Source organism: Streptomyces sp. SX-6 (assembly GCF_059089585.1).
On sequence record NZ_JBTHHU010000004.1, the window covers coordinates 1 to 346,026 of the forward strand.

Below are 346,026 nucleotides of genomic sequence, written 5' to 3' on the forward strand. Positions count from 1 at the left end.
TCGGATTCTTCGCGAGCATCTCCGCCACAGGCATCGTGCTCGGCACAATCTCGCTGTACACCCGGGCCTCACGGACCCGACGAGCAATGAGCTGCGCATACTGCGCACCGAAATCGACAACGAGGACCGGTTCGGGGGGAACTGCTGGCACGGGGCGGCCTTCCGGAAGTGAAGTGCGGTGCTGGAAAGGGGAGTTTACGGCCGCAGCGGTCAACGCGTGCCGCTGCGGCCGGGGCTGTCAGGCGTTGCCCTGGTCCCAGGAGTTGAGGTAGGCGACCTGCTCATCGGTCAGAGTGTCGATGTCGACGCCCAGCGTCTGGAGTTTCAGGTGCGCCACCTGGTCGTCGATGTCGGCCGGCAGGGTGTGGACGCGGCGGTCCATGTCCGCGGCGTTCTTGACGAGGTACTCGCAGCCCAGGACCTGGTTGGTGAAGGACATGTCCATCAGGGTGGCAGGGTTGCCCTCGGCCGCGGCGAGGTTCACGACTTCACCCGCCGCGAGCAGGTTGACGCGGCGACCGTTGGCGAGGGTGTACTGGTCGACGCCGGGGCGGGGTTGGGTGTGCTTGAGTGCCGCGGCGCGCAGTGCCGGGACGTCGATCTCCACGTCGAAGTGACCGGAGTTGCAGACGATGGCGCCGTCGGGCATGCGGGCGAAGTGCTCCGCCGTGAGGACGTTCTTGTTGCTGGTGACGGTGACGAAGATGTTGCCGAGCTCTGCAGCGCGGTCCATCTCCATGACCCGGTACCCGTCCATGACGGCTTCCAGGGCACGGACGTGGTCGACCTCGGTCACCAGGACGTCGGCGCCCATGCCGCGGGCCCGTGCCGCGACACCCTTTCCGCACATGCCGTAACCGGCCACGACCACGCGTGAGCCCGCGACCAGGGTGTTGGTCAGCCGGAGGATGGCATCCATGGTGCTCTGACCGGTGCCGTAGCGATTGTCGAACATGTGCTTGGTGCGCGCCTCGTTGACGGCTATGACGGGGAACCGCAGCAGCCCGTCGGTCTCGAGGCTGCGGAGGCGTTGGATGCCTGCCGTGGTCTCCTCCAGACCGGCGATGACATCGGACGCGGCATCCGTGCGCGGGCCGTGCAGCAGGCCGGTCAGGTCGGCGCCGTCGTCGATGACCAGGTGGGGGCGGGCGTCGAGGACGTGGTGGCAGTGCTTGGTGTAGGTCTCGCGGTCCTCGCCCTGGATGCCGTAGACGTACACGCCCTGTTGGGCCGCGTACGCGGCGACCGCGTCGTTCGTCGTCCTCACATTGGACGCGCACAGGAAGACCTCGGCGCCGCCGGCCTGGAGGGTCAGGGCGAGGTTGGCGGTCTCGGTGGTGATGTGGACGGCGATGGCGATGCGCTTGCCCTGGAAGGGCTTCTCGACGGCGTAGCGCTCGCGGATCCGCGCCAGGATGGGCATGGACTGGGACGACCAGTCGCACAGTCCCGCGCCGTGGCTCGCGAGGCTGGCGTCGGCGACGTCGCTTGCGTGGAAGGTGGGCGTCATGGTGTTGCTCCTGGGGCTCGTGCGGGGCTAGGGGGTGTAGACGGGGAGGTGCAGCAGTGCCTCCACGTCGGGTCTGCGCTCTCCCTCCGTGGCCACGGTCAGTACCTGCCGCACCGTTCCGCCGGCCGCGGCGACGAGCTCGCGGAGTGCCTTGAGGGTGCCGCCGCTGCTGATGACCTCGTCGACGATGGCTACTTGGCGGCCCTCGATGAGTTCGACATCGTCCTCGCCGAGGAAGAGTTCCTGCTGTCCCGGAGTGCCGATGCTCTGGACCGGAACGCGAAGAGGCTTGGTCATGTTGGGACGCAGCTTCTTGCGGGCGATCACGTAGGGGCACCCGGAGTGCTCGGCGAGCTCGTGCGCGAGCAGGATGCCTCCGGTCTCCGGACCCACGATGACATCGACGTCGTCGGGTATCCGCTGGGCAAGTTCGCGGGCGCAGGCGACGGTGAGTTCCACGTCGCCATACAGCTTGAGGAAGGCGATACCGACTCCGTCTGCCACTTGAACGACCGGCAGCTCGCGACGGACGTCGCCGATGGTGATGGTGTGCGTAAGCGTCATGACACAGTCCTGGATTCAGACGGAGGGGAGAGCGGTGAGGGCGAGTGCCAGATCGTCCAGGCGGTTGCCTTCGGGGCCGCGCAGCGGAAAGACCGTGCTGCCCAGCACGAGTTGGTCCGCTCCGGCGGCCACCAGGCGCGGGGCCGTGGCGGGTCCGACCGCCCCGTCGGCCTCGACCCGCCGCACCACTCCGCGCTCGCGCAGCTCGGCGGCCTCGGCGAGAGTGAGCAGGGCCTCGTCGCGGAACGGCCTTCCCACGCCGCCCGGTTCGACGCTCATCACGGTCAGCTGGGCGGGTGCCAGCCGCTCGACCAGGTCGCGGTTCAGCTGCTCTCCCGGATCGACGACCAGGCCCACCTCGGTGGACCCGGTGGCGGTCAGGCGCTGCAAGCTGGCCAGGACCTGTGGGGTGACGGTCCGCTGGTGGACGCAGACGGTCGAGGCGCCGCGCTCCGCGGCCTGCTCCAGCAGGTCGCCGGGGTGCTCCAGCATGGCGTGCACGTCGATCGGCAGGCCGCAGCCGGCCGCCAGGTCGCTGATGGTCTCCAGGGGCAGTCCGACGTTCTGCGCGAAGGCCGGGTCGATGAGGTCGACGTGCAGCCGGCTGATCCCCAACGCGCTCACGCGCTCGATGTGTTCGCCGAGTCGGGTCAGGTCGAGGCAGACCACGGACATCGACAGCGTCGGCAGCCGCCCGGCCGTGGGGGTGAGGGCGGGGGCGAGCAGCTCAGTGGGAGCCTGCATGTGCGGCGAGCCTTTCCTCTGACGGGGACGGGTTCGGGGACGGGGACGGGGAGGGGGAGGGGGAGGGGGAGATCTGTTCGGCTACGGCGTCGGCGATCAGGGGGAGGACGGGGGTGACATCGACGCCGGGGATACGGGGCCGGTGGCCCGCCGAATCGGTGGTGAGGACGCGGCGCAGCGTCCCGTCGTCCAGGGCATCGGCCAGTCGCTGTTCGCCGGTTGCCGTGGGGCGCAGGTGGGTTGCCGCACAGAGCACCTGGCATCCCTCGAACTCCGTCTGCATCAGCCGGGCCACCGCGAGCATGGTTCCCGCGCTGGTGATCAGGTCGTCGACGACGATGGCGCGGTCGAACGGGCCGAGTGCGGTGGCGGCGAGGGTCGCGGTGACGGAGTCGGGCCCGGTGCGGGTCTTCGTGGCGGTGGCGACTGGCAAGCCCAACCGGTCGGCCAGGCGGCGGACTTGGCCGGCTGCCCCCGCGTCCGGTGCCACGAGTACCGTACGGCCGGGCACGACCCAGGGTCGGACCAGGTACGTCAGCGCGTTGTCCGGGGGAAGTTGCACCAGGTCGACCGGCTCGCTGAGCGGTCCGAGACGGTCCTGGGCGCCCGAGGCCAGGGTGACGATCCGGTCGATACCGGCTGTCGCGGCGAGCTGGGCCAGCAACCCTGCCATGACCGGGCGGCGTTCACCGGCTACGTGCCGGTCGTGGCGCGCGTAGGCGAGGTGCGGGACGACGGCGGTGACGGTGCGGGCCCCGTGCTCACGGTAGGCGCGGGCCACGGCCAGCAGGGCCATCGTGGACTGGTCGACCTGCTCGGCGGGCCCCGTCAGGGACTGGTGGATGACCACATGCGCGCCGGTGGGGTCGCCGGGCAGGTCGACGCACAACTCGCCGTCGGGGAACCGTCCGTCGACCAGCTCGTGCTTCTCGGCGGCCAGGCCGCGTCGGTCCAGGGCGTCGTGCAGGGCGCTGAGCCCGTCGGGGAAGTCGTCGGCGAAGGACCGGCATGCGACGGTGATGGTGCCGGTGCCGGCGCTCATGAGACCAGCTCCTCTGCTGCCGGGCAGACCAGGCGCAGTGCCGTGCGCAGGTCGTCGCCCCGGTAACCGTGCGCGGCCAGCGCGGTGAGGGCGGGGGAGGCGTTGACGGCGACCGTCCGCCGGAGGGTGCGGAAGAGCGGGAGGTCGGAGGTCGAGTCGCCGAAGGCTATGACGTCATCGGCCGTCGCGATGCCGAGTTCGGCCCGTAATTTCTCCACTACCAGCGGCTTGTCCTCGGGGTTGAGGATGGCGTCGGGGTAGTCGGACGCGAAGACGTGGTCGAAGCCGTCGAGGCACTCGGCGAACTCCCTGTGCGACATCGTGACCAGGACGGTCGTCGTCCCGCATTCGCGCAGCCACGCCAGACTCTCCCGCATGCCACCGATGAAGCGTGCGGTGTCGAAGGCCTGGCGGTAGACGGCCGGGCCGCCTGTACTCCAGCATTCCAGAGCGCTGACCGCGAAGGCGCGGCTGTCGATCTCACCTCGGTCGTATGCCGCTTCCAGCTCGTGGATGTCCGCCTGGGCGCCGACCACTCGGGCGATCTCCCGGCATGAGGTCGTCTCCGGAAGCAAGGTCCCGTCGAGATCGAACACGGCAAGGGCGGGGACGTCAGCAGTGGGGAAGGTCATGCTTCCGCCACCTCCGCGAACAGGTGCGGCAGCGCGCGGTGATGCGCGAGGCGGGAGAGGAGGACGTGGGGGTCGTCCTCGACGATCACGTTGTCGAGGTAGCGCCGGTGCACGAAGCCTTCGTCGGCCGCGTGTTCCAGGAACCTCAGGAGGGGGGTGTAGTAGCCATTGGTGTTCAGCAGGGCGCACGGCTTGCTGTGCAGTCCGAGCTGGGCCCATGTCAGGACCTCGAACAGCTCCTCCGCGGTGCCGAATCCGCCTGGCATTGCAACGAAGGCGTCGCCCAACTCGGCCATCAATGCCTTGCGTTCATGCATGGTCTGTACGACGCGTAAGTCGGTCAGGGCGGTGTGGGCGACTTCGTGTTGGACGATGCTCTGTGGAATCACTCCGGTGACATGGCTGCCGCCCTGAAGTGCCGCGTCCGCCACACATCCCATCAGGCCGGTGGACGCTCCGCCGTAGACCAGGTCCATACCTTCCCGGGCCAGTGCCTGCCCTAATCGGCGTGCCGCGTCGATATAGCCGGGATGCCCGCCGGATGAGGCCCCGCAATACACGGTAACGGCCGCTGTCATGAGGTCTCCAAGTGCTGAACTTCGATGACTTTACCTCTGGTTGGGCAACCACATCATACGTATGATGTCCTGCGCAAGGAGTACCGGAAGCTGAACCTCCACCGCGCAGGGAAGAGTTGGGGAAACCGTTGTCTGAATGGCTCCACGGGACGGAGAGCTCCCCGGCCGACGCACCTCACATGACGGGAAAGGACCTGGCCTTCAGGCTCGGTGTGTCCCAGAGCACCGTCTCACTGGTGATGTCGGGCAAGTGGCACGGCCGCGTCTCGGCCAGAACGGCGCAGAAAGTACTGGATGGCGCTGTCGACTTGGGGTACAAACCCAATCTCGCGGCGCGCAGCCTGCGATTGGGGCGGACCGGCACGGTGCTGCTGGTCGTGCCGTCCATGACGAACCCCTATTTCGCCGACGTGCACAGCGGAGCGGCCCACAGCGGAGCCGGCCGGGGGACCGGCGTGATCGTGTACCCCCTCGACGGCGAGGACGGACAAGGCCCGTTCCCTTCCCCGCGACAAGCCATCGACGGGGTCCTCGCGTGCGCCGTGTCCACCGGCAGCATCGACGCCCTGCGGGACGGTGTTGCCGCGGTCGCCCTCGACAGCGATCCGGACGACGCCGACATTTCCTCGATCACCATGGACGTCGGCGCCGGAATGCGGTCCGCCGTGGACTGCCTGGTCGATTTGGGACACCGGAATCTCCTCCACGTACGCGCGGAACGTGACGCCTGGACGTTCAGGCAGCGCGCCGAGGCATTCCGCAGTCGGCTCGCCGTCCACGGTGATGTGCAAGGCCGAAGCCTGGTCGTCCCGTTCGACGGCGTACGGGCGCGAGAGATCATCGTGGCCGCGCTGCGCCGCGACACCGCGGTGACCGGAATCATCTGCGACGACGACAACATGGCCGTCAGCGCCTACTCCGCCGCGCAGAGCCTGGGCCTGTCCATCCCGCGTGACCTGTCCGTCATCGGGTTCGACGACCTGCCCATCGCCTCCTTGCTGGTACCCGCCCTCACCACGGTGCGCCTTCCCGCCCGTGAACTCGGCCGCCTGGGAATGGAGCAACTCCTGCGCAACGACGCCGAGAAGACCAGGACCGTCCTGCCGGTCGAGTTCGTCCAGCGGGACTCTGCGGGACCGCCGCCTCGAAGTTGAAATCGAAGTCGAAGAAGTCGAAGAAGTTGAAGTCGAAGGAGTCTCTTCATTCATGCCCCTGGCAATCCTCGCACTGGCCGTCAGCGCTTTCGCGGTCGGTACGACCGAGTTCGTCATCATGGGATTACTCTCGGACGTGGCCGCCGACCTGTCCGTCTCCGTACCCGTGGCCGGCTATCTGGTGTCCGGCTACGCCCTCGGCGTCGTGGTCGGTGCCCTGCCCCTGGCGGCCTTGACCACTCGTTTCCCCCGCCGGGCGATTCTCGTACTGCTCATGGCCGTCTTCGTCGTGGGCAACTTCCTGGCGAGCGTCGCACCCGGATACACCCTGCTGCTGTCCGCACGCGTACTGGTGTCACTCGCCCACGGTGCGTTCTTCGGTGTCGCCTCGGTCGCCGCCGCTGATCTTGTCCCCCCGCACCGCCGGGCGACCGCCATCTCGCTGATGTTCAGCGGCATGACCGTCTCGACGATTCTCGGCGTGCCCCTGGGAACCTTCATCGGCCAGCATTTCGGCTGGCGGGCAACCTTCTTGGGTGTGGCACTGATCGGTGCTGTCGGACTTCTCAGCATCCTTGTGCTCCTGCCCGCACAACCCCGCCCTGAAGGCGGCGGACTCCGCACCGAATTGGGTGCGTTCCGCCGGAAACAAGTGTGGATCACCCTCCTCGTCACCACGCTGGTTTCCGCGGCGATATTCGCCTCCTTCACCTACATCGAGCCCATGCTCGTGAAGGTGAGCGGCTTCGCGCCGGCCGCGGTCACGATGATTCTCATGCTCTACGGAATCGGGATGTCCATAGGCAACCTTCTCGGCGGACACCTTGCCGGGAAATTCCCGGTCGCCACACTGCACGGCACGCTCGTCGCGTTGGCGGTGCTGCTCGCGGCGTTCGCCTGGACCGTCCACTTCAAGACACCTGCCGTGATCACCCTGACGGTGCTGGGGCTGTGCGGGACCGCCGCGATTCCCACCTTGCAGCACCGCATCATGCACGTGGCCTCCGAGGCACGCACTCTCGCCTCGGCCGCCAATGTCGCGGCGCTCAACGTCGGCAACGCGCTTGCCGCCTGGCTCGGCGGCGTGGTCATCGACGCGGGCTATGGCTACGCCTCGCCCAATGTGGTCGGCGCGCTGCTTGCCGTGGCCGCCACTTTCATCGCGATCGTGACCGACCTCAACCGCCGTGGGCGGCGCGCACTGTCAGCCTGAGTGGCCGAAGCGGTAGCCGTACACGGTGCGCGGATGGATGCGCAGGAGCGAGTCGTGGGGGCCGTGGGTCCAGCCGGGCAGGGTGCGGCGGTAGTGGGCGGCCTCGTCCGGGTCGGTGACGCTCTCCACCGGACCGGTGGCCGTCACCGCCCAACCCGTCCCGGTGGTGGGGTTGATGAGGTCCGAGTGATAGGTGACGGTGACCTGGCCGGTGAGGGCGGGGGCGGGGGTGCGGACGATGAGGCGGCCGTACTCCAGGACGTGTGAGGCCGGCCGCACCGCGACGGCATCGCGCTGCCCGTACACCAACCGACCCTGGTCGGCGCCGCCGAGCAGGTAGAGGGCCTCCTCCCCGGAGACGTCGACCATGCGGCGCGGCGCGGGAGTTGCGGTCATCGGGCGGGCTCCTCTTGCAGGTGGGTGCGTGCGGCGGCGATGGCTTCCGGTGTGGTGGCGTACTCCTTGCCGTCCGGCCGTATCAGGTCCAGTACGCCGAGGGATTCGAGGACTTGACGCTGGCCGGGGCGTACGCCGGAGGCCAGGACGGTGATGCCGCGGCGGCGGAGTCCGGTCACGGCGTCCTTGAGCACGAGGGCGCCGGTGGCGTCGATGGTGGACACCCGGGACATGCGCAGTATGACGACGCGTACGTCCGTCACCTCGGACAGCTCGAGCAGGAAGCGGTGCGCGGCGGCGAAGAACAGCGGCCCGTCGAGCCGGTACGCCACGATGTGCCCGTCCGGCAGGGCATGTTCGCCGGTGGTGTCGGTCGTGAGAGGCGTCCGGTCGAGGCTGGCCTGCCGGGCCACCGCGCGCAGCGCCAGCGCACCGGCGACGGCCAGGCCGATGAGGACCGCGTAGACCAGGTCGAGCGTCACGGTCGCCACGGCGGTGAGGACGAGGACGAGGCCGTCGGAGCGGGTGGCACGGGCCATGGCCCGGAGCGAGCCGGCCTCGACCATGCGGATCGCGGTGGCGATCAGCACGCCGGCGAGGGCGGCGAGCGGGATACGGGAGACGAGCGGGGCCGCGGCGAAGACGACGACCGCGAGCACGGCGGCGTGGGTGAGGGCGGCCAGCCGTGACGTGGCACCGGTACGGACATTGACCGCCGTACGCGCTATCGCACCGGTCGCCGGGACGCCGCCGAAGAGCGGAGCGGCGATGTTGGCCAGGCCCTGGCCGAACAACTCGCGGTCGGGGTCGTGTCGTTGTCCGGTGGTCATCCCGTCGGCGACGGATGCGGACAGCAGGGACTCGAGGGCCGCCAGGGCCGCCACCGCGACAGCGGGCGTCAGCAGCGAGCCCAGGGCGTCCGGGTGGAGGAAGGCGAGGGAGGGGGCGGGCAGTCCGGCGGGCAGGTCCCCGATCGGACGGGCCGCGTCCAGGTGGCACGCCTGGGCCACGACCGTCGCACCGGTCACCGCCACGATCGAGAACGGGATCGTCGGCCGCCACCGCGCACCGGCCAGCATGACCACGGCCACGGCGGCGGCGAGGGCAATGGCCGTCCAGTTGGGGGTCCTGGTGAACGTCTCGATCGCCCGCCAGGCCACTACCAGGACTTTGTCGCCCTCCGGTTTGGGCACCCCCAGGGCGTTCGGCACCTGCTGCAGGCCGATCACGCAGGCGATGCCGAGCGTGAAGCCCTCCACGACCGGAGCCGGGACGTACCGCATGCAGCGCCCGGCGCGGGCGAGCGCGAGGGCGATGAGCAGTACGCCTGCCAGCAGCCCGACGGCCAGGACGCCGCCGGGGCCGTACTGGGCGACGATCGGGACGAGGACGACCGTCATCGCGCCGGTGGGGCCGGAGACCTGGAGGTTCGAGCCGCCGAAGATCGCCGCCAGCGCGCCGGCGACCACGGCCGTGGCCAGCCCGGCCTCGGCGCCGAGGCCCGAGGAGACGCCGAAGCCCAGCGCGAGCGGCAGGGCCACTATCGCCACGGTCAGTCCCGCCAGCAGGTCGCGCCCGGGATCGCGGCGCGCGGCGGCGAGGTCGTCGCGGCCGGGCAGGAGGGAGCGCACCCGGGCCAGGGCGGCCCGGACGGTGATCGTGCTCACTCGGCCCCGCCCCCGGTTTCCCGCAGCTCCCGCAGGAGCGCGTTCTGGCCATTGATCATCTGCGTGAGGATCCGCCGGGCGGCGCGCATCAGCTCGGCCACGTCCCCGCCCGCGAGTTCGTAGACGACCGTGGAGCCGGTGCGGGTGGACATGACGATCCCCGAGCGGCGCAGCACCGCCAGCTGCTGGGAGAGCGCGGCCGGTTCCACCTCCATCGCGGCCAGCAGGTCGCGCACAGGGGTGGGCCCGTCCTGGAGCAGCTCCAGCACCCGGATGCGGACAGGGTGCCCCAGCATCCGGAAGAACTCGGCTTTCGCCTGGTACAGCGGGACTGACACCAAAAACCCTCGATCGCTTGCGGGGACGGTCAATGCATCATGTAGGGAATTGCAGAAGTTTGCAATTCCCTGTCGCGGGGCCGCCCCGCCGGCCGGGAGCCGGGTGTCACAAGTCGTTGCCCGCGTACGAGAGGTTGAAGCTCTTGTTGGTCAGCGGGAAGTCCGGGACGATCGTGTCGGCCAGGGCGACGGGCAGCGCGGGCCAGTTGAAGAAGGACGGGTCGACGGGCTTGACCCGGCTCAGGGTGTGATCGGGTGCGAGCTCGACGCGGGTGGTGATGGTGCCGCGCCAGCCCTCGACGATCCCCACTCCCGATCGCGGGCTGTCGCCGCGGGCCGGGGGGACGTGGGCCAGGGGAACGCGGACGGTCCCCGGCCGCAGGCCCTCGGCGAGGCGGGCGATCAGGGCGAGCGAGGCGTCGGTCTCGTCGGCGCGGACGAGGAAGCGGGCCAGGACGTCGCCGGTGAGGTGAACGGGCACGGTCAGGGCGCCGCCCAGGTCATGGAAGGGGTGCGACAGCCGGGCATCCGTCTCCAGGCCGCTGGCCCGGGCCACGTACCCGAGGCAGCCGAGGTCCCGGGCGGCGGTGGGGGAGAGCCGGGCCGTGGTGGTCAAACGGTCGCGGATCGTGCTGTGGCCGAGGGCGAGGCCGGTGATCTCACGGATGTCCGCGCCGATCGCCGCCATCCGCCGCGCGCCAGGCAGGGCACGCAGCGCCGCACCGCCGGGGAGCACGCCGCCGCGCAACAGGCGGTGCCCGGTGATCTCGTCGTTGAGGCGCAGGAGCTGTTCGCGGATCCGCAGGGCGTGGGCGTTGAGGATGCCGTGACCCACGTCGTTGCAGAGCGCTCCGATGTCGGTGATGTGGTTGTACAGGCGCTCGAGCTCGAGCAGCAACGCACGGGCGCGCTGTGCCTGTTCGGGTACGACCGTGCCGGTGGCCTCTTCCGTGGCGAGGCAGTAGGCGAGGGCGTGGCCGACGGCGGTGTCACCGCTGATGCGTTCGGCCAGCGGGAGGCCGCGCTCGACGGTACGGCCCTGGAAGAGCTTCTCGATGCCCTTGTGGACGAACCACAGCCGCGCCTTGAGCTTGATGATGGTCTCGCCGACGACCGAGAACCGGAAGTGGCCGGGTTCGATCAGTCCGGCGTGGACGGGGCCGACGGGGATCTCGTAGACGCTGTCCCCCTCGACCTCGTGGAAGGGGTAGGGGCCCTCGGGTTCGGAGAACGACGGCGGAGGCCCCGCGTCCGGGCGCATGGGGTACCAGCCGCGCGGCCAGTGGTAGTGGCGTACCAGGCGCCGGGGCAGCGGGTGGTCCAAGGGGACGACGCCGTGCAGGTCGCGCATCTCGCGTTCGAACCGGCCCGCGGCGAAGGAGAGATGGGCCACGGTGGGCACCTCGGGTGCGGCCGGGTCGAGCCGCACATGGAGTTCGGTACGGGTGTCGGGCGGGCCGGAGACGAACAGGTACACCACGCGAAGGGCCGTCTCGTCGTGGTGGGCGGCGATCAGCGCCGGCCGGTGGCCCTGGCCGATCAACTCGCCGACGCGGGCCACGACCTGGTCCGGGCCGGCCTCCTCGATGGTGCGGTGGTGCATGGGTCAGCGCCCTCCGATGATCGCGGCGGCATCGTGCAGCAGACCGGTCAGCGGGCCGGTGGTCGTACCGAGGACGGCACAGGCCAGCAGCCCGGCCACGAGTGGGGCAGCGGCGGCGGCCCCGATCCGTACTACGGCGGCCGGCGTGCCGGGGGCCGCGGGCGCGGGTCCGAGGGTCATCCGCGCGGTGCGCAGTGCGAGCGCCGCGAACGCGGCGAGGACCAGCAGCAGGGCCACGCCGACGGGCCACCCCATCCCGGCGGCGAACCCGGCCCGGACGATGCCCAGTTCGGAGGCGAACAGGCTGAACGGCGGCATGCCCAGCAGGGCCAGCACCGCCAGCCCGAAGACCGCGCCCAGCAGCGGCGCGCGGGCCAGCAGACCGCGCACCCGCCCGATGGCACTGGTGCGGCGCAACCGGAGGATGTGCCCGGCCGAGCAGAACGCGACGGCCTTGACCAGGCCGTGCCCGGCGATGTGCAGCAGCACGGCGGCGATCGCCAGGGGGCTGCCCACGGCACTGCCCAGGGCGATCAGGGCCATGTGCTCCATGCTCGAATAGGCCAGCATGCGCTTGTAGTCGCGCTGCCCCAGCAGGATCCCCGCCGCGAGCGCGAGGGTCGCCAACGCGGTCACGGCGAGCAGGAGACGGGCGTAACCGGAGCCCAGGGCCGCATCGGCGACGACTTTGTAGCGCAGGATCGCGGTGAAGGCGACCGAGAGCAGCACTCCGGACATCAACGCCGAGACGGGCGCGGGTGCTTGGCTGTGGGCGTCCGGCAGCCAGGCGTGCAGCGGCACCAGGCCCGCTTTCGCCCCGAAGCCGAGCACGACCAGTCCGGTGCCGAGGCGGGTGACGTCCGGGTCGAGCCCGTGGGCATGGGCGGCCAGGGCGGGCCAGTCCAGTGCCGCCGCTTCGGAGAGCCCGGCCCGGCGGGCCGCGTAGTAGATCAGCACGGTGCCGAGGAAGGCCAGCGCGATGCCCGCCGAGCAGATCACCACGTACTTCCAGGCGGCTTCGACGGAGGTGCGGGTGTTGCGGTGGCCGACGAGGAACGCGGTCACGACGGTGGTGGCCTCGATGGCGACCCACAGCACGCCGAGGTTCTCGGCGAGCACGGCGGCGGCCATCGCGGCGAGGAAGACGTGCACCAGGACGCAGTAGCGGCGGGCGGCCTGCCCGTCGTCGTGCTCGCCCTGTTCGTCCCGTTCATCCTGTTCGCCCGCGAGGTACGCGGGAGTCGCGGCGCAGGCCAGGGCGGCGACGGCGCCGATGACCAGCAGCATCCACACGCTCAGCGCGTCGGCGCGCAGCAGATGGCCGTAGGCGGCGACGGGACGGTTGTGGTGGCCCACGGCCAGGGCGGCACCGGCGGCGAGGATGGCGGCGGGCGAGATCAGGCCGGCCCAGCCGCTGACCGTCCGCTTCACCGGCAGCAGATATGCGCCGGCGGTCGCCAGCGGCACGGCGACGGGCAGGGCGAGCAGCAGGCCGGTGGTGGCCCCACTGGAAGTGTTCGGCATCAGTCGTGGAGCCCCCGCAGGTCGTCGATGTCCGTACCGCCGAAGGCGGCCCGCATCCGGGCGGTGAGCAGGTGCAGCACCAGGACGGCGAGCAACAGGTCGAAGGAGACGCCGAGTTCGACGATCAGCGGCACCCCCGAGGTGGCCAGGAACGCGGTCGCCGTGATCCCGTTGTCCAGGCTCAGGAAGCCGACCATCTGGGCCAGCGCCCGGCGCCGGGTGGCGAGAACGAGGAAGCCGATCAGCACGACGGCCAGGCCCACCGGCAGCGCGCGGGTCGCGGGCGAGGGCGCGAGCTCGACCAGCGGACGGGCCGCGGTGTAGGCGAGCAGCGTCAGCACCGCAGCCGTCAGCAGCGAGGCCGCCACGTTGGCCAGGGGCTGGGTCTCCCGGGTCTGCCCGCTCCTCACCAGGGCCCGCCGCATCAGGTACGGCAGCACCCCGGCCCGCAGCACCCCCACGCCGACGGCGACGCCGACCAGGTCCCAGCGGGCCTCATGCGCGCCCAGCAGCGCGCCGATCGCGGCCAGCGCGACGCCCTGCAGGGCGAAGACCCGGACGACCGCGGACAGTTCGCGGTACCACAGCACCAGGACGGCGGCCAGCATGAAGGCACCGCAGGCCAGGTCGAGGAGCTGGGTGTACGTACCGGCGCTCACCGTCGGCTCACTCTCCTCACTCTCCCGTCAGGAAGTACGAGGCGGTCACCGCGAGCAGCGCCAGCAGGAAGGACCCGGCGAGCAGTTCGGGCACCCGGAACAGGCGCAGCTTGGCCCAGAACACCTCGACCGCCGCCAGCGCCGCGCCCAGCAGCGTCACCTTGGCGGCGAACAGCACGAGGCCGACGACGACCGCGGCCGGCGCGGTGCCGGTGGCCGTCCCCCACGGTGCGGCCAGGGAGGCCAGCAGTCCGAGGAGGACGGCGAGCCGCATCTGGGCGCCGAGTTCGACCAGGGCGAGATCGGGACCGGCGTACTCCAGGACCATCGCCTCGTGGATCATGGTCAGTTCCAGATGGGTGGACGGGTTGTCCACGGGCAGCCGTCCGGTCTCGGCGAGGGTCACCACGGCCAGCGCCAGGACGGCCAGCAGACCGGAAGGAGAAGCCAGGCGCGCGGGCTCGTGGATGCGGTCGGTGACGATGTGCGCGAGGTTGGTGGAACCGGACGGTATCGACAGGGCGAGGGCCGCCAGCAGGATCGTCGGCTCGACCAGCGCGGCCACCGTCATCTCCCGCGACGCCCCCATGCCGCCGAACGCCGTGCCGGTGTCCAGCCCGGCGAGCGCCAGCGCGGCGGTGCCCAGGGCGAGCAGCGCCACCACCACGATCAGGTCGGCGCTCGCGCTGACCGGCGTCGCGGTGGACGCGAGCGGAACCAGCGCGGCGATGACGGCGGCGGTGACGACCAGCAGCAGGGGCGCCGTACGGAAGGCGGGCCCGGTGCCGGAAGGGGAGACGGGCTCCTTGCGCAGCAACTTGCGCATGTCCCGCCACGGCTGGGTGATCCCCGCCCCGGCGCGGCCCTCCAGACCCGCCCGTACCTGCCGCATCAGACCGGTCAGCAGTGGCGCCCCGCCGGTCACGAGGACGACCTGGGCGGCCACCGCCGCCGCGCCCGCACCGTTCACCGGGCCACCGCCAGGATCACCAGGAGGGCCACCAGGCCGGAGAAGCCGTAGCCCAGGTACAGATGGAGGCTGCCGTTCGCGAACCGGCGGGCGAAGACGCCCGCACCGGACAGCGCGGCCAACACCGGCCGGTACAGGCGGTGTTCGACCCGATCGGGCACCCGGCTCTGATACCGCACCTTCTCCACCAGGTAGGCCGACTCCTGCGCGTGGGTGACGTCGACGTCCCGCTCCGGGGCGAGGACGTCGTCGAAGACCCGTTGCAGCGGTTCGGCGAACGAGGTCGCCGTGTACGCCATGCGCGGTGTCGGCGCACCGCCGCCGCAGTCCCACAGCCTGACGCCCACGCGGCGTCGGCGGCGGCCGGCCAGCCGCACCAGGGCGCCCACGGTCAGCACACCGGCGACCAGGGCGACCGCCACCCACAACGGCGAGAACATCGCGGGGAAACGGGCCAGACGCAGCCGCAGCAGACCGCTGTCCAACGGCTGCCCACCGGTCAGTCCGGCCGCGGCGACCGCCCGTGACAGCCCGCCGGCCAGCATCTGGGGCACCAGGGCGAGGGCGGCGCAGAAGGCGGCCAGCAGCCCCATGCCGACGAGCATCACCGGCCCGCTCTCCCGCGCCCCGGCGGCCCCCGCGCTGCGCGGCCGGGCGAAGAACCCGATCCCGAGCGCCTTGACGAAGACGGCGGCCGCCAGCCCCGCGGACAACGCGATGGCGGCGACGGCCACCGGCAGCATCACCGCCGTGGTCGCCCCCGGTACCGCGAGACCGTGGATGAGCGCCTGGAACAGCAGCCACTCGCTGACGAAGCCGTTGCCCGGAGGGAGCGCCACCGCACCGAGCGCGGCCACGGCGAACAGCCCGGCGGTCGCCGGCATCCGCGCCCGCAGCCCGCCCAGCAGGTCCAGGTTGCGCTCCCCGGTGGCCTTCAGTACGGACCCGGCCCCGCAGAACAACAGCGCCTTGAACGCGGAGTGGTTGACCACGTGCAGCAGTGCCGCCGCCAGCGCGAGCACCGCCCGCGCCTGGTAGCCCGAGGTGGCGAACAGCCCCGCCGCGCCCACCCCGGTCAGTACCAGCCCCAGGTTCTCGCTGGTCGAATAGGCCAGCAGCCGCTTGAGGTCCTTGGCCATCGCCGCCTGCAGGATCCCGTACATCGCCGACAGCGTGCCCAGCACCAGGACGAGCAGCCACCACCAGTGCGGGCCGCCGCCCAGCAGGTCGAACCCGACGCGCACGATCCCGTACACGCCCAGGTTGACCATGGCCGCGCTCATCAACGCCGAGACATGGCTGGGGGCTTCGGGATGCGCGCGCGGCAGCCAGGCGTGCAGCGGCATCATGCCCGCCTTGGACGCGAAGGCCGCCAGCGCCAGCACGAAGACCGTTCCCCGCGCGGCCGGTGACAGCCCCGCCGCCCCCGCGCGAAGGGCGGCGAACGTCTCGCCGCCCGCGCGGGCCGCGAACAACGCGAAGGCGGCCAGCAGCAGTACGAAGCCCAGGTGGGTCATCACCGCGTACCAGAGCCCGGCCTGTCGCACCTCGGCCCGCTGCCGGTGCTCCGCGACCACCAGCAGCAGCGAGGCCAGCGCCATCACTTCCCACAGCAGCAGGAAGGAGGAGACGGCGGACGCCGCCGGGACGAACACCAGGGCGCCCGCGAAGACGGGCAGCGCGGCCTGCACCCAGCGGGCCTCGTAGCCGTGCCCGGCGTACCCGATCCCGTAGACCGCGACCGCCACGGTCACCGCACCGGCGACCGCCATGAACAGCCCGGACAAGGCGTCCACTTCGAGACGGACCCCGGCGAGCGGCAGCAGTCCGGGCAGCGACGCCGACCAGTGCGCGCCGCGCAGCGCGGCGGCACCGGCGACCGCACCGGCGGCGCCGACCCCGGCCGTGCACACCCCGGCCGCCACGACCCGGGCCCGTACGGGCAGGAGCGCACCGGCCGACGCGCCGGCCCCGGCCAGCCCCGCGCCGAGGGCCAGGGCGGAGCCGACGGCGTTCACCGGCCGGTCACGGTGCGCAGCGCCGCCACGATCGCCTCCGGCCTCGGCGGGCACCCCGGCACCTGCACGTCCACGGGTACGACATCGGCGACCGCGCCCTCGACCCCGTAACCCCCGGCGAACTCGCCGCAGTTCATCGCGCAGTCGCCGACCGCGACGACCAGCCGGGGCTCGGACATCGCCTCCACCGTGCGCCGCAGCGCGGTGGCCATGTTGCGGGTGACCGGACCGGTCACCAGTGCCGCGTCGGCGTGCCGCGGCGATGCCACCAGCCGGGCCCCGTACCGCTCCGCGTCGTACACCGGCCCGAAGGCGTTGCCGATCTCGATCTCGCATCCGTTGCACGATCCGGCGTCCACGCACCGGACCTGCACCGATCCGGCCAACTCCCGGGCTTTCGGCGGCGCTTGGCCGTCGGGTTTCGGCGGTGCGGGCTCGGCCACGCGCCCGGTCCGACGGATGGTGCGCAACAGGGTCACGACGACAGCCCTATAGCAACTGCCGACATCAGGACAAGTTCCGTCGGCACGCTGGGCTCCCACCAGCCTCAGGGACACCTCCAGCCGCATATGTATCGCATGGTTGTTGGTGTTTCGCACTACTCCCCGTGGCCTGTCCGACTGTCCTGTTCCGCTCGGTCACGTGCCGCAGAACTCGGCGTTGACGACCTGCTGCTCATGCACGTTCCAATCGCCGTTGAAATTGATCGTCAGCGCGTGCCCGCCGTCCGCGGTCGTTATGGTTTCCGATATGGAACCCTGGATGCCGCCATTGTGGCCCCACACGTCGACGCCACAGGACAGTTTCAGTTTCATGAGGCCGAGGCCGTAGGAGGCGGTCGCCAGTTGACCGATCGGCACGGTGGTGGTCATCTCCTTCAGCTGGCGAGGCTTGAGGAGCCTTCCGGAAAGCAGGGCGCGGTAAAACCGGTTGAGATCGGAGGAGTTGGAGATGATTTCGCCGGCCGAGCCTGCGAGGGACGGGTTGAGCTCGGTGACGTCGTACGTCACGCTCCCCGGCGTTCCGGGGCCCGCGAGCTCTCCGGTCAGCTTCGAGTAGGCCCGGCCGCTGGGCCCCGGTATGCGGGCCCGGGTGCCCGGCAGTGTGGTGGAGTTCAAGTGCAGGGGGCGCAGGATACGCCGCTCGATTTCATGGGCGTACGCATGGCCGGTGACCTTCTCGATCACCATTCCGGCGATGATGTAGTTGGTGTCGGAGTAACGCCACTCGCTGCCGGGTGCGAAGTCCGGTTGATGGGTCATGGCAAGCCGGACGATTTGCCTCGGCGTCCAGGTGTCGTAGCGGTGCCGGAGGAAGTCGGTGCCGAACTCCTTCCGTTTGAAATCCTCGTCTTCGGTGTAGCTGTAGACCCCGCTGGTGTGGTTGAGGATTTGCCGCACCGTGATCCGGCGGCCGTCGTGCCCGCTGCCTCGGACCAGGCCCGGCAGCCAGTGGTCCACGGTGTCGTCCAGGCTCAGCTTCCCCTCGGCCTCCAGCTGGAGTATCACCGTGGCCACGAATGTCTTGGTGATCGAGCCCACCCGGAACCGGTTATTGGCCTGTGGCTTTCTGCCGGTTGCCAGATCGGCGGTGCCTGCGCGGCCGACCCAGGTGTCGTGCCCCTGTTCGGCGACCGCGATACCTCCGGGCGGTCCATTCCTGACCACCCCGTCAATGGCTGCCTGGGTGGGCCGATGGCCGCCCCGCGCGTCCGACGCCGAAGCGGGCGTCGTGAAGCCGGTAGCCAGCACCGCCGTTGCGATTGCGCTGACAGCGCCTGCCCGCAATCTCCGTGCCGTACGCACCGCCGCTCCGTCTGCTGCATGCACATGCCCGTACATGAAAGGGCTCCTGTGAGTCGGTGGGTGCCAACTGGCCTGTGGGACTGAGTATGTGCGGATAAGTCCCGCGTCGGGGATCCCGCTACCCACCTGCTCTCGGGTGGGGTTAACCCCCTGCACCGCGCGTCCGGATGGTGAATGGCGAACCGGGTACCGGTTTCCTCACGTCTGAGGGCCGTTTTCGTGAGGAAACCGGTACCCGACTCCGCCGGATCCACCCTTTGCCGATAATCGACGGGTGAGCACCAACGAACGCCCCATGCCGCCCTTGAACGCCGACGAGCGCACCACGCTCGAGACTTGGCTCGACTTCCACCGCACCACCCTCGCCATGAAATGCGAGGGCCTGGACGACGAGCAGGCCGCCACCGCGTCCGTGCCGCCGTCCGGCTTTACGCTGGCCGGTCTCGTCCAGCACATGGCGGAGGTGGAACGGAACTGGTTCCGGCGCGTGTTCGCCGGGGAACAGGCCCCGCCCATCTACGACCCGCAGGCCGATCCGAATGCCCCCGACGGCGGCTTCGAACTGGCTGAGGGCGCCACCCTGCGCGACGCCCTTGCCACCTGGCGCGCGGAGATCGACCGCGCCCGCGAGCTCTGCGCCGACCGTGCGCTGACCGACACCGGTCGCTTCATGGAGCAGGACGTCAGTCTCCGCTGGATCTACGTCCACATGATCGAGGAGTACGCCCGCCACAACGGCCATGCCGACCTGCTCCGGGAGCGTATCGACGGCACCACGGGCGTGTAGCCGGCCCGAAGTCCTACTGCTTCTTCGCCCGTTCGCCTGCGGCGGTCGCTGTGGCGCGCTTGCCGTCCTGGACCTGCTGCAGGCGCTTGAGCGTAGTGGCGAGCATGTCCTGGACGCCGGTCGTATCGCCGGCGGCACCGTCGAGCTTGACCCGGATGTTGACGTTGCCCGAGAGGCTGTAGCCCTCGGCCAACTTCTCGCTCAGCCCGGGGTTGATGACGAAGACGGACTCGTCGCCCACCTTCTCGTCCTTCTTGGGCGCCTGTTCCTTGTTCGCCTCGGTGCCCTTCCACGCGGTGTACGCGCTCTTGGCGTTCTCCGGTGTGTCGTACTGGCAGATGTCGATGTCCATCATGTTGTCGGTCGAGCCGTTGTAGATGAACGTGGCGCTGCCACCGCGCACCCACCCCTTGGGCGGGGTGTCCTCGTCCTTGCCGTCCTTCAACGGCGCGCAGGAGTCACCTTGCTTCATCGTCCCCTTGCCCCTGTAAGGGTCCCAGCCCGGAAGCGCTTCGCCGGTGCCCGGCAGTGCCTGCGTGATGTCGCCTTGGCCGAGAGCCTTGGTGATGGGCTTTCCGGAGTCGTCTCCCGAGCCGCTGGAGCAGGAGGTCAGGGCGGTAATAGCAAGGAGGACAGTGAGAACGGTGGTGCGTGTGCGTGGCATGTACACAACCCTATGCAACAGGGCAGGCAGGCTTTGAACTGGCCCGCCTGGCGGAGCGCCTTGGGCGAGCCTTGGAAAGGTGCTTCAGGCCGCGGTGGAATTCCTGTGCCACCGGTCGCTGATGACGAGGAGGACGATGGTCACCAGGCCGATGGAAGCGGCGACGATGACGGCCCACAGCCAGAGGCTGATCCGGTCATTGGGCGCAGTTGACGTGGAAGAGCCGGGAGGCGGAGGCGGCGGGTCTTCGGCTTTCGCGGAGACGGCCAGGTTCTGGGTGACGCTGTGTCGTCCTCCGTGCGAGGACACGGTCACGGGATAGACGCCCACTTGCTCCGACGGCTGACCGACCAGGCGTTTATCCACTGTTGACCGAACGGGTCTGCACTGTCCGGCGAACCGGGAGTACCCGGCACGACGGACCAGTGGAGGACCCATGCACAGACCGATCGCCTTGCGCCGTGCGCTGACCGGCGCCGCTCTGGGCCTGTGGCTGGTGGCGGCCGCCCAGCCGGGGACGGCCACCGCTTCGGTACGGCATGAAGTGCCCAAGAATGAGACCGAGTTCGCCAAGAAGAGCGCCCCGCGCCACGGCCTGACCGCAGGGCGCGCGCTGCCGGACGACGTCTCTGTACCGCCGTCCTGCGACGGTGACGGCACCAGCGGCAAGCGGGTGCAGATCATGTACGTCCGGGGCGATCGCACGGGCAGCCGCTTCGGGCAGTTGCAGAGCAACCTGCAGGCTCACGCCGTGCACCTCAACGGCAGGTTCGTGCAGAGCTCGGAGGCACTGGGCGGCCATCGTGAGGTCCGCTTCCTCCAGGATCCGTCGAACTGCGCACCGGTCCTCAAGGAGGAAGTGGTGCCGCAGAGCGTGGTCGACCAGGGGCCGATCAAGATCGGGGACGCTCTGGAGCAGCGCGGCTACCGGGACGGCAACCGCAAGTACCTCACTTACTGATTGTTTCGGAATGGGGCTGGCGGTTGACGGCCCGTCTGGGCAAGGTCTGAGTGGTGTGCGCTGATCTGGTTCCCGATGACCTGTGGGAGCGCATAGCCCCCTTGCTCCCACCTCACCCGCCACGAAGGCACCGGCACCCCGGGCGGCTTCCGGTGCCGGACCGGGTCGCGCTCGCCGGCATCGTCTATGTCCTGCGCAAGGGCGTGTCCTGGCGTGACGTCCCGAAACAGGTTGTGGGCTGCTCGGGAGTCACCAGCTGGCGCCGGTTGAGGGACTGGACCGAGGCCGGGGTCTGGTCCCGGCTGCACGAGAAGCTGCTCGCTGAGCTGCGGAAGGCGGGCTTGCTGGAGATGGACGACTGCGCGATCGACGGCTCCCACGTCAGAGCGCTAAAAGAGGGGGATCACGTCGGGCCCTCGCCCGTCGATCGAGCTCGCCCCGGCTCCAAGCACCACGTGATCGTCGACCGGCACGGCACGCCGCTGACCGTCTCCCTGACCGGCGGTAACCGGCACGATGTCACCCAGCTGATCCCGTTGCTGGACGCGATTCCCCGGATCCGGGGACTGAGCGGACGGCCCCGCAGCAGACCCAAGCGCCTGCTCGCCGACCGCGGCTACGACTTCGACAAGTACCGCCGCCTGCTCTGGAAGCGCGGCATCAAGCCCCTCATCGCCAGACGCGGCGTCGCCCACGGCTCTGGCCTCGGGCGCACCAGGTGGGTAGTCGAGCGCACCTTGTGCGCCACGAGGCGCTCTGTTTGTACCCCCGGCTCAACCGGGAGGAACTTGGAAGGAGGTTTCTGGGCCGAATGACTTACCTGGAGTCGAAAGGCGAAGGGGACAACAGCATGTCAGGAAACCGGTGACCAGGCCCAGTTGTCAGGACCGGTGCGCCGGGCGGCCCGCGCGATATGGCGAAGACTGGATTGTTTGAAGCCCAATCTCCAGAGGATGCAAGTTCCCATCCGCCGGAAAGACAACTGAAACCGGCGCCGACTCTGCCTCGGCATCGATTCGTGGGCCGATGCAACTTCCAGAGTACGGAGCGATGTCCAGCGAGGACATTCAAGGAGATGAGTGGGACGCCTACGTCGCGCTAGAACGTACAGACAGGGACGAACGTGGGATCGCCTACGGGATGCGAGTCCTATGGCGACGGAGGCCCCGTAGTAGTCGCCGGAGTCACGACCGGCCAGGGAGGACGGGAAAGCCGTCCACATCGGGCGAAGGGGGCCAGGTGATTCGGACACCCAAGACTCGGGAGGTATGCGAAATGCAGAGCGCCGAAACGGTGCTGGGTGTCCTGCGTGAACGCGGCAGGCGTAGCTTGCCGTGCAACGAGCTGTATCGACAGTTGTTCAACCCGCAGTTGTATCTGCTGGCCTACGGACGCATCTACGCCAACCATGGCGCGATGACGCCCGGGGTCACTCCGGAAACCGTGGACGGCATGTCCCAGCGGAAGATCAGCCGGATCATCGAGGCAATGCGCCACGAGCGATACCGCTTCCGTCCGGTCCGGCGCGTCCATATCCCGAAACCGAATGGGAAGACGCGCCCTTTGGGGCTGCCAACGTGGTCGGACAAGCTCGTCGGCGAGGTCGTCCGTCTCCTGCTGGAGGCGTATTACGAGCCGACGTTCTCCGACCGTTCCCATGGATTCCGTCCCCGGAGGGGCTGCCACACCGCACTGCGGGAGGTGGCCCACACCTGGACCGGGACGTCCTGGTTCATCGAAGGGGACATCGCCGACTGCTTCGGCAGCTTGGACCACCAGGTCCTGCTGTCGATCCTCGGCGAGAAGATCCATGACCAGCGGTTTCTGCGGCTGGTGCGCAACATGCTGACAGCTGGATACCTGGAGGACTGGAAGTGGGGAGCCACGCTCTCCGGCGCTCCGCAGGGTGGAGTGGCCTCCCCGGTCCTGTCCAACATCTACCTGCACAAGCTGGACGAGTTCGTCGAAACAGTTCTGATCCCGGAATACACCCGAGGAGGCCGCCGGGCCCGCAACCCGGGCTATCTGGAGTTGCAGAATCTCCTGGCGAAAGCCCGTCGGCGCGGCGATCGGGCCCAGGCCCGGGAACTGCGTCAGCGGATGACCAGCCTGCCGAGCTCGGATCCAAATGACCCGGGCTTCCGGAGACTGCGCTACATCCGCTACGCCGACGATCACCTCCTCGGATTCACCGGACCGAAAGCCGAGGCCGAGCAGATCAAACGGCGCCTGGCAGAGTTCCTGCGTGACGAACTCAAGCTGGAACTGTCCCAGGACAAGACGCTGATCACTCATGCCCGAACCCGGGCTGCAAAGTTTCTCGGCTACGAGATCACAACCCAGCACAACGACACGAAGAAGACCGGCCGTTATCGGTGCGTGAACGGTCAGATCGCTCTTCGAGTCCCGCTGGACGTGATCAAGGCCAAATGCGCCCCCTATCTGTTCCGCGGAAAACCCGCGAGGAGGAACGCTCTGGTCAACAGCAGCGACCATGCGATCGTTGCGACCTATGGAGCCGTGTTCCGGGGCATCACCCAGTACTACCTGCTCGCCGGAGATGTCTTCCGGCTGCATCGGCTGCGATGGGTCATGGAGACGTCCATGCTCAAGACCCTCGCGTCCAAGCACCGCTCGTCGGCATCGAAGATGGCAGCCAAGCACAAAGCCAGAATCGACACGTCCAACGGGCCTCGGGTCTGCTTCGAGGCCCGCATCGAGCGGAAGAACAGGAAGCCGCTGGTGGCAAGGTTCGGTGGAATTCCGCTCCAACAGCAGCGGTCGGCGAAAGTAGTCGACCGTCGGCCTGTCTGGGTGGACTATCCGCAAAAGGAGCTGATCACAAGGCTCCTGGCGGACACCTGCGAAATCTGCGGCAGCAACGGTGATGTCGAAGTTCATCACATCCGTGCTCTCGCCGATCTCGCGCGTTCCGGGTGGCCGCCGTCCGACTGGGGGCGCGTGATGCTCGACCGGCGCCGCAAGACCGTTGTGGCCTGCGTCAGTTGCCACGACCACATCCATGTCGCACGAACGGCTGAATCAATCACGCGGTAGTCACTGGAGAGCCGGATGACAGGGAAACCGTCATGTCCGGTTCGGCGGGAGGCCGCGCGGAAAAGGGCTCGCCGCGGTGGGTACCTCGCCGCGCGGCCGACCCAACCGCCTGGCTCCACCAGTTCAAGCGCCTGCGCATCCGCTACGAGCACCGCGCCGGCCTTCACCATGGCCTGCTGGAGCTGGCGTGCAGCATCATCTGCCTCCGCCGACTCCGCAAGTCGTTCTGAACCGACCAGCCCTTCGGAATGTGATCTGTCAGTTGTCGGAAGCGGGCATGAGATCTACTTCACGCGACAGAGGGGCGGAACGATGTCACGATCCGGCGCGCTCTCTGGTCCTCATGCCGAGGGGCACGCGCGGAGCCTCGTGAGAGTGGAACGGGAGCATCGACATGGGACAGAAACAGCACGTCGTGGTGGTGGGTGCCGGATATGCGGGAGTGACCGCGGCCCTCCGCGTCAGCCGCCGCCACCGGGTGACCCTCGTCGACCCCAAGGAATGCTTCACCGAGCGGATCCGGCTGCACGAAATGGCCGCTGGCCGCGCCAGCACACCCGTCGTCCTGCGTGAGCTCGTTGCCGGCAGGGACATCAACACAGTCAAGGCCAAGGCCACGTCGATCGATCCGGATGCCCGTACAGTCCTTCTGGACAGCGGCACCACGCTGACCTATGACCGACTTGTCTACGCCCTCGGCAGCAGCACCGACACCACCCGCGTTCCCGGCATCGACGAGCACGCCTACACACTGGAGCAGGCTCAGGACCTCAGTGATCGACTGTCTCGTGGATCCGGCACTGTCACCGTCGTCGGCGGCGGAGCGACCGGCATCGAACTGGCCGCAGAGCTCGCCGAGTCGGCCATCACGTGGCAGGTACGTCTGGTCACCGGAAGCGAGCCCGGGAACGGGCTTTCAGTAGCCGGCCGGACCCATGTGCGCAACTCCCTGGAACGTCTGGGCGTCCATCTGCACCCACACACCCGGGTCCAAGCCGTCCACCGCGGTGGACTGTCAACCAACCACGGTGAGCTGGCCGGGGACGTGGTTGTCTGGGCTGCCGCGTTCACCGTTCCGTCGCTGGCCGCCGAGGCCGGGCTTCGCGTGGACGAGCGAGGCCGCGCGCTGGTGGACACAGCCATGCGCTCGCTCTCCCACCCCGACGTGTTCATCGTGGGCGACGCGGCACGCGTCACAGTGCCCGGCACGGGCGAACTCCGCATGGCGTGCGCGACGGCGATGCCCACCGGAGCGCACGCCGCCGAGGCCATCGACGCACTCAACCATGGCCGCGAGCCCAAGCCGCTCAGGTTCCGTTACCTAGCGCAGTCCATCAGCCTCGGTCGCCGCGACGGCGTCATTCAGCCGGTTCGCACCGATGACTCGGCGCACAGCCTGGTGATCACCGGCCGGCCGGCCGCCAGGATCAACGAGTGGATCAACCGATACACCCTCGCATCCCTGCGAGCGGAGCGCCGGCGCCCCGGCACCTACCGCTGGGCCAAGCCGCTGCGCCCGGCCAAGACAGCCGCAGTGCCTGCTTCTGCTGCCCAAGCACAGTGATCGTGCGGCGGGTGACGGTGTGTCCGAGAACGGTGAAGACACTTCCAGCCGCGGCAACGGTCCAACCCCGAGAGCGTCGCCCGCTCCACGGTACTTTTCAAGGCTCGCACCCCCAGAACCTGATGTCGGCGTACTCCTGACTGAAAGTGCGCGCCTGGGTACGGATGAACGTGCTCAGGCCCAGACGGTTCAGCGGAACGCGTTGGCGTTCTCCGAGGCCCACTGCTGGAACGGGCGGGCCGGCGTTCCGGTGACCTGTGAAACCGTGTCGCGCACCATCAGCAGCTCGTCGTTCACGTCTCCGCCCGTGACGTCGAGCACCGCGTCCGCGGCCTCGGCCCCGAAGACCGCGGCCATCTGTGTGTGGGCTTGTTGGCGGCTGATTTCGGCGAAGGACACCTCACGGCCCAGTGCTGCCCCGATGGCCTGCACCTGCTGTCGGGCGGTCACCAACTCCGGACCGGTCAAGGCATACGTGCGCCCCTGGTGGCCGGGCTCGGTCAGCGCCACCCGACCCACCGACGCGATGTCCGCGGGGTGGATGGTCGGCAACGCGGTCTCGGCATACGGCGCGCGGACGGTCTCGTGACCTCGGATGGAAGCCGCCCACATCAGGGCGTTCGAGGCGAACTGCGTCGGCCGCAGGATCGTCCAGGCCATGCCGCTCGCCTTGAGCAGTTCCTCCACCGCCAGGTTCTCGCCGGCGGGACCGAGGTGCGGGTGGGTCTGGACGGTGATGGACGACACCAGCACGACGTGCTGCACACCCGCCTGCCGGGCGGCTTCGAGGATGTCTGCGTCCGGGCCGAGACGCGACACGAGAAACAGTGAGCGCACCCCCTCCAGCGCGGGCTTCAACGACGCCGGCTCCGCGAAGTCGCCCTCCACGGCATCGACCCCTTCGGGGAAGACGGCCCGTGCAGCATCACGAGTGAGTCCTCTCAGCGGCCCGGCACCGCGTGAGTGCAGTTCCTTGAGCAGTGCACTGCCTATGTTTCCGGTGGCTCCGGTCACGAGGATCATGGGCGTGTCTTCCCGTCGTCAGATGATCAAGTAGGCGACACGCTAGAACCTCAATCGTGCTTCAGGTCAAGAAGACCTCCAGGCGCCCTTCCTGCGGCTGGGTACGTACACCCGTACCCGACTGGGCACGTTCACGTGTACGCCGACACCCGATTCTGAAACGATCAGTTATGCCGGGATCCCCAACGCCCAGACGCTGTGCGGACTTTCCTGGGGCGGCCGGTGGGCGATGGTCGGTCTGAACCAGTGCTTCTTCGACAGCAAGGACGCCGACGTCCATGAGCTGCTGCACACCTTCGGCGCGGTGCAGAGCACGGCGCCGTATGCGACCAGCAATGGTCACTGCTACCTCAACGGCGACCTGATGTGCTACGACGACGGTGGCATACCCAGGACGCCGGGCCGGATGATCGACCTCGACCCGGACTGCCACCCGGGCGGCGGCTGGATCGACTGCACCCCTGACTCGTACTTCAACCCCAACCCCCGGCCGGGCGGCTATCTGGCGAGCCATCTCAACGTCGCCGACAGCGAGTTCCTGATCCGGGACCGGGGTACGAACCTCCCGACCGCCAATGCCCTGTTCACCAACGTGCGCAATGGCTGGGCGATGGACGTGGACATGGCCTGGACCGCCGACGGCACCAAGGTGAAGTCGGAGATGCGCAACGCCGGTGATGCCGCCGAGCGCTGGAACCTCCAGCGGCTGGACGATGGCCGTTACCTCATCCGGCCGGTGATCGACACCGGCAAGGTGTTGGACGCCAACAATGACCGTGCTCGCTCCGTCGACGGCACCAGTTACTTCGCCCAGATCTGGGGTTATGGCGGCGGCGAGAACCAGAAGTGGACACTGCGGCCAGTCGGTTCGGATCGGTACGAGGTGGTGGCGCAGGACGGTGGTTGCCTGACCGGCGAGCGGCTGGGATCGGCGCTCGGGGTGTGGAAGTGCACGGGCGACGACAATCAGCGCTGGAAGATCACTACAGGCTGAGTCCGGGCGGACTTCGGGCGGGTGCATCGCAGCGCTTGCGATCCACCCGCCCGAAGTCGCGGAGTGCCGTGGGTGTGGCCTGGGGGCTCCGCACCAGCCCTTGGCGGGTCAGCCCGTCGAGGGGACGAGGGTGTGTTCGGTGCCGAGGCCTTCGGCGGTGGTGTCCTCGTAGAGGGAGGTCTCGCCGTCGGACCAGCGGATGACGAGGTCGTCGGTGCGGCCGTTGCCTGTGAAATTACCGGTGGTCATCACGGTGCTGTGGGTCCAGGTGCTGAAGTTGCCGCCGTGGACGGTGTGCGTGGCGCCCAGGCTGCTGGTGGTGGTGCCCACGTAGGTGTTGATCGAGCCGTCCTTCCATCGCACCAGCAGGTCCCAATTGGTGTTGCCGCTGTACTCGCCAGCGGTCAGCAAAGTCGCGTCTTCCCAGGCCTTGTTGGGGTCCTTGAGCTTGTGCTCCTCCGAGAACTTCTTCTCGGCACCGACGTTCGTGTAGAGGGTGAGCTCGCCGTCGGACCAGCGCACCATCAGGTCGGTGACATACTTGGTGGCGTTGAAGCGGCCCGCAGTGATCTGGGTGGCGTGCTTCCAGGTCTCGGCCTTCTTCTTGTCCTTGTTCTTGTCGACCATCGTGATGCCGTCCCCCTTCAGGCCGTTGGAGCCGACGTCGCCGTAGAGCGAGACCTCGCCGTCGGACCAGCGCACGATCAGGTCGAACTGGTTGGAGCCGGTGAAGTCACCGGCGGTGATCCCTTCCGCGTGCGTCCATATGCTGTCCTGGCCCACGAGTTGCCGCTCGCCGTTGAAACCGCCACGGCCGTCGCTGTTGTAGAGGGTGACCTCACCGTCGGTCCACACCACGATCAGGTCGCTGCGCCCGCGGCCGTTGAAGTCGCCGGCGGCCATCAGCTTGGCGTGCTTCCACGTGCTGGCGCCGCCCATGGTGTAACCAGGGACGCTGGGCTGTTGGTAGTTGCCGTAGTTGGGGTGACGGCCGTACTGGGCGTCGTCGTAGAGACGGAAGAAGTAGTCCTGGTGCATCGGGCTGTAAGTGATGCGGTCGTACATGCGGGGGTACCGCGGGTCGGTTTTGGTTATGCCGCCCCCGTAGAAACCACCGACGTTGCCGATGATTTCACCGGTTCCGTCGTCGTGAAGCTTGGAGAACCAGGGACCTCCCGAGACGCCGCCCCACATGCCGGCGCAGTCGATCTGCATTTGGTTGTACCCCGGCAGCGGCTTCGTCGTGGTGGAACACTTCACCGGCATGTCATTCGGGTTGTGACTGCCGTTATCGGGGTAGCCGACGATCGTGACGTTGTTGTAGAAGCTCTTGGTTCGCGCAAGGGTGTTGCCGCCCACCACGTCCTGCACGTTCTTGCCTTTGACTGACTTCAGGCTGGCGAACGAAAAATCCAGGTCAGAGACGATAGTTGTATCGTTATGCACGTACTGCGAATAGATGAACCAATCTTTCACTGGCCAGATTCCGTACGGTATGGCGTGCGTGTCATAGCCATTGTACTTGGGTACGAATCCCACTTTTTTCGTGAGTTTGACTTTGCAGTGACCTGCGGTCAGGATGAGATTGTGCCCTAGGCTTTGCACCACACTGGCTGAGCAGTAATGCTTCTTGTCCTTCTCATCGAGACCGAAGAGCGCGCCGACGGACTTCATGCCGCCGAAGTGATCCACCTTGTCGCCCGCAGCTGCGCCTGTCCCCGCATCGCTCGGGGTCGGATTCTCGGTCGGCGGCGCAGCTGACCGTTCGGAGGGGGTGGTGGCGGAGGCCATGCGCTCCGGCGTCCAGAACCGGATCAGCTCCTCCGCTTCCCTATCGCCGTCCGTGCCATCCTGCCCCGGACCTGTCGAGGCAGGAGAGGAATCTTGTTTTGGGGGGACAGGCGTTGAGGAATTCGGGGTGGGGGTTGCCTCCGTGCTGGGGGCGGTACCGGAAGGGTTTGGCGTGGGTATGTCTGCGGCTGCTGCCGGGCCGACGGCCAAGACAAGGAGGCTTGCCGCGGCCATGACGCCACGCCGAAGCCGTGCTCCGTGCAACGACATTGCGTTTCACTTTCATTCTGATTACGGCCTCCCTGTTTTCAGGGAAGGCTTTTAAGGCGAGCGCCGACAACGAATGGGGGCTCGCCGAAGAGACCTCCGGCCCAGAGGGAATCCGGTTCCGGAAGGTTCGTGGAAGGGGGGCTTCAGGCCGCGGTGGAGTTCCGGCGCAGCCGGTCCACGATGCGGACGATGATGACCACCAGGCCGACGGAAGCGACTGTGATGGCGACCCACAGCCAGAGGCTGAGCTGACCGCCGGGCGTAGTTGATGCGGAAGAGCCGGGAGGCGGAGGCGGCGGATCTCCGGCTTTTGCGGAGACGATCAGGTTCTGGGTCACGCTCTGCCGTCCTCCGTGCGAGGACACCGTCACCGGATAGACGCCCTCGGGAAGATTCGGCCGCAATTGGATATGTCCCGCATACACATAGGGTCCGTTCTCCGCGTCCTGCCGGAGATCCGGGTCATCGCTGGTGTGCATGCGCAGGGCCAACGGGTGCTCGAAGGCTGGTGACTTTGCCTGAAGGGTTCCGGGCTCGTCGTCGTCGACAGCGAGGGAGACGGCTGCCTGAGTACCGGGACGTACCCAATGCGCTTGCTCTGCCGGGGCGACGGGGTCACGCGCGTAGCGGGGGTAGACGTCGAAGCGGCGAACGTAGCTGGAATATGGTCCGCCCTCCACCGTCACCTCAGTGCTGGCGATCTCCCGTCCCTGATAGGTGGCAGTGACCACATACCGGGCCGGAGAGTCAGTCGTGTAATGACCGTATTCGTCTGCGCTCTCCGTCGCTTGGCTGTCGCGCGGCGAGACGTCATAGCGCCAGAAATATGACAGGTGGTCATTCGGGTCGGCAGGCCGGGCCTCGATAGTGGCTTTGTCCCAGCCGCGCGGCATCCCACTGAGGTGGACAGCGGCAATACCGCCGGCCCGCACCGGCGTGTGCCCGTGGGGTCCCAGGCCAAAGACTTCAAGCCGCGCCTGTGCGGCGGCAGTCGGCGAAGCCGGTCCCGTGGCGGGCAGTCCCTGCGCGGCGACAGAAACTGAGGTGGCCTGGAGACCTGCTAGCACCGTCATCAGGCCAATAACGGCTGTACGCAAAGTTCGTGCCCTGAAAGGCGAGGCCTTGCGCTTCCTGCTTACGTTCACAGTCGTTCCCCCCGACTCCCCTGGCCCTAGCGCCGAATTGCGCTGCGTCAAACCACCCCTGAGGCCGCGGCGAGTCGAAGTGATCATGGCATGCTCGCGCCTGCTCGTACACCCCTCTTCACGGACCGTATACGCCCTGGATTTGCTTGAACCGTGTACTGGTGCCGCCTACTCCCCTTCTCGGGGTGGGTCATTCGCCGTCGAGCTCCTCGTCGTACGCGATGCCCAGCTCGGCTCCGAGTGCTTCGGTAGTGGTGGGCCCGGCCACGACGATGTCGCCACTACTGAGCCTCACGTGTTCCTCGGATGTTGGATTGCGTCCGCGAGGGCAAGGCTGTCAACTCCGTTGGCAGGCTCGCTTCGTGCAGAGGTTTGGAGGCCTCGGACATCTCAGGCACCGACCGCCACGCACGTGCTGCGACCTCTTCGGGCAGTCAGAGGACCTGATGTCCTGCCACCACGGCTTTCGCGGCGACGGTTGCGCCCATGGTGCCTGGGTGCAGGGCAGTCGCGGTCACAGGGATTTCTCCTGGAGGCCAGTTCGGTTCGGCTGCGCCCCTGGTGGGCGGCGATCGTCATTCCTGAGTCGATGTTGCAAGGGACTGCGATCGTCACTGAGAGTTGACCAGAGGGGATTGGCTTGAATGTCGGACAGGAACGAGGACCAGGCTGAGTGCGGTACCGCGATGGGTATACGTGCCTTGTCCTTGGAGTCGCGGACAGCGGTCCGGGTGCTGAGGTTCGCGACTTCCACGCAGTTGTTGCCTGCGTTGCTGTACGAGGACTTGAGCCAGGCGCTTTCGTCGACGTGATGCAGGGTATCGGGGGTGTGGGTGTCAGACATCTCTGATCTCTCGCGATAGTTGTTGCAGGAACCCAGGGGTTTTCTCGGGCGGCATGGACGCTGCTTGGAGGGCGGTGAACTTCCTGGAGAATCGGCCGACTTCGCGCGGCTTGTCCGACATGGACATCCCGCCCCACGCGTTGTCGACGTGAACCGCGGACGGCATGCGTTCGCCCAGGTCCAGGACCGTGAAGTCGCCGGCGAACCGGTAGCCGACCTCATTGGTTTGCAAGATCTGGACCGTGACGTTGTCGAGCTCGGTCAGCTGGATGATTTCCTCGTACTGCTTGCTCATCACGTCGGGGTCGCCGACGACGTGGCGCAGTGCCGCTTCGCCGAGGATCGCCCAGAACCGTACTGGGTTCTCCGTGCGGGTCAGCAGGTCCTTGCGCAGCATCCGCAGGCGGACGCCCTGATCGATGAACTCGCTCGTCGACTCGTCGGTGTGCTTCTCCATCTCGAACAGTGCACGGGCGTAGCTTTCGGTCTGGAGCAGGCCCAGCACGAGGGTTGGGTGCCACGCCCTGATCGAGCGTGCCACGGACTCGACACCGACGAAGTTGCGCACGGTGGCAGGAACTGTGCTGCCGAAGGCCGTCCACCAGTCCTGGCTGCCCGACTCGCGGTGCAGTTCCAGGAGCCTCTTGATGTGCTCCTCGTCGTCGATGCCGTATCGCTCGAGGAGTTTCTTTATGTCCGCCGCCTGCTTGAGAGGTGCGTGCCCGGTCTCGAGGCGCTGGAGCTTGGTGTCGCTGAACCCGAGGTCGGCAACCGCTTCCTGGAGCGTGAGGCTCGCCTCCTTCCGTAGACGACGCAGTTCCAGGCCCAGCTCGATCCGTCGAGCAGTCGGGCCGATCCGTGCTGCCACTCGCCTTGCCCTCCCTGTTCGTTTGGCCGCCTTGCCGGGCTGAGTCTGGCAGTCCGTAAGCCACGCACGCACTTCCGCGTTGGCGTCGTGTGAACTGCCGTCGCCGTCCTGAACGGTCCAGCTTCCGTCATGCGCACTCATGCCCACGTCGCGCAAGCCCCTGTCCTCGTCTTGGCATGTGCCACTTTCGTGCTGCGCGCAGATTCAGCGCAGATTCTCTTGCACATTAACTGGGCGTGCAGCCAAGGTGGTTGCGCCTCGGCGGACGCACCGCTGAGCTCGTCCGCCGTCTCACGGCTCAGCAGTGGCGTGCCATCCCCACAGGACGCCCACCGAAGGAGCAGCGCTTATGTCTGCATGGCCCCGTGCCGGTAACCCGACGGCACACGGCGATCCGGTGCCGACATGGCTGAAGCCGTGGGTTCAGGCGTTCGACACCGTGTGCCGCAAAGTCGGGGTGGTGACCGGCATCGGCAAGCCGTACGGCATGGACGGGCACCCCACCGTGATCTATCTGCGGCCGGTGAGTGGTGGCACCGAGTGGCAGTGCGACATCGCTGATTTGCAGCCCGCCCCAGATGCCTAGCGCCAGAGCTGACAGCTCAGTAGGGCAACTCCTTCTACCGAAAGTAGTCGCATGACCTACTCGCCCATTACCGCAGCCCTCACATCGCTCGGATCTGCGGCCTGGCTTGTGTCACGAGAACGACGTCCGAGCGACGCCTACGAAGCGTGGGTGCGAGGGACGACCGCCACTCTCCGAGTGGGCATCCACTTCGACGTCGTCCGCCTGTCCACCACTCTTGTGGAGGGCGGCATCCAAGGCATCAAGGACAGGGCTGCAATCGAGCGCCGTTTCCGCGCGGCCGGCATCACCAGTGCCGTTGTCGTCTCGCGCGCACAGGACCGGTACAGCGTCCTCGTACCGCCTGGCACGGCCCTGGACTGGACCGAGCCCGGGACGGAGTGCATCGGTAGCAACCATCCCATCAACTACCTTGCGGTTCCCATGCCCACACGCAAGGATCCGCCGGGTGCCTACTGGCTTCTCTCGGCGCCGGACAACGGTGGCAGGCTGGCTCGGCCCGAGAGCGTTCGGGCGCTGCTCGTCAACTGGCCGCCCGGTGCCAGAAGGGCGAGCTGGTGAATGTGACTTCGGGCGCGTGGATCGCAGCGTTTGCGTTCCATCCACCCGAAGTCGCGTTCCCGCGCGGCGCGTTCAGCCCGTGACCGCAGGCCCCGAGGTGTCGACGGCCAGGGTTATGGCCAGTGTGCCGAGGACCGCTCCCATCATGTAGCGCTGCGCCCGCAGCCAGGACGGGCGGCGGTTGAGGAAGACGGCTATGGTGCCCGCCGCCAGGACGATGGTGAGGTTGACGGCGATGCTCACGACGATCTGGATGGAGCCGAGCAGGATGCCCTGGAACAGGACGTGGCCTGCCTTGAGGTTGATGAACTGGGGGATGAGGGAGACGTACATGATGGCGATCTTCGGGTTGAGGAGGTTCGTCATCAGGCCCATCGTGAACAGCTTGTGCGGGGAGTCGTGTGGGACGTCCTGGGGGGAGAAGACGTTGACGCCGCCCGGTTTGAGGGCGTTCCAGGCGAGGTAGGCGAGGTAGGCCGCGCCGGCGAGCTTGATGCCGACGTACAGTTCGGGGACGGCCATGAAGATGGCCGACAGGCCCAGGTTGGCGGCCAGCAGGTAGATCATGAAGCCGATGGCGACGCCGCCCAGGGAGATGATTCCGGCGCGTCGTCCCTGGGTGATGCTGCGGGAGACGAGATAGATCATGTTCGGGCCCGGGGTGAGCACCATTCCCAGGGACACCATCGCGACGCCGAGGATTCCGCTCAATGTGATCATGACAGCTTCTCGCTCTCGCATGTTCTGTGGTTCGACCCCCGTGACACCTCGTAGAGGTCGTGCACGATGTCGTGGAGGAAATAGCGGGTGAAGAAGTCGACGGTCAGCTGCGCGTCGAGGAGGTCCCGTTGCGGTGGCCGAACGGGCGGGAGGTGAACTCGCACCGGTTGCACCGAGGCAGGCTGGTGCGTGCTGTGGTGTTCACCGGGGCGGGGTCCTCTCTCGCTGTGTCGGCCAGAGCAATTGCGAGTGTAGGTCGGGGTATTGGGTCAGGGCAATATCGATATTGCCCTCGGTGCAATTCTGTGCTTGGATGCCGAGGGGACGAGCAGGATGTAGGAGGGGAGCCGGGGAACACCGTGAAGGACTACCAGCGCGTTGCCGACACCGTGGCGGGGGAGATCAGGGCGGGCCGCCTCAGGCCCGGCGACCGGCTGCCTCCGCAGCGGGAGTTCGCCCGCCGGCACGGCATCGCCAACTCCACCGCCACCCGCGTCTACCAGGAGCTCGCCCGGCGCGGCCTCACGGTCGGTGAGGTGGGGCGCGGGACCTTTGTGCGTGCCGTGCCCCGCGCGTCCACCTCCGTGACCGTGCTCACCGAACCCGCAGACAGTCGGGTCGACTTGGAGCTCAACTACCCGGTGGTGCCCGAGCAGGCCGAGCTGCTGGCCGGTGGGCTGGGCGGGCTGCTGCGCCCCGATGTGCTGGAGTCCGTACTGGCGCCGGTCGGTGCATTCGGTACGGCCGACGCGCGCAATAGCGCGGCCGATCTGCTGGCACGCGGCGGCTGGCGCCCCGACCCGGGGCAGGTGCTGTTCGCCGGGAACGGGCGGCAGGCGATCTCGGCCGTCATCACCGCGCTGGTGCCGCAGGGCGCCCGGCTGGGTGTCGAGGAGCTGACCTACCCCGTGCTCAAGGCGATTGCCGCCCGGCTCGGGGTCACGCTGGTGCCGCTCGCCATGGACGAGGCCGGGCTGATCCCCGAGGCTGTTGAAGAGGCCCACCGTGATGGTCCGTTGCACGCCGTCTATGTCCAGCCGGTCCTGCACAATCCGCTGTCGCTGACCATGCCGAAGCAGCGGGTGGAGCATTTGGCCGAGGTGCTGCGGCGGTTGGGGATTCACGCGGTCGAGGACGCCGTGTGGGCCTTCCTTCGTGATGATCTGCCCCCGCTCGCCGCGCTGGCTCCCGAACGGACCGTCCTCGTCGACAGCTTGTCCAAGAGGATCGCCCCCGGTCTGACCCTCGGGTTCGTGGTGGCGCCCGGTGCCGTCGTCGGCAGTGTCGCCACCGCGTTGCGCTCGGGCGGCTGGACGCCCATGAGGTTTGCCCTGGAGGCCGCGTCCCACTGGCAGGCGGACGGCACTGTGCAGGCGCTGGTGCGGGCCAAGCAGCGGGAGGCCGCCGCGCGGCAGGAGATCGCCCGGCGGCATCTGGGCGCCTTCACGGTGCAGGGCGACCCGCGCTCGTTCTACTGCTGGTGGGAACTGCCGCGCCCCTGGCGCGCGGACACCTTCGTCGCCGCCGCGGCGCGGCACGGCATCGGGGTGGCGCCGGCCGCGGCATTCACCGTGGGCCGTCACCGCACTCCCAGCGCGATCCGGCTGGGCCTGGCCTCGCCCACGGCCGACGCCCTGTCGCAGGCGCTCGCCACGCTCGCCGAACTCGCCCGGTCCGCCCCCGACGACCAGGTCACCGACTGAGCCGCCGCGCGGAGTTCGGCTGCCTCATCTCACAGCAGGGGCTCCTCGAGTCGCAGGAGGCCCTGGTCTGATCCGGCGGCGTGCATGCCCTCGACGAGCCGGGCCCATGCCTCTCGGAGGCGTACCCGTCGTATGAAGGACGCGTCGCGTCCGTGAGGCGGGAGGTAGGCGGACAGCAGGGCGTCGCCTGCCGCCTCGCCCAAGGTGCTGCCGACGCCTGCCAGATCGATCGCCGGGTCGTCCAGGCGGATGTCGCTCCAGTCGATCAGCCCCGCGAGGGCCGAGCCGTCCTCGGTCACCAGGATGTGGTTCGGGGTGAGATCGGCGTGCACGACGGCGGGACGGAACCGCCACAGGTGCTCGTCCTCGAGGCCGTCCGCCAGGACGTTCACGTCCGGTGACCGCAGGCCGCGGCACCGTGCCTCTTCGAGGACGGCGGCCGCACGGGAACGCTGATCGGTGGCCACCACGCCGGGGATCCCGGTCAGTCCGTGCAACGTCCGCAGTGCACGGGCCAGTTCGGCGGCGACCAGAGGGACGTCCGCTTCCCGCAGCGGACGTCCCTCCAGCCACGGTCCGGCGGTGACCCCGGGCATGAGTTCAGTCGGCGCCGGCACCGGCACGTCCAGCGCCGTACGGATGACCGCCAGCGCCTCGGCCTCGCGGGCCATGGCCGCCACCACCTCCTGCCTGCGGGCGACGCGCAGGCACAACGTGCCGACGCGGAACACCCGGAAGTCCCATCCGCTGTCGTCGGCCGAGACCCGCAGCTCGTCGTCCATCATTTCTCCTCGCCGCTCACCGGCAAACAGAACTTTCCGCCGAGTGAAATGTCAACTGCCCTTTCCTGGCGGCTCCTTGCAGCTGTCGGTGGTGTGCGGTTCGCTTGCGGACAGTATGCGAAAGACCGTACCGGCCCAGTGATGCTTCTTACCCATGGATGAGGTGAAGATGTCGGACATCGTCGTCGTAGGCAATGGCGTGCTCGGATTGACAGTCGGCGTGGAATTGGCCCGTTCCCAGCCCGATGCCCGGGTGGTGCTTCTGGGAAAGCCCGATCGGAAATACGGGGCCACCCCCGCGGCGGGCGCCATGCTCGGCGTCTTCGGCGAAGTGACCGCCCACCTGCTCGCCTCGGAGCATGGCAGGAAGAAGCACGCGCTCGCCGTCCAGGCGCAGCGCCTGTGGCCGGAGTGGATCGAGAGCCTGGAGGCCACCGGCTCCGCGGAGGACGGAAGGATCCGGACCTCGGACGACACGGTGGTACTGCTCAACACCGTGGGGCATTCCGCTCTGGACGACGCCAACTTCGCCGCCGTGCAGCGGGCGCTCAAGGAGGCGAACGCGCCGCACGCGGAAATCGATGTGGAATCGGTCGAGTGGATCGACCCGGACCCCAATTCCCGTCCGCTGCGCGCCCTGCACATCGAGGGCGAGGGCTCGGTCGATTCCGGAATTCTGCTGAGCTCGCTCGAGCGCGCGTTCCGGCAGGCGGGCGGTGAGATCCGGCACGAGGACGTGACCGAACTCCGCGCCGGGAACGGGCGTATCGAGGGCGTGGTCACGGAGTCCGGGGAATTCCTCGCGGCCGGACACGTGGTGGTGGCCGCCGGAGCGCGCAGCCAGCGGCTGACGTCGACGCTGCCGGGGCTCGAGCACCGCATCCCCCGGGTCTACGACGGCGTGGGCGTCTCGGCGGTGATCGACACCTGGGACGGCTCAGGCCCCTCCACGGTGCTGCGCACCTCGAACCGTGCCTTCGCCTGCGGCCTGCACTGCGTGCCCCGGGCCGGCGGGTCCGTCTACATCGGCGCCACGAACGCCGTCTGCCTGGAGCCGCGCGGCGCGGCCAGCATCGACGAGGCGGTCTTCCTCTTCAACTGTGCGACGCACCAGCTGAACCGGGGGCTGAACGGCTCGGAGATACGCAAGATCCAGGCGGGCAGCCGGCCGGCCTCGATCGACGGCTTCCCGCTCATCGGCGGCACCTCGGTCGACGGCCTGTGGATGGTGTCGGGTACGTACCGCGACGGGCTGCACATGTCCCCGCTCATCGGCCGGCACATCGCCTCGCTCGTGGGCGGCGGTACGGGCGTCGCCGAACTGGCCGAGTTCCGGCCCGAACGCGAGCCGCTCTCCGCGTGGAGCCGGGAGGAGGTCCTGGAGGACGTCGTCCGCCACACCATGGCGACGGGGTACGAGTTCCCGTGGACCCTGCCGCTGGAGTGGCCGCACCTGATGGAGACCTTCCTGCGGGGGCCCTTCGCCGAACTCGCGGACCGGCTGAGCGACACGTACACCCCGCCGGCCGACCTGATGACCGCGATCATGTTCGCGGAGCGCGAGGAGCAGGACGAGCTCGTCGCGTACTACAAGAACGTCCACCGCGAATGGCACTGACCGCTGGGCGGTGAACGGGCAAGAGGGCCACGCGCGGAGGCATCCCCTCCGCGCGTGGCCTCCGTGTGTGATCCGTGTGTGAGAGGCGAGACCTATGCGTCAACTGCACTACGAGCGGCGGGGGGAGGGGCCGCCGGTCCTGCTCCTCGGCAAAGGTGCCTGGCATCATCAGGCGGCGGCCCTGGTCGCCGCCGGGCACGAGGTGGTCATGTGCGACCCGGGACCGGCCGACGACGTCGTGGAACTCATGGCAGGCCTGGGCCTGTCGCCCTCCCGGTTCGTGGGATTCTCGGCGGGAGCCCGGGCCGTCCAGGAGATCCTCATCCGTCGGCCGGAGGTCTGTACGCAGGCCGTGGTGATGGCGACACGGGGCCGCAGTGATCCGCTCGGCGACGCGATGCTCGCCGCGGAGCGCGCGTTCCGTGCGCACGGCGTCGTTCTGCCGCCGCAGTACGAGGCGTACGTCCAGGCGGCCGTGCATCTGGCGCCCGCCACCTGGCAGCAGCAGGACGCCATCCTGGACTGGCTCGATCTCTTCGAGGCCGCGGCACGCTCCGGGGCCACCGACCCGGCGCCGCCGGACGACGGGACCGCGGATCAACTGGACGCCCTGGCCGGGGTGTCCGTGCCCGTACTGGTCCTCGGGTTCCGGCACGACATCGTCGCCCGGCCCGAGCTCGGCCGCGAGGTGGCGGCGGCCCTGCCGCACGGGCGGTACGAGGAGATCCCGGACTGCGGGCACTACGGCCACCTGGAACGGCCCGACGCGGTGAACGACGCCATCCTGCGATTCTTCGGTACCGCGGAGCGGTGAACAGGAGGAGGGCGCCCGCCGGAACGGACGCCCTCCTCCTGTCGGCACGTCGTCAGACGCGTACCGCCGCGGACCACGAGGACCACAGCCGGGCGTACGCCCCGTTCGCCGCGAGCAGTTCGCGGTGGCTGCCGATCTCGACGATGCGGCCGGCGTCCATCACCGCGATGCGGTCGGCGTCCTGGATGGAGTCGAGCCGGTGCACGATCGAGATCACCGACCGGCCCTCGAGCAGGGCGGCCATCGACTGCTCCACCTGGCGCGACGCCGAGGTGTCCATGAGCGCCGTGGCCTCGTCCAGGACCAGCGTGTGCGGATCCGCCAACAGCAGCCGGGCCAGGGCGAGTTGCTGGGCCGCCGCGGCGGACACCTCGACGCCGCCCGTCGCGATCTCGGTGTCGAGGCCCTCGGGCAGTGCGCGTACCCAGTCCTCCAGGCCCACGCTCCGCAGGGCGTCCCACAGCTCGTCGTCGCTCCAGGAGCCGTCGGTGCCGGTGCCGGTGTTGGCGTCGGCGTCGGCGTCTTTCTTCTCCGGCAGGGTCAGATTGCCGCGGACGGTGCCCGAGAACACGTGGTTCTCCTGGGTGACCAGGGCGACTTCGCGCCGCAGGGTCTCGATGGACATGGCGTTCACCGCCGCGCCCCCGATCTCGAGCGTGCCCGAGGTCGGATGGTGCACCCCGGCCAGCAGCTTGCCGAGCGTGGACTTGCCCGCGCCCGAGGTGCCGACGACGGCGATGCGTTCGCCGGGCGCGATGTCCAGGTCGATGGAGTGGAGGACCTCCCGCTCACCTTCGTAGCTGAAGCGCACGTCGCGCAGCCGGATCCGCCGTCCGTCCGGCACCGCGCCGGTGTCCGCCTGCTCCACGGGCAGGCGCTCCACTCCGAGGATGCGGCGCAGCGCGGCGTTGCCCACCTGCAACTCGTCCGTCCAGGACAGCAGTTCCACGAGCGGGCCGTTGAGGCCCTGGACGTACAGCAGCATCGCGGTGATGTCGGCCAGGCTCGCCCAGCCCTGGCGGTAGGCGGCCCCGCCCGCCAGCAGGGTCAGCGCCAGGGGGAGCATGGTGGCCAGGTCGAGGCTGGGGAACCAGATCGTCTGCAGCCAGGTGATCCGGCTGCGGTGACGGACCACCCGCCCCACGGCGTCGCCGTGGTGGGCCGTCCTGCGCCGCGCCAGGCCCAGCGTCTCGACCGCGGTGGCGCCGCGGACCGTCTCGTGCGTGCTGGCCAGTACGTCGGCCTCGTCGATCAGCAGGTCCTCGTAGCCCTGGGTGGCGCGCGGGCGGTACCAGCGGGTGGAGAACACCGCGAACGGCACGCCGGCGAGAAGAACGAGCGCGAGCAGCGGCGAGGTCAGCAGCATCGCGGCCACGGTGAAGACGAGGGTGACGGCCGCGAGCAGGATCCTCGGCAGTGCCAGCCGGATCCCCTCGTTGAGCCGGTCGACGTCGGACGTGGCACGGCTGAGGAGATCGCCGGAGCCGACGGACTCCACTGTGCCGAGCGGCAGCCGCATCACGCGCCGGACGAAGTTCTCCCGGGTCTCGGCGAGCACCTTCTCGCCGAGCAGCGTGGTCTGCACCTGGGCGAAGCGGGTGAACACCGCCTGCGCGGCGAGCACGCCCACGAAGGCCAGGGCGACCATGTCGACGTGCCCTGTCGTGGTGCCCTTCTGCACGGACTCGACGAGGTGTCCCAGCAGCCGGGGGCCGACCAGGCCTGCGCACAGGGCGAGCCCGAAGAAGAGCAGCATGGCGCAGATCCGGCCGGAGTTGCGGCGCGCGAATGACCAGAACCAGTGCTTGACCTCCTGCTGCCGGGCCAGTGGCAGACGGGCCTGCTCGGGAGTCCCGAGGACTTCCGCCGGAGCGGTGTCCTCGGCGGTGTCCTCAGTGGTCTGGATCGTCATGAGGCGGTTCGCTCCCCTTCGTGTGCTCGCACGACCGTCTGTGCCGCGTTCATCCACAGGGGGCTGCCGCTGAAGACGATCGTGGTCCTGCCCGCCCGGTAGGACGCCACACGCTGGGCGATCAGGGCTTCGGTCGACGCGTCCACCGCCGAGGTCGGATCGTCGAGGACCAGGACGTCGGCGCCGGTCAGCAGGGCCCGGGCGAGGACGAGGCGCTGCCGCTGCCCGCCCGACAGGGACCGGCCGCCCTCGACGAGGACGCTGTCCAGCCCGTGCGGCAGGGCCTCGACGACATCGGTGGCCGCGGCGGCGTACAGCGCGTCCTCCAACTCGCCGTCGGTGTGGTCGCGTTCGCCCGACAGTTCCGCCCTGAGCGGGCCGCTGAACAGGATGTCGGAGTGGCCGGACAGCACCACGCGCCGCCTCAGCTCGGTGAGATCGGCGCGGTCCATCGGCACGTCCGCCAGCCGTACGTCCGTCAACTGCGCAGCCGCCGCGGGGTCGTCGAAGGGCCCGTAGCGCGTGATGCGTGCGGCGGCCCCGGTGCCCTGCTCGCCGGAGGCGGCAACGGCCGTCATCTGTGCGGCGGGTGCGTGGATGCCGGTGCCGGGGTCCGTCAGCGACAGCGGGCCGGCCGGCAGCGGAAGCGGGTCGGCGGGGGGCGCGGGTTCCGGCTCGAGCGCGAGGAGGCGGCAGATCCGCCCGGCGGCCACGTGCGCCAGGCTGATCGACTCCACGGCCTCGGTCGCGGTGCTCACCGGGATCACGAGGAAGACCGCGGCGCCGTAGAACGCGACCAGTTCACCGGGGGTGATGACGTCGGAGAGCACGAGCCGGGCGCCCAGCCAGGCGACGCCGATGGTCACCAGGCCGGGGAGGAACACCCCGGCCGCCCCGAGCCAGGCCTCCAGGCGTCCCGCCGACACCCCGGCGCGGCGCACCTCCTGGCTGATGCCGACGAAGCGCTCCGTGAACTTCCGCTCGCCGCCGATGCCGCGCAGGATGCGCAACCCGGAGCAGATGTCCCCGGCCTGGGACGTCGCGGTGCCGAGGCGGTCACGCTGCTCCTCGTTGCGCCGCTGCAGGGGCCGCAGCAGCGGGCCGATGCCCAGCATCGCCGCGGGCACGCCGATCAGCACGACCACGCCGAGGACGGGCGAGGTGAAGGTCAGGGCGATCGCGATCACGAGGAAGGACACGACGGCGCCCGTGGACCTGCCCACCACCTCGAAGGCGCGGCCGATGTTGGGCACGTCGCCCGCCGCGACGGCCACCACGTCGCCGGAGCCGGTCCGGTAGCGCAGGGAGGCGCCGAGCCGGGCGGCCTGGCGCACGAGCACGCGGTGGCTGAAGGAGACCGCGTGCATCTGCCCGGCCATCGCCACCTGGACCAGCCCGGCTCCCGCGCCGGTCTGGACCACGGCCAGTACGCCGACGGCGGCCACCCATTGCCACAGCGAGGTGGCCGACTCCCCCCGGATGCCGTCGTCGATGGCGTATCCGACGAACAGCGGGATGAGCGCGAGCGGAAGCATCCACAGCGCGCCCATGACCGTACTGAGAATCAGCGGCCACGGGCGTACGCGGACCAGCCACCACAGATAACGCCAGGCGGTGCGGTGGTCGGCTTCGGGAACGGCCGCCGGGGACTCGGCGGGCCTGAACAGACCGACGGGCAAGGGATTTTCTCCAAGAACTATCGCGGAGCGCGATGCACAGGATGGATTCGGCGATCCTCCACGGCACCGAAAGCGCATGTCAACAAGATCCCACTACACGGAATTCTCCACCCGAAAAGCATGCGCCACCGCCGAAGTGGCCGATCCTGGACGGTGTTCTGCGTCCCCTGCGTAAGGATCACGTGTGCGCGTCACAGTGGAACACGAGGTGAGGGTCCCGATGGGAGACGGCACCGTATTGCGTGCCGACCTCTACCGGCCGGATACACGTGACCGGTTGCCGACCATCATCCGGCGCACCCCGTACGGCCGCGGCGGCCCGCCCGCGGGAGCGTCGGCCGATGCTTTCCGCTTGGTGCGTGCCGGCTACAACCTGCTCGTTCAGGATGTGCGGGGACGCGGTGCGTCCGAGGGGGAATTCGAGCCTTTCTGGAGTGAAGGCGCGGACGGCGCCGACACCGTCGACTGGGCCGCGGCACAGCCGTATTGCGACGGTACGGTCGGCATGCTGGGCCGCTCCTACGACGGCACGGCGGCCCTGCTGGCGGCCGGCGAGGCGCCCGCCGCTCTCGGCGCGGTCGTCCCGCATGTGGCCGGTTCCGAGTTCCACGAGGGGTGGTGCTACCAAGGGGGCGTCTTCCAGCTCGGGTTCTGTCTGCACTGGACCCTGATCGACCTCGTCCTGCCCGCCCTGCTCGAAGCCGGCGCGGACGCCGGGCACGTGATCGACGCGCTCGACGGCATCGAGGACCTCCAGCGGACGCCCTGGCGCGCACTGGAGTTGCTGGACCGGCACGCCCCCTACTACCGCGGCTGGCTGGAACACCCGCGGCGGGACGGCTATTGGGAACGGGCTGCCCCCAACCGCCGCTACGCCGCGATGCGCGCGCCGGGTCTGCACATCGGCGGCTGGCACGACATCTTCCTGAACGGAACGCTCGAGAACTACACGGGAATGCGCTCCCAGGGCGCCTCGACGGCGGCCCGGGAGCTGTCCGCACTGGTCGTGGGGCCCTGGTCGCACATGGTGACCGGAGGGATCTTCCCGCAGCGCCGCTACGGCACCCGGGCGGACGAACAGTTCGCGGACGTGACCGCGATGCACATCGCCCACTTCGACCGCACCCTCAAGGGCATCGGGGACGGCGTCCGGGAACGGGCGCGGCTCTTCCTGACCGGGGCGGACCGCTGGGAGAGCTTCCCGGACTGGCCGGTCCCCGGCACCCGGGCCATGGCCTGGCACCTCACCAGCGGGGCCCGGCACGCCAACACCGCGGCCGGCGACGGACGTCTGCTGCCCGGCGGGCCCACGGCGCCCGGCAGCGACGACTTCCGCCACGACCCCGCCGACCCGGTGCCCACCACCGGCGGCGCCACCCTGATGACCGGCCAGTACGTGGGCGGCGACTGCGGGCCGCTGGACCAGCGCGAGGTGGAACGGCGCCCGGACGTGCTCTGCTACACCAGCGAGCCGCTGGACGACGAACTGACGGTGATCGGCGAGGTGTTGCTGACCGCCCACCTCTCCTCCACCGGGCCGGACACCGACCTCGCGGCCAAGCTGGCCGACGTGGCCCCGGACGGCCGCGCGGAGATCCTCTGCGACGGCATCGTCCGCGCCCGGTACCACGTCGGCGGGTCGCTGACACCGGGGAGCGTCGTCGAACTCACCGTGCGGCTCGGGGCCGTCGGGCATGTCTTCGCCCCGGGGCACCGGATCAGGCTGGACGTGGCCGGCAGCAACTTCCCCCGCTTCGACGTCAACCCCGGTACCGGAGGCGAAGCCCTCGCGCTCGCCCGGCAGCCGTACCGGACGCTCGTCAACACCCTGCACCACGGCACACGCCGGCCCTCCCGGCTGCTGCTGCCGGTGCTCAGCCGCACCCGCACGTGACAACGGCCCCGGCTCACCGTGTGAGCCGGGGCCGTTGTCAGGGGAAGGGCCAGTTGGTCAGGTCACAAGGGCCGGTTGGTCAGGTCACGTCGCAGTCCTGCCCGTGGACCACGAGCGTGCTGCGGGTCCGCCCGGCGTCGTCCAGGACGGCCCGCAGCGCCCACTCGCGGAACGGGCTGCCCTGCGACCACAGCACCTCGGCCGACCGCAGGACCCGCCCGGCGGCGGCCTGTTCGCCGTACCAGCGCCGGAACGCGGGCGTGTGCCACAGGGCGAGCGGGATCCAGCGCTCGCCGCCCGAGCGGTGGGCGGGCTCCTCGAGCCGTTCCAGGGCCGCCCGTACGGCGCCCTCGAGGGAGCCGGCCACCGGAACCGACAGCTCGCGGGCGAAGTGCAGCAGGTATTCGTTGCGTTCGGCCTGCGCCGGGGAGCCCAGCACGACCCGGCCGGAGCGGTGCCACACCCCCCACTTGATGTTCGTCACCAGGCCCGGGAGGGAGGGCATGGTGCGGGGCACGTGGAAGAGGATGACGTCGCTCATGCGCATCGCGTCCTCCTCCCAGGCGATCTGGTCCTCGTACGCGAGGGATTCGCCCGTGCCCGGCTCTGGGAGGAAGACGGTCAACTTGCCCTGGTCCCGCCAGAGTTCCGTGAGCAGGCGTACCGCCTCGGCGCGCCACGAGGGCGTGGCGGGGTCGGTGGGGGTGGGGCCGCAGAGGTAGACGGAGGCGGACCAGGCGTCGGGGAGAGGGTGCCCGGCCAGGGCGACGGTGATGTCAGCGGGCATGGCAGACCGCTCCCAGGGGTGCGGGGTGGGTGTCGGACAGGGCGGGCGCGGGGGACGGGCCGCCCAGACCGTCGGCCGTTCTCATGACCTCGACGGCCTCGCGCTTGCGGGCGAGGGGCGATTCCGTGGGCCGGACGAGCAGGCTGACCGCGGCCACGCAGGTGGCGCCGTACCGCACGGGAGCGGAGACGAGGTCCCAGCCGGCCAGTGCCGAGTGGGACCGCGCGTGCCCGAGGACGCGGATGCGCTCCAGCGTCGGATCGCCGGGCGGGGCGCCGGGGAGGTGTGCGAGGAGTACGAGCCCGGCCGCGTCCGCGTGCAGGGGAGCACGGAACAGCAGGCCCGAGCGGCTGTTGTCGGCCAGCGCCTCCTCGGCCTCCCCGCCCGGTTCGTGGCTGCAGATCAGGCTGACGCGCAGTGGGGGCCGGAGCATGACGGGAACGTGGAGGAGCGCCGCGTGCCCCACCCGCTCGCGCAGCTCGGCGAGATGGAGGCGTACATGGGACAGGGAGAGGGGCAGGTTGGGGAAGGGGCCGGCCGGGGGTGTGGCCGAAGGCTGGGCGAGCCTGTACCGTCCGTATCCGCTCTGCAGCACCGCGCCCTCGCGCACGGCGGACTGGAGGATGCGGTGAGCGGTGGAGCGGGCGAGGCCGGTCAGCCGGGTGAGGGTGTCGAGGGAGTGTGCACCGGGGCCGAGCGTATCCAGTGTCCTGAGTATGCGAAATGCCCGATCAGCAGCGGTCTTCGGGGTGTCTTCCGGCATTCTTGGTACATCCTTCACACTGTTTCTCCAGTGGACCAGCGCGCGGGGAGGGGTGAGGAGCGCGCTGTGCGTTTCATCTTTGGCGCCGCCTGTCGGCTTCCGCAATGAAGGGAGCGTTCCGGTAGTCGGTGTTCCGGAACAGGTGCGAGGTGGCGGTGCTCACCAGGTGGGGGCGGCCGGTGCGCAGGCCCAGCAGGGCGACGTGGACCCACAGGAAGGTGCCGCGGGCGGCGATGTGGTCGCGCATCCCGTCGCGTACCCGTCCGCCGTGCTCACGGTAGGCGTGCAGCAGGGCGTCGAGGACGGCCGGGCCACCGGCATAGTACATGTCGACGAAATCCAGGGCGGGGTCGTCGATACGGGCGTTGGTCCAGTCGAGCAGGCCGGTGAGCCGTCCGCCGCCGTCCGGTGTGCCGGCGACGAGGGTGTGGCCGGGGTGGACGTCGCCGTGGACGAGCACGGTGTCGTCGGGCCACGCGTCGTCGTCCGCCAGCCACAGGCTCCAGTGCCGGTACCGCTCGTCCGGTAGGCCGAACACCTTGTGTGCCTCGTGGAGTTGGCGTGCGACGCGCTCGCGTGACTGGTCCGCGGTGACCTCCCGCACGCCGGCGCCGGTGGCGCCGCGGCGTGGCACGGAGTGCAGCGCGACCAGGACGCGGGCGAGCGAGCCCAGGTAGTCCGCCGTGGGGGCGAACGGGTCGATCGACCATCGGTAGCGAAGTGTTGCGGGGTCCTCGGTTCCGGCGGGGGAACCCGGAAGTCTGGGGTAGGCGATCAACTCCCTTTGCTGTACGTGCCAGTGGGGCAGCTGTACGGGCAGCCGGTCGCGCAGCAGGCGCAGCAGCTTGCCCTCCGTCTCGGCGTGGGCCGTGACGTCCGCGCGCCGGGGGGTGCGCAGAATCCATTCCCGGCCCTCCTCGTCCGCGCAGTGCACGACGCGGAAATCCCAGCCCGACTCGTCCGGGACGGCCGAGCCGGGACGCACCGGGATGCCGTGGCCGATGGCGGCGTCCAAGAGCCGCGGAACGCTGAGCGGTATCCCGTCCATGGCGGCCACACTGCCCGCCTCCCGGAGTGTTGTAACCAAGTTTCCGTCCCGTGAAATGTGAACTCGCGTTATCGGTCCGATCCTTGCGGATCTTTGCGGGGCTGAGGTTCGCTGCCTGTGGTCCCACCACCTGCTTGCAACCCCCACCCATCAATCCTGGAGTCGATTTGTCGCGCGTACTCAACGTCGATGCAGCGGGCAGTCCGCCGGGGCCGCCGATACTCGAGGAGTGGTACCGGCGGCATCTTGACAGGGCCGAATTCGATATCAGCTCGAGCGGTGTACAGCCCTATTCCTTTTCGGAGTTGCGCCGTATCGCCGGCATCGCTCCCGAGGATCTCGACGGCATCGTCATGGACGACAGCACCTCCCAGGGATCCCTCGGGCTGCGGCAGGCGCTCGCCGACCGGTACGCGGCGGGGCGGGCCGACCACGTCATGGTGACCCACGGCTCGAGCGAGGCCATCGCGCTCACGCTGGGCACCGTGCTGGCGCCCGGCGACCGCGTGGTCCTGCCCGACTCCGTCTACCATTCGCTGGGCCACTTCGCGCGGGAAAAGGGCTGCGAGATCAGCACCCTGCCGCTGGGCCGGCTGGCCGGCGGCGCGTTCCCGAAAACCGTGCTGGACGAGGTGATCGCACCCGGCACCCGGGCCGTCGTGGTGAATTTCCCGCACAATCCCACGGGTTGCACGCTGTCCCGTGCGGGATACGAGGAATTCATCGACCGGGTCGCCGAGGTCGGCGCCCTGCTGGTATGGGACGCGGCGACCGCCGAAATCACCCACGGCGGCGAGGTGTTGCCCGAGCCGGGGTTGCGCTATCCGCGCACCGTCTCCTACGGGACGTTTTCCAAGGTATTCGGTCTGCCCGGTCTGCGCTTCGGCTGGTGCGTCGCGGACCCGGGGCTGATCGAGGAGACCTTCGCGCTGCGCGACCGCACGACGCTGTTCCTCTCCCCGCTGGTCGAGCGCATCGCCCTGCACACCGTGCGCGCCGCCGACCGGCTGATCGGGCCACGGGCCCGGCAGGCGCGGCGCAACCTGGAGTTGGTCGACGCGTGGGTGGCCCGGCACGAGGGAGCCGTCGCCTGGCAGCGCCCGCAGGGCGGTGTGTGCGGCCTGCTCGAGTTGCCCGGTGTCGAGGACACCGAGGCGTTCTGCCTGGAGCTGCTCGACCGGTACGCCACGCTGCTGGTGCCCGGCACCGCCTTCGACCGCCCGGGCGGCGTGCGCCTCGGATTCGGTGGTGCGGAGAAGGAGTTGGGCGAGGGCCTGGAGCGGCTCTCCGCGTTCCTCGGCAGCCGGGGGAGCGGGCGATGAACGACGCACGGGCGGACTTCCTCGGCCGGTGGGACCACCACGTACACGGGCGCCCCGAGGCGGTCGCCCTGGCGGAGGGCGACACGGGGTGGACCTACCGGCAGGCGGACGCCCGTGCCGAAGAGCTCGCCGCGCGCCTTCACGCGGCGGGCGCAGGCCCGGGGAGCGTCGTCGGTCTCGCCCTCGACCGGCCCCGGGACGCCGTCCTCGGCATGCTGGCCGCGCTCAAGGCGGGAGCGGCGTTCACCGTGCTGGACGCGGGCCTGCCCGAAGGGCCGCGTGCGGATCTCGTCCGCGCGGCCGGTGCGAAGGTCTGGCTGTGCGATGGTGCCGAGCCGCTGCCCGCCGGCACCCCCTGCCTGGACATCGATGCGCCAGCGGCCGGCGCACCGCCTGCCTCCCACAGCCACGACGGCTCGCGGCTCGCCTACATCCTCTTCACCTCCGGATCCACCGGCCGCCCCAAGGGCGTGATGATCGAGCGGGGTTCGCTGGCCGGCTTCGCCGACGCGGTCCGCGAGCGTCTCGCGCTGACCCCCGACGACCGCTGGCTCCAGGTCGCCTCCCTCGGCTTCGACGTGGTGATCGAGGAGGTCTTCCCCGTGCTCGCCGCCGGCGGCACGGTCGTGTGCCGGCCCGACTCCCGCCCCCTGGAACCGCGCGACCTGCACCGGCTGTTGCGGGACAGTGGATCCACCGTGGTCGAACTGTCCACCCAGTACTGGCGCGAGTACGCCCGCTGGCTGCGGGCGGCCGGGGAGAGCACCCCCGGCTCCCTGCGGGCGGTGCTGGTCGGCGGCGAGCGGATGGACCCGGGGGCCTACCGCGACTGGCAGCAGCGGCATCCGGCCGCGCTGGTGCACGTGTACGGGCTGACCGAGTGCACGGTGACCTCCACCATGTACACCGGCCTGCTGCCCGGGGACGCCGGCGAAGTCCCCATCGGCACACCGCTGTCCAACGCCACGGTCACCGTGCGCCGCGACGGACACGTCCTGCCCGCCGGGGAGGTGGGTGAGATCCACATCGCCGGCCCCTTGCTCGCCCGCGGCTACCTCCACGACGAGCGGCGCACCGCCGAGCGGTTCCGCGCGGACCCGTCCGGCGAGCGGACGTACGCGACCGGCGACCTCGGCCGCCAACTGCCCGACGGGGCGATCGAGTTCCTCGGCCGGAAGGACGCGCAGCTCAAGGTGCGCGGCCACCGTCTCGAGGCGACGGCCGTGGAGCGCGCGCTGGAGGGCGACGCGGCGGTGGCCCAGGCCGCCGTCCTGCTCGACCCCTGTGACAGCAGCTCGCTGATGGCCTGCCTCGTACCGGCCGACCCCGCGCTGCGGCCCGCGGCGGGCACCGTCGCACGCCTCACCGGCGAGCAGCGCGACCGGGCCGTCGGCCCGCTGGCAACCGCCCTGCCGGGCTGGGCCGTTCCCACGCGCCTGTACTGGGCCGGGGAACTCCCCAAGAACCCGCACGGAAAGATCGACACGGCGGCACTCGCCGCGGCCGTGGCCGAGGAGGCCGCCCGATGGGCGCCCCCGCCCGCCGCGCCCTTCGCCCAGGACCCCGTCCTGGTGGCCGTGGTCGAGCGCTTCCGGACCGTCCTCCAGGCGCCTTCGCTGGGACCGGACGAGGACTTCTTCGCCCACGGCGGCCAGTCGATCCTGGCCATGCGCCTGGTGAGCGAACTGCGCTCGGACCTCCCGGCGGCCGGCGCCCTGCGCGTCACCGCGCTCTTCGACTGTCCCACCCCGCGGCGCCTGGCCGAACGCATCGCCGGCCGCCGCTGAGCAGAACCCGGAACCGTCCCCTCACGAATCAGGAACCGGAATCTTGAAAACCGCCACGCGCAACATCCTCGACCTGACCGAACAGGAGGCCGCGCAGTCCGCCGACCTCGCCGTGGAGCTGGCCCGGAGCTACGCCTCGCCCGAGGACCCGCATCTCCTGTTCGACCTGCCGGTCCTCGCGGCCGGACTGCCCGAACGCACCCGCAAGTTCCTGCGCGACTTCACGCTGGGCGAGCGGCACGGCCACTGTGTGGTGCGCGGCCACCGCATCGACACCGAGCGCATCGGCCCCACGCCCGACCACTGGCGGGGCCGCACCCGCCCCGGCCCGGAGTTCCCCGAGGAGATCCTCCTCCTGCTCTACGGCGCCGTCCTCGGCGAGCCCTTCGGCTGGGCCACCCAGCAGGACGGCCGGCTCGTCCACGACGTCTTCCCCATCAAGGGCCACGACAGCGAGCAACTCGGCACCGGAAGCGCCGAGTTGCTCACCTGGCACATCGAGGACGCCTTCCACCCGCACCGGGGCGACTACCTGCTGCTGTCCGCCCTGCGCAACCCGGACGACGTGGCCACCACGATCGGCGAGCTCGACCTGGGCGCACTCGCGCCCGAGCACGTCGAGACCCTCTTCGAGCCGCGCTTCCACATCGCCCCCGACGAGTCCCACCTGCCCAAGAACAACTCGGCGTCGGACGACGAGGAGGCGAGGCTCCGCTTCGCGAGCATCGAGCGCCTCGTCACCGACCGCAAGCCGGTCGCGGTGCTGTACGGATCGCGCACTTCCCCGTACATCCGGCTCGACCCCTACTTCATGGAGACCCCCGAGGACCCCGCGGCCCGTGCCGCGCTGGAGGCCGTCACCGAGGTCCTGGACCGGGCGATGGGCGAGGTCGCCCTGCTCCAGGGGGACGTCCTGTGCGTCAACAACCACCTGGCCGTGCACGGGCGTCTGCCGTTCACCGCGCGCTTCGACGGCACCGACCGCTGGCTCAAGCGGGTCAACGTGACCAGCGACCTGCGCAAGTCCCGTGAGATGCGGGCCTCGGCCGACTCCCGGCTGATCGGCTAGGCCGGCCATGCCGACGGGCACCGACACCCCGCACCCGACGGTCACCACGCTGGCGCGGACACCCGGGCTGCGGGACGCGGTGGACACGCTGGTCACCGGGAACATGCCGGTCTACATGACGTGGGAGTCCCCCGGGAACTGGCGCTGGCACCATCTCCACGAACGGTTCGCCGCCCACCAGATGTGCGTGACCGACGAGCGGGGCACCCTCATCGCGGCGGCGAACGGCCTGCCGGTGCGGTGGGACGGTACCGTCGGCGGCCTGCCCGGGGGCGCCGACGACGTCCTGGTACGCGCCGTCGACGACGACCTGGCCGAACGGCCCACCGCACTGTGCCTGTTGTCGGTGTCGGTGGCCGCCGGGCACCGCCGCAGCGGACTGCCCCGCCTGCTGCTGGAACGGGCCCGGGCGGTCGCGGCCGGGGCGGGATGGCGCGGCGTCGTCATCCCGGTCCGGCCCACGGGCAAGTCCGCGTACCCGGTCATCCCGATGAGCGCGTACGCGGACTGGCGGACCCCGCAGGGCGAGCCGTTCGATCCCTGGCTGCGCACCCACGCACGGCTGGGCGCCGAGCAACTCGCCGTCGCCGAACGGTCGCTGGTGATCCGGCAGCCGGTCGGACGCTGGGAGCGCGAGACCGGCCTCGCCATGCCCGGCCCGGGCGACTACATCGTCCCCGGCGCCCTCGCCCCGGTCCGTGCCGACGAGGACGGCACGGCCACCTACACCGAGCCCAACGTCTGGGTCTTCCACAGGGCTTGACGACCTTCACGACACCCCATCCGAACGGAGTGCTCATGTCTTCACTACGCCTGGCCGTGATCGGCTGTGGCGCCGCGGCCCGGGCCTGCCACCTGCCCGCGCTGCCGAGGGTCCCCGGAGCCCGGCTCACCGCCCTGGTGGACGCCGACCTCGCCCACGCCGAGAGCGCCCTCGCGGCGTACCGCGAGTTCGGCGGCGAGGGTTCCCCGCAGCTGGCCACCTCCTGGAAGGAGGCGCTCGGCTCCTTCGACGCCGCGGTGGTGGCGGTGCCGCACACCGCCCACGCCCAACTGGCCGTCGACCTGCTGGAGAACGGCAAGCACGTGCTCATGGAGAAGCCCATGACCACGACCCCAGCGGACGCCGACCGCCTGCTCAAGACGGCCGCCGCCCATCCGGACACCCTGCTCGCCATGGCCCACCCCCGCCGTCTGTTCCCGGCCTACGCCTGGGTGCGGCGGCTGATCCGCAGCGGGGCGCTCGGCACCGTCGAGCGCGTCCACTGGAACGAGGGCCACCCCTACAGCTGGGAGCCGCTCACCTGGTCCATGTTCGACCGGCGGCTCGCCCACGGCGGTGTCCTCACCGACACCGGGTCGCACGTCTTCGACACCCTCTTCTGGTGGCTCGGCGAGGACATGACCCTGCTCCACCACCAGGACAACTCGCTCGGCGGCGTCGACAGCGACACCCGCACCTGGCTGCGCTTCGGGTCGGTCGACGTGATCGTCGAACTGAGCCGGCTGCGCGCACTGGGCACCTCCTGCGTGATCACCGGCAGCGAGGCCGAGGTGAGCATCGGCACGGACTTCCCCGCCGGCGAGTGCACCCTGACGACCAAGAGCGGCGAGGTCCTCCACCGCGGCGACGTCGCCGCGGTCGCCCCGGCCCAGGACGAGTGGGAGGCCCTGTTCGTCGAGCAGCTGGCCAACTTCGCGACGGCGTGCGGCAAGCAGGGCGTCGAACCGTACTCGACGGCCGAGGACGGCAAGCGCGTCGTCGACCTCATCGACGCCTGCTACGGCGGCCAGGCCCGTCACAGCATGCCCCAGCCGTGGACCACCAACAGGACCGATACCCAGGAGCCTGCCGGCACCCGGATCGCGGTCACCGGCGCGAGCGGCTTCATCGGCGGACGCGTGGTCGAACGTCTCGCCCTGGGCACCGATGCCCGAGTGCGGCCCGTGGTCCGCGGCTTCGGCCGCGCCGCGCGCCTGTCCGCGCTGCCCCAGGAGCAGCTGGACTTCCGGGCGGCGGACCTCGCCGACGAGGCCGCGCTCCGGCGGGCGTTCGAGGGCTGCGACGTGGTCGTGCACTGCGCGTTCGGCAGCACCGGCGAGGTGGAGGAGCGCTGGGCGGCGACCGTGGACGGCACCGCGCGCGTCCTCGCCGCGGCCCGCGCGGCCGGGGTGCGCCGCGTCGTGCACCTCAGCACCGTCGACGTGTACGCCCCGGCCGACGGGGAGTTCGACGAGAGCGCCCCCGCCCGCCCCGCCGACCCCGGCGACCGCGAGTACGAGCAGCAGAAGCTCGCCGCCGAGGAACTGGCCCTCCGCGCGAACGGCGACGGGCTCGAGGTCGTCGCCCTCCAGCCGGGCGTGGTCTACGGGCCGTGGGGCGAGCAGTGGACCACCGCCCAACTCCGCCGCCCCGCGGACGACTTCGCGGTGCTGCCCTCCGGCGCGGACGGCGGCGCGTGCAACGCCGTCTACGTCGACGACGTCGTGGACACGGTGCTCGCCGCCTGTCACCGCCCCGGCATCGCGGGCGAGCGCATCCTCGTCGCGGGCCGGCAGCACATCACCTGGGGGCAGTTCTTCGACTGCTTCCGCGACCTGCGGGCCCTGGACCCGGCCGCCGTCGACGCGTCCTCGGCGGACGTCCCGGACTGGGAGGCCGAGCTCTACCGCTCCACCGCGCGCGTCGCCTCCACCGGTGCGTCCCGGCTGCTGGGAGCGGACCGCGCCACCACGCTGGTGGAGGGCATGACCCTGACCGGCGCCTGGGCGAAGTGGGCCGGGCTCGCCGGGGGCACCGCATGACCAACGTGCTGGTCGTCGCCCCGCACCCGGACGACGACGTCATCGGCTGCGGCGCCTCGATGGCCAAACACGCCGCCGAGGGCGCCGAGGTGACCCTGGCCGTCGTCATCGGCCGGGAACGCAGCCTCCACGACACGCACCGCACCGACGCCGACTTCGCGGACGAGACGAGCAAGGCGTGCGCCGCGCTCGGCGTGCGCCGCTGGGTCATGCTCGACGAGCCGTCACGGGACTTCCAGTTGTCCCGCAAGGTGCACCTGGATCTCGTCCGCCTGATCCGGGAGGTGCGGCCCGACATCATGTACGTGCCGCACCGCGGGGACGGCGACGTGGAGCACCGCATGGTCCACCAACTGGCCACCGAGGCCCTGTGGATGGCCACCTCGGCGTTCTTCGGGGAGACCGGGGAGCCCGTGCCCGCGCCCCGGCTCGTCCTCGGCTACGAGGTCTGGGCCCCGCTGCCGGAGTTCCAGTACGCCGAGGACGTCAGCGGGTTCATCGACCGCAAGGTCGAGGCGATGCGGGCGTACGAGTCCCAGCTGCGGTTCGCCGCGTGGGACCAGGCCGTGCGCGGCCTGGCGCAGTACCGCGGCGCGGTCGCCACCGGCACCCCGTACGCCGAGGTCTTCGAGGTGATCAGTCTGGGCGGCCGGGGAACGCCATGAACGAGCGGCTTGTCGTGTGCGGCATCGGCTCCGGCATGGACCGGTCCCTGGTGTCCCTCAAGGACATGGGCCTGGACCTGGTCGTGGTGACCGACCGCCCCACCCACCGTGTCCGCCATGCCGCGGACACGGTGCTGGTGGCCGACCCGGGGGACGGCGCCGCCGTCGAACGGGCCGTCCGTGACGCCGGGCTCGCCCGGGCCGACGGCGTCCTCTCGCTCGGCTTCGACAACCCTCCGGTGGTCTCCCGCCTCGCCCGCCGCTTCGGCTGCCCGGGCGTCGCGGAGGAGGTCGCCCTGGACTGCACCCTCAAGGACCGCCGGCTCGCCGTCCTGGGCGGCGCGGGCCTGCACGTCCCGCGGCACCGCTCCGCCGGTGACATGGACGGCGCGCTCGCCGCCCTCGCGGAGACCGGGCTGCCCGCGGTGGTCAAGCCGCGCGATCTGACCGGCTCCGCAGGGGTGTTCAAGCTGGACTCGCCGCGGACGGCGCCCGAGCTGATCCGTACGGCACTGCGCCTGAGCACCTCGGGCCGGGTGCTGGTGGAGGAGTTCCTGGAGGGGACCGAGCACACCGTCGCCGGTCTGGTGACGACGGGCATCTTCCATGTCACGGGATTCGCCGACCGCGAGTACGGGCGCAAGGAGGAGTTCGCCCCGCACTTCTTCGAGGGCGGCGACACCCTGCCCACCGTGCTCGACGCGGGGCAGGCCGAGGAGGTCGTGGCCGTGGTGCGGGCGGGCGTCCGCGCCCTCGGGCTGGACGAGTGCGTCGTCAACACCGACATCCTGCGCACGCATGACGGCCGGGTCTTCCTGCTGGAGATCACCTGCCGGCTGACCGGGGCACGGATCGCCACCGAGATCATGCCGCTGGCCAACGGCATCAACCCGCTGCCCAACGCCGTACGCCTCGCCCTCGGCCGGCCCGTGGTGACGGAGGAACTGACGCCCACGGCCGGGCGGGCCGTGGTGCAGCGCTATCTGCCCCTGGACGGCGGCACCGTCGAATGGGTCGGCGACCTCCGGGACGTCGCCACGCCGCCCGAGGTCCACGACCTGTTCTGGGGAACGGAGTTGACGCCCGGCATGACGCTCCCGCCCTTCAGCGGCGGCGCGGAACCGCTGGCCGGGGTGATCGTCACCGGTGACGACGCCGCGGCGGCCGAGGCAGTGGCGTACGAGGTCCTGGCCCGGCTCCCGCTGAAGCTCGACCACTCGCACACACCTTTTAGAACCCCGGAAGGGAACCGATGACGATCGCATACGCCCAATGGGCCGACACCTACGAGCTGTTCGAGGGCGAGACCGCACAGGACACCTGGCGGCAGGGGATCGGCGCGGACCTGGCGAAGCTGGCCACCGGGCCTGCCCGGGTGCTCGACCTCGGCGCGGGCACCGGCATGGGCGCCCGGGTGCTCGCCGGGCTCCTCCCGGACCTCGAGGTGACCTCCCTGGACCGTTCGCAGGAGATGCTGGATCGGGGCAAGGTCCCCAGGAACCGCCAGATCGTGGCCGACATGGCCGACTTCCGGGTGGACAAGGGCTACGACTTCGTCGTCTCCGGCTTCGACGCGCTCAACTACCTTCCCCCGCAGGCCCTGGCGAGCTGCCTGGCGTGCGCGGCCGACGCCCTGCGCCCCGGCGGGCACATGGTCTTCGATTACTCCTCGCGCAAGGTGCTCTCGTCGGACTGGGCCAGCCTCGAGTACGAGCAGGAGAAGGACGGTTACGCCCTGCACCGCCGTCACTGCTTCGAGCGGGCCTTCGACCGCAGCCGCACGGTGCTGACCCTGCGCCGGGAGGGGCGGACGCTCTGGCGCGAGACGCACGTCCAGTACGTCGTCGACCCGTTCACGCTCGAGGAGGTCGCGCGGGGCCACGGCCTGCAGACCCTGTCCGTGCGGAACATCGACGGCGACGGGTACTCCCCGCAGCACACCACGCACGTCTACGTCCTGCGCAAGGGCTGACCGAGGAGGAAGCATGACAGTCACCGAGGAAGAGCTCAAGGAGGGCTTCGCCCGGACCAGCGTCGTCATCGCGCTCAAGGACGACGTGCGGATCGTCGACTGCATCGCGTCGGTGGACGAGGACGTGGAGATCGTCCTGGCGCTCAACGGCGCCTCCGACGAGATCCGGCGCATCATCGCCGAGCACCCGCGCCCGCTGGTGGTCACCGAGATCCCCGACGCGGGGAATCTCGGCGGTGCCTACAACGCCGGCGCGGAGGCGGCGAGCGGACAGTACCTGCTGTACATGGACTCCGACTGCGTCTTCGAACCCGGCACCCTGCGGATGATGGTCGCGGCCGTGCTCGAACACCCCGTGGTCAAGGGCCAGGTGGTGTACGGGGAATCGGACGGCGTGCTCAGTCAACTCACCGCGCGGGTACGGGAGTACGACGAGGGCGACTACATCAGCGCCCTCTCCCCGCCGCTCATCTACGACCGCCGCGTCGCCGACCACATCGGGGGCTACCACTACGACCCGCTGGTCCACTGGTGCGAGGACCGGGAGTTCGACTTCCGGCTGCAGCTGGCCGAGATCCCCGTGGTGCACCTGCCGGACGCCGTGATCCACCACGACGCCCAGCACGGTCTGCAGAACCTGCGCAGCTACTGGCGCTACGGCATCGGCGAGGGCATCGGGCAGCAGCTCGGCGTCTTCACCACGCCCGCGATCCCCGTGCTGTGGCGGGTGTACGACTCCGCGAGGACGCTCGTCGGCTGTGCGCGGGACAAGGGCCCGGCCGCGGCGGCCTTCTACGGGCTGATGCAGGCCACCTTCCACACCGCCACGGTCTACCACCTGCTGCGGGACCCCTTCGAGGTCCGCGGGCGGATGCCGGCCAACGCGGGGCGGGTCCGCATGCTCCGGTCCATACCGGAGCACTGCCCGAAGCTGACGCCGGAGCAGCGCGAGCGGCTGCGCCGGTCGCACCGGGCGCGGGGGCGGATCATCGAACCGGTCGAGGACCTGTCCGTCTTCCGCACCCCCGCCCCGGCCCGCGAACCCTCCCTCGCCCAGGGGCAGTAGGCCCAGGGGCGGGGCGGCAGGCTCAGCGGCGGCAGGCTCAGCGGCAGTAGGTGGGATAGGCGAACCCGGTGCCCCCGAAACCGAGTTTGAACCGGTTGATCAGCCGGGTCTTCTCGCTCGTCTCGCCGGTGTCGATCCCGCTCAGGTCGAAATACTGCCTACCGTGCTCGGCGGCCCATTTCATCGTCTGGAAGTGAACGAAGTTGAGCGGTGCCTCGGCCCGGTGGGCGGGATTGGTGGCGACATACCGGGCCTCGACCGAGGAACCGTTCACCAGGCACACCGAACCCGCCGCCATCTCCGATCCGTCCATGGCTCCGAAGAGGTGCACCCGCGGGAGTTCGAGCAACTCCCGCAGGTATTCCTCCGATGCGAAGTCGGGGGAATTCGCATTGCGCATCCCGTCGGTGTAGAAGGGGTGGAAGCGGCCGAGCAGGGCGGGGTCGTCGGTGAAGGCGAACCCGGCCCGCAGGGACCGCCGGACCCGGCTCCTGGTGCTGGGGCGCATCCTGGCGAGCATGTCCTCGTCGGTTCCGCCGGTGTCGACGAGCAGGGTGCCGAAGGCCTCGGCCGGCCGGAACCCCGCGGCGGCCAGCACCTCGGGCATGTCCCACTCGGGCTGCAGCACCAGGGTGACCCGCTTCAACCCGGCACAGGAGGAGAGCAGTCCGCGCAGTGTCCCGGGGTCGGGGGTCCCGGTGGGCCCCTTCCACATGAACCACGCGCCGTCGCTCTCCTCCAGCAGCATCGAGGCGTCCCGCACGGCGGGCCGGCGTACGCCGACTCCCTGCCGGCGCAGGAAGCGCATGCGTTCCGTGTCCTGGTGGAAATCATCCGCCGGGCTTTCCGTGTGCAACATCCGAAAGACCTCCGAAGCCTATTGACGGGAGACCGTCGCCCGAATCAGAGTTGAGGTAATCCAATTCCCGGAGAAATCACAGGAATTGGAGGAGAGGCCCTCCGAGGGATTTCCGATCCCCAATCGGAGGCGCTTTCCCCAGTGTTGGCACGAGGGGTGGCAGCTGTCAATGACTGCGCCCACGGATATCGATTCTCAGGGGAGAACCATGCGCATTCTCGGTGTGAACGGATGGCCGGGCGCAAGTCACGACGCATCGGCCTGCCTGCTCGTCGACGGCGAGGTCGTGGCCTTCGCCGAGGAGGAGCGGTTCACTCGCGACAAGCATTCCTACGGCCAGGCCCCGCACCACGCCGTCGCCTACTGCCTCGCCGAGGCGGGCCTGGGCATCGAGGACATCGACTTCGTGGCCCACGGCTGGGAGATGCCCGAACTGCTCACGCAGCGCGGCCTGGAGTGGTTCCCGACCACGGCGGACGCCCTGGAGTTCCTCCTGCCGCGCAGCCTGTTCCCGCGGCGCCGTGATCCCCAACTGCTGTTCGTCGAGCACCACATGGCCCATGCCGCGAGTGCCTACTACTTCTCGGGGCGCGAGAGCGGCGCGGTGCTGATCCTCGACGGGCAGGGCGAGACCGAGAGCGCCACGCTGGCGCTGGGCATCGGCGGCAACCTCAAGGTGCTGCGCACGGTGTCGCCGGGCTGGTCCCTGGGCTACTTCTACGCCGCGGTGTGCCAGTACGCCGGTCTGGGTGCCGACGCCGCGGGCAAGCTGATGGGACTGGCCCCGTACGGGACGGTGGGGGACACCACCTTCGGCGGTGCGCTGCGCGTGCACGGGGACGGCTACACGGTGGACGCCGTGCCCGAGAACCTGCTCTCGCACGGCACCACGGACGAGGAGCAGGACACCATCCGGCTGTGGATGAACCGGCTCGAGAAGACCCTGCGCACCCCGCCCAACGGCGTCTCGCGCCAGTACGACCCGGCGCTGGGCCGCTACAAGCGCCGCACCGAGCGGGATCCGTTCGACTACCGCGACCTGGCGGCGACCGCGCAGGACGCGCTGGAGCAGTGTGTGGTGGCCATGGTGCGCGGACTGCTGCGCGACACCGGCGAGTCGACGCTGCTGGTGGCCGGCGGAGTGGGGTTCAACGCCACGCTCAACGGGAAGCTGATGCGGCTCCCGGAGGTGTCGGACCTGTTCGTGCAGCCGCTGGCCGGCGACCAGGGCGTGAGCCTGGGCGCGGCGGGATGGGTGGCCGCACAGGCCGGGGAGACCATCCGGCCCATGCGGGGAACGGTCGCGTGGGGGCCCCGGTGGGACGCGGAGTCGATCCGGCACGTCCTCCACAAGACCGGTACGTCCTACACCGAGCCCGCCGACATCGCGGCGCAGACGGCGCAGTTGCTGTCGGAGGGGGCGATCGTGGGCTGGCACCAGGGGCGGGGCGAGGGCGGGCCGCGGGCCCTGGGCCACCGCAGCATCCTCGCGACGCCGAACCCGGCCGCGCAGCAGGACCGGATCAACCTGACCATCAAGGACCGTGAGCGGTGGCGCCCGTTCGCGCCGAGCCTGCGGGAGGAGTCCGCCCCCGAACTCCTCGATCTGCACCAGTCGTTGCCCTACATGATCGTGACGATGCCGGTTCCCGAGCGCAACCGGCAGCTGATGGCCGCCGCGACGCACGTGGACGGCACCACGCGCCCGCAGACCGTCTCGGCGGACGCCAACCCCCTGTACCACCGCCTGCTGGGGGAGGTGGAGGAGCGCACAGGACACGCCGTACTTCTCAACACCTCGTTCAACGGCAACGCGGAACCTGTCGTCAGCTCGCCGCTCGATGCCCTGGCGACCTTCGCCAGGTCGCCGCTCGACGCGCTCGCCCTCGGCCCGTTCCTCGTCCGCAGGTGAACCGTCGGTGACCGGTTAGGCGTTCAGCGGTCCGTCAGGCCGATGCCGACACGACAGGTCCTCGCCTGGGGGAGCGCGCCGGTCGTGTCGGCACCGGGCGGGCGCACCACGGCCGGTTCGGCGGTCATCAGGGTCACGAAGCGCAGGTGCTGGGCGTGCATGAGGTTCGCGGCGAGGATCGTGAAGCCGACCCGGCCCCGCCAGGGGTGGTCGATGGCGCGGGTGGCGCCGTCGGGGTGCGTGTGGATCGTGCCGGCTTCGCGGTGCCAGATGTCCCTGACCGCGGGGTCGGCGAGGACGCCGCGCAGGAGCGCCGTGAGCTCCGGGCAGCCGGGCGCGGCGGCGAGCGCGGCCCGCAGCTCGCCGAGCATCGGTACGGCCCAACTCTCCTTCCAGGACACCAGGCTGGGCAGATGGGGGGCCCGGTGCAGCAGCACGCGGCGCAGGACGTTGCGGTCGGCGAGCCCTTTCACGCCGCCTTGGGCGTCTCCGTACAGCAGGTCCAGGTAGTCGGCGTTGGCGGCGACCAGTTCCCAGGTCCGTGTGTAGATGCACGCGGGCTGGAGCTGCATGTGCACCAGGGTGTCCCAGTCCGGATGCGGCTGGGCGGTGGACCTGTGTTCCGGAGGGGGGAGCTGACCGGTCGCGTAGATGAACAGGGCTTGTCGTTCATGGCCGTTCATGCGCAGCGCGTCGGCCACCTTTTCCAGGAAGTCCCGGGACGGGTTCTCCATGCGCCCGGACTCCAGCGTGGCGTACCACCGTGTCGAACAGCCCAGCAGGGCGGCGGTGCTCTCCTGGGAGATGCCCCGCCTGCGCCGTACTGTCCTGCCGTGCGCGCGGTCGTCCGGTGTCCGCCGCGCGCGGCACTGTCTCAGGAGGTCGCGGAGATGCTTCTTGGCATCCGGGTTGCCTGGGTGCGGTGAAGACAAGGACCCCCCTCTGGTGCAGAGATCGATTCTGACTCGGCCCTTCGTGAATCATCCGCGCATGGAAAAATAAGTGTCAAGGTTGGCTAATTTCCGGACTGTTGTTGGCCGGAAGTGCACTCATCCCGAAATCACCCGCGATGGGCCCGGTTCACCGCCGAGACGATCGCCTTCAGCGCCGCCGTGGTGGAGCTGGGGTCGATGCCGATGCCCCACAGCGCCTCGCCGCCGACCACGCACTCCGCGTACGAGGCGGCCTCGGCACCGGCGCCGCTGCCACGGATGTGCCGGGTGTGGTCCAGGACGCGGATGTCGAGCCCGGCCGAGGCCAGCGCCTCGCAGAACGCGGAGACCGGGCCGTTGCCGGTGCCGTGCAGCACGGTGGCGGTGCCGTCCACGACGGCCTCCACGGTCAGTTCGCCGGCCGTGGCGGTCCGTACGGTGCGCAGGCCGACGCGGCCCCCGGGGCGGAGGTACTCGTCGTGGAAGACCGACCAGATCTCCTGCGGCGTGACCTCGCCGCCCTCCGCGTCGGTTCTGGCCTGGATGATGCGGGAGAACTCGATTTGCATGCGGCGCGGCAGGTCGAGCTTGTGGTTGTTCTTGAGGACGTACGCGATGCCGCCCTTGCCGGACTGGGAGTTGACGCGGATGACGGCCTCGTAGGAACGGCCGACGTCCTTCGGGTCAATCGGCAGGTACGGCACCGCCCACTCGGTGCCGGTGCCCGCCTCCATGGCCTCGAAGCCCTTTTTGATGGCGTCCTGGTGGGAGCCGGAGAAGGAGGTGTAGACGAGATCGCCCGCATACGGATGGCGCGGGTGGACCTCCATCTGCGTGCAGTGCTCCACCGTGCGGCGTATCTCGTCGATCTGCGAGAAGTCGATCTGCGGGTCGACGCCTTGCGAGAACAGGTTCATGCCCAGCGTCACCAGGTCGACATTGCCCGTGCGCTCGCCCTGCCCGAACAGACAGCCCTCGATCCGGTCCGCCCCGGCCATCACCGCCAGTTCCGCCGCCGCGACCGCCGTGCCCCGGTCGTTGTGCGGATGCGTCGACAGACACACCCACTGCCTGCGCGACAGATGCCGCGACATCCACTCGAACCGGTCGGCGTGCGTGCTCGGCGTCGAACGCTCCACCGTGGCAGGCAGGTTGAGGATGATCTCGCGGCCGGGTTCCGGCTGCCAGACGTCCATCACGCCCTCGCAGACCTCGAGGGCGAAGTCCAGCTCGGTGTCGGTGAAGATCTCCGGGCTGTACTGATAGCCGAAGACGGTCCGGTCACCGAGGATCTTGTCCGCGTACTCCATCACCAGCCGCGTGCCGTCCACCGCGATCTGCTTCACCTGCTCCCGCGACCCACGGAAGACCACCCGCCTAAAGACCGGCGCCGTCGCGTTGTACAGATGCACCGTCGCCCGGTGCGCACCGCGCAGGGACTCCACCGTCCGCTCGATCAGCTCCTCACGCGCCTGCGTCAGGACGGAGATCGTCACATCCTCGGGGATCGCACCCTCTTCGATGATCGACCGCACGAAGTCGAAATCCGTCGCACCCGACGACGGAAAACCGACCTCGATCTCCTTGTAACCCATGCGCACCAGCAGATCGAACATCTCCCGCTTACGCGCCGGAGACATCGGATCGATCAGCGCCTGGTTACCGTCCCGCAGATCGGTCGACAGCCAACGCGGCGCAACCGTGATCCGCTGCTCCGGCCACGTACGGTCCGGCAGGTCCACGGCCTCGTACGGGCGGTACTTGTGCACCGGCATCCCCGACGGTCGTTGCGTCATGACCGCTGCCCGCTGTTCCCGGCGGCCGCGGAGACAGGCCGGCCGGCCGGCGCGGACGGAGCGGTGCTGCCGCGCCGTATGGACAGACAGGCGAGGGCACCGAGGAGGATCACCCCGATCGGCAGGGCCATCGTGGTCTGCATCGCGCTGCCCGCGCTGCCCGTCGCCGCCTGCCGGCCCTGGACGAGCGCGCCGACGCCCGCGCTGCAGATCACCGAGCCCAACTGCCGCATGGTGTTGAGGGTTCCGGACGCCGCGCCCACGAGCGCGGGATCGACACCCCGCATCGCGACGGCCGCCAGCGGGGCGTTGACGAAGCCGTTGCCCGTGCCGACGAGCAGCATCGGCGCCATGAACACGGGCCAGGAGGCCGAGCCCGACATCAGCAGCGACGCCCACAGCATCCCGGCCGCGGTCAGCAGCATCCCGGTCAGCAGGATGTACTTCCCCTCGATCCGGTCGGCCAGCCGCCCGGCGAACGGGGCGAGCAGGACGGACATCACCGACGCGGGCACCAGGATCATGCCCGCCTTGAGCGCGCTGAAGTGGAGGACGGACTGGCAGTACAGGGACAGCAGCAGCGTCAGCCCGAAGATGCCGCCCGTCGTCGACGCGGAAACACCGTTGAGCAACGAGAAGTTGCGACTGCGGAACATCTCGAACGGCACCAGTGGGTCCCGCCCCTGGCGGCGGCGCTGCTGGAGGAAGAAGACGACGCCGAGCACCACGGCGGCCGAGAGCGTCAGCCAGATCGTGGCGTTCCAGTGGAAGTCCTGCCCGTTGATGAGGGCGAAGGCGAGACAGACCAGGGCCGTTGAGGCGATGACGACACCCAGGACGTCCAGCCGCCGCGACTGCCCCGTGCGCAGGTCCGGGATGATCAGCGCGGTGCTCACGAGGATCAGCACGCCGATGGGGAGGTTCATGTAGAAGATCCAGCGCCAGCCCACCGTGCTGATCAGCAGGCCGCCGAGGGTCGGGCCGACCACCGAGGCCACACCGGTGATCGCACCCCACACGCCGAGGGCGGCGCCGCGCCGTTCGGCGGGGAAGGAGCTGACGATCAGGGTCATGGTCTGCGGCAGCAGCAGCGCCGCGCCCACGCCCTGCAGCACGCGCGCCGCGACGAGTTCGCCGGGGCTCTGTGCCATCCCGCACAGCAGGCTCGCGACGGTGAACACCCCGACGCCCAGGGCGAACAGCTGGCGCGGGCCGCGCATGTCGCCGAGCCGGCCCGCCGTGATCAGCAGTGCGGTGAGCGCGATGACGTAGCTGTTCACCGCCCACAGCACCTGCGGCAGGTCGGCGTGCAGGGTCTTGGAGATGCTGGGAATGGCGATGTTGACGATCGTCAGGTCCAGCAGCGTGAGGAAGAACCCTAAGGACAGCACCACCAGGGTGGCCCAGGGATTGCCACGGAGCTTCGTCACGCGGCCCTCCCCGGGAGGTCGCGCCATACGGCGGCCGGGGTCTTGTTGGTACGGGCGATGCGCCGCAGCTGGTCGACGCGGTGGGCCGAAACGGCGCCCGGATGCTGGGAGTCGAGGGTGGCGATCCGGTAGAAGCCGTTCAGCAGCGTGCGCTGCACCGAGTGCGGGTCGGCGGTGCCGGTGAACTCGACCGTGAGGGCCTGGGCGGCCTTGGGGGAGTCGGCGCTGCGGGTCAGGACGAGCTGCGCGTCGACGACCCCGGGAGCCTTGCGGACGGCGTCGAGGATCTCGCGGACGTTGAACAGGATGCCGAAGAAATTGAACGCGTCGTCGGCGCGGCCCAGGATGCGCAGGGCGTCGTCCCGGCCGCACCGGCACTCGACGGCCTCCACCCGGTCGCCGAGCCGGTAGCGCACGACGGGCACCGTCCAGCCGTCGCCCGCGCGGGTCAGCAGGGCGCCCGCGTGGTCCGGCTCGATGATCTGGCCGGGGAGCAGATGCAGCGTCGACTCGTCGCAGCCCGGCCGGGTGGTGGCCATCACCCAGGTCTCGACCGAGCCGTAGTTGCCCCACAACTCGGCCTCGGGGAAGGCCTCGCGGACGAGCTCGCGCTTGTGCCCGGTCCACGGGTCGCCCATCCAGATGATGGTCGAGATAGGCAGCTTGACGCCGGTGGCGAGGACGCCCTCGGCGAAGTCGGCGAGTCCGGTCGGGGTCGCGGCGAGCGCGTCGACGCCCACGTCACGGAACATCGGCAGCCACGTCCCGAGCTCTTCGGGGGAGTACGGGCCCGACGGGATGACCGTGCATCCGCTGACCTCGGCCAGCTTCTGCATGTAGTAGTGCGTGCCCCACATGCGGCCCGGGTTGTACAGGTTGAGCAGCACGTTGCCCGGCCGCAGCGGGCGCCACTCCTTCAACAGGCGCTCGAGGGCCATGTCGTGGGGGACGTACGTCAGCTTCGGTGTGCCCGTGGTGCCGCCGCTGGACATGAGGACGCTGCCGTGCCGCTCGGCGGCGGCCCGCGTCATCGCCGTGATCTCGGCGGGCCCGGAGACCTCCAGGTCCGTCAGGTCGCGAGCAGCCGGGTCAACCGGCTTCCCGCCGTGGTGCTCGGCGAGCCGCCTGGCGTGCGCCAGAAGGGTGTCCCGGTCGATTCTTCCGATCACTGCTTCCTCATTCCTGGATGCACTCATTCCTGGATGAACTCGCGGAGCCGGGAGACGAACTTCTCCGGCTCCTCGACGAAGGGGACGTGGCCGCTGTCCGTGAAGAGCTCCAGCCGTGCGCCGGGCACCGCGTCCAGCAGCCACTTCCCCAACTCGGTGGGGAACACCTGGCTCCTGGAGCCGTGGACGAAGAGCGTGGGGAGCGTCAGGGCGCGCAGCCAAGGGCGCCAGTCCCGCCCCGCCACGTCCGTCCACAGGGCCAGCAGGGCGAGCGGCGAGGTGTGCGAGGACTCCGCCAGGAGCGGTCCCGTGACCTCGGGGCCGGGCTCGCTCCCGGCGGCGAAGCACGCCGAGACGAGGGCCTCGAGATACGCCCCGGGGTCGGTCCACTGCTGGTGTGCCGCGCCCAGGGCCCCGGCCGCGTCGAGGCCGCCGAACGCCGCGTGTTCCCAGCCCTCTTCCGCGAGGAGGCGCGGGGACATCTCGACGGACACCAGCTTGGCGACCCGGCCGGTGCCGTAGGTGTCGAGATAGGCGTAGGCGACGGCCGCGCCCAGCGACCAGCCGACGAGCACGACCTCGCGGAGGCCGAGCCGTTCGATCACCCGGTGCAGGTCCTCGGCGGCGCCCTCGAGGGCCCAGCCCGCCGGGGGTTCGGGCGCGGTGCCGTGGCCCCTCAGGTCGACCGTGACGACGTCGTGGTCGCCTTCGCCGCGCAGCCCGTTGACGACCGGCTCGAAGTACCGGGACGTCATGCCCAGGCCCGGGACGAGCACCACGGTGGGGCCCTTGCCCGTGTACCGGGTGCAGTGGACGGGGGTCAGCCACTGCTCGCGCAGCAGGGACTTGTGCGGTTTGCCGACGGCGGTGCGCGCGATGGACGAGACCGGGTGGACCTCGCCGGTCAGACCGTGCCGTTCCAGCACCCGGCGCACCGCGTGCGTCGCGGAGGCGTCGGCGGCTCCGGGCGCCGGCCGGACGATCACGGACACGGCGTTGCCGCGCGTGCCCGGGTCGGCGGCCAGGGTGACGGACTCGAGGACGGCGGGGTCCCGCTGGATCTCCTCGTCCAGCGCGGGGGCGAGCACCGGTCCGCCGGTGGCGTCCAGCAGTTCGTTCTCGCGGCCGAGGACGCGGTAGGTGTCCTCGGCGGTGCGCCGGGCGATGTCGCCGGTCCAGTACTCGCCGTCGCGGAACGTACGGGCGTGGGCCTCCGGGTTGTTGAGGTAGCCCTCGCTGGTGCAGCCGGAGCGCAGTACCAGCTCGCCGACGTCGGGGTCGCCGGGTGACAGCGGCACCAGGCGGGCCCCGACGCCGCCGACGAGGCGGACGTCGGCATCGGTCTGCACGGTGTCCGTCAGGTTCACCGCGGCCAGCCCGAATTCGGTCGAGCCGTACAACTGCCGGATGCGCAGGCCCAGTACCTCGTCGCAGTCGCGGATCACCTGGGGGCTCACGTAGGTGCCGCCGCACAGGGGCAGGCGCATCCGGCCGAGGTCGATGCCGCCGTTCTCGCGGGCCGTGCGCACCAGTTCCTCGTAGTGGCCGGGCAGGGCGCTCATCACGGTGGCGTCGCTCGCCGCGAGCTGCCGTGCCATGTCGGCGGGTTCGGCCCGGGAGTCGGCGAGCACGCATTGCGCCCCGGCGAGCAGCGCGGAGAACAGGTGCAGGTCGGTGGCGTGGGCGACGTCCAGGGGATGGCGGCAGAAGAAGACGTCGGTGTCGGTGATGCCGATGTGCCGGTTCCAGCGCAGCCGTTCGGTGACGAACGCGTCCTGCCGCCAGGCGATCATCTTCGGCAGGCCCGTCGAGCCCGAGCTCCACAGCATCCGGAACCGGCCGGTGGACGGCTCGTCCGTGCGCGGCGGCAGCGGGTCGCCGGCGGAGAGCTCGGACAGGGTGACGGTGCGCGTGCCGCCGGCGGGCAGGGGCGGCCGGCTGCCGTCGGTGACGACGAGGGAGGGCCGGGTGAGTTCCAGGGCGGCCGTGATGTCCTGCGGGCGGAACTCGCGGATCATCGGGACGTACGCGGCCCCGAGCCGTGCGGCGGCCAGGATCAGTGCCACGTAGCCGGTGCTGTTGTCCAGGGAGCAGGCCACGGTCCGCCCCGCCCGGACCCCGGCGCGGTGCAGTCCCGCGGTGGTCCGGTCGACGGCCGCCAGCAGCCCGCCGTAGGTCAGTTGGCCGCCCTGAGGGGTGCGGAGTGCCGGCGCATCGGGCCGGGTGCCGGCGATGTCGCGGAGTCTCTCGTACAACATGGGTGGTGGTTCCCTTTCCGGATGCCCCCGTGATGCCGATGCGCCGGTGGTACGCCGGGTGGGATCAGGCCGGGTTCCAGCCCGCGTACGTCGCGAACCGCCAGTCCTTGGCGAGGCAGTCGACGTGGGCGAAGCCCGCGTCGCGCAGCCAGCCGAGCTGGGTCTCGAGGTCGACGCAGATGTCGTGCTTCATGCGCTCGCGGCCCGCCGCCCACTCCTCCTCCGGCGTGCCGGAGGCGTGGACGTGACCCTCGTGCCGGCGGTCGTACATGGCCTCGAGGCCGGTGGCCGGGGCCAGCACCTGCTCGACGTTCACAAAAATTCCACCGGGCCGCAATGCCTTGCGAATTCGCTGGAAAAGGTCCTGCTTGTTCTCGTGCGTGAGGTGGTGGATGGAAAGCGCGGACACCACCGCGTCAAAGGGCTCCGCGGGCAGCGGATCCATGTGGTCGGCCACGCGGATGGCCACCTGGTCGTCCGCGGAAAAGCGTTGCCTGGCCTGGCCGAGCATCAATTCCGAGCGGTCCTGGAGGAGCAGTCCGGCCTGCGGCAGCCGGTGCCGCAGGGCGGCGCTGAGCAGGCCGGTCCCGGCGCCGAGGTCCAGGATGCGCGGCCGGTCGGGGACGCTCATGGCGACGACGTCGACGGCGCTGTCGTAGAGCAGGTCGAAGGAGGGGATGAGCTGTCGGCGCAGCGCGTCGTAGGTCTCCGGATTCCACAGGTCGGTCGCGGAGGCAGGGGGCTGGGACACGTCCAACACCTTTCATGGGGCATCGTCCCGAATTCCTTGTGGGCGGGCCTCAAATGGCTTCTTTATTCCGGGAGATGCGATTTGGTTCAGACCGCATGAGTCTATGAGGCGGCTCTCGAATAATCCAACAACTGTTCGCTATCGTCCGGATAAGGAGCGCTGTTCACCCGGCCCTCCAAGAGGGGGTACGTGTCCCACGAAACCGGTTTGATCCGGACGTTTCGCCGGACGGTCCCGTGATGCATCCGTGCGGGAGTAAGTGCCCGTGAACGGGAGCAAAATCAAAGTGATCTGCGAACGGGGGCGACAAGAACATGGACAAAGATGCCGATGTATCGCAACCTCGACATGAACCAACTCCGCACGCTCAGCACCATCGTGGAGACCGGCGGCTTCCGGCGGGCGGCCGCCGCCCTTTCCCTGACCCAGTCCGCGGTGAGCCAGCACATACGCCAGCTCGAGGTGATTCTCGACGGCCCGGTCTTCACCAGTACCCGCCGTCCGCTCAGGCTCAGCGCCGCGGGAGAGGAACTCCTCGGCTACGCCCGCCGGATCATCAATCTGAACGACGAGGCCCTTGCCCGGCTGACGATTCCGCAGGACGAGTTCCGGCTCGCGATCGGCGTCTCGGAGCAGTTGGGGGAGGCACTGCCCGAACTGCTCGGCGAACTCACCCGGTTGCTCCCACGGGTCCGGCCGACAGTACGCACCGGAATGAGTGAACCCATCGCCGCCCGCGTGGCCGACCAGGAAATCGACGTGGCGGTGGTCACCCGGCCGGTCCGCGAGGCCCGCGGCCGCTCCCTCGGCTCGGTGCGGCTGGCCTGGTTCGGCCCGGACGCCGGCTGCCCGTCCGTCCCCGCTTCGCTCCCCGTGGTGCTGTCCACCGAGCCGTGCACGATGCGTTCGCACGTCAGGGCCGCGCTGGACGCCTGCGGTGTGCCGTGGCACATCGCCTACGAGGGGCCGGACCTGGCCGGGATGCGGGCGGCCACCCGGGCCGGTCTCGGATTCGGCTGTTTCCTCGCCAACGGCGACGAACTATGGCAACTCCGGCCCGTTCCCCCGGGGATGCTGCCGCCCCCGCCCGGGCCGGTGCCGGTCTCCTTCGTCGCGGCCCCGGGCACCCCCGCCTTCGTGTCCGAGGCCGTCTTCCGTGCGGCCCGCAAGGCGCTGAGGCGCTTTCCCCTCGTCGATGTCCCGGCGGTGCCGGCCGTGAATTCGGCTGCAGCGTTATCGTCTACAGCACTGTCGTCGGAGAGGGGAACGGTGGCCGCAATGCATGGAATTCATCAAGAAGTCACGATCTGTGCGGCACGCCAGGGGCGGTAAAGACCGGGCCATTTCCCTCTGATGGTATTCATATGGGGCGACCGTCCGAACAGTCGCGCGACGGCGTACCCAGGGGGACAGGGGCAATGGCATGACCGACGACATAGTGCGCTTCGCCGTGCTCGGTCGGCTGCGGGTCTGGCGCGGCGGCACCGAGGTGGATCCGGGCTCCCGGCAGCAACGCACGCTGCTCACCCTGCTGTTGCTGCGGCAGGGCGAGCCCGTACCGGTCGGCACGCTGGTGGCCGCGGTGTGGGGCGAGGATCCCCCCGCGCGGGCGGTGGGCACGCTGCGCACCTATGTGTCGCGGCTGCGCAAACTCCTGGAACCCGGGCACGCCGCGGGACAGGCCCCGCGGATCCTGGTGTCGGTGTGCGACGGATACGCCGTGCGCCTGCCTCCGGACGCGCTCGACCTCGGGGAGTTCGAGAGCTACGTCACCGCCGCGGAACGCGCCCGGGCGGCGGACCGTCCGGCCGAGGCGCGCGACCTGCTGCGCTCGGCCCTCGCCCTGTGGGGCGAGGAGCCGCTGCGGGGGCTGGCCGGACCGGGCATCGAGGCCCAGCGGGCACAACTCGCCGAGCGGCGGCTCGCGGTGCTGGAGACCAGGCTCGCCCTCGACCTGGAACTGGGCGAGCACGCCGAGGCGACTGGCGAGCTCTCGGCGCTCGCGGAGCGGCACCCATTACGGGAGCGGCTGTGCGGTCTGCTGATGCAGGCCCTGGTACGCGGCCGCCGGCCGGACGAGGCCCTGGCGGCCTACGAGCGCACCCGCCGTGCCCTGGCCGCCGAGTTCGGCCTCGACCCGGGGCACGAACTGGCCGCGCTGGCCCGGGGCATCACGGCGGACGACACCCCCGCCGTGCTCCCCGCGCCTGCCCTCACGGTGTTGCGCGAGGACGGTTCCGCCTCCGCGCCCGCCCAGCTTCCCGGCGACATCGCCGACTTCACCGGCCGCGAGCGGACCGTACGGGACCTGTGCGGCCTGCTCGCCCGGGAGTGCGGCAGCGGTGCCGGCGTCGTGGCCGTGTCCGGCCTGGGCGGCGTGGGCAAGAGCGCGCTCGCCGTGCACGCGGCCCACCGGGTGCGGGACGGCTTCCGGCACGGCCAGCTCTACGCCGACCTGCGCAGCCCCTGCGGATGCCCCGTCGACCCCGCGACGGTGCTCGGCTCGTTCCTGCGCGCGCTGGGCGTGTCCGACGCTGACGTCCCCGACGGGCTCGACGACCGCGGCCGCCTCTTCCGGGCCCGGGTGGCCGGGCGGCGCATGATGGTCGTGCTGGACAACGCCGACGACGCCGGACAGGCCCGGCCCTTCCTCCCCGACACCTCCACGTGCTCCGTGCTGATCACCAGCGGCGCCAAGCTCGCCGGGCTGCCCGGCACCCGGTTCGTCCACCTCGACGTCATGCCCCCCGACGAGGCGCTCGCCCTGCTGGGACGGGTGATCGGCCCCGAGCGCGTGGCCGCCGAACCCGAGGCGTGCGCCCGGCTCGTCGAGGCCTGCGGCCATCTGCCGCTGGCCGTGCGCATCATGGCCATCCGCCTGGCCATCCGCCCCGCGTGGACCGCCGCGTCCCTCGTCGAACGGATGGCGGAGAGCGAGGACCGGCTGGCCGAACTGAGGGTGGCCGACCTGGCGGTGGAGAGCGTCTTCCGCCGCGAGTACGGCCGGCTGCCCGAACCCCTCCAGCGCGCCTTCCGCCTGCTGCCCCCGACCGGTCGGCCGGACGCCGACTTCCGGGCCGGTGACGCCGCCGCGGCCCTCGGCGGCCTGGCGCACGGCGCGGAGGAACTGTGCGAGTCGCTGGTCGACGCGAGCCTGCTCGAGTCCCCGGCACCCGGCCGGTACCGCTTCCACGGGCTCCTCGGCGAGTTCGCCCGCTCCTGCGCGGCAGCCGAGCCCCCGGCCCCGTACGCACAGGACTGTCCGCGCTGCCAGGGCGAACAGCGGACGCCCGTCCGCTGCCCGTCCTGCGCCGCCGTCACCGCTGCCTGACCCGAACGACCCCAGCACACCGGAGAGTTGACCTTGCCGTCCGACACCCCCGAACCGTCCTTCCGCGTCCTCGGCCCCCTCCAGGTCGTCGTCGGCGGAACCGAGACGGCCGTCCGGCCACCCCTGTGCGCGGCACTGCTCTGCGCCCTGCTGCTGCGCCAGGGGCGGCGCGGCTCCACCGCCTCCCTCGTCGAGGCGGTGTGGGGGGACGCCGCCCCGCCCCACGCGCTCGGCGCGCTGCGCACCCACGCGTCCCGGCTGCGCGGGCTGCTGGAACCCGGGCGCCCGCCCCGCGCCCCGTCCCGCGTCCTCGTCTCCCGTGACGACGGCTACGCCCTGCGGCTCGCCCCGGACGCCCTGGACCTCACGGTGTTCGAGCGGCTCACGGGCGCCGCGGAGCGCGCCCGCCGCGACGGGCGCCCGGAAGAGGCGCGGCGGCTGCTGGACTCGGCGCTCGGGCTGTGGCGCGGCGAGCCGCTGGCCGGCGTGCCCGGCCCGTACGCCGCCGCCCGGCGGACCGCGCTGGCCGGGCGGCGGCTGGCGGCGCAGGAGGACCGCTGGGAGACGGAGCTCGAACTGGGCGGCCACGCACGGGCGATCGGCCCGCTGCGGGCCCTCGCGGACGCGAACCCCCTGCGGGAGCGGACGCACGAACTGCTGATGGCCGCGCTGCACGCCGCGGGCCGCCAGGCCGAGGCCCTGGAGGTCCACGCCCGTATCGGCCGTGCCCTGCGGAGTGGCCCCGGCGTGACGCCCGGCCCCGGCCTGGAGCGCGCCCAGCGGCGCATCCTCGACGGAGGGACGCCCCCGCCCGGTCCGGGCGCCGCGGCCGCCTCGCTGCGACTGCCGCCCGGCACGGCCGACTTCACCGGCCGCGAGGAGGTCGCCGGCCGGCTGCGCGCGGCCCTCGACCACGGGCGGGTGGTGGCCGTCAGCGCGGTCAGCGGCATGGGCGGCGTGGGCAAGACGGCCCTCGCCGTGCATGTGGCGCACGGCATGAGCGAGCGGTTCCCGGACGGGCAGCTGTTCGTGGACCTGCGCGGCACCGACCCCGTGCCCGCCGAACCGGCCCGGGTGCTCGGCGACTTCCTGCGTGCCCTGGGCGTCGGCCCCGGCCATCTCCCGGCCCTGCCGGCCGACCGTGCGGCCCTGTACCGCTCGCTGATGGCGGACCGGCGCGTGTTCGTCGTCCTGGACAACGCCCGGGACCTCGCCCAGGTCCGCGACCTGCTGCCGGGCGGTCCCGGCTGCGGCGTCCTGGTCACCAGCCGCACCCGGCTGGCCGGGCTGCCCGGCGCCACCCTGGTCGACCTGCGCGAGCTGACCGAGCACGAGGCGATGACCCTGCTCGCACGGCTCATCGGCGAACGCCGGGTCCGGGCCGAGGAGGAGACCGCCCGGCAGTTGCTCGCCGACTGCGGCCGGCTGCCGCTGGCGATCCGGATCGTCGCGGCCCGCCTGGCGGCCCGGCCCGCGAGCCCCGTCGCCGAGACGGCGCGGGCGCTGGCCGACGAACGCCGGCGGCTGGCCGAGCTGTCCGGCGACACCGACGCCGTCGAGACGACCTTCCGGCTCGGCATCGACCTGCTCGACGCCGAACAGCTGCGAGCCTTCCGGCTGCTGGCCCTGCCCGACCTCCCGGAGGTCACGCTCGCCGGGGCGGCGGCCCTGCTGGAGAGGCCCCGGCGACAGGCCGAGGAGCTGTGCGAAGGACTGGTCGACCTGAGCCTGCTGGAGTCCGTCTCGCCCGGCCGCTACCGCTATCACGACCTGCTGCGGCTGTTCGCCCGCAAGACCGCCGCCGAGGAGATACCCGGCGAGGAGCGGGACGCCGCCCTCCTGCGGCTCCTCGAGACGTACCTGGCCCGCGGCCGCGACGCCTACCGGGTCGCCACGGCGGGCGACGTCTTCCCCACGGACGACGCGCACGACCCGGACGCGGAACCGCACTTCGCCACCCAGGAGGAGGCCGCCGGCTGGCTGCTCGACGAACAGTCCGCCCTGCTCGCCCTCGTCGAGCAGGGCGCGCGCCGGCCCCGCATCCCCCCGTCCGCCTGCGCCGGACTGCTGCTGGCCAGCGACCCGCTGGGCCGGTTCGGCTTCGCGTCGCACGGCATGGAGTCGGCGGCACGGGCCCTGCGCGAGGCGGCCGCCCGGTCCGGCGACCCGGTCACCGACGCGGTCGCGCACTACATGATGGGCGGCGCGTACGCCCTGCGCTTCGAACTCGCCACCGCCGTGGGGCACTTCCGCACCACGGTCGACATCTGCCGCCGCGAGGGACTGCGCACGCTCCTCGCGCTCTCGCTCAACGTCCTCGGCGGATCCTCCCTGGGCCTGCGCGACTTCGCGACCGCACACGAGACGCTGTCCGAGGCGCTGCCGCTCGCCGTCGAGGTCGGCAGCCCCAGCTGCGAGGCGTACACCCGCGGCTACCTCGGCTTCACGCTGCTGGTGCAGGGACGGCCGGACGCCGCCCTGGAGTCGGCCCGCGCCGCCGTCGCGCTCACCGAGGCCACCGGCGACCGCGCCGGATTCGCCAGCGCCCTGCGGGACCTGGGCCAGATCTGCCTGTGGACCGGGCGCCAGGACGAGGCGCTGGAATGCTTCGAGCGCAGCCTGGAGCTGTGGCGCGCGACCGGGTCCCTCTTCCGCGAGTCCCTGACGCTCGGCGTGCTCGCCGAGGCCCACAACATGATGGGGCAGCACGACCGGGCCGCCGCCTACGCGGAGGAGGCCCGGGAGGTCGCCACCCGGCACGGCGACGGCTACTTCCTCGGCCGCGCCCTCGCCCAGCTCGGCCACGCGAGCGCCGGGCGCGGACACCAGAGCCAGGCAGTCTTCTACTTCCGGCATGCGCACGCCCTGTTCGCCCGGCTCGGCATGCCCGAGGCCGAGGACATGGCCCGGCTGACGGGGTAGCCCGTCCCGCTGACCGGCGGCGCCCACCGATTCCCGACGGATCGGTGGGCGCCTTTTTGTCTGTTCCTGTTTGTCTGTTCCTGCGTGGTTATCGTCCGTTGATGGGGCGTTGATGCTTCGTTGACCGACCGCAGATTCGCTGATGTGACGCTCTCTTCCGGAACGAACGGAACGAACAGCCGATCTGCCGAGGTGCTCCACTTGGAACCCCAGACTCTCCTCTTCTCCATGTTCACACCGGAAGGACGGGAGAACCCCTTCCCCGCTCTCGAGGCGCTGCGCGAGATCGCTCCGGTCTACTACGACAAGGATCTCGACACCTACTTCCTGACGACCTACGCCGACTGCCAGGCCGTCCTCACCGACGCGAGCTTCCGCACCCCGGACCTGAGCTGGTGCGAGGACCACCTGCCGGACTGGCGCGAACACCCGGCGGCCGACTTCTTCTACGCGTCGATGCTGCGGGCGAACGGCACCGACCACCTCCGGCTGCGCCGGCTGGTCAGCAGTGGCTTCACCGCGCGCAAGGTGGCGGCGCTCGAGGCCGCCATCGAGAAGATCACCGACGGTCTGCTCGACGACCTCGCCGACGCCACGTCGGACGGCGGCACGGCCAACTTCCAGGACCTCGTGGGCTACCCGCTGCCCGTGGCCGTGGTCGGCGAGCTGATCGGCGTGCCGGAGGCGGACCGCATCCGGTTCCGCAAGCTCGGCAGCGACGCCAGCCGTCTGCTGGAGCCCGTGCGCACCCCGGAGGACTGGGAGCGGGCGGACCGGGCCGTCGTCGAACTCCGCGCGTACTTCGAGGAGTTGGCCGACCGGCGCAGCCGTGAGCCCGCCGAGGACCTGACCACCACGCTGCTGCGGGCCCACGAGGGCGACGAGCGGCTGACCCGGGGCGAGCTGATCGACACCCTGCTGCTGACCTTCGTGGCGGGCTTCGAGACCACCACCGGCCTGCTGGGTCTGACCGCCCACGCCCTGCTGCGCCACCCCGACCAGCTGGCCCTGGTCGCCGCGGACGACGCCCTCGCGCCGGGAGCCGTCGAGGAGTCGCTGCGCTGGGACACGCCGGTCCAGATGACCGAGCGCATCGCCGGCCAGGAGACGGAGATCGGCGGCATCCTCGTCCCGGCGGGCGCCAACGTCACCACCGTGCTGGCCGCCGCCAACCGCGACCCCGCGCAGCACCCCGACCCGCACCGCTTCGACGTACGGCGCACCGGCACCAAGGTGCTCAGCTTCAGCGCCGGCCCGCACTACTGCCTGGGCGCCGCCCTGGCCCGCATGGAGGGAGCGGTGGCCGTACGCCGGCTGCTCACCCGCTTCCCCGGCCTGGAGCTCGCGGGGGACCCGGTGCGCCGGGAGTCCTTCAGCCTCCGGGTCTACGAGGACCTGCCCGTCACCATCAGCCCGATCAACGCGAAGGCCCGTTCATGAGTTTCCTCGACACCGACCGCGAAGTCCTCGACCGGCTGCTGCCCGGCCTCGACGCCGCGCTGGCCCGCCACCCGCTGGCCGAGCTGGAACGGCCCGGCAGCCCGGCGATCGCCCTGTTCCGCGAGGCCGGAGGCGCGGGGCTGCTGGTGCCCGGACAGAACACCGGCATCGGCGCGAGCCCCCTCGAGGCCGTCCGGCTGCAGCGGGCCGTCGGCGCCCGCTGCCCCTCCCTGGCCGTGGCCACCACCATGCACCACTTCTCCGTGGCCAGCCTCGTCGAGACCGCCAAGCACGGGGCCGGCTTCGAGTGGATGCTGCTGGAGGCCATCGTCGGCGACCGCATGCTGCTGGCGTCCGGCTTCGCCGAGGGCCGCACCGGGCAGTCCATCCTCCGCCCGGCCATCACCGCCGAGCGCCGCGGCGACGTCGTCGTCCTCAACGGCAGCAAGAAGCCCTGCAGCCTGGCCCATTCCATGGACCTGCTCACCGCCTCCGTGGTGATGACCGACGACAACGGCACCGAGCGCCTCGCCGTGGCCATCGTCCCGGCCAGCGCCGACGGCGTCTCCGTACGGCCGTTCTGGCGCAGCTCCGTGCTGGCCGGCGCCGAGAGCGAGGAGGTCGTCCTCACCGACGTCGAGCTGGACCCGCAGATGGTCGTGCTCACCGACGTCACCGCCGACTCCGTGCTGGACTCGCTGCACGTCGCGGGCTTCCTCTGGTTCGAACTGCTCATGTCCGCCGGCTACCTGGGCACCGCCGGCGCCCTGGTCGAGCGCGTGCTGCGGCACGGCGGGGGATCGGCCGCCGACCGGGCCGGCCTGGTCACGGACCTGGACGCGGCGATGCTGTCCGTCGAGGCCGTGGCCCGTGCGATGGAGGACGAGCACTGGGACGAGAAGCTGCTGGTCTCCGCCCTCACGGCACGCTACGCCGCGCAGGACGCGATCGCCCGCACGACCCAGGCCGGGCTCGCCGCCCTCGGCGGGATGTCCTTCATCGGCTCCGACGAGGGCACGTACCTCGCCTCGGCTGCCGCCGGGCTCAACTTCCACCCGCCGTCCCGGGGCCGGATGGCCGAGGCGCTGTGCGCGGCCCTGGACGGCGAGCCGCTGCGCGTCGGGTGATGTGATGACCTACACCGTCGAGGTGCTCCCCGGCGTCGACGCCGTCCCGGCCGACGTGTGGGACGAACTCGCCCCGCCCGACGACCCGATGTGGTCACGGGAGGTGTTCGCGGCGATGGAGCGCGGCTCCATCGGCCCCGACTCCTACGCGTACGCCGTGGTGCGCGAGGACGGCCGTACCGTCGCGGTCCTGCCGCTGAGCGCCTTCCGCGGCCTGCGGCTGGACCGGATCGTCGGGCCGAGCGAACGCCGTCTGCTGGAGCCGGTGGGCAAGGTGTTCCCCAAACTGCTGCGCGTACCCATGCTGTTCTGCGGCAACTTCCTCGGCCAGGGGCACGTGCTGTGCCGGGGACCGCTCCCGGCCCCGGTCGCCGAGCTGCTGGTGAGCGCCGTCCTCGACCACGCCCGGCGCCACCGGCTCGGCACGGTCGTCTTCAAGGACTTCGCGCCCGGCGAGATGGCGGCCCTGCGCCCGGCACTGGAGGGGAAGGGCTTCTTCCCCGTGCCGAGCATGCCCGACACCGAACTCCCGCTCGGACACGCCACGTTCGAGGACTACCTCGCCACGCTCCCGGGCAAGGCGCGCCGCAACGCCCGCAGCAAGCTGCGCAAGTTCCGGGCGCGGGAGGACCTGCGGATCGAGGTGCTGGAGGAGTTCGCGGACCACGTGCCCGCCATGCTCGCCCTGTACCACCAGGTGATGGAGCGCGCCGACCAGACGCTGGACGTCCTCGACGAGGGCTTCCTGCGCGCGCTCCAGGAACCCGGCGGCCCGGACCAGCGGCTGGTGGCCTGCTTCGAGGGCGAGAAGCTCGTCGCCTTCCTGCACGTCCTCTTCCGCGGCGAGGGCGCGATCGGCGCACGGATCGGACTGGATTACCGGCTGGCCCACGAGGCCCGGCTGTACCACAACGTCCATTACGCCGCCATCGAGCTGGCCATCGCCCGCAAGTGCCGGCACATCAGATTCGCGCAGACCGCCTACGAGCCCAAGCGCGAACTGGGCTGTGAGCTGGTCGAGCAGTCCTACGCCATCACCCACGTCCGCGCCCTGCCGCGGGCCGTGCTGCGCCGAACGCTGCCGCGGGCCCTGAAGGCCGCGCTGGCCGAGACGCTGGCGCCCCGGTCCTGACGTACCGGGACCTGAACCAACACCCCACAGATACAAGGAGATCCCCATGCCTCGAGTCGAGGTCGAACTGCACATCGCCGCCCCGCCCGCCGAGAGCTGGCAGGCCGTCGTCGACGTGGAGAGCTACTCCGACTGCATGGACAGCGTGCAGTCCGTCCGGATCACGGAGCAGACAGGCCCGGACGAGCGCACCACCGCCTGGTCCGTCCACCTGAAGGGCTCGGTGCTCGAGTGGGTCGAGGCCGAGCGGCTCGACCACGAGGCCCGCCGCTTCGACTTCCACCAGCTCAGCGGGGATCTCGCCCACTTCGTCGGCCACTGGGCCGTCCGCCCCGCCGACGACGGCGGCAGCCTGGTGTCGCTGGACGTCGAGTTCGACATCGGCATCCCGCTGCTCGCCGAGATGCTCAACCCCGTCGCCTCCACCGCGCTGCGCGAGAACGCCCAGCAGATGCTCTCCGCCCTCGAGCGCCGCCTGACCGGCGCCCGGTGACACACGTTTACTGAAACCCAGGAGATCACGCATGCAGACCCAACTGACCGCGTCCGGCGAGGTGTTCGAACGGCTGCGCCGGCACCAGTCGCCCAAGCTCGCCCTCACCGGCAAGTTCGCCGGCAAGGGAGCCGTGGAGGCGGCCGCCGAGGGCTCGCGGGTGACCCTGTCCGACGGCCGCTCGGTCCTCGACTTCGGCTCGTACGCCGTCGCCCTGCTCGGCCACCGGCACCCCGGCGTGGTCGACGCCGTCCGGCGGCAGCTCGAGGTGATGCCCACCTCCACCCGCAGCCTGGCCAACCCGGTGATGGCCGAGGCCGCCGCACAGCTCGCCGCCTACCTCGGCGGCGCCCTGCCGAAGGTCTACTTCGGCCTGAACGGGGCCGACGCGGTCGAGGTCTCCGTCAAGCTCGCCCGGCTCGCCTCGGGCCGCGACCGGGTGCTCGCGGTACAGGGCGGCTACCACGGCAAGTCGCTGGGCGCGCTGGCGCTCACGCACAACCCGATGTTCCGGACCGGGCTGCGCGGTGCCGCGGTGGACGTCGTGCACATCGACCCCGAGGACCCGGACGCGGTCCGCAGGGAAACCGAGCGCGGCGCGGTGGCGGCGCTCGTCTTCGAGCCCGTCCAGGGCGAGAACGGCGCGGTGCCGCTGCACCTCGACATCCTGCACCGGTGGGCACAGGACGCCCGCAAGCACGGCGCGTTCGTGATCGCCGACGAGATCCAGTGCGGACTGCGGCGCTGCGGCGAGCGCTCGGTCGCCCTCGCCGAGGGGCTCCCCGTCGACGCCGTGCTCGTCGGCAAGCCGCTCGGCGGCGGCGTCGTGCCGCTGTCCGCCGTGGTCTGCTCGGAGGAGCTCTACCAGCCGCTCGCCGCCGACCCGTTCCTGCACTCGGCCACCTTCGGCGGGCACCCGCTCAGCTGCGCCGCGCTCCCGGCGGCCCTGGCCGCCGTGGAGGAACTCGCCGACCACGGCCGGGTGCTGTCGGCCGGCCTGGAGGCCGGGCTGCGCTCGCTGCAGGCGCGTCACCCGCAGGTGATGAGCACCTTCCGCGGCCGGGGCCTGCTGTGGGGCATCGACTTCACCTCACCGCAGGCAGCCGGCGAGGTGGTGGTCGGGCTGGCGAACGCGGGCCTCCTCGTCTCGCCGTGCCTGAGCCGCCCGACGACCGTACGGCTCCTGCCCCCGCTGACCACGACGGCCGCCGAACTCGACCAGGCCCTGGACATCCTCGACTCCGCGCTCGCCGGCGCCGGCCGCGCCGTCGCCGCAGGCTGATCAACCCCCGCACAGGAGAACCGACATGACCGAAACCACCACCGAAACCACCGATACCGATCTGGCGGCCACCGTCCGCGCCACCATCGCCGAGGTCCTCGGCACCACGCCCGACGCCATCGAGGACAGCACCCATCTGCAGAACGACCACGGCATCGACAGCCTGGAGCTGATGGCCATCGGCGCCCAGCTCGAGCGCGAACTGGGCCTGCGGATCGAGACCGAGGACCTGGTGACGGCCGAGAACGTCGGGCACGCCATCGCCCTCCTCACCGCCCGGAAGGCAGCCCAGCAGTGAGCCGCACCGAGCGCCCCCGCGTCGTCGTCACCGGCATAGGCGTCAAGTCCCCGGCGGGCCACACCCTCGACGAGGTCGTCACCACCATCATGGCGGCCAAGTCCACCGCGACCCTCGTGGACGAACTCGTCGAACAGGACGCGCCGGTGCGCTTCGGCTGCCTCGTGCCGCCCTTCGATGTGAGCCCGTACATCACGCGCCGCGAGCTCCGGCAGATCGACCGCCCGACCGAACTGGCGCTGTGCGCCGCCGTCGACGCCGTCGAGGAAGCCGGCCTGTCCGGACTGCTGCCGCAGGACCGCGTAGGCGTCCATCTCGGCACCGGCATCGGCGGGCTGCCCACGATGGACGCCACCACCCGCAACCACGGCGCCGACCCGATGGCCATGCCGGTGCACACGGTGCCCAGGACGATGTCCAACTCGGCCGCCGCCCGCATCGCCATGCGCTACGGGTTCCAGGGCTCCTGCACCACCTACGCCACCGCCTGCGCGAGCGGCACCACCGCTCTCGGCGAGGCCGCCCGCAAGATCCAGTACGGCGAGCTGGACGCCGCCGTCGCGGGCGGGTTCGACGCCGCCGTCACCACCATGCTGCTCAGCGGCTTCGCCCGGATGCGGGCACTGTCCGACCGCAACGACGACCCGGAGCACGCCGGGCGCCCGTTCGACGCGGAGCGCAACGGCTTCGTCATGGGCGAGGGCGCCGCCGTCCTGGTCCTCGAACGGTACGAGAACGCGCTCGCCCGCGGCGCGCGGATCTACGGCGAGATCGCGGGCTACGCGACCAACGCGGACGCGTTCCACATCGTCGCGCCCCAGCCGGACGGTGCCGCGGCCGCCGCGTGCATGGCCGGTGCCGTCGCCGACGCGGGGCTGCTCCTCTCCGACATCGGCCACATCAACGCCCACGGCACCTCGACCCAGTTGAACGACAGCGCCGAGGCCACCGCCATCCACCGCTGCTTCGGCGGCCAGGCACCCCCGGTGACCGCCAACAAGGGCGTGACCGGCCATCTCATCGGCGGCTCGGGCGCGTTGGAGGCCGCCGTCTCCCTGATCTGCGCCGCGCGCGGAACGGTGCCGCCGGTGGCCAACCTGACGGTGCCGTCGGAGGCCGACCGCGTCGACGTGGTCGCCGGCACCCCGCGGACGATCGAGCCGGGACGGCCCGTGCTCTCCAACTCCTTCGGTTTCGGCGGACAGAACGCCTGCCTCGTCCTCGCGCCCGTGCAGTGACGCCCGAGGCCCCTCCCACACCAGGAACAACACCCATGCGCATACTCATCACCGGAGCGACCGGTGTCGTCGGCACCGAGGTCGCCGGCCGGCTGAACACCGCCCCCGCCGCCCCGCACGTCGTCCGCACCGCCCGCCGGGACGCCCAGGTCCCGCTCACCCGCTGGGACATCGGCCGCGAACCGGCCCCGGCGGAACTCGCCGGCCCCTGGGACGCCATCGTCCACACGGCCGCCTCCACCCGCTGGACCCTGAGCCGCGACGAGGCCACCGACGCCAACGTCCGTACCCTGCGGGCCGTCCTGGCCCTGGCCGGGCCCGAGACCCACTTCGTCCACGTCTCCACCGCCTACGTCGGCGGGGTGCGCAACCCCGAGGACCTCAGGGGCGAGGAGTTCGAGGGCTACCGCAACGGCTACGAGTGGTCCAAGGCCGTCTGCGAGGACATCGTCACCACTGAGCACCCCGGCCCGGTGACCGTGATCCGGCCGCCCCTGGTCATGGGCCGCCGCGCCGACGGCCACATCTCCCGCTTCTCCGGCCCGTACACCCTCTTCCCGGCCCTGGTCTCCGGGCTGGCCGCGGTCGTCGTCGGCGACCCGGACGGCTACGCCGAGATCAGCCCGGTCGACGAGGTCGCCGACGCGATCGCCGAGGCCGCCCTGGGCCCCGCACCCGCCGCGCCGCGCACCGAGATCGTCACCGCGGGCGGGGCGAGCCTGCGCCTCAGCACGCTCATCGACATCACCTGCGACACCATCAACACCTTCCGGGCCGAGCACGGCGTCGAACCCATCGCCCGGCCGCCGATGGTCTCCACGGACAGCTGGAACAGGTTCTTCCTGCCGCTCGCCCAGCAGTGGCTCTCCCCGGTGCAGCAGCAGGCCGTCAACCTGCTCGCCATGTTCCAGAGCTACACCAGCATGTCCGAGCCCTTCGAACCCACCCGCCCCGTCCGCGACCCGGGCGAGGTGATGGCCGCGTCCGTACGGCACTGGGCACACAGCAAGCAGCGCCAGGCCCTGGCCACGCCCAACCCGTGGACCCTGGTCGCAGCACGCTGACCTTCCCTGCTTCCGACTTCCGAGAGGACGTACCGACCGTGCGAGCGCTCGTGATCGCCGGCAGTCCCAACCCCCGATCCTCAACCGCCGCGCTGGCCGCGGTCGTCGCCGGCACCCTGGGCGAACGCGGCGCCGTCGTGCACACCGTGGACCTGGCCCTCGAGGCGTACGGAACCGACGCGTTCCGCCGCGCCGTCGAGGAAGCCGACGCGGTCGTGCTCGCCAGCCCCGTCCACCACGCCGGCTACTCCGGCCTGCTCAAAACCGCACTGGACCGGCTGCCCGGCGGCTCGTTCGACGACAAGGCCGTCGGACTGCTGGCCCACGGCAGCGGCCCGCGCACCGGCAACGTGGTCTGCGAACAGCTGCGCACGGTCGCCAAGGCGCTCGGCGGCTGGGTGGTGCCCACACAGGTCGCGGGCTGCCCGGACGACTTCGTCCCCGGACCGGACGGCACCCGGTCCGCGGACCTGCGACTCCTCGACCGCTGCCACACACTGGCGGGCGAACTCCACCGCTGCGCCACGATGCTGGCCCCGGGGCGGATCAGGTGTGCTCCATTGCCAAGATGACGGACGTGCCCGCCTCGAGCGCCCGGAAGACATGCGGTACATCGCCGGGATAAGCGATGTAGTCGCCCGGGCCCAGCTCGACGGGCGCCTCGGCCGGGCCGATGAGCACCCGCCCGCTGCTCACGACGGCATGCTCGGTCGTGCCCGGCATGTGGGGCTCGGAATCCCGCGGCAGCCCCGGCTCCATGTGCAGGAGGTAGAGGTCCCGCCGCGCGTTCGGCGGGCACGAGGAGAGCAGGGTGGCCGTGTGGCCGTCGCGCTCCGACGGCACCGTGACGCCCTCGCCGCGGCGCAGCACGGCGACCCGGGGGCGGGGCGGGTCGACCAGCCTGCTGAACGGCACGTCCAGGGCGACACCCAGCGCCCAGAGCGTCTCCACGCTCGGGTTGCCGGTGCCGGACTCGAGCTGGGACAGCGTGGACTTCGCGATGCCGGCGCGCCGGGCCAGCTCGGTCAGCGACAGTCCCACGCGTCCGCGCTCCCGGCGGATCGATGCCGCGATGAGGTCCAGCGGAGGGCGGGCGGAACGTTCCGCCCGCCCTCGTTCGTTTTGTCGGTCCATTCGTTCTCCTTGACGAACGCTCGCTATCGCGTTCACTATATCGCCCATGCGTTCGTTCTGGAGAACACTGGACCGCGCGCTGTGGCGGGACATCGCCGCGGTGGGCCTGGCCATCGGCGTCGTCGGGGTCTCCTTCGGCGCGATCGCCGCATCCGCCGGACAGCCCGCCTGGGTGCCTCTGGTCATGTCCGCGACGCTGTTCGCGGGCGGAGCGCAGTTCGCGGCGCTCGACATCGCCCTGAGCGGGGGAGGCACGGTCGCCGTCGTGGCCGCGGGCCTCGTCCTCAACGCGCGGTTCCTCGTCTTCGGGCTCACCATCGCCGACGTCCTGGCCATGCGCTGGCCGCGGCGCCTGGCGGGCAGTCACCTCCTGGTGGACCAGGCGGTGGCGTTCGCCCGGGCGCAGCGTGATCCGCGCCGCCGCCGCGCGGCCTATCTCGCCTGCGGCGCCGTGCTGTTCGTGACGTGGAACCTCGGCACGCTGCTGGGCGTACTGGCCGGACGCGCGGTCGGCGACCCCCGGGCACTGGGCCTGGACGCGGCCGAGCCCATGGTGCTGCTGGCACTGGTGCTGCCCGCCCTGCGCGAGCGGTCCGCCCGCCGGGTCGCGCTCCTCGGCACCGCGGTGGCCCTGGCCGCGGCACCGTTCCTGCCACCCGGACTGCCCGTGCTGTGCGGCCTGGCGGGCCTGTTCGCGGCAGCACGCCCGGGCGCGGACGTGAAGGAGGTGGACCCCCGCATGACGCACATGACGAAGGAGGAGGACTCCGCATGACCCTGTCCGCGATCCTGCTCCTGGCCGCCGGCACGTACGGACTGCGGCTGTGCGGGCCCTGGCTGCACCACCGGTTCGATCTGCCGGACCGGGTGCGGTCGTTGATCTCCCTGTCCGCGGTCGTGCTGTTGTGCGCGATGGCCGCCACCTCGGCGTTCACCGACGGGCACGGCTTCGCCGGCTGGTCCCGCCCGGCGGGCGTCCTGGCGGGCGGCGTCCTCGCGCTGCGCCGGGCGTCGTTCCTGGTGGCGGTGGTGGCGGCCGCCGCGGTCACGGCGGGGCTGCGGCTACTGGGAGTGCCGTGAATCGTCCAGGACGGACACAGCGCGTGTCATTGGGCCGAACGGCGGCGTCCACCTCACTAAAATCGCGGGATGTACATAACGAGCACGTTCCCCGGAGGGGTGATCCGGTGAACAGGTCCGAGGCCACCGACGAGCAGTGGGAGGGGCTGGCCGAGGTGGTCCCCTTGCGCGGCTACCACACATGGCCGTCCTGGTCGACGCACCGGGCTCTGCCCGAGGCGGAACCGGAGACGGCGTCACATCAGCGGAGGCTCGTGGTCCTCCGCGTACAGGTCTTCGCGGACGCGCGCGAAGTGGCGGAGCATCTGATGGCCGGCACGCCCGTGCTGCTGGATCTCACGAGCGCCGACACGGATGTCGCCAAGCGCATCCTCGACTTCTCCAGCGGTGTCGTCTTCGGGCTGGGCAGCGGGATGCACCGCGTCGACACCAACGTCTTCCTGCTCGCCCCCGAGGGCACGGAGGTGGCCGCGGGGTACCCCGATCGTAGGAAGACCGATCAGATGAAACGATTTGGCTGACGGGCCTGCCCCTACGGTCCGGGCATGGACACCAGCAGCCGTGCCCGACCGGCCGTCGCCCCGGTCGTCACGACCGGGCCCCAGCGCCCCGTCGTGACCGAACTGCGGTTGTCCGCCTTCAAGTCGCACCGCAACGCGACCTACCGGCTCGGCCCGCTGACCTTCTTCCGCGGCCCCAGCGGCAGCGGCAAGTCCAGCGTGCTGCAGGCGTACGAGGCCCTCGCGCGGCTGGCCGGCGGCAGCACTCTCGCCGAGGCGCTCGCCCCGGTCGCGGGCGGCGGGGCCGCGTGCGTACCGCATGGGGCGCCGCCGGACGCCCAGGGGCGGCGCGGGTTCCGGATCGGCTGCACCGTCGAGGGGCCCGCGGGCGCGGTCCGCCTGGACCTGGCCGTGCAGGCCGAGCCCGAACTGCGGGTCGTCGGCGAGCGGTTGACGGGCGCGGGACGGACGCTGCTGTCCACCGCGCTGCGCGACCCGGGGGTGCCGAGGGTCGAGGCCGCCTGGCACACGGCCGGTGCGGTGCCCGTCACTCGCGCCCCGCTGCCCGACGACCGGCTCGGCACCGCGCTGCTGCCGCTGCGGGTGGCGGGCACGACCGCCGGGCAGCGACTGGTCCTCGACGCCGCCGAACAGGTCGTCCTCGCGCTGCGCTCGGTCTTCCCGTGCGACCCGCGGCCCGAGCTGATGCGCGTGCCCGCCGCCGCGCGGGACGGGCATCTGCGCAGCGCGTGCGACAACGTCGCCGCGGTGCTGGGGCGCACCCGCAGCGAGTGCGCCATCCGGCACGCGGTCCTGGTGAGGGCGGCGGGAGCGGGGTGCCGGGGCCGGGTCGAGGGGCTGACGGTGCAGCGGCTCGGGGGCGGCTACGTACGGGCGGTGCTCGCGCGGCGCGCGGGCGCGGCCACTCCGCTGGAGCGGCTGGGGGACGGGGAGCTGCGGTATCTGGCGCTGTGCCTGGTCCTGTTGACGGGGCCGGGCGTGCTGGCCGTGGAGCCCGCCGCCGAGGTGCTGTCGGCGCGACAGGTGCTGACCGTGCTCGCGGACGGCCTCGACCGGTGCCTGGATCCGCGCCAGGCACGGGAGTTGCTGGGGTTGGCGGGGCGCATGTGCGAGCGGGGGCACATCCGGCTCGTGGGGACGGTGGGGGAGGATACGGCCCAGGCGGCGGCCGAGGTGCCGGGGGCTTCGGTGGTAGACCTGGGGTCTTGACTGCTCCTCCGGCTGGAGCCGGAATTCCGGCTTCGGTGGTTCCGGGAGGATTCACGGCTCAGGCTGCCATCTGAGCCGGCGGCTCGGGTGGTCTTACGCCCTCGGCACCGTCCGGGTACAGACCAGCCCGGACCAGCATCACGCGGGCGGAGTTCTTGTCCCTGGGGGACACGGCTCCGCACGCGGTGCAGGTATACGTTCGTTCTGAGAGAGGTAGTGCGTGCTTGGTTCTCGCTCCGCACGAGGCGCAGTCCATGGTGGTGTGCGCGGGGTGCACGAGACGCACGTCTCGCGCGTGTTTGCGGCCCATCTCGACCAGAGCCGCTTTGGTGGCCGCGATGGCGGCGTCGGCGGCCTTGCGGGCCATGGTGGTCTTGGCGAGGAACTTCGGCCGGAAGTCCTCCACGGCAACGGCGTCATGGTCGCGCATCACTGCCTTCGCCCACTTGCGCGCGGTGTCCTGTCGCTGCCGGGCCACCTTCTTGTGTGCCTTCGCCGCCTGTGCCCTGGCTTTGCGGTAGCCCCGTGTCTGGGGCTTGCCTTTCGGGGCGCGGCGCCGGGCCATCTGCCGCTGGTAGTGCGCGAGACGCTTCGCGGCCTTCTCCCCGTGCCCGGCATGCGGAAGATCGTGCGCATCGGATGTGGTGGTTGCCGTCTCGCGTACGCCCCAGTCCACACCGATCACGCGCCCGGTTGCGGGCAGGGCTTCGACCTGGGCCGGTACGACAAAGGACGCGTACCAGTGGCCGAGACTGTCCTGGTATACGCGCACGCTCGACGGTTCGGCGGGCAGCTCACGCGACCACACCACCGTCAGCTCAATCCCGCCCGCAAGGTGCAGGCGCCCGTCTTTCAGGCGGAAGCCGCGCCGGGTGTAGTTCAAGCTCGGGCGGCTGTCGCGCTTGCGCTTGAAGTGGGGCATCCCGGCCCGACGGCGCACCGCACGCCCGCCCTTGATGTCCTTCAGTGCTTTCGCCCGCGACGCGGCGAAGTCGCGAATGACCTGCTGCTGCGGTACCGAAGCGCCTTCCGTGAGCCACGGCGTCACCCTGCGGGCCTCGGTCAGCACCCTGTCGAGCCAGGCAGGGCCGCACGTCAGCTTCTCACCGGTGGTCTTGGCCTGGGCGTGGATCTGCCGGGACTTGGCGACACACTCGTTCCACACCCACCGACAGCGTGCCCACTCCATTTCCAGAGCAGTGCGGGCGCCGCTCGAGAGGCGAAGCCGGTAGGCGTACCGGGCGTGTCCCGGGCCCTCCTTCTTCACTTCCCCCGCCATGAACGCCAACCTACCAGGGACGTCGGACAGTTGAGTCCGGCAGGCCTGTGCTGCGCCTCTCGCCTGCGGGGCCGGTGGAAGCCGAATCGCCCTGGTGGCGATTCGGCTTCTCCTACCCTGCTCCGCAGGAGTTCGATTCCTCCCCGGCATGAAGGCCGGGGCATCCTCGGAGGAACCCGGTGAACGAGATTCCCGCAGAGCCCGCAGACCTCGCTTCGCTGCAGCGGCGGCTGGCCGACTTCGCGGCGGCACGCGACTGGCAGCCCTACCACACGCCCAAGAACCTGGCCGCGGCGCTCAGCGTCGAGGCGTCCGAACTGGTGGAGATCTTCCAGTGGTTGACGCCGGAGGAGTCGGCGCGGGTGATGGCGGACGAAGCGACGGCGGGCCGGGTCGAGGACGAGGTCGCGGACGTGCTGGCGTATCTGCTCCAGTTCTGCGAGGTGCTCGGGATCGACGTGCTGGCGGCGCTGTCGGCCAAGATCGACCGGAACGAACGGCGGTTTCCGGCATCGGACAAGCGGGTCGCGGAGGGTCAGGAGCGCGGTCATCGTCACTCTCCGGAGTGATTGAGTTGTCCACAGCGTATTTGGTATCCACAGATTTCTGAATTCCCCTGGCTTTTCCGGCGGTTAGTCATCACTCTGGGTAGTGAGATCGGGGCAGACGGAAAACAGGGGGACCGGGCATGGACGCAGTGCGGCTGATCGAGGCCACTCGCACCGCCCTGGCGCGGGCCAGGGCGGTGCAGGAGATCGTCACCGAGGCGTGGCAGACGCAGGCGCTGGCACAGGCGGTCGGCGGGCACCTCGCGGTGCACGGGCCCTTCGAGGCCCGTGCCGCGGCGTGCGGCCTGAGCGAGGCGGGAGGCAGGGCCTCCGGCGCGCTGCGCCGGTTCGCGCCGGGCGCCGGAGGGTTACGGGCGGATCGGCTCTCCGAGGTGCGCGATCCGTGGGAGGCGCTGACGTCCCTCGGAGCGCTCCTCGGAGAGGTGGGCATCGCCCTGGTGGGCGTCGCCGGCACCTGTGAGGAGGACGGGCTGTACTGGCAGTGCATCGAGGCCATCGACGCCGCCGACGAGACCACCGACCGGGTGAGCGGACTGCTCAGACGGCTCGCCCTGCGCGAAAGAGGAGGTGCCGCATGAAGCGCTGCTGGTCAGCCGGTGGTGCCTCCGTGGTCGGGCGAGGGCCGCTCGGCCGAGGACTGAAGGTCCGCGTCGAGCTGGGTCAGATCGGCGTTCAGTGCTGCCATCAGCTCTTCCATCTGCTGCAACAGGCCCTTGGGTGCGCCCTGTTGCTGGGAAGCGGCTTGCTGGGAAGCGGCCTGGGTGGGCACCGCCTCGTCGGGCACGGCTTCCTGGGTCATCGTGGCCTCCTCGGCCCTGGCCCTCCCGCTGCGGAAGGGCGGTGTCGCGGTCGTCGCCTCCGGCAGAGGACACCGGTGCGCGGGCCGGGCGGTCCGGCTCCGCCGAGGCCAACGATCACCGGGCGTGCCGGACACTGGCCGGTACCGCGACGGCCGAGGGGGCTCGGGGATTTTCACCCGACAGGGGTGGGCGGAGTGGTGCGGGGGGTGAGCGGTTGACGTGTGTTCGAGAGTGCAGGATGGGGGCATGGATCTGCGTGTATTCACCGAGCCCCAGCAAGGGGCGGACTACGACACCCTGCTGACGGTCGCCAAGGCCACCGAGGACCTGGGCTACGACGCCTTCTTCCGCTCCGACCACTACCTGGCCATGGGCTCCTCCGACGGCCTGCCCGGCCCGACCGACGCCTGGATCACCCTGGCCGGGCTCGCCCGGGAGACCCGGCGCATCCGGCTCGGCACGCTGATGACCGCCGGCACGTTCCGGCTGCCGGGCGTGCTGGCCATCCAGGTGGCCCAGGTCGACCAGATGTCGGGCGGCCGGGTCGAACTGGGCCTGGGAGCCGGGTGGTTCGAGGCGGAGCACACGGCGTACGGCATCCCCTTCCCGAAGGAGAAGCTGGGCCGGCTCGAGGAGCAGCTCGCGATCGTCACGGGCCTGTGGGAGACCAGGACCGGCGAGACGTTCGACTTCGACGGCACGTACTACCAGCTCGCCGGTTCGCCTGCGCTGCCCAAGCCCGCCCAGGCCAAGGTGCCGGTGCTGATCGGAGGGCTCGGGGCGAAGCGCACCCCCGCGCTCGCCGCACGGTACGCCGACGAGTTCAACGTCCCCTTCGCCTCCCTCGAGGACACCGAGCGGCAGTTCGGCCGGGTGCGGGCGGCGGCGCAGGCGGCCGGCCGCGCGGCGGACGACCTGGTGTACTCCAACGCCCTGGTCGTGTGCGTCGGCAAGGACGACGCCGAGGTGGCCCGCCGGGCCGCGGCCATCGGCCGCGAGGTCGACGAGCTCAAGGAGAACGGCCTCGCCGGATCCCCGGCCGAGGTCGTCGACAAGATCGGGCGGTACGCGGCGACCGGTTCGTCGAGGATCTACCTCCAGGTCCTGGACCTGAAGGACCTCGACCACCTGGAGCTGATCGCATCGCAGGTGAAGTCCCAGCTGGACTGAGCCCGGACCGGTCCCGGACCGAGCAAGGAGCAACCGATGTCCCCACCCACTGCACCGCTCGCCGACGCGCTCGCGCGCGGGACGCTCGTCCTCGACGGCGGCCTGTCGAACCAACTGGCCGCCCAGGGCTGCGACTTGTCCGACGACCTCTGGTCGGCGCGGCTGCTGTCCGACGACCCCGGGCAGATCGAGGAGGCGCACGCGGCGTATGTCCGGGCGGGGGCACAGGTGCTCATCACCTCCAGCTATCAGGCCACCTTCGAGGGGTTCGCGCGCCGCGGGCTCGGGAGGGACGAGGCCGCGGCCTTGCTGCGGCGCAGCGTGGAGCTGGCGCGGTGGGCGGCGGGCCGGGCGGAGCGGGAGGTGTGGGTCGCCGCGTCCGTCGGGCCGTACGGGGCGATGCTCGCGGACGGCAGCGAGTACCGCGGGCGCTACGGGCTGGGTGTGGAGGAGCTGGAGCGGTTCCACCGGCCGCGCATCGAGACGCTGGCCGCGGCCGCACCGGATGTGCTCGCGCTGGAGACCGTGCCGGATGCCGACGAGGCGCGGGCGCTGCTGCGGGCGGTCCGGGGATGCGGGGTGCCGGTCTGGCTGACGTACAGCTGCACCGGCGAGCACACCCGCGCGGGTCAGCCCCTCGCCGAGGCGTTCGCGCTCGCCGCGGGGAACGACCAGGTCATCGCCGTGGGCGTCAACTGTTGCGAACCGGCCGACGTGGACCGGGCCGTGGAGCTCGCGGCACAGGCGACGGGCAAGCCGGTGGTGGTGTATCCGAACAGCGGGGAGGGGTGGGATGCGCGGGCGCGGGACTGGCGGGGGAGCCCTGCGTACGACCCCGCGCAGGCCAAGGTGTGGCAGGCGGCGGGCGCCCGGCTCATCGGGGGCTGCTGCCGGGTGGGCCCGGAGCTGATCGCGGAGCTGGCGGCCGTGGCCGGGAGCCGGTAGCGAACCCCGAACCCGGGAGGCGGGTGCGGTACCCGCCTCCCGGTCACGGTGCGGTCCCGTCAGAGCCGGGGGTCGACCGGCTCCGACTCCAGGGCCAGGACCGCGAAGACCGCCTCGTGGACGCGCCAGAGCGGCTCACCGTCCGCCAGCCGGTCCAGCGCCTCCAGACCGAGCGCGTACTCGCGCAGGGCGAGGGAGCGCTTGTGGCCGAGGAAACGCTGACGCAGCCGCTCGAGGTTGTCCGGGCGGGTGTACTCCGGGCCGTAGATGATCCGCAGGTACTCCCGGCCGCGCACCTTGATGCCCGGCTGGACCAGCCGGCCGCCTTCGGTGCGCACCAGCGAGCGGAGCGGCTTGACGACCATGCCCTCCCCGCCCGCCGCGGTCATCTCCAGCCACCAGTCGGTGCCCGCCCGCACGGACTCCTCATCGCCGGTGGTGACGACCAGGCGCCGGGTCGCCTGGAGCAGACCGGTCGGGTCGTTCTCGACCAGCCGGTCCAGCCAGGCGAGCTGCTCGTCGTGCGGCACCGCGGCGAGGCTGCGCCCCTGCGCGGCGAGGATCTGGAAGGGCGCGAGCCGCACACCGTCCAGACCGTCGGTGGTCCAGCAGTACCGCCGGTAGGCGTCGGTGAACGCGGCGGCGTCGGCGGCCCGTTCGCGCTGCCGTGCCAGCAGGCCGTCCACCTCGGCGCCGCGCGCGGCAGCCGCTTCCAGCGCCGCCAGCGCACCGGGGAAGACTGCACCGGCGGCGGCGCCCACGGCGGCGTACTGCGAGCGCAGCAGTCCGGACGCCTTCAGCGACCAGGGCATCAGCTCGGCGTCGAACAGCAGCCAGTCCGTGGCCAGTTCGTCCCACAGCCCGGCGGCGGTCACGGCCGTGCGCAGCCGGCCCAGGATCTCCTCGGTGACGGCACCGTCGTCGAAGAAGGGGCGTCCCGTGCGGGTGTACAGCGCGTCCGTGGGCCCGTCCGTGCCGAAGCGCTCGCGCGCCACGTCCGCGTCACGGCAGACCAGCGCGACCGCGCGCGAGCCCATGTGCTTCTCCTCGCACACGACCGTCTCCACACCGTCCGCCAGGTACTGCGCGAACGCCTCGGCCGGGTGCTCCAGATAGCCGTCCCTGCGCGACGTGGCGGTCGGCGACATGGTCGGCGGGAGGTAGGCGAGCAGCCTGGGGTCGAGGGCGAAGCGGCTGATGACCTCCAGGGCCGCGGCCGCGTTCTCCTCGCGCACGGCGACCCTGCCCATGTGCCGGGTCTCCACGATCCGGCGGCCGTTGACATCCGCGATGTCGAGCGGCCGGCCGTCGTGCCCGCCGGGCGCCTCGGTGGCCAGCGGCCTGGTCGGCTCGTACCACACCTTCTCCGCCGGTACGTCCACGAGTTCGCGCTCCGGCCAGCGCAGCGCGGTCATCTTGCCGCCGAAGACCACGCCGGTGTCCAGGCAGATGGTGTTGTTGAGCCACGTGGCGTTCGGCACGGGCGTGTGCCCGTAGACCACCGCGGCCCGGCCCCGGTAGTCCTCGGCCCACGGGTAGCGCACGGGCAGGCCGAACTCGTCGGTCTCGCCGGTCGTGTCCCCGTACAGCGCGTGCGAGCGGACCCGTCCCGAGGTGCGCCCGTGGTACTTCTCGGGCAGACCCGCGTGACAGACGACCAGCTTGCCGCCGTCAAGCACATAGTGGCTGACGAGTCCGTCGATGAACTCCCGCACCTGCCCCTTGAAGCCGTCGCTCTCCCGGTCCAACTGCTCGACGGTCTCGGCGAGTCCGTGCGTGAGCTGGACCTTCTTGCCCTTGAGGTGGCGGCCCAGCTTGTTCTCGTGGTTGCCGGGCACGCACAGCGCGGTGCCGTCCTCCACCATCCTCATCACGCGCCGCAGCACTCCCGGCGAGTCGGGGCCCCGGTCGACGAGGTCGCCGACGAAGACGGCCGTGCGCCCCTCGGGGTGGACGCCGTCGGCGTACCCCAAGGCGGTGAGCAGCGACTCCAGTTCGGAACTGCAGCCGTGGATGTCGCCGATGATGTCGAACGGGCCGGTGAGGTGGGCGAGGTCGTTGTAGCGCCGCTCGATCGTGATCCCGGCGCTCTCCACCTCCTCGACGCTGCGCAGGACGTGCACCTTGCGGAAGCCCTCGCGCTCCAGCCCGCGCAGCGAGCGGCGCAGTTCACGCCGGTGCCGGGCGATGACATGGCGGGACACCCCGCTGCGGTCCGGCCGTGCGGCATTGCGCTCGACGCACACCTCCTCGGGGAGGTCGAGGACGATCGCGATGGGCAGGACGTCGTGCTCGCGGGCCAGCCGGACGAGCTGCCTGCGGCTCTCGGGCTGCACATTGGTCGCGTCGACGACGGTCAGCCGTCCGGCCGCCAGCCGCTTGCCCGCGATGTAGTGCAGGACGTCGAAGGCGTCGCCGCTGGCGCTCTGGTCGTTCTCGTCGTCCGCGACCAGGCCGCGGCAGAAGTCCGAGGAGATGACCTCGGTGGGCTTGAAGTGGCGGCGGGCGAAGGTGGACTTGCCCGACCCGCTGGCACCGACGAGAACCACGAGGGACAGGTCGGTCACCGGCAGGGAGCGGTGGGCGGTCGTGGTGGTCATGCGGCCTTCTCCTCCTTCGTGGTCGTCGTGGTCTTAGTCGTCGTAGTCGTCGTGGCCAGGGTGAACACGGCCATCTGCGTGGGCGGCCCGACCTCGGGGTCGTCCGGCCCGACGGGCGTGAACTCCACGCCGTAGCCGTGCCGTTCGGCCACCGAGGCGGCCCAGGCGCGGAACTCCTCGCGGGTCCACTCGAAGCGGTGGTCGGCGTGGCGCACATGTCCGGCCGGGAGGGTTTCCCAGCGGACGTTGTACTCGGCGTTCGGCGTCGTCACGAGCACCGTCGCGGGGCGTGCCGAGCCGAACACCGCGTACTCCAGCGCGGGCAGCCGCGGCAGATCGAGGTGCTCGATCACCTCGCTGAGCACCGCAGCGTCGTACCCCTTCAGCCGCGCGTCCGTGTAGGCCAGCGAGCCCTGCATCAGCGTGACGCGCTCGCTCTGACGCTCTCCCATGCGCTCGAGCCGGAGCCTGCGCGAGGCGATCGTCAGGGCGCGTACGGACACGTCCATGCCGACGATCTCGGTGAAGCGCACGTCCTTCAGCAGCGCCTGCACCAAGTGGCCCTCGCCGCAGCCGAGATCGAGCACGCGGCTCGCGCCCGCGGCGGTGAGCGCTTCCAAGATGGCATCGCGCCGCTGTACGGCGAGCGATACCGGCTTCTCGTCGGTGTCGGCGGTGCCGTCGTCGACCGCGTTGTCGATCTCTTCGACCTCGCTGTCGTCGGACTCGGCGAGCCGGATGAGCTCCAGCCGCTCCATCGCCTCCCGGGTCAGTCCCCAACGCCGCGACAGATAGCGGCTGGTGATCAGCTTCTGCTCGGGGTGCTCGGCCAGCCAGCCGTCACCGGCCCGCAGCAGCTTCTCCACCTCGTCGGGCGCGACCCAGTAGTGCTTGGCGCCGTCCAGGACCGGCAGCAGTACGTACAGGTGCCGCAGCGCGTCGGCGAGCCGTAGCTCCCCCTCCAGGACGAGGCGGACATAGCGCGAGTCGCCCCACTCGGGGAACTGCCCGTCCAGCACCACCGGTTCGGCCGCAACGGACGCCCAGCCCAGTGGCTCGAACAGCCTGCGCACCAGCTCGGCCCCGCCGCGCGCGGGCAGCGCCGGCACCTCGACGCGCAGCGGCAGCGGCGCCTCGGCCCGCTCGGGCAGGGCGTTGCACACACCCCGCAGAGCGGTCTTGAAGACCGTGGTCAGCGCCACGGCCATCAGTGAAGACGCCGCATACGGACGGTCGTTGACGTACTGCGCGAGCGCCGCGTCCGGTGCGCCGCCCCGGCCCCTGCCCTTGCCGCGCCGCACCAGCGCGACCGGGTCCACCTCCAGCAGCAGCGCCGCAGTGCAGCGCTCCGCCGTCGCCTCCGGGTAGAAGACATGCGCGGTGCCGTGCGAGGTGGAGAACTGCTGCGTTCTGTCGGGATGCTTGTGCAGCAGAAAGCCGAGATCGGTGGCGGGGCCCGCCGGGGTGCCGGTTGTGGTGATTGTCAGGAACACGCGTCCGAGTATCGCTTTCTGCCGTCGCCCCCGACCAGTGAATATTAACTGGGCTTGACCGAAGGGCGGACGGTCGGGCGGACGGTCAGGCCGGCTGCCGTGCACGGAAGGCGCGCCGGTAGTCGTTCGGCGGTACGCCCACCGCCTTGGTGAAGCGCCGCCGCAGGTTCGCGGCCGTGCCGAGCCCGCACAGCTCCGCGACCCGGTCCACCGATTCGTCGCAGCGTTCCAGCAACTCCCGTGCCCGGCCGATGCGTTGGGCCTGGAGCCACTGCATCGGTGTCGTCCCCGTCGCCGCGTGGAACCGCCGGACGAGCGTGCGCGGGCTGGTGTGGGCCTGCCGGGCCAGGTCGGCGACGGTCAGCGGTTCCGCCAGCCGTGCCGTGGCCCAGTGCAGGAGCGGGGCGAGCGAGTCGTCCGCCCGCTCGGGCAGCGGTGTCTCGATGTACTGCGCCTGCCCGCCCGGCCGGTGCGCGGGGGCGACGAGCTGCCGCGCGACGTGGTTCGCCGTCTCCATGCCGAAGTCCTGGCGCACCAGATGCAGGCAGACGTCGATGCTCGCCGTCGACCCCGCCCCGGTGACGACGTCGCCGTGGTCGACGTACAGCACCGTCGGATCCACCCGCACCGCGGGGAAGCGCTCGGCGAGCAGCCGGGCGTACCGCCAATGCGTGGTCGCCGTACGCCCGTCGAGCAGGCCGGTGGCCGCGAGCGTGAACGCGCCCGAGCACAGCGACACCACCCGGGCCCCGCGCCGGTGCGCCTCGAGCAGCGCCTCCGTCAGCTCGGCGGGCGGATCGCCGCGCACGTCCGCCGACCCCGGCACGAGCACGGTGTCGGCGGTGACCAGCTCCTCGACCCCGTACGGCGTGTTCGTGCTGAACCACGAGCCGTTGCGGGCGCCTTCGCCCTCCGTCCCGATGGCACAGACCCGCAGGTCGTACCAGGCGTGGGGAATCTCCAGGCGCTCGGTGCCGAAGATGTGGCAGGGGATGGCCAGTTCGAAGAAGGGCAGTCCGTCGACGGCCGCCACGGCGAGGGAAGGCATGGCAGCAATGTATCGGGTGTTGTCACTCTTGCCACTCGTGGCCGGCGGACGCCGTGCCGATGCTTGACCGTCATGAAGACCTCTTCGCCGGCCCGCGTCGCCCAGGGCATCGGCGCCGCCGTGCCCGATCCCCGCCGCTGGCTGATCCTCACCGTCGCGTCAGCGGCCCAGTTCCTCGCCGTGCTCGACGTCTCGGCGGTCAACATCGCCTTCCCCGTGATCGGCGAGGAGTTCGGTTCCTCGTCCGCGGCCCAGCTGTCCTGGGTGCTCAACGCCTACACGATCGTGCTCGCCGCCCTGCTCGTCCCGGCCGGCCGGCTGGCCGATGTGGCGGGCCGCCGCCGCTCGTTCCTCGTGGGCCTGGTCCTGTTCGGCCTGGCCTCGGTCGGCTGCGGTGTGGCCCCCGGCCTCGGCTGGCTCATCGCGGCCCGCGTCGTCCAGGGCGTCGGCGCCGCCGTCCTGGTGCCCACCTCGCTGTCCCTCGCCCTGCCCTCCTTCCCCGCCCGCGAGCGCGCCACGGCCGTCGGCGTCTGGACCGCGGTGAGCGCGGTGGCGGCCGGGGCGGGCCCGGTGCTCGGCGGGCTGCTCTCCACCTGGGACTGGCGCTGGGTGTTCCTGATCAACGTGCCGGTCGTGATCGTCGCCGTCGTGGCGGGCCTGCGTCTCCTGCCCAGGACGGCACCAGGCCGCCGCCAGGCCCTGGACCTGCCGGGCACGGCCCTGGTGCTGGTCGCCATCGGCTGCCTGGCCACCGCCGTCGTGGAGGCGGGCGACTGGGGCTACACCGCCCCGGCCACGCTCGGCGTCCTCGCCGCGGGCATCGCCGCCACCGTGCTCTGCGCCGTCCACGTGCGCCGCGTCCCGGAACCCGTCGTGCACCCCGGGCTCTTCCGCGCCCGCGGCTTCACCCCGGCGACCCTCGGCCTCTTCGCCTACTTCCTGGCCTACTCCGCGATGCTGCTCGCGGCCTCCCTGCTGTTCACCGATGTGTGGGGCTACACCACCCAGCGCGCCGGCCTGGCCCTGGCCCCCTGGCCCGCCACGGTGCTGGTGGTCTCCTCCTTCTCCGGCCGGATCGTCCGCGCCGCCGGCGAACGGGCCTCGGCGGCCTTCGGCGCCTCGTGCTTCGCCCTCGCCTCGCTGTGGTGGCTGCTCGGCACCGGCGAGCAGCCGCACTACGCCGCCGGGGTGCTGCCGGGGCTCGTCCTGGCCGGGCTCGGCACCGGCCTCTACCAGTCGGTCATGTTCGCCGCCGCGGGACGGCTGCCCGAGGAGCGGATGTCTCTCGGCTCCGGCGTCCTGATGGTCTCCCGGCAGGTGGGCACCGCCCTGGGAGTGGCCGTCCTGGTGGCCTTCGGCGGGGGAGCGCACCGCCTTGACCTGGGCTCCCTGCGCGCGGGCTGGGTGTTCACGGTGGTGATGTCCGTCCTCGCCCTGCTGGCCGCGTTCGCTTATGGCCGGGGCACACGGGGTGATCACGACTGATCCAAGCGAGGATGGGGGGATGGGATTCCATGTCGACTCCGAGGCCGGGCGGCTGCGCCGCGTCATCCTGCACCGCCCCGACCTCGAACTGAAGAGACTCACCCCCTCCAACAAGGACGCCCTCCTCTTCGACGACGTGCTCTGGGTGCGCCGGGCCCGCGCCGAGCACGACGGCTTCGCGGACGTCCTGCGCGAACGCGGCGTCGAGGTCCACCTCTTCCAGGACCTGCTGGAGGAGAGCCTGGCGGTGGAGGCCGCCCGCGCCCTGGTGCTGGATCGGGTCTTCGACGAGAAGGAGTACGGACCGCTCGCCACCGGTCATCTGCGGGCGGTCTTCGACGGAATGCCCCCGGCGGAGCTGACGTCCTGGCTCGTCGGGGGCATGACCAAGCGGGAGTTCCTCGAGCGGTACCCCGAGCCCGTCTCGGTGCGCTTCCACGTCATGGACCTCGACGACTTCCTGGTCAACCCGCTGCCCAACCACCTCTTCACCCGCGACACCTCGGCCTGGATCTACGACGGGGTGTGCGTCAACGCGATGCGCTGGCCCGCCCGTTGGCACGAGACCGTGCACTACGAGGCCGTCTACCGCCACCATCCGCTCTTCGCGGGCGGCGGCTTCCGCATCTGGTCGGAGGGCCAGGCGGCCTACCCCTCCACCATCGAGGGCGGCGACGTGCTCGTCATCGGCCGGGGCTCGGTGCTCATCGGCATGAGCGAGCGGACCACCCCGCAGGCCGTGGAGATGCTGGCGCACCGGCTCTTCGCCGCCGGGTCGGCCCGCAGCATCGTGGCGCTCGACATGCCCAAGAGCCGGGCCCTCATGCACCTGGACACCGTGCTGACGATGGTCGACGGCGACACCTTCACCCAGTACGCCGGGCTGGGCATGCTCCGCTCCTACACCATCGAACCCGGCGGGGGAGGGCGGGAGTTGAAGGTCACCGACCATCCGCCGGAGCACATGCACCGGGCGATCGCCGCCGCCCTGGAGCTGGACGGCATCCGGGTGCTCACCGCCCGCCAGGACGTGCACGCGGCGGAGCGCGAGCAGTGGGACGACGGCTGCAACGTGCTGGCCATAGAACCGGGCGTGGTCGTGGCCTACGAGCGGAACGCGACCACGAACACCTTTCTGCGCAAGCACGGCATCGAGGTCATCACCATCCCGGGCAGCGAACTGGGACGGGGCAGGGGCGGACCCCGCTGCATGAGCTGCCCGGTGGAACGGGACCCGGTGGAGACGCCGTGACCCTGATGAAGACACCCTGACCCCGGTGGAGACAGCCCGACCACCTCAGTGCATACTGATGCCATAACATGCATAGAAATCCGAGGAGTCCAACCCCCATGGCCACAGACCGCCTCAAGGGCCGCCATCTGCTGAAGGAAACGGACCTCACCGCCGAGGAGTTCCACGGCCTCGTCGAGCTGGCGGCCGAACTCAAGGCCGCCAAGCGCTCGGGCGAGGAGGAGCCCCGGCTCACGGGCCGGCACATCGCGCTGGTCTTCGAGAAGACCTCGACCCGCACCCGCTGCGCCTTCGAGGTCGCCGCCGCCGACCAGGGCGCCCGTACGACCTATCTCGACCCCGCCGGATCGCAGGTCGGCCACAAGGAGTCGGTCAAGGACACCGCCCGGGTCCTCGGCCGGATGTTCGACGCCATCGAGTACCGCGGCCACGGCCAGGAGATCGTGGAGGAGCTCGCCGAGCACGCGGGCGTCCCCGTCTACAACGGCCTCAGCGACGAGTGGCACCCCACCCAGATGCTCGCCGACGTGCTCACCATGACCGAGCACACCTCCAAGCCCCTCGACCGCGTCGCCTTCGCCTACCTCGGTGACGCCCGTTACAACATGGGCAACTCCTACCTCGTCACCGGCGCGCTCCTCGGCATGGACGTCCGCATCGTGGCCCCCGAGGAACTGTGGCCCGCGCCCGAGATCGTGGAGGAGGCGCGACGCCTCGCCGCGAGCAGCGGGGCGCGCATCACGCTCACCGCCGACGTCGGGGAGGGCGTGCGCGGCGCGGACTTCATCGCCACCGACGTCTGGGTCTCGATGGGGGAGCCCAAGGAGGTGTGGGACGCCCGGATCGCCCTGCTCGCCCCGTACGCCGTCACCATGGACGTCCTGCGCGCGACCGGCAATCCGGCCGTGAAGTTCCTGCACTGCCTGCCCGCCTTCCACGACCTCGGCACCACGGTCGGCCGCGAGATCCACGAGCGCCACGGGATGACCTCGCTCGAGGTGACCGACGAGGTCTTCGAGTCCGTGCACTCCGTCGTCTGGGACGAGGCCGAGAACCGGATGCACACGATCAAGGCCCTGATGGTGGCGACCCTGGGCCGCTGAAACCGGGCCCAGGAGCGGGGAGTTGTTGTGTCGTCCTCGTGACGACAGTCACGGCACGGTGATACGTTCAGCGGGCACGCACCAGCTGGTTCCCGGCTGAAGGAGGCCGTGCCCATGAGTCCGTTCACCGGCTCCGCGTCCACCACGGAGGAATGGCGGCACCTACGCCTGAGCATCGACTCGGGCGTAGCCACCGTCACCCTGGCCCGCCCCGACAAGCTCAACGCCCTCACCTTCGGCGCCTACGCCGACCTGCGCGACCTGCTGCCCGAACTGGCCCGCGACGGAGGTGTCCGGGCCCTGGTGCTCGGCGGCGAAGGGCGCGGCTTCTGCTCCGGAGGCGACGTCGACGACATCATCGGCGCCACCCTGGCCATGGACACCGGCCTGCTCCTCGACTTCAACCGCATGACGGGGCAGGCCGTCAGAGCCCTGCGCGAATGCCCGTTCCCCGTGGTCGCCGCCGTGCACGGGGTCGCCGCGGGCGCCGGTGCCGTGCTCGCGCTGGCCGCCGACTTCCGTGTCGCCGACCCCACCGCGCGCTTCGCCTTCCTCTTCACCAAGGTCGGCCTCTCCGGCGGCGACATGGGCGCCGCCTACCTCCTGCCCCGCGTCGTCGGCCTCGGGCACGCCACCCGCCTGCTGATGCTCGGCGACACCGTGCGCGCTGCGGAGGCCGAACGCATCGGCCTCATCAGCCAGTTGACCGAGGAAGGCGGCACCGAGGCCGCCGCCCACGCCCTCGCGCGCCGGCTCGCCGACGGGCCCGCCCTCGCCCACGCCCAGACCAAGGCCCTGCTGGGCGCCGAGCTCGACATGCCCTTCTCCGCCGCCATCGAGCTCGACGCGGCCACCCAGGCGCTGCTGATGAACAGCGTCGACTACGCCGAATTCCACCGGGCCTTCACCGAGAAGCGGCCCCCCGAGTGGCGGGGGCGGTGACCGTGCGCGTCGCGGTCATAGGCGGCGGGCCCGGCGGGCTCTATGCCGCAGCGCTGCTGAAACGTCACGCCCCGGAGCGCGAGATCACCGTCTGGGAACGCAACGCCCCCCACGACACCTTCGGCTTCGGCGTCGTCCTCTCCGACGAGACGCTCGGCGGCATCGAGAGCGCCGACCCCGACGTCTTCGCCGCGCTGCAAAGGGAGTTCGTCCGCTGGGACGCGATCGACGTCTCCTGCCGCGGCCAGGTGCTGCGCTCGGGCGGCCACGGCTTCGCCGCCCTCGGACGCCACCGGCTCCTCGCGATCCTCCACGAGCGCTGCCGCGCCCTCGGCGTCTCCCTCCGGTTCCGCACCGAGGCGCCGCCCCTTGCCGAACTGACCCGCTCCCACGACCTCGTCATCGCCGCCGACGGCATCCACAGCGCTACCCGCGAGGTCCACCGCGACCACTTCCGCCCCGCACTCACCACGCACCGCTGCCGCTACGTCTGGCTCTCCGCCGATTTCGCCTTCGACACCTTCCGCTTCGAGATCGCCGAGACCGAACACGGCGTCATGCAGCTCCACGGCTACCCGTACGGCCCGGACGCCAGCACCGTCATCGTCGAGATGCGCGAGGAGGTGTGGCGGCGGGCAGGGCTCGACCGCTGCGACGAACAGGAGACCCTGCGGAGGTGCGGCACGTACTTCGCGGGCGTGCTGGACGGACGCCCGTTGCAGTCCAACCGCTCGCTGTGGACCGCCTTCCGCACGGTCGTCAACGAGCGCTGGGCGCATGGCCGTACGGTCCTCCTCGGCGACGCCGCCCACACCGCCCACTTCTCCATCGGCTCCGGCACCAAGCTCGCCGTCGAGGACGCGGTGGCCCTGGCCGGGCATCTGGACCGGCAGCACGATGTCGCCGCCGCCCTGGCTGCCTACGAGGCCGAACGGCGCCCGGTGGTCGAGTCCTTGCAGCGCGCCGCCCGTGCGAGCCTCGAATGGTTCGAGGACTTGGACGTCCACCTCGGGGCACCACCGCGGCGATTCGCCTTCGACCTGCTCACGCGCAGCCGCCGCGTCACCCACGACAACCTCCGCCTGCGTGACCCAGCCTTCGTCGCGGCCGTCGAGGAGGAGGCGGGTGTGCCTGTCGGCACGCCGCCGATGTTCACCCCGTTCCGGCTGCGCGGTCTTGCCTTGCGCAATCGTGTCGTTGTCTCGCCGATGGACATGTACTCCGCGGTCGACGGCACGCCGGACGACTTCCATCTCGTCCATCTCGGCGCGCGGGCTCTTGGCGGTGCGGGGCTGGTGATGACCGAGATGGTGTGCGTGAGCGCGCACGGGCGTATCACCCCCGGCTGCGCGGGGCTGTACGCGCCGGAGCACGAGCGTGCGTGGCGGCGAGTCACGGACTTTGTGCACGGGCGGGCTCCAGGCGCGGCGATCGGCATTCAGCTCGGGCACTCGGGGAGGAAGGGGTCGACCCGGTTGATGTGGGATGGCATCGACCAGCCGCTGGACGGGGGGAACTGGACGGTTGTGGCTCCGTCGGCGTTGCCGTATCGCGCCGGTGTGAACGAGGTTCCGCGTGCATTGACCGTGAATGAACTCACTGCGATTCGGGTGCAGTTCGTCGATGCGGCGCAAGCTGCGGACCGGGCCGGTTTCGACCTGCTCGAGCTGCACTGTGCCCATGGCTATCTGCTTTCTTCGTTCCTCTCGCCGCTCACGAATCGTCGGGACGACCGTTATGGGGGTGACCTCGCCGGGCGGTTGCGGTATCCGCTCGAAGTTTTTGATGCGGTGCGGGAGGTCTGGCCGTCGGAGCGGCCCATGACCGTCCGGATTTCCGCCACGGATTGGGTGGAGGGCGGTACGACGGTGGAAGACGCCGTTACCATCGCGCGGGCGTTTGCCGAGCGCGGGGCGGATGCGATTGACGTCTCGACCGGGCAAGTTGTTCCGGAGGAGCGGCCCGCGTTCGGGCGGTCCTACCAGACGCCGTTCGCGGATCTCATCCGGCATCGGGTGGGTGTGCCGGTGATCGCGGTCGGGGCCATCTCGTCGTGGGACGACGTCAATTCGCTGATTCTGGCGGGGCGTGCGGATCTGTGCGCGCTGGCGCGTCCGCATCTGTACGACCCGAACTGGACGTTGCATGCGGCTGCGGAGCAGGGGTACGCGGGGCCGGGGGTGGCTTGGCCGCTGCCGTACCGGGCGGGGAGCCGGAAGCCGCCTACGGGGCGGCGGGGGTAGAGGTTGATGATGCCAAGCTCCCCCACCAGTCAGGGCCGTCCGCAACGATGAGTTCCCTTCCACCCACGACGGGTGGAAGGGAAGTCATCGTTGCGGCGATGCGGTCAGCCGTGGTGGGAGATCGATCCGGTGTAGAGGCCGACGGACCAGTAGCCCGCGCTGGGAGTCTGGAAGGTGTAGCGCGGCTCGAGCAGGCCTGGCGCGAGGGCCCAGTTGAGGTGCAGCGCGCTGTACGGTCCCTTATAGCCCGTGTCCCTGATGAGCCGGTCGGCGTCGGTGATGTCCGTCTGCACGGATGGGACAGGGATCGCTCGGGCACCCACCATGTGTTGCGGGACGAAGTCGACGATGAAAGACGGGTCGAAGGGCTTCTCGTTGGCGAGGAATATGGTTCCTTCCTCGACGGTGAAGGCGAACCGCCACATGCCGAAATCTTCGACGTTCGCCGACGGACCGTTGGAAGTCCGCCCATCGGCGAAGAGGAAGCGGGCCTCCGGGTATTCCTCCCTGGCCCGCTCGTCGGCTTGATTGAGAAGTCGAACGAACTTCTTCTCCACTACCGTCATTTTTCCTCCCTGGTCGGCTGGGCACCCTTGAGCACTGCCGCGGCACATCCTGTACCTGCGGAGCGCTGTGTTACCAGGATGTTTCCGGACACCGCCCGGGGAAGTCACCGTGATAACTCCGCTATTCATCTGCAGACCCCCATGATTCTTTCGGCCAACGGGACGTGGTGTACGCCGAACTGCATGTGGATAACCACCCATGTCTCATGCGGCGTTCTCAGTCCCATCCACCGCAGAGCTGACGGGGATGGAGCTCGCGAACTGGCCGAAGAGTGAAGCACTTCAGGCATCCCGCGTCACATCTCACCCGCCCTGCGCATACGCGGAAGTGGCCGATTCCAAGGACCGAGGGTCAGGGCCCCGCCCACCCGCGCGGCATACCCACCCGTCCTCGCCCTGACCCCGGGGCGCCGGTCACTGGGCCGGGGTGATGGCTCCCCGGACGCCGGGGCCGGCCGGAGAAGCCAGGTCGGGACAGGTGGCCCGAGGTGTCGTCACTGCGGGGGCGCAGCCAGCATCATCAGTACGAGGTCGAGGGGCAGTTGTGTGCCTTTTGGCGTCACCGGCGGAAGATCGCTCGGGAGGCGGGGTACGGCCAGTGCTCTTTAGCGAGTCGCGCCATCAGGCCACAGGACCATTACTGGAATTCCGTTCCGTTCAGCGTAGGCGACAACATCCGCTGTACCGCCGTACCCCCACGCGGGGTTCCCATCCCACACCGCCAGCAGCTTATCGACCAGGCCCACAAGGATCTCGCTTCCTGCCATGTGTGCCTGCGGGTCGGAAGCAGACATGCCTGTCCGGTGGATTTCGACGGCGTGCTGCATAAGTCCGTCGTATACCGGCCAATGGGCTTCGGGCAGGCCGTCTCGATATTGCTCTGCGGGAACAACTACTTCCAAGCGTCCGCCCTGGGCCAGCACAGCTTCCGCAAACCAGGAGTCGGGTCCGTCGGCGAGGCAGGAGATCCCGACCAGGTCCGCCGCTGGGTACTGATTGACCGCCTGCTCAAGCATTCCCCGCACTCGATGCTCAACGTCCTGGCTCAGTCCGCGGTGACCAGTGATCCCGACCCGCATGAAAAGGCCCCTTCCTTATAGATGTACGCCGTGCTGGCGCTCGTCGAAGTCGCGCACAATTTTGGGCGGCGACGTCAAGATCAGCGAGCGGCGCACTGCGCGGGCCCGCTCCACGATCCGGCCAGAACGGTACTGGAGTCCCGTGTCGACAGCCCGGGAAGCCAGGGCAAAGGCTGCCTCGACCAACATGCTGCACGGATCGCAACCGGCCTGTGTGACTGTTGAGTTGAAGTGTCCCTTGAGGCCTACGGGTGCGCCTCCCGCAAGTGCCTGCCCATCAGCACGATGCAGTCGCTTGCCTTGCTCATGTCGCCCCGCTCGATCGCTTCAGCACGCTCAGCTTTGATCCGGTCGCACTCGGCGCAGCGCTTCGTCTCAGCGGTCACGCAGGCCTCCCGGACAGAGCGGCCAGCTGGGTGCCTGACGCGTCGTGTTCCGCCTTGTCTCGCAGCGTGGGCACGCGCAGTCCGGGTAAGCACCGCTCACGTCGCCACCTGTGGCTTCCCGGGTCGCCGGAACCCGCGTTGTCGGCCCCCAGGTGCGCCCACTATCCCGGGACACGCGCATCGTCATCTTCGTCACGGTGTTCATGTGGTGATCGTCGCGCCGGTCATTGGGACGGAGGAACCCCGTACGTTTCCCACTCCGGGACGTCCTGAGACAGGTAGAACGTCCCTAGGAACGTCCAGGGGCAGGGGAGGGGGCGGCAATCATGCCGAACGAGCGCTTACGAGTCGCCATGGCATCCGGAGGATGGACGCACGCCGCCTTGGCCGGCGCGACGGATGTCGACCCCAAGTCCGTTGAGCGGTGGGTCAATCACGGACGGACGCCACGGCGGACAACAGCACTCAAAGCCGCTGAAGCGCTGGGGGAAGACGTTCATGCGCTGTGGCCGGCGCTCCGGCAAGCACGCTCCGCGAGGGCGGTAAGCTCTGAACTCGTAGCGCTCTACGACCAGCGGGCCGATCTCCCCGTGTCGGTCTTCGTGCAACTCCTCGCACAGGCACAGTGTCGGATCGATGTGCTGGTGTATGCGGCCGTCTTCCTGCATGAGGCGTACCCCCGTCTGAACGACCTGCTGAGAGAGCGCGCTGCCGAGGGGTGTGCGGTCCGGATCGCTGTGGGCGACGCGGACAGCTCCAACGTCCAACAGCGAGGACGGGAAGAGAAGTTCGGTCATGGCATCGAGTCCCGCTGTCGCCTTGCGCTCATGCACTACCGATCGCTTCTCGGCGTCCCAGGGATCGAGCTGCGGACGCACGGGACGACCCTCTACAACAGCCTGTACCGTGCCGACGATCAGGTGTTGGTCAACGCTCACGTATGGGGCGTCAACGCCTATCAAGCTCCCGTATGGCACCTACGACGTCACAACGATGGCGGCATGTTCGACACCTACGCGGAGAGCTTCAACGCCGTGTGGGAAACGGCACGACCAGTGGAGAGGTGAACCCATGGCACGGACCGAGTATTACAACGACCCAAACGCTCCCGAGCCCAACAGCTTGGTCGTGGCAGCCTCGGCCGTCGTCACTGACGACAGGGGCCGTGTCCTTCTCCAACGCCGCCGGGACAACGACCTATGGGCTTTGCCCGGTGGGGCGATGGACATGGGGGACTCGCTGCCTGGCACAGCCGTACGAGAAGTTCAGGAAGAGACAGGGCTCGATGTCGAGATCACGGGGCTCGTCGGCACGTACACCGATCCCCGGCACATCATCGCGTACAGCGATGGAGAGGTACGCCGACAGTTCAACGTGTGCTTCACGGCCCGGGTCATCGGAGGCACCCTGACCATCTCGGACGAAAGCACAGAACTCCGCTTCGTGGCTCCCGGAGAAATCGACTCGCTCCCCATGCACCACACCCAGCGGCTACGCCTCCAGCACTTCCTTGAGCGCCGTCCCGCGCCGTACCTGGGATAGCGGCAACTCCCGGACCCGGATTTCAACGCCAAGCTCGATCGCGTCAAGTATGCGATCGACGTACCCGGACCATCTGTCCGTTATCGCCTGGGAGTTGGGGAACATCCGTGTCAGCTCGTGCGCTAGGCTCGCGTCGGCTTGGGCGGACGGCTGACGGGGTGTCGGGGATCGGGCCCGCTGCCGGCGACGGCTTCGAGTCAGGCCGGGGTGACTGTTGCAGGAGGTGCAGACCATGGCTCGGCGTTCGCGGCTGCGGCCGGTTGAGGGTGTGGCAGCGGCTGACTGGGTGGTTGCGAGGGTCGGGCCGTTCGGGTCCGGGGTGGGTGCTCTCGTGCCGCACGGATTCGAGGCGTACGCACGGATTCTGCATCCGGCGTCGGCGTCCGACGAAAGCCCCGTGACGTGGGCGGAGGTGGCCGCATGGTCGGGCAGGGTGGTGCATCCACAAGTACAGTTCCGGGCGCTTGCCACTCCTGCGTCGGATGTGCGAGCGGCGAAGCCTTGGGAGGAGGAGCCCGACCCGGGCACGCTGCCTCCTGCCACGTTGGCGGCGCTGTGTGACGTCCTGGCCCGGCACACCGCGTCAGGTGACCGCCTCTGGTTCTGCGTCTGGGACGGGTACGAGTCCACGTCGGACGGCCGCGCGACCATCAGTTTCACGTCGGAGGAATCGGAGGAAGGGGACGCGCAGGCGGAGCCGGATCTGCTTCCACCGGTGTTTTCGTCAGGCATCGTCAATGGCCCTCGAGTGGAGCTGCCGGAACGCAGCTATCTCCTGCTCGAGGGCCCGCTCGACGCCGCAGGGGAACTGGCGATGTCACTCTCTCCGCAGTCGCCCAACCTCTTCTGGCCCGACGACCGGGCCTGGTGTGTCGCGACGGAGATCGACCTCGACTCCACCTATCTCGGTGGCACGGCCGCGCTCGTCGCCGACGTGCTGGCGGATGAGCGACTGGAGGCCGTGCCGGTCGAGGTGACCGATCCAGTGTGGGCGGACAGCGATGAGGTCAATCGCTGATTCCTGGGGTCAGCACTTCGTGAGGTGCACCTGGGCGGTCCTGGCGCCCATGTTCACGGTGGGCGGGGTGTAGCCGGGAGGCGCGGTGACTTGGGCGGTTGACTCGCCCTGGTAGTAGCCGGCCCGGCAGACGAGCGCCGCGTTGCCCTTGGCGGCGGCCCGCCCGACGCTGCCGTAGGAGTTGATCTTCGATCCGTGGCCGCTGAAGAGGCCGATCTTTCCGCGGATCATTCTCACCGGCTGGGTGCAGGTCACGCGGACACGGACGTTGACCGTACCCGGCACGTGGCCGGAGTGGTGAGGCGCACCGTGGTTGGCCCCGACGAACACCAACTCGCAGTGGATGACCCTTGCGCTGGCGGTGGCTTCGCCATGGGGCGAGGGGGAGAAGGTGAGTTCGGTCCTGCCGAGGACCCGGTCCGAGCCTAAGCCGGGAGTCGCCGCTCCCGCCGTGGACACGGCGCCGACGACAGCGATGGCTGCCGTGGCCCCCACGACTCCCACACGTTGCACGAGGCGACATGCGGCGTCCCATCGACGTTGCTTCATGCCTTCGTCTCCTTCCGCTGGTACCGGTGCTCGGTCAGCACGTCAACCCGCAAGTGAGGCTGACAGTTTCCGCCCGAGACGGCGTTGGACCGTCCATCGCAGCATTCCGGTGCTCCGCGGCCCCCCGTCAGGAACTTCGAAAGCCTCCAATGGGCAGGCGTATCTGTCAACGGCCTGAACATATGCGGTAGTTGGGGTTCCTCCATGTAGCGTGGAGACGGGGCTTGATCCGCTTTGACAGGCATCCGAGATCATGGGGTGAGCGGCTTGTCGTCGGGCGGTCACATGGCAGGCCTCGACGTGAACGGGTGGATCGACCCCAGATGCGAAGCGCTCGAAGAAGACCCAGTGCACGGCTGGCGGCCGCGTCCGCTGTGGTGGTGTAGCGAAAGTTCTGTATCGGCGACCTGCGGGAGTACGGGAGGCCCGGCGTCAGGGGGCTGGGCTGTGTGGTGACCATGTGGTCGTTGACCTGTGAACTGCGGGCATTTTGGGTGTGATGACGCGGCCGCCACACCCACCGCGACACCCAAATCTCCCGCTACCCGTATCCCAACGGCTCCACCACCCAGCAGGACACGATTCGGCTGACCCATCATCAGCTCAGCCCTGCAGTCCCGCAGTCTCGCAGTACGCAGGGCGGAGCGTCACACGTCTCTCGAGCTGAAGGGCGAGCCCGCGCTCAACTCAGCACCCCCGCCACAAACCCCGCCCCCGCCCCCCGCAGGCGGTCGTGCAGTGCCGCGAAGACCCGCGCCGACCTCGCCCCCGGCCAGTCCGCCGGCAGCAGGCCGCTCGGCAGGCCCGGGTCGGCGTACGGGAGTTGGCGCCAGGAGTCCAGGGCGAGCAGGTGGTCGCGGTAGGCGTCCTCCGACGGTACGGGGCGGCGGCGCGTCCAGCGGCGCAGCACCGGCTCGTGGGCGGCGAGGAACGCGTGGTGCTGCGCGGCCAGTGTCTCGAGGTCCCACCAGCGGGCCACCGCCTCCGCCGTCGGCTCGAAGCCGAGGTGGCGCCCGGTGAACAGGTCGACGTACGAGGCCAGTCCGAGCCGTTCGAGCGTGTGCCGGGTCTCCTCGTGCACATGCGCCGGAGCGATCCATACGCCGGGCGCGGCCGTGCCGAAGCCCAGCCGGGACAGCCGGGAGCGCAGCAGGTGGCGCTTGTGGCGTTCGTGCTCGGGGACGGAGAAGACGGCCAGCAGCCAGCCGTGGCCCGGGCGTGGGCCGGGGCGGAGGTAGATGCGCCGGTCGCCGTCGTCCAGCAACTGCCGTGCGGCGTCGGACAGTCCGTACCCGGCCGCGCCTTGCTCCGTACGGCTCGCGACGAGCAGGCCGCGGCGTTTGAGCCGGGAGACGGCCGACCGTACCGACGGGGAGTCGACGCCCACCGCGCCCAGCAGCCGGATCAGGGCCGCGATCGGCACCGGTCCGGCCGCGGGCCGGCCGGAGTTCCCGCGTCCGTACGCACCGTAGAAGGTGACGATGAGGGAGCGGGGGGTGTGGGTCGTCGGGTGCTCGTCAGTCACGGGGAAACTGTAAAGGGCCCGAACGCAGCCGGAAGCGCTGGAGTTTGCCGGTGGGGGTACGGGGCAGTGCGTCGAGGAACTCGATCTTGCGAGGGCACTTGTACGGGGCGATCACCTTTTTGGTGAACTCCCGCAGCTCCGTCGCCGTCCGCTCGGTGCACGGCACCCCTTCCCGCAGGACCACGTGCGCGACGACCGTCTGGCCGCGGCGCTCGTCCGGCTCCCCGACGACCGCGGCCTCCATCACGTCGGGATGGCGCAGCAGCGCCTCCTCGACCTCCGGTCCCGCGATGTTGTACCCGGCCGAGATGATCATGTCGTCCGCGCGGGCCACGTAGCGGAAGTAGCCGTCCGTGTCCCGTATGAACGTGTCGCCGGTGAGGTTCCAGCCGTCGCGGACGTACGCGCGCTGCCGGTCGTCCGCGAGGTAGCGGCAGCCGGTCGGGCCGCGTACGGCGAGCAGGCCGGGACGGCCGTCGGGGACGGGCTCGCCGTCGGGTCCGAGGACGCAGGCCTCAAAGCCGGGCACGGGCAGCCCGGTTGTGCCGGGGCGGATGGCGTCGTCGGCGGCCGAGATGAAGATGTGCAGCATCTCGGTCGCCCCGATGCCGTTGATGAGGCGCAGCCCGGTGGCACGCAGCCAGTCGTGCCACAGTCCCTCCGGAAGGTGTTCACCGGCGGAGACGCAGCGGCGCAGCGACGAGATGTCGTGGCCGTCGTCCGTCCTGATCCGCTCCAGCATCGTCCGGTAGGCGGTCGGTGCGGTGAACAGCACGGAGACGCGGTGCCGTTGGATGTCCGCGAGCATCTGCTCCGCGCCCGGCCAGTCGGCGAGCACGGCCGACGCCCCCGCGCGCAGCGGGAACACGACGAGCCCGCCCAGCCCGAAGGTGAAGCCGAGCGGCGGGCTGCCCCCGAAGACGTCGTCGGGCCCCGGCCGCAGGACACGCGCGGAGAAGGTGTCCGCGATGGCGAGGACATCACGGTGGAAATGGGTACATCCCTTGGGCAGGCCGGTGGTTCCGGAGGTGAAGGCGATCAGGGCGACGTCGTCGGCGGAGGTCTCCACGGGCACGTACGATGCAGGTTTTCCCGCCGCCAGCCGCACCAGGTCGTCGGGCGCGTCCCCGCCGAAAGGTGTCATCCGCAAGGAGGGTACGGCCGCCTTGACGAGTTCCCCGGTCGCCCGTGCGTCGCACAGGGCGTGCCGTATGCGTGCGAGCCGGCAGATCGTGGCCAGTTCGTGCGCGCGCTGCGCGGCCAGGACGGTGACGGCCACCGCGCCCGCCTTGATCACCGCGAGCCAACAGGCCGCCAGCCAGGGCGAGGTGGGGCCGCGCAGCAGCACCCGGTTGCCGGGCACCACGCCCAGGTCGTCGGTGAGGGTGTGCGCGATGCGGTCGACGAGGGTGCGGAGTTCGCCGTACGACCAGACGGTTCCCGCGCCGTCGCGGAACGCGGGACGCTCCCCGGGCTGTCCCCTCAGTAACTCCGCGCCGCAGTTGAGGCGGTCGGGGTAGTACGGCGCACCGAGGTCGAAGCGGAGGTCCGGCCACTGGCCGGCGGGCGGGAGGTGGTCGCGCGGGAAGGTGTCGACGTGAGCGGACGGCTTGAGCTCCATGGCGAATGTGCCCCCTCGCGCCGAGGACCGGAAGGGAGGTGGTACCAGGGGTCTTGCGGTCGTACGGATGCGCTGTCAGCGTAACGACTTGGTGACGGCAGTCAACCGAGCGCAATAGGAGGGATGTACGGTGCCACCGTCGTTCGCCCTGGACCCGGAGCAGCGGCGCCGGTGCGCCGAGCTGCGCGAGCTCGCCGCGACACGGCTGAGGCCGCTTGCCGCGAAGGGCGAACCGGGCAGGATCAACCGCCCGCTTGTCGCGGCGATCGGTGAACTGGGTCTGCTCAAGCCCCTGTTGCCCGGCCCCGGCCCCGGCGTCCGGGCCATGGACCTCTGCCTGTTGCGCGAGTCGCTCGCCCAGGAGTGCACGGAGGCCGAGACCGCCCTCGCGCTCCAGGGGCTCGGCTCGTACCCGGTCGTCCTCGCCGGCACCGACGCACAGCGCTCGCGCTGGCTGCCGGAGGTGGCCGCGGGCCGGGCGGTGGCGGCCTTCGCGCTGAGCGAGCCCGGCGCGGGATCCGACGCGGCGGCGCTGGCGCTGCGGGCCGAACCGGTGCCGTCCGGCTGGGAGTTGCACGGCGAGAAGGCCTGGATCTCCAACGCCCCCGACGCCGACGTCTGCACGGTCTTCGCCCGCACCTCGCCCGGGGCGGGTGCGCGCGGCATCACCGCCTTCCTGGTGCCGGGCGACCGCCCCGGCCTCACCGGCCGCCCCCTCGACCTCCTCAGCCCGCACCCCATCGGGACCCTCGCCTTCGACGCGGTGCCCGTCACCCCCGACGACGTCATCGGCACGCCGGGCGAGGGCTTCCGCATCGCCATGCGCACGCTGGACCTCTTCCGCCCGAGCGTCGGCGCCTTCGCCGTCGGCATGGCCCGGGCCGCACTGCGCGCGGCCCTCGCGCACGCGGACGAACGCCACGCGTTCGGCGGCCCGTTGAGGGACCTCCAGGCCGTCTCGCACCGGCTCGCCGAGATGGCCACCCGCACCGAGGCCGCCGCCCTGCTGGTGTACGCGGCCGCGGCGGCGTACGACGCGGGCGAGCCCGGCATCGCGGGCCGTTCGGCGATGGCCAAGCTGTTCGCCACGGAGGCGGCGCAGTACGTGGTCGACTCGGCGGTCCAGATCCACGGCGCCCGCGCCCTCGAGCGCGGCCATCTGCTGGAGCACCTCTACCGCGAGGTGCGTGCCCCGCGTCTGTACGAGGGCGCCTCGGAGGTGCAGCGCACCATCATCGCCAAGGAGCTTTACCGATGAAGCGGGTCAATCCCCCCGAACTGTCCCCGGCGAAGGGGTTCAGCCACGCCGTCACTGCCGTCACCGCCGTCGGCAGCCAGCTGGTCTTCCTCGCCGGCCAGACCGCCCTCGACTGCAACGGAACGATCGTGGGCACCGGGCTGCCGGAACAGTTCGAGCGGGCCCTGGCCAACCTGCTGACCGCCCTTCAGGCGGCCGGGGGAGACCCGTCCCGCCTCACGCGGGTGACGGTCTACACGACGGACGTCGCGGCCTACCGCGCGGCAGCGCCGCAACTGGGCCGGACATGGCGCCGCTTGGCGGGGCGCGACTATCCGGCGATGGCCGTGATCGGGGTGGCCCGACTCTGGGACGAGGCGGCATTGGTGGAGCTGGACGGGGTGGCGGTGCTGCCGTGACGGAAGCGATCAGGGCCGGGGTATAGTTCACCGGTCTTGAGCAGAGAACGACTTGAGGAGGTGAGCCCCATTACCGCAGTAGCAGGTCGGGTGCTTTCACCTCGCGGCGTCACGGTATAGCCGCGAGAGCGCCCTTTCGTATTCCGAGAGGTCCCTCATGTCGCTTTCTGTTTCGTCCTTTTCGTCTGTTGTTACTGCTCTCCGCTCGTCCGGCTGTGTCTTCGCCGAGGACGAGGCGCAACTGCTCATATCCGCCGCACGGACCCCTGACGACCTCGGCTCCATGGTGGACCGGCGGGTCGCCGGACTTCCCCTGGAGCACGTGCTGGGCTGGGCCGAGTTCTGCGGTCTGCGCATAGCCGTCGACCCCGCCGTCTTCGTCCCCCGCCGCCGTACCGAGTTCCTCGTCGGCCAGGCCGCCGCCCTCGCCCGTCCGGGAGCCGTCGCCGTCGACCTGTGCTGCGGCTCGGGCGCCCTGGGTGCCGCCCTGTCCGCGGCAGTTGACCGCATCGAACTCCACGCGGCCGACATAGACCCCGCCGCGGTGCGATGCGCCCGCCGCAACGTCCCCCACGGCCGCGTGTACGAGGGCGACCTCTACGCGCCGCTGCCCGCCGCCCTGCGCGGCCGCGTCGACGTCCTCCTCGCCAACGTCCCCTACGTGCCCACCGAGGAACTGGGCCTGCTGCCGCCGGAGGCCCGCATCCACGAGGCGCGGGTGGCTCTCGACGGCGGCACGGACGGCCTCGATGTCCTGCGCCGGGTGATCGCCGAGGCTGCCGGCTGGCTGGTGCCGGGCGGCAGCCTGCTGTTCGAGACGAGCGAACGGCAGGTGCCGCGAGCCATGGCGGTCGTCGCCGGGGGCGGCCTGGTCCCGCGGGTGGTGACCTGCGACGAGCTGGACGCCACCGTCGTCATCGGAACCAGGCCCGCTCCTCGCGTGTGACGCGAATGTTCAGAATTCAACGGATATTCGAATGGTTCGCGGCTGCGATACCAAGGAACCCGTTCGTCCAATTATTCGTCTCCATGAACGGAAATTCCCTTATGCCTGTCGGTAGCCGCCTCGGTCAGCACCATCCGGAGTACCAGTGATGACGCACGTGCCGCCCCCTCCGTCCACCTCGACCCACGGGTCCCGGAGCCATCGCCGCACCGGCCGCGCACGGCGCTGGATCATCGCGACCGCGTCGATCATCACGCTCGGCCTGATCGCCTGGCCGGTGATGAGCTACTTCGAGATACCGCCCTTCACCGACAAGGGCGACCCGGTCAGCTACGGCCAGGTCGGCGATGCGGACAGCGGCAAGGGCAGCGGCAAGGACGGCGACAAGAACGGCGGCGGGCAAGCAAAGCCCGCCGACTCGAAGACCCTGATGCCCACCGGCCCGAAGGCCGATTTCCGCAATGCCAAGACCATGAGCGACGGCACACACGTCGGCGTCGTCTCGATCACCGGGCCGAAGTCGGGGTTCACGGGCAAGATATGGGTCTGGGCTCCCAAGGAGTACGGCGACCCGAAGTTCGCCAAGAGCGGCTTCCCTGTCCTGATAGCCCTGCCCGGCGGCCCCGGTCACGACGGCAACTACTGGGCTTTCGGCGAGTTCGGCAAGGACGGGCTCTCGCTCCAGAACAGCGTTACCCGGTGGTACCAGCAGGGCAAGAGCAAGCCGTTCCTGCTGGCCATGCCGATCCTCAACCCCGGCCCGGACGATCACGGCATCTACTGGGACGGCAGCGACATCCCCGGTCAGCCGAAGATGGGCACCTGGCTGACGGAGGACGTCCCCGACCTGATGAAGGCCAATTTCCGCACCCTGAAGTCGCGTGACGGCTGGGCCTTCATGGGCTCCTCGACCGGCGGCTTCGTCGGCCTGAAGTCCGTGCTGCAGAAGCCCGACCAGTTCAAGGCCGTCATCGCCTCCGGCCCCGACATCGTCCCCGACTCCCCGCTGTGGAAGGGGCACGAGAAGCAGCGGCAGGAGAACAACCCCGAGCTCCTCGCCAAGCAGCTGATCGGCCGCAAGGGACCCGACGTCTACCTGGCCTTCCAGTACGGGACGAAGGAGAACCGGAAGATGATCGGCGACGTCAAGAAATTCATGGCGACGTACGGTGACAAGGGCCCGGTCCACACCAAGGCGTGGTCCATAGAAGGCGGCACCCACAATGCCGCCACCTATCTGCGGGGCATGGATGCCGGCCCGATCCAGTGGATCAGCGAGCAGCTGGAGGGGCCGACGCCCTCGTCCTGATGTGACGGAACGCGGAGAACGTGACCTCGGCACGGAATGCGCGGCAGCCTGTTCGTGGTTCGCGATGACATGACTGTTGGTGTTGCACTCGCCGCGACCGATGCCGGTAACCAGATCGACGCCACCGTGCGGCTCGCCAGGGAAGCCGCGGCCGCTGGGCTGCGGTCCGCCTGGTTCGGGCAGACTTTCGGCGTCGACTCGCCCCAACTCGCGGCCATCGTCGGCCGCGAGGTGCCGGAGTTACAGGTGGGGACGTCCGCGATCCCCGTCTTCGGCAGACATCCGCTGGTCGTCTCCAGCCAGGCCCAGACCGCGCAGGCGGCCACGCACGGCCGCTACCACCTCGGACTCGCGCTCGGTACCAAGCTCCTGACGGAATCCGGCTTCGGCATCCCGTTCGAGCGGCCGATCGCCCGCTTGCGTGAATTCCTCATCGCGCTCAGGCAGTTGACCGAGACCGGCACCGCCGACTTCCGCGGCGAACTGCTGACCGCGGCCACACCGATCCCCGCGCGCGTACCGGGCGCCGAGGCCGGCGTGCCCCTGCTCGTCGCCGCGATGGGCCCGCAGGCGCTGCGCGCCAGCGGTGAACTGGCGGACGGGATCCTGCCCTTCCTCGCCGGACCCCGCGCCCTGGCCGAGCACATCGTCCCGGCCGTCACCGCGGCGGCGCAGGCCGCGGGCCGTCCCGCGCCGCGCATCGTGGCGCTCGTGCCCGGGGTGGTGACCGGCGACGTCGACTCCGCACGCGCGAAGTTCACCGAGGAGCTCGCGTTCTACGAGCAGATCCCGTCCTACGCGCGGGTCATCGAGCTCTCCGGCGGCAAACGAGCCGCCGATGTGGCCGTGATCGGCGACGAGGAGACGGTCGCCGCCGAGGTGCGGCGCTACCGCGACGCCGGGGCGACGGAAGTGGTGTTCTCGGGGACGGACTTCACGGGAGACGCCGACCGGCGCCGCACCTGGAGCCTGCTGGGGGCGCTGGCGGAGTAACCCGCGGATCCGCCCGCCCGCCCGCGCAGTGGCGTGCGGGCGGGCGGCCCCAGCGGCCTGGTATCAGATGTCCCGGAAGATCTCGATCTGCGCGCCGATCGAGTTCAGCCGCTCCGCCAGGTCCTCGTAACCCCGGTTGATCACATAGACGTTGCGCAGCACCGACGTGCCCTCCGCCGCCATCATCGCCAGCAGCACCACCACGGCGGGGCGCAGTGCGGGCGGGCACATCATCTCGGCCGAGCGCCAGCGCGTGGGGCCCTCGACCAGCACCCGGTGCGGGTCGAGGAGCTTGACGTCGGCGCCGAGGCGGTTGAGGTCGGTGAGGTAGATGGCGCGGTTGTCGTAGACCCAGTCGTGGATGAGGGTCTGGCCCTGGGCGAACGCGGCGATGGCCGCGAAGAAGGGCACGTTGTCGATGTTGAGGCCGGGGAACGGCATTGGGTGGATCTTGTCGATGGGCGCGCGCAGCTTGGAGGGGCGCACGGTCAGGTCCAGCAGGCGCGTACGGCCGTTGTCCGCGCGGTACTCGGGGCTGCGCTCGTGGTCGAGGCCCATCTCCTCGAGGACGGCGAGCTCGATCTCCATGAACTCCACCGGCACGCGGCGGATGGTCAGTTCGGACTCGGTGATGACGGCCGCGGCGAGCAGGCTCATGGCCTCGACCGGGTCCTCGGAGGGCGCGTAGTCCACGTCGCGGTCGATGTTCGCCACACCGTGCACCGTGAGCGTGGTGGTGCCGACGCCCTCGACGCGTACGCCCAGCTCCTCCAGGAAGAAGCAGAGGTCCTGGACCATGTAGTTGGAGCTCGCGTTGCGGATGACGGTCACGCCGTCGTGCCGGGCGGCGGCCAGGAGGGCGTTCTCGGTGACGGTGTCGCCGCGCTCGGTCAGCACGATGGCGCGGGTGGGGGAGACCTTGCGGTCGACCCTCGCGTGGTACGTGCCGTCGGTGGCGGTGATCTCCAGGCCGAAGTGGCGCAGGGCCGTCATGTGCGGCTGGACGGTGCGGGTGCCGAGGTCGCAGCCGCCGGCGTAGGGGATGCCGAAGGTGTCCATGCGGTGCAGCAGCGGGCCCAGGAACATGATGACGCTGCGGGTGCGGCGGGCCGCCTCCGTGTCCATCGACGCCAGGTCGAGCTCGGCGGGCGGCACGATCTCGAGGTCACCGCCGCCGTTGATCCAGCGGTGCCGGACGCCGATGCTGCCGAGCACCTCCAGGATCCGGTAGACCTCCTCGATCCGGGCGACCCGCCGCAGCGTGGTGCGACCGGCGTTCAGGAGCGTGGCGCACAGCAGGGCGACACAGGCGTTCTTGCTGGTCTTGACGTCGATCGAGCCGGACAGCCGGCGTCCGCCGACGACCCGCAGATGCATGGGACCGGCGTAGCCGAGCGAGACGATCTCGCTGTCCAGGGCTTCACCAATACGGGCGATCATATCAAGACTGATGTTCTGATTTCCGCGCTCGATGCGATTGACGGCGCTCTGGCTGGTGCCGAGGGCGTCGGCGAGCTGCGACTGGGTCCAGCCCCGGTGCTGCCGGGCGTCACGGATGAGCTTGCCGATGCGAGCGAGGTAGGCGTCTGTCATGTGACAGACGGTATCTCAGATATGAGATCTTTCGCTTCCCGAGAGGCTGATTTAGGCTTGTTCTATTGCTATGCGAACAGCGTGGAGGTGGGGGCGTGGACATGTCGGTACGCACCGTGGGGAAGCCGTGGCGCCTGGCGGTGGTGCTGGTGCCCTACGCGCTCACCTGCGGCGCCTTCCTGGCGGCGTTCTCCGCGTACCGCGGGCAGTTGCCGGACCGGGTGGCGACGCACTTCGCCGGTGACGGGCACGCAGACGGCTTCACGTCCGCGGGCAGCATCCTCCCCACCGGGCTCCCCATGCTGCTGGTGCCGGCGCTGATCTTCGGGCTGTTCGCCCTCGTCCTGGAGGTGCAGATCGCCGCCTGGCGGGCCTTCATGGGCCTCGCCTATGGGCTGGCGGGGGTCGTCGGATACGCGCTCATCGTGACCCTCCTCGCCAATGTGCACAGCGCTTCCCCCGAGCAGGCCCGTCTCGACCTCTTGCAGCTGCTGGCCGCGCTGGTCGTGGGCGCCGTGGCGGGAGCCGCCGGTGCGCTGCTGGCGGGGTTCGCCGCGCCGCCCGTGCCCAAGGGGGCCGTCCCCGCGGAGGACCCCGAACCCCGGCTCGACCTCCGCGAGGGGGAGAGCGCCGTGTGGACGCGGTCCGTCGGATCGCGCGCGATGGTCGTCCTCGGGGTTTCCCTGTTCATCGTGGGCGCGGCGCTCTCGCTCCTGGTGGGCTGGATCAGCGGCATCATCACGCTGATCACGGGCGCGGTGCTGCTCGCCTTCCCCGGCGCACGTGTGACCGTCGACCGGCACGGCGTGACCGCCATGCCGCTGTGGCTCTCCGTGCCCCGGCTCCGGATCCCCCTCGAGCGCATCGAGTCGGCGACCGACCGTACGGTCAACCCGCTCCGCGACTTCGGGGGTTGGGGCTACCGTGTCCGCGCGGGCCGCAGCGGGCTCGTCCTGCGCTCCGGCGACGCGCTCGTGGCCCGGCTGACCACCGGCAGCGAGTTCGTGATCACCGTCGACGACGCGGGCACGGCGGCCGCGCTGCTCAACGCCCTTGTCGCCCGCGACCGTCACCGCGCCGACCACGGAGGCTGACATTGCTCATCCGGCTCGACCCCGCCTCCCAGGTGCCCCTCGGCGACCAGGTCGCCGCCGCCGTCCGCGACGCCATCGCCGACGGCTCCGTACGCCCCGGCGAACGGCTGCCCGCCGCACGTGCCCTCGCCGACTCGCTCGGCGTCAACGTGCACACCGTGCTGCGCGGTTACCAGCGCCTGCGCGAGGAGGGGCTCATCGAGCTGCGCCGCGGGCGGGGCGCGGTGGTCACCTCCGGCGACGCCGCCGCGGGCCGGGCGCGCCTCGTCGCCGGCGCGGTGCACCTGGTCTCGGAGGCGCGCGCCCTCGGGCTGGGGGACGAGGAGATCCTCGACCTCGTCCGTACCGGTCTGGGTGCGAGTCATGTGACGTGAACTTGTTCACCTTTGTCGCTGTGTGGCGCGTGAAGCGCAGGTGATTTGATCATTTATGCCGGAACTGGCGTTGTGCGCCTTCCGGTTGTCTGTCATGTCATGTTCGCCTCCAGACGGCCGTGTCGGTTACGGTTCCCCCCGCCCGCTCCGGCGGGCTCGGGGGCAACGGGGGCGGTGACCTGGACGGTCACGTGAACAGTGTGGGGGGAACCATGCGAACCATGCGGCGCCGCGCGCGCAACGCCTCTCCCTGACCGGCTTTTCCCGGCATTTCAGACTTCTCCGGCCGATCCGGGCCGGGTCTTCCTTATGAGCAAGAAGGTTCTTCCTTGCGCATCTCACGTATACGAATACAGCGCATCGCTGTGTCGGCGGTCGGCACCGCGGTGTTCCTGACGAGCGGCGCCACGCTCGCCCACGCCGACGGCGGCAAGCTGAGACCCACCGCAACTCCCGCTGCCACACCGTCGGTTGGTGCGAAGCACGGTAGGACCCCGGCGTCGAAGCTGCCCACGCCCACCCCGGTCAAGGGCCTGCCCGCCGCCAAGCCGACCGACAAGAGCGGCTGGACGGACGCGGACGCCCTCCGCTTCTGGACCCCCCAGCGCATGGCCTCGGCGGTCGACCCCGCCAAGCCCGCCGGGACCCCGAACGCCAAGGCCCGGCAGGCCGCACCCAAGAGCAGGGGGCTGGCAGCCGGGGGCATGCCGACCGCGGAGCACATCCTCGGCCCGAAGTCGGTCGGCGCCCTCTTCAGCTACGACACGGATCCGACCACCGGCAAGATGCGGGAACACTCCTGCTCGGCCAGTGTCGTGGAGAGCCCGGGTCACAACCTGATCCTCACCGCGGGGCACTGCAGCGGCAGCAAGGCCGTCTTCGTGCCCTGGTACCGCACCGAGTACTCGCTGGACAAGCAGACCTACGGGTTCTACCGCGTGGGCGACTGGTTCTATGACAACCGGTATTCCCACAACACCAAGGAGAAGACCTCGGACCTGGACTTCGCGTTCGGTCGTCTCGAGGCCTCGTCCAGCGGCAAGAACGCCCAGGACGTGGTGGGCGCCAACACACTGGCACGCACTCCGGGGTACAACAACAGCCTGACGATGGTCGGTTACCCCATGGCAAAGTACGACTCCGCGGACCACGCCGTCCGCTGCCCGGTCCAGACGTCGGCACTGCCCGGCTTCTACCAGATCCAGGCGTTGTGCCGCGGCATGTACGGCGGCGTCTCGGGCGGCCCCTGGTTCTCGAAGGTCGACTGGACCTCCGGGACCGGCGAGATCGTCGGCAATGTCGGTGGCTACAACGGCGGCGGCAACGACGCCAACGTCGACTGGCTGACCTACAGCCCCATGCACGGCGACTGGTTCTTCCAGCTCTACGAGGAGGCCAAGGCCAACCAGCACGTCAACCACGGAAGTTCCTACCACCAGCCCTCGCTCCCGTACTCCATGGGTGGCGGCGACACCTGGAAGCACGCCAAGCTGATGGCTTCCGGCGACTTCAACGGCAACGGCCACAGCGACATGATCGTGGTGTGGACCGACGGCGAGGTCACCATGTACTACAGCGACGGCAACGGCCACTTCACCAGTGAGCGCCAGATGCTGGCGGCCAACTCCACCTGGACCCACGCCGAGACCATCACCGCCGGTGACTTCACCGGATCCAGCCAGTTCGACCTGATGGTCCGCTGGTCCGACGGCGAGGTCACCCTCTACGGCGACGTCGGCTCCAACGGCCTCAATGTGTCCGGCACCCAGATGACCGGCCCCAACGAGACCTGGAAGCACGCCACCCAGATCGCCGCGGGCCGTTTCAACGCCGCGCAGTACGTCACCGACCTGATGGTCCGCTGGTCCGACGGTGAGCTCACCCTCTACACCAACGTGGGCGCCGGTACCTTCGGCCAGGAGCACAAGCTCCAGGACCCCAACGGCACCTGGCAGCACGCCACTCTGCTCACCTCCGGTGAGTTCTCCGGCAACTCCAAGTGGGACCTGATGGTCCAGTGGTCCGACGGCGAGCTCGACAACTACGTCGGCACCACCACCTCAGGCCTCGGCAGCGAGGCGCGCATCCAGGACGCCAACTCGCTCTGGACGCACAACACGGTCATGACCACAGGCAACTTCACCGGCAACGGCCGCACCGACGACCTCGTCATCCGCTGGTCCGACGGCGAGACCACGATGTACATCGACACCACCGCCAACCACCTCGGCACCGAGGAGAACCTCGTTCCCCACGCGTGATCCGGTCCGACGGCGGCGCTCCGAAAGGGGTGCCGCCGTCGCCGTTTCCGGCCCGGTTACAGATCAAGTATCGCCGACGCAACCCCCTGCCGTCACCGTCCTGAAGAACGAATTCCGGCTGGTCAACAGCCCATAGCGTGGTCCCGGGCCGCACGGTGCGGCCGAGGGAGGACACGATGACGCACACGGATGCGAACGCGGAGCTCGCCGCGGAACTGCTGGCCATGGCGGCCGAGGACCACCGCTCGACGGCCTGGGCCCACAGCGAGGACGTGGCCGAACAGCTCGCCTGGCGCCGCCTGACGGCACGCCACGGCGACCGCCTCGCCGAGATCATGGCCGCCACCGGCTGGCCCACCGTCACCCGCGTCGGCGAGGGGGCCGCCCGCGCCGCCTGGCTCGTCGCCCAGCACGCCGACCGGCAGCTCGACGTCCAGCGCCGCGCGGTCGGGCTGATGACGGCAGCGGTCGAGACCGGTGAGGCCGGGGCGCGTGAACTGGCTTTCCTGCGCGACCGATTGCTGACCAACGAGGGCAACGAGCAGATCTACGGCACCCAGATAGCCGTCGTCCGGGACGGCGCCCCCGTCCCCTGGCCCTGCCGCGAGCCCGAGCGCGTCGACGAGCTGCGCGCGGAAGTCGGCATCGAGCCGTTCGCCGTCTACACGGCCAAGCACGCCCCACGCTGAGGGCTGTACACGGCCGTGCACAATGGAAGGGGGACGACCGACTCCGAAAGGAGCACGATGACCGAGCGGAAACCACCCGGCATCAGCTTCGAATCATGGGCCGATCGCCAGATCCGGGAGGCCGACGAGCGCGGCGAGTTCGCCGAACTGCCCGGCTTCGGCAAGCCTCTTCCCGGCCTCGAGGCGCCCTACGACGCCATGTGGTGGGTCAAGGAGAAGATGCGGCGCGAGCAGATCGGCTTCCTGCCGCCCTCGCTCGCCCTCCGCAAGGAGGCCGAGGACGCCCTCGAGGCCGCGCACCGGGCCGGTACGGAACGCGAAGTGCGGCGGATCATCGAGGAGATCAACGACAAGATCCGCGCAGCACTCAGGCGCCCACCGGAGGGTCCGCCGCTTCGCCTGACGCCCTTCGACGCGGACGACGTCGTGCGCGCATGGCGGACCGAGCGGAGCGGCCGGGAGTAATCAGAACTCGCTGGTGTCCAGGTCGAGATCGAACGGGTCGGGAAGCCGGACGGCCTTGCCGAAGGGGTGCGGGCCGTCGGCTTTCGTGTAACCGAGTTCGCCCGGATCGGAAAAGAGCGTGCAGGAGCGCTCCTGTCGGTCCACGAGGAGGTACAAGGGGGCCCCGTACTCGGCATAGCGGCGGCGCTTCACGATCCGGTCGGTGTCGCCGTTGGAGTCCGAGGTGACTTCCACGACCAGGAGCGTCTGGTCCGGTAGCAGGGCCCCTCCGCCCTTCGCCAGGTCCTTGGGTACCACGGCCAGGTCCGGCACGTACCAGTTGGGGCTGCCGGGCAGATCCAAGTCTCCCGAGCCTGCGAGGCATTCGAGCTTGCGTAGGCAAGGCTCGATCTGTTCGCGGATCGCATGGGAGGCATTCTCGTGGTCCCAGCTCGACGACATGATGTCGATGATCCCCTCCATGATCTGTACCCGCTTCCCCTGGAAGTGCTGGATCGCGTACTTCAACGCGGTTTCGGGGTCGTCGGCTGTGTACATGCGGGGCTGCGTGCTCATCGGTCCTCCTGACAGCGGCATGACGGCTGTCCAGGATCTACAGCAATCGCCGCCGAAGCGGGAAGATCGCGACGCGCGTACAGGTTGACTCTGACACTGGTGTGAGGCTTTAGCGTCCTCGAGTCGTCAGAGGGGCGCAGAGCCTCATCTTGCCCCGCGTGCAAAGGAGTACACCCATGCGTGCCGTACGGATCGACCGCCACGGCGGTATCGACGTCCTGGCCGTCCGCGAGGTCGCCGAGCCCGTCCCCGGGCCCGGCGAGGTGCTGATACGGGCCGCGGCCAGCAGTCTGAACCCCGTGGACTGGAAGACCCGTGCCTGGGACGTGGGTCCGGAGCTCCCGGCCACCCTGGGCTGGGACCTCGCCGGGGTCGTCGTCGCCTCCGAGGACCCCGGGTTCCGGCCCGGGGACCGGGTGGTCGCGATGTCCGCGCAGATCGCCACCGGGCGCGGCACCTGGGCCGAGCAGGTCGTGCTGCCCGCGAACCTGGTGACCGCGGCGCCGGGCACGGTGGCCCTGGAGGTGGCCGCGGCGCTGCCGCTGGCCGGGGTGACCGCCCTCCAGGCGCTGGAGGAGGCCGGGATCTCCGCCGGGCAGCGCGTCCTCGTGGTCGGCGCCGCGGGCGGCGTGGGCGGGCTGGCCGTCCAGCTCGCCCGCTGCGCCGGGGCGGTCGTCGACGGGGTGGTCTCGCGCCCCGAACACATCGACGAGGCCCGTGCGCTGGGTGCCGAGAAGGTGTGGAGCGACCTGGCCGAGCTGCCGCGGGGCGGTTACCAGGTCGTCCTCGACACCCCGGGCACCGACGCGAGCCGGGCGCTCGCGGCGGGCGGCCGGTACGTCTCCATCGCGGATCACCCGCTGCCCGACGTGCCCGGTGCGTCCAAGAGCTACGTCCAGGAGAACCGGGACCAACTGGCGCATCTCGTCTCCCTGGTGGACGCCGGGGAGCTCAAGCTGCGTGTCGCCGCGCGCTACCCCCTGGACGAGGTGCGCGCCGCGCACGAATACTTCGAGGCCGGTGGGCTGCTCGGCAAGGTCCTGCTCACCTTCTGAGCCATGGACGCAGGGAGGCGTACGGCATGGAACACGCGGAGCTCCGGCGGCGGTTCGCGACGCTGACCACGGCCCACGTCGCGGATGCCTGCATCCGAGCCCGCATCCCGGTGCGGTGCGCCCCCGCGTCCGTACGCCCCCTGATCCCCGGCGGCCGGGTGGCCGGGCGTGTGGTTCCCGCACGTCATGCCGGCAGCGTCGACGTCTTCCTGGAGGCCTTCGAGCGGGCCCGGCCCGGCGACGTGCTCGTGGTCGACAACGGCGGACGGCTCGACGAGGCGTGCGTCGGCGATCTCGTGGCCCTCGAGGCCCGGGCCGCCGGGCTGGCGGGGATCGTGATCTGGGGGCTGCACCGCGACACCGCCGATCTGCGGGCGATCGGGCTCCCGGTCTTCAGCCTCGGGGCGCTGCCCGCCGGACCGCAGCGTCTCGACGACCGGGCCGCGGACGCCCTGACGTCCGCCGTGGTGGGGGAGTGGACGGTGGGGCCCGAGGACCTCGTCCTCGGCGACGACGACGGCGTGCTCTTCGTCCCGGCCGCCCGCGCCGGGGACCTCCTCGCGTCGGCGGAGGCGATCCGCGACACCGAACGCCGGCAGGCCGGGCGGATCCACGAGGGCGTCTCTCTCCGCGACCAGCTCGGGTTCGACGCCTATCTCGCCCGCCGCCGCGAGACGCCCTCGCTGACCTTCCGCGAACATCTGCGGGGCATGGGCGGGGCCATCGAGGAATGAGCGGCACTCCGGTGGCAGGCGCGCTCGACGGGTCCCACAGTGGTCTTGGACGACCGTTGTTCCCGGCCGCTCCGACAGGCGGCGCATGACCGATCCGCAGGGATGTATTACTGTTATCTCGACATCGAGATATCTGCCGAGAGGCGTACCGCTGTCGCGCCACTAAGGCATACCTAAGTTAGGCATACCTTAACGGATCGGCGTGACGTTGTCGCGGCAGGATTGCCGCAGTACGCGAATTCATGCAATGAAGGAGACTGTCGTGTCGGCGAACAGCTTCGACGCTCGCAGCACCCTGCGGGTGGGCGACGAGTCGTACGAGATCTTCCGGCTGGACAAGGTCGAGGGCGCCGCGCGCCTTCCCTACAGCCTCAAGGTCCTCCTGGAGAACCTGCTCCGCACCGAGGACGGCGCCAACATCACCGCCGACCACATCCGTGCCCTGGGCGGCTGGGACTCCCAGGCTCAGCCCAGCCAGGAGATCCAGTTCACGCCGGCCCGCGTGATCATGCAGGACTTCACCGGCGTGCCCTGTGTCGTCGACCTCGCCACCATGCGTGAGGCTGTCAAGGAGCTCGGCGGCGACCCGGCGAAGATCAACCCGCTGGCCCCGGCCGAGCTGGTCATCGACCACTCGGTCATCGCCGACAAGTTCGGCACGAAGGACTCCTTCGCCCAGAACGTGGAGCTGGAATACGGCCGCAACAAGGAGCGCTACCAGTTCCTGCGCTGGGGCCAGACCGCGTTCGACGAGTTCAAGGTCGTCCCGCCGGGCACCGGCATCGTGCACCAGGTGAACATCGAGCACCTGGCCCGTACGGTCATGGTCCGTAACGGCCAGGCCTACCCCGACACCCTCGTCGGCACCGACTCGCACACCACCATGGTCAACGGCCTCGGCGTGCTGGGCTGGGGCGTCGGCGGCATCGAGGCCGAGGCCGCGATGCTCGGCCAGCCGGTCTCCATGCTCATCCCGCGCGTCGTCGGCTTCAAGCTGACCGGCGAGCTGCCCGCCGGCACCACCGCCACGGACCTCGTCCTCACGATCACCGAGATGCTGCGCAAGCACGGCGTCGTCGGCAAGTTCGTCGAGTTCTACGGCGAGGGCGTCGCCGCCACCTCGCTGGCCAACCGCGCCACCATCGGCAACATGTCGCCGGAGTTCGGCTCCACCGCCGCGATCTTCCCGATCGACGGCGAGACGCTCAAGTACCTGCGCCTGACCGGCCGCAGCGAGCAGCAGGTCGCGCTCGTCGAGGCGTACGCCAAGGAGCAGGGCCTGTGGCTGGACCCGGCCGCCGAGCCCGACTTCTCCGAGAAGCTCGAGCTCGACCTCTCCACGGTCGTCCCCTCCATCGCCGGCCCCAAGCGCCCGCAGGACCGCATCGTCCTGGCCGACGCCGCCGCGCAGTTCGAGCGTGACGTCCTCAACTACGTCTCCACCGCCGACGAGGCGGGCGAGGAGTCCTTCCCGGCCTCCGACGCCCCGGCCGCCGCCAACGGTGTCCCGTCGAACCCGGTCACCGTCACCGCCCCCGACGGCTCGACCTACACGATCGACCACGGCGCCGTCACCGTCGCCGCGATCACCTCCTGCACCAACACCTCGAACCCGTACGTCATGGTCGCCGCCGCGCTGGTGGCCAAGAAGGCGGTCGAGAAGGGCCTGACCCGCAAGCCGTGGGTCAAGACCACCCTCGCCCCGGGCTCCAAGGTCGTCACCGACTACTTCGACAAGGCGGGCCTGACCCCCTACCTCGACAAGGTCGGCTTCAACCTGGTCGGCTACGGCTGCACCACCTGCATCGGCAACTCCGGCCCGCTGCCGGAGGAGGTCTCCAAGGCCGTCAACGACCATGACCTGGCCGTGACTTCGGTGCTCTCCGGCAACCGTAACTTCGAGGGCCGGATCAACCCCGACGTCAAGATGAACTACCTGGCGTCCCCGCCGCTGGTCGTCGCGTACGCCCTCGCGGGCTCCATGAAGGTGGACATCACGCGCGACGCGCTGGGCACCGACACGGACGGCAACCCGGTCTTCCTCAAGGACATCTGGCCCTCCGAGGCCGAGGTCAACGACGTCGTGGCCAACGCCATCGGCGAGGACATGTTCAACAAGTCCTACCAGGACGTCTTCGCGGGCGACGCCCAGTGGCAGGCCCTGCCGATCCCGACCGGCAACACCTTCGAGTGGGACGCCGAGTCCACCTACGTCCGCAAGCCCCCGTACTTCGAGGGCATGCAGATGGAGCCGGCCCCGGTCACCGACATCACCGGCGCCCGCGTCATGGCCAAGCTGGGCGACTCGGTCACCACCGACCACATCTCCCCGGCCGGTGCGATCAAGGCCGACACCCCGGCCGGCAAGTACCTCACGGAGCACGGCGTCGAGCGCCGCGACTTCAACAGCTACGGCTCCCGCCGCGGCAACCACGAGGTCATGATCCGCGGTACGTTCGCCAACATCCGCCTGCGCAACCAGATCGCGCCGGGTACGGAGGGCGGCTTCACCCGCGACTTCACGAAGGCGGACGCCCCCGTCTCCTTCATCTACGACGCCTCGCAGAACTACCAGGCCGCCGGCATCCCGCTGGTCGTCCTGGCCGGCAAGGAGTACGGCTCCGGCTCGTCCCGCGACTGGGCCGCCAAGGGCACCGCGCTCCTCGGCGTCAAGGCCGTCATCGCCGAGTCCTACGAGCGCATCCACCGCTCGAACCTCATCGGCATGGGTGTCCTGCCCCTGCAGTTCCCCGAGGGCGCCTCGGCCGAGTCGCTGGGCCTGACCGGCGAGGAGACCTTCTCCTTCACCGGCGTCACCGAGCTCAACGAGGGCCGCACGCCGCGCACGGTCAAGGTCACCACCGACACGGGCGTGGAGTTCGACGCGGTCGTCCGCATCGACACCCCCGGTGAGGCGGACTACTACCGCAACGGCGGCATCATGCAGTACGTGCTGCGCAGCCTGATCCGCAAGTAAGGGCACGGCGCGCCCGATACACGACGGCGGCCCCTCGGGACCTGGTTGAGGTCCTGCGGGGCCGTCGTTCGTCGTGGGGCGCGGTTACTTCGAGGGCGCGCCGCCCGCGCCGAGCCGGGCGTCGATCCGGTCCAGCCGCTCCAGGACGGCGCTCAAATTCTCACCCTGCTGGTTCGTGGTCACCACGAGCTGGCCGACCACATCGGCAACCCCCTGCAACGTGCGGCTCTGTGCCTCCAGGGCCTTAGTGTGGGCATCCAGTACCTTGCCGTGCTCAACCTGTGTCTCGCGCAACGCGTTGAGTACCTGGGTGTGACCGCGCATGGTCGTGCGCATCTCCGCGACGTCCCGATCGGCCATGCCGGCCAGAGCCCGGGAGCTCGCCGCGTCCTCACGCAGGCGCGCCATCTCGGCCTCCAGCTCACGGCTACGGGCCTCCAACGCGTCCACCCGGCGCCTCAGCTCGTCCTCGTTCATGTCCACCATTCTCTCAGTTCGTGCCAACAGTCAGACCCTGGACAACCGTGCGTCCAAGGCCCGGCACTCACGGTAGGCGTCAGTCGGCCTGCGGAGCTCTTCGCGCCCGGAAACGATCACCTGGCGTTCGGCGCCTCACCAGCTGGACAAGAATCGTGACGGCTTTCGTGTACCGACGTTCCGCAAACGACAACGCGTTGCCGATACGGCAAGGGCCGCAACCGACCTCGCGGTTGCGGCCTCATGCGTTCGCAGAACGCCGTCCCGTAGGGGGATCAGAACAGGTCGCGGTACTGGTTGAGGCCAGTGCCGATCTTGACCCGGGACTTGAACGGCGAGGCTGCCTTGCCCGTGCCCTTGTACAGCCACAAGTTGCCCTTGGGGTCGCGGGCGAGGAGGTCGCTGTGGCCGTCGCCGTCGACGTCACCGGTGGCCACCAGCTTGTTGAACTGGTTCCAGCCGGAACCCACCTTCACGCGGGACGCGAACGGCTTCCGCGCATCGCCCGTGCCCTTGTACAGCCAGAGCACGCCCTGCTTGTCGCGGGCGACGATGTCCGGCTTGCGGTCGCCGGTCAGGTCGCCCTGGCCGGTGATTTGGCTGTACTGGCCCCAGCCGGAGCTGATCTTGACGCGCGGTGCGAGCGTGCCGTCCGCCTTGGTCTGGAAGCGCCAGAGGACGCCCTGCTTGTCGCGGGCCAGCAGGTCCGGGTGCTTGGCGCCGGTCAGGGTGCCGGGTGAGAAGGCAGTGTCGTACTGCCCCCAGCCGGTGGCCACCTTCTTGAGGCGCCCGTTGCGCCAGAGGTCCAGCCTGCCGTCGTCCATGACGTGGTACGCGCCGTCCTGGGCGCCGGTCAGATCGGGGTCGATCGAAATCCCGAACCTGAAGTGCGGCCATACATAGGCGCCCGACCGCTCGTAGAAGCCGCCCTTGTCGTCGGGCAGGTAGGCGTACATCTGGCCCGACGGCAGGATCCCGGACAGGAAGAAGGACGGTGCGGCGGGGGTCGGCTTGTGTCGCCCGGGTGCGGCGGTGGCCGTACCTGCGGCCGTGGCGGCCAGGGTGACGGCTGTTGCCACGGTGGCCAGGCGCGTCAGTCCACGTCGGCGGTGGGAAAGGTGCTTCACGGACACTCCTGTTGAAGAAGGTACATTGCGATCCTCGCACAGCCGTTGGGGCGCAAGCAGAGCGGCCCTTGCCGCTGCATGCCATCTGCCGGTAGTTACTTCTCAGTTGCTTACGGACTGGGGAGGAAGCGCGTGATGATGCGTATGCGCGGGGCGGTCTTCGCGGCAGGTCTGGCATCCGTGCTGCTGGTCGGCGGCTTACAGACACCGGCAACCGCGGCCGGGAAACCGGCAGTCACTGCCTTGCGGTCGTGTGCGGAACAGGGGCGCGTGCAGGTGTTCCGGCAAGGCGGCGTACCGCTGCTCGACTGGAGGGAGAACCTGGAGTTCGACGGGCTCGGCATGCTCTGGGTCTCGCACATCCTCAAGGGCCGGGTCGAGGGGTACGCCCCCGACGGCACGCTGAAGACCACCGTCCAGGTGAGCGGCCCCGGCGGAATCCGGCGCGGTCCGGACGGGATGATGTACGTCAACTACGGTGTGAATCCGCTCGCTCCGGACGGCGGCATCATGCGGTTCGATCCGACCGCCGCCAGGCCGAAGGCCGAGAAGGTGGTGGGCGGCACCCCCGGCATCAACGGCCTCGCGATCGACGCCGACGGAAACTTCTACCTCAGCCGTGAATTCGCCACCGGGATCCTCAAGATCCGCCCGGACGGCACGAGGGACGAGAAGTGGACGCGGGCCGCGAACGTCTTCGGCACCAACGGGCTGGAGATCGCCGGGGACCAGCTCTACGCGAGCGTCGTCACCAGCACCACGTCTCCGGTCGTACGCGTCCCCCTGAACGACCCTGCACACCACACCACGATCACCGAACTCAGCTCCAACCCACTGAAGTTGAAGCTCCTCGACGACCTCGCCTACGTCAACGGCGAACTGGTCGTCGCCTCATGGCGCGACGGCGAACTCATCCGCGTGAACCCGTCCACCGGCCACTCCTGCATCCTGGTGACCGGCCTGCACATGCCCACCAGCGTCCGCATCCCCCGCGGCTTCGGCACCAACGACCCGCGCCACGACCTGTTCGTGACGGAGGCGTCCGGCCGGATCGTGAAGGTGACGGTCGGCTGACTCATACCGGAGTATCAGTGGGGAATTGGCACCCGAGTAGGGCGCGCCCGCCGGTTCCCGATCCCTAGAGTCCTGGCGTCGGTCACCTCGCGGGAGGAACGGAAATGTCGCACAAGGGTAGTCAGTTGAGGCGCAGGGCCGCCGTCGCGATGTGCGCCCTGGCGCTCTGCGCGGCGCTGGAGGCCATCGCTCCCGCCGCCGGTGCCGTCGGCGTCTCCGCCCGGGTGCGGCTGCCCGAGCCCACCGGACCGTACGCGGTGGGGACGGTCACCCGGCAGTTCACCGACCCGGCCCGTAAGGACCCCTGGCACCCCGAGCACGGCCATCGCCAGGTGGCGGTGAGCTTCTGGTATCCGGCGGCGCGCGGTGGCGCCAACAGCCGCACCGTGCCACAGATGAGGCGTGACGCGGCGCTGCACTTCGGCTCCAAGGACGGCGCCGGGCACCGCAACTACGGCGTGCCGGCCGGGGCTGTGGACTGGACGGCCATCCGGACCCATGCCCGCCAGAACGCACCCCTGGCGGGCGACACCGGTGCGCGTCCGGTGGTGCTCTACTCCGCCGGGCTGGGCGACCCCCGCACCTGGAACACCACACTGGTGGAGGAGCTGGCCTCGCGCGGTTATGTGGTGGTCACCGTCGACCACACCTATGACTCCTCGGAAGTCGCCCTGGACCACGGCAGGTTGGCGACCTCGGTACTGCCCGGCTTCGTCGGCAAACCAGGTACCGATGTGGGGGCGCTGCTGCGCAAGGCGCTCAAGGCGCGGGTGGACGACACCCGTTTCGTCCTGGACCGGCTGGGCGACCGCGGCCTGCGCGGCCGGCTGCCGCGGGGGCTGGCCCAAGCCATGGACCTGCGGAACATCGCCATGGTGGGGCAATCGGCGGGCGGCTTCACCGCCCTGCAGGCGATGCATGACGACCGCCGGATCAAGGCCGCCGTCGATATGGACGGGACGCTGGCCTTTCCCGGCCCGGACGGCACCGGAAGCCACCTCAGCGAGGTTTCACGGGAGGGCTTGGACCGGCCCTTCCTGCTGATGGGCACGGACGCCGCCGACTCCGGTCCGTACCAGCGCCAGCCCTCCTGGAAGTCACTGTGGCAACACTCGCACGGCTGGCGCGGTGACCTCACGCTGACCGCTTCCGAGCATGGCGCCTATACGGACGCGGCACCGCTGCTGCCCCAGGCCGCCCGGCAGCACGCAGTGTCCTGGGGGACGGTACGCAAGGACATCGGCACCGTACGGCCGTGGCGGGCGGTCGAGGCCACGCGGGCCTATGTCGCCTCGTTCCTCGACCGGTTCCTGCGGGGCCACAACGACCGGCTGCTGGATGGGCGTTCGTCCCGCTTCCCGGAGATGCGGATCAGCGTCCGGAGTCATTGAGTCCGACTGATGAAGGACGCCCAGCTTGCGGTCTGGAATGTGAGGGCGCGGCCCTCGTCCGGTACTCGATCAGTGTCGGCATGGGTCACAGCGCTGCGAAGTCCTTCGCTACGGACTCAAGGAGCTCAAGAGACGCGGCTGGTGGAAGAGCAACAGCTCTGACGAGGTCAAAGCGCTGCCAAGTGCGTTCTACGAGTTCCGGGTCCTCGATGAGTTGTCCGGAGCACGCTCCTTCGGTGTAAGCGACAGCCGGCCCCTCACGGAAGTCCATGAGCTGGACCATGCTGTCCATGAACGCTTCGGACATGCGGGCGAACGGGAGCACCTGAACCACCACTCGGGACCGCTGAGCCATATCAGTCAGGTGGCGGAGCTGTTCACGCATCACGGCCGGGCCGCCGATGTGAGCCGGCAGGGTCGACTCAGGCAGGATCGACCAGTGCACTGGGTGGGATGGGTCGTCAAAGAGGTGCTGACGGGCCATCCGAGCTTCTACCCATTCCTCAAGCTGTCTTGACGGGGCGAAAGGGTTGGCAGCGCTGCTGATGGCGTGCGTGTAACTGGCTGTCTGCAGTAGGCCGGGGACGAGTACGGGTGAGTACAGGTTGATCGTCTTCGCCTTGGGCTCCAACTCCACGGATTCCACGGCGTAGTCAGCGATCTTCGACTTACGCGCCAGGCGACACAGCCGCTGAAGGTACTCACCACTGCCGAGTGCCTCATCGAAGGCCTTGGACAACTCCAACTGCGGGCGTCTGATGGCAGCTTCAAATTGCCCGACGTACGAACCGGAACAGAATGCGAGCGCTCCGAGCGCCGCTTGGGTAAGGCCTGCGGCCTCACGCAAGCGGCAGAGTTCAGAGCCGTAGAACGCGCGCGGATCCGCGTATGGATCCTTGTCCTTGGAGTGGTTCACCCTATCGAGGGTAGTGTGAACCACTCACTCGGTAAGGAGAGTCAGAACAGCAGCCGGTACTGGTTCCAGTCCGAACCGGCGAGCTTCACCGGGGACTTGTAGGGCGAGGACGCCTTGCCCGTGCCCTTGTACAGCCACAGCGCGCCCTTGCCGTCGATGGCGAGCAGGTCGGCGTGGCTGTCGCCGTTCACGTCGCCGGTGGCGACGAGCCGGGTGTACTGGTTCCAGCCGCCGCTGATCTTCGTACGGTCACGGAAGGGCTTCTTCGCGTTGCCGGTGCCCTGGTAGAGCCAGAGGACGCCCTGCTTGTCGCGGGCGACGATGTCGGTCTTGCCGTCGCCGGTCAGGTCGCCGCGGCCGGTGATCTGGGTGTGCTGGCCCCAGCCGGAACCGACCCTGATGCGGGGCGAGAGCTTGGCGAAGTCCTTGCCGGGCAGCTTGTTGTTGCCGAGGTGGAGCCACAGGACGCCCGACCGGTCGCGGGTGAGGATGTCGGAGCCGGTCGAGCCGCCCAGGTTGCCGGGGCTGAAGAAGACGTCGTAACCGCCCCAGCCGCCCGCCACCTTGGACGCGTGGCCGGCCCGGCCCTGGTAGAGGACGTCACCGCTTGTGGTGAGGGAGTACGAGCCGTCGGCGTAGCCGTCCCGGTCGTGGTCGACCAGGGTCTCCGCCTTGGTCTTCCGCCACCAGGAGCCGTCCGTGCTGTCGACGAGCTTCAACCCGCCCTTGCCGTCGGGGCGGTACACCCGGAACTGGCCGGAGGCGGTGACCCCTTCGACCGGGAGCAGGGGTGCGTTCGCGGTCGGCTTGGTGAAGCCCGCGACGGTGCGCTGCGGGGCGCTGCGCAGCGTGGCCGGAGCGTCGGACGGGGTGTCGGCCAGGGCCGTGCCGGCGGTGATGCCCACGAGCGCGGCGGCGGCGATGGCGGTGGACAGGGCGTGCGACAGGGCGCGTTGTGCGATGCGAGTCATCTAGGACTCTCCCCCCAGGAGAGACGGATGGTCAGAGAACAGGGCCGCACCCCGTTCGTGGAGTGCGGCCCTGCGGTGTTATGCCGGGATCGGATCAGAAGACCAGGCGGTACTCGTTGAAGCCCGAGCCGACCTTCACCGGGGACTTGAAGGGAGAGGAGGCCTTGCCCGTGCCCTTGAAGAGCCAGAGGGCACCCTTCTTGTCCACGGCGAGCAGGTCGCTGTGGCCGTCGCCGTCCACGTCACCGGTGGAGACCAGCTTGGTGTACTGGTTCCAGCCACCGCTGATCTTCGAGCGGCCCGTGAACGGCTTGTTGATGTTGCCGGTGCCCTTGTAGAGCCACAGCACGCCCGACTTGTCGCGGGCGACGATGTCGGTCTTGCCGTCGCCGGTCAGGTCGCCGCGGCCGGCGATCGCGGTGAACTGGCCCCAGCCGCCGCCGACCTTCTTGCGAGCCCCCAGCTCGCCGGAGATCTTGCCCGGGTAGACCCAGAGCACGCCCGACTTGTCGCGCGCGAGGAGGTCGGAGTCCTTGGAGCCGCCCAGGTCGCCGGGGGACAGGATGGTGTCGTACTGGCCCCAGTTGGAGCCGACCTGGAAGGCGCCGCCGTCGAACTTGTAGAAGGCCTGGTTGCTCTTGTGGAGCATGTACATGCCCGCGTAGCCGCCCCAGGTGCCGTGGACCTGGGTGGCCATCTTGAAGCTCTTCCAGGCCTCACGGGACTTCGCGTTGTTGGAGGCCGCCTTGCGGGGCTTGAAGCCGCCCTTGCCGTTGGGGACGTAGGCGAAGTACTCGCCCTTGTTGTTGACGGCGTTGACGACGAGCAGCGGAGCCGCGCTGCTGGGCTGGGCCGTACCGGCGAGGGCCTTGACGTTCTGCGGAACGGTCTGCGCGACGGTCTCCGGCATGGCGACGGGGCTGTCGGCCAGGGCCGTGCCGGCGGTCGCGCCGACCAGGGTGACGGCGATCGCCGCGGTGACGAGACGCGGCAGAGCGCGGCGGGTGGTGTTGGTCACGTGAAATCCCCCCATGAAAAATCGTGAACACAATGCGACGCGCCCCGCCGGAGCGAAGCGCGCCAACACCATTATGTGGATCCTTTCACAACCTTTTCACCTGTCAACGTGTTTAACGTGACTCAAACGGCACCCGGCGACCCCAACAACTCCACCTCGGCGAGGGTCGCCTCGCCTCCTGTCACCCGCAGCCGGTAGTGGGCGTACGAGCCGGTGGTGCGCAGGGCGAAGACGCGGGTCTGCCGGTCCCAGGGGAAGAACTCGCCCGCGCGCTGGTCGACTTCGGTCCATGACCGTCCGTCCGCCGAGCCTTCGAGGACCCAGCCGTGCGGGGCCTTGGCCCGCTCGGCGGAGGTGAGGGTGTAGGAGGTCACGCGGGAGCCCGGGGCCACGTTGAACTGGGCGGTCGTGAAGGTGGCCGCCGTGCGCGAGGAACGGTCGGTCAGGGCCGAGCCGTCGGGGACGGTCACGTCGGCGTCGGGGGAGGGCACCCGGTCGTCGCGGGTGATGGAGGTGGGGCCGGCGTCGGGGGCGGTGGCCCAGGCGGACGGCTTCGGGCCCATGTCGAACTCCAGGGTCGCGCCCGCCGCGAGGAGGGAGTGCGGGAGGGCGGTGGAGTTCCAGGGTTTGCCGTTGACACGCAGGCCCTGGACGTAGATGTTGCGGGCGCTGTTGCCCGGAGCCTTGACCACCAGGTCGTGGCCGTTCTCCAGGTGCACGGTCGCCTTGGTGAACAGCGGTGAGCCGACGGCGTATTCGGCCTGCCCCATGACCAGTGGGTAGAAGCCCAGTGCGCTGAAGACGTACCAGGCCGACATCTCGCCGTTGTCCTCGTCACCCGGGTAGCCCTGGCCGATCTCGCTGCCGGTGTAGAGGCGGGAGAGGACTTCGCGGACCTTCTCCTGGGTCTTCCAGGGCTGCCCGGCCGCGTCGTAGAGATAAGCGATGTGGTGCGAGGGCTGGTTGCTGTGGCCGTACATGCCCATACGGACGTCCCGGGCTTCGGTCATCTCGTGGATGATGCCGCCGTACGAACCGGCGAATTCAGGTGCGCCGGTTTCCGGGGTGGCGAAGAAGGTGTCGAGCTTCTTCGCCAGGCCCGCGCGGCCGCCGTAGAGATTGGCCAGGCCGCGGGTGTCCTGGGGCACGGTGAAGGCGAAGTTCCAGCCGTTCGTCTCGGTGTAGTCGTAACCCCAGACCCGGGGGTCGTAGGTGTCGGGCTGCATCCGCCAGGCGCCGTTGTCGTCGCGGCCCTGGAAGAAGCCGATGCGGCGGTCGAAGTGCCGGACGTAATTCCGCGCGCGGTTCAGGAAGTAGGCGGATTCCTCGCGGTAGTGGGTCTTGTGGGTTTTGGCATAGAGCGCCTCGGCCATTTTCGCCAGGCCGAAGTCGTTGATGTATCCGTCGACGGCCCAGGACATCCCCTCCCGGGTGGTGGTGCTCGTCCAGCCGCGGAAGACGGAGGTGTCCATGCCCTTGCGGCCGGTGCCGGGATTCGCGGGCGCCACGGTCGCGTTCTTGAGCGCGGCCTGGTACGCCGCCTCGGCGTCCATGGGTACGCCCTTCACATAGGCGTCGGCGAAGGCGATGTCCGAACTGGTGCCGGTCATGAGGTCGGCATAGCCGGGCGAGGACCAGCGGGTGGTCCAGCCGCCGTCCTTGTACTGCTGCACGAAGCCGTCGACGAGCTTGCCCGCCTGGCGCGGGGCGAAGAGGGAGTACGCGGGCCAGGTGGTGCGGTAGGTGTCCCAGAAGCCGTTGTTGACGTACACCTCGCCGTCGACGATCTTCGCGCCGGTACGGGTGGAGGTGGAGGTGCCGGTGGGCGGGGAGAAGGGGCTGGCGTAGCGGGGGCGGGGGTGGTCTGCGGAGCCGGTGTTCTCGAAGCCCGAATTGGGATACAGGTAGAGCCGGTAGAGGTTGGAGTAGAGCGTCGTGAGCTGGTCGCGGCTCGCGCCCTCGACCTCGATACGGCCGAGGAGGGCGTCCCACGCGGCGCGGGCCCGGTCGTGGACGCGGTCGAACGAGGTGTCCTCGGGGATCTCCTGCTCGAGGTTGGCCCTGGCCTGGTCGACGCTGATGAGCGAGGTCGCGATGCGCAGGGTGACGGTGCGGGTGTTCTCCGGGCGGAAGCGCAAGTAGCCCGTGACGTTGGAGCCGCCTCCGCCGGGGAGCCTGCCGCTCGCGGTCACGGGGGCGTCGAAGACGCCGTGAACGAACAGGCGGGTGGCGCCCGTTGACAGTCCGCTCCGCACGTCCGACCAGCCGCTGAACTCGCCGCGCTCGGGGTCGAGGGTCAGACCGCCGTGGTTGTTGACGTTGTCAAGGATGACGCTGGCGTCCTCACCCGGAAAGGTGAATCGCATCATCGCGGCATGGTCGGTGGGCACGATCTCGGTCTTGAGCCCGTTGTCGAAGGTGACGCCATAGTAGTGCGGCTTCGCGGTCTCGCGCGCGTGATGGAAGGGGAGGGCACGGGCGGTGCGCGAGGCGTCGGGGGTGCCGGCCGCCGCGGAGGGCATCACCTGGAAGGTCTGCCGGTCGCCCATCCACGGGCTCGGCTGATGGCTCGCGCCGAAGGCCTGGATGGTGGGGAGGTTGTCGGCGTTGTTGCCGGCCGCGTACTGGTAGAGCCAGGTCAGGGAGCCCGCGTCGGTCATGGGCGTCCAGAAGTTGAAGCCATGGGGGAGGGCGGTGGCGGGGAAGGTGTTGCCGCGGGAGAAGCTCGAACTGGAGAGGGTGCCACGGGTGGTGAGGGCGTAGTCCGAGGGGTGTGCGGGTGCCTGCTCCTCCGGGGCGGGGGCGAGGGAGATGTCGTCGATCCAGCCGCGGAACTTCGCGGGGCCCTCGGGGGAGTCATAGGCGATGAGCACGCGGGCCACGGTCTTGCCCGCCGCGACGGAGCCGATCAGCGACTCCTTGTTGTTCCACTGGTTGACGTAGAGCGTCTTGGAGTCGGCCTGGCCCTGCGGGGTCAGCAGGGCTCCGTGCTGGTCGCGCGCGCCGAGCTCGCTGAGGTAGGTGCCGTCGGTGAAGGCGAGGTCGAGGGCGACATGGGTGGCGGGGTAGCGCGGGTCGCGCTCGGGCATGGCCGGGAAGATTTTGTACGACAGCAGGGTGCGCGGCGTGACCCTGGTGTGCACGGCGAAGACCTTGTTGTACGCGTAGGCGCGCCCGTGGGCCTTGTGGGTGCCCCCGTAGCGCAGGGCGTGGGTGCCGGTGAAGCCCGCCCGGGCTTTGGCCGTGGGCGAGCCGCTCGGGCCGTGGTCCACATAGCTGCGCATGCCGGGGGGAGGCGGGGGGCTCGTGCGGTCGGTGGCGAACTGGACCTCGGCGAGCTGGATGATGTCCTCGCCGCCGTTGCGGGTTATGTCGAGGCGGTACTGCCGGTAGGAGGCGGTGTTGGTGAAGGAGAACTCCCGGGTCTGGAGCCGCTTTTCGAAGACCTCGCCCTTGCGGGTGTCGAGGACGGTCCAGTTCCGGCCGTCGTCGGAGCCCTTGAGCGTCCAGTCCCTGGGGTCGCGTCCGGGGGCGTCGTTGGCGGAGGTCAGCGCGTACCGCACGGCCTTGACGGGCTCGGAGAATCCGAACTCCAGCCAGGCCGTCCGCTGGAAGGTCAGCCATTTGGTGCCGATCTCCCCGTCGACCAGGTTCTCCTTGACCTCGCCGCCCTCCCGGTTCTCGCCGCTGGCGCGGACCTCGGCGATCCTGTCGGTCACGCTGCCCGGGATGCCGCTGGTGTCGCCGCCGTCGACCCCGGATGCCTTCGCGCGTCCGTCCCGCCCGGTCTCGGCGGTGTCGCGCCAGTCGGGCTGTGGCTCACCCGGCTCGAAGGAGGAGCTGAAGCGGTCCTGGCCGCCCTCGGCGCGGGGAGTGCCGCCCGGGGCCGCGAGGGCCCCGCCCGGGGCGATCTGAGAGACCGTCACCAGCATGGTGGCCACGAGGAGGGCCGCGGCGCGGGGGGCGGGCATGCGGCGGCGGTGTCCGAGTCTCGGTCTCATTCCCTGCCTCTCCAAAGCTGACAACGTTGTCACCCTGGTTGCGCAATGCTAAGTAGGTCTCGGGAGGGCAGTGGTGTCAAGGGTTTTGGAGGGGGTGTCGCCGGATGTCGGCGAGGTCTCAACTAGGGAAAGACTGATGGCCAAAACTGCTTTCGATCTTGCCCAGTTGATATGAAGTGGACTATACCTGTCGGCGTCCGGGGCGGCTCCGCGCTGCCCGTGACGGACCGGGGGAGGGCGGCGGGCGGCACGGCCCGGACACTTCCCCGCGGCGCACACCCAGCACGTCAAGCTTCAACTGACCCGCGGTGTCGGGCCCTTCGTCGATGGCGAGTTCGCAGGGGAGACCGCTACACCGCCTGAGTCCTGGAGAAGGCGAGGACTTGAGCATGGGATCCACCTCGGAATTCAGCCGTCGCGATCTGATCAAGCGGGCCGCGGCGATCGGCCTGATCTCGGTGCCGGCCATGAGCGTGCTGAGCGCCTGCGCGAGCGGCAGTGACGACGATGACAAGCCGGTCGACAAGGGGCAGAAGAGCGCCAAGAACCCTCTCGGTGTCAATGAGAAGGCGCCACTTGACGTCGTCATCTTCGACGGCGGATTCGGCCAGCAGTATGCGAAGGACGCGGAGAACCTCTACAAGTCCGCATTCCCCGGCGCCGAGATCAAGCACTCGGCCACCCAGGACATCTCGCCCCAGCTCCAGCCGCGCTTCAACGGCGGCACCCCGCCGGACCTCATCGACAACTCCGGTGCCAAGCAGATGGACATGGGCACCCTGGTCGGCCAGCAGCAGCTCGCCGATCTCAACGCCCTGCTCGACGCCCCCTCCGTCGACGACCCGAAGAAGAAGGTGCGCGACACCCTGCGCCCGGGCGTCGTGGAAATGGGCCAGTTCGACGGCAGCGAGACCTGGATCCTCTACTACGCCTACACCGTCTACGGCGTCTGGTATTCGAAGACCAATCTGCAGAAGCTCGACGCCCAATACCCCGAGACCTGGGACGAGATGCTGGCCCTCTGCGAGAAGGCCAAGAAGAAGGGCATCGCCGGCTGGACGTACGCGGGCAAGTACCCGTACTACGTCCCGTTCAGCCTCTACCCCTTCATCGGCAAGATCGGCGGCGTCGAGGTCCTGAACAGGATCGACAACCTCGAGCCGAACGCCTGGAAGGACCCCGCGGTCAAGGCCGCCTTCGAGGCGTACTACGAGCTCTACAAGAAGGGTTACATCCTCCAGGGCACCCCCGGCCTCGACCACATCCAGTCGCAGACCGCCTGGACCGAGGGCAAGGCGCTGTTCATCCCCAACGGCTCCTGGGTGGAGAACGAGGCGAAGAAAACCACCCCCAAGGACTTCCGGATGGCGGTCGGCGCCCCCTCGGGCCTCGACAAGAACGACAAGCTGCCGTTCGGCACCCTGTGGGCCTCCGGCGGCGAGCCGTTCATCGTGCCGAAGAAGGCCAAGAACCCGGCGGGCGGCATGGAGTTGCTGCGCATCATGCTCGGCAAGCAGTCCTCGCAGAACTTCATCAAGGCGGTCTCCTCGCTGACCTCCTTCAACGGCGGCACCGACGGGCTCACCCTGCCGCCGGGCCTGGCCTCCTCCCAGGACGCCCTCACCAAGGCCGGGAAGAACGTGCTCAATCCGCGGCTCCAGGACTGGTACGTCGCCCTGCAGAAGGAGAAGATCGGCGTGGGCGCCCTCGGCGAGATGATGGCGGGCCGCCTGACCCCCGACGATGCCATCAAGAAGATCCAGAAGTACGCCGACGACACCGCGAAGGACAGCGCCGTCAAGAAGTACAAGCACAAGTAACCGGGGTCGTGAGCCATGCAGCACGGTAAGTACCGCTTCATCGCCGGTTTTCTGCTGGTGCCACTGGTGATCTACGGGGTCTTCGTCATCTCCCCGTTCGTCCAGGCCATCTACTACTCCTTCACCAACTGGACGGGGCTGAGTTCGAAGTTCTCGATGACCGGTCTCGAGAACTACCAACGGCTCTGGGACGACGAGGTGTTCTGGAAGGCCGTCGGGCACAACGTGCTGCTGCTCCTGGTGCTGCCGCTGGTCACACTCGGACTGGGCCTGTTCTTCGCCTTCATGCTCAACGTCGGCGGCCGTCGCACCAAGCACGCGGCGGTCGCCGGCGTCCGGGGATCCGGCTTCTACAAGATCGTCTACTTCTTCCCGCAGGTGCTCTCGCTCGCGATCGTGGCTCTGCTCTTCCAGTTCGCCTACAACCCCAACAGCGGCGCCATCAACTCCCTCCTGAGCGCCGTCGGCCTGGACTCGGTGCAGCCCGACTGGCTGGGCGACCCGGACCTCGCCCTGTGGTGCGTCACCGCGGTGATGGTGTGGAGCAACGTCGGCTTCTATGTGGTGCTGTTCTCGGCCGGCATGGCCTCCATCCCCAAGGACTTCTACGAGGCCGCCCTGCTCGACGGCGCCAACCGCGTCCAGACCTTCTTCCGGATCACGCTGCCGCTGTTGTGGGACACGGTCCAGACCGGCTGGGTCTACATGGGCATCATGGCGCTCGACGGCTTCGCCTTCGTGCAGATCATGACCATGGGGCCGGGCGGCCCGGACTACTCCACCGAGCTGCTGTCCTACTACCTCTACACCAAGGCCTTCCGTGACGGGCAGGCCGGATACGCGACGACCGTCGGGGTCGCGCTGCTCATCGTCACCATGATCTTCGCGGGCATCGTCATGAAGCTCGGCAGGCGCGAACGGCTGGAGTTCTGATGTCCGTACGTACCGAACAGCCGCCGGAGGGCGGCATCGTGACCGCACCGGCCGAGCCCGCACGGACGCGGGCACGGACGGACGGCGAGGGCAGGGTCCTCAACGTCTTCTCGCACGGCATCCTGGTGATCTGGGGCCTGATGGTCACCCTGCCGCTGCTGTGGGCGGTGATGAGCGCCTTCAAGACGGACAAGGAGATCTTCACCTCGCCCTGGTCGCTGCCGAAGGGGCTGCACTTCGACGCCTGGAGCCGCGCCTGGGGCAAGGCGCACATGAGCGAGTACTTCCTCAACTCGCTGATCGTGGTGGCCGGTTCGCTCGTCGGCACCATGCTTCTGGGCTCGATGGCGGCCTATGTGCTGGCCCGCTTCGACTTCCCGGGAAACCGCTTCATCTATTTCCTGTTCGTGGGCGGGATGAGCTTTCCCGTCATCCTGGCGCTCGTCCCGCTGTTCTTCGTGATGAAGAACATGCAGCTGCTCAACACCTATCCCGGCCTGATCCTGGTCTACATCGCCTATTCGCTGCCGTTCACGGTCTTCTTCCTCACCGGCTTCTTCAAGACGCTGCCCACGTCGGTGGCCGAGGCGGCCATGATCGACGGGGCCTCGCACACCCGGACCTTCTTCCAGATCATGCTGCCGATGGCCAAGCCCGGCCTGATCAGCGTCGGGATCTTCAACTTCCTGGGCCAGTGGAACCAGTACCTGCTCCCCACCGTGCTCAACGTCGGCGACGAGAACAAACGGCTGCTGCCCCAGGGGCTGGTCGCCCTGGCCGCCAGCCAGCAGTACAAGGGGGACTGGTCGGGGCTCTTCGCGGGGCTGGTGATGGCGATGCTGCCGGTGCTCGCCGCCTATATCGTCTTCCAGCGGCAGGTCCAGGCCGGGCTCACGGCGGGTGCGCTGAAATAGCCGGAACAGCTGATCAGCACAGGGCTCAGCACAGAGTGAACCAGACCGCCTTCCCGGTGCCCTGTGCCGCCGGGGCGACGCCCCACGCCGCGGCGAAGCTGTCGATCAGCGTGAGCCCCCGGCCCGACTCCTCGTCGAGCCCGGCGCTGCGCGGGGCGGGGGCCTCGGGGCCGGCATCGTGCACGTCGATGCGCAGGGTCCGCGAGCGGCAGCTGAGATAGACCGTCACCGGGGACTTCGCGTGCACCACGCCGTTGGTGACCAGCTCGGTGGCCAACAGGCAGGCGGTGTCGGCGAGATCGTGCCGTCCGTGGTGCTTCAGGGCGAGCCGGAGCGAGCTGCGCACGAGGCCGATCATCCAGGGCTGTGCCGGGATCCGTAGGGTGTACCACCAGTCCGCGGTGGCCAGTTGAGGGTCCTCGCACATTGCCGTGCTCCGTTCCTTGAGATCGCCGAAGTGCCCAACTATCCGACAGATGCGCCGTGATGGGGACGCGGGCGGTCGCGGTGCGGCGGCGGGTATGTCGGGCGAACATGCCGCTGAAGCGCGCGGCACAGGGACAGGGCAGGATCAGCCGGACGGGGAGCGGGCCGCACGGGATTCGCCCCTTCGTGTGATGTGGCCTGCCGCCGGTGCTCATCGGTCACAGGGGCCCCGGGGTCGGGGCCCGGCCCCCGCTCGTACGATGTGGAAGCTCGGTGTGCCGGTGGGCGTCAAGGTCTTGACGTGATCTACGCCATGCGGCTGAGCTTAGAGTTCAGATGTTGTAGGGAAGCCCTGCCGATGAAGTGGGAGTGATCGGTCGTGGAGACTCCGGGGTCGCAGTCCTCGCTGCACCGGGCCAACCTGGAGCGGGTCGTGCGCGCGGTGCGCATGGCGGGAGCGCTCACGCAGGCCGAGATCGCCCGGTCCACGGGACTGTCGGCCGCCACGGTCTCCAACATCGTCAGGGAGCTGAAGGACGGCGGCACGGTCGAGGTGACCCCCACCTCCTCCGGCGGGCGCCGGGCCCGCAGTGTCTCGCTCTCCGGTGACGCCGGGATCGTGGTGGGCGTCGACTTCGGCCACACCCACCTGCGCGTCGCCGTCGGCAACCTCGCCCACCGGGTGCTGGCCGAGGAGGCCGAGCCGCTGGACGTCGACGCCTCGGCCGCCCAGGGACTGGACCGCGCCGAGCACCTGGTCAAGAGCCTCGTTGCGGCGTCGGGCATCAACGCGCGCAAGATCGTCGGGGTGGGGCTCGGCGTACCGGGCCCGATCGACGTCGCGTCCGGGGTGCTGGGCTCGACCGCGATCCTGCCGGGCTGGGCCGGCACCAACCCCCGCGACGAGCTCGCCGGCCGCCTCGACGTGCCGGTGTACGTCGACAACGACGCCAATCTCGGCGCGCTCGGCGAGCTGGTCTGGGGCGCCGGCCGGGGGGCCGCGGACCTCGCGTACATCAAGGTGGCCAGCGGCGTGGGCGCCGGGCTGGTGATCAACGGCCAGATCTACCGCGGCCCCGGGGGCACCGCGGGGGAGATCGGTCACATCACGCTCGACGAGTCGGGCCCGGTCTGCCGGTGCGGCAACCGCGGCTGCCTGGAGACCTTCACCGCGAACCGCTATGTGCTGCCGCTGCTGCACTCCGCGCACGGCACCGACCTGACGGTGGCCCGCATGGTGCGGCTCGCGCGCGACGGCGACGCGGGCTGTCGCCGGGTGATCGCGGACGTCGGGCGGCACATCGGCAGCGGCGTGGCGAGCCTGTGCAATCTGCTCAACCCGAGCCGCGTCGTGCTCGGCGGCGACCTCGCGGAATCGGGTGAGCTCGTGCTCGCGCCGATCCGCGAGTCGGTCTCGCGCTATGCGATCCCCAGCGCGGCACGGCAGTTGGAGGTCGTGCCGGGTGCGCTCGGCGGCCGGGCCGAGGTGCTCGGCGCGCTCGCGCTCGTGCTGAGCGAAATGGGTGACTCGAGCCTGCTGGAGGACACCACGTCCGTGGATTCCTTGACCTCTTGAGTTCACACAGATAACGAATGGCATCGTTGCCATCTCGTTAAGGATTTACTTCTTGACGCTTTGTTGGCGCCCGAGTTGACTTCCAGCCACCTCGGCCGCAATGACGCGGCCTCGTCAGGGAGGTATCTGCAAGTGAACACGCATCTGCGTCGTGCGGTCGTGGCCGTGGCCGCCGTATCGATGGCCACCACCATCGCCGCCTGTGGCAAGGCCAAGGAAGCCGGCGGCGGGGACAAGCAGGAGCAGAAGAAGGGCTCGCTCACCATCGGGCTCCTGCTGCCGGAGAACCAGACCGCCCGTTACGAGCGCTTCGACAAGCCGCTGATCGAGAAGAAGATCAAGGAGCTGGCGGGCGAGGACACCACGATCCTCTACGAGAACGCCAAGCAGGACGCCTCCGTTCAGCAGCAGCAGGTCGACACGATGATCACCAAGAAGGTCGACGCGCTGATCGTCGACGCGGTGGACGCCAAGTCGATCGCGAGCTCGGTCAAGAAGGCGAACGACAAGGGGATCCCGGTCGTCGCGTACGACCGCCTCGCCGAGGGCCCGGTCAAGGCGTACACGTCCGTCGACAACGAGCGCGTCGGGAAGATCCAGGGCGAGGCGCTGCTCAAGGAGCTGGGCGACAACGCCTCCAAGGGCGAGATCGTCATGATGAACGGCGCGATCACCGACCCCAACGCCAAGATGTACAAGGACGGCGCCCACTCCGTGCTCGACGGCAAGGTCAAGATCGGCAAGGAGTACGACACCAAGGAGTGGAAGCCGGAGAACGCCAACGAGAACATGAAGGGCGCCATCTCCTCGCTGGGCAAGGACAACATCGTCGGCGTCTACTCGGCCAACGACGGCATGGCGGGCGGCATCATCACCGCGCTCAAGAGCGCCGGCTACAGCAAGCTGCCCCCGGTTACCGGCCAGGACGCCGAGCTCTCGGCCGTCCAGCGCATCCTCGCCGGCGAGCAGTTCATGAGCGTCTACAAGCCGTACAAGCCCGAGGCCGACGCCGCCGCCACGATGGCGGTGACCCTCGCCCAGGGCAAGAAGCTGGACAACGTCGCCAAGTCCGCCGTGGACAGCGGCACCGAGAAGAAGATTCCCGCCATCATCGTCACCCCCGTTGCCCTCACCAAGGCCGACATCGCCACCTACGTCGGCAAGGAGGGGTTCTTCGGCAAGGACGACATCTGCACCGACAAGTACCGGGCGGAGTGCGACAAGGCCGGGCTGAAGTAGCCGCGCCGCAGCGAAGGAGCTGATTCACGTGTCCGCTACGCCCGTACTGGCGTTGCGCGGGATCTCCAAGCGGTTCGGTGCCGTGCAGGCGCTCACCGATGTGGACCTGGAGATCCGTTCCGGCGAGGTGGTCGCCCTGGTCGGCGACAACGGCGCCGGCAAGTCCACCCTGGTCAAGACGATCGCGGGCGCCGGGCCCGCCGACGACGGCGTCATCGAGTGGGAGGGCCGGCGGGTCACCGTCGACCGGCCGCACGTGGCCCAGGAGTTGGGCATCGCGACCGTCTACCAGGACCTCGCGCTGTGCGACAACCTCGATGTCGTCGGCAACCTCTTCCTCGGCCGCGAGATCGTCCGCGCCGGGGTGCTGGACGAGGTCGAGATGGAGCGGCGTGCCCGCGAGCTGCTCGCCACCCTCTCCATCCGGATCCCCAGCGTCCGGATCCCGGTCGCCTCGCTGTCCGGAGGACAGCGGCAGACCGTGGCGATCGCCCGCTCGCTGCTCGGCGAGCCCAAGGTCGTCATCCTCGACGAGCCCACCGCCGCGCTGGGCGTCGAGCAGACCGCGCAGGTCCTCGACCTCGTCGAGCGGCTGCGCGAACGGGGCCTCGGCGTGATCCTCATCAGCCACAACATGGCCGATGTGAAGGCCGTCGCCGACCGGGTCGCGGTGCTGCGGCTCGGGCGCAACAACGGCACCTTCGAGGTGCGCACCACCTCCCAGGAGGAGATCATCTCCGCCATCACCGGCGCCACCGACAACGCCGTCACCCGCCGCAAGGCGCGCACCGCGGAGGCCGAGAAGTGACCACCGACCTGTCCCGTGACGAGCCCGCCGTCCCCGCCGCCGCCGATCCCCGGCTGCTGGTCCGCGAGGCCGGATTCGCCGGCTACTGGGGCGAGTTCGCCCGCAAGCTGCGCAGCGGCGACCTCGGCTCGCTGCCCGTCGTGGTCGGGCTGATCGTCATCTGCCTGGTCTTCCAACTGCAGGACAGCGCCTTCCTCGGCGCCGAGAACCTCTCCAACCTCTTCGTCACCGCCGCCGGCACCGGACTGATCGCGGTCGGCATCGTCTTCGTGCTGATCCTCGGCGAGATCGACCTGTCCGTGGGATCGGTGAGCGGACTCGCCGCCGCGGTCTTCGCCGTCCTCAACGTCCATCACGGCATGCCGGAGTGGCTCGCGTTCGTCGTGGCCATTCTCACGGGCACCGTCGTCGGCGCGCTGCACGGCTTCTTCTTCGCCCGCATCGGCGTGCCCGCGTTCGTGGTGACGCTCGCCGGGCTCCTCGGCTGGAACGGCCTGATGCTCCAGGTGCTGGGCTCCGACGGCACCATCAACCTCGACGACTCCGGGCTGGTCGCGGCGCTGACCAACCACTACTTCACCGACATCGCCGCCGCGTACGGGCTCGCGACGCTGAGCGTGCTCGCGTACTTCCTGGTCTCCTTCCGGGACACCAGGAGGCGCGAGGCGGCGGGCGTGCCCGCACGCCCGCTCGGCGAGATCGCGCTGCGGACCGGTGCGCTGGCGGTGCCCGCGTACGCGGCGGCCTGGCTGTTCAACCAGTACAAGGGGCTGCCGCTGGCCGTGGTGATCTTCCTGGGCGTGGTCGTGGCGTTCGACCTCGTGCTGCGCCGCACCTCGTACGGCCGCAAGGTCTTCGCCCTCGGCGGCAGCGTGGAGGCGGCCCGCCGGGCCGGCATCAGCGTCCCGCTGGTCCGGATCTCCGTCTTCGCGCTCTCCGGCACGATGGCGGCGCTGGGCGGGATGTTCCTGGCCTCGCAGATCAACGCCGCGAACCAGTCGTCCGGTGCGGGCAGCCTGCTGATGAACGCCATCGCGGCGGCCGTCATCGGCGGCACCAGCCTCTTCGGCGGCCGGGGCAAGACGTGGTCGGCGCTGCTCGGGGTGCTGGTGATCCAGTCGATCGCGTCCGGCATGGCGCTGCTCGGCATCGCCTCCGCGGTGCAGTACATGATCACGGGTGCGGTGCTGCTGGCCGCGGTCGTGATCGACTCGGTCTCGCGTCGTACGCAGAAGACCGCCGGGCGGGCGTAACGCCGTTGCGGCGGGTCTTTGGCGAGGATCCGTCGGAGGCCCGTCCACCCGGGCGGACCAATCGGGTGGGCCCGGGCCAATCGGCCCGGGCCCACCCGCGTCGGTGGCCCGAATGTGCCGTTCGGGTGACGGAGGTCGCATCACCCGTTCATCGTCATCTCGGGCGGAAGATTAAACTCGACCGACCGACGACGCTCGACAGCTCGACAGCTTAAGGAGGCACGGGTGGCCCTGCTGACCCGCATCAGGGGACCGCGCGATCTGGACCGGCTGAGCCCCGAGCAGCTGGACCGGCTCGCCGCGGAGATCCGGTCCTTCCTCGTCGAAGCGGTCTCCAAGACCGGCGGACACCTCGGACCCAACCTCGGCGTGGTCGAGCTGACCCTCGCCCTGCACCGGGTGTTCGACTCCCCGAAGGACAAGGTGCTCTTCGACACCGGGCACCAGGCGTACGTCCACAAGCTGCTCACCGGGCGGCAGGACTTCTCGGGTCTGCGCAGCAAGGAGGGCCTGTCCGGCTATCCGTCGCGTGCGGAGTCCGAGCACGACGTCATCGAGAACAGCCACGCTTCCACCGTGCTGAGCTGGGCCGACGGCCTCGCCAAGGCCAACCAGGTGCTGGGGCATGACGACCGTCACGTCGTCGCCGTGATCGGTGACGGCGCCCTCACCGGCGGCATGGCCTGGGAGGCGCTCAACAACATCGCCGCCGCCAAGGACCGCCCGCTGGTCATCGTCGTCAACGACAACGAGCGCTCCTACGCGCCCACCATCGGCGGCCTCGCCAACCACCTGGCGACCCTGCGCACCACCGACGGCTACGAGCGTTTCCTCGCCCGCGGCAAGGACCTGCTCGAGCGCACCCCGGTCGTCGGCAAGCCGCTGTACGAGACGCTGCACGGCGCCAAGAAGGGGCTCAAGGACTTCATCGCCCCGCAGGGCATGTTCGAGGACCTGGGCCTGAAGTACGTGGGCCCGATCGACGGCCACGACATGGAGGCCCTGGAGTCCGCCTTCCAGCGCGCCAAGCGCTTCAACGGCCCGGTCATCGTGCACTGCCTCACCCAGAAGGGCCGCGGCTACAAGCCCGCCGAGCAGCACGAGGGCGACCGCTTCCACGGCATCGGCGTCATCCACCCCGACACCGGCCTGCCGGTCTCGGCGGGCGGTGCCAGCTGGACGTCGGTGTTCGGCGACGAGATGGTCGCGCTCGGCCGCGAGCGCGAGGACATCGTGGCGATCACGGCGGCGATGATGCAGCCGGTCGGCCTCGGCAAGTTCGCCAAGGAGTTCCCCGAGCGCGTCTACGACGTGGGGATCGCCGAGCAGCACGCGGCGACCTCGGCGGCGGGGCTGGCGACGGGCGGGTTGCACCCGGTCTTCGCGGTGTACGCGACCTTCCTCAACCGGGCCTTCGACCAGGTGCTGATGGACGTAGCCCTGCACAAGTGCGGTGTGACGTTCGTGCTCGACCGGGCCGGGGTCACCGGTGACGACGGTGCCTCGCACAACGGCATGTGGGACATGTCGATCCTCCAGGTCGTCCCCGGCCTGCGCATCGCCGCTCCGCGCGACGCCGACCAGGTCCGCGCCCAGCTCCGCGAGGCCGTCGAGGTCGAGGACGCCCCGACCGTCGTGCGCTATTCCAAGGGCACGGTGGGCCCCGCCGTCGAGGCGGTGGGCCGGGTCGGCGGCATGGACGTCCTGCGCCGCCCCGCGGCGGGCACGACGCGCCCCGACGTGCTGCTGGTCTCCGTCGGTGCGCTCGCCCCGATGTGCCTGGAGATCGCCGCTCTCCTCGACAAGCAGGGCATCTCCTCCACCGTCGTCGACCCGCGCTGGGTCAAGCCCGTCGACGAGGCGCTGCCCGGGCTGGCCCAGGAGCACCGCGTCGTCGTCACGGTCGAGGACAACGGCCGTGTGGGCGGCGTCGGTTCGGCCGTCGCCCAGGCGCTGCGCGACGCGGGCGTGGACCTGCCGCTGCGCGACTTCGGCATCCCGCCGCGCTTCCTCGACCACGCCTCCCGCAAGGAGGTCATGGCCGAGATCGGGCTGACCGCCCCGGACATCGCCCGCCAGGTCACCGGGCTGGTCGCCCGGCTGGACGGCAAGGCGGAGGACGTCGACGCCGTCGCCGCGGAGATCGTCCGCGACTGACGCCACGACTGACGCCACGACTCCCATCGGTCCGAGGGGCCGGTCGGAACCCCCCTGCCGGGGTGGTCCGACCGGCCCCTCGGCACGTTCGTGGCTGCCCACCATCGGGTGAATCCCGCGGGGGGTGGCTGTGGTCCTCCCACAACGGCCCGGATCATCGCGGACACTCGCTCAGTTCATGCACGAGTCATGCACGAGGCAGTTCACGCAGGTGGAGGTGAGCCGGTGACCACAGAGCAACCCACCCCAGGCGGCCGCGGCAGAAGCGGCATGTTCCGGACCAAGACGGTCGAGCAGTCCATCCGGGACACCGAGGAACCCGAACACGCGCTGAAGAAAACGCTCTCCGCACTCGACCTCACGGTCTTCGGCGTCGGTGTCGTCATCGGCACCGGCATCTTCGTCCTCACCGGCAAGGTCGCCAAGGAGAACGCCGGTCCCTCGGTGGCCCTGGCCTTCGTGCTGGCCGGCATCGCCTGCGGGCTCGCGGCGCTGTGCTACGCGGAGTTCGCCTCGACCGTGCCGGTGGCGGGGTCCGCGTACACCTTCTCCTACGCCTCGCTCGGCGAGCTGCCCGCCTGGATCATCGGCTGGGACCTGACCCTCGAGCTCGCGCTCGCGTGCGCCGTCGTCTCCGTCGGCTGGTCCAGCTATATGCGCTCCCTGATGGACACCGCGGGCTGGCACCTGCCGGACGTCCTGACCGGGCCGCACAGCGGGCACTTCGGCTTCGACGTCCTCGCCTGCGCCCTGGTGCTCGTCCTCACCGTCATCCTGGTCCTCGGCATGAAGCTCTCCTCCCGGGTGACGGCCATCGTGGTCGGGGTGAAGGTCACCGTGGTGCTCATCGTGATCATCGCGGGCTCCTTCTTCATCACCGGCTCCAACTACCACCCCTTCATCCCGCCGTCCCGGCCCACCAGCGGCCACAACGGGCTCGCGGCCCCGCTGATCCAGCTGCTGTTCGGCTTCGCCCCCTCCAACTTCGGGCTGATGGGCATCTTCGCCGCGGCCGCCGTGGTCTTCTTCGCCTTCATCGGCTTCGACATCGTCGCCACCGCCGCCGAGGAGACCCGCAACCCGCAGCGCGACCTGCCGCGCGGCATCCTCGGCTCGCTCGCCATCTGCACGCTGCTCTACGTGGCCGTGTCCGTGGTCGTCACCGGCATGCAGAAGTACAGCCTTCTCTCGACGGAGGCCCCGCTGGCCGACGCCTTCAAGGACGTCGGCCATCCCTTCTGGGCGGGCCTGATCAGCTTCGGCGCGGCCGTCGGCCTCACCTCGGTCTGCATGATCCTGCTGCTCGGGCAGAGCCGCGTGTTCTTCGCGATGAGCCGCGACGGGCTGCTGCCGAGGGTGTTCTCCACCGTCCACCCCCGCTACGGCACCCCGCACCGCTCGACCATCGCCCTCGGCATCGTCGTCGCGATCGTGGCCGGCTTCAGCTCGCTCGACGTCCTGGCCGCCCTGGTCAACATCGGCACGCTGTTCGCGTTCGTCGTCGTCGCGCTCGGCGTCATCATCCTGCGCAGGACCCGGCCCGACCTGCCGCGCGCGTTCCGCACACCGTGCGTGCCGGCGGTGCCGGTGCTGTCGGTGGTGGCGTCCGTGTGGCTCATGCTGAACCTGTCGGCGGAGACGTGGCTGCGGTTCGCGGCGTGGATGGTGCTCGGCGTCGTCGTCTACTTCGTGTACGGACGCCGCCACAGCCGCGTGGGCGCGTAGCGCCTGCCGGCGGACCCTCGCCTGTGGGCGCGGCCCGGTGCCCCGTACCCCGGGCCGTCGGCCTCCCGCGTGGGTGCCGCCTGGGGCCGCACCGTACGCGGCCCCAGGATCCCGGCGCCCAGTGCCGTGACCCGCCCGCGCAGGGCGCGGTCGGCGGTGACCACGACGCAGCGCCGGCCCGGCGTACGGGCGGCCACCAGCTCCGCGATCAGGTCGTCGCCGCTCCCGGCGGCGGCCTGAACGCACACCCCCGCCACCGGGCCGGTGCCGCGTGCCGCGCCCTCCACGACGAGGACGATCTCCAGCGGCCCCGCGAGCGGAGGATCCGCGTCCGGCAGGCCGCCGGCCGCGTACCCGGCCAGCAGGTCGCGCAGCCGCTCGGTGGCCCCCAGACGGTCGCGCCACCATCCGTCGGGCACGGAACCCACGACGTTCGCGGCATCGACGACCAGCAGAGGAATCATGCGGAAAGGGTCGCACGCCCTTTTCCGCCCGGAATTCCGGGCGACCCGGAATGTTATTGTCGACCCGCGTAAAAAAGCGGAATTGAGCTGTGGGAAAGGCTGGCAGGAAGGCATGGCAGTGCGGACGTCCACCCCCACCACCGGCTGGTTGACGCGGGGAGAGGACGGCCGTCTGACGGCCTACGCGCCCGCCCGGGGCGGCCTGCTGCGCTGGACCGAGACCCGCCCCGGCGGCCCCGAGTGGACGGGCCCCGACCGGATCGTGGTGCCCGGCCTGGAGCCGTATCTCTCCATATCCCGGACCGCCGAGGGTTACGTGTATCTCACCGGCGTGCGCACGCGCGAGCCCGGCGACGGCCGGACCATCACCGAGGTCGTCTACGCGACCCAGCTCCAGTCCGGCCGGGCACCGACCCCCTGGCGGTCGATCGCCACCCCCCACGGCCAGGACTGGGACCGTGCGGCCAGCATCGGGGCGCCGACGACGGTCGTCGACAGCGTCGGCCTGCACGTCTTCATACGCAACTCCGGCGGCGGCGTCTGCGGCCGGAGCCTGGACACCAAGGGCGTCTGGGGGCCCTGGACGGACATGAAGGGCAGCAACGTCCTCGACACCGTCTCCGCCGCCGCGACCGAGGACGGCCGGGTGGAGATCCTGGCCCTGTCGAGCGAGACCGTGCAGGGCTGGCGCCAGAACGAGCCGGGCGGGCCGCTGCTGAGGGTCCGTAACATCTCCGCGAAGCCGCTGGCCGGCTCCTCCGCCTCCGCGACGGTCGGCGGCGGCCGCATCGCCCACTTCTGGCGGGACGCCGCCGACTCCGTGCCGTACGTCCACACCCCCGACCCCGCCGTGTCCGAGAACGCCGAACAGCGGCCCGGCCCCGTGCGATTGGGCTCCCTCGGCGGCGACGGGACCGGCCCGGTGGCCGTGCTGCGCACGACCGTCGGCGGCCAGGACTGCACCGTCCTCGCCCAGCGGGCCGCCTCCGGCCTCCCGGCGGTCGCCGCGTACCCCACGGACGACGTGGCCGCGGGCGCGTCCTGGTCCGAGACCGGCGAGCCGTGCACCGGCGCGCCCGCGCTCGCCGTCGACGCCGCCGGGCGGGTCGTCCTCGCCGCGGTCACGGCCGACGGCACGCTGTGCGTGGCCCGCCAGAAGCCGGAGGAGCCGGGGCTGGTGCTGGGGGACTGGGTCAGGGCGTAGGGCCGTCTTGCTCTGCGCTTGCCCCCGATGAGGTTTGCTCGGTATCTCCGAGCCGATCGCATTCTCACGAAGGGGGCCAGATGACCGGGGACTTCGCACGGCATGCCGCGCTGATCGCGGCGACCGTCACCATGGGGCTGCTCAGCGGCCTGTTCTACGGATTCGCCTGCTCGGTGATGCCGGCGCTGCGCGGCAGCGACGACCGTACGTTCATCGATGTGATGCAGCGCATCAACAAGGCCATTCTCAATGGCTGGTTCGTCCTGGGCTACATCGGGGCGCCGGTGTTCACCGCGCTGGCCGTCGCCCTGCACCTGCCCGAGGGCGAGCGGGGGCCGCTGGTGCCGGCGGTGGCCGCGTTGGTCTGCTGCGTGGCGATGATGGTCGTCACCGGCCGGGTCAACATCCCCTTGAACAAGGCCCTGGAAGCGGCCGGGCCGCCGGCGCGGATCGCTGACGCGGCCCTCGTCCGCGAGCGGTTCGAGGCGACGTGGGTGCGCTGGAACGTGGTGCGTGCGGTGCTGTGCACGGGTGCCACCGGTCTCCTGTGCTGGGCCCTGATGGCATCCTGACGCGGTGTCACCTCGCGGTCCGGCCGTGCAGTTTCAGGGCCTGCGCCACGCAGGCCACGGCTGCGGTCGACAGGATGGTCCGCAGGATGTTGGTGGTCGACCAGACGCCCTTGAACTTGTCGACGACCGACAGGTCGTGGGCCTTGGCCGGGTTGCCGAGGCGGGCCAGCTCGTCGTTGATCGGGATGTTGACGGTGAACGTGATCAAGAGGACCGCCAGATAGAGCGCGGCGGCCGCCCCGGCCCACAGCGCGGCGGTCCTCCGGCCGTTGCGGTAGTCGACGACGGCGGCCCAGACGGTCACCACGAACGCCCCGCAGAAGACCAGCCCGAAGGGGCCGCTGTTGTCGATGAGGTCGTTGAAGTTCTGCATCGCGGTCAGATAGGCGGTGTCGTTCATGCGGGCCAGCCCCGGCATGATCGACACGTCGAAGGCGAAGAACAGCCCGGAGAGCAGGCCCATCGCCACCGCCGCCGCGACGAGCAGCCACCCGGCCGCGGTGCCCCGGCGGGGCGGCTGGGCGGGAGGCGGAGTGGGCCAGGCGCCGGGCAGCGACGTACCCGGACCGTACGGGTTGACTGTCATGGTGGGTCCTTGTGGTGTGTTCGGTGGGTGGGGGCGTACGACGCGCGAGCGTCGCGAGCATAGGCAGCGGCCCCCGGGGCGGCCGGGTTCCTCGAGCGATCCTGGACGGGGTCTCGAGCGGCCCCCGGCGGGCCGCGTCACGGCCGGCTAGCTGATCCTCAGCCGGCCCATCATTCCCATTGCGGAGTGGTCCAGCAGATGGCAGTGGTAGAGGTACGTTCCGGTGTAACTGTCGAAAGTGGGCTGGACCTTGACGGTCTCGCCGGGCAGCAGCCGCACGGTGTCCTTCAGCCCCGACTCGGAGGGGTCCGGCCCCTGCCCGTTGCGTTCCAGTACCCGGAACTGCACCAGGTGCAGGTGGAAGTTGTGGGGGATGATGCGGTTGGCGTTGGTGACGGTCCAGATCTCGCTGCTGCCGTACCGCACGGATACGTCGACGCGATCGGGGTCGTAGACGCGGCCGTTGATGAAGGCGCTGGGGTCGGCTCTGCCGTCCTCGTCCATGCGCAGCTCGAAGGTGCGCTCCGCGGTCGCGGCGGGCAGAGGCGGCAAGGTCCGCAGCACGGACGGGACGGTGCTGGGGTCGGCCGCGGTGTGCGTGACGTCGAAGCGCAGCACCCGGCCCACCTGGTCCGGCGTGCCCGGGCCGAGGGTGTTCTCCAGGACGAGCTGTGTGCCCACCGGGTAGCGGGAGAAGTCGATGACGACGTCGGCCCGTTCGCCCGGCGAGAGCCAGATCTCGTCGGCGGCGTACGGCCGGGGCAGCAGGCCGCCGTCCGAACCGATCTGCGTGATCTCGGACTTGTCGGCGAGCCGCAGCCGGAAGAAGCGCAGGTTGGCGGAGTTCAGCAGCCGGAAGCGGTACTTGCGGGCGGCAACGCGCAGGTAGGGGTACGGCCTGCCGTTGGCGAGGAGCGTGGTACGGCCCAGTGCGTCGTCCATGGTGTAGACGAGCTGACCCGCCTCGTCGAAGTGTGCGTCGCGCAGCGCGATGGGGATGTCGTACCTGCCCGAGGGCAGGGGCAGTGCCTCCTCTACGTCGTCGGTGAGCAGATACGAGCCGGACAGGCCGCGGTAGACGTGCTCCGACTCGGCATGGTGCGCATGGTCGTGATACCAGAGCGAGGCATGGGGCTGCTTGTTCGGATAGGTGTAGGTGCGGGACTCGCCCGGGGCAAAGGTATCCATGGGCGCGCCGTCGTCGGGGGCGGGGACCGAGGCGCCGTGCAGATGAACCGACGCGGCCGTGTCCAGGGCGTTGTGGTGCCGGACGACGACCGGTCTGCCGGAGCGGGCCCGGATGGTGGGGCCCGGGAAGTACCCGTTGAAGGTGAGGACTTCAGTGCGGACGCCGGGGAAGATCTCCGCAGTCGTGGTGCGCATGGTGATGTCGTAGGTGTCGGTTCCCCCTGAGGCCGAGGTCGAGGTCGGGCCGAGCACCGGGAGCATGGGCAGTTCGGTGCGGAACGGCTCGGGGACCGGGGGTGCGCTGGTGGCCGTTCCCGCCCGTGCGCCGTTCGCGGCGAACAGTGGGGCGCCGGCGAGGAGACCGGCGACGCCCAGCGGGGCGATCGCGGCGCCGAGCATGCGGCGTCGGGTGAGCATGGTGATTCTCCTCGTGGCATGAGGGCGGCGCACGGGCCGCGGGCGGGATCCACGTTCCCGGTGCGGCGCGAGAAGAGTGCAAGGTCCCCCGCTTCTCGGCGCGTTGCGCCCGCGTTGCGCGGATGCCGTTACACCTGGGGAACCAAATGCCGCCCGGGGAGGAGGGACTTGTGGATCTGCGCTACTGGCTTCCACGTGCAGTGGAGGTGAGGGAGCGGTGGGGCGAGCGGTTCGGGCCCTATATGACGCACCCTTCGCACATGGTCGACGACGCGGCCTTCGGCCCGGCTTTCGAGCGGTTCGCGCAACGCATGAACGACAACTACCCTTTTTTCCACCCGTGTTACGCGGGTCAGATGGTGAAGCCACCGCACCCTGCGGCCGTCGTCGGCTATGTCACGGCGATGATGTTCAACCCGAACAACCACGCCGCCGAGGGCGGTCCGGCGACGACCGAGATGGAGCGCGAGTGCATCAGTGCGCTCGGTGCGATGTTCGGCCTGTCCTCTCCGCTCGGCCATCTGACGACCAGCGGCACCATGGCGAACCTCGAGGCGCTGTACGTGGCCCGGAGAGCGCATCCCGGCCGCGGGATCGCCTACAGCTCCGAGGCCCACTACACGCATCAGCGGATGTGCGATGTCCTCGGCATCGAGGGGCACCGGATACCGGCGGACGCGTACGGGCGCATCGACCTCGAGGCGCTGGAGCGGGTGCTCGCGACCGGCCGGGTCGGCACGGTGGTGGTGACCGCCGGGACGACGGGCCTGGGCGCGGTCGACCCGGTGCACGACGTGGTGCCGCTCGCCCGCCGTCACGGGGCGCGGGTGCATGTCGACGCGGCGTACGGCGGTTTCTACGCCCTGCTGGGCCGTTCCGACGCACCGGAGGGGATCGACCCCCGGCCCTGGCGGGCCATCGCCGAGTGCGATTCCGTCGTGGTCGACCCGCACAAGCATGGCCTGCAGCCGTACGGTTGCGGCGCGGTGCTGTTCAACGACCCGGATGCCCGCCGGTATCTCGCCCACGACTCGCCGTACACCTACTTCACCCAGGCCGAGCTGCACCTCGGCGAGATCAGCCTGGAGTGCTCGCGTGCGGGAGCCGCAGCGGCGGCGCTGTGGCTGACGTTGCAGCTGCTGCCGCTGACCCGGGACGGGTTCGGGCAGATGCTGGCGGCCAGTCGCCGCGCTGCGGTTCGCTGGGCGGATCTGCTGAGCCGGTCGTCGGCTCTGGAGCTGTATCAGCAGCCGGATCTCGACATCGTCACCTATATGCCCGCGACGGATCCCTGGTCGTTGTCGGCCGTCGACGAGGCGGCCGGCCGGCTGCTGCAGGACGGCATGGACGCGGCCGAGGACCCGGTGTTCCTGAGCGTGCTGCGCGTGGACGCGGACGACTTCGCGCGCCGGCATCCCGGAGTGGTCCGTGATGCCGATGCGGCCCGTGTGATGCGCAGTGTCCTGATCAAGCCGGAGGCCGAGACCCACGTCGAGCGTCTGCACGCCCGGGTGGAGCAGCTTGCCGCCCGCCGGGGCGCGGTCTCCCTGCCCCATGTCTGATGGAGGGACGTCTCTTGTCCACGATCCTGGCCCCGTCGCAACCCGCGACCCGGGCCGATGCCGCTGTACTGGCCCAGTTGTTGGCCGATGCTTTCCATGACGATCCGCTCACCCGATGGATCACCCCGGACGACAGACGCCGCGCACGGTTGCTGCCCGGCCTCTTCCGGGTGTTCCTGGACATGTCGTTCGCCCACGGCGAGGTGCTGACCAGCGCCGAGCGCGACGCGGTGCTGACGTTCTTCCCGCCCGGCGGCTGGGAACGGGCGGAGGCGCGGAGCGAGGCGTACGGGCGGCGGTTCGCCGAGGTGCTCGGCGAGGACGCCGTCCTGCTGGCGGCCGTCTCCCGGCTCCAGGCGGAGCACCACCCCGTGGACCGGCCCCACTACTACCTGGCGTTCGCCGCCGTCCGCGCCTCGGCGCGGGGCACCGGGCGGATATCGGCGCTCCTCGGCGAGGTGGCCGCCCGCGCGGACGCGGAGGGGTGCGGTGTCTACGGGGAGGCGAGCTCGCCCGGGGGCGAGGCGTCGGCCCGGCGCTTCGGCTGCGGCCCCATGGGTTCCGAGCTCGTCCTGCCAGGTGGCGGCCCCTCCCTGCACCCGCTGTGGAGGGATCCCCGATGAGCGGTGAGGCGATGCTGCGGATCTGGTCGGCGGCCGAGGTGGAGGCGGGCCGGGTGCCCGCGGAATGCCTGGGGCCGCTGCGTCAAGTGCTGGACTGGAGCGGAGAGTTCCTGGTCCAGGGGCATCCGTCGCTGGGACGCTCGGGCCCGGTCTGTCCTTACACCCGGCCCTCCTTGCGCAAGGACCTGTTCCTGCTGGCCATGCCGTCCGATGGTCTGGAAGAGCCGGAGGCCGCGGTGGCTCGGCTGCGGGCCCGGTACGAGGAGCTCGCGGAGGGGCTGTCCGAGGACGAACAGGAGCTGCTGACGTTGCTGATGGTGCTGCCGGGGCTGGACCCCACGGACTCCACGGCGCTGGACGCGCTGCAGGCGGCGGCGAAGGACGAGTTCGTCTCCGCAGGCCTGATGGTCGGCCAGTTCCACCCGGTGTGCGAGGAACCCGGGCTGTGGAACCAGGAGTTCCGGCCGCTGCGTTCCCCGGTGCCGCTGCTCGCGGTGCGCCGGCTGCTGGTGTTCGACCTGCCGTTCCTGGTCGGCACCGGCCGCCATCTCGACCACTACCTCCAGCGGTTCGCCCCGGACATTCCCGCGCGGATGCGCGACCAGCTGGTGAGCAGACTGGCTGCCTGACGGCACGATGCCCCGGCTCCGTACGCACGGAGCCGGGGCATCGTGCCGTCAGGCAGCCGAGGGCCAGGCGTCGAGGTCGGACGTACGCAGCAGAGCCGTGCCGATGAGCAGTCCACGGTATCCCGCCGACAGCAGCTGCGAGGCCTTCCGCGGGGTGTCGATGCCGCTGGCGCTGACGGGGCAGAGGGTGCCCGTGGCGCGGAGTGCGGGCAGCAGGGCCAGGCTCCGGCCGATGTCCCCGGCGTCCCGCTCCCGCGCGGTGATGTCCTTGTTGTTGACCGCGATCACGCATTCGTCGGCGTGGGGTATCCGCGCCAGTTCCGACTCCTTGGTGACCTCGACGAACGGGGTGAGCCCCGTGCGCAGCGCCGCGACGACCAGGCGGCGCATGCCGGAGGCGGGCAGCAGGGCGGCGGTGAGCAGGACGGCGGAGGCGCCGAGCTCCTTGCTCGCGGCCAGCTGGTCGTGCCGGGTGATGAAGTCCTTGCGCAGAAGAGGCAGTCCGGTGTGCCGGGCGACCTCGGCCAGCAGCTCGGGCGTGCCGCCGAACCAGCGCCCGGTCACCACCGAGATGCAGGGTGCCCCGGCGGCCTCGTAGGCGGCGACGACATCGGCCGTCGTGCGGCCGGAGACGAGATCGGTGCCGTGCGCGTCGCGCTGTTTGACCTCCATGACGAGGGGGCGTGCGGCGGTCAGCAGTGCTTCGGCGAAGCGGGAACTCATGGCATGTCCTTCGGCTGGGGGGTGTGCCGTACGGTCCGCCAGGCCCGGCCGATGGCGGTCACGGCCCGGGCGGTGAACCGCCCGTGTGCGTCGCGGGCCGCGGTGTCGACGTCGATCCCGCGGAAGCGGGGGTGCCGCACGAGGGTGCCGTAGGCGGGTGCGGCGGCCGCCGTGATGCCGCCGGCCAGCCAGAACGGCAGGGTGAACCGGTCGGCGAGGGAGAGGACGTCCGTCTCGGCGAGGCGGACGCCGGTGCTGCCGACACGGCCGTCGCCGGTGGTGGCGTCGAGGAGGAACAGATCGGTGCCGGCCCGCTCGTAGGCACCGATCAGGGGGCGTTCCGGGCAGGTGCCCCCCATGAGGTGCAGGACCTTGATCAGTACGGCATCGGGCAGCGCGGCACGCAGCGCCCGTACCACCGCGGGCGGCTGGTACGCGTGAAGTTGCAGGTGCCGGACTCCGGTTCGGCGGGCGGCCGTGACCAGCGCGCCGGGGTCGCCGAGGAAGGTGACCAGGACGGGCTCGAGCACTCCGGTGGCACGGGCGGCCGTGGCGAGCGCGGCCAGTTCGTCCGCTGTCAGGTCGGCCGGGCCGCCGGGGACGCCGTGCCACAGGCCGACCCGGTCCGCCCCGGCGGCGGCGAGAACGTCGATGTCGCGCGGGGCTGTTGCCCCGCATACCTTCAGAACCGGCGTCATTCCGGGGACCGTTCGCGTACGGACCGCACGAATTCGCGGAAGCGCACGACCGGATCGCCCCGCTCGGCCAGGGCGCGCTCGATCTGCTCGACGCCGGCCGAGCCGATGACCACGGCGTCGGCGCCGCAGGACTGCACCGCCGCCACGTCGTCGCGTGTCCTCACCCCGAACCCGACGGCGATCGGGGCCGCCGTCCGGGCACGTAGCCCGGACACGGTGCCGGCGAGCGCGGCGTGCCCGGCGGCGGGTGCGCTGCCGCTGCGGCCGTAGTGCGCCACGAGGTAGAGGTAGGCCCGGGCGCGCTCGGCGGCCTCGGCGCGGGTCTCCTCCGGGCTGGTCGGGTAGCAGGTTGTCACCACCGGCAGAGCCGCGGCATCGATGGCCGCGAAATAGCGGGCCCGCAACCGGGGCGGGAGGGCGTGGGCGAGCAGTCCGTCCGCGCCGCTGCCGGCGATGGCACGGACGGTGGCCTCGAGGTCCCGCCCCTTGAACGAGTGGCCGTAGTCCGCGAGGAGCGCGATCCGCAGCCGCTTCAGGCGCGGCCGTACCAGGGAGATGAAGTCCAGTACGTCGTCGAGGGTGGTCCCGCGATCCAGGGCCCGGCGTGCGGAGCGCCGGACGACCGGGCCGTCGGTGACCGAGTCCGGGAAGGGCACGGCCAGTTCGAGACAGTCCACGCCCTCCTCGTCGAGCATGAGGACCAGGTCCTCCAGGACGTCCGGGGGCGGATCCCCGGCGTTGAGGAACAGGGCGAGCCCCGGGGCTCCGTCCGCCCTGCGGGCGAAGAACTCAGCCACGGCTGCCCACCGCCTCCCGTCGGCGGGCCCCGAGGCGCTCGGCGAGCTCACGGGCGGCGCCGCCCGCGACGGCCCGCTCGGCCGCCGCCAGCGCCTCGTGCCAGTCGGTGCGCTGCCCGGACGCCACCGCGAGTGCGGCGGCGTTCAGGCAGACGGTGCCGGTGGCCACGGGCCCGTCGGAGCCCGACAGGAGGCCGAGGAAGTGGCCGACGGCCGCACCCGGAGCGACGGGGCGCAGCGCGGCCAGGTCCCCGTCGGCGGGGAGCACGGCTCCGGGGCGCAGCCGCGCGGTGGTGCCGTCGTTGACGTGCACGGTGTTGTCGGCGAAGCCGAGGAGTTCGTCGGCGCCCAGGTCGTTGGCGGTCAGCCAGATCCTGCGGTCGGTGCGGTGGCGGGCCAGGGCCAGCAGAGCGGGCAGGGGCATGGCGCCGGAGACCCCGGTGACCTGGGCCGCGACGGGCAGTTCGGTGAGGAGGGGGCCGAGCGCGTTGAGGAAGCGTCCGAACGGCTTCATGCTCAGCGGTGCGATGGTGCGGGCGAGCCGGGTGAACTCCGGCGGGTAGACGAAGGGGCCGGTGAAGGCGATGCCGAACTCGGCCAGCGTCTGCTCGGTCTGCCGGTACGAGCCGGTCAGCCGTACGCCGAGCCGTTGCAGCAGGTCGACGGAGCCGAGCCCGGACGCGTAGGCACGGGAGCCGCTCTTGACGACGGGGGTGCCGGAGGCGGCGGCGACGAACGCGGCGGCCGTGGAGACGTTGAACGTGGAGGGGCCGCCCCCGGTGCCGACGACGTTGACGGTCCCGGGCCAGGGGCCGGCCGGTGCGGCCGGGCGCCGTTCGCGCAGGGAGTCGGCGAGGGCGAGCAGGGTCTCGGGGCCGGGGAGCCGGGTGGTCAGGGAGGACAGCAGGGCGACGGCCTGCTCCTTGCCGAGCGTGCCGTCGCCGAGCCGGTCCCACAGTGATCGCCAGGTCTCGCGCTCGGCCACCGGGCGCCGGGCGAGCAGCCCGGTGAGCGCGGGGTGCATTTAGCAGGCCACCTCCTGGCGCGCGTTGGCGACGTAGGCGTCGATCGCCGTGACGCTGCGGAAGTTCTCGGGGTCCAGGTCGACGTCGCCGATCGCGAGCCCGAAGGTGTCCTCGAGCCAGGCGATGAGCTTGAGCACGCCGAGGCTGTCGAGGACACCGTCGGACAGGAGGTCATGGTCGTCGGCGAGCTCATGGACCTGGAGGTCGGGCAGGAACTCGTCGACGACGAACTTCTTGATGACTGTGATGGGGTTCATGATGTTCTTCCTCCGTCAGTTGCGGTCGATCGCGGTGCGGTCGACCTTTCCGGTCGGGGTCGTGGGCAGGGGGGCGTCGGTGATCCGGACGACCGCGGGCACGGCGGCCCTGGGCAGGCTGCGGGCGCAATGGTTCTTCACCTGCAGGCTGTTGAGTCGCGCCCCGGGGCCGCGGCGGACCGCGGCGACGAGGGTGCGTCCGGTGAGGGGGTCGGGCCGGGCGACGACGGCTGCTTCCGTGACGTCGGGATGGCGCAGCAACACCTGCTCGACTTCGGCGGTGTTGACGGCGACGCCACGCACCTTGACCTGAAAGTCGGTGCGTCCGGTCAGGTGGACCCGGCCCTCGGCGTCGCGCCGCACCAGGTCGCCGGTGCGGAACCAGGCGCGGTCGTCCAGGCCGTGCGGATGGCCGGTGAAGCGGCCGGTGTTGCGGGCGGGGTCGAGGTAGCCGGGTGACTGGAAGGGGGTGGAGACGTAGAGTTCGCCGGCGCCCGGGCCGTGCACCGCCGCGCCGTCGGCGTCGACGATCAGTGTCCCGACCCCCGGCAGCGGGGTGCCGAGGGAGACGGCAGTGGCAGCGGCGTCCACCTCGTGCAGGAAGCTGTCGTTGGTCTCGGTGCAGCCGTAGACGTTGTAGAGGCGTGCGTGCGGGAAGAGCCCGGGCAAGGCGGCGAGGACGTGGCCCGGGATCGCGTCGCCGGTGAAGATCGCGTGGCGTACGGCGGGCAGGACGGTCCCGGCCCTGCGGGCCGCGTCGGCCAGCAGCCCGTACAGCATGGGCACGGCCTGGACGACGTGCGGCTCGTACTGCACCAACAGGTTGAGAACATGGCGGGCGTTGACACCTTGCACGGGGTCGACGAGGACGACGCGCCCGCCGCGGGCGAGCGTGGTCCACACGTCCAGCAGGCACAGGTCGAAGCTGAGGGGTGCGTGGTTGAGCACGGTGGTGCCCGGTGCGATGCCGAACGCGGGCCCGGCCCAGGCGATGAAGCGGTCCACGCCGTCGTGCGGCAGCGGAACGATCTTGGGCAGTCCGGTGGAGCCGGAGGTGGTGAGGAGGAAGGCGGTGCCGGCCGGGATCCGCTGGGCCGCGGCTGTCCCGGTCGGCAGGGCCGGTTCGGGTTCTCCCGCGGGGGCGAGCACCCGTGTGCAGCCCGCCTGGGCGAACAACTCGGCCAGCAGGTTCCCCGCGAGCGCCGGTGACGGCAGCAGGAACGGCCGGCCGGACAGGAGGCAGGCCAGCGCCAGGGCGACGGCGCCCGGGGACTTGGCGGCGAGGACGCCGACGCTCTCGCCGGGTGCGAGGCCCAGCCCGGCGAGGCGTTCGCGTTCGCGCTCGGCCGCCTCGTACAGCCGCCGGTAGGTCCACTGTTCGCCGTGCCAGACGAGGGCGGAGGCGTCGGGACGGGAGTGCACTTGGGCGAGGAAGCCGGTGACGAGACCGGTGGGTCCGCTCATCGCACGGCCACCCATCCGGCCTTGACGGCGGGCCCCTGGGGCGTACGGCAGGTGAAGTGGACGCCGCCTGTGCCCTCGTCGCGGCACAGCGTGGTCCGCAGGGGCAGGTGCGGGGCGACGGGAGCGGAGAACCGGCCGCTGACGGCACGGATCCGGCCGATGTCCCCGTCCGCGTACCGGTCGGCGATCTCCTCGCAGACCAGCGCGATCACCCCCATGCCGTGGGCGATCACCGTGTCGAACCCGGCTGCGCGGGCGGCGTGTTCGTCGAGGTGGATGGGGCTGAGGTCGCCGGAGGCCCGGGCATAGGAACGGATCCACTCGGGGGTCGGAACGTGGGTGACGGTGACCGGCAGGCCCGGGCCGCCGGCGGGTGCCGAGGCGGGGCCCGCCGGGATCTCGCCGTACGGCGTGTCCGTGTGCGCGCCCAACAGCAGGGCCTGGGTGACCAGTTCGGCGAGCGCTCCGTCGCTGTTGGTCAGCCGGGTGCGTACGGCGACGCGGACGCCCCGGGCCTCCCGCCGGACGCCGAGCACATCGGCGGTGACGGCGGCCGGTTCCCCGGCCCGCAGTGGCCGGTGCAGGTGGATGTCCTGGCTGAGGTGCACCACGGAGGGGTCCTGGCCGGTGGCCACGGCGCGGACGGTCGCCTGTGCGGCGGTGTGGGCGAGGACGAAGGCGTGGACGGGCGAGGGCGCGCCGGTGGCGGCGGGCGGCAGGTGGCCAGCGCGCACGGCTGCACGGTAGGCGGCCAACTCCTCGTCAGTCGCGGTGCATTCGGTGACGGGTGCGGTGATGGTCATGCGGGGACCACCACCACGCTGGCGTTGTGGCCGCCGAAGCCGAACGAGTTCGACAGAGCGGGGCCCGAGGCGATGGGGCGTGGCTGCCGGTGCACCACGTCTATCTTCATTCCCGGTTCGAGGTGTTCGTGGTTGGCGGTGGGCGGGACCTCGCAGGCGCGCATGGCCTGGACGGCGGCGATCACCTCCACGGCGCCGGCGGCGCCGATCAGATGGCCGAGGACGCCCTTGGAAGCGGTGACGGGCGGGCCGCCGGGCCCGAACACCTTGGTCAGCGCGGCCGCTTCGGCACGGTCGTTGTGCGGTGTGGCGGTGCCGTGCGCGTTGACGTGGGCGATGTCGGAGGGCGCCAGGCCGGCATCGGCGAGGGCGCCGGTCATGGCCGCGACAGCACCCGTTCCGTCGGGCAGCGGCATGGACAGGTGGTGGGCGTCGGACGTGGCGGCGTACCCGGCGACCTCGGCGTAGGGCCGTGCTCCCCGGGCGCGTGCGTCGTCGAGGCGTTCCAGGACGACGAAGCCGGCGCCCTCTCCCATCACGAATCCGTCGCGGCCGGTGTCGAAGGGCCGGCAGGCGTGGGCGGGTTCGTCGTTGCGCAGGGAGACCGCGTTGAGGTTGCCGAACCCGGCGAGGGTGACGGGGGTGAGCGTCGATTCGCAGCCACCCGCGAGGACGACGTCGGCCCGGCCGCTGTGCAGCAGGGCCATGCCGTGTCCGATGGCGTCGGCACCGCTGGCACAGGTGGTGGCGACGGTGAGGGCGGGGCCCGTCCAGCCGAGCCGCATGGCGATCTGTGCGGCGGCGGCGTTGGGCATCGTCATCAGCGGCATCAGCGGGTTGACCCGGTGCGGGCCGTCGGCCGTGAAATGGGCCGACTCCCGGTCGCTGGTGGCCCGGCCGCCGACCGCGTTGCCGACCACGATCGCGGTACGGGCCGGGTCCGGGGCGGGGCCGCCCGCGTCGCGGTGGGCGGCGAGCGCGGCGGTCGTGCCGTACAGGGCGAACGGGTCCAGGCGGCGGGCGTCCTTGACGGGGACGAGGCCGACGTCGTCGAGTCCGGTGACCCGGCAGCCGATGCGGACCCGGTGCCGGGCGAGGTCGAGGTGGGTGAGCGGGGCGGCGGTGGACCGGCCGGCCCGCAGGCCGGCCCACAGTGCGTCGGGCGTGCAGCCCGCGGGGGTGACCACGCCGATACCCGTGATCACGACCGGTGGTCTGGTGGAGGTCGCCATGGTGGATCCGTCCTGTCAGGAGGCGGGAATGCCGCAGGCGCGGGCGGACTTCACGAACGCCTCCGCCGCGAAGTCGAGATCGGCCTCGGTGTGCCGGGCGGTGACGGCGATGCGCAGGCGCGCGAGGTCGTTGGGGACCGCCGGGGTCACCACGGGCAGGCCGATCACCCCGTTGTGACGGCACAGGGTGGCGAGGTCGTACGCGGCCTCGTCGGAACCGGCGATCAGCGGGATCACCGCGGTCTCGCTGTCCTGGGTGCGCAGCCCCTCGGCGTGCAACAGGCTCCGCAGGCGCGCCGACTGGGTCTGGATGTGGGTGACCCGGTGCGGCTCCCGTCGCAGGATGCGCAACGACTCCAGGGCCGCGGCGGCCTGGGCGGGGCCGAGGGCCGCGGAGAACAGGAAGGGGCGGGCGGCATAGCGGAGGTGGCCGATCAGCTCGGCGGGGCCGGCGACCCAACCGCCCATGGAGGGAATGGCCTTGGAGAGCGTGCCCAGCTTGATGTCGACCCTGGCGGTCCAGTCGAAGTGCTCCTCGATGCCGCGTCCGGTCGCGCCGATCACGCCGAGGGCATGGGCCTCGTCGACCATCAGCAGGGCGTCGTACGCGTCGCACACCCTGCGCAGTTCGGGCAAGGGGGCGATGTCGCCGTCCATGGAGTAGACGCTGTCGACGATGACCAGCCGGATGCCGTTCGGGTCGGCCGCCGCGAGGCGCCGCTCCAGGTGGCCGACGTCGTTGTGGCGGAAGCGGGTCACGGTGGCGCCGGAGAGCCGGCAGCCGTCGACGATGCTGGCGTGGTCGTACTTGTCGATGAAGACGGTGTCGCCGGGGCCGACCAGTCCGCCGACGGTGCCGAGGTTGGCCGCGTACCCGGAGCCGAACACCATGGCCGCCTCGCGATCGGCGAACCGGGCGACCTCGGACTCGAGTTCCTCGTGCAGCGGTATGGAACCGGCCAGCGCCCGTACGCCGTGGTTGCCGGTGCCGTAGCGGTCGAGCGCCGCCTTCGCCGCGGCGACGACCCGCTCGTCGCCCGCGAGGCCCAGATAGCTGTAGCCGGACATCATCAGCAGGCGCCGTCCGTCGAGATCGGCGTAGGCGCTGTCGCGCTCGACGGTGTAGGCGACGAAGCTGTTGCGGCGGTCCGGTTCCCGTTCGAGGGCCTGCACGCGCCGTAGCGTCCCGGTCAGTTTCGGCTCGAGGCGTTTCCATCCTCCGGATGCGTTCACGTGCCTCTCCTCATCCAGTTCTTTCGGTCGGTCGCAACGCGCCGCCATTTCTATGCGGGTTCCCGCAAGCCGTGCGCAATACGGGCTTGCGGCACACGAATTGAATGGTCATGCAATCAACGGAGGGAGGGATTCCGGCCATTCGGGAATTATTTCCGGCCGAGGGTGCTTACACTCCACTGTCAGGGCCGAGTTCAGTGCACTTTCCGTGCCGGAAGCAAGGGGATTCCGCTTTGCTGATCAGACTCATAGGGCTCGTCACGGTCGAGCACGACGGTGCTGAGCCCCAGCACCTCTCCAGCGCCCAGGCCCAGGTCGCCTTCTGTCGTCTCGTCCTGGAGCGGTCCACCGGCACCAGCCGTGACCAACTCGCCGACACCGTCTGGCCGGAGGGCCTGCCCGACACCTGGGCATCGGCCCTGCGCAGCATCGTCAGCAGGGTCAGGGCGTACGTCACCGGCCCGCAGCAGAAGCCCGGGGAGACGCCGCTGGTGGCGCAGAGCGGGCGGTACCTGCTGCGGCTGCCGGACGACACCGCCGTCGACCTGGAGGCCGCGGAGGTGTCCGTCACCGAGGCGAAGGCCGCGTTCGACGAGGGGGCCCACGCGGTGGCGCACCAGCTCGCCTCGGCGGCGGTGTCGAACCTGCGCGGCTCCTTCCTGCCCGCTCACGAGGGCGAATGGATCGACGCGGTGCGCGACCGCATCGACGAACTGCGCCTGTCCGCCCTGGAACTGGCGAGCCTGTCGGCGTCCGCGCTGGGCGACGGGCACCACGCGGTGCGGTACGCCGACGAAGCGGTGCGCAGGGCGCCGTTCCGGGAAACCGCCCACCGCTGTCTGATGACCGCCTACGCCGCCGCGGGCAACCGTACGTACGCGCTGCGCGCCTACCACCAGCTGCGCAAGGTGCTCGCCGACGAGCTGGGCATCGAGCCCGAGGCCGGGACGCAGGCGGTGTACCTCGACCTGCTGCGCGCTCCGGAGCCTCCGCGTCCGCGCCGCTCCGGCCGGACCGGCGGGAGACATGTCGTCGCGCTCGACCCCCTGCTGATGGGAGCGTTCGAGGCGTTGAGCCCGCCGGTCCGGTGAGGCGGCACACGAAAGCGCCCCGGCGGTGCCGGGGCGCTTTCGGGCCGAGGGGCGTATCAGGTAATGGAGACACCGCTGTCGATACTGATCACCTGCCCGGTCATACAGTCCTGGTCCAGAAAGAGACTCATGCTCCGAGCCACCTCGTCCGCCGTCACCAGGCGGGGAATCGGGGCCTTTTCCTGCATTCCTTCCTTGACCCGGTCGGGAAGGCTCTCCGTCATTCCCGTGATCATGAAACCGGGGGAGAGGGCATTGACCGTCACCCCGCGCCGGCCGCACTCGGCCGCCAGCGTACGGGTGAAGCCGATGAGGCCCGCTTTCGACGCCGAGTACGCGGTCTGCCCGGCCGTGGCGATCAGGCCGGACGGCGAGACGATGTTGATGACCCGCCCCCACCGCTGCCGCAGCATGTGTGGCACGGCGGCCCTCGCGGTGTGGAAGGAACCGATCAGATTGGTCCGGATCACCTGGGCCCAGTCCGCCGGTGCCTGCATGGCCATCAGCGCGTCCTTGCGGATCGCCCCGTTGTTGACGAGGACGTCGACGGGGCCGAGTTGCTCCCCGATCTGCTCGTACATGGCCGTGGCCGCGTCGTAGGAGCCGACGTCCCCGGTCACCACGACCGAGTCGTGGACGAGCTTGTCCTGCACGGCCCTGGCCGCCGCCTCGGAGGTGTTGTAGTGGACGGCGACCCGGCAGCCGAGCGCGTCGAGTTCCATGGCCAGGGCCTGCCCGAGTCCTCCGGAGGCGCCTGTCACCAGCGCCACCGGATGCTCCGGCCGGGCCCCGGCCGGCTTGTTGCTCATGCCGTGTCCCCGCCCCACTCCATGAGCAGCGAGCCCCAGGTCATGCCCGCGCCGAAGCCGGCGAACAGGACCAGGTCGCCGACCTTGATCCGGCCCTCGTCGAGAGCCTCGGCCAGGGCGATGGGAACCGATGCCGATGCCGTGTTCCCGTACTTGTGCAGATTGGTGACCAGGGCCTCGGGCCGCAGACCCGTGTGGCTCAGAATGGAGTTGATGATCCGGATGTTCGCCTGGTGCGGGATGACGTGCCGCACGTCCGCCGCCTCGACCTTGGCCGTCGTCAGCGTCTCGCGCACCGTCCGCACGGTGTAGCGCACGGCGTTGAGGTAGATCTCGTTGCCCTTGATCCGCGCGTAGTGCAGACCCTGCCGCACGGTCTCCTCGGTCGCCGGCATCCGGCTGCCGCCGGCCAGGACCTTCAGGCTGCCGGTGCAACTGCCGTCCGCACCGAGGTTCCAGGCCAGCACCCGGTCCTCGGCCGACGGCTCGAGCACCACCGCGCCCGCGCCGTCCCCGACGAGAATGGACAGGTCGCGGTCGGCGGGGTCGGCACTGAGGGTGTGCGTGTCGGAACCGATCAGCAGAACCGGCCGTGGGTCGATCTTGATGAGGGCCATCGCCTGCACCAGTCCGTACAGGAACCCGGCGCACTCGGCGTTCACGTCGTGCGCGCTGCCGGCGATGCCCAGGTCGTGGTGGACGAATGCGGAGGTCGCCGGCGAGGGCTGCTCGGGCGTCGCGGTGGCGACGATCAGATGGGCGATGTCGCCACCGGTCAGCCCTGCTTTCTCCAGCGCACGCCGACCGGCCTCGACGGCCAGGGAGGCGGTCGTCTGGCCCGGTCCGACGCCGCGCCGCTCATGGATGCCGCAGCGGCTGATGATCCACTCCTCGTCGACGCCGAAGCGTTGCGCGAGCTCCGTGCTGGAGATCACGCGCTCGGGCACGGCCGTGCCCCACCCGGTGATGTCGAAGCCGTTCACAGGCAACTCCCGCTCAGGCCTTGGCCGGTACGAGGGCGACGATGCGGTCGTACACGACCCGCAGCGTGGTGCTGTCGTCGATGTCGGCGAACAGCGACTCGTCCGCCGGGATGTCCGGGTGGCTGTTCTGGAAGCCGTACAGCCACTCCACCAGGTCCAGCGAGTCCACGTCCGGGATGTGCTGCAGCGGATGGTCCGGGTCGACGTGCTGGGCGCCCGAGACGGCCTCGAGCTGACGAGCCAGTTCTTCGACGGTGGGCAGGGACATGAGGGGTTCCTCTCTCACGGGGCTTTCTCAGGGGGACTTGCGGTCCTTGTGAGAGAAATCGAAGCCCCCGCCGCGCAACGCACGCGCAACTACGCCTCCGGTCGCCCGTGTTGCACATCTGTTGCGAGCCGCCCGCTTTCCTCGATCCCGGAAAGTCCTGGAACCGAGCCGTACGGGAGTGAGGACGAAATGACGACGGTGGCGGACAGCACGGTGCCGCAAGTCGACGCGATCAGGCACCACTACGAAGTGAGCAACGACTTCTACCGCCTGCTGCTGGGCCCGACGATGATGTACTCCGGCGGGTACTGGGAGGACGGGGAGGGCCTGACCGAGGCCCTCGACGAGGCGCAGGAACGCAAGCTCGACACCTTCGTCGAGCTCGCGCACGCCGCCGGCGCCCGGCGGGTGCTGGACATCGGCTGCGGCTGGGGCACGATGCTCAACCGGTTGACGACCGTGCACGGCGTGGAACACGCCACCGGCCTCACCCTCAGCCGCACCCAGGAGCAGTTCATCACCGGCCTCGGCAACCCGCGCATCACCACGCGCGTGGAGAGCTGGGAGCAGCACAGCACCGGCGAGCCGTACGACGCCGCGTTCTGCATCAACGCGCTGGAGCACTTCGTCTCCTCCTCGCTGCCGCCCCGCGAACGCACCAGGAAATACCGGGTGTTCTTCCAGAAGACAGCCGCGGCCCTGCGCCCCGGCGCGCGGTTCGTGCTGCACACCATGACCGCCGAGGCCCAGCCGATGAACCGTAAGTTGCTGGACGACCTGAAGTTCCTCCAGCGCTCGGAGTTCGAGGGCTGCCACATCCCGCACCTGCACGAACTGACACAGGCGGCCGAGGGATTGTTCGACGTCGTCGAGATCGTCAACGAGCGCGAGTCGTTCGCCGTCGCCTGCCGTGCCTGGCTGGAGCTGCTGGCCGCCCGCCGCGACGAGGCCGTGGCCCTGGAGGGCGAGGAGGTCGTCGCCCGCTTCGAGCGCTACCTGGACATCTTCGCCTACACGCTCGAGGACAAGTTCTTCAATAACTTCCGCGTCACCATCGCGCGCCGCTGAGGAGACCCACTGTGACGAGCATTCTCGAACCCCCGCGCAGCGACAGTCCCGCGCCGGCCGCCCGCCGGACGGGCGGTGGCCCGACCCGGCACCTGCGCGTCGCGGTCATCGGCAGCGGGTTCTCCGGCCTGGGCATGGCCGTCCGGCTGCTGCAGAAGGGCATCGACGACTTCCTGGTCTTCGAACGGGCCGATGAGGTGGGCGGCACCTGGCGGGACAACTCCTATCCCGGCGCCGCCTGCGACGTGATGTCCCACCTGTACTCGTTCTCCTTCGCCCGCAACCCCGGCTGGACGTCCACGTTCGGCAAGCAGAAGGAGCTGTACGCCTACCTGCGTGACGTCGCCGACCGCTTCGGGGTCCGCCCGTACATCCGCTTCCGGCACGAACTGCTCGAGGCCCGTTGGGACGAGCCCACCCGCCACTGGCACATCCGCACCTCCCAGGGCGACTACACGGCACAGGTCCTGGTCACGGGTACCGGATACCTCTCCGAACCGTCGGTCCCCGACATCCCCGGCCTCGCCGGCTTCGAGGGCGAGGTGTTCCACTCCTCGCGCTGGAACCACCGGCACGACCTGGCCGGCCGCAAGGTCGCGGTCATCGGCACGGGCGCCTCGGCCATCCAGTTCGTCCCCGCGATCCAGCCCGAGGTGGGCCGGCTCGACCTGTACCAGCGCACGCCGCCGTGGATCGGCCCCAAGAACGACAAGCCGACCAGCCCGCTGCAGGCGCGACTGCTGCACAACGTGCCCGGCTACCAGAACTTCCGGCGGAACTTCAACATGTGGGGCCGCGAAGTCCTCGCGTTCGTGATGAAGCGCCCCCAAGTGGCGTTGAAAATGCAGAAGATGGCCAGTGACCACCTGGCCAAGAGCGTCAAGGACCCCGGGCTGCGGGAGCGGCTCACCCCCGACTACGTCATGGCGTGCAAGCGCCTGTTGTTCTCCAACGCCTGGTACCCGGCGATCCAGCAGCCCAACGTCGAGCTGATCACCGACCGCATCGCACAGGTCCGGCCCACGTCGGTCGTCACCGCCGACGGCACCGAACGCGAGGTCGACACGATCATCCTGGGGACCGGCTTCAAGGCCACCGACCGGCCCGTCGCCGGGCTGATCACCGGACGCGGCGGCAGGCTCCTGCGCGACGTGTGGCAGGCGCGCGGCATGGCGGCGCACCGGGGGACCACGGTGGCCGGATTCCCCAACCTGTTCCTGCTGCTCGGCCCCAACACCACGCTCGGCCACTCCTCGCAGGTGGTGATGATCGAGGCGCAGATCGGCTACGTCCTCGACGCCCTGCGGCAGATGGAGAAGCGCGGCCTGGCCAGCGTCGAGGTGCGCCAGGAGGCCCAGGACGCCTGGAACCAGGGGCTGCAGGGGCGCCTCGAGGGCACCGTGTGGAATGCCGGGAACTGCAAGAGCTGGTACCTCGACGAACACGGCCGCAACCCGTCGATCTGGCCCACCTACACCTGGCGGTTCCGCCGCCAGACCCGGCGCTTCGACCCCGCCGAATACCAGCTGGCCACCATCGTGGGTGCCGGGAGACCGGCCCTCGAACGCGCCTGACCGAACGGAGGCACAGGGGATGAACACCACGCTGTCGCGGCGCGGGCTGCTGGGCGGGATCGCGGCCACGGTCGTCGGCTGGAGCGCCGCGACCCGGTCCTGGGCCACGGTCGAGGACCTGGGCAGGAAGAAACCCGGGCTGCTGCCGGTCCCGGCGCTGGACGGCACACTGACTGTCGCCGCGGCGGAACTCGAGGGATTCGGGCACGACTTCGGCCGGCTGAGGCCCTCGGCACCCTGGGCGGTGCTGCGCCCCGGCTCCGACCAGGACATCGTGAAGATGGTGAACTTCGCCCGTGCCAACGGTCTGAAGCTCGCCGTGAACGGCCAGGGCGGCACGGGTGCGGACCTGGAGTCGCACTCGGTGTACGGGCAGGCCGCGGTTCCCGCCGGAGGCATCTCCGTGGACGCCCGGGCGATGTCGCGGATCGTGAGCATCGACGCCACGAGCGCCGTGGTCGAGGCCGGGGTCACCTGGGGACAGCTCACCGACGAGGCCGCCAGGGCGGGGGCGACCCCGCCCGCGCTGCCCGACTATCTGCACCTGTCCATCGGGGGCACGCTCTCGGTCGGCGGCATCGGCGGCACCGTGCAGACGTACGGGCTGATGTGCGACACCGTCCAGTCGCTGGACGTCATCACGGGCACGGGCGAACTGCTCACCGTGTCGGCCACGACGCGGCCCGATCTGTTCAACGCGGCGCTGGCAGGCGGCGGACAGGCAGCGGTGATCCTGCGCGCCAAGGTCGCGCTGATGCCCCTCCCCGAACGCGCCCTGGTCCTCAACCTGTTCTACAACGACGTAGCGTCCTACCTCGCCGACGCCGAGGCGGTGATGGCGGACCGGCGGTTCGACATGCAGGCGGGCGAGATGCAGCGCAGGCCCGACAACTCCGGCTGGCGCTACAAGATGGAGGCGGTGTCCACCTACTCGGGCACCGCCCTCCCGGACCGGGACCGGCTGCTGGCCAATCTGCACGACAGCCGCGGCGACGCGGTGATCGAGGACCACGCCTACCGCGACTATGTGTTCCGGCTGAACAGCATCGAGTCCGACCTCAAGCGCAGCGGCCACTGGGCCCAACGGAAGCCGTGGCTCAGCCTGTTCCTGCCCGCCTCGAAGGCGAAGGCATTCATGGAACTCGCGGAGAGGGAGCTCACCGCGCAGAGCCTGGGCGCCGGGTTCCTGCTGTTCTACCCGTACTGGACGTCGAAGATCACCCGCCCGCTGGCGGTCCAGCCGAACGAGCCGACGGCCTACCTCTTCGACCTCCTGCGGTTCCCCGACCCCGGTGACACGACCATTCCGCAGATGCTCGAACAGAACCGCCGGCTCTACGACAGGGCGGTCGCCCTCGGCGCCAAGCGCTACTTGGTCGGAGCGGTGCCGGGCATGACCACCGCCGACTGGAAGACCCACTTCGGCAGCAGCTGGAACACGCTCTACGCCGCCAAGCGCAGATACGACCCGGGCAATGTGCTCACCCCGGGCCAGGGTTTCTTCGGCTGACCCCTCAATCTCACCGCAGGAGAAGTGACATGACAGGCTACGACGTGATCGACGAGGCAGTCGTCGACGCCCCGCCGGACGCCGTCTGGGACGCGCTGCTCGCCGAGTTCCGCGGCGCGGCCCGGTGGTGGGTATCGGCCAACACCTTCACCGCCTCGTCCGGCGCCCCGGACGAGGTCGGCGGCGAGGTGAAGGTCACGGTGCACACCAGAGGCGTCGACAAGGGAGGACTGAAACTGCGCTTCACCGCACGCACGACCGCGGTCGAACCGGGCCGTCGGCTCTGCGTCGAGTACGTCGACGGGGTGTTCCGCGGTCCGGGCCACTTCGTGCTGGAACCCGTCGACGACGGCTCGAGGACCAGGATCGGCATGCACTTCCGCGGCCGCCCGCACGGCTGGCTGAAGGCACTGGCGAAGGTGGCCGATCTCGGGGCGGAGCACTCGAAGGCGACGAGCGCGGCGTTCGTGGCGCTGGACGGTGTCCTGCGCGAGGAGGGCACGCGATGACGACGGTGGCTCCCGCTGCGGTGGAGACCACCGCCGTCACCGAGGACGGTGCCCGGCTCGCCGTCAGCGTGCTGGCACCGCTGGGTGCCGCATCGGGGACGACCGTGGTCCTCGTCCACGGCTGGGCCGGCGCCCGCCGGATGTGGGGCACCGTGGCCGACGCGCTGATCCGGCAGGGACACCGGGTGGTGCTGTACGACCAGCGGGGCCACGGCACCTCCACCCAGGGCACGGAGCCGTTCGGCATCAGGCGCCTGGGGGCGGATCTGGGCACCGTCCTGGGCCATGTGGACGCGCCGGACGCGCTGGTCGTCGGCCACTCCGGCGGCGGTTTCGCAACGCTGTCGTATGTCGCCTCCGGCGTACGGCAGTTGAGAGGCATGGTGCTGCTGAGCACCGCGGCGCACAGTCAGGACACCCCCGACGGTGAGGTCAGGATGATGGGCAGCGCCCTGTTCTCCTGGGCGCTCTCCAGGCCCGCGCTGGGCCGGGCGCTCCTGGGCCAGACGATGGGCAAGCGCTCCGATCCCCGGCTGCGCGACGTCAACCGCCAGATGTTCGCGGCGACCGAGGCCCGGGTCCGGGCCGACGCCTTCCGCTCCTCGCGCGGCATGGACCTGCGCGCGGCGCTGGCCTCGGTGCGCATCAGCGCGATCGTCCTGGCGGGAGAGGGCGACCGGGTGATCGCGCCGAAACTGGGGCGCGCGGTGGCCGAAGCACTGCCGAAGGCCCGATTCGAACTGCTGCCGGGCGCCGGCCACATGCTGCCGCTCGAGCGCCCCGATGCCGTCGTGGACGCGGTGGGCGAGCTGGCCTGACGAGACGGGTTCGGGCGCCAACGGGGTTCAGGTGCCGAGGACGACCGTCTGCGACGGCACGGTACGGGGCATGGCCTGCGCCGCCGCACCGCTGGTGCGGAACTCGTGCGGGCTGATGCCCCGCACCCGTTTGAAGGCGGAGCTCAGCGCGAACGCGCTGCCGTAGCCGACCTGGCGGGCCACGGCGGCCAGGGTGAGGTCCGGCCGGCGCAGCAGGTCGGCGGCCAGGGCCAGCCGCCAGGAGGCCAGGTACGCCATCGGGGGTTCGCCCACGGCCGCGGTGAAACGGCGTGCCAGACCGGCCCGGGAGACGCCGACCTTTCGGGCGAGCACGTCCACCGTCCAGGCGTGTGCCGGGTTGTCGTGCAGCAGCCGCAGGGCGGGGCCGGCCACGGGGTCGGACTGCGCGCGGTACCAGGACGGGACACCCGACGCGGGCTCGGCCAGCCAGGTGCGGAGCACGCCGATGAACAGCAGGTCCAACAGGCGGTCCAGCACCAGCTCCTGGCCCGGCTCGTCGCGGACGGTCTCGCGCGCGAGCAGATCGACCAGCGGGTCGGGCCCGGGCCCGGCGGGGCGTACGAGCAGGGCCGGCAGCGCGCCGAGCAGGCGGCGGCCGATCTCGCCGGGTGCCTGGTACGTGCCGCTGAGCATGACGGAGGAGTCCTGCCCCATGGTGTCCCCCCAGGTGCGGACGCCCAGGGCCATGGAGTCGGTGACGTCCTCGCCCTTGGCGGTGTTGCAACGCTGTTCGGGCCCGACCGTGATGTGCACGGGGGTGTCCGGGGCGTCGGCGAGGGTGTACGGGTCGGGGCCGCGCAGCACGGCGACATCGCCCGGCCCGATCAGCGCGGGCGTGCCGCCGTCGGGCATCACCCATGCCTCGCCGCGCACCATGGTCACCAGCGAGACCGGGGCACGGTCCTCGATGCGCAGCGACCACGGCGGGCTGAAGACGGACTTGAGCAGGAACGCGCCGCGTGCCTTGGGCTCCTCGAGAAGTCCGGTGAAAACATCCATGTGGCTCTCCCGGTGAGGAAGCGCCCACCCTCCCGGCGGGGAACCGGTGAGGGCGGACGCGATCAGGGGCGGGCGGCGGCGAGTGCCCGGCAGAGGCACACCAGCGCCGCGGTGCAGGCCAGGGTGCGGGCGGCGTTGGACGGCACCCACGCCGAGGCGAACCTGCCGCGCAGCGAGGCGAGTTCACCGGCGGAACCGCCGGCCGAGGCCAAGCGCCGGTTGAGCGGAACGTTGATGCCTGCGGTCAGTGCCACGGCCGCGGTGTAGAGCCCCAGCGCCGCCCAGGTCCACCGGGCCGCGGTACGGAGCCCGCCGCGCCGGAGCAGGCCGCCGGCCACACCGGTCGCCAGGAACGCGCCGATGAACACCAGCCCGAACAGCCCGTTCTCGATGGCCTCGTTGATGTGCCGCATGACGGCCACATAGGTGTGGTCGTCGGTGCGGTCGAGTCCCGGCAGCACGGAGATGTCGAAGGCGAAGTACAGGCCGGCACTGAGCCCCATGGCGACAGTGGCGGCGGTGAGCGCGGGCTGGGCGGCGGTCATGGCCGGGCTCCTCGAGGGGTGACGTAGGGGGGGCCGGTGCCGCGTCCGCGGGGGCCCGGACGCGGCACCGGACGGATTCAGGCGTTCCAGACGCCGGTGGCGGCGGCATCCTTGGCGAAGTCGGAGAAGTCGCGCGCCGGACGGCCCAGCACTTCCTCCACGCCGTGCGTGATGCTCGCGTTGCGCCCGTCCAGGATCAGCTGGAAGAGGTCGGCGAACTCCTCCGGGAGACCGTGCTCCTGCAGCATCGCCCGGTATGCGTCGGTGGAGACGGGGACATAAGTGATCTCGCGCCCCGTCGCTTTGGAGAGTTCGGCGGCCACGTCGTGGAAGCTCAGCAGGCGCGGTCCGGATAGTTCGTAGGTCCTGCCGATGTGCCGGTCGTCGGTGAGTGCCGCGGTGACGACGTCCGCGATGTCGTCGGCGTCGACGAACGGTTCCACGGCGTCGGCGGTGGGGAGGGCCAGTTCGCCGGCGAGGACGGGGTCGAGGAAGAAGCTCTCGCTGAAGTTCTGGTCGAACCAATTGGCCCGCACGACGGTCCAGTCGGCGCCGGACTCCTTGAGCCTGTCCTCACTGGCCACCGCGCCTTCCTCGCCCCGGCCGGAGAGCAGCACCAGCCGGCGCGCCCCCTTCGCCACGGCACGGTGGGCGAAGGCGCCGACGGCCTCGGCCGCACCGGGGAAGGCGAGGTCGGGGTAGTAGGTGACGTAGACGGCACCCACGCCGTCCAGGGCGGCGTCCCAGGTGCCGGGGTCTTCCCACACGAAGGGCGGCTCGCCCGAGCGCGACCCGGTGCGCACCGTCAGCCCCTTCGCGGACAGCCGCTGCACGACGCGGCGGCCCGTCTTGCCCGTTCCCCCGATGACGAGGGTCGTCTTGGTGTCGGTCGGATGCGCGTTCTGCGTGTTCGTCATGGAGATCAGTCAACTCCCCTGTGCTGAGGCCGGACATAGCCGTGGCACTCAGGTCCATAAGCGTCCGTCTACGGGACCAAGCTAGGCCCCGTACCCGGTGACGCGACGACGTTCTCGAGCGTTCCCCGAGCGATCCTCCAGAGCCCTGGCCACGGCGTCCGTCAGCGCCTCGTCGAGCATGGTGCGGACGGACATGTCGGGGGAGGTGCCCAGACCGGCGTCGTGGCAGGCGACGCTGATGAGGTGACGGCCCGGCAACCGGTAGGTCGCGAAGGTCCATTCGCCATGGCCCGCGGGCGTACCGTCGGGTGCGATCAGGCGCCCGTCCGCGAAGCCGAACTGGGTGAAGCCGAACCGCAGCCCCTGGCCGAGTGCCTTGGTGTACGCCTCCTTCAGGGTCCACAGTCGCAGCATCCGCGCGTCCCGCTCCGGTTCCGGCAGGCCTTCGAGGGCCGCCAGCTCGGCGGGTGTGCAGACGTGGCGGTGCAGGAGTCCGAACGGCAGCCGCCGGTCGAGGTGTTCAGCGTCCACGCCGATCCGGCCGTTGCGGCTGATGCCGACGGCGATCAGCTCTCCGGTGTGGGTGAGGCTGATGTCGACCTGGTCCAGGCCCCGCAGGTAGGGGCGCCCACCGATCGCGTAGGCGAGGTCGAGATCGGCGGGGTCGGCGTCCAGCACGGCCGAGGCCGTGAACTTCACCGCCAGCCGGGAGGCGGCGAAGCGGTGCCGGGCATCGGGATCCTCGATGCGCGAGCAGCGCTGCCGGTCGCGCCCCAGCAGCGCACAGTCGGCGACGGGCCATCCGCTCCAGGTTGTGTGCACGACAGCGGTGCCATGCCGGAGCATGGCCTCGCGCACCTGGCGCCAGGGCCCGTCGGGCCCGTGGATACGGACTGGCGCGGTGTCCGTCAAAGGAGTCCTCCGAGGTGAGAGCGGTGGCGGCGCAGGAGCTCGTCGAGCACCAGCTCCCGGCAGCCGCCGGGCAGTTCGGGCACCGGCATGGCGAGCCGTTCGGCGATCCGGGACAGGGCGAGGAGCGCCCAGGCCGGGTCGGCGAGAAAGGGGTCGCTGCCGTCCTGGCCCTCCCAGGTGCCGAGGACCGCGGCCGCGCCGACGATCAGGCTGTAGCGGTCGGTGCGGGCGGCGACAGCCGCGGACTCGTGCAGGGTCTCCAGTTCGGTGACGAACGCCCGTGCCAGCTCGGCGAGGGCGGCGGTTCGGCCGCCGTGGCCCCGGCGGCCCGCGAGCCGGGCGGCGGTGCCGACGAGAGAGGCGGCCATGAAGTCGCCGCCGCCCGCGACCCCGAGTAACTCATAGTCGAGCGGGGGCAGTTCGGCGCCCTCCCGGAAGAGTTCGGGTGGCGGCTCGGCACCGGCGAACCAGGAGTGTCGCAGATGCGTGGCGATCACTGCCTGGCAGGCGGCGGTGCCGGTGTGGCCGAGCACGGCGATGGGCAGGTCGCGTACGAGCTTGCCGAGGGCGCCGTTCTCCCGGTGGCCGTGGGCTCCCAGCGCCGCGGCCAGTACCTCCAGGTTCTCGCGGACCAGGCCGGGCACGACGTACCTGGCTGCTGCGGCGAGGAGTTGGGCTTGCCCGGGCAGGAGCCCGAGGGCCCGTAGCGCAACGGTGGCCATGCTGTCGCAGGCCAGGAGGTCGGCGAAGATGCCGGTGAGCGGCTTGTGCCGGTGACCGGCGGCCCGTACGGCACAGTCCAGGACTGTACCGGCGGCTGCCGTGACGGCGCTGCTGATCAGGGCGTGGCCGACCTGGCCGGTGCGCAGTGCGAGGGCGGTGCTGTCTCCGGCCCGGCCTATGAGCGCGTCGCCGGACACGACGTGCCCGGCGAACTCCACCCCGGAGAACGGCACTCCGCGCATGCCGCTCGTCGTGACGCGCGGCAGGAGCTCCGCCTGGCCGGGTTCGACGAGCAGCACGGAATGTGCCGGGCCCGTACGGGCATGGACGACCAGGGTCCCGGCACGCGAGGCGTTGGCCACCAGCTCCTTGCGGCCGTGGAGCCGGTAGCCGCCCCGAGGAGTGGGGCATGCGGTGATCTCGCCTCTGAGGAACGCGTTGGCGTGGGCGGGCTCCCGGTCGAGGAGTGCGGCCCGGCCGCCACCGAGCAACAGCTCGGCGATGGTGTGCCGTTGCGCTTCGGTGCCGGCCGCCCAGACGGGGCCCGCCGCGAACAGGGACGTGATGCCGTGGCCGAAGCCGAGGGCGAGATCCCGCCGGAAGACGGGGCGCAGGACGCGCGCCAGCAGATCGGCTCGGGTGAGCCGGCCGCCGTACGCGACGGGAACCAACTCCGCGCCGAGGCCGGCCCCGGCGAGCAGGGCCTCGGTCCCGGCGGGCGGGGTGCGACGCTCGTCGGCGGCGAGCAGGGCGCGCAGGCCATGCGGGTTGGCGGGGTCGTACGGGTCGCCGAGCAGCGCCTCCAGGCCGGCGTTGTGATCAGAAAGCACCGAGTCCACCGCAGACGTTGATCGCCTGCGCAGTGATCGAGGCGGCGGGCCCGGAGGCCAGATAGCCGACCAGCGCGGCGACTTCCTCCGGCGTCGAATAGCGGCCGAGCGGGATCTTCGCCTCGAACTGCTCCTGCACGAACTCCTCGGTGGTGTCCCAGGCGGCGGCATAGCCCTTGCGCACCCTGGCGGCCATCGGGGTCTCGACGTAGCCGGGACAGACCGCGTTCACGGTGATGCCGGAGGGCGCCAGTTCCCGGCCGAGTGCCTTGGTGAAGCCGACGACGCCGTGTTTGGAGGCGCTGTAGGGGGCGCCGAGGAGGACGCCGTGCTTGCCGGCCGTGGACGCGATGTTGATGATCCGTCCGTACGAGGCGTCCGCCAGGCCGCCGTTCCTCAGCACCTCGCGCGTCACCAGGAAGACGCCGTTGAGGTTGGTGTCGATGACGTCGTACCAGAGGTCGTCGGTGATGTCGGCGGTCACGCCACCGCCGCCGCGTCCGGCGTTGTTGACCAGGATGTTGACAGGACCGAAGGTCTCGACGGCGGCCTGCACGAGTGCGGCGACGGATTCCGGCGAACGGATGTCGGCCGCCTGGCCCTCCACCTCCAGGCCCTCCTCGCGCAGTTCCTCGACCGTCTGCTTCACCTGCAACGCCGTTCGCGCGCAGAGGAAAACACGGTGTCCGGCCCGGCCCAGCTCCCGGACCACCGCCAGTCCGATGCCGCTCGTCCCACCCGTGACGAGGGTGACGCGCTCGTTCACGATCAATGCTCCTTAACCGACTTAACCGACGCTCGTCAGCCGACGGGGCCGGGAGGGCACGGGACCGGCCATCAGAACGGAGCGCTGGATCCGGCGCAGTGCCACGGACGGTTCGATCCCGAGTTCCCGGACGAGGAGGGTGCGCAGCCGGTGGTAGACCTCGAGGGCCTCGCCGCGCCGGCCGGAGCGGTGCAGCGCCAGCATGAACTGGCCGTGCAGGTTCTCGTGGGTGCGGTACCTGCCGGCCAGAACGGCCAGTTCGCCCAGCAGTTCACGGTGCCGGCCGAGGTGCAGGTCGGCCTCGATGCGCTGGTCGAGCGCGCACAGCCGGGCCTCCTCCAGGCGCAGGGCCTGCATCTGGAGTACCGGGCCGGTCCGTACACCGGCGAGGGCGTCCCCGGTCCACAGCGCGAGGGCGTCGTGCAGATGCCGGGCCGCCCCCGCGAAGTCCCCGGCGTCCTTGGCCCGGTAGCCCAGGTCGGCCAGCCGCTCGAACTCGCGGATGTCGCAGGCCCCGTCCGAGGTGGTGAGCAGGTAGCCGCCCGGCGAGGTGGCCAGCACGTCCTTGACCGCACGGCCGGTGCCGGAGTCCCGGATCAGCTCACGCAGTTGGAGGACGTACGTCTGAAGTGTGGTGCGCGCACTGCGCGGAGGCCGCTCGCCCCAGAGCTCCTCGGTCAGCGTGGCCACGGGCACGACCTGGTCGGCGTGCAGGGCCAGCACGGCCAGGATCTGCCGGGGCTTGGGTGCCGTCGGGGTCACCGACATCCCGTTCTCCCTGACGTCCAACGTGCCGAGCACCTTGATGTCCATGCCGCCTCCCCTGGTTGTGGCACAGCTCAGTAGAAAACAGGACGGCCGGTTTGTCAATGCAATGCCAGCCGGGGCTTGGAGTGGGGGGTTTGGCGGTATCGCGCCTGTCGTAGGCGAAACAAAACGGCCAGCCGGTTCTGCAAAAACGCCGGAAGGGCTGGATCCCCCAGGGGGATCCAGCCCTTCCGGCGTCCTACCCGGCCGCTACGTCGCGGACGGCACGCTCGCGACGCCGACCGGCAGGAACCGCTTGCCGTTCACGCGCTCGGAGACGCCCTCGCGGTCCAGGTACGGCGTGATGCCGCCCAGGTGGAAGGGCCAGCCCGCGCCGGTGATCAGGCACAGGTCGATGTCCTGCGCCTCGGCGACGATGCCCTCGGCCAGCATCAGGCCGATCTCCTGCGCCACGGCGTCCAGGACGCGGTCGCGCACCTGCTCCTCGGTGAGGACGGTGTCGCCCTGCACCAGCAGCGCGGCGACCTCGGGGTCCAGCTCCGGCTTGGCAGGATTTTCTGCGGAGTACACATAGAAGCCGCGCTTGCCCGCCTTGACCACGGCCGCCAGGTTCGGCGAGACCTTGAAGCGGTCGGGGAACGCGCCGGCCAGTGTCTCGGAGACGTGCAGGCCGATGGCCGGGCCGACCAGCTCGAGCAGCACGAGCGGGGACATCGGCAGGCCGAGCGGCTCGACGGCCTTCTCGGCGGTGAGCACCGGGGTGCCCTCGTCGATGACGTTCTGGATCTCGCCCATGAAGCGGGTCAGGATGCGGTTGACGACGAACGCCGGGGCGTCCTTGACCAGGACGGCCGTCTTCTTCAGCTTCTTCGCGACACCGAAGGCGGTGGCCAGCGAGGCGTCGTCGGTCCGCTCGCCGCGCACGATCTCGAGCAGCGGCAGGATCGCGACCGGGTTGAAGAAGTGGAAGCCGACCACGCGCTCGGGGTGCTTCAGCTTCGACGCCATCTCGGAGACCGACAGCGAGGAGGTGTTGGTCGCGAGGACGGCGTGCTCCGGCACGACCGCCTCGACCTCGGCGAACACCTGCTGCTTGACGGCCATGTCCTCGAAGACGGCCTCGATGACGAAGTCCGCGTCGCCGAAGGCGGCGGCCTTGTCCAGGGAGCCGGTGACCGCGGCCTTGAGGCGGTTGGCCTTGTCCTGGTTGATGCGGCCCTTGCCGAGCAGCTTGTCGATCTCGCCGTGGACGTAGCCCACGCCCTTGTCGACGCGCTCCTGGTCGATGTCGGTCAGCACGACCGGCACCTCGAGGCGGCGAGCGAAGAGCAGCGCGAGCTGGGAGGCCATCAGGCCGGCGCCGACGACGCCCACCTTGTTGACCGGGCGGGCCAGCGACTTGTCCGGCGCGCCGGCCGGCCGCTTGCCGCGCTTCTGCACGAGGTTGAACGCGTAGATGCCGCTGCGCAGTTCGCCGCCCATGATGAGGTCGGCGAGGGCCTGGTCCTCGGCGTCGAAGCCCTGGCGCAGGTCGCCGTTCTTGGCGGCGGCGATGATGTCCAGCGCGCGGTACGCGGCCGGGGCGGCGCCGTGCACCTTGGAGTCGGCGATGAACCGGCCGCGCTCGACGGCCCGGTCCCACGCCTCGCCGCGGTCCACCGCGGGCCGTACGACCTCGGTGTCGCCCTTGAGCACGGAGGCGGTCCACAGGAGGGACTGCTCCAGGAAATCCGCGCCCTCGAAGATCGCGTCGGCGATGCCGAGGTCGAAGACCTGCCGGCCCTTGAGCTGCTTGTTCTGGTTGAGCGAGTTCTCGATGATCACCGAGACCGCGCGGTCCGCGCCGATGATGTTCGGCAGCAGGGTGCAGCCGCCCCAGCCGGGGACGAGGCCGAGGAAGACCTCGGGCAGCGAGAAGGCGGGGATGGCCTTGGACACCGTGCGGTAGGCGCAGTGCAGGCCGACCTCGACGCCGCCGCCCATCGCGGCACCGTTGTAGTACGCGAACGTCGGCACCGCGAGGGTCGCCAGGCGCTTGAAGACGTCGTGGCCGCCCTTGCCGATGGCCAGCGCGTCCTCGTGGCGCTTGAGGAGCTCGACGCCCTTGAGGTCGGCGCCGACGGCGAAGATGAACGGCTTGCCGGTGATGCCGATGCCGACGATGCCGCCGGCCTTGGCCTCCGCCTCGACCTGGTCGATCGCGGTGTTGAGGTTCGCGAGCGACTGGGGGCCGAAGGTGGTCGGCTTGGTGTGGTCCAGGCCGTTGTCCAGCGTGATGAGAGCGAACTTGCCCGCGCCCTGCGGGAGTTCGAGGTGGCGCACGTGTGCCTGGGTGACGACCTCGTCGGGGAAGAGCTCCGCGGCGCCCTTCAACAGCTCGGCGGTGGTGCTCACTTGTTGCCTCCGTCGAAGTGGGGGTTCTCCCAGATGACCGTGCCGCCCATGCCGAAGCCCACGCACATCGACGTGATGCCGTAGCGGACGTGCGGCTGCTCCTCGAACTGCCGGGCCAGCTGCGTCATCAGGCGGACACCGGAGGAGGCGAGCGGGTGGCCGAAGGCGATCGCGCCGCCGTACTGGTTGACGCGCGGGTCGTCGTCGGCGATGCCGTAGTGGTCCAGGAGCGAGAGCACCTGGACCGCGAAGGCCTCGTTGATCTCGAACAGGCCGATGTCGGCGATGGTCAGGCCGGCCTTGGCCAGGGCCTTCTCCGTCGCCGGGACCGGGCCGTAGCCCATGACCTCGGGCTCGACGCCCGCGAACGCGTAGGAGACCAGGCGCAACTTGACCGGCAGGCCCAGCTCGCGCGCCACGTCCTCGGCGGCGATCAGCGAGGCGGTGGCGCCGTCGTTGAGACCGGCGGCGTTGCCCGCGGTGACCCGGCCGTGCGGACGGAACGGGGTCTTGAGCGACTGGAGGCCCTCGAGCGTGGTGCCCGGGCGCATCGGCTCGTCGGCGGTGGCCAGGCCCCAGCCCGTCTCCCCGCCCTCGGGCGAGGTGCGGCGCACGGAGATCGGCACCAGGTCGGCCTGGATCTTGCCGTCGGCGTACGCCTTGGCGGCCTTCTCCTGGCTGCGGACCGCGTACTCGTCGGCGCGCTGCTTGGTGAGGTGGGGGAGGCGGTCGTGCAGGTTCTCCGCGGTCATGCCCATGAACAGGGCCGACTCGTCGACCAGCTTCTCCGAGACGAAGCGCGGGTTGGGGTCCACGCCCTCGCCCATCGGGTGGCGGCCCATGTGCTCGACACCGCCCGCGAGCGCGATGTCGTACGCACCGAGCGCGACACCGCCGGACACGGATGTCACGGCGGTCATCGCACCGGCGCACATGCGGTCGATGGAGTAGCCGGGAACGGACTGCGGCAGGCCCGCGAGGATGCCCGCGGTACGGCCCAGGGTCAGGCCCTGGTCGCCGATCTGCGTCGTCGCGGCGATGGCGACCTCGTCGATCCGGGCCGGGTCCAGGTCCGGGTTGCGGCGCAGCAGCTCCCGGATGCACTTGACGACCAGGTCGTCGGCGCGGGTCTCGTGGTAGATGCCCTTCGGGCCCGCCTTGCCGAACGGGGTGCGGACGCCGTCGACGAAAACGACGTCCCTAGCGGTACGAGGCACGTTGGCTCTCCTCCAGGTGGATCGCTGCGCGCGGGCATGCCGGTACGGCTCCGCCGCGGTGCGGGTGACACCGTCATGCTACTTGCGGGTAACCACGCTGCACAGTCCCCCCGCCCCGAGGTGAAGGTCACGTTCTCCGGTTCCTCCCCTGCCTGATCGGATAGGCTGCGGGCCGTGCGTTGCGAGAACCAAGCGCGCACACTGTGCCGGTCGAGAACCAAGACGGCACACCCGAGCTTTGCTCAGCGAACCGGGCAGGTTCCGTCCCGGCTGGTGTTGAGGGAGTAAGATCTTTCAGGTCGCCGACCTGCGGGGCTTCCTGAGCCAGGAATCCCCTGCTTCGGCTGGGGAGGGTTCAAAGTCCGGAACCTCAGCTGTTGCTGGGGAAGCCCAGGTCCACCCCGCCGTCGGCGGGGTCGGGCCAGCGGGTGGTGACGACCTTGCCGCGGGTGTAGAAGTGGACGCCGTCGTTGCCGTAGATGTGGTGGTCGCCGAAGAGGGAGTCCTTCCAGCCGCCGAAGGAGTGGTAGCCGACGGGCACCGGGATCGGGACGTTGACGCCCACCATGCCCGCCTGCACCTCGAGTTGGAAGCGCCGGGCCGCGCCCCCGTCGCGGGTGAAGACGGCGGTGCCGTTGCCCCAGGGCGAGGCGTTGATCAGGGCCACGCCCTCCTCGTACGTCTCCGCGCGGACCACGCACAGCACCGGCCCGAAGATCTCGTCCCGGTACGCGTCCATCCCCGGGGTGACCTTGTCGAGCAGCGAGAGCCCCATCCAATGGCCGTCCTCGTACCCCTCGACCGTGAAGCCGGTGCCGTCGAGGACGACGTCCGCACCCTGGGCGGCGGCGCCGTGCACATAGGAGGCGACCTTGTCGCGATGCTCCCGCGTGATCAGCGGGCCCATCTCGGACGCCGGGTCGTCGCCGGGGCCGATGCGCAGGGCGGCCGTACGCTCCTTGATCTTCTCGATGAGCGGGTCCGCCGTGCCGCCGACGGCCACCAGTACGGAGACGGCCATGCAGCGCTCCCCGGCCGAGCCGTACGCCGCGTTGACGGCGGCGTCGGCGGCCAGGTCGAGGTCGGCGTCGGGCAGCACGAGCATGTGGTTCTTCGCGCCGCCGAGCGCCTGGACGCGCTTGCCGTTCGCGGACGCGGTGGTGTGGATGTACCGGGCGATGGGCGTGGAGCCGACGAAGGACACGGCGGCGACGTCCGGGTGCTCCAACAGCCGGTCCACGGCCGCCTTGTCGCCGTGCACCACGTTGAGGACGCCGTCCGGCAGCCCCGCCTCGGCCGCGAGCTCGGCGAGGCGCAGCGCAGTGGAGGGCACCTTCTCGCTCGGCTTGAGCACGAATGTGTTGCCGCAGGCGATGGCGAGCGGGAACATCCACATCGGCACCATGGCCGGGAAGTTGAAGGGCGTGATGCCCGCCACCACGCCCAGCGGCTGGCGGATCGAGGCGACATCGACGCGCGTCGAGACCTGGGTGGACAGCTCGCCCTTGAGCTTCTCCGGTATGCCGCAGGCGAGTTCGACGATCTCCAGCCCGCGGGCGACCTCGCCGAGGGCGTCGGCGTGCACCTTGCCGTGCTCGGCGGTGATCAGGCGGGCGATCTCCTCGCGGTGCGCGTGCACCAGCTCCCGGTAGCGGAACAGCACGGTGGTGCGCTTGGCCAGCGAGGCGGTGCCCCAGTCCGCGAGGGCGTCCTTGGCGGCGGCCACCGCCGCGTCCACCTCTTCGGCGGACGCGAGGGCAACCCGCTTCTCCTGGGCGCCGGTTGCCGGGTTGACCACCGGGCCGTGGTTGCCGGAGACGCCTTCGACGGGCTTGCCGCCTATCCAGTGGTTGATCGTCTTCATGGGATGTCTTTCTCGGTGAGGGGATCAGAGGTGGTGGCGGCGGGCCGCGACGTGGCGCTCGTAGGCTTCGCGGGCCTCCACCGCCGCCGGGCGGGTGGCGGTCTCGGCGACCGGGACGTCCCACCAGGCCTGGGCGCCGGGCGCGGTGCCCGCCGGATCGGTTTCGACGTACACGCAGGTGGGCCGGGGGGAGGTGCGGGCCTCGGCCAGGGCGGTGCGCAGTTCGCCGACCGTACGGGCCCGGAGGACGTCCATCCCCAGCGAGGCGGCGTTCGCGGCGAGGTCGACCGGCAGTGGGTCACCGGTGTACGTGCCGTCCTCGGCCCGGAACCGGTAGGCGGTGCCGTAGCGTTCGCCGCCGGTCTCTGCGGACAGCCCGCCGATGGAGGCGTAGCCGTGGTTCTGCACCAGCACCACGTTGATGTTGATGCCCTCCTGGACGGCGGTGACCAGTTCGGTGGGCATCATCAGATACGTGCCGTCGCCGACGAGCGCCCACACCGGGCGGTCCGGCGCGGCGAGCCGTACGCCGATGGCGGCGGGGATCTCGTAACCCATGCAGGAGTAGCCGTACTCCAGGTGGTACTGGCGCCGCGAGCGGGCGCGCCAGAGCTTGTGCAGGTCGCCGGGGAGCGAGCCGGCCGCGTTGATGACGACGTCCTCGTCGCCGACGACTGCGTCGAGCGCGCCGAGCACCTGGGTCTGGGTCGGCTGTACGGAGTCGTCCCCGGCGGCGTACGCCGCGTCCACGAGCTCCTCCCAACCACTCTTGCCCGCGCGGTACTCGGCCTCGTACGCCTCGTCCACCCGGTGGCCCGCGAGGGCTGTGGTCAGTGCCTCCAGGCCGGCGCGGGCGTCGGCGACGAGGGGCAGGGCGGCGAGCTTGTGGCCGTCGAAGGAGGTGATGTTGAGGTTGAGGAAGCGGACTCCCGGCCGGGCGAAGAGTGTTGACGAGGCGGTGGTGAAGTCGCTGTAGCGGGTGCCGACGCCGATGACGAGGTCGGCGGTGCGGGCGAGTTCGTCGGCGACGGCGGTGCCGGTGTGGCCGATGCCGCCGATGTCCGCGGGGTGGTCGTGGCGCAGGGAGCCCTTGCCCGCCTGGGCGGAGGCGACGGGGATGCCGGTGGCGTCGGCGAGGGCGCGCAGGGCTTCCTCGGCCTCGCTGTGGTGGACGCCGCCGCCCGCGATGATCAGCGGGCGTTCTGCGGCCCGTACGGCCCGTACGGCCTCGGCGAGGGCGTCGGGGGCGGGGGCGGGGCGGCGTACGTGCCAGACGCGGTCGGCGAAGAACTCCTCGGGCCAGTCGTGGGCCTCGGCCTGGACGTCCTGGGGCAGGGCGAGAGTGACGGCGCCGGTCTCGACGGGGTCGGCGAGGACGCGCATGGCCTGGAGGGCGGCGGGGATCAGCGCCTCGGGGCGGGTGATCCGGTCGAAGTAGCGGGAGACCGGGCGGAGGCAGTCGTTGACGGACACGTCCCCGGCGTACGGGACTTCGAGCTGTTGCAGGACCGGGTCGGCGGGGCGGCCGGCGAAGACGTCGCCGGGCAGGAGGAGTACGGGCAGCCGGTTGATCGTGGCGAGGGCGGCGCCGGTGACGAGGTTGGTGGCGCCCGGGCCGATGGAGGTCGTCACTGCCTGGGCGGCGAGCCGGTCGTTCTGCCGTGCGTAGCCGACGGCGGCGTGCACCATGGCCTGTTCGTTGCGGCCCTGGAGGAAGGGCATGGCCTCCTGCCCCGTCTCCAGCAGGGCCTGCCCGATCCCGGCGACGTTGCCGTGCCCGAAGATGCCCCAGCAGGCGTTGATCAGGCGGTGCCGGCGCCCGTCGCGCTCGGTGTACTGGTGGGCGAGGAACTCGACGAGGGCCTGTGCGACAGTGAGGCGGCGGGTCATCGGGCTTCTCCTGCGGGGGCGTTGTAGAGGGGGAGGCGGGGATCGACGCGCTGGTCCGGCCAGGTGGAGCGGATCCAGCCGTGGTCGGGGTGGTCGCAGATCAGCCACTCGCGGGCCTCGCCGGGGCCCGCCATGACATTGAGGTAGTACATGTCGTGGCCGGGGGCGGCGATGGACGGGCCGTGCCAGCCGTCGGGGATCAGCACGGCGTCGCCGGTACGGACTTCGGCGAGGACGTCCGTACCGCCCTCGCGCGACGGCGTCACCCGCTGGTAGCCGAGGCCGGTGTCGCCGCCGGCGATCTCGAAGTAGTAGATCTCCTCCAGCTCGCTCTCCTCGCCGGGCCGGCACTCGTCGTGCTTGTGCGGCGGGTACGAGGACCAGTTGCCGCCGGGGGTGAGCACCTCGACGGCGATGAGCTTGTCGCACGCGAACGAGCCCGCCGCCGCGAAGTTGTTGACCTGGCGGGAGCAGGGGCCCGCGCCGCGCAGCTCGACCGGGACGCCGGAGGCGGGCCCGTACCGGGCGGGCAGACGGCGCCCGCACCGGGCGCCGGTGAGGGCGAAGCGGCCGCCGGCGGCGCTGGAGACGCGGACCTCCTCGTCGCGCGGCACATAGGCGAAGTCGGTGACCGCGTCGAACACGCTCGTACGGCCGGCCAGTTCGAAGCTCTCGCCGGAGCCGGTGGTGACCGTGCAGCCGCCGGAGAGCGGCAGCACGATCCATTCGCTGTCGCCGGTGGCGAAGGAGTGCCCCGCGCCGGGCGGCAGTTCGAGGACGCGGAGGGAGGAGTGGGCCCAGCCGGCCTTCTCCGGGGTGATGTCCAGGGCGTAGGGCCCGGCGGCGGCCTGCCCGGCCCCGAGGTGGAATCCGCGGAAGTTCATGGTCTCCTGTCTCCCCTGTTTCAGAGCAGTCCGACGGTGGTGTCCACAGCTTTCGCCACATCCCCGTCGGCGGGGTAGAGCAGCGAGCGGCCGGCGACCAGTCCCTGCACGGTCGGCAGGTGCAGGGCCTTGCGCCACTTGTCGTACGTCTCCTCCTGGTCGCGGGAGACCTCGCCGCCGAGCAGCACCGTGGGCAGGGTGGAGGTCTCGCAGACGCGCGCCATGTCGTCCGGGTCCTCGGTGACCGGGAGCTTGAGCCAGGTGTAGGCGGAGGTGCCGCCGAGGCCGGAGGCGATGGCCACGGAGTGGATGACGGCCTCGGTGCCCAGGTCGTTGCGGACCCTGCCCTCGACCCGGCGGGAGAGGAAGGGCTCGACGAAGACGGGCAGTTCGAGGGCGGCCATGTCATCGACGGCGCGGGCGGCGGATTCCAGGGTGTTCACCGAGCCGGGGTCGTCGTAGTCGATGCGCAGCAGCAGCTTTCCGGCGTCGAAGCGGAGCCGGGCGATGTCCTGGGGGCGGTGTCCGGTGAAGCGGTCGTCCATCTCGAAGGAGGCGCCCGCGAGGCCACCGCGGTTCATCGAGCCCATGACGACCTTGCCGTCCAGGGCGCCGAGCAGCAGCAGGTCCTCGAGGATGTCGGCGGTGCCGAGCACACCGTCCACACCCGGGCGGGACAGTGCCAGGCACAGCCGTTCCAGCAGGTCGGCGCGGTTGGCCATGGCCAGCTTGCGGTCGCCGGCGGCGAGCGCGCCACGGGCCGGGTGGTCGGCGGCGACGATCATCAGCCGGCCGCTGTCACCGATCAGCGGGCGCCGGACGCGGCGGGCGGCGGCCTCCGCGACGGCTTCGGGGTGGCGGGCCCGCAGTGCCGGGAGTTCGGAGATCCGGGGGATCAAGGCGTGGTTCACCTTCTCGGAGCGTGGGAGGCGAGGAACTCCTCGACCTCGGCCGTGGTGGGCATGGCGGAGGAGCAGGCCAGGCGGGAGGCGACGATGGCGCCGGCGGCGTTCGCGCGGTGCATGATCCGCTCGAGCTCCCAGCCGGAGAGCAGTCCGTCGCACAGCGCCCCGCCGAAGGCGTCGCCGGCGCCGAGGCCGTTGACGACCCCGACGGGCGTGGGCGGCACCTCGGCGGCGCGGCCGTCGCGGTGCACCGCGAGGACGCCCTTGGGACCCTGCTTGACGACGGCCAGTTCGACGCCCATGTCCAGCAGCGCCCGGGCGCAGGCCATGGGGTCGCGCAGTCCGGTGGCGACCTCGGCCTCGTCGACATTGCCGACGGCGACCGTGGCGTGGGCCAGCGCGGCCTCGTAGTACGGCCGGGCCTCGGCCATCGCCCGGGGGCCGGTGGCACCTCCGTCGCCGGAGGCCCCGCCCTCGCCGCCCCAGAACATGGGCCGCCAGTCGAGGTCGAAGACGGTCGGGCCGGCCTTGCCCCGGGCCTCGAGGGCGGCCAGCGTCGCGGCACGGCTGGGCTCCTCGCACAGACCGGTTCCGGTCATCCAGAAGATCCGGGCGGTGCGGATCGCGTCGAGGTCCAACTCCTCGGGGTGGATGACCAGATCGGGCGCCTTGGGGCGGCGGTAGAAGTAGAGCGGGAAGTCGTCCGGCGGGAAGATCTCGCAGAACGTGACGGGCGTCGGATACTGCTCGACAGAGGTCACCCAGCGGTCGTCCACGCCGAAGTCGCGCAGCGCCTGGTGGATGTAGTCGCCGAAGGGGTCGTGGCCGGTACGGCTGATGACGGCGCTGCGGCGGCCGAGCCGGGCGGCGGCGACCGCGACATTGGTGGCCGAGCCGCCCAGGAACTTCCCGAAGGTCTCCACCCGCGCCAGCGGCACGCCGGTCTGCAGCGGATAGAGGTCAACTCCGATGCGGCCCATGGTGATCAGGTCGTACGGGTCGGTCATGTGCGCCCTTTCGCTGTGGCTCTGCCGACAGGTCTAATCGGGCGGGCCCGGCCCTGTCAATACTTTGTCCTTACATATTGACTTGAAGCTGTCGCGCCTGGTCAGGTGATTGAGCTGGCCTCCGGGCGGCTACTGGCGAGTTACGAAGTCATTAAGTCCTTATGTCGGGACAAAGTCTTGACAGGCTCCCGGGCCCCATGGAGGCTGTGCCGCAATCCCGTCAGCGCCTCCCGGTCACCGGCGACCGGCGAGAGGAGAGCCGCAGTATGTCCGCACCCAGCGCCGTACCGTCCGCCCTGGACCGCATCCGTGTCGGGTCGGCCCCCGACTCCTGGGGGGTCTGGTTCCCCGACGACCCGCAGCAAGTCCCCTGGCAGCGCTTCCTCGACGAAGTGTCCGAGGCCGGATACGAGTGGATCGAACTCGGCCCGTACGGCTATCTGCCCACCGACCCGGCCGTGCTCCGTGACGAGGCCGGCCGCCGCGGCCTCAAGGTCTCGGCCGGCACGATCTTCACCTCCCTGCACCACGGCCCCGCCGTCTGGGAGAAGACCTGGGCCCATGTCACCGAAGTCGCCACGCTCACCCGGGCGATGGGCGCCCGGCACCTCGTCGTCATCCCCTCCTTCTGGCGGGACGACAAGACCGCCGAGATCCTCGAGCCCCGCGAGCTGACCGGCGAGCAGTGGAAGAACCTGACCACCGGCATGGAACAGCTGGCCCGCCGGGTCCGCGAGGAGTTCGGGCTGGACATCGTCGTCCACCCGCACGCCGACACCCACATCGACACCGAGGCGCACGTCGAGCGCTTCCTCGACGCCACCGACTCCGGCCTCGTCAACCTCTGCCTCGACACCGGCCATTACGCCTACTGCGGCGGCGACAGCGTCAAGCTCATCCGGACCTACGGCGAGCGCATCGGCTACCTCCACCTCAAGCAGATCGACCCCGCCGTCCTGGCCGACGTGGTCGCCAAGGGCACCGCCTTCGGCCCCGCCGTCCGCCAGGGCGTGATGTGCGAACCGCCGCGCGGACTGCCGGCGTTGGAGCCCGTCCTCCAGGCCGCCCAGGGCCTGGACGTCGACCTCTTCGCCATCGTCGAGCAGGACATGTACCCCTGCCCGCCCGACCAGCCCCTGCCCATCGCCCGGCGCACCCGCCGGTTCCTGCGCTCCTGCGGCGCCTGACAGACCGAGCAAGAGGACCACTTCGGCATGAGCACCAACACCCCCCTCGGCGTGGCCGTCATCGGCACCGGGCGCATGGGCGCCGACCACATCCGCCGCCTGGACACCGTCACCGACGGCGCCCGTGTCGCCGCCGTCGCCGACCTCGACGCCGGCCGCGCCGAGCGCGCCGCCCGCGGCATCGACGGCTGTACGCCCTACACCGACCCGGCCGCCGCCATGGCCGACCCCGCCGTCGGCGCCGTACTGATCGCCTCGCCCGGCCCCGCCCACGAGGCCGCCCTCATGACGGCCCTCGAGCGCGGCCTGCCCGTCCTGTGCGAGAAACCGCTCACCCCCGACGCGGCCTCCGCCCGGCGCGTCATGGCCGCCGAGGTCCGGCTCGGCCGCCGCCTCGTCCAGGTCGGCTTCATGCGCCGCTACGACACCGGCTATCTGCAGCTGAAGAAGACGCTCGACACCGGCGTCCACGGCCGCGCCCTGATGCTGCACCACAAGCACCGCAACGCCGCCACCCCGCCCGGCTTCACCGACGCGATGCTCATCCACGACTCGGTCGTCCACGAGATCGACATCACCCGCTGGCTGCTCGGCGAGGAGATCACCGCGGTGCACGTGCTGTGCCCGACGCCCTCCTCCGCCGCCCCCGAGGGCCTGAGCGATCCGCAGCTGGTCCTCTTCGAGACCTCGGGCGGACGGATCGTGGACACCGAGCTCTTCCAGAACTGCGGCTTCGGCTACCAGGTCGCCTGCGAGGCGGCCTGTGAGAACGGCACCGCCCGCACCGGCGACGACATCATCACCCCCGGTTTCGTCGAACGCTTCGAGGACGCCTACGACCGGCAGGTCCAGCGCTGGGTGGACGCCGCCCGGCACGGCGAGGCCGAGGGACCCGGCTGCTGGGACGGCTACGCGGCCGCCGCCGTGTGCGAAGCGGGCGTACGGGCCCGGACGACCGGCGAACGCACCACCGTCGAACTGGCCGAAATGCCAGGGCTGTACCGATGAACGTCGCCGTCGACCGGTCCGCCACGGACCACCCAGCTACTTCCGGTCGCGGAGCCAAGCGCTTCATCCTCGGCATCGCCGCCATCGCCGCGATCGGCGGCGCCCTCTTCGGCTACGACACCGGAGTCGTCTCCGGCGCCCTGCCCTTCATGGAGCGGCACTTCGGCCTCAGCTCCCTCGGCGAGGGCGTCATCACCAGCGCACTCCTGATCGGAGCGGCCTTCGGCTCCCTGGCGGGCGGCCGCATGGCCGACAGCCTGGGCCGCAAGAAGGCCCTGCTGTGGGCCGGGGCCGTCTTCATCGGCGGCGCCGTCGCCGTGGCCGTCGCACCCACCGTCCCCGCCATGGTCGCGGCACGCTTCGTCCTCGGCCTGGCCGTCGGCAGCGCCTCCGTGATCACCCCGCTGTACCTGTCGGAGATAGCCCCGCCGCACATCCGCGGGCGGCTCGTCTCCTTCAACTCCCTGATGATCGTCAGCGGACAACTGCTCGCCTACCTCGTCAACGCCGTCCTCGCCCGGTGGGAGGCCTGGCGCTGGATGCTGGGACTCGCGGCCCTGCCCGCCGTCGCCCTGTTCGTGGGCATGTTCTTCCTGCCCGACACCCCCCGCTGGTACATCAGCAAGGGCCGTACCGACGACGCCACCCGCGTCCTGCACCGCACCCTGCCCGCCGACGACATCCCGGCCGAACTCGCCCGCATCGAGCACGCCCGCACCCTGGAGGCCGACGCCCGCCGGGGCGCCTGGCAGGAACTGCGCACCCCCTGGATCCGCCGGCTCCTCCTCGTCGGCATCGGGCTGGCGATCGTCCAGCAGATCACCGGCGTCAACGCGGTCATCTACTTCGCGCCCAAGATCCTGGAATCCACCGGGCTGGGCACCAACGCCGCCATCACCGCCACCATCGCCATCGGCGCGATCTCCGTCATCGCCACCGCGATCGGCATGTCCCTCATCGACCGGCTCGGCAGACGGCCCATGCTCATGGGCGGCCTGACCGGCATGGCCGTCTCCCTCACCGCCCTCGGCGCCGCCTTCCAGCTGCCGCACTCCACCGCCGTCAGCGTCCTCGTCCTGGGACTGATGGTCCTGTACATGGCCTTCATGCAGGCCACCCTCAACACCGGCGTCTGGCTGCTGCTCGCCGAGATGTTCCCGCTGAAGGTCCGCGGACTGGCCATGGGATCCGCCGTGTTCGTCATGTGGATGGTGAACTTCGCCATCGCCCTCCTCTTCCCCGTCCTGCTCGACGCGGCGGGCGCCGGCGTGACCTTCTGGCTCTTCGCCGTGGCGTGCGTGGTGTCGTTCGTCTTCTGCAAGCGCTACGCCCCGGAGACCAAGGGCATGGCCCTCGAGGACCTCGAGGACGAACTGCGCAAGGCCGCTCTTTCCGAGTCCCCGAAGTCCCCGAAGTCTTCGAAAGCGAGCCACCCATGAAGATCGGCCTGATCGGCACCGGCCGCATCGGCGCCTTCCACGCCGAAACCCTCTCCGCCGTCGACGGAGTGGACACCGTCGTCGTCGCCGACCTCGACGCCGGCCGCGCCCGGGTGCTCGCCGGCCGACTCGGCCTCGACGCGGCGGCCGGCATCGACGCGATGTACGCCGCCGGGCTCGACGGCGTCGTCATCACCGCCGCCACCAGCGCCCACGCCGCCCTCATCCACCAGGCCCTCGACCACGGGGTCCCGGTCTTCTGCGAGAAACCCGTCGCCCTGGACGTCCCCGGCACGCTGGGCGTCGTCGAACGCGCCGCGAAGAGCCCGGTCCCCGTACAGATCGGCTTCCAGCGCCGCTTCGACGCGGGCTACACCGCAGCCAGGGACGCCCTGCGCTCGGGCGAGCTGGGCTGGATCCACACCCTGCGCGCCTGTACGAGCGATGTCACGCCCCCGCCCCCGGCCTTCATCCCCACCTCCGGCGGCCTGTTCCGGGACTGCTCCATCCACGACTTCGACATCATGCGCTGGCTCACCGGCCGGGAGGTCGTCTCCGTCTGCGCCCTGGGCGCCAACCGCGGCGCACCCTTCTTCGCCGAAGGCGGCGACGTCGACACCTGCGCCGCCCTGCTGCGCTTCGACGACGACATGCTCGCCACCGTCACCGCCACCCGCTACAACGGCGCGGGCCACGACGTCCGTCTGGAGATCTGCGGCTCCGAGGGCGCCCGCTTCGTCGGCCTCGACGACCGCGCGCCCATGCCGACGGCGGAACAGCACCTGTCCTGGCACCGGGCCACGCCGTACGCCACGTTCATGGAGCGCTTCCACGACGCGTACATCGCCGAACTCACGGCCTTCACCCAAGTCGCCGCCGGCCGCCGGGAGAACCCCTGCTCACCCGCGGAGGCGCTGGAAGCGCTGTACGTCGCCGAGGCCTGCTACCTCTCCCGCCGCACGGGGCGGCCGGTGACCTTGGCGGAGGTCCGCGGCTAGCGCTTGTCCTGCGGCGCTCCGCCCGTGGGTACGGCCGGTCCGGCACCGCCGGGCTTCGCCGTCGTGGCTTCGCGCCGTTGCGGCGGGTCTTTTTCCGGGGCTTCGCCCCGGACCCCAGGGCCCCCGCCCGAGGGTGTGCCCCGGGCCTCGGAGTCCCCGGGCACGCCCCCGGGAACCGGGAAGGCCTGCGGAGATCTGCTGGCCAGGCCCGGGGCTCGTCCGGCGGAGCTGCGCCGCGCGGCGCAGCTCCCAGCCGCCCGACGGGCCCCCGGGTGCGCGGGGCGGGACGGCGGGGCCCGGCGGTGCCGAACCGGCCGCACCCATGGGCGAGGACCCGCCGGACAGGCGCCCGCTCAGGCCGCCGTGGTCGTGAGGGCCTCGACGAGCACCGGAGTCACCTGTTCCACCTGCCAGGGGCGGGCGCCGTGGGCCGTGAGGACCTCGGCGACCGCCTCCGGGGTGGGGGTCCGGGGCGGCTCCCAGCACAGTCGGCGCACCGTGTCCGGGGTGATCAGATTCTCCTGAGGCATCGTCAGCCGCTCGGCGAGCGCCGACACCGCGGCACGCGCCGCCGACAGCCGTGCCGCGGCGACCGGGTCCTTGTCGGCCCAGGCCCGCGGCGGGGGCGGGCCCGTCAACGGCTGGCCGGGCTGCGGGAGTTCCGCCTCCGGCACCGCCCTGGCCCGGTCGATCGCCGCCTGCCACTGCTCGAGCTGGCGGCGGCCCATGCGGTGCCCGTAGCCCGGCAGCGCGGCGAGCGCGTGGGCGTTCGGCGGCAGGTTCAGCGCGGCCTCGATGATGGCGCTGTCGCCGAGCACCTTGCCCGGCGAGACGTCGCGCCGCTGCGCCACGAGGTCGCGCGCGGTCCACAGCTCGCGGACCACCGCCATCTGCCGGCGCCGCCGGACCTTGTGCATGCCGGACGTACGGCGCCAGGGGTCCTTGCGGGGCGGGGCGGGCGGCGCCGCGGCGATGGCCGCGAACTCCTGGTGGGCCCAGTCCAGCTTGCCCTGCCGCTCGAGCTCCGTCTCGAGGGCGTCGCGCAGGTCGACGAGGAGCTCGACGTCCAGCGCGGCGTAGCGCAGCCAGGGCTCCGGCAGCGGGCGGGTGGACCAGTCGACGGCGGAGTGGCCCTTCTCCAGGGCGTAGCCGAGGACGTTCTCGACCATGGCGCCGAGCCCCACGCGGGCGAAGCCCGCGAGCCGCCCGGCGAGTTCGGTGTCGAAGAGCCGGGACGGCGTCATCCCTATCTCGCGCAGGCACGGCAGGTCCTGGGTGGCGGCGTGCAGCACCCACTCGGCGTCGGCCAGCACCTCGCCGAGGGCGGAGAGGTCGGGACAGCCGACCGGGTCGATCAGCGCGGAGCCCGCGCCCTCGCGGCGCAGTTGGACGAGGTAGGCGCGCTGGCCGTAGCGGTAGCCGGAGGCGCGCTCGGCGTCGACGGCGACGGGGCCGGTGCCCGCGGCGAAGGCGGCCACGACGTCGGCGAGGGCACGGTCGTCCGCGACGACCGGCGGAATGCCTTCGCGTGGCTCGAGCAAGGGGATCGGCGCCGAATCGACGTCGTCCGGGGGGCCGCCCCCGGGGGTTCGCAGTGGTGTGTCTGCTGCGGTGTCTTGGGCGTCGGTCACCAGCCAAGGGTATCCGGGTATGACGGACGCCCGCCGACGGAACGTTCCGTCGGCGGGCGTCGGGCGTCCGCGGGATCAGTGGATGATGCCGGTGCGCAGTGCGACGGCGACCATTCCGGCGCGGTCGCCGGTGCCGAGCTTGCGGGCGATGCGGGCGAGGTGGCTTTTCACGGTGAGCGCGGACAGGCCCATGGAGACGCCGATCGCCTTGTTGGACTGGCCCTCCGCCACCAGCCGCAGGACTTCGACCTCCCGCCCGGACAGTTCGCGGTAGCCGCCGGGATGCCCGGGGGCCCCGGGCGGGCGCCGCTGCATCCGGGCCGCGGCGGAGCCGATGGGTGCGAGGCCGGGGCGGCCGGGGATGCCGAGGTTGGTGCGGGTGCCGGTGACGACGTAGCCCTTGACGCCGCCCGCGAGGGCGTTGCGCACGGCGCCGATGTCGTCGGCGGCGGAGAGGGCGAGCCCGTTGGGCCAGCCCGCGGCGCGGGTCTCGGACAGGAGCGTCAGGCCGGAGCCGTCGGGGAGATGGACGTCGGCCACGCAGATGTCGCGCGGGCTGCCGATGCGGGGCCGGGCCTCCGCGATGGATGATGCCTCGATCACATCGCGGACCCCCAGGGCCCACAGGTGGCGGGTGACGGTGGAGCGGACGCGGGGGTCGGCGACGACGACCATGGCGGTCGGTTTGGTCGGGCGGTAGGCGAGGCTCGCCGGTTGCTCGAGGAGAACGGACACCAGGCCTCCAGGGGGAGTGGCGGGGACGGGTGCCGACTTGTGGGTAAGCCGGGGCGATCCGTATGGGAAGGGTCACAAGCTCCTTCGGCAGCCAAACCGCCCGGCTTTAGGGAATGATCACGAATTGATGAGTAACAATTCGGGCAATTAGGACCGCTCTCCGGTCAGCGGCTCTGCGGTCCCCGCCGCTGGGGCAGCGTCACGACACCGGCCTCCGGCGCCCCGCCCGGGGGCAGCCCCGCGATCTGGCAGAGCAGATCGCACCACGCCGCCAGGTGCGCCGCCGTGTCCGGCGCGGGGCGCGCGGCGGAGCCGGAGGCGGGGGGTTCCGCGGGCGACCACGACGCCCTGATCTCGATCTGCGTCGACGGCTCCCGCTCCCGCAGCCCGCCGAAGTAGTGCGAGCTCGCCCGGGTCACGGTGCCGCTCGGGGCCCCGTACGGAACCCGGCGGGCCTCCAGCGCGCCCGTCAGCCACGACCAGCACACCTCCGGCAACAGCGGGTCCGCCGCCATCTCCTCCTCGAGGTCGGCGTGGACCAGCGTCACCAGGCGGAAGGTTCCGCCCCAGGCCTCGTGGCCCGCCGGGTCGTGCAGCAGGATCAGCCGGCCGTCCGCCAGCTCCTCGTCGTCCACGACGACCGCGGCCTCCAGCGCGTAGGAGTACGGGGCGAGCCGCTGGGGTGGCGGGGTGGCGTCGAGCTCGATCTCGGGCCGCAGGTGCACACCCTGCAGCCCGGCGACCGCCTGCCGGAAGACGGACGGGGACTCCTCCCCACCCACGTCGTCCGGACCGTCCGAGTGGTGTCCGTGCGCCGCAGCCATGCCCGGAAGACTAGGCGGAACGACCCTCGGTTTTCGGTAGGGACACCACACGGCGGGTCACTCGTTCGGCCCGTGCGAAGATTTGGGGCATGAGTGAGCGCAGCCAGCAGCAGACGCGCCGTACCGCGGCACACGATTCGGCATTTCTGAAGGCGTGCCGGCGCGAGCCCGTGCCGCACACTCCGGTGTGGTTCATGCGCCAGGCCGGGCGCTCGCTGCCCGAGTACCGCCGGGTGCGCGAGGGCATCCCGATGCTCGAGTCGTGCATGCGGCCCGAGCTCGTCACCGAGATCACGCTCCAGCCGGTGCGCCGTCACGGTGTCGACGCCGCCATCCTCTTCAGCGACATCGTGGTGCCGCTCAAGGCCATCGGCATCGACCTCGACATCAAGCCCGGCGTCGGCCCGGTCGTCGCCCAGCCGATCCGCACCCGCGCCGACCTCGAGCGGCTGCGCCCGCTCGAGGAGGGCGACGTCGCGTATGTGACGGAGGCGGTGCGGATGCTGACCGCCGAGCTCGGGGCCACCCCGCTCATCGGCTTCGCCGGTGCGCCGTTCACGCTCGCCAGCTACCTCGTCGAGGGCGGGCCGTCGCGCAACCACGAGCACACCAAGGCGCTGATGTACGGCGACCCGGAGCTGTGGGCCGACCTGCTCGACCGGCTCGCGGGCATCGCCGCCGCCTTCCTCGAGGTGCAGATCGAGGCGGGCGTCTCGGCCGTGCAGCTCTTCGACTCCTGGGTCGGTGCGCTCGCCCCCGCCGACTACCGCCGCCATGTGATGCCCGCCTCCGCGAAGGTCTTCGACGCGGTCGCCGGGTACGGCGTGCCGCGCATCCACTTCGGCGCGGGCACCGGTGAACTCCTCGGCCTCATGGGCGAGGCCGGCGCGGACGTCGTCGGCGTCGACTGGCGCGTCCCGCTGGACGAGGCGGCCCGCCGTGTCGGCCCCGGCAAGGCGCTCCAGGGCAACCTCGACCCGGCGGTGCTCTTCGCCGGGCGCGAGGCCGTCGAGGCCAAGGCCGGCGAGGTGCTGGCCGCGGCCCGCGGCCTCGAGGGCCACGTCTTCAACCTCGGCCACGGCGTCCTGCCGACCACGGACCCGGACGCCCTGACCCGCCTCGTGGAGTTCGTGCACGAGCGGACGGCCCGCTAGGGGCGGAGCTTCGCCCTTGGGCGCGGCCGGTCCGGCGGAATACGCGGTCACCGCAACCGGCCGGCCAGGCCTACCGCTCCAGCACCAGCGCCTGCCCCTGGCCCACGCCGATGCAGAGCGCCGCGAGCCCCGTGCCCGAGCCCGCGGCGGCGAGCTGGTGTGCCACGGCGCCCGCGAGCCGGGCGCCGGAGCAGCCCAGCGGGTGGCCGATGGCGATGGCTCCGCCGCGCCGGTTGACGGCGTCGGGGTCGAGGTCCGGCCACTGCGCCAGGCACCCCAACGCCTGGGCGGCGAACGCCTCGTTGAGCTCGACATGTGTCAGGTCGGCGAGGGAACGGTTCGCCTTGGCGAGTGCCCGACGGACCGCCTCCACGGGGCCGAGGCCGTACAGGTCCGGCTCGATGCCGGTGGCCGCCGAGGCGCGTACCCGGGCCAGCGGCTCGCGGCCGATGGTCCGCAGCCCCTCCTCGTCGCAGAGCAGCAGGGCGGCGGCGCCGTCGTTGAGCGGTGAGGAGTTGCCCGCCGTCACCGTGCCGCCCCGGGGGCGGAAGGCGGGCTTCAGGCGGGTCAGCGCCTCGAGGGAGGTGTTGTCGCGGATCGTCTCGTCGCGCGCCAGGTCCACGCCGGGCACGGGGACCACCTCCGCCTCGTACGCCCCGTCCTTCCAGGCGCGTGCCGCCTTCTCGTGGCTGGCGAGCGCGAACGCGTCCTGCTGCTCGCGACTGATGCCGTACTCGTCGGCGATCAGCTCGGCACCCTCGCCCAGGGACACCGTCCAGCTCGACGGCATCGCCGGGTTGGTCATCCGCCAGCCCAGCGTGGTCGAGTACAGCTGCTGGTGACCCGCGGGGAAGCCCCGTTCCGGCTTGGGCAGTACCCAGGGCGCGCGGCTCATCGACTCCACACCGCCCGCGACGATCACCGACGCGTCGCCCACGGCGATCGCGCGGTACGCCTGCACGACGGCCTCCAGCCCGGAGGCGCACAGCCGGTTGACGGTCGCGCCGGGTACGGACACGGGCAGCCCGGCGAGCAGCACGGCCATGCGGGCCACGTTGCGGTTCTCCTCGCCGGCGCCGTTGGCGTTGCCGAACACGAGGTCGTCGACGCGCGCCGGGTCCAGCGCGGGCGACCGGCCGACCAGCGAGCGGACGACATGCGCGGCGAGGTCGTCGGGGCGGACGCCCGCGAGCGCGCCGCCGTACTTGCCGACCGGAGTGCGGACGGCGTCGACGATGTACACATCCCGGATGCGGTCGTTCATGAGGTCTCCGTAACGGTCGGTGGGCGTGCGCGCGAGTCTTGGCGGGGTGCCGACAGCTGTCAATGGGGTGCCGTACGGCCGTACCCGGCTGTTTGAGACAGTGGGGGCATGAGCGAAGTGCGCGTCGGGCGGCGCCATGTGGCTGTCATCGGCGGTGGGATCTCGGGTCTCGCCGCGGCTCTCCGGCTGGCGGAGGGCGGTGCGCGCGTCACGGTTCTGGAGGGCGACGGCCGCCTCGGCGGCAAGCTGCTCGCGGGCGAGATCGCGGGCGTGCCCGTGGACCTGGGCGCCGAGTCGATGCTGGCCCGGCGGCCGGAGGCGGTGGAACTGGCCCGCGCGGTCGGCCTCGACGGACGGCTGCAGGCGCCCGCCACCGCGAGCGCCTCGGTGTGGACCCGCGGCGGGCTGCGCCCGATGCCCCGAGGGCACATGATGGGCGTCCCCGGCGACCTCGCCCCGCTGGCCGCCTCCGGCGTCGTCTCCGACGAGGGCCTGGCCCGCATCGCCCGCGACGCCGAACTGCCGCGCACCGAGATCGGCGACGACGTCGCGATCGGCGCGTACGTGGCCGAGCGGCTGGGCCGCGAGGTCGTGGACCGGCTCGTCGAGCCGCTGCTCGGCGGGGTCTACGCGGGCGACGCGTACCGCATCTCGATGCGGGCCGCGGTGCCGCAGCTCTTCGAGGCCGCCCGCAGGCACCGCTCGCTGACCGACGCCGTACGGGAGTTGCAGGCGTCGGCCCCGCAGAACAGCGGGCCCGTCTTCATGGGCATCGACGGCGGCATCGGCCGGCTGCCGCTCGCCGTCGCCGACGCGGTGCGCGCGGCGGGCGGCGAGATCCGCACCCACGCGCCCGTCGTCGAACTCGCGCGCATGCCCGGCGGCTGGCGGCTCGACCTGGGGACGTCGTCCCTGGACGCCGACGGCGTCGTCCTCGCCACGCCCGCCGGCGACGCGGCCCGGCTGCTCGGCCGGGAGGCGCGTGCCGTCTCCGCCGAGCTCGCCACGGTCGAGTACGCCTCCATGGCCCTGGTCACCATGGCCTTCCGGCGCTCCGACGTGGAGGGCCTGCTCCACGGCAGCGGCTTCCTCGTGCCGCCCGTCGACGGGCGGAAGATCAAGGCGTCCACCTTCTCCGCCAACAAGTGGGGCTGGGTCGGCGCCGCCGACCCGGACGTCTTCGTGCTGCGCACCTCCGTCGGCCGATACGGGGACGAGGAGGACCTGCGCCGCGAGGACGCCGACCTGGTGCGGATGTCGCTGAAGGACCTCGGCGAGGCGGTGGGCCTTGCGGCCGAGCCGCTGGAAAGCCGCGTCACCCGCTGGGACGGGGGACTGCCGCAGTACCCCGTCGGCCACGTCGCCCGTGTCGCCCGCATCCGCGAGCTCGTCGCGGGCCTGCCCGGCCTGCGGGTCTGCGGTGCGCTGTACGACGGCGTGGGCATCCCGGCGTGCATCGCCGGCGCGCACCGGGCCGCCGGCGAACTGCTGGCCACCCTGGCCGAGACGGCCGCGGGGCACGGGGGACAATAGGGACCATGACTGACGCCCAGAAGATCCCGAACGCCGGCAAGAAGGCCAAGGACCTCAACGAGGTCATCCGTTACACCCTCTGGTCGGTGTTCAAGCTGCGCGACGTGCTGCCGGAGGACCGCACCGGCTGGGCCGAGGAGGTCGAGGAGCTCTTCGCGCACCTCGCCAAGGAGGACGTCACGGTGCGCGGCACCTACGACCTCTCCGGGCTGCGGGCCGACGCCGACGTGATGATCTGGTGGCACTCGGAGACCTCGGACGCGCTCCAGGACGCGTACAACCGCTTCCGCCGCACGAAGTTCGGGCGGATCCTGGAGCCGGTGTGGTCGAACATGGCGCTGCACCGCCCCGCCGAGTTCAACAAGTCGCACATCCCGGCGTTCCTCGCCGACGAGACCCCGCGCGACTACGTCAGCGTGTACCCCTTCGTGCGCTCCTACGATTGGTACCTGCTGCCCGACGAGGACCGCCGTCGCATGCTCGCCGACCACGGCAAGATGGCGCGCGGCTACCCGGACGTGCGGGCCAACACGGTCGCCTCGTTCTCGCTGGGCGACTACGAGTGGATCCTGGCCTTCGAGGCCGACGAGCTCTACCGCATCGTCGACCTCATGCGTCACCTGCGGGCCTCCGAGGCGCGGATGCACGTACGGGAAGAGGTGCCGTTCTTCACCGGTCGCCGCAAGTCGGTGGCCGAGCTGATCGCGACTCTGGCCTGAGGGGCCTGAGGCCTCAGGTCGCCTTCGGTTCCGGGCGTGGTGCGCAGTAGGCGCGCCGGCCCGGGACCGCGCCGGTCAGCAGGTACGTCTCGAAGTAGTGGTTGACGCAGGCGTTCGGCCCGCCGCCGATGCCGTGCGTACCGGCACCGCGCTCCGTGACCAGTGCCGAACCCGGCAGCCTGCGCTGGAGTTCCAGCGCTCCCTGGTAGGGCGTGGCCGCGTCGCGCTCGGCGGCCAGCAGCAGCGTGGGCGGCAGGGCGCGCCGGTCCGCACCGACCTCGAAGGGCCGCTGCCGGGGCGCCGGCCAGGTGGCGCACGGCAGGTTCATCCAGGCGTTGCTCCACGTCTCGAACGGCGCCCGCTCCGCGAGGCGGCTGTTGTCCCGGTCCCACTGCGACCAGGAGTGCGGCCACGGCGCGTCGTTGCACTCGACGGCGGTGTAGACGGCGTTGCTGTTCTCCGCTGCCCACGCGCCCGCCGGGTCGGACCCGCCGATCGCGCGCAGCACCTGGTCGTCCCCGTGCAGATAGACGGAGAGCACCTTGGCCGCCGGGGCCCAACCGCTGTCGCTGTAGCCCGCCTTGAGCAGGACGGCCTGCAACTGCGCCTGGCCGACGCGGCCGACGGGATGCTCGGCGAGCCGCCTGCTGGCCTTCTCGTACGAGGCCAGTACCTGCCGTTCCGAGCGGCCGAGGTGGTAGACGTTGTCGTGCCTGGCGGCCCAGCGGCGCCAGTCGGCCCAGCGGCGTTCGAAGGCGGCGGACTGGTCGAGGTTGTTCTGGTACCAGATCTTGTGCGGGTCGGGGTTGACCACGCTGTCGAAGACCATGCGGCGCACGTGCCCGGGGAAGAGCGTGGCGTAGACGGCGCCGAAGTAGGTGCCGTACGAGGCGCCGACGAAGTTCAGCTGCCGTTCGCCGAGCGCGGCGCGCAGGACGTCCAGGTCGCGGGCGTTGTTGCGGCTGTTGAAGAACCTCAGGTCGCCGCCCGTGCGCCGGGCGCAGCCCTGTGCGTACGCCCGTGCCTTCGCGACCTCGTGCTTCTTGTAGGCGGCGGAGGGGTGTTCGGGGGACAGGCTGGGGGCCTTGCCGAAGGTCTCGGGGTCGGTGCAGGAGATCGGGTGGGAGCGGGCGACGCCGCGCGGGGCGTAGCCGATGAAGTCGTAGGACTCGGCGATCTTGTGCCACGCCGGGATGCCGGCGATCAGCGGGAAGATCATGCCGGAGCCGCCCGGGCCCCCGGGGTTGAAGAAGAGGGCGCCCTGCCGTGCCGATTCCCCGCCGAGGGCGCGGCCCCGGCTGACGGTGAGGGTGATCTGCCTGCCGCTCGGGCGGGCGTAGTCCATGGGGACGGAGACGGTGCCGCACTCCACGGGGGAGGGCAGCCCCTCGGACTCGGGGCAGGCGCCGAAGTCGATGCCCTGATCGGCGGCCCGTTCGGCGGCCAGTTCGACGCCGTGTGCCTCGGCGCGGTCGTCCGGGGACAGGTCGGCCCCGGTGCCGTGCACCGCGGGGGCGGTGAGGGCGGTGAGCCCGGTGAGGATCAGGGATCCGACGGTTCCGTACAGGGCTGCTGCTCTCACTGGCCCGTCCCTTCATATCCAATGCGACAAAAGGGATATTTGATTGGGCGGTTGGTGAAGTAAAGCACCGCACAGCGATGTCGGCCGCATTGGGCCCGAAGGGACTCCTCGGTTCGCACGGCGGTTGACGTCAGTTTCGTAGACCCCGCAGCTGGGTGGACAGGGCGGCCCGCAGCTCCGGGTCGGCAAGTGCCTTGCGCCCGCGCACGGCCAGCGAGGTCAGCGGCCCCTGGTCGTCCGCCCCGGCGCGCAGTCGGCCCAGCAGCTCCTGCCCGGCGTGCGACGCCCACGCCGTGTGCGGGTGCACCTCGCACAGCGCCATCGCCAGACAGCCCGCGGTCAGGATCAGCGGCAGCGCGAACCAGCCCGCCGCCTGCCCCCGCGCCGCCTCCGGCGACAGGGCGAGCACCCCCGTGGCCGCGAGGGCGGCGACCGCGAGGCACGCCCCGCGCACCTGGCGGGTCGCCGCGGACATCTCCCGGCGCTCCGGGCCGGGCACCGCGAGCCCGGCCGCCGCCAGCCGGCCGTCGAGGTCCCGTACGGCGTCGGTGGTGCGGTGCGCGGCACGGATCGCCGGCACCGGGGACTGGCCGCCGGGCCCGATCGCGGTGATCACCGAGCGCTCCAGCTCGTCCCGGCCGACCGGGTCGACCACGGTCGCCCACCCCGTGTGCGCCAGCAGCAGCCGGCGCTGTCGGCCCATCGTGACCAGCGCGAGGTCGGTGACCCGCTGCGGGCCCCCGGACAGGAACGCCGCCTCGTACAGCGTCAGCGCGGTGATCCGGCCCTCGGCCGGGACGGGCCGGGGCTGCGCGGCGGCGACCGCCGCCCGGCACAGCCGGCCGCAGGCGGTCAGCGCCACGGCCCAGGCGACGAGCAGCAGGACGACCCACATACGGGTGTTCTACCCGACGGTGGGGGAGGGGCGCATCACCGCGGGCGGAAGCGGATAGGTGGTCGCCGGTTCGGGCGACGGGGTGTCCAAGGTGCCGGTGGGGAGCGGGAGTTGCCGTGGGGCGTGCGAGGCGAGGGAGTCGAAGTCGACGAGGCCGGTGTCCTCGAGGGCGCGCATCTCGGCGAGGAGCGTCCGGTTCGCGTCGTCGGCCAGCTCGCGCACGGCGGAGTTGCGTGTGGTGGCCCGTACCTGGCCGGTCAGGGCGAAGGCCCTGCCGAGGGCCGGCCGCACGAGGCCGGCAAACTCCCGGTCGTACGCCGCGCCGCGCGCGGCGCCGAGCCGGGCCAGCCAGCCGTCCTGCTCCGCGGTGGGCCGGCTCGGCAGGTCGAGGCCGAGCCGGTGCGCCACCTCGCGCACGTGCTGGTCCAGCGCGGCGTCGCCGTCGGCGAGGCGCTCGCCGGCCCGGCGTACGGCCTCCGAGCCGCCCCGCTCCCGGGCCTGCTGACCGGCGGGCGGCCCCCACAGCCCGTCCCGCCGCACCCCGTCGACGAACGCGCGGTCGGCCGGCGACAGCGGGCCGAACCGGGTGGGCACCGCCCCGGCGGCGAGGTCGACGGTGTCCGGGGACGTCCCGGTGCCGGTGCGGTCCTGGTACGACCAGACGGGGAACAGCAGCGCGGCGATCGTCGCGGCAAGCGCGGCGACGACCAGCCCGGTGCCGGAGAGGGATCGCATGGGGTCTCCAAGGGGCTCGCCGACAGACCCTAGACGCCCGGCCGTGATCCCCACGGGGATTCAGGGGATTCACGGGGATGCGCGGGGATCCGGAGATTCCGGCCCCACTGGTGAGGCCCCGCGATCGGGGGGATGTCGCGGGGCCTCACCGGGATCAACGGACCGCGCGCCGGGTTGGTTCCCGCCCTTCTGCGGCAAGATGGCGGGTGGGGGTGATGGGCGTGGACGAACGTCCGGAGGGGAAGCGCGGCGCGCAGGGCAGGAGCTACGACCCCGACCGGTTGTTCCTCCCTCCCGACGACGACCTCGCCCCCAACCGCCCGGGCGAGACCCTGCGCACCCGCCTCGACGCCTCCCGCCGCGGCCGGGCCGCTCTCGCGCTCGCCCGCGTCCTCGGCCGCAGGCCCGTGGAGGACGCCTGGCGCAGGGCGCTGGCCGCCGAACAGCTCGTCGGCGCGGCGCTGGAGGAACTCACGGCCGGCGGCTGGGACGTGGTGCACTCGATCGTCCTGCCCGGCGACACCGTCATCCCGCACCTGCTGATCGGCCCCGGCGGCGTCTTCTGCGTCGCCGTCGAACGGACCCGCAGGGCGCGGGTCCTGGCCGACGACACCATGATCCGCGTCGCCGGGGAACGCCACCCGCGCCCCGGCGTCCGCCGGGCCCGGCAGAGCGCGGCACGCTCCTCGCTCGTGCTCTCGCGCGGCTGCGGCTTCCTGGTGCCGGTGCAGCCGGTCGTCGTGGTCGTCGGGGCGGCGGGCGTGGATGTCGCGGCCACCCTGGAGGACGTCCGGGTGCTGCACGAGGCCGAGGTTTCGGCCCTGGGCGCGCTCGGCGGGGTGCTGCACCCGGACCGGGTCGACCGGATCCACACCGTGGCACGCAACCGCCGCGTCTGGCTCGGGGGATGACCCGCCGTCAGACGAGTGATCCCCGGAGTGGCCGCCACCGCCATGACACCGTGCGCTGCCTACGATGACGGCCTGACCGGCCATGAGGAGGCGCGGAGTGCGGGTTGCGGGACGCCGGATCCGGTGGTCTTCGCCCGTGTGCGTGCTCGCCCTCGCCGCGACGGCCTGCGCCGCACCCGCCACCGGCCCCCCGCCCGCACCGCCCGGCGGGCCCGTCCCCGTCGAGGTCTCGCCCGGCGGCTGCGGGCGCGGCTGGTCCCGGCCCCGGCCCGGCATCCAGGAGTTCGCCCTGCACAACACCACCGCCGTGCCCGCCGACGTCCGCCTCGAGAATCCCCGCACCGGCGCGGTTCACGGCGAGGCCGAGGGCATCGGCCCCGGCGCCGTCCGCCTGCTGCGGGTCCGGCTCGGGAGCGGGACGTACGCCTTCGTCTGCCCGCAGGAGGACGCGGACCCCGTCACCGGGCCCGCCGTGCGCATCGCCGGAGGCTCTGCGGGCGGCCCCGCCGCCGTGCCCGTCACCCGGGCCGACCTGATCCCGGCGGCCCTCGGCCACCAGCGCCGGACCGGCCGCGGGCTCGACGGCCTCGTGACGGCAACGGAGGCCCTGCGCGCGGCGGTCGAGGACGGCGACCGCACCCGCGCCCGGCGCGCCTGGCGCCCCGCCCACCTCCACTGGGCACGGCTGGGCGGCGCGTACGGCGCCTTCGGGCCCGCCACGAAGGCGATCGACCGGACGGGCGCGGGCCTGCCCCGGGGAGTCCGCGACCCGGGCTTCACCGGCTTCCACCGCATCGAGTACGGCCTGTGGCACGGCGAGGACACGGCCGCGCTCCGCCGCCCGGCCCGCCGCCTCGCCGCCGACGTCCGGGCGCTGCGCACCGCCTGGCGGCACACCCGCCTGGACCCGGCCGACCTGGTGCGGCGCGCCCACGAGATCCTCGAGGACACCATCCACTCCGAGCTCACCGGACGCACCGACCACGGCAGCGGCACCACGCTCGCCACCGCCCGCGCCCAGCTCGACGCCACCCGCGAGATCCTCGACCGGCTGCGCCCCCTGCTGCGCACCCGCTACCCCTCGCTCGCCGCCCTCGACCGGCGCCTGGACCGCACCCGCCACACCCTGGACCGCCACCGCGGGACCCCGCTCGCCCGGCTCACCCGCGCCGAACGCGAGCTGCTGGACGCGGAGTTCGGCGACCTCGCCGAGCGCCTCGCGTCCGTGTCCGCTCTGTGCTCCGTACGGAGAGCGGGGTGAACCGCCGCGGCCTGCTGCGCGGCGCCCTCGGTGCCGTCGCCACGACGACGGCACCGGCATCGGCTCCGGCGGAAGCACCCGTTTTCCACGGCGCCCGCCAACACAACCTCCTCGCCCCGCCCGCCCGCGCCACCGCGTTCACCGCCCTCGACGTCACCGCCGCGAACCGCGCCGAACTCGCCGACCTGCTGCGTACGATCACCGAACGCGCCCGCTTCCTGGCCACCGGCGGCATCCCCGCCCCCACCGGCATCACGGGCCCGCCCCCCGACTCCGGGCTCCTCGGCCCCCGCGTCCCCGCCACCGGCGCGGTCCGCGTCATCCTGGGCGCCGGCGCCTCGCTCTTCGACGGCCGCTTCGGCCTCGCCCACCGGGTGCCGCGGCGGCTGCGGACGATGCCCGTCTTCCCCGACGACGACCTCCAACCCGCCTGGTGTCACGGCGACTTGAGCCTCCAGCTGTGCGCCGACAGCCCCGACACCGTGCTGCACGCCCTGCGCGACCTCACACGGCACACCCGCGGCGGTGCGCAGATCCGCTGGCGCCTCGACGGTTTCACCGGCCCGCCCCGCCCCACCGGCACCCCCCGCAACCTCTTCGGCTTCAGGGACGGCACGGCCAACCCCGATGTCCGCGACGCCCGCCTGATGGACCGTCTGGTGTGGACCGGCCCGGCCACCGGCGAACCCGCCTGGGCGACGGGCGGCAGCTACCAGGTCGTACGGCTCATCCGCATGCTCCTCGAGTTCTGGGACCGAGTCCCGCTCCCCGAGCAGGAGCGGATGTTCGGCCGCGCCCGCGACACCGGCGCGCCCCTGGACGGCGTACGGGAGACCGACCCACCCCGCTACCCCCGGGACCCCGAGGGCGCGGTGATCCCGCTGAACTGCCACATCCGGCTCGCCGACCCCCGTACCCCGCACACCCGCGACCAGCGGCTGCTGCGCCGTTCGTACAGCTACGACCGCGGCGTCGACACCAACGGCAACCTCGACGCGGGGCTGCTCTTCTGCTGCTACCAGCAGGACCCGCTGCGGCAGTTCACCGCCGTGCAGCGACGGCTGGCGGGCGAGCCGCTGACCGACTACGTGACCCCGTTCGGCGGCGGCTGGTTCTTCGTACTCCCCGGGGTGCGGGACCACGCGGACTGGTACGGCCGAGCCCTGATGAACCCCTGAGAGAGCGAGACCGGGCATGATCGCACGAGCAGTAGCGCTGGCGGCCGTCGCCGCCCTGGCCCCGGCGCCCGCCGCCCCCGCCACGGCAACTCCCATCCGTCACCTGGTCGTCGTCTTCGACGAGAACGTCTCCTTCGACCACTACTTCGCCACCTATCCGCAGGCCGCCAACACCGGCGGCACCCGCTTCACCCCGGCGCGGAACACCCCCGGGGACGTCGACAACCTGCGCACCGCGGGCCTGCTGGCGCGCAACCCCAACCAGTACCCGCCGCAGCGGCTCCCGCCGGAGCGGTCCATGACCTGCGACCAGAACCACTCCTACAGCCCCGAGCAGTACGCCGCCGACGGCGGCAGGGCCGACCGGTTCGTCCAGTACACGGACTCCGGCGTCTGCTCCGGCCCGCTGTACGGCGAGCCGGGCCTGGTCATGGACTATTACGACGGCAACACCGTCACCGCGCTGTGGAACTACGCCCAGCACTTCGCCCTGAACGACCGCTCGTTCGGCACCACTTACGGGCCCTCCACCCCGGGGGCCGTCAACCTCGTCTCCGGCCAGACCCACGGCGTGGTCTCCGTCGACCCCGCCTCCGGCAGGCAGACCCGCACCCCGGACCCGCACGCCGTCACCGCGTCCGACGCCAAGGGCGTCGGCACCCTGACCGCCGACCCCGAGCCGGCCTACGACGACTGCTCGGACGCGGACCGTACGAGCAGGAGCCCGCTCGCCGTCCTCCGTGGCCGCAACATCGGCGACCTGCTGAACGCGCGCAAGGTGACCTGGGGCTGGTTCCAGGGCGGCTTCCGGCCGAGCTCGCCGTGGGACGGCCGCCCCGGGCACCACGCCGCGTGCTCCGGCACCACGCACGCCAACTCCGCCGGCGCCGAGGTGATCGACTACAGCCCGCACCACGCGCCGTTCCAGTACTACCGCTCCACCGCCAACCCGCATCACCTGCCCCCGGCCTCCCTCGCCGAGATCGGCCACTCCGGACGGGCCAACCACGCCTACGACCTGGCCGACTTCGACGCCGTCCTGCGGGCGGGCCGGCTGCCGTCGGTGAGCTTCCTCAAGGCCCCGGCCTACCAGGACGGGCACGCGGGCTACTCCGGCCCCCTCGACGAGCAGCACTTCCTCGTCACCTGGCTCAACCGGATCCAGAGCGCACCGCAGTGGAAGGACACCGCGGTCGTCATCGCCTATGACGACTCCGACGGCTGGTACGACCACGCGTACGCCCGGCCGCTGAACGGCTCGTGGATCACGGCGAAGGGAACGGGCGGCCGGGCGGTCGACAGTCCCGCCTGCCAGGCGGCTCCGGCCCCGGCGGCCGGCCGGCAGGGCCGCTGCGGACCCGGGCCCCGGCTGCCGCTGCTGGTGATCTCCCCCTACAGCAAGGTCAACGCCGTCGACCACACCCCGACCGAGCAGACGTCGGTCCTGAAGTTCATCGAGGACAACTGGCACACCGGCCGTATCGGCGGCGGCTCCTTCGACAGCCGGGCGGGCTCCCTGCTGAACCTCTTCGACTTCCGGCACCCGGCCGCCAAGCCGCTGCTGCTCGGCCCGGACGGGGCGCCGAGGCCGGCCGGACGGGCGGAGCCGGTGCCCCCTGTGGAACCAGCACAGCCGCCGGTGGTGCAGCAGGGTGCGTCCGGCACGCAGTACGTGCCCGTACGGCACGTGCCCGTACCGCGCCACAGGGCGGACGAGGTGCCGGGCAGCAGCTGGCCGGCGGCGGCCACGGCCGGTGTCCTCGCGGTGAGCGCGGCAGCGGCGGGTCTGATGTTGCGGCGGAAGTAGGGGCCTACGCGGCGGTGTAGACGAACGCGAGCCCGCGCCGTGTGCGCTTGAGCACGCGCTTGCTGTGCAGACGGCAGAGGATCGTCACGACCGTGCTGTACGTCAGCTCGCCGGTGAGCTCCTCCTGGACCTCCCGCGGGGACAGCGGGGCGTCGGCCCGTTGCAGCGCCGCGAGGACCTCGCACTCCAGCGCTCCGTTCGCCCGTCGGCGACGGGGGCGCACCAAGGCGCTCAAGGTGCCGGCTGTGCCCGTTCCCATGTGCTCAGTGCTTCCTCTGCTGTCCGGCCGGATTCTTCGCCACCCGAGTGTACGGGCTCCTCACGCACGGCCCCGCAAAGCGGGATGATCCGCCACCACCGTGGCAGAACCTGGGGCAATTTCCGTAAAACCGGCATCCCGGACCATTGGCAGGCCGCTCGCCGCCAGCTCCGCCCAGCGCGCGGGGCCGGCGGTCCGTACGGACAGCGCGAAGCCGTCCTCCTGCCATGCCTTGCGCTGTGTGCCGGACAGCCGCCACCAGGCCAGCTGCGCGCCGTGCCCCGCCTGGGCCATGGCCTTGCCCGCCGACATCTCCAGCTCCGGGTTCAGCCACAGCACCGGACGCGCGGGATCCGGGGCGGCCGGCGGCTCCGGGTCCGCCAGGTCCGTGCCCGACACCTGGAGCTTCACCAGCTCCTTGGGCCAGCCGTCCAGGGGCACGGGCGGGAAGACCCGCACCTCGGCGGCGGTGCCCGTCACCGTGATCCCGGGCAGCTCCGACGCCCTGCGCCACTCGGCACCCCGCGCCCGGCGCACCACCTTGCGTATGCGGGCGTCCTGCCAGTCCCGCACGGCCTGTGCCCACTCGCCGTCCTCGTCGGTCGCGCGCGGATCCGACAGCAGCGTCAGCACCGCCCGCGCCGCCGTCTCCAGCGCGTCCGTACGCGCCGGCGGCGCGGACTTCTCCAGCCGCACGACGAGCGGCAGCACGAACTGCGGTGCGGCGTCCCGGGGATCGCCGGGCGGCGGGAACTGAGCGGTCTCGGCAGTGTCGCTGGTCACGGCACCCAGTCTGCCAGGGGCCTACGACAGTAGGGTGATCGCATGGAGCTGAGGGGGGTCGGCCGCCGTTACGGCCTGCGCGGTCCATGGGTCCTGAGGGACATCGCTCTCACGGTGCCGCCCGGCACCCTGACGAGAATCGAAGGCGGCAACGGCAGCGGGAAGTCCACGCTGCTGCGCCTGCTCGCCGGCATCGACGCGCCCACCACGGGCAGCGTCACCGGCCGGCCGCGCACCGCGTACGTGCCCGAACGCTTCCCGGCCGCACTGCCCTTCACCGCCCTCGGCTACCTCACCCGGCTCGGCCGGATCCACGGGCTGGGCCGGGCGCGGGCCGCGCAGGCGGCGGGGGAGTGGCTGGAGCGGCTCGACGCCGGGCGGCACGCGCAGACGCGGATGTCCGAACTGTCCAAGGGCACCAGCCAGAAGGTGGCCGTCTCCCAGGGGCTCCTCGCCGAGCCCGGACTCCTCGTCCTCGACGAGGCCTGGACCGGCCTGGACCGCTCGTCGCGCGACGTCCTCGACGGGGCCGTCGCGGAGCGCGTCGCCGCGGGGACCGCCGTCGTCTTCGTCGACCACGACCCGCGGCGGCTGGCGGGAGCGTGCGACGCGGTCCACCGGGTGACGGGCGGGAACCTCGTCGGGGCGGCCGCTGCCCCCGTCGCTCCCGTCGTCCGCATCGAGGCCGAGGGCGGTGCCGCGCTGCCTGCCGGCCTGCCCGGCGATCCGGTCATCGAGCCGGCACCGCCGGCGCGAGTGCGCCTGACGGTTGCCGCCACCCACTCCGACGCACTGCTGCGTACGCTCCTCGCCGCGCGTCCGTCCTGGCACATCCACGCGGTCACGACCGCCGCCACTGCCACTGCCACCGCCGCCGTACGCCGAGGTGAACCGGGCCGATGACTGCCCTGATCCGCTACCAGACCGCCCTGCTGCTGCGCTCGCACCGCTGGCTGCCGCCCCTGCTGCTGTACGGCGCCGTCATGGCCATCGGCATGCAGGGCGGGGAGCCCATCCTCGACTCGCTCGGCTGGGCCGCTGCCGCGCTGGTGCCCGTCACCGCCTGGTTCGTACGGGTCTGCGTGACCAACGAGCCCGATGCCGCGCGCGACTGCGCCGCCGCCGCGGCCGGGCCGGGGCGGGTGCACCTCTCCGCGGTGCTCGCCGCGCTGTCCGTCGGGGCCGGTCTCGCCGTCGTCGGCACCGCGGTCGTCGCCGGCATCAGCGACCCGCGCAGTGCCGACCGTCAGCACCATGTGCCGGTGTGGCCGGCGGCCGGGGCCGGGCTGATGGCCGCGCTGGCATGCGTGCTGCTGGGTACGGCCGTGGGCGTGCTGTGCAACCGGCCGCTGCTGCGCAGTGCGGGGCGGGCCGTGCCGGCCACGGTGTTCGCGGCGTTCCTCGTGGTCTTCGCGGGGGTCTCGCCCGCGAACGCCGCCGTGACGGGCCTGGTCACCGGCTCCCGCAGCGGCACGGTGCCGGTGCCGCTGGTGCCGCTCGCCCTCGCGGCGGTGCTTGCCGCCGGGGCCACGGCGGGAGCGTGCGCCCTCAGCGCACGGCGCTGAGGGGGATGCTGCCCCGGCCCCGCCCTCTCCCCGTCTCCTCCGGGGCTCCGCCCCGGGCCCCGTTTCGGGGGCAAGCCCCCGGACCCCCGAAACCGCGCTTCGCGCGGTTGTCCTCAATCGCCGGACGGGCTGGATTTGCCCGGCCCGGCACTATCCAGCCTGTCCGGCGCTTGAGGACGAGCGGCGAAGCCGCGACAAGCGGGGTCTGGGGCGCAGCCCCAGGAGACGGCGAAAGGGCGGGACCGGGGCAGCCCCCCCTACTCCGACACCAGCCGCCGCGAATCCCGTGCCAGCGCCGTCAGCCGCGATATGGCCCGGAAGTACTTCTTCCGGTACCCACCCGCCAGCATCTCCTCGCTGAACAGGGCATCGAACGGCCGCCCGGAAGCCACGACCGGCACCTCCCGGTCGTACAGCCGGTCCGCGAGCACGACCAGCCGCAGCGCGGTCGACTGGTCCGGCACCGGCTCGACGCCGGTCACGCACACGGCACGGACGCCGTCGCACATGGCGCCGTAGCGGCTCGGGTGGACCTTCGACAGGTGGTCGAGCAGCGAGGGGAAGTCGTCGAGGGAGGCACCCTCCGCCGTGTGCGCGACGCGCTTGACGACCTCGTCGTCGTACGGGTCCGGGGCCTGCGGCAGGCCCCGGTGCCGGTAGTCCTCGCCGTCGATCCGCAGCGGGCGGAAGCGCGCCGACAGCCCCTGGATCTCCCGCAGGAAGTCCGCGGCGGCGAACCGCCCCTCACCGAGCTTGCCCGGCAGCGTGTTGGAGGTCGCGGCGAGCGCGACACCGGCATCGACCAGCTTGCCCAGCAGGGTCGAGACGAGCACCGTGTCGCCCGGGTCGTCGAGCTCGAACTCGTCGATGCACAGCAGCCGGTGACCGCTCAGCGTCCGCACCGTCTCCTGGAAACCCAGCGCGCCGACCAGATTCGTCAGCTCCACGAACGTGCCGAATGCTTTCTGCTCCGGCAGTGCCGGGGTCGCGTGCCACAGGGACGCCAGCAGGTGGGTCTTGCCCACGCCGTAGCCGCCGTCGAGGTACACACCGCGCGGACCCGCCCCCGCGGCAGCCGCCTTCGGCTCGCGCCGGAACCAGCGCCTGCGGCCCGCGCCGCTCGCGCTCGCGCCGCCGAGCCCGGCGGCGAAGGAGCCGAGCACGGTCACGGCCTCGGTCTGGCTGGGCTGGTTCGGGTCGGGGATATAGGTGTCGAACCGGACCGCGTCGAAGCGCGGCGGCGGCACCATCTCGGCGACCAGTCGGTCGGCCGGTACGTGCGGGGCGCGCGAGGTGAGCGCGATGGGCTCGCCGGGAACGCCGGAGGAGGAGCCGGAGGACGATGCGGTGGAGAACGACACAACTGTCCAGGGTAGTCCCTGAGAGCGCCCACGCCGCCCGGAGCAGCGCGAGGCATGTCACACTGCCGCCTATGCGACGCCTGTTCCCCTCCCCGCTCACCCCGGCCGACCTCGAGGACCGCGACTGGGGGTGGGACGAACTGGCGGACCTGTACGCGTACCCCGAGAAGCCCGCGCTGCGCGCCAACATGGTCTCCTCGCTCGACGGCGCGGCCCACCACGAGGGCCGCTCGCAGCCGCTCTCCTGCGCCGCCGACATGCGGATCTTCGGAACCCTGCGGGCCCTCGCCGACGCGATCGTGGTCGGCGCGGAGACCGTACGGCAGGAGGGCTACCGGCCCGCGCGCGCCCGTGAGGCGTTCGCGGCGCGCCGGGCGGCGCTCGGCCAGAGCTCCGCGCCGGTGATCGCGGTGGTGAGCGCCGGGCTCGACCTGGACTTCTCCCTGCCGCTGTTCGCCTCGCCCCTCGTGCCCACCCTGGTGCTCACCGGCTCCGCCGCCCCGGCGGACCGCGTCGCGGCGGCCCGTGCGGCGGGTGCCGAGGTGATCGTCGCGGGGGAGGGCCGGGGCGTCGACGTGGCGCGGATACCCGGCCTGCTGGCCGGGCGCGGTCTGCCCCGGTTGCTCACCGAGGGCGGGCCGAAGCTGCTGGGGCAGTTCGCCGCGGCCGGGGTGCTGGACGAGCTGTGCCTGTCGCTGGCCCCGGTGCTCGCCGCGGGCGACGCGCCGCGGATCGCGGGCGGGCCGCCGCTCGAGGTCCCGGAGCGCTTCGCGCTCGCCTCCGTGCTGGAGGAGGAAGGCTTCCTCTTCACCCGGTACCGAAGGGTCGGAGTCGGAGAGGGACCCGAAGGACCTGAAGGAATCTGACAATCGGCGGAATTATCTGTTCCGGTTCCTGAGTGCCGGGCAGAATTGACTCTGACGCTCCCCCGAGGGCGCGGGACGCAAACACGGCTCACGGGGAGCACGCGCAGGATGGTTTCTGTGTGGGCCGGTGGCCCACGGAGGAGAAGGGCTCCCACCGTGTTCACGAGCGTATTGATGATCGAGCAGCCGCTCTCCGCGACTGACGTCGACTTCGTCACCAGCCTCCACGACGACGCCATGTCCTTTGTCGTCCTCATGCAGCCCAGAGGCGCCGAGGACCGGCTGCTGCGGGCCATCGACGACGTCGCCCTGGGCGAACTGGAACATGCCGTCCACGAGGCGGACGAACCCGAGGGCGAGGCGGCGCTGCGGCCCGCCGCCCTCGCCCTGGAGCACTCGCTGCGCCGGCTCCGGGAGGCCGGCAGCGAGGCCGTCGGCCAGATCGTCGACGACCACCCGCTCGACCTGCTGCGGTCCGTCGTCGAGCAGACCCATGCCGACGAGGTGATCGTGCTGACCGCCCCGCACCTGGTCGAGGAGTTCTTCCACCGCGACTGGGCCTCGCGGGCCCGGCACAAGGTCGGCGTCCCGGTGCTCAAGCTCTACGCCCACGGCGACGAGGAGCAAGAGGAGTCAGAAGAGGAGTGAGGGACAGGCGCTAGCGCAGCCGTCCGTCCGTCATCGTCAGCAACCGGTCCGCCCGGCCCGACAGTTCGCGGTCGTGCGTGACCATCACCGTCGCTGTCCGGTGCCGTCGTGTCACCTCGGCGAGCAGGTCCATCACGCGCGCCCCGCGCTCGTGGTCCAGCGCCGACGTCGGCTCGTCCACCAGCAGCACGGACGGGTCGCCGCCCAGCGCACGCGCGATGTTCACGCGCTGCCGTTCGCCCCCCGACAGCTGGTGCGGGCGGCGGCGCCGTTTCGCGGCGTCCAGACCCACCGACTCGAGCAACTCCTCCGCACGCGCCCGGGCGCTGCGTACGTTCCCGCCACGCAGGTGCGTCACGGCCAGCAACTGCTCGACGGCCGTCAACGACGCGAGCAGATTGGCCTGTTGGAACACGATGCCGACCCGCTCGCGCCGCAGCCGTGTCCGTTCCTTCTCGCCCAGCGCCGCCGTGTCCTGCCCGGCCACGACCACCTGCCCGGAGTCCGGGCGCAGCAGGGTCGCCGCCACGGCCAGCAGGCTCGACTTGCCCGAGCCCGACGGCCCCACGACGGCGACGAGCTCGCCGGGCGCCACGTTCAGCGACACCTCGTCCAGCGCGGTCAGCCGGCGGTCGCCGTCGGGGTAGGTGAGGGTGACGGAGGCGAGGGACAGAGCGGTCATCGGTGGGCTCCCAGGGCGGTCAGCGGATCGACGGACGTGATGCGGCGTACGGCGAGCGCCGAACCGGCCAGGCCCAGCAGCACCATGGCCGCGACCGGCACGGCCACCGTCGCCGGGCCCAGCTCGAAGGGCACGGCCGCCGACGCCAGCCACCCGCCGGCGGCACCGGCCGCACCGCCCAGGAGCGTCCCGGTGAGGAGGACGGCCAGCGCCTGGGCGAGGGCGTCGCGCACCAGATAGCCGCTGCTCGCGCCGACGGCCTTGAGCACGGCGACGTCCGGGCGCCGCTGCACGGTCCACACCGTGAAGAAGGCCCCCACGACCAGCGCGCTCACCACGAACAGGAAGCCCTGGATCATCTGGAGCGTGCCGTGCTCGGCCGCGTAGCCGTCGATTCCTTCGAGCGCGTCCTCGACCCCGACCGCCTTCGTGCTCTCGGCCGCCGCGCCGGTCGGCCGGCCGCCGCCGGTGACCGCGAGCGCGGTCGGCTGCTGCTGATGGGCGACCTGCCGCCACGCGGCGAGCGTCGTCCACACGCTGGGCGCGTGTCCGTGACTACGGTCCGCGGTCAGCCCCGAGACGGCCAACTCCCGGCCCCCGAGGGTGACTTTGTCGCCCACCCGCAGGCCGCTGTCGTGCGCGATCCGTTCGCTCACCGCCACCCCGCCGTCCCCCGGGGCGGTACCGGAGACCAGTGCCGGCCGCAGCCGCTCGGACGTACCGAACACGCTCACCGAGGACGCCGTACCGTGCGCCGTCAGCCGGGTCATCGCGACGCCCAGCGGCTCCGCCGCGCGGACGCCGGGCGCGCCACGCCACGCGGCGACCTGCCGGTCGTCCAGCGTGCTGTTGGAGAACGACACCTCGGGCGAGGCCCCGGCCGGGGCGCCGAAGACGATCCGGTCCGCCGGCAGCCCCGCGACGGCCGACGACGCCTCCCGGGCCAGCCCGCCGGTCAGCCCGTACAGGAAGACCACGAGCACGGTGATGAGCGTGACGACCGTGCCCATCAGGGCGAAGCGCCCTCGGGCGAAACGGATGTCACGGAGCGCGACGAACAACGGAAGAACCCTCCCCGGGGCCCGGACGGACGACGACCCTTCCACCCTCGCGCGCGAAAGCCCCGCTGCCATCGGGGCAAGGAACGGTCCGAAAATCAATCGAACGGTTGACGGTCGCCCGGGAAGGGGTCACGGACCCGGGACCGTACGCTCGATGGAGTGAACACCGAAGGACCCTCTTCTCCGCTGCGGCTCGTGCGCTACGCGCTGCACGGCGCGTTCTACGCGCTGCTCGCGATCGCACTCGCCCCCGCGGTCCTCGGGTCCGCGACCGCGGCCGTCCTGCCGCCGGGGATCCTGCTCGGCGTGGTCTACGGGCTCGGCGCGCTGCCCGAGCGGCGCCCCGCCGGCGGACGGGCCCTCGCCTGGCTCGCCACGGTCACCGCGCTGTGGCTCGTCCTCCTGTTCCTCGACCGCGGCTTCAGCTACCTCGCCTTCCCGCTCTTCTTCCTCTTCCTGCACCTGCTGCCCGTGCGCTGGGCCCACCCCGCGGTCGCCGCCGCCACCGCGGCCGTGATCGCCGCCCAGGCCATGGGCCCCGGCGGGCTCACCGCCGCCAAGGTCATCGGCCCGCTGGCCGGCGCCGCGGCCGCGATCCTGACCGCGTACGGCTACGCCGCCCTCTACCGCGAGAGCGGACGGCGCCAGGAGCTCATCGACGACCTCGTCCGCACCCGGGACGAGCTCGCCGCCGCCCAGCGCGAGGCCGGCCGGCTCGCCGAGCGCCAGCGCCTCGCCCGCGAGATCCACGACACCCTCGCCCAGGGCCTGTCCAGCATCGTCCTGCTCGCCCGCGCCGCCGAAGGCGCCGAGGACACCGTGGCCCGCGACCGCGTCCGCGAGATAGGGCGCACCGCCGCCGACAACCTCGCCGAGGCCCGCCGCTTCGTACGCGACCTCACCCCGCCCGCCCTCGAGGACACGCCCCTGCCCGAGGCGCTGCGCCGGGTCACCGAACGGACCGTGCCCGGCGCCTCCTTCCGCCTCGACGGCGAGCCCTGCCCGCTGCCCGTCGAGACCGAGGTCGCCCTGCTGCGCCTGACCCAGGAGGCGCTCGCCAACGTCGCCCGGCACGCCGCCGCCGACCACGCCGCGGTGACCCTCGCCTACCTGGACGACCAGGTGGCCCTCGACGTCTACGACGACGGCGTCGGCTTCGCCCCCGGCACGGGCCCGTCCGACGGGCGCCGCACCTTCGGCCTGCACGGCATGCGCGAGCGCATCGCGGAGCTGGGCGGCACCCTCACCGTCGAGTCGTCCCCGGGCGAGGGCACGGCGGTGGCCGCGGTGGTGCCCCTGTCCCTGGCGGCCGCCACATGATCCGGATCCTGCTGGTCGACGACCACCCCGTCGTCCGCTGCGGCCTGCGGGCCATGGTCGACGGGCTGCCCGACCTCGAGGCCGTCGGCGAGGCCGCCGACGGCGCGGAGGCGCTGCGGCTGCTCGACTCCGGGCTGCGGCCGGACGTCGTCCTGATGGATCTTCAGATGGGCGCCGGCATGCACGGCGTCGAGGCCACCCGCCGCATCACCGCCCTGCCGCGGCCGCCCGCCGTGCTGATCCTCACCACCTACAGCACCGACGCCGACATCCTCGCCGCCGTGGAGGCCGGGGCCACCGGCTATCTGCTCAAGGACGCGCCGCCCGAGGAGGTCGCCGCCGCCGTCCACGCCGCCGCCCGCGGTGAGACGGTCCTCGCCCCGCCCGTCGCGGCCCGCCTCCTGGGCCGGGTGCGGTCGGGACGGCCCGCGCTGTCGCCGCGCGAGACAGAGATCCTCGGGCTGCTCGCCGAGGGCCTGGCCAACCGGCAGATCTCCCGTCGCCTCTTCATCAGCGAGGCCACGGTCAAGACCCACCTCGTACACATCTACGGCAAGCTCGGCGTCGACAGCCGCACCGCCGCGATCGCCGCGGGCCTGGCAGCCGGACTGATCCGCCCGGTCTGAGAGAATCCCGGTAGTCACACCCCCGACCCCAGGGAGCACCGCACATGGCACCGGCCGTCCCCACGACGATGGACCGCCCGCACTTCATCGGCATCGGCGGCGCCGGCATGTCGGGCATCGCCAAGATCCTCGCGCAGCGCGGTGCGGCCGTCGCGGGCAGTGACGCCAAGGAGTCGGCGACCGCCGAGGCCCTGCGGGCGCTCGGCGCCACCGTGCACATCGGCCACGCCGCCGGGCACCTCGCCGAGGACGCCACCTGCGTGGTCGTCTCCAGCGCCATCCGCCCCGACAACCCCGAGCTGACCGCCGCCGCCGAGCGCGGCATCCCCGTCGTCCACCGCTCGGACGCCCTGGCCCGCCTGATGGACGGCCTGCGCCCGATCGCCGTCGCCGGCACGCACGGCAAGACGACGACGACCTCGATGCTCGCCGTCGCCCTCGGCGCCCTCGGCCTCGCCCCCTCCTACGCCATCGGCGGCGACCTCGCCGGCCCCGGCACCAACGCCGCCCACGGCAGCGGCGACATCTTCGTCGCCGAGGCGGACGAGAGCGACCGCAGCTTCCACAAGTACGCCCCCGAGGTCGCCATCATCCTCAACGCGGAGCTGGACCACCACGCCAACTACGCGTCGATGGACGAGATCTACGAGTCCTTCGTGACCTTCGTCGGCCGCATTCGTCCCGGCGGCACGCTGGTCGTCTCCGCCGACCAGGACGGCGCCCGCGAGCTGACCCGGCGCATCGACCGCCAGGACATCGAGGTCCTCACCTACGGCGAGGCCGACGACGCGGACGTACGCGTCCTCGCCATCACCCCGCACGGCCTGACCAGCGAGGTCACCGTCGACCTCCGGGGCCGCGTCCTCACCTTCGCCGTCTCCGTCCCCGGCCGCCACTACGCGCTCAACGCGGTCGCCGCCCTCGCGGCGGGCTCGGCGCTCGGCGTCCCGGCCGCCGAACTGGCCGCCGCGCTCGGCAAGTTCACCGGCGTGGGCCGCCGCCTCCAGCTCAAGGGCGAGGCGAACGGCGTCCAGGTCATCGACTCCTACGCCCACCACCCCACCGAGATGACCGCCGACCTCGAGGCCATCCGCGGCGCCGCCGTCGGCTCCCGCGTCCTGGTCGTCTTCCAGCCCCACCTCTTCAGCCGCACCCAGGAACTGGGCAAGGAGATGGGCCAGGCCCTCGCCCTCGCCCACTCCTCCGTCGTCCTCGACATCTACCCCGCCCGCGAGGACCCGATCCCCGGCATCACCAGCGCCCTGATCATCGACGCCGCACACACCGCGGGCGCCGACGTGCGCCCCGAGCACGACATGTCCGCCGTCCCCGCCGTCATCGCGGGAATGGCCCGCCCCGGCGATCTCGTTCTCACCATGGGCGCGGGCGACGTCACGGACCTCGGCCCGAAGATCCTGGCCCGCCTGGAGAGCTGAGAACCGAGAAGGGACACCGCGGATGTCGTACGAGGTCGAGAAGCCGGACGAGCAGTGGCGCGCCGAACTGACCCCGGCGGAGTACCAGGTGCTCCGCCGGGCCGGCACGGAGCCCGCCTTCCGCGGTGAGTACACCGACACCAAGACGCCCGGCATCTACTCCTGCCGGGCGTGCGGTGCCGAACTCTTCCGCTCCACGGAGAAGTTCGAGAGCCATTGCGGCTGGCCGAGCTTCTACGATCCCAAGGACTCCTCGGCCGTCGAACTCATCGAGGACCGCTCCCACGGCATGCTCCGCACGGAGGTCCGCTGCGCCCGCTGCGGCTCGCACCTGGGCCATGTCTTCGAGGGCGAGGGTTACCCGACACCGACGGACCAGCGGTACTGCATCAACTCGATCTCGCTGCGGCTGGAGCCGGGGGAAAGGTAATCCGGCCGCGCCCAGCAGCACACGTTCGGATGACAAGGGCCCGATCAGGCGCGTCCAGTTAACGCTTGCGTTAACACTGCAGGAGCTGAGACCCGGCTCATCCGGTTCGAGCGAGATCAGGATCCTGTTCGCCTTCGATCCGGTCCGGCAGGCGGTACTGCTGGTGGCTGGTGACAAATCGGGGAATTGGAAGGGATGGTACGAAGCCAACATCCCGATCGCCGAGAAGCGTTATGAGGCGCACCTCACCGAATTGCAGACGAGGGAGTACGAATGAGCAGCGTCAGCTGGGAGGAGACCAAGCGCAAGCTTCGCGAGCGCAGGGAAGCGATGGGACTGCCGGTGCGGTTGCCTGAAGAGAAGCAGGCGGACATGGACCGCCTCACGGCTGAAATGCGCGCGTATCAGCTCGCCGAGATCCGGCGGGAACAGTCGCTTACGCAGCGGGACGTCGCCGAATCCATGGGGGTTACGCCTCCCCGCGTCTCGGCGATCGAGCACGGAGATGCCGATCACACTGAGGTGGCGACTCTCCGTTCTTATGTCGAGGCGTTGGGCGGCAGACTCCGCGTGGTCGCTGATTTCGGTGACACCCAGTACACCGTCGCCTGAGAGCCTTCCCGCACCGGGGGTGCAAGCCCGCGTCCCGTCAAAGCAGTTCGCGGCGGACCGGCCGCCGGAAAGACGGGGGACGGGCACCGGCGGCCGGACGCGGGGTGACCGGCGGACACCCGATGCGGTCTGCGGGAAGGCCCGCCCGGCACGGCGGTTGAGGGATGGCCGGACGGCCCTTCCCGCGGCAGTGATCGGCTTCCTGCCCGGTCACGTTCAGCATGCCGCGCACGGCCCCGCCCTGGATGGGGCCGAATGGCCCTCTCCTCGGGGCCTGTTGGGCCCCGTGGAATAGTGAGCGGGTCAGCCGGGTTCCCCTTGCGACCGAACCGGCGGTGGCGGACCTTGGGCTCCCTGCCGACCGGACGCCACCGAAAGGACGAGGAACACCATGGCCGGAATGTTCGTGATCGGCGCCGGGCCCGGCATCGGGCAGGCCGTGGCCCGCCGGTTCGCCCGGGAGGGCTTCGACGTCGCGGTGCTGGCCCGTTCCCGGGCCACCGTCGACGGGGCCGTCGAGGCGGTCGGGCAGGCCGGGGGCAAGGCCCTCGGCCTGGAGGCCGACGCCGCCGACGAGGCGTCCCTGCGCTCCGCGCTCGACACGGCCGTCGACCGGCTCGGCGTCCCGGACGTCCTGGTCTACAACGCCGCCTGGGTCCGCTACGACCGGCCCGGCGAGCTGTCCGCCGCGGAACTGTCCGCGGCTCTGCGGGTGAACGTGGTCGGCGCGATGAGCGCCGTGACGCACCTGGCCCCCCGCATGTCCGCGGCCGGTGGCGGCACCGTCCTGCTCACCTCCGGCATGCCGGTCGCCCGTGTGGCGGCGACCAGCCTGTCCATCAGCAAGGCCGGGCTGCGCGCGGCCCGTTCGGTGCTCGCCGAGGAGTTCGGGCCGCAGGGCGTGCACATCGCCACCATCACGGTCGCCGGGCCGGTCTCCCCGGGCTCACCTCTCGATCCGGACCGTATCGCCGAGCACTACTTGCGGCTCGCCCGGCAGCCGGCCGGCCAGTGGGAGGACGACGTCCTGTTCGACGGCGAGACCGTCAAGTAGGAACCAGTTAGGAACCAGTTCGGTTCAGTCGCTGCTGGCTTCGGACTTCTGCCGAGGCCACAGCTGAGGTGCGCGCCGTGGCGGCCGGGACACGATGTCGCCACCGGTCGACCTGCCGGACAGCACCACGCGCAGGCGCACCGGGACCTCCGGGTCGGCGGCCGGGCGGACCTTGATATCGCCGCGGCTGTAGGTCACGTCATCGGCATCGACCACGATCCCCGGTGCGGTTATCAGCGTCAGATGCCCGCCGAAGCGCAGGTCGACATTGATGTGCAGGGTGTCGTGGGTGATCACGGCCTCGGTGAAGTCGAGCTTCAGCTCACTGAACTTCAGCCGTATCTCCATCCGGCGTGGAACCAGCCAGCGACCGGTGCGCTTGCCGTCCCCGAAGCGCTGGTCGATCCGGATCACCTCGCGGGCCTGCGGCGGCATCCCTTCGAGCGGCAGATCGGCGGTCAGCACCTCGAGGTCGGAGGCGGTCCGTGCCGCCATCGCCGCCTCGATGCGCTCCTCCAGCTCCGCGCCTGTCAGCCGGCCGTCGCCGGCCGCGACCCGGAGGATCTCCACGGCCTGATCCCGGTCCCGGTGGGATACCCGCTGCTCGGACACCGGGCGGCGGGACGGAGTGTCAACTGCGTTGGAGGGTGTGGAGAGATCGCCTGACATGAATTCAGTGTGCGGGCAGGATCAGGGCACTTGCAACGTCCGGTCAAGGAAATGGGTGATGACCCTGACAGAAGTCAGGGGCGCCGATCGGCGCGCGATCGGGGTGGCAAGCGCGACGGATGGCGGCTGACCCGGGCGGTGACGGCCACGAGCATGGTCGTCATGAATCCCGAACGCAAGAGAATCCGGCGGGCGTTGTGCGGAGGCGTGGTCGCGCTCAGTGTTGGTGCGGGCACTGCGGCGGCAGCAGCTCCTGTCCCCGACGGGACACGGGCGGCCGTGTCGGCCCGCTTCGATCCTGCCGGAATGAAATCCGCCATGGACGGTCTGCACCGCGCAGGCGTGCCGGGGGTGTACGCCGAGGTGCGTGACGGCGGCCGGATATGGCGCGGTGCCTCCGGGGTCGCCGACGTCAGAACCGGCCGTCCCGTCAGCCCCGACATGCTGCAGCGCGTCGGCAGCATCACCAAGACCTTCACCGCCGCCGCGGTCATGCAGCAGGTCGAGCAGGGCCGGGTCCGGCTCGACGCACCGATCGGCGGCTATCTGCCGAGGCTGGTGCCGGGCGAGCGCGGCAGGAAAATCACGGTTCGGATGCTGCTCAACCACACCAGCGGCATCCCCGATTACATCCCCTACGCGTTCCCGTCCCTCAAGGGCTTCCCCTCGGATCTCTCGGGCATCTCGTCCAAGAGCCTGGACGACAACCGGTTCAGGCAGTTCAGCCCGGCCGAGCTGATCGAGATGGGACTCGCGGCGCCTCCCGCCGGCGAGCCCGGAGGCCCGACAGGGGCGTACTCCAACACCAACTACCTGCTCCTCGGCCAGCTCCTGGAGCGGGTGACCGGTACCACGGCCGAGAGGTACATCACCCGGAACGTCATCGAGCGTGCCGGGCTCCGGCACACCGGGTTCCCGGCCGGGCCGGTCATCAGGGGACCGCACTCGCGGTTGTACGAGGCCTTGTACGGCCGGATCGACCCACCGCGCGACTACAGCGTCTACAACATGTCCTGGACGGGGACGGGGGCCGCCCTGATATCCACCATGGAGGATCTCAACCGTTTCTACGGCGAGTTGCTCGCCGGCAAGATCGTCAGCCGGTCGTCGCTCGCGCAGATGCAGCGTACGGTCCCGGTCCGCGCCCTGGACGGAAAGATGATCGAGTACGGCCTCGGCCTGCACAAGGTCGGCGTCCCGGGCTGCGGCACCTTCTGGGGTCACGACGGCACGGTCTGGGGTGCCGGGACGGTGTCCCTGACCCGGGACGACGGCAAGCGGCAGATGTCCGTCGCGATCAACCTCATGAGGTGGAACGAGCTGGACTCCTCGGGGAAGCCGCAGCACCACCCCATCGACGACGCGATGCCGAAGGTGTACCAGCAAGCGATGTGCGGGTAACGGCAATTACCCTCAGGGCCCGTCGTTGACAGAAACCTTGACGGAGCCGGTCAGCACGCGGTGGTCGGAGCAGAGCGCGCCACCGCACTGAGTGTCCGGGGCGAGGGAGCCGGCCGAGTAATTGCCGACGACCTTGTCCTCGCGGACGAAGATGAAGTCGATTTTGGCGCCGGTTCCGCAAGGACCGGCGTCATTGGGGTCGACTGTGCTGACCGTCGACTCCCCGTAACCGGGGCAGTGGGCCGGGTTGTTGTCGTCGAGCTCGTGGTAGTGCCCGGTGTTGCGGTCGTTGTTGGGGGTGTTCACGCTGGACGAGTAGAACTCGTCCAGTCGCCCCCAGTTGGGCTGCATATTGAAATCGCCGGCGATGATGACGGTGTCGCCCTGGGCGTGGTAGTTCTCCAGGCGGTCGAGCACATAGTCGGCCTGCGGCTTACGGTATGCGTCCACGTAGGTCAGATGCGTGGCGCAGAACCTCATGTGCGGGCTGTCCTCCAGGGACGCGCACAGCAGCTTGCGTTTCTCCCGCTTGCCGTCGTCGGGGAGAGTGAACCGGTCCGCGTGATTCAGGGGATGCTTGCTGAATATCGCTATGCCCTCCTCCTCGCCGCCGCATGCTGAGTGTCCTGCGGGATAAGCGCCCTCGAACCGTGCGAAGTTGGTGCCGTTCTCGGGCCATCCGGAGGAACGGAGGTTGTCCTCCAGTGCCCGGAACTGGCCGGCACACAGTTCGTTGAGCGCGACAAAGTCGGCGTTGCGGTCGCGGATCGACTTGGCGGCTTCGCTGACCATTCCATTGGTGGCCGAGTTGTGGTTCATCGAGTCGCCCGCCACGTTCCACTGCCAGACGGTGTAGGTGCTCTCCGCGGCCGTACTCCCGGTGGCCGCCGCGGTGGCCACCGGCAGGACAAGGCCCGCCCAGGCGAGAACAGCCGCCGTCCATATCCTCAAGGTGCGCATCAAGCTCCTGTATCTCTGTGAAAGCGGGGAGACGACTTGATGGATGTCGTCTCCCCGCAGTGCGCAAATTCCTGGCTACCAGCCGCCGTTGCCGATTTCGGTGCGGTCGCCGAGGCCGCCCTTGCCGGTGCCGGGGTAGAAGTAGAGCTTTCCGGTCTTGCCGGGGTCGGATTCGACGGCGGCGAGGTCACCTGTGCCATCGCCGTTGAAGTCGGCTCCTGCGTAGCCCGAGATGCCGTTCCAGCCGCCGTTGCCGATTTCCACGCGGTCGCCGAGGCCGTGGCCGTTGCCGGGGTAGAGGAACAGCTTGCCGGTGCTGGTTTCGGTGGCGATGAGGTCGTCCTTGCCGTCGCCGTTCATGTCGCCCGGGCTGACGAGCTTGTTCATGCCGTTCCAGCCGCCGCTACCGATTTCAATGCGGTCGCCGAGGGCGCGCAGACCATCGCGGTTTCCCTGACCCGGGTAGAGGTACAGCTTGCCGGTGGTGATGTCGGTCCCGCCGATGTCCTTCTTGCCGTCGCCGTTGAAGTCGCCGGCGAACAGGTTCTTCAGGCCGTTCCAGCCACCGCGACCGATCTCGATCCGGTCACCGATGCCATTGCCCGTGCCGGGATACATGAACAGCTTCCCGGTCTCGACTTCGGTGGCGATCAGGTCGTCCTTGCCGTCGCCGTCGAGGTCGGTGGCGACGAGGCCCTTCATGCCGTTCCAGCCGCCGTGGCCGATCTCCACACGGTCGCCGAGGCGGCCGTTGCCCTGGCCCGGGTACATGAAGAGCTTCCCGGTGTTGACCTCGACCGCGATCAGGTCCTTCTTCCCGTCGCCGTTGAAGTCACCCGCGGTCAGGCTGGTCATTCCAGGATCGGTGGGCTCGGGCGGGAACGGATCGGCGTGGTCATAGGCGAGGCCCGCCTCGGGAGCGCAGCCCCAGGCGTTCGGCCCCTGGACAGCCAGCACCTTCTCGGCGATCCGGATCTGCTGTTCCTTGGTGGCCAGGTCGGCACGGGGCGCATATTGCGTGCCCCCGAACTCTTCCCACGTGCTCTGCTGGAACTGCAGACCGCCGTAGAGGTGGTCTCTGTAGTTGATGATGTGCCAGTCGCCGGAACTCTCGCACTGGGCGACCTTGTCCCAGGTGGCGACCGAAGCGGCCTGAGCTGTACCGGAGTTGAAGAGGGCGAGGGCAGCGACCGGAGCGAGTGCGGCGGCGAGCAGCCCGGTGCGCAGGCGTGCTGAAAGAGACATGCTTACCTACTCGTTGAGGGGTGGGTGGTGCGGATTACCAGCCGCCGTTGCCGATTTCGGTGCGGTCGCCGAGGCCGCCCTTGCCGGTGCCGGGGTAGAAGTAGAGCTTTCCGGTCTTGCCGGGGTCGGATTCGACGGCGGCGAGGTCGCCTATGCCGTCGCCGTTGAAGTCACCGCCCGCGTAACTGGAGATGCCGTTCCAGCCGCCGTTGCCGATTTCGACGCGGTCGCCGAGGCCGTGGCCGTTGCCGGGGTAGAGGAAGAGTTTGCCGGTGCTGGTTTCGGTGGCGATGAGGTCGTCCTTGCCATCGCCGTTCATGTCGCCCGGGCTGACGAGCTTGTTCATGCCGTTCCAGCCACCGCTACCGATCACGACGGGGTCGCCCAACGCCCGCAGGCCGTTGCGGTTTCCGTTGCCGGGATAGAGGACGAGCTTGCCGGTGGCGATGTCCGTGGCGCCGATGTCCTTCTTGCCGTCGCCGTTGAAGTCGCCGGCGAACAGGTTCTTCAGGCCGTTCCAGCCGCCACGGCCGATCTCGATCCGGTCGCCAAGGCCGTTGCCGGTGCCGGGGTAGAGGAACAGCTTCCCGGTGCTCTTCTCCGTGGCGATCAGGTCGTCCTTGCCGTCGCCGTCGAGGTCGGTGGCGACGAGGTCCTTCATGCCGTTCCAGCCGCCGTGACCGATCTCCACCCGGTCACCGAGGTGACCGTTGCCCTGGCCCGGGTACATGAAGAGCTTGCCCGTGTCGACCTCGACCGCGACGAGGTCCTTCTTCCCGTCACCGTTGAAGTCACCCGCCGTCAGGCTCGTCATCCCGGGGTCCGTCGGGGCGGCCGGCGCGACATCGACATAGTTACGGTCGGTCTGGATGGTGGTGCCGCCGTACGTTTCGTAGCTGTCCCCCCAGTACTGGTGCACGCGCTGGTGGTTGGCCCAGTAGTCGGCCGGAAAGGCGTCCTCGTCCGTGTCGGCCTGGTGGTTCCAGTGGGCCGTCCACATCACGTCCGGGCGCTGATAGGAGTCGGAGTTGTAGACCGAGGCGAGGTCGCCGGCCCCGCTGGCGGCGGAGGCGTACACACCCGAGCGGAAGCCCAGGGCCTGTACCCGCTGGGTCCAGGCGGACAGATAAGTCAGCACATTCGTCCGCAGGCCCCGGTCGTTGTAGTGCTCCATGTCGGAGTAGAGGACGGTGCCAGGGACGAATCCGAGGTCCTTCGCCTTGTTCACCGCGTCCTCGGCGTCGGCCCGGCCCTGGTCTGCGGCGCCGCTGCCGGAGCGTATGTCGGCAGCCCTGGGCGCGCCGTAGATGGGAAGCAGGTGCCAGCCCGCACTGCTCTGTTCGGCGACGTAGGAGGCCGAGAGGTTGGGCTGGTCGCACACCCGGGTGCCGCCCATATAGATACCCAGTCCCCGGTACGGAGAGGCGGACCAGTCCCGCATTGAGGAGGAGGACGGAGCGGCACAGGTATCGAATGCCTTGCCGGTGAATCCGGTGGAAGGGGTCACCGAGGCGTCCGCCGCCAGTGAACGGCGGAATTTCTTGGTCGGCTTGGGCGGTACGGCCATCGGCCTCGCGGACCGGTCGATGGAGGCCGAGCGGAGTATCTTCTCCACGGTCGCCGTGGAGTCCCCGTAGTTGGCTCTCGCGTACAGCCCCGCGCCTTCGAAGGCCACTCGTATTTCGTTGCCCCGGTCGGCGGGCAGGCTACGGGGAACCGGCTTTCCGGCCGGTACGGTGACGGTAGGGGAGCTCACGCTCTCGGCGGCACCCGAAATGGGTTCCACGATCAGGGAGTCGGTCCTGTCACCGGTGATGTGCGCCGGGCACTTCTGGTCGGCTCCGGGGTGGCCCAGGTAGACGGTGTGCTGGTCGAAGCGGACGCAGGTCTCCGGCTGCTTGGCCAGGTCAACGACCTTCCAGCCACTGGGAATCCGGAGATTCAGGCCCTGGTAGGAGACGGCGGTGGTGGCGGTGGTCGCGGAAGCCGCAGGGGCGAGTTGCAGCGGGGTGGCCACAACTGCCGCTGCGGCGGCGAATGTTGCCAGTCGGTATATGCGCTGGGAAGGCATGGCTCTCTCTCGGGACGGCGACGGCTTGGGGCAGGAATGCCGCCCGGGGCGGGCCGCCTGCGTGGCGGACCCGCCCCGGGCAGTGGTGCGGATTACCAGCCGCCGTTGCCGATTTCGGTGCGGTCGCCGAGGCCGCCCTTGCCGGTGCCGGGGTAGAAGTAGAGCTTTCCGGTCTTGCCGGGGTCGGATTCGACGGCGGCGAGGTCGCCTATGCCGTCGCCGTTGAAGTCACCGCCCGCGTAACCGGAGATGCCGTTCCAGCCGCCGTTGCCGATTTCCACGCGGTCGCCGAGGCCGTGGCCGTTGCCGGGGTAGAGGAAGAGTTTGCCGGTGCTGGTTTCGGTGGCGATGAGGTCGTCCTTGCCGTCACCGTTCATGTCGCCCGGGCTGACAACCTTGTTCATGCCGTTCCAGCCACCGCTACCGATCACCTGCGGATCGCCGAGGGCACGGAGGCCATCACGGTTTCCGTTGCCCGGGTAGAGAACCAGTTTCCCCGTGGCGATGTCCGTGGCGCCGATGTCCTTCTTGCCGTCGCCGTTGAAGTCGCCGGCGAACAGGTTCTTCAGGCCGTTCCAGCCGCCACGGCCGATCTCGATCCGGTCGCCGAGACCGTTGCCCGTACCCGGGTACATGAAGAGCTTTCCGGTGCCCTTCTCGACGGCGATCAGGTCGTCCTTGCCGTCGCCGTCGAGGTCGGTGGCGACGAGGTCCTTCATGCCGTTCCAGCCGCCGTGACCGATCTCCACCCGGTCACCGAGGCGGCCGTTGCCCTGGCCCGGGTACATGAAGAGCTTCCCGGTGTTGACCTCGACCGCGACGAGGTCCTTCTTGCCGTCACCGTTGAAGTCACCCGCCGTCAGGCTCGTCATGCCCGGGTCGTCAGGAGCATCGTCGACAATGGAGGTGTTGCGGATCGGGTAGTAACTGTCGGCGTCGCGGTTCGGATAGTAGGCGTAGGGGAGCGTGTGGTGCCATATACCGCTGCCCGAGAGCTCATAGCCGACATATGAGGTGTGTGCGTCGTCGGCCCACTTGTCGAAGATGACGATGTGTCCTTCGTTGCCCGGCTTGGGGTTCAACAGGGCGTCGCCTGCCCGGAGTTCGTCCTTGCTGATCCGCTTGGCGACGGAGCCGTCGAAGTCGGGTGTGGTCAGCGAATCTGCAAGGTTCCAGGCCATGGAGACAAAACCGGAACAGTCCGTCCGGTAGCCCTGGTAATAGGCGCCCTGGTTGTACGACACATCTGCGTCCACCCAGGTCTGGGCGCGTCTGAGCACCTCGCTGCGGGTGATGGTCGGGGCCAGGCTGTTGGCCCCGCGGGTCAGGCCCTTGGAGACATGTCTGCCGGGGACGTGCGTCCTCGGGCCCTGGCCGGGGTTGGCGTGCTTCTGGGGCGTCGGCGTGGCCGATGCCTTGTGCGTGGGCATCGGCGTGGCCGCCATCGCCGAAGTCGCGAGTGTGCCGCCCGCCACGGCGCAGGCGAGGGCTATACCGATGGCGGACTTACGCAGATAGGTGTTACTGGGCACAGGGATCTCCCGTAAAATTGCGTGCTGGCATGGCGAATTGGCCGCCAGTGCCAGAAGGAATGCGGTGGTCGGATCAGCGGTCAGTGACCGCGTTACGCACAGGGGTGTTCGCGAGCCGGGAACATGGGGAAGGCGGCACGTCCGCTAGGACGGGGTGCGGAACATCTCCGGTCGTACCTCCAAGAGCGACGTGCCAATGTCCGCGGATCCCGTGGAGCCGCGCCGACGCAGAACAGCTTGCGCTCCCGACGGGGCCGGCGAAAAGGGAATCCGGGTGGACCGAAGCGGCCTTGGACGGATCAGTCCAGCCAGCAGTGGTCCAGCAACGGCACCTGGGAGCTGAGCAGTTCCCAGTCGGCCAGAGCCGGGGAACGTTCGATGGCGCACCGGCATACCCGCGCCGCCCGCAACTCGGCGGTCAGCAGCCGGTCCGCGCGGAGATAGATTCCGAGTACGGGGTGCGGCTCGGCGTGGCGGTGGACCACCACGTGCTCGACGCCGTCCTCGGGGCGGGCGTGGGCCAGGACCAATGCCCCGGTATTCTCCGGGAGGTTCATGGCCGGGGGGCCGCACAGGCCGACGTGCACGAGATACATGGCGTCAACCCTCCCAGCCGGAGAAAGGTCCCGCCAGCCGACAGCGCGGAGTGGTTCATTCCGTGACCATATTCGTGGTGACAAACGATGGCACACCCCCTTCCCTCCCATGGGCATGCAATGATCACCTGAATTCCCGGTAAGAACCGACTCAACTTGGGGGCAAACCGTGTTGGAAACCCTGGGACTTGATGCCACCTCGGAGCGCGTGTACCGGGGCATGCTGGCGATGCCTGGCGCGGGCGTGGCCACCCTGGTCGAGTACCTGGGGATTCCGGAGTCCGATGTACGCCGCGGGCTGGACATTCTGAGCGAGCTTGCCCTGGTGCGGCCGTCGACCGAACAGCAGGGCTGCCCGAGCGTGGTCTCGCCGGACATCGGGCTGAACGACCTGATCCACCGACAACAGGCGCAGCTCGAGGCCCAACGGCAGCATCTGGCGGAGTCGCGCGCCGCGGCAGCCCGGCTCATCGCGGAGTTCTCGGAACAGCGTTCTTCGGCCACCGGCCTCACCGTTGAGCAGGTGACGGGGACGGACGCGGTCACGGACAGGCTGGTGAAGCTCAGACGCGCCGCCCGTACCGAAGTGCTGACCTTCTGCCCCGGTGACACCCATCCCGAGGAGCAGTTCGACGCGCTCCGCCCCTTCCACCAGGAGCTGCTGGAACGCGGGGTGCGCATGCGCGCCGTCTTCCTGGACAGCGTGAGCAACCACGCCCACTGCGTGGCGTACGCGCAGTGGCTCACCGACCTGGGCGGCCAAGTGCGTACCGTTCCCTCGCTTCCGACCCGCATGGTCATCACCGACGGGAACACGGCGATGCTGCCGGTCAACAGCGAGGAGCCCGAGGCGCGTTCGGTGGTGCTCACCGGCCAGGTGGTGCTCGCCGCCCTGGTGGCTCTCTTCGAGCGGACCTGGGACATCGGCCAGCCGCTGGGCTGTTCGTCCTACCGCAACTCCCTGGGGCTGACGCCTCAGGAGGAGGCCACCGTCGCGATGCTGGCCGAGGGCCGTACCGACGAGACCATCGCCAAGCGGCTGGGTGTCTCTCAGCGCACCGCGCGGCGGATCGCCACCGGGCTGATGGAACGCCTGGGCGCTCGCAGCCGGTTCGAGGCCGGGGTGCTGGCGGTCCAGGCGGGCTGGCTGTCCGTGGGCGGCAGCGGAGACGGGCCGGCCCGGTCCCGGCCGGTGTCAGGGCCGTGACAGGCGTATGTCAGGCCCGACGGCAAGTGTGGCCGCAACAGCCGCCCATAGCCGCCACGCAAGGAAGTCAAGTCCGATGACTCAAACGGTTCCCGTCCCGCACGGCCTCCCCATGGACCGCGATGCGGGCCCCTTCGACCCGCCCCGTGGAATCACCCGGCTGCGCGAGGCCCGCCCTGTCAGTCCCATGGTGTTCCCCGACGGTCACGAAGGCTGGCTCGTCACCGGCTACGAAGCGGTCCGTCAGGTCATGGCCGACACCCGGTTCAGCTCTCGTCAGGACATCGGCGTTCTCCACGTGCCGTACGAGACCCCCGGCATGCCCGCCCCTACCGAACCGTCCCCGCAGATACCGGGATTGTTCATCGCCATGGATCCGCCGGACCACACTCGGCTGCGGCGCAGGCTCACCGGCGCCTTCACCGTCAAGCGCATGAAGCAGCTCGAGGAGCACATCAGCGACATCGTCGAGCGGCAACTGGACGAGATGGCACGCCTCGCCCCGCCGGTCGACCTGGTCAAGGAGTTCGCGCTGCCGGTGCCCTCGCTGGTGATCTGCGAACTGCTCGGTGTCCCCTACGAGGACCGGGAGACCTTCCAGGTCAACTCCGCCAAGTTCCTGGTCAAGGACGTGACGCTCGAGGAGAAGACGGCCGCGTACGGCGCACTGACCACGTACCTCGCCGAACTTGTCACGCGCAAACGCGCCGAGCCCGGCGACGACCTGCTGTCCGACCTGGCCCGCCATGACGACCTCACCATCGAGGAACTGACCGGCATCGCCTTCCTGCTGCTGTTCGCGGGCCACGAGACCACCGCCAACATGCTGGCGCTGGGCACCTTCGCGCTCCTGGAGCACCCCGAGCAGCTGGCCGAACTGCGCGCCGACCCGGATCTGCTGCCCGATGCCGTCGAGGAACTCATGCGCTATCTGTCCGTCGTCGATGTCCTCTATCGCTACGCCACGGAGGACATCGAGGTCGACGGTGAAATGATCGGCAAGGGATCGACCGTCGTCGTCGCGTTCCTGGCCGCCAACCGCGATCCCCGGCGCTTCGACAACCCCGACACCCTGGACGTCCACCGCAAGGCCCGCGGTCATCTGTCCTTCGGCCATGGCGTGCACCAATGCCTCGGCCAGCAACTGGCCCGCGTCGAGATGCGCGCCGGTTTCGCCGGACTGCTGCGACGCTTCCCGGACCTCGAACTCGCCATCCCCGCAGGCGAGGTGAAACTCAAGACCGACATGAATATCTACGGCGTCCACGAGCTGCCGGTCACCTGGACGGAAACGGCCCGGTAGCCGTCCTCCGCAAGCCCCTTGATCTCTCACCTACAGGCCACTGTCTACAGTGCTGTAGACAGTGGCGAGCGGCGCACGGCGCCGGGAGAGCGGAGCGAGCATGGCGATGTCGGGTGGTCGGGCGGTCACCGAGCAGTTGGGACAGGGGGCCCCGGCTCACCGGAATTCCCACCGGCGGGGGCCCCAGCCCGGCTGGAGCAAGGTGCCGGAGGTCACCGCTCTGTTCTGGGTGGTGAAGATCCTTACCACCGGTATGGGCGAGACGGCCTCGGACTACCTGGGCCGCACCCTTGGCCCGATACCCGCCGGGGCCATAGGATTCGCGGGTTTCGCCGCCCTGTTGACGCTGCAGTTCCGCGCCACCCGCTACCGTCCCTGGATCTACTGGTCGGCGATCGTCATGGTCAGCGTGTTCGGCACCATGGCCGCCGATGTGGTCCATGTGGTGGCCGGCATTCCCTACGCCGTCTCCACCGTCGCCTTCGCGGCCACCCTGGCCGCCGTCCTGTTCGCCTGGAACGCCGGCGAGCGCACGCTGTCCATCCACAGCATCCGCACCCGCCGCCGGGAGACCTTCTACTGGGCGACGGTGCTGGCCACCTTCGCCCTGGGCACCGCCATCGGCGACCTCACGGCCGGCACCCTGCACCTGGGCTACTTGCCCTCCGGCCTGCTCTTCGCCGCCGCCATCGCCGTACCGGCACTGGCCGGCCGCCTGGGCCTGCTCAACTCGGTGGTCGCTTTCTGGTCCGCGTATATCCTCACCCGCCCGCTGGGCGCCTCCTTCGCCGACTGGATGGGTGTTCCGGCCGGCCGCGCCGGCCTGGGCTGGGGCACCGGCCCCGTCACCCTCGCCCTGCTGGTACCGATCCTGGTCCTCATCGGCTATCTGGCGATCAGCCGCCGGGACACGCTGCGGGAGCAACTCGCCGGTTCCCGCTAGTCGGTTGGGGCGCTCCGGGAGGAGCGTTTGCTCACCGCAGTATTGCCGCACTCTCTGGCGGCAGTCGCAGCGTGCCGTCGGCGCCGGGCGGTTCGACCGGTTGCCAGGCGGCTACGACCTGCCGCGCTCCCGCCGCCCACAGCTCGGCCGGCCGGTCGCCGAGGTTGACCGCGACGTGGTACGGGCCGCGCCGGAAGTGGACCGTACGGGCGGTCACCGTGAGGGCTTCGTACTCCCAGCGAGGGTCGGTCAGTTCCGGAGCGGTGCGGCGGAGCGCGATCAATGTGCGGTACCAGGCGAGCAGTTCCGCGTGAGGGGTGCGGTCCGGCTCGGTCCAGTCGAGGCAGGAGCGGTCGTGGGTCGCAGGGTCCTGGGGGTCCGGGATGTCCGCCTCGGGCCAGCCGTGGGCGGCGAACTCCCGGCGCCTGCCCTGGCGGACAGCCTCCGTCAGGGCCGGATCCGTATGGTCGGTGAAGTACTGCCAGGGCGTACGGGCGCCCCACTCCTCGCCCATGAACAGCATCGGGGTGAACGGTGCGCACAGCACCAGCGTCGCCGCGCAGGCCAGCAGGCCGGGGGAGAGGCGGGCGGAGAGGCGGTCGCCGAGCGCCCGGTTGCCGATCTGGTCGTGGGTCTGGGCGTAGCCGAGCAGGCGGTGCGCGGGGGTGGTGTGCGGGTCGAGGGGGTGGCCGTGGGGGCGGCCCCGGAAGGAGGAGTACGTGCCGTCGTGGAAGAAGCCGCCGCGCAGTGTCTTGGCGAGGGCGTGCGCCGGGTCGGCGGCGAAGTCGGCGTAGTAGCCGTGGGATTCGTCGGTCAGCGCGGTGTGCAGGGCGTGGTGGAAGTCGTCGTTCCACTGGGCGTGGATCCCGCATCCGCCTTCCGCGCGCGGGGTGGTGATGGCCGGGTCGTTGAGGTCGGACTCGGCGATGAGGAAGAGGGGGCGGCCGAGGTCATCGGCCAGGGCGTCGACGGCTGTGGAGAGTTCTGTGAGGAAGCGGTGGGGGCGGAGCAGGGCGTGCACCGCGTCCAGCCGCAGCCCGTCCAGCCGGTAGTCGCGCAGCCAGGCCAGGGCGCTGCCGGTCAGGTACGCCCCTACCTCGTCGGAGTCCAGGTCGATGGCGGCACCCCAGGGGGTGCCGTGGGCCTCGGTGAAGTACGGCCCGTACGCGGGCAGATGGTTGCCCGACGGGCCGAGGTGGTTGTGCACGACGTCCAGGACGACGCCCAGCCCGTGCCCGTGCGCCGCGTCCACGAACCGCCGCAGCCCGTCCGGCCCGCCGTAGGGCTCGTGGACGGCCCACGGGGCCACCCCGTCGTACCCCCACCCGTGGCGGCCGGGGAAGGGGCACACCGGCATCAGCTCCACGTGCGTGATGCCCAAGCCGGCCAAGTAACCGAGTCGTTCAGCGGAAGAGTCGAAGGTGCCCTCGCGCGTGAACGTGCCGACGTGCAGCTCGTACAGCACCGCCCCCGGCAGTGGGCGGCCCGCCCAGGCTCGCCGCCAGGCGAAGTCAGGGGATAGAGGAGCGCTCAGCCCGTCCGGCCCGTCCGGCTGGCGCCGCGACCGGGGGTCGGGCCGCACAGGTCCGTCGTCCAGGGCGAACCCGTAGCGGCCGGCGGGGCCGGAACCGCACCACCAACCCGCGCGGGCCGGATCGCGCTTCATGGCGTATGTCCGGCCCTCCGCGTGCAGGGTCAATCGTGACGCGTACGGCGCCCACACCTCGTACAGCACGAGGCGAGCCTTCCCTCACCGCTGCTGGTGCAGTCCCCGACCGGCCAGTGACAGCATGACCTCGCCCACCGCCTCCGACAGCGTCGGGTGCGGATGGATGTGCTGGGCCACATCGGCGGCCTCGGCGTCCCAGCCGACGATCAGCTGGCTCTCGGCGATCATCTCCGAGACGTGCGGGCCCACGAGGTGGACGCCCAGGACCCGGCCGTCCCGGTCGGCGACGGCCTTCACCCCGCCGGTCTGCCCGTGCACCATGCCCTTGGCCACTGCCGCCAACGGCATGGTGTTGCACACCACTTCATGACCCCGCGCCTTGGCCTCCGCCTCCGTGAGGCCGACCGACGCGGTCTGCGGGCTGGAGTAGGTGACGCGCGGTACGGCCGCGTAGTCGACGGGCTGCGGCGTACGGCCCGCGAGGGTCTCGGCGACCACCAGCCCCTCGGCGAACGACGCGTGCGCCAGACCCAGGGACGGCGGGGGCAGCAGATCGCCCACCACATGGATGCCGGGTACGGACGTCTCCAGCCGAGCCCAGTCGGCCGGGGCGACGAAGCCGCGTCCGTCCGTGGCGAGCCCCGCCTCCGTGAGGCCGAGGCCGTCGGTGACGGGGGCCCGGCCCACGGCCACCAGCAGCCGTGCCACGTCGAGTTCGAGTGTCTCGCCGCGCGCGGTGCGGATCGTGGCGCGTACGCCGTCGTCGTACGGGCGTGCGTCCTCCAGCCGTGCGCCCGTGTGCACCTCGATGCCCCGCTGCGTCAGCCCGCGCCGCAGGAGGCGGCTGACGTGGTCGTCCTCGAGCGGCAGCAGCCGCTCGGCCGCCTCCACGAGAATCACCCGGGCTCCCATCGAGCGGTGCAGCGAGGCGTACTCGACGCCGATCGCGCCCCCGCCCAGCACCAGGACCGACTCCGGCAGGCCGGGTGCGAACAGCGCGTCGTCGCTGGTGACGACGCGCGAGCCGTCGGGCTCGAGCCCCGGCAGGGTGCGCGGGCGCGAACCCGTGGCGAGCACGATCCCGCGCCGGGCCCGCCAGCCGTCCCCGGCCTCCTCGCCGGAGTCCACCCGGACCGTCCGGGGGCCGGTGAGCGAGACCGAGCCGCGCACGATGCGTACGCCCGCGTGCGTCAAGTGGTTCTCCACGCCTCGGTGGTTGCGGGAGACGATGTCATCACGCGTCGCGGTGAGCGCGGACCAGTCGACGGAGTCGAGCGTCGCCCGTACTCCCCACCGCTCGCGCGCTTCCGTGATTCCGTCCACCAGTTCCGCCGCGTGCAGCATCGCCTTGCTCGGAATGCAGCCGCGGTGCAGGCACGTACCGCCCACGAGATCGCGTTCCGCGAGGACGACCTCGAGCCCGAGCCCTGCCGCGCGCAGCGCGGTGCTGTAACCGCCTGTCCCGCCGCCGATGACGATGACATCCGTCTCTTTCATGCCTCGACCCTCCGCCCACCAGGGACGATGAGTCCAACGCAATTCTTCGATCGTGCTGATGAGGGATGTTCATGAGCCTGCGGCAGATGGAATACCTGGTTGCTGTGATGGAGGAGCGATCCTTCACCCGCGCCGCGGAGACCCTCAACGTCACGCAGTCCGCGCTGTCGCACCAGATCAAGGCGCTGGAACGAGAGGTCGGCGGGCGGCTCCTGGAACGGCTGCCCCGAGGCGTCGGGCTCACGCCCATGGGGCGGGCCTTCCTGCCGCACGCCGAGCGTGCCGTCCGCAGCGCCGGTCAGGCGCGGCGGGCCGCCCGGGCGGCGGCGGGGGCGGAGGGTGGCGAGCTGCACATCGCCACGCTGCACGCGTTGGCTGTCGGCATGCTGCCGCCGGTGTTCGCCCGGTGGCGGAGGGAGTTCCCGGACGTCCTGCTGCACCTCCACGAGTACGCCACCACCGAGGAGTTGCGGGACGGCATGGAACGCGGCGTCGCCGACGTCGCGGTCGGCCCGCGGCCCGAGGCGTGGCCCGGGCCCGTGGTATCGCTCGGCGACGAGGAGATCGTCGTCGTCACCAACGCCGCGGATCCCCTCACCGGGCGGGCTGATCCCGTAGGCCTGGCCGACCTGGCGGACCACGCGTGGGTGCGCTGTCAGCTCGAACCGAGGGTCCATGGGCAGAGGTGGCTGGACTGGGCCTGCGCACAGCACGGCTTCCGTCCCCTGACCATCCTGGAGACCGAGCACACTTCCACGGCGGTCCGTATGGCAGCGGCGGGCGTGGGCATAGTGGCGGCACCGCTCCACCTCGCCGCCACGGTCGAGGGGGCCGCGGTGGTCCGGGTCTCCCCGGAATGGCGGCGCGAGCAGACGGCGTTCTCGCGTGTGGAACTCACGGGTGTCGCGACCGAGTTCGTGCGTGCGTGCACAGAGGCCTACGCTGCCGGGGCGTAGGGCCTGCGGGTGTTCCTGTACGTGGCGGGAACAGCCAGGCCGGCCGGCACTGTTGCACAGGCCGAGGCATTTTCACGCAGGAGGACTGTTTTATGAATGACCGGCCCTTGACGCTCATGGCGGTGCACGCCCACCCCGACGATGAGGCCACTGGAACGGGGGGTGTCCTCGCGCGGTATGCGGCGGAGGGCATCCGCACGGTCCTCGTGACGTGTACGGACGGCGGTTGCGGCGACGGGCCGGATGGTGCCAAACCAGGTGATCCCGGGCACGATCCGGCGGCCGTCGCCTCGATGCGGCGTCAAGAACTCGAGGCAAGCTGCGACGTCTTGAAGATCAGCAATCTGGAGATGCTGGACTATGCCGACTCCGGGATGATGGGCTGGCCGGCCAACGTCGCCCCCGGATCCTTCTGGCAGACCCCCGTGGAGGAGGGCGCTGCCCGACTCGCGGAACTCATGCGGCGCTACCAGCCCGATGTGGTCGTGACCTACGACGAGAACGGCTTCTACGGCCACCCCGACCACATCCAGGCCAACCGCATCACGATGGCGGCGCTGGCGATGACCGGGCTGACACCGAAGGTGTACTGGACGACGGTGCCCCGCTCGACGATGCAGCGGTTCGGGGAGACCATGCGCGAGTTCGCTGGGGAAGGGCAGGAGCCGGATCCCGCCGAGACCGCCGCGATGGCCGAGATCGGACTCCCCGATGAGGAGATCACCACCTGGGTGGACACCGCTGCGTTCGGCGGCCAGAAGTTCGACGCGCTGGCTGCGCACGCCAGCCAGGGCGAGAACATCTTCTTCCTCAAGATGGGCCAGGAAAGGTTCACCGAGTTGATGGGCATGGAGACCTTCGTGCGTGTCCAGGACACCACCGGTGCGGCCGTGCCCGAGAACGACCTCTTCGCCGGACTGCGCTGATCCGCCACGGCGGCGTAGGGGCCTGCCTGCGCCGCCTGCGCGTGGGGGCGCGTACTACGCCGGGTCCACCGTCAGGTGGAGGACGGTCTCGGTGGTGGAGGGTCCGTCCGCGCCGCCGCTGTGGACGTGCACCGAGTAGGTACCGGGCCGGTCCCCGCCGCCCGGGACAAGCGGCTTTGTCGTCGCCTTTCCCTCCTTGTCGGTGGTGAGCCAGGTACGACCCGTGAGTTGACCGTCCTCGTCGCGGGTTACCCAGAACTCGACTCCGAGGCCTGCCGGATCACCTGTGCGGGAATTCTTGGCCTGGACGGTCATCGGCGCGAAAGCCTGATACTGCTTGACGTGCTGACCGTCGCCCGCTACCGCTTCGAGGCGTTCTGCGTACGGGGTGATCGCCAGGTCGAAAGTGACCGGGTTGGATACGCCTTCGGCGCTGACTTCGACGGGAACGAGGCCCACGCCCCACGTGAGCGGGTCGTTGAATCCCAAATTCCACGCGCGGAAGCGGAATTGGGACCGGCCGTCGGCGTCGGTGATGGTCGTGAGCGGGCTGCTTCCTTCGTCCTCGCGCGCCACCAGACGGTTCCGGTCGAATTTCCAGGTGAGGGTGTTGTTGGGCACGGGGTGGCCGTCGTGGGTGACGCGCATCTGGACCAGTGCGAAATCACTGCCGACCGAAGTGTCCTGCTTGGCGCCGGCAGTGATGTGCAGTTCGTAGCCCTGCTGTCGAGGCACTGGCTATCCCTCTCGTGAGGCGGTGGCAGTTGTCTCGGCTCCCGTAGCCGGATCGGGGCCGACGGTCGCCGTAACAGCGATGGAACGTGCGACCTTCATCGAAATCCCACTCCTTCCGGGGGCTCTTCGCTGTGCCGTCGAGTGACAGCGGAGAAGGCGGCGGATCGCGCCGTGGAGCCATGCTGTCGGATGTGCTGAGGGGAGGACAAGCGGCCTGTGTCCGCCAATGCGAGGTGCCCTCACGGCAAGCGGTCCATCATTGGGGAGTGCCGCATGTGAACTGCGAGAGGCCAGGGAAGAGAGGGGTGTTGCAGTCCCGTATGGAAGGGGAATGCGCGGTGGCCGGGCGGGGAGTTGGTCGCCGACTGGGTGGCCGAGAAAGGCCGCTCCCACATTCCTGGCGTAAATCCGCCCTTCTGGGGAAACGATGCTGCGCGCCACGCTGGTGGGCGTCGAATGGGACGGGATGTGGGTCTCCCGTCGGAGAGCAGGAAGGGGTCTTGGTCAATTCCTGAACGGAACTTCGCCGCACGTATCCGAGGAGGCCTGTATGGAGTTCATCGGCTACTTCCCTCAGTGGGGTATCTACCCTGCCCCTGGCGGAAGGAACTACACGCTCCGGAACCTGGTGGACGACGGCGTGGCAGAGCGGCTGACGATCCTCAACTACGCGTTCGAGAACATCTCGAGGAAAGTCGACCAGCCGGACGATCCCGACTGCCTCAAGAAGGTGCACTCGGGCTACAGGGCCTTTGAGGCCACAAAGACGTTGCGCCCGTCGAATCCACCCACAGCGGACGATGCCAATGACGTCGGGGACGCCGACGCCGACTGGGTCGTGCCGTTCAAGGCCGACGTGGGAGGCAAGCCCGCGGAGCAGTATCCGTCCGTCGACGGCCAGGCCGACCCGGGTTGGTGGGGCGACGGAAAGGCGCTCAAGGGAAATTTCAATCAGCTCAAAAAGCTCAAGAAGAAGTATCCCCACCTCAAGGTGCTGGTCTCGTTGGGCGGTTGGACCTACAGCAGGAACTGGTCCGAGGCCGCGAAGACGCCGGAGCGCCGGAAGGAGTTCGTCTCCTCGTGCATCGACCTGTTCATCAAGGGAAACCTGCCCGAGGTGATCTGGACCGACACCGAGCAAATTCCGCGGCAGTGCAGGAAGGTTCTGGAGATCAGCGGAAAGGGCCTCGCGGCCGGTGTCTTCGACGGCATCGACATCGACTGGGAGTGGCCCGGTTGCGACAAGGGGCTTCACGGGAACACGTACGATCCCGAGCACGACAAGGCGAACTTCGTGGAGCTCTTGAAGGAGTTCCGCAAGCAGCTGGATGACCCGGCGCTGGTCAAGGCCAACTCGCCACGCGGAGGGAAGTACCTGCTGACCGCCTTCCTCCCCGCCGACCCGGCGATCATGGATGCCGGGTGGGACGTGAAGAAGGTCATGGAGTGCCTCGACTTCGGCAACATCCAGGGGTACGACTTCCATGGCGCGTGGCCACCGATCGAGAAGACCGACCAGCAGTCCGCGCTCTATCCGTCGGGCACAGGACTCTCGGTGGAGAGTGCGGTCAACCGCTGGATCGAGGCGGCGGGAGAAAGTGCCCGTGCGAAGCTGACCTTCGGGATCCCGTACTACGGGCGTGGCTGGAGCGGGGTCGGAACGGAGCATGCCGACGGGCTGTACAACTCGGCGACCGCGCCGGCGAAGGGCCGGTGGGAGGACGGCGTCAACGAATACCGCGAGCTCGTCAAGCTCGTCAAGGAGGACGAGAGCTACAAGCTGTACCGTGCGAAGAACGATAGCTTCGCCTGGCTGTACAGCACCAAGGATCGCGTCTTCTGGACCATCGACGACCCGCAAGTCGTGCACCAAAAGGCTCTCTACGCGCGGAAGAAGAATCTGGGCGGGGTCATGGTCTACTCACTCGACGGCGACCCGTCCGGCGTGCTCACCAAGAAGATCCGCGACGGACTCGACGGCAAGCCCCTGCCTAATGGCGTGAACGGGAACTGATCACCGTCGACGACCGGTTCAGCGCTTCGGCCCCTGCCCATCGGCGGGGGCCGTCCGCGTGATGCGGCGCCCCCGTTACGACGAGTGGCTCGCAGGTTAACAGGCGGAGAAATCAAGTGAGTTGGCATTGCCACGTCAAACTCCGCGCGCATTAATGATGCCTATGAGAATCCCCCCACGCCTCAAGGCCCTCACCGGCGCCGTTGTCATAGCCGGCGCCCTCCTCACCGGCCCGGCCGCCGTCGGCGCGAGCGCCGCCGCCCCGGCTGCCGCGCACACCGTCACCATCAAGTCGGTCGGCAGCATCTGTTACTCCGCGCTGCCCTCCCAGGCGCACGACACCCTCGACCTGATCGCCCAGGGCGGCCCGTACCCGTACGAGCAGGACGGCACCGTCTTCGGCAACCGCGAGGGTGAGCTGCCGGATCAGGACTACGGCTACTACCACGAGTACACGGTCGTCACGCCGGGCTCGCCGACGCGAGGTGCACGCCGCATCGTCACCGGTGAGCAGACCCGGGAGGACTACTACACCTCGGACCACTACGCGACGTTCAGCCTCGTCGACTTCAGCTGCTGACACGGGAGTTCGCCGTAGACGGAACACGGCGGAAGGGCCGGGCCCCCTCGGGGGTCCGGCGCGTCATGCACCGGGCGAACCCATGAGGCGGCGTCGCAGCCAGGCGGGGAAATGCCCGAGGCCGGGCAGGATCACCTGCGCCCCCGCCGAACGCAGCGCTTCCGCGCCGGAGACTCCGTTGGCGATGCCCACGGACAGCGCTCCGGCAGCTCGTGCGCCGTACATGTCGCCGATGTGATCGCCCACATGGATCGCGGCGCCGTAGCGACGCAGGGCGACGGCCCTGCCATCGGTCCACAACGAGCCCTCGACGACGTCGGCTTCGATCCCGAGGTGATCGAGATGGAGGCGGGTGTTGCGGGAGTGCCGCGCGGTGGTGACCAGCACCCGGCCGCCCAGGGTCCGGGCGGCGTGGACGGCCTCGCGGGCGCCCGGCATCGCGGGCGAGAGCGTGACGCCGTGCCGTGGATAGCCCGCCACGCAGATGTCGCGCGCCCTGGTGACCCGGTCCTCCGGGAACCAGTTGCGCAACTCCTGCTCCAGCGGCAGGTCGACGCGGCTCGTGGCCACGTCGACGTCGATGTACGTGCCGGTGGCCGCCGCCAGGGCTCCGTAGGCGGCGCGGACGGCGGGGCGGGTGTCGACGAGGGTGAAGTCGAGGTCGAAGCTGATGGTGAATCGGTGGGGAGTGAAGTGGTTCATGGGGTGCAGATCGTGGGCAGGGGTGGCCCGGCCCGCTCCGAGGGGGGATCAGGGCGGCGGGCCGGGCCGGTACGGCCGCGCAACAGGGGGGTGGGTCGACGCGGCCGGTTCCGGGGCCGACGGCGGTGCGCCGTGGGTCAGCTCGCGGTCTTGAAGACCTTCGTGTTGCGCGAGGAGCAGGACGACTTCTCGGCGCTCGTCATGGGGCGGGTCTTGACGACGACCGCGTTGTGGACGCCGTCGGTCCCGTTGGGGGCGGGGCCGGTGATGGTGTCGTTGACGTACCAGTAGTAGTGACCCGCCTTGGGGTCGTCGTAGTGGGTCTGCCAGGTGCCGGACACGTCCCGCATCGCTTGGGCCCGGGAGATCCAGCCGACCTCGCCCGGCTTGACGGTCATGCCCAAGGAACTGGTCTCGGAGTGTGAACTGGACCAGGTGTGGCTGTAGTTCGCCTGCACGCTGACGTCGACGATGCCCTCGATCTTGCCGCCGACGGATATCGTCACGCCGGCCGTGTCGCTGGCGCCGACCGTGTCGGACCAGGACATCGTCTGGGTGGCGTCCGAGCTGGTGCAGTTGTGGAGCTCGTCGGAGACGCGCCGGTAGTCGCCCAGGTAGGCCGTGCCGAACTGCGGGTCGTTGAAGGTGCACTTGCCCGCGCCGGAGGCGCAGTCGGCCATGATCTGCTTGGCGCTGAGGTCGGCGGCGGAGGCGGGGAGGGCCGCGGCGGCCACCATGCCCATCGCGGCGGCCGAGAGCACCAGGGCGCGGCGGCCGTACCGCCGTCTTCTGCGTTCCGTCATGGGCGTACTCCTCTTCGAAACGTGGTGGGGGGTAACCGGGGCGGTCACTGTGCGATGCGGAAGACACTGGTCCGAATGTCCGGCCGAATACACCAAGAACTGGCAAAGTCGTCGTCTGTCGCCATATTTGCGGGAAACCCGCAGGGGCTTTTCGGAAGACCCGCAACGGCCTTGTCTTGTGCGGGCTTTGGTCCCCGGGGCGCGATGTGCGGCCCGTGTGCCGCCGGGTGATGCCTTCACTCCCGAAAGGCGCGTTTATTTCCAGGGAACTCGATCGCGGCCTTTCCGGCCGAAGGACCACCCGGGGATGGTGGACGGAAAGGGCCCTCCGACGCCCGGAGAGGATCGTGCCCATGCTGTCCTTCCCCGCCCTGACCCGTCTGCTGGTGGAGCATTTCGGTCTCGACGAGGCGAGTGTGCGCCCCGAGGCCACGTTCGAGGAACTGGAGATGGACTCTGTCGCCCTGGTGGAACTCGCGGTCGTCGTCGAGGACACGCTCGGTGTGCGGCTGCCCGACACCGATATCGGGCTGAGGCTGTCGAGCACCCTCGCCGAGGCCGTGGAAATCCTGGAGAAGGCCGCGCTCCTCCCCGAGACCGACCCCGTGCCACGGAGCGGGGCGTGAGCCGGACCGAGGTCGCCGTCACCGGCCTGGGGCTGACCACACCCGCCGGGCTGGGCCTGGAAGCCACATGGCAAGCACTGTGCGCGGGCATGTCGACGGCGGCCTTCGACCCCCGGCTCGCCGCGCTGCCCGTGACGTTCTCCTGCCGGATCCCCGACGGTGCCCTGGAGACAGCGGTCGGACGCAGGCTCGGCTGGCGTACGGACCGGTTCATCCAGCTGGCCCTCGTGACGGCGAGGGAGGCCGTTCAGGACGCCGGTCTCGACCCGAAGGCGTGGGACGGCAACCGGGTCGGTGTCGTCATCGGCGTCGGCAGCGGCAGCCACGACACCGCCCCGCAGTCCTACTCCCACCTCGCGCAGCACCGCTTCCGGGCCATCTCGCCCACGGCGATTCAGCGCTCTTCACCGAACATGGCGGCAGGCGAAGTCGGCATCGACATACGCGCGTTCGGGCCCAACCTGGCGGTGAGCACCGCATGCGCCTCCGGAGCGACAGCCCTGGGGGTGGCCAAGTCCCTGGTGGAGGCGGGGGCTTGCGACATCGTCGTCGCCGGCGGCAGCGATTCGGCTTCCGCCTCCCTGCTCGCGGCGGCGGTGTTCTGGCGCATGGGCGCCCTCTCCGTCCGCAACGACGACCCCGCCGCGGCCTCGCGGCCCTTCGACGCCGACCGCGACGGGTTCGTGCTGGGCGAGGGCGCCGGGATGCTGATCCTGGAGCGGCTGGAGCACGCGCGGGCGCGCGGAGCGCGGCCCTACGCGCTGCTCACCGGTTACGGCGCCTCGGCCGACGCACACCACCCGACGATGCCGCACCCCGACGGAGAAGGCACCGAGCGCGCAGTGCGCGCCGCGCTCGCCGACGCGCGCCTGGCGCCGGGAGACATCGGGCACGTCAACGCGCATGCCTCCGCCACGCGCCTGAACGACCTGGCGGAAGCCCGGGCGCTGCGCCGGGTGTTCGGCACACCGCCGGCGGTGACCGCGACCAAGAGCGCACTGGGGCATGCCATCGGCGGGGCCGGCGCGATCGGGGCGGTGTGCTGCGTCCTGGCACTGGAGCGGCAGATGATCCCCCCGACCGTCAACCTCGACCGGCTGGATCCGGAGATCGATCTCGATGTGGTGACCGGAGCCGCACGGGCGTGCCGCCTCGAGGCGGCGGTCACGACCGCCGCCGGTTTCGGCGGCCAGAACGCGTGCCTGGTGTTCGCGCGGGCGTGAGCGGGTCCTGGCCGGATCAGCCACCGGATCAGTGGTGAGCAGCAGGCTCCCAGGCGAATCGTCCGGTGAGTGCGCGGGGCAGGTGACGCAGTCCCCAGGCGGCGGTCTTGTAGCGGATGCCCGGGACGCTGAGGACGGCGCCGCGCCGCAGGCCGCGCAGGGCTGAGCGGGCCACATAGTCGGCGTCCAGCCAGAGCCACGACGCCGGCCAGGCTGTACTGATCCCGGCGCGCTGGTGGAATTCGGTGCGGGTGTACCCGGGGAGCAGCGCCATCATCCGCACCCCGGAATCCCTGACCCGGCGCGAACGGGCGAGGGACTCGGTGAAGTTGACCAGCCACGCCTTGCTGGCGGGATAGGTCGAGTCGAGCCAGGCGGGCCCCAGGCCCGCCACACTCGCCACGTTGACGATGGCTCCGCTCCGGCGCGGGATCATCGTGCCGAGCGCGGCGTGGGTGAGCCGCATGGGAGCGCGCACATTGAGGTCGAGGAGGTACTCCTCGTCGGCGACGGCATTCGCGGTGAAGGGCGAGGCGTAGCCCATGCCGGCGTTGTTGACCAGGAGATCGACAGGCGGATCCCCCTCGGTGAGCCGTGACACGGTCGCGGCGCATCCCTGGGCCGAACTGAGGTCGGCGGGGAGGACCTCCACGCTCGCGGCACCCGCGGCGGTCATCTGCCGGGCCGTCTCCTCCAGCGCGGATTCGGTCCGGGCGACGAGCACGAGGGCGGCCCCGTCCCGGGCCAGGGCCTGGGCGAAGGCCTTCCCCAGACCGGCTGTCGCTCCGGTGACGAGCGCGGTGGGCACGGTGCCTCCAGATGGCCGGGGACGGGTCAGGGCAGCAGGTGGCGGATGCCGTCGAGCCGGGCCTCGGCGGCATCCTCGGTGCGGTGCGGCAGACTGTGGCTGAGGTGCGAGGGGGTGAGCGGGGTGGCGGGGATCCCGGCCAGCGGCTCGCGAATGGCCTCGAATGCCGAGGCGACGGCGGTGAGTTGGCCGTCGGTGTGGGTGGCGCCGAAGCTGGCGCGCAGGCAGGCCGATGCGGCGGGCGGCATGACCGCGCTGACGTACACACCACGGTCCAGCAGCAGCCGCCAGGCGACGGCGGTGTGCAGCTCGTCCCCCACATCGACCGGGACGAGGGGGGTGCTGCCGGGTGGCACCCGGTAGCCGAGGGCGGTCAGTTCGCGGCGCATGCGGCCGGCGTTGTCCAGGGCGGCACGGCAGCGCCGGGGTTCGGCACGCAGGATGCGCAGGGCAGCAAGGGCCGCAGCGGTGTTTGCGGGGCTGGCACCGGCCGAGAAGACCAGGGGACGCGCGTGGTGCCGAAGGAACTCGATGACGGACTCCTCCCCGAGGACGGCGCCGCCGATGGAGGCGAGCGCCTTGGAGAACGTCACGGTGATCAACGGGACTTGGCCGGTCAGCCCGTGGTGCGCACAGGTGCCGCGGCCGTCCGCGAGCACCCCGGCGCCGTGGGCGTCGTCGACGACCAGGGTGGCACGGTGTTCGCGGCAGACACGGACGAGATCCGGCAACGGGCACAGATCGCCGCGCATGCTGTAGACCCCGTCGACGACGACCATACGTGCCGCCCTGCCGGGAAGGGTGGCCAACTGCGTGGCGAGCCGGTCGGTGTCGTTGTGGGGGAACCAGTGGACCTTGGCGCGGCTGAGCCGTGCCGCGTCGACCAGCGAGGCGTGCGCCTCCTCGTCGACGAACACATGGTCACCGGTCCGGCACAGACCGGCGACGGCGCCGAGGCTCGCCTGGTAACCGGTGGCGAAGACGAGCGCGGCCGGCTTGCCGAAGAACTCCGCGAGCTCCTGCTCGAGTTGCTCGTGCAGCGCCAGGTTGCCGTTGAGCAGGCGGGAGCCCGAGGGGCCGGCCCCGTACCGCCGGGCGGCGTCCGCGGCGGCCTCCACCACGCGGGGGTCGGCACTCAGCCCGAGGTAGTCACCGGATCCGCAGACGATGACCTCGCGGTCGCCCACGGCGCGGGCCGCGCCGGGACCGGCCCCGGTGAACGGCTGGTAGAACGGGTAGAGACCCAGCTCCTTGGCCAGCCGGGAACGGGTGAAGGAGGCACACCTGTCGACGATGTCCATGTGCTCGTACGGTCGCATCCGGGACGAGCGGGGCCAAGTGGCGCACGGATGCACGGCCGTCCCGCCCCGCACCTCCGCACGCTTCTTCCGGGCACCGGCCGTCTCATGCTCACCTGGAATCTGCCCCCCGGCCGACCGGATCGCAGCTGAAGCGGAGGCGCCGGTGCGGAACTTGGGTGAGACCGGAACCTGGGACCGCATCGCTGCGGTCATCGCCTTTGTCATCAATCCCAACAAGTGGATCCACTGGGCCAACCCGTACATCTGGTATCTGGCTCTCAGGGGCGGACCCGTCCCGCGCGGTGCCATGGGCAAGGGCATGCACGCCGCCCAGGTCCGGGCGTGGAAAGCCGGGCGCCGGTCCCGGAAGAGGAGCAGCTGACCGATGACGAGGCAGCAGGACTGCCGACTGCCTCCGGGGCCCAGGGCACCTGCGCTCGTGCAGTCGTTACGGTTTCTGCGCGATCCCTACGCGGTGCTGGCGAAGCAGCATGCCGCATTCGGTGACGTCTTCACCCTCCGCATCACCGGCTGGGGCCCCGTCGTCCTGGCAAGCCATCCCGAAGAGATCCGGAAGGTCTTCACCGCACCCCCGGACATCCTGGCCGCCGGGCGGGCCCGTTGGGTACTCGACCTGATCTACGGCACCCATTCCCTCCTCACCCGCGACGGCCCCGAACACGCGCGGCAGCGGCGCCTCCTCCTGCCGTGGTTCCACCGCACTCACATCGAGCACGGACAGCGTCTCGCCCTGGAAACCACGAGCAAGGCCATGACGACCTGGCCGACGGACCGGCCCTTCCCGCTCGTCCCCCGTCTGATGACGGTCGCCACCGACGTACTGATCCGCAAGTTCCTCCGGGTCGGCCGTGAAGAGGCAGCGCGCATCAAAAAGCTCCTGCACGAGTTCGTCGACGCAGCACATCATCCGCTGGTCTTCAACTCCCCGTCGGCCTGGACCGCGTTGCCCTTGGGGCCATGGCGGCACTACCGGCGCACCCGCGACCGCCTGGACGCACACCTGCGGGACCTCATCGCCGTGCGCAAGGCACATCCCCCGCGCACGGACGAGGACCTCCTCGCATTCCTGCTCCAGGACACGCCGGGAAGCCCGCCACTCGACGACGCCACCCTGCGCGACATCATCGTGGTCGTTCTCGGCAGCGGTGCGGAGACCGTCGCCTACAGCACGGCCTGGGCAGCGGAGACCATCCTGGCCCACGAGGACGTGACCGAACACATCCGGCGCGAGCTGCAACAGGTCACCGGCGGAGCCCCGTTGAGCGTGGAGCATCTGCCTCGGCTCCGCTGCCTGGAGGCCGCAGTCGTCGAGGCGATGCGTCTCCGCCCGATCAACCCGATCGTGCCCCGCCGCGTCCTCGAACCCGGATTCTCCGTCGCCGGCTTCACGCTGCCCGTCGGCACATACGTAGCGGCCAACGGCTTCGGCGCGCAGCACCGGGCGGAGTCCCACCCGGACCCCGCCCTCTTCCGCCCCGAACGGTGGCTGGACAGCAGGCCGGACCACTACTCCTGGCTGCCCTTCGGGGGCGGTGCCCGAAAGTGCATTGCCGCCTCTTTTGCCCTGCACGAAATACAAGCCATTACGGCGGGCCTGCTCTTCCAAGGCAACCTGCGCCTGGCAGGCCCGACAGCCGCGCGCGGCAAGCTGGTTGGCGACATGATCGTCCCTGCGAGGGGGACCGTCGTGACCTTTGTGCCCGACGAGCCCTCGCCGGGCTGACTTCGGCAAGCGGTCGCTCACCCCGCGGGGTCGATCAGGAACCGTCCGAAGCCGTGATCATTTCTTACGGCTTCGGGAGCAATTGAGTTGAGGGCAGGTTGGCCTGAGGGTTCGGCCGGTAGGTGATTCAGCGTGCCGTCGTGGGTTCGCCATCAGGGCGCTTCTCTCTTCATTGGTCGATCAGGGCGATGCCGTGGTCGCCGTATCGGGCCCCTTGGGCCCCGGCGTCGGGGACGGCGGCGTCGATGTCGCCGAGGTCGGTGGCGGTCAGGTGCAGGTCGAGGGCGGCCAGGTTGTCGCGCAGGTGGGGGCGGCGGGAGCTGCCGGGGATGGGGATGACGTCGCTGCCGCGGGTGAGGAGCCAGGCGAGGGCGATCCGGGCGGGGGTGGCGCTCTTGGCGGCGGCGAGGTGGGTGATGGCATCGACGATGGCCAGGTTGGCCTTGAGGTCGTCGCCGTTGTAGCGGGGAGCGGTGGCGCGGAAGTCGCCGGGTTCGTAGCGCGTTGTGGTGCGGACGGCCCCGGTGAGCAGGCCGCGGCCGAGAGGGCTGTAGGCGATCAGGGTGGCGCCGAGGCTGCGGATCGTGGGAAGGATGTCGTTTTCGACATGGCGTTCCCATAGCGAGTACTCGGTTTGGACGGCGCTGATCGGGTGGATGGCGTGGGCGCGGCGGAGGGTGGCGGCCGAGACTTCGGACAGGCCGATGTGGCCCACCTTGCCCTGGGCGACCAGGTCGGCCAGGGCGCCGACGGACTCCTCAACGGGGACGGCTGGGTCGATGCGGGCGAGGTAGTACAGGTCGATGTGATCGGTCCGCAGCCGGCGCAATGAGGCTTCGCAGGCGCGTCGTAGATCGTTGGGTGAGCCGGCGGGGAGCAGGCCTTCGGCGGTGCGGCGTACTCCGGTCTTGGTGGCCAGCACGGCGCGGCCGCGGTGCGGTGCGAGGATCCGGCCGAGGAGTTCCTCGTTTGCTCCGTCGCCGTAGAAGTCGCCGGTGTCGAACATGGTGACGCCCGAATCGAGGGCCTCCAGCAGAGTGGCCGCGGCCTCGTGCGGGTCGGTGAGGCCGTAGGTGCCGGTCATGCTCATGCAGCCGAGGCCGAGTCGGGAGATCGCTGGGCCGTCGGGTCCAAGGGTGGGGTGCATCGTTCCTCCGTCACTTCGCCAGGGCCGCGCGGAGGAACTGGAGGATCTCCGCCTGGGCGGCATCGGCCTGTGGTTCCACGCCGGGCAAGGTGAGGAACGCGTGCCTCGCGCCCGGGTATTCGGAAAGCCGCACGGGCGTCCTGGCCGCGCGCAGCCGCTCGGCGTAGCGGCGGCCGTGATCGGCGAGCGCGTCCTGGGTGGGTACCACCACGAGCGCCGGGGACAGTCCGCTCAGGTCGTCCGCGTACAACGGCGAGACTGCGCCGGCGTCGCCTCCCGGCGGGACGGCGAGCCGCTGGATGAGCCGCAGTTGCGGCAGGGCCCGGGTCGGGCTGTATGCGTACTCGGCGATCGAGGGGTAGTCGAACATCGTCTCGGTCACGTCGACTGCGGGGTTGACCAGCACCTGCGCCTTGAGTTCCAGGCCGGCCTCCCTGGCCCGGATGGCCGTCAGCGCGCTGATCAGCGCACCGCAGCTCTCACCGAAGACGGCCACGCGCGCCGGGTCGACGCCCCACTGCGCGGCGTGCCGCACCACGTGCTCGAGTACCTCCCAGCCGTCGTCAGCGGCGTTCGAGAGCGAGCTGTCCGGGGCGACAAGGCGGTGCTCGACCGAGACGACGAGCGCGGGCAGGTGGGCGGCGAGGTGGCTGTTGGTCCAGTCGCACTGCACCGCCGTGCCCACGAAGCCGCCTCCGTGCACATGGACCACGAGTGGCAGGTCGGTCTGGGAGGCGGCTTCGTCATCTTCGGTCCGGGCCGGCCGGTACACCCGGACCGGTAGGTCGCGGCGGGACAGCGCGATCTTCTGCCAGTGGATCGCGGCGCCGGGGTCCGGCTCTCCGAGGATCGTCCGCGCCGTGCTGGAGGCGCGAAAGCGGTTCTCCGCTTCGCGGTAGGCGCGCAGTTCCTCGGTCGTGATCGCCGAGAAGTCCGGCTCCGGCGGCCGTGTGGCGGTAGCGGTAGTGGTCTCGCTCATGTGTCCTTCTCCCCTCCCGGCCGGATGCCGGGTGTGTCGTTGTGGCCGGACAGTGCGTTGCCCTCATTATGCACGCGGTGCGTGCAACGCCAAGTGCATAAGTTAGGCTGAGCCCGGACGAGAGGGGCGAGATGACTGGCCGCAGACGATGGTCGACCGAGGAGATCCTGGACACGGCGGTAACACTGCTGCGCACGAGCGACGCCGAGTCGTTCAGCGTGCGCAAACTCGCCGCAGCGCTCGGGACCGACTCCTCCAGCCTCTACCGGCACTTCCGCAACAAGACCGAACTGCTGCGCGCGGTCGCCGACCGGGTCCTGCTGGCCGCCATGGACAGCTACTGCCCCGAGGGCGACTGGAAGCAGCGCATCACCGCCCTGGCCCTGCGCCTGCGCGAGGCCTTCGGCGAGCAACCCCAACTCGCCGCGATCTGGGGACGCTATGGGTCCGGTGGCACCGGATCCCGGTTGGTCATGGAGGAGGTGCTGCAGGCCCTGCGCACGTCCGGCCTCCCCGACCAGGAGATCCCGGCGCGCTACCACCGCATCGTGATCCTCCTCGCCGCGCTGATCTCCTCCGAGGCCGGCATCAGCACCGTCACCCCCGAGGAGTACGAACAAGGCATGGAGCAGTTCCGCGTCGCTGTGCTCGGCGCCGACCCCGAACGCTTCCCAGCGCTGTCCCACTTCGCCCGCGACGTCCGCCCCCTCGGCGCAGACCGGCGCGCCGCGTTCGAAGAGATCCTCGCCGCCCAACTCGCCCACATCGAGGCCCAGATCCCCTGACGTGCCGGATCGCCGGCGCGAAGCGGTCCGTCGCCGCAATCGCTCCTGATCCTCCTCCAGCAGCGTCCAGACCTCGATCAGGTCTTCCGGTTCCCATGTTTCTCGGGGTTGACAGCCCTCAGTGAGTGAGGCCGGCGACGAGTTCTTCCCGGCCCGCGGTGCCGGTCTTGCGGTAGATGGACCGGAGATGGTCGATCACGGTGTGCGGGGACCTGTCGAGGGCGCGGGCGATGTGCTTGATGGGCGAGCCCTGCAGAAGGTGCCCGACGACCGTTTGCTCTCGCGGCGTGAGCCCGTACCAGGCCGAGATGGTGGACAGGAGAAGGGCGGCCGGGGCGGATTGGAACGTGATGGCCACGGCGCGCCGTACGGTGTCCCGGTTGTCTTCGTCGGCATCGAGGAACTGCGCGTGCACCGCGATCCAGCCGTCGGGTGTCGGAACGCACCTGAGCGCCGGCCGGTTGGAGCGGCGTGCCGAGTAGGTGATGTCCCAGAGCCGGTGGGCGAGTTCCGCGTTGTTCGCCAGCGAGGCCTCGGGAACGAACTGGCCCAGCCAACTGCGTGCGGACGGGGTGACGGCCTGGATCTTGTCGTCATCGCCGATGACTACAACGCCCGGCGGCAGACTGCGACGGCTCGGCCGCAGTGGCCGGGCGGCCACGAACCGTTTCAGGGCGGCGGCAAGGGGGACCGAGAGGCGTTCGGCGTGCGCCGCGTCCGTTTCCGAGAACGGCCGGTTCCCCTGGTCCCGCAGGAGCGTCAGGCCGCCCCAGACCTCCCCGCCGAGCATCAGCGCGATGCGGACTTCGCTGCCGCGCCGGGGACCGTGCATCAGGTGTGCGACGGGGCGGGGTCCGGTGTTTCTTCCGGGGCAGAAGCGGCTGGGGTCCAGGCCCGCCAGCGTGTACCGGTCGTGGGGGACGAGTTGGCCCACGAAGTGCGACAACGCGGCGGCCAGTTCCGGCACGGTCGTGGGATCCGCCGCCATGGCGGGCAGAGTGCGGTGGAGCCATTCGGCCCCGGGCCTGATCTTGCGCTTCTCCGGCATGTCACCCCCAGTTCCTGGGATGTCTCCGTGGCCACGGTCGCAGCAGACCCGATTCTATGCCGGGGACGCAAACGAGTGATAAACGACTAACAGCCCGTAACGGGATCACGGTTTGGGGTTGTTGAGCCTTTGCCCGTCCGCCGGGACGCGCGGTAGCGTGAGGCTGTTGCTGGCGCCTAAGAAGGGCCGTGCGTAGATGCGGAACATGCTGCGTACCCTGCTCGTGCCGGTGGCCGTCGCAGCCGCCACCGTCCTGCCTGTCTCCACGGCCCATGCGGCCGATGGATACGACCGATGTCCTGACGGCTACTACTGCATGTTCTCGGGTCTCGACGGCACCGGCGACATGATCACGCTGACGGGCAGCACGCCGGATCTCGCGGCGCTCGGTATGAACAGCCGGGCCGAGTCGGACTGGAACCGGACCTCTTCCACCATCTACTTGTGGTCCGGCGCGAACTACACCGGCTGTACGGCCGTCACGTCCGCCGGTCCGACCGGCAAGGGCAACTTCTTTCCCGACTTCCGGGACTTCTTCAACTCGGTGCAGTTCGACGGCCCCGGCGGCCCGAGCTGCGGCACACCGCCCGGCGGGGGCCGCTGACTAGGATTTCGTCGTTCAGACGGCCATGCCGCGTCGGAGAGTTGACAAGTCCCGTCCGATCTAACTGATCGGACGGGACTTTGGTGTTTCCTCAGGTCTGCTGCCTCAGCGGCAGGGGCCGCTTCCGTTGATCAGGCGGCAGGTGAGAGTGGCGGTGCTGGAGCTCAGAATGCCGTTCTCGTTGTTGGCCGCCGTGACACTCACTTTGTCGCCGTTCGCGATGGTGCCGGCATTGGCCCTGATGGGGATGGTGAAGGACACGATGCCGCCGTTGCCTGTTACTGACGTGTCCCCTGAGGCGAAGTCCCTGAGGTCGTCGACCACAACCCCTGTCAGGTTATCGGTGGCTCCGTTTGTGGTGTTGAAGAGAAAGCCCTGGATGTCGGTAGGGGCGTTGTTGGTGACGTCGAGCTGCACGGCAACGACCGGGGGGTCCGCGGCCTTGGCGTCAGCGGTGGCGGCCGGGGCGATGGTCAGTCCTGCCGTCACGATGGCGATGCCCAGGGCGGCGAGACCGGCGAGGCGAGAGCGTGCGATGCGCATGGCATGGTCCCTTCCTGACTGCGGTGCCAGGGGATTCGGAAGCTGTGGGAGGCTCCGCAGTTGCTCGGAGTGTCCTGTCGGAGAGTGGCTTCCGGTTATCCCCCTACAGGGGGTCGTGGATGTGTATAACGGGATAAGGACGCATTCGCGTACCTCCGGTGGTACCCGGGTGTTGACGGCGTGTGCGTAAGTCACCCGGTAGCTTTCGACTTGGGGGAGTTCCTTGAGGGCCTGCGGGCCACAGTCCTTGCCTCGCTGTCCCGTGGGGATTACCACCCGGCCGTCAGCGACTAAGCGGCGGCCGTGTAAGCGGGGCGTCCGCCGTGCAGTTCGGCGCAGGTGCCGGTGCGGGCTGCGTAGAGGGCAGCAGTGATTCGGTGCGCCTGGTACGTGATGCAGTGGGTGTGCAGGTCGTGCTGGGTGAGCCACTTGTACGCGGCGAGTTCGGGGGCCTCGGGGAGGCGGACTGCGGTGTTGTCCGGGATCGTCAGCGTCTGGTAGACGAAGTCGATCGTGGGCGGTGCGTATGTACGTGGGTCGCGTGGCGTGAAATCGGTGAGCACGAGCCGGACGGGCGTCAGGGCCAACCCTGTCGCCCGCTTGCCCTCGCGGGTCATGGCCACCCACGCCGGTTCGTCCTCCCATGCGGTGCCGCCTGGCAGTTGGAAGTTCCGGGCGGTGTCCGGGGCGCCTTTGCTGTACGGCGATACGAGCAGCACCTTGCCGTCGCCGTTGAAGATGAGGGCCAGCGCGCGGATGCGGGGTGAGGGCATGGGGGCGCCTTTCGGGTTGCGCGGGGTTTGGGCTCACTACCGAACGTCGAGATTCGGCCGCCCAACCAGCGTGGCGCGTGCGAGAGTTGGCATGCAAGTCGCGGCGACACTAGCGCCGAAAGTGGCATATTCGACGTGCAGGGCACGAGTTTTTGCGCGGTGGGCATGGGGTATCGGCCAGCAGGCACGGGTACGAGCGAGTTGGGTACCCGCGCCGCCGGGCAAGGCACGAGCTCTGCCGAGCCCGACACGGGAGGGTTCGCGGATGGCAGTGAAGACAGGGCCAACGCTTCGGCGGGTACAGCTCGGAAAGGAGCTCCGGAGGCTCCGGGACCGTGCTGAGTTGACGCCGGCCCAGGCGGTTGAGGGGCTGGGGTTCAGTGAGACGAAGTTGTGGCGCGTCGAGCGGGGGCTGACGAGCCTCGACAAGGTCCAGGACCTTCGTAATCTGTGCGAGCGGTACGGGCTGGAGGACGAGGAGGACATCGAGTTCCTGGTGCAGATCCAGCGGGATTCGCTGAGTCGTGATTGGTGGATCCCGTACCGGAACGTGATGCCCTCGGGCATGGCCACGTTCGTCGGTATGGAGAGGGACGCACGGCGGTTGCGGGGCTGGCAGCCGAGCGTGGTCTATGGGCTGCTGCAGTCGGAGCGGTACGCACGAGCGATGTTCGAGACGGCGAAGCCGATCGAAGAGACAACGACCGATTTCGTAGAGCGCAACCTCCGGCTCCGTATGGAGCGCAAAGAGATCATCACCAGGTCGGAAAAACCTGCGGAGTTGTGGGTCATTCTGGGTGAGGGCGGGCTTCGCCAGGTCTTCGGCGGACCGGAGATCATGCGTGAGCAGTACGCATTGATTGCGGAGTTGGCCAAGCTCGACAACGTGACAGTGCAAATCATGCCTTGGGCCACTCCCACTTACCGTGCCAGCAGGAACTTCACGTTGATGGAGTTCGATCCCCCGCTCCCCACAGCGGTGCACACGGACGACATCAGGTCGGTGAACATGGTGGACAAGGAAACCGAAGTCTGGATGCACACCCGCAGGTTCGATGCCATGGCCGCGGGTGCCTTGGGGCCGGGCGAGACGCCAAAGTTTTTGGAACGGCTAGCAAGAGAGCAGGCAGGGTCATGAGCACAACCCTCTGGTTCAAGTCCTCGTACAGTCACGAGAACGGGGATGCATGCGTGGAGATCGCGGCGCTGCCCGAAAGGGTCGGCATACGCGACTCCAAGAACCCCGCACCCCATCTGGCCATCCCCGCCCCCGCGTGGCACGCCTTCGTCGCCGAACTCCGCAACGCGTAAGTCACCGGATCAACTGCGTCCGCGCCAGCGATGCATAGAGCCCGTCGCGTGCGATGAGTTCCGTGTGCGTGCCCACCGCCCGTACCCGCCCCGCCTCCATCACTACGATCCGGTCCGCCGTGGTCACCGTGGACAGCCGGTGGGCCACCACCAGGACTGTCGTGTCACGGGCGGCGGCGGTGATCGTGTCGCGGAGTGCGGCCTCGTTGGCCGCGTCCAGTTGGGATGTTGCCTCGTCCAGCAGGAGGAGGCCGGGTCGGCGGAGGAGGGCGCGGGCGATGGCCAGGCGTTGGCGTTCGCCGCCGGAGAGGCGGCTGCCGCGGTGGCCGACGGCCGTGTCCAGTCCGTCGGGCAGGCGGTCGACGAGGCCGTCCAGGCGGGTCAGGTACAGCACCCGTGCGATCTCCGCAGTGGAGCAACCTTCCCTGCCGAAGGCCAAGTTGTCGCGCAGGGTGCCCGACAGGACGGGGGTGTCCTGCTCGACGTAGCCGATGCGGGCCCGCAACCGGGCCAGGGGCCAGCGCTGTACGTCCTCGCCGTCCAGCAGGACGTGTCCCGAACCGGGCTCGTAGAAGCGCTCGATCAGGGACAGGAGCGTGGTCTTGCCCGCGCCGGAGGGGCCGACGAAGGCGGTCAGTCCGCGTGCGGGGATGTCGAAGGAGACCTTGTGGTGGACGGGGCGAGCCCCGGGGCGGGGGTAGGTGAAGCAGACCCGGTCGAAGGTCACGGTGACGGGCGGCCCAGGATCCCCACTGCCTTCCGCCCGTTCCACCTCCAGCCGCTCCGCGTCCGCGATACGCCCCGCCGCCGCCGAGGCCACCTGGAACTGACCTACTCCCTCGACCACTTGACTGATCCGCGAGGCGAGGGCGAAGAGGTAGAGGAGGAAGGCGACGAGCGCGGAGACATCGATGGCGCCGGAGGCGACCCGGGCGCCGCCCATTCCCAGGACCACGAGGAAGCAGATCTGCATCACCACTATCGTCACGGTCGCCGAGACCGCCTCCCACCCGGCGACCCGCACCCCTGTGCGGCGGGCTTCCTCGGCGACGCGGTGCAGTGCCTCGGTCTCCTGGCGCTCGGCTCCGGATGCCTTCACTGTGCGGAAGGCGCCCAACGCGCGTTCCAGTGAGGCGCCGAGGCGGCCCACCGCCTCCTGGGTCGTGCGGGTGGCTCGGCCGATCCGGGGGGAGACGACGACGGCGACGATGCCGACGAAGGCGACGACCGTCAGGGTGGCGCACAGCAGAACGGGGTCGAGCAGCCCCATCATGACGACGGTCGTCGCGGTCATCAGCGTGCCGTTGACCGCGGCGGACACCGCCAGCGGGGCGGTCTGGCGCAGCAGCGTCGTGTCGGAGGTCAACCGGGCTATCAGATCGCCCGGTTCGGTGTTCTCGATTACGGGAACCCGCAGCCGCAGCAGGCGGTGGGCGAGTCGTCGGCGGGCGGCGCGGACGACGGACTCCGCCGAGCACTGGAGTACGTAGTACCCGAGCCCCACGAGCACGGCCCCGGCGATCACCAGCAGGCTGAGGATCGCGACGGCCCCGGCGGCGGGGTGCCCCTGGCCCATGTCGTCCACCACGCGCTTGGCGGCGAGGGGCTGGGCCAGGCCGAGGATGCTGCCGACGAGGCCGATGGCGAGGCCCGTTGCCAGGCGTCCGCGCTGCGGGCGCAGGTGTCTCAGCAGGGCGCGGTGTCCCGGCGGTGCCACGGTCATCGGTTCACTCCACGGTGAAGAAGCGCTGGAAGTAGTCGGCCGGTGCGCCCTCGCCGACGAGGACGCCCTCGGCCTCCACCCAGGCGTGCGCGGCGAACGGCGGCCGGGTGCGCACGCCAACGCACCAGGTGGGCCACCGGCCGTACCAGCGGCACAGCAGCACCGTGGCCAGGGACCGGGGCAGACAGCCCTGCAGCCCGCCGGCGGCCAGGCTCACGGCAACCACCGTCTCCCGTGCGGCACTTGCCTCGGCGAGCGTGGCGGGCCGGGTGCCGCCGCGCAGCCGGGCGAGGACGGTGCGGATGCGGTGGGGTGGCAGCATGGCGAGCAGATGGGCGCAGCCCACGGCGAACCGCGCGACGAAGCGGCGTCCGGGGGGAACGGAGCGGGGGTCGTAGGGGAGCGCTTCGTGAGACGTCATGCGGGCCTCCGGGGGGTTACGGGGCGACGAGCCCGGCGGAGCGGAGGTCGTCGACAATGCTGCGGACGTCCTCGGCGGCCGTGTCCTGGTCCACGTCCTCGTACTGCGCTGTCAGGATCTCGGCGGCCCGCTCGGCTCCGTGTCCGTCGAGCAGGGTGCGCAGGACGAGTGCGGCGGTCGGGTTGAGCGTCCAGTACTCGGCGCTCTTCTGGTCGAGCAGGGCGATGCCGTACTCGGTCTCGGTGAGCAGGACGCCGGGCTTGAGAGTGAGCATGTCGGTCACTTCGTTCCGTTCGCGGGGGCGGGGCGGGGCGTCATCTCCCGTGCGCGCAGCCACACTTCGCAGGCGACCGTCGCGTGGAGCAGGCAGCTCCCGGTCTCCGCGGCGAGGGAGCGTCGGCACCAGTCGCGCAGTACGTGCTCGTCGACGAGGCCGAGCCGGGCGAGCCGGGAGTCCTCGCACAGAGTCAGCAGGGCCCGGCGGTGGTCGCGCATTCCCGCTTCCTCCTCGAAGGTGGCGTTCGCTTTGGTGGCCCGGGTGCGGCTGACCTCGGGGACGATGCCTCGCATGGCCTCGACGATGAGCGGCTTGTACCGCCAGGGCGTGATGCGTTCCGAGGGGCGGACGGCGAGGGCTGCCTCGATGACGCGGGTGTCGTAGTAGGGGGAGGAGACGGTGATACCGAGCGGGGCCGCCATCTGCCCGATCTGACGGGCACATTGGGAGAGGCCGTCCATGGCGACCAGTTCGCGGTGCTCGCCGTGATTCCTGCCGCGCGGCTGGACGGGCCCGTCGGCGCGCAGGAGATCGCGCGCCTCGGCGACGGCGTCGTCCGTGGCCCAAGGCGGCATGCGCGGGGGCACCGACCAGTCGAGCAGGGGTACGCCGGGGGCGATGGCCGGTGCCGTGAGGTCGCGGGCGACCCGCTCGACCCAGGCCCGGTACGGGCGCCGGTCGAGCAGCTGGCGCAGCGTTGCCCGGCGCGACCACCGGTACTTGGCGGCGTAGCCCCGGATGGAGCGGACGGCCGTGCGGGGGTGGGTGAGCAGCAGCGCGTGCAGCCGGGCGGGTGTGCCGGCCAGGAGCTCGTCACCACCGAGGCCGGTGAAGTGCAACCGGGAGCCGCGGGCCGCGGCCTGTTCCACGATGCCCATGCGGCGGTTGCGGTCGACGGCGATGATGCTGGGTGTGTCCAGGATGTCGGTGAGGGTGTCGATTCCGTCGAAGGTCAGGGCCACGTCATGGGCCGGTACGACGTGGTGCTCGATGTTCTCCAGCGCACGGACGGTGCGTTCGGCCCAGTGCACGTCGTCACCGACGACGTCGTGGATGGCGACGGTGTAGGCGACGATCTCGGTGTCCCTGAGCGCTGCCGCGCTGCATATGGCCGTTGAATCCAGGCCGCCCAGGTCCGTGCTGACCAGGTTGTGCTCCCGGGTGCGGATCCCGACCGCCTCGACGAGCGCGTTGCGCAGGCGGATGGCGCCGGTGGCGAGGGGGAGGACCGGGTCGGGCGGTGACCACCAACGCGCCGTGCGGGCAGGGTCGTTGGCGTGCAGGGTCAGATGGTGGCCGCCCGGGACGGCGTGGAGGTTCTCCCAGAGGGGGGCTCCCGCCCAGGGGTACGGCGTGCCGGTGGTGAGCAGCGCGAGGGCGATGCGGCCCTCGTCGAGTTCGGCGGCGGTCAACTCGGCGAGGATGTCCGCCCGGTCGGCGGCCACGCTCACCGGGCCGGCGGTGGTGTGGAAGACACGGCGCAGGCCCACCGCACAGCCCCGGACACGGACGTCACCGAAGCCGCTGGCCATGAGGTGGAAGCTGCCGGGCCAGTCGGCGGCGCGGTCGAGCGCGTTGAGGGAGCGGGCGCGGGTGATGGCCGCGGCGGCCCGTCCGGCCTGTGCCGGTGTGACGGCGTGTTCGCCGGTCACCGCGATGTGCGTGCCCTGGTGTTCGCCGGTCACCATGGCTTCGGGTGCCCAGCGGCCGACGATCCAGGGCCTTCCGGAGGCGTGCCGCAGGATCCGGTGCGTGTGGGGGTGCGCCGCGCGGGCCAGGGGAGCGGCTGCGTCGGTGTCGGGGAGGACGACGAACCAGGCGGGGACGGTCCGGAGGGACAGGGACTGCTCCATGAGCCTCGGCCTTCGGTCGACGGTGCGTGGACAGGGGACCGGGTGGCGGCAGGACGCCGCCACCCGGTCAACGGACCGTCTCGGCAACGGCCCGCAGTGCACTGCCCGCAGTCGTTCGATGGGTGCGGGCGGCCCGCCTCAGCTCAGGCGAGGTTGTGGTTGGCGAGCAGGTCCTTCGGGCCGGTGTTCTTGATGCCGGTCACCTTGCGGAAGCTGCCGGCCTTGGCCAGGGTGGGACGCTCGTACGTCATGACCTTCTCCTTTTGCTTCGTGGCGATGAGAGGTTCAACAGGCGCCTGTGCGACGGGCCTTGAGAGCTCCTTGAGAGCTCCTCGCGGAGACCTCGAGCGGTTGGCCCGCGCAGCACTCAAGGTAAGTAGGACTATCGCAACACTGCAATGAATATGCGGAGGGGGGCGGGGGCATGGCCGGGGCGCGCGCTCGGCGCGTCTCGTCGGTACGCGAAGACTTGCGCCCCGAGGGCGTGCGCCATGCGAAATGTGCAGAGATTCGTTTTTCTCGGGTGCGGCTCGCGCCGGATCAGGGGGAACTGCACAGGGCCCGGCCAAACATGAATGAATTCACTGTCTGTGGGACCGAAGAAAAATGGCCGGTTCCATCCGCCCGCCGACCGGTACGGCCGACCTCCCGGCCACGGCATGTTCATGCGTCGTTCTCCCGCACCAGCAGTGCCACCGGAAACCGGTGGCGCAGCCGTGACAGCGGAACGCACTCCGGGCGCCCAGGTCTGGCGGACAAGTGGCCTTGTCGGTATGGCCCGACCGCCCTGGAATGGAGGGTGAAGGCACCGGGAGAGGAGTCGTGGTGATCAACACGTCCGAGACCCTGGCTGTGCAGACGATCGAGCACTTTCTCACACCCGAGGAGACCATCCAGGTCACCAAGATGATGGACGAGCACCTCGCCGTGACCGGCTGGGTCCCGGCGCGGCCTGCCGAGGGTCTGGCGCCGCCCGAGAGCGTGCAGGGGATCCTCGACGGCGCGATCGAGCGGGCCATGTCCGTCCTGCGCCGTGCGTTCCCGTCGGCTTCGTCGGTCAGCCCGTGGCTCTATCACGACCTCAGGCCCGGGGACAGGATCCGTGCACACGTGCACGGCATGGGCGATCCGGACGAGTGGCCCGTGCTCCTGGCCCGGGTGGTGTTCAACCTCCAGGACGCCGAGGAGGGAGGCGAGTTCTACCTCGACACCAGTTCCTGTGAGGAGCTGTGGAGCGACCGTGAGGCCGGCCGGGACGGGATGTTCGCGCCCGGAACGCGGTTCGCGCATGAGATCACGGCGCGTTCAGGCCCGGTCGACCTCAGCACCATCGCCGCCACTCGGTGGCTGTGCAAGCCTCCGCCCGGTACCACCTTGGTGTACGGGGCCCAGCTGATTCACGGAGTCACCCCCGTCGTCGCCGGACGGGTGCGCAAGCTCATCACCAACCTCTGTGCCGGTCCGGCCGTTGGCCCTGAGGGCGGCAAGGCCGCGGTCGATCCTGCTCACGGCGGAGTCGGTGACCACTAGCAGCATTCCGGGCGGCAGGCCGCGCAGCCAGGCTCGCGCGGCGGCTGCCCGGTCCGGGGTGACGGTGAGCACCGCCCGGTGGACACCGGAGGTGTACGGGCCCGGGTAGCCGGGGTCGGGGGTGAAGTCCGTCAGCGTCGTGCCCTTCGGCGTGGTCGGCAGCCGGGTGCCGTTCCGTACGGGGACCTCAAGTGCCGCCCGCAGGGCACGAGGTGGCCGGGGCAGGCGGCCGTGCAGAACGGCCTGGGCGTGTGCGCTGTGCGGGTCGATACCCGTGCTGGTCCAGCTCATGTTGGACGTGCCACCGAAGCGCCCGTTGATCTCGATGAGGTTCAGCCGTCCTTCCCGGGTGACCGCGAAGTCGATCTGCCAAGGCCCAGCCGGCCGGAAGGTGGTCACGATGTCACGTACGACGGCGGCCAGCGCAGTGTGCGCGCCCCCGGGCAGCGCGGCGGGCTGCACCCGGGCCCGCCGGCCGGGCGCGCAGTCGCGGTCGAGGGTGCCGAGCCAGGCAACCGGCCAGACGGCGGTGCCGGAGGGGAGGGTGAGGAGTTCGACGGCGAACTCCTCACCCTGCACCGCCCGCTGCACCAGCACCGGGTACCGTGGACGGTCGGCGAGGGCGGTGAGTTCCGCGGCCGTTGACACGAAGTGGCGGCCCGCGAAGGACTCGCTGCGGGCCTCTTTGATCAGTACCGGGAATCCCAACCGTCGTGCTGCGCCCGCCAGTTCGGCGGAATTGTCGCAGACCGTCCCGTCGGGCACCGGCCAGCCGCGCCGCACCGCGTACCGATGCAGGGCCACCTTGTCGCAGGCCAGGGTGGCGAAATCGGGTGGGTGCACGAGCATGCGCGGGCCGCCGTCACGCAGCTCGGCGCCCACGCGTGCGTACACCGTGAGCAGCTGCTCCTGGCCGGGGGAGGACATGTTGGGGACGGCAACATCCGCCCCGTACTCGGCGATCAGGGTTCGAACGGACTCTGCGGTCGGGTTCGCGGGCAGGATGCCGCAGGCCACCCGGGGGTCGAGGAAGCCGGTGAGATCCCGTGACCCCAGTACGGTGATCTCCGCGCCCCCCAGGGCGAGTTCCGGTACCAGTCTGTCCGCGCGGAACTCACCCAGAACCAGGACGCGCATCGTCCCTCCCTTCGCGGACCGCCCGATCCGGCGAGGCGAGCGCCGCGTCCGTGACGGTCACCATGCCGCAGCAGCCGGCCGCGTACCGCAGTGCCTGCCAGTGCCGCTCCCGGTCGAAGTCGGCCATCGCGTCGGCCACGAGGAAGGGCTGCACTCCGTGGGCGAAGGCGTCCGTGGCGGTCAGCAGACAGCCCAGGTGCGCGTACACCCCGGTGATCAGCATCTGGTCGCGTCCCCGCACCGCGAGCAGCTCGCGCAGCGGGGTGGCATGGAACGCGCTGTAGCGGTGCTTGGCGAGCACGGTGTCGCACGGCGTGGGGGCGATGGGGTCGGGGATGCGGTCGTCGTCGGACCCCTGGCCAAGACCCGGCCCCCAGAAGTCCGTCAGCAGACCACGCGCGGCGGGTGTCTGACACGGCGGCTGGGCGGTGTAGAGCACGGGGATCCCGCGGTCGCGGCAGTCGGCGACGAGGCGGGCGATGCGGGAGACGACCGGTTTGACGGGGCCGTCGGGTGCGAAGGCCCGGAGGAAGTAGTTCTGCATGTCGTGCACAAGGAGAACCGTTCTGGCGGCATCCGGGATCCAGTTCACACGATTGAGGGAGAGACATCGTGCATCGGGCAGTTCGTAGGGTGCGATACGAGGCAGAGACATCGATCACTTCCCAAGCGGAGGGCGTCCGGCCTTTCGTGTGCGGCGGCTGCACGCCATCCTTCCCGCGCCGGAGCACGGCCACCCAGGAGGCACGGACGGTGCAAAGGAATCCGCTGTGCGGCTGACCGGGCTCGACGGCGTCACCGCGGTCGTCACCGGGGCCGCGGGCGGGATAGGCAGCCGGATTGTGGAGCAACTGGCCGCAGAAGGCGCGATCGTGGCGGCGGTGGACAGCGTGCACGCGGTGCCGGAGAGGGACGCCCCGTTCCGCGTACCCGGCGGACGCGTGACTCTCCACCGGGCGGACGTGGCGGACGCCGACGCGGCGGAGCGGATCCTGGACCTGGTGGAGGCCGACGACGGACCCATCGGGCTCCTGGTGAACGTGGCCGGTGTGCTGCACACCGGCCACGTGGTCTCCCTGACCGACCAGGAATGGCAGGAACTGCTCGCGGTGAACACGACCGGGGTCCTCATCTGGTCCCGAGCCATTGTGCGGCGCATGACACCCCACCGCCGAGGCTGTGTCATCACGGTCGCCTCCAACAGCGCCGGTACCCCTCGCGCCGGGATGGCCGCCTACGCCGCGACCAAGGCGGCAGCCGTCGCGCTCACCCTCGGTCTCGGCCTGGAGGTCGCCCGGCTCGGCATCCGCTGCAACGTCGTCTGCCCCGGTTCCACCGACACCGCCATGCTCCGCCGCATGGCGTCCACCCCCGAGGCCATCGACACCGTCGTACAGGGCGACCCCGCGGCCTTTCGCATCGGCATCCCGCTCGGCCGCCTCGCGGACCCCGCGGACATCGCGGCGGCCGTCGTCTTCCTCGCATCCGACCAGGCTCGCCACATCGCCCTGCACAGCCTCTACGTGGACGGCGGAGCCGCCCTGCACGGGTGAGGACGCGGCCACCAGTCAGGAGGAGTACGAGGCAATGTCACCACGCTCCCGGGCCGCCGACGCCGATCACTGGCTGCTGTCCTCCCCCCGCAGCACCTTCGCCGCCCGGGGTGGCGATCTGCTGACCGTGCGGACCGGCAGCGGGCAGTTCGGCACGCTCGCCGCCACCGCGGAAACAGTACTGCGCACGAGCCCCACGGGTACGGTCGTCGTAGGTGCCCTCCCTTTCGACGAGGCCGTCCCCGCGCATCTGCTCGCCACCCGCCTCGAACGCCGTGCCCACCGGACTGCCGAGCGAGCGGCTGTCCTCAGCAACATCCTTGCGCCGGACGTCATTTCGCCATCGGTCATCAGTGCGGGCCCGGCCTCGCCATCGCCCTTGCCGGAGCCCTCGCCACAGGACTACCTGGACGCCGTCCGCAGTGCTGTGGCCGAGATCGAAGCCGGTACCGTCGACAAGGTCGTGCTGGCCCGCACCCTCCGCGTCCCCTTCGACGGCGGCCCGGACGCCCGTCACCTGGCCGCGGCGCTCCTCGTCGCCCTGGCCCGCAGAGAGCCGGCCGGCCACCTGTTCTCCGTCACACTGCCGCGACCGCACCCGGGTTCGGCGGCGCCGGTCCTGGTCGGCGCGACCCCGGAGACACTGCTCCGGCGCACCGGTGACCTCCTCGTCCTCAGCCCGCTCGCCGGAACCGCTGTCCGGCACCCCGACCCCGCGGCCGATCGTGTCCGGGCCGAGGAACTGCTGCGTTCGCAGAAGGACCGCGCGGAACACCGGCACGTCATCGAGGCCTTGCGGCATACGCTGCGCCCCTTGTGCCATGCCGTCGACATACCGGACGAACCCCGGCTGCACGCCACTGGCCGCCTGTGGCACCTGTACACCCCTGTCCGTGCGCAGCTGCGCCGCCCGGCACCGTCCGCGCTCGCCCTGGCCACCGCCCTGCACCCCACCCCGGCCGTGTGCGGGACGCCCACCTCCCGGGCCGCCGCACTGGTCCGCTCACTCGAACCAGTGCCGCGACGCTACTTCTCCGGCCTCGTCGGCTGGATGGACCGGTCAGGAGACGGGCACTGGGTGATCGCGCTGCGCTGCGGAGAAGCAGATGCCTGCGGACTCCGCCTGTACGCGGGTGCCGGCATCGTCGCCGCATCCCGTCCGGACGCGGAACTCGCCGAGACACAGGCGAAGTTGGGCACCATGCTCGGCGCTCTGGAGGAGATCCGCCGCCACGGCGCGCCTCCGACGGCGGCGCCGGGACAGTGCCTCTCATGAAAGGAGTCCCTGCGTGGACACGGACGTCGACGTGCTCGTGGTCGGTTCGGGCCCCACCGGGCTGCTGCTCGCCGCCGAACTGGCGCTGGCCGGAGTACGCACCCGCATCGTCGAACGGCGCATGGCGCGGCAGCGCGACTCGCGCGCCCTGAATCTGCACCCGCGCAGCCTGGAACTCCTGGACCTGCGCGGTCTGGCCGGCCGGTTTCTGGCCGCAGGCCGGACCGTACCCGGCTGGCAGTTCACCGGCACCCTGAAGACTCCGCTGGACTTCTCCGCCCTTCCCACCCGGCACCCCTACGCACTCCTGTTGGCCCAGGCACGCACCGAGGCACTTCTGGAGGACTGGGCCCGATACCTCGGGGTCCGGATCCGCCGCGGTCATGAGGTGAGGGGACTCGTGCAGGACGTGACGGGTGTTGAGGTGGAACTGCGCGGACCCGACGGCGCGACCTCGACCCGTGCCCGCTACGTGGTCGGATGCGACGGCAGCCGCAGCGTCGTGCGCCAGGCCGCCGGCATCGGATTCCCGGGTACGGAGGAGTCGTTCACCGCGATGGTGGGCGACTTCGCCACCGCCGACCACTCGGACCTCGAACAGGCACGACAGCGCGGGGTACTTGTCGCGCGACTGGAACCCGGCCTGACCCGGTTCGTTGTGATGGACCCCCGGCGGATGAGGGTTCCGTCGGCGGAGCCCGTCACCCTGGGGGAGTTCCGCACCTCACTGCTGCGCGTATGCGGCACCGACTGCGGAGTCGGCCGACCGAGCTGGCTCTCGCGGTTCGGCAACACCACCCGCCTCGCGGAGCACTACCGGGCCGGTCGCGTTCTGGTCGCCGGAGACGCCGCGCACGTCCACTTCCCCGTCGGCGCCCAGGGCCTCAACACCGGCCTCCAGGACGCGATGAACCTCGGTTGGAAGCTGGCTGCCACGCTGCGGGGGTGGGCTGCGTCGGGCTTGCTGGATACCTATCACGAGGAGCGGCACCTGGTCGGCAGAGCCGTCACCGAGCGCACCGAGGCCCAGACCCTCCTGCTCGAACTGCCGCTCACAGAACGCTACGGCCGCCCCGCGACCCTGCTGTGCGAACTGCTGAACTCCCTGCTCGGCCTGGAAGAAACCAACCGCCACCTGGCCGGACAACTCTCCGCAGTGGACACTTTCTACCCGCCTGCCGATCCCGCGGCACACCCGCTCGTGGGCCGGCGCATGCCGGATATCCCCCTCACGCTGCAACACGGCCACCGGACCCGGGTCTTCGAACTCCTTCACGACGGGGGATTCCTTCTGCTTCGCCTGGGCCGTCACGCCGAGGCGGCCGATCCTGGTCGACTTCCGGTCGCCGTGCGTTCGGTAGTCGCCGAGACAGACAACAAGGACGCGGCCCTCGATGGCATCGCCGAGGTGCTCATCCGCCCGGACGGTCACATCGCCTGGGCCACGCGCACCATCCACTCCCATCGCCTCCGTGAGGAACGCTCGCGGGCACTGAGCGCCTGGATATGCCTGTAGTCGTCTTTGTCTACTCCCGCACCAGCAACGCCACCGGAAACCGATGCAGCAGCCGAGACAGCAGCACCCGCTCCGGGCACACCCGCCCGGTCAGCAACTCCCGCCACGCACACTCCCCCGGCAACGCCAACGCCGTCTCGCGCCAGCCGCCTTCGGTGGCCAGCCGGTGCGGCAGCCGCGTCACGACGGAGACTGCCTGCCCCGAGCGGGCGAAGGCCACGGCATGGCCTGCTGCCGGACCGTCCGTGGTCAGCGGCTCGTACGTGGCACCGGCGCCGAACCACTCGGGATGCGTACGGCGCAGCCGTAGTGCCGTGCGGGTCAGGTGCAGCTTGTCGGCGGACAGCCCATTCGGTTCGTCGTCGGGGAAGCGCGGCGGGCGGCGGTTGTCGGGGTCGACCAGGGCCGCGTACACGCGCTCGGTGCCCATGTAGAGCTCCGGCACCCCCGGCATGGTCAGCTGGAGCAGCGCCGCGCCAAGCGTGTTAGCCCGTACGGACGGCTCCGACTCGCCTGAGAAGGCAGTCAGTTCGCGATGGGCGGGACCGCAGGGGCCCGTGACGACGAACGACTCGACCGCCGCCTCGTACGCCGTGTCCGGCTCGGTCCATGTCGTGCGCAGGGCGGCCTCGCGCATGCTCTTGACGATGGCAGGGGCGAGCCGCAGGGCGTCCGGTGAGTCCAGGCCGAAGACGGTCTGCCAGGCGAACCACGCCACGTGGGCATCGGGGGCGGGGAACTCCGCATGCAGTCGTCCGACCAACTCGGCCCACTCGACCGGGCGTTCTGTCAGCGCCGCGATCCGCGCCCGGACGTCCGCGCTGCGCTTGGTGTCGTGCGTGGACAGCACCGTCCCGGTGAGGGGCCAGTCGCGTTGCTGACGGGTGCAGTGGGCGTGGAACTCCTCGGGCGGGACGGCGGGCCGGTCCGGGCTGCCGCCGACCTCGGTGGCGGAGAGGAGCGGTACGTAGCGGTAGAAGGCCGTGTCCTCCACGGCCTTGGCCCGCACCGCGGCCGCCGTCTGCGCGAACCGTGCGCAGAAGTCGCGGTGTTCGGGACCGTCCCCGAGCCGCCCGAGGGCCGCGTCCCGAACGACCTCGACGGCGTGCGCCTCCTCCGGCACGGCGAAGGCCGAACGCGCGTCCTGCGCGGCCTCGTCGAGCATCGCGGCGTCGGCCGCGGCGGCGGGTTCGCCGGGTATGGCGTACGGGCGGTAGACGGGCAGGCGGACGAGGATCTCGTGCAGCGCGGTGCGCAGTGCCCAGGGGGCGTGGTCGCGCAGCTGGTGCGAGGTCTCGCAGAGGCGGATGGCGCAGCGGACCAGACGTTCGCTCTCCGCGGCGAGTTCTTGGGTGGCGATGCGGTACGCCGCGCGGCGTGCGGTCGCGGCCCAGTCGCCGCCGCGGTCGTCGGGAGGGGAGGCGAAGGCGCGGTAGGCGGCGGTGAGTTCGGCGGCGCCCTCGGGGTCGGCGAAGAGGCCGTCGATGTGGCGGAGGGCGTCGTAGCCGGTGGTGCCGGCGACGGGCCAGTCGGCGGGGAGGCGTTCGTCGCGGGCGAGGATCTTCTCGGCCACGGTCCATCGTCCGCCGGTGGCCTCGTGCAGGCGGCGGAGGTAGCCGGCCGGGTCGGCGAGGCCGTCGGGGTGGTCGACGCGCAGCCCGTCGAGTACGCCCTCGTGCAGGAGTTGGATGACCTTGGCGTGGGTGGCGGCGAACACCTCCGGGTCCTCGGCGCGTACGGCGATCAGCTCGGATACGGTGAAGAAGCGCCGGTGGTTGAGCTCCGTACGGGCCAGTCGCCACCAGGCGGGCCGGTACCACTGGGCGTCCAACAGCTCGGGCAGCGGCAGTTGTTCGGTGCCGGGGCGCAGGGGAAGTACGTGGTCGCGGTAGTGGAGGACGTCGTCAGCCACGGTGAAGTGGTCCAGCTCCTCGCCCATTCGTCCGGCGAGTACCGGGAGCAGTATCTTGCCGCCGTGTTCGGCCCAGTCGATGTCGAACCAGCGGGCGTAGGGGGAGGCGGGGCCGTCGCGCAGGACCTCCCACAGCGGGGTGTTGAGGTGTTCGGGGGCGGGGATGGCCATGTGGTTCGGCACGATGTCGAGGATGAGCCCCATGCCGTGCTTCCGGCCGGTGCGGGCGAGGGCGCGCAGGCCTGCCTCGCCGCCGAGTTCGGCGCGTACGGCCGTGTGGCCCGTCACGTCGTAGCCGTGGGTGGAGCCGGGGACGGCCTCGAGGACGGGGGAGAGATGGAGGTGGGAGACACCGAGGGAAGCGAGGTGGGGCACTGCCCGCTCGGCCGCGGAGAAGGGGAAGGAGGGCTGGAGCTGGAGTCGGTAGGTGGCGGTCGGCGGTGCCGAGCTATCGCGCTTCATGGGAACATTCGTACCCTTGCCGGGCGTGTACTACAGGGGGCGTTGGAGCACCACCAGGCTGCGATCGGTGAGTGTGAGCCGGTCGCCCGCACCGACCTTCGGGCCGTCGTCCACCGCGCCCTCCGCGCGCGCTGTGTCGACGACGACCTGCCACTGCCTGCCGTGGTCCTGGGGGACGACGAAGTCCAGCGGCTGGTCATGGGCGTTGAACATCAGCAGGAACGAGTCGCCGACGACCGGTTCGCCGCGTGGGCCGGGCTCGGAGATCGCGCCGCCGTTGAGGAAGACGGTCAGTGATTTGGCGTGGGCGGCCTGCCAGTTGCCGTCCCGCATCGCCTCGCCTTCGCGGGTGAACCAGGCGATGTCGGATAGTTCGTCGTATGTGCCCTGTACGGGGCGGCCGTGGAAGAAGCGGCGGCGCCGGAAGACGGGGTGGTCGCGGCGCAGCCAGACCATCGAGCGGGTGAAGGCCAGCATGCGGCGGGCCGGGGCGGACGACTCGTTGTAGGCGTGCGGCCAGTGCACCCAGGTGAGTTCGCTGTCCTGGCAGTAGGCGTTGTTGTTGCCCTGCTGCGTGCGGGTGAACTCGTCGCCGTGGCTGAGCATCGGTACGCCCTGCGACAGCAGCAGCGTGGCGATGAAGTTGCGCATCTGCCGTTCGCGCAGCGCGAGTACGCCGGGGTCGTCGGTGTCTCCCTCGGCGCCGCAGTTCCACGAGCGGTTGTGGTGCTCGCCGTCCCGGTTCTGCTCGCCGTTCGCGTCGTTGTGCTTGTGGTTGTACGAGACCAGGTCGCGCAGCGTGAAACCGTCATGACAGGTGACGAAGTTGACGGAGGCCAGGGGCCGTCGGCCGTCGCCCTGGTAGAGGTCGGACGAGCCCGTGAGGCGGGAGGCGAACTCGGCCAGCGTGGCGGGCTCACCGCGCCACAGGTCGCGCACGGTATCGCGGAACTTGCCGTTCCATTCCGTCCACAGGGGAGGGAAGTTGCCGACCTGGTAGCCGCCCTCCCCGACGTCCCACGGCTCGGCGATCAGCTTGACCCGGCTGACGACCGGGTCCTGCTGCACCAGGTCGAAGAAGGAGGACAGCCGGTCCACCTCGTGGAACTGCCGGGCCAGCGTCGCCGCGAGATCGAACCGGAATCCGTCCACCCGCATCTCGGTCACCCAGTAGCGCAGCGAGTCCATGATGAGCTGGAGCACGTGCGGGCTGCGCATCAGCAGGGAGTTGCCGGTGCCGGTGGTGTCCATGTAGTAGCGCTGGTCGTCCGCGAGACGGTAGTACGAGGCGTTGTCCAGGCCCCGGAAGGAGAGCGTCGGGCCCAGGTGGCTGCCCTCGGCCGTGTGGTTGTAGACGACGTCGAGGATGACCTCGATGCCCGCCTCGTGCAGGGCCCGTACGGCCGACTTGAACTCCAACACCTGCTGGCCCCGGTCGCCCCATGAGGCGTAGGCGTTGTGCGGGGCGAAGAAGCCGATGGTGTTGTAGCCCCAGTAGTTGGCCATGCCGGCGTCCACCAGGCGGTGGTCCTGCACGAACTGATGCACCGGCATCAGCTCGATCGCGGTGACGCCGAGCTCCGTCAGATGCCCGATGACCGCGGGGTGCGCGAGCGCCGCGTACGTGCCCCGGACCTCCTCCGGCAGCCCGGGGTGAAGCATCGTCAGTCCCTTGACATGGGCCTCGTAGATCACCGTGCGGTGGTAGTCGGTGCGCGGCGGCCGGTCGTCACCCCAGTCGAAGTACGGATTGACGACGACGGAAGTCATCATGTGCGGCGCGGAGTCCATGTCATTGCGCCTCTCGGGGTGACCGAAGTGATAGCCGTAGACGGCCTCACCCCAGCCGACTGCTCCGCTCACCGCTCGTGCGTAGGGGTCCAGCAGTAACTTGGCGGAGTTGCAGCGATGACCCCGCTCCGGTTCGTACGGTCCGTGCACCCTGAAGCCGTAGCGCTGACCCGGCATCACCCCCGGCAGATAGGCGTGGCGCACAAATGCGTCGCTCTCACGAAGCTCGACCGCCGTCTCGGACCCGTCCTCGTGCAACAGGCACAGTTCGATCCGCTCGGCGGCCTCGGAGAACACCGCGAAGTTGGTGCCGGCGCCGTCGTACGTGGCGCCGAGGGGATATGCGTGTCCGGGCCAGACCTGCATGGTGACCCTTTCGCTCGCTTTGGGCCGTAGCGGTTCAGATCTTCCCCAAAAGGACCCGCGGGCACCTCCTCGCCGACTGGTCCGCGCGGGTGACGGACACCTGTCCCGCCGCAGTCCTGCTGCTGTCCTGCCGTTGTCCTGTGGTGAAGACACTATGAATCAGCTCACTTCCGACACCGGAGGCGCATACAACGTCCCCGGATCGCGGACGAGTTCGACAGCGCCCTGCCGGGTCCGTGTGCGCCGCTTCCCGCGTGCGCAGTACCCTGCCTTGATCGTTGAAGCGGGGGCGGAAGGCGGTGCACTGGTGAGCTCGGGCGGGCTGGAGCTGCCTCCTGCGGACGGTGATCCCGGGGAGCCGGGGGGAGGGTTCCCGGCAGGCGCGCCCGGCGCGGTGTCCCTCGCCCGCCCCGGCGAGATAGGGGCGGAACTGGACTGGGGCGCGGCAGCGTGGGACGAGGTGCGCACCCGCGCCCGCCGCGCCGGCCGGGCGTACATCTGGCTGAACCTGGTGGAACAGCGGCTGCGCGCCGTCGTCGCCGCCGTGCTGCGGCCGGTCTACGAACCGGTGCACGGCGAGGACGAGTGGGTCGTCGCCGCAGCCGGACCCGCCGGCCAGGAGTGGGTCCAGCGGGCCGTCGCCGTACGGGAGGTCAGCCGCCGCAAGGGCTATCTGCTCGACCCCGCCGACGACAACGTCCTCAGCTTCCTCACCCTGCCGCAGCTGCGCGAACTCCTCGTCCAGCACTGGCCCTGCTTCGAGCCGTACCTGGACGACCGGCGGGAGCTGGAACTCGCCCTCGACGAGCTCGAGGTCACACGGAACGTCGTCTCGCGCAACCGCGCGCTGTCCCAGACCGTCCTCGCCCAGGCCGAACGGGCCTCCGCGCGGCTGCTCGACATCCTCGGCACCGGCGCCGGCACCGGCGGCCCCTCCGCCGACCGGCTGCCCGTCGACGCCGTCGAGGACCTCGTCGGCGACCGCTACGCCGACGTCGTGGGCGTCCATCCCGACCGGGTGCGCCTGCAGCGGCAGTTGCCCGTCGAGGACCTCTTCGGCAGCGCACGGCGCCTCGACGCGGTGGGCATAGGCCTGAACCTGCTCGTGCAGAACTACTCCGGGCGCCGCCTCGTCCGCCTCGCCGAATCCGGCTGCCGCGCCCGGCTCCTCTTCCTCAACCCGGCCAGCAGCGCGGTCCGTCGGCGCGAGCGCGAGCTGGGCATCAAGAAGGGGGAGATGAGCCGCTCCGTCGAGATGAACATCCGTCACATGCGGCGCGTGCGGGACAGCCTGCGGGACATCTCCGCCTTCGAGATCCGCGTCTTCGACGAGACGCCCCGCTTCACCGCCTACCTCGTCAACGGCGACGGCGCGGACGGCGTGGCCGTCGTCCAGACGTACCTGCGCAAGGCGCGCGGCATGGAGTCCCCGGTGCTGGTGCTGCGGGGGCGGGGGCGCGATGTGCTGCGGGAGGGGCAGGAGCAGGAGCACGGGCTGTTCGAGACCTACCGCGAGGAGTTCGAGAGCGTGTGGGAGGACTCCCGCCCGGTGTCCTGACCGCGGCCGTTGCCCGGCCCGTTGTCAGTGGTGCGTGCGAGCCTGGACGACAACAGGGGAGAGCACCACGAAGGGGGACGGGACGCCATGAGCTGGCACGGGGAACTGCTGATCGGCTTCGACCTGGAGACCACGGGCACGGATCCGGCACGGGCACGCATCGTCACGGCGGCCGTCGTCGAGACCAAGGGCGGCGAGCCGGTGAGAGAGCATCAATGGCTCGCCGATCCGGGCGTACCCGTACCGCCCGAGACCACGGCCATACACGGCATCACGAGCGAGCGCGCCGCCGCCCGGGGCAGACCCGCCCGCGAGGTGGCGGACGCCATAGCCGACACCCTGGCCGGCCACTGGGCGCTGGGGGTGCCCGTCGTCGCGTACAACGCCCGCTTCGACCTCAGCTTGCTCGCGGCCGAACTGCGCCGGTACGGCCTGCCGTCGCTCGGCGAGCGGCTGGGCGGCGGCGAGACCGGGCCGGTCATCGACCCGCTCACCATCGACCGGGCCGTGGAGCCGGAGCGGCCGGGGCGGCGCAACCTGGCCGCGGTGTGCCGCGAGTACGGGGTCGTCCTCGAGACCCCGCACGAGGCGGGGGCGGATGCGCTGGCCGCGGTCCGCGTCGGCCGCGCGATAGCCGCACGGCACGCGCGGATCGCGGAGGCGGACCCGTGGGAGCTGCACCGCGACCAGGCCCGGTGGTACGCGGATTGGGCCTCCTCCCATCCGCCGGCCGACCCGGGATGGCCGCTGCGGTGAGCCGCCAACGGCGAGGAACCACCCACGGGAGAGCTCAGCCTATGACTTCCGAGTAACGGGTGGTGCGCGGGAGGGTGGCCTACGCCCCGAAGGGGCGTGCCCACCCACCGGCGGTCAGAACGGCCGCCACCGCACCCCGGCATCGCCATCCCGCAGCGAGGCGACGCGGCGTCGGAACTCCGCCAGCGCCGCCGGGTTACCCGGCGCATGCTGCGCCACCCACGCACAACTCGCCGTCTCCCGCGCCCCGCGCAACACCGCGCACCCGGCCCACTCCCGTACGTCCCACCCGTACGTCCGCACGAACGCGTCGTACTCCCGCGGGTCCAGTCCGTACCGGTCCCGGCTGAGCGCCATCACCACCAGATCGTGCTCGCGCAAATCGAGCGCGAACGTCTCCAGGTCCACCAGCACCGGCCCGTCCGGCCCGACGTGCACATTGCGCGTGAGCGCGTCGCCGTGGATCGCCCCCGGCGCCAGGTGGGGCGTGAGCGCGGCGGCGGCCGCCGCGAATCCGTCCCGCCGCTCGCGCAGATAGTCCGCGTCGGCCGGATCGATCGCCTCCCCGGCCAGCCGCAGCCACCGCTCGACACCGCCCAGCAACTCCCGCTTCGGCAGCGGAAAGTCCGGTGCGGGCAGCGCGTGCACCTGCCGCAGCAGCTCGGCGAGATCCGCGGCGGCCGCCGTCCGCACCGGCTCGGGCATCCGGTGCCAGAGCGTCACCGGGTGCCCGTCCGCGACGAGCACCTCGCCCTCGACCGCCCGCACCGCCGGGACACCGGCCTCCTCGAGCCAGCTCGCGACGAGCAGTTCACGCTCCGCACGCTCCAGCAGCGAAGCGTGGCGCCCCACCTTCGCCACCAGCCCCCCAGCGGCGAAGACCGCGTTCTCGCCGAGCGCGAGCAGCGTCGCGCCGTCCGCCGTCGGCTGGGTCACCCCTGCCACCGCGAGGAGCTCACGAGCCCGCTGCTCCGTGAATGCCGTTTCGCCGATCACGCGCCGTACCTCCGCCTCGAGCCGATCACCGCTAGTTTCCCCTCCCGGCGCTCCTGCCTCGGCACCGGGGGCGCGCACCCCCTGGTACGGTCCCCTCGGCCGCCGTGCCTCACCCCCACGGGGCGCGGCGGCCGGTCCCCTCAGTCCCAGGGGTCGAGTCCGAGGAGCCTGCGGGTGAGCGGGGTCATCGCGGCCAGCTGGGCGCTGTCGTAGCGGTCGTGCGGGAGAGGCGCGTGGGCGCCGTGGGCGTGCGGCACCGGTACGTACCGCATGAAGTGGGCGATCCGGGCCGCGGGCCGCCGGTTGTGGGAGGCGGCATGCGGCATCAGATGATGCAGCAGCACGAACGAGCCCGCCGGCCCGGTCACCTCGATGCTCCGCAGGTGCGTGATGTGCCGCCAGTCGCCGTGCAGGGCCCGTCCGCTCGCGCCCGCGGCCCGTGCGGCACGGACCTCCTCCTCGACCAGCCGGTGCCCCTGCGGCACCACATGAATGCCGCCACCGCCCGGCTCGACATCGGTCAGGTAGTAACAGCCGCCCAGCTGAAGCTCCTGCGCACTGAACAGGAATTCCGTGCCGGGCGGCACAGACGCGTCCAGATGCAGCTCCTGACTGTGCACCTCGCCGGGGTGAGCATCGTTGCGCAGCGTGATGCCGACGGAGCCGTCGAAGGCGTGCAGACGATGCGTGGCGTGCAACTGCGCCATCACCCGATACAGCGTTTCGTTGCCCATCAGGGGAATGAGTCCGGGGATGTCGACCGTCTGCTCCCCGTGGGACCCGTAGGGCTTGATACGGCCGTCGGCGACGCGCCAATGCGGCGGGAGCGCCAGGTCGCGGGGCACCAGGTCGAGGATCACGGCGCGATAGCGGCTGACCTCCTCCGGGGTGAGAACGTTCTCGACGAGCAGGTAACCGTCATGGCCAAACTGTTCCATCTGCGCATTTGTCAGCACTTGCGGCAGGATTCCGGATCCGGGTGGCACACTCAAATCTCTCCAAGAGCCGCGCGTCGAGGGCGCGTCCGAGATGGGGTGATCGCCGATGCCGAACGAGTCCGCTGCCTTCGCGGTGAGGCGGCGCCGGGTGCTGGCCGGACTTGCAGGTATCGCGGCCGGAGGGTTCGGTGCCGCACCGGAGCTCGGGTGCGGGCCGGGGCGGGGGCCGGGGTCGGGCGGGGGCGGCGGCCGTGACCCGGTGGTACTGAAGCTGCTGTCGCACTACGGGGAAGGTGCGCTCAAGGACGGCCTGCAGCGCGCCGTCGACGACTGGAATGCCGGGCAGTCGCGCAGCCGGGTGGAGACCGTGGCCGTCCGGTTCGAGGACCTGCTCACCACAGTCGTGGTGCGTCAGGCAGCGGGGCAGGGAGCGGACATCCTCCACCTCTACGCCCTCTGGGCGGGGCAGTTGGTGCGTGCCGGAGTGCTGCGTCCGGTGCCGGCGGGCGATGCCGGGTCCGTACGGGACGGGTTTCCCGCCGCGGTCACCCGGGCGGTCAGCGTCGACGGCACCGTGTTCGGCTACCCGACCGAGGTCCAGACGTACGGCCTCTACTGCAACCGCCGCCTTCTCGCCTCGGCGGGCGCGGCCGGGCCTCCGCGCACCTGGGGGGAATGGGAATCCGTCGCCCGGGCCGCAGCGCGCAGGGACGGCCACGGCAACACCGCCGTCCAGGGGCTGGCCCTGTCCCGCGCGGATGATTCCGCGACCGCCAACCAGGTGCTGGCCCTCCTCGCCTCCCGGGGCGGTGCCTTCCTCACCCCGGACGGCCGGCGCTGCACCCTCGGTTCCCCGCCCGGCGAAACGGTGTTCGGCTTCTTGCAGCGGCTGGTGCGTGGCGGCGCCGGCGATCCGGCGATCGACATGTACGCGGCCTTCCCCGCGGGCCGGGCGGCCATGGCGGTCAACGGCGGCTGGTGGCGCGGCAGTCTCGCCTCCTCGATGGGGGAGCGGTACCGGGACGTCCTCACCGCCGTGCTGCCCGGCGGCCGGGGCACCTTGGCCACGGCCTACCTGATGGGGGTGAACACCCAGTGCCGACACCCGGAGCCGGCATGGGAGTTCGTCCGCTGGCTGAACGCGGACCGCACCCGCACCGCCGGGGTCCGCGTCACCCGCATGAGCGCCCTGCAGTGGGCGGCCGGCTCGATGACCGCCCGCGCCGCCGACATGCGGGCCCTGCTCGGTGAGCACGGCGACCCCAACGCCCGCCCCTTCCTCGACGCACTCGCCCACGTCACCCCCGAGCCCAACGGGCCGCGCGCACAACAGGCCAAGGCAGTGCTGCGCAAGAACATCGAGGAGATGTGGAGCGGCCGCCTGTCGGCTGCGGAAGCCCTTGACGCCACCTGTCGGCAAGTCGACAGAGAACTCTCCCGTCCGGGCTGAGCCATGAGGCCGCGAAGACCCCTCCCGCACAAGCCCGGGCAGCCGCACCCGCACCGGCGCCAGGCCGCCGTCGCCCTCCTCTTCCTCCTCCCGGCACTGCTGTTCTACGCCGTCTTCGTCGTCCTGCCGGTCCTGTTCACCGGTGCGCTGGCCTTGTCCACCGGGGCCCGGCCCGGCCTCTCCGGCATGACGTTCGCCGGCCCGGACAACTTCACCACCCTGTTCTCGCAGGGCTCGGCCTTCCTGCACCCCGTCCTCACCAACACCCTGCTGTTCGCGGCCGGCACCGTCGTCCTCACCACCGGCGGCGGCCTGGTGGCAGCCCTGTGTCTCGACCGCCTGCCCGGCCAAGGACTGTGGCGCGCGCTCTACTTCCTGCCCGTGGTCACCACCGTCGTCGCCACCGGCAACGCCTGGAAGCACCTCTACGAGCAGGACGGGCCCCTCAACTCCGTCCTCAACACCTTCGGCCTGGACTCCGTGGCATTCCTCCAGAACCCCACCACCGCACTGCCCTCCGTGATGCTCGTCCAGTCATGGGCCTCACTGGGCAGCGCGGTCCTCATCCTGTCCGCCGGGCTCGCCGCCGTCCCACGGGACTGCCTGGAGGCCGCCGAGCTCGACGGGGCGGGACCGCTGACCGTACTGACGCACATCACGATCCCCCTGCTCCGGCCGGCCCTGCTGTTCGTCTGTATCACCCAACTGCTCACCGGCCTCCAGTCCTTCGCCCTGATCACGGTCATGACCGGGAACGGCGGGCCCGGGGACGCCACCGACGTCGCCGCGCTGGAGATGTACCTCCGGGCCTTCACCTACGGGGACTGGGGCACGGCCGCCGCCGCGGCCTTCGTACTCCTCCTCGTCACCCTGACGATCACCCTGGCCCAGCTGCGGCTCTTCGAGAACGGAGGAGACGGCACATGAGCCGTGGACGCCGCACCCCCCTGCTGCCCTGGGCGGTCACCGCCGTCGGCGCACTCGTCATGGCGCTGCCGTTCGCCGACATGCTGCTCACCTCGTTCAAGGGCCCGGGCGACTACGGGCACTTGCCCTACCGCTTCCTGCCCTCGGCCTTCGGCCTCACCAACTACCGCGACGCCGTGGACCGGCTCGACCTCGCCGCACTGGCCCGCACCAGTGTCCTCACGGCTCTCACCGTCACCGCCTCCGTGCTGTGCACGTCCTCCCTGGCCGGCTACGCCCTGGCCAAACTGCGGTTCCCCGGCCGTGCGTTGCTCTTCCGTCTCGTCCTCGCCACGATGATGCTGCCGCCGTTCCTGTTCCTGATCCCCCACTTCCTGCTCCTGGCGCACTGGCCCCTCGCGGGCGGCAACGACCTCTACGGACACGGCGGTACCGGCCTCACCACCGGCATCGTCGCCCTCGTCCTGCCCTTCACGGTCTCGGCCTTCGGGATCTTCCTGATGCGCCAGTTCATCACCGTCATTCCCGACGAGATCCTCGAAGCGGCCCGCCTCGACGGCGCGGGGGAGTTCACCCTGTGGTGGCGCATCGTCCTGCCCCAGACGACACCGGCCCTCGTCACCCTCGCCCTTCTCACCTTCACCGCGACCTGGAACGAATACATCTGGCCCCTGCTGATCGCCACGGCCGACCCTCACCTGATGACACTGCCCGTCGGCATGCAACTCCTCCAGGGTCATCTCGACCCGCAGCGCACCACCCCGCTGCTCATGGCCGCGCTCGTCCTCGGCACCCTGCCCGTCCTGGCCCTCTTCCTTCTCCTGCAACGCCACTACCTCCGCGGGATCACGCGGAGCATGGGGGCGTAAGGGCATGGGGCCGGGTCTGACGCGCCGCTACTCCGCGGCCCGTACGTACACCCCTGCCCGCGCCGCGGTCGCGGCCGCGTCGGCGGCGCGGTCCGCTGCGGCCTCGTCGAGGGGAATGCCGCTGGTGAGCAGGCGGTAGTAGAGGGGGGCGGAGACGGCGCGGATCACCTCGTGGGCATCGGTGCCCGTCGGCAACTCACCGCGGCCGACGGCCTGATGGACGCACGGTGCCCACTCCTCGACGCGGATCTCGTAGAAGCGGTGCAGGGCTTCCGCCGTCCTCGGGTCGCATGTGGCGGCCGCTATCACCGCCTTGAACAGGGGGCCTTGCCGGGGATCGGCCAGAGTGCGCTGTACGAGCCGGGCGTTGGCCCTGAGGTCGTCGGCCAGGGAGCCGGTCTCGGTGCGGGGCAGCGACTGCTCGGCCATGTCCGCCAGCAGGTCGGCCACCAGAGCGGTCACCGAGCCCCAGCGCCGGTACACGGTCGTCTTGCCCACCTCGGCGCGCCGCGCGATGTCGGCGAGGTCCAGGTGAGCGAAGCCCTGCTCCGCGAGGGCGTCGCCGGTTGCCTGCAGCACTGCCGCCCGCACCCGTGCCGTGCGCCCTCCGGGGCGGAGGCTTCCGGGCTGCTCGCCATCCCCCGATCCCATAACGGGTCTCCTGTTCCATTAGTGGTCGCGTCCTGCTATCGTCACATCCAAGCTTAACGGAACAGCAGATCCGTTAATGGTGAGTGGGAGGGCTGACATGGAATACAGGCGACTGGGCGCATCCGGGCTCCAGGTCCCCGTACTGAGCTTCGGCACCGGCACGTTCGGCGGCCAGGGCCCGCTGTTCGGCGCATGGGGCAGCACCGACGCACGCGAGGCGCGGCGCCTCGTGGACATCTGCCTGGACGCGGGGATCACCATGTTCGACACCGCCGACGTCTACTCCGACGGCGCGTCGGAGCAGGTGCTCGGCGAGGCGATCAAGGGCCGCCGGGACCGGGTGATCGTGTCCACCAAGACCGGCCTGCCGACGGGCGACGGACCGGGCGACGCGGGAACCTCCCGCTCCCGCCTGATCACCGCGTGCGAGAACGCGCTGCGCCGGCTCGGCACCGACTACCTCGACCTCTTCCAGCTCCACGCCTTCGACGCGGGCACGCCGGTCGAGGAGGTGCTGGCCGCCTTGGACACCCTCGTCCAGGCGGGCAAGGTCCGCTACACCGGCGTCTCCAACTTCTCCGGCTGGCAGGTGATGAAGTCCCTCGCCGAGGCGGAGAAGAACGGCCGCCCGCGCCATGTCGCGCACCAGGTCTACTACTCCCTCGTCGGCCGCGACTACGAGTGGGAGCTGATGCCCCTCGGGCTCGACCAGGGCGTCGGCGCGATCGTCTGGAGCCCGCTCGGCTGGGGGCGGCTCACCGGCAAGATACGCCGCGGCGCGCCGCTGCCGGCCGGCAGCCGCCTGCACGACACCGCCTCCTTCGGCCCGCCCGTCGAGGACGACCGCCTCTACCGCGTGGTCGACGCCCTCGACGAGATCGCCGAGGAGACCGGCAAGGCCGTCCCGCAGATCGCCATCAACTGGCTGCTGCAACGGCCCACCGTCTCCTCCGTCATCATCGGCGCCCGCAACGAGGAACAGCTCCGCCAGAACCTCGGCGCCGTCGGCTGGACGCTCACCCCGGACCAGATGGCGAAACTCGACGCGGCGAGCGCGAAGGCGGCGCCGTACCCGTACTTCCCGTACGAGCGGCAGGAGGGCTTCGCCCGCCTCAACCCTCCCGTCACCGGGCGGCGTTGAGTGGTCAACGTCCTTCCTGCTTGGGCGGGTCGAAGGCCGCCGAGACCATCCGGTTGACGAGGTCCTTGTCGTTGCCGCCACCCCTGGTGGGGTTGAAGGAGTAGACGAGGCGGCGCTTCAGGTCCTTGGTGGCGAACATGCCGTCGGTGTAGCCGAAGGTGCTGCCCGTCTTGCCCCATACGACGACGTTGTTGGGGAGGGCGACGCGCATGAGGCCCGCGCTGTAGGCGACTTTGCCCTTGGTGCCCACGGCGTTGTCGGGGACGGCGAACATCTCGTCGAGCTGGGCGGGCGGCAGGAGGCGGCCGCGGAAGAGCGCGGTCATGAAGCGGTCCAGGTCGGCGGTGGTGGATATCAGACCGCCGGCACCGGGGTTCTGTTCGGTGACGTCATGGAGAACGGTCTTGCCGGTTTTGTCGTCGGGAACACCCATGTAGCCGTGGGCATGCGGGCCGGGGATGGTGGTGTCGGTCTCCGGGGCGGTGGTGTCGCGCAGGTGCAGAGGGCGCAGGATGCGCTGCGTGGCCTCCTTCTGGTAGCTGTGGCCGGTCAGCTTCTCGACGAGCATCCCGGCGACGTAGTAGCCGGTGGAACCGTAGTGCTGTTCCGCTCCGGGGGCGTAGGGCGATCGGGGGTGCTTGAGAGCCTTGGCGACCAGGTCGGAAAGCGGGTGGTCGTCGAAGCGGTGCTCGACGCTCCCCTTCGGGTCCATGGGGATGTCGTCCGGCATCAACTCGGGCAGGCCGCTGGTGTAGTTGAGCAGCTGGCGCACGGTGATCGGCGGCTGGCCGGGCAGCGCGTCCGGGAGGTAGTCCTGGACGGGCCGGTCGAGATCGACCCGGTGCTCTGCGCTGAGTTGGAAGATCACGGTGGCGATGAAGACCTTGCTCACGCTGCCGAGCCGGAATCGCCCGTTCACCGGAGCCTTTGCCTTGGTGATCTCGTCGGCCGTGCCGGACGAGTCCGCCCAGTGCCCGGCAGGTCCGCCGACCCGGGCCAGCATCGCCGTGACCTGTTCGTGCGGCACGCTGGAGATCGCGGCCTCCAAGGCCTTCGGGGCCAGCGGCGGGAGCGGGGTGTCCGTGCCGTGGCAATGGGCCGATGCCACAGGCTTGGTGGCGGTGGCGGTGGCGGTGGCGGTGGCGGTGGCGGCGATGGCCGGAGCGGCCGTGCCCATGGCCATCGCGGTGAGAGCCGCGCAGGTCACGGCTGCCAGGGAGAGTCGTCTGCGACCGGTCGTCGGCGGTGCGGAAGTCATGCTCCGAGCGTGCCGCATCGCGTGCCTGCTGCCATCGGGGAGCGGCCCGGATGCTGTCCCCGATCCTGACCCTGAGGCGATGTCAGGGGCCGGGGCGTTGTCAGTGGTGGCTGCGATGCTGCCCGCATGACTCCCTGGAACCTGCTCGTCCTCGACGAAGCCCTGCGAGCGTGTTGGGCCGCGGACACCTGCTCGCCCGACAATCAGGCCGACTGGCAGCCCGGCAACCCCGCCTGGGGGCATTGCGATATCACCGCCCTCATCGTGAACGACCTCTTCGGCGGCGACCTGATGGTCGGCGAGGTGTACCTGGACGGAGAGCAGCACGGCTACCACTGGTGGAACAAGCTGCCCAACGGCGTCGAACTCGACCTGACGCGCGAGCAGTTCCGCCTCGGCCAGACGGTCACCGCCGCACGGGTCGTCGAACGTCCGCCGGGGCCGCTGCCCCGCCGGTGGGCGGAGTATCTCCTCCTGCGTGAACGCCTCGTCGAGCGGCTCGGCGAGCTGCCGGAGCCGGAAGGGGGTCAGAGGAAATGGCCACTGGCCAGGTAGGGCGCCGGAACGGACATCCCGCGGACCGCGATGTAGCCCTCTTGGTCAATGGCGAGGCCGGCGGCAAGGCCGACATCGATCGCCCATTCATTGGGCGTGGTAATGCAGTTGACGAGTGTGTCGCCCTCGGCCGAGGCCAGCGCCTCCCACAACAGCCTCTGTGCGGTCTCCGGACGGGCGGCAGCCAGCAGCGTCGCCCGCCCCCGAGCGTCGATGTAGGCGTATCCCGGCCTGGCCCGGTCGCGGGACACGGCCAACCGGTGGGTTTCGAGCATGCGGGCATGGTCGGGGCCGTGGCCCGCGCCGCGGAGGTCGGCATCGAGCCGGTCCATCCACACGAAGTCGTCGGTTCCGCCTTCCCGGAGGCCGTCCACCGCGGGGAGCCGGGACCGGTCGACGGTGCCGACCATGCGCATCTGCGGGTGCAGCGAAAAACCGGCGAGACGGTACCGGCGAGTGGCGCCGGGGTGGACGCTGGAGGAGAAGATGCCCGGGCGTCCGTCGGCGTGGGCGAGAGCGGCGTCCATCAGGCGTCTGCCGATGCCCTGCCCCTGGCAGTCGGGCAGGACGCCATAGGTCGCGAGGTACCACAGCCCGCCGCGGTTCTGCGAGATGGCGAACCCGACGATCCGGTCGCCGTCCACCGCGACCCGGCAACCGCCCGGGTCGACGCTCAGGAAATAGCGCACCCGGTCGATCCACTGCCGCGCCCCATCCGCCGAACGCGGCTCGATTTCGGGCTCGTTGACCCGCCGGGACTCCCGGTCCGCCTGGAAGAACGTTGCCGCAGAGGCCCGTTCCGCCGACGGAAGATCCTCATCCCGCATGGGCCTGACCTGCTGCACCGCGTCCATTGCGTCAGACTAGGGACCAGCCGGACCCCACGGCACCCGGATTTCGCCGCGTCAGGCCTCCAGGGCCTGGCGGACGCGGCGCGAAGGCGTGAACGCGTAAAGGTCGAGGATGGCGGGCGGATCGGCGAGGCCCGGGCCGCCGTCGCGTATCCAGGCGGCTATGTCCTCCGTGGCGTCGGGGTCGTTGACGAGGCCGAGCCAGACGGGGCGCCCACCGGCCTTGCGGCCTTCCGGGGAGGGCTGGACGACGATGACGTTGGCGTGCTCGCAGGCATCCAGGCAGTTGGTGGCCCGTACCTGTGCCTCACCGGCGAGGGAGCCCCGAAGCTGCGCGAGTTGGGCCGCGTGGTCGAGGCCGGGGATCTTGGGTGTGCCGCAGCAGCAGCCCCGGCAGACGGTGACCGTGCAGCGGGCTGCCCCCGCCGGAGCGGGGGCAGCCTTCCGGTTGCGGCGGCTCACTGGCCGTTTCCTCCCTCATGGCCTGAACGGTGTGGACGGTCCCCCCATCGGGCCCGGCGCCAGGCGGTATCGGCCAGCATACGCAGGCCGTTGAGGCCGACGATCACGGTGGAGCCCTCGTGGCCGGCGACACCGAGCGGCAGGGGCAGGGTGCCGACGAGGTCCCAGACGACCAGGCCGGTGATGAAGGTCCCGGCGATGACCAGGTTCTGCACCACGAGCTTCCGGGCCCGGCGCGAGAGGCTGATGACCGTGGGGATGGTGGCCAGTTCGTCGCGGACGACGACCGCGTCGGCGGTCTCCAGGGCGAGGTCGGATCCCGCCCGGCCCATGGCGATGCCGGTGTGGGCGGCGGCCAGCGCCGGTGCGTCGTTGACGCCGTCGCCGACCACCAGCACTTTGCGGCCCGCCTTCGTCATGTCCTGTACCGCCGCGACCTTGTCCTGGGGCAGGAGTCCGGCCCGGACATCGGTGATCCCGGCCTCTTCGGCGACACGTGCGGCGGCGCGCGGGTTGTCGCCGGTGACCAGGACCGGTGCGCGGTCGGTCAGCGCGGAGAGCGCGGTGACGGTGGCGGCGGCTTCGTCGCGCAGGCGGTCGGCGATACCGAGCACGCCCACAGGGGCGCCGTCGATCTCGACGAGCACCGCGGTCCGGCCTTCGTTCTCCAGCCGCGCGGCCAGTCCGGCAGCCGGGTGGTCGTCGCGGCCGCCCCGCAGACGGGCGGGGCTGCCGACCGCGACGGCCCGGCCGTCGACGGTGGCGGTGACGCCGGTGCCGGGGGCGGAGGTGAAGTCGGCCACCAGCGGGATGGACAGGTCCCGGGTGCGGGCGGCGTTCACGATCGCGCGGGCCAGCGGGTGCTCACTGGGGTGCTCGGCCGCCGCCGCGAGCGTCAGCAGCTCGTCCTTGTCCATGCCGGTGCCGGGCAGAGGGCGGACGTCGGTGACGCGGGGCGTGCCCTCGGTCAGGGTGCCGGTCTTGTCCAGCGCCACCTGATCGACCTGCCCGAGCCGTTCCATGACGACGGCGGACTTGACCAGGACGCCATGGCGTCCGGCGTTGGCGATGGCCGACAGCAGCGGCGGCATGGTCGCGAGCACGACCGCGCACGGGGAGGCGACGATCATAAAGGTCATCGCTCGCAGCAGCGTCGGCTGCAGGGAGGCGCCGAAGAGCAGGGGCAGGGCGAACAGCGCGATCGTGGCGGCCACCATGCCGATGGCGTACCGCTGTTCGACCTTCTCGATGAACAGCTGGGTGGGAGCCTTGGTCTCGGAGGCTTCCTCCACCATGGCCACGATCCGGGCGATCACCGAATCGGACGGGTCGCGCTCGACCTTCACCCGCAGCGCGCCGGTGCCGTTGAGGGTGCCGGCGAAGACCTCGTCCCCGGTCTCCTTGGCCACCGGCAGGGGTTCGCCGGTGATGGTGGCCTGGTCCACCTCGCTCGCCCCGTCCAGCACGCGGCCGTCCGCGCCGATGCGCTCACCGGGCCGGACCAGAATCGTGTCGCCGATCTTCAGGTCGGCGCTCGGCACGGTCTCCTCGCCGCCGCCGTCCGTGATGCGGGTCGTGACGGCTGGGGCGAGGTCGAGCAGTCCCCGTACGGAGTCGGCGGTGCGGGCGGTGGCGATCGCCTCCAGCGCACCCGAAGTGGCGAAGATGACGATCAGCAGCGCGCCGTCGAGAACCTGCCCGATGGCGGCGGCGCCGAGCGCGGCGACCACCATCAGCAGATCCACGTCGAGCGTCTTCTCGCGCAGCGCTTGCAGGCCCGCCCAGCCGGGCTCCCACCCGCCGGTGATGTAGGTCGCCGCGTACAGCGGGCCCCACGCCCATGCCGGTGCACCGAGCAGATGCAGCGGCAGGGCGATCAGGAACAGCACCAGGGCGGCGGCTGCCCACCGCGCTTCGGGCAGGGCGAAGATCCGGGTGCGGCGCCGAGGCGCCACCACGTCCCGGACGGCATCGGTCGCCGGAGACATGGGGGTCAGGGTGGAAGTCATCGCAGCGGTGATCCTTCGCGAGCGGCAAGGGGAAGGGTGCAACTCCTTCACCATACAGGAACACATGAACATTGATTCATGTGTACATCTCTGCCCGGTAACATGAACCCATGGGTCATGGAGCCGCTTCCGCGAAGAACGCCGTCCCGCGCACGCGCCTGGATGCGAGCAGTGCCGCCAAGGTCGCCACCACCTTGCAGGCCCTGGCGACCCCGTCCCGGCTGCTGATCCTCGCCCGCCTGCGCGAGGGCCCCCTCCCGGCGACCGAGCTGGCCGCAGAGGTCGGCATGGAACAGTCCGCCTGCTCCCACCAGCTCCGCCTGCTGCGCAACCTCGACCTGGTGGTCGGCGAACGCCGGGGCCGTTCGGTGGTCTACTCGCTCTACGACAACCACGTTGCCGAACTCCTGGACCAGGCCCTGTACCACGTGGAACACCTGCAACTCGGCCTGACCGACATCCCCGTCGATGCTGCCGAGCCGGACGCCGAGGCCGCCGTTCCCGGCGCCTGACGCGACTGGCGTCCCTCGGATCGTCATTTCCGGTCAGTGTCCACGCACTGATGGTGTGAAGTCGGTCTGAAGCGTGCAGCGTTGGACCTTCTACGGTCTACACGCCGTGCGACAGCGTCGAGTTGCTATGGTCGCCGACGACGCACTCTCGTGCGTCTCCTCCCCAGGGGACAACTCGCGTCCGGATGCTCGCCGAGGGCACCCGGTACGGGTGTCCCCGGCGCACCCACCGGCCAAGGTGCACTACCCCTATGGGGAGGAGACGCCTATGGGGCGTCATACAAAGGAGCAACCGAAGCGGATCAACCGGACTGCCGTCTGGCGCCGCGTGAAGTACTTGGCCTGGGCCGCCCTTGCCGGCGCGATGGCCAAACTCGCGGGGTGGGGCCTCGAACAGGCCCTTGACCGCCAGGACGGTCCGCTGTCCCACCAACAATATGGGGCAGAGGACCGATAGCTCCTGGGGAGCCCTCGGAACGGATCTGGCCTTCCGTTTCCGGGGGCTTTCTTGTCGAGCGCTGACGATGTCCGGCAGCCACACCACCATACCGCTCGGCAGTGTGGGCTTGCTCCGCTTTGGCGGATCGCCTTCTCCTCGTGCTGACGACCGCCGGGCGCAAGCTGTCAGTGCATGAAGTCCGCCGCGTGGTCCTCGGCCCAGGTGGTGAAGGAGCGGGCCGGGTGGCCGGTCAGGGTCTCGACCTCGGCGGTGACGTCGGCAGCGGTGCCCTCGGTGGCGCGCCATCCGGCGAGGAGGGCATCGGCGAGGTGTGCCGGGACCCAGTCCGACGTCTCGTCCTTCCACTGCTCGCCGGAAATGACGTCGAGCTCGACGGTCCGGCCGATCGCCTGGCCGATGCGGTCGATCTGTTCGCGGAAGGTGAGGGACTCCGGGCCGGTGAGGGTGTGGATGCCGCCGCGCTTGCTGGGGTCGGTGAGGGCGGCGAAGGCGGCCTCGGCGAGGTCGAGTTCGTGGATGGGGTCGGTGTGCGCGTCGGGGGCGGGGTGGCGTACGACGCCGGTGGAGCGGATGGACGGGGCCCACCCGAGGGCGTTGGTGGCGAAGTGGCCGGGGCGCAGGAAGGTCGAGGTGATCGGCGAGGCGGCCAGGGCCTGCTCCGTCTCCCAGTGGAAGCCCGCGATGGGGTGGCTCGCGGGATCCGGCATGAGGACGGCGGACGAGGAGAGCAGCACGATGTGCTCGACTCCCGCTGCGGCGGCCTCTGTCAGGAAGGTGTCGATGTGGGACGGCTGCGCGTAGAGGAACACCGAGGTGACGCCCTCGAGCGCGGTGCGGAAGGTGTCCGGGGCGTCGAAGGAGCAGCGGACCGAGGGAACGCCGTCCGGGAGGCGGAGTTCGCCGGGGGTGTTCGAGGCGGCCCGGACCGGCAGGCCCTGGGTGTGCAGAAGGTCGATGAGCGTGCGGCCGACGCGGCCGCGGCTGCCGGTGACAAGGGTCGTCATGGTGGTGGACATGCCTTTCGTAGGATGTGCGAGCGAGAGAGAAGTGTGCGTCGCGAAAAGATTGTGTCGCGCAAAGATCGAGTTGTTCAAGTAGTAATCGAACGCGGAAGGTGAACCGGTGGCGAAGCGGGCGGAGTTGTTGAGGCGGATCGCGGGCGAGAGTCGCCGGCACTATGCCGTGTACACGCTCTTCAATCAGGCGATGGCCTGCCGCCTGGGCCTGCATCCCACCGATCTCCAGTGCCTGAGCCTGCTCGAGATGGAGGACGGGCCCCTGAGCGCGGGCGAGATCGCGAAGCTCACCGGGCTGACCCCCGGCTCCGCCACCCGGCTCGTCGACCGGCTGGAGAAGGCCGGGCTCGCCGAACGCCGGGCCGATCCCGACGACCGCAGGCGCGCCCTGGTCGTCCTGACGGACAGTTCCGTGGCGAGGGTGGGGGCGGCGTGGGGCGGTCCGGGGAAGGCGTTCCGCGCGGTGCTGGAGAGCTATACGGAAGAGGAGCTGGCCGTCATCGGCGACTACCTCGCCCGGACCTCGGCCGTCGGCCGCGAGCAGGCCGACCGGCTGCGGGAGGCCGGGCCTCTGGAGCCCTAGACCCCTCGAGTCCTGGCTCCCTGGACCCCTAGGCGGCCTCCAACCCCCGTGCGGCGACCGCCTCCTCGTACCGCCGCACCACCAGCTCCGCCACCTCCGGCCCCGCCCCCAGCACGTCCGCCAGGACGTCGGCCCCGGCGGCCCGGGCGCCCGCCGCGATGCGGTCCGGCAGGCGGCCCGGGGCGAGGACGTACGGGGCGACCGCGACGCGGCGGACGCCCTCGGCGCGCAGGGCGCGGACCGCGTCCTCGGTGCGCGGCGTGGAAGCGGAGGCGAACGCGGGCCGCACGGCGCACCAACCGGTGTGCCGCCACTCCCGCGCGATTGCTGCGATCACCGCGTTCGCCTCCGGGTCGGAGGAGCCCGCCGAGGCCAGGACGACCCCGGTCGAGCGCCGGTCGCCGGGCCGCAACCCGGCGTCGTGCAGCCGCCGTTCGAGGGCGGCGGTCAGCAGGGGCGAGGGGCCCAGGACCGCCGCCTGGTGCACGGTCAGGCGTGGCAGCCGGGGCGTGATCGCGCGCAGGACGGTCGGCAGGTCGTACTTGGCGTGGAAGGCGCGGGTCAGGAGGAGGGGGAGGACGACGGTCTCCCGTACTCCGTCCGCGGCCAGGTGTTCCAGCGCCGCCGGCACGCTCGGGGCGCAGTGGTCCAGGAAGCCCGTCTCGACGCGCAGCCCGGGCCGCAGCGCCGCGACGTGCGCGCGCAGCGCGGCGACGGTCGCCGCGTGGCGCGGGTCGCGGCTGCCGTGGGCGACGAGGAGCAGGGCCATGGCCATGGTCCGTCCCCTCAGCCCAGGCCTCGGGTGCGCAGCACGCGGCGCTCCAGTGGGCTGAAGACGATCAGGTCGATGGCGATGCCGACGAGAAGGATGAGGAGGATGCCGAGCAGGACGGACGGCATGTCGGAGTCGGTGCGGGCGTTCTCCAGGTACTGGCCCAGGCCCAGCCCCAAGTCGGGCGAGGAGGCGATGAGTTCGGCGGCCATCAGCGAGCGCCAGGAGAAGGCCCAGCCCTGCTTGAGGCCGGAGATGTAGCCGGGCAGGGCGGCCGGCAGCAGGATGTGCCGGGCGCCGCGCAGCCCCGTGGCGCCCAGCGTGCGTCCGGCGCGCAGGTACAGCGGGGGGACCTGGTCGATGCCGGAGACCAGGCCGTTGGCGATGGAGGGCACGGCGCCGAGCAGGATGACGGCGTACATCGCCGAGTCGGTGATGCCCAGCCAGATCACGGCGGCCGGGACCCAGGCCACGGAGGGTAGGGACTGCAGGCCGGAGAGGATCGGGCCGAGCGCGGCCCGTACGAACGGTACGCGGGCCACGAGGAGTCCGAGCGGGGTGCCGACGGCGAGTGCGGCGAGGAAGCCGAGCAGGCCGCGCGAGACACTCGTCCAGATGATGTCGAACAGCGTGCCCTGCAGCCAGAGTTGGCGCAGGCTGTGCCAGACGGCCGACGGGTCGGGGAGCTTGTAGTCGTCGGTGACCCCGGCGACCACGAGGAGCTTCCACACGGCGAGCACGAGCACGACCGCCGTCACCGGCGGCAGTACCTTGTGCAGCAGGACCTGGCGCACGGGGGTGCGTCGTTCCTGCACGGTGTCCAGGGCGTCGAGCCCGGCCTCCAGGCCCGCGATGTCGGACCGCTCGGTGGCCTCGGCCTCAGTGCTTGCCATGGCGACGGATCTCCCCCCGTAGTTCCTCGGTGATCTCGACGGACAGGTCCGCGACGGCGGTGTCCTCGATGCGGCGCGGCTGCGGCAGGCCGACCTTCCACTCCCGCACCACCCGCCCCGGCCGGGACGAGAGCAGCACCACGCGCTGGCCGAGCCGTACGGCCTCGCGCACGTTGTGGGTGACGAACAGGACGGACAGCGAGGCCTGGGCCCAGACGCGGGTGAGTTCGTCGTGGAGCACGTCGCGGGTGATGGCGTCGAGCGCGGCGAACGGCTCGTCCATCAGCAGCACCCGGCTGTCCTGCGCGAGGGCGCGGGCGAGCGCGACGCGCTGGCGCATGCCGCCCGACAGCTCGTGGACCCGCTTGCCGTGCGCACCGCCCAGGCGGACGAGCTCCAGCAGCCGTTCCGCCTCGGCCCTGCGCCCGGCCTTCGGCACGCCCCGCAGCCGCAGGGCGAGTTCGATGTTGCGGCCCGCCGTCAGCCAGGGGAACAGGGCGTGTTCCTGGAACATCAGCGCCGGACGTCCGCCGCCCACCTCGATGCTGCCCGCGGTGGGCCGGTCGAGGCCGGCGACCAGGTTGAGCAGAGTGGACTTGCCGCAGCCGGACGCGCCCAGCAGACAGACGAATTCGCCGGGCCGTACGTCGAGCGAGATGTCCTCCAGTACGGGCCTGCCGTCCGTGCGGCCGAAGCTCTTGTGCACGCCATCGATGCGGACGGCGGCCGTGTCGGGCTCGTCTGTGGTCGTTGCCGGGGCCATCCGGGACCTCCTGGGTGCGGGGGGTGCGAGGGCGGCGTCACTGCCTGCCGAGACCTGCCGCCGAAACCGGCGGCCTGCCCTCGGACTTGAGGACTTTGTTGAGCAGAGTGAGGTCGTAGATGCCGGACAGATCCGGCTTGTCCAGCAGACCGGCGGAGACCGCGTGGGCGGACTCGGCGTCCAGGGTGGCGGCCAGCGGGTCGTCGGTGACGCGGATGCTCTGCCACGCCGGGTCGAGGACGTCGGCCGGAAGTCCCTTGCCGGAGAGCTTCTTCAGGGCCGCGTCGGCGGCCGACTTCGCCTGGCCCGGGTGGGCCGTGATCCAGGCGTTGGTCCTCACCGAGCCGCGCAGCACGGCCTCGACCACATCGGGGTGTTGGCCCAGGAACTTCTGGGACACGATCACATTGGTGATCACGAACTTCCCGTCCGGCCACAGCGAGGACTCGTCGAGGAGCACCTTGCCGCCTTCCGAGACCAGCTTGGACGCCGTCGGCTCGGGTACCCAGGCGCCGTCGATCGAGCCGGACTTGAAGGCGTCCGGGATGACCTTGTTGTCCGACCGGACGACGGAGACGTCGCCCTTGCCGCTCTGCGGGTCGACCTTCCAGCCCTTCCCCGCGACCCAGTTGAGGAAGGCCACGTCCTGCGTGTTGCCCTTCTGCGGTGTGGCGATCCGCCTGCCCCTGACCTCGTCGAGCGAGCGGATCTTCTTGGGGTCGACCACGAGCCTGACCCCGCCGGACGCGGACCCGGAGATGATCCGCAGGTTCCGGCCCCCGGACTTCGTATAGCCGTTGACGGCGGGGGACGGGCCGACCCAGCCGATGTCGATGGAGCCCGCGTTGAGCGCCTCGATCTCGGACGGGCCCGCGTTGAAGGTGGTCGACTTCAGTGCGGTGCCGCCCAACTCCTTCTGCAGGAAACCCTGTTGTTCGCCCACCAGCGGGGTGGCGTGCGTGATGTTGGGGAAGTAGCCGATGCGGACCGTGTCGGCGGACAGCCGTTTGCCTCCGGCTTTGACGGAGGTCTTGTCCGAGACCTTCTGGGATCCGTAGCCGCAGGCGCCGAGCGAGGCGGCCAGCAGCAGGACGGCGAGGGAGCGGCGGGCGACGTGCATGGTCAGAAGTCCCAACCCGCCATGCCGGCGGTCAGGGTCGTCCCGTCGGCCGGATCGATCAGCAGGAAGGATCCGGTGCGCCGGGAGACCGCGTACGGGTCGAGGGCGAGCGGCTCGGCGGTGCGCAGGACGACCCGTCCGATGTCGTTGGCGGCCAGCTCGCCGGGCGAGGGCTGCTGGGACAGGTCGGCCAGGTTCAGCCGGGACGGCAGGTCCTTGACGATCGCCTTGACCGTGCGCGTCGTGTGCTTGAGCAGCACCCGGTCGCCGACGCGCAGCGGCCGGTCGGCGACGTGGCAGACGGTCGCCTCGACGTCCCGCACCGGCACGGGCGCGCCGTCGGTGGGGGCGATGAGGTCGCCGCGCGAGACGTCGAGGTCGTCGGCGAGCCGTACGGTCACGGACTGCGGCGCCCAGGCCACCTCTGCCGGTTCGCCGAGCGCGTCGATGGCCGTGATCGTGCTGGTGCGGCCGGACGGCAGCACGGTCACCGCGTCGCCGACCCGCAGCACGCCGGAGGCGATCTGGCCCGCGTAGCCGCGGTAGTCGGGCAGCGTCGCGGACTGCGGGCGGATGACGTACTGGACGGGGAAGCGCACCACGTCGCCGGTGGGGTCGGCGACCACGGGGACGGACTCCAGGTGCTCGAGGACGGTCGGGCCGCCGTACCAGTCCATGTGCGCGGAGGGCGTGACCACGTTGTCCCCGGCGAGCGCGGACACCGGGATCGCGGTGACCTCGGGGATGCCGAGGGAGGAGGCGTACGCGGTGAACTCCTCGGCGACCGGGGCGAAGATGGACTCCGCGTAGCCGACGAGGTCCATCTTGTTGACGGCCAGGACCACGTGCGGGACGCGCAGCAGGGCGGCGACGGCCGCGTGGCGGCGGGTCTGCTCGACCACCCCGTTGCGGGCGTCCACCAGCACGACGGCCAGCTCGGCGGTGGAGGCGCCGGTGACCATGTTGCGGGTGTACTGCACATGCCCGGGGGTGTCCGCGAGGACGAACCGCCTGCCGCCGGTGGCGAAGTAGCGGTACGCCACGTCGATGGTGATGCCCTGCTCGCGCTCCGCGCGCAGCCCGTCGGTGAGCAGCGCGAGGTCGGGTCCCTCGAGGCCGCGGCCGCGCGAGGCGTGCTCGACGGCCTCGAGCTGGTCGGCCAGCACCGACCGGGAGTCGTGCAACAGCCGCCCGACGAGCGTGGACTTGCCGTCGTCGACCGATCCCGCGGTGGCGAAGCGCAGCAGCGAGGTCGCGCCCGCGGCAAGGGTGTCGGTGCTCATGGTCAGAAGTACCCTTCGCGTTTGCGGTCTTCCATGGCGGCCTCCGAGAGCCGGTCGTCGGCCCTCGTCGCGCCGCGCTCGGTGAGCCGGGAGGCGGCGATCTCGGCGATGACCTGCTCGACGCTCACGGCGTCGGAGTCGACGGCGCCGGTGCAGGACATGTCACCGACGGTGCGGTAGCGCACCGTCCGTTTCTCGACGGGCTCGCCGTCGCGGGGGCCGCCCCAGGCGCCGGGGGCCAGCCACATGCCGTCGCGGGCGAAGACCTCGCGCTCGTGGGCGTAGTAGATCTCCGGCAGCGCGATCTTCTCGCGGGCGATGTACTGCCACACGTCCAGCTCGGTCCAGTTGGACAGGGGGAAGACGCGCACGTGCTCGCCGGGGGAGTGACGGCCGTTGTAGAGCTGCCACAGCTCGGGGCGCTGGCGCCGGGGGTCCCAGGCGCCGAACTCGTCGCGCAGCGAGAAGACGCGCTCCTTCGCCCGGGCCTTCTCCTCGTCCCGGCGGCCGCCGCCGAACACGGCGTCGAAGCGGCCCTGTTCGATGGCGTCCAGCAGTGGCAGGGTCTGCAGCGGGTTGCGGGTGCCGTCGGGGCGCTCGCGCAGCCGGCCGTCGTCGATGAACTCCTGTACGGACGCGATGTGCAGCCGCAGCCCGTGCTCCGCGACCGTGCGGTCGCGGTAGGCGATGACCTCGGGGAAGTTGTGCCCGGTGTCCACGTGCAGCAGCCCGAAGGGGAGCGGTGCCGGTGCGAACGCCTTCAGCGCCAGATGCAGCATGAGTATGGAGTCCTTGCCGCCCGAGAAGAGCAGCACCGGCCGCTCGAACTCCCCTGCCACCTCACGGAAGATGTGCACCGACTCGGACTCCAGCGCGTCCAGGTGCGACAGGGCGTAAGGGGTGTCGTCCACGCTCACAGCACTCCTCTCTCGTTCAGCAGCGCGTACACGGCGCCGGCCGACTCGGCCGGGGACTGCTCGTGGGCCGGGATGCGCAGGTCGGGATCATCGGGTATCTCGTACGGGTCGTCCACGCCTGTCAGGCCCGTGAGCTCCCCGGCGGCCTGCCGGGCGTACAGGCCCTTCACGTCGCGCTCGGCGCACACCGTGACCGGCGTCGCCACATGGACCTCCACATAGGCGGTGCCGCGCTGCTCGTGGCGCTTGCGGACCGCGTCGCGTGCCTCCGCGTAGGGGGCGATGACCGGTACGAGCACCTTCACGCCGTGTGCGGCGAGGAGTTGGGCGACGAACCCGATGCGCCGCACATTGGTGTCGCGGTCCTCGCGGGAGAAGCCGAGCCCGGCGGAGAGGAAGGTACGGATCTCGTCTCCGTCGAGCACCTCCACCCGGTGGCCCTCGTCGCGCAGTCTGTCCGCCAGGGCGTGGGCGATCGTCGTCTTGCCCGCGCTCGGCAGGCCGGTGAGCCATACCGTCGCGCCTGTGTGCATGTGTCCTTCCCCCGTCATCAGTGCAGTCCGCATTCGGTCTTGGCCCGGCCGGCCCAGCGGCCGGCGCGCGCGTCCTCGCCCTCGAGCACCCGGCGGGTGCAGGGGGCGCAGCCGATGGACGCATATCCGTCCATCAGAAGGGGGTTGGTGAGCACCCCGTGCTCCGCGACGTAGGCGTCGACGTCGTCCTGTGTCCAGCGGGCGATCGGCGAGACCTTCACCTTGCGCCGCTTGGCGTCCCAGTCGACGACGGGGGTGTGCGCCCGGGTCGGGGACTCGTCGCGCCGCAGGCCCGTCGCCCAGGCGTCGTAGGAACGCAGGCCCTCCTCAAGGGGCTTGACCTTGCGCAGGGCGCAGCACAGGTCGGGGTCGCGGTCGTGCAGCCGCGGCCCGTGGGCGGCGTCCTGCTCGGCGACGGTCCGGGGCGGGGTGAGGGTGACGACCCGGACGTCCATCACGGCCGCGACGGCGTCGCGGGTGCCGATGGTCTCCGGGAAGTGGTAGCCGGTGTCCAGGAAGACGACGTCGACGCCGGGCAGGGCCTGCGAGGCGAGGTGCGCGACGACGGCGTCCTCCATGGAGGAGGTGACACAGAAGCGTTCGCCGAAGGTGCCGACGGCCCAGCGCAGGATCTCCGCCGCGGGGGCGTCCTCGAGCTCGCGGCCCGCCCGCTCGGCGAGCTGCTCAAGTCCGGTCATGGCCGTCCCCCTTGGCCAGGCCCCGGGCGAGGAGGCCCAGGAACTTCAGCTGGAAGGCCCGGTTGCAGGCCGCGCACTCCCAGGCGCCGTGGCCCTGCTCGTTCGGGCGCAGGTCCTCGTCGCCGCAGTAGGGGCAGAAGAACGGTGCGGCGCGCTCGCTCACGAGAGGTCCTCCTCGGCGGCCCGGCCCACCCACGCCGCGAACCGCTCGCCTTCGGTGCGCTGTTCGAGGTAGCGGCGCAGTACGCGCTCGATGTAGTCCGGCAGTTGCTCCGAGGTCACCTTCAGGCCCCTCACCTTGCGGCCGAACCCGGCCTGGAGGCCGAGTGCCCCGCCCAGGTGCACCTGGAACCCCTCGACCTGGTCGCCGTGGTCGTCCAGGACCAGCTGGCCCTTGAGGCCGATGTCCGCGACCTGGATACGGGCGCACGCGTTCGGGCAGCCGTTGAGGTTGACGGTGAGCGGCTCGTCGAACTCCGGCAGGCGGCGCTCCAGTTCGTCGATGAGCGACGCGCCGCGCGCCTTGGTCTCGACGATCGCCAGCTTGCAGAACTCGATGCCGGTGCAGGCCATCGTGCCGCGCCGGAAGGGGGACGGGGCCACGCGCAGGTCCAGTGCCTCGAGCCCGGAGACCAGCGAGGCGACGCGGTCGGCCGGCACGTCGAGGACGATCATCTTCTGCTCGGCCGTGGTGCGCAGCCGTCCCGAGCCGTGTTCCTCGGCCAGTTCGGCGATCTTGGTGAGGGTGGCGCCGTCGACCCGGCCCACGCGCGGCGCGAAGCCGACGTAGAAGCGGCCGTCGCGCTGACGGTGCACGCCGACGTGGTCGCGCCACCGCTCCACGGGCTGTTCGGGCGCCGGGCCGTCGGTGAGCGTACGGCCCAGGTACTCCTCCTCCAGCACCCGGCGGAACCTCTCCGCGCCCCAGTCGGCGACGAGGAACTTCAGCCGGGCGCGGTTGCGCAGCCGCCGGTATCCGTAGTCGCGGAAGATGCCGATGACCCCGCCGTAGACGTCGGGCACGTCCTCGAGCGGTACCCAGGCGCCCAGGCGGACGCCGATTCTCGGGTTGGTGGACAGGCCGCCGCCGACCCACAGGTCGAAGCCCGGGCCGTGTTCGGGGTGGTGCACGCCGACGAAGGCCACGTCGTTGATCTCGTGGACGACGTCCAGCAGCGGTGAGCCCGAGACGGCCGACTTGAACTTGCGCGGCAGATTGGAGAATTCCGGGGAGCCGATGAAGCGGCGGTGGATCTCCTCGATCGCCGGGGTGCCGTCGATGATCTCGTCCTCGGCGATGCCCGCGACGGGCGAGCCGAGGATGACCCGCGGGGTGTCCCCGCACGCCTCCGTCGTGGACAGGCCCACGGCCTCGAGCCGCCGCCAGATCTCGGGCACGTCCTCGATCCGGATCCAGTGGAACTGGATGTTCTGCCGGTCGGTGATGTCGGCCGTGCCGCGGGCGAACTCCTGGGAGACCTCGCCGATCACCCGCAGCTGCGCGGTCGTCAGCCGGCCGCCGTCGACGCGCACGCGGAGCATGAAGTACTCGTCGTCCAGCTCCTCCGGTGGCAGGACGGCGGTCTTGCCACCGTCGATGCCGGGCCTGCGCTGGGTGTACAGGCCCCACCAGCGCATACGCCCGCGCAGATCGCTGGGGTCGATCGAGTGGAAGCCGGTTTTGGAATAGATCGTCTCAATGCGTGTCCGCACATTGAGACCGTCGTCGTCCTTCTTGAACTGCTCGTTGGCGTTGAGCGGAGTGAAGTGGCCTGCGGCCCACTGGCCTTCGCCGCGATGGCGTCCGGTCCTGCGCCCGGTCGCGGCCGTGGGGGATTGAGGGGTGGCAGCCATGGCGGTGAAGTCCTATCGGATGTCCTGCTGCAGCCGAAAAATGGCCCACGAAGTCGCCGAGGCAGCCGGACGAGGCAGCCTGGCACCCTGATGACCTGCACAGATGCCGGATTCGGAGACGTGGTGCACTCACCCGTCCGCGACAGCGGGGACGGGGAGGGAAGTGCGGTGGTGCGCGGCGGTCAGCCCGCCGGACAGATGGCGCTGGACACGCGGACGAGATCGACGTGACGTCGACTCACCAAGGCAATTCCAGCTCGGGACATGACGGAAGCGTGGCACGGCGGTCTCGGGCCAGTCCACCACCTTCCGCAATGCGAGATACGCCGTCCCGCATTGCGGGACGGCGCATCGGGTACTCGTCAGGCGGCGGTGGCGTGCGCCCCGGGCCAGGGGCCGGGCACGGGGCGGGCCGGCTCGTCCTCGGTCTTCGTCCCGAAGACGTGGAATCCGCGCTTCTCGTAGTTCGGGATCGCGTGCGGCCCGTCCTTGGTGCAGGTGTGCAGCCACACCCGCTCGGTCGGCTCCATGCCGGGCCAGCGCTCGGCCATGTCCCAGGCCCGGGCGGTGCCGAACGACAGCAGGTACCCGCCGATACGGCGGCCCTGGAAGGAGGGGATCAGCCCGAAGTAGCAGATTTCGACCGTGCGTTCCGGCTGTGCCTCCAGCTCGATGTAACCGGCCGGAGTGCCGTGTTCGTACGCGACCCAGGTCTCCACCCCAGGCTTCCCGAGGAACGCCCGCCACTGCTCGTATGTCCACGGCAGCCGGTCGGTCCAGGAGATGTCACCGCCCACGGCGGTGTACAGGAACCGGCTGAATTCCGGCGAAGGCGTCTCGGCCCGGACGATCCGGATGCCGGCCTGAGGGGCGGGCTCGGGAGACGGCGCGAGGTCGGCCGGCGAGGTCATGTGGAGCGACCACGTGGTCACCGGTGTCGTCTTGTCGTTCATGAACCCCATCCGACCATGACCCGGCCGGGACGGCCATAGCCCTGTGGCCAGCGCTATCGCCCGGCTCGCCGGGATGAACGCACCGGTCGGCGACGGATACGGTTAGGCCGTGCAGGCAGCGAACGAACCACCGGGTCCGCGTTCCGGAAGACTCCACCGGGCCCGGGTCCTCTACCGGAATGTGTCGAAACGCCGGATGGCGTGGCTCCTCTTGAAGGACACCGTCAACTCGTGCATGGAATACCGGGTCACCGGCCTCGCCGGCGAGGCCGCCTTCTTCACGCTGTTGTCGCTGCCTCCGCTGCTGCTCGCCCTGGTCGGCCTGCTGGGCTACCTCGACGACTGGACGGGCACCGACACCATCGGCGCCCTCCAGCGCAACATCGTCAAGGCGTCCCAGGCCGTCCTGTCGAGCAAGGGCGTCGACGAGATCACCACACCCCTTCTGCATGACGTGCAGAAGGGGAGCCGGCGTCTGGACGTCGTCTCGGTCGGTTTCCTCATCGCCCTGTGGTCCGGCTCCCGGGCCGTCAACGTCTTCGTCGACACCATCACGATCATGTACGGGCTGGAGGGCAAGCGCGGCATCGTGCGCACGCGGCTGCTCGCCTTCCTCCTCTATCTGGTCGCCCTGGTCCTCGGGACGGTGGTGCTGCCCCTGCTGGTCGCCGGGCCGGGGGTCGTCGTCAGTGTCGTGCCCTGGAGCGGGGATGTGGTGTGGCTGTTGTACTGGCCCGTGGTCATCGTGCTCTCCATCGCGTTCCTCACGACGCTGTACCACGTGTCCGTGCCGGTCCGCTCGCCCTGGCAGGAGGACATCCCGGGCGCGCTCGTCGCCCTGGCGATGTGGGTGCTGGGCAGCTTCCTGCTGCGCGTCTATCTGATGCACACGATCGAGGGCCCCACCATCTACGGCTCGCTGGCCGCGCCCATCGCGGTGCTGCTGTGGATCGGTGTCTCGGCCTTCGCGGTGCTCGTGGGCGCGGCGGTCAACGCCGCGATAGACCGTGTGTGGCCGTCCGTCGCCACCGCCGCCGCGCGTGCCGAGGTCGACCGGCAGAAGGAGGCCGCCGCGGCGAAGGCGGCGGCCGAACGGGCCGCGCTGGCGCTGGTGCACGAGCTGGAGGACGACCCGGCCGAGTCCCCCGAGGACGACGGTGCCACGGGCCGGGACCGCGAGCCGCCCTCGGAGTTCCCCGAGCGGTGGGCACAGTTCCTGCCGCCGGAGGACGTGCGCTCGCGCCTGGCGCAGACGAAGCCCGAACCCAAGCACGCCAAGCACCGCCGAGACCAGCCGAGGGGCTGATATCGGCCAGCAGGGCGCCCCCGGAATGTGCCGGTGGGCGCCTTTCTGTGTTTCCGATGTGCCGCCAGGCGGCCGGAGTTGATGCTGGTTGATCGAGCTGTTGATTGTTTGTGTGCTCAAGTGCATGATCGTGGCCGGTTTTTGGGCTGCTGAGGCGCATGTTGTGTCGCCTAGCCTTTGACTCATGACCGACACACGTGGGTACATGACCGAAACCGATGACCTCACCGAGCTCGACTTCTCCCCGCTCGCGCCGGAGGAGGCCGAGGCGCTCGAGGACCGCGTCTACCTGCTCGGCGTGCACGCCGACGGTGTGCGAGCCCTGTAAGTACTCGAGTTGACGCACAGCGCAACCGAGGGTCCCGGGCTGTCCGCAGCCCCGGGACCCTCGCACGTCCGGACCGCCGCCGTCATCGACCCGGCGCTGCTGGGCATGCCGGTGCCGCGCCGCACGGTCCTGCCCGCCGGCGCGGACGCGGACGCCGTGCGGACGGCCCTGGCCGGCCTCGACCCGGAGCACAGGCTCGGCTCGGCCGACCCCCTCTTCCTGTCCGCTGCCCCCGTCGGCCGTCCCGGGCCGCGCGTGCTCTGGCTGGGACTGCCCGCCGACCGCGAGCCCGCCGACCACGGGTCCGCCGACGATGGGTCCGCCGATGTCCGGCATCGTGAACTCACCGCGCTGCTCGGCGAGCTGCCGCAGGCGGCGGAGGACCAGGTCCTCGCCGCGGTCCGCCTGCTCGCCCGGCTCGCGCCCGGCTCGCCCGTGACCCTCGCCGTCATGCCGCAGGTCACCGGCGAGGGCAGCGGCAGCGGCCTGGCGTACTCCCGCGACCCGGCCACCGGCACGCCGGGCCTCACCGGTACGTACCGCCCGGGCGGCACCGGCGAGCAACTGCTGGCCGCCGGCGGCGACGACCTCGCGACCGCCGCGGCCGGCCGGCCTTGGGGCGCGTCCCTCGCCCGGCTCGTGCGAGACGCCGAGAAGACGCTGCGACGGCCGGTGCGGGTGGAGTTCGCCGTCGAACGCGACAGCCTGTCCGTCCTCGCCGTCCGCCCCGCCGAACCCGCCCGGGCGGCGCTGCTCCGCGCCGTCGCCGCCGACGGCCGCGCGGGCCGCATCGGCGGACGGCAGGCGCTGGAGCGCGTCGGCCCGCAGGAGCTCGCCGCCGCCCTCGCCCCCGCCGTACGGCCCGACGGCACCCCGTCCGTGGCCGAGGGGCTCGGCGTCTCGCCCGGAGTGGCCGCGGGGATCGCGGTCTTCAGCAGCGCCGAGGCGGTGGCCGCACGCGAGGCGGGCCGCGAACCGGTGCTCGTGCTGCGCGAGTCGCGCCCGGAGGACCTGCCCGGACTGCTCGCCTCGGTGGCCGTCGTCACCGAACGCGGCGGACGCACCTCCCACGCCGCCGTGGTCACCCGCGGCCTGGGCCGCCCGTGCGTCACCGCGCTCGCCCACGCGGTCGTCGACGCCGGCGCCCGGCAACTGCGCGGCGCGGACGGCGACGTGATCACGGCGGGCGCCCCCCTCACGGTCGACGGCGGTACCGGGGCCGTGTACCGGGGCACCCACGCCCCGGCCGTCCCGGACGCCGGGCTCACCGCGGACGCCGACTGGCTGCTGGCACAGGCGGACCGGGTCCCGGGCCCGGCCCTGCGCGTCAACGCCGACTCGGCCGACGACGCCCTGCGCGGCCGGGCGGCGGGCGCCACGGGCGTCGGGCTGTGCCGCGTGGAGCACATGTTCCTCGGCGAGCGCCAGCCCCTGCTCGAGCGCGTCCTGCTGGCCGCGCCCGGAGCGGAGTCGGACGAAGCGCTCAGGACCGCCGGGGAGCTGCTGCGCGAGGAGTTCACGCGGCTGCTGGCGGCCATGGACGGCCTGCCCGTCGCCGTCCGTCTGCTCGACCCGCCCCGGCACGAATTCCTGCCCGACCTCGCGGACCTGACCGCGGACGCGGCGGTCGCCCGCGCCCTCGGCCGCCCGGAGGCGGAAGCCGAAGCGGAACGACTCGCCGCCGTCCGGGAATTGAGCGAGAAGAACCCGATGCTCGGCGTGCGCGGAGTGCGCCTCGGCATCCTGCTGCCCGAGCTCACCGCCGTACAGCTGCGCGCCCTGGACGAGGCCGCCGAGGCACTGCGGCGCGAAGGGGCCGACCCCCGGCCGGAAGTGCTGGTCCCCATGGTCGCCACCGCACGCGAACTGGACGTGGTCCGCGCGGTCATGGACGAGGTGCTCATGCCCACCGCGCCCCGTATGCCCCTCGGCGTCATGATCGAGACACCGCGCGCCGCGCTCGTGGCGGCCGAACTGGCCGCCCGCGCCGACTTCTTCTCGATCGGCACGAACGACCTCACCGCCCTGGTGTGGGGGCTGTCCAGGGACGACGCGGACCGTGAACTCCTGCCCCGCTACCGGTCGCTGGGCATCGTGGACGCCTCCCCGCTGGAGCGGTGGGACGACCGAGGTGTCGGCGAACTGGTCCGCCGCATGGTCTCCGACGCCCGGGCCGTCAAGCCCGGCCTGCCGATCGGGGTGTGCGGCGAGCACGCCACCGACGAGGCGGCCGTCCGCTCCCTGGCCCGGGCCGGCATCGACTACCTCTCGTGCGTCGCACCGCAGTTGCCCATGACGCGCCTCGCCCGGGCCCGCGCGGCACTGGACGACGCAGCAGACGACGCAGCATTGGACGATCGGATGAACCATGACTGAGCCCGCGGTCGAAGTGGACCGGCTGTCACGGACCTTCACCGCCGACGGCAAGCACATCGTCGCCCTGCGCGACGTCAGCTTCCGTCTCGACGAGGGCCGGATCCTGGGGCTGCTCGGCAGCAACGGCGCCGGCAAGACCACCCTGACCAAGATCCTCTCCACGCTGCTCCTGCCCACCTCGGGCACGGCCAGGGTCTTCGGCCTCGACGTCACCCGCCACGAACGCGAGGTGCGCCGCATGACCGGCGTCGTCTTCGGCGGGGACCGAGGCCTGTACGCGAAGCTCACCGGCCGCGACAACATGCGCTTCTTCGCGATGCTCGCCGGAGTGGGACGCCGCGGCCTGCGCGGGCGGGTGGAGGCCGCTCTCGAGGAGGTCGGCCTCGCCGACGCGGCCGGCCGCTCGGTGAACACCTACTCCAAGGGCATGCGCCAGCGCCTGCACATCGCCATCGGGATGATCGCCGAACCCCGTCTGCTGCTGCTGGACGAGCCGACCGTGGGCCTCGACCCGGTCGAGGCGGAGCGGTTGCGCGGCTCGGTCGCACGCCTGCGGGACAACGGCGTCTCCGTACTGCTGACCAGCCACTACCTCCTGGACATCGAGCGGCTGGCCGACCGGGTGCTGGTCCTCGCGGACGGCACGGTGGCGGCCGACCTCGCCGTCGCCGAGTTCGCCGGACTGGCCGGCTTCACGGCCACGGTGACGGTACGCGGCAAGGGGGCGGTCCCCGCGGCGGAGCGGTTCGCCTCGGACACCGTCGAGGTCGACGCCGTAACGGCCGACGCCGGACTGTGGACCGTACGGCTGCGGGTCCGCGACTGGGGCCACGACTCCTTCGGCTTGCTCGGACGGGCGATGGCCGGCTCGGACATCCTGGACGTGGACGTCGCGCCCCTGCGGCTCGAGGACGTCTACGCCCACGTCGCGGAGCGGCTCCGCGCCGGGGAGCGGATCAAGGCGGAGGCGACCGCGGGTGAATGAGCGTCTCGCGACCGCGTCATGGGCGGTCTGGGCCGCCCTGCGCACGGAACAACGCGCCATGCGGGGCAGCCCCCTCGTCGTCATCGGCTCCGCCGTGCAGCCCGCCGTCTTCCTGCTGGTCACCCTGGGCACCCGCGCCCCCGGACCCGGCGGCGCCACCCGGCTGGTCTCCGCGGTGATGCTCACCGCCATGTGGAGCTCCACGGTGTGGATGGCCGGCGGCGTCCTGCGCAGGGAGCGCACCTCCGGCACCCTGGCGCGCTGTGTCCTCGGCGTCCCGGGGCCAGGACTCGTCCTGCTGGGCAAGAGCCTCGGCGCCACCCTGTACAGCACGGCCGTCATCGTCGTCAGCACCGGCGCCTCCGCCGCCGTGCTGGGCGTCGGGATACGGCTCGACCGCCCCGGCTGGGTGCTGGCCGCCCTGCTCACCGCCATCGCCTCGGGCACCGCCCTGGGCATGCTGGTGGCCTGTCTGTTCCTCGTCACCGAACACGGGCTGGCCTGGTCCAGCGCGCTCATGTACCCGGTGTTCATCGCCGGCGGACTGCTCATCCCGCACGACGTCCTGCCGGTGTGGCTGCGCTGGGTGTCGGCGGGGGTGAGCCTGCGCTGGATCCACGAGTTCCTCACGGGAGCAGCACTCGGCGACGTCGACACGGGACGGCTCGGCGTCGCGCTCGCCCTCACCGCCGCCTACGCGGCCGTCGCGGTGTTCTCGCTGCGCCGCGCGGTCGGCCGGGCCCGCCGGAAGGGGACCCTTGACCTCGTCTGAGACGACTGCTGAGACGGCCGCTGGGACAACCGCGCGCCGTGCACAGGACGCACCGCTGCTGTGGCGGATGGCGGAGAGCGCGCGGCTGGGCTGGTACGAGTACCGCGCGGTCAACCCGCCGCTGATCACGCTCAGCGCCACCGTGCCCCGGGTGGTGCTGCAGACCCTCTTCTTCACCCTGCTGGGCGGCGTGGTCGCCGGGCCGGGCCACCGGCGGTACGTCTTCGTCGGGGCGCTGGCCCTCGGCATGGCGACCATGAACGTCGTCGGCATCGCCAACGTGCCGGTGACGGACAAGACGTCGGCGACGTTCTGGCGGCTGCGGACGGGCAGCCTGCACCCGGGGGCCGTCTTCCTGGCCCGGGCCGCGCCCTATCCGGTGGCCGGGCTGGCGGTGCTGGCCGTCAACCTCGCGGTGGTGGCCCCGCTCACCGGACAGACCCGGCTCGGCCTCGAACTGCTGCCGCTGCTGGGCCTGTACGCACTGATGTCGTGCACCCTGACCGCCTGCGGCCTGGTGGCCGGCAGCCTCGCCATCGGCCGGCGGGCGGAGGTGCTCTCCAACAACCTGCTGTCCTACGGGATCACCCTGTGCAGCGGGGCGTTCCTGCCCAACGGGCGGCTGGAGTGGGTGGACGCGGTCGGCAGCGTCCTGCCGCTGCACCACGGACTCCTCGCCGTGCGGGCCGCGTTGGAGGACCGGCCGTGGGCCGCCCACGCGGCCGCCGAGGCGGCGGTCGGCCTGGCCTGGGCGGTGGCCGCGGCGGCCGTGATCGCGATCCAGGTCCGCCGGGCGCACCGCCACGGCCACGACGACTTCGATTGACGTCCTCACCGGGCTGAAGCCCGGTGATTCCTTCCAGCCCCGCCGTTGTCGCGGTGGGGCTCTGGGATGGGTTCCTGTTTCATCGGCTGCTGCTCCCGCGTGGGGAGTCTGACGCGGCCTCCGCAGGCGTTTTGACGCTCCGCCTCCCGCCGCATCCCAGCGGCGAGTTTCCGTCCAGCGGCGCGTATGTTCATCTCGGCGTTCTCGTCCCGGTCGTGGACCGCGCCACAGGAGCAGGTCCAAGTGCGTATCCGCAGGCCGGCTTGTCCCTTGGGTCCTTCCAGGGCTCCGCAGCGGGAGCACAGCTGGGTGGAGGGGAACCACCGGTCGACCTTGACGAAGGTCCGCCCGTACCGTGCGCACTTGGCCTGCAGGGTGCGGACGAACATGCCCAGGGACTGATCATGGACGCTCTTGCCCCGCCTGCCGCGCCGTGTGCCCATGCCCTTCACGTTCAGGTCCTCCACGTACACGGCTTGGCTCTCGCGCGCGATACGGGAGGTGTGCTGATCGATGAAGTCGCGCCGCCGGTCGGCGACACGGGCATGGATCCTGGCGACAACACGCTGGGCTTTGCGCCGGTTGCTGCTTCCCTTCTCTTTGCGGGACAACTCGCGCTGCGCGCGGCGGAGTTTCTTCTCCGCGCGGCGCAGGAACTTGGGGGTGGCGACCTTCCGGCCGCGTAGCACCGCATAGGTCGCGAGGCCGAGGTCGATGCCGGTTTCGGTGTCGTCGAGATCGAGTTCCGCCAGCGGCTCGGAGCCGGTCTCGACAACGAAGCTGGCGAAGTACCGGCCGGCTGCATCCTTGATCACGGTCACGGACGAAGGTTCCGCCGGGAGTCCGCGGGACCAGCGGACCTCCACGTCCCCGATCTTCGGCAGGCGCAGCTTCCCACCCGCGGTGATGGCGAAGCGGGCGTTGCGGGTGAAGCGGACCGCCTGGCGGCTGGTCTTCTTCTTGAACTTCGGCGGCCCCGTCTTCGGTCCGGCACGCAGGCCCTTCTTCGAGGCGAAGAAGTTGCTGTAGGCCATCTCCAGATCCCGCAGGGACTGCTGAAGCACCACGGCGGACACCTCGCCAAGCCACGCCCGCTGCGGCGTCAGCTTCGCCTCGGTGATCACCTGCCGGGACAGCTCGCCTGCCTTCGGGCGCGGCAGCCCCTGCCGGAACGCGTCACGACGCAGGCGCAGCGCGTCGTTCCACACGACACGCGCGCACCCGAACGCCTGGGCGAGAGCCTGCTGTTGACCGGCGCTCGGGTACAGCCTGAACTGGTACCTGAGCTTCACGATCCCGCACACTATCGCGTTGGTTTATGGCCGAGTATCAGAACATCTGTACTGGCAGACACTGTGCTTTCCTGCTCCACGCGCACGTGGTTTTCGTGACGAAGTATCGGCACAAGGTTTGTCCAAGCTGGTCAACAGCCTCAAGGGCGTCAGCTCCCGCAGGTTGTGCCAGGAGTTCCCCGAGCTCGTCAAGCACTACTGGCGGGCACAACGCCTCTGGTCCGGCTCGTACTTCGCCGGGTCCGTCGGCGGTGCTCCGTTGTCGATGGTTCGCCAGTACATCGAGCAGCAGAACCGGCCCATCTGGCCGTCAGTCGTGGCAGCGGCCAACAGCGCGGGACCATGCACACAGCCGAGGCCAGAGCAGGACTCAGAATCGCTTCACCACCGGGCTAAAGCCCGGTGCACTGCGATTAGACCCGGTAGCCGGTCAGCCGGCCGGTCAGCGTGCGTCGATGCGCACGGTGCGCAGGCCGACCGGCGTGCCCGCCCCGGCGACGGCCGTCGCCACCGCGCGCGACGCCGGGTCGGCGACCTCGCCGAACCGCGTGTACAGCCCGTCGAGATGGCGGGCCGGGGCCAGCGTGACGAAGAACTGCGAACCGGTGCTGTCCTTGCCGGAGTTGGCCATGCCCACGAGGAACGGCCGGTCGAAGACCGCTCCTTCCGGCAGCTCCTCCGGGATCCGGTAGCCGGGCCCGCCCCGGCCGTCGCCCGCGCGGTCGCCGCCCTGGATCAGGAAGCCGGGGATCCGCCGGTGGAAGACGGTGCCGTCGTAGAAGCCGCCGGTGCCGTCCTTGCCGGTGTGCGGGTCGGTCCACCGGCGCGTACCGCGGGCGAGCGAGACGAAGTTGTCGACCGCGTACGGGGCCTCGTCCGGCAGCAGGCGCAGCTCGATGTCGCCGAGCTCCGTGACCAGGGTCGCCGTCGCCCGCTCGTAGCGGTGCAGGGTCAGGGGGAAGGGCCGCCGGAACACCGGGCGCCGCAGCCGTACGGGCACCTCCGCGCCCGGGGCACCGTCGGCCGCCAACTCCTCCTCCCTGAGCGCGCTGCCGCAGCCGACGGCGCCGGGGCGTCCCTCCCGCAGGGTCGGCCGGGACCAGACCGCGCCGTCGCCGGGGATCGTGCCCCCCTCCAGTACAGCGGCTGTGCCGAGCCACACCGGGTCGTGCCGGTGCAGGGCCGCGTCCCGGTGCCGCTGCCGGCGGCGGCGGACCTCGGGGGAGGCGTGGCGGGCCAGGGTGTCCAGGTCGCCCGCCGCCTGGGCGTCGAGCACCGCGAGCAGGTCGTCGGTGTCGCAGTACTTGTCGAACAGCGAGCCGTTGTTGTGCTGGAGCGTGAAGCACTGGTCGACGAAGACGGACAGGGGCAGTTCGCGGCGTACGTAGCGGCGCAGCACCGCGGCCACCGGCGCCCATGCCTCGCCGCCGTACTCGGCGCCCGGGCCGGAGAAGGCCTGGGCGGCGAGGTCCAGGGCGCGCGCGGAGCCGAGTGCGGAGCGCACGCGCGGCCAGGCGACCCGGCTGTCGCCGTCCGTCACATCGCGCAGGAACGCCGCGAGCGGCTTGGGCACGGTGTGGGGGCGGACCCGTTCGTAGTGGCCGAGTTCGGCCCCGATGATCAGGTCGAGCTGTCCGGCGAACTCCCGGGCGAGCTGCGGCAGCCACTGGGCCAGCCGCCGGGACGCCGTCTCGTCCCCGGCCGCGGCGAGCCACTCCATCAGATAGAAGTCGGCGGCCAGCGAGGACGCGTCCACGTGGTCCACGTACCAGCGGGGGCTGTGCCGGGAGATCTCCGCCGCCATGGCGGACAAGGCATCCTGACGGTCCGTCAGGCCGGTGAGGTGGCGCCGCCAGTGGCGCTCGGCCACCGCGTACAGGCGGGGGTAGCGCCAGGCCGTGCCCAGGACGTCGGCGCCGTCGCGGTGCGCCGGGTGCACCGTGCGCACCAGGTGTCCCGCGGTCAGCTCGACCAGGATCTTCGTCAGCACGGCCCGCAGCCGGCGGGCGTACGGTGTGGCGCCGGGCAGCCGGGCGGCGATCAGCGAGGACAGGTGGTCCGGGCCGGGGAACTCCTTCAGCAGGGCCCAGCCGAGCAGCGTCAGCACCCCGTCCGCCAGGATCGGCCCGGTGAACCTGCGGCAGTCGAGGTACGCGCCCGCCAGCCGGTCGCCGTCGGTGAGGAATCCGGTCGCCGGGGGATGGGGCGCCAGGGGCACGAGGTACAGCCGCAGCGTGAGCGGGTCGCCGGGGACGCCGAGCGCGGCCCGCAGCGGGCCGTCGGTCTCCTCGAGTTGGAGCAGCCGCTCCAGGTCCGCGACGGCACGGGTCCGTACGGGCTCGAGCTCCGCCAGCGCCTCGCGCAGCCGCGGGCCCGCGGCGTCCATGGCCCCGGCGATCCACCCGGTGCCCTCGCGGAGTCCGGGGCCCTCGACCCGGCCGGCCATCGCGGCGGCGTCCGGTACCTTGGCGATCCAGCTCGGGAGCGTGGCGAGACCGCCCTTGCGCCACACCTTGATGCCGTCCCGGAACCGCGCGACGGCCGGCTCGGGCGGGCGCGGCAGCGCACTGGCCTCCCAGGCGAAGCGGCCCATCAACTCGCGTTGCAGGGCGAGGAAGACGTCGAGGTTGTCACTGCGTTCATGGACGACCGCCGAGGCGGCGGCGCGCTTCACGGGGGTCATCGGAGCTCCACCAGGCCGGACGACACGAGCTGTTCGATCAGGTGACGGCACCGCTTGGGGCCGAGCGTGGCGTACGCCGGGTCGGTGTCCCGCAGCGCCGCGGCCCGGGCCGTCACGGTGTCGGCCGTCACCCCGTCGCACAGCGCCCAGACCAGCGCCGCGCCGGCACGCAGCCGGACCCGGCGCCGGGCGGGCAGGGCCAGGACGACCCCGTCGTCGTACGCGCGGACGCCGAAGCCGGGGGAGCGGTGCAGCGGACCGGAACCGGCTTGCCAGGAAGGCCAGTTCTCCAGAGGGACGCCGTGCCAGCCCAGAGTGGCGGCGACGGCGAGACAGCTCTGGGTGAAGGCCGCCACCGCGTCCGTGCCGCCGCCGGCCGCCGGGTCGAGGGGGTCGTGGCGCAGCAGGTGCCGGAAGTCCTCGTGGGGGAAGCCGGGCGGGGCCGAGCGCGCCAGCTGACGCCAGGCCCACTTCCGCCCGGCGTAGAGGTCGCCGCAGGCCGCCGCCACGGCCTTCGCCGCCAGCAGCAGCGCGGTACGGGCCGACGCCACCGCGGCGTCGGGGTCGTCGCCGGTGAGCCCGGCGACGTCCTCCAGCTCGTAGTGGGCCGCGGTGAGCCAGTGGGTGATCATCGCGCGCCGCAGCCGCCCTGCGCCCGTGTCCAGGCGCCCGGCCAGGGCGGCCAGCGTGCCGTCGTCGGTGACGACCTCCCCGCACCGGAGCCGGACGACGAGCTCGAGATCCCGCTGCGGGACGACCGTGCCCCCCTCGCTGGGGAACACGGCGCCGGTGACCTGTGCGACGGCCGCCCCGAGGACGTCGGCGGACAGGTGCTGGACGTCGAAACGCGTACGGTCCAGGGCGAGTTGGCGCCGCGTGCGCGGGGTGGCGGAGCCGGGGTCCACGAGGTACACGTCGATGTCGCTGGTGTGGTTGCCGAGCCCCGCGGTGATGCTCCCGGCGAGGAACGACGCGCCGGCCCCGGTGCTGCCGGACAGCTGACGGGTGACGCGCCGCGCCAGCGGCAGGCGTGCGTGTTCCGTGGAGTTCACCATCCGGGGTTCTCCGGCAGGGCGAGCGAGAGGTACTTCCCGTCCTCGGAGACCATGACGCCGGAGCGGCAGCACCGGTCGAGGAACGCGGTGACCGCCTCGACGGGCACGTCGTGGCCGTCCCGCGCCAGCGCCTCCCGCACCCGGGCGGCGCTGCGCGGGGCGTCGCCGCACGCCTCGTAGGCCGGGGCCCGCCACCCGTCCAGCACGGCGCGCCGCGGCTCGCCCGCACGGCTGTCGATGAGCGTCAGACGCCCGGGGAGCCGTTGGTAGATCAGCTTCGGCGGCTTCCCCTCCTTCCAGCGCAGCTTCCACCGGGCGGCCTCCTCGGACAACTGCCGGAAGGCATCGTCGGATCCGATGTCCGCGACCGTGTAGTCGAAGAAGTAGGCGATCTTCGCGTGGTCGATGTGGCCGGGGTAGATGTGCCGGTAGCTGCTGCGGGGCCGGATGTCCGAGACGGGGAACGAACTGTCCGTGAAATACGGGCTGAAACGCTCCAGCCAGATACGGCCCGCCCCGCCCGGGGGCTCGAGGTGGTGCAGCAGCGGCATCAGCTCGATCTGCTCGCGGTAGTTGTCGTCACTCTCGCCCGGGAAGCCGGTCAGCAGGTTCCAGGCCACCTGGATGCCGTAGTAGCGCGCCCACTTGAGCAGACGGATGTTCAGCAGCCTGTTCGCACCCTTGCGCATCAGGCCGAGGACGTGCGTGCTGAGGCTCTCGATGCCGGGCTGGATGCGCAGGATCCCCGCGTCGCGCAGAGCGGCCAACTGCTCGCGGTCGAGGTTCGCCTTGACCTCGAAGAAGATGTTGATGTCCCAGTGCCGTCGGCCCAGTTCGGCGACGAGCGAGGACAGATACTTCATGTCGAGGATGTTGTCGACGGCCTCGACGTGCACCGACGGGTAGTCCCGCAGCAGTGCGGACAGCTCGTCCAGCGCACGGTCGGGGCTCTTCGACCGGTACGCCATGCCCAGCGCGTTGAGCCCGCAGAACGTGCAGTGGTGCTTGGCGCCCCACCAGCAGCCACGGGACAGCTCGACGGGCAGCTTGACCGGCTCGTTCCCCAACACGGCTGCACGGCCGTGCCGTTCGATGGCCTCGAAGTACGCGCGGTAGTCGGGGTGGGGCAGCCGGTCGAGGGCCTGCGGCCGTACCGAGTCCGCCGCCGCGGGGGATGCGGCCGCGGGGGATGCGGTGGTGCGGCTCCGCACGCCGGGAATGGGACGGCCGGATCCCTCGGCTATCGCGTGCAGCAGCCGGGGGAAGGCGATGTCGCCCTCGCCCGTGACCGTGTGGTCGATCCAGGGAAGTCCGCGGAGATACTCGGCGCCCATCTCACCGTCGAAGTTGGCGCCGCCGTAGACGAGGACGAGCCCGGGGTGGCGTTCCTTCAGGAGCCGCCCGAGCGCGAGCGAGGCGGTGTTCTGGAGGAACGTCGAGGAGAAGCCGACGACGTCGTACGCCCCCCAGTCGACGCTCGCCGCATACTCGTCGAGCCATTTCGGGAGCATCTCCCGCCGAAAAACGGTCAGTTCGCCCAGATCCTTGCCGGTGAGCTTCGACCAGGTTCCGGCGACTTCCGGGTATTCGGCGAAGTATTCCTCCTCGGACGTGATGTCACCGAAGGCGGCATAGGAGAACAGCCACTCGCCCAGCAGATGCAGACGCTCCGCCTGCACATCCGAGAGCCCGTCGTAGACATCGCGCCCGAGCAGCGCGCCGAGCGAGACGTTCGGATAGTGGACATCGCAGACGTGTCCGGCGTCCCGCGCTATCGCCTGGAGCAACCCGCACTGGATGGACGGTGCATCGACCCTGGCCCACGGCATATTGACCAGAGCCACCTTCAAGGCGCGGGCCGGAGGCGAATCCAGTTGCTGCCCCTCGGACGGCAACTGCTGGATCAAGGGCAGTAATTCGGGCATTCTCATACCTTCCCGCCGGGCCGCGCACATGATGATCGCGCCTTGATCGTACGTGCGCGAACCCGAATGCAGCAGGGGTTTCCGGCCTTGGCAGGGCACCGTCCGCGGACGTATCATCCGCCGGGTGCGCCTTACCAAGTACACGCATTCCTGCGTCCGTTTGGAGCAAGAAGGCGGCGGAACGCTCGTCATCGACCCGGGCATCTGGAGCGAGCCGCGCGCCCTGCACGGTGCCGACGCGGTGCTCGTGACCCACGAACACGTAGACCACATCGACGTGTTGCGCCTCGCCGGACTCGGCATCCCCGTGTACGCGCCGAAAGGCGCGGACATCGCACGGTGCGAGGTCACCGAGGTCGAGTCCGGCCAGGAGTTCACCGCCGCCGGATTCCGTATCACGGCACACGGCGGTGAACACGCCCGTATCTACGGGAACCTGCCGGACTGCCCCAATCTCGGCTACCTCGTCGAGGACAGCCTCTACCACCCCGGGGATTCGCTCCACGTTCCCGGCCGCCCGGTGGAAACCCTGCTCGTGCCCCTCCAGGCCTCCTGGATGCGCACGGGCGAGGCCATCGACTTCGTCCGCGCCGTGCGACCGGAGCGGGCCTTCGGCATTCACGACGCGCAGATCAACCACCGGGGGCGGGCCAGCGTGAACGGCTGGATCGAGGAGGAGACGGACACCGACTACCGCTGGCTCGCGCCCTGTTCCGAGGCCTGACGGAAAACCGTTCGCGCTACGGCGACGAGAAGCCTAGAGTCGCTCGCAAGCAAGGTTCGACACAGGAGGTGAGAACGGGATGACTGCCGTCACGGCGGGCGCCGCCCGCACTCGGAAGCCGGAATTCACGCTCTCCCTCCTGAAGGACCATTACCTTGTCCGAGCAGCTCACTGCTGCGTACCCGCTCTCCCGCTACGGCTGGGACGAGGGGTTCGCTGACAGCTTCTCCGCACACACCGCCGAGGGCTTCGTGCCCGGGCGGATCGTCCGCGTCGACCGCGGGCGCTGCGACGTCGCCGTCGCCGAGGCCGGCACCGTACGGATCGTGCAGGCCGACACGTCGTACGTCACCACCGGCGATCCACTGGCCATCATGTGCACCGGCGACTGGGCGGCCGTCGATCCCGCCGCCCGCCAGGTACGGGCGCTGCTGCCGCGGCGCACGGCCTTCGTGCGCTCCACGTCCTCCAAGCGGTCCGACGGGCAGATCCTCGCGGCCAACGTCGACCGTGCCGTGGTCGCCGTCTCCCTCGCCGTCGATCTCGACCTCGGCCGGGTCGAACGGTTCCTCGCCCTCGCCTGGGAGTCCGGTGCCGAGCCGGTGGTCGTCCTCACCAAGGCCGACCTCGTGTCCGGGCCCGGGGTCCTCGGCCACCTCGTCGCCGACACGGAGGTCGTGGCACCGGGTGTCCAGGTCCTCGCGGTCAGCGCGGAGACCGGCGAGGGCGTCGACGTCCTCGCCGCGGTGCTCGCCGGCGGCACGAGCGTGCTGCTCGGGCAGTCCGGCGCGGGCAAGTCCACGCTCGCGAACACGCTCGTCGGCGCGGACGTCCAGGACGCCCCCCCCGCCCGCGACCGCGACGGCAAGGGCCGTCACACCACGACCACGCGCAACCTGCTGCTCCTGCCCGGCGGGGGCGTCCTGATCGACACTCCGGGCCTGCGGGGCGTGGGCCTCTGGGACGCGGAGGGCGGCGTCGCCCGTACGTTCACCGAGATCGACGCCCTTGCCGAGGGCTGCCGCTTCCACGACTGCGCGCATGAGGGTGAGCCGGGCTGCGCGGTCCTCGCGGCGGTCGCCGCCGGTGCGTTGCCGGAGCGGCGCCTGGACAGCTATCGGAAGCTGATCCGCGAGAACCAGCACATCGCCGCCCGGACGGATGCGAGGCTCCGGGCGGAGATGCGGAGGGAGTGGAAGCGGAAGCAGGCGGTCGGGCAGGAGATGGCGGCGCGCAAGCGGGGCGGCGGGCGTTAGGGCTTGTGCCCCGGTCCCGCCCTCTCGCCGTCTCCTGGGGCTGCGCCCCAGACCCCGCCTTGTCGCGGCTTCGCCGCGTTGCGGGGTCCGGGGGCTTGCCCCCGGAGGAAACGGTGAAAGGGCGGGACCGGGGCACCCTCCCCCCACGGCCACGTCCGATTTCCGCCAGCCCCACCCCCTCGCACCCCGCAAACTGGAAGACGTGACCACCCAAGACGACCGCCGCTACCACGCAGTCCGCAGCCGCGACTCCCGCTTCGACGGCGAATTCTTCTTCGCCGTCGCGACCACCGGCATCTACTGCCGGCCGAGCTGCCCGGCCGTGACGCCCAAGCGCGCGAACGTCCACTTCTACCCGTCCGCCGCCGCCGCGCAAGGCGCCGGGTTCCGGGCCTGCCGCCGCTGCCGCCCGGACGCGGCCCCCGGCTCCGCGGAGTGGAACGTACGGGCCGACCTGGTCGGCCGCGCCATGCGGATGATCGGCGACGGCATCGTCGACCGCGAGGGCGTCACTGGCCTCGCCACCCGCCTCGGCTACAGCGCCCGCCAAGTGCACCGCCAGCTCACCGAGGAACTCGGCGCCGGACCCATCGCCCTGGCCCGGGCCCAGCGGGCCCACACCGCGCGTGTCCTGCTGCAGACCACGGACCTGCCGGTCACCGAGACCGCCTTCGCGGCGGGATTCGCGAGCGTACGGCAGTTCAACGACACGGTCCGCGACATCTACGCCTGCACCCCCAGCGCCCTGCGCGACCGCGCACCTCGTCGTGTCACCGGCACCGGCACCGGCACCGCCGCCGGGATCCCGCTGCGCCTCGCCCACCGCGGCCCGTACGCCGCCCGCGAGGTCTTCGACTTCCTCGGCCGGCGGGCCATCGCGGGCATCGAGGAGATGACCGGAACCCCCGGCCGCCGGGTGTACCGCCGCACCCTGCTCCTTCCGTACGGCACCGGCGTGGCCGAGATCCACGAACGCCACGCCACCGGCCCCCGGCACGGCGACTGGCTCGACTGCCGGCTCCACCTCGGCGACCTGCGCGACCTGTCCACGGCCGTCCAGCGCATCCGAAGACTCTTCGACCTCGACGCCGACCCGCACGCCGTCGACGAACACCTGGGCGCCGACCCACGGCTGCGGCCCCTCGTCGCCGCCCGGCCCGGACTCCGGTCGCCGGGCGCCGCGGACGGCACCGAACTGGCCGTACGGGCCGTGCTCGGCCAGCAGGTGACCGTGGCCGCCGCCGCCCGCCTCGCGGGCGCGCTGGTCGCCGCGTACGGCAAGCCCCTGCCGGCCCCCGACGGTGGGCTCACCCACGTCTTCCCCGAGCCCGGCACGCTCGCCGACGCCGCGCTCGACGAACTCGGCATGCCGGACGCCCGCCGCCATACCCTGCGCACGGTCGCCGCCGCGCTCGCGGACGGCGCCGTCCGGCTCGGCCCCGGTGCGGACCGGGACGACACCGAGCGCGCGCTGCTCGCCCTGCGTGGCATCGGCCCCTGGACCGCCGGCTACATCCGGATGCGGGCGCTCGGCGACCCGGACGTCTTCCTCCCCGGCGACGCCGGGGCCCGGCACGGGCTCGCCGCGCTCGGCGCGGGACCCGACGCCGCCGCGCACTGGCGGCCATGGCGCTCGTACGCCCTGCACCACTTGTGGAACCACGGACAGAAGTAAGAAGTAAGGACGGACGACGATGCTGTACACCGAGATCGACAGCCCCCTCGGACTGCTGCTGCTCACCGGCGTGCCCTCGGCCACCGCCCCCGGTGGCACGGCACTCGCCTCGCTGTCCGTGCCGGGACAGAAGAACGCCCCGGCGATCGGACCGGACGACCGGCGCGAGCCGACGGCCTTCGCGGAGGCCGAGCGGCAGCTCGCCGCCTACTTCGCGGGGGAGGCCAAGGAGTTCGCGCTCGAATTCGCCGTCCAGGGGACGGATTTCCGGCGCGCGGTATGGGACGCGCTGGACTCCGTCCCGTACGGCGCGACCACCAGCTACGGCGAACTGGCCGCCCGCGTCGGCGCATCCCGCGCCGCGGTGCGGGCGGTCGGCGGCGCGGTGGGGGCCAACCCGTTGCTGGTCGTACGGCCGTGCCACCGGGTGATCGGGGCGGACGGCTCGCTCACGGGGTACGCGGGCGGGCTGGAGCGCAAGCGGAAGCTGCTGGCGCTGGAGGGGTCGCTGAATTCCAGCCCGTCCGGCGCTTGAGGACCAACGGCCGCGGCCTCACGCCCCGGCCGGGCCGGAATGCCGCACGCGCCACCCCCGTTCCGCCGCCGCCCACCCCAACTGCAACCGCGTCGTCACACCCGCCAGCTCCATCAACCGTCTGACCCGCCGCTGCACGGTCCGCAGGCCCAGCCCCAGCTGCTTCGCGGCACTCGCATCCGTCAGCCCGGCCAGCAGCAGCGACAGGAGAGCCAGATCCGTGGCGTCCGGCGCGGCAGCAACAGCGGCAGCGGCGGCGGGATCCGGGCGGGCGTCGGCCCGAAGTGGCTGGCCCGCGCGCCAGACCTGCTCGAAGAGGTCCAGCAGGGAGTCCAGCAGTAAACCGGCACCCACGACCAGCGCCGCAGGCTCCGTACCCGACGCCAGTGCCAGCAGCGCCACATGACGGTCGGCGACGCACAGCCCGGCGGGCACCCGGTCGACGACCCGGAGGCGGGCCGGATCCGCCAGGCCCTCCGTGCGCTCGGCCGCCGCGCGTTCCACGACGTACCGGCCGGGCGGCACCCCGCCCTCCGTGTCGAGAACGGCGTCCCAGACCCCCGGCGTCAACAACGCGCACACTTCGTCGACCGCTTCCCGCCGTAGCCGTGACAACCGTCGGGTGACGGCCTCCGCCCCGGTCACCACCTCCAACGGCCCGTGCCCGGCGAGCCCTCCGGCACCGCCCGTACCCGTTCTCGCCTGCGCCGTCTCCCTGACAACGGCCGGATCTATGACACCGGGCACGTGAACACCACTCCCCACAACCACACTGCGACTCGGGTCATCATCCCTCGCGGTGCTCGCCGTGCACTCTTCCCGTATGCCCCGCAGTGTGGACAATAAGGGCATGAGTCAGCTGGGGGATCAGGGACAAGAGGACGCCTGGTGGGCGGAGTTGTACGGCTGGAGCTCGGCAGACCTGGGCTCGGCCGGCGGGGACGACAGCATTGACGACAGATTCGCCTCCGTCTCCTCCGTGGTCGGGACCGAACCGCCGCCCGCGAAGCCTGCCAAACCTGCCAATCCCGCCAAGGCCACCAAGGCCGCAAAGCCCACAAAGCCAGCCGAGCCCATAAAGCCCGCCGAGCCTGCCGCTCCCGCCGAGCCCGTCGGTCCCGTCGTCCGGGACGTCCCCCGCACGCCGGGGGTGGTGGGGCCCAGCGAGTTCCCACCGCTCCCCGACCTCGCGGGACCGCTTGCCCCGTCCCCGTCCCCGTCCCCGCGGCCGCCCGCGCCCAAGCCCGCCGCCGAACCGCCGCCCACCGAGCCGATGTGGGAGCTCGGGGTGCCCCCCGTCGCACCGTTCGCCCCGCGCACGCCGATGACGCGGCTGCCCGCCGTTCTCGAGGAGTCCGAGTCCGCGGCGGTGCTCGAGGCGGCCGTCGTGCCCCAGGTGCCCCGCCCCCGGCGGAAGGACGGGGAGGAGCGCCTCCGCTCGCCGGAGTACGTAGGGCAGGGGCCGCCCACCTACGAGGCGGAGCCCACCGCCTGGCCCGCCGCCGACCCGGGCGGGCTCGAGGACCTCGTGCCCGACACCGTGCTCGACGGCGCCCGGTACGGCGCGATGACCCTGCGCGCCCTGTCGCTGCGCGGGGACTCGGCGCGCTACCGCGGCGAGCCCCGACGCGACGCCCTGCTCACCGCGCGCTTCGGCACCGGGGACGGCGCGCTGCTGCTCGTCGCCGTGGCCAGCGGGGCGCGCGCCGCCGAGGGCGCGCACCGCGCGGCGCGCGACATCTGCGCCTGGATGGGCGGCGCGGTCGGGCGCAGCCACACCCGGCTCGCGGAGGACATCCGGGCGGGCCGCCGCGGCGAGTTGCGCACGGGACTGCACCGGCTCGCCGACCGCTCGTACGGCAGGCTGCGGGCCCGCGCCGCCGAACTGGGGCTGCAACCGGCCGAGTACACCGCCGCCCTGCGCTGTCTGCTGCTGCCCGCCGACGCCCGCTGCCGGACGCGCGTGTTCTTCGGGGTGGGCGGCGGTGGTCTCTTCCGGCTGCGCGAGGGCGTCTGGCAGGACCTCGAGCCCAGGCCGCGCGAGCCCGAACCGTCCGCCGACCCGGCGGCCACCCGTGCCGTCGCCGAGGACCGGATCACCGTTGACCTGGGCATCCCCACCCCCGGTACCACTCCCGCGATAGACCCCGCAGACCTGCCGGGCGAGCCCTTCCGCTTCCGTGCGTCCGTCGCCCGGCCCGGCGACGCCCTGCTGCTGTGCAGCGCGGGCTTCGCCGATCCGCTGCGCGGCGAGCCCGCGTTGGGGGAGCTGCTCGCCGAGCGGTGGGGGTCACGGGAGCGGCCGCCGGGACTGGCCGAATTCCTCGCGGACGCCCAGTTGCGGGTGAAGGGTTACGCCGACGACCGCACGGCGTGCGCGGTCTGGGAGGGATAGCCGCACCGGGTTCGGGCGAGCCCTTTTCCGTATCCCGCATTCACCATGTCGTCATGTTGATGCCTCAACAGGAGTCGTACCCGGGTGTGCGGGGCATGCATTGGCGTGAGCGTGTTCGATGCCGGTGCGCCGGGAGGGGGCGGGCGGTCGGGAATGAAACGGCAGACTGCACACTGGGTCGGCCCAGGGAGCGGCACGACACGGAAAGAAGCGGTGAATGAGAGGGCTTCACCGCTCGGCTGGGAAAGAGCGCTGCGGCACAACGACTTGACAGCTGTCGCGGAAGTACGAGCGGCACTGCGCCGGTTGCTGGCGCACTGGGGAGCTCCCGGGCGGTCCGAGACCGCCGAACTGCTGGCGAGCGAGCTCGTCACCAACGCCCTCGTGCACACGGAGGGCGGGGCATCGGTCAGGGCCGTCCTCACCGGCGGTCCTGCCGCATCGGTCAAGGGGCGACTGTGCTTCGAGGTGCGGGATTTCGCGGCGCGCCACCCGGCGCTGCGCGTGGCCCTTCAAGAGCCAGGCGGGGACGGGGCCGCGACCTCGGGGCGCGGGCTGCTGCTCATCCACTCCCTCGCGGACGCCTGGGGCGTACGCGCACACGGCGTCGGGAAGGCCGTGTGGTTCGAGCTGGACGCGGAAGAGCCCTGAGCCCCGGCGTCGCCCGGGGGCGCCCGCCGACCGGCCCAGGGCGGTCGGATCGATCAGCCGAACTTCTTTTCCATGCGGGCGAGTTCCTCCTCGATCGCGTCCAGCCGTCGGATGGGCTGGGTGTCGTCCTCGGCCGTGAGGTCGATCGGATCGGGCCGGCCCGCGGTCTGCCGCGACCGCGAGCGCAGGGGGAGGGGCTCCGCCTCGGTTATGGAGGACGGTTCTGCCGCCTGGGAGCCGATCTGCGGCGGCTGCGGGCCTGCCGACACCGCGGTCACCTCGACCTGGCGCCCGCCGCCGCGCACCCGGCCCCACAGGAACCGGTTCTGCCGGCTGTACGCCTTGAGCCGGGCCCGTTCCAGCTTGCCCGCCTCCCGCCGGCGCATCCGGTGCTGCTGCCGCTCCCGTTTGTCCTCGCGGACCTCGTCGACCGCTTCGTCGAGCGTGCGTACGCCCTCCAACAGCATCAGCGACCAGGCGCCGAACGTCTCGCGCGGGGCGCGGAGCCATCGCACCATCCGGATCTGCGGCAACGGGCGGGGCACGAGCCCCTGTTCACGCAGTGCCGCCCGGCGGGTCTGCTTGAGCGCGCGGTCGAAGAGGACCGCCGCCGACAAAGACATGCCGGCGAAGAACTGCGGTGCCCCGGCGTGGGCCATCCCCCGTGGCGCGTGCACCCAGTTGAACCAGGCCGCCGCGCCGGCGAACGTCCACACCAGCATCCGGGACCCGAGCGCCGCGTCGCCGTGGCTCGCCTCGCGCACCGCGAGGACCGAGCAGAACATCGCTGCTCCGTCGAGCCCGAAGGGCACCAGGAACTCCCAGCCGTCGTCCAGCCCCAGGTTCTGCCGCCCGAAGCCGACCAGGCCGTGGAAGGAGAGCGCGGCGGCGACCGCCGCGCAGCAGAAGAGGAGCACGTAGGAGGCACTGCCGTAGACGGCCTCCTTGCGGCGTCTGCGCTCCTCGTTGCGTTCCCAGGAATCCGCGCCGGACGAACCCTCGTCCTGTGCGCCCTGTGCGCCGGGCCGGCCGCGCGTGAACACCGTCACCGCCACCACGGCCCCGACGAGCGCCACGGCACTGGGCAATACCCAATTCAGCGGTATGTCGGTCACTCTCATCTTGCGTCCCTCGTATCGCAGTACGGCCTATCGCGCGCCATCCTGACGGAAACCGACCGTGCGCCAAGGGGTTTCCGGGCAACTCACCGCCAATGGCCGCCAAGGACATACGGATAGGTGCGTGTGGATTCGAACGCGAGTCGGCGACAAGGGAATTGCGTTCCCGTCAATGCACTCGATCGGATGGATTGACGGCAATCAGCTTGCGGAGAGCCGGTGTACGCGGTCCGTATCGCAGGTACGCGGACAGGTGAGACAGGTGTCCATGGGGCGCAACGTATAGACGAGGCAGCAGCTCGCCCGGTCCCGGGTCGGCAGCAACGCGCCGCCCTGGCCGGTCAGTTCGCGGAACGCCGCGCCGCCGACGTACGGGACCGTGCCGCCCGGCAGCAGCAGTCCGAGCTCGTGCCGGGCGCGCTCCTCCTCGCCGAGCAGCCGCCCCACGTGCCACAGCGCTTCGGTGACGGCGTCCGTCAGCAGGCCCCACAGGGCGCGCGGCCCGCGCCGGGTCCGCGGCCGGAAGCCCTCCAGCACCGGCCCCAGGTGGGCGGCCAGCACCGCCCGCGCCTGGGCGCGCAGCGTCTCCGCGTCCGGCGCGACCCGGGCGCCCGGCCCGTCGGCCGCCGGGTCGCCCGGCAGGCAGCCGAACTCGGCGACCGCGGCCGTCAGCGCCGTGCCGCGCCCCCGGCGGATGGACACGGCCCCCACCGGCAGCCGGGGCACCCGGCCGTGGAGGAACCAGGGGAGCGTGACGAGAAGCGAGGCCGCCCAGGCGTAGCGGTAGAACCCGAAGCCCGCGACGACGTCCGGCCGTCCCCGCCGGCCGTGCTCGCGCAGCACCTGCTCGTCGTCCCACGCCAGGTACGTGTCGACGGACCCGCCGCCCGCGACGAGCCCCGCCGTGGCGATCCAGCCGTCGCCCTGGCGCGGGGGCGCGCAGACGACCGTCAGCGCGGGGAGGACTTCGACGAGCCGGGCATAGGCCTCGGCGACAGGTGGCACGGAGGAAGCGGAGGAAGCAGAGGAAGGGGGCATGGACACCACCAATCGCGATCATCGGCGGCCAAGGAATGCTCTACCCGCGAGATCCCGGGTTTGAACTGTCGGATCTGCCGCCTATGGTTCGGTTGGACACATAGGAGGACCCCGATGGAGCAGGGCAGATCCCGGACGGCGGCGGCGCCGCGCCCACGGCGCATGCCGCAGCGGTACTCCGTGCGCGGTCAGGTCCTCGACGCGCTCCGCAAAGCGCTGGTCAGCGGGGAGCTCGTGCCCGGCGAGGTGTACTCGGGCCCCGTGCTCGGCGAGCGCTTCGGGGTCTCCGCGACGCCCGTGCGCGAGGCGATGCAGCAGCTCGTCCTCGAGGGGGCCGTCGAGGCCGTCCCCAACCGGGGCTTCCGCGTCGCCAGCCGCTCGGCCCGCGACCTCGCCGAGCTCGCCGAGGTGCGGGCCCTGATCGAGGTCCCCGCCGTGCTGCGGCTGGCCAGTGCGGTGCCGGCGCCGTGCTGGTCCGATCTGCTGCCCCTCGCCGAGGCCGCGTCCGCCGCCGCCCGCGACGGCGACCGCGCCGCCTACGCGGAGGCGGACCGCGCGTTCCACCGTGCGTTGCTGACGCTCACGGGCAACCGTCAGCTGGTGCTGATAGCCGACGAACTGCACCGGCGGGCGCAGTGGCCGGGTGGTGTGGCGGGTGAGGTCGACCTTGTCGCGGACGCGGGTGAGCATGTGGTGCTGCTGAGGGCGCTGGAGGAGCGGGACCTGGTGGCGGTGGAGGCGTTGCTGGCGGGCCACTTCCTGGGCGCGGCGTAGGGGGTTGTGCCCCGGTCCCGCCCTCTCGCCGTCTCCTGGGGCTGCGCCCCAGACCCCGCTTGTCGCGGCTCCGCGCGGTTGTCCTCAATCGCCGGACGGGCTTGATAGTGCCGGGCCGGGCTTGATTTTCAGCGCGGGCGCGAAATTTCAGCCCGTCCGGCGCTTGAGGACAACCGCGCGGAGCGCGGTTTCGGGGGCCCGGGGGCTTGCCCCCGGACACCGCGCGTCAGCGCGGTTCGGGGCCCGGGGCGGAGCCCCGGAGGAGACGGCGAGAGGGCGGGACCGGGGCACAAGCACCCCCCACCCCTACGCCGCATCCCGCAACCGCTCCGCCAGCCAAGCCGGCACCCCACCCAACAACCGCACCAACCGCCCCGCCTCCTCCCACAACCGCCCCGCCTCCGCGGGATCCGCCAGCACCGCCGCCAGCGAGACGAGAGCCGGCGCGATACCGACGAGGTAGCCCAACTCCTCCCGGATGCGCAGGGATTCCGCGTACCCCCGCCGCGCGTCCACGACTCTCCCGTCATGCTCGGCCATGGCCGCCAAGTGCCGCCAGGTGGACGAGAGAAGCAACTCGTGCCCGTGCAGCGTCGCCCCCGTATGCGCACGCTTGAACGCGGCCGTCGCGTCCGACGGGTTGTCGGACAGATGCTGGGCGATCAGCCCGCGCCGGAAATCCAGCAGCGGCCGATGCGGCGAACCGGGCATGAGCAGAGCCGCCGCCCTCCCCAGCGCCGACCGTGCTTCGTCCGCACGGTCCCGTACCCCCAAAAGGGTGGAGGCGTAAGCGAGATGACCCCGTTCACACGCCGCCGCACCCCGTTGCTCATCACTCGCGGCAAGCGCCTCCGCCGCACGCAGCGCGTCCTCCGCGTCCTCCCAGCCCACCGCAGTGAACATGCACCGCTCGGCCAGCACGGCCGTCCGCTGCCGGGCCAAGTCCGCCTCGACGGCCGCGCGGGGGGCCAGCAGCACGGCGGCGTCCTCCCAGCACGCACGCGACCGCAGCCGCCACACGGCTCGCGCTAGTGGATCGTCCTGCTCACCTTGCTCACCCTGCTCATCGGACATACGCATGGCGGTGTCCGCCACAGTCGCCTCCCCAAGCGCACCGTCGAGCTGGAAACCTGCCCGCATCTCAACACGACAACCAAGCCTCGGCCAAGGGGTCGGTGTGAAGCAATTCACAAACAACCAGGCGATCAACCAGGCGATCAACCAGGCGCTCGAAAATCGCTCGCGCCCGCCCGGCATCACTGGCACGATGCGCCAGTCATCCGCATCGACACCGACACCGACCCAGGGAGAACGCACCACCATGCGCCAGAGCCTCGGAAACCCCCAGCTCCCCAACCGGATGACCGTTCCCGAGGACTTCACCCCATATGCCCACCACCCTGAACATCGGCATTCTGGCGCACGTCGACGCAGGTAAGACCAGCCTCACCGAGCGACTGCTCTTCGACGCCGGCGCCATCGCCCGGCTCGGCAGCGTCGACGACGGCACCACCCGCACCGACGCCGGCGAGCTCGAACGCCGCCGCGGCATCACCATCCGCACCGCCGTCGCACCCTTCACCCTGAGCACTCCGTGCACTCCGAGCGGCGGCCTGCACGTCAACCTCATCGACACCCCCGGCCACAGCGATTTCATCGCCGAAGTGGAGCGGGCCCTCGGCGTGCTCGATGGGGCCGTGCTCGTGCTGTCCGCCGTCGAAGGGGTGCAGGCGCAGACCCGCGTGCTGATGAAGACCCTGCGACGGCTGCGCCTGCCGACCCTGATCTTCGTCAACAAGACCGACCGCACCGGGGCCCGCGAGACGGAGACCCTGGCGGCGATCCGCGCCCGGCTCACGCCGGGGGCCGTGCCCCTGGCCACCGTGGAGGGCATCGGCACGCGTGACGCCCGTACGGTCCCGTACTCCTTCGACGACCCGGAGTTCCGCGAGCGCACCGCCGAGGTGCTCGCGGAACACGACGACGCGCTGCTCGCCGCCCTCGTCGAGGGGCGGACCCCGGACGCGGAGGAGGTACGGGCCGCTCTCGCCGGGCAGACCGCACGCGGACTGGCGTACCCGCTCTACTTCGGCTCGGCGCTCTCCGGCGACGGCATGGCCACCCTCGCCGACGGCATCGCACGCTGGCTGCCGCCCGCGCGCCCTGCCGCGCACGAGCCCGCCGGCGGCTGCGTGTTCGCCGTCGAGCGCGGCGCCTCCGGCGAGAAGACCGCGTATGTCCGGCTCTTCACCGGCGAGTTGGCGCAGCGCGACCGCATCACCCTCCACCGGCGCGAGCCCGACGGCACGGTCGGCGAGCACACCGGCCGCATCACCGGCCTCGAGGTCGTCGGCGCCCCGCCCGGCGCCATGGCGCGGCGGCTCACCGCGGGCGGGATCGCCAGGGTCAGGGGCCTGCCCCGGGTCCGTGTCGGCGACCGCCTGGGCCCCGTTCCCACGGGGCGGCCGGAGCCGCACTTCGCGCCGCCGGGTCTCGAGACGGTCGTACGGCCCGTCCGCCCCGCCGACGCGGCCCGGCTGCACGCCGCGCTCACCGCCCTCGCGGACCAGGACCCCCTCATCGGCACCCGCGCCCTGCCGGGCGGCGGCGGCACGGTCGTCCTCCTCTACGGCGAGGTGCAGAAGGAGATCATCGCGGCCACGCTCGAGGAGGAGTTCGGCGTCGAGGCCGTCTTCGAGGCCAGCAGCATCGTCCACCGCGAACGGCCCGTCGGCACGGGCGAGGCCGACGAGGGCATCGAACGCCATGGCGGCAGCCTCTTCTGGGCCACGGTCGGGCTCCGGGTGTCGCCTGGCGCGGAGAACTCGGGCGTCGTCTTCCGCCGTGACACCGAACTCGGCGCGCTGCCGCACGCGTTCGACCGTGCCATCGAGGACACGGTCCGCGGTACCCTCGAACAGGGCCTCCACGGCTGGCCGGTGACGGACTGCGTCGTCACCCTCACCCGCTCCGGTTACGCCAGCCCCGTCAGCACGGCCGCCGACTTCCGCTGCCTGACCCCGCTCGTCCTCATGTCCGCCCTCGCACAGGCGAGGACGCGGGTGTACGAGCCGTACCATGCCTACGAACTCGAGCTGCCCGCCCATGCGTTGAGCGCGGTGACGGGCGCACTGGCCGAGGCCGCGGCGAGCATCCAGGACACCGAGGCCGCCGGCCGCGACATGTGGCTCGTCAAGGGCGTCGTCCCTGCCCGCCGTATCGCCTCCCTGGAGCGCCGCCTGCCCGCGCTCACCCGGGGCGAGGCCCTCTGGTGGTCGGCCCCGGCCGCCGACCGTCCCTGCCCGTCCGGCACCCGGCCGCGGCGTCCCCGGACGGACGGCAACCCGCTCAACCGTGCGGAGTATCTGCGCCGTTTGGGCCGCGCCTGAGGGCGTACGCCGGTCCCGTACGGGTGACAGGGCACGGAACACGGACATACGCGCACGGACTGGCTGTATGACGAGCAGTACAGCTGGTTTCCGTGCTGCTTCAGCGTTGGGAGTGACATGCCAGTCCTGCGCCGTCCCCGTCCTCGTGTCCGACACCTCGTCGCGCTCGCAGCCGGAGCGCTCCTCGCCGCGGGCCCGGCGCCCGCGATGGCCGCACAGCAACAGGCGAGATACGTGGCGATGGGCGACTCGGCCGCAGCAGCGGCCGGGGTGCCCCCGCAGACCGACCTGCTGTGCGCGCGCTCGGGCAACAACTACCCGCACCTGGTCGCCAACGCCATCCATCCCGCCGCCTTCACCGACGTCACGTGCAGCGGTGCGAAGACCACCACCCTGGGCCCACAGCTCGCCGCCCTCTCGCGCGACACCACGCTCATCACCCTCACCATCGGGGCCAACGATGCTGATTTCGGCCTGGAGCTGGCGTCCTGTTCCCTCTTCGGGCTCCTGCAGCCGCACGGCACCCCGTGCCGGGACGCGGACCACGGCGCACTCGAGCAGAAGGTCGAGGCCACCGGCCCGAAGGTCGCCGCCACGCTGAGGGAAGTCCACCAACGGGCCCCGCACGCCGATGTCCTGCTGGTCGGCTATCTGAAGGAGCTGCCTGGCGACGGGCGCACGTGTCGGCCGCGGGAGACCTTCGCCGACGGCGACCTGCTCTATCTCTCCGGTCTCGAGGACCGGTTGAACGAGGTCCTGGAGCAAGCCACCCACGCCGGGGGCGCCGAGTTCGTCGACCTCCACCCGGCCAGCGCCGGACACGACATCTGCGCGCCCGACGAGTGGAGTGAGGGCCTCCTGCCGGTCAAGCCCGCGCTGCCGTTCCACCCCAACGCGGACGGCGAGCGGGCCATGGCGCGCGAGGTGCTCGCACGCCTGTGACCGGCCCGCAATTCGGTGGACGTGACGTGCATGATCAAGACACCGTGCACGCATGCCTTTCATACGCGCGACGATCAGCAACCCCCAACTGGACCCAGCCGTCCAGGAGGCCCTGGCCAAGGGGCTGACCGACTTGGCGGTCACCGTCCTCGACAAGCCGCTCGAGCGGACCACCGTCCACCTCAACCTCGTGCCCGCGGAGCGGTACTACGTGGGAGGCGCGCCGGTGGCGGACGGGGTGACGGGCGCGCACGTCGAGGTCAGCATCACGGTCGGTACGAACAGCGCCGACGAGAAGGCCCGCTTCATCAGCGAGACGTACGAACTCCTCCGCCGCACGCTCGGGTTGCTGCCGCCCGTCGCGGGGGTGGCCCTGTATGAGATGCATCCCGAGAGCTACGGCTACAACGGAGTGACGCAACTGGACTTCCGCCGCCCTCGTCAATGACGCCACAGGGCGGGGCCGGTCCGGATCGGCCCCGCCCTGTGAGGTGTCCTGTCAGCCGCAGTGCAGAGCGCCGTCCGGACGCTTGTCGGAGATGAACGCCGTGATCTTGCCCTGCACGGCGTCGGCCGAACAGGTCTTGATCCACGCGTTGCCCGTCGCGTGGTTCTTGACCTTGGCATCGCTGCAATACACGTCGCGGTGCTGGTTCTTGAAGCACTGGAAGCCGGGGTAACCCCCGCCGCCCGCCGCCGAGGCATTGCCGGCACCGACGAAAAGGCCGCCGGAGACGGCCAGAAGCACAACAGGCAGAACAGCACGGATACGCATGACTCTCCTAAAGAAATTCCGATATCGCGGTTGGTTGGTTATTCCTTGATCGCCGGGATCAGCCTGTGCCATCGGTCATGAGCGCTCAAGGCGTTGCCTGTTGCCCGAGGAGCTGGCAACACACGGTCAGTGCACAGATCCCAGCACCAGCGCGAACCCCGACAGCGTGCCCATCGACAGCAGCGTCGACATCATCACCGAGTCACGGGCGAAGGACGTGCTCAGCCCGTACTCACGCGCATAGGTGAAGACGTTCTGCGCCGTCGGCAGCGCGGAGCAGATCACCACCGCGAGCAACTGGTGCGACGGCAGGTGCAGGACGAGGCCGATGGCGCCCGCGGTCAGCGGCTGCACCACCGTCTTGATGACCACAGCCACGCCCACCTCGGCTCTCGCCCCCTGCCGGGCGGCCACCGGCCGACCATGCAGCGACATGCCGAGCATCACGAGCGCGGTAGGCACCCCGGCATGCCCCAACAGGTCGCATGAACTGCTCAGTTCGGAAGGAAGCCGCCACCCGGCGGCGGCGAAGACGGTACCGAGCGCCGAGGCCATGATGATCGGGTTCCGTACGGGCAGCATCAGCACCCGACCCAGGCCGCCGTTCCGCTGTTCCGTGCCTGCATCGAGGAAGGCCAGCACCACCGGCGTCACCAGCAGCACCTGGAACAGCATCACCGGCGCGACGAACGACGCATCGCCCAGCACCTGCGCCGCCACCGGGATGCCGAGGTTCGCCGAGTTGACGTACCCGGCCGCCATGCCACTGATCGCCTGCTCTGCCGGCCGCCGCCCGAACCACCACCGCCCGACGGCAACCCCGAGCAACGACGCCACCACCGTGCCGCCGACGAACGCCAGCATGGACAGGTTGAGGAAGCTGCCCAGGGAGGATGTCTTCGCCGTCATCGTGAACAGCGCGGCCGGCATGGCCACATGGAAGACGAACCGGCCGAGCACCTCCTCCGCATGTTCGCCGAGCAGTCCCGTCCTGCCGACCAGATAGCCGACGGCGGTGAGCATCCAGATCGGGGTGAAGGTGGCGAGGAGTGCGTTGAGGCTGTCCATGGCGCGTACGCAACCCCGTGCGGGGGGTTCGCGCCATGATCGACGTCACGCGCTGGCGGCGAAGGTGGTGAAGGCGGACCAGGCGGTGGGGGAGAGGGTGAGGTGGGGGCTGGCGGGGCGCTTGGAGTCGCGTATGTGGATGGTGGCGGGGGTGGTGGCGACTTCGACGCAAGTCTCGGGTTCATCGCCGCTGCGACTTGATTTGAACCATGAGAGAGTGCCGGTGCAGGGTATGGACTGCGGGCGGTTCATGTCTCTCCTAGAAACTGGTTCAACAGGCGCTTGGTTGCTGTGGTATCGAGGGCCTGCGCTCGCAGCATTCCATACTTCTGGGCAAGGATGCTGACCTCATCCGGGTCAAAGACGAGTCGGCTTGCCCGCTGGACCATTGCAAAGGCGAGATGCTGGTGCTCAGGAGTCTCCAGCAGAGTGAACGGTCCGCTGAGACCCGCGTGGTTCTCACAGCTGAGCTCCAGGATCTGAATGGATACCCCTGGAAGGTCTGCACAGGTGAGCAGATGGCGGAGCTGCTCGCGCATGACGTCCCGACCACCGATACGGCTCAGCACTACGGCCTCGAAGATGACAAAGCATGTTGTCATGGGTTCCGCCCGATGTAGTACGGCCTGGCGCTGAAGGCGGACTGATACGCGGCTTTCGATCTCGTCTTGACTGAGGGCGGGGATGGCAGTCCTGAAGACAGAGCGAGCGTAAGCCTCTGTCTGGAGCAGGCCAGGAATTACCGCGTTTTCGTACGAAGAGTGAGCGATTGCCTCTTGCTCGCGCTCGATGAACTCCTGTGCCCTAACAGGAAAGTTGTCCTGCACCAGCGCCTTCCTCGCTGCCACCGTCAGTACGCCACCCGACTCGAGGACGCGGTCCAGCCGTTCGGCCAGGTCCGGCAGCAAGGACCGTCGCCCTTGCTCGATCGACGCGATCGTCTCCTCGCTGATGCACAGGAGCTTCGCAAGGGCACGTTGGGTCAGCCCCGCATTCGTGCGAAGCGTCGCGAGCAGCTCGCCGATGAGCTGCATCGACGAGCACTGTGTCTTGTCGTTCTTCCGAGTCCGCATGGAGGCCAACTCCCCAGCCCTGGGCGCACCTGATCGGCGCGGACCCGTACAAAGATTTTGTACGGGCGCCCGCACTGGCCCACGCTAGTGAACGCCTGCAACGGTTGCTCTGTGAATGACCAGAAGCAACTCCCCTTCTTCCGCAAGCGGTTCTGCCGCCGCAGCGCGCAAACCATCGCGATGGCCCGGAAGTTCGTTCGTGAGGTACTCGGCGAGTGGGGAGTAGAGGGCAGCGTCGCCGAATCCGCACAGCTCTGCGTGAGCGAGCTGACCACCAACGCCCTCCGTCACGGAGTCCCGCCCGGCCGCGGCTTCCTGCTCCACCTATGGCTGCTGGAGGACCACGTCTTGCGCGTGGAAGTGCACGACAGTGGCCCCGGCCACCCTCGCCCACGGCTCGGCACGGACGCGCTGGACGACGCCGGCCGTGGCCTGCTCCTCGTCGAGGCGTTGGCCGACAAATGGGGTGTCGGCGAACGGGATCCCGGCAAGGTGGTGTGGTGCGAGCTCGCTGTGGACGGGTGAAAGGCGAGTCGGGTACCGGTTTCCGCACGAAAACTGCCCTCAGGCGCGCGGAAACCGGTACCCGGTTCGCTGTCGTTCAGGTGGTCAGGTCACTTGTTCCGGCATTCGACAACGCCCTTGCCAATGCCCTTGAATGCGCCGGTGAGCATGCCGATGGCGGCTCCTTCGGGGCCGCCGCGCAGGGTGCCCAAGACACCTCCGACGACAATGCTCGTGCCGATCTTCTTGGCCATGCACTTGTCGTGATCGTCGCTGTTCTTGGCAGCGGTGGCGGCCATGAGGGACTTCGCCATCTTGACGGTCTTCGCGGCGGCGGAGGGGGCGCTGCCCAGGGAGTAGGTCGGGGGCGTGATCGTGCCGGTGACTGTGTCTCCGGTGACGCCTTCGATGGTCTGGGTGACGGTGTTACCGTCCACCGCGAGATTGACCTTGTGGGCCGTGCCGTTGGTGTCCGTGACGGTGCCGGGCTGCACCGTTGCGATCGTGCTGCCGTCGGCGTCACTGACCTGGACACCGCCCTTGTAGGCGGTCAGCTTGGCGCCTGCGGGCACGTCCATGGTGTCCGTCGCGGTCTTCGCGAGAGCGGCAGGCTTGACGTCGGTGCTGCCGGTGCCGCTGCCGGGCGCGGTGGTGCTGGTGTGCGCCACGTACATCGTGGAGCCGGCCGCCGAGTTGATTACGGGGACGGTCACGGTCGCGTCAGTGGTCCACGGCTGGTGGTCGACGTCGAAGGTCCATGTGCCGGTGACCTTCTTGCCGATGGCGGCGAAGTCGACCCATCCGTAGTTCTTGGACGGGACGTCGATCGAGATGCCGTTCACGGTGGCTTCGTCGGACTGGTAGGTCTGTGTCGCGGTGAGCTGGTTGCTGATCATCGCCTGGACCGGGGTGGAGACACCGGAGACACCGATGGAGGACTCCAGGCCCACGGAGAACGACTGTGCCCAGCCGGAGTGGTAGATCGTGGTGAAGACCTGCTTCATCGTGGTGCCGGTGTCGTTGTACCAGACCGACGAGGCGGGCTGACGGGGCAGGACTTCCGGCTGCCCTTCGGACTTCTGCGTCCACGAGCAGGTGGCGGTCCTCTTGGAACACAGGTCGGTGTAGTAGTCGAGCGCGAGCTTCATCGCCTCGGATGCCTTCGCCTGGGGCACCGTCCAATTCTGCGCGGAGGAGCCGTTGCAGGGGTTGGGCTGGGCCAGGATGCCCCACAGGTGCAGGCCGCCCCGGTTGTCCAGGCAATAGCCTTCATTGGCGCGCACCAGCATGAAGGTGTCCGGCTTGCCGTCGATGGGGTGGAAGTGCCAGAGCTGGCCGTCGTCCTTGTCGCCCGCGCCGCACGAGCGCTGAGTGAGCGGCTGAGTGGAGTAGAGACACTTGCCGGTATTGGTGTTGGCGATACGGAAGGTGCCGGTACCGGCGGATATCAGGCGCCAGTTCCTGTAGTTGGTGCCGCCGGGGGTGACGGAGACCTGCGCTCCGTCACCGGTGCCGGTCGCGTTGAGGGTGCCGTTCGGGTTGGTGAAACTCCAGGCGGCCGAGTCGGCCGCCTGCGCCGTGGCGGCGGTGGCGATGACGCCGGTGGTGAGCATGAGCAGGGCGAGGAAAGGGGCTGCTATGAGGCGTCTGACGCCCTTGAGCTGTCTATGCATGTCGACCTTCCGTGGGGAACCTGTGGCAGTCCTCGTCCCATGAGTTTGCAAAGGCCGATGAAATCGCCATGAAACCACGTGGGTTCATGCGGGGCGTCATACCGAGGATGCGGTGAACGAGGGAGCCCCGAAGGCCCGCACACTTCCATCCGCATGAGCGGATGGGCCCAACCGGGCGCCCGGGTGCGCCTCCGCCCCCGAGCCGCGCAGCCGCATGGCCGGATCGGCCCCGTACCCACACAGCAGTTGACGCCTTACCTTGGCTCACTGGTCGTCTCGTGCCACCGCCAAACGGAAGGTGAAGACGTGTACGCCTACCACCTGGTCTACGACATCCCCAGCACCAGCCCGAGGCAGTTCCGGGCCCTGGTCGCGTACAAGAACGTGTACGGGTCCCGGTTCGGCGGCAAGCCGACTCAGCCCACGGTTCTGAACGGGGCGGGGCAGCTCGTCATCCCCGGTGGCTCCGTCACGGAACGCGACGTGATCACCGGCGGGCGGATCGAATTCTTCGAGGAAACCGGGATCGACCTCAGGCAAGCCGCTGTACGCCAGCAGATGAAGTGCGTCGGGGACGCATGGTCCCGCGTCATCGACCAGCAGTGCGGTGCGTACTGCGTCTACCAGCAAGTGCAGGACGTGGCGTTCGTCGAGCAGGCCTGTAACAGGAACATCCAGGGGCAGGTTCCGCAAGACCAGGAGCTCTACCTCACGCAGATCTACGACGCGTCCGTCGTGGACAAGCTGTTCGGGCCCATCCCGATCTCCGACCTCACCAGTGGTTGGCGTGGAGACCAGTACAAAAAGCTCGACGCCAAGAAGCAGGAACAGGCGAGGAAGAGGTCACAAAACCCGGGGGACTGGTACGTGACGGGAGTCCGGCAACTGCAGACCGCGCCTTAGGGGTGTCCGGTAGGTCCGCTGCCCGATCCGTGGGCTTGCCGGTCTTTCAGCTACATGAGTGATCGTTTCGGCGTTCTCGTGCGGGTGATGGCGGTGTCGCCACCCGTTTGGGTCAGGCCGCCCGCGCCCGGACACTCGGCAAGCCCTGTCCGGCTTGGAGAACACGAACGAAGACGCTGAAGATCCCGACGACGATGAGTGAGTGCTGGATAGGCCCACGGATCGAGCTCCACCACGGGGCCAGAAGCAGGACCTGACCCATCGGACGCACCCTAGGGCGTGTCTGGTGGGTTGGTGACCGCCCGGGTTGTAGGTCGTTCTCAGCCGCGTGGGGCGGGGCGACTTGAGTGAGGCGGAGTGAGTTCGTCTGGAACCGCACTTGCCCGGGAACGCCGGGCGCGGCGGGCGGTGGAAGTGTCACCGCAGGGTGATCAACGGGATTCTGTTCCGGTTGCGCACGGGGATGCCGTGGCGGGACTTGCCAGCCCGGTTCGGTAAGTGGCAGACGGTGTACGACCGTCATCGCAGATGGTCGGCGGACGGTACCTGGGCGAGGGTCTTGCAGGGACTTCAGGCCGTTGCCGACGCGGAGGGACGGATCGACTGGTCCATGGTGGGTGTCGGCTCGACCGTCCTGCGGGCTCACCAGCACGCGACCGGCGCCCGCAAGCGCGACCCGAAGGTACCGGGCAAGCGGACCCGCCCCGCGTGGCACCGACCGGACGAGGCCCTGGGGCGCTCCCGGGGCGGGCTGACGACGAAGATCCACCTGGCCAGTGAGGGCGGGCGACGCCCGCTCGCCCTGCTGCTCACCCCTGGGCAGTGGGGTGACGGGCCGCAGATGATCCCTGTCCTCGACCGCATCCGCGTCCCCCGCGCAGGCGTCGGGCACCCGCGTACCCGGCCCGACTGCCTGAGCGCCGACAAAGCGTACTCGTCGCGGCGTAACCGTCGTTACCTGCGGCGCAGGCAGATCCGGCACGTCATTCCCGAGCGTCGTGACCAGCGGGCCCACCGCCGTAACCGAGGAAGCGCGGGAGGTAGGCCCACGGGTTTCAACCGGGACCAGTACGCACGCCGGAACGAAGTAGAACGCACCGTGAACGCCCTCAAGGGCTTTCGGTCCGTAGCGACGCGGTTCGACAAGCGCGCCTACGTCTTCCAGGGCACGGTCACGCTCGCCGCGATCCGCCCTCTGGCTCAGGCCGTAGTCCGGACCTCGTTGAGCCCAGGGATGAGCTCGGCCGCGATCCCATAGGCACCCTTGATAACGTGGCCGGCCTTTTCGGCGAGGTCGCCCTGGCCGGGAAGGATGTCGTAGGTCGTGGGGGCGTCGTCTGCGGCCTGAGCGGGAGTAGCCAGCGCGATGCTTCCCAGGGCGAGGAGGGCGCTCGCCGCGATGGCGGCGCTGAACCGGCGAATGCTGCTCATGACATGCCTCCCGTAAGTGTGCCGGTATCGACACAGGGTTGAGTTGACGGGGAGTATTCCCAGGGCGCAACCCACGCGCACCGTAGGGCGAGAGCGCCCGGAATCCTCCAGGGGCGCGCCAGACCGCCCAGGCGCTGCGGCATACCTGACGCAGGCCAGCAACAGACTCATCGGACAGGCCCTAGAAGAACGCCCTCGCCACCTCGGTCAGCCACAGTGCAGGGGGCGTGAAGCAGGCGATGCTCAGGGCGCCCAGCCAGGGGATGAGCACAACACCGAGCAGCAGCGAGCCCCACGAACGGACCAGCACTCGTGACGGGTCCTGGGGGTCGTAACTGATCTCATTCCGCCGGGGCTTGAAGCCGTCGTCGTGTTCGTGCACGGTCCCGTCAACCGCGCGGAAACGGTAGTGGTATGTGTCCGAACCGCTGCTGCTGGTGCTCACGCGCGGGGTGGCCTGCACGGTCACCCCGCGGCGGTGGATGATCCACCTCGTCCTGAGCGACAGCCCATGCTCCAGCGCGCAGAGCAGGGCCACCCCTATGGCAAACAGCGCTAGGGCGAGCAACCGCTTGTACCACGGCTCGACCGGTATGAGCATGATCAGGGGCACGGCCAACGCCACGTACCACGCAGCGCACTTCTGCAGCGGCGTACCGTGCCGCACATACCGCGTCAGCCACCGCATTGCCGCATCGTGTACCCGGCCCAGCCAGGAAGAGTCTGTCTCCTGGCGTACGGGCGGCCGGTCGCCCGAGGCATCGGGACGGGAACGGAGTGTCCGGATCTCGCTCGCGAGGCCGGTCAGCGCCTCCGCGCTGCGGTGCCGGACGGTGAGCGACGCGGCGTCGAGGCCCGAACCGTGCACAAGGTGCACAGTCAGCTCCTGTCCCACGACCGTGACCCGGTGCACCCACGCACCGGGCACGAACGTCGTCGTCGCCCCCTCCTGCCAGCGGACCTCGCGTCCCGCGACCCACACCCGAGTACGCCCTTGTCTGATCACAACCCCCATGGGGGCACATTAGCTTGCAGTACCGGCATGTCCCCACCGGTGCATCGTGTCACGAGGCGTGGCCGCTGACCTCGGCCAGTAATCGTTGACGGGCCGTGGGATCCGGTGGTGTGAGTTCCGCGTTCCGGGCGACTTCGTGCAGTACGCGGGAGGCGGCGGGTGTCAATGCGCGCAGGGCGCGGTGCTGGAGGGTTTTGATTGCCCCCTTGTTCTTGCCCATGACCTTGGCCGCCTCGGTGACGGAGAGGCCTTGGAGAAAGCGGAGTGCCACGCATTCCTGCTGTGGCGCGCTCAATTGGCGGGCGCGTTCGATGAGGTCGGTCGTGTGGTCGGGCGGTGGCGGATGGGTGTGGGTGGTGTCCGGGCGGTCGCTCAGGTCCTTGAGGCGGCGGCGGGCGTGTACGAGATGGGAGCGGACCGTACTCGTGGTGACGGAGAGGTGGTCGGCGACGTCCTGGACCGCCCAGCCCTCGAAGTAGCGCAGGACAACGCTGGATTGCTGCATGGGTGGCAGGGCCCGTAAGGCATCGACCAGGACGATGTGCTGGACCACGTGGTCGCTGGACTCGTACGGAGAAGCGATGTCCTCGGCCACCGGCATGGTGCGCCGGTGGCGGCGGCGGTCCGCCCAGATGACGTACCGCAAGGCGGTACCCGCGTAGGCGGGCGGGTCGTTGACGTCGTCCCAGTGCTGGAAGACGGCGAGGAGGGCTTCCTGCACCGCGTCGAGGGCGGTGTCCAGGTCAGGGGTGTTGGGGCAGGCCTGTGCCAGCAAGCGGCGGAAACGCGTGGCGTAGAACTCTTCGAAAGTGGGTTTCTCCGACGGCAGGGGGGTGCCCCCGCCGTGGCGGGGGCTGGTGCTCGGCTTCACCGAGTGCGGTCCTCCAGGGTGGCGAGTACAGGATGTCGCGCAGGGGGTCCAGGAGGCGGGCGGTGAAGGCGCGGCGGACGTCGTCGGGGACGAAACGGGACAGCCCTTGGCTGTGTCAGTGCGAGGGTGCGGCTGACGGTCATTCAGCGGTGAGAAGGTTACGTTCCCAGAATCGAATACTCCTTGTTTGTCGCGTAACAAACTCACCGCAACTGAAAGGCGGATCACTTGTCGCGCATCAACGGGCGTTGCGTTCCTTGGCTGCGGGATGGAGCTTCAGCGTGCGCGGACCCCGTCGATGGCCAGGTCGAGCAGCCGGTCGGCCTCGACCGGGCCGTCGAGGTCCTCCTCGGTGGCCAAAGCGATGGCGCCGACGAGTTTGAGTAGTTGGGTGATGGTGACGTCGGGGCGTACGGCGTTCACGTGGCGGGCGCGGTCGAGGAGTTCGTCGCCGGCACTGGTGATCATCGCGTGGCAGGTGCTTCCCAGCGTCGGGTCGCCGTCGCGGGTGCCGTGCATCACTGAAGCTCCCAGGCCCCGGTTGGCTACGGCGTGTGCGCAGACGGCGCGGAGCCAGCTGACGAGTGCGGCTCCGGGATCGGAGTCGGGCAGCAGGTCACGCGCTTTGTCGCACAGGGCGTTCACCCGGCCCTTGAAGACGGCTTCCAGGAGCAACTGCCGGGAGGGGAAGTGCCGGTGGAGCGTGGCCGAGCCGACTCCGGCGTGCCGGGCGATCTCCTCCAGTGAGGCTTCGGTGCCGTGTTCGGCGACAAGGCTCTCGGCGGCGGCCACGATCCGGTCGTAGTTGCGGCGTGCGTCGGCACGCATCGGCCGTGAAGCCGGGTCGGCTGCGCTCTTGGGCACGGGATCTCCTGACGACTTGCTAACTGGGGTGGCCCTCCATATCGTAGCGGCCAATAACCGGAGGGCCACCCCAGTTACTGGGTGTGGGCCCTCGTCGGCATGCGACATGGGGAGATTCGTGGAACCGACAGGAAAGACCGTCGTGGTGGTGGGGGCGACCGGCCTGCAAGGCCGGGCGGTGACACGGCACCTGCTCAGCAACGGCTGGCAGGTACGCGCACTCAGCCGCAACCCGGACGGGGCGCCGGCCAGGGAGCTGGCGAGCGCCGGTGCGCAGATCGTGCGCGCGCAGATGGAGGACGTCGCCTCGTTGGTCGCCGCGGCCGACGGCGCGTACGGCATGTTCAGCGTCCAGCCCACGGTCGGCTCCCCCGGGACCGCGCCGGACTTCAGCGGCGAGGACGAGGTCCGCTGGGGGATCAACGTCGCCGAGGCTGCGCGTACTGCCGGCATCGAGCACTTCGTTTTCACCTCGGTGGCCGGCGCAGACCGTCACGGCAGCGAGAGATTGCCGCAGAACCTGGTCAGCAAGTGGCTGATCGAGCAGCACATCGCCGCGCTCGGCCTGCCCGCGACGATCCTGCGGCCGGTCTCCTTCATGGAGAACTTCACCGGCGCCTACGCGCTGCGGGACGGGACCTTCGCTACCGCCCTCGCCCCCGAGGTCCCGCTGCAGATCATGGCCGTGGACGACGTCGGCTTCGTCGCCGCGCTGGCCTTCTCCCGGCCCGAAGACTGGATCGGCCGCGACACCGCCCTCGCGGGAGACGAACTCACGCCGGTCCAGATCGCCGCGACCATCGAGAACGCGCTCGGGCGTCCGTTGCCGTACGCCCGGATCCCGATCGAAGCGATCCGGGCCCTCAATGAGGACTTCGCGTACGCCAACGAGTGGCTCAAAGAACACGGCTACCGCGCGGACATCACCGCAACCCGCCGTATCCACCCCGGAGCGATGAACTTCCCCACCTGGCTGGAACGCACCGGCGCCGCCCAGATCGCCGCCTTCCTGGCCACCCAGCCCACCGCAGGGCAGCACGCATGAACGGGCGCAAGCCCGACCTCGGGCGCATCGGGATCTGGGCGGGCGATCTCGACACCTACCCCGCGGCAGGGCTTCGCGAGGCCGCGGCCACAGTTGAGGGCCTCGGCTACGGCACCCTGTGGTTCGCCGAGACCGCCGGGCGGGAGGCCATGGCGCAGGCCGCGATCCTGCTGGCCGCCACCCGGCGGATCACCGTGGCCGCCGGAATGACCGACATCTACGCGCGCGACGCGGTGACGACCGCCGCCGCCCACCGAACCCTGGAGGAGGCGTTCCCCGGGCGATTCCTGCTCGGACTGTGGGAGAGCCACCCCACCCTCGTCGAGGACGTCCGCGGTCGCCGCTTCGACCCGCCGCCGACCGCGATGCGCGCCTACCTCGACACGCTGGACGCCGCCCCGTTCGGTCCACCCACCACGACAGCCTCGCAGCATCGGCTGCTCGCGGCCCTGGACCCGGGCATGCTCGCGCTTGCCGCCAAACGCGCTTGGGGCGCCACCGTGTTGGGCATGCCCGTCGAGTACACACGAACGGCGAGGACAGTGCTCGGGCCCGACACACTCCTGGCCGTGACCCAACTGTGCGTCCTGAGTCCCGCCCGCTCACGGACCGCTGAACTGGCAGCAGCCACCGCAGCAGCAGCCCTGCCCAATCGGCGCGCGCTGTTGCACGACCTGGGGTACCAGGATGTGGACGCCCTCGACGACCGGCTCGTTGACGCGATCGTGGCCCACGGCGATGCCGAGGACGTCGTCCGGCGCGTCCACGAACACCTCGACGCCGGAGCCGACCACGTCAGCCTCCACCTCCTGACCGGCATGCCGGGCATCGTCCCCATCCGTCAGTGGGAGCACATGGCCACCCACCTGCTGCCCTGACCGGATCCATCGACGTGGGAGCCGCAGCAGGACCGCGGCTCCCACGCTGCAGCCTGCCACAAGAGGTGTTCGACCCGGTCGAGGAACCGCTTCATGCCCTGTGCCGCGCACGCACAGCACGGGTGCCGCTGTTCCTGCCCCCGGGCCGTGCCGGCGGTGTCGCCGGTGTCTTCGGGCGTGTGGTGCACCTGATCGCCCTCGGTCGGCGCATGGGCGCTCTCGGCCTCGCACAGCAACACATCGCACCCCTCGGCCAGTTGCGTGAGGTTCGCGCACGGTGCTGTGTCTCCGGAGTAAACGAGCGATCGGCCCCCGCTCGGCATCGTCCGCCTGCACAATGTCGTCCTCACCGATGAGGGCCAGGCGAGACGTGCCCGGTCAGCCGGGCTTTGTCAGCCCGCCCAAGGGAGTTCGGCGTGGAGAGACCCTGCGATGGCTGATCCGCCAGCCGTCAGCGGTGCGCACGACGGTGTCGTCGTAGGAGACGGAACCGCAGGAGCCGTCCGCCTTGATGCCCAGCCCCTTGGAACGGACCTGCACCCGGCCGTCCGCCCATGCGGTTACGACGACGTTGGTGACGTGATGCGCGACAGGGTTGGCCGCTCCCAGCGCCCATGCCGCTTCTCGGATGGCTGCCACCCCGGACAGCGGCTCCTGGCCGAAGTCGGTGAGGTCATAGATCACATCGGCGGTGAACAACTCGTCCATCCGGTCAAGGCTTCCGTCGTCAACGAGGTGACCGTGCAACGAGACCAGTTCGATGATGGCCAAGCGATCTTCAAGAGCGAGCGACACACGCGTCCTCTCCGGCCCGGCGTGGAAGGCGCCAAGCCGAGCATCGATCCGACATCAGCACAGCACCACACCGCTCGACGCGTTCGGGCGTGTCTGACAAGAGCAGGGCCGTGCACGTCGTGATCGTCCCCTACCGGCGGTCAGCCTGCCACCGACTTCTCCACCGCAGCCTGCCACCGTCAGCTGAAGCACGGCTTTACGACCACAGCGTCACGAGACAAGCCTTTAGGCCCAGGGCCCGGTGAGGTCCCAGCTCACGTCATCCCGCCACAGAGTCGGGGTGTCCCAGGCGTTCGGTCCGCCCTCGCTGGCGATGTAGGCGCCGTAGTAGTAGTGACGGATGAAATGGTCCGGGTAGTTGTAGGACTGGAGGGAGAGGCCCTGGCCGTTCTTACCCGCTTGCGGGCAGAACGTGGCGT

General features: G+C 70.8%; 323 protein-coding genes and 5 pseudogenes. 161 read left to right on the forward strand and 167 right to left on the reverse strand.

The annotated features are described in order from the left end of the window. Window positions 1-238 precede the first annotated feature (238 nt). Genes ACV530_RS05870 through ACV530_RS05895 form a run of 6 tightly spaced genes read right to left on the reverse strand, consistent with a single transcriptional unit; the run spans window position 239 to window position 5,070 of the window. Window positions 239-1,510, reverse strand: a complete 1,272-nt coding sequence (locus ACV530_RS05870; protein ID WP_494331169.1) for an adenosylhomocysteinase — start codon at window positions 1,508-1,510, stop codon at window positions 239-241. A gap of 27 nt (window positions 1,511-1,537) precedes the next feature. Then, the gene (locus tag ACV530_RS05875; protein WP_494331170.1) at window positions 1,538-2,074 is read right to left on the reverse strand and encodes a phosphoribosyltransferase family protein; all 537 of its coding nucleotides are present in this window, start codon (window positions 2,072-2,074) and stop codon (window positions 1,538-1,540) included. A 15-nt stretch (window positions 2,075-2,089) separates the two neighbouring features. Next, entirely contained in the window at window positions 2,090-2,818 is a 729-nt protein-coding gene (locus ACV530_RS05880; RefSeq protein WP_494331171.1) for a ribulose-phosphate 3-epimerase, read from the reverse strand. Continuing rightward, entirely contained in the window at window positions 2,802-3,860 is a 1,059-nt protein-coding gene (prs, locus tag ACV530_RS05885; protein ID WP_494331172.1) for a ribose-phosphate diphosphokinase, read from the reverse strand. The genes ACV530_RS05880 and prs overlap by 17 nt, the downstream gene beginning before the upstream one ends. Then, the gene (locus ACV530_RS05890) at window positions 3,857-4,492 is read right to left on the reverse strand and encodes an HAD family hydrolase (protein WP_494331173.1); all 636 of its coding nucleotides are present in this window, start codon (window positions 4,490-4,492) and stop codon (window positions 3,857-3,859) included. The genes prs and ACV530_RS05890 overlap by 4 nt, the downstream gene beginning before the upstream one ends. After that, window positions 4,489-5,070, reverse strand: coding sequence for an LOG family protein (locus tag ACV530_RS05895; RefSeq protein ID WP_494331174.1), 582 nt, complete (start codon window positions 5,068-5,070; stop codon window positions 4,489-4,491). The genes ACV530_RS05890 and ACV530_RS05895 overlap by 4 nt, the downstream gene beginning before the upstream one ends. A 179-nt stretch (window positions 5,071-5,249) precedes the next feature. On the opposite strand from ACV530_RS05895, the gene ACV530_RS05900 reads away from it, so the two are divergent. Together ACV530_RS05900 and ACV530_RS05905 are read left to right on the forward strand one after the other, a co-directional pair. After that, entirely contained in the window at window positions 5,250-6,224 is a 975-nt protein-coding gene (locus tag ACV530_RS05900; RefSeq protein WP_494331175.1) for a LacI family DNA-binding transcriptional regulator, read from the forward strand. A 52-nt stretch (window positions 6,225-6,276) separates the two neighbouring features. Further along, window positions 6,277-7,437, forward strand: a complete 1,161-nt coding sequence (locus ACV530_RS05905; RefSeq protein ID WP_494331479.1) for an MFS transporter — start codon at window positions 6,277-6,279, stop codon at window positions 7,435-7,437. On the opposite strand, the gene ACV530_RS05910 is transcribed toward ACV530_RS05905, so the two are convergent. The 10 genes from ACV530_RS05910 to ACV530_RS05955 all read right to left on the reverse strand — a co-directional run bounded on the left by ACV530_RS05910 (window position 7,429) and on the right by ACV530_RS05955 (window position 18,453). Then, a complete protein-coding gene (locus tag ACV530_RS05910; RefSeq protein WP_494331176.1) occupies window positions 7,429-7,833 on the reverse strand; it encodes a pyridoxamine 5'-phosphate oxidase family protein in 405 nt (134 codons plus the stop codon). The genes ACV530_RS05905 and ACV530_RS05910 overlap by 9 nt on opposite strands. Continuing rightward, entirely contained in the window at window positions 7,830-9,500 is a 1,671-nt protein-coding gene (locus tag ACV530_RS05915; RefSeq protein WP_494331177.1) for a SulP family inorganic anion transporter, read from the reverse strand. Before ACV530_RS05915 ends, ACV530_RS05910 begins: the two co-directional genes overlap by 4 nt. After that, window positions 9,497-9,838, reverse strand: coding sequence for an ArsR/SmtB family transcription factor (locus ACV530_RS05920; RefSeq protein ID WP_494331178.1), 342 nt, complete (start codon window positions 9,836-9,838; stop codon window positions 9,497-9,499). Before ACV530_RS05920 ends, ACV530_RS05915 begins: the two co-directional genes overlap by 4 nt. Window positions 9,839-9,944: 106 nt before the next feature. Further along, window positions 9,945-11,441: a hydrogenase large subunit gene (locus ACV530_RS05925; RefSeq protein WP_494331179.1), complete on the reverse strand. Its 1,497-nt coding sequence runs from the start codon at window positions 11,439-11,441 to the stop codon at window positions 9,945-9,947. A 3-nt stretch (window positions 11,442-11,444) separates the two neighbouring features. Beyond that, a complete protein-coding gene (locus ACV530_RS05930) occupies window positions 11,445-12,965 on the reverse strand; it encodes a proton-conducting transporter transmembrane domain-containing protein (RefSeq protein ID WP_494331180.1) in 1,521 nt (506 codons plus the stop codon). After that, window positions 12,965-13,624, reverse strand: a complete 660-nt coding sequence (locus ACV530_RS05935; protein ID WP_494331181.1) for a hypothetical protein — start codon at window positions 13,622-13,624, stop codon at window positions 12,965-12,967. The genes ACV530_RS05930 and ACV530_RS05935 overlap by 1 nt, the downstream gene beginning before the upstream one ends. Window positions 13,625-13,640: 16 nt before the next feature. Further along, on the reverse strand, window positions 13,641-14,594 hold the full coding sequence (locus tag ACV530_RS05940; protein ID WP_494331182.1) for a respiratory chain complex I subunit 1 family protein: 954 nt from the start codon (window positions 14,592-14,594) through the stop codon (window positions 13,641-13,643). Further along, window positions 14,591-16,612, reverse strand: a complete 2,022-nt coding sequence (locus tag ACV530_RS05945) for a proton-conducting transporter transmembrane domain-containing protein (RefSeq protein ID WP_494331183.1) — start codon at window positions 16,610-16,612, stop codon at window positions 14,591-14,593. Before ACV530_RS05945 ends, ACV530_RS05940 begins: the two co-directional genes overlap by 4 nt. Further along, the gene (locus ACV530_RS05950) at window positions 16,609-17,091 is read right to left on the reverse strand and encodes an NADH-quinone oxidoreductase subunit B family protein (protein WP_494331184.1); all 483 of its coding nucleotides are present in this window, start codon (window positions 17,089-17,091) and stop codon (window positions 16,609-16,611) included. The genes ACV530_RS05945 and ACV530_RS05950 overlap by 4 nt, the downstream gene beginning before the upstream one ends. A gap of 159 nt (window positions 17,092-17,250) precedes the next feature. Further along, window positions 17,251-18,453, reverse strand: a complete 1,203-nt coding sequence (locus ACV530_RS05955) for a serine hydrolase domain-containing protein (RefSeq protein WP_494331185.1) — start codon at window positions 18,451-18,453, stop codon at window positions 17,251-17,253. 238 nt (window positions 18,454-18,691) lie between these two features. On the opposite strand from ACV530_RS05955, the gene ACV530_RS05960 reads away from it, so the two are divergent. Continuing rightward, the gene (locus ACV530_RS05960) at window positions 18,692-19,204 is read left to right on the forward strand and encodes a DinB family protein (protein ID WP_494331186.1); all 513 of its coding nucleotides are present in this window, start codon (window positions 18,692-18,694) and stop codon (window positions 19,202-19,204) included. A gap of 13 nt (window positions 19,205-19,217) precedes the next feature. On the opposite strand, the gene ACV530_RS05965 is transcribed toward ACV530_RS05960, so the two are convergent. Both ACV530_RS05965 and ACV530_RS05970 read right to left on the reverse strand, forming a co-directional pair. Further along, entirely contained in the window at window positions 19,218-19,868 is a 651-nt protein-coding gene (locus tag ACV530_RS05965) for a hypothetical protein (RefSeq protein ID WP_494331187.1), read from the reverse strand. An 84-nt stretch (window positions 19,869-19,952) separates the two neighbouring features. Further along, window positions 19,953-20,177 (reverse strand): hypothetical protein, encoded by a 225-nt coding sequence (locus tag ACV530_RS05970; RefSeq protein WP_494331188.1) that lies wholly within the window; start codon window positions 20,175-20,177, stop codon window positions 19,953-19,955. 127 nt (window positions 20,178-20,304) lie between these two features. Between ACV530_RS05970 and ACV530_RS05975 the strand changes: the two genes are divergently transcribed. The 5 genes and pseudogenes from ACV530_RS05975 to ACV530_RS05995 all read left to right on the forward strand — a co-directional run bounded on the left by ACV530_RS05975 (window position 20,305) and on the right by ACV530_RS05995 (window position 25,450). Then, the gene (locus tag ACV530_RS05975; protein ID WP_494331189.1) at window positions 20,305-20,829 is read left to right on the forward strand and encodes a hypothetical protein; all 525 of its coding nucleotides are present in this window, start codon (window positions 20,305-20,307) and stop codon (window positions 20,827-20,829) included. Window positions 20,830-20,882: 53 nt separating this feature from the next. Then, window positions 20,883-21,566, forward strand: a pseudogene (locus ACV530_RS05980) (IS5 family transposase); the annotation flags it as partial. Between the two features lie 538 nt (window positions 21,567-22,104). Beyond that, complete coding sequence (locus ACV530_RS05985; protein WP_494331190.1) at window positions 22,105-23,886, forward strand: reverse transcriptase domain-containing protein; 1,782 nt, start codon at window positions 22,105-22,107, stop codon at window positions 23,884-23,886. 65 nt (window positions 23,887-23,951) lie between these two features. After that, window positions 23,952-24,116 (forward strand): annotated as a pseudogene (locus ACV530_RS05990) (IS5/IS1182 family transposase); the annotation flags it as partial. Window positions 24,117-24,280: 164 nt separating this feature from the next. Next, window positions 24,281-25,450, forward strand: a complete 1,170-nt coding sequence (locus ACV530_RS05995; protein ID WP_494331191.1) for an NAD(P)/FAD-dependent oxidoreductase — start codon at window positions 24,281-24,283, stop codon at window positions 25,448-25,450. Window positions 25,451-25,639: 189 nt separating this feature from the next. Here the strand turns inward: ACV530_RS05995 and ACV530_RS06000 are convergent, their stop codons facing one another. Next, a complete protein-coding gene (locus tag ACV530_RS06000; protein ID WP_494331192.1) occupies window positions 25,640-26,473 on the reverse strand; it encodes an NAD(P)H-binding protein in 834 nt (277 codons plus the stop codon). Window positions 26,474-26,702: 229 nt separating this feature from the next. On the opposite strand from ACV530_RS06000, the gene ACV530_RS06005 reads away from it, so the two are divergent. Beyond that, on the forward strand, window positions 26,703-27,467 hold the full coding sequence (locus ACV530_RS06005; RefSeq protein WP_494331193.1) for an RICIN domain-containing protein: 765 nt from the start codon (window positions 26,703-26,705) through the stop codon (window positions 27,465-27,467). A 108-nt stretch (window positions 27,468-27,575) separates the two neighbouring features. On the opposite strand, the gene ACV530_RS06010 is transcribed toward ACV530_RS06005, so the two are convergent. The 4 genes from ACV530_RS06010 to ACV530_RS06025 form a co-directional block, all read right to left on the reverse strand. Further along, the gene (locus ACV530_RS06010) at window positions 27,576-29,258 is read right to left on the reverse strand and encodes a trypsin-like serine peptidase (protein WP_494331194.1); all 1,683 of its coding nucleotides are present in this window, start codon (window positions 29,256-29,258) and stop codon (window positions 27,576-27,578) included. A gap of 413 nt (window positions 29,259-29,671) precedes the next feature. Further along, window positions 29,672-30,673, reverse strand: coding sequence for a hypothetical protein (locus ACV530_RS06015; RefSeq protein WP_494331195.1), 1,002 nt, complete (start codon window positions 30,671-30,673; stop codon window positions 29,672-29,674). Window positions 30,674-31,187: 514 nt separating this feature from the next. Then, a complete protein-coding gene (locus ACV530_RS06020; RefSeq protein WP_494331196.1) occupies window positions 31,188-31,517 on the reverse strand; it encodes a DUF397 domain-containing protein in 330 nt (109 codons plus the stop codon). Then, window positions 31,510-32,532, reverse strand: coding sequence for a helix-turn-helix domain-containing protein (locus ACV530_RS06025; RefSeq protein WP_494331480.1), 1,023 nt, complete (start codon window positions 32,530-32,532; stop codon window positions 31,510-31,512). The genes ACV530_RS06020 and ACV530_RS06025 overlap by 8 nt, the downstream gene beginning before the upstream one ends. Before the next feature lie 202 nt (window positions 32,533-32,734). Here ACV530_RS06025 and ACV530_RS06030 point away from each other — a divergent pair, with 202 nt between their 5' ends. Then, the gene (locus tag ACV530_RS06030) at window positions 32,735-32,971 is read left to right on the forward strand and encodes a hypothetical protein (RefSeq protein ID WP_494331197.1); all 237 of its coding nucleotides are present in this window, start codon (window positions 32,735-32,737) and stop codon (window positions 32,969-32,971) included. A 150-nt stretch (window positions 32,972-33,121) separates the two neighbouring features. Next, window positions 33,122-33,532, forward strand: a complete 411-nt coding sequence (locus tag ACV530_RS06035) for a hypothetical protein (RefSeq protein WP_494331198.1) — start codon at window positions 33,122-33,124, stop codon at window positions 33,530-33,532. A 72-nt stretch (window positions 33,533-33,604) separates the two neighbouring features. Here ACV530_RS06035 and ACV530_RS06040 read toward each other — a convergent pair whose 3' ends face one another. Together ACV530_RS06040 and ACV530_RS06045 are read right to left on the reverse strand one after the other, a co-directional pair. Then, entirely contained in the window at window positions 33,605-34,252 is a 648-nt protein-coding gene (locus tag ACV530_RS06040) for a LysE family translocator (protein WP_494331199.1), read from the reverse strand. Next, window positions 34,249-34,416: a hypothetical protein gene (locus ACV530_RS06045; RefSeq protein WP_494331200.1), complete on the reverse strand. Its 168-nt coding sequence runs from the start codon at window positions 34,414-34,416 to the stop codon at window positions 34,249-34,251. Before ACV530_RS06045 ends, ACV530_RS06040 begins: the two co-directional genes overlap by 4 nt. Before the next feature lie 195 nt (window positions 34,417-34,611). On the opposite strand from ACV530_RS06045, the gene ACV530_RS06050 reads away from it, so the two are divergent. Beyond that, entirely contained in the window at window positions 34,612-35,955 is a 1,344-nt protein-coding gene (locus ACV530_RS06050; RefSeq protein ID WP_494331201.1) for an aminotransferase-like domain-containing protein, read from the forward strand. 29 nt (window positions 35,956-35,984) lie between these two features. Here the strand turns inward: ACV530_RS06050 and ACV530_RS06055 are convergent, their stop codons facing one another. Further along, complete coding sequence (locus ACV530_RS06055; RefSeq protein ID WP_494331202.1) at window positions 35,985-36,737, reverse strand: phosphotransferase; 753 nt, start codon at window positions 36,735-36,737, stop codon at window positions 35,985-35,987. Window positions 36,738-36,891: 154 nt separating this feature from the next. On the opposite strand from ACV530_RS06055, the gene ACV530_RS06060 reads away from it, so the two are divergent. Together ACV530_RS06060 and ACV530_RS06065 are read left to right on the forward strand one after the other, a co-directional pair. Next, window positions 36,892-38,355 carry an NAD(P)/FAD-dependent oxidoreductase gene (locus ACV530_RS06060; RefSeq protein ID WP_494331203.1) on the forward strand — a complete coding sequence of 488 codons (1,464 nt, stop codon included), beginning with the start codon at window positions 36,892-36,894 and terminating at the stop codon, window positions 38,353-38,355. A gap of 94 nt (window positions 38,356-38,449) precedes the next feature. After that, complete coding sequence (locus ACV530_RS06065) at window positions 38,450-39,169, forward strand: alpha/beta fold hydrolase (protein WP_494331204.1); 720 nt, start codon at window positions 38,450-38,452, stop codon at window positions 39,167-39,169. 52 nt (window positions 39,170-39,221) lie between these two features. Here the strand turns inward: ACV530_RS06065 and ACV530_RS06070 are convergent, their stop codons facing one another. Then, window positions 39,222-41,081 (reverse strand): ABC transporter ATP-binding protein, encoded by a 1,860-nt coding sequence (locus ACV530_RS06070; protein ID WP_494331205.1) that lies wholly within the window; start codon window positions 41,079-41,081, stop codon window positions 39,222-39,224. Continuing rightward, window positions 41,078-42,760, reverse strand: coding sequence for an ABC transporter transmembrane domain-containing protein (locus ACV530_RS06075; RefSeq protein ID WP_494331206.1), 1,683 nt, complete (start codon window positions 42,758-42,760; stop codon window positions 41,078-41,080). The genes ACV530_RS06070 and ACV530_RS06075 overlap by 4 nt, the downstream gene beginning before the upstream one ends. 220 nt (window positions 42,761-42,980) lie before the next feature. Between ACV530_RS06075 and ACV530_RS06080 the strand changes: the two genes are divergently transcribed. After that, the gene (locus ACV530_RS06080) at window positions 42,981-44,654 is read left to right on the forward strand and encodes a CocE/NonD family hydrolase (RefSeq protein ID WP_494331207.1); all 1,674 of its coding nucleotides are present in this window, start codon (window positions 42,981-42,983) and stop codon (window positions 44,652-44,654) included. Window positions 44,655-44,733: 79 nt separating this feature from the next. Here ACV530_RS06080 and ACV530_RS06085 read toward each other — a convergent pair whose 3' ends face one another. The 3 genes from ACV530_RS06085 to ACV530_RS06095 form a co-directional block, all read right to left on the reverse strand. Further along, window positions 44,734-45,441 (reverse strand): nucleoside 2-deoxyribosyltransferase domain-containing protein, encoded by a 708-nt coding sequence (locus ACV530_RS06085; RefSeq protein WP_494331208.1) that lies wholly within the window; start codon window positions 45,439-45,441, stop codon window positions 44,734-44,736. Further along, window positions 45,431-46,204 (reverse strand): helix-turn-helix domain-containing protein, encoded by a 774-nt coding sequence (locus tag ACV530_RS06090; RefSeq protein ID WP_494331209.1) that lies wholly within the window; start codon window positions 46,202-46,204, stop codon window positions 45,431-45,433. Before ACV530_RS06090 ends, ACV530_RS06085 begins: the two co-directional genes overlap by 11 nt. Before the next feature lie 73 nt (window positions 46,205-46,277). Next, window positions 46,278-47,252, reverse strand: coding sequence for a macrolide 2'-phosphotransferase (locus tag ACV530_RS06095; protein ID WP_494331210.1), 975 nt, complete (start codon window positions 47,250-47,252; stop codon window positions 46,278-46,280). A gap of 167 nt (window positions 47,253-47,419) precedes the next feature. Between ACV530_RS06095 and vioD the strand changes: the two genes are divergently transcribed. The 9 genes from vioD to ACV530_RS06140 are packed head-to-tail and all read left to right on the forward strand — an operon-like array spanning window position 47,420 to window position 57,938. After that, on the forward strand, window positions 47,420-48,574 hold the full coding sequence (gene vioD, locus ACV530_RS06100; protein WP_494331211.1) for a capreomycidine synthase: 1,155 nt from the start codon (window positions 47,420-47,422) through the stop codon (window positions 48,572-48,574). Beyond that, complete coding sequence (locus ACV530_RS06105; protein WP_494331212.1) at window positions 48,571-50,361, forward strand: non-ribosomal peptide synthetase; 1,791 nt, start codon at window positions 48,571-48,573, stop codon at window positions 50,359-50,361. The genes vioD and ACV530_RS06105 overlap by 4 nt, the downstream gene beginning before the upstream one ends. Window positions 50,362-50,404: 43 nt before the next feature. Continuing rightward, a complete protein-coding gene (gene vioC / locus ACV530_RS06110; RefSeq protein ID WP_494331213.1) occupies window positions 50,405-51,430 on the forward strand; it encodes an arginine beta-hydroxylase, Fe(II)/alpha-ketoglutarate-dependent in 1,026 nt (341 codons plus the stop codon). A gap of 7 nt (window positions 51,431-51,437) precedes the next feature. Beyond that, window positions 51,438-52,193 (forward strand): hypothetical protein, encoded by a 756-nt coding sequence (locus ACV530_RS06115; protein ID WP_494331214.1) that lies wholly within the window; start codon window positions 51,438-51,440, stop codon window positions 52,191-52,193. A 35-nt stretch (window positions 52,194-52,228) separates the two neighbouring features. Beyond that, window positions 52,229-54,235: an NAD-dependent epimerase/dehydratase family protein gene (locus tag ACV530_RS06120; protein WP_494331215.1), complete on the forward strand. Its 2,007-nt coding sequence runs from the start codon at window positions 52,229-52,231 to the stop codon at window positions 54,233-54,235. Next, window positions 54,232-54,900, forward strand: a complete 669-nt coding sequence (locus ACV530_RS06125; RefSeq protein WP_494331216.1) for a PIG-L deacetylase family protein — start codon at window positions 54,232-54,234, stop codon at window positions 54,898-54,900. Before ACV530_RS06120 ends, ACV530_RS06125 begins: the two co-directional genes overlap by 4 nt. Next, window positions 54,897-56,156 (forward strand): ATP-grasp domain-containing protein, encoded by a 1,260-nt coding sequence (locus tag ACV530_RS06130; protein WP_494331217.1) that lies wholly within the window; start codon window positions 54,897-54,899, stop codon window positions 56,154-56,156. The genes ACV530_RS06125 and ACV530_RS06130 overlap by 4 nt, the downstream gene beginning before the upstream one ends. Next, window positions 56,153-56,872 carry a class I SAM-dependent methyltransferase gene (locus tag ACV530_RS06135; protein ID WP_494331218.1) on the forward strand — a complete coding sequence of 240 codons (720 nt, stop codon included), beginning with the start codon at window positions 56,153-56,155 and terminating at the stop codon, window positions 56,870-56,872. The genes ACV530_RS06130 and ACV530_RS06135 overlap by 4 nt, the downstream gene beginning before the upstream one ends. Window positions 56,873-56,885: 13 nt before the next feature. After that, the gene (locus tag ACV530_RS06140) at window positions 56,886-57,938 is read left to right on the forward strand and encodes a glycosyltransferase family 2 protein (RefSeq protein ID WP_494331219.1); all 1,053 of its coding nucleotides are present in this window, start codon (window positions 56,886-56,888) and stop codon (window positions 57,936-57,938) included. 37 nt (window positions 57,939-57,975) lie between these two features. Here the strand turns inward: ACV530_RS06140 and ACV530_RS06145 are convergent, their stop codons facing one another. Continuing rightward, complete coding sequence (locus ACV530_RS06145; protein WP_494331220.1) at window positions 57,976-58,797, reverse strand: GNAT family N-acetyltransferase; 822 nt, start codon at window positions 58,795-58,797, stop codon at window positions 57,976-57,978. 208 nt (window positions 58,798-59,005) lie between these two features. Here ACV530_RS06145 and ACV530_RS06150 point away from each other — a divergent pair, with 208 nt between their 5' ends. Beyond that, window positions 59,006-60,709 carry a carbamoyltransferase family protein gene (locus tag ACV530_RS06150; protein ID WP_494331221.1) on the forward strand — a complete coding sequence of 568 codons (1,704 nt, stop codon included), beginning with the start codon at window positions 59,006-59,008 and terminating at the stop codon, window positions 60,707-60,709. A 23-nt stretch (window positions 60,710-60,732) separates the two neighbouring features. On the opposite strand, the gene ACV530_RS06155 is transcribed toward ACV530_RS06150, so the two are convergent. The 6 genes from ACV530_RS06155 to ACV530_RS06180 all read right to left on the reverse strand — a co-directional run bounded on the left by ACV530_RS06155 (window position 60,733) and on the right by ACV530_RS06180 (window position 69,045). Next, on the reverse strand, window positions 60,733-61,641 hold the full coding sequence (locus ACV530_RS06155) for a helix-turn-helix domain-containing protein (protein ID WP_494331222.1): 909 nt from the start codon (window positions 61,639-61,641) through the stop codon (window positions 60,733-60,735). 128 nt (window positions 61,642-61,769) lie between these two features. Next, entirely contained in the window at window positions 61,770-63,437 is a 1,668-nt protein-coding gene (gene leuA, locus ACV530_RS06160) for a 2-isopropylmalate synthase (protein WP_494331223.1), read from the reverse strand. After that, complete coding sequence (locus tag ACV530_RS06165; protein ID WP_494331224.1) at window positions 63,434-64,867, reverse strand: DHA2 family efflux MFS transporter permease subunit; 1,434 nt, start codon at window positions 64,865-64,867, stop codon at window positions 63,434-63,436. The genes leuA and ACV530_RS06165 overlap by 4 nt, the downstream gene beginning before the upstream one ends. Next, window positions 64,864-66,036 (reverse strand): AMP-binding protein, encoded by a 1,173-nt coding sequence (locus ACV530_RS06170; protein WP_494331225.1) that lies wholly within the window; start codon window positions 66,034-66,036, stop codon window positions 64,864-64,866. The genes ACV530_RS06165 and ACV530_RS06170 overlap by 4 nt, the downstream gene beginning before the upstream one ends. Window positions 66,037-66,059: 23 nt before the next feature. Continuing rightward, a complete protein-coding gene (locus tag ACV530_RS06175) occupies window positions 66,060-68,294 on the reverse strand; it encodes an alpha/beta fold hydrolase (RefSeq protein WP_494331226.1) in 2,235 nt (744 codons plus the stop codon). A gap of 64 nt (window positions 68,295-68,358) precedes the next feature. After that, a complete protein-coding gene (locus ACV530_RS06180) occupies window positions 68,359-69,045 on the reverse strand; it encodes a class I SAM-dependent methyltransferase (protein WP_494331227.1) in 687 nt (228 codons plus the stop codon). Between the two features lie 330 nt (window positions 69,046-69,375). Between ACV530_RS06180 and ACV530_RS06185 the strand changes: the two genes are divergently transcribed. The 12 genes from ACV530_RS06185 to ACV530_RS06240 all read left to right on the forward strand — a co-directional run bounded on the left by ACV530_RS06185 (window position 69,376) and on the right by ACV530_RS06240 (window position 83,944). Continuing rightward, a complete protein-coding gene (locus ACV530_RS06185; protein ID WP_494331228.1) occupies window positions 69,376-70,377 on the forward strand; it encodes a LysR family transcriptional regulator in 1,002 nt (333 codons plus the stop codon). A gap of 91 nt (window positions 70,378-70,468) precedes the next feature. After that, window positions 70,469-72,376, forward strand: coding sequence for an AfsR/SARP family transcriptional regulator (locus ACV530_RS06190; protein WP_494331229.1), 1,908 nt, complete (start codon window positions 70,469-70,471; stop codon window positions 72,374-72,376). 27 nt (window positions 72,377-72,403) lie between these two features. Continuing rightward, window positions 72,404-75,298, forward strand: coding sequence for an AfsR/SARP family transcriptional regulator (locus ACV530_RS06195; protein WP_494331230.1), 2,895 nt, complete (start codon window positions 72,404-72,406; stop codon window positions 75,296-75,298). 201 nt (window positions 75,299-75,499) lie between these two features. Then, window positions 75,500-76,738, forward strand: a complete 1,239-nt coding sequence (locus ACV530_RS06200) for a cytochrome P450 (RefSeq protein WP_494331231.1) — start codon at window positions 75,500-75,502, stop codon at window positions 76,736-76,738. Continuing rightward, on the forward strand, window positions 76,735-77,865 hold the full coding sequence (locus ACV530_RS06205; protein WP_494331232.1) for an acyl-CoA dehydrogenase family protein: 1,131 nt from the start codon (window positions 76,735-76,737) through the stop codon (window positions 77,863-77,865). Before ACV530_RS06200 ends, ACV530_RS06205 begins: the two co-directional genes overlap by 4 nt. 4 nt (window positions 77,866-77,869) lie before the next feature. Continuing rightward, on the forward strand, window positions 77,870-78,997 hold the full coding sequence (locus ACV530_RS06210) for a GNAT family N-acetyltransferase (protein ID WP_494331233.1): 1,128 nt from the start codon (window positions 77,870-77,872) through the stop codon (window positions 78,995-78,997). A gap of 46 nt (window positions 78,998-79,043) precedes the next feature. Continuing rightward, the gene (locus tag ACV530_RS06215) at window positions 79,044-79,490 is read left to right on the forward strand and encodes a type II toxin-antitoxin system RatA family toxin (RefSeq protein WP_494331234.1); all 447 of its coding nucleotides are present in this window, start codon (window positions 79,044-79,046) and stop codon (window positions 79,488-79,490) included. Between the two features lie 31 nt (window positions 79,491-79,521). Then, entirely contained in the window at window positions 79,522-80,772 is a 1,251-nt protein-coding gene (locus ACV530_RS06220; protein WP_494331235.1) for a class-III pyridoxal-phosphate-dependent aminotransferase, read from the forward strand. Window positions 80,773-80,797: 25 nt separating this feature from the next. Further along, window positions 80,798-81,070 carry an acyl carrier protein gene (locus ACV530_RS06225; RefSeq protein ID WP_494331236.1) on the forward strand — a complete coding sequence of 91 codons (273 nt, stop codon included), beginning with the start codon at window positions 80,798-80,800 and terminating at the stop codon, window positions 81,068-81,070. Then, window positions 81,067-82,308 carry a beta-ketoacyl-[acyl-carrier-protein] synthase family protein gene (locus ACV530_RS06230; protein ID WP_494331237.1) on the forward strand — a complete coding sequence of 414 codons (1,242 nt, stop codon included), beginning with the start codon at window positions 81,067-81,069 and terminating at the stop codon, window positions 82,306-82,308. Before ACV530_RS06225 ends, ACV530_RS06230 begins: the two co-directional genes overlap by 4 nt. A gap of 35 nt (window positions 82,309-82,343) precedes the next feature. Next, entirely contained in the window at window positions 82,344-83,372 is a 1,029-nt protein-coding gene (locus ACV530_RS06235) for an SDR family oxidoreductase (RefSeq protein WP_494331238.1), read from the forward strand. Between the two features lie 38 nt (window positions 83,373-83,410). Next, window positions 83,411-83,944: an NADPH-dependent FMN reductase gene (locus tag ACV530_RS06240; protein WP_494331239.1), complete on the forward strand. Its 534-nt coding sequence runs from the start codon at window positions 83,411-83,413 to the stop codon at window positions 83,942-83,944. Here the strand turns inward: ACV530_RS06240 and ACV530_RS06245 are convergent. Further along, window positions 83,919-84,506, reverse strand: coding sequence for a helix-turn-helix domain-containing protein (locus ACV530_RS06245; RefSeq protein WP_494331240.1), 588 nt, complete (start codon window positions 84,504-84,506; stop codon window positions 83,919-83,921). The genes ACV530_RS06240 and ACV530_RS06245 overlap by 26 nt on opposite strands. A gap of 46 nt (window positions 84,507-84,552) precedes the next feature. Here ACV530_RS06245 and ACV530_RS06250 point away from each other — a divergent pair, with 46 nt between their 5' ends. The 4 genes from ACV530_RS06250 to ACV530_RS06265 all read left to right on the forward strand — a co-directional run bounded on the left by ACV530_RS06250 (window position 84,553) and on the right by ACV530_RS06265 (window position 87,316). Beyond that, window positions 84,553-85,281 carry an AzlC family ABC transporter permease gene (locus ACV530_RS06250; RefSeq protein ID WP_494331241.1) on the forward strand — a complete coding sequence of 243 codons (729 nt, stop codon included), beginning with the start codon at window positions 84,553-84,555 and terminating at the stop codon, window positions 85,279-85,281. Next, on the forward strand, window positions 85,278-85,586 hold the full coding sequence (locus ACV530_RS06255; RefSeq protein WP_494331242.1) for an AzlD domain-containing protein: 309 nt from the start codon (window positions 85,278-85,280) through the stop codon (window positions 85,584-85,586). The genes ACV530_RS06250 and ACV530_RS06255 overlap by 4 nt, the downstream gene beginning before the upstream one ends. Before the next feature lie 107 nt (window positions 85,587-85,693). Continuing rightward, window positions 85,694-86,107, forward strand: coding sequence for a cell division protein SepF (locus ACV530_RS06260; RefSeq protein WP_494331243.1), 414 nt, complete (start codon window positions 85,694-85,696; stop codon window positions 86,105-86,107). Window positions 86,108-86,131: 24 nt separating this feature from the next. Beyond that, window positions 86,132-87,316, forward strand: a complete 1,185-nt coding sequence (locus ACV530_RS06265) for an AAA family ATPase (protein WP_494331244.1) — start codon at window positions 86,132-86,134, stop codon at window positions 87,314-87,316. Between the two features lie 58 nt (window positions 87,317-87,374). Here the strand turns inward: ACV530_RS06265 and ACV530_RS06270 are convergent, their stop codons facing one another. Next, window positions 87,375-88,595: an RNA-guided endonuclease InsQ/TnpB family protein gene (locus ACV530_RS06270; protein ID WP_494331245.1), complete on the reverse strand. Its 1,221-nt coding sequence runs from the start codon at window positions 88,593-88,595 to the stop codon at window positions 87,375-87,377. Window positions 88,596-88,783: 188 nt separating this feature from the next. On the opposite strand from ACV530_RS06270, the gene ACV530_RS06275 reads away from it, so the two are divergent. Both ACV530_RS06275 and ACV530_RS06280 read left to right on the forward strand, forming a co-directional pair. After that, window positions 88,784-89,164 (forward strand): nucleotide pyrophosphohydrolase, encoded by a 381-nt coding sequence (locus tag ACV530_RS06275; protein WP_494331481.1) that lies wholly within the window; start codon window positions 88,784-88,786, stop codon window positions 89,162-89,164. Window positions 89,165-89,283: 119 nt separating this feature from the next. Continuing rightward, window positions 89,284-89,742: a DUF6099 family protein gene (locus ACV530_RS06280; protein ID WP_494331246.1), complete on the forward strand. Its 459-nt coding sequence runs from the start codon at window positions 89,284-89,286 to the stop codon at window positions 89,740-89,742. 11 nt (window positions 89,743-89,753) lie between these two features. Here the strand turns inward: ACV530_RS06280 and ACV530_RS06285 are convergent, their stop codons facing one another. Then, window positions 89,754-89,963 carry a hypothetical protein gene (locus ACV530_RS06285; RefSeq protein ID WP_494331247.1) on the reverse strand — a complete coding sequence of 70 codons (210 nt, stop codon included), beginning with the start codon at window positions 89,961-89,963 and terminating at the stop codon, window positions 89,754-89,756. Between the two features lie 247 nt (window positions 89,964-90,210). Here ACV530_RS06285 and ACV530_RS06290 point away from each other — a divergent pair, with 247 nt between their 5' ends. Together ACV530_RS06290 and mmuM are read left to right on the forward strand one after the other, a co-directional pair. After that, on the forward strand, window positions 90,211-91,134 hold the full coding sequence (locus ACV530_RS06290) for an LLM class F420-dependent oxidoreductase (protein WP_494331248.1): 924 nt from the start codon (window positions 90,211-90,213) through the stop codon (window positions 91,132-91,134). A 36-nt stretch (window positions 91,135-91,170) separates the two neighbouring features. Continuing rightward, window positions 91,171-92,079 (forward strand): homocysteine S-methyltransferase, encoded by a 909-nt coding sequence (mmuM, locus tag ACV530_RS06295; protein WP_494331249.1) that lies wholly within the window; start codon window positions 91,171-91,173, stop codon window positions 92,077-92,079. A 59-nt stretch (window positions 92,080-92,138) separates the two neighbouring features. Here the strand turns inward: mmuM and ACV530_RS06300 are convergent, their stop codons facing one another. From ACV530_RS06300 to ACV530_RS06310, 3 genes are all read right to left on the reverse strand, one after another. Further along, a complete protein-coding gene (locus ACV530_RS06300; RefSeq protein WP_494331250.1) occupies window positions 92,139-94,679 on the reverse strand; it encodes a polynucleotide kinase-phosphatase in 2,541 nt (846 codons plus the stop codon). After that, complete coding sequence (locus ACV530_RS06305) at window positions 94,676-96,172, reverse strand: 3' terminal RNA ribose 2'-O-methyltransferase Hen1 (protein ID WP_494331251.1); 1,497 nt, start codon at window positions 96,170-96,172, stop codon at window positions 94,676-94,678. Before ACV530_RS06305 ends, ACV530_RS06300 begins: the two co-directional genes overlap by 4 nt. Before the next feature lie 85 nt (window positions 96,173-96,257). Next, on the reverse strand, window positions 96,258-97,220 hold the full coding sequence (locus tag ACV530_RS06310) for a helix-turn-helix domain-containing protein (protein WP_494331252.1): 963 nt from the start codon (window positions 97,218-97,220) through the stop codon (window positions 96,258-96,260). A 72-nt stretch (window positions 97,221-97,292) separates the two neighbouring features. Here ACV530_RS06310 and ACV530_RS06315 point away from each other — a divergent pair, with 72 nt between their 5' ends. The 5 genes from ACV530_RS06315 to ACV530_RS06335 all read left to right on the forward strand — a co-directional run bounded on the left by ACV530_RS06315 (window position 97,293) and on the right by ACV530_RS06335 (window position 104,245). Continuing rightward, entirely contained in the window at window positions 97,293-98,705 is a 1,413-nt protein-coding gene (locus ACV530_RS06315) for an MFS transporter (protein WP_494331253.1), read from the forward strand. 19 nt (window positions 98,706-98,724) lie between these two features. After that, on the forward strand, window positions 98,725-99,957 hold the full coding sequence (locus ACV530_RS06320) for an arginine deiminase (RefSeq protein WP_494331254.1): 1,233 nt from the start codon (window positions 98,725-98,727) through the stop codon (window positions 99,955-99,957). Window positions 99,958-100,055: 98 nt separating this feature from the next. Beyond that, the gene (gene argF / locus ACV530_RS06325) at window positions 100,056-101,060 is read left to right on the forward strand and encodes an ornithine carbamoyltransferase (RefSeq protein ID WP_494331255.1); all 1,005 of its coding nucleotides are present in this window, start codon (window positions 100,056-100,058) and stop codon (window positions 101,058-101,060) included. Between the two features lie 114 nt (window positions 101,061-101,174). Further along, window positions 101,175-102,002 carry an enoyl-CoA hydratase family protein gene (locus ACV530_RS06330; protein WP_494331256.1) on the forward strand — a complete coding sequence of 276 codons (828 nt, stop codon included), beginning with the start codon at window positions 101,175-101,177 and terminating at the stop codon, window positions 102,000-102,002. Further along, on the forward strand, window positions 101,987-104,245 hold the full coding sequence (locus ACV530_RS06335; protein WP_494331257.1) for a bifunctional salicylyl-CoA 5-hydroxylase/oxidoreductase: 2,259 nt from the start codon (window positions 101,987-101,989) through the stop codon (window positions 104,243-104,245). Before ACV530_RS06330 ends, ACV530_RS06335 begins: the two co-directional genes overlap by 16 nt. Window positions 104,246-104,349: 104 nt before the next feature. Here ACV530_RS06335 and ACV530_RS06340 read toward each other — a convergent pair whose 3' ends face one another. From ACV530_RS06340 to ACV530_RS06350, 3 genes are all read right to left on the reverse strand, one after another. Beyond that, window positions 104,350-104,811, reverse strand: coding sequence for a hypothetical protein (locus ACV530_RS06340; protein ID WP_494331258.1), 462 nt, complete (start codon window positions 104,809-104,811; stop codon window positions 104,350-104,352). 605 nt (window positions 104,812-105,416) lie between these two features. Next, window positions 105,417-105,890, reverse strand: coding sequence for a hypothetical protein (locus ACV530_RS06345; RefSeq protein ID WP_494331259.1), 474 nt, complete (start codon window positions 105,888-105,890; stop codon window positions 105,417-105,419). A 245-nt stretch (window positions 105,891-106,135) separates the two neighbouring features. Beyond that, window positions 106,136-106,276, reverse strand: a complete 141-nt coding sequence (locus ACV530_RS06350) for a hypothetical protein (RefSeq protein WP_494331260.1) — start codon at window positions 106,274-106,276, stop codon at window positions 106,136-106,138. A gap of 326 nt (window positions 106,277-106,602) precedes the next feature. Here ACV530_RS06350 and ACV530_RS06355 point away from each other — a divergent pair, with 326 nt between their 5' ends. From ACV530_RS06355 to ACV530_RS06365, 3 genes are all read left to right on the forward strand, one after another. Beyond that, window positions 106,603-107,343, forward strand: a complete 741-nt coding sequence (locus tag ACV530_RS06355; RefSeq protein WP_494331261.1) for a DUF5919 domain-containing protein — start codon at window positions 106,603-106,605, stop codon at window positions 107,341-107,343. Between the two features lie 4 nt (window positions 107,344-107,347). Continuing rightward, the gene (locus ACV530_RS06360; RefSeq protein WP_494331262.1) at window positions 107,348-107,818 is read left to right on the forward strand and encodes an NUDIX domain-containing protein; all 471 of its coding nucleotides are present in this window, start codon (window positions 107,348-107,350) and stop codon (window positions 107,816-107,818) included. 331 nt (window positions 107,819-108,149) lie between these two features. Beyond that, window positions 108,150-108,836 (forward strand): hypothetical protein, encoded by a 687-nt coding sequence (locus ACV530_RS06365; protein ID WP_494331263.1) that lies wholly within the window; start codon window positions 108,150-108,152, stop codon window positions 108,834-108,836. Between the two features lie 9 nt (window positions 108,837-108,845). On the opposite strand, the gene ACV530_RS06370 is transcribed toward ACV530_RS06365, so the two are convergent. The 3 genes from ACV530_RS06370 to ACV530_RS06380 form a co-directional block, all read right to left on the reverse strand. After that, window positions 108,846-109,385 (reverse strand): hypothetical protein, encoded by a 540-nt coding sequence (locus ACV530_RS06370; protein WP_494331264.1) that lies wholly within the window; start codon window positions 109,383-109,385, stop codon window positions 108,846-108,848. Window positions 109,386-110,067: 682 nt separating this feature from the next. Continuing rightward, on the reverse strand, window positions 110,068-110,910 hold the full coding sequence (locus ACV530_RS06375; protein ID WP_494331265.1) for a PaaX family transcriptional regulator: 843 nt from the start codon (window positions 110,908-110,910) through the stop codon (window positions 110,068-110,070). After that, on the reverse strand, window positions 110,903-112,531 hold the full coding sequence (locus ACV530_RS06380) for an AMP-binding protein (RefSeq protein ID WP_494331266.1): 1,629 nt from the start codon (window positions 112,529-112,531) through the stop codon (window positions 110,903-110,905). Before ACV530_RS06380 ends, ACV530_RS06375 begins: the two co-directional genes overlap by 8 nt. Window positions 112,532-112,661: 130 nt before the next feature. On the opposite strand from ACV530_RS06380, the gene ACV530_RS06385 reads away from it, so the two are divergent. The 5 genes from ACV530_RS06385 to ACV530_RS06405 all read left to right on the forward strand — a co-directional run bounded on the left by ACV530_RS06385 (window position 112,662) and on the right by ACV530_RS06405 (window position 117,435). Further along, the gene (locus ACV530_RS06385) at window positions 112,662-113,789 is read left to right on the forward strand and encodes an acyl-CoA dehydrogenase family protein (RefSeq protein ID WP_494331267.1); all 1,128 of its coding nucleotides are present in this window, start codon (window positions 112,662-112,664) and stop codon (window positions 113,787-113,789) included. Next, complete coding sequence (locus ACV530_RS06390; protein WP_494331268.1) at window positions 113,786-114,187, forward strand: RidA family protein; 402 nt, start codon at window positions 113,786-113,788, stop codon at window positions 114,185-114,187. The genes ACV530_RS06385 and ACV530_RS06390 overlap by 4 nt, the downstream gene beginning before the upstream one ends. 157 nt (window positions 114,188-114,344) lie before the next feature. Continuing rightward, window positions 114,345-115,133, forward strand: a complete 789-nt coding sequence (locus tag ACV530_RS06395; protein ID WP_494331269.1) for a putative protein N(5)-glutamine methyltransferase — start codon at window positions 114,345-114,347, stop codon at window positions 115,131-115,133. Between the two features lie 148 nt (window positions 115,134-115,281). Continuing rightward, window positions 115,282-116,442 carry an alpha/beta hydrolase gene (locus ACV530_RS06400; RefSeq protein ID WP_494331270.1) on the forward strand — a complete coding sequence of 387 codons (1,161 nt, stop codon included), beginning with the start codon at window positions 115,282-115,284 and terminating at the stop codon, window positions 116,440-116,442. A gap of 69 nt (window positions 116,443-116,511) precedes the next feature. Then, the gene (locus ACV530_RS06405; RefSeq protein ID WP_494331271.1) at window positions 116,512-117,435 is read left to right on the forward strand and encodes an LLM class F420-dependent oxidoreductase; all 924 of its coding nucleotides are present in this window, start codon (window positions 116,512-116,514) and stop codon (window positions 117,433-117,435) included. A gap of 63 nt (window positions 117,436-117,498) precedes the next feature. On the opposite strand, the gene ACV530_RS06410 is transcribed toward ACV530_RS06405, so the two are convergent. Then, the gene (locus ACV530_RS06410; protein ID WP_494331272.1) at window positions 117,499-119,028 is read right to left on the reverse strand and encodes a helix-turn-helix domain-containing protein; all 1,530 of its coding nucleotides are present in this window, start codon (window positions 119,026-119,028) and stop codon (window positions 117,499-117,501) included. A gap of 101 nt (window positions 119,029-119,129) precedes the next feature. On the opposite strand from ACV530_RS06410, the gene ACV530_RS06415 reads away from it, so the two are divergent. The 5 genes from ACV530_RS06415 (at window position 119,130) to ACV530_RS06435 (ending at window position 123,911) form a co-directional block, all read left to right on the forward strand. Beyond that, the gene (locus ACV530_RS06415; RefSeq protein ID WP_494331273.1) at window positions 119,130-120,122 is read left to right on the forward strand and encodes a hypothetical protein; all 993 of its coding nucleotides are present in this window, start codon (window positions 119,130-119,132) and stop codon (window positions 120,120-120,122) included. A gap of 2 nt (window positions 120,123-120,124) precedes the next feature. Beyond that, complete coding sequence (locus ACV530_RS06420) at window positions 120,125-120,496, forward strand: GntR family transcriptional regulator (protein WP_494331274.1); 372 nt, start codon at window positions 120,125-120,127, stop codon at window positions 120,494-120,496. Between the two features lie 329 nt (window positions 120,497-120,825). Then, window positions 120,826-122,757, forward strand: a complete 1,932-nt coding sequence (locus tag ACV530_RS06425) for a trypsin-like serine peptidase (RefSeq protein WP_494331275.1) — start codon at window positions 120,826-120,828, stop codon at window positions 122,755-122,757. Between the two features lie 176 nt (window positions 122,758-122,933). Then, window positions 122,934-123,446, forward strand: a complete 513-nt coding sequence (locus tag ACV530_RS06430; protein ID WP_494331276.1) for a DUF6624 domain-containing protein — start codon at window positions 122,934-122,936, stop codon at window positions 123,444-123,446. Between the two features lie 57 nt (window positions 123,447-123,503). Beyond that, on the forward strand, window positions 123,504-123,911 hold the full coding sequence (locus ACV530_RS06435; protein ID WP_494331277.1) for a DnaJ family domain-containing protein: 408 nt from the start codon (window positions 123,504-123,506) through the stop codon (window positions 123,909-123,911). Here ACV530_RS06435 and ACV530_RS06440 read toward each other — a convergent pair whose 3' ends face one another. Further along, the gene (locus ACV530_RS06440; protein WP_494331278.1) at window positions 123,912-124,466 is read right to left on the reverse strand and encodes a Uma2 family endonuclease; all 555 of its coding nucleotides are present in this window, start codon (window positions 124,464-124,466) and stop codon (window positions 123,912-123,914) included. A gap of 176 nt (window positions 124,467-124,642) precedes the next feature. Here ACV530_RS06440 and ACV530_RS06445 point away from each other — a divergent pair, with 176 nt between their 5' ends. The 3 genes from ACV530_RS06445 (at window position 124,643) to acnA (ending at window position 129,232) form a co-directional block, all read left to right on the forward strand. Beyond that, window positions 124,643-125,521 carry an NADP-dependent oxidoreductase gene (locus ACV530_RS06445; protein WP_494331279.1) on the forward strand — a complete coding sequence of 293 codons (879 nt, stop codon included), beginning with the start codon at window positions 124,643-124,645 and terminating at the stop codon, window positions 125,519-125,521. Between the two features lie 26 nt (window positions 125,522-125,547). Continuing rightward, window positions 125,548-126,255, forward strand: coding sequence for an RraA family protein (locus ACV530_RS06450; protein WP_494331280.1), 708 nt, complete (start codon window positions 125,548-125,550; stop codon window positions 126,253-126,255). Between the two features lie 262 nt (window positions 126,256-126,517). Beyond that, window positions 126,518-129,232, forward strand: coding sequence for an aconitate hydratase AcnA (gene acnA, locus ACV530_RS06455; protein WP_494331281.1), 2,715 nt, complete (start codon window positions 126,518-126,520; stop codon window positions 129,230-129,232). Between the two features lie 84 nt (window positions 129,233-129,316). Here the strand turns inward: acnA and ACV530_RS06460 are convergent, their stop codons facing one another. Together ACV530_RS06460 and ACV530_RS06465 are read right to left on the reverse strand one after the other, a co-directional pair. Further along, window positions 129,317-129,709 (reverse strand): hypothetical protein, encoded by a 393-nt coding sequence (locus ACV530_RS06460; RefSeq protein WP_494331282.1) that lies wholly within the window; start codon window positions 129,707-129,709, stop codon window positions 129,317-129,319. 275 nt (window positions 129,710-129,984) lie between these two features. Further along, complete coding sequence (locus ACV530_RS06465; RefSeq protein WP_494331283.1) at window positions 129,985-130,836, reverse strand: FG-GAP repeat domain-containing protein; 852 nt, start codon at window positions 130,834-130,836, stop codon at window positions 129,985-129,987. Window positions 130,837-130,971: 135 nt separating this feature from the next. Between ACV530_RS06465 and ACV530_RS06470 the strand changes: the two genes are divergently transcribed. Further along, a complete protein-coding gene (locus tag ACV530_RS06470) occupies window positions 130,972-131,910 on the forward strand; it encodes an SMP-30/gluconolactonase/LRE family protein (protein ID WP_494331284.1) in 939 nt (312 codons plus the stop codon). A 104-nt stretch (window positions 131,911-132,014) separates the two neighbouring features. After that, the gene (locus tag ACV530_RS06475; protein WP_494331285.1) at window positions 132,015-133,301 is read left to right on the forward strand and encodes an alpha/beta hydrolase family protein; all 1,287 of its coding nucleotides are present in this window, start codon (window positions 132,015-132,017) and stop codon (window positions 133,299-133,301) included. Window positions 133,302-133,386: 85 nt separating this feature from the next. Here the strand turns inward: ACV530_RS06475 and ACV530_RS06480 are convergent, their stop codons facing one another. From ACV530_RS06480 to ACV530_RS06495, 4 genes are all read right to left on the reverse strand, one after another. Further along, complete coding sequence (locus ACV530_RS06480; protein WP_494331286.1) at window positions 133,387-134,217, reverse strand: helix-turn-helix domain-containing protein; 831 nt, start codon at window positions 134,215-134,217, stop codon at window positions 133,387-133,389. Between the two features lie 41 nt (window positions 134,218-134,258). After that, entirely contained in the window at window positions 134,259-135,188 is a 930-nt protein-coding gene (locus tag ACV530_RS06485; RefSeq protein WP_494331287.1) for an FG-GAP repeat domain-containing protein, read from the reverse strand. A 94-nt stretch (window positions 135,189-135,282) separates the two neighbouring features. After that, window positions 135,283-136,206, reverse strand: coding sequence for an FG-GAP repeat domain-containing protein (locus ACV530_RS06490; protein ID WP_494331288.1), 924 nt, complete (start codon window positions 136,204-136,206; stop codon window positions 135,283-135,285). 122 nt (window positions 136,207-136,328) lie between these two features. Continuing rightward, on the reverse strand, window positions 136,329-140,207 hold the full coding sequence (locus ACV530_RS06495) for a GH92 family glycosyl hydrolase (protein WP_494331289.1): 3,879 nt from the start codon (window positions 140,205-140,207) through the stop codon (window positions 136,329-136,331). 389 nt (window positions 140,208-140,596) lie between these two features. Between ACV530_RS06495 and ngcE the strand changes: the two genes are divergently transcribed. The 3 genes from ngcE to ACV530_RS06510 are packed head-to-tail and all read left to right on the forward strand — an operon-like array spanning window position 140,597 to window position 143,874. Then, window positions 140,597-142,027 carry an N-acetylglucosamine/diacetylchitobiose ABC transporter substrate-binding protein gene (gene ngcE / locus ACV530_RS06500; protein WP_494331290.1) on the forward strand — a complete coding sequence of 477 codons (1,431 nt, stop codon included), beginning with the start codon at window positions 140,597-140,599 and terminating at the stop codon, window positions 142,025-142,027. A 15-nt stretch (window positions 142,028-142,042) separates the two neighbouring features. Continuing rightward, on the forward strand, window positions 142,043-142,960 hold the full coding sequence (locus ACV530_RS06505) for a carbohydrate ABC transporter permease (RefSeq protein WP_494331291.1): 918 nt from the start codon (window positions 142,043-142,045) through the stop codon (window positions 142,958-142,960). Then, window positions 142,960-143,874 (forward strand): carbohydrate ABC transporter permease, encoded by a 915-nt coding sequence (locus tag ACV530_RS06510; protein WP_494331292.1) that lies wholly within the window; start codon window positions 142,960-142,962, stop codon window positions 143,872-143,874. The genes ACV530_RS06505 and ACV530_RS06510 overlap by 1 nt, the downstream gene beginning before the upstream one ends. Window positions 143,875-143,899: 25 nt before the next feature. Here the strand turns inward: ACV530_RS06510 and ACV530_RS06515 are convergent, their stop codons facing one another. Next, complete coding sequence (locus tag ACV530_RS06515; protein ID WP_494331293.1) at window positions 143,900-144,301, reverse strand: ATP-binding protein; 402 nt, start codon at window positions 144,299-144,301, stop codon at window positions 143,900-143,902. A 378-nt stretch (window positions 144,302-144,679) separates the two neighbouring features. Between ACV530_RS06515 and ACV530_RS06520 the strand changes: the two genes are divergently transcribed. The 6 genes from ACV530_RS06520 to ACV530_RS06545 all read left to right on the forward strand — a co-directional run bounded on the left by ACV530_RS06520 (window position 144,680) and on the right by ACV530_RS06545 (window position 153,058). Next, a complete protein-coding gene (locus ACV530_RS06520) occupies window positions 144,680-145,876 on the forward strand; it encodes an ROK family transcriptional regulator (protein WP_494331294.1) in 1,197 nt (398 codons plus the stop codon). Window positions 145,877-146,008: 132 nt separating this feature from the next. Then, on the forward strand, window positions 146,009-147,115 hold the full coding sequence (locus tag ACV530_RS06525; protein ID WP_494331295.1) for an ABC transporter substrate-binding protein: 1,107 nt from the start codon (window positions 146,009-146,011) through the stop codon (window positions 147,113-147,115). A 19-nt stretch (window positions 147,116-147,134) separates the two neighbouring features. Further along, window positions 147,135-147,923: an ATP-binding cassette domain-containing protein gene (locus tag ACV530_RS06530; protein WP_494331482.1), complete on the forward strand. Its 789-nt coding sequence runs from the start codon at window positions 147,135-147,137 to the stop codon at window positions 147,921-147,923. After that, window positions 147,920-149,176 carry a sugar ABC transporter permease gene (locus ACV530_RS06535; protein ID WP_494331296.1) on the forward strand — a complete coding sequence of 419 codons (1,257 nt, stop codon included), beginning with the start codon at window positions 147,920-147,922 and terminating at the stop codon, window positions 149,174-149,176. The genes ACV530_RS06530 and ACV530_RS06535 overlap by 4 nt, the downstream gene beginning before the upstream one ends. Before the next feature lie 225 nt (window positions 149,177-149,401). Further along, window positions 149,402-151,333, forward strand: coding sequence for a 1-deoxy-D-xylulose-5-phosphate synthase (dxs, locus tag ACV530_RS06540; protein ID WP_494331297.1), 1,932 nt, complete (start codon window positions 149,402-149,404; stop codon window positions 151,331-151,333). Between the two features lie 270 nt (window positions 151,334-151,603). Continuing rightward, window positions 151,604-153,058: an amino acid permease gene (locus tag ACV530_RS06545; RefSeq protein ID WP_494331298.1), complete on the forward strand. Its 1,455-nt coding sequence runs from the start codon at window positions 151,604-151,606 to the stop codon at window positions 153,056-153,058. Between the two features lie 83 nt (window positions 153,059-153,141). Here the strand turns inward: ACV530_RS06545 and ACV530_RS06550 are convergent. Beyond that, window positions 153,142-153,522, reverse strand: a pseudogene (locus ACV530_RS06550) (PIN domain-containing protein); the annotation flags it as partial. Window positions 153,523-153,634: 112 nt separating this feature from the next. Between ACV530_RS06550 and ACV530_RS06555 the strand changes: the two are divergent. Next, window positions 153,635-154,726 (forward strand): PLL family lectin, encoded by a 1,092-nt coding sequence (locus ACV530_RS06555; RefSeq protein ID WP_494331299.1) that lies wholly within the window; start codon window positions 153,635-153,637, stop codon window positions 154,724-154,726. Window positions 154,727-154,806: 80 nt separating this feature from the next. Next, window positions 154,807-155,298 carry an anthrone oxygenase family protein gene (locus ACV530_RS06560; RefSeq protein ID WP_494331300.1) on the forward strand — a complete coding sequence of 164 codons (492 nt, stop codon included), beginning with the start codon at window positions 154,807-154,809 and terminating at the stop codon, window positions 155,296-155,298. Between the two features lie 7 nt (window positions 155,299-155,305). Here ACV530_RS06560 and ACV530_RS06565 read toward each other — a convergent pair whose 3' ends face one another. Then, on the reverse strand, window positions 155,306-155,884 hold the full coding sequence (locus ACV530_RS06565; protein WP_494331301.1) for an anthrone oxygenase family protein: 579 nt from the start codon (window positions 155,882-155,884) through the stop codon (window positions 155,306-155,308). 147 nt (window positions 155,885-156,031) lie between these two features. After that, the gene (locus ACV530_RS06570; protein ID WP_494331302.1) at window positions 156,032-157,489 is read right to left on the reverse strand and encodes a multicopper oxidase family protein; all 1,458 of its coding nucleotides are present in this window, start codon (window positions 157,487-157,489) and stop codon (window positions 156,032-156,034) included. Between the two features lie 170 nt (window positions 157,490-157,659). On the opposite strand from ACV530_RS06570, the gene ACV530_RS06575 reads away from it, so the two are divergent. The 3 genes from ACV530_RS06575 to ACV530_RS06585 are packed head-to-tail and all read left to right on the forward strand — an operon-like array spanning window position 157,660 to window position 160,303. Then, entirely contained in the window at window positions 157,660-159,051 is a 1,392-nt protein-coding gene (locus tag ACV530_RS06575) for a pyridoxal phosphate-dependent decarboxylase family protein (protein ID WP_494331303.1), read from the forward strand. A gap of 14 nt (window positions 159,052-159,065) precedes the next feature. Next, window positions 159,066-159,674 (forward strand): hypothetical protein, encoded by a 609-nt coding sequence (locus tag ACV530_RS06580; protein WP_494331304.1) that lies wholly within the window; start codon window positions 159,066-159,068, stop codon window positions 159,672-159,674. Then, window positions 159,671-160,303 (forward strand): DUF6875 domain-containing protein, encoded by a 633-nt coding sequence (locus ACV530_RS06585; RefSeq protein WP_494331305.1) that lies wholly within the window; start codon window positions 159,671-159,673, stop codon window positions 160,301-160,303. Before ACV530_RS06580 ends, ACV530_RS06585 begins: the two co-directional genes overlap by 4 nt. Before the next feature lie 48 nt (window positions 160,304-160,351). On the opposite strand, the gene ACV530_RS06590 is transcribed toward ACV530_RS06585, so the two are convergent. The 9 genes from ACV530_RS06590 to ACV530_RS06630 are packed head-to-tail and all read right to left on the reverse strand — an operon-like array spanning window position 160,352 to window position 168,535. Beyond that, window positions 160,352-161,026: a beta/alpha barrel domain-containing protein gene (locus ACV530_RS06590; RefSeq protein WP_494331306.1), complete on the reverse strand. Its 675-nt coding sequence runs from the start codon at window positions 161,024-161,026 to the stop codon at window positions 160,352-160,354. Then, window positions 161,023-161,724 (reverse strand): phosphoribosylanthranilate isomerase, encoded by a 702-nt coding sequence (locus ACV530_RS06595; protein WP_494331307.1) that lies wholly within the window; start codon window positions 161,722-161,724, stop codon window positions 161,023-161,025. The genes ACV530_RS06590 and ACV530_RS06595 overlap by 4 nt, the downstream gene beginning before the upstream one ends. Continuing rightward, complete coding sequence (trpA, locus tag ACV530_RS06600) at window positions 161,721-162,521, reverse strand: tryptophan synthase subunit alpha (protein ID WP_494331308.1); 801 nt, start codon at window positions 162,519-162,521, stop codon at window positions 161,721-161,723. Before trpA ends, ACV530_RS06595 begins: the two co-directional genes overlap by 4 nt. Continuing rightward, a complete protein-coding gene (locus ACV530_RS06605) occupies window positions 162,514-163,545 on the reverse strand; it encodes a hypothetical protein (RefSeq protein WP_494331309.1) in 1,032 nt (343 codons plus the stop codon). Before ACV530_RS06605 ends, trpA begins: the two co-directional genes overlap by 8 nt. Next, window positions 163,546-163,803: an acyl carrier protein gene (locus ACV530_RS06610; RefSeq protein WP_494331310.1), complete on the reverse strand. Its 258-nt coding sequence runs from the start codon at window positions 163,801-163,803 to the stop codon at window positions 163,546-163,548. A gap of 15 nt (window positions 163,804-163,818) precedes the next feature. Further along, window positions 163,819-165,267, reverse strand: a complete 1,449-nt coding sequence (locus ACV530_RS06615) for an AMP-binding protein (RefSeq protein ID WP_494331311.1) — start codon at window positions 165,265-165,267, stop codon at window positions 163,819-163,821. Then, window positions 165,264-166,070: a MaoC/PaaZ C-terminal domain-containing protein gene (locus tag ACV530_RS06620; protein WP_494331312.1), complete on the reverse strand. Its 807-nt coding sequence runs from the start codon at window positions 166,068-166,070 to the stop codon at window positions 165,264-165,266. Before ACV530_RS06620 ends, ACV530_RS06615 begins: the two co-directional genes overlap by 4 nt. After that, entirely contained in the window at window positions 166,067-167,302 is a 1,236-nt protein-coding gene (locus ACV530_RS06625; protein WP_494331313.1) for a beta-ketoacyl-[acyl-carrier-protein] synthase family protein, read from the reverse strand. The genes ACV530_RS06620 and ACV530_RS06625 overlap by 4 nt, the downstream gene beginning before the upstream one ends. Before the next feature lie 15 nt (window positions 167,303-167,317). Continuing rightward, on the reverse strand, window positions 167,318-168,535 hold the full coding sequence (locus tag ACV530_RS06630) for an aminotransferase class I/II-fold pyridoxal phosphate-dependent enzyme (RefSeq protein ID WP_494331314.1): 1,218 nt from the start codon (window positions 168,533-168,535) through the stop codon (window positions 167,318-167,320). Between the two features lie 233 nt (window positions 168,536-168,768). Between ACV530_RS06630 and ACV530_RS06635 the strand changes: the two genes are divergently transcribed. Further along, window positions 168,769-169,626 (forward strand): AfsR/SARP family transcriptional regulator, encoded by an 858-nt coding sequence (locus ACV530_RS06635; RefSeq protein WP_494331315.1) that lies wholly within the window; start codon window positions 168,769-168,771, stop codon window positions 169,624-169,626. Window positions 169,627-169,682: 56 nt separating this feature from the next. Here the strand turns inward: ACV530_RS06635 and ACV530_RS06640 are convergent, their stop codons facing one another. Genes ACV530_RS06640 through ACV530_RS06650 form a run of 3 tightly spaced genes read right to left on the reverse strand, consistent with a single transcriptional unit; the run spans window position 169,683 to window position 171,686 of the window. Continuing rightward, entirely contained in the window at window positions 169,683-170,435 is a 753-nt protein-coding gene (locus ACV530_RS06640; RefSeq protein WP_494331316.1) for an SDR family NAD(P)-dependent oxidoreductase, read from the reverse strand. Then, window positions 170,432-171,418, reverse strand: coding sequence for a 3-oxoacyl-ACP synthase III family protein (locus tag ACV530_RS06645; protein ID WP_494331317.1), 987 nt, complete (start codon window positions 171,416-171,418; stop codon window positions 170,432-170,434). Before ACV530_RS06645 ends, ACV530_RS06640 begins: the two co-directional genes overlap by 4 nt. A 13-nt stretch (window positions 171,419-171,431) precedes the next feature. Further along, entirely contained in the window at window positions 171,432-171,686 is a 255-nt protein-coding gene (locus ACV530_RS06650) for a hypothetical protein (protein WP_494331318.1), read from the reverse strand. A gap of 189 nt (window positions 171,687-171,875) precedes the next feature. On the opposite strand from ACV530_RS06650, the gene ACV530_RS06655 reads away from it, so the two are divergent. Genes ACV530_RS06655 through ACV530_RS06675 form a run of 5 tightly spaced genes read left to right on the forward strand, consistent with a single transcriptional unit; the run spans window position 171,876 to window position 177,165 of the window. Beyond that, entirely contained in the window at window positions 171,876-172,754 is an 879-nt protein-coding gene (locus ACV530_RS06655) for a class I SAM-dependent methyltransferase (RefSeq protein ID WP_494331319.1), read from the forward strand. An 11-nt stretch (window positions 172,755-172,765) separates the two neighbouring features. Next, window positions 172,766-174,328 (forward strand): flavin-containing monooxygenase, encoded by a 1,563-nt coding sequence (locus ACV530_RS06660; protein WP_494331320.1) that lies wholly within the window; start codon window positions 172,766-172,768, stop codon window positions 174,326-174,328. 19 nt (window positions 174,329-174,347) lie between these two features. Beyond that, window positions 174,348-175,838 (forward strand): FAD-binding protein, encoded by a 1,491-nt coding sequence (locus tag ACV530_RS06665; protein WP_494331321.1) that lies wholly within the window; start codon window positions 174,348-174,350, stop codon window positions 175,836-175,838. A 29-nt stretch (window positions 175,839-175,867) separates the two neighbouring features. After that, on the forward strand, window positions 175,868-176,347 hold the full coding sequence (locus tag ACV530_RS06670) for an SRPBCC family protein (RefSeq protein WP_494331322.1): 480 nt from the start codon (window positions 175,868-175,870) through the stop codon (window positions 176,345-176,347). Then, complete coding sequence (locus tag ACV530_RS06675) at window positions 176,344-177,165, forward strand: alpha/beta fold hydrolase (RefSeq protein ID WP_494331323.1); 822 nt, start codon at window positions 176,344-176,346, stop codon at window positions 177,163-177,165. The genes ACV530_RS06670 and ACV530_RS06675 overlap by 4 nt, the downstream gene beginning before the upstream one ends. A 27-nt stretch (window positions 177,166-177,192) precedes the next feature. Here the strand turns inward: ACV530_RS06675 and ACV530_RS06680 are convergent, their stop codons facing one another. The 14 genes from ACV530_RS06680 to iolC all read right to left on the reverse strand — a co-directional run bounded on the left by ACV530_RS06680 (window position 177,193) and on the right by iolC (window position 193,807). Continuing rightward, the gene (locus tag ACV530_RS06680; protein ID WP_494331324.1) at window positions 177,193-178,185 is read right to left on the reverse strand and encodes an AraC family transcriptional regulator; all 993 of its coding nucleotides are present in this window, start codon (window positions 178,183-178,185) and stop codon (window positions 177,193-177,195) included. Window positions 178,186-178,247: 62 nt separating this feature from the next. Next, window positions 178,248-178,730 (reverse strand): anthrone oxygenase family protein, encoded by a 483-nt coding sequence (locus tag ACV530_RS06685; RefSeq protein ID WP_494331325.1) that lies wholly within the window; start codon window positions 178,728-178,730, stop codon window positions 178,248-178,250. A 77-nt stretch (window positions 178,731-178,807) separates the two neighbouring features. Further along, window positions 178,808-179,647 (reverse strand): NmrA family NAD(P)-binding protein, encoded by an 840-nt coding sequence (locus ACV530_RS06690; RefSeq protein WP_494331326.1) that lies wholly within the window; start codon window positions 179,645-179,647, stop codon window positions 178,808-178,810. A gap of 81 nt (window positions 179,648-179,728) precedes the next feature. Then, complete coding sequence (locus ACV530_RS06695; RefSeq protein ID WP_494331327.1) at window positions 179,729-180,559, reverse strand: 4'-phosphopantetheinyl transferase family protein; 831 nt, start codon at window positions 180,557-180,559, stop codon at window positions 179,729-179,731. Continuing rightward, complete coding sequence (locus ACV530_RS06700; RefSeq protein WP_494331328.1) at window positions 180,556-182,112, reverse strand: acyl-CoA dehydrogenase family protein; 1,557 nt, start codon at window positions 182,110-182,112, stop codon at window positions 180,556-180,558. Before ACV530_RS06700 ends, ACV530_RS06695 begins: the two co-directional genes overlap by 4 nt. Next, on the reverse strand, window positions 182,102-182,878 hold the full coding sequence (gene fabG / locus ACV530_RS06705) for a 3-oxoacyl-ACP reductase FabG (protein WP_494331329.1): 777 nt from the start codon (window positions 182,876-182,878) through the stop codon (window positions 182,102-182,104). The genes ACV530_RS06700 and fabG overlap by 11 nt, the downstream gene beginning before the upstream one ends. A gap of 21 nt (window positions 182,879-182,899) precedes the next feature. Beyond that, window positions 182,900-183,691 carry an AfsR/SARP family transcriptional regulator gene (locus ACV530_RS06710; protein WP_494331330.1) on the reverse strand — a complete coding sequence of 264 codons (792 nt, stop codon included), beginning with the start codon at window positions 183,689-183,691 and terminating at the stop codon, window positions 182,900-182,902. Between the two features lie 204 nt (window positions 183,692-183,895). Then, window positions 183,896-186,040, reverse strand: a complete 2,145-nt coding sequence (locus ACV530_RS06715) for a 3-hydroxyacyl-CoA dehydrogenase NAD-binding domain-containing protein (protein WP_494331331.1) — start codon at window positions 186,038-186,040, stop codon at window positions 183,896-183,898. After that, window positions 186,037-187,257 (reverse strand): thiolase family protein, encoded by a 1,221-nt coding sequence (locus ACV530_RS06720; RefSeq protein WP_494331332.1) that lies wholly within the window; start codon window positions 187,255-187,257, stop codon window positions 186,037-186,039. The genes ACV530_RS06715 and ACV530_RS06720 overlap by 4 nt, the downstream gene beginning before the upstream one ends. A gap of 370 nt (window positions 187,258-187,627) precedes the next feature. Continuing rightward, window positions 187,628-189,121, reverse strand: a complete 1,494-nt coding sequence (locus ACV530_RS06725) for a CoA-acylating methylmalonate-semialdehyde dehydrogenase (protein ID WP_494331333.1) — start codon at window positions 189,119-189,121, stop codon at window positions 187,628-187,630. Between the two features lie 24 nt (window positions 189,122-189,145). Beyond that, window positions 189,146-191,011: a 3D-(3,5/4)-trihydroxycyclohexane-1,2-dione acylhydrolase (decyclizing) gene (iolD, locus tag ACV530_RS06730; protein WP_494331334.1), complete on the reverse strand. Its 1,866-nt coding sequence runs from the start codon at window positions 191,009-191,011 to the stop codon at window positions 189,146-189,148. Beyond that, window positions 191,008-191,895 (reverse strand): 5-deoxy-glucuronate isomerase, encoded by an 888-nt coding sequence (gene iolB, locus ACV530_RS06735; RefSeq protein WP_494331335.1) that lies wholly within the window; start codon window positions 191,893-191,895, stop codon window positions 191,008-191,010. Before iolB ends, iolD begins: the two co-directional genes overlap by 4 nt. Before the next feature lie 20 nt (window positions 191,896-191,915). Next, window positions 191,916-192,794, reverse strand: coding sequence for a Cgl0159 family (beta/alpha)8-fold protein (locus tag ACV530_RS06740; protein WP_494331483.1), 879 nt, complete (start codon window positions 192,792-192,794; stop codon window positions 191,916-191,918). Window positions 192,795-192,802: 8 nt separating this feature from the next. Then, window positions 192,803-193,807, reverse strand: a complete 1,005-nt coding sequence (gene iolC / locus ACV530_RS06745; protein ID WP_494331336.1) for a 5-dehydro-2-deoxygluconokinase — start codon at window positions 193,805-193,807, stop codon at window positions 192,803-192,805. A gap of 266 nt (window positions 193,808-194,073) precedes the next feature. On the opposite strand from iolC, the gene ACV530_RS06750 reads away from it, so the two are divergent. Genes ACV530_RS06750 through ACV530_RS06765 form a run of 4 tightly spaced genes read left to right on the forward strand, consistent with a single transcriptional unit; the run spans window position 194,074 to window position 198,439 of the window. Then, the gene (locus ACV530_RS06750; protein WP_494331337.1) at window positions 194,074-194,994 is read left to right on the forward strand and encodes a sugar phosphate isomerase/epimerase family protein; all 921 of its coding nucleotides are present in this window, start codon (window positions 194,074-194,076) and stop codon (window positions 194,992-194,994) included. 27 nt (window positions 194,995-195,021) lie between these two features. Next, the gene (locus ACV530_RS06755) at window positions 195,022-196,002 is read left to right on the forward strand and encodes a Gfo/Idh/MocA family protein (protein ID WP_494331338.1); all 981 of its coding nucleotides are present in this window, start codon (window positions 195,022-195,024) and stop codon (window positions 196,000-196,002) included. Further along, on the forward strand, window positions 195,999-197,441 hold the full coding sequence (locus ACV530_RS06760) for a sugar porter family MFS transporter (RefSeq protein WP_494331339.1): 1,443 nt from the start codon (window positions 195,999-196,001) through the stop codon (window positions 197,439-197,441). Before ACV530_RS06755 ends, ACV530_RS06760 begins: the two co-directional genes overlap by 4 nt. Next, window positions 197,438-198,439: a Gfo/Idh/MocA family protein gene (locus ACV530_RS06765; RefSeq protein WP_494331340.1), complete on the forward strand. Its 1,002-nt coding sequence runs from the start codon at window positions 197,438-197,440 to the stop codon at window positions 198,437-198,439. The genes ACV530_RS06760 and ACV530_RS06765 overlap by 4 nt, the downstream gene beginning before the upstream one ends. 353 nt (window positions 198,440-198,792) lie before the next feature. Here ACV530_RS06765 and ACV530_RS06770 read toward each other — a convergent pair whose 3' ends face one another. The 3 genes from ACV530_RS06770 to ACV530_RS06780 all read right to left on the reverse strand — a co-directional run bounded on the left by ACV530_RS06770 (window position 198,793) and on the right by ACV530_RS06780 (window position 201,629). After that, window positions 198,793-200,070: an HRDC domain-containing protein gene (locus ACV530_RS06770; RefSeq protein WP_494331341.1), complete on the reverse strand. Its 1,278-nt coding sequence runs from the start codon at window positions 200,068-200,070 to the stop codon at window positions 198,793-198,795. Window positions 200,071-200,145: 75 nt separating this feature from the next. Next, window positions 200,146-200,805, reverse strand: coding sequence for a LuxR C-terminal-related transcriptional regulator (locus ACV530_RS06775; protein ID WP_494331342.1), 660 nt, complete (start codon window positions 200,803-200,805; stop codon window positions 200,146-200,148). 164 nt (window positions 200,806-200,969) lie between these two features. Beyond that, window positions 200,970-201,629: a DUF3000 domain-containing protein gene (locus ACV530_RS06780; RefSeq protein ID WP_494331343.1), complete on the reverse strand. Its 660-nt coding sequence runs from the start codon at window positions 201,627-201,629 to the stop codon at window positions 200,970-200,972. Between the two features lie 89 nt (window positions 201,630-201,718). Here ACV530_RS06780 and hemE point away from each other — a divergent pair, with 89 nt between their 5' ends. Then, the gene (gene hemE / locus ACV530_RS06785; RefSeq protein WP_494331344.1) at window positions 201,719-202,783 is read left to right on the forward strand and encodes a uroporphyrinogen decarboxylase; all 1,065 of its coding nucleotides are present in this window, start codon (window positions 201,719-201,721) and stop codon (window positions 202,781-202,783) included. Window positions 202,784-202,853: 70 nt separating this feature from the next. On the opposite strand, the gene ACV530_RS06790 is transcribed toward hemE, so the two are convergent. Continuing rightward, a complete protein-coding gene (locus ACV530_RS06790; RefSeq protein WP_494331345.1) occupies window positions 202,854-204,047 on the reverse strand; it encodes a thiolase family protein in 1,194 nt (397 codons plus the stop codon). 108 nt (window positions 204,048-204,155) lie between these two features. On the opposite strand from ACV530_RS06790, the gene hemG reads away from it, so the two are divergent. After that, on the forward strand, window positions 204,156-205,580 hold the full coding sequence (hemG, locus tag ACV530_RS06795) for a protoporphyrinogen oxidase (RefSeq protein ID WP_494331346.1): 1,425 nt from the start codon (window positions 204,156-204,158) through the stop codon (window positions 205,578-205,580). A 5-nt stretch (window positions 205,581-205,585) separates the two neighbouring features. Beyond that, window positions 205,586-206,299: a hydrogen peroxide-dependent heme synthase gene (hemQ, locus tag ACV530_RS06800; protein WP_494331347.1), complete on the forward strand. Its 714-nt coding sequence runs from the start codon at window positions 205,586-205,588 to the stop codon at window positions 206,297-206,299. Between the two features lie 13 nt (window positions 206,300-206,312). On the opposite strand, the gene ACV530_RS06805 is transcribed toward hemQ, so the two are convergent. The 3 genes from ACV530_RS06805 to ACV530_RS06815 all read right to left on the reverse strand — a co-directional run bounded on the left by ACV530_RS06805 (window position 206,313) and on the right by ACV530_RS06815 (window position 209,511). Continuing rightward, window positions 206,313-207,881 carry an alpha/beta hydrolase gene (locus tag ACV530_RS06805; RefSeq protein WP_494331348.1) on the reverse strand — a complete coding sequence of 523 codons (1,569 nt, stop codon included), beginning with the start codon at window positions 207,879-207,881 and terminating at the stop codon, window positions 206,313-206,315. Between the two features lie 130 nt (window positions 207,882-208,011). Next, window positions 208,012-208,776 carry a TIGR04222 domain-containing membrane protein gene (locus tag ACV530_RS06810; protein ID WP_494331349.1) on the reverse strand — a complete coding sequence of 255 codons (765 nt, stop codon included), beginning with the start codon at window positions 208,774-208,776 and terminating at the stop codon, window positions 208,012-208,014. A 9-nt stretch (window positions 208,777-208,785) separates the two neighbouring features. Further along, complete coding sequence (locus tag ACV530_RS06815; protein ID WP_494331350.1) at window positions 208,786-209,511, reverse strand: DUF4142 domain-containing protein; 726 nt, start codon at window positions 209,509-209,511, stop codon at window positions 208,786-208,788. A gap of 221 nt (window positions 209,512-209,732) precedes the next feature. Between ACV530_RS06815 and ACV530_RS06820 the strand changes: the two genes are divergently transcribed. The 4 genes from ACV530_RS06820 to ACV530_RS06835 all read left to right on the forward strand — a co-directional run bounded on the left by ACV530_RS06820 (window position 209,733) and on the right by ACV530_RS06835 (window position 214,668). Next, window positions 209,733-210,422 (forward strand): nuclease-related domain-containing protein, encoded by a 690-nt coding sequence (locus tag ACV530_RS06820; RefSeq protein WP_494331351.1) that lies wholly within the window; start codon window positions 209,733-209,735, stop codon window positions 210,420-210,422. Between the two features lie 97 nt (window positions 210,423-210,519). After that, on the forward strand, window positions 210,520-211,683 hold the full coding sequence (locus tag ACV530_RS06825) for an imelysin family protein (protein ID WP_494331352.1): 1,164 nt from the start codon (window positions 210,520-210,522) through the stop codon (window positions 211,681-211,683). Further along, the gene (locus ACV530_RS06830) at window positions 211,680-212,861 is read left to right on the forward strand and encodes a Dyp-type peroxidase (RefSeq protein ID WP_494331353.1); all 1,182 of its coding nucleotides are present in this window, start codon (window positions 211,680-211,682) and stop codon (window positions 212,859-212,861) included. The genes ACV530_RS06825 and ACV530_RS06830 overlap by 4 nt, the downstream gene beginning before the upstream one ends. 16 nt (window positions 212,862-212,877) lie before the next feature. Next, complete coding sequence (locus ACV530_RS06835; protein ID WP_494331354.1) at window positions 212,878-214,668, forward strand: phospholipase C; 1,791 nt, start codon at window positions 212,878-212,880, stop codon at window positions 214,666-214,668. 4 nt (window positions 214,669-214,672) lie between these two features. On the opposite strand, the gene ACV530_RS06840 is transcribed toward ACV530_RS06835, so the two are convergent. Then, window positions 214,673-214,927, reverse strand: a complete 255-nt coding sequence (locus tag ACV530_RS06840) for a BlaI/MecI/CopY family transcriptional regulator (RefSeq protein WP_494331355.1) — start codon at window positions 214,925-214,927, stop codon at window positions 214,673-214,675. Between the two features lie 60 nt (window positions 214,928-214,987). Next, a complete protein-coding gene (locus tag ACV530_RS06845; RefSeq protein WP_494331356.1) occupies window positions 214,988-215,710 on the reverse strand; it encodes a peptidyl-tRNA hydrolase in 723 nt (240 codons plus the stop codon). A 42-nt stretch (window positions 215,711-215,752) separates the two neighbouring features. Here ACV530_RS06845 and ACV530_RS06850 point away from each other — a divergent pair, with 42 nt between their 5' ends. Further along, the gene (locus ACV530_RS06850; protein ID WP_494331357.1) at window positions 215,753-216,613 is read left to right on the forward strand and encodes an ATP-binding cassette domain-containing protein; all 861 of its coding nucleotides are present in this window, start codon (window positions 215,753-215,755) and stop codon (window positions 216,611-216,613) included. After that, on the forward strand, window positions 216,610-217,275 hold the full coding sequence (locus tag ACV530_RS06855; RefSeq protein WP_494331358.1) for an ABC transporter: 666 nt from the start codon (window positions 216,610-216,612) through the stop codon (window positions 217,273-217,275). The genes ACV530_RS06850 and ACV530_RS06855 overlap by 4 nt, the downstream gene beginning before the upstream one ends. Window positions 217,276-217,532: 257 nt before the next feature. Here ACV530_RS06855 and zapE read toward each other — a convergent pair whose 3' ends face one another. Continuing rightward, entirely contained in the window at window positions 217,533-218,579 is a 1,047-nt protein-coding gene (zapE, locus tag ACV530_RS06860; RefSeq protein WP_494331484.1) for a cell division protein ZapE, read from the reverse strand. Between the two features lie 128 nt (window positions 218,580-218,707). On the opposite strand from zapE, the gene ACV530_RS06865 reads away from it, so the two are divergent. Continuing rightward, window positions 218,708-219,502, forward strand: coding sequence for a pyrimidine reductase family protein (locus tag ACV530_RS06865; protein ID WP_494331359.1), 795 nt, complete (start codon window positions 218,708-218,710; stop codon window positions 219,500-219,502). 156 nt (window positions 219,503-219,658) lie between these two features. Further along, window positions 219,659-220,150: an indole-3-glycerol phosphate synthase gene (locus ACV530_RS06870; protein ID WP_494331360.1), complete on the forward strand. Its 492-nt coding sequence runs from the start codon at window positions 219,659-219,661 to the stop codon at window positions 220,148-220,150. A 10-nt stretch (window positions 220,151-220,160) separates the two neighbouring features. On the opposite strand, the gene ACV530_RS06875 is transcribed toward ACV530_RS06870, so the two are convergent. Both ACV530_RS06875 and ACV530_RS06880 read right to left on the reverse strand, forming a co-directional pair. Continuing rightward, complete coding sequence (locus tag ACV530_RS06875) at window positions 220,161-220,832, reverse strand: ABC transporter ATP-binding protein (RefSeq protein WP_494331361.1); 672 nt, start codon at window positions 220,830-220,832, stop codon at window positions 220,161-220,163. After that, window positions 220,829-221,893, reverse strand: coding sequence for an ABC transporter permease (locus ACV530_RS06880; RefSeq protein ID WP_494331362.1), 1,065 nt, complete (start codon window positions 221,891-221,893; stop codon window positions 220,829-220,831). Before ACV530_RS06880 ends, ACV530_RS06875 begins: the two co-directional genes overlap by 4 nt. Window positions 221,894-222,052: 159 nt before the next feature. Between ACV530_RS06880 and ACV530_RS06885 the strand changes: the two genes are divergently transcribed. The 7 genes from ACV530_RS06885 (at window position 222,053) to ACV530_RS06915 (ending at window position 227,371) form a co-directional block, all read left to right on the forward strand. After that, entirely contained in the window at window positions 222,053-223,213 is a 1,161-nt protein-coding gene (locus ACV530_RS06885) for a sensor histidine kinase (protein ID WP_494331363.1), read from the forward strand. After that, window positions 223,210-223,839: a response regulator gene (locus ACV530_RS06890; RefSeq protein WP_494331364.1), complete on the forward strand. Its 630-nt coding sequence runs from the start codon at window positions 223,210-223,212 to the stop codon at window positions 223,837-223,839. Before ACV530_RS06885 ends, ACV530_RS06890 begins: the two co-directional genes overlap by 4 nt. A 44-nt stretch (window positions 223,840-223,883) precedes the next feature. Continuing rightward, window positions 223,884-225,275, forward strand: coding sequence for a UDP-N-acetylmuramate--L-alanine ligase (gene murC, locus ACV530_RS06895; RefSeq protein ID WP_494331365.1), 1,392 nt, complete (start codon window positions 223,884-223,886; stop codon window positions 225,273-225,275). A gap of 22 nt (window positions 225,276-225,297) precedes the next feature. Further along, window positions 225,298-225,705, forward strand: a complete 408-nt coding sequence (gene msrB / locus ACV530_RS06900) for a peptide-methionine (R)-S-oxide reductase MsrB (RefSeq protein ID WP_494331366.1) — start codon at window positions 225,298-225,300, stop codon at window positions 225,703-225,705. Then, window positions 225,614-225,982, forward strand: a complete 369-nt coding sequence (locus ACV530_RS06905; protein ID WP_494331367.1) for a type II toxin-antitoxin system RelE/ParE family toxin — start codon at window positions 225,614-225,616, stop codon at window positions 225,980-225,982. The genes msrB and ACV530_RS06905 overlap by 92 nt, the downstream gene beginning before the upstream one ends. Further along, a complete protein-coding gene (locus tag ACV530_RS06910) occupies window positions 225,979-226,317 on the forward strand; it encodes an XRE family transcriptional regulator (RefSeq protein ID WP_494331368.1) in 339 nt (112 codons plus the stop codon). The genes ACV530_RS06905 and ACV530_RS06910 overlap by 4 nt, the downstream gene beginning before the upstream one ends. A 391-nt stretch (window positions 226,318-226,708) precedes the next feature. Next, a complete protein-coding gene (locus ACV530_RS06915; protein WP_494331369.1) occupies window positions 226,709-227,371 on the forward strand; it encodes an SDR family NAD(P)-dependent oxidoreductase in 663 nt (220 codons plus the stop codon). Window positions 227,372-227,395: 24 nt separating this feature from the next. Here ACV530_RS06915 and ACV530_RS06920 read toward each other — a convergent pair whose 3' ends face one another. Beyond that, window positions 227,396-228,040 (reverse strand): DUF1707 SHOCT-like domain-containing protein, encoded by a 645-nt coding sequence (locus ACV530_RS06920; protein ID WP_494331370.1) that lies wholly within the window; start codon window positions 228,038-228,040, stop codon window positions 227,396-227,398. A gap of 306 nt (window positions 228,041-228,346) precedes the next feature. On the opposite strand from ACV530_RS06920, the gene ACV530_RS06925 reads away from it, so the two are divergent. Next, window positions 228,347-229,441 (forward strand): serine hydrolase domain-containing protein, encoded by a 1,095-nt coding sequence (locus tag ACV530_RS06925; protein ID WP_494331371.1) that lies wholly within the window; start codon window positions 228,347-228,349, stop codon window positions 229,439-229,441. A gap of 12 nt (window positions 229,442-229,453) precedes the next feature. Here ACV530_RS06925 and ACV530_RS06930 read toward each other — a convergent pair whose 3' ends face one another. The 5 genes from ACV530_RS06930 to ACV530_RS06950 all read right to left on the reverse strand — a co-directional run bounded on the left by ACV530_RS06930 (window position 229,454) and on the right by ACV530_RS06950 (window position 235,845). After that, complete coding sequence (locus tag ACV530_RS06930) at window positions 229,454-230,401, reverse strand: endonuclease/exonuclease/phosphatase family protein (protein ID WP_494331372.1); 948 nt, start codon at window positions 230,399-230,401, stop codon at window positions 229,454-229,456. Window positions 230,402-230,476: 75 nt separating this feature from the next. After that, the gene (locus ACV530_RS06935; RefSeq protein ID WP_494331373.1) at window positions 230,477-231,646 is read right to left on the reverse strand and encodes an FG-GAP-like repeat-containing protein; all 1,170 of its coding nucleotides are present in this window, start codon (window positions 231,644-231,646) and stop codon (window positions 230,477-230,479) included. Window positions 231,647-231,680: 34 nt separating this feature from the next. Beyond that, a complete protein-coding gene (locus ACV530_RS06940) occupies window positions 231,681-233,717 on the reverse strand; it encodes a glycoside hydrolase domain-containing protein (protein ID WP_494331374.1) in 2,037 nt (678 codons plus the stop codon). A gap of 92 nt (window positions 233,718-233,809) precedes the next feature. Then, on the reverse strand, window positions 233,810-235,249 hold the full coding sequence (locus ACV530_RS06945; RefSeq protein ID WP_494331375.1) for a C40 family peptidase: 1,440 nt from the start codon (window positions 235,247-235,249) through the stop codon (window positions 233,810-233,812). Window positions 235,250-235,548: 299 nt separating this feature from the next. Next, window positions 235,549-235,845 carry a hypothetical protein gene (locus ACV530_RS06950; RefSeq protein ID WP_494331376.1) on the reverse strand — a complete coding sequence of 99 codons (297 nt, stop codon included), beginning with the start codon at window positions 235,843-235,845 and terminating at the stop codon, window positions 235,549-235,551. Between the two features lie 169 nt (window positions 235,846-236,014). On the opposite strand from ACV530_RS06950, the gene ACV530_RS06955 reads away from it, so the two are divergent. From ACV530_RS06955 to ACV530_RS06965, 3 genes are all read left to right on the forward strand, one after another. Further along, complete coding sequence (locus ACV530_RS06955; protein WP_494331377.1) at window positions 236,015-237,052, forward strand: helix-turn-helix transcriptional regulator; 1,038 nt, start codon at window positions 236,015-236,017, stop codon at window positions 237,050-237,052. 76 nt (window positions 237,053-237,128) lie between these two features. Further along, complete coding sequence (locus ACV530_RS06960; RefSeq protein ID WP_494331378.1) at window positions 237,129-238,355, forward strand: cytochrome P450; 1,227 nt, start codon at window positions 237,129-237,131, stop codon at window positions 238,353-238,355. A 100-nt stretch (window positions 238,356-238,455) separates the two neighbouring features. After that, the gene (locus tag ACV530_RS06965; protein ID WP_494331379.1) at window positions 238,456-239,298 is read left to right on the forward strand and encodes a COG4705 family protein; all 843 of its coding nucleotides are present in this window, start codon (window positions 238,456-238,458) and stop codon (window positions 239,296-239,298) included. Between the two features lie 31 nt (window positions 239,299-239,329). Here the strand turns inward: ACV530_RS06965 and treZ are convergent, their stop codons facing one another. Together treZ and lpdA are read right to left on the reverse strand one after the other, a co-directional pair. Next, entirely contained in the window at window positions 239,330-241,033 is a 1,704-nt protein-coding gene (treZ, locus tag ACV530_RS06970) for a malto-oligosyltrehalose trehalohydrolase (RefSeq protein WP_494331380.1), read from the reverse strand. A gap of 15 nt (window positions 241,034-241,048) precedes the next feature. Then, the gene (lpdA, locus tag ACV530_RS06975; protein ID WP_494331381.1) at window positions 241,049-242,464 is read right to left on the reverse strand and encodes a dihydrolipoyl dehydrogenase; all 1,416 of its coding nucleotides are present in this window, start codon (window positions 242,462-242,464) and stop codon (window positions 241,049-241,051) included. Between the two features lie 71 nt (window positions 242,465-242,535). Here lpdA and ACV530_RS06980 point away from each other — a divergent pair, with 71 nt between their 5' ends. Both ACV530_RS06980 and ACV530_RS06985 read left to right on the forward strand, forming a co-directional pair. Further along, window positions 242,536-243,420 (forward strand): LysR family transcriptional regulator, encoded by an 885-nt coding sequence (locus ACV530_RS06980; protein ID WP_494331382.1) that lies wholly within the window; start codon window positions 242,536-242,538, stop codon window positions 243,418-243,420. 92 nt (window positions 243,421-243,512) lie between these two features. Then, window positions 243,513-244,346, forward strand: a complete 834-nt coding sequence (locus tag ACV530_RS06985) for a PIG-L family deacetylase (protein ID WP_494331383.1) — start codon at window positions 243,513-243,515, stop codon at window positions 244,344-244,346. Between the two features lie 54 nt (window positions 244,347-244,400). Here ACV530_RS06985 and ACV530_RS06990 read toward each other — a convergent pair whose 3' ends face one another. Further along, the gene (locus ACV530_RS06990) at window positions 244,401-244,994 is read right to left on the reverse strand and encodes a hypothetical protein (protein WP_494331384.1); all 594 of its coding nucleotides are present in this window, start codon (window positions 244,992-244,994) and stop codon (window positions 244,401-244,403) included. A 637-nt stretch (window positions 244,995-245,631) separates the two neighbouring features. Here ACV530_RS06990 and ACV530_RS06995 point away from each other — a divergent pair. Both ACV530_RS06995 and ACV530_RS07000 read left to right on the forward strand, forming a co-directional pair. Next, window positions 245,632-247,095 carry a glycoside hydrolase family 18 protein gene (locus ACV530_RS06995; protein ID WP_494331385.1) on the forward strand — a complete coding sequence of 488 codons (1,464 nt, stop codon included), beginning with the start codon at window positions 245,632-245,634 and terminating at the stop codon, window positions 247,093-247,095. A gap of 163 nt (window positions 247,096-247,258) precedes the next feature. Further along, window positions 247,259-247,675 (forward strand): ribonuclease domain-containing protein, encoded by a 417-nt coding sequence (locus tag ACV530_RS07000; protein ID WP_494331386.1) that lies wholly within the window; start codon window positions 247,259-247,261, stop codon window positions 247,673-247,675. 63 nt (window positions 247,676-247,738) lie between these two features. On the opposite strand, the gene ACV530_RS07005 is transcribed toward ACV530_RS07000, so the two are convergent. Both ACV530_RS07005 and ACV530_RS07010 read right to left on the reverse strand, forming a co-directional pair. Further along, the gene (locus ACV530_RS07005; protein ID WP_494331387.1) at window positions 247,739-248,377 is read right to left on the reverse strand and encodes an HAD family hydrolase; all 639 of its coding nucleotides are present in this window, start codon (window positions 248,375-248,377) and stop codon (window positions 247,739-247,741) included. A 137-nt stretch (window positions 248,378-248,514) separates the two neighbouring features. Further along, window positions 248,515-249,180 carry a hypothetical protein gene (locus ACV530_RS07010; protein WP_494331388.1) on the reverse strand — a complete coding sequence of 222 codons (666 nt, stop codon included), beginning with the start codon at window positions 249,178-249,180 and terminating at the stop codon, window positions 248,515-248,517. Between the two features lie 353 nt (window positions 249,181-249,533). Between ACV530_RS07010 and ACV530_RS07015 the strand changes: the two genes are divergently transcribed. Both ACV530_RS07015 and ACV530_RS07020 read left to right on the forward strand, forming a co-directional pair. After that, window positions 249,534-249,806 carry a phosphopantetheine-binding protein gene (locus tag ACV530_RS07015; RefSeq protein ID WP_494331389.1) on the forward strand — a complete coding sequence of 91 codons (273 nt, stop codon included), beginning with the start codon at window positions 249,534-249,536 and terminating at the stop codon, window positions 249,804-249,806. Then, window positions 249,803-251,029, forward strand: a complete 1,227-nt coding sequence (locus ACV530_RS07020; RefSeq protein ID WP_494331390.1) for a beta-ketoacyl-[acyl-carrier-protein] synthase family protein — start codon at window positions 249,803-249,805, stop codon at window positions 251,027-251,029. Before ACV530_RS07015 ends, ACV530_RS07020 begins: the two co-directional genes overlap by 4 nt. A 28-nt stretch (window positions 251,030-251,057) precedes the next feature. Here ACV530_RS07020 and ACV530_RS07025 read toward each other — a convergent pair whose 3' ends face one another. Further along, complete coding sequence (locus ACV530_RS07025; RefSeq protein WP_494331391.1) at window positions 251,058-251,837, reverse strand: SDR family NAD(P)-dependent oxidoreductase; 780 nt, start codon at window positions 251,835-251,837, stop codon at window positions 251,058-251,060. A 26-nt stretch (window positions 251,838-251,863) separates the two neighbouring features. Continuing rightward, a complete protein-coding gene (locus ACV530_RS07030; RefSeq protein WP_494331392.1) occupies window positions 251,864-253,138 on the reverse strand; it encodes an aminotransferase class I/II-fold pyridoxal phosphate-dependent enzyme in 1,275 nt (424 codons plus the stop codon). Between the two features lie 163 nt (window positions 253,139-253,301). On the opposite strand from ACV530_RS07030, the gene ACV530_RS07035 reads away from it, so the two are divergent. Together ACV530_RS07035 and ACV530_RS07040 are read left to right on the forward strand one after the other, a co-directional pair. Continuing rightward, window positions 253,302-253,520, forward strand: coding sequence for a hypothetical protein (locus ACV530_RS07035; protein ID WP_494331393.1), 219 nt, complete (start codon window positions 253,302-253,304; stop codon window positions 253,518-253,520). A 3-nt stretch (window positions 253,521-253,523) separates the two neighbouring features. Beyond that, a complete protein-coding gene (locus ACV530_RS07040) occupies window positions 253,524-254,882 on the forward strand; it encodes a cytochrome P450 (protein WP_494331394.1) in 1,359 nt (452 codons plus the stop codon). A 169-nt stretch (window positions 254,883-255,051) separates the two neighbouring features. Here the strand turns inward: ACV530_RS07040 and ACV530_RS07045 are convergent, their stop codons facing one another. Both ACV530_RS07045 and ACV530_RS07050 read right to left on the reverse strand, forming a co-directional pair. Beyond that, window positions 255,052-256,029, reverse strand: a complete 978-nt coding sequence (locus ACV530_RS07045) for an aldo/keto reductase (RefSeq protein ID WP_494331395.1) — start codon at window positions 256,027-256,029, stop codon at window positions 255,052-255,054. A 10-nt stretch (window positions 256,030-256,039) separates the two neighbouring features. Further along, the gene (locus ACV530_RS07050; protein ID WP_494331396.1) at window positions 256,040-257,008 is read right to left on the reverse strand and encodes an alpha/beta hydrolase; all 969 of its coding nucleotides are present in this window, start codon (window positions 257,006-257,008) and stop codon (window positions 256,040-256,042) included. A 131-nt stretch (window positions 257,009-257,139) separates the two neighbouring features. Between ACV530_RS07050 and ACV530_RS07055 the strand changes: the two genes are divergently transcribed. Next, the gene (locus ACV530_RS07055; protein ID WP_494331397.1) at window positions 257,140-257,793 is read left to right on the forward strand and encodes a TetR/AcrR family transcriptional regulator; all 654 of its coding nucleotides are present in this window, start codon (window positions 257,140-257,142) and stop codon (window positions 257,791-257,793) included. 118 nt (window positions 257,794-257,911) lie between these two features. On the opposite strand, the gene ACV530_RS07060 is transcribed toward ACV530_RS07055, so the two are convergent. Then, window positions 257,912-258,841, reverse strand: coding sequence for a helix-turn-helix transcriptional regulator (locus ACV530_RS07060; protein WP_494331398.1), 930 nt, complete (start codon window positions 258,839-258,841; stop codon window positions 257,912-257,914). Between the two features lie 205 nt (window positions 258,842-259,046). Here ACV530_RS07060 and ACV530_RS07065 point away from each other — a divergent pair, with 205 nt between their 5' ends. Next, on the forward strand, window positions 259,047-259,445 hold the full coding sequence (locus ACV530_RS07065; protein WP_494331399.1) for a peptidase inhibitor family I36 protein: 399 nt from the start codon (window positions 259,047-259,049) through the stop codon (window positions 259,443-259,445). A gap of 105 nt (window positions 259,446-259,550) precedes the next feature. On the opposite strand, the gene ACV530_RS07070 is transcribed toward ACV530_RS07065, so the two are convergent. Further along, the gene (locus ACV530_RS07070; protein ID WP_494331400.1) at window positions 259,551-259,988 is read right to left on the reverse strand and encodes a hypothetical protein; all 438 of its coding nucleotides are present in this window, start codon (window positions 259,986-259,988) and stop codon (window positions 259,551-259,553) included. 290 nt (window positions 259,989-260,278) lie between these two features. Next, complete coding sequence (locus ACV530_RS07075) at window positions 260,279-260,761, reverse strand: NUDIX domain-containing protein (protein WP_494331401.1); 483 nt, start codon at window positions 260,759-260,761, stop codon at window positions 260,279-260,281. Between the two features lie 265 nt (window positions 260,762-261,026). Here ACV530_RS07075 and ACV530_RS07080 point away from each other — a divergent pair, with 265 nt between their 5' ends. Continuing rightward, complete coding sequence (locus tag ACV530_RS07080) at window positions 261,027-261,899, forward strand: helix-turn-helix domain-containing protein (RefSeq protein WP_494331402.1); 873 nt, start codon at window positions 261,027-261,029, stop codon at window positions 261,897-261,899. Beyond that, on the forward strand, window positions 261,896-262,072 hold the full coding sequence (locus ACV530_RS07085; RefSeq protein ID WP_494331403.1) for a DUF397 domain-containing protein: 177 nt from the start codon (window positions 261,896-261,898) through the stop codon (window positions 262,070-262,072). Before ACV530_RS07080 ends, ACV530_RS07085 begins: the two co-directional genes overlap by 4 nt. Window position 262,073: 1 nt before the next feature. Here ACV530_RS07085 and ACV530_RS07090 read toward each other — a convergent pair whose 3' ends face one another. The 7 genes from ACV530_RS07090 to ACV530_RS07120 all read right to left on the reverse strand — a co-directional run bounded on the left by ACV530_RS07090 (window position 262,074) and on the right by ACV530_RS07120 (window position 269,566). Further along, window positions 262,074-263,795, reverse strand: coding sequence for an ABC transporter ATP-binding protein (locus ACV530_RS07090; protein ID WP_494331404.1), 1,722 nt, complete (start codon window positions 263,793-263,795; stop codon window positions 262,074-262,076). Window positions 263,796-263,799: 4 nt separating this feature from the next. Further along, window positions 263,800-264,216 (reverse strand): lasso peptide biosynthesis B2 protein, encoded by a 417-nt coding sequence (locus ACV530_RS07095; protein ID WP_494331405.1) that lies wholly within the window; start codon window positions 264,214-264,216, stop codon window positions 263,800-263,802. Window positions 264,217-264,232: 16 nt separating this feature from the next. After that, a complete protein-coding gene (locus tag ACV530_RS07100; protein ID WP_494331406.1) occupies window positions 264,233-264,490 on the reverse strand; it encodes a lasso peptide biosynthesis PqqD family chaperone in 258 nt (85 codons plus the stop codon). Between the two features lie 5 nt (window positions 264,491-264,495). Beyond that, the gene (locus ACV530_RS07105) at window positions 264,496-266,346 is read right to left on the reverse strand and encodes a lasso peptide isopeptide bond-forming cyclase (RefSeq protein WP_494331407.1); all 1,851 of its coding nucleotides are present in this window, start codon (window positions 266,344-266,346) and stop codon (window positions 264,496-264,498) included. A 143-nt stretch (window positions 266,347-266,489) separates the two neighbouring features. Further along, window positions 266,490-266,597, reverse strand: coding sequence for a keywimysin-related RiPP (locus ACV530_RS07110; RefSeq protein ID WP_494331408.1), 108 nt, complete (start codon window positions 266,595-266,597; stop codon window positions 266,490-266,492). 1,054 nt (window positions 266,598-267,651) lie between these two features. After that, window positions 267,652-269,013, reverse strand: a complete 1,362-nt coding sequence (locus ACV530_RS07115) for an ATP-grasp domain-containing protein (protein WP_494331409.1) — start codon at window positions 269,011-269,013, stop codon at window positions 267,652-267,654. Next, window positions 268,991-269,566, reverse strand: a complete 576-nt coding sequence (locus tag ACV530_RS07120; RefSeq protein ID WP_494331410.1) for an isochorismatase family protein — start codon at window positions 269,564-269,566, stop codon at window positions 268,991-268,993. The genes ACV530_RS07115 and ACV530_RS07120 overlap by 23 nt, the downstream gene beginning before the upstream one ends. Before the next feature lie 217 nt (window positions 269,567-269,783). On the opposite strand from ACV530_RS07120, the gene ACV530_RS07125 reads away from it, so the two are divergent. From ACV530_RS07125 to ACV530_RS07135, 3 genes are read left to right on the forward strand one after another with little or no spacing between them, the layout of a single operon-like run. After that, window positions 269,784-270,566, forward strand: a complete 783-nt coding sequence (locus ACV530_RS07125; protein ID WP_494331411.1) for an SDR family oxidoreductase — start codon at window positions 269,784-269,786, stop codon at window positions 270,564-270,566. 34 nt (window positions 270,567-270,600) lie between these two features. Then, complete coding sequence (locus tag ACV530_RS07130; protein WP_494331412.1) at window positions 270,601-271,842, forward strand: isochorismate synthase; 1,242 nt, start codon at window positions 270,601-270,603, stop codon at window positions 271,840-271,842. A gap of 13 nt (window positions 271,843-271,855) precedes the next feature. Further along, a complete protein-coding gene (locus ACV530_RS07135; protein ID WP_494331413.1) occupies window positions 271,856-273,358 on the forward strand; it encodes an FAD-dependent monooxygenase in 1,503 nt (500 codons plus the stop codon). Between the two features lie 10 nt (window positions 273,359-273,368). On the opposite strand, the gene treY is transcribed toward ACV530_RS07135, so the two are convergent. Beyond that, window positions 273,369-275,732 carry a malto-oligosyltrehalose synthase gene (gene treY / locus ACV530_RS07140; RefSeq protein WP_494331414.1) on the reverse strand — a complete coding sequence of 788 codons (2,364 nt, stop codon included), beginning with the start codon at window positions 275,730-275,732 and terminating at the stop codon, window positions 273,369-273,371. A 30-nt stretch (window positions 275,733-275,762) separates the two neighbouring features. Then, window positions 275,763-277,889: a glycogen debranching protein GlgX gene (glgX, locus tag ACV530_RS07145; RefSeq protein WP_494331415.1), complete on the reverse strand. Its 2,127-nt coding sequence runs from the start codon at window positions 277,887-277,889 to the stop codon at window positions 275,763-275,765. Between the two features lie 307 nt (window positions 277,890-278,196). Between glgX and ACV530_RS07150 the strand changes: the two genes are divergently transcribed. Both ACV530_RS07150 and ACV530_RS07155 read left to right on the forward strand, forming a co-directional pair. Beyond that, entirely contained in the window at window positions 278,197-279,447 is a 1,251-nt protein-coding gene (locus ACV530_RS07150) for a DUF5919 domain-containing protein (RefSeq protein ID WP_494331485.1), read from the forward strand. Window positions 279,448-279,534: 87 nt separating this feature from the next. Next, window positions 279,535-280,203, forward strand: a complete 669-nt coding sequence (locus ACV530_RS07155) for an exonuclease domain-containing protein (protein WP_494331416.1) — start codon at window positions 279,535-279,537, stop codon at window positions 280,201-280,203. Between the two features lie 114 nt (window positions 280,204-280,317). On the opposite strand, the gene ACV530_RS07160 is transcribed toward ACV530_RS07155, so the two are convergent. Both ACV530_RS07160 and ACV530_RS07165 read right to left on the reverse strand, forming a co-directional pair. Continuing rightward, the gene (locus ACV530_RS07160; protein ID WP_494331486.1) at window positions 280,318-281,196 is read right to left on the reverse strand and encodes a phosphotransferase enzyme family protein; all 879 of its coding nucleotides are present in this window, start codon (window positions 281,194-281,196) and stop codon (window positions 280,318-280,320) included. 143 nt (window positions 281,197-281,339) lie between these two features. After that, window positions 281,340-282,137: a phytanoyl-CoA dioxygenase family protein gene (locus ACV530_RS07165; RefSeq protein ID WP_494331417.1), complete on the reverse strand. Its 798-nt coding sequence runs from the start codon at window positions 282,135-282,137 to the stop codon at window positions 281,340-281,342. 106 nt (window positions 282,138-282,243) lie between these two features. Between ACV530_RS07165 and ACV530_RS07170 the strand changes: the two genes are divergently transcribed. From ACV530_RS07170 to ACV530_RS07180, 3 genes are read left to right on the forward strand one after another with little or no spacing between them, the layout of a single operon-like run. Continuing rightward, the gene (locus ACV530_RS07170) at window positions 282,244-283,587 is read left to right on the forward strand and encodes an extracellular solute-binding protein (RefSeq protein ID WP_494331418.1); all 1,344 of its coding nucleotides are present in this window, start codon (window positions 282,244-282,246) and stop codon (window positions 283,585-283,587) included. Window positions 283,588-283,590: 3 nt separating this feature from the next. Continuing rightward, complete coding sequence (locus ACV530_RS07175) at window positions 283,591-284,514, forward strand: carbohydrate ABC transporter permease (protein ID WP_494331419.1); 924 nt, start codon at window positions 283,591-283,593, stop codon at window positions 284,512-284,514. Beyond that, window positions 284,511-285,383 (forward strand): carbohydrate ABC transporter permease, encoded by an 873-nt coding sequence (locus ACV530_RS07180; protein ID WP_494331420.1) that lies wholly within the window; start codon window positions 284,511-284,513, stop codon window positions 285,381-285,383. Before ACV530_RS07175 ends, ACV530_RS07180 begins: the two co-directional genes overlap by 4 nt. A 27-nt stretch (window positions 285,384-285,410) precedes the next feature. Here ACV530_RS07180 and ACV530_RS07185 read toward each other — a convergent pair whose 3' ends face one another. Then, the gene (locus ACV530_RS07185) at window positions 285,411-286,034 is read right to left on the reverse strand and encodes a TetR/AcrR family transcriptional regulator (protein WP_494331421.1); all 624 of its coding nucleotides are present in this window, start codon (window positions 286,032-286,034) and stop codon (window positions 285,411-285,413) included. A gap of 97 nt (window positions 286,035-286,131) precedes the next feature. On the opposite strand from ACV530_RS07185, the gene ACV530_RS07190 reads away from it, so the two are divergent. Next, the gene (locus tag ACV530_RS07190; protein WP_494331422.1) at window positions 286,132-287,175 is read left to right on the forward strand and encodes an aldo/keto reductase; all 1,044 of its coding nucleotides are present in this window, start codon (window positions 286,132-286,134) and stop codon (window positions 287,173-287,175) included. 4 nt (window positions 287,176-287,179) lie between these two features. Here the strand turns inward: ACV530_RS07190 and ACV530_RS07195 are convergent, their stop codons facing one another. Further along, window positions 287,180-288,433 (reverse strand): serine hydrolase domain-containing protein, encoded by a 1,254-nt coding sequence (locus tag ACV530_RS07195; protein WP_494331423.1) that lies wholly within the window; start codon window positions 288,431-288,433, stop codon window positions 287,180-287,182. A 126-nt stretch (window positions 288,434-288,559) separates the two neighbouring features. On the opposite strand from ACV530_RS07195, the gene ACV530_RS07200 reads away from it, so the two are divergent. Beyond that, window positions 288,560-288,988, forward strand: coding sequence for a YunG family protein (locus ACV530_RS07200; protein ID WP_494331424.1), 429 nt, complete (start codon window positions 288,560-288,562; stop codon window positions 288,986-288,988). On the opposite strand, the gene ACV530_RS07205 is transcribed toward ACV530_RS07200, so the two are convergent. From ACV530_RS07205 to ACV530_RS07215, 3 genes are read right to left on the reverse strand one after another with little or no spacing between them, the layout of a single operon-like run. Further along, window positions 288,961-289,842 (reverse strand): GNAT family N-acetyltransferase, encoded by an 882-nt coding sequence (locus tag ACV530_RS07205; protein WP_494331425.1) that lies wholly within the window; start codon window positions 289,840-289,842, stop codon window positions 288,961-288,963. The two genes, ACV530_RS07200 and ACV530_RS07205, sit on opposite strands and share 28 nt — an antisense overlap. Before the next feature lie 51 nt (window positions 289,843-289,893). Next, window positions 289,894-290,301 carry a (2Fe-2S) ferredoxin domain-containing protein gene (locus ACV530_RS07210; RefSeq protein WP_494331426.1) on the reverse strand — a complete coding sequence of 136 codons (408 nt, stop codon included), beginning with the start codon at window positions 290,299-290,301 and terminating at the stop codon, window positions 289,894-289,896. Continuing rightward, the gene (locus ACV530_RS07215) at window positions 290,298-292,310 is read right to left on the reverse strand and encodes a heavy metal translocating P-type ATPase (RefSeq protein WP_494331427.1); all 2,013 of its coding nucleotides are present in this window, start codon (window positions 292,308-292,310) and stop codon (window positions 290,298-290,300) included. The genes ACV530_RS07210 and ACV530_RS07215 overlap by 4 nt, the downstream gene beginning before the upstream one ends. Before the next feature lie 110 nt (window positions 292,311-292,420). Between ACV530_RS07215 and ACV530_RS07220 the strand changes: the two genes are divergently transcribed. Continuing rightward, entirely contained in the window at window positions 292,421-292,822 is a 402-nt protein-coding gene (locus ACV530_RS07220; RefSeq protein ID WP_494331428.1) for an ArsR/SmtB family transcription factor, read from the forward strand. Window positions 292,823-293,446: 624 nt separating this feature from the next. Here the strand turns inward: ACV530_RS07220 and ACV530_RS07225 are convergent. Beyond that, window positions 293,447-294,298, reverse strand: a complete 852-nt coding sequence (locus tag ACV530_RS07225) for an NAD(P)H-binding protein (protein WP_494331429.1) — start codon at window positions 294,296-294,298, stop codon at window positions 293,447-293,449. 106 nt (window positions 294,299-294,404) lie between these two features. On the opposite strand from ACV530_RS07225, the gene ACV530_RS07230 reads away from it, so the two are divergent. After that, on the forward strand, window positions 294,405-294,881 hold the full coding sequence (locus ACV530_RS07230) for a MarR family winged helix-turn-helix transcriptional regulator (protein WP_494331430.1): 477 nt from the start codon (window positions 294,405-294,407) through the stop codon (window positions 294,879-294,881). Window positions 294,882-294,909: 28 nt separating this feature from the next. On the opposite strand, the gene ACV530_RS07235 is transcribed toward ACV530_RS07230, so the two are convergent. The 12 genes from ACV530_RS07235 to ACV530_RS07290 all read right to left on the reverse strand — a co-directional run bounded on the left by ACV530_RS07235 (window position 294,910) and on the right by ACV530_RS07290 (window position 304,667). Beyond that, entirely contained in the window at window positions 294,910-295,656 is a 747-nt protein-coding gene (locus tag ACV530_RS07235) for a sirohydrochlorin chelatase (RefSeq protein WP_494331431.1), read from the reverse strand. Between the two features lie 11 nt (window positions 295,657-295,667). Then, window positions 295,668-296,546, reverse strand: a complete 879-nt coding sequence (locus ACV530_RS07240) for an ABC transporter permease (RefSeq protein ID WP_494331432.1) — start codon at window positions 296,544-296,546, stop codon at window positions 295,668-295,670. After that, a complete protein-coding gene (locus tag ACV530_RS07245; protein ID WP_494331433.1) occupies window positions 296,533-297,309 on the reverse strand; it encodes an ABC transporter ATP-binding protein in 777 nt (258 codons plus the stop codon). Before ACV530_RS07245 ends, ACV530_RS07240 begins: the two co-directional genes overlap by 14 nt. A 37-nt stretch (window positions 297,310-297,346) precedes the next feature. Then, entirely contained in the window at window positions 297,347-298,429 is a 1,083-nt protein-coding gene (locus ACV530_RS07250) for an aliphatic sulfonate ABC transporter substrate-binding protein (RefSeq protein ID WP_494331434.1), read from the reverse strand. A gap of 2 nt (window positions 298,430-298,431) precedes the next feature. Next, the gene (locus tag ACV530_RS07255; RefSeq protein ID WP_494331435.1) at window positions 298,432-299,712 is read right to left on the reverse strand and encodes a sulfate adenylyltransferase subunit 1; all 1,281 of its coding nucleotides are present in this window, start codon (window positions 299,710-299,712) and stop codon (window positions 298,432-298,434) included. Window positions 299,713-299,714: 2 nt separating this feature from the next. After that, complete coding sequence (gene cysD, locus ACV530_RS07260; RefSeq protein ID WP_494331436.1) at window positions 299,715-300,629, reverse strand: sulfate adenylyltransferase subunit CysD; 915 nt, start codon at window positions 300,627-300,629, stop codon at window positions 299,715-299,717. After that, window positions 300,626-301,162: an adenylyl-sulfate kinase gene (gene cysC / locus ACV530_RS07265; RefSeq protein ID WP_494331437.1), complete on the reverse strand. Its 537-nt coding sequence runs from the start codon at window positions 301,160-301,162 to the stop codon at window positions 300,626-300,628. The genes cysD and cysC overlap by 4 nt, the downstream gene beginning before the upstream one ends. 17 nt (window positions 301,163-301,179) lie before the next feature. Next, entirely contained in the window at window positions 301,180-301,860 is a 681-nt protein-coding gene (locus ACV530_RS07270; protein WP_494331438.1) for a phosphoadenylyl-sulfate reductase, read from the reverse strand. Beyond that, on the reverse strand, window positions 301,847-302,023 hold the full coding sequence (locus ACV530_RS07275) for a hypothetical protein (protein WP_494331439.1): 177 nt from the start codon (window positions 302,021-302,023) through the stop codon (window positions 301,847-301,849). Before ACV530_RS07275 ends, ACV530_RS07270 begins: the two co-directional genes overlap by 14 nt. Next, window positions 302,020-303,714 (reverse strand): nitrite/sulfite reductase, encoded by a 1,695-nt coding sequence (locus tag ACV530_RS07280; protein WP_494331440.1) that lies wholly within the window; start codon window positions 303,712-303,714, stop codon window positions 302,020-302,022. The genes ACV530_RS07275 and ACV530_RS07280 overlap by 4 nt, the downstream gene beginning before the upstream one ends. A gap of 182 nt (window positions 303,715-303,896) precedes the next feature. Then, window positions 303,897-303,980 (reverse strand): putative leader peptide, encoded by an 84-nt coding sequence (locus ACV530_RS07285; protein WP_312000843.1) that lies wholly within the window; start codon window positions 303,978-303,980, stop codon window positions 303,897-303,899. A gap of 96 nt (window positions 303,981-304,076) precedes the next feature. After that, window positions 304,077-304,667 carry a GNAT family N-acetyltransferase gene (locus tag ACV530_RS07290; protein ID WP_494331441.1) on the reverse strand — a complete coding sequence of 197 codons (591 nt, stop codon included), beginning with the start codon at window positions 304,665-304,667 and terminating at the stop codon, window positions 304,077-304,079. A gap of 109 nt (window positions 304,668-304,776) precedes the next feature. On the opposite strand from ACV530_RS07290, the gene ACV530_RS07295 reads away from it, so the two are divergent. The 6 genes from ACV530_RS07295 (at window position 304,777) to ACV530_RS07320 (ending at window position 311,260) form a co-directional block, all read left to right on the forward strand. Continuing rightward, window positions 304,777-305,973, forward strand: a complete 1,197-nt coding sequence (locus tag ACV530_RS07295; protein ID WP_494331442.1) for a YihY/virulence factor BrkB family protein — start codon at window positions 304,777-304,779, stop codon at window positions 305,971-305,973. A gap of 184 nt (window positions 305,974-306,157) precedes the next feature. Beyond that, on the forward strand, window positions 306,158-306,301 hold the full coding sequence (locus ACV530_RS07300) for a hypothetical protein (RefSeq protein WP_494331443.1): 144 nt from the start codon (window positions 306,158-306,160) through the stop codon (window positions 306,299-306,301). Between the two features lie 9 nt (window positions 306,302-306,310). Next, window positions 306,311-308,677, forward strand: a complete 2,367-nt coding sequence (locus ACV530_RS07305; RefSeq protein WP_494331444.1) for a putative PEP-binding protein — start codon at window positions 306,311-306,313, stop codon at window positions 308,675-308,677. Next, window positions 308,670-309,662, forward strand: coding sequence for an ABC transporter ATP-binding protein (locus ACV530_RS07310; protein WP_494331445.1), 993 nt, complete (start codon window positions 308,670-308,672; stop codon window positions 309,660-309,662). The genes ACV530_RS07305 and ACV530_RS07310 overlap by 8 nt, the downstream gene beginning before the upstream one ends. Then, entirely contained in the window at window positions 309,655-310,434 is a 780-nt protein-coding gene (locus tag ACV530_RS07315) for an ABC transporter permease (RefSeq protein WP_494331446.1), read from the forward strand. Before ACV530_RS07310 ends, ACV530_RS07315 begins: the two co-directional genes overlap by 8 nt. Then, window positions 310,421-311,260, forward strand: coding sequence for an ABC transporter permease (locus tag ACV530_RS07320; RefSeq protein WP_494331447.1), 840 nt, complete (start codon window positions 310,421-310,423; stop codon window positions 311,258-311,260). Before ACV530_RS07315 ends, ACV530_RS07320 begins: the two co-directional genes overlap by 14 nt. Before the next feature lie 5 nt (window positions 311,261-311,265). On the opposite strand, the gene ACV530_RS07325 is transcribed toward ACV530_RS07320, so the two are convergent. Beyond that, window positions 311,266-312,552, reverse strand: a complete 1,287-nt coding sequence (locus tag ACV530_RS07325; protein WP_494331448.1) for an RNA-guided endonuclease InsQ/TnpB family protein — start codon at window positions 312,550-312,552, stop codon at window positions 311,266-311,268. Window positions 312,553-312,578: 26 nt separating this feature from the next. On the opposite strand from ACV530_RS07325, the pseudogene tnpA reads away from it, so the two are divergent. Beyond that, window positions 312,579-312,853: pseudogene (gene tnpA / locus ACV530_RS07330) on the forward strand (IS200/IS605 family transposase); the annotation flags it as partial. Between the two features lie 141 nt (window positions 312,854-312,994). On the opposite strand, the gene ACV530_RS07335 reads toward tnpA, so the two are convergent. The 3 genes from ACV530_RS07335 to ACV530_RS07345 are packed head-to-tail and all read right to left on the reverse strand — an operon-like array spanning window position 312,995 to window position 318,215. Next, window positions 312,995-315,235 (reverse strand): peptidylprolyl isomerase, encoded by a 2,241-nt coding sequence (locus ACV530_RS07335; protein ID WP_494331449.1) that lies wholly within the window; start codon window positions 315,233-315,235, stop codon window positions 312,995-312,997. Next, window positions 315,232-316,290 (reverse strand): hypothetical protein, encoded by a 1,059-nt coding sequence (locus ACV530_RS07340; protein ID WP_494331450.1) that lies wholly within the window; start codon window positions 316,288-316,290, stop codon window positions 315,232-315,234. The genes ACV530_RS07335 and ACV530_RS07340 overlap by 4 nt, the downstream gene beginning before the upstream one ends. Beyond that, window positions 316,284-318,215 carry a RiPP maturation radical SAM C-methyltransferase gene (locus ACV530_RS07345; RefSeq protein WP_494331451.1) on the reverse strand — a complete coding sequence of 644 codons (1,932 nt, stop codon included), beginning with the start codon at window positions 318,213-318,215 and terminating at the stop codon, window positions 316,284-316,286. The genes ACV530_RS07340 and ACV530_RS07345 overlap by 7 nt, the downstream gene beginning before the upstream one ends. Window positions 318,216-318,339: 124 nt before the next feature. On the opposite strand from ACV530_RS07345, the gene ACV530_RS07350 reads away from it, so the two are divergent. From ACV530_RS07350 to ACV530_RS07365, 4 genes are all read left to right on the forward strand, one after another. Further along, complete coding sequence (locus ACV530_RS07350; protein WP_494331452.1) at window positions 318,340-318,939, forward strand: MBL fold metallo-hydrolase; 600 nt, start codon at window positions 318,340-318,342, stop codon at window positions 318,937-318,939. Between the two features lie 149 nt (window positions 318,940-319,088). Next, window positions 319,089-320,195: a ribosome small subunit-dependent GTPase A gene (rsgA, locus tag ACV530_RS07355; RefSeq protein ID WP_494331487.1), complete on the forward strand. Its 1,107-nt coding sequence runs from the start codon at window positions 319,089-319,091 to the stop codon at window positions 320,193-320,195. 202 nt (window positions 320,196-320,397) lie between these two features. Continuing rightward, window positions 320,398-321,870 carry a DNA-3-methyladenine glycosylase 2 family protein gene (locus tag ACV530_RS07360; protein WP_494331453.1) on the forward strand — a complete coding sequence of 491 codons (1,473 nt, stop codon included), beginning with the start codon at window positions 320,398-320,400 and terminating at the stop codon, window positions 321,868-321,870. 19 nt (window positions 321,871-321,889) lie between these two features. Next, complete coding sequence (locus ACV530_RS07365; protein WP_494331454.1) at window positions 321,890-322,405, forward strand: methylated-DNA--[protein]-cysteine S-methyltransferase; 516 nt, start codon at window positions 321,890-321,892, stop codon at window positions 322,403-322,405. Window positions 322,406-322,423: 18 nt separating this feature from the next. Here the strand turns inward: ACV530_RS07365 and ACV530_RS07370 are convergent, their stop codons facing one another. After that, a complete protein-coding gene (locus tag ACV530_RS07370) occupies window positions 322,424-323,152 on the reverse strand; it encodes a hypothetical protein (protein ID WP_494331455.1) in 729 nt (242 codons plus the stop codon). A 103-nt stretch (window positions 323,153-323,255) separates the two neighbouring features. Between ACV530_RS07370 and ACV530_RS07375 the strand changes: the two genes are divergently transcribed. After that, complete coding sequence (locus ACV530_RS07375) at window positions 323,256-324,800, forward strand: protein phosphatase 2C domain-containing protein (protein WP_494331456.1); 1,545 nt, start codon at window positions 323,256-323,258, stop codon at window positions 324,798-324,800. A gap of 213 nt (window positions 324,801-325,013) precedes the next feature. After that, window positions 325,014-325,451, forward strand: coding sequence for an ATP-binding protein (locus ACV530_RS07380; protein WP_494331457.1), 438 nt, complete (start codon window positions 325,014-325,016; stop codon window positions 325,449-325,451). Between the two features lie 53 nt (window positions 325,452-325,504). Here ACV530_RS07380 and ACV530_RS07385 read toward each other — a convergent pair whose 3' ends face one another. Together ACV530_RS07385 and ACV530_RS07390 are read right to left on the reverse strand one after the other, a co-directional pair. Further along, complete coding sequence (locus tag ACV530_RS07385) at window positions 325,505-326,572, reverse strand: DUF2637 domain-containing protein (protein WP_494331458.1); 1,068 nt, start codon at window positions 326,570-326,572, stop codon at window positions 325,505-325,507. A gap of 198 nt (window positions 326,573-326,770) precedes the next feature. Continuing rightward, complete coding sequence (locus tag ACV530_RS07390; protein ID WP_494331488.1) at window positions 326,771-327,613, reverse strand: (2Fe-2S)-binding protein; 843 nt, start codon at window positions 327,611-327,613, stop codon at window positions 326,771-326,773. Between the two features lie 66 nt (window positions 327,614-327,679). On the opposite strand from ACV530_RS07390, the gene ACV530_RS07395 reads away from it, so the two are divergent. Further along, window positions 327,680-328,381: a GntR family transcriptional regulator gene (locus ACV530_RS07395; protein ID WP_494331489.1), complete on the forward strand. Its 702-nt coding sequence runs from the start codon at window positions 327,680-327,682 to the stop codon at window positions 328,379-328,381. Window positions 328,382-328,687: 306 nt separating this feature from the next. On the opposite strand, the gene ACV530_RS07400 is transcribed toward ACV530_RS07395, so the two are convergent. Further along, the gene (locus ACV530_RS07400) at window positions 328,688-329,461 is read right to left on the reverse strand and encodes a hypothetical protein (protein WP_494331459.1); all 774 of its coding nucleotides are present in this window, start codon (window positions 329,459-329,461) and stop codon (window positions 328,688-328,690) included. A gap of 97 nt (window positions 329,462-329,558) precedes the next feature. On the opposite strand from ACV530_RS07400, the gene ACV530_RS07405 reads away from it, so the two are divergent. From ACV530_RS07405 to ACV530_RS07420, 4 genes are all read left to right on the forward strand, one after another. Continuing rightward, window positions 329,559-329,819, forward strand: a complete 261-nt coding sequence (locus ACV530_RS07405; RefSeq protein ID WP_494331460.1) for a hypothetical protein — start codon at window positions 329,559-329,561, stop codon at window positions 329,817-329,819. Next, window positions 329,770-331,770: a GTP-binding protein gene (locus ACV530_RS07410; protein WP_494331461.1), complete on the forward strand. Its 2,001-nt coding sequence runs from the start codon at window positions 329,770-329,772 to the stop codon at window positions 331,768-331,770. Before ACV530_RS07405 ends, ACV530_RS07410 begins: the two co-directional genes overlap by 50 nt. Before the next feature lie 117 nt (window positions 331,771-331,887). Continuing rightward, a complete protein-coding gene (locus ACV530_RS07415) occupies window positions 331,888-332,712 on the forward strand; it encodes an SGNH/GDSL hydrolase family protein (RefSeq protein ID WP_494331462.1) in 825 nt (274 codons plus the stop codon). 52 nt (window positions 332,713-332,764) lie between these two features. Continuing rightward, complete coding sequence (locus ACV530_RS07420) at window positions 332,765-333,160, forward strand: tautomerase family protein (protein WP_494331463.1); 396 nt, start codon at window positions 332,765-332,767, stop codon at window positions 333,158-333,160. Between the two features lie 51 nt (window positions 333,161-333,211). Here the strand turns inward: ACV530_RS07420 and ACV530_RS07425 are convergent, their stop codons facing one another. The 4 genes from ACV530_RS07425 to ACV530_RS07440 all read right to left on the reverse strand — a co-directional run bounded on the left by ACV530_RS07425 (window position 333,212) and on the right by ACV530_RS07440 (window position 335,589). Further along, on the reverse strand, window positions 333,212-333,460 hold the full coding sequence (locus ACV530_RS07425) for a hypothetical protein (protein ID WP_494331464.1): 249 nt from the start codon (window positions 333,458-333,460) through the stop codon (window positions 333,212-333,214). A gap of 153 nt (window positions 333,461-333,613) precedes the next feature. Continuing rightward, a complete protein-coding gene (locus tag ACV530_RS07430) occupies window positions 333,614-334,555 on the reverse strand; it encodes an AEC family transporter (protein ID WP_494331465.1) in 942 nt (313 codons plus the stop codon). Window positions 334,556-334,600: 45 nt separating this feature from the next. After that, window positions 334,601-334,807, reverse strand: a complete 207-nt coding sequence (locus ACV530_RS07435) for a DUF397 domain-containing protein (RefSeq protein WP_494331466.1) — start codon at window positions 334,805-334,807, stop codon at window positions 334,601-334,603. Next, complete coding sequence (locus ACV530_RS07440; RefSeq protein ID WP_494331467.1) at window positions 334,804-335,589, reverse strand: helix-turn-helix domain-containing protein; 786 nt, start codon at window positions 335,587-335,589, stop codon at window positions 334,804-334,806. The genes ACV530_RS07435 and ACV530_RS07440 overlap by 4 nt, the downstream gene beginning before the upstream one ends. A 150-nt stretch (window positions 335,590-335,739) precedes the next feature. On the opposite strand from ACV530_RS07440, the gene ACV530_RS07445 reads away from it, so the two are divergent. Next, entirely contained in the window at window positions 335,740-336,153 is a 414-nt protein-coding gene (locus ACV530_RS07445) for an ATP-binding protein (protein ID WP_494331468.1), read from the forward strand. Window positions 336,154-336,242: 89 nt separating this feature from the next. On the opposite strand, the gene ACV530_RS07450 is transcribed toward ACV530_RS07445, so the two are convergent. Beyond that, window positions 336,243-337,805: an RICIN domain-containing protein gene (locus ACV530_RS07450; RefSeq protein ID WP_494331469.1), complete on the reverse strand. Its 1,563-nt coding sequence runs from the start codon at window positions 337,803-337,805 to the stop codon at window positions 336,243-336,245. Window positions 337,806-338,111: 306 nt separating this feature from the next. Here ACV530_RS07450 and ACV530_RS07455 point away from each other — a divergent pair, with 306 nt between their 5' ends. Both ACV530_RS07455 and ACV530_RS07460 read left to right on the forward strand, forming a co-directional pair. Beyond that, window positions 338,112-338,708: a hypothetical protein gene (locus ACV530_RS07455; RefSeq protein ID WP_494331470.1), complete on the forward strand. Its 597-nt coding sequence runs from the start codon at window positions 338,112-338,114 to the stop codon at window positions 338,706-338,708. Window positions 338,709-339,075: 367 nt separating this feature from the next. Continuing rightward, window positions 339,076-339,919, forward strand: a protein-coding gene (locus ACV530_RS07460; protein ID WP_494331490.1) for an IS5 family transposase whose coding sequence is annotated in 2 segments (ribosomal slippage) — window positions 339,076-339,900 and window positions 339,902-339,919 — 843 coding nt in all. Because the reading frame shifts where the segments join, the coding sequence is not laid out codon by codon here. On the opposite strand, the gene ACV530_RS07465 is transcribed toward ACV530_RS07460, so the two are convergent. From ACV530_RS07465 to ACV530_RS07480, 4 genes are all read right to left on the reverse strand, one after another. After that, the gene (locus ACV530_RS07465) at window positions 339,909-340,139 is read right to left on the reverse strand and encodes a hypothetical protein (protein WP_494331471.1); all 231 of its coding nucleotides are present in this window, start codon (window positions 340,137-340,139) and stop codon (window positions 339,909-339,911) included. The genes ACV530_RS07460 and ACV530_RS07465 overlap by 11 nt on opposite strands. A 181-nt stretch (window positions 340,140-340,320) precedes the next feature. Beyond that, entirely contained in the window at window positions 340,321-341,154 is an 834-nt protein-coding gene (locus ACV530_RS07470; protein ID WP_494331472.1) for a DUF3592 domain-containing protein, read from the reverse strand. Between the two features lie 49 nt (window positions 341,155-341,203). Next, on the reverse strand, window positions 341,204-342,025 hold the full coding sequence (locus ACV530_RS07475) for a sigma-70 family RNA polymerase sigma factor (RefSeq protein WP_494331473.1): 822 nt from the start codon (window positions 342,023-342,025) through the stop codon (window positions 341,204-341,206). 276 nt (window positions 342,026-342,301) lie between these two features. Further along, on the reverse strand, window positions 342,302-342,889 hold the full coding sequence (locus ACV530_RS07480; RefSeq protein ID WP_494331474.1) for a TetR/AcrR family transcriptional regulator: 588 nt from the start codon (window positions 342,887-342,889) through the stop codon (window positions 342,302-342,304). Between the two features lie 118 nt (window positions 342,890-343,007). Between ACV530_RS07480 and ACV530_RS07485 the strand changes: the two genes are divergently transcribed. Further along, window positions 343,008-343,934, forward strand: a complete 927-nt coding sequence (locus tag ACV530_RS07485) for an NmrA/HSCARG family protein (protein ID WP_494331475.1) — start codon at window positions 343,008-343,010, stop codon at window positions 343,932-343,934. After that, entirely contained in the window at window positions 343,931-344,812 is an 882-nt protein-coding gene (locus ACV530_RS07490; RefSeq protein ID WP_494331476.1) for a TIGR03620 family F420-dependent LLM class oxidoreductase, read from the forward strand. Before ACV530_RS07485 ends, ACV530_RS07490 begins: the two co-directional genes overlap by 4 nt. 143 nt (window positions 344,813-344,955) lie before the next feature. On the opposite strand, the pseudogene ACV530_RS07495 reads toward ACV530_RS07490, so the two are convergent. The 3 genes and pseudogenes from ACV530_RS07495 to ACV530_RS07505 all read right to left on the reverse strand — a co-directional run. Further along, window positions 344,956-345,123: pseudogene (locus ACV530_RS07495) on the reverse strand (MBL fold metallo-hydrolase); the annotation flags it as partial. Window positions 345,124-345,190: 67 nt separating this feature from the next. Continuing rightward, the gene (locus ACV530_RS07500; protein ID WP_494331477.1) at window positions 345,191-345,607 is read right to left on the reverse strand and encodes a nuclear transport factor 2 family protein; all 417 of its coding nucleotides are present in this window, start codon (window positions 345,605-345,607) and stop codon (window positions 345,191-345,193) included. A gap of 225 nt (window positions 345,608-345,832) precedes the next feature. Continuing rightward, a partial coding sequence (locus ACV530_RS07505) for an AbfB domain-containing protein (protein ID WP_494331478.1) occupies window positions 345,833-346,026 on the reverse strand: 194 nt, incomplete at its 5' end.

Excerpts from the sequence above, each read along its gene's own strand:
- ACV530_RS05870 (WP_494331169.1), bottom strand. The coding sequence starts at position 1,510 with ATGACGCCCACCTTCCACGCAAGCGACGTCGCCGACGCCAGCCTCGCG.
- ACV530_RS05875 (WP_494331170.1), bottom strand. The coding sequence starts at position 2,074 with ATGACGCTTACGCACACCATCACCATCGGCGACGTCCGTCGCGAGCTG.
- ACV530_RS05880 (WP_494331171.1), bottom strand. The coding sequence starts at position 2,818 with ATGCAGGCTCCCACTGAGCTGCTCGCCCCCGCCCTCACCCCCACGGCC.
- prs (WP_494331172.1), bottom strand. The coding sequence starts at position 3,860 with ATGAGCGCCGGCACCGGCACCATCACCGTCGCATGCCGGTCCTTCGCC.
- ACV530_RS05890 (WP_494331173.1), bottom strand. The coding sequence starts at position 4,492 with ATGACCTTCCCCACTGCTGACGTCCCCGCCCTTGCCGTGTTCGATCTC.
- ACV530_RS05895 (WP_494331174.1), bottom strand. The coding sequence starts at position 5,070 with ATGACAGCGGCCGTTACCGTGTATTGCGGGGCCTCATCCGGCGGGCAT.
- ACV530_RS05900 (WP_494331175.1), top strand. The coding sequence starts at position 5,250 with ATGACGGGAAAGGACCTGGCCTTCAGGCTCGGTGTGTCCCAGAGCACC.
- ACV530_RS05905 (WP_494331479.1), top strand. The coding sequence starts at position 6,277 with ATGCCCCTGGCAATCCTCGCACTGGCCGTCAGCGCTTTCGCGGTCGGT.
- ACV530_RS05910 (WP_494331176.1), bottom strand. The coding sequence starts at position 7,833 with ATGACCGCAACTCCCGCGCCGCGCCGCATGGTCGACGTCTCCGGGGAG.
- ACV530_RS05925 (WP_494331179.1), bottom strand. The coding sequence starts at position 11,441 with ATGCACCACCGCACCATCGAGGAGGCCGGCCCGGACCAGGTCGTGGCC.
- ACV530_RS05930 (WP_494331180.1), bottom strand. The coding sequence starts at position 12,965 with ATGCCGAACACTTCCAGTGGGGCCACCACCGGCCTGCTGCTCGCCCTG.
- ACV530_RS05955 (WP_494331185.1), bottom strand. The coding sequence starts at position 18,453 with ATGTACGGGCATGTGCATGCAGCAGACGGAGCGGCGGTGCGTACGGCA.
- ACV530_RS05965 (WP_494331187.1), bottom strand. The coding sequence starts at position 19,868 with ATGCCACGCACACGCACCACCGTTCTCACTGTCCTCCTTGCTATTACC.
- ACV530_RS05975 (WP_494331189.1), top strand. The coding sequence starts at position 20,305 with ATGCACAGACCGATCGCCTTGCGCCGTGCGCTGACCGGCGCCGCTCTG.
- ACV530_RS05985 (WP_494331190.1), top strand. The coding sequence starts at position 22,105 with ATGCAGAGCGCCGAAACGGTGCTGGGTGTCCTGCGTGAACGCGGCAGG.
- ACV530_RS05995 (WP_494331191.1), top strand. The coding sequence starts at position 24,281 with ATGGGACAGAAACAGCACGTCGTGGTGGTGGGTGCCGGATATGCGGGA.
- ACV530_RS06000 (WP_494331192.1), bottom strand. The coding sequence starts at position 26,473 with ATGATCCTCGTGACCGGAGCCACCGGAAACATAGGCAGTGCACTGCTC.
- ACV530_RS06005 (WP_494331193.1), top strand. The coding sequence starts at position 26,703 with ATGGTCGGTCTGAACCAGTGCTTCTTCGACAGCAAGGACGCCGACGTC.
- ACV530_RS06010 (WP_494331194.1), bottom strand. The coding sequence starts at position 29,258 with ATGGCCTCCGCCACCACCCCCTCCGAACGGTCAGCTGCGCCGCCGACC.
- ACV530_RS06020 (WP_494331196.1), bottom strand. The coding sequence starts at position 31,517 with ATGTCTGACACCCACACCCCCGATACCCTGCATCACGTCGACGAAAGC.
- ACV530_RS06030 (WP_494331197.1), top strand. The coding sequence starts at position 32,735 with ATGTCTGCATGGCCCCGTGCCGGTAACCCGACGGCACACGGCGATCCG.
- ACV530_RS06040 (WP_494331199.1), bottom strand. The coding sequence starts at position 34,252 with ATGATCACATTGAGCGGAATCCTCGGCGTCGCGATGGTGTCCCTGGGA.
- ACV530_RS06055 (WP_494331202.1), bottom strand. The coding sequence starts at position 36,737 with ATGGACGACGAGCTGCGGGTCTCGGCCGACGACAGCGGATGGGACTTC.
- ACV530_RS06060 (WP_494331203.1), top strand. The coding sequence starts at position 36,892 with ATGGATGAGGTGAAGATGTCGGACATCGTCGTCGTAGGCAATGGCGTG.
- ACV530_RS06065 (WP_494331204.1), top strand. The coding sequence starts at position 38,450 with ATGCGTCAACTGCACTACGAGCGGCGGGGGGAGGGGCCGCCGGTCCTG.
- ACV530_RS06070 (WP_494331205.1), bottom strand. The coding sequence starts at position 41,081 with ATGACGATCCAGACCACTGAGGACACCGCCGAGGACACCGCTCCGGCG.
- ACV530_RS06080 (WP_494331207.1), top strand. The coding sequence starts at position 42,981 with ATGGGAGACGGCACCGTATTGCGTGCCGACCTCTACCGGCCGGATACA.
- ACV530_RS06085 (WP_494331208.1), bottom strand. The coding sequence starts at position 45,441 with ATGCCCGCTGACATCACCGTCGCCCTGGCCGGGCACCCTCTCCCCGAC.
- ACV530_RS06090 (WP_494331209.1), bottom strand. The coding sequence starts at position 46,204 with ATGCCGGAAGACACCCCGAAGACCGCTGCTGATCGGGCATTTCGCATA.
- ACV530_RS06095 (WP_494331210.1), bottom strand. The coding sequence starts at position 47,252 with ATGGACGGGATACCGCTCAGCGTTCCGCGGCTCTTGGACGCCGCCATC.
- ACV530_RS06105 (WP_494331212.1), top strand. The coding sequence starts at position 48,571 with ATGAACGACGCACGGGCGGACTTCCTCGGCCGGTGGGACCACCACGTA.
- ACV530_RS06115 (WP_494331214.1), top strand. The coding sequence starts at position 51,438 with ATGCCGACGGGCACCGACACCCCGCACCCGACGGTCACCACGCTGGCG.
- ACV530_RS06120 (WP_494331215.1), top strand. The coding sequence starts at position 52,229 with ATGTCTTCACTACGCCTGGCCGTGATCGGCTGTGGCGCCGCGGCCCGG.
- ACV530_RS06125 (WP_494331216.1), top strand. The coding sequence starts at position 54,232 with ATGACCAACGTGCTGGTCGTCGCCCCGCACCCGGACGACGACGTCATC.
- ACV530_RS06130 (WP_494331217.1), top strand. The coding sequence starts at position 54,897 with ATGAACGAGCGGCTTGTCGTGTGCGGCATCGGCTCCGGCATGGACCGG.
- ACV530_RS06135 (WP_494331218.1), top strand. The coding sequence starts at position 56,153 with ATGACGATCGCATACGCCCAATGGGCCGACACCTACGAGCTGTTCGAG.
- ACV530_RS06140 (WP_494331219.1), top strand. The coding sequence starts at position 56,886 with ATGACAGTCACCGAGGAAGAGCTCAAGGAGGGCTTCGCCCGGACCAGC.
- ACV530_RS06145 (WP_494331220.1), bottom strand. The coding sequence starts at position 58,797 with ATGTTGCACACGGAAAGCCCGGCGGATGATTTCCACCAGGACACGGAA.
- ACV530_RS06150 (WP_494331221.1), top strand. The coding sequence starts at position 59,006 with ATGCGCATTCTCGGTGTGAACGGATGGCCGGGCGCAAGTCACGACGCA.
- leuA (WP_494331223.1), bottom strand. The coding sequence starts at position 63,437 with ATGACGCAACGACCGTCGGGGATGCCGGTGCACAAGTACCGCCCGTAC.
- ACV530_RS06175 (WP_494331226.1), bottom strand. The coding sequence starts at position 68,294 with ATGTTGTACGAGAGACTCCGCGACATCGCCGGCACCCGGCCCGATGCG.
- ACV530_RS06185 (WP_494331228.1), top strand. The coding sequence starts at position 69,376 with ATGTATCGCAACCTCGACATGAACCAACTCCGCACGCTCAGCACCATC.
- ACV530_RS06190 (WP_494331229.1), top strand. The coding sequence starts at position 70,469 with ATGACCGACGACATAGTGCGCTTCGCCGTGCTCGGTCGGCTGCGGGTC.
- ACV530_RS06205 (WP_494331232.1), top strand. The coding sequence starts at position 76,735 with ATGAGTTTCCTCGACACCGACCGCGAAGTCCTCGACCGGCTGCTGCCC.
- ACV530_RS06210 (WP_494331233.1), top strand. The coding sequence starts at position 77,870 with ATGACCTACACCGTCGAGGTGCTCCCCGGCGTCGACGCCGTCCCGGCC.
- ACV530_RS06215 (WP_494331234.1), top strand. The coding sequence starts at position 79,044 with ATGCCTCGAGTCGAGGTCGAACTGCACATCGCCGCCCCGCCCGCCGAG.
- ACV530_RS06220 (WP_494331235.1), top strand. The coding sequence starts at position 79,522 with ATGCAGACCCAACTGACCGCGTCCGGCGAGGTGTTCGAACGGCTGCGC.
- ACV530_RS06225 (WP_494331236.1), top strand. The coding sequence starts at position 80,798 with ATGACCGAAACCACCACCGAAACCACCGATACCGATCTGGCGGCCACC.
- ACV530_RS06235 (WP_494331238.1), top strand. The coding sequence starts at position 82,344 with ATGCGCATACTCATCACCGGAGCGACCGGTGTCGTCGGCACCGAGGTC.
- ACV530_RS06245 (WP_494331240.1), bottom strand. The coding sequence starts at position 84,506 with ATGGACCGACAAAACGAACGAGGGCGGGCGGAACGTTCCGCCCGCCCT.
- ACV530_RS06250 (WP_494331241.1), top strand. The coding sequence starts at position 84,553 with ATGCGTTCGTTCTGGAGAACACTGGACCGCGCGCTGTGGCGGGACATC.
- ACV530_RS06255 (WP_494331242.1), top strand. The coding sequence starts at position 85,278 with ATGACCCTGTCCGCGATCCTGCTCCTGGCCGCCGGCACGTACGGACTG.
- ACV530_RS06265 (WP_494331244.1), top strand. The coding sequence starts at position 86,132 with ATGGACACCAGCAGCCGTGCCCGACCGGCCGTCGCCCCGGTCGTCACG.
- ACV530_RS06270 (WP_494331245.1), bottom strand. The coding sequence starts at position 88,595 with ATGGCGGGGGAAGTGAAGAAGGAGGGCCCGGGACACGCCCGGTACGCC.
- ACV530_RS06280 (WP_494331246.1), top strand. The coding sequence starts at position 89,284 with ATGGACGCAGTGCGGCTGATCGAGGCCACTCGCACCGCCCTGGCGCGG.
- ACV530_RS06285 (WP_494331247.1), bottom strand. The coding sequence starts at position 89,963 with ATGACCCAGGAAGCCGTGCCCGACGAGGCGGTGCCCACCCAGGCCGCT.
- ACV530_RS06290 (WP_494331248.1), top strand. The coding sequence starts at position 90,211 with ATGGATCTGCGTGTATTCACCGAGCCCCAGCAAGGGGCGGACTACGAC.
- mmuM (WP_494331249.1), top strand. The coding sequence starts at position 91,171 with ATGTCCCCACCCACTGCACCGCTCGCCGACGCGCTCGCGCGCGGGACG.
- ACV530_RS06300 (WP_494331250.1), bottom strand. The coding sequence starts at position 94,679 with ATGACCACCACGACCGCCCACCGCTCCCTGCCGGTGACCGACCTGTCC.
- ACV530_RS06310 (WP_494331252.1), bottom strand. The coding sequence starts at position 97,220 with ATGCCTTCCCTCGCCGTGGCGGCCGTCGACGGACTGCCCTTCTTCGAA.
- ACV530_RS06315 (WP_494331253.1), top strand. The coding sequence starts at position 97,293 with ATGAAGACCTCTTCGCCGGCCCGCGTCGCCCAGGGCATCGGCGCCGCC.
- ACV530_RS06320 (WP_494331254.1), top strand. The coding sequence starts at position 98,725 with ATGGGATTCCATGTCGACTCCGAGGCCGGGCGGCTGCGCCGCGTCATC.
- argF (WP_494331255.1), top strand. The coding sequence starts at position 100,056 with ATGGCCACAGACCGCCTCAAGGGCCGCCATCTGCTGAAGGAAACGGAC.
- ACV530_RS06330 (WP_494331256.1), top strand. The coding sequence starts at position 101,175 with ATGAGTCCGTTCACCGGCTCCGCGTCCACCACGGAGGAATGGCGGCAC.
- ACV530_RS06340 (WP_494331258.1), bottom strand. The coding sequence starts at position 104,811 with ATGACGGTAGTGGAGAAGAAGTTCGTTCGACTTCTCAATCAAGCCGAC.
- ACV530_RS06345 (WP_494331259.1), bottom strand. The coding sequence starts at position 105,890 with ATGCGGGTCGGGATCACTGGTCACCGCGGACTGAGCCAGGACGTTGAG.
- ACV530_RS06355 (WP_494331261.1), top strand. The coding sequence starts at position 106,603 with ATGCCGAACGAGCGCTTACGAGTCGCCATGGCATCCGGAGGATGGACG.
- ACV530_RS06360 (WP_494331262.1), top strand. The coding sequence starts at position 107,348 with ATGGCACGGACCGAGTATTACAACGACCCAAACGCTCCCGAGCCCAAC.
- ACV530_RS06370 (WP_494331264.1), bottom strand. The coding sequence starts at position 109,385 with ATGAAGCAACGTCGATGGGACGCCGCATGTCGCCTCGTGCAACGTGTG.
- ACV530_RS06380 (WP_494331266.1), bottom strand. The coding sequence starts at position 112,531 with ATGGAGCTCAAGCCGTCCGCTCACGTCGACACCTTCCCGCGCGACCAC.
- ACV530_RS06390 (WP_494331268.1), top strand. The coding sequence starts at position 113,786 with ATGAAGCGGGTCAATCCCCCCGAACTGTCCCCGGCGAAGGGGTTCAGC.
- ACV530_RS06395 (WP_494331269.1), top strand. The coding sequence starts at position 114,345 with ATGTCGCTTTCTGTTTCGTCCTTTTCGTCTGTTGTTACTGCTCTCCGC.
- ACV530_RS06400 (WP_494331270.1), top strand. The coding sequence starts at position 115,282 with ATGACGCACGTGCCGCCCCCTCCGTCCACCTCGACCCACGGGTCCCGG.
- ACV530_RS06405 (WP_494331271.1), top strand. The coding sequence starts at position 116,512 with ATGACTGTTGGTGTTGCACTCGCCGCGACCGATGCCGGTAACCAGATC.
- ACV530_RS06410 (WP_494331272.1), bottom strand. The coding sequence starts at position 119,028 with ATGACAGACGCCTACCTCGCTCGCATCGGCAAGCTCATCCGTGACGCC.
- ACV530_RS06415 (WP_494331273.1), top strand. The coding sequence starts at position 119,130 with ATGTCGGTACGCACCGTGGGGAAGCCGTGGCGCCTGGCGGTGGTGCTG.
- ACV530_RS06430 (WP_494331276.1), top strand. The coding sequence starts at position 122,934 with ATGACGCACACGGATGCGAACGCGGAGCTCGCCGCGGAACTGCTGGCC.
- ACV530_RS06435 (WP_494331277.1), top strand. The coding sequence starts at position 123,504 with ATGACCGAGCGGAAACCACCCGGCATCAGCTTCGAATCATGGGCCGAT.
- ACV530_RS06440 (WP_494331278.1), bottom strand. The coding sequence starts at position 124,466 with ATGAGCACGCAGCCCCGCATGTACACAGCCGACGACCCCGAAACCGCG.
- ACV530_RS06445 (WP_494331279.1), top strand. The coding sequence starts at position 124,643 with ATGCGTGCCGTACGGATCGACCGCCACGGCGGTATCGACGTCCTGGCC.
- ACV530_RS06450 (WP_494331280.1), top strand. The coding sequence starts at position 125,548 with ATGGAACACGCGGAGCTCCGGCGGCGGTTCGCGACGCTGACCACGGCC.
- ACV530_RS06460 (WP_494331282.1), bottom strand. The coding sequence starts at position 129,709 with ATGAACGAGGACGAGCTGAGGCGCCGGGTGGACGCGTTGGAGGCCCGT.
- ACV530_RS06470 (WP_494331284.1), top strand. The coding sequence starts at position 130,972 with ATGATGCGTATGCGCGGGGCGGTCTTCGCGGCAGGTCTGGCATCCGTG.
- ACV530_RS06475 (WP_494331285.1), top strand. The coding sequence starts at position 132,015 with ATGTCGCACAAGGGTAGTCAGTTGAGGCGCAGGGCCGCCGTCGCGATG.
- ACV530_RS06485 (WP_494331287.1), bottom strand. The coding sequence starts at position 135,188 with ATGACTCGCATCGCACAACGCGCCCTGTCGCACGCCCTGTCCACCGCC.
- ACV530_RS06495 (WP_494331289.1), bottom strand. The coding sequence starts at position 140,207 with ATGAGACCGAGACTCGGACACCGCCGCCGCATGCCCGCCCCCCGCGCC.
- ngcE (WP_494331290.1), top strand. The coding sequence starts at position 140,597 with ATGGGATCCACCTCGGAATTCAGCCGTCGCGATCTGATCAAGCGGGCC.
- ACV530_RS06505 (WP_494331291.1), top strand. The coding sequence starts at position 142,043 with ATGCAGCACGGTAAGTACCGCTTCATCGCCGGTTTTCTGCTGGTGCCA.
- ACV530_RS06510 (WP_494331292.1), top strand. The coding sequence starts at position 142,960 with ATGTCCGTACGTACCGAACAGCCGCCGGAGGGCGGCATCGTGACCGCA.
- ACV530_RS06515 (WP_494331293.1), bottom strand. The coding sequence starts at position 144,301 with ATGTGCGAGGACCCTCAACTGGCCACCGCGGACTGGTGGTACACCCTA.
- ACV530_RS06545 (WP_494331298.1), top strand. The coding sequence starts at position 151,604 with ATGTTCCGGACCAAGACGGTCGAGCAGTCCATCCGGGACACCGAGGAA.
- ACV530_RS06555 (WP_494331299.1), top strand. The coding sequence starts at position 153,635 with ATGGCAGTGCGGACGTCCACCCCCACCACCGGCTGGTTGACGCGGGGA.
- ACV530_RS06560 (WP_494331300.1), top strand. The coding sequence starts at position 154,807 with ATGACCGGGGACTTCGCACGGCATGCCGCGCTGATCGCGGCGACCGTC.
- ACV530_RS06565 (WP_494331301.1), bottom strand. The coding sequence starts at position 155,884 with ATGACAGTCAACCCGTACGGTCCGGGTACGTCGCTGCCCGGCGCCTGG.
- ACV530_RS06570 (WP_494331302.1), bottom strand. The coding sequence starts at position 157,489 with ATGCTCACCCGACGCCGCATGCTCGGCGCCGCGATCGCCCCGCTGGGC.
- ACV530_RS06585 (WP_494331305.1), top strand. The coding sequence starts at position 159,671 with ATGAGCGGTGAGGCGATGCTGCGGATCTGGTCGGCGGCCGAGGTGGAG.
- ACV530_RS06590 (WP_494331306.1), bottom strand. The coding sequence starts at position 161,026 with ATGAGTTCCCGCTTCGCCGAAGCACTGCTGACCGCCGCACGCCCCCTC.
- ACV530_RS06595 (WP_494331307.1), bottom strand. The coding sequence starts at position 161,724 with ATGACGCCGGTTCTGAAGGTATGCGGGGCAACAGCCCCGCGCGACATC.
- ACV530_RS06605 (WP_494331309.1), bottom strand. The coding sequence starts at position 163,545 with ATGCACCCCGCGCTCACCGGGCTGCTCGCCCGGCGCCCGGTGGCCGAG.
- ACV530_RS06610 (WP_494331310.1), bottom strand. The coding sequence starts at position 163,803 with ATGAACCCCATCACAGTCATCAAGAAGTTCGTCGTCGACGAGTTCCTG.
- ACV530_RS06615 (WP_494331311.1), bottom strand. The coding sequence starts at position 165,267 with ATGAGCGGACCCACCGGTCTCGTCACCGGCTTCCTCGCCCAAGTGCAC.
- ACV530_RS06620 (WP_494331312.1), bottom strand. The coding sequence starts at position 166,070 with ATGACCATCACCGCACCCGTCACCGAATGCACCGCGACTGACGAGGAG.
- ACV530_RS06625 (WP_494331313.1), bottom strand. The coding sequence starts at position 167,302 with ATGGCGACCTCCACCAGACCACCGGTCGTGATCACGGGTATCGGCGTG.
- ACV530_RS06640 (WP_494331316.1), bottom strand. The coding sequence starts at position 170,435 with ATGAGCAACAAGCCGGCCGGGGCCCGGCCGGAGCATCCGGTGGCGCTG.
- ACV530_RS06650 (WP_494331318.1), bottom strand. The coding sequence starts at position 171,686 with ATGTCCCTGCCCACCGTCGAAGAACTGGCTCGTCAGCTCGAGGCCGTC.
- ACV530_RS06655 (WP_494331319.1), top strand. The coding sequence starts at position 171,876 with ATGACGACGGTGGCGGACAGCACGGTGCCGCAAGTCGACGCGATCAGG.
- ACV530_RS06665 (WP_494331321.1), top strand. The coding sequence starts at position 174,348 with ATGAACACCACGCTGTCGCGGCGCGGGCTGCTGGGCGGGATCGCGGCC.
- ACV530_RS06670 (WP_494331322.1), top strand. The coding sequence starts at position 175,868 with ATGACAGGCTACGACGTGATCGACGAGGCAGTCGTCGACGCCCCGCCG.
- ACV530_RS06675 (WP_494331323.1), top strand. The coding sequence starts at position 176,344 with ATGACGACGGTGGCTCCCGCTGCGGTGGAGACCACCGCCGTCACCGAG.
- ACV530_RS06680 (WP_494331324.1), bottom strand. The coding sequence starts at position 178,185 with ATGGATGTTTTCACCGGACTTCTCGAGGAGCCCAAGGCACGCGGCGCG.
- ACV530_RS06685 (WP_494331325.1), bottom strand. The coding sequence starts at position 178,730 with ATGACCGCCGCCCAGCCCGCGCTCACCGCCGCCACTGTCGCCATGGGG.
- ACV530_RS06690 (WP_494331326.1), bottom strand. The coding sequence starts at position 179,647 with ATGACGAACACGCAGAACGCGCATCCGACCGACACCAAGACGACCCTC.
- ACV530_RS06710 (WP_494331330.1), bottom strand. The coding sequence starts at position 183,691 with ATGGACATCAAGGTGCTCGGCACGTTGGACGTCAGGGAGAACGGGATG.
- ACV530_RS06725 (WP_494331333.1), bottom strand. The coding sequence starts at position 189,121 with ATGAAGACGATCAACCACTGGATAGGCGGCAAGCCCGTCGAAGGCGTC.
- iolD (WP_494331334.1), bottom strand. The coding sequence starts at position 191,011 with ATGACCCGCCGCCTCACTGTCGCACAGGCCCTCGTCGAGTTCCTCGCC.
- iolB (WP_494331335.1), bottom strand. The coding sequence starts at position 191,895 with ATGAACTTCCGCGGATTCCACCTCGGGGCCGGGCAGGCCGCCGCCGGG.
- iolC (WP_494331336.1), bottom strand. The coding sequence starts at position 193,807 with ATGACCGACCCGTACGACCTGATCACCATGGGCCGCATCGGAGTTGAC.
- ACV530_RS06750 (WP_494331337.1), top strand. The coding sequence starts at position 194,074 with ATGTCCGCACCCAGCGCCGTACCGTCCGCCCTGGACCGCATCCGTGTC.
- ACV530_RS06755 (WP_494331338.1), top strand. The coding sequence starts at position 195,022 with ATGAGCACCAACACCCCCCTCGGCGTGGCCGTCATCGGCACCGGGCGC.
- ACV530_RS06760 (WP_494331339.1), top strand. The coding sequence starts at position 195,999 with ATGAACGTCGCCGTCGACCGGTCCGCCACGGACCACCCAGCTACTTCC.
- ACV530_RS06765 (WP_494331340.1), top strand. The coding sequence starts at position 197,438 with ATGAAGATCGGCCTGATCGGCACCGGCCGCATCGGCGCCTTCCACGCC.
- ACV530_RS06780 (WP_494331343.1), bottom strand. The coding sequence starts at position 201,629 with ATGGCTGCGGCGCACGGACACCACTCGGACGGTCCGGACGACGTGGGT.
- hemE (WP_494331344.1), top strand. The coding sequence starts at position 201,719 with ATGAGTGAGCGCAGCCAGCAGCAGACGCGCCGTACCGCGGCACACGAT.
- ACV530_RS06790 (WP_494331345.1), bottom strand. The coding sequence starts at position 204,047 with ATGAACGACCGCATCCGGGATGTGTACATCGTCGACGCCGTCCGCACT.
- hemG (WP_494331346.1), top strand. The coding sequence starts at position 204,156 with ATGAGCGAAGTGCGCGTCGGGCGGCGCCATGTGGCTGTCATCGGCGGT.
- hemQ (WP_494331347.1), top strand. The coding sequence starts at position 205,586 with ATGACTGACGCCCAGAAGATCCCGAACGCCGGCAAGAAGGCCAAGGAC.
- ACV530_RS06810 (WP_494331349.1), bottom strand. The coding sequence starts at position 208,776 with ATGTGGGTCGTCCTGCTGCTCGTCGCCTGGGCCGTGGCGCTGACCGCC.
- ACV530_RS06815 (WP_494331350.1), bottom strand. The coding sequence starts at position 209,511 with ATGCGATCCCTCTCCGGCACCGGGCTGGTCGTCGCCGCGCTTGCCGCG.
- ACV530_RS06835 (WP_494331354.1), top strand. The coding sequence starts at position 212,878 with ATGATCGCACGAGCAGTAGCGCTGGCGGCCGTCGCCGCCCTGGCCCCG.
- ACV530_RS06840 (WP_494331355.1), bottom strand. The coding sequence starts at position 214,927 with ATGGGAACGGGCACAGCCGGCACCTTGAGCGCCTTGGTGCGCCCCCGT.
- ACV530_RS06850 (WP_494331357.1), top strand. The coding sequence starts at position 215,753 with ATGGAGCTGAGGGGGGTCGGCCGCCGTTACGGCCTGCGCGGTCCATGG.
- ACV530_RS06855 (WP_494331358.1), top strand. The coding sequence starts at position 216,610 with ATGACTGCCCTGATCCGCTACCAGACCGCCCTGCTGCTGCGCTCGCAC.
- ACV530_RS06865 (WP_494331359.1), top strand. The coding sequence starts at position 218,708 with ATGCGACGCCTGTTCCCCTCCCCGCTCACCCCGGCCGACCTCGAGGAC.
- ACV530_RS06875 (WP_494331361.1), bottom strand. The coding sequence starts at position 220,832 with ATGACCGCTCTGTCCCTCGCCTCCGTCACCCTCACCTACCCCGACGGC.
- ACV530_RS06890 (WP_494331364.1), top strand. The coding sequence starts at position 223,210 with ATGATCCGGATCCTGCTGGTCGACGACCACCCCGTCGTCCGCTGCGGC.
- murC (WP_494331365.1), top strand. The coding sequence starts at position 223,884 with ATGGCACCGGCCGTCCCCACGACGATGGACCGCCCGCACTTCATCGGC.
- msrB (WP_494331366.1), top strand. The coding sequence starts at position 225,298 with ATGTCGTACGAGGTCGAGAAGCCGGACGAGCAGTGGCGCGCCGAACTG.
- ACV530_RS06905 (WP_494331367.1), top strand. The coding sequence starts at position 225,614 with ATGTCTTCGAGGGCGAGGGTTACCCGACACCGACGGACCAGCGGTACT.
- ACV530_RS06910 (WP_494331368.1), top strand. The coding sequence starts at position 225,979 with ATGAGCAGCGTCAGCTGGGAGGAGACCAAGCGCAAGCTTCGCGAGCGC.
- ACV530_RS06915 (WP_494331369.1), top strand. The coding sequence starts at position 226,709 with ATGGCCGGAATGTTCGTGATCGGCGCCGGGCCCGGCATCGGGCAGGCC.
- ACV530_RS06920 (WP_494331370.1), bottom strand. The coding sequence starts at position 228,040 with ATGTCAGGCGATCTCTCCACACCCTCCAACGCAGTTGACACTCCGTCC.
- ACV530_RS06925 (WP_494331371.1), top strand. The coding sequence starts at position 228,347 with ATGAAATCCGCCATGGACGGTCTGCACCGCGCAGGCGTGCCGGGGGTG.
- ACV530_RS06930 (WP_494331372.1), bottom strand. The coding sequence starts at position 230,401 with ATGCGCACCTTGAGGATATGGACGGCGGCTGTTCTCGCCTGGGCGGGC.
- ACV530_RS06935 (WP_494331373.1), bottom strand. The coding sequence starts at position 231,646 with ATGTCTCTTTCAGCACGCCTGCGCACCGGGCTGCTCGCCGCCGCACTC.
- ACV530_RS06940 (WP_494331374.1), bottom strand. The coding sequence starts at position 233,717 with ATGCCTTCCCAGCGCATATACCGACTGGCAACATTCGCCGCCGCAGCG.
- ACV530_RS06950 (WP_494331376.1), bottom strand. The coding sequence starts at position 235,845 with ATGTATCTCGTGCACGTCGGCCTGTGCGGCCCCCCGGCCATGAACCTC.
- ACV530_RS06960 (WP_494331378.1), top strand. The coding sequence starts at position 237,129 with ATGACTCAAACGGTTCCCGTCCCGCACGGCCTCCCCATGGACCGCGAT.
- ACV530_RS06965 (WP_494331379.1), top strand. The coding sequence starts at position 238,456 with ATGGCGATGTCGGGTGGTCGGGCGGTCACCGAGCAGTTGGGACAGGGG.
- lpdA (WP_494331381.1), bottom strand. The coding sequence starts at position 242,464 with ATGAAAGAGACGGATGTCATCGTCATCGGCGGCGGGACAGGCGGTTAC.
- ACV530_RS06980 (WP_494331382.1), top strand. The coding sequence starts at position 242,536 with ATGAGCCTGCGGCAGATGGAATACCTGGTTGCTGTGATGGAGGAGCGA.
- ACV530_RS06985 (WP_494331383.1), top strand. The coding sequence starts at position 243,513 with ATGAATGACCGGCCCTTGACGCTCATGGCGGTGCACGCCCACCCCGAC.
- ACV530_RS06990 (WP_494331384.1), bottom strand. The coding sequence starts at position 244,994 with ATGCGCGTCACCCACGACGGCCACCCCGTGCCCAACAACACCCTCACC.
- ACV530_RS06995 (WP_494331385.1), top strand. The coding sequence starts at position 245,632 with ATGGAGTTCATCGGCTACTTCCCTCAGTGGGGTATCTACCCTGCCCCT.
- ACV530_RS07000 (WP_494331386.1), top strand. The coding sequence starts at position 247,259 with ATGAGAATCCCCCCACGCCTCAAGGCCCTCACCGGCGCCGTTGTCATA.
- ACV530_RS07005 (WP_494331387.1), bottom strand. The coding sequence starts at position 248,377 with ATGAACCACTTCACTCCCCACCGATTCACCATCAGCTTCGACCTCGAC.
- ACV530_RS07010 (WP_494331388.1), bottom strand. The coding sequence starts at position 249,180 with ATGACGGAACGCAGAAGACGGCGGTACGGCCGCCGCGCCCTGGTGCTC.
- ACV530_RS07015 (WP_494331389.1), top strand. The coding sequence starts at position 249,534 with ATGCTGTCCTTCCCCGCCCTGACCCGTCTGCTGGTGGAGCATTTCGGT.
- ACV530_RS07030 (WP_494331392.1), bottom strand. The coding sequence starts at position 253,138 with ATGGACATCGTCGACAGGTGTGCCTCCTTCACCCGTTCCCGGCTGGCC.
- ACV530_RS07040 (WP_494331394.1), top strand. The coding sequence starts at position 253,524 with ATGACGAGGCAGCAGGACTGCCGACTGCCTCCGGGGCCCAGGGCACCT.
- ACV530_RS07045 (WP_494331395.1), bottom strand. The coding sequence starts at position 256,029 with ATGCACCCCACCCTTGGACCCGACGGCCCAGCGATCTCCCGACTCGGC.
- ACV530_RS07050 (WP_494331396.1), bottom strand. The coding sequence starts at position 257,008 with ATGAGCGAGACCACTACCGCTACCGCCACACGGCCGCCGGAGCCGGAC.
- ACV530_RS07055 (WP_494331397.1), top strand. The coding sequence starts at position 257,140 with ATGACTGGCCGCAGACGATGGTCGACCGAGGAGATCCTGGACACGGCG.
- ACV530_RS07060 (WP_494331398.1), bottom strand. The coding sequence starts at position 258,841 with ATGCCGGAGAAGCGCAAGATCAGGCCCGGGGCCGAATGGCTCCACCGC.
- ACV530_RS07065 (WP_494331399.1), top strand. The coding sequence starts at position 259,047 with ATGCTGCGTACCCTGCTCGTGCCGGTGGCCGTCGCAGCCGCCACCGTC.
- ACV530_RS07070 (WP_494331400.1), bottom strand. The coding sequence starts at position 259,988 with ATGCGCATCGCACGCTCTCGCCTCGCCGGTCTCGCCGCCCTGGGCATC.
- ACV530_RS07075 (WP_494331401.1), bottom strand. The coding sequence starts at position 260,761 with ATGCCCTCACCCCGCATCCGCGCGCTGGCCCTCATCTTCAACGGCGAC.
- ACV530_RS07080 (WP_494331402.1), top strand. The coding sequence starts at position 261,027 with ATGGCAGTGAAGACAGGGCCAACGCTTCGGCGGGTACAGCTCGGAAAG.
- ACV530_RS07085 (WP_494331403.1), top strand. The coding sequence starts at position 261,896 with ATGAGCACAACCCTCTGGTTCAAGTCCTCGTACAGTCACGAGAACGGG.
- ACV530_RS07090 (WP_494331404.1), bottom strand. The coding sequence starts at position 263,795 with ATGACCGTGGCACCGCCGGGACACCGCGCCCTGCTGAGACACCTGCGC.
- ACV530_RS07095 (WP_494331405.1), bottom strand. The coding sequence starts at position 264,216 with ATGACGTCTCACGAAGCGCTCCCCTACGACCCCCGCTCCGTTCCCCCC.
- ACV530_RS07100 (WP_494331406.1), bottom strand. The coding sequence starts at position 264,490 with ATGCTCACTCTCAAGCCCGGCGTCCTGCTCACCGAGACCGAGTACGGC.
- ACV530_RS07105 (WP_494331407.1), bottom strand. The coding sequence starts at position 266,346 with ATGGAGCAGTCCCTGTCCCTCCGGACCGTCCCCGCCTGGTTCGTCGTC.
- ACV530_RS07110 (WP_494331408.1), bottom strand. The coding sequence starts at position 266,597 with ATGACGTACGAGCGTCCCACCCTGGCCAAGGCCGGCAGCTTCCGCAAG.
- ACV530_RS07115 (WP_494331409.1), bottom strand. The coding sequence starts at position 269,013 with ATGCGCGTCCTGGTTCTGGGTGAGTTCCGCGCGGACAGACTGGTACCG.
- ACV530_RS07130 (WP_494331412.1), top strand. The coding sequence starts at position 270,601 with ATGTCACCACGCTCCCGGGCCGCCGACGCCGATCACTGGCTGCTGTCC.
- treY (WP_494331414.1), bottom strand. The coding sequence starts at position 275,732 with ATGAAGCGCGATAGCTCGGCACCGCCGACCGCCACCTACCGACTCCAG.
- glgX (WP_494331415.1), bottom strand. The coding sequence starts at position 277,889 with ATGCAGGTCTGGCCCGGACACGCATATCCCCTCGGCGCCACGTACGAC.
- ACV530_RS07155 (WP_494331416.1), top strand. The coding sequence starts at position 279,535 with ATGAGCTGGCACGGGGAACTGCTGATCGGCTTCGACCTGGAGACCACG.
- ACV530_RS07165 (WP_494331417.1), bottom strand. The coding sequence starts at position 282,137 with ATGGAACAGTTTGGCCATGACGGTTACCTGCTCGTCGAGAACGTTCTC.
- ACV530_RS07170 (WP_494331418.1), top strand. The coding sequence starts at position 282,244 with ATGCCGAACGAGTCCGCTGCCTTCGCGGTGAGGCGGCGCCGGGTGCTG.
- ACV530_RS07175 (WP_494331419.1), top strand. The coding sequence starts at position 283,591 with ATGAGGCCGCGAAGACCCCTCCCGCACAAGCCCGGGCAGCCGCACCCG.
- ACV530_RS07180 (WP_494331420.1), top strand. The coding sequence starts at position 284,511 with ATGAGCCGTGGACGCCGCACCCCCCTGCTGCCCTGGGCGGTCACCGCC.
- ACV530_RS07185 (WP_494331421.1), bottom strand. The coding sequence starts at position 286,034 with ATGGGATCGGGGGATGGCGAGCAGCCCGGAAGCCTCCGCCCCGGAGGG.
- ACV530_RS07190 (WP_494331422.1), top strand. The coding sequence starts at position 286,132 with ATGGAATACAGGCGACTGGGCGCATCCGGGCTCCAGGTCCCCGTACTG.
- ACV530_RS07195 (WP_494331423.1), bottom strand. The coding sequence starts at position 288,433 with ATGACTTCCGCACCGCCGACGACCGGTCGCAGACGACTCTCCCTGGCA.
- ACV530_RS07200 (WP_494331424.1), top strand. The coding sequence starts at position 288,560 with ATGACTCCCTGGAACCTGCTCGTCCTCGACGAAGCCCTGCGAGCGTGT.
- ACV530_RS07205 (WP_494331425.1), bottom strand. The coding sequence starts at position 289,842 with ATGGACGCGGTGCAGCAGGTCAGGCCCATGCGGGATGAGGATCTTCCG.
- ACV530_RS07215 (WP_494331427.1), bottom strand. The coding sequence starts at position 292,310 with ATGACTTCCACCCTGACCCCCATGTCTCCGGCGACCGATGCCGTCCGG.
- ACV530_RS07220 (WP_494331428.1), top strand. The coding sequence starts at position 292,421 with ATGGGTCATGGAGCCGCTTCCGCGAAGAACGCCGTCCCGCGCACGCGC.
- ACV530_RS07225 (WP_494331429.1), bottom strand. The coding sequence starts at position 294,298 with ATGTCCACCACCATGACGACCCTTGTCACCGGCAGCCGCGGCCGCGTC.
- ACV530_RS07235 (WP_494331431.1), bottom strand. The coding sequence starts at position 295,656 with ATGGCCATGGCCCTGCTCCTCGTCGCCCACGGCAGCCGCGACCCGCGC.
- ACV530_RS07240 (WP_494331432.1), bottom strand. The coding sequence starts at position 296,546 with ATGGCAAGCACTGAGGCCGAGGCCACCGAGCGGTCCGACATCGCGGGC.
- ACV530_RS07245 (WP_494331433.1), bottom strand. The coding sequence starts at position 297,309 with ATGGCCCCGGCAACGACCACAGACGAGCCCGACACGGCCGCCGTCCGC.
- ACV530_RS07250 (WP_494331434.1), bottom strand. The coding sequence starts at position 298,429 with ATGCACGTCGCCCGCCGCTCCCTCGCCGTCCTGCTGCTGGCCGCCTCG.
- ACV530_RS07255 (WP_494331435.1), bottom strand. The coding sequence starts at position 299,712 with ATGAGCACCGACACCCTTGCCGCGGGCGCGACCTCGCTGCTGCGCTTC.
- cysC (WP_494331437.1), bottom strand. The coding sequence starts at position 301,162 with ATGCACACAGGCGCGACGGTATGGCTCACCGGCCTGCCGAGCGCGGGC.
- ACV530_RS07270 (WP_494331438.1), bottom strand. The coding sequence starts at position 301,860 with ATGACCGGACTTGAGCAGCTCGCCGAGCGGGCGGGCCGCGAGCTCGAG.
- ACV530_RS07280 (WP_494331440.1), bottom strand. The coding sequence starts at position 303,714 with ATGGCTGCCACCCCTCAATCCCCCACGGCCGCGACCGGGCGCAGGACC.
- ACV530_RS07285 (WP_312000843.1), bottom strand. The coding sequence starts at position 303,980 with ATGTCCCGAGCTGGAATTGCCTTGGTGAGTCGACGTCACGTCGATCTC.
- ACV530_RS07290 (WP_494331441.1), bottom strand. The coding sequence starts at position 304,667 with ATGAACGACAAGACGACACCGGTGACCACGTGGTCGCTCCACATGACC.
- ACV530_RS07300 (WP_494331443.1), top strand. The coding sequence starts at position 306,158 with ATGACCGACACACGTGGGTACATGACCGAAACCGATGACCTCACCGAG.
- ACV530_RS07310 (WP_494331445.1), top strand. The coding sequence starts at position 308,670 with ATGACTGAGCCCGCGGTCGAAGTGGACCGGCTGTCACGGACCTTCACC.
- ACV530_RS07335 (WP_494331449.1), bottom strand. The coding sequence starts at position 315,235 with ATGACCCCCGTGAAGCGCGCCGCCGCCTCGGCGGTCGTCCATGAACGC.
- ACV530_RS07340 (WP_494331450.1), bottom strand. The coding sequence starts at position 316,290 with ATGGTGAACTCCACGGAACACGCACGCCTGCCGCTGGCGCGGCGCGTC.
- ACV530_RS07345 (WP_494331451.1), bottom strand. The coding sequence starts at position 318,215 with ATGCCCGAATTACTGCCCTTGATCCAGCAGTTGCCGTCCGAGGGGCAG.
- ACV530_RS07365 (WP_494331454.1), top strand. The coding sequence starts at position 321,890 with ATGCTGTACACCGAGATCGACAGCCCCCTCGGACTGCTGCTGCTCACC.
- ACV530_RS07375 (WP_494331456.1), top strand. The coding sequence starts at position 323,256 with ATGAGTCAGCTGGGGGATCAGGGACAAGAGGACGCCTGGTGGGCGGAG.
- ACV530_RS07385 (WP_494331458.1), bottom strand. The coding sequence starts at position 326,572 with ATGAGAGTGACCGACATACCGCTGAATTGGGTATTGCCCAGTGCCGTG.
- ACV530_RS07400 (WP_494331459.1), bottom strand. The coding sequence starts at position 329,461 with ATGCGTATGTCCGATGAGCAGGGTGAGCAAGGTGAGCAGGACGATCCA.
- ACV530_RS07410 (WP_494331461.1), top strand. The coding sequence starts at position 329,770 with ATGCCCACCACCCTGAACATCGGCATTCTGGCGCACGTCGACGCAGGT.
- ACV530_RS07415 (WP_494331462.1), top strand. The coding sequence starts at position 331,888 with ATGCCAGTCCTGCGCCGTCCCCGTCCTCGTGTCCGACACCTCGTCGCG.
- ACV530_RS07420 (WP_494331463.1), top strand. The coding sequence starts at position 332,765 with ATGCCTTTCATACGCGCGACGATCAGCAACCCCCAACTGGACCCAGCC.
- ACV530_RS07430 (WP_494331465.1), bottom strand. The coding sequence starts at position 334,555 with ATGGACAGCCTCAACGCACTCCTCGCCACCTTCACCCCGATCTGGATG.
- ACV530_RS07435 (WP_494331466.1), bottom strand. The coding sequence starts at position 334,807 with ATGAACCGCCCGCAGTCCATACCCTGCACCGGCACTCTCTCATGGTTC.
- ACV530_RS07440 (WP_494331467.1), bottom strand. The coding sequence starts at position 335,589 with ATGCAGCTCATCGGCGAGCTGCTCGCGACGCTTCGCACGAATGCGGGG.
- ACV530_RS07450 (WP_494331469.1), bottom strand. The coding sequence starts at position 337,805 with ATGCATAGACAGCTCAAGGGCGTCAGACGCCTCATAGCAGCCCCTTTC.
- ACV530_RS07465 (WP_494331471.1), bottom strand. The coding sequence starts at position 340,139 with ATGAGCAGCATTCGCCGGTTCAGCGCCGCCATCGCGGCGAGCGCCCTC.
- ACV530_RS07470 (WP_494331472.1), bottom strand. The coding sequence starts at position 341,154 with ATGGGGGTTGTGATCAGACAAGGGCGTACTCGGGTGTGGGTCGCGGGA.
- ACV530_RS07490 (WP_494331476.1), top strand. The coding sequence starts at position 343,931 with ATGAACGGGCGCAAGCCCGACCTCGGGCGCATCGGGATCTGGGCGGGC.